This window comes from Hymenobacter nivis (assembly GCF_003149515.1).
Classification (GTDB): domain Bacteria; phylum Bacteroidota; class Bacteroidia; order Cytophagales; family Hymenobacteraceae; genus Hymenobacter; species Hymenobacter nivis.
The window spans coordinates 1,087,017-1,548,389 of sequence record NZ_CP029145.1; the positions used below are offsets into that span (position 1 = coordinate 1,087,017).

The 461,373-nt window shown below is 62.1% G+C and carries 403 protein-coding genes, 2 tRNA genes, 2 other RNA genes, 12 pseudogenes and 1 CRISPR repeat array (2 of these 420 running past the window's edge); of the genes and pseudogenes, 211 read left to right on the forward strand and 208 right to left on the reverse strand.

Annotated features, from left to right (window positions below):
- The 13 genes from pseB to DDQ68_RS04730 form a co-directional block, all read left to right on the forward strand.
- A protein-coding gene (pseB, locus tag DDQ68_RS04670) for a UDP-N-acetylglucosamine 4,6-dehydratase (inverting) (RefSeq protein WP_109655275.1) crosses the window boundary here: on the forward strand, positions 1-873 show its 3' portion. The gene continues 147 nt to the left of window position 1, outside the view; only the last 873 of its 1,020 coding nucleotides appear in the window; its start codon lies off the left edge, out of view; its stop codon occupies positions 871-873.
- Between the two features lie 50 nt (positions 874-923).
- Positions 924-2,105 carry a UDP-4-amino-4,6-dideoxy-N-acetyl-beta-L-altrosamine transaminase gene (pseC, locus tag DDQ68_RS04675; RefSeq protein WP_109655276.1) on the forward strand — a complete coding sequence of 394 codons (1,182 nt, stop codon included), beginning with the start codon at positions 924-926 and terminating at the stop codon, positions 2,103-2,105.
- A gap of 110 nt (positions 2,106-2,215) precedes the next feature.
- Entirely contained in the window at positions 2,216-2,899 is a 684-nt protein-coding gene (locus tag DDQ68_RS04680) for a TylF/MycF/NovP-related O-methyltransferase (RefSeq protein WP_109655277.1), read from the forward strand.
- Between the two features lie 71 nt (positions 2,900-2,970).
- Complete coding sequence (locus DDQ68_RS04685) at positions 2,971-4,575, forward strand: hypothetical protein (protein ID WP_162549848.1); 1,605 nt, start codon at positions 2,971-2,973, stop codon at positions 4,573-4,575.
- A 141-nt stretch (positions 4,576-4,716) separates the two neighbouring features.
- Positions 4,717-5,382 carry a pseudaminic acid biosynthesis-associated methylase gene (locus DDQ68_RS04690; RefSeq protein WP_109658315.1) on the forward strand — a complete coding sequence of 222 codons (666 nt, stop codon included), beginning with the start codon at positions 4,717-4,719 and terminating at the stop codon, positions 5,380-5,382.
- Positions 5,382-6,116: a cytidylyltransferase domain-containing protein gene (locus DDQ68_RS04695; protein WP_109655279.1), complete on the forward strand. Its 735-nt coding sequence runs from the start codon at positions 5,382-5,384 to the stop codon at positions 6,114-6,116. The genes DDQ68_RS04690 and DDQ68_RS04695 overlap by 1 nt, the downstream gene beginning before the upstream one ends.
- Before the next feature lie 3 nt (positions 6,117-6,119).
- Positions 6,120-7,643: a UDP-2,4-diacetamido-2,4,6-trideoxy-beta-L-altropyranose hydrolase gene (gene pseG, locus DDQ68_RS04700; RefSeq protein WP_109655280.1), complete on the forward strand. Its 1,524-nt coding sequence runs from the start codon at positions 6,120-6,122 to the stop codon at positions 7,641-7,643.
- Positions 7,644-7,688: 45 nt separating this feature from the next.
- A complete protein-coding gene (locus DDQ68_RS04705; protein ID WP_109655281.1) occupies positions 7,689-8,066 on the forward strand; it encodes a GNAT family N-acetyltransferase in 378 nt (125 codons plus the stop codon).
- Between the two features lie 65 nt (positions 8,067-8,131).
- On the forward strand, positions 8,132-9,175 hold the full coding sequence (pseI, locus tag DDQ68_RS04710; protein WP_109655282.1) for a pseudaminic acid synthase: 1,044 nt from the start codon (positions 8,132-8,134) through the stop codon (positions 9,173-9,175).
- The gene (locus DDQ68_RS04715) at positions 9,165-10,475 is read left to right on the forward strand and encodes a glycosyltransferase family protein (RefSeq protein WP_109655283.1); all 1,311 of its coding nucleotides are present in this window, start codon (positions 9,165-9,167) and stop codon (positions 10,473-10,475) included. Before pseI ends, DDQ68_RS04715 begins: the two co-directional genes overlap by 11 nt.
- Before the next feature lie 163 nt (positions 10,476-10,638).
- Positions 10,639-12,012: a DUF7033 domain-containing protein gene (locus DDQ68_RS04720; RefSeq protein ID WP_162549849.1), complete on the forward strand. Its 1,374-nt coding sequence runs from the start codon at positions 10,639-10,641 to the stop codon at positions 12,010-12,012.
- A gap of 32 nt (positions 12,013-12,044) precedes the next feature.
- Positions 12,045-13,535 carry a lipopolysaccharide biosynthesis protein gene (locus tag DDQ68_RS04725; protein WP_162549850.1) on the forward strand — a complete coding sequence of 497 codons (1,491 nt, stop codon included), beginning with the start codon at positions 12,045-12,047 and terminating at the stop codon, positions 13,533-13,535.
- Positions 13,536-13,883: 348 nt separating this feature from the next.
- Positions 13,884-14,573: a hypothetical protein gene (locus DDQ68_RS04730; protein ID WP_162549851.1), complete on the forward strand. Its 690-nt coding sequence runs from the start codon at positions 13,884-13,886 to the stop codon at positions 14,571-14,573.
- A gap of 80 nt (positions 14,574-14,653) precedes the next feature.
- Here the strand turns inward: DDQ68_RS04730 and DDQ68_RS04735 are convergent, their stop codons facing one another.
- From DDQ68_RS04735 to ffs, 8 genes are all read right to left on the reverse strand, one after another.
- The gene (locus DDQ68_RS04735) at positions 14,654-15,373 is read right to left on the reverse strand and encodes a DUF433 domain-containing protein (protein WP_109655287.1); all 720 of its coding nucleotides are present in this window, start codon (positions 15,371-15,373) and stop codon (positions 14,654-14,656) included.
- A 42-nt stretch (positions 15,374-15,415) separates the two neighbouring features.
- Positions 15,416-16,435 (reverse strand): Gfo/Idh/MocA family protein, encoded by a 1,020-nt coding sequence (locus DDQ68_RS04740; RefSeq protein WP_245897298.1) that lies wholly within the window; start codon positions 16,433-16,435, stop codon positions 15,416-15,418.
- A 6-nt stretch (positions 16,436-16,441) separates the two neighbouring features.
- Positions 16,442-17,590 (reverse strand): DegT/DnrJ/EryC1/StrS family aminotransferase, encoded by a 1,149-nt coding sequence (locus DDQ68_RS04745; protein ID WP_245897299.1) that lies wholly within the window; start codon positions 17,588-17,590, stop codon positions 16,442-16,444.
- 54 nt (positions 17,591-17,644) lie between these two features.
- Complete coding sequence (locus tag DDQ68_RS04750; protein WP_109655288.1) at positions 17,645-18,538, reverse strand: glycosyltransferase family 2 protein; 894 nt, start codon at positions 18,536-18,538, stop codon at positions 17,645-17,647.
- Between the two features lie 12 nt (positions 18,539-18,550).
- Positions 18,551-19,228: a cell division ATP-binding protein FtsE gene (locus tag DDQ68_RS04755; protein WP_109655289.1), complete on the reverse strand. Its 678-nt coding sequence runs from the start codon at positions 19,226-19,228 to the stop codon at positions 18,551-18,553.
- Positions 19,229-19,237: 9 nt separating this feature from the next.
- Positions 19,238-19,441 (reverse strand): fructose-6-phosphate aldolase, encoded by a 204-nt coding sequence (locus tag DDQ68_RS04760; RefSeq protein ID WP_068232643.1) that lies wholly within the window; start codon positions 19,439-19,441, stop codon positions 19,238-19,240.
- A 118-nt stretch (positions 19,442-19,559) separates the two neighbouring features.
- Positions 19,560-20,216 carry a fructose-6-phosphate aldolase gene (fsa, locus tag DDQ68_RS04765; RefSeq protein WP_109655290.1) on the reverse strand — a complete coding sequence of 219 codons (657 nt, stop codon included), beginning with the start codon at positions 20,214-20,216 and terminating at the stop codon, positions 19,560-19,562.
- A 183-nt stretch (positions 20,217-20,399) separates the two neighbouring features.
- An RNA gene (gene ffs, locus DDQ68_RS04770) (signal recognition particle sRNA small type) lies at positions 20,400-20,495 on the reverse strand.
- A gap of 250 nt (positions 20,496-20,745) precedes the next feature.
- On the opposite strand from ffs, the gene guaA reads away from it, so the two are divergent.
- Positions 20,746-22,281, forward strand: coding sequence for a glutamine-hydrolyzing GMP synthase (gene guaA / locus DDQ68_RS04775; RefSeq protein ID WP_109655291.1), 1,536 nt, complete (start codon positions 20,746-20,748; stop codon positions 22,279-22,281).
- A 161-nt stretch (positions 22,282-22,442) separates the two neighbouring features.
- Positions 22,443-23,171: a type 1 glutamine amidotransferase gene (locus tag DDQ68_RS04780; RefSeq protein ID WP_109655292.1), complete on the forward strand. Its 729-nt coding sequence runs from the start codon at positions 22,443-22,445 to the stop codon at positions 23,169-23,171.
- A gap of 83 nt (positions 23,172-23,254) precedes the next feature.
- Here the strand turns inward: DDQ68_RS04780 and DDQ68_RS23360 are convergent, their stop codons facing one another.
- Together DDQ68_RS23360 and DDQ68_RS23365 are read right to left on the reverse strand one after the other, a co-directional pair.
- Complete coding sequence (locus DDQ68_RS23360; protein WP_245897301.1) at positions 23,255-23,425, reverse strand: SDR family oxidoreductase; 171 nt, start codon at positions 23,423-23,425, stop codon at positions 23,255-23,257.
- Between the two features lie 31 nt (positions 23,426-23,456).
- Positions 23,457-23,639: a hypothetical protein gene (locus DDQ68_RS23365; RefSeq protein WP_211320308.1), complete on the reverse strand. Its 183-nt coding sequence runs from the start codon at positions 23,637-23,639 to the stop codon at positions 23,457-23,459.
- On the opposite strand from DDQ68_RS23365, the pseudogene DDQ68_RS04790 reads away from it, so the two are divergent.
- From DDQ68_RS04790 to DDQ68_RS04800, 3 genes and pseudogenes are all read left to right on the forward strand, one after another.
- Positions 23,630-24,578, forward strand: a pseudogene (locus tag DDQ68_RS04790) (IS481 family transposase). The gene DDQ68_RS23365 and the pseudogene DDQ68_RS04790 overlap by 10 nt on opposite strands.
- A gap of 73 nt (positions 24,579-24,651) precedes the next feature.
- Complete coding sequence (locus tag DDQ68_RS04795; protein ID WP_109654994.1) at positions 24,652-24,858, forward strand: hypothetical protein; 207 nt, start codon at positions 24,652-24,654, stop codon at positions 24,856-24,858.
- A gap of 32 nt (positions 24,859-24,890) precedes the next feature.
- Entirely contained in the window at positions 24,891-25,823 is a 933-nt protein-coding gene (locus tag DDQ68_RS04800) for a hypothetical protein (protein WP_109655293.1), read from the forward strand.
- 166 nt (positions 25,824-25,989) lie between these two features.
- Here DDQ68_RS04800 and DDQ68_RS04805 read toward each other — a convergent pair whose 3' ends face one another.
- On the reverse strand, positions 25,990-27,102 hold the full coding sequence (locus DDQ68_RS04805) for a transposase (protein ID WP_109655294.1): 1,113 nt from the start codon (positions 27,100-27,102) through the stop codon (positions 25,990-25,992).
- Positions 27,103-27,596: 494 nt separating this feature from the next.
- Between DDQ68_RS04805 and DDQ68_RS22585 the strand changes: the two genes are divergently transcribed.
- Both DDQ68_RS22585 and DDQ68_RS23710 read left to right on the forward strand, forming a co-directional pair.
- Positions 27,597-27,923: a hypothetical protein gene (locus tag DDQ68_RS22585; RefSeq protein ID WP_162549852.1), complete on the forward strand. Its 327-nt coding sequence runs from the start codon at positions 27,597-27,599 to the stop codon at positions 27,921-27,923.
- Positions 27,924-28,567: 644 nt separating this feature from the next.
- Positions 28,568-29,298, forward strand: a pseudogene (locus DDQ68_RS23710) (IS5 family transposase).
- 109 nt (positions 29,299-29,407) lie between these two features.
- A CRISPR array of direct repeats spans positions 29,408-31,325; the repeat unit is 29 nt; unit sequence ATTTCAATTCCTCCTGGTCCGATTGAGGT.
- A gap of 202 nt (positions 31,326-31,527) precedes the next feature.
- On the opposite strand, the gene cas2 reads toward DDQ68_RS23710, so the two are convergent.
- Positions 31,528-31,791 carry a CRISPR-associated endonuclease Cas2 gene (cas2, locus tag DDQ68_RS04830; protein ID WP_109655298.1) on the reverse strand — a complete coding sequence of 88 codons (264 nt, stop codon included), beginning with the start codon at positions 31,789-31,791 and terminating at the stop codon, positions 31,528-31,530.
- Positions 31,791-32,801: a type I-B CRISPR-associated endonuclease Cas1b gene (gene cas1b, locus DDQ68_RS04835; RefSeq protein ID WP_109655299.1), complete on the reverse strand. Its 1,011-nt coding sequence runs from the start codon at positions 32,799-32,801 to the stop codon at positions 31,791-31,793. Before cas1b ends, cas2 begins: the two co-directional genes overlap by 1 nt.
- A 20-nt stretch (positions 32,802-32,821) precedes the next feature.
- Between cas1b and DDQ68_RS22590 the strand changes: the two genes are divergently transcribed.
- Positions 32,822-32,977 (forward strand): hypothetical protein, encoded by a 156-nt coding sequence (locus DDQ68_RS22590; protein WP_162549854.1) that lies wholly within the window; start codon positions 32,822-32,824, stop codon positions 32,975-32,977.
- A 10-nt stretch (positions 32,978-32,987) separates the two neighbouring features.
- Here DDQ68_RS22590 and cas4 read toward each other — a convergent pair whose 3' ends face one another.
- From cas4 to cas3, 4 genes are all read right to left on the reverse strand, one after another.
- Positions 32,988-33,491: a CRISPR-associated protein Cas4 gene (gene cas4 / locus DDQ68_RS04840; RefSeq protein WP_109655300.1), complete on the reverse strand. Its 504-nt coding sequence runs from the start codon at positions 33,489-33,491 to the stop codon at positions 32,988-32,990.
- 66 nt (positions 33,492-33,557) lie between these two features.
- Positions 33,558-34,652, reverse strand: a complete 1,095-nt coding sequence (locus tag DDQ68_RS04845; RefSeq protein ID WP_109655301.1) for a CRISPR-associated protein Cas7 — start codon at positions 34,650-34,652, stop codon at positions 33,558-33,560.
- A gap of 34 nt (positions 34,653-34,686) precedes the next feature.
- Positions 34,687-36,063 (reverse strand): hypothetical protein, encoded by a 1,377-nt coding sequence (locus tag DDQ68_RS04850; RefSeq protein WP_109655302.1) that lies wholly within the window; start codon positions 36,061-36,063, stop codon positions 34,687-34,689.
- Between the two features lie 14 nt (positions 36,064-36,077).
- Entirely contained in the window at positions 36,078-37,250 is a 1,173-nt protein-coding gene (gene cas3, locus DDQ68_RS04855; protein WP_245897303.1) for a CRISPR-associated helicase Cas3', read from the reverse strand.
- Positions 37,251-37,401: 151 nt separating this feature from the next.
- Here cas3 and DDQ68_RS04860 point away from each other — a divergent pair, with 151 nt between their 5' ends.
- The 3 genes from DDQ68_RS04860 (at position 37,402) to DDQ68_RS04870 (ending at position 39,796) form a co-directional block, all read left to right on the forward strand.
- On the forward strand, positions 37,402-37,845 hold the full coding sequence (locus DDQ68_RS04860) for a helix-turn-helix domain-containing protein (protein WP_162549856.1): 444 nt from the start codon (positions 37,402-37,404) through the stop codon (positions 37,843-37,845).
- 5 nt (positions 37,846-37,850) lie between these two features.
- On the forward strand, positions 37,851-38,549 hold the full coding sequence (locus DDQ68_RS04865) for an IS630 family transposase (RefSeq protein ID WP_109655305.1): 699 nt from the start codon (positions 37,851-37,853) through the stop codon (positions 38,547-38,549).
- Between the two features lie 134 nt (positions 38,550-38,683).
- Positions 38,684-39,796: a transposase gene (locus DDQ68_RS04870; protein WP_109655007.1), complete on the forward strand. Its 1,113-nt coding sequence runs from the start codon at positions 38,684-38,686 to the stop codon at positions 39,794-39,796.
- On the opposite strand, the gene DDQ68_RS04875 is transcribed toward DDQ68_RS04870, so the two are convergent.
- From DDQ68_RS04875 to DDQ68_RS04885, 3 genes are read right to left on the reverse strand one after another with little or no spacing between them, the layout of a single operon-like run.
- Positions 39,780-40,658, reverse strand: coding sequence for a CRISPR-associated endonuclease Cas3'' (locus DDQ68_RS04875; RefSeq protein WP_109655306.1), 879 nt, complete (start codon positions 40,656-40,658; stop codon positions 39,780-39,782). The two genes, DDQ68_RS04870 and DDQ68_RS04875, sit on opposite strands and share 17 nt — an antisense overlap.
- Positions 40,655-41,218 (reverse strand): hypothetical protein, encoded by a 564-nt coding sequence (locus DDQ68_RS04880; RefSeq protein ID WP_109655307.1) that lies wholly within the window; start codon positions 41,216-41,218, stop codon positions 40,655-40,657. The genes DDQ68_RS04875 and DDQ68_RS04880 overlap by 4 nt, the downstream gene beginning before the upstream one ends.
- Positions 41,219-41,235: 17 nt before the next feature.
- The gene (locus tag DDQ68_RS04885; protein WP_109655308.1) at positions 41,236-41,904 is read right to left on the reverse strand and encodes a CRISPR-associated endoribonuclease Cas6; all 669 of its coding nucleotides are present in this window, start codon (positions 41,902-41,904) and stop codon (positions 41,236-41,238) included.
- Between the two features lie 269 nt (positions 41,905-42,173).
- On the opposite strand from DDQ68_RS04885, the gene DDQ68_RS04890 reads away from it, so the two are divergent.
- The gene (locus DDQ68_RS04890; protein ID WP_109655309.1) at positions 42,174-42,902 is read left to right on the forward strand and encodes a DUF6088 family protein; all 729 of its coding nucleotides are present in this window, start codon (positions 42,174-42,176) and stop codon (positions 42,900-42,902) included.
- The gene (locus DDQ68_RS04895) at positions 42,887-43,876 is read left to right on the forward strand and encodes a nucleotidyl transferase AbiEii/AbiGii toxin family protein (protein WP_162549857.1); all 990 of its coding nucleotides are present in this window, start codon (positions 42,887-42,889) and stop codon (positions 43,874-43,876) included. Before DDQ68_RS04890 ends, DDQ68_RS04895 begins: the two co-directional genes overlap by 16 nt.
- 1 nt (position 43,877) lies before the next feature.
- On the opposite strand, the gene DDQ68_RS04900 is transcribed toward DDQ68_RS04895, so the two are convergent.
- The 10 genes and pseudogenes from DDQ68_RS04900 to DDQ68_RS04940 all read right to left on the reverse strand — a co-directional run bounded on the left by DDQ68_RS04900 (position 43,878) and on the right by DDQ68_RS04940 (position 50,219).
- Positions 43,878-44,171: a serine integrase family protein gene (locus DDQ68_RS04900; RefSeq protein WP_109655311.1), complete on the reverse strand. Its 294-nt coding sequence runs from the start codon at positions 44,169-44,171 to the stop codon at positions 43,878-43,880.
- A 73-nt stretch (positions 44,172-44,244) separates the two neighbouring features.
- A complete protein-coding gene (locus tag DDQ68_RS04905; protein ID WP_109655312.1) occupies positions 44,245-44,460 on the reverse strand; it encodes a recombinase family protein in 216 nt (71 codons plus the stop codon).
- Positions 44,457-44,741, reverse strand: a complete 285-nt coding sequence (locus DDQ68_RS22595; RefSeq protein ID WP_162549858.1) for a hypothetical protein — start codon at positions 44,739-44,741, stop codon at positions 44,457-44,459. The genes DDQ68_RS04905 and DDQ68_RS22595 overlap by 4 nt, the downstream gene beginning before the upstream one ends.
- A gap of 90 nt (positions 44,742-44,831) precedes the next feature.
- A pseudogene (locus tag DDQ68_RS04910) lies at positions 44,832-45,685 on the reverse strand (IS5 family transposase).
- Between the two features lie 477 nt (positions 45,686-46,162).
- The gene (locus tag DDQ68_RS04915; protein ID WP_109655313.1) at positions 46,163-46,897 is read right to left on the reverse strand and encodes an outer membrane beta-barrel protein; all 735 of its coding nucleotides are present in this window, start codon (positions 46,895-46,897) and stop codon (positions 46,163-46,165) included.
- A 454-nt stretch (positions 46,898-47,351) separates the two neighbouring features.
- Positions 47,352-47,993 (reverse strand): DUF6624 domain-containing protein, encoded by a 642-nt coding sequence (locus DDQ68_RS04920; protein ID WP_109655314.1) that lies wholly within the window; start codon positions 47,991-47,993, stop codon positions 47,352-47,354.
- A gap of 104 nt (positions 47,994-48,097) precedes the next feature.
- Complete coding sequence (locus DDQ68_RS04925; RefSeq protein ID WP_109655315.1) at positions 48,098-48,667, reverse strand: VapC50 family PIN domain-containing toxin; 570 nt, start codon at positions 48,665-48,667, stop codon at positions 48,098-48,100.
- Positions 48,664-49,113, reverse strand: coding sequence for a helix-turn-helix domain-containing protein (locus tag DDQ68_RS04930; RefSeq protein WP_109655316.1), 450 nt, complete (start codon positions 49,111-49,113; stop codon positions 48,664-48,666). The genes DDQ68_RS04925 and DDQ68_RS04930 overlap by 4 nt, the downstream gene beginning before the upstream one ends.
- A gap of 99 nt (positions 49,114-49,212) precedes the next feature.
- On the reverse strand, positions 49,213-49,797 hold the full coding sequence (locus DDQ68_RS04935; RefSeq protein ID WP_245897417.1) for an IS630 family transposase: 585 nt from the start codon (positions 49,795-49,797) through the stop codon (positions 49,213-49,215).
- Positions 49,794-50,219, reverse strand: coding sequence for a helix-turn-helix domain-containing protein (locus tag DDQ68_RS04940; RefSeq protein ID WP_109655318.1), 426 nt, complete (start codon positions 50,217-50,219; stop codon positions 49,794-49,796). Before DDQ68_RS04940 ends, DDQ68_RS04935 begins: the two co-directional genes overlap by 4 nt.
- Positions 50,220-50,396: 177 nt before the next feature.
- Between DDQ68_RS04940 and DDQ68_RS04945 the strand changes: the two genes are divergently transcribed.
- From DDQ68_RS04945 to DDQ68_RS04955, 3 genes are all read left to right on the forward strand, one after another.
- Complete coding sequence (locus DDQ68_RS04945; protein WP_109655319.1) at positions 50,397-50,798, forward strand: hypothetical protein; 402 nt, start codon at positions 50,397-50,399, stop codon at positions 50,796-50,798.
- A gap of 440 nt (positions 50,799-51,238) precedes the next feature.
- The gene (locus tag DDQ68_RS04950) at positions 51,239-52,585 is read left to right on the forward strand and encodes a Zn-dependent hydrolase (RefSeq protein ID WP_245897305.1); all 1,347 of its coding nucleotides are present in this window, start codon (positions 51,239-51,241) and stop codon (positions 52,583-52,585) included.
- A gap of 371 nt (positions 52,586-52,956) precedes the next feature.
- The gene (locus DDQ68_RS04955) at positions 52,957-54,078 is read left to right on the forward strand and encodes a Fic family protein (RefSeq protein WP_109655321.1); all 1,122 of its coding nucleotides are present in this window, start codon (positions 52,957-52,959) and stop codon (positions 54,076-54,078) included.
- 1 nt (position 54,079) lies between these two features.
- On the opposite strand, the gene DDQ68_RS04960 is transcribed toward DDQ68_RS04955, so the two are convergent.
- From DDQ68_RS04960 to DDQ68_RS04970, 3 genes are all read right to left on the reverse strand, one after another.
- A complete protein-coding gene (locus DDQ68_RS04960) occupies positions 54,080-55,462 on the reverse strand; it encodes a sensor histidine kinase (protein WP_109655322.1) in 1,383 nt (460 codons plus the stop codon).
- The gene (locus DDQ68_RS04965) at positions 55,452-56,822 is read right to left on the reverse strand and encodes a sigma-54-dependent transcriptional regulator (RefSeq protein WP_109655323.1); all 1,371 of its coding nucleotides are present in this window, start codon (positions 56,820-56,822) and stop codon (positions 55,452-55,454) included. The genes DDQ68_RS04960 and DDQ68_RS04965 overlap by 11 nt, the downstream gene beginning before the upstream one ends.
- 241 nt (positions 56,823-57,063) lie before the next feature.
- Positions 57,064-57,534: a hypothetical protein gene (locus DDQ68_RS04970; protein WP_162549859.1), complete on the reverse strand. Its 471-nt coding sequence runs from the start codon at positions 57,532-57,534 to the stop codon at positions 57,064-57,066.
- A gap of 453 nt (positions 57,535-57,987) precedes the next feature.
- Between DDQ68_RS04970 and DDQ68_RS04975 the strand changes: the two genes are divergently transcribed.
- The 8 genes from DDQ68_RS04975 to DDQ68_RS05010 all read left to right on the forward strand — a co-directional run bounded on the left by DDQ68_RS04975 (position 57,988) and on the right by DDQ68_RS05010 (position 67,848).
- A complete protein-coding gene (locus DDQ68_RS04975; RefSeq protein WP_109655325.1) occupies positions 57,988-59,247 on the forward strand; it encodes an efflux RND transporter periplasmic adaptor subunit in 1,260 nt (419 codons plus the stop codon).
- A gap of 39 nt (positions 59,248-59,286) precedes the next feature.
- Entirely contained in the window at positions 59,287-59,970 is a 684-nt protein-coding gene (locus tag DDQ68_RS04980; RefSeq protein ID WP_109658319.1) for an ABC transporter ATP-binding protein, read from the forward strand.
- A 21-nt stretch (positions 59,971-59,991) separates the two neighbouring features.
- A complete protein-coding gene (locus tag DDQ68_RS04985; RefSeq protein ID WP_109655326.1) occupies positions 59,992-62,352 on the forward strand; it encodes an FtsX-like permease family protein in 2,361 nt (786 codons plus the stop codon).
- Positions 62,353-62,799: 447 nt separating this feature from the next.
- Positions 62,800-63,891, forward strand: a complete 1,092-nt coding sequence (locus DDQ68_RS04990; protein WP_162549860.1) for a serine hydrolase domain-containing protein — start codon at positions 62,800-62,802, stop codon at positions 63,889-63,891.
- A 518-nt stretch (positions 63,892-64,409) separates the two neighbouring features.
- A complete protein-coding gene (locus DDQ68_RS04995) occupies positions 64,410-66,275 on the forward strand; it encodes an alpha/beta hydrolase family protein (RefSeq protein ID WP_109655328.1) in 1,866 nt (621 codons plus the stop codon).
- A 373-nt stretch (positions 66,276-66,648) separates the two neighbouring features.
- Positions 66,649-66,864 (forward strand): type II toxin-antitoxin system HigB family toxin, encoded by a 216-nt coding sequence (locus tag DDQ68_RS05000; protein WP_109655329.1) that lies wholly within the window; start codon positions 66,649-66,651, stop codon positions 66,862-66,864.
- A 38-nt stretch (positions 66,865-66,902) separates the two neighbouring features.
- Positions 66,903-67,256, forward strand: coding sequence for a helix-turn-helix domain-containing protein (locus DDQ68_RS05005; RefSeq protein WP_109655330.1), 354 nt, complete (start codon positions 66,903-66,905; stop codon positions 67,254-67,256).
- Positions 67,257-67,614: 358 nt separating this feature from the next.
- The gene (locus DDQ68_RS05010) at positions 67,615-67,848 is read left to right on the forward strand and encodes a hypothetical protein (protein WP_245897307.1); all 234 of its coding nucleotides are present in this window, start codon (positions 67,615-67,617) and stop codon (positions 67,846-67,848) included.
- 179 nt (positions 67,849-68,027) lie between these two features.
- On the opposite strand, the gene DDQ68_RS05015 is transcribed toward DDQ68_RS05010, so the two are convergent.
- Both DDQ68_RS05015 and DDQ68_RS05025 read right to left on the reverse strand, forming a co-directional pair.
- The gene (locus tag DDQ68_RS05015; RefSeq protein ID WP_342767437.1) at positions 68,028-68,327 is read right to left on the reverse strand and encodes a replication initiation protein; all 300 of its coding nucleotides are present in this window, start codon (positions 68,325-68,327) and stop codon (positions 68,028-68,030) included.
- 1,314 nt (positions 68,328-69,641) lie between these two features.
- Positions 69,642-71,447, reverse strand: a complete 1,806-nt coding sequence (locus DDQ68_RS05025; protein ID WP_109655332.1) for an alpha-amylase — start codon at positions 71,445-71,447, stop codon at positions 69,642-69,644.
- A gap of 386 nt (positions 71,448-71,833) precedes the next feature.
- On the opposite strand from DDQ68_RS05025, the gene DDQ68_RS05030 reads away from it, so the two are divergent.
- From DDQ68_RS05030 to DDQ68_RS05055, 6 genes are all read left to right on the forward strand, one after another.
- The gene (locus DDQ68_RS05030; protein ID WP_109655333.1) at positions 71,834-72,205 is read left to right on the forward strand and encodes a transposase; all 372 of its coding nucleotides are present in this window, start codon (positions 71,834-71,836) and stop codon (positions 72,203-72,205) included.
- A gap of 95 nt (positions 72,206-72,300) precedes the next feature.
- Complete coding sequence (locus tag DDQ68_RS05035) at positions 72,301-73,038, forward strand: IS3 family transposase (protein ID WP_109655334.1); 738 nt, start codon at positions 72,301-72,303, stop codon at positions 73,036-73,038.
- Positions 73,039-73,220: 182 nt separating this feature from the next.
- The gene (locus DDQ68_RS05040; protein WP_162549862.1) at positions 73,221-73,658 is read left to right on the forward strand and encodes a QcrA and Rieske domain-containing protein; all 438 of its coding nucleotides are present in this window, start codon (positions 73,221-73,223) and stop codon (positions 73,656-73,658) included.
- A 169-nt stretch (positions 73,659-73,827) separates the two neighbouring features.
- Positions 73,828-74,151: an integrase core domain-containing protein gene (locus DDQ68_RS05045; protein WP_109655336.1), complete on the forward strand. Its 324-nt coding sequence runs from the start codon at positions 73,828-73,830 to the stop codon at positions 74,149-74,151.
- Positions 74,152-74,291: 140 nt separating this feature from the next.
- Positions 74,292-74,537, forward strand: coding sequence for a helix-turn-helix domain-containing protein (locus tag DDQ68_RS24625; protein ID WP_369076534.1), 246 nt, complete (start codon positions 74,292-74,294; stop codon positions 74,535-74,537).
- Positions 74,518-75,225, forward strand: a complete 708-nt coding sequence (locus DDQ68_RS05055; protein ID WP_162549719.1) for an IS630 family transposase — start codon at positions 74,518-74,520, stop codon at positions 75,223-75,225. Before DDQ68_RS24625 ends, DDQ68_RS05055 begins: the two co-directional genes overlap by 20 nt.
- Before the next feature lie 19 nt (positions 75,226-75,244).
- Here the strand turns inward: DDQ68_RS05055 and DDQ68_RS05060 are convergent, their stop codons facing one another.
- From DDQ68_RS05060 to DDQ68_RS05080, 5 genes and pseudogenes are all read right to left on the reverse strand, one after another.
- The gene (locus DDQ68_RS05060) at positions 75,245-75,346 is read right to left on the reverse strand and encodes a hypothetical protein (protein ID WP_245897314.1); all 102 of its coding nucleotides are present in this window, start codon (positions 75,344-75,346) and stop codon (positions 75,245-75,247) included.
- A gap of 48 nt (positions 75,347-75,394) precedes the next feature.
- Positions 75,395-76,099, reverse strand: a pseudogene (locus DDQ68_RS05065) (recombinase family protein).
- Between the two features lie 341 nt (positions 76,100-76,440).
- On the reverse strand, positions 76,441-76,671 hold the full coding sequence (locus tag DDQ68_RS05070; RefSeq protein ID WP_162549864.1) for a hypothetical protein: 231 nt from the start codon (positions 76,669-76,671) through the stop codon (positions 76,441-76,443).
- 409 nt (positions 76,672-77,080) lie between these two features.
- Complete coding sequence (locus tag DDQ68_RS05075) at positions 77,081-78,352, reverse strand: DUF418 domain-containing protein (protein WP_109655339.1); 1,272 nt, start codon at positions 78,350-78,352, stop codon at positions 77,081-77,083.
- Between the two features lie 655 nt (positions 78,353-79,007).
- Entirely contained in the window at positions 79,008-79,274 is a 267-nt protein-coding gene (locus DDQ68_RS05080; protein WP_109655340.1) for a hypothetical protein, read from the reverse strand.
- A 193-nt stretch (positions 79,275-79,467) separates the two neighbouring features.
- On the opposite strand from DDQ68_RS05080, the gene DDQ68_RS05085 reads away from it, so the two are divergent.
- Entirely contained in the window at positions 79,468-80,130 is a 663-nt protein-coding gene (locus tag DDQ68_RS05085) for a recombinase family protein (protein WP_109655341.1), read from the forward strand.
- Positions 80,131-80,167: 37 nt separating this feature from the next.
- Here DDQ68_RS05085 and DDQ68_RS05090 read toward each other — a convergent pair whose 3' ends face one another.
- Genes DDQ68_RS05090 through DDQ68_RS05100 form a run of 3 tightly spaced genes read right to left on the reverse strand, consistent with a single transcriptional unit; the run spans position 80,168 to position 81,584 of the window.
- A complete protein-coding gene (locus tag DDQ68_RS05090; protein WP_109655342.1) occupies positions 80,168-80,590 on the reverse strand; it encodes a hypothetical protein in 423 nt (140 codons plus the stop codon).
- A gap of 44 nt (positions 80,591-80,634) precedes the next feature.
- Entirely contained in the window at positions 80,635-81,075 is a 441-nt protein-coding gene (locus DDQ68_RS05095; RefSeq protein ID WP_109654769.1) for a transposase family protein, read from the reverse strand.
- 5 nt (positions 81,076-81,080) lie between these two features.
- Entirely contained in the window at positions 81,081-81,584 is a 504-nt protein-coding gene (locus DDQ68_RS05100; protein ID WP_109654390.1) for a transposase family protein, read from the reverse strand.
- 283 nt (positions 81,585-81,867) lie between these two features.
- On the opposite strand from DDQ68_RS05100, the gene DDQ68_RS05105 reads away from it, so the two are divergent.
- Positions 81,868-82,296 (forward strand): hypothetical protein, encoded by a 429-nt coding sequence (locus DDQ68_RS05105; RefSeq protein WP_162549865.1) that lies wholly within the window; start codon positions 81,868-81,870, stop codon positions 82,294-82,296.
- Positions 82,297-82,420: 124 nt separating this feature from the next.
- Here DDQ68_RS05105 and DDQ68_RS05110 read toward each other — a convergent pair whose 3' ends face one another.
- The 3 genes from DDQ68_RS05110 to DDQ68_RS05120 form a co-directional block, all read right to left on the reverse strand.
- Positions 82,421-82,846, reverse strand: coding sequence for a hypothetical protein (locus DDQ68_RS05110; RefSeq protein WP_109655344.1), 426 nt, complete (start codon positions 82,844-82,846; stop codon positions 82,421-82,423).
- Positions 82,847-82,973: 127 nt separating this feature from the next.
- Complete coding sequence (locus tag DDQ68_RS05115) at positions 82,974-83,642, reverse strand: hypothetical protein (RefSeq protein ID WP_109655345.1); 669 nt, start codon at positions 83,640-83,642, stop codon at positions 82,974-82,976.
- 44 nt (positions 83,643-83,686) lie between these two features.
- Entirely contained in the window at positions 83,687-84,628 is a 942-nt protein-coding gene (locus DDQ68_RS05120) for a relaxase/mobilization nuclease domain-containing protein (protein ID WP_109655346.1), read from the reverse strand.
- Between the two features lie 824 nt (positions 84,629-85,452).
- On the opposite strand from DDQ68_RS05120, the gene DDQ68_RS05125 reads away from it, so the two are divergent.
- The 6 genes from DDQ68_RS05125 to DDQ68_RS05150 all read left to right on the forward strand — a co-directional run bounded on the left by DDQ68_RS05125 (position 85,453) and on the right by DDQ68_RS05150 (position 91,549).
- Positions 85,453-86,655: a hypothetical protein gene (locus tag DDQ68_RS05125; RefSeq protein ID WP_162549866.1), complete on the forward strand. Its 1,203-nt coding sequence runs from the start codon at positions 85,453-85,455 to the stop codon at positions 86,653-86,655.
- A gap of 269 nt (positions 86,656-86,924) precedes the next feature.
- On the forward strand, positions 86,925-87,998 hold the full coding sequence (locus tag DDQ68_RS05130) for an acetamidase/formamidase family protein (protein WP_109655348.1): 1,074 nt from the start codon (positions 86,925-86,927) through the stop codon (positions 87,996-87,998).
- A 203-nt stretch (positions 87,999-88,201) separates the two neighbouring features.
- Positions 88,202-89,014, forward strand: a complete 813-nt coding sequence (locus DDQ68_RS05135) for a COG4705 family protein (RefSeq protein WP_109655349.1) — start codon at positions 88,202-88,204, stop codon at positions 89,012-89,014.
- An 82-nt stretch (positions 89,015-89,096) separates the two neighbouring features.
- The gene (locus DDQ68_RS05140; protein ID WP_109655350.1) at positions 89,097-89,774 is read left to right on the forward strand and encodes a response regulator transcription factor; all 678 of its coding nucleotides are present in this window, start codon (positions 89,097-89,099) and stop codon (positions 89,772-89,774) included.
- Positions 89,771-91,033 (forward strand): sensor histidine kinase, encoded by a 1,263-nt coding sequence (locus DDQ68_RS05145; RefSeq protein ID WP_109655351.1) that lies wholly within the window; start codon positions 89,771-89,773, stop codon positions 91,031-91,033. The genes DDQ68_RS05140 and DDQ68_RS05145 overlap by 4 nt, the downstream gene beginning before the upstream one ends.
- A gap of 81 nt (positions 91,034-91,114) precedes the next feature.
- Positions 91,115-91,549, forward strand: a complete 435-nt coding sequence (locus DDQ68_RS05150) for a PepSY-like domain-containing protein (RefSeq protein WP_109655352.1) — start codon at positions 91,115-91,117, stop codon at positions 91,547-91,549.
- Between the two features lie 315 nt (positions 91,550-91,864).
- Here the strand turns inward: DDQ68_RS05150 and DDQ68_RS05155 are convergent, their stop codons facing one another.
- Entirely contained in the window at positions 91,865-92,392 is a 528-nt protein-coding gene (locus tag DDQ68_RS05155) for a type II restriction enzyme NmeDI-related protein (RefSeq protein ID WP_162549867.1), read from the reverse strand.
- 342 nt (positions 92,393-92,734) lie between these two features.
- Here DDQ68_RS05155 and DDQ68_RS05160 point away from each other — a divergent pair, with 342 nt between their 5' ends.
- Positions 92,735-95,869, forward strand: coding sequence for an ATP-binding protein (locus DDQ68_RS05160; RefSeq protein ID WP_211320232.1), 3,135 nt, complete (start codon positions 92,735-92,737; stop codon positions 95,867-95,869).
- 831 nt (positions 95,870-96,700) lie between these two features.
- Here DDQ68_RS05160 and DDQ68_RS05165 read toward each other — a convergent pair.
- The 6 genes from DDQ68_RS05165 to DDQ68_RS05190 form a co-directional block, all read right to left on the reverse strand.
- Positions 96,701-97,303: a flavodoxin family protein gene (locus DDQ68_RS05165; protein WP_109655355.1), complete on the reverse strand. Its 603-nt coding sequence runs from the start codon at positions 97,301-97,303 to the stop codon at positions 96,701-96,703.
- Positions 97,304-97,709: 406 nt separating this feature from the next.
- Positions 97,710-98,699 (reverse strand): YncE family protein, encoded by a 990-nt coding sequence (locus DDQ68_RS05170; protein ID WP_162549868.1) that lies wholly within the window; start codon positions 98,697-98,699, stop codon positions 97,710-97,712.
- Between the two features lie 184 nt (positions 98,700-98,883).
- A complete protein-coding gene (locus DDQ68_RS23370) occupies positions 98,884-99,495 on the reverse strand; it encodes an IS630 family transposase (RefSeq protein WP_245897051.1) in 612 nt (203 codons plus the stop codon).
- A gap of 35 nt (positions 99,496-99,530) precedes the next feature.
- On the reverse strand, positions 99,531-99,974 hold the full coding sequence (locus DDQ68_RS23375) for a helix-turn-helix domain-containing protein (protein WP_211320155.1): 444 nt from the start codon (positions 99,972-99,974) through the stop codon (positions 99,531-99,533).
- A gap of 55 nt (positions 99,975-100,029) precedes the next feature.
- On the reverse strand, positions 100,030-101,202 hold the full coding sequence (locus DDQ68_RS05180) for a sugar porter family MFS transporter (RefSeq protein ID WP_245897316.1): 1,173 nt from the start codon (positions 101,200-101,202) through the stop codon (positions 100,030-100,032).
- Between the two features lie 1,321 nt (positions 101,203-102,523).
- Positions 102,524-106,771, reverse strand: a complete 4,248-nt coding sequence (locus DDQ68_RS05190) for a hybrid sensor histidine kinase/response regulator transcription factor (protein ID WP_162549869.1) — start codon at positions 106,769-106,771, stop codon at positions 102,524-102,526.
- A 304-nt stretch (positions 106,772-107,075) separates the two neighbouring features.
- Between DDQ68_RS05190 and DDQ68_RS05195 the strand changes: the two genes are divergently transcribed.
- The 6 genes from DDQ68_RS05195 (at position 107,076) to DDQ68_RS05220 (ending at position 119,685) form a co-directional block, all read left to right on the forward strand.
- Positions 107,076-108,974: a glycoside hydrolase family 35 protein gene (locus tag DDQ68_RS05195; RefSeq protein WP_109655359.1), complete on the forward strand. Its 1,899-nt coding sequence runs from the start codon at positions 107,076-107,078 to the stop codon at positions 108,972-108,974.
- A 225-nt stretch (positions 108,975-109,199) separates the two neighbouring features.
- On the forward strand, positions 109,200-112,319 hold the full coding sequence (locus DDQ68_RS05200) for a SusC/RagA family TonB-linked outer membrane protein (RefSeq protein ID WP_109655360.1): 3,120 nt from the start codon (positions 109,200-109,202) through the stop codon (positions 112,317-112,319).
- A gap of 22 nt (positions 112,320-112,341) precedes the next feature.
- On the forward strand, positions 112,342-113,886 hold the full coding sequence (locus tag DDQ68_RS05205) for a RagB/SusD family nutrient uptake outer membrane protein (protein ID WP_109655361.1): 1,545 nt from the start codon (positions 112,342-112,344) through the stop codon (positions 113,884-113,886).
- A 201-nt stretch (positions 113,887-114,087) separates the two neighbouring features.
- Positions 114,088-115,587, forward strand: a complete 1,500-nt coding sequence (locus DDQ68_RS05210) for an RICIN domain-containing protein (RefSeq protein WP_162549870.1) — start codon at positions 114,088-114,090, stop codon at positions 115,585-115,587.
- Between the two features lie 41 nt (positions 115,588-115,628).
- Entirely contained in the window at positions 115,629-117,185 is a 1,557-nt protein-coding gene (locus DDQ68_RS05215) for a glycoside hydrolase (RefSeq protein ID WP_109655362.1), read from the forward strand.
- A 76-nt stretch (positions 117,186-117,261) separates the two neighbouring features.
- Positions 117,262-119,685 carry a glycoside hydrolase family 2 TIM barrel-domain containing protein gene (locus DDQ68_RS05220; RefSeq protein WP_109655363.1) on the forward strand — a complete coding sequence of 808 codons (2,424 nt, stop codon included), beginning with the start codon at positions 117,262-117,264 and terminating at the stop codon, positions 119,683-119,685.
- Between the two features lie 605 nt (positions 119,686-120,290).
- On the opposite strand, the gene DDQ68_RS05225 is transcribed toward DDQ68_RS05220, so the two are convergent.
- Entirely contained in the window at positions 120,291-121,685 is a 1,395-nt protein-coding gene (locus DDQ68_RS05225; protein WP_245897318.1) for a Zn-dependent hydrolase, read from the reverse strand.
- Between the two features lie 539 nt (positions 121,686-122,224).
- On the opposite strand from DDQ68_RS05225, the gene DDQ68_RS23380 reads away from it, so the two are divergent.
- Complete coding sequence (locus DDQ68_RS23380) at positions 122,225-122,668, forward strand: helix-turn-helix domain-containing protein (protein WP_211320155.1); 444 nt, start codon at positions 122,225-122,227, stop codon at positions 122,666-122,668.
- A 35-nt stretch (positions 122,669-122,703) separates the two neighbouring features.
- The gene (locus DDQ68_RS23385) at positions 122,704-123,315 is read left to right on the forward strand and encodes an IS630 family transposase (protein WP_245897320.1); all 612 of its coding nucleotides are present in this window, start codon (positions 122,704-122,706) and stop codon (positions 123,313-123,315) included.
- 336 nt (positions 123,316-123,651) lie between these two features.
- On the opposite strand, the gene DDQ68_RS05235 is transcribed toward DDQ68_RS23385, so the two are convergent.
- The 5 genes from DDQ68_RS05235 to DDQ68_RS05255 all read right to left on the reverse strand — a co-directional run bounded on the left by DDQ68_RS05235 (position 123,652) and on the right by DDQ68_RS05255 (position 127,207).
- Positions 123,652-123,993, reverse strand: coding sequence for a hypothetical protein (locus tag DDQ68_RS05235; RefSeq protein WP_109655365.1), 342 nt, complete (start codon positions 123,991-123,993; stop codon positions 123,652-123,654).
- Between the two features lie 52 nt (positions 123,994-124,045).
- Entirely contained in the window at positions 124,046-124,567 is a 522-nt protein-coding gene (locus DDQ68_RS05240) for a hypothetical protein (protein WP_109655366.1), read from the reverse strand.
- A gap of 60 nt (positions 124,568-124,627) precedes the next feature.
- Positions 124,628-125,416 carry a transporter gene (locus tag DDQ68_RS05245; RefSeq protein ID WP_109655367.1) on the reverse strand — a complete coding sequence of 263 codons (789 nt, stop codon included), beginning with the start codon at positions 125,414-125,416 and terminating at the stop codon, positions 124,628-124,630.
- Positions 125,417-125,458: 42 nt separating this feature from the next.
- Positions 125,459-126,796, reverse strand: a complete 1,338-nt coding sequence (locus tag DDQ68_RS05250) for a hypothetical protein (RefSeq protein WP_109655368.1) — start codon at positions 126,794-126,796, stop codon at positions 125,459-125,461.
- A 201-nt stretch (positions 126,797-126,997) separates the two neighbouring features.
- Entirely contained in the window at positions 126,998-127,207 is a 210-nt protein-coding gene (locus tag DDQ68_RS05255) for a heavy-metal-associated domain-containing protein (protein ID WP_109655369.1), read from the reverse strand.
- Between the two features lie 387 nt (positions 127,208-127,594).
- On the opposite strand from DDQ68_RS05255, the gene DDQ68_RS05260 reads away from it, so the two are divergent.
- The 10 genes and pseudogenes from DDQ68_RS05260 to DDQ68_RS24630 form a co-directional block, all read left to right on the forward strand.
- Complete coding sequence (locus DDQ68_RS05260; RefSeq protein ID WP_109658320.1) at positions 127,595-129,973, forward strand: multicopper oxidase domain-containing protein; 2,379 nt, start codon at positions 127,595-127,597, stop codon at positions 129,971-129,973.
- Positions 129,974-130,175: 202 nt separating this feature from the next.
- Complete coding sequence (locus DDQ68_RS05265) at positions 130,176-130,538, forward strand: NADH-quinone oxidoreductase subunit A (RefSeq protein WP_109655370.1); 363 nt, start codon at positions 130,176-130,178, stop codon at positions 130,536-130,538.
- Position 130,539: 1 nt separating this feature from the next.
- The gene (locus DDQ68_RS05270; RefSeq protein ID WP_109655371.1) at positions 130,540-132,627 is read left to right on the forward strand and encodes an NADH-quinone oxidoreductase subunit D-related protein; all 2,088 of its coding nucleotides are present in this window, start codon (positions 130,540-130,542) and stop codon (positions 132,625-132,627) included.
- The gene (locus DDQ68_RS05275) at positions 132,617-133,528 is read left to right on the forward strand and encodes a complex I subunit 1 family protein (protein WP_109655372.1); all 912 of its coding nucleotides are present in this window, start codon (positions 132,617-132,619) and stop codon (positions 133,526-133,528) included. The genes DDQ68_RS05270 and DDQ68_RS05275 overlap by 11 nt, the downstream gene beginning before the upstream one ends.
- The gene (locus DDQ68_RS05280) at positions 133,525-134,040 is read left to right on the forward strand and encodes an NADH-quinone oxidoreductase subunit J family protein (RefSeq protein WP_109655373.1); all 516 of its coding nucleotides are present in this window, start codon (positions 133,525-133,527) and stop codon (positions 134,038-134,040) included. Before DDQ68_RS05275 ends, DDQ68_RS05280 begins: the two co-directional genes overlap by 4 nt.
- Positions 134,041-134,042: 2 nt before the next feature.
- Positions 134,043-134,357, forward strand: coding sequence for an NADH-quinone oxidoreductase subunit NuoK (gene nuoK, locus DDQ68_RS05285; protein WP_245897321.1), 315 nt, complete (start codon positions 134,043-134,045; stop codon positions 134,355-134,357).
- On the forward strand, positions 134,354-136,237 hold the full coding sequence (locus tag DDQ68_RS05290) for an NADH-quinone oxidoreductase subunit 5 family protein (protein ID WP_109655375.1): 1,884 nt from the start codon (positions 134,354-134,356) through the stop codon (positions 136,235-136,237). Before nuoK ends, DDQ68_RS05290 begins: the two co-directional genes overlap by 4 nt.
- A 9-nt stretch (positions 136,238-136,246) precedes the next feature.
- The gene (locus tag DDQ68_RS05295; protein ID WP_109655376.1) at positions 136,247-137,719 is read left to right on the forward strand and encodes a complex I subunit 4 family protein; all 1,473 of its coding nucleotides are present in this window, start codon (positions 136,247-136,249) and stop codon (positions 137,717-137,719) included.
- A complete protein-coding gene (locus DDQ68_RS05300) occupies positions 137,712-139,088 on the forward strand; it encodes an NADH-quinone oxidoreductase subunit N (RefSeq protein WP_211320234.1) in 1,377 nt (458 codons plus the stop codon). The genes DDQ68_RS05295 and DDQ68_RS05300 overlap by 8 nt, the downstream gene beginning before the upstream one ends.
- A gap of 303 nt (positions 139,089-139,391) precedes the next feature.
- A pseudogene (locus DDQ68_RS24630) lies at positions 139,392-139,448 on the forward strand (hypothetical protein); the annotation flags it as partial.
- 246 nt (positions 139,449-139,694) lie between these two features.
- On the opposite strand, the gene DDQ68_RS05310 reads toward DDQ68_RS24630, so the two are convergent.
- Positions 139,695-141,203 carry a trypsin-like peptidase domain-containing protein gene (locus tag DDQ68_RS05310; RefSeq protein WP_109655379.1) on the reverse strand — a complete coding sequence of 503 codons (1,509 nt, stop codon included), beginning with the start codon at positions 141,201-141,203 and terminating at the stop codon, positions 139,695-139,697.
- Between the two features lie 521 nt (positions 141,204-141,724).
- Between DDQ68_RS05310 and DDQ68_RS05315 the strand changes: the two genes are divergently transcribed.
- Entirely contained in the window at positions 141,725-142,126 is a 402-nt protein-coding gene (locus tag DDQ68_RS05315) for a helix-turn-helix domain-containing protein (protein WP_109655380.1), read from the forward strand.
- 50 nt (positions 142,127-142,176) lie between these two features.
- Positions 142,177-142,737 (forward strand): annotated as a pseudogene (locus DDQ68_RS05320) (IS630 family transposase); the annotation flags it as partial.
- Positions 142,738-142,942: 205 nt separating this feature from the next.
- On the opposite strand, the gene DDQ68_RS05325 reads toward DDQ68_RS05320, so the two are convergent.
- The 4 genes from DDQ68_RS05325 to DDQ68_RS05340 all read right to left on the reverse strand — a co-directional run bounded on the left by DDQ68_RS05325 (position 142,943) and on the right by DDQ68_RS05340 (position 145,630).
- Positions 142,943-143,398: a peroxiredoxin gene (locus DDQ68_RS05325; protein ID WP_109655382.1), complete on the reverse strand. Its 456-nt coding sequence runs from the start codon at positions 143,396-143,398 to the stop codon at positions 142,943-142,945.
- 23 nt (positions 143,399-143,421) lie between these two features.
- Complete coding sequence (locus DDQ68_RS05330) at positions 143,422-143,961, reverse strand: heme NO-binding domain-containing protein (protein ID WP_109655383.1); 540 nt, start codon at positions 143,959-143,961, stop codon at positions 143,422-143,424.
- A 150-nt stretch (positions 143,962-144,111) separates the two neighbouring features.
- Positions 144,112-145,062, reverse strand: coding sequence for an anti-sigma factor (locus DDQ68_RS05335; protein WP_109655384.1), 951 nt, complete (start codon positions 145,060-145,062; stop codon positions 144,112-144,114).
- A gap of 7 nt (positions 145,063-145,069) precedes the next feature.
- The gene (locus DDQ68_RS05340) at positions 145,070-145,630 is read right to left on the reverse strand and encodes an RNA polymerase sigma factor (protein ID WP_245897323.1); all 561 of its coding nucleotides are present in this window, start codon (positions 145,628-145,630) and stop codon (positions 145,070-145,072) included.
- Between the two features lie 167 nt (positions 145,631-145,797).
- Between DDQ68_RS05340 and DDQ68_RS05345 the strand changes: the two genes are divergently transcribed.
- Positions 145,798-147,195 carry an NAD-dependent succinate-semialdehyde dehydrogenase gene (locus DDQ68_RS05345; RefSeq protein WP_109655386.1) on the forward strand — a complete coding sequence of 466 codons (1,398 nt, stop codon included), beginning with the start codon at positions 145,798-145,800 and terminating at the stop codon, positions 147,193-147,195.
- Between the two features lie 213 nt (positions 147,196-147,408).
- On the opposite strand, the gene DDQ68_RS05350 is transcribed toward DDQ68_RS05345, so the two are convergent.
- From DDQ68_RS05350 to DDQ68_RS05360, 3 genes are all read right to left on the reverse strand, one after another.
- Positions 147,409-148,176 carry a YdcF family protein gene (locus DDQ68_RS05350; RefSeq protein ID WP_109655387.1) on the reverse strand — a complete coding sequence of 256 codons (768 nt, stop codon included), beginning with the start codon at positions 148,174-148,176 and terminating at the stop codon, positions 147,409-147,411.
- A gap of 109 nt (positions 148,177-148,285) precedes the next feature.
- Entirely contained in the window at positions 148,286-148,642 is a 357-nt protein-coding gene (locus tag DDQ68_RS05355) for a thioredoxin family protein (protein ID WP_162549871.1), read from the reverse strand.
- Between the two features lie 60 nt (positions 148,643-148,702).
- Positions 148,703-150,457 (reverse strand): DUF885 domain-containing protein, encoded by a 1,755-nt coding sequence (locus DDQ68_RS05360; RefSeq protein WP_109658321.1) that lies wholly within the window; start codon positions 150,455-150,457, stop codon positions 148,703-148,705.
- A gap of 112 nt (positions 150,458-150,569) precedes the next feature.
- Between DDQ68_RS05360 and DDQ68_RS05365 the strand changes: the two genes are divergently transcribed.
- The 5 genes from DDQ68_RS05365 to DDQ68_RS23715 all read left to right on the forward strand — a co-directional run bounded on the left by DDQ68_RS05365 (position 150,570) and on the right by DDQ68_RS23715 (position 158,474).
- Entirely contained in the window at positions 150,570-154,175 is a 3,606-nt protein-coding gene (locus DDQ68_RS05365; RefSeq protein ID WP_109655389.1) for a type IIG restriction enzyme/methyltransferase, read from the forward strand.
- A gap of 4 nt (positions 154,176-154,179) precedes the next feature.
- Positions 154,180-154,611 carry a hypothetical protein gene (locus tag DDQ68_RS22600; RefSeq protein WP_162549872.1) on the forward strand — a complete coding sequence of 144 codons (432 nt, stop codon included), beginning with the start codon at positions 154,180-154,182 and terminating at the stop codon, positions 154,609-154,611.
- Positions 154,612-154,880: 269 nt separating this feature from the next.
- Positions 154,881-156,194: an NAD(P)/FAD-dependent oxidoreductase gene (locus tag DDQ68_RS05370; RefSeq protein ID WP_109655390.1), complete on the forward strand. Its 1,314-nt coding sequence runs from the start codon at positions 154,881-154,883 to the stop codon at positions 156,192-156,194.
- A 195-nt stretch (positions 156,195-156,389) separates the two neighbouring features.
- Positions 156,390-156,854 carry a transposase gene (locus DDQ68_RS05375; protein WP_162549873.1) on the forward strand — a complete coding sequence of 155 codons (465 nt, stop codon included), beginning with the start codon at positions 156,390-156,392 and terminating at the stop codon, positions 156,852-156,854.
- Positions 156,855-157,046: 192 nt separating this feature from the next.
- Positions 157,047-158,474 carry a DNA/RNA non-specific endonuclease gene (locus DDQ68_RS23715; RefSeq protein ID WP_109655392.1) on the forward strand — a complete coding sequence of 476 codons (1,428 nt, stop codon included), beginning with the start codon at positions 157,047-157,049 and terminating at the stop codon, positions 158,472-158,474.
- On the opposite strand, the gene DDQ68_RS05385 is transcribed toward DDQ68_RS23715, so the two are convergent.
- Together DDQ68_RS05385 and DDQ68_RS05390 are read right to left on the reverse strand one after the other, a co-directional pair.
- Positions 158,471-159,325, reverse strand: a complete 855-nt coding sequence (locus tag DDQ68_RS05385; RefSeq protein WP_109655393.1) for an alpha/beta hydrolase — start codon at positions 159,323-159,325, stop codon at positions 158,471-158,473. The two genes, DDQ68_RS23715 and DDQ68_RS05385, sit on opposite strands and share 4 nt — an antisense overlap.
- Before the next feature lie 105 nt (positions 159,326-159,430).
- A complete protein-coding gene (locus DDQ68_RS05390; RefSeq protein ID WP_245897325.1) occupies positions 159,431-160,474 on the reverse strand; it encodes a M28 family peptidase in 1,044 nt (347 codons plus the stop codon).
- Between the two features lie 122 nt (positions 160,475-160,596).
- On the opposite strand from DDQ68_RS05390, the gene DDQ68_RS05395 reads away from it, so the two are divergent.
- Complete coding sequence (locus DDQ68_RS05395) at positions 160,597-161,100, forward strand: transposase family protein (RefSeq protein ID WP_109654390.1); 504 nt, start codon at positions 160,597-160,599, stop codon at positions 161,098-161,100.
- Between the two features lie 5 nt (positions 161,101-161,105).
- Entirely contained in the window at positions 161,106-161,546 is a 441-nt protein-coding gene (locus DDQ68_RS05400; RefSeq protein WP_109654769.1) for a transposase family protein, read from the forward strand.
- Here DDQ68_RS05400 and DDQ68_RS05405 read toward each other — a convergent pair.
- From DDQ68_RS05405 to rsmA, 6 genes are all read right to left on the reverse strand, one after another.
- A complete protein-coding gene (locus tag DDQ68_RS05405; RefSeq protein WP_109655395.1) occupies positions 161,534-162,088 on the reverse strand; it encodes a protease-associated domain-containing protein in 555 nt (184 codons plus the stop codon). The two genes, DDQ68_RS05400 and DDQ68_RS05405, sit on opposite strands and share 13 nt — an antisense overlap.
- A 95-nt stretch (positions 162,089-162,183) precedes the next feature.
- Positions 162,184-162,966: an enhanced serine sensitivity protein SseB C-terminal domain-containing protein gene (locus DDQ68_RS05410; protein WP_109655396.1), complete on the reverse strand. Its 783-nt coding sequence runs from the start codon at positions 162,964-162,966 to the stop codon at positions 162,184-162,186.
- A gap of 14 nt (positions 162,967-162,980) precedes the next feature.
- Entirely contained in the window at positions 162,981-163,820 is an 840-nt protein-coding gene (locus DDQ68_RS24395) for a nuclease A inhibitor family protein (protein WP_109655397.1), read from the reverse strand.
- Between the two features lie 143 nt (positions 163,821-163,963).
- Complete coding sequence (greA, locus tag DDQ68_RS05420) at positions 163,964-164,437, reverse strand: transcription elongation factor GreA (protein ID WP_109655398.1); 474 nt, start codon at positions 164,435-164,437, stop codon at positions 163,964-163,966.
- 107 nt (positions 164,438-164,544) lie between these two features.
- A complete protein-coding gene (locus DDQ68_RS05425; protein WP_109655399.1) occupies positions 164,545-165,510 on the reverse strand; it encodes an NAD(P)-dependent oxidoreductase in 966 nt (321 codons plus the stop codon).
- Between the two features lie 149 nt (positions 165,511-165,659).
- Positions 165,660-166,469: a 16S rRNA (adenine(1518)-N(6)/adenine(1519)-N(6))-dimethyltransferase RsmA gene (gene rsmA / locus DDQ68_RS05430; RefSeq protein WP_109655400.1), complete on the reverse strand. Its 810-nt coding sequence runs from the start codon at positions 166,467-166,469 to the stop codon at positions 165,660-165,662.
- 187 nt (positions 166,470-166,656) lie between these two features.
- Here rsmA and DDQ68_RS05435 point away from each other — a divergent pair, with 187 nt between their 5' ends.
- A complete protein-coding gene (locus DDQ68_RS05435; RefSeq protein ID WP_109655401.1) occupies positions 166,657-167,718 on the forward strand; it encodes a LacI family DNA-binding transcriptional regulator in 1,062 nt (353 codons plus the stop codon).
- 148 nt (positions 167,719-167,866) lie between these two features.
- On the opposite strand, the gene DDQ68_RS05440 is transcribed toward DDQ68_RS05435, so the two are convergent.
- The 3 genes from DDQ68_RS05440 to DDQ68_RS05450 all read right to left on the reverse strand — a co-directional run bounded on the left by DDQ68_RS05440 (position 167,867) and on the right by DDQ68_RS05450 (position 171,706).
- The gene (locus DDQ68_RS05440) at positions 167,867-168,871 is read right to left on the reverse strand and encodes an IS701 family transposase (RefSeq protein WP_109654472.1); all 1,005 of its coding nucleotides are present in this window, start codon (positions 168,869-168,871) and stop codon (positions 167,867-167,869) included.
- Between the two features lie 188 nt (positions 168,872-169,059).
- Positions 169,060-170,976 carry a DUF294 nucleotidyltransferase-like domain-containing protein gene (locus DDQ68_RS05445; protein WP_245897327.1) on the reverse strand — a complete coding sequence of 639 codons (1,917 nt, stop codon included), beginning with the start codon at positions 170,974-170,976 and terminating at the stop codon, positions 169,060-169,062.
- A complete protein-coding gene (locus DDQ68_RS05450) occupies positions 170,969-171,706 on the reverse strand; it encodes a 3'-5' exonuclease (RefSeq protein ID WP_162549874.1) in 738 nt (245 codons plus the stop codon). The genes DDQ68_RS05445 and DDQ68_RS05450 overlap by 8 nt, the downstream gene beginning before the upstream one ends.
- 168 nt (positions 171,707-171,874) lie before the next feature.
- Between DDQ68_RS05450 and DDQ68_RS05455 the strand changes: the two genes are divergently transcribed.
- The 13 genes from DDQ68_RS05455 (at position 171,875) to DDQ68_RS22605 (ending at position 187,939) form a co-directional block, all read left to right on the forward strand.
- The gene (locus DDQ68_RS05455; protein WP_109655404.1) at positions 171,875-174,697 is read left to right on the forward strand and encodes a bifunctional transaldolase/phosoglucose isomerase; all 2,823 of its coding nucleotides are present in this window, start codon (positions 171,875-171,877) and stop codon (positions 174,695-174,697) included.
- A 94-nt stretch (positions 174,698-174,791) separates the two neighbouring features.
- Positions 174,792-176,261 (forward strand): leucyl aminopeptidase family protein, encoded by a 1,470-nt coding sequence (locus tag DDQ68_RS05460; protein WP_109655405.1) that lies wholly within the window; start codon positions 174,792-174,794, stop codon positions 176,259-176,261.
- Between the two features lie 143 nt (positions 176,262-176,404).
- Complete coding sequence (pdxA, locus tag DDQ68_RS05465; RefSeq protein ID WP_109655406.1) at positions 176,405-177,439, forward strand: 4-hydroxythreonine-4-phosphate dehydrogenase PdxA; 1,035 nt, start codon at positions 176,405-176,407, stop codon at positions 177,437-177,439.
- Positions 177,440-177,535: 96 nt separating this feature from the next.
- Entirely contained in the window at positions 177,536-178,069 is a 534-nt protein-coding gene (locus tag DDQ68_RS05470; protein WP_109655407.1) for a YceD family protein, read from the forward strand.
- A 136-nt stretch (positions 178,070-178,205) separates the two neighbouring features.
- Positions 178,206-178,430 carry a 50S ribosomal protein L32 gene (gene rpmF, locus DDQ68_RS05475; RefSeq protein ID WP_068232288.1) on the forward strand — a complete coding sequence of 75 codons (225 nt, stop codon included), beginning with the start codon at positions 178,206-178,208 and terminating at the stop codon, positions 178,428-178,430.
- 122 nt (positions 178,431-178,552) lie between these two features.
- Positions 178,553-179,494: a phosphate acyltransferase PlsX gene (gene plsX, locus DDQ68_RS05480; protein ID WP_109655408.1), complete on the forward strand. Its 942-nt coding sequence runs from the start codon at positions 178,553-178,555 to the stop codon at positions 179,492-179,494.
- A gap of 136 nt (positions 179,495-179,630) precedes the next feature.
- Entirely contained in the window at positions 179,631-180,623 is a 993-nt protein-coding gene (locus tag DDQ68_RS05485; protein ID WP_109655409.1) for a beta-ketoacyl-ACP synthase III, read from the forward strand.
- Between the two features lie 101 nt (positions 180,624-180,724).
- A complete protein-coding gene (efp, locus tag DDQ68_RS05490) occupies positions 180,725-181,288 on the forward strand; it encodes an elongation factor P (RefSeq protein WP_109655410.1) in 564 nt (187 codons plus the stop codon).
- A 28-nt stretch (positions 181,289-181,316) separates the two neighbouring features.
- Positions 181,317-181,763: an acetyl-CoA carboxylase biotin carboxyl carrier protein gene (gene accB / locus DDQ68_RS05495; protein WP_109655411.1), complete on the forward strand. Its 447-nt coding sequence runs from the start codon at positions 181,317-181,319 to the stop codon at positions 181,761-181,763.
- Between the two features lie 167 nt (positions 181,764-181,930).
- The gene (gene accC / locus DDQ68_RS05500) at positions 181,931-183,274 is read left to right on the forward strand and encodes an acetyl-CoA carboxylase biotin carboxylase subunit (RefSeq protein WP_109655412.1); all 1,344 of its coding nucleotides are present in this window, start codon (positions 181,931-181,933) and stop codon (positions 183,272-183,274) included.
- 225 nt (positions 183,275-183,499) lie between these two features.
- Positions 183,500-185,338: a membrane or secreted protein gene (locus tag DDQ68_RS05505; RefSeq protein WP_162549875.1), complete on the forward strand. Its 1,839-nt coding sequence runs from the start codon at positions 183,500-183,502 to the stop codon at positions 185,336-185,338.
- A complete protein-coding gene (locus tag DDQ68_RS05510) occupies positions 185,253-185,984 on the forward strand; it encodes a CIA30 family protein (RefSeq protein WP_109655414.1) in 732 nt (243 codons plus the stop codon). Before DDQ68_RS05505 ends, DDQ68_RS05510 begins: the two co-directional genes overlap by 86 nt.
- Before the next feature lie 203 nt (positions 185,985-186,187).
- Complete coding sequence (locus DDQ68_RS22605) at positions 186,188-187,939, forward strand: glycosyl hydrolase 53 family protein (RefSeq protein ID WP_162549876.1); 1,752 nt, start codon at positions 186,188-186,190, stop codon at positions 187,937-187,939.
- Positions 187,940-188,275: 336 nt separating this feature from the next.
- Here DDQ68_RS22605 and DDQ68_RS05520 read toward each other — a convergent pair whose 3' ends face one another.
- On the reverse strand, positions 188,276-189,160 hold the full coding sequence (locus DDQ68_RS05520; RefSeq protein WP_109655415.1) for an alpha/beta hydrolase: 885 nt from the start codon (positions 189,158-189,160) through the stop codon (positions 188,276-188,278).
- A gap of 19 nt (positions 189,161-189,179) precedes the next feature.
- Complete coding sequence (locus DDQ68_RS22610) at positions 189,180-189,776, reverse strand: hypothetical protein (protein WP_162549877.1); 597 nt, start codon at positions 189,774-189,776, stop codon at positions 189,180-189,182.
- 302 nt (positions 189,777-190,078) lie between these two features.
- On the opposite strand from DDQ68_RS22610, the gene DDQ68_RS05530 reads away from it, so the two are divergent.
- From DDQ68_RS05530 to DDQ68_RS05545, 4 genes are all read left to right on the forward strand, one after another.
- Positions 190,079-193,102, forward strand: coding sequence for a SusC/RagA family TonB-linked outer membrane protein (locus DDQ68_RS05530; protein WP_109655416.1), 3,024 nt, complete (start codon positions 190,079-190,081; stop codon positions 193,100-193,102).
- A 21-nt stretch (positions 193,103-193,123) separates the two neighbouring features.
- Positions 193,124-194,758, forward strand: a complete 1,635-nt coding sequence (locus DDQ68_RS05535; RefSeq protein ID WP_109655417.1) for a RagB/SusD family nutrient uptake outer membrane protein — start codon at positions 193,124-193,126, stop codon at positions 194,756-194,758.
- Between the two features lie 99 nt (positions 194,759-194,857).
- Positions 194,858-195,643 (forward strand): SusE domain-containing protein, encoded by a 786-nt coding sequence (locus tag DDQ68_RS05540; protein WP_109655418.1) that lies wholly within the window; start codon positions 194,858-194,860, stop codon positions 195,641-195,643.
- Positions 195,644-195,783: 140 nt separating this feature from the next.
- Positions 195,784-196,635 (forward strand): N-acetylglucosamine kinase, encoded by an 852-nt coding sequence (locus DDQ68_RS05545; RefSeq protein WP_109655419.1) that lies wholly within the window; start codon positions 195,784-195,786, stop codon positions 196,633-196,635.
- A gap of 95 nt (positions 196,636-196,730) precedes the next feature.
- Here DDQ68_RS05545 and DDQ68_RS05550 read toward each other — a convergent pair whose 3' ends face one another.
- Positions 196,731-199,604 carry an alpha-amylase family glycosyl hydrolase gene (locus DDQ68_RS05550; protein WP_109655420.1) on the reverse strand — a complete coding sequence of 958 codons (2,874 nt, stop codon included), beginning with the start codon at positions 199,602-199,604 and terminating at the stop codon, positions 196,731-196,733.
- Positions 199,605-199,948: 344 nt separating this feature from the next.
- Between DDQ68_RS05550 and DDQ68_RS23730 the strand changes: the two genes are divergently transcribed.
- From DDQ68_RS23730 to DDQ68_RS22615, 9 genes are all read left to right on the forward strand, one after another.
- Positions 199,949-201,172: a Smr/MutS family protein gene (locus DDQ68_RS23730; protein WP_245897330.1), complete on the forward strand. Its 1,224-nt coding sequence runs from the start codon at positions 199,949-199,951 to the stop codon at positions 201,170-201,172.
- A 361-nt stretch (positions 201,173-201,533) separates the two neighbouring features.
- An RNA gene (rnpB, locus tag DDQ68_RS05565) (RNase P RNA component class A) lies at positions 201,534-201,917 on the forward strand.
- Between the two features lie 130 nt (positions 201,918-202,047).
- Positions 202,048-203,211 carry a sigma-54-dependent transcriptional regulator gene (locus DDQ68_RS05570; RefSeq protein ID WP_109655421.1) on the forward strand — a complete coding sequence of 388 codons (1,164 nt, stop codon included), beginning with the start codon at positions 202,048-202,050 and terminating at the stop codon, positions 203,209-203,211.
- Positions 203,212-203,455: 244 nt separating this feature from the next.
- Positions 203,456-203,863 (forward strand): GlcG/HbpS family heme-binding protein, encoded by a 408-nt coding sequence (locus tag DDQ68_RS05575; RefSeq protein ID WP_109655422.1) that lies wholly within the window; start codon positions 203,456-203,458, stop codon positions 203,861-203,863.
- 48 nt (positions 203,864-203,911) lie between these two features.
- Complete coding sequence (gene fdhA, locus DDQ68_RS05580) at positions 203,912-205,144, forward strand: formaldehyde dehydrogenase, glutathione-independent (protein ID WP_109655423.1); 1,233 nt, start codon at positions 203,912-203,914, stop codon at positions 205,142-205,144.
- A 252-nt stretch (positions 205,145-205,396) separates the two neighbouring features.
- Positions 205,397-206,281, forward strand: coding sequence for a carboxypeptidase-like regulatory domain-containing protein (locus DDQ68_RS05585; protein WP_109655424.1), 885 nt, complete (start codon positions 205,397-205,399; stop codon positions 206,279-206,281).
- 158 nt (positions 206,282-206,439) lie between these two features.
- Entirely contained in the window at positions 206,440-206,760 is a 321-nt protein-coding gene (locus tag DDQ68_RS05590; protein ID WP_109655425.1) for a hypothetical protein, read from the forward strand.
- Positions 206,761-207,043: 283 nt separating this feature from the next.
- Positions 207,044-210,463, forward strand: coding sequence for a methylmalonyl-CoA mutase family protein (locus DDQ68_RS05595; protein WP_109655426.1), 3,420 nt, complete (start codon positions 207,044-207,046; stop codon positions 210,461-210,463).
- Positions 210,464-210,540: 77 nt separating this feature from the next.
- A complete protein-coding gene (locus DDQ68_RS22615; protein WP_162549878.1) occupies positions 210,541-211,572 on the forward strand; it encodes a hypothetical protein in 1,032 nt (343 codons plus the stop codon).
- A 570-nt stretch (positions 211,573-212,142) separates the two neighbouring features.
- Here DDQ68_RS22615 and DDQ68_RS05600 read toward each other — a convergent pair.
- Positions 212,143-212,757, reverse strand: a complete 615-nt coding sequence (locus DDQ68_RS05600; RefSeq protein WP_109655427.1) for a DUF4136 domain-containing protein — start codon at positions 212,755-212,757, stop codon at positions 212,143-212,145.
- A 538-nt stretch (positions 212,758-213,295) separates the two neighbouring features.
- Here DDQ68_RS05600 and DDQ68_RS23400 point away from each other — a divergent pair.
- Complete coding sequence (locus tag DDQ68_RS23400) at positions 213,296-213,781, forward strand: type II toxin-antitoxin system RelE/ParE family toxin (protein WP_245897419.1); 486 nt, start codon at positions 213,296-213,298, stop codon at positions 213,779-213,781.
- A gap of 301 nt (positions 213,782-214,082) precedes the next feature.
- Here DDQ68_RS23400 and DDQ68_RS05610 read toward each other — a convergent pair whose 3' ends face one another.
- The gene (locus DDQ68_RS05610; RefSeq protein WP_109654769.1) at positions 214,083-214,523 is read right to left on the reverse strand and encodes a transposase family protein; all 441 of its coding nucleotides are present in this window, start codon (positions 214,521-214,523) and stop codon (positions 214,083-214,085) included.
- 5 nt (positions 214,524-214,528) lie between these two features.
- A complete protein-coding gene (locus DDQ68_RS05615) occupies positions 214,529-215,032 on the reverse strand; it encodes a transposase family protein (RefSeq protein WP_109654768.1) in 504 nt (167 codons plus the stop codon).
- A 91-nt stretch (positions 215,033-215,123) separates the two neighbouring features.
- Here DDQ68_RS05615 and DDQ68_RS05620 point away from each other — a divergent pair, with 91 nt between their 5' ends.
- Complete coding sequence (locus DDQ68_RS05620; RefSeq protein WP_109655428.1) at positions 215,124-215,501, forward strand: DUF6155 family protein; 378 nt, start codon at positions 215,124-215,126, stop codon at positions 215,499-215,501.
- 105 nt (positions 215,502-215,606) lie between these two features.
- On the opposite strand, the gene DDQ68_RS24635 is transcribed toward DDQ68_RS05620, so the two are convergent.
- From DDQ68_RS24635 to DDQ68_RS05635, 3 genes are all read right to left on the reverse strand, one after another.
- Complete coding sequence (locus DDQ68_RS24635; protein ID WP_109655429.1) at positions 215,607-215,705, reverse strand: SEC-C metal-binding domain-containing protein; 99 nt, start codon at positions 215,703-215,705, stop codon at positions 215,607-215,609.
- 30 nt (positions 215,706-215,735) lie between these two features.
- Entirely contained in the window at positions 215,736-216,506 is a 771-nt protein-coding gene (locus DDQ68_RS05630) for a hypothetical protein (RefSeq protein ID WP_109655430.1), read from the reverse strand.
- 63 nt (positions 216,507-216,569) lie between these two features.
- Positions 216,570-216,833 (reverse strand): hypothetical protein, encoded by a 264-nt coding sequence (locus tag DDQ68_RS05635; RefSeq protein WP_109655431.1) that lies wholly within the window; start codon positions 216,831-216,833, stop codon positions 216,570-216,572.
- 81 nt (positions 216,834-216,914) lie between these two features.
- On the opposite strand from DDQ68_RS05635, the gene DDQ68_RS05640 reads away from it, so the two are divergent.
- The 11 genes from DDQ68_RS05640 to DDQ68_RS05685 all read left to right on the forward strand — a co-directional run bounded on the left by DDQ68_RS05640 (position 216,915) and on the right by DDQ68_RS05685 (position 229,443).
- Positions 216,915-217,784 carry an aldo/keto reductase gene (locus DDQ68_RS05640; RefSeq protein ID WP_109655432.1) on the forward strand — a complete coding sequence of 290 codons (870 nt, stop codon included), beginning with the start codon at positions 216,915-216,917 and terminating at the stop codon, positions 217,782-217,784.
- A 547-nt stretch (positions 217,785-218,331) separates the two neighbouring features.
- Positions 218,332-219,459, forward strand: a complete 1,128-nt coding sequence (locus DDQ68_RS05645; protein ID WP_109655433.1) for an OmpA family protein — start codon at positions 218,332-218,334, stop codon at positions 219,457-219,459.
- Between the two features lie 78 nt (positions 219,460-219,537).
- Positions 219,538-220,290, forward strand: a complete 753-nt coding sequence (locus DDQ68_RS05650; protein ID WP_211320235.1) for a GDSL-type esterase/lipase family protein — start codon at positions 219,538-219,540, stop codon at positions 220,288-220,290.
- An 839-nt stretch (positions 220,291-221,129) separates the two neighbouring features.
- Positions 221,130-222,182 carry an aldose epimerase family protein gene (locus DDQ68_RS05655; protein WP_245897420.1) on the forward strand — a complete coding sequence of 351 codons (1,053 nt, stop codon included), beginning with the start codon at positions 221,130-221,132 and terminating at the stop codon, positions 222,180-222,182.
- Positions 222,183-222,412: 230 nt separating this feature from the next.
- On the forward strand, positions 222,413-223,462 hold the full coding sequence (locus tag DDQ68_RS05660; protein ID WP_109655435.1) for an aldo/keto reductase: 1,050 nt from the start codon (positions 222,413-222,415) through the stop codon (positions 223,460-223,462).
- A gap of 142 nt (positions 223,463-223,604) precedes the next feature.
- Positions 223,605-224,600 (forward strand): aldo/keto reductase, encoded by a 996-nt coding sequence (locus DDQ68_RS05665; protein ID WP_109655436.1) that lies wholly within the window; start codon positions 223,605-223,607, stop codon positions 224,598-224,600.
- Between the two features lie 88 nt (positions 224,601-224,688).
- The gene (locus tag DDQ68_RS05670) at positions 224,689-225,609 is read left to right on the forward strand and encodes a helix-turn-helix domain-containing protein (RefSeq protein ID WP_109655437.1); all 921 of its coding nucleotides are present in this window, start codon (positions 224,689-224,691) and stop codon (positions 225,607-225,609) included.
- 239 nt (positions 225,610-225,848) lie between these two features.
- Positions 225,849-225,983: a hypothetical protein gene (locus DDQ68_RS24220; protein WP_281271084.1), complete on the forward strand. Its 135-nt coding sequence runs from the start codon at positions 225,849-225,851 to the stop codon at positions 225,981-225,983.
- A 132-nt stretch (positions 225,984-226,115) separates the two neighbouring features.
- Positions 226,116-226,757, forward strand: coding sequence for a BamJ family beta-barrel-assembly machinery protein (bamJ, locus tag DDQ68_RS05675; protein WP_109655438.1), 642 nt, complete (start codon positions 226,116-226,118; stop codon positions 226,755-226,757).
- Between the two features lie 126 nt (positions 226,758-226,883).
- Positions 226,884-227,420: a hypothetical protein gene (locus DDQ68_RS05680; RefSeq protein WP_109655439.1), complete on the forward strand. Its 537-nt coding sequence runs from the start codon at positions 226,884-226,886 to the stop codon at positions 227,418-227,420.
- Positions 227,421-227,499: 79 nt separating this feature from the next.
- The gene (locus DDQ68_RS05685; protein WP_109655440.1) at positions 227,500-229,443 is read left to right on the forward strand and encodes a KUP/HAK/KT family potassium transporter; all 1,944 of its coding nucleotides are present in this window, start codon (positions 227,500-227,502) and stop codon (positions 229,441-229,443) included.
- Between the two features lie 150 nt (positions 229,444-229,593).
- Here the strand turns inward: DDQ68_RS05685 and DDQ68_RS05690 are convergent, their stop codons facing one another.
- A complete protein-coding gene (locus tag DDQ68_RS05690; protein WP_245897332.1) occupies positions 229,594-231,411 on the reverse strand; it encodes a M61 family metallopeptidase in 1,818 nt (605 codons plus the stop codon).
- 119 nt (positions 231,412-231,530) lie between these two features.
- Between DDQ68_RS05690 and DDQ68_RS05695 the strand changes: the two genes are divergently transcribed.
- The 3 genes from DDQ68_RS05695 (at position 231,531) to DDQ68_RS05705 (ending at position 233,928) form a co-directional block, all read left to right on the forward strand.
- Complete coding sequence (locus DDQ68_RS05695; RefSeq protein WP_109655441.1) at positions 231,531-232,070, forward strand: C40 family peptidase; 540 nt, start codon at positions 231,531-231,533, stop codon at positions 232,068-232,070.
- 633 nt (positions 232,071-232,703) lie between these two features.
- Positions 232,704-233,144 carry a DUF2147 domain-containing protein gene (locus tag DDQ68_RS05700; protein ID WP_109655442.1) on the forward strand — a complete coding sequence of 147 codons (441 nt, stop codon included), beginning with the start codon at positions 232,704-232,706 and terminating at the stop codon, positions 233,142-233,144.
- Between the two features lie 142 nt (positions 233,145-233,286).
- Complete coding sequence (locus DDQ68_RS05705; protein ID WP_211320236.1) at positions 233,287-233,928, forward strand: hypothetical protein; 642 nt, start codon at positions 233,287-233,289, stop codon at positions 233,926-233,928.
- Positions 233,929-233,950: 22 nt separating this feature from the next.
- Here the strand turns inward: DDQ68_RS05705 and DDQ68_RS05710 are convergent, their stop codons facing one another.
- On the reverse strand, positions 233,951-236,005 hold the full coding sequence (locus DDQ68_RS05710; RefSeq protein ID WP_109655444.1) for a M1 family metallopeptidase: 2,055 nt from the start codon (positions 236,003-236,005) through the stop codon (positions 233,951-233,953).
- Positions 236,006-236,271: 266 nt separating this feature from the next.
- On the opposite strand from DDQ68_RS05710, the gene DDQ68_RS05715 reads away from it, so the two are divergent.
- Both DDQ68_RS05715 and DDQ68_RS05720 read left to right on the forward strand, forming a co-directional pair.
- Positions 236,272-237,438 carry an L-dopachrome tautomerase-related protein gene (locus DDQ68_RS05715; protein WP_109655445.1) on the forward strand — a complete coding sequence of 389 codons (1,167 nt, stop codon included), beginning with the start codon at positions 236,272-236,274 and terminating at the stop codon, positions 237,436-237,438.
- 211 nt (positions 237,439-237,649) lie between these two features.
- Positions 237,650-238,429, forward strand: coding sequence for a DUF5672 family protein (locus DDQ68_RS05720; protein ID WP_109655446.1), 780 nt, complete (start codon positions 237,650-237,652; stop codon positions 238,427-238,429).
- A 130-nt stretch (positions 238,430-238,559) separates the two neighbouring features.
- Here DDQ68_RS05720 and DDQ68_RS05725 read toward each other — a convergent pair whose 3' ends face one another.
- From DDQ68_RS05725 to DDQ68_RS05740, 4 genes are all read right to left on the reverse strand, one after another.
- Positions 238,560-239,204, reverse strand: a complete 645-nt coding sequence (locus tag DDQ68_RS05725) for a cytochrome c oxidase subunit 3 (protein WP_109655447.1) — start codon at positions 239,202-239,204, stop codon at positions 238,560-238,562.
- 80 nt (positions 239,205-239,284) lie between these two features.
- On the reverse strand, positions 239,285-239,623 hold the full coding sequence (locus DDQ68_RS05730; RefSeq protein ID WP_109655448.1) for a hypothetical protein: 339 nt from the start codon (positions 239,621-239,623) through the stop codon (positions 239,285-239,287).
- Complete coding sequence (locus tag DDQ68_RS05735) at positions 239,616-239,870, reverse strand: hypothetical protein (protein ID WP_109655449.1); 255 nt, start codon at positions 239,868-239,870, stop codon at positions 239,616-239,618. The genes DDQ68_RS05730 and DDQ68_RS05735 overlap by 8 nt, the downstream gene beginning before the upstream one ends.
- A 154-nt stretch (positions 239,871-240,024) precedes the next feature.
- Complete coding sequence (locus tag DDQ68_RS05740; protein ID WP_162549879.1) at positions 240,025-241,305, reverse strand: M23 family metallopeptidase; 1,281 nt, start codon at positions 241,303-241,305, stop codon at positions 240,025-240,027.
- A gap of 233 nt (positions 241,306-241,538) precedes the next feature.
- Between DDQ68_RS05740 and DDQ68_RS05745 the strand changes: the two genes are divergently transcribed.
- The 3 genes from DDQ68_RS05745 to DDQ68_RS05755 all read left to right on the forward strand — a co-directional run bounded on the left by DDQ68_RS05745 (position 241,539) and on the right by DDQ68_RS05755 (position 244,188).
- Positions 241,539-242,168 carry a helix-turn-helix domain-containing protein gene (locus DDQ68_RS05745; RefSeq protein ID WP_109655451.1) on the forward strand — a complete coding sequence of 210 codons (630 nt, stop codon included), beginning with the start codon at positions 241,539-241,541 and terminating at the stop codon, positions 242,166-242,168.
- Between the two features lie 125 nt (positions 242,169-242,293).
- Positions 242,294-243,271, forward strand: a complete 978-nt coding sequence (locus tag DDQ68_RS05750; protein ID WP_109655452.1) for a hypothetical protein — start codon at positions 242,294-242,296, stop codon at positions 243,269-243,271.
- Positions 243,272-243,342: 71 nt separating this feature from the next.
- A complete protein-coding gene (locus tag DDQ68_RS05755; protein ID WP_109655453.1) occupies positions 243,343-244,188 on the forward strand; it encodes a hydroxymethylglutaryl-CoA lyase in 846 nt (281 codons plus the stop codon).
- A gap of 58 nt (positions 244,189-244,246) precedes the next feature.
- Here DDQ68_RS05755 and DDQ68_RS24935 read toward each other — a convergent pair.
- Positions 244,247-244,822 (reverse strand): annotated as a pseudogene (locus DDQ68_RS24935) (transposase); the annotation flags it as partial.
- 66 nt (positions 244,823-244,888) lie between these two features.
- On the opposite strand from DDQ68_RS24935, the gene DDQ68_RS05765 reads away from it, so the two are divergent.
- From DDQ68_RS05765 to DDQ68_RS05775, 3 genes are all read left to right on the forward strand, one after another.
- Positions 244,889-245,860: a hypothetical protein gene (locus DDQ68_RS05765; protein ID WP_438830718.1), complete on the forward strand. Its 972-nt coding sequence runs from the start codon at positions 244,889-244,891 to the stop codon at positions 245,858-245,860.
- A gap of 252 nt (positions 245,861-246,112) precedes the next feature.
- Positions 246,113-246,541, forward strand: coding sequence for a hypothetical protein (locus tag DDQ68_RS05770; RefSeq protein ID WP_109655456.1), 429 nt, complete (start codon positions 246,113-246,115; stop codon positions 246,539-246,541).
- Between the two features lie 40 nt (positions 246,542-246,581).
- Complete coding sequence (locus DDQ68_RS05775) at positions 246,582-247,469, forward strand: NAD(P)-dependent oxidoreductase (protein ID WP_109655457.1); 888 nt, start codon at positions 246,582-246,584, stop codon at positions 247,467-247,469.
- Between the two features lie 186 nt (positions 247,470-247,655).
- On the opposite strand, the gene DDQ68_RS05780 is transcribed toward DDQ68_RS05775, so the two are convergent.
- Positions 247,656-248,300: a fasciclin domain-containing protein gene (locus tag DDQ68_RS05780; RefSeq protein WP_109655458.1), complete on the reverse strand. Its 645-nt coding sequence runs from the start codon at positions 248,298-248,300 to the stop codon at positions 247,656-247,658.
- Between the two features lie 148 nt (positions 248,301-248,448).
- On the opposite strand from DDQ68_RS05780, the gene DDQ68_RS05785 reads away from it, so the two are divergent.
- Positions 248,449-248,916 carry a peptidylprolyl isomerase gene (locus DDQ68_RS05785; RefSeq protein ID WP_109655459.1) on the forward strand — a complete coding sequence of 156 codons (468 nt, stop codon included), beginning with the start codon at positions 248,449-248,451 and terminating at the stop codon, positions 248,914-248,916.
- 86 nt (positions 248,917-249,002) lie between these two features.
- Here the strand turns inward: DDQ68_RS05785 and DDQ68_RS05790 are convergent, their stop codons facing one another.
- Positions 249,003-250,526 carry a sigma 54-interacting transcriptional regulator gene (locus DDQ68_RS05790; protein WP_109655460.1) on the reverse strand — a complete coding sequence of 508 codons (1,524 nt, stop codon included), beginning with the start codon at positions 250,524-250,526 and terminating at the stop codon, positions 249,003-249,005.
- A 341-nt stretch (positions 250,527-250,867) separates the two neighbouring features.
- Between DDQ68_RS05790 and DDQ68_RS05795 the strand changes: the two genes are divergently transcribed.
- Entirely contained in the window at positions 250,868-251,356 is a 489-nt protein-coding gene (locus tag DDQ68_RS05795; RefSeq protein ID WP_342767439.1) for an HPP family protein, read from the forward strand.
- Positions 251,357-251,467: 111 nt separating this feature from the next.
- Here DDQ68_RS05795 and DDQ68_RS05800 read toward each other — a convergent pair whose 3' ends face one another.
- Positions 251,468-252,571, reverse strand: coding sequence for a vWA domain-containing protein (locus tag DDQ68_RS05800; protein ID WP_109655462.1), 1,104 nt, complete (start codon positions 252,569-252,571; stop codon positions 251,468-251,470).
- Between the two features lie 98 nt (positions 252,572-252,669).
- Between DDQ68_RS05800 and DDQ68_RS05805 the strand changes: the two genes are divergently transcribed.
- Entirely contained in the window at positions 252,670-252,951 is a 282-nt protein-coding gene (locus tag DDQ68_RS05805) for a DUF427 domain-containing protein (RefSeq protein ID WP_109655463.1), read from the forward strand.
- 70 nt (positions 252,952-253,021) lie between these two features.
- Here the strand turns inward: DDQ68_RS05805 and DDQ68_RS05810 are convergent, their stop codons facing one another.
- The 6 genes from DDQ68_RS05810 to DDQ68_RS05835 all read right to left on the reverse strand — a co-directional run bounded on the left by DDQ68_RS05810 (position 253,022) and on the right by DDQ68_RS05835 (position 259,866).
- Complete coding sequence (locus tag DDQ68_RS05810) at positions 253,022-253,186, reverse strand: zinc-binding dehydrogenase (RefSeq protein ID WP_109655464.1); 165 nt, start codon at positions 253,184-253,186, stop codon at positions 253,022-253,024.
- A 233-nt stretch (positions 253,187-253,419) separates the two neighbouring features.
- Entirely contained in the window at positions 253,420-254,400 is a 981-nt protein-coding gene (locus tag DDQ68_RS05815; protein WP_109658324.1) for an acyl-ACP desaturase, read from the reverse strand.
- Positions 254,401-254,510: 110 nt separating this feature from the next.
- A complete protein-coding gene (locus DDQ68_RS05820) occupies positions 254,511-256,214 on the reverse strand; it encodes a hypothetical protein (RefSeq protein ID WP_162549882.1) in 1,704 nt (567 codons plus the stop codon).
- 40 nt (positions 256,215-256,254) lie between these two features.
- A complete protein-coding gene (locus DDQ68_RS05825) occupies positions 256,255-257,178 on the reverse strand; it encodes a glycosyltransferase (RefSeq protein WP_162549883.1) in 924 nt (307 codons plus the stop codon).
- A 92-nt stretch (positions 257,179-257,270) separates the two neighbouring features.
- Positions 257,271-258,563 (reverse strand): MATE family efflux transporter, encoded by a 1,293-nt coding sequence (locus DDQ68_RS05830; RefSeq protein WP_109655467.1) that lies wholly within the window; start codon positions 258,561-258,563, stop codon positions 257,271-257,273.
- Positions 258,564-258,864: 301 nt separating this feature from the next.
- The gene (locus tag DDQ68_RS05835; protein ID WP_162549884.1) at positions 258,865-259,866 is read right to left on the reverse strand and encodes a GNAT family N-acetyltransferase; all 1,002 of its coding nucleotides are present in this window, start codon (positions 259,864-259,866) and stop codon (positions 258,865-258,867) included.
- 112 nt (positions 259,867-259,978) lie between these two features.
- Here DDQ68_RS05835 and corA point away from each other — a divergent pair, with 112 nt between their 5' ends.
- The gene (gene corA / locus DDQ68_RS05840) at positions 259,979-261,142 is read left to right on the forward strand and encodes a magnesium/cobalt transporter CorA (protein WP_109655469.1); all 1,164 of its coding nucleotides are present in this window, start codon (positions 259,979-259,981) and stop codon (positions 261,140-261,142) included.
- A 150-nt stretch (positions 261,143-261,292) separates the two neighbouring features.
- On the opposite strand, the gene DDQ68_RS05845 is transcribed toward corA, so the two are convergent.
- Positions 261,293-262,342 carry an LLM class flavin-dependent oxidoreductase gene (locus DDQ68_RS05845; protein WP_109655470.1) on the reverse strand — a complete coding sequence of 350 codons (1,050 nt, stop codon included), beginning with the start codon at positions 262,340-262,342 and terminating at the stop codon, positions 261,293-261,295.
- Between the two features lie 154 nt (positions 262,343-262,496).
- Positions 262,497-263,027 carry an AAA family ATPase gene (locus DDQ68_RS05850; RefSeq protein WP_162549885.1) on the reverse strand — a complete coding sequence of 177 codons (531 nt, stop codon included), beginning with the start codon at positions 263,025-263,027 and terminating at the stop codon, positions 262,497-262,499.
- Positions 263,028-263,470: 443 nt separating this feature from the next.
- Between DDQ68_RS05850 and DDQ68_RS05855 the strand changes: the two genes are divergently transcribed.
- From DDQ68_RS05855 to DDQ68_RS05860, 3 genes are all read left to right on the forward strand, one after another.
- The gene (locus tag DDQ68_RS05855) at positions 263,471-263,656 is read left to right on the forward strand and encodes a hypothetical protein (RefSeq protein ID WP_109655472.1); all 186 of its coding nucleotides are present in this window, start codon (positions 263,471-263,473) and stop codon (positions 263,654-263,656) included.
- Between the two features lie 72 nt (positions 263,657-263,728).
- Positions 263,729-263,968: a hypothetical protein gene (locus tag DDQ68_RS22625; protein WP_162549886.1), complete on the forward strand. Its 240-nt coding sequence runs from the start codon at positions 263,729-263,731 to the stop codon at positions 263,966-263,968.
- Positions 263,929-266,046, forward strand: coding sequence for a heavy metal translocating P-type ATPase (locus DDQ68_RS05860; RefSeq protein WP_109655473.1), 2,118 nt, complete (start codon positions 263,929-263,931; stop codon positions 266,044-266,046). Before DDQ68_RS22625 ends, DDQ68_RS05860 begins: the two co-directional genes overlap by 40 nt.
- A gap of 336 nt (positions 266,047-266,382) precedes the next feature.
- Here DDQ68_RS05860 and DDQ68_RS05865 read toward each other — a convergent pair whose 3' ends face one another.
- Positions 266,383-269,124, reverse strand: a complete 2,742-nt coding sequence (locus DDQ68_RS05865; protein ID WP_109655474.1) for a hypothetical protein — start codon at positions 269,122-269,124, stop codon at positions 266,383-266,385.
- A 204-nt stretch (positions 269,125-269,328) separates the two neighbouring features.
- Here DDQ68_RS05865 and DDQ68_RS22630 point away from each other — a divergent pair, with 204 nt between their 5' ends.
- Entirely contained in the window at positions 269,329-269,466 is a 138-nt protein-coding gene (locus DDQ68_RS22630) for a hypothetical protein (protein WP_162549887.1), read from the forward strand.
- 261 nt (positions 269,467-269,727) lie between these two features.
- Here the strand turns inward: DDQ68_RS22630 and rlmF are convergent, their stop codons facing one another.
- The 3 genes from rlmF to mtgA all read right to left on the reverse strand — a co-directional run bounded on the left by rlmF (position 269,728) and on the right by mtgA (position 273,593).
- Positions 269,728-270,699: a 23S rRNA (adenine(1618)-N(6))-methyltransferase RlmF gene (gene rlmF, locus DDQ68_RS05875; RefSeq protein ID WP_109655476.1), complete on the reverse strand. Its 972-nt coding sequence runs from the start codon at positions 270,697-270,699 to the stop codon at positions 269,728-269,730.
- 276 nt (positions 270,700-270,975) lie between these two features.
- Positions 270,976-272,106, reverse strand: coding sequence for a flavin monoamine oxidase family protein (locus DDQ68_RS05880; protein WP_281271085.1), 1,131 nt, complete (start codon positions 272,104-272,106; stop codon positions 270,976-270,978).
- Positions 272,107-272,822: 716 nt separating this feature from the next.
- Entirely contained in the window at positions 272,823-273,593 is a 771-nt protein-coding gene (mtgA, locus tag DDQ68_RS05885) for a monofunctional biosynthetic peptidoglycan transglycosylase (RefSeq protein ID WP_109655478.1), read from the reverse strand.
- Between the two features lie 222 nt (positions 273,594-273,815).
- Between mtgA and DDQ68_RS05890 the strand changes: the two genes are divergently transcribed.
- The gene (locus tag DDQ68_RS05890; protein ID WP_109655479.1) at positions 273,816-276,380 is read left to right on the forward strand and encodes a M1 family metallopeptidase; all 2,565 of its coding nucleotides are present in this window, start codon (positions 273,816-273,818) and stop codon (positions 276,378-276,380) included.
- Positions 276,381-276,401: 21 nt separating this feature from the next.
- On the opposite strand, the gene DDQ68_RS05895 is transcribed toward DDQ68_RS05890, so the two are convergent.
- Positions 276,402-277,295: a LysR substrate-binding domain-containing protein gene (locus DDQ68_RS05895; protein WP_109655480.1), complete on the reverse strand. Its 894-nt coding sequence runs from the start codon at positions 277,293-277,295 to the stop codon at positions 276,402-276,404.
- A 298-nt stretch (positions 277,296-277,593) separates the two neighbouring features.
- Between DDQ68_RS05895 and hppD the strand changes: the two genes are divergently transcribed.
- From hppD to DDQ68_RS05915, 4 genes are all read left to right on the forward strand, one after another.
- The gene (gene hppD, locus DDQ68_RS05900) at positions 277,594-278,724 is read left to right on the forward strand and encodes a 4-hydroxyphenylpyruvate dioxygenase (RefSeq protein ID WP_109655481.1); all 1,131 of its coding nucleotides are present in this window, start codon (positions 277,594-277,596) and stop codon (positions 278,722-278,724) included.
- 173 nt (positions 278,725-278,897) lie between these two features.
- The gene (locus tag DDQ68_RS05905) at positions 278,898-280,064 is read left to right on the forward strand and encodes a homogentisate 1,2-dioxygenase (RefSeq protein WP_109655482.1); all 1,167 of its coding nucleotides are present in this window, start codon (positions 278,898-278,900) and stop codon (positions 280,062-280,064) included.
- Positions 280,065-280,361: 297 nt separating this feature from the next.
- Positions 280,362-281,591 (forward strand): Glu/Leu/Phe/Val dehydrogenase dimerization domain-containing protein, encoded by a 1,230-nt coding sequence (locus DDQ68_RS05910; RefSeq protein WP_109658325.1) that lies wholly within the window; start codon positions 280,362-280,364, stop codon positions 281,589-281,591.
- Positions 281,592-281,689: 98 nt separating this feature from the next.
- Entirely contained in the window at positions 281,690-282,322 is a 633-nt protein-coding gene (locus tag DDQ68_RS05915) for an LON peptidase substrate-binding domain-containing protein (protein WP_109655483.1), read from the forward strand.
- Positions 282,323-282,533: 211 nt separating this feature from the next.
- Here DDQ68_RS05915 and DDQ68_RS05920 read toward each other — a convergent pair whose 3' ends face one another.
- A complete protein-coding gene (locus tag DDQ68_RS05920) occupies positions 282,534-283,349 on the reverse strand; it encodes a M48 family metallopeptidase (RefSeq protein ID WP_109658326.1) in 816 nt (271 codons plus the stop codon).
- 160 nt (positions 283,350-283,509) lie between these two features.
- Here DDQ68_RS05920 and DDQ68_RS22635 point away from each other — a divergent pair, with 160 nt between their 5' ends.
- The gene (locus tag DDQ68_RS22635) at positions 283,510-283,947 is read left to right on the forward strand and encodes a hypothetical protein (RefSeq protein WP_162549888.1); all 438 of its coding nucleotides are present in this window, start codon (positions 283,510-283,512) and stop codon (positions 283,945-283,947) included.
- 161 nt (positions 283,948-284,108) lie between these two features.
- Here DDQ68_RS22635 and DDQ68_RS05930 read toward each other — a convergent pair whose 3' ends face one another.
- A complete protein-coding gene (locus tag DDQ68_RS05930; RefSeq protein ID WP_109655485.1) occupies positions 284,109-284,513 on the reverse strand; it encodes a hypothetical protein in 405 nt (134 codons plus the stop codon).
- 256 nt (positions 284,514-284,769) lie between these two features.
- Positions 284,770-285,198, reverse strand: coding sequence for a hypothetical protein (locus DDQ68_RS05935; RefSeq protein ID WP_109655486.1), 429 nt, complete (start codon positions 285,196-285,198; stop codon positions 284,770-284,772).
- Positions 285,199-285,455: 257 nt separating this feature from the next.
- Here DDQ68_RS05935 and DDQ68_RS05940 point away from each other — a divergent pair, with 257 nt between their 5' ends.
- Both DDQ68_RS05940 and DDQ68_RS05945 read left to right on the forward strand, forming a co-directional pair.
- Positions 285,456-287,078 carry an ABC-F family ATP-binding cassette domain-containing protein gene (locus DDQ68_RS05940; protein ID WP_109655487.1) on the forward strand — a complete coding sequence of 541 codons (1,623 nt, stop codon included), beginning with the start codon at positions 285,456-285,458 and terminating at the stop codon, positions 287,076-287,078.
- 96 nt (positions 287,079-287,174) lie between these two features.
- Positions 287,175-288,002: a hypothetical protein gene (locus DDQ68_RS05945; protein WP_109655488.1), complete on the forward strand. Its 828-nt coding sequence runs from the start codon at positions 287,175-287,177 to the stop codon at positions 288,000-288,002.
- Between the two features lie 80 nt (positions 288,003-288,082).
- Here the strand turns inward: DDQ68_RS05945 and DDQ68_RS05950 are convergent, their stop codons facing one another.
- Positions 288,083-288,253, reverse strand: coding sequence for a lmo0937 family membrane protein (locus DDQ68_RS05950; RefSeq protein ID WP_109655489.1), 171 nt, complete (start codon positions 288,251-288,253; stop codon positions 288,083-288,085).
- A 179-nt stretch (positions 288,254-288,432) separates the two neighbouring features.
- Here DDQ68_RS05950 and DDQ68_RS05955 point away from each other — a divergent pair, with 179 nt between their 5' ends.
- Positions 288,433-289,320 carry a 3-hydroxybutyryl-CoA dehydrogenase gene (locus tag DDQ68_RS05955; protein WP_109655490.1) on the forward strand — a complete coding sequence of 296 codons (888 nt, stop codon included), beginning with the start codon at positions 288,433-288,435 and terminating at the stop codon, positions 289,318-289,320.
- A gap of 573 nt (positions 289,321-289,893) precedes the next feature.
- Here DDQ68_RS05955 and bshB1 read toward each other — a convergent pair.
- From bshB1 to DDQ68_RS06000, 9 genes are all read right to left on the reverse strand, one after another.
- Entirely contained in the window at positions 289,894-290,622 is a 729-nt protein-coding gene (gene bshB1 / locus DDQ68_RS05960) for a bacillithiol biosynthesis deacetylase BshB1 (protein WP_342767440.1), read from the reverse strand.
- Between the two features lie 135 nt (positions 290,623-290,757).
- Positions 290,758-291,870, reverse strand: coding sequence for a peptidoglycan DD-metalloendopeptidase family protein (locus DDQ68_RS24225; RefSeq protein WP_281271086.1), 1,113 nt, complete (start codon positions 291,868-291,870; stop codon positions 290,758-290,760).
- A gap of 61 nt (positions 291,871-291,931) precedes the next feature.
- Complete coding sequence (gene trxB / locus DDQ68_RS05970) at positions 291,932-292,867, reverse strand: thioredoxin-disulfide reductase (protein ID WP_109655491.1); 936 nt, start codon at positions 292,865-292,867, stop codon at positions 291,932-291,934.
- Positions 292,868-293,012: 145 nt separating this feature from the next.
- Positions 293,013-293,876: a sigma-70 family RNA polymerase sigma factor gene (locus DDQ68_RS05975; protein ID WP_068231931.1), complete on the reverse strand. Its 864-nt coding sequence runs from the start codon at positions 293,874-293,876 to the stop codon at positions 293,013-293,015.
- Between the two features lie 116 nt (positions 293,877-293,992).
- Positions 293,993-296,158 (reverse strand): polyribonucleotide nucleotidyltransferase, encoded by a 2,166-nt coding sequence (gene pnp, locus DDQ68_RS05980; RefSeq protein WP_109655492.1) that lies wholly within the window; start codon positions 296,156-296,158, stop codon positions 293,993-293,995.
- A gap of 175 nt (positions 296,159-296,333) precedes the next feature.
- Entirely contained in the window at positions 296,334-296,609 is a 276-nt protein-coding gene (rpsO, locus tag DDQ68_RS05985) for a 30S ribosomal protein S15 (RefSeq protein ID WP_109655493.1), read from the reverse strand.
- 122 nt (positions 296,610-296,731) lie between these two features.
- Complete coding sequence (locus DDQ68_RS05990) at positions 296,732-298,180, reverse strand: LptF/LptG family permease (RefSeq protein WP_245897334.1); 1,449 nt, start codon at positions 298,178-298,180, stop codon at positions 296,732-296,734.
- A 70-nt stretch (positions 298,181-298,250) separates the two neighbouring features.
- Positions 298,251-299,216 carry an IS481 family transposase gene (locus DDQ68_RS05995; RefSeq protein WP_109655494.1) on the reverse strand — a complete coding sequence of 322 codons (966 nt, stop codon included), beginning with the start codon at positions 299,214-299,216 and terminating at the stop codon, positions 298,251-298,253.
- Positions 299,217-299,273: 57 nt separating this feature from the next.
- Positions 299,274-299,678, reverse strand: coding sequence for an START-like domain-containing protein (locus tag DDQ68_RS06000; RefSeq protein ID WP_109658330.1), 405 nt, complete (start codon positions 299,676-299,678; stop codon positions 299,274-299,276).
- Between the two features lie 132 nt (positions 299,679-299,810).
- Between DDQ68_RS06000 and DDQ68_RS06005 the strand changes: the two genes are divergently transcribed.
- Positions 299,811-299,884: transfer RNA gene (locus tag DDQ68_RS06005), tRNA-Met, on the forward strand.
- A gap of 172 nt (positions 299,885-300,056) precedes the next feature.
- Here the strand turns inward: DDQ68_RS06005 and rplT are convergent.
- From rplT to DDQ68_RS06050, 9 genes and pseudogenes are all read right to left on the reverse strand, one after another.
- Entirely contained in the window at positions 300,057-300,401 is a 345-nt protein-coding gene (gene rplT / locus DDQ68_RS06010; protein WP_109655495.1) for a 50S ribosomal protein L20, read from the reverse strand.
- 185 nt (positions 300,402-300,586) lie between these two features.
- The gene (rpmI, locus tag DDQ68_RS06015) at positions 300,587-300,781 is read right to left on the reverse strand and encodes a 50S ribosomal protein L35 (RefSeq protein WP_109655496.1); all 195 of its coding nucleotides are present in this window, start codon (positions 300,779-300,781) and stop codon (positions 300,587-300,589) included.
- Positions 300,782-300,990: 209 nt separating this feature from the next.
- A pseudogene (gene infC / locus DDQ68_RS06020) lies at positions 300,991-301,548 on the reverse strand (translation initiation factor IF-3); the annotation flags it as partial.
- Positions 301,549-301,761: 213 nt separating this feature from the next.
- Positions 301,762-303,696, reverse strand: coding sequence for a threonine--tRNA ligase (gene thrS, locus DDQ68_RS06025; RefSeq protein ID WP_109655497.1), 1,935 nt, complete (start codon positions 303,694-303,696; stop codon positions 301,762-301,764).
- A 287-nt stretch (positions 303,697-303,983) separates the two neighbouring features.
- A complete protein-coding gene (locus DDQ68_RS06030) occupies positions 303,984-305,126 on the reverse strand; it encodes a tetratricopeptide repeat protein (RefSeq protein ID WP_109655498.1) in 1,143 nt (380 codons plus the stop codon).
- A 26-nt stretch (positions 305,127-305,152) separates the two neighbouring features.
- Positions 305,153-306,034, reverse strand: a complete 882-nt coding sequence (locus DDQ68_RS06035; RefSeq protein WP_109655499.1) for a tetratricopeptide repeat protein — start codon at positions 306,032-306,034, stop codon at positions 305,153-305,155.
- A gap of 92 nt (positions 306,035-306,126) precedes the next feature.
- Positions 306,127-308,850 carry a DNA gyrase/topoisomerase IV subunit A gene (locus DDQ68_RS06040; RefSeq protein ID WP_109658332.1) on the reverse strand — a complete coding sequence of 908 codons (2,724 nt, stop codon included), beginning with the start codon at positions 308,848-308,850 and terminating at the stop codon, positions 306,127-306,129.
- Between the two features lie 746 nt (positions 308,851-309,596).
- Positions 309,597-310,049, reverse strand: a complete 453-nt coding sequence (locus DDQ68_RS06045) for a CHRD domain-containing protein (protein ID WP_109655500.1) — start codon at positions 310,047-310,049, stop codon at positions 309,597-309,599.
- A 97-nt stretch (positions 310,050-310,146) separates the two neighbouring features.
- Complete coding sequence (locus tag DDQ68_RS06050) at positions 310,147-312,063, reverse strand: DNA topoisomerase IV subunit B (RefSeq protein WP_109655501.1); 1,917 nt, start codon at positions 312,061-312,063, stop codon at positions 310,147-310,149.
- 177 nt (positions 312,064-312,240) lie between these two features.
- Here DDQ68_RS06050 and DDQ68_RS06055 point away from each other — a divergent pair, with 177 nt between their 5' ends.
- From DDQ68_RS06055 to DDQ68_RS06095, 9 genes are all read left to right on the forward strand, one after another.
- Positions 312,241-313,473 carry an AI-2E family transporter gene (locus tag DDQ68_RS06055; RefSeq protein WP_245897336.1) on the forward strand — a complete coding sequence of 411 codons (1,233 nt, stop codon included), beginning with the start codon at positions 312,241-312,243 and terminating at the stop codon, positions 313,471-313,473.
- Positions 313,474-313,566: 93 nt separating this feature from the next.
- On the forward strand, positions 313,567-314,037 hold the full coding sequence (locus DDQ68_RS06060; protein ID WP_109655502.1) for a PA2169 family four-helix-bundle protein: 471 nt from the start codon (positions 313,567-313,569) through the stop codon (positions 314,035-314,037).
- A gap of 487 nt (positions 314,038-314,524) precedes the next feature.
- A complete protein-coding gene (locus tag DDQ68_RS06065; RefSeq protein WP_109655503.1) occupies positions 314,525-316,021 on the forward strand; it encodes an exonuclease domain-containing protein in 1,497 nt (498 codons plus the stop codon).
- Positions 316,018-316,656 carry a sce7726 family protein gene (locus DDQ68_RS06070; RefSeq protein WP_109655504.1) on the forward strand — a complete coding sequence of 213 codons (639 nt, stop codon included), beginning with the start codon at positions 316,018-316,020 and terminating at the stop codon, positions 316,654-316,656. Before DDQ68_RS06065 ends, DDQ68_RS06070 begins: the two co-directional genes overlap by 4 nt.
- 119 nt (positions 316,657-316,775) lie before the next feature.
- Positions 316,776-317,036: an AAA family ATPase gene (locus DDQ68_RS06075; protein WP_162549889.1), complete on the forward strand. Its 261-nt coding sequence runs from the start codon at positions 316,776-316,778 to the stop codon at positions 317,034-317,036.
- Positions 317,037-317,937: 901 nt separating this feature from the next.
- Positions 317,938-318,516: a biliverdin-producing heme oxygenase gene (locus DDQ68_RS06080; RefSeq protein WP_162549890.1), complete on the forward strand. Its 579-nt coding sequence runs from the start codon at positions 317,938-317,940 to the stop codon at positions 318,514-318,516.
- The gene (locus DDQ68_RS06085) at positions 318,513-320,819 is read left to right on the forward strand and encodes an ATP-binding protein (RefSeq protein WP_109655506.1); all 2,307 of its coding nucleotides are present in this window, start codon (positions 318,513-318,515) and stop codon (positions 320,817-320,819) included. Before DDQ68_RS06080 ends, DDQ68_RS06085 begins: the two co-directional genes overlap by 4 nt.
- Positions 320,820-320,822: 3 nt before the next feature.
- Positions 320,823-321,272, forward strand: a complete 450-nt coding sequence (locus DDQ68_RS06090; RefSeq protein WP_109655507.1) for a response regulator — start codon at positions 320,823-320,825, stop codon at positions 321,270-321,272.
- Positions 321,273-321,275: 3 nt separating this feature from the next.
- The gene (locus tag DDQ68_RS06095; protein WP_109655508.1) at positions 321,276-322,514 is read left to right on the forward strand and encodes a hybrid sensor histidine kinase/response regulator; all 1,239 of its coding nucleotides are present in this window, start codon (positions 321,276-321,278) and stop codon (positions 322,512-322,514) included.
- A gap of 161 nt (positions 322,515-322,675) precedes the next feature.
- Here DDQ68_RS06095 and acs read toward each other — a convergent pair whose 3' ends face one another.
- The 9 genes from acs to DDQ68_RS06140 form a co-directional block, all read right to left on the reverse strand.
- Positions 322,676-324,586, reverse strand: coding sequence for an acetate--CoA ligase (gene acs / locus DDQ68_RS06100; protein ID WP_109655509.1), 1,911 nt, complete (start codon positions 324,584-324,586; stop codon positions 322,676-322,678).
- 97 nt (positions 324,587-324,683) lie between these two features.
- The gene (locus DDQ68_RS06105; RefSeq protein ID WP_109655510.1) at positions 324,684-326,609 is read right to left on the reverse strand and encodes an AMP-binding protein; all 1,926 of its coding nucleotides are present in this window, start codon (positions 326,607-326,609) and stop codon (positions 324,684-324,686) included.
- Positions 326,610-326,927: 318 nt separating this feature from the next.
- Entirely contained in the window at positions 326,928-327,305 is a 378-nt protein-coding gene (locus tag DDQ68_RS06110; protein ID WP_109655511.1) for a response regulator transcription factor, read from the reverse strand.
- 45 nt (positions 327,306-327,350) lie between these two features.
- A complete protein-coding gene (locus tag DDQ68_RS06115; RefSeq protein WP_109655512.1) occupies positions 327,351-330,134 on the reverse strand; it encodes a sensor histidine kinase in 2,784 nt (927 codons plus the stop codon).
- Between the two features lie 169 nt (positions 330,135-330,303).
- The gene (locus DDQ68_RS06120) at positions 330,304-330,528 is read right to left on the reverse strand and encodes a hypothetical protein (RefSeq protein ID WP_109655513.1); all 225 of its coding nucleotides are present in this window, start codon (positions 330,526-330,528) and stop codon (positions 330,304-330,306) included.
- A 109-nt stretch (positions 330,529-330,637) separates the two neighbouring features.
- The gene (locus tag DDQ68_RS06125; RefSeq protein WP_109655514.1) at positions 330,638-332,113 is read right to left on the reverse strand and encodes an MFS transporter; all 1,476 of its coding nucleotides are present in this window, start codon (positions 332,111-332,113) and stop codon (positions 330,638-330,640) included.
- A gap of 96 nt (positions 332,114-332,209) precedes the next feature.
- Complete coding sequence (locus tag DDQ68_RS06130; RefSeq protein WP_245897338.1) at positions 332,210-333,742, reverse strand: hypothetical protein; 1,533 nt, start codon at positions 333,740-333,742, stop codon at positions 332,210-332,212.
- A gap of 476 nt (positions 333,743-334,218) precedes the next feature.
- Complete coding sequence (locus DDQ68_RS06135; protein ID WP_109655515.1) at positions 334,219-335,478, reverse strand: MFS transporter; 1,260 nt, start codon at positions 335,476-335,478, stop codon at positions 334,219-334,221.
- A 56-nt stretch (positions 335,479-335,534) separates the two neighbouring features.
- Positions 335,535-335,957 (reverse strand): IS1/IS1595 family N-terminal zinc-binding domain-containing protein, encoded by a 423-nt coding sequence (locus DDQ68_RS06140; RefSeq protein WP_109655516.1) that lies wholly within the window; start codon positions 335,955-335,957, stop codon positions 335,535-335,537.
- Between the two features lie 157 nt (positions 335,958-336,114).
- Between DDQ68_RS06140 and DDQ68_RS06145 the strand changes: the two genes are divergently transcribed.
- Together DDQ68_RS06145 and DDQ68_RS06150 are read left to right on the forward strand one after the other, a co-directional pair.
- The gene (locus DDQ68_RS06145) at positions 336,115-337,038 is read left to right on the forward strand and encodes a flavin reductase family protein (protein ID WP_109655517.1); all 924 of its coding nucleotides are present in this window, start codon (positions 336,115-336,117) and stop codon (positions 337,036-337,038) included.
- A 175-nt stretch (positions 337,039-337,213) separates the two neighbouring features.
- On the forward strand, positions 337,214-338,881 hold the full coding sequence (locus DDQ68_RS06150; protein ID WP_109655518.1) for a formate--tetrahydrofolate ligase: 1,668 nt from the start codon (positions 337,214-337,216) through the stop codon (positions 338,879-338,881).
- A 100-nt stretch (positions 338,882-338,981) separates the two neighbouring features.
- Here DDQ68_RS06150 and DDQ68_RS06155 read toward each other — a convergent pair whose 3' ends face one another.
- Both DDQ68_RS06155 and tsaE read right to left on the reverse strand, forming a co-directional pair.
- Entirely contained in the window at positions 338,982-340,208 is a 1,227-nt protein-coding gene (locus tag DDQ68_RS06155; protein WP_109655519.1) for an alanine dehydrogenase, read from the reverse strand.
- A 95-nt stretch (positions 340,209-340,303) separates the two neighbouring features.
- Entirely contained in the window at positions 340,304-340,741 is a 438-nt protein-coding gene (tsaE, locus tag DDQ68_RS06160) for a tRNA (adenosine(37)-N6)-threonylcarbamoyltransferase complex ATPase subunit type 1 TsaE (RefSeq protein WP_109655520.1), read from the reverse strand.
- Between the two features lie 308 nt (positions 340,742-341,049).
- Between tsaE and DDQ68_RS06165 the strand changes: the two genes are divergently transcribed.
- Both DDQ68_RS06165 and DDQ68_RS06170 read left to right on the forward strand, forming a co-directional pair.
- The gene (locus DDQ68_RS06165; protein WP_109655521.1) at positions 341,050-343,500 is read left to right on the forward strand and encodes an outer membrane beta-barrel protein; all 2,451 of its coding nucleotides are present in this window, start codon (positions 341,050-341,052) and stop codon (positions 343,498-343,500) included.
- Between the two features lie 112 nt (positions 343,501-343,612).
- A complete protein-coding gene (locus DDQ68_RS06170) occupies positions 343,613-344,890 on the forward strand; it encodes a pyridoxal phosphate-dependent aminotransferase (RefSeq protein WP_109655522.1) in 1,278 nt (425 codons plus the stop codon).
- Positions 344,891-345,041: 151 nt separating this feature from the next.
- Here DDQ68_RS06170 and DDQ68_RS06175 read toward each other — a convergent pair whose 3' ends face one another.
- From DDQ68_RS06175 to DDQ68_RS06185, 4 genes are all read right to left on the reverse strand, one after another.
- Positions 345,042-347,318: a glycoside hydrolase family 3 C-terminal domain-containing protein gene (locus DDQ68_RS06175; protein ID WP_109655523.1), complete on the reverse strand. Its 2,277-nt coding sequence runs from the start codon at positions 347,316-347,318 to the stop codon at positions 345,042-345,044.
- A gap of 84 nt (positions 347,319-347,402) precedes the next feature.
- On the reverse strand, positions 347,403-348,407 hold the full coding sequence (locus DDQ68_RS06180) for an IS701 family transposase (RefSeq protein ID WP_109654788.1): 1,005 nt from the start codon (positions 348,405-348,407) through the stop codon (positions 347,403-347,405).
- Positions 348,408-348,423: 16 nt separating this feature from the next.
- Positions 348,424-348,714, reverse strand: a complete 291-nt coding sequence (locus tag DDQ68_RS22640) for a DUF5110 domain-containing protein (RefSeq protein WP_162549646.1) — start codon at positions 348,712-348,714, stop codon at positions 348,424-348,426.
- Positions 348,681-349,028 (reverse strand): glycoside hydrolase family 31 family protein, encoded by a 348-nt coding sequence (locus tag DDQ68_RS06185; protein WP_109655524.1) that lies wholly within the window; start codon positions 349,026-349,028, stop codon positions 348,681-348,683. Before DDQ68_RS06185 ends, DDQ68_RS22640 begins: the two co-directional genes overlap by 34 nt.
- 16 nt (positions 349,029-349,044) lie before the next feature.
- Here DDQ68_RS06185 and DDQ68_RS23740 point away from each other — a divergent pair.
- Positions 349,045-349,825 (forward strand): annotated as a pseudogene (locus DDQ68_RS23740) (DDE-type integrase/transposase/recombinase); the annotation flags it as partial.
- Positions 349,826-349,845: 20 nt separating this feature from the next.
- Positions 349,846-350,529, forward strand: a pseudogene (locus DDQ68_RS06195) (transposase); the annotation flags it as partial.
- A 225-nt stretch (positions 350,530-350,754) separates the two neighbouring features.
- Here the strand turns inward: DDQ68_RS06195 and DDQ68_RS06200 are convergent.
- The 7 genes from DDQ68_RS06200 to dgt form a co-directional block, all read right to left on the reverse strand.
- Complete coding sequence (locus tag DDQ68_RS06200; protein WP_109655527.1) at positions 350,755-351,492, reverse strand: SDR family NAD(P)-dependent oxidoreductase; 738 nt, start codon at positions 351,490-351,492, stop codon at positions 350,755-350,757.
- 15 nt (positions 351,493-351,507) lie between these two features.
- A complete protein-coding gene (locus DDQ68_RS06205) occupies positions 351,508-352,830 on the reverse strand; it encodes a family 1 glycosylhydrolase (protein ID WP_109655528.1) in 1,323 nt (440 codons plus the stop codon).
- Between the two features lie 77 nt (positions 352,831-352,907).
- Positions 352,908-353,348: a transposase family protein gene (locus DDQ68_RS06210; protein WP_109654769.1), complete on the reverse strand. Its 441-nt coding sequence runs from the start codon at positions 353,346-353,348 to the stop codon at positions 352,908-352,910.
- Between the two features lie 5 nt (positions 353,349-353,353).
- A complete protein-coding gene (locus DDQ68_RS06215; protein WP_109654390.1) occupies positions 353,354-353,857 on the reverse strand; it encodes a transposase family protein in 504 nt (167 codons plus the stop codon).
- Positions 353,858-353,914: 57 nt separating this feature from the next.
- Complete coding sequence (locus DDQ68_RS06220) at positions 353,915-354,574, reverse strand: IS630 family transposase (protein WP_109655529.1); 660 nt, start codon at positions 354,572-354,574, stop codon at positions 353,915-353,917.
- A 5-nt stretch (positions 354,575-354,579) separates the two neighbouring features.
- Entirely contained in the window at positions 354,580-355,023 is a 444-nt protein-coding gene (locus DDQ68_RS06225; RefSeq protein WP_162549856.1) for a helix-turn-helix domain-containing protein, read from the reverse strand.
- 430 nt (positions 355,024-355,453) lie between these two features.
- On the reverse strand, positions 355,454-356,830 hold the full coding sequence (dgt, locus tag DDQ68_RS06230) for a dGTP triphosphohydrolase (RefSeq protein ID WP_109655530.1): 1,377 nt from the start codon (positions 356,828-356,830) through the stop codon (positions 355,454-355,456).
- Positions 356,831-357,010: 180 nt separating this feature from the next.
- Here dgt and DDQ68_RS06235 point away from each other — a divergent pair, with 180 nt between their 5' ends.
- Both DDQ68_RS06235 and DDQ68_RS06240 read left to right on the forward strand, forming a co-directional pair.
- Complete coding sequence (locus tag DDQ68_RS06235; protein ID WP_162549893.1) at positions 357,011-357,859, forward strand: DUF2726 domain-containing protein; 849 nt, start codon at positions 357,011-357,013, stop codon at positions 357,857-357,859.
- Between the two features lie 56 nt (positions 357,860-357,915).
- A complete protein-coding gene (locus DDQ68_RS06240) occupies positions 357,916-358,119 on the forward strand; it encodes a DUF433 domain-containing protein (RefSeq protein WP_109655532.1) in 204 nt (67 codons plus the stop codon).
- 25 nt (positions 358,120-358,144) lie between these two features.
- On the opposite strand, the gene DDQ68_RS06245 is transcribed toward DDQ68_RS06240, so the two are convergent.
- A complete protein-coding gene (locus DDQ68_RS06245) occupies positions 358,145-358,813 on the reverse strand; it encodes a DUF1361 domain-containing protein (protein WP_162549894.1) in 669 nt (222 codons plus the stop codon).
- Positions 358,814-359,062: 249 nt separating this feature from the next.
- Here DDQ68_RS06245 and DDQ68_RS06250 point away from each other — a divergent pair, with 249 nt between their 5' ends.
- From DDQ68_RS06250 to DDQ68_RS06275, 6 genes are all read left to right on the forward strand, one after another.
- Complete coding sequence (locus DDQ68_RS06250) at positions 359,063-359,980, forward strand: cation diffusion facilitator family transporter (RefSeq protein WP_109655534.1); 918 nt, start codon at positions 359,063-359,065, stop codon at positions 359,978-359,980.
- A 238-nt stretch (positions 359,981-360,218) separates the two neighbouring features.
- Positions 360,219-362,270 (forward strand): tetratricopeptide repeat protein, encoded by a 2,052-nt coding sequence (locus DDQ68_RS06255; RefSeq protein WP_109655535.1) that lies wholly within the window; start codon positions 360,219-360,221, stop codon positions 362,268-362,270.
- A 266-nt stretch (positions 362,271-362,536) separates the two neighbouring features.
- On the forward strand, positions 362,537-363,838 hold the full coding sequence (hemL, locus tag DDQ68_RS06260; protein WP_109655536.1) for a glutamate-1-semialdehyde 2,1-aminomutase: 1,302 nt from the start codon (positions 362,537-362,539) through the stop codon (positions 363,836-363,838).
- A 100-nt stretch (positions 363,839-363,938) separates the two neighbouring features.
- Positions 363,939-364,868 carry a hypothetical protein gene (locus DDQ68_RS06265; protein WP_109655537.1) on the forward strand — a complete coding sequence of 310 codons (930 nt, stop codon included), beginning with the start codon at positions 363,939-363,941 and terminating at the stop codon, positions 364,866-364,868.
- Between the two features lie 75 nt (positions 364,869-364,943).
- Positions 364,944-365,483 carry a dCTP deaminase gene (gene dcd, locus DDQ68_RS06270; RefSeq protein WP_109655538.1) on the forward strand — a complete coding sequence of 180 codons (540 nt, stop codon included), beginning with the start codon at positions 364,944-364,946 and terminating at the stop codon, positions 365,481-365,483.
- 101 nt (positions 365,484-365,584) lie between these two features.
- Positions 365,585-366,151 (forward strand): DUF4890 domain-containing protein, encoded by a 567-nt coding sequence (locus DDQ68_RS06275; protein WP_109655539.1) that lies wholly within the window; start codon positions 365,585-365,587, stop codon positions 366,149-366,151.
- A gap of 81 nt (positions 366,152-366,232) precedes the next feature.
- On the opposite strand, the gene gldC is transcribed toward DDQ68_RS06275, so the two are convergent.
- The 3 genes from gldC to dnaN form a co-directional block, all read right to left on the reverse strand.
- Positions 366,233-366,571, reverse strand: a complete 339-nt coding sequence (gene gldC / locus DDQ68_RS06280) for a gliding motility protein GldC (protein ID WP_109658336.1) — start codon at positions 366,569-366,571, stop codon at positions 366,233-366,235.
- 157 nt (positions 366,572-366,728) lie between these two features.
- A complete protein-coding gene (locus tag DDQ68_RS22645; protein WP_162549895.1) occupies positions 366,729-367,262 on the reverse strand; it encodes a hypothetical protein in 534 nt (177 codons plus the stop codon).
- A 291-nt stretch (positions 367,263-367,553) separates the two neighbouring features.
- Positions 367,554-368,678 carry a DNA polymerase III subunit beta gene (dnaN, locus tag DDQ68_RS06285; protein WP_109655540.1) on the reverse strand — a complete coding sequence of 375 codons (1,125 nt, stop codon included), beginning with the start codon at positions 368,676-368,678 and terminating at the stop codon, positions 367,554-367,556.
- A gap of 151 nt (positions 368,679-368,829) precedes the next feature.
- On the opposite strand from dnaN, the gene DDQ68_RS06290 reads away from it, so the two are divergent.
- Both DDQ68_RS06290 and DDQ68_RS24645 read left to right on the forward strand, forming a co-directional pair.
- Complete coding sequence (locus DDQ68_RS06290; protein WP_109655541.1) at positions 368,830-369,018, forward strand: hypothetical protein; 189 nt, start codon at positions 368,830-368,832, stop codon at positions 369,016-369,018.
- Between the two features lie 82 nt (positions 369,019-369,100).
- Positions 369,101-369,298, forward strand: coding sequence for a type II toxin-antitoxin system RelE/ParE family toxin (locus DDQ68_RS24645; protein WP_162549896.1), 198 nt, complete (start codon positions 369,101-369,103; stop codon positions 369,296-369,298).
- A 19-nt stretch (positions 369,299-369,317) separates the two neighbouring features.
- On the opposite strand, the gene DDQ68_RS22650 is transcribed toward DDQ68_RS24645, so the two are convergent.
- The 3 genes from DDQ68_RS22650 to DDQ68_RS06310 all read right to left on the reverse strand — a co-directional run bounded on the left by DDQ68_RS22650 (position 369,318) and on the right by DDQ68_RS06310 (position 372,123).
- Positions 369,318-369,947: a helix-turn-helix transcriptional regulator gene (locus tag DDQ68_RS22650; RefSeq protein ID WP_162549897.1), complete on the reverse strand. Its 630-nt coding sequence runs from the start codon at positions 369,945-369,947 to the stop codon at positions 369,318-369,320.
- A gap of 269 nt (positions 369,948-370,216) precedes the next feature.
- Positions 370,217-370,741: a hypothetical protein gene (locus DDQ68_RS06305; protein ID WP_162549898.1), complete on the reverse strand. Its 525-nt coding sequence runs from the start codon at positions 370,739-370,741 to the stop codon at positions 370,217-370,219.
- Positions 370,742-370,884: 143 nt separating this feature from the next.
- Positions 370,885-372,123: an ABC transporter permease gene (locus DDQ68_RS06310; RefSeq protein ID WP_109655544.1), complete on the reverse strand. Its 1,239-nt coding sequence runs from the start codon at positions 372,121-372,123 to the stop codon at positions 370,885-370,887.
- A gap of 131 nt (positions 372,124-372,254) precedes the next feature.
- Between DDQ68_RS06310 and DDQ68_RS06315 the strand changes: the two genes are divergently transcribed.
- The 5 genes from DDQ68_RS06315 to fahA all read left to right on the forward strand — a co-directional run bounded on the left by DDQ68_RS06315 (position 372,255) and on the right by fahA (position 378,571).
- The gene (locus DDQ68_RS06315) at positions 372,255-373,532 is read left to right on the forward strand and encodes an asparagine synthetase B (RefSeq protein ID WP_109655545.1); all 1,278 of its coding nucleotides are present in this window, start codon (positions 372,255-372,257) and stop codon (positions 373,530-373,532) included.
- Between the two features lie 261 nt (positions 373,533-373,793).
- Positions 373,794-375,641 (forward strand): glycoside hydrolase family 2 protein, encoded by a 1,848-nt coding sequence (locus DDQ68_RS06320; RefSeq protein ID WP_109655546.1) that lies wholly within the window; start codon positions 373,794-373,796, stop codon positions 375,639-375,641.
- Positions 375,642-375,720: 79 nt separating this feature from the next.
- A complete protein-coding gene (locus DDQ68_RS06325) occupies positions 375,721-376,821 on the forward strand; it encodes an Mrp/NBP35 family ATP-binding protein (protein WP_109655547.1) in 1,101 nt (366 codons plus the stop codon).
- 113 nt (positions 376,822-376,934) lie between these two features.
- The gene (locus tag DDQ68_RS06330) at positions 376,935-377,171 is read left to right on the forward strand and encodes a NifU family protein (protein ID WP_109655548.1); all 237 of its coding nucleotides are present in this window, start codon (positions 376,935-376,937) and stop codon (positions 377,169-377,171) included.
- A gap of 113 nt (positions 377,172-377,284) precedes the next feature.
- Complete coding sequence (fahA, locus tag DDQ68_RS06335; RefSeq protein WP_109655549.1) at positions 377,285-378,571, forward strand: fumarylacetoacetase; 1,287 nt, start codon at positions 377,285-377,287, stop codon at positions 378,569-378,571.
- A 21-nt stretch (positions 378,572-378,592) separates the two neighbouring features.
- Here the strand turns inward: fahA and DDQ68_RS06340 are convergent, their stop codons facing one another.
- The 3 genes from DDQ68_RS06340 to lpxK all read right to left on the reverse strand — a co-directional run bounded on the left by DDQ68_RS06340 (position 378,593) and on the right by lpxK (position 382,501).
- Complete coding sequence (locus DDQ68_RS06340) at positions 378,593-379,189, reverse strand: MiaE family protein (RefSeq protein ID WP_109655550.1); 597 nt, start codon at positions 379,187-379,189, stop codon at positions 378,593-378,595.
- Between the two features lie 81 nt (positions 379,190-379,270).
- A complete protein-coding gene (locus DDQ68_RS06345) occupies positions 379,271-381,376 on the reverse strand; it encodes a putative porin (RefSeq protein WP_162549899.1) in 2,106 nt (701 codons plus the stop codon).
- Between the two features lie 63 nt (positions 381,377-381,439).
- Positions 381,440-382,501 (reverse strand): tetraacyldisaccharide 4'-kinase, encoded by a 1,062-nt coding sequence (gene lpxK, locus DDQ68_RS06350; protein ID WP_162549900.1) that lies wholly within the window; start codon positions 382,499-382,501, stop codon positions 381,440-381,442.
- Between the two features lie 117 nt (positions 382,502-382,618).
- Between lpxK and DDQ68_RS06355 the strand changes: the two genes are divergently transcribed.
- From DDQ68_RS06355 to groL, 14 genes are all read left to right on the forward strand, one after another.
- Positions 382,619-383,275: a DUF6992 family protein gene (locus DDQ68_RS06355; RefSeq protein ID WP_109655553.1), complete on the forward strand. Its 657-nt coding sequence runs from the start codon at positions 382,619-382,621 to the stop codon at positions 383,273-383,275.
- A 20-nt stretch (positions 383,276-383,295) separates the two neighbouring features.
- Positions 383,296-383,991, forward strand: a complete 696-nt coding sequence (locus tag DDQ68_RS06360; protein WP_109655554.1) for a uracil-DNA glycosylase family protein — start codon at positions 383,296-383,298, stop codon at positions 383,989-383,991.
- Between the two features lie 47 nt (positions 383,992-384,038).
- The gene (locus DDQ68_RS06365; RefSeq protein WP_109655555.1) at positions 384,039-385,160 is read left to right on the forward strand and encodes a Nif3-like dinuclear metal center hexameric protein; all 1,122 of its coding nucleotides are present in this window, start codon (positions 384,039-384,041) and stop codon (positions 385,158-385,160) included.
- On the forward strand, positions 385,150-385,920 hold the full coding sequence (locus tag DDQ68_RS06370) for a zinc ribbon domain-containing protein (protein WP_068232747.1): 771 nt from the start codon (positions 385,150-385,152) through the stop codon (positions 385,918-385,920). The genes DDQ68_RS06365 and DDQ68_RS06370 overlap by 11 nt, the downstream gene beginning before the upstream one ends.
- 92 nt (positions 385,921-386,012) lie before the next feature.
- Entirely contained in the window at positions 386,013-387,590 is a 1,578-nt protein-coding gene (locus tag DDQ68_RS06375; RefSeq protein WP_109655556.1) for a tetratricopeptide repeat protein, read from the forward strand.
- A gap of 330 nt (positions 387,591-387,920) precedes the next feature.
- Complete coding sequence (locus tag DDQ68_RS06380) at positions 387,921-389,213, forward strand: anthranilate synthase component I family protein (RefSeq protein ID WP_245897341.1); 1,293 nt, start codon at positions 387,921-387,923, stop codon at positions 389,211-389,213.
- A 428-nt stretch (positions 389,214-389,641) separates the two neighbouring features.
- Positions 389,642-391,078, forward strand: a complete 1,437-nt coding sequence (gene miaB / locus DDQ68_RS06385; protein WP_109655557.1) for a tRNA (N6-isopentenyl adenosine(37)-C2)-methylthiotransferase MiaB — start codon at positions 389,642-389,644, stop codon at positions 391,076-391,078.
- A gap of 2 nt (positions 391,079-391,080) precedes the next feature.
- Complete coding sequence (locus DDQ68_RS06390) at positions 391,081-391,374, forward strand: hypothetical protein (protein WP_109655558.1); 294 nt, start codon at positions 391,081-391,083, stop codon at positions 391,372-391,374.
- Positions 391,375-391,389: 15 nt separating this feature from the next.
- Complete coding sequence (locus tag DDQ68_RS06395; protein ID WP_109655559.1) at positions 391,390-392,691, forward strand: sigma-54 interaction domain-containing protein; 1,302 nt, start codon at positions 391,390-391,392, stop codon at positions 392,689-392,691.
- A gap of 103 nt (positions 392,692-392,794) precedes the next feature.
- The gene (locus DDQ68_RS06400) at positions 392,795-393,268 is read left to right on the forward strand and encodes an LptE family protein (RefSeq protein ID WP_245897343.1); all 474 of its coding nucleotides are present in this window, start codon (positions 392,795-392,797) and stop codon (positions 393,266-393,268) included.
- Positions 393,269-393,392: 124 nt separating this feature from the next.
- On the forward strand, positions 393,393-394,862 hold the full coding sequence (locus tag DDQ68_RS06405) for a DUF8458 domain-containing protein (protein ID WP_109655561.1): 1,470 nt from the start codon (positions 393,393-393,395) through the stop codon (positions 394,860-394,862).
- A 23-nt stretch (positions 394,863-394,885) separates the two neighbouring features.
- Complete coding sequence (gene secG, locus DDQ68_RS06410; protein WP_109655562.1) at positions 394,886-395,260, forward strand: preprotein translocase subunit SecG; 375 nt, start codon at positions 394,886-394,888, stop codon at positions 395,258-395,260.
- 216 nt (positions 395,261-395,476) lie between these two features.
- On the forward strand, positions 395,477-395,767 hold the full coding sequence (gene groES, locus DDQ68_RS06415; protein WP_068232777.1) for a co-chaperone GroES: 291 nt from the start codon (positions 395,477-395,479) through the stop codon (positions 395,765-395,767).
- 63 nt (positions 395,768-395,830) lie between these two features.
- Positions 395,831-397,471, forward strand: a complete 1,641-nt coding sequence (gene groL, locus DDQ68_RS06420) for a chaperonin GroEL (RefSeq protein ID WP_109655563.1) — start codon at positions 395,831-395,833, stop codon at positions 397,469-397,471.
- A 493-nt stretch (positions 397,472-397,964) separates the two neighbouring features.
- Here groL and DDQ68_RS06425 read toward each other — a convergent pair whose 3' ends face one another.
- Positions 397,965-399,521 carry a peptide MFS transporter gene (locus tag DDQ68_RS06425; protein ID WP_109658338.1) on the reverse strand — a complete coding sequence of 519 codons (1,557 nt, stop codon included), beginning with the start codon at positions 399,519-399,521 and terminating at the stop codon, positions 397,965-397,967.
- 114 nt (positions 399,522-399,635) lie between these two features.
- Positions 399,636-400,541, reverse strand: a complete 906-nt coding sequence (locus tag DDQ68_RS06430; RefSeq protein ID WP_109655564.1) for an AraC family transcriptional regulator — start codon at positions 400,539-400,541, stop codon at positions 399,636-399,638.
- A 341-nt stretch (positions 400,542-400,882) separates the two neighbouring features.
- Between DDQ68_RS06430 and pckA the strand changes: the two genes are divergently transcribed.
- Together pckA and DDQ68_RS06440 are read left to right on the forward strand one after the other, a co-directional pair.
- The gene (pckA, locus tag DDQ68_RS06435; protein ID WP_109658339.1) at positions 400,883-402,514 is read left to right on the forward strand and encodes a phosphoenolpyruvate carboxykinase (ATP); all 1,632 of its coding nucleotides are present in this window, start codon (positions 400,883-400,885) and stop codon (positions 402,512-402,514) included.
- A gap of 148 nt (positions 402,515-402,662) precedes the next feature.
- Positions 402,663-403,457 carry a S1/P1 nuclease gene (locus DDQ68_RS06440; RefSeq protein ID WP_109655565.1) on the forward strand — a complete coding sequence of 265 codons (795 nt, stop codon included), beginning with the start codon at positions 402,663-402,665 and terminating at the stop codon, positions 403,455-403,457.
- Positions 403,458-403,475: 18 nt separating this feature from the next.
- Here the strand turns inward: DDQ68_RS06440 and DDQ68_RS06445 are convergent, their stop codons facing one another.
- Positions 403,476-404,270, reverse strand: coding sequence for an ADP-ribosylglycohydrolase family protein (locus DDQ68_RS06445; RefSeq protein WP_245897345.1), 795 nt, complete (start codon positions 404,268-404,270; stop codon positions 403,476-403,478).
- 131 nt (positions 404,271-404,401) lie between these two features.
- Between DDQ68_RS06445 and DDQ68_RS06450 the strand changes: the two genes are divergently transcribed.
- Positions 404,402-405,109, forward strand: a complete 708-nt coding sequence (locus tag DDQ68_RS06450; RefSeq protein WP_109655566.1) for an RsmE family RNA methyltransferase — start codon at positions 404,402-404,404, stop codon at positions 405,107-405,109.
- A gap of 42 nt (positions 405,110-405,151) precedes the next feature.
- Here DDQ68_RS06450 and DDQ68_RS06455 read toward each other — a convergent pair whose 3' ends face one another.
- Positions 405,152-406,264 (reverse strand): hypothetical protein, encoded by a 1,113-nt coding sequence (locus DDQ68_RS06455; protein ID WP_109655567.1) that lies wholly within the window; start codon positions 406,262-406,264, stop codon positions 405,152-405,154.
- 737 nt (positions 406,265-407,001) lie between these two features.
- Between DDQ68_RS06455 and DDQ68_RS06460 the strand changes: the two genes are divergently transcribed.
- Positions 407,002-407,673, forward strand: coding sequence for a DUF4159 domain-containing protein (locus tag DDQ68_RS06460; protein ID WP_109655568.1), 672 nt, complete (start codon positions 407,002-407,004; stop codon positions 407,671-407,673).
- 203 nt (positions 407,674-407,876) lie between these two features.
- Here the strand turns inward: DDQ68_RS06460 and DDQ68_RS06465 are convergent, their stop codons facing one another.
- The 5 genes from DDQ68_RS06465 to DDQ68_RS06485 all read right to left on the reverse strand — a co-directional run bounded on the left by DDQ68_RS06465 (position 407,877) and on the right by DDQ68_RS06485 (position 411,866).
- A complete protein-coding gene (locus tag DDQ68_RS06465) occupies positions 407,877-408,455 on the reverse strand; it encodes a hypothetical protein (protein ID WP_109655569.1) in 579 nt (192 codons plus the stop codon).
- A 32-nt stretch (positions 408,456-408,487) separates the two neighbouring features.
- Positions 408,488-409,060, reverse strand: a complete 573-nt coding sequence (locus DDQ68_RS06470) for a 1-acyl-sn-glycerol-3-phosphate acyltransferase (protein ID WP_109655570.1) — start codon at positions 409,058-409,060, stop codon at positions 408,488-408,490.
- A gap of 52 nt (positions 409,061-409,112) precedes the next feature.
- The gene (locus tag DDQ68_RS06475) at positions 409,113-409,910 is read right to left on the reverse strand and encodes a patatin-like phospholipase family protein (RefSeq protein WP_109655571.1); all 798 of its coding nucleotides are present in this window, start codon (positions 409,908-409,910) and stop codon (positions 409,113-409,115) included.
- A gap of 56 nt (positions 409,911-409,966) precedes the next feature.
- Positions 409,967-410,812, reverse strand: coding sequence for an MBL fold metallo-hydrolase (locus DDQ68_RS06480; protein ID WP_109655572.1), 846 nt, complete (start codon positions 410,810-410,812; stop codon positions 409,967-409,969).
- Between the two features lie 106 nt (positions 410,813-410,918).
- On the reverse strand, positions 410,919-411,866 hold the full coding sequence (locus DDQ68_RS06485) for an acetyl-CoA carboxylase carboxyltransferase subunit alpha (protein ID WP_109655573.1): 948 nt from the start codon (positions 411,864-411,866) through the stop codon (positions 410,919-410,921).
- A 275-nt stretch (positions 411,867-412,141) separates the two neighbouring features.
- Between DDQ68_RS06485 and DDQ68_RS06490 the strand changes: the two genes are divergently transcribed.
- Positions 412,142-412,215 (forward strand) — tRNA-Asp (locus tag DDQ68_RS06490).
- 306 nt (positions 412,216-412,521) lie between these two features.
- On the opposite strand, the gene DDQ68_RS06495 is transcribed toward DDQ68_RS06490, so the two are convergent.
- The gene (locus DDQ68_RS06495; RefSeq protein WP_109655574.1) at positions 412,522-412,737 is read right to left on the reverse strand and encodes a hypothetical protein; all 216 of its coding nucleotides are present in this window, start codon (positions 412,735-412,737) and stop codon (positions 412,522-412,524) included.
- A gap of 70 nt (positions 412,738-412,807) precedes the next feature.
- On the opposite strand from DDQ68_RS06495, the gene DDQ68_RS06500 reads away from it, so the two are divergent.
- The 5 genes from DDQ68_RS06500 (at position 412,808) to DDQ68_RS06520 (ending at position 417,461) form a co-directional block, all read left to right on the forward strand.
- Entirely contained in the window at positions 412,808-413,344 is a 537-nt protein-coding gene (locus DDQ68_RS06500; RefSeq protein WP_109655575.1) for a thermonuclease family protein, read from the forward strand.
- 69 nt (positions 413,345-413,413) lie between these two features.
- A complete protein-coding gene (locus DDQ68_RS06505) occupies positions 413,414-414,160 on the forward strand; it encodes a hypothetical protein (RefSeq protein WP_109655576.1) in 747 nt (248 codons plus the stop codon).
- 108 nt (positions 414,161-414,268) lie between these two features.
- Positions 414,269-414,601 (forward strand): hypothetical protein, encoded by a 333-nt coding sequence (locus tag DDQ68_RS06510; protein ID WP_109655577.1) that lies wholly within the window; start codon positions 414,269-414,271, stop codon positions 414,599-414,601.
- 34 nt (positions 414,602-414,635) lie between these two features.
- On the forward strand, positions 414,636-415,271 hold the full coding sequence (locus DDQ68_RS06515) for a hypothetical protein (RefSeq protein WP_109655578.1): 636 nt from the start codon (positions 414,636-414,638) through the stop codon (positions 415,269-415,271).
- 870 nt (positions 415,272-416,141) lie between these two features.
- Positions 416,142-417,461: an amidohydrolase gene (locus DDQ68_RS06520; protein WP_109655579.1), complete on the forward strand. Its 1,320-nt coding sequence runs from the start codon at positions 416,142-416,144 to the stop codon at positions 417,459-417,461.
- Positions 417,462-417,657: 196 nt separating this feature from the next.
- Here the strand turns inward: DDQ68_RS06520 and DDQ68_RS23745 are convergent.
- The 21 genes and pseudogenes from DDQ68_RS23745 to DDQ68_RS24660 all read right to left on the reverse strand — a co-directional run bounded on the left by DDQ68_RS23745 (position 417,658) and on the right by DDQ68_RS24660 (position 436,739).
- A pseudogene (locus tag DDQ68_RS23745) lies at positions 417,658-418,617 on the reverse strand (M28 family peptidase).
- 34 nt (positions 418,618-418,651) lie between these two features.
- Positions 418,652-418,990, reverse strand: a complete 339-nt coding sequence (locus DDQ68_RS06535) for a protease-associated domain-containing protein (protein ID WP_109655582.1) — start codon at positions 418,988-418,990, stop codon at positions 418,652-418,654.
- A gap of 21 nt (positions 418,991-419,011) precedes the next feature.
- Complete coding sequence (locus DDQ68_RS06540) at positions 419,012-419,977, reverse strand: IS481 family transposase (RefSeq protein WP_109655583.1); 966 nt, start codon at positions 419,975-419,977, stop codon at positions 419,012-419,014.
- Positions 419,890-420,309, reverse strand: a complete 420-nt coding sequence (locus tag DDQ68_RS06545) for a PD-(D/E)XK nuclease family protein (protein ID WP_245897347.1) — start codon at positions 420,307-420,309, stop codon at positions 419,890-419,892. Before DDQ68_RS06545 ends, DDQ68_RS06540 begins: the two co-directional genes overlap by 88 nt.
- Positions 420,310-420,502: 193 nt before the next feature.
- Positions 420,503-421,450 carry a radical SAM protein gene (locus DDQ68_RS06550; RefSeq protein WP_109655584.1) on the reverse strand — a complete coding sequence of 316 codons (948 nt, stop codon included), beginning with the start codon at positions 421,448-421,450 and terminating at the stop codon, positions 420,503-420,505.
- An 80-nt stretch (positions 421,451-421,530) separates the two neighbouring features.
- Positions 421,531-422,325, reverse strand: coding sequence for an ABC transporter ATP-binding protein (locus tag DDQ68_RS06555; RefSeq protein WP_245897349.1), 795 nt, complete (start codon positions 422,323-422,325; stop codon positions 421,531-421,533).
- Positions 422,326-422,343: 18 nt separating this feature from the next.
- Positions 422,344-422,955 carry an IS630 family transposase gene (locus DDQ68_RS23410; protein WP_245897320.1) on the reverse strand — a complete coding sequence of 204 codons (612 nt, stop codon included), beginning with the start codon at positions 422,953-422,955 and terminating at the stop codon, positions 422,344-422,346.
- Between the two features lie 35 nt (positions 422,956-422,990).
- The gene (locus DDQ68_RS23415; RefSeq protein WP_211320155.1) at positions 422,991-423,434 is read right to left on the reverse strand and encodes a helix-turn-helix domain-containing protein; all 444 of its coding nucleotides are present in this window, start codon (positions 423,432-423,434) and stop codon (positions 422,991-422,993) included.
- Positions 423,435-423,489: 55 nt separating this feature from the next.
- Positions 423,490-424,158 carry a hypothetical protein gene (locus DDQ68_RS06565; protein ID WP_109655585.1) on the reverse strand — a complete coding sequence of 223 codons (669 nt, stop codon included), beginning with the start codon at positions 424,156-424,158 and terminating at the stop codon, positions 423,490-423,492.
- The gene (locus DDQ68_RS06570) at positions 424,151-424,771 is read right to left on the reverse strand and encodes a hypothetical protein (RefSeq protein ID WP_109655586.1); all 621 of its coding nucleotides are present in this window, start codon (positions 424,769-424,771) and stop codon (positions 424,151-424,153) included. Before DDQ68_RS06570 ends, DDQ68_RS06565 begins: the two co-directional genes overlap by 8 nt.
- Before the next feature lie 208 nt (positions 424,772-424,979).
- A complete protein-coding gene (locus DDQ68_RS06575) occupies positions 424,980-425,741 on the reverse strand; it encodes an ABC transporter permease (RefSeq protein ID WP_109658341.1) in 762 nt (253 codons plus the stop codon).
- A complete protein-coding gene (locus DDQ68_RS06580; protein WP_109655587.1) occupies positions 425,731-426,573 on the reverse strand; it encodes an ABC transporter permease subunit in 843 nt (280 codons plus the stop codon). Before DDQ68_RS06580 ends, DDQ68_RS06575 begins: the two co-directional genes overlap by 11 nt.
- A 55-nt stretch (positions 426,574-426,628) precedes the next feature.
- Positions 426,629-427,849, reverse strand: coding sequence for an ABC transporter substrate-binding protein (locus DDQ68_RS06585; protein ID WP_109655588.1), 1,221 nt, complete (start codon positions 427,847-427,849; stop codon positions 426,629-426,631).
- Between the two features lie 154 nt (positions 427,850-428,003).
- A complete protein-coding gene (locus DDQ68_RS06590) occupies positions 428,004-431,027 on the reverse strand; it encodes a TonB-dependent receptor (RefSeq protein ID WP_109655589.1) in 3,024 nt (1,007 codons plus the stop codon).
- Between the two features lie 111 nt (positions 431,028-431,138).
- Entirely contained in the window at positions 431,139-431,840 is a 702-nt protein-coding gene (locus DDQ68_RS06595) for a TIGR04282 family arsenosugar biosynthesis glycosyltransferase (RefSeq protein ID WP_162549901.1), read from the reverse strand.
- 190 nt (positions 431,841-432,030) lie between these two features.
- Complete coding sequence (locus tag DDQ68_RS24650; protein WP_109658342.1) at positions 432,031-432,357, reverse strand: transposase; 327 nt, start codon at positions 432,355-432,357, stop codon at positions 432,031-432,033.
- Positions 432,358-432,381: 24 nt separating this feature from the next.
- Positions 432,382-433,071, reverse strand: coding sequence for a winged helix-turn-helix domain-containing protein (locus tag DDQ68_RS06605; RefSeq protein ID WP_109655591.1), 690 nt, complete (start codon positions 433,069-433,071; stop codon positions 432,382-432,384).
- Positions 433,072-433,195: 124 nt separating this feature from the next.
- Positions 433,196-435,562 (reverse strand): glycoside hydrolase family 3 N-terminal domain-containing protein, encoded by a 2,367-nt coding sequence (locus DDQ68_RS06610; protein WP_245897351.1) that lies wholly within the window; start codon positions 435,560-435,562, stop codon positions 433,196-433,198.
- 425 nt (positions 435,563-435,987) lie between these two features.
- Positions 435,988-436,182: an integrase core domain-containing protein gene (locus DDQ68_RS24655; RefSeq protein WP_369076531.1), complete on the reverse strand. Its 195-nt coding sequence runs from the start codon at positions 436,180-436,182 to the stop codon at positions 435,988-435,990.
- 63 nt (positions 436,183-436,245) lie between these two features.
- Entirely contained in the window at positions 436,246-436,533 is a 288-nt protein-coding gene (locus tag DDQ68_RS06620) for a DDE-type integrase/transposase/recombinase (RefSeq protein ID WP_109655594.1), read from the reverse strand.
- Positions 436,452-436,739, reverse strand: coding sequence for an IS3 family transposase (locus tag DDQ68_RS24660; RefSeq protein ID WP_109655595.1), 288 nt, complete (start codon positions 436,737-436,739; stop codon positions 436,452-436,454). The genes DDQ68_RS06620 and DDQ68_RS24660 overlap by 82 nt, the downstream gene beginning before the upstream one ends.
- A gap of 352 nt (positions 436,740-437,091) precedes the next feature.
- Here DDQ68_RS24660 and DDQ68_RS06630 point away from each other — a divergent pair, with 352 nt between their 5' ends.
- The 4 genes from DDQ68_RS06630 (at position 437,092) to DDQ68_RS06645 (ending at position 443,580) form a co-directional block, all read left to right on the forward strand.
- Positions 437,092-439,884: a TonB-dependent receptor gene (locus tag DDQ68_RS06630; protein WP_245897426.1), complete on the forward strand. Its 2,793-nt coding sequence runs from the start codon at positions 437,092-437,094 to the stop codon at positions 439,882-439,884.
- 30 nt (positions 439,885-439,914) lie between these two features.
- The gene (locus tag DDQ68_RS06635; RefSeq protein WP_109655597.1) at positions 439,915-440,904 is read left to right on the forward strand and encodes a hypothetical protein; all 990 of its coding nucleotides are present in this window, start codon (positions 439,915-439,917) and stop codon (positions 440,902-440,904) included.
- Positions 440,905-440,946: 42 nt separating this feature from the next.
- Complete coding sequence (locus tag DDQ68_RS06640; RefSeq protein ID WP_109655598.1) at positions 440,947-442,371, forward strand: hypothetical protein; 1,425 nt, start codon at positions 440,947-440,949, stop codon at positions 442,369-442,371.
- A 144-nt stretch (positions 442,372-442,515) separates the two neighbouring features.
- The gene (locus DDQ68_RS06645) at positions 442,516-443,580 is read left to right on the forward strand and encodes a metallophosphoesterase family protein (protein WP_162549904.1); all 1,065 of its coding nucleotides are present in this window, start codon (positions 442,516-442,518) and stop codon (positions 443,578-443,580) included.
- Between the two features lie 338 nt (positions 443,581-443,918).
- Here DDQ68_RS06645 and DDQ68_RS06650 read toward each other — a convergent pair whose 3' ends face one another.
- The 13 genes and pseudogenes from DDQ68_RS06650 to DDQ68_RS06710 form a co-directional block, all read right to left on the reverse strand.
- Complete coding sequence (locus tag DDQ68_RS06650; RefSeq protein WP_109655600.1) at positions 443,919-444,170, reverse strand: transposase; 252 nt, start codon at positions 444,168-444,170, stop codon at positions 443,919-443,921.
- Positions 444,171-444,238: 68 nt separating this feature from the next.
- A complete protein-coding gene (locus DDQ68_RS06655; RefSeq protein ID WP_109655601.1) occupies positions 444,239-444,610 on the reverse strand; it encodes a TonB-dependent receptor plug domain-containing protein in 372 nt (123 codons plus the stop codon).
- Positions 444,553-445,023: a carboxypeptidase-like regulatory domain-containing protein gene (locus DDQ68_RS06660; protein WP_162549905.1), complete on the reverse strand. Its 471-nt coding sequence runs from the start codon at positions 445,021-445,023 to the stop codon at positions 444,553-444,555. The genes DDQ68_RS06655 and DDQ68_RS06660 overlap by 58 nt, the downstream gene beginning before the upstream one ends.
- A 249-nt stretch (positions 445,024-445,272) precedes the next feature.
- Positions 445,273-445,830 carry a hypothetical protein gene (locus tag DDQ68_RS06665; protein WP_109655603.1) on the reverse strand — a complete coding sequence of 186 codons (558 nt, stop codon included), beginning with the start codon at positions 445,828-445,830 and terminating at the stop codon, positions 445,273-445,275.
- A 206-nt stretch (positions 445,831-446,036) separates the two neighbouring features.
- A complete protein-coding gene (locus DDQ68_RS06670) occupies positions 446,037-446,765 on the reverse strand; it encodes an outer membrane beta-barrel protein (protein ID WP_109655604.1) in 729 nt (242 codons plus the stop codon).
- Between the two features lie 33 nt (positions 446,766-446,798).
- A complete protein-coding gene (locus tag DDQ68_RS06675; RefSeq protein ID WP_109655605.1) occupies positions 446,799-447,476 on the reverse strand; it encodes a hypothetical protein in 678 nt (225 codons plus the stop codon).
- A 67-nt stretch (positions 447,477-447,543) separates the two neighbouring features.
- Entirely contained in the window at positions 447,544-449,913 is a 2,370-nt protein-coding gene (locus tag DDQ68_RS06680) for a TonB-dependent receptor (protein WP_245897353.1), read from the reverse strand.
- 112 nt (positions 449,914-450,025) lie between these two features.
- Positions 450,026-450,370: a hypothetical protein gene (locus DDQ68_RS06685; RefSeq protein WP_109655606.1), complete on the reverse strand. Its 345-nt coding sequence runs from the start codon at positions 450,368-450,370 to the stop codon at positions 450,026-450,028.
- A 114-nt stretch (positions 450,371-450,484) separates the two neighbouring features.
- Positions 450,485-450,703 (reverse strand): hypothetical protein, encoded by a 219-nt coding sequence (locus DDQ68_RS06690; RefSeq protein WP_109655607.1) that lies wholly within the window; start codon positions 450,701-450,703, stop codon positions 450,485-450,487.
- A gap of 114 nt (positions 450,704-450,817) precedes the next feature.
- Positions 450,818-451,126 carry an alpha/beta hydrolase family protein gene (locus DDQ68_RS06695; RefSeq protein ID WP_109655608.1) on the reverse strand — a complete coding sequence of 103 codons (309 nt, stop codon included), beginning with the start codon at positions 451,124-451,126 and terminating at the stop codon, positions 450,818-450,820.
- 539 nt (positions 451,127-451,665) lie between these two features.
- Positions 451,666-451,926, reverse strand: a complete 261-nt coding sequence (locus DDQ68_RS06700) for a MerC family mercury resistance protein (protein ID WP_109655609.1) — start codon at positions 451,924-451,926, stop codon at positions 451,666-451,668.
- A 62-nt stretch (positions 451,927-451,988) separates the two neighbouring features.
- The gene (locus tag DDQ68_RS06705; protein WP_109655610.1) at positions 451,989-452,435 is read right to left on the reverse strand and encodes a Fur family transcriptional regulator; all 447 of its coding nucleotides are present in this window, start codon (positions 452,433-452,435) and stop codon (positions 451,989-451,991) included.
- Between the two features lie 93 nt (positions 452,436-452,528).
- Positions 452,529-453,752, reverse strand: a pseudogene (locus DDQ68_RS06710) (GTP-binding protein).
- A 1,130-nt stretch (positions 453,753-454,882) separates the two neighbouring features.
- On the opposite strand from DDQ68_RS06710, the gene DDQ68_RS06720 reads away from it, so the two are divergent.
- The 4 genes from DDQ68_RS06720 to DDQ68_RS06735 all read left to right on the forward strand — a co-directional run.
- Complete coding sequence (locus DDQ68_RS06720) at positions 454,883-455,557, forward strand: response regulator transcription factor (protein WP_109655612.1); 675 nt, start codon at positions 454,883-454,885, stop codon at positions 455,555-455,557.
- A gap of 200 nt (positions 455,558-455,757) precedes the next feature.
- Entirely contained in the window at positions 455,758-457,137 is a 1,380-nt protein-coding gene (locus tag DDQ68_RS06725) for a HAMP domain-containing sensor histidine kinase (RefSeq protein WP_109655613.1), read from the forward strand.
- Positions 457,138-457,216: 79 nt separating this feature from the next.
- Positions 457,217-458,671, forward strand: a complete 1,455-nt coding sequence (locus tag DDQ68_RS06730) for a TolC family protein (RefSeq protein ID WP_109655614.1) — start codon at positions 457,217-457,219, stop codon at positions 458,669-458,671.
- Positions 458,672-458,752: 81 nt separating this feature from the next.
- A protein-coding gene (locus tag DDQ68_RS06735) for an efflux RND transporter permease subunit (protein ID WP_109655615.1) crosses the window boundary here: on the forward strand, positions 458,753-461,373 show its 5' portion. 649 nt of this gene lie beyond the right edge of the window; only the first 2,621 of its 3,270 coding nucleotides appear in the window; the start codon lies at positions 458,753-458,755; its stop codon lies off the right edge, out of view.

A 461,373-nucleotide genomic window follows, 5' to 3' on the forward strand; every position in this document is an offset into this window, starting at 1 on the left:
ATGAGCCAGGAATTCAGCCCGGCCCAATACCCGGCCATCCGCTACTTCATCGGCGACGTGCGCGACCCGCAGCGCTTACAGCGCGCCTGCGAGGGCATCGACATCGTGATTCACGCCGCCGCCCTCAAGCAGGTGCCCGCCGCCGAATACAACCCGATGGAGTGCATCAAAACTAACATTTTCGGGGCCGAAAACGTGATTAACGCCGCCCTCGACTGCGGCGTGAAGAACGTAGTGGCCCTGAGCACTGATAAGGCCGCCGCGCCCATCAACCTGTACGGGGCCACCAAACTGTGCTCGGACAAGCTGTTTGTAGCCGCTAACAACATGAAGGGCGCGCGCGATTTGCGGTTTTCGGTGGTGCGCTACGGCAACGTGATTGGCTCGCGCGGCTCGGTGGTACCCTTCTTTTTGAAGGAGCGCCGCACCGGCGTGCTACCCATCACCCACCCCGACATGACGCGCTTCAACATCTCGCTCGAAGAAGGCGTGGACCTGGTGCTCTACGCGCTGGAGCACGCCTGGGGCGGCGAAATTTTCGTGCCGAAAATCCCGTCCTATAAGATCACCGAAGTGGCCCGCGCCATCGGGCCCGACTGCGAGCAGCGCATTGTGGGCATCCGCCCCGGCGAGAAGCTGCACGAGGAAATGATTACCGAAACAGACGCCCTGAGCACGGTGGAACTGGACCGCTACTACGTCATTCTACCCAACACGCCGAACTGGAACGTGGACAAGTTTGTGGCCCACTTCCACGGCCAGCGCGTGCCGCTGGGCTTCCACTACGACTCAGCTAACAACAACGAGTGGCTCGACGCAGCCCAGATTCAAGAGGAAATCCGGCGGCACGTGGACGCTGACTTCGTGGCGTAAGGGCCGGAGCTGGGGGCCCCAAAGCGCGCCCGTCTTTACCTTTGGGGCCCATGCTCGACCCCACTTTCTACCCCGCCCACCCCCTGCCCTACGGCCACCAGCACATCACCGACGCCGACGTGGCCGCCGTGGCCGACGCCTTGCGCGCCGATTTCCTGACCCAGGGCCCCCGCGTGGCGGAGTTTGAGGCCCGGTTTGCCGAATACATCGGGGCCCGCTACGCCGTGGCCGTGAGCAACGGCACGGCGGCGCTGCACCTGTGCGCGTTGGCGCTGGGCGTGGGCCCCGGGCAGCGCGTCATCACCACGCCCCTCACCTTCGCGGCCTCGGCCAACTGCGTGCTGTACTGCGGCGGCGAGGTGCACTTTGCCGACATAGACCCCGTTACCGGGCACATCGACCTTGCGCAAGTGCGGGCCTTGCTTGCCGCACACCCGAAGGGCCATTTCCAGGGCCTGATTCCGGTGGATTTTGCCGGGCTGGGCGCGGATTTGGAGCAGGCCCGGGCCCTGGCCGACGAGTTTGGCCTGTGGGTTATTGAGGATGCCTGCCACGCACCGGGCGGCTTTTTTGTCGATTCCAAGGGGCAGGAGCGGCGCTGCGGCAGCGGGCAGCTGGCCGATTTGGCCATCTTCAGCTTCCACCCCGTCAAGCACATTGCCACCGGCGAGGGCGGCATGGTAACGACCAACGACGAGCGCCTCTACCACCGCCTGCTGCGCCTGCGCACCCACGGCATCACCCGCGACGAGGCCTCGTTTGTGAACCCCGGCGAGGGCGGCTGGTACATGGAAATGCAGGAGTTGGGCTACAACTACCGCATTTCCGACATTAACTGCGCCTTGGGTCTCAGCCAGTTGGCGCGCGCTGACGCTGGCTTGGCCCGCCGCCGCCAGCTGGCCGCCCGCTACGATGATGCCTTTGCTGCCCTGCCCGGCGTGGACGTGCTGGCCCCCGGCCGCCCCGGCCACGCCTACCACCTCTACGTGGTGCAGGTGGCCGACCGGCGCGGCCTCTACGACTTCCTCAAAGCCCGGCAAATTTTTGCGCAGGTGCACTACATTCCGGTCCACCGGATGCCGTACTACGAGCGGCTGGGCTGGAAAAAGGGCGATTTCCCGCAGGCCGAGGCCTACTACGCCCGCTGCCTGAGCCTGCCCCTCTACCCTACCCTCACCAACGACGAGCAGGACTACGTGGTGGCCTGCATCCGGGAGTTTAATAGCCAATAGCGGGCATCAGCCGATTGGGCAAACGGCGTGGGCATTATTTGCTTATTCGTCCCACACGCGTTTATCACCTGGCTTTATTCCACTCTTTTTTTACGTTAAATTCTTCCTGCATGACTATTCAGGATTTTGATTCGGCGCAAGCCATCCATTACGAAAACGGCTACTACCTGACCAGCGACATCACGCGGCTGGCCAAGGCAATGGGGCACTTTGAATTGTACAAGCTGATAACCGGCCTGCCGGGCGCAGTGGTGGAATGCGGGGTATTTAAAGCCACTTCGCTCGTGCGCTGGGCTACTTTTCGGGAATTGCTGGAAAGTCCATTATCGCGACGTATCGTCGGATTTGACATTTTTGGCGCTTTCCCGCGGCACGGAGACGAGTCGGACAACGCGTTTGCAGCCCGCCACGACGACGTGGCTGGCCAGGGCCTAAGCGTGGAACAGGTGCAAACCGTGCTGACGCACAAAGGGCTGCGCAACGTGGAGTTAGTCCCCGGCGACGTGGTGGAAACAATACCTGCTTACGTGGGGGCCCACCCGGAGCTGCGCATCGCCCTGCTGCACATCGACGTAGACGTGTACAAGCCCAGCAAGGTAGCCTTGGACGCATTTTACGACCTAGTTGTGCCCGGCGGCGTGCTTATTTTTGATGATTACGGCACCGTGGCGGGCGAAACCCGTGCCGTGGACGAATTAGTGGCTCGCCACAACTTACAGCTGCAAAAACTGTCTTACACGCACACGCCAAGCTTTGTGGTGAAGCCCAGAATTGCCTCGCCAAATACACAATAAATCATAATTGGCAGTTGCGTTTTTGGCGGCTGGTACGGCCGAGCTCGTGCCATTTAATGCTTCGATTTTCCATGAAAAGCTACCATAAGCACCTTGAGTCAACGCAGGCGGCAGGCGAAGCGGTGAGCCTTATCCGACGGCCGATATTTCGCTCGTCCGCCATTTTTCCGGTGCTGCACACGGCTAATTATTCCAGCCGGGTGCTGTTCATGGGGTATTGGTTGCTCAAGCGGCGCATTCCCGAAGTGCAGATGCTCGTCACGCTGCGCGGCGAAGACGGGCCGATTCTGCTGCGCAAAAGCCTGCTCATCACCGAGCCCAAGGCTTTTGCGCTGCGCGTGGGCGACCTGCTGGCCGAAACCGCGTTGGGGGCCACGGAGGCCGACTTTACCGGCTCGCTGGAGTTAGAAATTTTTGCTACCCGGGACTTGGTTTATCCTTACCCGGCCTTCGTGCTTAATTATTACGGCGACGAATTCATGGCCAGCGTCCACACCACGGGCCGGGTGTACAACGACATCGAAGACTTGCAGGAAAACGAGGATAAAATCGTGCCCGAGTGCGGGTTTGATATTTTATCGGGCGCGGCTTACGCACCGTTTTTCGCTTTTGTCAACGGGGTATATAATTACGATAACCCCGTCATCGAGTGGACTATCATCGACGAGCACGGCCAAGGGCAGCGCGGCCAGTTCACGCTGCCTCCCGTGCCGGCCTACGCCACCCGCTTCGTAATGCTGCGCGATTACATCGACCTCGACGCCCTATTGCACGGCGGCAAAGGCACCGTCAAGCTACACCACCAGTTCCGGGGCTTTTTCCCGCGATTCGTGGCCGGTAATTTTGAGCAGCACCGCCACGCGCTGAGCATTACCCACACGTACTACGACTCATCGGCCGTAAGCGACGCGGGGGCCTATTGGGGGAACACGGACGAGCGGTTTCACGACAGCGCGGTTTTTGCCCCGTTGTTTGTGGACGAGGGCGAATACACCCAATTGGTGTTTTACCCCATCTACTCGCCCTCGGCGTTTGGCATTAGCCTTGCATTTTACGACGAAGCGGGGGCGCTGGTGGGCACCGTGCGCGATTGGCGGCACCTGGACTTACACGCCACCCCTGACCAATTTTTTACGCTGAGCTTTAACGAGGTAATTGCCGAGCATTTCCCGCCCGAGCAGGCGCGCCGGCTACGGGGGGTGAACATCGTCAAGCACTGGCCCAACCGGGAGCAAATTCCTACCCGCCTCAAGTTCGGCCTCAACGTCGGCCGCACGGGCCGGGCCATGAACCTGCCAACCAACGTGTGCTTCAACTCCCAGATTGCCAACGCCAAGGTACTCACCAAGCCGGGCACGTTCAAGTGGAGCCCCATCCTGGACGGCGACCATTCGGTGGTGGTCATCCTCAACGGCTCGGCCGTGAAAGAATACGCCACGCCGGCCCACTTGCAGCTGTCGTTCTACCGCGAGGCCGACAACCAAACCTTGCTGCGGGAAGCCCAGCTGCCGCCGTTTGGCCAGTTGCGCCTGGACCCCAAGGCCGATACCGAGCTGCGGGAGTTCCTGGGCGGCCAGCCAGGGTGGGTAACCATTCAGGCCGACAACCCTTTTGTAACCTCCTGGTATTTTGATTTTAACGAAAGCGGGGCCGTGGGCGGCGACCACGCTTTTTAATGCAGCCACGCCCCAGCCCACAGCGCGGCGGGGCTGCTGCCGGTCAGCCAGTACGGGCCCTGCCCAGCGCCCGCCACCGGGTTTGTACTTTTACGGGGCCCTTTCCGGCCATTGTTTCCTTTTGCCCTTCTATTTTTTTACATGACATCCAATCCCAACACAAAGCAGGAACATTTCTGGACCAGCGACTTTGGCCGCCACTATACCGACCGCAACTCGCGGCACTTGGCGGACTGGAACCAATTTTACCTCGACAACTGGGGCCAGACCAAATTGGCCATGAACGAGCGTTTTCTGGGGCACCTGAGCCGCGAGGCGCGCATTATGGAAGTTGGCTGCAACACCGGCATGCAGTTGATGGGCCTGCAAGAAAACGGGTTCAAGAACCTCTACGGGGTTGAAATTCAGCCCTACGCCGTCGAGAAGGCCAAAGAGTACACCCAGCACGTAAACATTGTGCAGGGCAGCGGCCTGGATCTGCCTTTTAAGGACGATTTCTTTGACGTGGTGGGTACCAATGGCGTGTTGATTCACATTTCGCCCGACGACTTGCCTAAAGTAATGGCCGAAATGATGCGCTGCACCAGCCGCTACATCTGGGGGTTCGAGTACTACATGCCTGACATCACCACGATTAAGTACCGCGACAACGTGGGCTACGCTTGGAAAGGCGACTACGCCCGCTTGTTCATGGAGCAGTTTCCGGGCCAGCTGCGGGTGGTGCAGCAGGAGTTTTTTCCGTACGTGAACCCAGCCGAGCAAGGCAATACGGACTGCATGTACTTGCTGGAAAAAATAGGGGCCTGATGAGCGGCGCTTTGCGCGTCGGCATCGTGTCGCAGGCCCGGATGACCAGCACGCGCCTGCCGGGCAAGGTGCTGCTCCGGGCCGGGGCCGATTCGCTGCTGGGCTGGCACCTGCGGCGGCTGCGCCAGACCGGGCTGCCGGTGTTTTTGGCCACCACCACCAACGCGGCCGACGACGTGCTGGCCGCCTTTGGTGCGGCGCACGGCTTGCCCGTGACGCGGGGCGACGAGCACGACGTGCTGGGCCGCTTCTTGCTTTGCGCCCGGCAGCACGACCTGGAGGCCGTGGTGCGGGTCACGAGCGACTGCCCGCTCATCGCGGCCGAGTTGATTACCGAAGGCGTGGCCCGCTACCGGGCCGCGGCCGACCCGCGCCTGTACCTGTCCAACGTGTTGCAGCGGACGTACCCGCGCGGTTTCGATTTCGAGGTATTCTCGCGGGAGTTGCTGGAGGAAGCTGCCCGGCGGGCTACCCTGCCCGCCGAGCGGGAGCACGTCACGCCTTATATCAACCAGAACCGTTCCGGTACCGTGCGCTTGGCGCACTTGACCCGCGCCACTGATGCCAGCCGCTACCGCCTCACCGTGGACACGCCGGAGGACTTTACGCTGGCCCGGGCGTTGTTGGCTGATTATAACGCGGGCCGGCTCGATTGCGAAGAAATAATTGCCCTGCTTGCCGCCCACCCCAAGTTGGTGGCGCTGAATGCGGAGGTCGAGCAAAAAAAGATTTAAGCCGTGGGAATCCCGCTCGTTTTCGATACTGCCGCAAATCCTGCACCGTGGGGGCCCCGGCTGGTGCTGCGGGCCGATGGGGGCTCAACCACCGGGCTAGGCCATGTGATGCGGCTGCTGGCATTGGCTGAAATAGTGCGCCGACAATTTTCGGAAACGGTTTTCGTGGTGCAAAACCCCGCCGATTCTTTACGTGGGCTGCTGGCCACGGCGGGCTTGCCCGTGCAGGAACTGCCAGAGCAACCGCTGGCTACGGAGGCCGTGTGGCTGCGGCAACATTTACTGCGCGACGATGACGTGCTGGTGCTCGACGGCTATGGCTTTGATTTTGCGTACCAACAGGCCGTGCGGCGCGGCGCGGCCAAGCTGGTGTGCCTGGATGATTTACACGCTTTTCCCTTTGCGGCGGATTTGGTGTTGAACCCCGCCGGAGGCATTTCCGAAGCGAGTTACGAGGTGCGTACACTGGGGGCCCGGCTGTTGGCCGGACCGGCTTTTGCTCCGTTGCGGTCCGCCTTCCAAACGAGTAATGAGTTACTGGCAAACCCGGGCACGGTACTTCTATGCCTGGGCGGGGCCGACCCTCACCACCTCACGCAGCAAGTAGCCACTCAGCTGCTGGCGTTGCCGGAGGCGGCGGTGCAACAATTGCATGTAGTGGTTGGACCGGCCTATAAAGGGTGGCAGCAATTGTGCGAATGGGGCACCTCGCACCCTCGCCTGACGTTGCACCGGGCCTTACCCGCCGCCGGGTTGGGGGCCCTAATGCGCGGCTGTGGCGCGGCGGTGCTTTCCCCCAGCACCGTCAGCTACGAATATTGCGCGGCCGGCGGCGGCTTATTGTTTACCCTGCCCACGGCTGACAACCAGCACGACCTCGACCAGTTTTTGCGGGGGGCGGGCCTGGCGCTGCCGTACCCCAGCGTTGCCAACGTACTGACGGGTACCGAAGCGGTTCGCGTGGGGGCCCGGCTGCGGGCCGCCCAGCGGCAGCACTTCGATGGCCTGGCTCCGACGCGACTGCGGCAGGCTTTTGCGGCTTTGCGCATATCCGCGCCGTCTTTTCACTTACTTCCCATTGCCCTCTCGAACTCGGAGTTGCTGCTGGCCTGGACCAACGACCCCGTGGTGCGGCAGCATTCTTTTTCTCCCAAGCCAGTTGCACGTGCGGAACACGAAGCTTGGTTGCGGACCCGCCTCGCCGACCCAAACTCGCTACTGCTATTGGCTGAAGATATTGACAGCGGGGCCCCGGTGGGCCTTATCCGATTTCAGGTGGCAGGCACGCTGGCCACGCTGAGCTACCAGTTGGCCACCGCATGGCGCGGGCGCGGACTAGCCGCACCGCTGCTACTGGCCGGCACCGAGGCTGTACAGCAGCGGTTTCCAAGGGTACGCCGGGTACAAGGGCAAGTGCGGGCCGCCAACCTAGCCTCGGGGCGGGCCTTCGAGCGGGCCGGGTTTGAGCGGGCCGCGCTTGAAGCCGACGCACCGACCGGGGGCCTCAATTTTGTTTGGATTGCCTGAAGGCGGGCGCGTTTGCTGGCTGGTTCGTCAGCATTCGCTGCTTCCATGCAAATCGGTTCCTACCGCATCGGCCCCGACCAGCCGCCGCTCATCATCGCCGGGCTTTTCGGCAAATATACCCAGAACCTGAGCCGCGGCCTAGCCATCATCGACGCCGTGGCCGCCGCTGGGACTCATACCGTCAAGCTTCAGACTTACACCGCCGATACGATGATACTGCCCGGGGCCAACCGCATCACGGGCCCCCAGTTGCTGTGGTTTGGCCGAGGGCTGCACGAGAAGTTTGGATTCCGGCGCGAGTCCTATTTCCGCCAGCATGTGCACAAGAATGGCTCGTTCCACAACGTGGTAGGCCTGGCCCTGCTGCGCCACGAGTGGCAGCTGATGCGCGAGTACTTGCAGGCCCGCTTCGTGCGCGGCTAGCGGCGCGGCGGGGGCCCCGGCCGACCGCGGGGCGTACCTTTGGGCGTTCGTTTTTCTTTGCCGCAATGCCCGAAATCCACATCGGGGGCCGCCCCGTGGGGCCCCAACACCCGCCGTTCGTCATCGCCGAAATGTCGGGCAACCACAACCAGAGCCTCGACCGGGCCCTGGCCCTGGTGGACGCCGCCGCCGCCGCCGGCGTGCACGCCCTCAAGCTCCAGACTTACACCGCCGACACCATCACGATGGACACCGGCTTCGTCATCCGCGAAGAAGGCCAGTCGCTGTGGGAAGGCCGCGATTTGTACAAGCTCTACCAGGAAGCCCACACGCCCTGGGCGTGGCACGCCGAGATTTTTGCCCGCGCCCGGCAGCACGGCCTACTGGCCTTCAGCTCGCCGTTTGACGAAACGGCGGTGGATTTCCTGGAAACGCTCGACGTGCCGGCGTACAAGATTGCCTCGTTTGAGAACGCCCATTGGCCGCTGCTGCGCAAAGTAGCGGCCACCGGCAAGCCGGTGATTGTGAGCACCGGAGCCGCTACCCTCTCGGAGATCGACGACGCCGTGCGGGTGCTGCGCCAGGCCGGCTGCCGCGAGCTGGTGCTGCTGAAATGCACCAGCACCTATCCCGCCTCGCCCCAGAACACCAACCTGCGCACCATCCCGGTGCTGGCCGAAACCTTCGGCTGCCCCATCGGCCTGAGCGACCACACCATGGGCGTGGGCGCCAGCGTGGCCGCCGTGGCCCTGGGGGCCTGCGTCATCGAAAAGCACTTCACCCTGAGCCGCGCCGAGGGCGGCGTCGATTCGGCGTTTTCGCTGGAGCCCCATGAGCTGAAGCTGTTGGTGGACGAAACCGCCCGCGCCCACCAGGCCCTGGGCACGGTGCAGCTGTGCGTACAGCCCAGCGAGGAAAAGAGCCGCGTGTTCAAGCGCAGCATTTACGTGGCGCAGCCGATTGCCGCGGGTGAGGCATTCACCGCCGACAACCTGCGCATTATCCGCCCCGGCGACGGCCTGCTGCCCCGCTACTGGGACGTGGTGCTGGGCCGACGCGCGGTGCGCGACCTGCGCCCCGGTACGCCTTTGACCTGGGATGCGCTCTGAGCCTGGGCCCTGGCTGGCCCGCCTGCGCGACATCCTCCAGCTGCGCTTTACGGACATTTTTGCGGCCATGTCGCCGGCTGCGCTCAGCGGTATTTCGCCCGCCAGCCCGCTGCGGCGGCTGGCGCGGGTGGGGGCCTACGCGGCGCTGCGGCTGGTGGGGCACGTGTTTCAGCCGGTGCGGAACCAGGCTGATTTGCGCAGTGCGGTGTGGCTGTACGTGGTGAGCGCCAACAACTACGAGGCGCTGCAATTCATCCAACAAAGCCAACCAGGGGCAGTGCTGGTGGCCGGGCAGGGTAAGAATATCGGGCGCTACAATGGGGCCGTGCAGCGGCTGTCGCTGCGCCGCAAGCTGCTGTACTACTGGCAATACCCGGCGGTGCTGCTAGGCTTGCGGCGCCGCGAGGGGCCTCGGGCGTGGCGGTTTTTTGACCTGATTTTTTACGCCATCGGCTACTACGAGGTGTACCGCCGGGCCCTGCGCCACTACCGGCCTCGGGCCGTGGTTTTCGCCAACGACCACAACGACGATGCCCGCGCCCTGCTGCTGGCCTGCCGCGCCGAAGGTATCCCCACGGCCTACGTGCAGCACGCCAGCGTGAGCGCCAACTTCCCGCTCCTGGGCTTCGATTTGAGCCTGCTCGAAGGCCAGGATGCCCTGGATAAGTACCGCCGCTGCGGCCCCGTGCGCGGCCGGGTGGCGCTGGTGGGCATGCCCAAGGCCGACGCCTACCTGTCCCGCCGGAACACCGCCCCCGCCGTGCGCCGCGTGGGCCTGGCCTGCAACATCCACGACCCTCTGCCGGCCCTGGCCGAAACCCTGGCCTATCTCGCGCAGGCCCTACCCACACTCACGCTGACGCTACGCCCCCACCCCAGCGACACCCGCGACTTTGGGCCCCTGCGCCGCCAGCTGCCGCAAGTGCAGTGGTCGGACGCCCGGCGGCAGAACGTGTTCGAGTTCCTCGAAACCCAGGACGCGCTGGTGGCCGCCGACACCTCCACCCACCTCGAAGCCACCCTCTTGAATGTGGCAAGCATCTACTACCGCTTCGCCGCCAACCCGCTCACCGACGACTACTACGGCTATGTAGCCCACGGCCTGGTGCCCCGCGCCGCCGACCTACCCGCCCTGAAAGCCCTGCTCGGGGCCCTGGCCCAGCATAAGCCCGCCGACCTCTACCGCCGCGCCGCCTATTACAACGCCACCCTCGGCACGCCCGACGAGGGCCACAGCCAGCCGCTGGCCGCCCGCGTGCTCGGCGAGTGGCTGAATACGGCCGCCGGGGCCCCGGCGTAGTTGTCTGCAATTTGCCGGGTGGTCCGGGCTGCCGGCTTTTCGCCGGCTGCCCGGTAACCGTTGGGGCCCCGAGCAGCCGCTTGCCAACGATTCAACGATTAGCGGGCAGCCGGCGAAAAAGCCGGCAGCCCGCCCCGCCTATTGCGGGCCTACCTTCGCCCTCATGCCTACCGATGACCTTATTTTGGCTCCGCCGCCCGTTGCGCCGGTCACAACTGCGGTGCGGCTGGCTTACGTGTGGGCCCACTTCGCGCGGGTGTATCCCGGCGCGCTGGCGGGGGCCCTAGGCTACGTGGGCAGCGGCGCAGCGGTGGAAGTAGCCAACTTGGCGGATGGTTTCTTTGGTTCGAATCAGCCGTACCCTGCCGAGCCAAATTGGCGCGAGTGGCAAGGCCAGCGGGTACCATTCTTCTTTGACAACGGCACCCAGCCCCTGCTGATGTTGACGCCGGGTCGGGCTGAAATCAGCGCCGATGTAGTTTCGGCCGCGTTTTATTTGCTCAGCGGCTGGCAGGAATATTTCTCGGAGGCGCGCGACCGTCACGGGCGGTTTCCGTACGTGGCCAGCGTGCAGGCGCGGTATGGCTTCGTGGCGCTGCCGGTGGTCAATTACTACCTCGACGTGCTGAAAACGGCCATCGAGCACGTCACCGGCCAAGTGCTACGCCCGCGTACCTGGGGCCCCGGAGCCCTATTTGCCGCCTTCATCAGCCACGACCTCGACAACCTGCGCAGTGCCTGGAAAGCCCCGACCAAAGCGGCACTGCGGGCCGGCCGGCTGCTGGATTTTGGGCAGCAGTTGTGGCAGCACTGGACGCGGCCCGACGCCTGGGACAACCTCGAAGCCGTTGCCGCCGCCACGGCGCAGTACGGGGCCCGGTCCACGTTTTTCGTACTGCCCGAGCACCGGCCGGGGGCCGATGGCACGCCCAACGCCGACTATGCGCTCACGGCTCGGCTGTGGCAACGGCTAGCCAAATTGGCGAAGCAAGGCCACGAAGTGGCGCTGCACGCCAGCATCGGAACGGCCGATAATTTCACCCATTTTGATACCGAGCGGCAGCAAGTACTCGATGTAGAAGGAGGCGGTAACCGCTTTCACTACCTGCGTTGGGAGCCGCGCCTGACCCCCGGTATAATAAGCAAGGCAGGCATTACTTTCGACTCAACCCTAGGTTTTGCTGAGCATTTCGGGTTTCGGCACTCCTACTGCCACCCCTTTTATCCCTTTGATTTCAGTAGCGGCAGCGCCTACGAGTTTTTCGAAATACCCCTGAATGTGATGGACGCCACGCTGCATAACCCCGCTTATTTGCAGCTGGGCCCCGACGAAGTTTTGCCGGCCCTCGTGCCCATGCTGGCGGAAATTGAAAAGTTTGGCGGGGTGGCCACGGTGCTCTGGCACAACCAGAACTTCGACCCGGCTAACACTGCCAACGGGCCCCGGCAGTTCCACGAAATCATGGGCTGGCTGCGCGGCCGCGGCGCGGCATTCCTGACGGGTACCGAGATTTGGTCCCAGTTTCCGGCGGCGTAGGGCCCCGGGCTTCTATTTTTTCTTCTTTCCACTTGGGCATTGTTCAACGCCAGGGCCTCCGCAACACCCTGATTTCTTACATCGGCCTGGGCATTGGGTTCGTCAGCAGCACGCTGGTGCTCACGCGCTTGCTCACGCCGGCACAGCTCGGCCTCACCTCGGTGCTTGTCTCGCTGGCCACGCTGGCGGCGCAGCTGGCGGCCTTTGGGTTTGCCAGCACGGCGCTGCGTTACTTCCCGTATTTCCGCAATTCGGCGAAGGGCCACTCCGGCTTTTTGCCGCTGCTGCTGGGCGTGCCGCTGCTGGGCTTTGCAGCGGTAGCGGCGGCGCTGTGGGCCGGCAAGAGCTTCGTGCTGAGCCGGTTCTCATCCGATGCCGCCCTGCTGGGGCCCAACTACCCGGCCATTATCCTGCTCACACTGGCCGTACTGCTGCTTTCGCTGCAAGACGCCTACCTGAAGTCGCTGTTCTACACCGGGTTTTCGTCGTTTTTACAAGAGATTTTTCTGCGGCTGTACATTGTGGGGGCGGCGGGGCTTTTTTGGCGCGGCTACTTGTCGTTCGACGGCTTTGTACTGGCCTACGTGGGCGGCTACGCGCTGGTGGACGTGCTGCTGGCGGCCTACCTGCTGGCCATCGGCGAGCTGCACCTGCGGCCCACGCGGGCCGTGCTGCGGGTGCGGCCCCTGCGCGAGCTGCTGGCCTTCGGGGGCTTTGCGCTGCTGGGCAACCTCTCAGGCACCATCATGGTTACCATCGACGCGCTGATGGTGGGCGCCAAGCTCAGCCTGGCGGCGGCCGGCATCTATGCCATTGCCTTCAACATCAGCACGGCCCTCACACTGCCGTTCCGGGCCCTCTACAAAACGGCGTTCCCACTCATCGCCGAGTACTGGAAAGAAGGCGCAATGGAAAAGATGGCCGATTTCTACGCCCGCACCACCCGCCTCAACACCGTGCTGGGCTGCTACTTGGCCCTGGGCCTGGGCCTGAACCTGGACTTCGTGTACGGCCTCATCCACCGCCCGGCCTACGCCGCCGGCAGCGTGGCCGTGCTGCTGCTGCTGGTGGGCCGCCTGGTCGACGGCATCACCGGCGTCAACGGCATCATCGTGCTCACCTCGCCCCGCTACCGCTTCGATTTGGTGTTCAACGCCAGCCTGGCCGTGGCCATCGTGGCCCTGAACGCGCTGCTCATCCCGCGCCTGGGCCTGGCCGGCGCGGCCCTGTCCAACTGCTTGGCCCTGGTGGGCATCAACGTATTGCGCACCTGGTTTGTGTGGCGCACCTACGGCCTCCAACCCTTCGACCGGCGTATTCCGCTCATCGGGGCCCTAGCGGCGGGCGCCGGGCTGGCGGCGTGGCTGCTGCCGGTGCCGCCCAATATTTGGGGGGCCCTACTGCTGCGCGGCGGCACGCTCACGGTGCTTTACGGGGCCGGCCTGCTGCTCACCGGCGCCGCGCCCGAGGTGAACGGCTTGGCCGCCCACGGCTGGGCCCGCCTGCGCGGGCGCCGGGCGTAGGCGGCGGCGGGGGCCCCCAGAGCCCGTGTAGCTGGGAATAATGCAACGGTAGGGCAAATAATTGCTGTTGCTGCGTATACCAGCACAGTTGCTGACACTACCAGGACCCGGCCCAGGCCTACCAGCGCAGCGGCTGGCCCTACCAAGGCTGGGGGCGGAGCTACCAGTTTGGCGGCGGGCACTACTCGCCTTTGGGATGGGCCTACCCGTGTTGTTGCTGGCACTACCAGCCGCCGGGGCCGGGGCCCTCGGGCGCCCAATGCCAGGTTTATTGCGGAGCTTGCCGCGCGGCCCGGGGTTTGGGCCGTGGCTGCCGGGCTATCCGGCCTATTCATTTCCTTTTATCCCGTGAAACAAGTACAAGTAAACGCCAACTATAACATGTCGCAGGGCGACCTGGTGCTCACCTGCCACACCAAGGCCGATTTTATGGACCGCGACGCGGACGCCTTCGCCACGCGCGGCGTGGCCCAAACCCGCCTCGACGCCTTCAAAGCCCAAACCGATGCGGTGGCCCAATTGCCCAGCGATGCGCAGCTCGATTTTGAGAAGCAGGCCCTCACCGCCGCCTCCCTCGCCCAGCGCCAGGCCGTGGAAAGCGGCATGGCCACGGTGATGAGCCAAGTCGCCATCGTGCACGACGCCCGCAGCCCCGCCTACAAAGCCTTCGGCAGCGCCGGCCTCTACAACGCCAGCGAGGGCGATTTCTACGTGAACATGGGCCACCTCCTCGACTGGGCCACCGCCCACGCCGCCGACTACCAGGCCCAGGGCCTCACCCCCGCCCAGCTCCAGGCCCTCGCCACCGATAATGAGCAGTACCTCGCCGCCCTCAAGGCCCAGCGGCTGGCCATCTCGGACCGCAGCGCCACCACCCAAACCCGCCAAATCGCCCTCAACGCCCTCTACGACGAGCTAACCGCCCTCTGCAACATCGGCCAGGGCCTATTCAAACAGTCGGACGTAAGCAAGTACGACGACTACGTGGTGGCCCCCACTGTGCATTCGGCCGCCCCCGTAGTGCCCCCGGCCAAGTAGCCAGCACCCAGGCCCGAAATTTTTGTAACTGAAGAAGCGCCGGGGCCCGTGGGTTCCGGCGCTTTTTTTAGTACTTGGAGCTAATAAAATACTGATTCGGTCTTTTTCCAGATCATTATTTCCACTCCTTCTACAAAGTATCTGAGGCAAAATTGTTTAACTCCAATTTGCAAAAAAACTCCCAATGTGAAGACAAATCCATTCAGCAAACTTGTGAAATAACAAATTTTAGTAATGTCAAATTTATCGTGTAAATTCAGTCTATTAAATTGCTCAGTTTTTTTCACCTCAATAATCAAAATATTTTTAGAGTTTGACCCCCTTTTGTGAACAATTATATCAGGAGATATATTAATTACCGCTTTACCATCAATTATTTTAGGTTTTCTTATTGTTCTGAAAGGTTCAAATTCTAACTCGGAACCAACCATGTCTTTCCTACGGTTGCGAGCGTTTTCAATATTACCATTATATTCGTGATCAACATCGTGATTAAGAAAAAATGGCCGTAGATAACAAAAAAGTCGCGTGGTTATAGCTCTTTCATTTAAGCCTTCTTTTAATAAATGATAATCATTTCTATATATTTCTCGAACAGCAATTTCAAGGCTACGTTTTATTTCCTCAATATCCGTTATAAATAAGACTTGTTTAAGTGTAACTGACGGAAAATCATCGAGAAATTCGGCAATGGTTTCGCCAGTTTCTAAATAATCAAACAGGTTTTTAATGGGCACCCGCGTACCGTTAAAAACCGGGGTACCTCCCAGAATTTCCGGGTCGCTGTTGATAACTTGCATGGCAGTTGAGTTGTGAGGGACATTCTTAAAAGTACGTTGAAACTACCGCAGCGCGTAAATCCGCTCAATTATTTCCACCACTTTCAGGCCATCCGCGGCATTGGTACCGCCGCCGCGTTGCAGCGTTTCCACCACTTCGTCGATGACGTGGCCGTGATTGGCGGCCGAGCCCTGGTAGGGGCCGTAGTCGTTGGCGGGGTTGGTGGGGGGCAGCGCGGGCGGGGCGTAGTCCTGCACGTGGCAGTAGTCGATTTTTTCCAGGTACTGGCCGCCGATTTTCAGGGCCCCGCGGGCGGCCACCACGGTGAGGGCGCTTTCGAGGTTGCGGTCCCACACGGCGGTGCTGTAGCTGAGCGTGCCGCTGCCGCCGCGCACCAAGTCGAATGTGACGAGGCCGCTGTCCTCAAATTCGGTGGTGGTCTGGTGGTTGAAGTTGCGGAAGCGGGCCGAGAAATTGGCCACGTCGCCAAACACCCAGTACAATAAATCCACGAAGTGGCTGAACTGGGTGAAGAGCGGGCCGCCGTCGAGGGCCCCGGTGCCGCGCCAGCCGCCGGGCCGGTAATAGCGGGCGTCGCGGTTCCAGAAGCAGCTGAGCTGCACCAGGTACACGTCGCCCAGCCGGCCCGCCGCCACTAGTTCCTTGAGCCAGGCGGCGGGCGGCGAGTAGCGGTTTTGCATCACACCGAACACCAGGCGGCCGGTTTGCCGGGCCGTTTCCAGGATGGCGCGGGCATCGGCTGCGGTCAGGGCCAGGGGTTTCTCAACTACCACGTGCAGGCCGTGGCGCAGGCCGGCCACCGCCTGCTGGGCGTGCAGCCCGTTGGGCGTCGCCACTGTGAGCACATCGGCCTGGGGGCCCCGGGCGAGGTATTCGTCGAGCGACGCGAAAAACGGCACGCCGGGAAACTCGGCGGCGAGGCCACTGCGTAACTCGGGTAGCACGTCAACCAGGGCCACCAGCTGGGCCCCGGCGCGGCGGGCCACCAGCGCCGCGTGGCGCCGGCCGATGTGACCCACGCCGCAAATAGCAAAGCGAACGGGTAGCAGGTTGTTGCTCACAAAAAATCAATTATTCGCCAAATAAAACCCCATTACCTCCCCCACATACGCCACCTGCGCCGCCGTCAGCAGCGGGTGCATGGGCAGCGAAAGCACCGTTTCGCACAGCCGCTCGGCCACCGGAAACTGGCCGGCCTGGTAGCCCAAGTAGGCGTAGGCGGGCTGCTGGTGGGCCGGCACCGGGTAATACACCGCCGTGGGCACGCCGCACTGGTGGAGGTATTCACGCAGCGCGTCGCGGCGGCCGGGGCCCTCCACTTGCACGGTGTACTGGTGAAACACGTGGCTGCTGCGCGCGTCGCGGGCCGGAATCTGGAGGCCGGACACGTCGCCCAGGGCCCCATCGTAGCGGGCGGCCACAGCCTGGCGGGCGGCGGTGTTGGCGGGCAGCTGGCGCAGCTTCACGCGCAGCAGGGCGGCTTGCAGCGTATCGAGGCGCGAGTTGAGCCCGATGCGCTGGTGGTGGTATTTCTGGCTTTGGCCGTGGTTGGCCAGCTGCTGGAGCAGCGCGGCGCGCGCCGGGTCGCGGGTGAACAGGGCCCCACCGTCGCCGAGGGCCCCCAGATTTTTCGACGGGAAAAACGACGTAGTGCCCACCGCGCCCACCGCGCCGGCGTGAGCAATTTTGCCGCTGGCAAATTGAAACGTGGCCCCCAGCGCCTGGGCATTATCCTCCACTAAGTCTACACCGTGGGCATTGGCCAAGGTCCCCAGCACCTCCAAATCAGCACATTGCCCAAACAAATGCACGGCGATGATGGCCCCGGTGCGCGGCGTGAGGGCCGCCGCCACGGCTGCGGGGTCGAGGTTGAACGTGTCGGGGCGCACGTCGGCCAGTACAGGGCGCAGGCCTAGCAGGGCGGCGGCCTCCAGCGTGGCCACATAGGTGAAGGCCGGCACGATGACCTCCGCCCCCGCCGGCAAATTCAGGCTCAGTAAGGCCAGCGTGAGGGCGTCGGTACCGTTGGCGCAGGGCACCACGTGGGCCCCGCCAAGGTGGTGCCCCAACTCGGCCGCAAACTGCCCCACGGCGGGCCCCTGGATAAACGCCGCTTCGGCCAGCACCTCGCGCACGGCCGCGTCGAGGGCCGGTTGCAGGGCCGCGTGCTCGGCGGCTAAGTCGAGCAGGCGAATGGGGGTTGAAGGACGAAGCAAGCGCAAAATGGGCGGGTAAGCGGGGTGGGCAAAGGTAGCCGGGCGGGGCGCCACTCAGGCGGCCAGCGCCCGCAGCAGCCACAGTAGCTTCAGCGCATCGAGGGCCGCCAGGGTGGGCCGGGGCCCCAGCAGGTGGCGGCGCAGGGCCGGCGCCGCCGCGCCCAGGGCCACCCGGGCGGCCGGCGCTAAGCCGACGCGGCGCAGCCGCCGGGCCACTTGCACCAGACGAGCATCGGGGCCCACACGGTTTTCGCGCAGCAGCTGGGCCAGGTTGCGCACCGCCTGCTCCGATTTTTCGAGGAACGCGGCGGCCGTTTCCAGGCCTACATGGCGCACGGGGTTGTCGAGGTGCAGCACGGGCACGGCGGCGGCGGCCAGCTGCCAGCCCAGCTGGGTATCCTCGTGGCCGTAGCCGCGCAGGGTTTCATCCAACGGAAACCGCAGCAGCAATTCCCTACTAATAAGCAGGTTGTTTATCAACAACTGGCCATACGGCGCGGCCTGGCGCTGGGCCGCCGGGCGCACCTCGCGCGCTTGCCCGTACCGCCAGCGCAGGCGCAGCGCCGGGTTGGCTGGGGGCCCCGGGGCGTAGCTTACGCCGCCGGCCAGCACCGGGGCGGCGCCCAGAGCAGCGGCGTAGCGGGCCAGGAACTGGCCATTGGGCAGCTGGCCAGTATTGTCGAGCAGCAGCAGCCACCCGTGCAGGGCCCCGGCGGCCAGCTGGTTGCGCACGGCGGCGCGGCCCACATTGCGCGGTAGTTCCTGGTAGCGCACGCCGGGCAGGGCCCCCAGGGGCCGGTTCAGGCGGCGGCAATTTTCTTCCGAGCCATCATCCAGCAAGTAAATTTCGACGGGCCCCGGCCACTGCGGCACCTGCGCCAGCAGCGCATTTGTTAATTCCATCACCGGTCGGTTGTACACCGGAATTAATACCGACAGGCCGAGCATAGTGGGCGTTAATTAATTCCGCGCCGAGTCCAGCAGGGCCCCATCCTGGCACGTGAGCACGCGGTGCGGGTACTTCTCAATCACCTGGAAATTGTGCGTGGCCATGAGAATGGCGGTGCCGGCGTAATTGATTTCCGTAAACAATTGCATGATGCTGTCGGCCACTTCCGGGTCGAGGTTGCCAGTGGGCTCGTCGGCGAGCAGCAGCGTGGGCTCGTTCAGCAACGCCCTAGCAATGACCACGCGCTGCTGCTCACCACCCGAAAGGCGGTGCGGCATCCGATTAGCGGCGCTGCTCAGGCCCACGCGGTCCAGCACGTCGGCGATGCGTTGCTGCTTGCGGGCCTTGCCCTTCCAGCCGGTGGCGTTGAGCACGAACAGCAGATTTTCGGCCACCGTGCGGTCGGGCAGCAGCTGGAAATCCTGAAATACGATACCCAGACGGCGGCGCAAATACGGCACCTTGCCCACGGGCAGCCGCGGCAGCGCAAAGCCCGCCACAGTGCCAGTGCCTACCAGCAGCGGCAGGTCGGCGTACAGGGTTTTGAGCAGCGACGACTTGCCCGAGCCGGTGCGACCCACGAGGTAGGCGAAGTCGCTCTTTTCCAGCGCAAACGATACGCCTTGGAGTACCGCCTGCGTTTCCTGCATCACGGTGGCGTCGCGCAGCTCAACGATTAATTCGGACATCGCGCAGCGTTAAATCGTGAGCGGGCGGAGCTTGCCAAATTCCAGCTCTGAAATGACGGCTGCCAGCGCCGTTTCCTTGCCTTCAAGGCCGTAGCGGTGCAAATCCTTCAGTGGCCGGTCGGCCCGGAAGTAGGCAATGAGCACAAATTGCTCGTCGCGGAGCTGGATATAATCCGGAATTTTGGCTTTGCCCTTGACCTTAATAATGTACATATTAATTAATATGAAAATGTGAGGGATGTGGAGATATGAGAAATAGAAAAATAATTAATTCGCGCCTGGATCAAACGCATTTTCACCTCTCCACATCCCTCACATTTTCACATTTTAATTACGCATTCACCTTGGCGTAGTCGGCCAGGAAGGTGGCCAGGCCTTTATCAGTAAGCGGGTGGTTGAGCAGGCCCAGGATGACGCTGAGCGGGCAAGTAACCACGTCGGCCCCGATTTCGGCGCACTGGATGAGGTGCGGCACGTGGCGCACGGAGGCGGCCAGCACCTGGGTTTCGTAGCCGTAGTTGCCGTAAATCTGCACAATCTGCTCAACTAGCTGGAGACCGTCGGCCCCAATGTCGTCGAGGCGGCCAACGAAGGGCGACACGTAGGTGGCACCGGCTTTGGCGGCTAGCAGAGCCTGCCCGGCCGAGAACACGAGGGTGCAGTTGGTTTTGATGCCCTTGTCGGAGAAGTAGCGGATGGCCTTCACGCCGTCGCGGATCATGGGCACCTTTACCACAATATTGGGGTGCAGGTCGGCCAGTACCTCGCCCTCGCGGATGATGCCGCTGTAATCGGTAGCAATCACTTCGGCCGATACGTCGCCGTCCACAATTTCGCAGATGTGGCGGTAATGGCCCAGTATGCTGTCAACGCCGCGCACGCCTTCTTTGGCCATGAGCGAGGGGTTGGTGGTTACGCCGTCGAGCACGCCCAGCTCAACGGCTTCGCGGATTTCGGCAATGTTGGCGGTGTCGAGGAAGAACTTCATGTTTAAGCTGTTTGCGGATGGCTATTAGCTGTTAGCTGCTTTTTCAAACCGGCCACCAGAACAAAAGCTAACGGCTAACGGCTGCCAGCTAACAGCTAATACAAAAAGAATCGGCCCCAAAGCTACTCGCTGCTTCGCCAAAAAGCGAAACGGAGCAGCGCCGGGGCCGACGGGAAAAGACAAAAAAAGCAAGCCAAAATCGCACCGCATCGACCACCTACCCTTGCTACCTTCCGGTCCTGGGGGAGTTCAGCAGGAGCTGGTCGTTCTGACTTGCCGTTGCAAAGGTAATCACAGATTAGCCGGGATTAACCGTGATGGCACGGATTCCATCACAGATTAACCGGGATTAACCGGGATTAACCGGGATATTACTAATTTTATCGTTGTCTATCAGTAATTTGCCCTTGTTTAAATCGGCGATAAAAATCAGCGTCATCCCAGTTAATCACGGCTAATCTGTAATGGAATCAGCGCCGCTACAGCTAACTGCATAATCAGCGATTGAATCAGTGAGTAGCTTTGCAGCATGGAACGTATCGTTATTTTGGATTTTGGCTCGCAGTATACCCAGCTCATTGCCCGGCGCATCCGCGAGCTGCACGTCTTCTGCGAAATTCACCCCTATACCCACGCCCCGAACCTCACCCTGAGTGCTGACATTCGGGGCGTTGTGCTATCCGGCTCGCCCTGCTCGGTGCGCGACGCCGACGCCCCCAACCCCGACCTGAGCCACCTGCTGAGCCACGTGCCGGTACTGGGCGTGTGCTACGGGGCCCAGCTGCTGGCCCAGCAGGGCGGCGGCGAAGTGCTGCCCGCCACCATCCGCGAGTACGGCCGCGCCCGCCTTTCGCACATCAACCAGCACCACCCGCTGCTGCACGGCCTCACGCCCGGCTCGCAGGTATGGATGTCGCACGGCGACACTATTAAGACGCTGCCCGAGGGCTTCCTGGCCATTGCCGGCACGCCCGATGTGCAGGTGGCGGCCTACGAAATTGAGGGCCAGGCCACCTACGGCATCCAGTTTCACCCCGAGGTAACGCACTCCACGGAGGGCAAGCAGCTGATAAAAAACTTCGTCGTTGATATCTGCGGCTGCACCCAGAGCTGGACGCCCGAGCACTTCGTGGACTCGGCCGTGACGGCGCTGCAAAACACCATCGGCCCCGACGACCAGGTGATTCTGGGCCTGTCGGGCGGCGTGGACAGCAGCGTGGCGGCGCTACTGCTGCACCGCGCCATCGGGCCCCGGCTGCACGGTATTTTCGTGGATAATGGCCTGCTGCGGCAGGACGAGTTTGCCTCAGTGCTAAAGGCCTACGAGGGCCTGGGCCTAAACGTGACCGGCGTGGAAGCCGGGGCCGAATTTTATTCCGCCCTGGCCGGCCTCACCGACCCCGAGCAGAAGCGCAAGGCCATCGGCCGCACCTTCATTGAGGTGTTCGACCGCGAGGCGCAGAAGGTGGAAGGGGCCCGCTGGCTGGCCCAGGGCACCATTTACCCCGACGTGATTGAGTCGGTATCGGTACATGGCTCATCGGTGACCATCAAAAGCCACCACAATGTGGGCGGCCTGCCCGAGAAGATGAACCTCAAAATTGTGGAGCCGCTGCGCATGCTCTTCAAAGACGAGGTGCGCGAAGTGGGCGCCACGCTGGGCCTGCCCGGCGAAATCCTGAACCGCCACCCCTTCCCGGGCCCCGGCCTGGGCATCCGCATCCTCGGCGACATCACGCCCGAGAAAGTGGACCTGCTCCAGCGCGCCGATGGCGTATTTATTAACCTGCTGAAAGAGCACGGCCTCTACGACAAAGTGTGGCAGGCCGGCGTGATGCTGCTGCCCGTACAAAGCGTAGGCGTTATGGGCGACGAGCGCACCTACGAGCGCGTGGTGGCCCTGCGCGCCGTAACCAGCGTGGACGGCATGACTGCCGACTGGGCCCACCTCCCCTACGAGTTTCTGGCCGAAGTTAGCAATAAGATTATCAATCAGGTACGCGGCATCAACCGCGTAGTGTACGACATAAGTAGCAAGCCCCCGGCAACGATTGAGTGGGAATAGCCAGCAATAATTAGGACCCCAGACTGTCATGCTGAACGAAGGAAAGCATCTATACTGCGCAAGTACTAAATTACTGCTGTGGAATAGATGCTTCCCTTCGTTCAGCATGACGCTTTAATAACTAATTAGCAATTTATTTTTCACTAAATAATTAATCTAAAATGCGCTGGCATTGCCTCCAACACCTACCCGACGAGGGCCCCGGGCACGCGGCCGACTGGCTGGTGGCGCACGGCCATTCGCTGGCGTACACGCGGTTATTTGAGCCCAACCCGATATTTCCGATGCTGGCCGATTTTGACGGGTTATTAATTTTGGGTGGAGCCATGAGCGTGCACGACGAAGCTCGATTTCCGTGGCTGCGCGATGAGAAGGCGTTTATCCAACAAGTGCTACGGGCGGGGAAAATAATGCTGGCCATTTGCTTAGGGGCCCAACTGGTGGCGCAGGCACTGGGGGCCGAGGTGCGGCCGAACGCCGAACCGGAAATCGGGTTCTGGACGGTGCGGTTTTCGGCCAAGGCCCTGGAACACCCGCTGCTGCGCGGCTGGCCCGAAAAAGCCGCCGTGCTGCACTGGCACCTCGACGCGTTTACGGTGCCGCCGGGGGCCCTGCGGGTGGGCATGTCGGCGGGGTGCGCCGCGCAGGGCTTCGTGTGGGGCGACGGCATCATAGGCCTGCAATTCCACCCCGAAATGACCGTGCCGATGGTGGAGCAATTAATTACCTTTGAAGGCCATGAAATTGCCGAAGAACAGGAGTTTGTGCAGACCGCCGAGCAAATTCGAACCAAATTAAAATCGGTGTGGAAAGGCCGTAAATTAATTGAGCAATTGCTCGCCAATATGGTGGCGCTGCACGAGAAAGAAACTGATTATCTAATTAATTAGATAACAGGTAACGTACTGAAAAATTGAGCATGTAGCTTGGACTTTATAGTCCGAGCTATACAAATAATTAGAGCCCCGGGGCCCTACAAATGATCGAGCCGGCCACCGTCGACCAGCAGCTCGGAGCCTTGCACAAATTCGGCGTTGTCGGAGACCAGGAAGGCGATGGCGGCGGCCACGTTTTCGGGCTTACTCGCGTCGCTGGGGTTAATTTTTTCGACGCCGCTTTTCGCGTTCGGGTTGTTCCAGAGCATGAGCGTATCGATGGCGCCCGGTAGTACGGAGTTAATTCGCAGGCCTTTTTGGGGGGGCCTCAATGGCCGCCGAGCGCGTGAGCGAGAGCACGGCCGCCTTGGCTGCCGCGTAGGGCGCCACCAGCGCCTCGGTAGCAATGGCGTGGATGCTGGCCACGTTCACTGTATAGTCCCAGAGTGTGGTGGTGTAGTTTCGGGGGTGAAATTTCGGCAAGCTTTACGGCACAAATACGCCACGGCAGCGCCCGTACAACTGCGGCAGTTCGGGCCGCTATCCAACGTAGTCAGGAAAGCTTGCAAACGCTCGCCAACCGCCACGGGGTCAACCCCAAAACCGTAGCCAAGTGGCGTAAGCGCCCCACGACGACGGATGCCCCAATGGGCCCTAAGCCGGTTTCGACCGTGCTTACGGCCGAAGAGGAAGCCATTGCCGTGGCTTTTCGCCAGCACACGCTGCTGCCGCTCGATGACTGCCTGTACGCCTTACAGGCCACCCCCCCCGCCTTTCCCACTCGGCGTTGCACCGCTGTTTTCAGCACCACGGCAGCAGCCGACTACCGCTGCCAGACGACGGGGGGGCGCCGCCGGGAAAAAAGTTTATGGATTACCCCACCGGGTACTTGCACGTTAATTTTGCCGAGGTTCGTACTGAAGAGGGCAAGCGCTACCGCCCACATGCTTGACGCGCATTTTTGTCGCGATTGACCGCACCAGTAAAGTAGCCTTTGCCGAGCTGCCCCCGCGCGCTACGCGGATGATAGCGGCTGGATTCCTGCGTCAGGTACTGAATAAATTGCCCTGCAAGGCGCACAAAGTCCTGACCGATAATGGGGTGAAATTCACGGCGCAGCCCCACCAGGTGCTGCCCGGTGGGCATCGCTTCGACCGGGTCTGCGCCGGGTACGGCGTTGAGCACCGCCGCACCAAGCCGGCCCACCCCTGGACGAACGGGCAGGTCGAGCGGATGAACCGCACCCTGAAAGAGGCCACCGTCCAGCGCTACCATTAGCAGACCACCGCCGAACTCAACGCGCACTTACAAGCCTTCTTGCTGGCTTACAATCACGCCAAACGACTCAAGATGTTGCGCGGGCTCACCCCCAACGGATTTGTCTGCACGCAGTGGCAAAAGAACCCGGTTATCTTTACTTAGGACCCGACCGGGTGTAATTCAAAACTACGCGTTGGGGTGGTAACTTGGGGTATTCACTACCTGCTTATTCCCAATGACGAAAGAAGCCTACCTGGCGCTGGCCGCCGCCCAATACGACGAGTTGCGCGCTATCGGCCAGGAGCCGGATTTTTACACGCTGGAAGAGAAGTTTGACCAGTTGTGGACAGCCCTGGGGCGTTCGGTGCTGGAACAGACGCTGGGGCCGGTGCCGGCCAACAAGCAAAAAAAAACAGTGTCCAGACCCGGTTCGGGCGCGTAGCCATCGCCAAAACGAACCCGTTCAGCGCCCCGGTGCTGGGCTCGCGCACCAGCCCCTACCTACAGGCCAAACTCGTGTTGCTGGCCGCTGAGCACGTCTTTGCCCAGGTGCCGCCGCTGGTCGAATCGCTGCTGGGCATCCGCGTGAGCACGACCCAGGTTTACCGCCGCACCCAGGCCGCCGCCCAGGCCCTACCCGCTGCCGGCCTGGATGCGCCCTGCCCGGGGGTGAGCGCCGGGCCGGGGCCGGTCTATGGCATGGTCGACGGCTCGATGCTTTTCACCGACACGGGCTGGCAGGAGGTGAAAGTGGGTCGCGTCTTCCAGCACAGCGCCCCGGCGAGCGCCCCGGCGAGCGCCCCGGCGAGCGCCCCGGCCGGGACGATGGGACCGTCGCAGTACGTGGCGCAGCGCGGGCCCTTCGCCACCTTCACCCAGCGTTTTGAGCAAGTCTTGCCGCCGGACGCGGCGGCCGACCAAGTGTTTGTTACCGACGGGGCGCAGTGGATTCACCGCTGGTTACAAGACGCTTACCCCCATGCCACCCACATCCTGGACTTCTACCACGTGGCCGAAACACTCGCCGCCGCCGCCCAGGCCGCCGACGCCCAGGCCGCCGACGCGCCCGCCTGCTGGCTGCCGGCCCAATACGCCCGCCTCTGGGCCGGACAAAGCCCGGCCGTGGAACAGGCCGTGGCCGGGTTGCCCGGCCTGGCCGCCCCGGTGGCCGCCCAACTCGGCGCCTACCTGGCCCGCATGCGCTACGACCAGTTCCGCCAACGCGGGCTGCTCTGTGGTAGCGGGCCCGTCGAGGCGGCCCACCGCACTCTGCTGCAGGTCCGACTCAAACGAAGCGGTCAGCGCTGGTCCAATGGCGGACTCGACCGGCTCGTACGCTTACGCTCGGCACTGAAAAGCCCTCAAATGCACTTGCTCACAGACCTGTTTAAAAAACCAACCGCGTAGTTTTGAATTACACCCACATGGCTACGACGCGTCGTTCTCCCAGCTCGTGCGGTGGATTCTCCGCGGGAACCGCCGCCAGTCTTCCGGTAAGAGCAGCGAGGGCTTGGGGTACGGCTACCAAAAATTGGGGAAATTTTGGCGGCAGGGCTTCATGCGCGCGGGTACTCTACCCTACTATTTTAGTTGCTTTATAATGAGTTAGTTGATTGATAATCCATCGGAACACAGCATTCATGTTGGCGGTAAATACCGGGTCGGTGCTGCGGCCGGGCCGCGTGTACTGGCGCAGGGCGTTGAGGCCGTGGCGGCCAAAACTGGCGCGTTTGTAGCCGTTGTTCTTCTGGGGGATGGGTTGCACTTTTTCGTGCAGGCGGGTGCCCACGCTCACGCAAAGCGCGTAGGCCAAACTCACCAGGCCCACGAGTTTTTTGAGTTTGTCCCGGCAACGCAGGTGCGTGGCCCGCAAGGCAAAGCCCCGCCCTTTCAGGTTCTGGAAACAAGCCTCAATCGTCCAGCGCTTGCGATAGAACTGGCCCAAAAAAGCCGGGTTGGCCGTGCCGAAGAGGAAGAGGTACTCGCCCCCGGCCAAGGCCGTGACCTGCGCCCCGCCCCAAACCCCGTCGACTTGGCACACGGGCAACTGGCGGCACTGGCCTGGCCGCAGGCCCCAGTCGGCCACGGCGTGACGACGGCCTTGGGGGTCGGTGAGCAGGTGGTGCTTGGGCAGACGCATGACGAATAATATGCCCTTGTCTTTGAGGTATTTGAACCAGGCATGGCCCACAAACTCGCGGTCGCCCACCACCAGCCCCACGCGGTCGGGGCCCAGCACCCGCAGGCAAAAATCCAGCAGCGCCGTGCGGTCGGCGGTGCCGGAGTTGCCGCTGCGGTTGTCGAGCAACTCCCAGCACAAGGGCCAGTGGCAATCGCCCCGGCCCACCGTCACGAGCAGGATGTTGACCTGGCAGCGGCCGAAGTCCCACTCCGTGCGGTCGATGCACAGGCGCAGCTTGCCCATGCCCGGCAAGAGGCCGACGAGCAACACGGCCAAGGCGACGTAATCCAGGTCGGCTTCGCGGAAAAAGTCTTGGATGCGCGTCTCGTTCGAGGCCAGTTTCACGCCGTCGTTGAGGTGCTGCGCCACCTCGCAGAATTGCACATTTCGGCTTTTAAAGAGGCCGAGCACGAAGCGGGCCACGAACTTTTTGCGGGCCAGGTTCCGCACCAGCGGGACCGAATGTAAAAGGGTCGTAATTTTGACCACGAGGCGTTGCTTCACGGGAAGGAGCGCATTTGGTAGTTGAGGAACTCCAAAGGTCGGGCCTTCCCGTTTTTATGCCCGATTTTTAGTAGGGTAGAGTAGCGCGCGGGTACCACCTCTCAGCGGGCCCCCGGCCCGGTGTACCATAAGGCGCATCCCCCCCATCATCAACCCACTGACTTCCCGGTGCAACGAGCCTAAATCTCATCCATTTACATCTCATACGTTTAAACCCATTCGATTTACCCATGAAAAATCCCCCACTTTCCTCCGAACAGTTGCCCGACTCAGGCCCGACTCCTTCTCCGGATTCCAACACGGCTGAAGCCTCCGTCCTGTCGCTGTTCAGCTTGCCGAATTCGTTAGCAGTCAGTACCCCCAAACTTGTCCTTGTCGACAGCGAAAAAGGCCCCTTCGACTTGTTCGTCGACCTGGGCCAGTCCGCTCCTGATACCCCCCGCCCAGAAGGCGTCAAAGCCTCCATCCCCCTGTTCTATCTGCCACTCCCGCCCATGACAGCCCTGGCAGTGGAATCCCCCGCCACCGTCCCCGTCGAACCTGGCTTGGTGTACTTGCTGAACACCTATCCTGGCAATCTACCAAGCACAGCCGAAGTGCCCATCGAGCTAGCTACCCGGCTCCATAACGAGGTAGCCGACCACTTGGACTGTAAACGGCAGGTTGAAGTCCAACTGGCTGACGTGAACGACCAGTGGCTGCACTCCTTCCAAAACTACCTTGAAACCTTCTACGAAGCCGAAAGAGTAGCGCAGTATGTCGAAACCATACGCTTGCTGGTAGCCCAATGCAGCAATACCACCGACAAGAGCGAGTCCTAGCAATTATTTCTCATTCACCATTTTCACCCAATCATCTAACCCCATAGAAAACACGAGTATGATGCGGCTACACGCTGAGCCCATCACCCACCTGCACATTATCAGAGAGGCCGATTCGCAAGAGTCGGCCTCTTTTGCTTTCGAAGCCAGTCCCGCTTCCACCTCGCCGGCATTCATCGAGACCAATACCACGGCGGTCAGTCTCTCAGAAGTTTGGCCTTGGTTAAAAGTTTGGTACAAAGGTTAAACGAGCCAGTCATCAGGCGCTAACTGGTTCACGCTCCCCACTGCGCGGCGGTGGGGCCAAGAAGGTGCGCCTTGCCGGCCCCCGCCAATCGGTGGCGGTTATGCAGGTAGAGGGGGGCCAGAAAGTGGAACCACTTACGTATCCCGCTGGCCCCACCTTGTTGATCTGTTTGGCCTGCTCAGCGATTCTGCCACAGCAGGGCCAACGACCACCCGTTCAACCCGGGATGGACGAGGTGACGGCTCGCTGGAGAGTTGGCTATTGCGCCATCTTCAGGGCGAGTTCGACTTCTCCGGGAAACCATGTAAAAGCCCGCTCATTTGATGTAGGGGCATTATTCATGGTCAAGCTAAGGCTGATTTCTAGAGCGTGAGGACAATTATCTTTGCTAAAAAGAATGAAGACATTCACGCATCGCTACGCGGTAACGGACCGCCAGTGGGCCATCATCGCGCCGCTCTTGCCGGGCAAGGCGACAGACTGCGGCGTTACAGCAAAGGATAACCGCTTTTTTTTCAACGCCGTAACGTGGATTCTGCGCACCGGGGCGCCCTGGGCGGATCTGCCCGAGCGCTTCGGCAAGTCCAATTCCGTGTGCCGCCGCTTTCGTCGCCTGGCCCAAAAAGGCGTGTGGGAGGCCGTGTTCGAGGCGTTGAAAGCGCCCGATTTGCAGTGGGTGATGCTCGATTCGACCGTGGTGCGGGCCCACCAACACGCCGCCGGCCAAAAAAAAGCGACCCGGCAACCGAGTGCCTGGGCCGCAGCCGGGGCGGGATGAGCACCAAAATCCACGCCTGTACCGACGCGCTGGGCAACGGCGTCTGCCTGCGGGCCACCGGCGGCCAAGCCGGCGACTGCCCCCACCTGCCGGCCTTGCTCGAAGGCCTCGCGCCGGGCCAGGTCATTGCCGACACGAGCTACGACAGCGATAAAAACCGCGCCTATTGCGCCGAAAAGAACATCGACGTCGTAATTCCGAATCGGCCCAATCGCACCGCGCCGGCCCCTTTCGACGAAGAACGATACGAAGACCGTAATAAAATCGAGCGGTTTTTCAACCGCATGAAACGCCACCGCCGCTTGGCCACGCGCTACGAAAAAACCGTCGTTTCTTTTCTGGCCTTCTAGCCTTCTGGCATGTAGCGGCCGCCCTAGATTGGTTGCGATGATTGTCCTCACGCTCTAGCCCGTTGTTTAACTTTTGTACCAAACTTTTAGCCGAGGCCGGTACTGCACCATTTCAATTCCTCCTGGTCCGATTGAGGTTTTGGCTCACCAGCGCGGCCCCGTCAATTGCCACCACATTTCAATTCCTCCTGGTCCGATTGAGGTGGCCTTGCACCTTAATGAACTTGCCGCCCGTTTTCAATTTCAATTCCTCCTGGTCCGATTGAGGTGCCAGGTGTAGAGCACACAGGCAAAATCCAGCTCCTATTTCAATTCCTCCTGGTCCGATTGAGGTGCACGCGGCGCGATTCGAGGTATTGCAGTTGCAGGTTATTTCAATTCCTCCTGGTCCGATTGAGGTTCAGGCACCCCGGCGCACTTCATGCGGTCGAATGCCATTTCAATTCCTCCTGGTCCGATTGAGGTGCTTTTTTGAAAATGGTTTGTCCCTCGCCGGTTCGGTATTTCAATTCCTCCTGGTCCGATTGAGGTCTGGCCGTAGCATGGTGCCACCTGCTGGTTATGCCAATTTCAATTCCTCCTGGTCCGATTGAGGTGCAAGCTGCTGACTGGTTTACGGCCCTCGCAGTACCATTTCAATTCCTCCTGGTCCGATTGAGGTTGCCATCACGCCCGCATTTGCGGCGCTGCTCAAGGTATTTCAATTCCTCCTGGTCCGATTGAGGTACGCCCGCATGGCCGACCGGCCCGACCGCACTTCGTTATTTCAATTCCTCCTGGTCCGATTGAGGTTTGCAGCACCGCGCCGGCCAGGTGCCAGCTACCCCACTATTTCAATTCCTCCTGGTCCGATTGAGGTACTCGTCCTGGGCGGCGGCCCGTTCGAGCAGCTTCTATTTCAATTCCTCCTGGTCCGATTGAGGTCGGCGTGCTTGATGGGCAGCACCGTGCCGCCCTCGCATTTCAATTCCTCCTGGTCCGATTGAGGTGTGGGCGCGGCGGGCACGGGGGCCGGGAACGTGTCATTTCAATTCCTCCTGGTCCGATTGAGGTATGGCCAGGCCAATCTATTGCTGCGCAGCAAGATTATTTCAATTCCTCCTGGTCCGATTGAGGTAGCGGCCGAGCTGGCCCCGTAGGCCGGGCTAGTCACATTTCAATTCCTCCTGGTCCGATTGAGGTTGGTGACCGAAAGGGCGCAAAACACCATGTCACGTAATTTCAATTCCTCCTGGTCCGATTGAGGTGAAAGCCTGCAGGCGCACCTGATCGGCGTGCTGGTAATTTCAATTCCTCCTGGTCCGATTGAGGTCGGGGTGAACTGGAACAGGGCGGCCCTGCACCACCAATTTCAATTCCTCCTGGTCCGATTGAGGTCCTGGCAACTGAGCTGGCCGACTTCATTAAAGCTATATTTCAATTCCTCCTGGTCCGATTGAGGTGCCGAAACGTTCTTATTGAGCTTCGTTATTCTTCTATTTCAATTCCTCCTGGTCCGATTGAGGTCGCGGGTTGGCCTCGACGTTCAGCAGCAGGTGCGCGATTTCAATTCCTCCTGGTCCAATTGAGGTTGTGTACAGCACCACCACGCCGCCGGCCATCTACGGCATTTCAATTCCTCCTGGTCCGATTGAGGTAAATAGATGCCGGCCTTTCTGCTTACGTCATCGCTTATTTCAATTCCTCCTGGTCCGATTGAGGTAAAAGCCGTGGGAGTTGTACTGCAGCTCGTAGTGGCATTTCAATTCCTCCTGGTCCGATTGAGGTGTTCCCGGCCCGGCGTAGGGTTTGGTCCGGGATCCGATTTCAATTCCTCCTGGTCCGATTGAGGTAGTGGATTGGGACCGGGCGAGACGGTGGCAAACACCATTTCAATTCCTCCTGGTCCGATTGAGGTACCACGACCTGAGTGGCATTGAGCTACCCAACCCCGATTTCAATTCCTCCTGGTCCGATTGAGGTCGTGGCGTTGTGGGTGAATATTACCGGCTTGGTGATATTTCAATTCCTCCTGGTCCGATTGAGGTCCGTCAATTAAGCTACAATTATAAGCCTTTCTGAGTCCTGGAGCCACATTTTTTGGAACACAAAATCTACTGAAGTCGTCGCTGGCTGAAACCATGATTTAGCCCGTTGATAGACGACTCTGGTAATCAAGTTATTATGTCGTTAGGCTGCGCAATCTGCCTTGCACAGCCGGCGTTGCGTGCCAACCGACGACGAGCCCCCTTACAAAATCGTGTCCAGCGTACTGCGTTCGCGGCCCACCACTTGCTTTTCCAGCCACTGCTGGGTACGGCTTTTGAAGAGAATGACACTGTCCTCGTCCTCAATCATGATAGTGCGGGCCTTCACCAAAAACTCGGCTAATTTTACCTCGCTGATTTCGCCCTCAAAAACGGAGTTTTGAATCCAGTGCAAGTAGCGGCGGCAGAGCTTCAGCATGCGGCCCACGCGCTGCTGCTTCATGTCATAAACCAGGATAATGTACATTACCACCAGGCCTTAAAGGGTTGATATTCTTCCATGTTCAGCAGGTGCTTGGTCAGCTTATAGCATTCGAGCTTAATAAGGTGCTGATAGCTCACGGCGCGGTTGAGGCGTCGGTGCTGGATGGTTTCTTTCATGCGTTCCTCAAACACGCGCACGAAGGTTTTGCGGCCCGACTCCTTTAGCAGGCAGCCGTCGAGCTCGCGCACGAAGTCGCGGGGCTGAATCTCCTTCTTGTTCACCAGCCGGAAAATGGTGCGGTCCACGAGCAGGGGCTTGAAAATCTCAGCCATATCTAGGGCCAACGAGAAACGCCGGGTGCCAGGCTCGTGCAAAAATGAGATGGTCGGATTGAGTTGCGTATGATAAATCTGCGAGAGGCAGGCCGCGTAGCAGAGCATGTTACCGAACGAAATGAGCGCATTCAGCTCATTTTGGGGCGGTTGGGTGCTGCGGGTGCCGAAGGCAAAGCCCGGCGCGCTCACCAGTTGCTCGAAGCAGCGGTAGTACGTCTGCCGGATATTGCCCTCGTAGCCCATGATTTCGGCTACGCTCGTGGCGTGGGGCAGGGCCGATACGTATAGCTCCATCTGCACAATTTCCTCGCCCACCACCCGGCCCCGGCTCTGGTAGTAACGCAGGTTTTTGAGCAGGTTGAAGGCCGCGCCCTCCACCAGCTTGCGGGCCAGCACGAGGCGCTTGTTGAGGCCGGTGTAGTGGCCGGTCTGGGCTACTTGCAGGCGGCCGGCCAGCAGGTATTCCTTGGCCATGAACGAGCCGGTGTAGTGCTCGTAGTAGTCGAAGAAATGCACCGACACGCCGTGCTTGCCCAGAAAATTATACAGCGCTGAATTCGCATCGAGCGAGCCGAACACGTAGAGGTCGGCCACGTCTTCGATGGGCAGGAAGCGCGTTTGGCCCTCGGCGCCGGCCTCGTCGTAGGCGGTGTACTTGAGGGTGTTGTCTTGGCGGGAGAGCCGGCCGGGGTTGAATAGGCAAAAGGTCTTCTTCACCGCAGATTATAACGGATTAAATGGATTTCGCAGATACGCCCGCTGCGCGGGCAACCAAGCAAGGGTTTTTGAGCAATGGACTGAGTACGCCGCGCGGCGCAGCCGGCGAGTCGCTGCGCATCATCCAGGTTTTTGAGCAATGGACTGAGTACGCCGCTGCGTGGATGGTTTGGTAAGGCTTGGTAGTTACTCGCCCGAGTAGCAGAAGTCGTAGTAGCTGCAATTCTTGCAGAAGGGCTTGTTGATGACGGACGGACAGGTTTCCTGCGCTACCAGCTGCGCGATGGCCGCTTCCCATTCGGCAATGGCTACGCGGTCGGCGTCCGTCAGCACTACTTTCTCCACGCGGCGGATTTTGGGGTATTCCAGCAGGCCGGTGGGCTCTACTACGCCGTGGCGCTCCAGCGTGAGCAGGTAAAACTGGAGCTGGGCCACGCTGGCGGCTTCCATCTTATTGCTGCGCTTGATTTCGTGCACCACCCGCTCGTGCGGGTCGTAAAAATCAATTTTGATGCCCTTAATCTGAATCTCGCGGTAGCGCTGGGCACGCTGCGGGTAGGCCGTTTGGTGCAGCAGCGTGCCATCGGCCACGTTGTCGTGCGTCTGCTGAAAGCTGATACCGTGGTGAAACAGCCACAGCTTGCGGTGGCAGATGTGGTAGTAGTTGATGTGCTTGCCGGTAATACGCATGGCAGCAGTCGGTGGGAATGGAGTAAATAAAAGAGCCGCCCCAGGTGAGGCGGCTCTTTTGCCAGACTAGCCAGCGCTGGCGGGCACCGTTTGGTTTTCATAGTCAAACTCGCGCAGCCGCTGGGCAATGTCCTGCTCAGCTTGCTCCAACGCATTGGGTGCGCCATAAGCGCCCGCGATGTAGCCCGAGGCGGGCAGCGAAACGTACAGCTTTGCCCCGGCTGTTTCGTCCAGCATCGGCTTGGCGGCGGGGCGCTCGGTGTCTTCGCGCAGCTGGCCACGGATGGCTCCGGCCAAATGGTTGGCGTTGTCGGAAATAGCCACGGCCAGCGTTTCCATCAGGCTGAAGGTGCGGGCCTGGTTGCTGGTGATGCGCCAGTTGAGCAACGCGTACGCCAGCGCCGGAATAGTCGCCTCACGTACCGACTTGGGGGCCAGCAGGCAAGGGCCGAACGCGTTGCAAACCTCCGTCCAGCCCTGCGCTTTTAGTTCGGCTACCTTGGTAGGGTGTAGTTCCGGCTCCAGGGTATTAACTGATACACAGAACAGCGTGCGCAAATCCACGGCTACGTCGTACACGAACAGGCCTGAGGCGCGGCTGTGATCGGGTATCCAGATGCGGTTGGGTAGGTTGCGCTTGGTGCTGAGCAGCAGGGCATCTACTTCTTCCTTACTTAGCTCGTTGCCCTTCTCATCGCGCACTCGCACGGGGTGGTTGGCGGGATGCGAGGTGCGGTCAAACGTCAGGTTTTCGCGCTCGCGCTCCAGGCCGCCCAACAGCGGATGCAGCGGCCGCATGGCCGAAATTGAGAGCGGCGAGCGGCGCTTGATGGTGAATTCGCCGGTTTCGGCCCGCATGTAGCCACCTAGAAGCTGGTCGACGTGGGTAGGGTCGCAGGGCGACCACGGCTCCTTTTGCTCAAACTGGGTTTCGTTGTTCTTACCCTTCTTGGTTTGCCAGTTGAAGGTGATGGGAGCCGGGGCCACGTTCAGGCCCGTAGTCAGCGCATCCATGATACTCCGTTTCACCTGCTGCCCGCTGGAATAGGCTTGGCGGACATTGAACTGGACATCAGTGTAGTATTTCTGGCCGTCTTGTACCGAGAAAACGGTGTGTTCGGCGTGGCGCAGGCCGCGCAGGTAGAGGTAGGGGGAAGTCATAAGATGGGCGATAAAAAAATTGACTTACTGAATGTTAGGCGGAAGCCGGGAAGAGGGTAGCGGCCAGTGCGGGTACCTCCTCACCCTGCCGGGCGATGTAGCGAAACCGGGTGAGGACGATGAACAAGGGAAAATTGTCGATCGGCATCAGCATCACCTGGCGCACGGCCTCGTCAAAAATGTCACGGTAGGGTGCGGCGGCGTTCACGGCGGCGAGCATATCGCTCAGCTTCTCGATGAACAGGGGCCGGTGTTTGACAAAAACCTGCTCAACTTGTTGATTTACATTAGTTTTTCCGCGGCCCGCGTTCTTGTTGGTACCGCGGATGGCGAATTGATGTAGCGCACCAGCCAGCCGGTCGGCGGTGTCGTAGAGTTCCTGGTTGTTAAGCATAGCGAGAATCCAGAGTTGTTGAAAGGCAAAGTGAATGGCGGCGGCTTCGGTCTTGACGGCAGGGGCTTTGGCGGGGCCGTAGGCGCTGGGCAGGTAGTCGCGCAGCTTGGCCGGCTCGATGGCCGCCAGCCCGATGGCCCCCAGCTGACAAGCGCGGGCAAAACCGTAGTGTACCGAATACAAGCGCAGGAGCTGGTCCTGGCCGGCGCTTTGCACGGCCGCCGGAAAGAGAAAAAGCTTGTCCGTGAGGTCGTACACCTTCTGGATGCCGCGTAGTTGCAGCGGTACAAAGCCCACGGTGCGGTTGGTCTGGGCCAGGCTGTACACGTAGGCTACCAGGTCGCGGGCCGGGTAGTGGCGCGTGAGGGCAAACAGCACCTGCACCCACTCGCGGGTGGGCATGGCGAGGGTGCCGGCGGTGTCAGTTAGCTCAATATGGAGGTCGTCCAACGGGTGGTCAGGGTCGAATTCCGGACTGAAGGCGTGGGCCAGCCAGTGGCCGTTCCATGTTTCAATCTGGTTGCCTTTCATGGTAGGGCGCTGGTCGAGGTAGGTGCGGTAGTGCGCCCAGCCTTCGTACAGTGCCCACAGCACATCGTCCTCATCGAGTAGCAGCGATAAGCCGCCGCTCACGCCTACGCCCAGCGCGCCGCCAATCCAGGAGCAGTAGATTTCGTCCGCGCCAACTTGTGGCCCTACCCCCGACACTTGTCCCGAAGTGGTGCCCTCGACCCCTGCCGCCGGGAAGCCAATCACGAAGCTGGCATCGGGCGCAACAGTGGCAATTTTGTGGTGCAGCGTGGCGAGTTGCACCTCGGCTTCAGTTTTACCGGTGGTGAGGCTGCTGGCCGCTACTTTTTGGGCAAAGGGCGAACTGGGTACCCACTGCAAGTAGCGTTTGTGGGCATAAAACAACGGGTAGAGCCGCTGCTCAAAAAACTGCCGGGCCGACAAGTCTTCGCTCGTGCGCTGGTGGTAGAGGCCGAGCAAGCGACGGCCAATGTGGCTGGTGTACATAAGCGGGGCGGGGGCTAATTTTCCAGAAAAATGTCGTGTTCCTCGAATTGCAGGCCTAATTCGTCGTATTCTTTATTACCGGGCACCACGAAGGGCATCAGGCCCACGTCGAGGCGCTCGTAGGTCTTTTTGCGGGCGTATATACTGCGCCAGCTCACCGGAATTTCTAGTTGCGTGCGCGCTTCCCAGCGGCCTTCCAGGTAAGCAGTACGGTCGGTGGCCAGGATGCAGGCCGTCGATTCAATCTCCAGGGTTTCGACCAGCACCGCCCGCTGGTTGTTGCAGAGCTCGCGGAGGGTGCACCGCTCCCCTTCCCAGATGACGTGGGTGCTGATGCTGGAAATTTGCAGCGCCGGGTACACGGCATCAATCTTGGCTTGGGCATCGCGCTCGCGCAGCACGTTGCCGCCATCAGGCAGTTGCGCGAAGCTGGCTTCTATCACTTCGCGGTCGTAAGGCAGGCAGCTCGGGCCGGGGGCCAGCACGTGCACTGGCTTGAGCTTACCAATAGTTTCGGGGGTGCGCCGCCGGTTTACCCGTCCGAAGCGCTGCACCAGCGCATCGAGCGGGGCAGCCTCGGTCAGCATCCGGTCAAAGCTGATGTCGAGACTCACCTCCACTACCTGCGTCGACACGACCAGGCACGGGCCCGACACAGCCGAGTTATTAAAATCCTCTTCCAGCCGCCGCTCGCGCTCGGCCCGGTCGCCGCGCCGGAACCGGCTGTGCAGCAGCAGCATCTGCACGTTCGGAAATTGTGCCCGCAAGTCCTTGTAGCGCTCCTGCGCCCCCTGCACCGTGTTGCAGATCACCAGCACCTTCTCCTGCGCGGCCATTGCCTCTGCTAGGATTTCTTCGGTTGCCGCCGGCCAGGCCTTGGGATTGTCGGGGTCACGGGCAATTTTGTACACGGCGTGCCGGTCAAACTCGTCCAGCTCGGCTGCTAGCAGCGCTACTTCAGCTACCGCCGCCGGGCCACCCAGACGGCGCAGCAGCTCTTGGTAAAGCACCGTGGGCATGGTGGCCGTGCCGATGTGCAGTCGGCAGCCCAACCGCCAGAGGGCATCCACTATCTCCAGCACCATGCTCTGGGTCTGGGCCGAATAAGTATGTACTTCGTCCAGAATGATATCGGCCCCGCGCACGTCCAGTATCACGGCTTCATAGCCGGGCGTCCCAAATACCACGGCTGCCAGTTGATGAGGGGTTAATATTTTTACAGAAGCCCCCACCAACGATTGCAACTGCTTCTCCACCACGCCCCGCGCCTCTACTAGTGGTCTGACAACTTAATTCCGTTTGTAACAGTAACGAGTGGACACCATCCGTTTTTCGCTGATGCCCCGCCTCGCCAAACCCGTCAATCTACCGCCTGCCGATGCCGCCAAATTGCAGGCGATTGTCAAAAAAGGCACCCACAAGAGCCGCAAAATCGCGCGCGCCCGGGCCCTGCTGGCCATGAGCAGCGGCAAAGGAGCCGCCGCCGTGCAGGCCGAAGGGGGCATTTCCACCACCCAGTACTACCGCCTCAAGCGCCGCTACCTGGCCGGGGGGCTGGCCCAGGCGCTGGAAGAGCGCCCGCGCAGCGGGCAACCGCCGAAGGTGACGCCCGCCCTGGAAGCGCGTATCACCAGTCTGGCGTGCAGTGAATTGCCGACCGGCGCGGCCCGTTGGACGCTCTCGCTGCTCAACGAAACCCTCGTCTGCCTCGACTACGGACCGGCCGTTTCCAAGGAAACGATTCGCCAGGTGTTAAAAAAAGCCACCTCAAGCCCTGGCTAAAAGAAATGTGGTGCATTGGCACCATCACGGGCGAATACCTGGCCAATCTGGAGGACGTGCTCGACGTCTACAGCGCCCCGGCCGCAGCGGGCGTGGTGCGCCTGTGTTTCGACGAGCGGCCCTGCCAACTGCTCGACCACGTGCTTACGCCGCTGCCGCCCAAGCCCAACGCGACCCAAAAAGAACACCAGGAGTACGTGCGAAAAGGCGTCTGCAACGTGCTGCTGGCTTATAACATCGACACAGGTCAGCGCCACTTGCAGGTGACGACGACCAAAAACAAGGGCGATTACGCCCGTTTTATGGACTGGCTCGTGCAAACCCACTACCCCGAGGCGGCCAAAATCCAGCTCGTGCAAGACAATTACAGCACCCACACCTACGGGGCCTTTTACGAACACCTACCCCTCGAGACGGCCCGCTACCTGCGCCACACCCTCGAATTCCACTACACGCCCAAGCACGGCTCCTGGCTCAACATGGCGGAAATCGAATTTGCCGCCCTCTCCCGCCAGTGCCTGGACCAGCGTATCGCCACCCAGCAACGACTCGAACAAGAGGCATTGGCCTGGCAAGCCAAGCGCAACGCCGCCGCCACCAAAGTCAATTGGTCCTTCACCACCGAAAAGGCCCGCGATAAGTTGAAAAACAGATACGCTGAATTAACCAAAATAACTGATGAAATTAAACTGTCAGAACACTAGCTGCGAAGTAGCGTGTTGCAGCCGCACGTGGCCGCCGGTGTTGGCCGCCAGTACTCTACCCTACTAAAAATCGGGCATAAAAACGGGAAGGCCCGACCTTTGGAGTTCCTCAACTACCAAATGCGCTCCTTCCCGTGAAGCAACGCCTCGTGGTCAAAATTACGACCCTTTTACATTCGGTCCCGCTGGTGCGGAACCTGGCCCGCAAAAAGTTCGTGGCCCGCTTCGTGCTCGGCCTCTTTAAAAGCCGAAATGTGCAATTCTGCGAGGTGGCGCAGCACCTCAACGACGGCGTGAAACTGGCCTCGAACGAGACGCGCATCCAAGACTTTTTCCGCGAAGCCGACCTGGATTACGTCGCCTTGGCCGTGTTGCTCGTCGGCCTCTTGCCGGGCACGGGCAAGCTGCGCCTGTGCATCGACCGCACGGAGTGGGACTTCGGCCGCTGCCAGGTCAACATCCTGCTCGTGACGGTGGGCCGGGGCGATTGCCACTGGCCCTTGTGCTGGGAGTTGCTCGACAACCGCAGCGGCAACTCCGGCACCGCCGACCGCACGGCGCTGCTGGATTTTTGCCTGCGGGTGCTGGGCCCCGACCGCGTGGGGCTGGTGGTGGGCGACCGCGAGTTTGTGGGCCATGCCTGGTTCAAATACCTCAAAGACAAGGGCATATTATTCGTCATGCGTCTGCCCAAGCACCACCTGCTCACCGACCCCCAAGGCCGTCGTCACGCCGTGGCCGACTGGGGCCTGCGGCCAGGCCAGTGCCGCCAGTTGCCCGTGTGCCAAGTCGACGGGGTTTGGGGCGGGGCGCAGGTCACGGCCTTGGCCGGGGGCGAGTACCTCTTCCTCTTCGGCACGGCCAACCCGGCTTTTTTGGGCCAGTTCTATCGCAAGCGCTGGACGATTGAGGCTTGTTTCCAGAACCTGAAAGGGCGAGGCTTTGCCTTGCGGGCCACGCACCTGCGTTGCCGGGACAAACTCAAAAAACTCGTGGGCCTGGTGAGTTTGGCCTACGCGCTTTGCGTGAGCGTGGGCACCCGCCTGCACGAAAAAGTGCAACCCATCCCCCAGAAGAACAACGGCTACAAACGCGCCAGTTTTGGCCGCCACGGCCTCAACGCCCTGCGCCAGTACACGCGGCCCGGCCGCAGCACCGACCCGGTATTTACCGCCAACATGAATGCTGTGTTCCGATGGATTATCAATCAACTAACTCATTATAAAGCAACTAAAATAGTAGGGTAGAGTAGGCCGCCAGTATGCGCCGGTACATCGAGTTGATGCTGGCTTGAAAGGGAAGCGTATAGAAGACCCGCCCCCGGCAGCGCCGCAGCAGATAATCGGTTTTACCCGCGCCCGTGGGGGCCACTACCAAAGTGTGCGCCTGGGGCTGGCCGGCCACCCGCAGCGACAGGGGGTAAAGCGGGGCCGACCGGTTGAAATAACTCAAATCAGGCTTCGCAAACAAAGTAGGCAGTTGGCCGGCTGCCTCGTGTTGCAGGGCCGAGGCAAAGTGGTCGGCCGCTTGCAGCAGGCCGCGCCACGGCGACCAGTTTTTACGCTTAGCGGCGCAGTGCGCTACGGCTACTTGCAGGGCTTCCGCGGCTTCGACCTGGCTTACGGGCCGCACCACAATGCCCAACTCTAAAGCCGCCAGCACGGCTAGTGCGCCCGGCGACCACTTTTCCCAGCCGGCCAGGTGGTCGGCCTGCCAGGTGCGGCTGCGGTCGTCCAGGTCCAGAATACCCTTGCCCAGCAGGTCGTCTTTCTGCTGCATGGGTTTGTGGTGGGCCACTACCATGTCAATCACGGCGGGCCAATCGGCCCGCGGCACTAGTGGCAAAAAGCCCAGCGACGATAATTCGTGGCGGTGCGTAATCGGATTCGGGTCTGCCTGGCTCGGCTTTAGCCCCAGCTTGCGCTGAAAGGCTGGGTGCGCCTTACCCAAGTCGTGCAGCGCCGCACCCAGCCGCGCCAAGCGTAGCTCAAAGCCCGTAGCATGAGCTATGGCCTCTGCCGCAGCTACTACGTGTTGCGTGTGCGCCAGCAAGCTCAACTCGCCGCCGTGGCTGGCGCTTTTAGCCAGTAATACTGGTGAAGTGCTCATGCCAATAAGCCCACCGGGCGAATAGGATTACCCACAATTTCCAGCCTGCCGTGCATGGGCGCGCCTGCCTTGAAGCGGTTGAAACCCACCAAAAACGTACCCGGCTCTGTAGCCTCCGTGGGCCGCAGTTCAAAGCCCAGCAACGTGTCAAACTCCGCCTCGCTTATCGTCAGTTGGGCTACGGGCAAAACAATATCCTCATTACGGCACAGGCATAGGTGTTGACTGGCCGCTACCTCAGCCTCGGCAGCAGATGCGAAGGCTAGATGCAACTCGGGAGCCAGTAACACGCCCCGCACCAAAATGGCCCGTGGCCGCGTCATTTGCTGCCTTTTCTTCTCGTGTATCCAGCCGCGCGGGTGCGTTTGCTCCTGCTGCATACTCAGCCCAGTATAAGTGATTTTATGCCGCAGAATGGCCGAAACGCCCAGCTTCTGCCGCATCCCTTCGATGACGGAAGGCGTGAGGAACTGTTGCGAGTACGTCTCGCCGTCGCGCACCGCCGTCCAGGGCTTGAGATAGCCGAAAGGGCCGGTGTAGGTTACCAGATAATAGGTCATTATTTTAACTTGAATACTCACACCAGCGCCCCGCACCCAATGCCCGTGGAGTGGCCCACACCCACCTCCCAGGCAAACGCAATTTGCTCGGCGCTGCCGCTCACCAGCACCGGGCAGATGCTGCCGCGGCACTGCACCTGCTTGTACTGGAAGAGCTTACTCTTGGCCGTGGCGATGTGAGCCGGGTCGAAGCGCACGGCGGCTCCAGCATCGTCCAGGCCGGCCTGGCGCAGCTTGTGGCGCAGGGTGGCGGTGAGCAGTTCATCGGCGAGCGGGTGGCCAGGCAGTAGGTGGTCAGCGGGCTTGCCTTTCTCTCCTTCGTGCTTGATAAACACCGGGCCGGCCACGCGGAAGGGCTGCTCGCCCGCGGCAAACGCGGGGGCACGTTGCATGCGCACGTCGCGCACGGCCAAGCCTAGGTCCAAGGCCGGGACCCGCACTACGCCGCTTACCAGTTCGTGGATTAGCGCCTCATCAGGGGCAGAGATAAACCAACTGGCTCCTTCTGCGAAGCGGATGCCCCCGCGCCCGGCGCGCCCGCCGTGCAGCCACGAATAAGAGTAAAGCGAAAAGCCTTCATGCAACGCCTCGTTGTGGCCCACCCAACGGTGGAAAGCACTTTTAAGGGCGGGCAGGTAGTCGAAGGGAACGGCTTGCTGGGTGGCCAGGTAGAGGTGCAGGCGCAAGGTGAAAAGCTAAATAAACTGGGAGAATGATTAGAGAAGTTCATTATTTTTGCTAATGCAAGTAGCAGCAGATTCTTTAAGATTCCTACATTCGTATCTAAAATATTTTGGGTGTCCTTTCCCAGCCCCCAACCTGCGCCAGTACGACTACATACAAGATTGCCCCGCCCAGCAGTTAATGGATGTGTTCTGTCAAGTTTTTGCCGGCAAAAACTTGACAGAACACACTATACCTTGTAGCTTCGTACTCAAATCAACGATGCGCACGCGTGGCAAAGGATTCCATCATGCAGCGGGTAAAAGCGCAACTGGACCAGGTTCCCCTGGGCGCCTTGGTCAGCTATGCAGACTTCGTGCAGGAGCCTGCCCAGTTTGCCGCCGTGGCGGCGGCCTTAAGTCGTCTTCGCAAGGCGGGCGAAATCATACGCTTTGCCAAAGGCCAGTACTATCGCCCGCACATCAGCCGCTTTGGTACCGTTGCGCCGAGTGACCAGGCCGTATTCGCGGCGGTGGGCGCTGCTACGGGGCAGCTCATACCCTATGCAACTGGGGTGAGTGTCTATAACCGGCTGGGCCTCACGACCCAGGTGCCAGCAGTGGTCACCCTGGCGTCCACGCGGCGGCGGCGAAACCTGCCCCGCCGCCTGCGTACCGTTGTGCGGCCGGCCCTGGAGCAAGTTAGTGATGTACCGCTGCTGCAATGGCTGGAAGTGTTACGAGATGTACGGCGGATTCCCGATACTTCCCCCGACCGCGTGGTCACGCGCGTAGCGAAAGAACTCCGGCAGCTAACCCCCCCGGCCCGTCGTCGACTCACCGAACTTGCCTGCCAGCAAGCGCCCCCCCGAGCCCGCGCTTTATTGGGGGCGCTACTGGAAAACCTCCCCGGTAAAAAAGACGCCGGGGCGCTTCGCCGGACGCTAAATCCGCTCACCACTTATCGCCTCGGAATTAGCGCCAAAATCCTTCCTAACCGCGCCGCTTGGCACATTCAATGACCCTGCACCAGCATCCCGCTGACTTTCGCGCCTTGCTGGCGGCCACGGCCCAACACTTAGGCATGGCCGACGTCTTAATCGAGAAAGATTACTGGGTCACGTACGTGTTGCGGGCGCTAGCCGATTCGCCCTACCGCGAGCAAGTGGTCTTTAAGGGCGGTACGGCCCTAAGCAAAGCCTATGGACTTTTAGAGCGCTTTTCCGAGGACGTGGACCTCGCCATTGCCGGCACGGAAGGCTGGAGCAACAATCAGGTAAAGAAACTCATGGACGCGGCGGCCCGGCACCTAACCCAGGGGCTAGAAACCGACCCCACGGCCCCCGGCACCAGCCGGGGCAGTCACTTTCGCAAAACGGCCCATCCGTTCCCCACCCTACTGGAAAAGGGTCCCGCCTGGGATTCTCAACTGCGCACGGGGGCCGTCCTGTTGGAAATCAATGCCTTTGCCCGCCCGTACCCGAGCCACTGGCGTCCCATTCAATCCTACCTGGGCCAGTTCCTGGCGCAGCAGGGCCAACCTGAAGCGGTGGCCGAGTTTGGCTTGGCTCCCTTCGAAGTACTAACCCTCGCGTTGGAACGGACGCTGACCGAGAAAATCCTGGCGCTGGTCCGCGCCAGCGCTGCGCCGGACCCCTTGCAGGAGTTAGCGGCAAAGATTCGGCACGCCTATGATGTCCACCAAATTCTCCAGCAGCCCCCGGTCGCCGCTTTCTTCGCCAGCCCCGCCTTTGCGCACCTGTTGGAGGAGGTCCAGGCGGACGATGCCCGGAACCAGGAATTCCAGGGCGACTGGGCGACGCGCCCCCTCGCGCAGGCGCCGCTGTTTGCGGACGGTGGCCGCACGTGGGCGCGCCTGATTCCGACGTACCAAGACGGCTTTCGCAAACTCGTGTACGGGATACTCCCGCCCGCCGCCGCCGTCGGCCAAACGCTGGCCCTGATTGGGGCCCGCCTGCAAGTGCTGGCGGTGTAGCTCAGGCGGTCAGGTACTTGGCCACGGTGCTGGCGGAGATGGCGAGCGCCTTGCTGATGGCGTAGTTGGAAAGGCCGCTCACTTTCAACGCGCGGATCTGTTCGATGACCGCCGCGCTTTTGACCGGCGGCCCCATCGGCAACCCTTCCGCCCAGCGCCGAGCCATTCCTGCCTTGGTGGGCTCACTCAGGCGCACGCGCTCCTGCTTAGCCAACGTGGCGAGCAGGGAAACAATGGCCTCTTGAAAAAGCCCAACCGAATCGAGGTATTGCTCCGTAAGCGATTTGTATCCCACCCCCCCAGCCTTGCAATTGGTTTAGGTACTGCAAGGTAGGCAGCGCGCCCTCGCAGCTAAAGCGGCCCAAACTCTAGAACAGCACCGTATCGAAGCGCCGCTGGTGGGCGTCAGCGAAGAGCTGCTGAAACTGGAGCCGTTCGGCGCTACCCCCACTTTCCTGATCGCAATACTCCTGGTGGACAGTATAGCCTAGCCGTTCGGCAAAGACTCGCAGCTCACGTAACTGATTGTCGTTAGTTTGGCCTTTGTCTTTGGTGCTGACGCGAGCATAAAGGACAGCTGTCATCGGTCTTTGCAGGTGTTTTGTACGTGTTCACGCCATGTTATTGGCGGACCTTCAATACTATCGGACACCTTCTTAAACCCGTTGGCACTCAACATGCCAACAAGCTCTGCTAGCTCATATACTTTTTGCAATGGCTGGTTGACGAAGTATGACCCCTTCTTTTCATGAAAACCAAACGAATAGCCTAGTTTAAAATGCTTAGGGTCCATTTCAATATTGCCGTAGCCTGCTGAGGTCGTTAGCATGACTCCTATACAATAATCTCCATCAACGGCAATCACGGCGAAACTGTGACAGTGCTCTTTGAGCTTGTCTTCACAGTCTACAATCCGTTTCCCACTCTTAGAGGCTATCCGAATAGGGGAACGGGGTCACCCAAAAAGACAGTTATACCAGGTAATTCGGGCACAAGCAAAATGGAGCATGGCCAGGTAGTTTTCGGGCTTTTTGGCCCAGCGGATGAGCAGGTGGCGGAAGCGGTTGAGCCAGGAGTGGGTCCGCTCCACGACCCAACGGCGGGCTTTCTGGCCGGCTTTTTTGGCTTGGACCTCTTCCCCGCGCGGGCGGATGTGGGCCGTGTAGCCGTGGGCCGCGACGATTTCCCGGACCTGGTTATAGTCGTAGCCGGCATCCAGGCACAGGTGTTGCTCGCCGCCGCCGGCGCGGTGGGCATCGCGGGCGGCTTCAGCCGCCGGGGGTAGGCTCGTCAACGTGGGTTCCGTCAACTTCATGTCGTGCCGGTTGGCTCCGTCGAGCACCAGGCCCACGGGGATGCCCCGCGCCTCGGTCAGCAGGCTGCGCTTGACCCCGCCTTTGCCCCGATCCGTGGGGTTGGCCCCGATCCGTGGGGTTGGCCCCGGTTTTTTTTTCCGCCCAACGGCGCTTTGTGCAGCGAGCCGTCGAGGGAATTCCACTCAAAATCGAGGCCAATCAAGTCCTCGTAGTCCTGTAGGGCTACGTCCCAGAGCCGGGCAAAAACCCCAGCCTGCACCCACTCTTGGAACCGGCTGTGGGCCGTCGAACCCGAACAGATGCCGGTCGCACTCAGCGCCTTCCACTGACACCCCGTGCGCAGCACAAAGAAAATCCCGTCCAGCACCTGCCGGTTCGGCACCCGCTGCCGGTGACGGCCCAAGGGATGTGCTTTGGGCACATGCACGGGCAAATGAGCGGACAAGCGCTCCCAAAGCGTGTCCGAAATACGAAATTCTTGAACCGTAGCCATACCCCTAAAATACAACTGACTTTTTCCTATTCGGATAGCCTCTTAGGGTAGATGGCGTCTGGGTGAAATTTATATATACCGCGCACCACACGTTCGGCAGTGTATAATTGTTGAGAATCCATTCGTAAAACTACTGTTTCTCGAACGACTTCCCTACCTACACCAACGGCCCTGAAAACGTAGTTTTCAAGGCCGTTTTGTGAGGGGGTTTTTCGAACGCACCTGTTGGGTCAGAAAGTACCGGTTTCCTAATAATGATTCAGAACCTACTTCCTGAGCTACTGAGGCACCCCCTATGCTAGCCTTTACTCATCAGAGGGAGCCTCAGTATGGCGCACCTTTCAGCGCCGATTCAGGTTCCCCTGTCCGGCCATTAATCAAACTTTGGACGACACGGCCGGCTCGGTGCTAAACCAGTACTTCGTGCTGGCTCGCCGGCCGTTTTCAGGACGCGGCCGCTGGGCCACGAAGCATTTTCTAGTGTGCTGGTTTTCCGTTCTCCGAGACGGTCCCAAACAGATAAGCCACCGCCACTTGAAACGACCGGTTGTACAGGGTACCGTTCGCCGCTGCCCCGCCGGCGGGGTATTGGTCGGCCGCTATGTTGCGCCGTCCCACGCTGTAGCTGGCTTGCACGAGCACCCCACCGGCGAGGTAGCCCAGCCCCCCTTGTAAGCCAGCGTCCGTGGAATGGGCGTAATAGTTGCCGCTCCCGCCCACAAAGGTGTCACCGGCCACCACCGGGCGCTCGGCGCCGCCGGAAGAATTCGCCCCGACCTGCACGGCAAGCGATTGCCGACCCCCTTGCAGAAAACTTACGTAGCCCCCCGCGAACACGCGGGGCCCCTGCCCCGTGGCCCGCAAGCAATACGTGAGGTTTAGGGGAAACTTCAGGTAGTCGAGCCGCACGTTGTTCTCGGAACTGAAGCTCCCGGAGTCCTCTTGGTGGGTGTGGAAGCCCTCTTGGCAATAGAGCGCGCTCGGCACCAGGGCGAAGTGGCCACTCTCCACGGCACCGGTCAAGCCCGCCGCGAAGCCCATGCGGTAAAGGTCAGAACTGGTGCCCGACGCACTGGACGGGCGGGTGAAGTGCGCCGTGGCGACGGTGAGCCCGGCCAGCGGACCGCCGCTAAACCGAATCTGTGCCCGGGCAGCCGTAGCGCCAAGTAGCACGAAGCCACCAATGGCAAAAGAGTTAAGCAGGTATTTCACGGAGTAATTTCATAGCCCACTGGCGCGAGAAGCAAACGTCGCGGTGCCAAACATAAGGCTTGTTCAGCAATGGGCGCCTCGGCAAGAAACCAAAGAAATATCATTATCCTAACACAAGGTAGAATAGATTGATGCAATATCACTTTACCTGTAATAATGTTACGCAGACTATTTAGCGCGAGTCTTAGAATTATTCCTTCACATAATGTCTGTTATAAGCAAAGTCCCGGAATAAGGACGGTTTTGGCACTCCTGAATCAAGCGCTGCCGGCGTGGTACTTTGCCGGGGGACCGGGGGCCAATTTAGGCGTTTACGAAACTCATGCTCTTGGCGCGTTTCGTGAACTTTGAATCGTAGACGGGTTTCTTAAACTCGTACCGCCCCGTAGCAGGCACTTGGCCACCAGATGTCGGGCTGCTGCTGGTCGTTTAGGGAAAGGAGCGTTAACCTTGTTTAGGGCATCACGACGCGCGGGGAAGGCAACCGCTCTTCAGGGTCGTACTGTGCGCCTAATTCGGCTGCGTTTTGTTCCACCGTGGTCGGGAAGCCGACTCGCTGACGGTCGCGGTTGACCCGCGCCGGGTGCTGCACAGGCCACACCACTTGCGTGCCGTCCTTGCGCACCCAGTTGGCGGCTTGGGTTCCGTAGCGTTGCTTTTTGCCCGAAAACATGCGCAAGCGGTCCTCCATCGTTGCCGCGTCCGTGGCTTGGGCCTCCCCCTGCCGAACCAAGCGACGCAGGGCCGGCAGGTGCTGTGCAATCGTCGCGCGGCCCGCGTGTTGCACAACCAAGTACACCGTGCGCGCGGCCGTGTCGCCCACCTGGCTGCGGGCGGGCCAGCCCGTGGTGGCCAGCAGCTGGCGCACGTACACTTGATTCACGGAATCCGTGACGTGCATTTGCTGAAACAAGGGCGCGGCCGCCGGCGAGTCCATACCCACGGCCATGATGGAAGTGCGAATCTGCTGGTCTCGTTGGTAAATCCGGTGCAGTTCCTGGCGGATGGCGTGGTAGTCGGAAAGAGCGGCGGGGCGGGTGACTTGGCAGCCGACAAGCAGCACAACCACTACCCCGGCAAAGTACGTGTGGCGCATGGCGGCAAAGGTCGGCCGCGCGAGGCAATGTTACCCAGCTGACCAAGCGCCCTTGTAATTCGGTAGCCTTTAGCTGTTCAGCGAAAGGGTCCCAATAGTAGCCACTACAGCAGATTACTCAGCTTGTCAGCTGTGGACCTCATTTCCACCTTTCGGAGGTTGTCCAGAATCTGGTGGGCGGTGCGGGGCGGGTTTTTCAGTCGGGCGACCAGCAGCAGAAAGGCTTCCACCGCTTTTTTGGGGTTCAGATCGATCAGATTAGCCACGAAGGCATCTGGGTGCTGGGCTTCTACGTCGTATGGGCGGAGAGCCGCGGCCGGGAAATCCTTCAAGTTAGCGGTGACAATCACGTCGGCCTGGCACCGAATGGCGGCGGCCAGCAAATGCCGGTCGTCCGCGTCGGGCAACGTGAGGCCTTCGATGAGGGGCTCAAAGTGCACCACTTCCGCGTCGGGAAAGGCCGCGCACATGGCGGCCTTGGTCTTCTCCAGTTGGTCGGCGCGCAGGTCGGGTCGGTTGAGCAGCAGATTCCGAATCCATTCGGCGTGTATGGTCGACGTCCACTTCGGCGTGTAGAGGTGCGCCGCGGCCAAGTGCAGCAATAAGTCCCGGATCGGCGCGGGATAGAGCACACAGGCGTCCAAGACGGCAACGAACCGGGCCGAATGAATCATTCGTAGCCCAGGTTAAGCTCCTGGGCTTGTTGGGCCAGGAAATGCAGGTGCTGGGCCTGGTGGGCCGCTTGGCGGGCTTCGTAGGCGAGCAAGTCGGCCAGTTGAATCCGGCGGTGGCTCCCCACTTTTTTAAACGGCAGGGCACCTTGTTCCACGAGCTTGACCAGGTGGGGGCGGGAGACGTTGAGCATGTCGGCCGCTTGCTGGGTGCTGAGTTCCGAATCAGAGGGAATCAACGACAAGGCCTTGCCCTGGGCCATGCTGGAGAGGATAAACTCCAGCAATTCCAACGCCTTGCGGGGGATGGCAATGGCTACCTCACTTTCCTGCAGCCGAATGGTGACTGCTTCCGACCGCTTTTTCTTGATGGCTTGGGCAAAATGCGCGAGCGAGGCACCCGCCACTTTTTGGTCCCGTAGGGATGGTCTCTCGAGAATAGCTTCCATAACAGTTCGATTAGCGTTCACAAAGCTAAACGAAATAAACGAAACAAAGATTTCGCAAACCTGTCAATTAAGTGCTTGTTCAAATTTATTTCGGCAATGTCAGGTTGCAAATTGGATGGTGAATTGGCGGCCAACGCGGTCGAGAATGTGCCACACAGCGGTTTTGAGGGTTTTGAAATCGGCGTAGGCTTCGGGCCGCAGCCACTCGTATTTGACTTTGCGCCAGAGGGTCTCGATTTTGTTGAGGTGAGGGCTGTAGGTGGGCAGGTAGAAAATGTGCACGTCGCGGTCCTCCCAGTCCTGCAGCCGCGCTTGAAACGCGGCGGTGTGGTGCAGGCGGGCATTGTCGAGGACCAGTACCGTGGGCCGGGTGCGGGTCGCGACCCAGGCGTCGAGCGTGTCAATGACAAAGGCCGCATCCACGCTTCCCTCACGGGCGGCGGTGTGCAACTCGTTGGTGGTGGCGTTGAACAAGCCCAACACGTTGAAGCGCTGGCTATGGCGGGGCTGGGTGGCAACGTGTTCGCCGGGAAATTGCCAGCCGTACGGGATGGCCGAGGTCAGGCAAAAGCCGGATTCATCGCCGTAGAACAGGTCAAGCGCGCCTGCTTGCTCCAACTCTTGCACCTGGCGCAACTGGTGGGCTTTGAAGGCGTAGTCGTCCGGGTCCTGGGCCGGTTTCAGCCCGTGGCGGAAGCGCCGCCATTTGCCCCCACACTTTTTAAAAAACGCTTCAGCGTCAGGGCCGAGAAATCTTTGCGCAGTTCCTGACGCAGCACGGCGGTCACGTCTTTGAGTTGCTGGCGGTTGGCGCGCACAGCGGCTTCCACGCGCTGCTGGTCGGCGGGCTGCAGGATAGCCGGCCGACCTTGCCCTTTGGCGTTGGCCAAGCCCGCTAAGCCGCCCTGTTCCCAGCGGTTAAACCAGCCGTACACCGTGCCCTGGCTCACGTTCAGCAGGGCCGCCAGCGCGGGGACCGACTGCCCGTCCGCGCTCCACAACAAGCCTTGGCAACGGGCGCGGAACTGGTGCTGCGGGTGATGGTGACGGCCAGCTTCCAGCGTAGTCCGTTCCGCAGCGTCCAAGGAAATGTAGCGTTTTTGCATCTTCAAAGTAACAACCAATCCATTAGTTAATTTTGAACAAGCACTTAGTAAATGAGACGTCTATGAAAAGGACGGAAGGTAAACGAGGCCTGTTCACGGAAAGGAGCGTTTGGGAAGGAGCTCCGAAATCGTGGGCCGACCGGTGGGGGGAGTAGCTTTGCCGCTTTCCCCTGTCCGATGAACACCAAACTCTTGCTCGGTGCCAGCGCCGGGCTCATGGCCGCGGTTGGCCTGGTCCTTCAATTTGCTCCACAGGAGGTGTTGGCGTACGCGGGCTACCCAGCCCGGGGCCTGGCCCCGGTCGCGGTCCAATTGCTCGGGGCCCTGTACCTGGGCTTCGCCTTGCTGAATTGGATGGCCAAAGGCGTGCGCATGGGGGGCATCTACGCCCGCCCCTTGGCCGTGGGCAACCTGCTGCACTTTGTCGCGGGCGCCCTCGCGCTCTTCCGTTATGCCATCCGGACCCCGACCGGGGCCGGGGGGTGGGCGTGGGTGGCCGGGTACGCGCTCGGGGCCGGGCTTTTTGGCGCGGTGCTGTTCATCTCGCCCCGCCTCGAGTCGGTGCCCGAGCGGGGCTAATCGGCGTTCAGCGAAAGGGTGGGACCGCAAACGAGTTGACTTTAAGGAATGGAGGGCATGACTTAAGTTAGCGCATTGCTTTGTGTCGTATCCGTATCCGCATCAAACTCGCTGCGACCAATCCCCAAGCATTTGGCCCGAGAACACCCCGGGGAAAGGGCTATGCTGCACCCTTGCTGCACCCCGGTGCCGGAAAAGAGGCGGCCTTGACCCATGGTGCTGGGTTGCGGTGGCAATAGGCCGTCGCATTTCACTTGGGCGTTTTGTGATTAACCGCCGCTTCACGCTTTTTCAACCGGCTGCGGTGCCGAGCCGGCCGTGGCAAAACAGTCCACCTGCCGCACTTCCTGTTCCGTGTCCGCAAGCCGTGGGGACAACCCATGCTAAAGGAAGACCATGCTAAAGTAAGACTTGCGTCAATCCGGCGTTAACCCAAAACAATGAAAAGAAGAACCTTCCTTAAAAATACGTCTTTAACGGCAATGGGCGTCAGTGCATTGGGTCTACTGGCTTCCTACAGTAAACCTGTTGGTTCAGGCAACACGCTTACCGTAAACCAACAGCGCCTCCTCACCCGCCTTGTTGAACTGTCCAAATTCGGCCGGAACGACCAGGGCCACGGCTACCGGGTTGCGTTTACCCAAGGCGACCTGGAAGGCCGGGCGTGGTTCATGGCGCTGATGAAAAAGGCGGGGCTTGACCCAGCGATTGACGCCGCGGGCAACATCATCGGCAAACGAAAAGGAAAAAACCCCTCGCTCAAACCCATTGCCTTCGGTTCGCACCTGGACATGGTTCCCGACGGGGGCAACTACGACGGCCCGTTGGGTTCCATCGGTGCCTTGGAAGTCATTGAGGTGCTGAACGAACACAAAACGCTCACCGAGCACCCGCTGGAAGTCATCATTTTTGCCAACGAAGAAGGCGGCACCATTGGCAGCATGGCCATGGCGGGCCGGTTGACCGCCGCGGGGTTGCACCAAAAAAGCCAAAGCGGGTTGACCATGGCGGAAGGAATCAAGGCGATCGGAGGCAATCCGGACAACATTTCGTCGTGCGTCCGAAAAAAAGGGGACCTGCGCGCTTGGTTGGAATTACACATCGAACAAGGGGGCATTTTGGCGCGGGAAAATGTGCAGGTCGGCGTGGTGGAAGGCATTGTGGGCATTGTGCACTGGGAAGTTACCGTGGAAGGTTTTGCCAACCACGCGGGCACCACCCCCATGAACCTGCGGCAAGACGCCTTGCTGGCGTCCGCCAGACTAATCATCGCGGTCAATGAGGTTATCGGCTCGGTACCAGGAAACCAGGTGGGCACCATTGGCAAAATGGACCTAACCCCCGGGGCGTACAATGTCATTCCCGGCAAAGTGGTCCTGGGGTTGGAGATTCGGGATTTATCCGCCGGTAAAATTGAAACGCTCTTTCGGGAGATAGAAAAACGGGCCGCAGCCATCGCCCTGGAAAGCAAAACCACCATCCGGTTTGCTCGGCAAGCAAACGAATCACAACCGGCCCTCACGAACAAGGCACTGCAGCAAGCCGTCCAGGCCTCCGCCAAAGCCTTGGGTCTTAGCACGAAATTAATGCAAAGTGGTGCGGGCCATGATTCCCAAGAAATTGCCTGGATTGCTCCGGTGGCTATGATTTTCGTTCCCAGTGTGGGGGGCATCAGCCATTCGTACAAAGAATTCACCAAACCGGAGGCCCTGGCCAACGGAGCGAATGTGCTTTTGCAAACGATCCTGGCCATTGACAAGGCGAAGGAATCATCAACACACGCTTGATTGCTATTGGGCATCGCCACCTACTGCTTGACCCAAAACGGGCGCTAAAACAGTCGAAGGCCCGGCTCATTACGACCCAAGGACGGAATCGTTTGGAGCATGAATTAGAAGAAGCGGACCTTGACTTCCAGAAGTCGGACCAGCCTTCTTTAGCGTATGCCATGGCAATGCGTGTTCAGCCAAACGGTGTTTTGTGCGGTCTAGAATCATGCAAACTTCAGATAAGAGCTGTTTTTAATGTTTATGCAAGAAGCGGGTAGCAGCCATGGTGTCTAAAATCAAGTAGGCATCAAAATAACGGCTCTGTTAATGTTTGCTTGGGAATCGGTATGTTTGTACTTCACCCAGGCCGCCGCCCTTGCCCCATCCCGATGAGTTATGCAATAAACCCGGACCGGAACCAGCCCTGGAATGGCCTGCCGGAATTGCCCCTGGTGGCGGAAGTGGTGGAAACCGTGGAAATCCTAGGCCAATTGGTCAAGGCCCGGGCTGCACTGGGGCGGTTGCAGGGCCGGAGCGCGGTGATTCCCAACCAAGGGCTGTTGATTAACAGCATCAGCTTGCAAGAGGCCAAGGCGTCCAGTGCCATCGAAAACATCTTTACCACCGACGACGAGCTTTACAAAGCGTACAGCGAGCAGGCCACGGCGACGACGGAAGGCGCGCCCAAGGAAGTGCTGCGCTACCGCGAGGCCCTGTGGCACGGGCACGAGTACCTGCGGGACCGTCCGGCCATTGACGCCGGCTATTTCCCGCAGATATACCGGCAAATCACGCAGGCCACCGACGGCATCCGCCCGCCCAGCGCGCTGATTTACATCAAGCAGGGCGGCTCCGGCCCCAACGCGGGGAAGGCGGCCTACACGCCCCCGCGGGGCAAGGGCATCTTGGAGGCTAAGCTGGAAAACCTGCTCGCGTTCCTGAACGACGACGCACGCTTCCCCCTGGACCCGGTGCTGAAGATGGCCATTGGCCATTTTCAATTCGAAGCCATTCACCCGTTTCGCGACGGCAATGGCCGCACGGGCCGGGTGTTCAACATCCACTACCTCACTCACAAAGGGCTGCTGGACTACCCCATCCTGTTTTTGAGCCGCTACATCATGGACCACAAGGCCGACTACTACGCCTTGCTGGCGGGCGTGTCGCAGCGAGGCGACTGGAAATCCTGGCTGCTGTACATGCTGCGGGCCGTCGAAACCACGGCCACCCTGACCTATGATAAAATCAACGACCTGGTGGCGGCCAAGGACGCCATTTTGCAGGCCGTGGTGACCGAGACCCAGATGGAGCGCCCCGAACAGCTGGTCAACAGCCTATTCACCCAGCCCTTTACCAAAGTAAAGCACCTCACGGACGAGCGCTTGTACGTCGAGAACACGGCGCGCAAGTACCTCAATCAGTTGGTGGACATGGGCATTCTGGCCAAGAAGGTCATCTCCGGCCATCACTACTACCAGAACTTGGAACTGCATCGCATTCTGAGTGAATAGTTCACGGAAAGGAGGGTATGCCCATACCCCTAGAAGGTAACTGAGGGGGAAACCACAGCTGAAACGCACTGCCGGTCCCCTCTACGGAATGAACCTGAATGCTGCCCTGGTGCAGCTGCATGATTTGCTTGGCCAAACTTAGCCCAATCCCGGAGCCGTTGGGACGGGTGGTGAAAAAAGGAATAAAGATGCTGTCCAGCACGTCGGCGGGAATACCGCTCCCGTTGTCTTTCACCTCAATAACCACCCGTTCCTGTTCATCGGGCCAGGCCCGCAGGCTAATGCGCGGGTTAGGGGTTTGGGTGACTGCCTGCGCCGCATTGAGCACCAGATTGATGAGCACTTGCTCTAGTAAGTGGCCGTCGGCGTGCAGGCTGAGGTGCGCGGGCCGGACGCTGAGGGTGACCTCGATGCCTTGCGCAGCCAGTTGTTCCGCCAGGAGCTGCCAGATGGCCTGGAGCAATTCCTGCACATAAAGGGTGGTGCGCTGCGGCGAGGCCAGGGTGCTAAAGTCCCGGTACACCTGGGCGAAGCGCAACAGCCCTTCGCTGCGCTGCTGGATGATGCGAATGCCGGTAACCAAATCGTCGAGCAATTCGGCGGAGGCTTCCTGCTGCCGGGCGCGCTGCACGTGGCGGCCCAACGAATCGGCCAGCGAAGTAATGGGGGCGACCGAGTTCATAATTTCGTGCGTCATGACCCGTAGCAGTTGCTGCCAGGCAGCCGTTTCGGTATCCGCCAGGGCCTGGCTCACGTTTTTGAAGGCCAGGAGGGTGAAGGCTTCGCCGCGTAGCTTAAACTGGGTGGCGGACACGAGCAGCTGCACCGTTTGGGGACCCACCGTCAGCTTCACCACTACGGGCTGGCCGGGTAGGGCCCGGCATATGGCCTCGTACAGGACTGGTTGCCGGGATTGCAGCGCCTTAATATTTTTCAGGTAAGGCAGGTGCAGCGTTTGTTTAAACGCCTCGTTCACCCAGGCCACGGTGCCCGCCGCGTCGTAGGACACGATGCCGGTATCGAGCAGCGCCAGGATGGTTTGCAGGTATTGAAACTGTCCTTCCTGCTCGGCCCGCAACTCCCGAAACGTGGCGTTGACCTGGTTGAAGGCCGCGTGCAAGGGCCGGAGCGATGCCGGGACGGACTGCGCCGGGTACTGCCGCGAAAAATCCCGGTACTTCAGGGCCAGGGTAAAGTCGGACAGGGCCTGTTGGCCGCGCGTCAGGTAGCGGGCTAGGTCCAAGACCAGGATTAGCAACAGCACCAGGGCCCCAAAGGCTAGCCCGTAGGCGTGATGCAGCGTGACGTACCCGCCCCCAGCCAGCGCGGCCACCAGCAGTACCAACCGCCCCAGCAGGCGCACGTCCAGGCTATTAAATATCATGCTTGTCGAGCCGACGGTAGAGGGCGGTGCGGGTAAGGCCCAGCTCTTTGGCCGCTTTGGTGAGGTTGCCCTGGTGGCGCTCAATGGCCTGCTGGATGGTGTTTTTTTCCACTGCCAGCAACGGCAGCGGATGCTCCGCCGCGGTCGCAGCCGCCGCGGAAGCAGCCGCTGATTCGGGGTTCCGAAACGAGAAATCGGCCGGAAGCAGCACGGGGCCGGTCCCTAAGATAACGGCCCGCTCCACGGCGTGTTGCAGCTCCCGCACGTTGCCGGGCCAGGGGTGCTCCCGGAGCTTGCGCAGCGCAGCGGCACTGAATTCCGGCATGGGTTGCCGGTTGCGGGCAGCGTACACCTGCGCGAAGTGCTGGGCTAACAGGTGCACGTCGTCAGCCCGTTCGCGCAGGGGCGGCAGCGTGATTTCGACCGTATTAAGGCGGTACATCAAGTCCTGGCGAAAGGTGCCGCGGGCTACCAGGGCGTGCAACGGGGCGTTGGTGGCCGACAACAGCCGGATATCCACCGGTACGGGCACGTTGCTCCCAACGGGTACCACCTGGCGGTTTTGCAGGGCCGTGAGCAGCTTGGCCTGCTGCGGCAGGCCAATGTTGCCAATCTCGTCCAGAAACAAGGTTCCTCCGGTGGCAGCCTCGAATCGGCCCACGCGGCTGACCTGGGCATCCGTGAACGCGCCCTTTGTATGCCCGAACAACTCGCTTTCAAACAACCCTTCGCTGAGCGCGGCCACGTCGGCGGCCACGAAGGACTGGGCAGCTCGGCGCGACTGCTCGTGCAGGGATTTGGCGACCAATTCTTTGCCGGTGCCGTTTTCGCCAAGTAACAGCACGTTGGCTTCAGTCGGGGCGACCTTTTCGATGATGGCCCGCACGTCCTGCATGGCGGCTGACTCTCCCAGTAGCGTAGTAACGGCCGGCCCGGCCTGTTTTTTGGGGCTACCCCCACTCTTGCTGCCGGTTTTAGGTTGGAGAGCAGCGGCTAGCGTTTGCAGCAGCTGGTCGTTGTGCCAGGGCTTGAGCAGAAAATCGGTAGCGCCGGCCTTGAGGGCGCGCACCGCCGTGCGCACGTCGCCGTAGGCCGTCAGCAGGATAACCGCCGTGGTGGGGTCGTGCTCCCGGATGCGGCCCAGCCAGTAGAAGCCCTCATTGCCCGTCGCCTGGCCGCTGCGGTAATTCATGTCGAGCAGCACGGCATCAAAGGGCTGCTGGCGGAGCAGGGAAAGTAGCAGTTCCGGGTTTTTCTCCGTCACGACTTCCCGCACCTCCGGTTTGAGCAGCAGCTTGAGGGCGAACAGCACGTCGGGCTCGTCGTCCATTACCAGGATGCGGGCGTGCTTAGGAATCATGAAAAAAGTATGAATAAAACGGGGTCCGCTCAGAAAACGGGAAATATAGCGCGTTAAAGGCTGAGAAGAGGGGGTGGAGCTAATTGCCCGTTTCAAAACCCCCGAGTTGGAGGTTTTGCCCTATTTGTTTAATAACACCCATTCGTGGACGAGTTTCCTAAACTATTCCAGTCCTACCAAGTGCCTATTGGCACTTGGTGCTGAGCATCTGGCAGGTGTTCACGGAAAGGAGCGTTAGAAGTCAATCAATGTAGGTGGCCGCAAAAGATATCTTGGTTAGTGCCCCTTGTTGAAAAGTGAGCGTAGCCAGCGCTCCTCCTTCTAAATCTCGCACTAAGAGTATATCCAAACTCTTCGTCTGCCCTAGCTTCTTCAACACCGCGCTTTTAGGCGCGCCCAACGACAAGAATGGGGTCAATACCGGGTCCGGTTGGGTGACGTCAAAGGAGGTCATGAAAACGCTGTAAGGGCCTTTGTAGTAAGAAAAGGTGTTCGCCCCATGGGTGAAACGAATCACTTTTCCACCCTTCAAGGGCGTGCTGGTTTTCGGGTACGGCGTGCGGCTTAACTTCTCGTAGGAGACGGTTTCCAGTAGCCCCGAGATAAACTCATCGTTGACAATCGTCGTTCGCGGCGCAGGCGGAGGAGACATGGCGCGGGAACCAGTCGATACCAGTACACACAAGGCCAGTAAGCAGATGAATTGTCGCATGAGTGGCAAGTTTACGAAAAGGGTCATTTCATTTTCTCATTGATGGGTGTTATTAAACAAATAGGGCAAAACCTCCAACTCGGGGGTTTTGAAACGGGCAATTAGCTCCACCCCCTCTTCTCAGCCTTTAACGCGCTATATTTCCCGTTTTCTGAGCGGACCACCAGAACGTAAAAGTAGAGGTTGGCAGGTACTCGTCCCAACCCAGGCCACATAAACCGTGCAGCCCTCGGAAAATACTGAATTTCAACCTGTCAGGCTGTCTTCTGCCCGTCAACCGATTTGAACTGTATCAGAACCGAACGGTCAACTGTATCAGAACCGGTCGCTTGGCTAAAGCTGGCAACAAGGACTTAAAATTAGGCTGCTGATTAGCAAGGGTTTGTGATAGAGGCACCGTTCTTGGCACCTCCGGTCAATAGCTTTTTACTGCTATCCCCTGCGCCAAACTGAATGGATGTCCTGATACCGAAGAAAAAGTGGTCGTTTGTCACCCGCTGGTGGTGGCTGGGGGCGCTGGTGCTGGCGGGCACGGGCGCGGCCTACGTCTACTGGCCCCAGCCGGGCCAGCGGTTGCACGTCGCGGCCAGCCGGCTAACCATTAGTCCCGTCACGCGGGGTACTTTTCAGGAATTCACGGCCATCGACGGGGTAGTGCAGCCGCTACGCACCGTGTACCTGGATGCGGCAGAGGCCGGCACGGTGCAGCAGGTGCTGGTGGAAGAAGGTACGACCTTGACGGCGGGCCAGCCCCTGCTGCGGCTGGCCAACCCCGACCTGCAACTGGAAATGGTGAACCGCGAAACGGCCGTGTACGACCTGATGAACAACTTGCGCAACACCCGCAACCAGCTGCTGCAAAACCGCATCCTGCGCCAGAATCAGCTGGCGGACATCGACTTCCAACTGGCCGAGGCCCGGCGGGTATTTGACACCAACCAGGTGCTGTACGACCAAAAGGTGATTGCGCGGCAGGACTACCTGCAAAGCCAGAACGCCTACCGCTACCAGCTGCGCCGGCGACAACTCACGCAGCAGACCCTGCGCCAGGATTCGGTGGCCATGCTGCAGCAACTGGGCACCATGCAGGAATCGGTGCGGCGCATGACCAGCAACTTGGCCCTGATGCGGCGCAAGATGGACGACCTGCTGCTTCGGGCCCCGGTCGGCGGGCGGCTCAGCTCGCTGGCGGCGGAAGTGGGCGAGGCCAAAACCCGGGGCCAGCGCCTGGGGCAGATTGACGCGCTGGCGGGCGTGAAACTACACGCCGTGGTGGACGAGTTTTACATTGCCCGCATCGGAGCCGGTCAGGTGGGCGAAGTGGTGGTGGACGGCCAAGCGTATGCCTTGCGCGTGACCAAAATCTTCGCCCAAGTAGCCAAAGGCCTGCAAATCGACCTGGCCTTTACCGGTACCCCGCCACCAAGCCTGCGGCGGGGCCAGACCTTACCCATCCGGCTGGCGCTGAGCGCGAAGGCCCCGGCGGTGCTGCTGCCCAAAGGCGGCTTTTACCAGCAAACGGTGGGCAACTGGGCGTTCAAGCTGGGGGCCGACGGCAGCCGGGCCCAACGGGTAGCCATCCGGCTAGGACGGCAGAATCCCGATTATTATGAAGTGCTGGCGGGCCTGCGGCCTGGTGATCAAGTGGTAACGTCCAGCTACGAAGGCTATGCCGACCAACAGGAGCTGGTGCTGGACGACCGCCAGCCATAGGTGTTTTGCTAATTACTTGCCCTTAAAAGACTAATGTCCATAATCAAGACCGAAAACCTGGAAAAGGTGTACCGCACCGAGGAGGTGCAAACCAAGGCGCTGAACCACGTCTCGCTAACGGTGGAGCAGGGGGAGTTCGTGGCCATCATGGGCCCCTCGGGCTGCGGCAAGTCGACGCTGCTCAACCTGCTGGGCCTGCTCGACGAGCCCGACGGCGGCAGCCTGCAACTGCTGGGCACCGAGACCAGCCGCTACTCCGAGCGGCAGCGGGCCGAGCTGCGCAAGCGCAGCCTGGGCTTCGTGTTTCAGAGCTTCAACCTGATTGACGAGCTGACGGTGTTTGAAAACGTGGAGCTGCCCTTGCGCTACCTCGGCGTGGGGGCCCCCGAGCGGCGGCAACGGGTGGAACGGGTGTTGGAGAAAATGCAGCTGCTGCACCGGCGCAACCATTTTCCCCTGCAGCTCTCGGGCGGGCAGCAGCAGCGCGTGGCCGTGGCCCGCGCCGTGGTGAACGCCCCGCCGCTGCTGCTGGCCGACGAGCCCACCGGCAACCTCGATTCGGCCAGCGGCCACGACGTGCTGGGCCTGCTGACCGAACTGAACGAGGCGGGCACCACCGTGCTCATGGTCACGCACTCCGAGCACGACGCCCGGTACGCCCGGCGCGTCATCCGGCTGCTCGACGGACAGGTGGTGCTGGAAAACAGCCGCAGCCAATTTTAACCGATTCCTCACCTTTCGGCCATGCTTCCCTACCCACTGCTGCTCATTTACCGCAACTTCAAGCGGTTCAAAAGCACGTTCTTTATCAACCTGATTGGCCTCTCGACTGGTTTGGCCTGCGCGCTGCTCATCTACCTCTGGATAAGCGACGAGCGCAGCTTCGACCGCTACCACGCCCTGGACGGCCGGCTCTACCAAGTGCTGGAAAACCACCGCACGGCCGCCGGCATCGAGACCCAAACCGGCACCATACCGCTGCTGGCCGAGGCCCTGCGGCGGGAAATGCCGGAGATTGAATTCGTGGCCACCACCACGCCGGTCCCGTTTTTCCCCGTGTTCTCGCTGGTGGCGGGCGGCCAGCACCTGAATGCCGTCGCCAAATACGCAGACCCGGCCTTCTTCCAGCTATTTTCCTACCCCCTGCTGGTGGGCACCCCCGCCACGGTGCTGCGGGACAAGCATGCCATTGTCCTCTCCGAAGCCTTGGCCACGAAGCTCTTTGGGTCGCCGCAGAACAGCCTGGGCAAGACCGTGGCATGGCAACTGGCCGCCGATAGCAAGCAGACTAGCCTGGTGGCCGGGGTGTTCGCCAGGGTGCCCCGCAACTCGTCCGAGCAGTTTGACTTCGTGCTGCCCTTTGCCTCGTTCAAGGACCGGATGCAGATGGGCGAAACCATCAAGTGGGACGACGACGGCCCCTTCAACACCTACCTGGTCTTGAAGGAGGGGGCCGACCCCGCGCAGTTTCAAGCCAAGCTAGCGGGGTTGCTGAAAACCAAGAGCGCGCAGGCCCAGGCCCGGGGGCGCACGCTGTTCGTGCGGCCATTCGCGGCGGGGTACCTGCACGGCACCTACGAAAACGGCGTCGCCACCGGGGGGCGCATTGCCTACGTGCGGCTGTTCGCCCTGATTGCCGCCCTCATTCTGGTGATTGCCAGCATCAATTTCATGAACCTGTTCACCGCCAAGGCCTCGCGGCGGGTCAAGGAAGTGGGCATTCGCAAGGCCCTGGGCGCGAGCCGCGCCGCGCTGATGGGGCAGTACCTGACCGAATCGGTGGTGATGGCCTTACTGGCCCTGGTCGTGGCCGTGGGGCTGGTGCAGCTCGTGCTCCCGCAGTTCAGCGCGCTGACGGGCAAACCCCTGGCCTTGCGGTGGGAGCCGCAGCTGGTGGGGGCCGGCCTGGCCCTGGCGCTGGGTACGGGGCTACTGGCGGGCAGTTACCCCGCGTTTTACCTGTCGGGGTTCCAGCCGGCGGCCGTGCTCAAAGGCAAGCTGCCGACCCGGGCCGGCGACGTGTGGACGCGGCAGGGCCTGGTCGTGCTGCAGTTTACGCTCTCGGTGCTGTTCATCGTGGCCGTGGTAGTGGTCAACGCGCAGCTGGCGTTTGTGCAGCGCCAGCCGCTGGGCTACGACAAGGCGCACGTGCTCCGCTTTGATACGGGCGGTAAGGCGGCGCGCCAGCAGGCGGCCTTTCTGGCCGAGGTGAAGAAATTGCCTGGCGTCATGCAGGCGTCCAGCGTCTTGGGCGGCTTCCTGGGGGGGCGTTACGTCACGGAGATGAGCTGGCAGGGGAAGCGCCTGCCCGTAGCGACGATGCTGGTCAACTACGGCCTGGTGGAAACAATGGGCATGCACTTAGTAGCCGGCCGCAGCTTTGCGCCGCAGTTCCGCGCCGACAGCGCCGCCGTCCTCGTCAACCAAACCCTGGTGGCCGGCCTGGGGATGCCGGACCCCGTGGGCCAACGACTCGACGGCGCCCGCATCGTGGGGGTGGTCCGCGACTTCCACTACGAGTCCCTGCACGAAAAAATCAAACCCCTGCTCCTCAAACTCGACCCCCAGATTAACACGGTGCTGGTGAAGCTCCAGTCCAATGCGGAGCAGGGCACGATTGCGCGGCTTCAGCACCTGTACGCCGCCTACAACCCCGGCTTTACGCTCGACTACACGTTTTTAGATGCCGACTACCAGGCCCAGTACATGGCCGAGCGGCGAGTCGCGGTGCTCGCCCGCTACTTTGCCGGGCTGGCCATCCTCATTTCCGCCCTAGGATTACTGGGCCTAGCGGCCTTCACCGCCGAGCGTCGGCGCAAGGAAATTGGCATTCGAAAGGCCTTGGGGGCTAGCGAGCTGGGCATTGTCTGGCTATTGACCAGCAGCCTGACCAGGCTGGTTGTCGTTGCCATCGTATTGGCGCTGCCTCTGAGCTATCTGCTATTGCAGCGGTGGTTGGAGGGCTTTGCCTACCGCGTGGCGTGGCAGTGGTGGTACTTCGCGGCGGCCGGAACGGGGGCCCTGCTCATTGCCTGGCTCACGGTGAGTGTGCAGGCCTGGCGGGCCGCCCGCCGCAACCCCGTGTTTAGCTTGCGGGCAGAGTAATGATAGGCGAATAAGCTAGCCGCGCTGATTTTCTCAAAGGCAGGGCATTGGAGAATATCGCAGCGGGTAAGCGCGCCGCATCCACGTCTTATGCTCCATCGCAAAGGCAAGTAGCGCTAACCAGAGTGCCGCTGCTTGTTCCCAAAGGTAGCCAAACGCTCTACTCCGACCGTTTAGGAAAACGGTGGGTCGGCGTAAACGCACCGTTTGACGAACGGAGCAATTTCTTGGTACATCTTGTAAAACAAATATTAAGCCTCCTTCGTCTACTGCGAAGCCTACTCTGTGTTCGTCGCCCACGAGATTTGCGACCGAACCAACCACTTACCTACTGGCATGAAAGCAATTATACCCGTCCTATTCGCACTCACCATTTCTCTATCCGCTTTTGGCCAAACCCCTTGGCCGACCCCGCGGTGGAAGGTCTCCTCGCCCGCCAGCCTGGGCTTGAACCAGGCACCGCTGACTGCTTTGGACCGGGCCCTGGCCAGCGGCAAGTACGGCTACATCGACGGCCTGCTGGTCATCCGGCACGGCAAGGTGGGCTACGAGAAAGCGTACCGCCACGACTATGCCGCCATCTACCGGAAAGACGTCGCCAAGAAAAGCGCCTTGAACAGCAGCGACCCCGGCGGTCCCTACAACTACTTCAACCCGTGGTGGCATCCCTACTACCACGCAACGGACCTGCACACCCTGCAGTCGGTGACGAAAACCGTCACGTCCGCCATCATTGGGGTGGCCATTGCCCGGCACGAGTTTCCAGATTTGGACACCCCGGTGCTGCGGTTTTTCGACACCACCGCGGTCAAACACCTCGACGGCCGAAAAAGACGGATGACGCTCCGGCACCTGCTCACCATGACGGCCGGCTTGGCCTGGAACGAGGACACCGTGCCCTACGCCGACCCCACCAACGACGGCAGCCGTATGGAAGCAAGCCACGACTGGGTAAAGTATGTGCTGGATAAACCCATGGCGGAAGAGCCCGGGAAAGTATTCAACTACAACGGCGGCGCCACGCAAACGCTGGCGCACCTCTTTCGGGTGGCCACCGGCTACGATTTGGAAGAATACGGGGCCAAGCACCTGTTCCAACCGTTGGGAATCCGCCGGTATTATTGGAAACGCGCGCCGTCTGGGCTGGTGGATGCTCAAGGGGGACTGTACCTCGCGCAAAAAGACCTCGCGAAAATCTGCTACCTCTATTTACAAGCGGGCAACTGGCAAGGAAAACAGTTGATCCAGGCCGATTACGTGCACCAATCGGTCGCCCCGTTGGTGCGCGTTTCGCCCGGAGTGGCGTACGGCTACCAGTGGTGGCACCAGTCCTATGGGAAAAAGAGCACGGAGGTGGCCTGGCAGGGCAGCGGGTTTGGCGGGCAGTTTGCCCTCGTGTTGCCCCAGTACGACACGGTGGTCATCCTGACGGCCTGGAACATCCTGCCGACCATGCCCTACCCCACGGCGGCCCTGGTAATCGATTACATGCGCCGCGCCGTCAACGGGCCCACTAAAACAACCCGGGCGAAGCCCTAGCGAGTGGTGCAAGGCGCGAGGGCGAGGTCGCCTGTTCGGGCACTGGCAGGGTGCGCCATCGCGGCCGCGGCGCAGCCGGCGGGTCCAGGGCTCCTCTTTGCTGAACCGCGCGCCGGTCCAGCGGGCGGGCGCCGCTGCAGAGCCGGCGCCGGTTATTGCCGGCCGCTGGGGGTTCGGGTCCGCTGGGCCTAGGCCTGGCCGCGTTACCCCGCCCGCCAGCACGGGTTGCAGCCGGGCAACGGCCCGTTGGGGCATCTTTTCCAGCGCGGCTGGTCCGCCGAACCGGTGGACACGGCCCGTTTAAAAATAGGAGCGTTTTCGTGGACGACAAGAAGGCTAGTGGGTTCGGCGCTCCAAGGACCTGCTACCGCGATAAAAGCCCCCACGGGGCGGCCGGTTATGCATCGTTTCCTTTTCGCCAGACGGACTGCTCTACTGGGTAGATAAACGTCTAACTTGCAGGAGTAAACAACCAGCATGGCGGGTGCACGGCCCTCCTCCTCAATCAACCCTTCAACATGACAACCAACGCTTGGCAACCCCTGCTCCTTGCCTTCCTGCTGCTCTGCGGCGCGGTTCCCGCTTATGCGCAGACCAACCCAGCGAAACTACGGGAGGAAATCGTCGCCCTGGCCAGCATGGGGTATTGCCGCGGAGGCGATTACCTAGCTAATGGGAACGAAGTGGTATTTATCTCTAACCGGAGCGGGTCGCCCCAAATCTGGAAAGTTGCCTCCGGGGGAGGAAAGCCGGTGCAACTAACGACGTTCCCGGACCCGGTTACGGCCATGGTGCCGTCGCCTACCCAGGACCTGATTGCGTTTCAGCTCGCCCCGGGGGGCGGACTGAATGCCCAACTTTACGTGATGAAGGGCGATGGCAGTGGGGTCAAGCAACTGACCAAAGGGGGCAAGACCAACAACTTTCTGGGTCCCTGGAGCAAGGACGGCGCCCTGCTCGGCTTTGGCTCCAATGAACAAAACCCCACCGGGGTGGACTTTTTTATCTACGAGGTGAGCAAAGGCACCGCTGCCTTGGCCGTTAAGAACAACGGAACCGGGGGCATCGCAGACTTCTCGCGCGACAAGCAGCAGGTATTGGTCACCCGGCTGGCCAGCCGAGGCAGCAATAATTTATCCCTGTATAACCTGGCGACCAAGGAGGAAAAACTCCTCACCCCGCACGAGGGCCCCGGCACCTTCTTCGGCCAAATAGCCCCTGCCGGGGACGTGTACCTGGGCTATAACAAGGACCGGGACTTACTAGCTTTTGGCAAAAGCAGCCCCGGCGGCCTGCAGCTGCTAGCGGAGCGGAAAGACGCGGAATTAGCTGATTTCAGCCTAAACCACGCGGGCACCACGGCCGTCCTGGTCTGGAACGAAAAGGGGCTCAGCAAGCTGAGCCTGTACGATTTGAAAACCAACAAGGAATCCCGGCAGCTGTCACTGCCGGTCGAATTGGTAGCGGACGTGGCCTTTTCCGCCAACGACCAAACCGTGGTGTTTACCGGCTCGGGGTCCCGGGAACCGGCCAATATTTGGGTGTACACCGTGGGCCGCAATCAATTCCAGAAAATCACCGATAGCTCCCACATGGGCGTGAACTTAGCGGCGCTGGTGGCCCCGGAACTGGTGGCGTTTCCCTCCTTTGACGGGGTGCCCCTCAGCGGCTGGCTTTATAAACCAACGACCGGCAAGGGGCCGTTCCCCACGGTCATCAGCTACCACGGCGGCCCCGAAGGCCAGTCGATTCCCAGCCTGAATCCGACGGCCCAGGCGCTCGTTAAAGAGGGCGTGGCCTTTTTCCTACCTAACGTGCGCGGCTCCACTGGCTTTGGCAAAACGTTTTTGAACCTGGACAACGGCGCCCTGCGGGTGAATGGGGTCAAGGACATCAAAGCCGTTTCGGACTATTTAATCCGGGTCGGCATTGCCAAGCCCGGCGCCTTAGGCATCATGGGGGGCTCCTACGGGGGCTACATGGTGATGGCGGGCGTCACGCAGTACCCCGACATGTTTGCCGCCGGGGCTGACTTATTTGGTGTGGTCAACTTTGAAACGTTTTTTAAGCACACCGAACCCTGGATGGCCGCTATTTCCACGGTGGAATACGGCGACCCCGCCACGCAGGCGGCAATGCTGCGGGAGTTGTCGCCGATTCACAAAGCCGACCTTATCAAAACCCCCTTGCTGGTGGAGCACGGCGCCAACGACACCAATGTGCCGGTGGTGGAAGCGGAACAAGTAGTGGCGGCGCTCCAGAAGAACAACGTTCCGGTGAAGTACACCCTGTTTCCGGACGAAGGGCATGGCTGGCAAAAAACCACTAACCGCATCACCTCCGTAGTGGAAATTGTGGACTGGTTTACCACCCGGCTTAAATGAGCGGGGATAACACCAGCCCAGCCAAAAGCCGGAAAGGTAGGTAAAACGAAAACGAGCGGGCCAGTTGGTCCGCTCGTTTTGGTTAACGAAGTGCCGTGGTCTATTTTGGACAGATTGCTATGTTTGAGTTATTAACCTGCGTTCAGGAAAACGGTGATTTAAACAGCCACCATCTTTCCGATGGGGTGTAATAAGGCTCCGCTGCTGGACCCCGCCGGCAGCAAGACGGGTATTTTCTTCGCAATATGGAATTTAATTCCGGATTGCGTATGTTTACCGCATGGCCATGATTGTCATTGAGGAGAAGACCATCACGAGCTACGGCCGCAAGAACGCTCAGGCGCGGGAAGCTTTAAAGGTGTAGTTTGCCCAAGTGCAGCTCTGCACCTGGTCGAGCCACAACGACCTGCTGGCCGACTTTGCCACGGCGGACTACATCGGCCAGGGCCGCTACGTGTTCGACATCAAGGGCAACCACTACCGGCTGGTGGCCCAGGTGTTGTTTTCGCTGCGCACCGTCGCTATCCGGCGCATCATGACCCACGCCGATTACAGTAAGCTGAGCAAAAAACAGTTGCAAGACCTCTGAGGCGCTATTCCTTCCCTTTTGTTCTAAATTCCAAGACCGTGAACCTGACTACCGAAGCCGAGCACAAAGCCGCCGTGAAGGAATTCCGGACGCTGGCCACCGACGAAGAAACCCACCACGCCCGCCTGCTGGTGCTGCGCGACGCCATCCACGCCTTTGAGGAGGCGAACGGCCACAACCCCGGGCCCCCGACTACCGTGGCCGGCCGGCTGCAGGTGGAAATGTTCAAGCGCCGCCTCAAGCAGAAGCAGCTCGCGCAGCTGCTGGAGGTGGGCGAGTCGCGCCTGAGCGAGGTGCTGCGCGGCCGGCGGGCGGCCAACGGCGACTTTCTGCGCCGCATGTACCAAAAATTAGGCATCCCGGCCGCAGAAGTCTTAGAGTTAACGGCTTAGCCTTTCGCCCGATAGGTAAGACAAGTGGTAAGACAGTTGGTCGGACGGCTCATCTAAGCGTACCTATGTGTCTTACACTGCGTAAGACACCTTGCTATGCCCCCCCCAAATCCGTCTGACAGAAACGCCAATCGGTAAGACAACGCCCGAAACCAGTCTTACAAAACCAGAAAAAAGTAAGACAGCGCCTGAAATCGATCTTACTAAAACCAGTGCTGGTAAGATAGGCCCTGAATCAAGTGCCGCTGAACCCTTTATGAAGGATAAGGCCGGCAGTACAGAAGGAGGCCCACCCAAGCCGGCCAGTACCACCGCGGTCACTTAGTCCGTGCGGGGGGTGGAGCGCGAAACGCGGGCCATGCTGGAGAAGGCCGCCACGCGGGCCGACAAAACGATGGGGCAGTACTCCAATGACGAGGTGCGCGCCTTTGTCCAGGGTGAGCTCAGTCAGGCAGAGGCCTCACAGTTACCGGCCAGCCCCCGCGACCTGCAGGTGCAAGTGGAGCAGCTGACGCAGATGGTTGAGGGCATTGCGTCCCGATTAGTCGAGCCCGCGCGAAAGACCCTCTGGCAGCGCGTTTTCAGCAAGTAGGGGAGTGATATACGGGGCTTAGGCAGGTTTAGAAGCCTTGGCCGCAACTAGGCCCAGGCGCACGAGTAACAGGCCTCCAGGATTCTTATGTGCTTTGACCTTGCTCGTTTTCAGGTCGTGGTTGTAGCGGTTGACTTCGGTGATTTGTGCCGGGCTGGCCAGGATGGTTTACCGGTGCTTTACATCGGTGATGCGCAGTTCATCCAGGATGCGGGCGGCGTTGTCGTAGTGGGTTTGCTGAACACCTGGTACGTTCTGAACGGTGGCCACCAGGCGAAGGGAATGGGCGTTGCTAAGGCTTGTGGCTTGACCGTAAAAACGATGTTTTTGTAGCTCCGGCCCACCTTTTCGAGCTTGTAGTTGATGCGTAGTTCGGTGTGCTCGTTGATTTGCCTAACAGCAACATCAAGCACGTTGGTACGCAGGTCGATAAGCTGCTTCATTTTTTCATTGCCTTTCCCATCGATTAGGCCGAGCATTCTCTTGAAGTCCTGGAGGTCGTACTTTTTAGTTTCGCCCAGGTCCTTCCACTGCGAACAAAGTGGATAGATGCGCTTGGCATACTTGGCCTTGGTTAAAAGTTCGGTACGGATGTTACATGACCGGCCCACTCCGCCGAATGAGCATACCGGAAAGTCACCAGAAGCACTTATCGGATATTTTGATTGCTGCTGTGGGTTTCGGATACCTCATTTCGTCGTGCTAGTAGCTACCCGGAGGCAACGAGTAGCTGGTCCTGAAAATGCCCGTTTGATTGGGGTCCTCTCAGAAAACGGAAAATAGAGCACGTTAAGCGCCCAAAATCCACCTCTTAAGCACAGAGAAGGCATATTGAAACGAGGATTTGTACAACTGGTTCGGCTCTCCGAACCCTACCGAGAGCACCTGTAAGGCCTAAAAAGATGTACAACTAACTGGTTCAGCAATCAAAGTTTAGGAGATAGCGGCAGGCAAACGAGAAGTCTGCACTGTTTTGGCCGCTCGTAGCAAGCCGTGACACACGGTTAAGGATGGTCTTTTCCACCCGTTTTCCTTAACGTGCTATATTTTCTGAATTCTGAGACGACCCCTACAACGAGGAACGGCCCCACTTGACCCTGAATTATTTAACTCCTAATCACGTCCATCTGTAAGGAAAAAGCCCCGCCGGAAAATCCGAGCGGGGCCCTTGCCTTATTTCTGTCAACACTTGGCCGGACGGGACAGAACAGTTGGCCACCATCGCGTTGTGCTGCTCTAGACGCCCGCTAATCTCGCGCAACTCCTGCATTTTCTGCGTTAGCTCGTTTTCGGTCAGGTTCGGAAACTGTTGGCGCAACTGCTGGATGCGTTCGGCGTCCTGACAGTCGCCGGGTAAGCCCCCACCATGCCTACGAGTTGTATCAGGCCCTTGCGGAACACCTCGTCTAGCAGCAGGTGCTCTGCGCTGCTCAAGCCATTGATCACGGCCTTGAATTACCCCAAAATCCGCTCCGGCGCAGTATTGGCGTCTAACATTTTCACGATGCCGTGCAGCTGGCCGGCCAGCATATTCAGGCGGCTTTTCAGGTCGCAGGTGAGGTCTTTGGGGAGCATAGAACCAAGGTTTTTGTCAAGAACAGCGCCCAGGGGGGTATCCATCAAGTGAGGCAGTAATTCTTTTGGCGGGCTCTATCAGCGTTCGAGGACAAGCGGTTCTGCAGCCCCTAACGCGACTTGGTGCCCTTTGGGTTGCCGTCGAACAGCGGCTTATTACTGGCCTTTTTAATACCCAGGATAGTAAGCAGCAGGCCCGAAAGAGGCCTTAGTTAAAATTAGTGCCAGGTATCGGTTACGCTTTGGCTGCTGCCGCTGGGCGTGAGCGAGTTGTTGGGGTCGCCTTCCCAGAGGATATTACCCGCGCCATCCATGCGGAAGTACTTGTAGAGCACGGCTACGCCAGCTGTCAGGTTGATGGTGCCGGTCCAGTTGGGGTAGGCCGCGCCGCTGAGCTTGATGGCATTAGCCGTGTTCCAGGAACCGAGTTGGCTGGTGCTGCCCACGATGTAGAGGTTTTGACCCGTCACCGTGTTGCTGTAATTGATGGTAAACGTCACGGCCGTGGTCGTGGCCGTAGTCGACTTGGGTACCCATACGGCGTACGAGCGGGCGTTGACGGCAAACGTGCCCAGGCCATTGCCGTCGGTGGTGACGGTACCGGTGGTGTTCCCGGTGAGGTCGGTGAGGGTAGCGTTTTTGAAGGGCGTCGTGATGGCTTTGCTGGCGGCGGCGCTGCCGTCGTTCAGTAATTCGAGCAAGCCAGTGTGGCTGGCATCGCCGGCGCGCGAGTAAGCATACACGTCGGCGTCGTCGGCGCTGGTGTACTCATAGCCCGCGCCGAAGCCGTGGGCCTGGCGGATGCCAATCAGGGTTTTGATTTGGCTGCCGAGGCCGTAGTTGTAATAGTCTTTGTAGAACACGCAGGGGTAGCCCTTCTCGCGGGTGAGGATGTAGGCGTAGGCCAGCATCTTGAGGTTAGCCACTGGCGAGTAGAGCGCGCCGCCCGTCTGGTCGGTGTCGTGGTTATCGACGAAGGAGACGGATAGCGGCCCGTTGGCCTCGGTAAAGCCCGCAAATTGCAACCCACGCATGTCCCATGTCCCATTGCCATTGCTCATATTAGCAAAGGTGTAGTGCAGCGGTACGTCAAAGAGACTGGTGCGCCCGCCGGTCGAGGAGGCGTAGTTGTTGAGGTCGGTGAGGTTGCGAAACCAGGCCTCGCTCACGGCAAAGCGGCCACTGGTGCCCTTCACATTATCGAGCCACGAATTCACAAACGAGGTGAGCATGTGCTTGGTAGCGTCGAGGCGGTAACCATCCAAGCTCAGGGTGGTGGTCATCCAGTTGCCCCAGCTGATAGTTTCATTGACCTGGTTGGCATCAGCATAGCGGATTTCTGAGCCCAACAGATTATCGTAGGCATCGCCGTTGGCGTAGGGCTGAAAATCCCAGGCATTCCACTGGTACCAACCATTGTTAGGCGCCTGCTGAGTACCGTTGAAGCTGTAGTAGTGCCACTGGTAGGTGCTGTACTTGTTGGCCCGGCCGGGGTAGGTAAAGCTGGTGTACACGTTGTAGCTGTTGCCACCGATGGTGAACTGCTCCTGCGCGTCGGCCGAAGTCAAGTGGTTCATTACCATGTCTTCGTACACCTGCACGCCCTGGCCGTGCAGGGCAGTGATGCAGCTTTGCAGCTGGGCCAGCGTGCCGTAGTGCGTGGCCACCGTACCCTTCTGGTTGAACTCGCCCAGGTCGTAGCGGTCGTACACGCCGTAGCCCACGTCATTGACCCCGCTGCCTTTGTAGGCGGGCGGCAGCCACAGGGCCGTAATGCCGGCGTTTTTCAGCTCGGGGGCCTGGCTGCCGAGGACCTGCCACCAGCTCTGGCCCGTGCTGCTCGTCTGGGGCACGTCCCAGTAAAAGCCCTGCATCATCACGCCGTTGGTCACCGTGGCGCTGGTGGTAGCGCTGGTCGGGGCAAGGCCTGCGCTGGGAACGACGGCTTCTTTGGCGCAACCCGCAAGTAGGAGGAGGGCCGCCGCGGCAGCTAGTCGGCCGGCATTGCGAAGAGATGGGTGCATAAGCGAGGTAAAAGGTGGGAATAAGATGACGTAATGTTAGCAAAAGTTTCTCGTTCCGACGAGGGTGGTCGGGTAAATCTGGACGGAGGTGGTCGGGTAGAACGAACACGGAGCTAAACTAGGTTGAAAAGATTCGGGTAGTTAGTTGATAATGAATAGTTTGATGAATTAACCAGCTCCAAAAGGTGCACCTTGCTGACCTACAGCCGCACAGCAGCAGGCGTGCATCGTACAGCACCTAGCGGCCGGTAACTAACGGTCAAGGAGAAAAAGGCATGTTTTTAAAGCACTCGATTGTCTTCAAGGTGTTCCATATTGACGGGATCGCATGGACATAAGGTGGTCGGGTAAATGTGGACAGAATAGGGTCTTAACTTTCCAACTCCATGAAAGACAGTCCCCCACCTACCAAACGTCGGCGTTATGATGCCGCCTTCCGGGCCGAAGCCCTGCGCCTGGCCGGTGAAAGCCGCTCGACTCAAGCCGCCGCGCGCGCCCTCAACATCGACCCCAAGCGCATCTATAAGTGGCAGCAGCAAGCGCTTACGCCGGTGGCGGCCGCCCGTGGGGCGGAGCTGGACCCCGCCACGGCGGCCGAATTGCGGCAGCTACGGGCCGCCAATCGGCGGCAGGCCCAGGAGCTGGACATTTTAAAAAAAGCCATCGCCCTCTTCTCGCAGACACTGGACCAAGGAGTCGTTACCGCTTTATCGAGGCGCAACGGGGCCAGTACCCCGTGCGCCTGCGCTGCCAATTAGTGCAGGTGCCTGCCAGCGGCTACTATGCTTGGCAATAAGCTCAGCAGCAAGCAGTCGCTAAGCCAGAGCCGGCTTGGGAGACGGCACTAGTCAAGGTGTTTGGGGTCCACAAACGCCGCTACGGCACCCGCCGGCTGCGGGTGGCCCTGCGCCAGAAAGGCTACCGGGTGGGCCGCCAGCGGCTACGTACGGCCCTGCGCCGACGGGCCCTGCACGCGCTGCAACCCAAGGCCTACACTCCGCGCACCACCGACTCGCCCCACGGCCTGCGCTGCGCGCCGAACCGGCTGCTCGACCAGCCCAAGCCCACCCAGGCCAACCGGGTCTGGGTCAGCGATACCACGTACCTGCCGCTGGCCAACGGTGACTGGGTGTACCTGTGCGCGTACCAGGACATGGCCAGCAAGCAGGTGCTGGGCTGGCAGGTGGGGGCTTCGATGCCGGAGGATCTCATTACCAGGGCCTTGCAGCGCGCTTTCTGGGCGCAACCGCCCACACCCGGCTTGCGCGTCCACGCCGACCGGGGTGGGCAGTACTGCGGCAACGCCTACCGGCAGTTGCGCCACGACTACCAGGCCCTACGCTCGCAGAGCCGCCGGGGCGACTGCTACGACAATGCCCCGGCGGAAAGCTTATGGGCGCGTCTTAAAACGGAGGTGCTCGAACTACGCGAGCGGCCCGTTTTCGCCGACCTGGCCAACGCCCAGGCCAGCGTGGCCCTTTATTTTGACTACTACAATCACGAGCGTTTACACTCCATCATCGGCTATCAACTGCCCTATCACACTCACCAACAGCTTCTTCAACTCAATGCCCTAAACTGTCCAGCGTAATCGGACCACCTCAGTATTACGCAAAGAATAGCGCCCTGGGCCGGACGTACTAAAGGATTTGGAGATAGGCTTTCATGCGAGCTGTAAAAATACGCCTTGGCCCTTACGCGCAACTAAGCAATCCCACAGCTGGTTTGTACGGGCAGCTGGGCAAACCCCTTTTGCTTCTTCCTTTATTCCGCATGAAACGTCACGAATTCACCCACCTGTTCGGTTTTGGCGCCGCCATGGTCCTGAGCGGCTGCTTAGGCAGTTGCACCAGCAAAACCGACAATGCCACGCCCGCGCCCGGCCCCGGGTCGAACAATATCGACTTCACCCTTGATTTGGCCGACCCCGCCAATGCTCGCCTCAACGACCCCGCCTTTGGCTACGTGTACAGCGCAAATGGCCAGGTAATCGTAGCCAAAACTACCGCCGGGGGCTACGTGGCGCTGGCCGCCACGTGTACGCACCAAGGCACTTCGGTGCAGTTTCAACCCGGCAGCAATGGCTTTATCTGCCCCAATCACGGCTCGAAATTCAGTACTAGCGGCACCGTGCTCAATGGGCCTGCCTCTGCGCCGCTGCAGGCTTACACCGTTGTGCAAACGGGCACCAAGCTACATGTCACGAGCTAAGCTGCCCGTGCGGCTTAAAACTCGTGCAGGCGCTGCGCGATGGTGGAGAGCATCAAAAAGTGTGGGGCAGTGGATTTGAGCCGTTAACGGGGGTGTGGTCTGCGCCTACAGCTACGGCTCTCCCAGGTAAGTCAAAGGCTAGAAGGCCTCCGTTGCCCCACACTTTTTGATGCTCTCCTTAGTCGAGTGCCATGACCGGCCTGCGCAGCTGCGCACCGATAACGGACCGGAATTCATCAGCGCCCGCCTGACCGAGTGGTGCGAAGCGCACGGCATTGTCCTGCACTGGATTCAGCCGGGCAAACCGACCCAAAACGCCTACATCGAGCGCTTCAACGGCTCCTTTCGCCGGGAGCTGCTCGATGCCCACTTGTTTCGCTCGCTGGCCCACGTACGCCAACTCGTGGCCGACTGGATGCACGACTACAACACCCAACGGCCCCACCAGGCCTTGAATTTTATGACCCCCCTCGAATTTAAACAAGCGGCTTAACCTCTATTAAGCACCCATGCACAAGTAATCGTGTGGGGCGAAGGCGCTAATTTTGGCGTATGCTACTCGCTTCACTTCCGCTCGCAGCTCCTGAAATCACCACCCTGGAGGCCGCTGCTGCTCAGGGCCCGCACCCGCGAATGCGGCGGCGTGCCCAAGTTATTTTGGGACACCACCGCGGGGCGACCGTTCAGCAATTGGCCACTTTGTTTGCCGTGGGCTATAATACGGTCGGTATCTGGCTGCGCCGCTGGCAGGAGCTGGGCTTGGCCGGGCTGGCCGAGGGCCAGCGGTCGGGCCGCCCGCCGAAACTCCCACCAGCAGTAAAAAAAAGTAGCGACCTGGCTGGGTACGGCCACCCAGCAATTGCGCGCGTGGCTTCCTGACATCCGCCGAGGCTGGGGCCTCAAGCTCAGCCTGAGCACGCTGCGCCGGCTGGCGCGCCGCGCCGGCTACCGCTGGAAGCGCTGCCGCAGGAGTCTGAAAGCGCAACGCGACCCGGTCTTGTTTGCCGCCGCCCAGCAGCACCTGCACACGTTGCACCAAGCCGAAGCCCGCGGCGCGGTGGCCGTGGTCTACGTCGATGAGTGCCGCTTCTCGCGCCAAGCCCCCGTGCCCTATGCCTGGCAACGGCGTGGGCAGCCCCCGGTGGGCCTGCCCGCCGTACGGGGGCGCGGGGGGCATTCGGTCCTGGGCTTCTGGCAGGCCCACGCCCCGCACCAGCCCCTGGAGGCCTACGTGCGGGAAGGCAGCCTGACGGCCGACTTATTTGTGCTGGCCGTCAACGCATTCTGCCACAGTCTAAGCGGCCCTACCGTGCTCGTACTCGACAATGCCTCCATTCACAAAGCGCACGTGGTGCGCGCTTGTGAAGCCAAGTGGGCAGCGGCCGGCCTGACACTCTTTTTCTTGCCCGCCTACAGCCCCGAACTCAACCACATCGAACTGCTCTGGCACCGCTGCAAGCACTATTGGGTTCGCCCCCAGGATTACGCCACGGAGCAAACCTTGCTACAACGCCTCGAACACGTGCTGGCAAACGTCGGTAATCACTACACGATTACTTTTGCATGAGTGCTTAACTACTGGCTTACTAAACGGGGAAGCGTACAAACGTGCGCAGCGTGGCTTCGGCCCTCAGGTCCACGCCCAAGGCTTCCAGCCGGCCTAGCAGCCGCCCCTGTTGGTGGCGCACCGCGCCTAGCACGGCTTCCAGGGCCGCCGGGTCCCAAGTAAAGGCCGGTCAGTTCGGCAGTTGATGAATGTAAGGCCCTATTCGCCGCACCGATGCGGCGAATATACCCCCTATTCTCCGCATCGGTGCGCTTTCCTTCAGGGGATAGGCACGGCCAGGGGACTGGGCAGGGGCTGCACGTGCAAGGCCATGCCGCGGTGGGTGCAGGTACTTGTAGAAGGTGGCCTTGCAGATGCGCAAGCTGCGGGCCATGTCGTCAACGCTCAGCGCGCGGGCGTTGTAGAGCAGTTCGGCCGCGCGGGCCGTGCGCTGCGCTTCTGCGGACAAGCCCGGCTTGCGGCCGCCGACGCGTCCACGGGTACGCGCCGCGGCCAGCCCGGCCAGGGTGCGCTCGCGGATAAGTTCGCGCTCAAATTCGGCCAGGGATGCGAACAGGTTGAGCACGAGCCGCCCCTGGACCGAGTGGGTGTTGATGGCATCGGTTAGGGAAATCAAGCCGATGTCGCGGCGCTGCAAGTCGGCCACCAAGTCAAGCAGGTGTTTGAGCGAGCGGCCCAACCGGTCGAGCTTGTGGATGTAAACCGTGTCACCCGGGCGTACCTACAGCAACAGCTTGTCGAGTTCGACCCGGGCAGCCAAGGCCCCCGAGGCTCTTTCTTGATAGATGAGCTCGCAGCCGGCCTGGGTCAGCGCGTCGAGTTGCAGTGCTAAATTCTGGTCGCGGGTTGAGACGCGGGCGTAGCCAATCTTCATGCGGAGGAGTTTACGAAACTCATCTCCTAACGCAGTTTCGTAAACTTTGATTGGTAGACCGGTTTCTTAAACTCAGCAGACACAACAGAAGGTGGTACCAAGCCCCACGAAACTGGCTGATTGTATAGCTTAGCGGTTCATTCAAAGGAGGAATATATCAGCCGACTAGTCGCGCTAATGCGACCTTCGCTCCGGCCTCTACGGGGAGGCCAACAAGCTCTTTTCTGGCACTAAACGGGCCCCAGTGCCTCGTTTTGGGGGTTTATGAAAATAAATACCCACCCAAAAGCCGCGACGACCCGGCCGGTGCAGGGGCTTTTCGCGGGAGGCACTCCCGGGGCTTACCCGGCGTCGCCGGACTCCGGGGCGTTGCGGGTCCGGGCCGAAGCCAGCAGCCGGCAGGCGTCGCGGTGCAACGCCGTAGCCGCGCGGGCCACCTGCTCGTTCAGTTCCACGCCCGGCAGGGCCCCGCCCAGCACCGCGACGCCCGCGAGGCAGGCCAGGGCGAGCCCCGCCGCGAGCAGCGCGGCCGCCCGGAACAACAGCTGGGCGTAGAACGGGAGCAGGGGCATCTGGCGGGGCGGCAAAAGCAGAAAGGGGAGTCCTTCCGGCGGGCCAAGATAAGGAAAAAAAATAGGCCAGCACCCGGGCGCGGATGGCCGTGTCCACCCGGTTGGTCAGCCTAGCAGAACTTGCGTTCAGGAAAACGGTGATTTAAACAGCCACCGTCTATATGAGCAACAGGTAAAGCCTCAGACTTGAACGCCTTCGTGGTCTTGCTCTTTTTTGCGGTCATGACTCAGGAAATAGACGTCCTGCTTCTGTGCGTCTCGATTAGACGACTTCACTTAATGTGCTTCGACCTCAACAACACCCTCATCCGCTGCGCCGGAGGCAGTAGCGCCTAAGGAACGGCGGGCCGGGCAGGAAACCGCGTTCGACGGCAAGGTGGTGCAAGTGCTGGCCGTGAGCTAGGGCAAATCAGCCAAACGCTACCAATGCGGGTATGGGCCGGCGCAGGGGTTGCCAGTGCCCATAGCTGAGCGAGCGCCACAACCACTCGGCCGGGCCAAAGCGGAAGCGCCGCATCCACCAGTGGCTAATCGCCAGTTGGGCCAGCACCTCGGCGGCACACACGCCCACGCTGGCAAAGGGCCCGATGTGGCCAATCAGCCCCAGCCCCAAGCCGTAGCCGTAGCACAGCCACAGGCCCACCAGGGTTTGCACCAGGTAGTTGGTGAGTGCCATTTGCCCCATCGGGGCCAGCACCCCAAGGGCGGCTGCCCAGCGGGCGCGCAGGGCCAACAAGCCAAACCCCGCGGCGTACGCGACCGACAGGGCCAGGTCCGCGGGGTCGCGCAACACTTCGCGTATCAAGACAAGATAGCCGTCAGGGCTGAGGCGGTGGGCCAGCAGCAGCACGCTCACGGCCCGCAGCAGGAGCCCGCCACCCAGCCCCACCACCAGCGTCCAGCCAAAAAGCCGACGCAAGGGTCGTGCGTAAGCGGCCGGATTCTGAAAGAAGCCGGTACACATGGCCCAGCGCCCGAAGCAGTACCCCAGCAGCAGCCGGGCCAGTATCCAGCACCCGGCCACTGGCGGCCCCCAGCTTAGCACTTGGTCTTCCCAAATCATATCCAGGTTGGCCGCCAGCGTGGCGCCGTACGAGGGGCCCGCGAAGGTGCGAACGGCGTGGTCCAGATGGGCCTCGTAGGTGGCCGCGGGCAGCGCGGGCACCAGCTGATGCCACCCAAGGTTCACCAGAAAGCCCATCAAGGATAGCCCCACGCCCCAGCGCAGCAGCGCCCGGTCGGAATAATGGCGGAAGAGCAGCAGGGCAAACCCCACTAGCGCGTACGACTGCAGGATGTCGCCGTACCACAGCAGCAGGGCGTGCACGGCCCCAAACAGGAGCAGAATGCCCAGGCGGCGGGCAAAAAAGCGGGCCCCGTCGGTGCCCCGCGCTTCGGCCCGGTGCAGCTGCACAGCAAAGCCCACCCCAAACAAGAGCGAGAACAAGCCAAAAGCCTTGCCGTCGATGAACAGCAGCGAGAGCTGCATCGTCACCTTATCGACCAGCGGCCAGTGTTCGACCGAGGCCATTGGCACTAAGCGGTAGCCGGTGAACCATTCCAGATTGGCAAAGCACACGCCCACCAGGGCCAGGGCCCGCAAGGCATCGAGCAGCACAAACCGGTCGGAGGTGGTCACGGGGGCGAAGCCGCTGGCTACTTGAGGCGATGGCGTATTCATAGGGAAACAACTGACGGTATGAAAGAGCAAAGAAGCCCATGGACAAGCTGCCTGTGACAAAGACAGGCTTGTGCAGTCTCCGTCCTGACTACCACAAAGATGAAAATATATTATTAATAAAGTTTAAATAAACGGAGCAGCTCATGAGCCAACTCAAGCAGTTTCGCCACTTGGCTACGCGCTACGACAAAACTGCCAGCGGCTACCTCCGCTTTGTGCAATTGAGTACTTGGCCTACGCTATGAACTTGACGCATTCCATCCATAACGAATGGCACTATCGGCTTGAAATAGAAGCTGAGCAACCCCGCCCAATTATTTCCTCCATCTGCGCAGTGCGGCCAAGGCTGACAAGTGGCTGACCAAGAACCTGAAGTTTCGGCAGATTGGCGCAACGGAACTGCCCCGCGGCGGGGAATACCAGTTTATGTGGTAAGCGCCCCTGTCCAACGCGTTTGATGCCCTGTTTTATTTGCACGAAACGTCCGCTTCGCAGCCTTACCGGGTGGCGCACCCAGCCCGGTAAGGCTGCGCGGCAGCCTGGAGCACTAATGCCGTTTTACGTGCTTGCTACAAACGAGCAGTTGGTTTCCTTGGCTAATTTTTCATCGCCCCCCTGCGCCCGGCGTGCGGGAGTGGCCCTGCGGCACCGGCCGCTACCGGACGAGCCGCTGGGTCGCCGAGGGCGGGAGGTAATGGAGGCGGACGGTATACGCGAGCACGGCTTCCGCCTCGTTCTCCACCAGGGCGTCGGCGTCGGGTAGCTGCTTGCGCAGGTCCAGCAACACACCACAGGAGGACGGCAGGACCTTTCCCAGCGTACCCAGGGCCAGGCGGCAATCTTCTAACGCGTGCGCACTGGCCGGGTGGCCCGCTTGGGCCAAGACCGTGCTAATGCGAACCAGCGGCGCTATAAAGTCCATGGGAAAGGCGAAAACAGAATGGAGAGGCCGGAAGGTAAGATGAGTTCAGCCAAACGGTGGTTTAAACAGCTACTGGCTTTCCGATAGGGTCGGGCAAGGGCCCGCTAGCGGCCCTATTTGTGTCCTTGTCACGTTTCTTAAACAAACGTTTAGAAAATGTGACAAGCTTGAAAATAGGGGGTAGTTTTGCCCCATGAGCAAGTACGTGGCCTATTTTCGGGTCAGCACCGCCCGACAGGGGCAATCCGGTTTAGGCCTCGAAGCCCAGCAAGCCGCCGTGCTCCGCTTTTTGCCTGGGGAGGCTATCAGGGTGGCCGATTACATCGAGGTCGAGAGTGGGCGTAAGAGTGCGCGGCCTCAACTGCTGGCGGCCATCGCCCTGGCCCAGCGCGAGGATGCGGTGCTGTTGGTGGCCAAGTTGGACCGCCTGGCCCGGAGCGTGGCGTTTCTGGCAACGCTGATGGAGAGTCGGGTGCGGTTTCAGGCGGTGGACCTGCCGGCGGCCGATGAGTTTACCCTCCATATCCTGGCGGCTGTCGCCCAGAAAGAGGCTTCGGCTATCTCTAGCCGGACGCGGGATGCGCTGGCGGCCAAGAAGGCACGAGGGTTTACGCTGGGCACGCCGGCGAATCTCACCGAGGAGGCCAAGCTTAAGGGCTTAGCGGCGCGTCAAGCGAATGCGGTGGCCAATGTCAACAATCGGCAGGCCGCCCAGCTAGCGACGCTGCTGCGGGCCACAGGAGCGAACCTGCGGGCTATTGCTCACCAGCTCAATCAGTCCGGTTACACTACTCGGCGCGGGAAGGCGTTTCACCCGATGGGCGTCCAGCGCCTACTGGCCAACACACCCGAATGACCGTTTTCTTGAACCACCACGTGGAGCGGGTTTTCGTCTATGCGTACCGAATGGTGATGCTACTGGTGACGTTTTTAAAGTCGTAGTCTGCCGTGATGCTTCCCCAGGGGAACTGTCCTTCCCGGCCAACTTCGCTGCGGACCCAGTGCTGCAACGCCGGAAGCCGTTGCAAAGCGGCCTGTTCCGACCACGCAGCCTCGTTCGAGGCTGTCCCGACGAGCGCGGGCAAAACGTCCAGCAGCACCGTTTGCAAACGGTTATGGTAAAACCCGAACACCAACGCCAAGAAGTCGTTGCCCACCCGCACGTTTGAGGCGCGTAACCAGCTCCAGCCGGTGTGCACATCGTTGACGTCGTTTGCTTCGCCCAAGCCCAGTGCGAGGACCGCTTCCACCGAATCGCCGGCACGAACGCACTGCGAAGGCGCGAAAAGCAAGTTACCGGTGCGTGGGTTAATCATAGGCTCGCTGGAACGAGGTAAAGAAACGCTCTTTTTAGTAAAGCTTATTCGGCGTAGTTAGCGAGTTTCGCGTGGACAGGTGCGCGATAGGCGCGGTGCGGGCTGCGCACGCGCAGGTTGTGCAGCCCACAGGCCACGACCATGACCGTATCGCGCACCCATTCGCCGCGCAAGCGGATAGTGCCCTGCACCATGTGCAGGCGCTTGATACCGCTGTGCGCGTGTTCGATAACGACGCGCAACGGACTCAGCAACTGGTTATACAGCTTTTGGGCAAACGTCAACTCCCGCTTCGGCGGCTTCTTGTGGGGCATCTCCACCACGACCCCGGTCGGGGCGTGGCCCAGCAAGCCCAAATCCTGCCGTAACACGCAGCCCGCCGGTAGGTGCAGCGCGTACTCGTCGGCCAGTTTTTTGTCGTGCGCTCGCCCGCTTTCCGTAGCCGAGAGAAAATGCACGTACTGCGTGGAATCGCATAAGGTCATGTTTTTCACGCGGTGCGCTTTTTTTTGGCGCTGTACTCCTCGGCCTGGGCCTCCCGGTCCGTGTTACGTGGTACGCCCCGCTCGACCCCGTCGTAGGCAAAGACCGGCTCCGGGTGGTTAGCCAGGCGCTGAGCCAACTCGCCGCCGTCGCGCACGGGCAGCAGCCCGCGCCGGGCCAGCACCTGGTTGAGCACGCCCAGCAGGGCGGTAGCCAAGTGGCTGACGCGCGCTTGCGAAATGCCAAAGCTGGCGGCCTGGTGCTCTTGCAAGGCGTTGCTTTTGAGGTAGGTGAGCAGAAAAAAGAGCTTTATATCGCTGCCCGCCAGCACGGCGTTGGCCCGCTCGCGGTGGGCGGGGAACGCCCGTTTGGTTCCTTCCAGGGTGTGGTAGCGGTGGTGGCGCTCCCAGGCCGGGGCAAAGTCGGTCAGCAAGTCGTCAAACTCCGCCGCTCGCAAGCTGGTTAGGGCCAGAAACTGGCGGGGCCGCTCGCGCAAACTCAGGTAATCCATAGCCAAATTTACGCCTCGCCTACGGGTAGTAACTTAACACACACTTCCGAATTAGCTTTACTGAATCCTACTTCGATATTCCTTTTTCCTTGTGAACAGAAAGCCTATCCGGGGCTTACGGCGACATTTCCGCGCCCATCAGCAACGAGCGATAACCCCAGCGGTATTGGATAGCGCTCGCTTGGCAACCTTTCAGGTGGAGTACCACAAGCTAGGCATAGCTCCCTGGCATACCCATCAGAAACCTCCCAAGCTTTTCCGGCAACTCTGGTTGGCTCGGTTAGTGAGCGACTTCTACCACTGGCAGAATCAGTTAGCAGCGCTTTATACAGACTTTTATGCAGCCGTCTGGCTTTTTGAGCCGCGGTTTGGCTATTCCCAGTTGGTAGCGGCCATTGGGGAGCGCAAAGACCATTACGAACAGCTTTTTGAGTCTGAAGCAGGTTTTCAAGCTTCCTCAAGCCAAGAGCTACCTCCGGAGTACCAAGCACTTGCTGGCGTGCAGGGTTTGCAATGGACTAAATATCCAGAGGTAGAATTACTCTTACCTGATGACTTTGCTGAGCAGAGCACTTGGGTGAAGAAGAAGCACCACTGGCCAAGCGAGACGCAGCACGAAGCCCCTTACATTGCCGTGCAAGTAGGATGGGTATGGGTAGGGCGACTCAAAAATGATACTTTCCCTGCATCAGCGAATAGCTCGCTTCTTTAACGATTCTCGGAAAAATCCCTTAACATAATCCTAGTTATAAACCCACTCTTGGAATAAGTGCGGGTCTGGGCCTCCCTTAGGGGTGTGGTCAAATCTGTACTTTTTGGGGAATCAGGCACCTATATCATTCTTCGTAGGGGTAGCTCTCTCCTTCGTTTGCCACTTTATAGAACCCGCGTTGGCGTTCGAGTTCTCGGTGGGCCAGAAACAAGGCCCAGGCTGGTGGGCTCAAGTGTTCGCGGAACAGGGAAGTGAATGGCTCGTTGAGGCCGTAGACTTCCGTGAACAGTTCAAGGATTATAGCTTCCTCAGTGTTCTCCCTACCTATTTCTAGGGAATGGTTGATAAAGGCCAGTACCTGCACTCGTTCCTCAAGTGTGCGGGATGGGTTAAAGAAAAACCGTCGCACCTGCCCCAAGGTGTAATAGGGACCCATTTCTTCGTCGCACTCGCCACCCAGAGCGGGGATGAGGGCGTTAGCGTGCCAGGCTAAGTTCTCGAAATAGGCATTGCCGTTTGTAAAGGGGTCGTTGTTTGCGGTGAAAGGCATATGGTGAATTTATTCTCAACCAAGAAAGGTCCGCACGAGGACGAGCGGTTCAGCCAAACGATGGTCTAAGTAAGACAAAATCCCTTTTACGTACTGTAAACGGTCGTTTGCAATATGTAAAAAAGGGCTACTCAGCCGCTGGAGCTGGAATAGGTGGAGCCACGTACTTCGGAAAGCTGGCGGCCGTTTTGGGAAACTTCGCCTGGTAACGCTTAATCTGGTCCAAGTAGAAAGTTCCTTCCTTGCTCAGACGGGCGTTGTACTGCCGAAGCTGCTCATTTTCAGTTTGTACCTTCTCTAAATCGGCTTTGGGCACCCGCGAAAAATGCCCGGTGCAAAGCATCGTTAACAGTATCAGGGCCACTGGACCAAGCGTAAAGCCGACCGTCGAGCGCCAGTTTTCAAATACGTTCAAGGGCACCGAGCGGGGTATCTGCTGTACCGTAGCCGCTAACTTGGCCTCAGCCGCCTGCACCGCTGCCAAACGGGCTGTTAGCTGCTCCGTGAGGTAGTCCGTGCGGTCGTCTACCAGCGTAATGAGCTTATCACAGCCCGCTTGAAACGCCTTCGCCTGCTGCTCCACCTTGCCCACGAGCTGCTGGGCTACGGCTTCGCTATTCACGTGCAACGTCAGCGGCCGGTCCCGCTCGGCCAGCTGCACCAGGGCCTTTACCTGGTCCTCGGTGGCGGGCGCGGGCCGTTTGTTATAGGCGCGTAGCTCCTGGGCAATGCGCTCAATATCGGCCATCAGCACGGCTACGCCATTGGTGGGGGCCGGGGGAGGGGTTAGATTCATAACCAAAGGGAAGAAATTACGTGATTCCGTAGCCGCCGCTGCGCTCAATGCTGGGCGCTGGGCGCTGGGGGCTTGGGTGTCTGTGCTAGTCGCGTGCGCTCCTGAGCCTGTTTCTCGGCTTTCTCGGCCTGCTCTTTCTGCGCGGCGTACTCGCGGCCGAACGCTTCCAAGTCCAGTTCTAGCCGGTGCTGGCCGTACTGCTGGCCGGCCGCGCCCAGCTCGGCCCGCTGCTGCTGCACCTGGTCCTGCTGCGCCTCAATGGTCTTCGCCAGATTGTTGCCGCTGTACGCCCGGCCCAACTCGCTGCCTTTCAGGTGGTGACCCTCGTACTCAAACACCACGGCCTGCAATTTTTCCTTCTGGTACGTGGCCTGCACCCCAATACCGTCCCGCTGCATCGCCGCCGTTAGCTCCTCGGGGCTCGTGGCGTGGGGCAAGTGACGGCTTAGCGCGTCCTGCACGTACAGTTTGGCAGCCGCCCGCGCCAGCAGGTCTTCCCGCCCGGCGCGGCGGTTGTCCTGGCTCACTTCTTGGGCGCTGACCAGGCCGTACTGCTTTTCCAGCTTGCGACACGCCTCCTGACTGTTGCGGTAGTTGTGCTGGTCGCTCACCGTGGCCCCCTCGTTGTCTACCCGGTTGACAATCAGGTGGGCGTGCGGGTGGTCCTTATCGCGGTGGCGTACCAGGGCCCACTGCGTCCCCTCCGGGTCCACTTTCATGGCCTTCAGGTAGGCGCGGGCTATTTCCTCCATCCGCTCGTTGCTCAGCTGCGCCTTCTCCTCGGCGAGCCAGGCCAGCGCGACGTGCATCACGGCCTTGCCCAGATTGGGGTTTAGCTCCCGCTGCGCGTTGAAGTCCGCTGCCATATGGGCCGCTGAGGTATCGCGCACGCCTTCGGTGGCCAGCACCTGGGCGCCCTTCTCCTCCCCAAAGACATAGGTGCAGATGCCGCCGAAGCTCTTACCGATTTTCACCTTGCCAATCATCGCGTCGGGTCGGGGGGTCGCACTATAGTAGGAACGGAAAACAACGCTAAGCCTTTCCAAGCCCGCAGAACGAGCCTATTTGTCTCAATAAGTCAGTGGTTAAGGTCGAAACGAGGCGTTGATAGGTGAGATAAGCAAAAGCAGCAGATTAGCTTGGTCGGAACCGTAACTTCTTAAAAAACCGTTTTGGTAGCGTTAAAACGGCCGTATTTTGAGACGGCCACTCACGCAAATTTTTCCTACCGATACTTTCTGTTCCTACTCTTGTGCTACCCCACGTACTGCGGGCGCAGGTAGCTTACCAGGCTAGCCGCCATCTCGGGTTCGTCTTCGACAATGAGGAGCTTCATCGGGCCGGGGCGCGGGGGAAAAAGGCAAGGTTACGCCGGCAAGTTGGAAGAAAATTGGAAGACACGAAATGGGCTCCGTTGCGTGCGGTCAATGCTCATCCACAAAATAATTATGCTTCCAACTATCCTCAGAATCAGGCCCGAGCTTTCAGCACGGGAAGCAGCGCGGCTGCCTTACCATCCCTTGCTTTTCCCAAGTCCTGACCTGCCCCATTCCGGCCGGTGGACTGTAGCGTCCTAAAGTGGCAAGCTGCTGCTTACTCCCCGGAGGCCCCGCGCCCATTATTCCTTACTCTCTTATCCTTTGCCGTTTTGCTGAAGAAAACCTTGACCCCGTGGGCTAGAAGAATGGTCATTCTGGCCGCATTAGCCGCAGGTGCCAGAACCTCTGCCGCCCAAACCAATAAGGCTCCCTTCCCCGAGAAACTACAGGATGGCTTAACCACTTACTTCGCGGCGGACAGCTCGTTGTATGTGAAATTAAATTTCGTGGCACAGCTGTGGGGGCGCTACAACGTCAGCAATCCGGGAACCACCGTGAGCGGCGAATCCGCGCCCGAAACCCTGGACGTTGGTATCCGCCGCCTCCGGCTGGTACTCAGCGGGCAGTTGACGCCCCGCGTATTTGTGTTTGTGCAGTTCGGCCAAAACAGCTTTTCCTACCTGTCGCCCCGAAAGACCGGGGCCTTTTTTCATGACGCAACCGCCGACTTTGCCGTGGTGCCGAAAGCCCTGAGCCTGGGCCTCGGGCTCAACGGGTGGGACGGGCCTTCGCGGTACGCCAACTCGTCCGTAGCCAGCATCCTGGCGCTGGATACGCCCTTGTTTCAAGAGGCCACGAACGACGTGAACGACCAGCAGGTGCGGCGGCTCGGCGTGTACGCGAAAGGCAAGCTTGGGAAAGTAGATTACCGCGTTTCCCTCGGAAAACCCTTCGTGACGCAAACGGCCGCGCCGCCACCCGACCCGATTTCTCCTCATTCCACATACTCCACCCTAAACCCCAAGGCCATAATCCACGGCTACCTGATGTATCAGTTTCTGGACCCGGAAAGCAACACCAGCGCCAGCACCGCCGGGTCGTACCTGGGGAAAAAGCGGGTGTTTAACATCGGGGCAGGCCTGGTGTACCAGGCCAAAGGGGTGTGGCATACCACCTTGGCTGGCGATACGGTTAGTCAAGCCATCCGGCTTTTCGCGGTGGATGTGTTTTACGATGCCCCGCTAAATGCGGCAACGGGCACGGCGATTACCATTTACGGCGGCTATTACCGCTACGATTTCGGCCCCGGCTACCTGAAAAATGAGGGGGTTATGAACCCGGCCGACGGCACCCGCACCGGGGCCGCTTCCTTCAACGGGCCGGGCAATAGCTACCCACTGGTGGGCACCGGAAATATCCTGTATGCGCAAGCCGCGTACCTGGGTAAACAGGGCTTGCTGGGCGAATACGGCACGCTGCAACCCTACGCGTCGGTGCAGTGGGCGCGGTACGACCGGCTCGCCGACCCGATGTGCCTAGCCAATATCGGCGTCAATTGGTTGATTTACGGCAACCATAGCAAGTTCACCGTCAACTATGAAAACCGCCCCATCTTCATGGCCCAGCCCACGGGGGCCATCGAAGCGGCCAGCCGGCGGGGAGAATATGTATTGCAATACCAAGTAGCCTTTTAGCGCGCCGGGCGAGGCTCAGGACCAGGTTACGTGGCAAGTGGGAAGGATTTGAAAGAAACAGCCAGGGCCAGCGGCCCCCGGCCATCCCCTCCCAGGCTCCTGATTATCCTCAGAATCGTACCCGAGCTTTCAACAGGGTAAGCGGCCCTGACGAGTTAAAAGCCGCCTCTTTTTTCCCAAGTGCTGGCTTCTTTCCGCCCGTTGATCATTTCCGGCCAGTGCCCACAACCTAGTAAGCTCGCATCCCCCACCTTATTTCGCTGATTCTCATGAACAAAACCCAATTCAGAAAAGGTGTGGCCCTACTAGCCCTGGGGGCCCTGTCGTGGGTAGGGCTCAGTGCCCGTAGCCCCCAATCACCTGCACGGGCGGCGGCCCCGCCGGTCCAGCAGCTACTGGCCACGCCCCAAACCGTAACAATAGGCTACTACGACGCGGCGGCCCCGCCCAAGCTGCGGATTAAATCGGGCGACGTGGTGCAGATGCAGACGCTGGTGGCGTGTACGCCCGCGCTGCTGGAAGAAGCGGGCCTGCCGCCCGCCCAGGTGCAGCCCGAGCTGCGAGCCATCATCCAGCAGGTGACGGACAAAGGGCCGGGCATTCACATCCTCACCGGCCCCATCTACGTGGAAGAAGCTCAGCCCGGCGACGTGCTCGAAGTGCGCATTCAGGCGGTGAAGCTGGCCGTGCCCTACTCCTATAACGCTTTCACGCCCGGCCACGGCGCGCTGCCCAACGACTTCCCGTATGCCCGCATGCGCATCGTACCGTTGGACCTCAAGCGCTTGGTGGGGCTGTTTGCCCCCGGCATCGAAGTACCGCTGCGGCCCTTTTTCGGCAGCATGGGCGTCGCCCCGCCCGACGTATCGGGCCGCATCAGCTCCTACCCGCCCTGGATAAACGCGGGCAACATCGACAATAAGGAGATGGTGGCCGGCACCACGCTCTTCATTCCGGTACACGCGCCGGGGGCCCTATTCTCGGCCGGCGACGGGCACGCCGCCCAGGGCGACGGCGAAGTGGATTTGAAAGCGCTGGAAACGTCGCTGGTGGGCACCTTCCAATTCATCGTGCACAAGGGCCAGCACCTGAACTGGCCCCGGGCCGAAACCCCCACCGAATACATCGCTATGGGGTTTGATAACAGCCTGGACGAGGCCGTGAGCCTGGCCACCCGCAACATGGTGGACTTCCTCGTCACCGAAAAGCACCTGAGCCGCGACGACGCCTACGTGCTGTGCAGCGTGGCCGTGGACCTGCACGTGACCCAGCTCGTAGACGGTTCCAAGGGCGTACACGCCATTCTACCCAAAAGCCTCTTCATCGCCGCGACGCGCAAGTAAAATCGGGAAGCAAGGGGGAAGAAGGGGTAGCGAGGACTCCAGGCTAACCACAGGATTGCAAGCTACCCTTGCGCTGGGTTTGCCTCAAGCCATTCAATTACAACGTTTGGGCAGTAGGCACGGTATCTAGCTATCAACAGAAGAAGCCGGTCGCTTCTTCGCATTGCCCACTTAAGCAACCTGCGCCAGGCAGGCCCCCCCGCATGAACACGACTGACCCGAAGATAGATTTCAGCAAAGTGCCCGAAGTGACCTTCCTTTTCTGGGTCGTCAAAATCATCGCGACCACCCTGGGCGAAACGGCGGGCGACGCCGTCACGATGTCGATGAACCTGGGCTATTTGGTGGGCACGGCCATCTTTGCCACGATTTTCGTACTGGCCATCACCGTCCAGGTTCGGGCCACGAAGTTTCACCCGTATTTGTTCTGGTTTGTCATCGTGGCCACGACTACGGCCGGCACCACCCTGGCCGACTTCTTCGACCGCTCGCTGGGCATTGGCTACATCGGCGGCACGTCGATTCTGTTGGCCTTGCTGCTCGCTTGTCTGGGGCTGTGGTACTGGTCGCTGGGGTCGGTATCGGTCAATCAGCTTACCACCCGCAAAGCCGAAGTGTTTTACTGGGCCACCGTCATGTTTTCCCAAACCCTGGGCACGGCGGCGGGCGACTGGGTGGCCGACCCCAAAGCCGGCCTCGGCCTGGGATATGAAGGCGGCGCGCTCGTCTTCGCCGCCGGCTTGGCCCTCGTTGCGGCCGCGTATTACTGGACCACCCTCTCGCACACCGTCTTATTCTGGGCCGCCTTCATCCTGACGCGTCCGCTTGGGGCGACGGTGGGTGATTTTCTGGACAAGCCCCGCGCCAACGGCGGGCTGGAGCTGAGCCGCTACACGGCCTCGGCCGTGCTGGCCGCCCTCATCATCATTGGGCTGCTGGTATTCCCCCAGCGGGCCGAGCGCGTCCCAGCAGTTGCCGCGGGGCCGGGCGCACGGGGCGAGAACGAAGCGGCCTGACGGATGCGCTACCGGCCAGGAAGCGCACAGAATTAACATTTATTTTTACGTTCGCTGGCTCCTAATCGGCAAGCGGAGTCCCATGAAAATCCTGCTGGTTGAAGATGAGCCCGGCCTGCGCTCGGCCATCGTCGATTGCCTGGTGCAAGACGGCTACGTGTGCGAAATAGCGCCCACCTACGCGCTGGCCCACGAGAAAATCAAGCTTTATCAGTACGACTGCGTGGTGGTGGACCTGACCCTGCCTGACGGCAACGGCCTCGACCTTATCCGGGCCCTCAAAGCCGATGGCTCGGCGGCGGGGGTGCTCATCATCTCAGCCCGGGCCGCACTCGACGACCGGCTCACGGGCCTGGGGCTGGGGGCCGATGATTACCTGGTGAAGCCCTTTCACCTCTCCGAGCTGAACGCCCGGCTCAAGGCCATCATCCGCCGCCGGCAGTTTCAGGGGCAGCAGCAACTCGTGTTCCGCGACCTGGTAGCCTGGCCCGACGATGGACGGGTTTTCGTGCACGGCGCACCCATCGCGCTCACCAAGAAAGAGTATGACCTGCTGCTGTATTTGTTGGCCAACCCCCAGCGCGTGCTCACCAAGGAGGCCATCGCCGAGCACCTCTGGGGCGACGAGGCGGATGCTTCCGACTCGTTCGACTACGTCTACACCCACCTGAAAAACCTGCGCAAGAAGCTCCAGGAAAAGGGGGCCGGCGACTACATCCAAACCATTTACGGGCTGGGCTACCGCCTACGGGATGTATGAAGCTACTCGCCAAAACCAATCGTTACTACCTGCTGCTAGCCGCGGCCTTGTTCGCCCTGGGCGGGGTAGTGCTGTACTTCAGCCTGAACTGGGCGCTGCGCAACGAAGTGGACGAACAGCTCCTCGACCAGCAACGCATCCTCACCCGCGCCCGCACCACCCCCCGGACCAATGCCCTGCTGGGGGATTCGCTGCGGGTGAGCCGCACGCCGGTGCCCGAGGGCCTGCACGATGCCGTGCGCTACGACGAGGAAGAGCAAACCATGGTGCCTTACCGCGAGCTGAGCTTTCCGGTGCAGCGGGCCGGCACCCGGTATTGGGTGACGCTGCGCAAGTCGCAGCTGGAAACGGCCGACTTGCTGCTGTTGGTGCTGAGCGTGATGCTGACCGTACTGGGAGGGTTGTTCGGGAGCTTACTGGTGCTTAACCGCTGGCTGGCCCGCTGGCTGTGGGCCCCGTTCCAGCGTACGCTGGCCGAGTTGCGCGCCTACGACCTCCACCGGCGCGGCCCGTTGGCGCTCCTGGCCACGCCCATTGACGAGTTTACCGAACTAAACCAGGCCCTGACGCAGATGAGCGCGCGCCTGGCCGCCGACTACCAACGCCTCAAGGACTTCACCGAAAACGCGGCCCACGAAATCCAAACCCCCTTGGCCATCATGCAGGCCCAGCTGGAACAGCTCGTGCAGGACGACACCCTGCGACCCGCCTCGGCTGCAATCGTGGGCGCGCTTTACGGGGCCACCCGCCGCCTCTCGCGCCTGCACCACGCCCTGACCCTGCTCAGTAGCATCGAAAACCAGCAGTTCGCGCTGGCCGTGCCCGTGCGGCTGGACCAGGTAGTGGCGGAAAAAGCCGGCCAGCTGGAAGAGCTGGCCGCCGCCCGGGGCCTGACGCTGCGCGTGGTGGTGACGGGGGTGCCGGTGCTGACGATGCACCCTGGCCTGGCCGATTCGCTGGTGGCCAACCTGCTCCAGAACGCCCTCAAGCACAGCCTCGGCGGCAAGGTTATCGAAGTCACGCTCAGCGTCGATGCGCTGGTCGTGGCCAACGCCGGCCCAGTCATCGAAGGTGACCCCGCCCGGTTTTTCGAGCGGTTCTGCAAGCACCACGCGGCCTCCGCTTCGCCCGGCCTGGGCCTGAGCATCGTGCAGCAGATTTGTCAGCACTACGGATTTGGGCTAAGCTACACGTTTGGGCCGGCCGGGGCCATCCACACGCTGCGGGTGGACTTTTCTACGCCAATAACCACCACGTAAACAAGGGACTAGCATCACAGAAAAATCACAGGTTCGGGCAATAGCTTTGAGTATAATTTCACCAACAACCCTATTTTACTGATGAAGCAAGTCCTGATGATGGCCGCCTTTGCCTTGGCACTGACCGCCCCTGCCCACGCCCAAATGCTCAAGCCGGCCCAGGTGCCCGCCGCGGTGAAGGCCACCTTCAAAGCCAAGTTTCCCGCCGTGACCAGCAACACCTGGGAGAAGGAAGGCGACAAGTACGAAGCCGGCTTCAAGCAAAACGGCGTCACCATGTCGGCCCTGATTACCCCGGCCGGCGAACTGGTGGAAACCGAGTCGGATATGTCGCCCGCCAAGCTGCCCGCCGCCGTCCGCACCAAGCTGGCCAGCGACTACAAGGCCTACAAGATTAATGAGGCCGCCACCATCGTGCGGGCCGATGGCTCGACCGTGTACGAGGCGGAGGTAGCACGGGGCGGCAAAGCCCACGACGTGCTGTTCAACGCCGACGGCTCGCTGGCCAAGAAATAACCCACGTGTAGGCCCGCCCCCGATGCCTCACCCCGTCAGCCCCCCCCCCGGGCTGGCGGGGTGTTGGCCGTGGTTAAAAGTTCGGTCCAAAAGTCGCATTTGCCAGATAGCTTTGCTAGTTTGAGTACCGAAAAGCCGTTTTCAGGGCATTAGTGGTACTTTAATTACATAAACCTGTTTCGGATACCGCTTTTTTTCTCGTTGAGGGGGCAATAGGCTGTTGCTGCAACTGTACCCGAAAAGGGCCGTTTTCGTGCCCCTTTAGCCGTTTTTAAATCCAACACATGGGCCAAATGCGACTTTTGGACCAAACTTTTAACCAAGGCCAATGATAGCGCCGGTGGCCCGAATAGCCGGCCGCGAGAGGTGGGCCTGCACCTCCTTCTCGCGGGCATCGGGCACTATTAGGTAGAGCGCCGTTTCGTGCTCGGGCATGGAAAACGCCAGATCCGTCAGCCGCAGGATGCCGCTGTAGATGCTAGTGCTTTTTTCCACTTCAAAAGCCGCTACCACACGGCTAGTGCCGGGCGCGAACCACACGATATCAATCAGGCGGATGGTGCTGGCCACATCGGCGGGCACGGGTAACTTGGGGTGCTGGTCGAGGCAGAGAAACGAGAGCTTCTGACCCTGACAGTGGTGGTTACGGTCGTTGATAGCCGTAGTTACGTCGCAGCCCATCGCCACCTGGAAGACGTGATGCAACTCGGCGAGCATCGTATCGCCTCGCACCAACACGCGCCGGCAAATTTGCGGGCTGATACCCAGCAGATGAACCTTGAGCTGGTAGACCGCCGCCAACCGGTCAGTACCGGATAAGATAGGAGCAGCTGGGTGGGGCATGGTGTTCACCGACAGAAAGGGGCTCTCCAGTTAAGTCAGAAGGCGGTTACCCTCGATTGCCCCACACTTTTTGATGCTCTCCTTTATTTTATGGTCAGCTTACCAATTCACGCCCACCGTAAACCAGCGGCTGGCCAAGCTGTCGATTAACTTTTATGCCAAACTTTTAACCAAGGTCCCCTTTTCAACCTACCTTAGCCCAGCTGTCCGTTTACACCCGACCGCCTCCGTTATCCTTTGTTTAACGGGTGAGCTCATGCCACAACTATAAATAATTGGGCGCTGGCCTGCACGGCCGGTGAACCGTGCACGATGAAGGAAAGCGAAAAAAAATATCGGCGCTTGATTGAAGCAAGCCAAGATTTATTGGTTACGATTAATTTAGAAGGCAACATCCTCGACACGAATGAGGCAGCGGTAACGCTGACGGGCGTGGAACGTGACACCTTGCTGGGGGCTGATTTCTTTGCTTTTTTTACCGAGCCGGAACTAGTGCGAGAGGCCTACCGAGAAGTAATAGCCAACGGGGCGGTCAGCAACGTGCCGTTTACGCTCCGGCACACCAATGGCATGCTGACCGAGGTTTTGTTTGATGGCGCTGTGAACAAGGACGACCAGGGCACCGTGCTGGGCGCCGTGGTAGTGGCCCGGGAAGTGGCCGAGAAAAACTGGGCCACGGAGCTGGGCATTGCCAATAAAGAGCTGGCTTTTCAGCATAACGAAAAGGAAAAGCGGGCCGATGAGCTAAGCATTGCCAACGAGGAGCTGGCATACCAGAACGACGAGAAAGAGAAGCGGGCCCAGGAGTTGAGCGTGGCCAACACGGAACTGGCTTTTCAGAACGATGAAAAGGAAAAACGCGCCGCTGAGCTAAGCATCGCCAACGAGGAACTCGCCTTCCAAAACAACGAAAAGGAAAAACGCGCCGCTGAGCTGAGCATCGCCAACAAAGAGTTGGCGTTTCAAAACGACGAGAAAGAAAAGCGCGCGGCCGAACTTGGTATTGCCAATAAAGAGCTGGCTTTTCAAAACGATGAGAAAGAAAAGCGGGCCCAGGAACTCATCATTGCGAATACTGAATTGGCATTTCAGAACGACGAGAAAGAGAAGCGGGCCCAGGAACTAGGCGTTGCCAACACTGAATTGGCGTTTCAGAACAACGAAAAGGAAAAACGAGCGGCCGAACTAAGCATCGCTAACAAAGAGCTGGCGTTTCAGAACGACGAGAAGGAAAAGCGGGCGCAGGAACTAATCGTTGCGAATGCGGAGCTAGCCTTCCAGAACGACGAAAAGGAGAAGCGGGCGCAGGAATTGAGCATTGCCAACGTTGAGCTGGCGTTTCAGAACGACGAAAAGGAGAAGCGGGCCGCCGAATTGGTCATCGCCAACAAAGAACTGGCGTTCCAAAACGACGAGAAGGTAAAGCGGGCGGCCGAGCTGCGCGTGGCCAACTACGCCCGGGGGCTGATTGAGGCCAGCCGCGACCCGCTCGTTACCATCAGCCCGGAGGGGAAAATAACGGACATGAACCAGGCCACGGTGAACATCACCGGTATGGACCGCGCCCAGCTGATTGGGTCCGATTTCTTCGTATACTTCACCGACCCGCAGATGGCGCGTGAGGTCTACCAGGAAGTGTTTGCCAAGGGCACAGTGGCCGATTCGCCCCTCACGCTGCGTCATAAAGACGGCAAGCTGACGGATGTGCTCTTCAACGGGTCGGTGTATACGAACGACGAGGGTAAGGTGCTGGGCGTGGTGATCGTGGCCCGCGACGTGACCGACCAAAAGCGCATTGCCACCGAGCTGATTGAGGCCAAATTTGCGGCCGAGCGCGCTACCGTGCGGGCCGAAGAAGCCCAGGCCAAAGCCGAAAGCGCTACCGGCATCGCCGAAAACGCGGTGAAGGCTAAGCAACAGTTTCTCAGCAACATGAGCCACGAAATTCGAACGCCCATGAACGCCATCATCGGTTTTACGAAGGTGGTGCTGAAGACCGAGCTGACCGATAAGCAGAAGGAATACCTGACGGCCATCAAGCTCAGCGGCGATACGCTCATTGTGCTCATCAACGACATTCTGGACCTGGCCAAGGTGGACGCGGGCAAGATGACCTTTGAGCAAATTCCGTTCAAGCTCTCGGCGTCAGTAGCGGCGATGGTGCACTTGTTTGAAACCAAGATTCAGGAAAAGAACCTGGCCCTGGTAATGGACTACGACGCCAAAATCCCGGAAATGGTGGTGGGCGACTCGGTGCGGCTGCACCAGATTATCCTCAACCTGGTGAGCAACGCCGTCAAGTTTACGAGCGAAGGCACCATTACCGTAGGCGTGCGGATGCTGGTGCAGGACAAGGAGAAAGTCATCCTGGAGTTTGCCATCACCGACACCGGCATCGGCATTGAGGAAGAAAAGCTGAGCACCGTATTCGACGACTTTCAGCAGGCCACCAGCGGCACGAATCGCCTGTACGGCGGCACGGGGCTGGGCCTGGCCATTGTCAAAAACCTAGTGGAGCCCCAAGGCGGTACCATTAACGTAAAAAGCAAAGTGGGCGTGGGCTCAACCTTCAGCTTCATCCTGAGCTTTGGCAAAACCACCGAGAGAGCCAACGCCGAGTCGGGCCTGACTGTTGAGCTGGAAACCGGGTTTCAGGACATCAGAATCCTGGTAGTGGAAGACATCGCCCTCAACCAACTTTTAATGAAGACGCTGTTGGAAGACTTCGGCTTTGAGATAGAAGTGGCTGGTAATGGCAAAATAGCCCTCGAAAAGCTGCGCACCACCCGCTACGACATCGTGCTCATGGACCTGCAAATGCCGGTCATGAATGGCTTTGAGGCCACCGAATATATCCGCAACGAACTGCACCTAACCGTGCCCATTATTGCCCTCACGGCCGACGTGACGACGGTGGATGTGGAGAAATGCAAGGCCGTGGGTATGAACGACTACCTCTCAAAACCCATTGACGACGGGCTGCTCTACGGCAAAATCATCAAGTACTTGAGGCAGTCCGACTTCGCCCAACCCGAGGTGGCGCCGGCCGCCGGCGATCCGCAAGCCCCGTCCCAGACCTGCGTCAACTTCGACTACCTGAAACGGATAACCAAGAGCGACGCCCGCATGGCCGAAATGATTGGCCTCTACCTGCAGGAAATCCCGCAGTTGGTACAAACCATGAAAAAGGCCATTGCCGAAAAGGACTGGATTGCCCTGAAGCACGCCACGCATTCCATCATCCCCACCTTTGCCACGATGGGCATGAACCCGGAATTTGAGGATATTGCCAACGCTATTCAGGCCCTGGCCGTGGGTCTGATTTCCGCGGGCGATGGTGCCAGCCGGGAAACCATGACCGGCTTGCTGTCCTTGTTTTCGAAGATAGAAACTGCCTGCGCCCTGGCCGCCCAGGAGCTGGAGGAAAAGCTACGGTCACTCTCCCGCAGCCTTGCCCGGGCGCAGCACACCAAGTAGAAAGGCCCCTGGGCAAAGGACTGCGCAGCAGCTAGCGTCGTGCAAGTGCCCAGTGCCCGAAGCCTGCGGGGAACTGGCGCTGAAAGTGCAGCTGGAGGATAGGACCAAGCTTTTCTTTGGCGAGGGGGTTCGCCAACCAAGCCCACGATGAGCAGCGACCAATGCGGGCCTGGTCGATGGAAGTCATAGAAGCGGTGTGCATGCCGATGGCCACCGCTGGCTGCTGCGCGGCGGGCAGTTGTTGGCCTTCTTATAGCAGCGAGGGGACAAAATTACTGTAAGCAGTTTCGAATCAGGATCAGAAAGCCGCAACTTATTGTTTGTGTGCGTATTGCAGCCTACTTATTCAATTCTTTTAACGAACAGGGTTCAAAAAGACAGCCCAAAAAGAAGCAGCCAACTGGCCTATTGAACCTAACTTTTGAAGCCTCACGTAAGTAGCATACTGTTAGATGTCAGACACATACGATATTGCGTTTAGCCTTAGAGTAAATTTAACCCCCTGCTACTATGAGAAGGCCTAAATGCGTGAAATGCAGGTTTTCTGCCGTGAGAACGCACTATCAGTCCCTATTTTCGTCTAAAAAATGGCGGTTGACAAGTTCGTCAATTAACCTTTGGACCAAACTTTTGGCGGTGGTCCAAAGTGGGGTGATACTCTATTTTCAGTTATTAACGCGTTCTAATGGGAACCACTTGAATGGAATCAGAAAAGCGGAAAACAGTGTGTCAAGAAGCAGAATTAAATGCTGGAATCACCCCGCTTTGGACCACCGCCAAACTTTTAACCAAGGCCATTTCTCCCATAACTTCAGATACCGCAGGCGAAGTCTAGCTCAGCTTTTCGCGCACAGCAGCTACGAACTGCTCAGGCGTTTGCTTGTCGCTGAGCACGTAGAGGTGCCCGCCAAACGTGCCGCCCCGCTGCTGCACCAACGCCGCAAACTGCTCCACGTACCGCTGGCTAAACTTGCCACTGAGCGTGTTGAAGAGCACTACTTTTTTACCGGCTAGCTCGATGTTGTGCAAAAAAGCCCAGGCCTCCGGGGCAGAGGTGCCAAGCCAGACAGGCGCACCAATATAGATGGTATCGTAGGCTGATACGTCGAGCGTAGCCGGCGTGATAGTGGCTGTGCGCCGGTGAGAATTCAAGATGGCCCAGACATATCCCAAGGCACCCTGATAGCTAGGGTCAACCAGCTCTACCAACCGGGCCTTGTGCTGGCGGGCGATTTCGGTTGCCATTAGCCGGGTGAAGCCTGAGCGCGAGTAGTAGGCCACCAGCGTGCGGCCGTCGCCGTCAGTATGTGGGTTGGCCGGCAGGTGGTGTGCATTCGCCCGGGCGTGGTTAGGGCGGGTTATTACGGCGGCCAGCGCGAGCATCCCGACACCTGCAAGTGCGGCCCATGGCCAGTTCTGAGAGCGAAAATTCATAAAAATGCGCTGCGTTAGCCAGGATTATAAATGGTGTAGCTATGAAGCTATGGCCTTGATTAAAAGTTTGGTCCAAAAGTTACATCACCCTATCAAGTAGAGGCGGTAATGCGTGCGGGAAGCAATCAAACGGGCATTTTCAGGTACCCGCTACTCGTTGCCTCCGGGTAGCTACTAGCACGACGAAATGAGGTATCCGGAACCCACAGCAGCAATCAAAATATCCGATAAGTGCTTCTGGTGACTTTCCGGTAGGCTCATTCGGCGGAGTGGGCCGGTCATGTAACATCCGTACCGAACTTTTAACCAAGGCCATTATAGGTCCCTATTCTATCCAGATTTACTCAACCACCACAATACAGTAGAACCTTGATTTAGACGATCCGGAAGGAGCCCTGAACAAGGACTACTTTCTTTGGACCGTCAATATCTTAAACGTTCCCGGGATCATTTCGGGGCGGAAGGTGTCCTTGGTAGCGGGTTTAAACACAGCGGAGGGCAGGTACACCTTGTGAGTGGTTTGGTCCACCGCGATCGTGCGGGTGCCGGGTTTGGTAACGACATTGCCGACGAGCATAAACTTATTGGCCGACAGCTCTTGAATCACCGTCAAGGTGCCCTCGCCATTGGCCGAATACGCCGTTTTGAAGCGGTTGTCAAACCCGGCGCCGTCCGCCCCCTCCCCGGTCGGGAAACTGGCGAGGACCCGGCCGTTGGTCGCGTCCATCACGATCATCCGCTGGTTGCCGCACGTGGCAAACAGCCGCATCGTTGCCCGGTCCATGCTCAGCCCCGAGGCCCCCGTGCCGGGCGTATTGGGCCAGCGATGGGTGATTTTGAACGTCGCGGCATCGACCACGGTGACTTCCGCTTTCTCGGCGTTGTTGACATAGATATGGCCCTTGCCGTCACTGAGCGCGGTTTCGGGCCAGCCACTGAGTTGGATGGTGGCCACGACCGTATCGTGCGTGGGATCGATCACCGTCATGTTTTTACTCCGGCCGTTGCACGTAATCACTTTTTTCGAAAAGTCATCGTAGAAAATGGCATCCGTGAAGTTGCCGGTGGGCACGCGCGCCAGGATTTTATTCGTGGCCAGGTCAAAGACCAGGACTTGATTCATCGTGCCGTTGCTGATATAGCCTTTGCCCAAAGACGGCACCAGGGCAATGCCATGGGCATCCTTTTCGACGGGAATAATCCCGATAGAGGCGCCGGTATTCTTGTTGAGAATGTCGACTTGCGCGCCGTGGGCCACATACAATTTATCCGACGCGGGGTCGACCGTCAGGTAATCGTAGCCGCCCCCGCCTTTCACCGCGAAGGCCGCGCTGACCCAGTAGGTTGGGGTGGGTTGGGCGTGGGCGATGGTGGCCGGCCAGAGCAGCGCGGCCAAAAAATACGGCTTTCTCATGCGAGTGTTTTTGCTGTAGTGGTTGAATTTAACGGGTTAAGCAGTTGCCGGAACGGGTAACAAGCGCAACGACCGGAATGGGGGCATCTGTGACTTGCCCGCGGGCACCTTTGCCCGCCGGAAAGAAGGAAGGTAATGCCATTCGTTAACTACTGGTTGAAAAACATTAGCTAGTCGGGTATAATTTAGCTAGTTTGATGCGAGCGTCGGCCGTTTTGAACTGCCAGTTGCGGGGCTTAGGCCGCGCATTCTGGCGGTCTTGCCACTGTTCTACCACGTGGCGGACCTGCTCGCTGGTGGTGAACGGCTGGTCGAGGACCTGGCGACTAAGGACGGAGAATTCGATTTCGGCCATGTTCAGCCAGGAGCCGTGGGCCGGGGTGTAGGTGATGTCCATCCGTCGCAGATAGGCCTGGGCCACGGCAGGCGGAAAGTGGGCGTAGAAAAAGCTGCGCTTGTGCGTACGCAGGTTATCCATGACCCAGTGCACCTTCTTGGCCTCGCGGTAGGTCGAGTCCATCTGCCGGGCCACAAACTGCACCCAGGTGGCGGCTTTGTGGTCGGCCTCGACCGTCAGGCAGCGCCAGCCCCGTAAGGGCTCCGTGGCCACGAATAACTCCACCACGCCCCGGCGCACGTATTCCGAATCGCGGCAGCGCTGGCCGGTAGAGGTGATAAACGTTTCGTAATCCAGTAGTTGCTTGGGCGACTCGTCCAGGCAAACGACCGGATAGTCTGCGTCATAGGGTTGCTCGTAGAGGTCGAGTACCTGCTCCATCTGACAGACAAAAGAAGCGCTCTGCTCCGCCGGAATCACCCACTGCTGCGGGCCGTTGAACGGCTTGAGTTCGTTTTTTTTAGCAGCCGCGCCACCATCGTGGTCGAGATATGTTCGACCACTTGGAGTTCGACCAGCTGGTCGGCCAGCAACTGGAGCTGCCAGCGGGGCTGCTCGTCGGGCGGGGTCTGGCAGAGCAGGGCCAGTAAATGGGCTTCCACCCGCCCATCTATCTTCTTGTCCGAACGCGTTTTACGCGGCTTCGGCTCAAACAGGGCCATCCCTTCTTCGCAGAACTGGCGGCGCACCCGTTCGACGGTTCGGGTACAGACACCCAGTACGGCGGCTAGGTCGGCCGCCGGCCGGCGGCCAGTCTGTTCGTCGCTATTCAACAGAATCTGAATTCGTTGCAGTTTGGGCGAATGGCTTTTGTATTTCTTTTGCCAGCCTTCCAGGGTCTGGCGTTCTTCTGGGGTCAAATGCAGCCGATACCGTATCATATAGCAAGTGCTTTTGGAATAAACACCAACCGACTCAGTACTGTTTTTCAACCACTAGTATGGCCACGGATGAAGCCAGCCCCCGCACGCGGTTGGGGAAAATCTCCGAAATCAGCACCCAGGTAACGGGGGCCAGCGAGGTGGCGTAGGTGGCAATGGCCAGCAGTACGAAAATGGACAGCAGCCCCGCCGACGCGCCGGTTTGCAGCAGCGTGGCGATGATGACGTATAAAATACTAAGCCCAATGGATCCGAACAGCATCAGCGGCTTGCGGCCCAGCTTATCGACCTGCCACATCGCCACTACCGTAAACACTAGGTTGACAATGCCAATGGCTACCGTCTCGAACAGTTGCCGGTCTAAATTAGCCCCCACGGTCTCGAAAATGGTCGACGTATAGTTGAACACCACGTTGATACCGCACAGCTGCTGAAATACCGCCAGCCCAATGCCCACGAAAACCGCCGCCCGGATACCTGGCGCCAGCAATTCCGACAACGCCACTCTCGACTTGTTTGCGGATGAGCTATGCACGTCGGCTACCGTTTTCTCGGCAAAGGTGCGCCCGCCGATACGTTGCAAAATAGCCGTGCCCCGCTCCACCATGCCGTTCTGAATCAGCCAGCGCGGGCTCTCGGGCAGCCAGATAACCCCCACCAGAAACAGCACGGACGGCACCGCCCCCAGCCCAAACATCAGCCGCCAAGCATCGGGACCGTTGTCGGCCAAGCCGTAGTTGACCAGGTTGGTAATCAGGATGCCGATGACAATGGTGAGCTGGTTGACGGCCACGTTGCGCCCCCGGATTTCGGCCGGCGACACCTCGGCGATGTACATCGGGCTGAGCATAGAGGCCATGCCCACGCTGATACCCGCCACGAAGCGGGCCATCATAAATAGGGTCAGCGAGCCGGACATGGCCATGCCGATGGATGAAATAGCGAAGATTCCCGCCGCAACCATCAGGGCCGGCCGACGGCCGTAGCGGTCTGCGAGCCGGCCGGCTACCACGCAGCCCGCCATGCACCCCAGGGCTAGCGTGCCGGTCAGAAACCCCTCCCACCAAGCGGTTAACCCAAATACCTTGCGCAAAAGCGGCAGTGCCCCGGCAATTACGGCAAAGTCAAAGCCAAACAGGTAGCCGCCTAATGCCGAAATAAAGGAGATTCCAAGGGAATAGGTATTGCTGACGCGGTTGCTATCCATGTAAGTTGCTTGATTATTTCAAGGAAGGTGGAAGCAAAAATATCAGTTTACGCCTGGTTGTTACCATAGTACTTCTGACGGAATAGCTGGACGAAGTAACGAAGCGGGCCGCCGCCCTGCAAACTCGGTGCCAGCCCCGGTACAACTTCCGATGGGCCTGCAATAAGCCGGGTTAAACGTAGCCCGAAGCAGCAACTGCGCCACTAGTACCGCTGCATCCTCTTGCTGCCTTTTTTGCTGATTCAAACAGGAATTGCTAATGCGTTCTAGGCTTTAGAACGCCATGAGCGGGTATGACGAAGATTTGCGCAACGCCTATCTCACTTAGTTTCTTGTGCAGTCACAAATCTCTCCGTTTACTATTTTTACCGAAGCTTACTTTAGCAGCGGAAAGGGTGTAGCCTTTTCCACTCACCGCCCGGTTCATAGTGGCAATGGCCTGCTGTTTGAGATTTCCCAGCGGTTTCACTCACATGTCAATAACTCCTCCCTACGGCATGCGCCTTGCCTACACGAAACCGGGGTCTTGGTTCAGGGCGATGATTTCCTGATTGGTTAGAATGTAAATGGTTTATTTACGCTACCCTACTATTTTAGTTTGCTGAAAACAAGAAGGTTGCCTAATGAGCCGTCGAAATAGCAAGCGTATCTAAAGTCCTGATTCGGCGGCGTTACGGTTTCCGGGCCGGAGGCATTCGCGGAGGGCAGGGCGGCCGCGGCGGCTAAAACCAGCCTTTTGGTAGCCGTGGTTCTGGCGGGTAATTGATGGCACTTTTCCGTGCAGCAGGGCCCCCGCGCGCACCCAAAAAGCGTGGGCCCGACCCGCGAGGCCAACGGGTTTTTTGAGTCTGTCACGGCCTTGCAGATGGGTGGCCCGCCAGGCAAATCCCCGCCTTTTCAGGTTCTGCAGACACGGTTCAACGGCCCAGCGTTTGCGGTAGAACTGCCCCCCAAAAGCTACGGTGGCCGTGCCAAGCAGAAGCAAGTACTCGCCTGCGGCCAGCGCCGTGACCTGGGCCCCACCCCAGGTACCGTCCACCGGGGAGAACCTAAAAAAGTACGGGGCAGTGATGGTTAACAGCTTCTCAGGTCAACTGGGGAAGCCATAATTGTTGGTGAAAGCAACGAGCCAGTCTACCGCCCCTCGCACTCCTGCCTTGGATACGGCCCAACTGTCCCACGCTTTTTGAGGCTCTCCAAGTACGGCTAAATCAGGTGCAGTAGCTTAGAAATCGCTCCAAGTCAATTAATTGCTGGCATCGGCTTCGAAATGCGAACAGATGGAGTTGGCGGATCTCGTAAAACAAGGGCTACCCCTGGGTTACTCAACCCGTGGCCACGTTGATTCGACCACCTCGTCGTGGGGTGGGCGGTGCTGGCGGGCATATTCGGAAGGTGCTACCCCGTAGATTTTCTGGAAGGTCTTGCTGAAGTATTTGACGTTTTCAACTCCTACCTGAAAGGCTGCCTCCGACACCCGCAGTTGGGGCTGGGCTAGCAGTTGGGCGGCACGCTTCATGCGCACGTCGCGGATAAACTCTACTACTGTTTGGCCAGTAATGCTCTTGAGACGGCGGTAAAGCACCGATTGGCTCATACATAGCTCTCCGGCCAGCACCAGCACGCTGAAAGTGGGGTCGGTGAGGTGTTGCTCGACCGTGCGCATAGCCTGCTCCAGAAAAGTACGGTCGGCGTCGGGGATAACGGCTTCGGTGGGCTCCAGCAGCAGCTGGCGCTGGTAGTACTCGCGCAATTGGCGGCGGTTACGCAGCAGGGCAGCCACCTTGGCTTGTAACAATTGCGGGTTAAAGGGCTTGCTTACGTAGTCGTCGGCCCCAAGGCCGAGGCCCTCTACTTCGTGCAGGGCGGCGGTACGAGCGGTGAGCAGCAGCACCGGGATGTGGCTGGTTTTGGGGTGCTGCTTGAGGCGGCGGCACAGCTCTAGGCCGTCGCTGCGAGGCATCATGACATCGCTCACAATTAGGCTGGGAAGCTGCGACAGAGCCATCTCCCAGCCTTCGAGGCCATCGGCGGCGGCCAGCACCTCAAAGCTAGGCGCGAAGAGTTGCTGCAAGTACTGGCGCACCTCATCGCTGTCTTCCACCACCAACAGGCGGGGTAGACTGGCCAGCGTCACGGGCTCGTTGGCGAGGGGTAGCGCGTCGGCGTCTTCTGAATCCAAGGCCGCTCCAGGCAGCGGCTCGGCAGGCGTAGCTAACTCGGTATCGGGAGGAAGGACATCGGCGGGGTGCAAATGGGCCTGGCCGAAGGGCAGCAGCAGCCGGAACGTACTGCCCGCCCCTACCTGGCTTTCGACCTGGATGCCGCCGCCGTGGCGCTCCGCAAATTGCTTCACTAGCGAGAGCCCGATGCCAGTGCCCGTCATGCGCAGCGTATCGGTGTGCGAAGCCTGGTAATAGGGGTCAAAAATGTGCGCAAGTTCGGCCGCCGCGATACCCGTGCCGGTGTCCACCACGCTTATTTCCAAGTAATTGCCCAGCGGCAGGCCCCCGGCAAACACCGCCTTGCCGCCGGGCGTGCCCACTACCGTGGCCGCTACCTCGATGCGCCCGCCCTCGGGCGTGTACTTGAAGGCATTGGCCAGCAGGTTGGTGAGGATAATTTCAAGCTTGCTGCGGTCGAAGTACAGCCCGACATCTTCGGCGGGCAAGTCGAGCAGGTACGTGAGGCGACGCTCGGCGGCCTTCTGTTCAAAGGCCGCGAATACTTCGGCTACCAAGCGCAGCACCGGGCCGTAACTGGCCCGCAGCGGCACGTTGCCGCTTTCCACCTTCCGAAAATCGAGCAGCTGGTTCACCAAATCAAAGAGCTTGCGCGTTTGCTTGTGCATGAGCAGCAACTTGTCGCGCAGGCCACTCACGGGATCGTGCGCCCCGATTAGCTCCTCCATTGGCCCTAGAATGAGGGTGAGCGGGGTACGCAGCTCGTGGCTCACGTTGGTGAAAAAGCCGAGCTTGAGATTGGTCAGCTCCTTTTCTTTCTCGACCTGGAAATGCTCAAGGGCCAGCTTATTGCGCAGGTTTTGCTGAGCCATTTCTGCGCGGCGGTACAGGGCGATGGCCCCCAGCAGGGCGGCAGCGTAGAGCAGGTAGGCCCACCCGGTTTTGTACCACGGGGCCAGCACCTCGAACTGCACGGTGGCCGGGGTTTTGGCCCACACCCCCTCGCCGTTATCGGCTTTCACCTCCAGCGTGTAGCGGCCGGGCGGTAGGTTGGCGAAGCTAGCCGTGCGTTGGCCGGGGCCGGGGCGCACCCAGCCGGGGCGGTAGCCGAGCAGGCGGTAGGCGTAGTGCGTTTTCTGCGGGTTAGTGTAGTTGAGGGCCACGAACTCCACCGAAAAATCGTTTTCCGAAGGCTTAATCGTGAGGGTCTGGGGCCAGGTGAGGGGCCGGGGCAGCAGTACGCGACCGTTCAACGATTGGCCCACGGCTACGGACTGGTTCATCACTCGCAGGCCCGTGAACTGCACCACGGGGGGGTAGGGATTGGCCTGAATAGCCGCCGGCTGGAAGTAGTTAATCCCGTTGATACCCCCGAAATACAGCGTGCCATCGGCCCCACGTGCCGCCGCCCCAATCTTGAAAGCATTACTTTGAAGGCCGTCGGCTACATCGTAGCGCAGGTATTGGCGGGTAGCAGGCGTGAAGCGGTAGAGGCCGGTACCACCTATCCAGAGGTTGCCTGCGTCGTCGGGCAGCAGGCTCTCCACGTCGGTTTCGGGCAGGGAGGAGGCGAAGGAGCACACCGCGTCGCGACCCTGCGCATCGGTGGTGAGCTGGTGCAACCCCCCGCCGATGGTACCAATCCAAAGCGCCCCGTTCTTACCCAGCAGCAAGGGCCACACGTAGTTGACGCGCAGGCTATTGGGTAAGCCGGGGGCGTACTGATACTGTGCCAGCAGGCGCAGCGAGTCGGCGGTGGGGCGCAGCTTGAGCAGGCCCGCATTGCGGGTGCTGGCCCACAGCACGTCGCGTTGGGCATCGTAGAGCAAGTAGGTAAACTGGCTAGTGGGCAGGCCACTACGGGCTTGGCAGTAGCGGCCCAATAGGCGGCCATCGGGGCTGAAGCGCAGCAGACCGCCCGAAAACGTGGCTACCCAGAGCGTACCCCGTCCATCCTGAGCTAGGTGCTCGATGCTGGTAGTGCTCAGGTCGAAACCATCGGGTAGGCGGCGGTAGGTGGTGAGGCGCTCGTGCCCACCCGTACGGCGCAGCGCCACCAGGCCGTTGTCGCGGGTACCAAACCAAAGGGTACCGTCGGCGGCCCGGAAGATGGTTGCCACGTCCACGCCCCGCACCGTATCCGACTGCTGGTTGAGGTAGTTGCGGTAGGTGTGGCCCGCTAGGTCGTAGGCTGATACGCCGTTGCGTGAGCCAAACCACAGCGTGTTCGCAGCTTCCTCCTTATAGACAGCATTGACGTAGTTATTGGCGTTGGACAAGGTAGGGCGGCCCGTGAGTTGGTGCCGGAGTTGCCCGAAGGCCCGCTGGCGCAGGTCCACCTTATTGAGCCCCCCAGCCGAGGCGCAGAGCCACACCAGCTGGTGCTGGTCCTCAAAAATCTGGTGCACTCGCTCCGAATTAATGCGGTGGGGCTCTCCGTCGCGGGGCAGCAGTAGGGTCGGGCGAGTGGTTTGCAAAGGGGGCGCGGTGCCGGTGGCGGGCCCCGCCTCCCACACGTAAAGGCCGTAGAGGGTGCCCGCCCACAAGCGCCCGAACGAGTCGAGATGCAGGGCCTGGATGCGCGGGTAACGGCGGGGCAAGGCGTGGGCGGCCAGCGCGTGCCCGGCCCGGCGGTCGGCAGCCGGCACCCAAAACAGTTGCTGTTCGGTACCCGCCCACAGGTCGCCACGGCGGTCAAGGCACAGCGCACTCACGGGCAGCGCCAGCGAAGTAGCTTCTGCCGGCAGGCCGGGCTCGGCGGTGCGCACCACTACCAGGCCCGCGCCCAGCGTGCCTACCCAGGCGTTGCGCTCGGCATCAAGTACCAGGCTTGTGATACCGGCCAAGCTGGGGCGACCGGCGGCCGTGGGCGGCAGCTGGCGCAGGGCCAGCGGCTGGCCCTGCCCGTCGAGCGTCAGCACAAAAAGCCCGTCCTGCGCGGTGCCCACCCACAGGCTGCCCTGGGCGTCGGTGGCCAGGGTCGTCACGTCGCTCAGGGACAGGCGGCGGGCCAGCGCCCGGTAGGCGGGCGGTAGCGCGGCTGTTGCCAGGGGCACAAAAGTATCGTGCGCAGCATCGTAGCGGCTAAGGCCCGCCCGCTCGGCCCCTACCCAGAGTTGGCCGCTGGGTGCCACCAGCAGCGCCTTGATGCGGTTGCCTGACTGCCCATCGCCGGGGTTGATGGGTAGGGCGTAGGACTTTAATTGATAGCCGTCATAGCGGTTGATGCCCCGGTTGGTGCCCACCCAGATGAAGCCGTCGTGGTCCTGCGCCATGCACATGGCATCGCTGTGCGAGAGGCCCTGGTCGACGGTGATGTGCTCGAAGCGCAGTTCGCCCGGCGGGGTGTCCTGGGCGTGCGCCCCTAGCCCAGCTAGCACGAGCATAAGTAGCCAGCAGGTGCGCAGTCCAGACCGATACACAACCATAAAAGACCGTATTGATGACGCAAGCATAAGATTGGGCCGGGAGGTTTGTCGCGCTGCCTTTCTCTTGCCTAAAGGTAGAACGACTCCCCGCCAAGAACATTTAAGGGGCGCTTTTTTACCCTTTCAAGGCTAATTAGAATCCTTTTTGCCGAAAAATGACCCCTTGCGGCGCTGGCCGGCCGGGTACATTTGCTATCCACTTCCGAGCATAACTTCAAGCCGCCGCACTTCGGGGAGGTGAGCCTTTCCCACCCAAGTTATTATGCGAAACGTTTCCTTTTCCCAAAGCCTGCTTTCCCTGCTGCTGGCCGCCAGCCTGGCCGGGGCTGGGCCCGCACCGCGCCGGCCGGCCCCGAAGCCCGCGCCCGCTCACACCTTCGCCTTGGGCCCCAACCACTTTTTGCTCGATGGCCAGCCTTTGCAACTGATATCGGGCGAGATGCACTACACCCGCATTCCGCGCGAGGCTTGGCGCGGTCGCCTCAAAATGGCCAAGGCGATGGGCCTGAACACCATCGGCACCTACGTGTTCTGGAACGTGCACGAGCCCCAGCCGGGCAAGTACGACTTCACGGGCAACAACGACGTTGCGGCCTTCGTGAAAATGGCTCAGGAGGAAGACCTATGGGTAGTGCTGCGGCCCAGCCCTTACGTATGCGCCGAGTGGGAATTTGGCGGCTACCCTTACTGGCTCCAGAACGTACCCGGCCTGAAGGTGCGCAGCCAGGAACCCCAGTACGTGGCGGCGTACAAGCGTTACATCGAGGCCGTGGGCAAGCAGCTCGCCCCGCTGCAAGTGGGCCACGGGGGTCCCATACTGATGGTGCAGATTGAAAACGAGTATGGTTCCTACGGATCTGACAAGCAGTACTTAGCACTAAATAAGCAGCTGTTTGAAGCCGCTGGTTTCGACGGCGTGCTTTACACCTGCGACCCGGCCAAGGACGTGGCCGCCGGCCACCTGCCCGGCCTGCTGCCCGCCGTCAATGGCGTGGACAAGCCCCGAGAGGTACGCCGCTTGGTGCAGGCCAACCACGACGGCAAGGGGCCCTATTATATTGCCGAGTGGTACCCGGCGTGGTTCGACTGGTGGGGCACGCCACACCACACAGTGCCTGCGGAGAAGTATGCCACTCCGCTCGACTCGGTGCTGCGGGCCGGGTTGTCGATTAATATGTACATGTTTCACGGCGGCACCACGCGCGGGTTTATGAACGGGGCCAATTTCAAGGGCGACACCTCGCACTACGAGCCCCAGGTGAGCAGCTACGACTACGACGCCCCGCTCGACGAAGCCGGTAATGCTACGGCTAAGTTCCGCGCCTTCCGCCAGGTCATTGCCAAGTACCGGCCGGCTAACCAGCCCCTCCCCCCCGTGCCGGCGGCCAAGCCCAGCGTGGCGCTGCCGGCCATGCAGCTCACACGCACAGTTAGCCTGCTCGACCGCCTACCCACCCCCATCGCCAGCGTCAAGCCCCTCACCTTCGAGCAGTTAAAACAGGCGTACGGCTTCGTACTCTACCGTACTACCGTAGCTGGGGGCGGCGAAAAGCTGCTCAAAATCCACGACTTGCGCGACTACGCCGTGGTGATGGTAAATGGCCAGCGTGTGGGTACGCTTGACCGCCGCGAGCGCCAGGACAGTATGCGCGTGCCGCTGCCGGCTGGGCCGGTACAACTGGATATTCTGGTCGAAAACCTGGGCCGCGTCAATTTTGGAGAGTACATGCTTCAGAACAACAAAGGCATCACCAAAAGCGTGAGCCTGGGCGGGCGCGAGCTGAGCGGTTGGAAGATGTACGGCCTACCCTTCGACCAAGCCCCGGCCGTAGCCAAGGCGAGCAGCGCGGCCCCCACGGCCAGCACCGGGCCGGTGCTGCGGGCAGGCACCTTTAATATGGCCGTGCCCGCCGACACCTACCTCGACCTGCGCCAGTGGGGCAAGGGTGTGGTGTGGGTGAACGGCCACCACCTGGGCCGCTATTGGGCCATCGGCCCCCAGCAAACCCTGTACTTACCGGCTGAGTGGCTTAAAAAAGGCCAGAACGACATTACGGTACTGGAGCTGCTCAAGCCCCAACAGGCTACCCTGGCTAGCCTCGACCATCCGATTCTCAACGAGCTGCGCCCAAGCGCGGCAGCCACAACCGTCGCGCCTTAACCAGCCGCTGGAAGCGCCCATTCGGCAAACCCGTACCCTGGGCCCACCAGGCGAATTTTCACCCCATTTTCGGCGAAAAACACCCCCCTGACGGGGTAACTCAGTCGGTACTTTTACCCCTCTGCTACACCCTCAGTGCTTGGGCCCCGGCCTCGCGTACAGCCCCCACACTACGTTCATTTTCCCACCCAGGGCCGGCCTCGGCTAACCCCCTACCCTTTGCCTATGCAAGCCAAATCTCTACTCCTGTGCGGAGCCTTGCTGCCCCTGACCGTGGCCGCCGCCCCCGCCACGCCCCCGGCTGCGCCCCGCGCGGTGGGGCCCGCGCTCCGGCACCGCGCCGTGGCGGCTACCCCCATCACCGGCACGGTGCTCGATGAGAAAGGTGCGGGCCTACCTGGCGTTACCATCGTGCTGAAGGGCACCACGACTGGCGCGACCACCGACGAAAACGGCCGCTTTTCACTGATTATTCCCGACGGGGTGAGTGGGGCGACGCTGGTCGTTTCGTCCATCGGCTACGACCGCAAGGAGGTGGCCGTGGGCAGCCAGGCTACTTTCAGCATCACCTTGTCGCCCAACTCGCAGAGTCTGGACGAAGCGGTAGTAATAGGCTACGGCACCCAGGAAAAGCGCAACCTCACCAATGCCGTAACCACGGTGTCGGGCGCCGAATTATCGAAAATTACCGTGTCGGACGTGGGCAGCGCCCTGCAAGGCAAGGCGGCTGGCGTGACGGTGGTGGGCGCGGGCTCGGAGCCGGGCTCGGCGCCCCAAATCCTGATTCGGGGGATTTCGACCATCAACGGCAACAGCCCGCTCTACGTGGTGGATGGCCTACCGGTGGCGAATATTAACTACCTAAACCCCAAGGATATTGCTACCTTGACCGTGCTCAAGGATGCCTCGTCGGCGGCCATCTACGGCTCGCGGGCGGCCAACGGCGTTATCCTGATTACGACCAAGGCGGGGGTAAAGGGCGAGTCGCGCCTAACGTTCGATGCTACCTACGGCGTGTCGAATCCCACCAATGTGCCGCACATGGCCTCGGCCAGCGAGTACGCCCGCATCATGAACCTGGCAGCCACCAACTCGGGCAACCCGGCGGTGTACGTCAACCCCGACCAGTACACCCAAACCACCGACTGGTGGAAAGAAATCGCGCAGCACGGCATCACGCAGAACTACTCGGTGGGTCTGTCAGGGGGCAGCGACAAAGTGGTATACTCCACGGGCTTGAGCTACTTTAAGGAGCGGGGCCTGGTGCGGAATTCGAACTTCGACCGCTTGTCTTTTCGGGTGAAGACGGAGTACCAGGCCGCCGAGCATTTGAAGGTGGGTGAGGACTTCAACATCTCGATGACCAGCCAGAACTACCTGAACAACGGCTCGCTGTTTCGGGACGCTTTTATCGACGACCCCATCACTTCGCCGCGCGTGGCGGGCACCTCCGGTAACCCCTACGACTATTATGGGGCCTCGCCCACCGACGCAGTCAATCCACTGGCCTTTATCGAGCGCAACGACGACCGCCGCAAGCAGTACTTTGTGGTCGGTACCGTGTACGCCAACTACGAGTTCCTGCCCGGCCTGATTGGTGAAAGCCGCTTTGGCTCAAACAACAATGTGTATCAGCGCGATGCCTTCAACCCCTTTTACACAATCGATGCCAATGAGCGCAACCAAGTGAATTCGGTGGTGCGCGAGCATAATCTTGAGATTAACTGGAACAACACCAACACCCTCAATTACACCCACTCCTTCGGCGACCACAATATTTCGGCGCTGGCGGCTTTCACCCTGGAGCGCTTCCAGACCAACACGGAGTACGCCTCGGGCCAGGCCATTCCGAGCAACGACCCCAGCCTGCGCTACCCCGACGCGGCTACCTCGGGCTTCGCCATCGGCGGCAACCGCTATACCAACACCATTGCCTCGCTCATCGGGCGCATCAACTACGACTACAAGGGTAAGTACCTGCTGGGGGCCAGCATCCGGCGCGACGGGGCCTCGGTATTCCCCGATGGTAACCGTTGGGGCACGTTCCCGGCCGTGTCGGTGGGCTGGCTGGTATCGGAGGAGAACTTCCTCAAGGATATGGCTGCCATCAACTTTCTGAAGGTACGGGCCAGCGTGGGCCGGGTCGGTAACCAGAACATTGCAAACCTCACCAACAGCGCCTACACCGGCAACATTGCCAAGACCTACTACGTGACCGGCCCTGACCGCGCCCTGCAGCTGGGCGCGGTGCAGAGCAATGTGCCTAACCCCAATGTGAAGTGGGAAACCGTGGAGGACTACAACCTGGGCCTGGACCTGGGCTTCCTGCAAAACCGCCTCACTGTGACGGCCGACTTCTTCCGGCGCAACACCTACGATATGCTCATGTTTCAGGCCATTCCGAGCAGTGCCGGCTACGGCTACAACAGTCCCGTCACCAACATCGGCAGCATGAACACCAAGGGCTTCGACTTTACGGTGGGCTACGCCCAGAATACGGGGGCCTTTACCTACGGCCTGAGCGTGAACGCTACCCGCGCCATCAGCCGCATCGATAAGCTGGCCAACGGCCAGGCCATTTACTCGGGTAATACGCCCGTCTTTGGGCGGCCTTCCAAGACGGAGGAAGGCGGCTACGTGGGCGCGTTCTACGGCTACCAGAACACGGGCATTTTCCAGAACCAGGGCGAGATTGATGCCTATAAATCGGCCAGCGGCACGCTCATTCAGCCCAACGCTAAGCCCGGCGACTTCCGCTTTGCCGACCTCAACGGCGACGGCGTGATTGATGAAAAGGACCAGCAGTACATCGGCAACCCTACCCCCAAGCTAACCTTCGGCGTGAACCTGAACCTGGGCTATAAGGGCTTCGACCTGCAAGCCTCGCTCATCGGTAGCCTAGGCAACGACCTGGTGAATGCCAACAAGGGCTGGTGGTACTCGGGTAGCTACAACTACAACAAGATTGCCGGCCTCGAAAACCTGGCTTGGCACGGCGAAGGCACCTCCAACTCGGTGCCCCGCATCGTGGCCAACGATAACAACCAGAACCTGACGCGCTTCAGCAATTTCTATGTGGAGAATGGCTCCTACGCCCGCCTGCGCAACCTCCAGCTGGGCTACACCTTTCCGAAGGCCATCACCAGCGTGCTGCACACCGCCGGCCTGCGCCTCTACGTGAGCACCCAAAACCTGCTGACCTTCACCAAGTACAGCGGAGTAGACCCCGAAGTCGGCAATGGCCGCTCGTACACCGACGGCGCCGGGGCCCTCAACCGGGGCGTAGACCTGGGCAACTACCCCACCGCCCGCACCTACCTGGTGGGCACCAACATCACATTCTAACCGCATCCCACCCGCCACTGTCATGAAAAATACCCGCATTACGCTCGCCCTGGTACTGAGCTTGGGCCTGGGCCTGCAAGGTTGCAAGACGTTTCTGGACCAGCCCCCACAAGGTCAACAAAACGTAAACAACTACTACTCAAACGCGGCCGAGTGCAAGGCGGCCGTGATGGGCTGCTATGCCCTCTCGGACCAGGACGACTGGTGGAAAATTGACCGCAGCCGCATGTTTGGCGACGCTGGCTCGGACGATGCCTGGAAGGGCAACGCCATTGCCGGCGACCAGCGCGAGTTTGGCGACTTCGCCCGCTTCTTCTGGCTGCCTAATAACGAGTGGTTTGATAACCGTTACACCTTTATCTACCAAGCCATTGGCAACTGCAACGCCGCCCTGGTAGGCATTGCGAAAGCTCCCATCGACCCGGCCTTGCAGCAGCAGCTCATCGGGGAGTTGAAATTTATTCGGGCTTACAACTATTTCGAGCTGGTGAAGGGCTACGGCGGTATACCGCTGGTGCTCACGCCCGTTACGCCGGCCGAGTCGATTAGTATTCCGCGGGCCTCGGCGGCCGACGTGTACGCCCAGGTTATCAAGGATATGCAGGAAGCCGCCGCCGCACTACCCGAGAAAAGCGCCCGCGCCAGCACCGACCTGGGCCGGGCCACCAAGGGCGCGGCCAACGGCTACCTGGCCAAGGCCTATCTCTACACCGAGCAGTGGGCCCTGGCCCAGCAAGCGGCCGAAACGGTCATCAACTCCAACCTGTACAACCTGAGTGGGGCCTTCAGCAACATCTGGAACGTAAACAACCCCAACGGGCCGGAGTCGCTATTTGAGTTAAACTACAGCCCTGAACAGGCCTTTAACGTGGGCACCTATCTCACGGTGGTAATGCGCAGCCGCGCTGATGGCGGCTGGGGCTTCAACACGCCCAGCAGCAACCTGGAGCAGGCCTTTATTCAGGAAAACGACCCACGCCGGCGGTGGACCATCATCAAGCAGGGCGACAACGTGGGGCCAAAAACAGCCAGCTTTGATTACTCGAGCTACGATACAAAGCTCTCGGAAAACGAGTCGGGTCGCACCAGCCGCAAGATGTTCCTACCCCTGGCCGACCGCCCCGCCAACGAGGGCAACCACTCGCCCCTCAACCGCATCGAGCTGCGCTACGCCGACCTGCTGCTCATGCACGCCGAGGCCTCCCAACACCTGGGCCAGGAAGCCAAAGCCTTAACTTCCTTGAACCTGGTGCGCGAGCGTGCCAACCGCTTGCAGCCCGGCACTGTACTGCCGCGTACCTCCGCGGGTGTGGTCCTGCTCAACCACATCTGGCTGGAGCGCCGCCTGGAGCTGGCTATGGAGGGCCACCGCTACTACGACCTCGTGCGCCAGCACCGCCTGGTGGCCGTGATGCAGGCTTTCAACGCCTCGCAGCTCACCAGCACCGACCCCTACGACAAGGGTAAGGTGAAGGACCAGATTTCGGACAAGAACAACTTCTTTCCGATTCCGACCAACCAAATTCAGCTTTCGGGTGGGGCGGTGGTGCAGAACCCCGGGTATTGATAGCCCTGGCGCAAGACCCTACCCCCGGCCCCTCCCCTTCGGGAGAGGGGAGCCATTCGCTAGCCACTAGCTCCATGCTAAACAGCCAATGGCTAGCAGCCGGTGGCTAACAGCTTCACGAAGAATCCCCCTCTTCCAAAGGGGGGGGGCGGGCGCGTTGCGGCAGGCTACCATTGACCTCCTTTCCTTTTTCCACCCACCATGCAAAACTCCTCCAATGCGCTGCCGCTCCTCGGCGGCACCCTGCTGCTGCTGGCCGCTAGCCTGGCCAGTTGCACCAAAAAAGACTTCCCCGTCGTGCCTCGGGCTACCGTGGCGCCATTCACCTACCCAGCCGCGCCCAACGCCGCGGGAGCGGCTGGCATTGCCGGCCTCAACTGGGCCGACCCACGCGACAATTTTACCGACGATGCCCTGGTACTCTCGGGCCTGGCGGCGGGCGACAACTACGCCACGGTGCAAACCAAGGCCGACGCTATTATCAGCGGTTTCCAGGCCCGGACCAGTGCTAATACCGTTCGGCTGCCCATTAACCCGCCCACCGCGACGGGCCCTGCTTGGGCGGCCTACCAGGGGGCCATCGATAAGGCACTGAGCAAGGGCATGAAGGTGGTTATTGGCTGCTGGGAAAGCAACTCGTCGCGCAATGGGCTGGTGGATGATACGACCCTGTTCTTCACCATGTGGCAGACAGTGGTTACCAAATACGGCGGCAACGCCAACGTGTACTTTGAGGTATTCAACGAGCCCCATGGCTACAGCCAGGCCGATTTGGCCAGCCTCTACACCGACTGGCTGAGTCGCTACCCCAACGTGCCACAGGGCCGGGTGCTGCTCGATGGCACCGGCTACGCTCAGAACATTACGGGCATCGGGGCCGATAGCCGCTTTAGCAGCTGCCTGCTGTCTATTCACTTGTACGATTTTTTCTACAGCAACCCCACCACTACGGCAGCCAGTTGGGAAAGCGCCTTCGCCGCCAACCTGGGCAGTTACGCCAGCCGGGCGGTGCTTACGGAATGGGGTGCCTTCATGACGACGGGTGTGAACTACAGCAGCGCCATCGCCGACGACGTAAAGAAGTCGTACGTACTGGGTATCAGTAATTACTGCCGCCAGCAGGGCATTGCCAGCGTGTACTGGCCCGGCCTGCGCACCAACGACCAGTACAGCCTCTTGCAGTTTGACGGCACCACTACCACCGTCAGCAACGCCTCGGGCCTGAGCCGCGTGCAGTTTGCTTGGGGCGTAGGCGCGGGCGGCACCGACGCCTTTTATACCTCGGCCAACTACCGCCTTATCAACCGCAACAGCAGCTTAGTGGTGGATGTCAACCAGGCTTCCACGGCCAACGGGGCGGGCATCATTCAATACGCCCAGAATGGCGGGAATAACCAGCAGTGGCAGCTCGCCGCTGCCAGCGGCTACTATACCATCAAGAACCGCAACAGCGGCCTCTTACTCGATGTAAATCAGGCTTCTACGGCTAATGCTGCTCCCATCATCCAGTACCAGGGCAACGGTGCTACCAACCAGCAGTGGCTGCTTGCGGCGGGCACCGATGGCTACTACAAAATCACGAACCGCAACAGCGGCCAGGTGCTCGATGTGAACGGTGCGTCGACGGCCACGGCGGCCGGCATTATCCAGTACCCCAGTAACGGTGGGGCTAACCAACAATGGCTGCTCTGGCAGCAATAGCCGAGGTAGCCAGCTGATTTTCAGACTTTTTATTTTTACCTATGTCTTTTTGGACGAAATGGCCGGGCCTGGGGCTATGTGCCACGCTGCTAGCCACCGCTAGCCCCGCCCGCGGCCAGGCCCCGCCCGCCGTAGTGACAACGGTGCGCATCGACCCTACCCGCCCCCACCAGACCATTGCCAACTTCGCCGCCTCCGACGCCTGGGCCTGCCAATTTGTGGGCCAGTGGCCAGCGGCCAAGAAGGAAGCCATCGCCGACTTGCTGTTCAGCCAGAAAAGCGGGCCGGGCGGCCAGCCCAAGGGTATCGGGCTGTCGATGTGGCGCTTCAACATCGGAGCAGGCAGCGCCGAGCAGGGTGCGGCCAGCGGCATCCAGGACGAGTGGCGGCGTACCGAATCGTTTCTGCTGCCCGCTGGCAGCTACGATTTCACCCGGCTAGCCGGGCAGCAATGGTTCCTGAAAGCCGCCCAGCGGCGGGGCGTGCGGCAGTTCCTGGGCTTCTTGAACAGCCCGCCCGTGTCGCTCACCGTTAACGGCAAGACTCACGCCGACAAGGACCAGACTAACCTGGCCCCGGCCAACTACGCCGCCCTAGGCAGCTACTGCGCCACAGTGGTGGCGGGCGTGAAGCAGGCTACCGGCATTACCTTCGATTACCTCAGCCCCATCAACGAGCCGCAATGGGACTGGAGCGGCGGCCAGGAGGGCAGCCCCTTCCGCAACGCGGAAATGGCGGGGGTAGCCCGTGCCACGAGCGCCGCCCTGGCCGCCCGGCACCTGCCGACCCGGGTGCTGTTATCGGAAGCCGGTAAGCTCACCTACCTCTACGAAACCGCCGATAAGCCCGAGCGCGGCGACCAGCTAGGGGCGTTTTTCGGCAACAAAACGGCCCCTACTTACTTAGGTGCGACGCCCCAGCTAGCGCCCATCATCGCCGGGCACAGCTATTTCACTACTTCGCCCGCCACGGCGGCGGTAGCGGTCCGCCGGCAGCTGGCGGCGCGGGTAGCGGCCGTGCCGGGACTCAGCTTCTGGCAGTCAGAATATTGCATTTTGGGCGGCAACGAGGGTGAAATTAACGGTAGCTCCCGCGATTTGGGTATCGCACCGGCACTGTACCTGGCCCGCATCCTCCACTACGACCTCGCCGTGGCCGATGCCGCCGCCTGGCAGTGGTGGCTAGCCATCTCGCCCAATGACTACAAGGACGGCTTGGTCTACATCGACCAAAACAAGACCGACGGCCGGTACTACCCCAGCAAAATGCTATGGGCTCTGGGCAACTACAGCCGCTTCCTGCGCCCCGGTGCCGTGCGCCTCACCGCCCAGCTCACCGACTCGGCCCGCACCGACCAGCCCCTGGTATCGGCCTTCAGAAGCGCGAACGGCAAGCAATTGATTACCATCGTAGTAAACGACCACGATGCACCGGCCACCGTGCAGTTGGTGCTCAGCGGCCAGCGGCGGCTGGGGGCCGGTCAGGCTTATGTCACCTCGGCCACCGCCGACTTGCAGCCTGGCTCCGCCATGCCAGCCGGCCAGACGTTGCGGGCGGCCCCGCGCTCCATTACCACGCTTGTGAGCGAGCTGCGCTGACGCAGCACCCCACGGGGGTCCTGCGAGGCGCTGCGTCAGCGCAGTATCACTTACGCTACTTACCCCGTTAATTAGTATGCTGCTGAACAACAATTTAACCAGCCGAATTTCCCTGGTAGCCGCCAGCTGCCTTCTCCTATCCACCCTCCCAGCCCGGGCCCAGCGCCAGCAGCTACTCTTCAACGCCGACTGGAAATTTCACCTTGGCGACGCGCCCGGCAGCGAGCAGCCCAGCGCCGCCGATAAGGGCTGGCGCGCGCTTAGCCTGCCCCACGACTGGAGCATCGAGGGGCCCTACAGCCAGCAGTGGGCCAGCGCCACGGCCTACCTACCGGGCGGCGTAGGCTGGTACCGCAAGACATTTGCCGTGCCCGCGGGCTTCCGCTCGAAGCAGGTATTCATCTACTTCGACGGGGTGTATAAAAACAGCGAAGTGTGGCTCAACGGGCATTTTTTAGGCAAGCGGCCCAGCGGGTTTGCCTCCTTTCAGTACGAATTGACGCCTTACCTACACACCACCGGCCCCAATGTACTAGCGGTGAAAGCCAACCACAGTGAGGTGGCCGATTCGCGCTGGTACACCGGCTCGGGCATCTACCGCAACGTATACCTGCTGGCGACCGCGCCGGTACATATTCAGCCGTGGGGGGTGGGCTTTACCACCCCCCAGGTGAGCGCCAGCGCCGCCACGGGCCGGGTATCGGTAGCCTTTGCCAATGCCTCAACCAAGGCTATTACCGTATTGGTTACCAGCACGCTGATCGATAGCACGGGCCAGGCCGTAGCCTCGGCGCAGCAGACTGTACCTACCCGGCCGGGGGCCAACGGCACGGCTAGCCTGACTTTCCAAATTAAGCAGCCAGCGCTGTGGTCGGCCGCGCACCCGCACCTATACCGGCTGCGCACCACCCTCGCCGTAGCCGGCCGGCCCATCGATGAAGTAACCGAGGAAGTAGGTGTACGTAGCCTTCGCTTCGAGGCTGACCAGGGCTTTTTCCTAAACGGCGAAAATCTCAAGCTCAAAGGCGTGTGCATTCACGACGACGCAGGCGCACTCGGCGTGGCCGTGCCGCCCGAGGTGTGGGAGCGCCGCCTGCGCAAGCTCAAGACGATGGGCTGCAACTCTTTGCGCATGAGCCACAACCCCCACGCCGATTACCTATACCGCCTCTGCGACCGCCTGGGCTTTTTAGTGATGGATGAGGCCTTCGACGAGTGGGAGCGCGGCAAAAACAAGTGGGTAGCCGGCTGGAACGTAGGTACGCCCAGCCAGGTCGGCGCGCACGAGTACTTCAAGGAGTGGGCCGACCGCGACCTGCGCGACATGATACTACGCAACCGCAACCGCCCGAGCATCATCCTGTGGAGCATCGGCAACGAAATCGATTACCCCAACGACCCCTACACCCACGAGGTTCTCAACACCGGCCACAACCCTCAGATTTACGGCAAAGGCTACCTACCCACCCACCCACCGGCCAGCGAGATGGGTCCGCTGGCCCGCCACCTGGTGGCCGTAGCCAAGCAGGCCGACCGCTCGCGGCCCATCACGGCGGCGCTGGCGGGCGTGGTCATGTCAAATTTCACCGACTACCCTAGCGCGCTCGACGTGGTGGGGTACAATTACCAAGAATTTCGCTACCCCGAAGACCACAAGCAATACCCTAACCGCGTCATGTACGGCAGTGAAAACGGCATGGGCCGCGCCGCCTGGACCGCCGTTGATAGTAACGCCTACGTGTCGGCCCAGTACCTGTGGACTGGTATCGACTACCTCGGCGAGGCCGGCCGCTGGCCCGAGCGCGCCAACGGCGCGGGTCTGCTCGACATGGCTGGCTTCGAGAAGCCAGAGTATTACTACCGCCAGAGCCTGTGGACCAGCGCCCCCATGCTTGCGCTGGCTACCACCGGAGTGCCCGCCGCCGGCCAGCCAGCTTGGTCGCACCGCGCCACTGCCTCCAGTTGGAACTGGGACGCTGGCCACCCCGTGCACGTGGTGGCCTTCACCACCAACGACACCACTGAGCTATTTCTCAACGGCCAGTCGCTGGGCCGCAAAACGGGCCGCCAGCCCGCCTGGGACGTACCCTACCAGCCCGGCGAACTGCGCGCCACCGGCTACCGCCACGGCCACCCCGTGAGCGAGGCTGCGCTACGCACCGCCGGTCCGGCTGTCGCTCTGCGCCTTAGCACCGACTACGAAACTTTGGCTGTTAGTGCCCACGGCCTATCCCAGCTGGAGGTAACCCTTGTGGACGAGGCTGGAACCCCCGTAACCACTGCCACCGACGCAATTACTGTGGCCCTCACCGGCCCCGCCCGCCTACTGGGCGTCGAGAACGGTAACCGGGATAGCCACGAGGTCCTGACCGCGCCCCAGCACCGCGCCTACCAGGGCCACTTGCTGGTGTACGTGCAGGCCACGGGGGTAGGGCCTATTCGGGTGGCGCTCACTGCCCCCGGCCTGCGCGGAACGAACGCGGAGCTACAAGCCAAATAAGCAAGGCGAGCATTTCTTGTTTTCTCTTTTCCATCAGTAGCGTTTTTATAAACTGATTAATAAGGATTTATCGTCTTTCTTAAAATTAGCTGGTCCTACATATGAAGTCCCCTTCAAAATGAGTCAGTCAAAAATAAAAGTCGGGTAGTTTGGCAAAGATCCCTGGGAGTTAAGAAGTTAAGGTCCTCATGGGGCCGCAGGTGGTCGTAATTGTACTGCCAACATTGGTACTATTCGCGCACCTGGCGCAGGCTCGTAAAAAGGATGGCATTGAGCAGTTTAGGGTGTTGTTAAACAAATAGGGGAAAACCTCCAAGTCCGTGGCCAACTGGTGCGGTTGCTCGTGATAAGGTGCAAAAGCGACGTAAGAGCATCGAAAACCCGATAGTCTTACACGCTCCTTAACGCAATCGAAAGAAGGTAGCGAAAACGAACGTTAAGACTATTATTACGCCCTTTCACTAGGTAATGTTCTATCAGCCAGCACGCTAACCATGAAAATTAGGTGGTTGTGCGGCTGAGTCGGAGGTTTTACCCTATTTGTTTAACAACACCCTCCAAACGGTTCCGTCCTTGGGTCGTAGTGAGCCGGGCCTTCGACTGTTTTAGCGCCCGTTTTGGGTCAAGCAGTAGGTGGCAATGCCTAACAGCAACCAAGCGTGTGTTGATGATTCCTTCGCCTTGTCAATGGCCAGGATCGTTTGCAAAAGCACATTCGCTCCGTTGGCCAGGGCCTCCGGTTTGGTGAATTCTTTGTACGAATGGCTGATGCCCCCCACACTGGGAACGAAAATCATAGCCACCGGAGCAATCCAGGCAATTTCTTGGGAATCATGGCCCGCACCACTTTGCATTAATTTCGTGCTAAGACCCAAGGCTTTGGCGGAGGCCTGGACGGCTTGCTGCAGTGCCTTGTTCGTGAGGGCCGGTTGTGATTCGTTTGCTTGCCGAGCAAACCGGATGGTGGTTTTGCTTTCCAGGGCGATGGCTGCGGCCCGTTTTTCTATCTCCCGAAAGAGCGTTTCAATTTTACCGGCGGATAAATCCCGAATCTCCAACCCCAGGACCACTTTGCCGGGAATGACATTGTACGCCCCGGGGGTTAGGTCCATTTTGCCAATGGTGCCCACCTGGTTTCCTGGTACCGAGCCGATAACCTCATTGACCGCGATGATTAGTCTGGCGGACGCCAGCAAGGCGTCTTGCCGCAGGTTCATGGGGGTGGTGCCCGCGTGGTTGGCAAAACCTTCCACGGTAACTTCCCAGTGCACAATGCCCACAATGCCTTCCACCACGCCGACCTGCACATTTTCCCGCGCCAAAATGCCCCCTTGTTCGATGTGTAATTCCAACCAAGCGCGCAGGTCCCCTTTTTTTCGGACGCACGACGAAATGTTGTCCGGATTGCCTCCGATCGCCTTGATTCCTTCCGCCATGGTCAACCCGCTTTGGCTTTTTTGGTGCAACCCCGCGGCGGTCAACCGGCCCGCCATGGCCATGCTGCCAATGGTGCCGCCTTCTTCGTTGGCAAAAATGATGACTTCCAGCGGGTGCTCGGTGAGCGTTTTGTGTTCGTTCAGCACCTCAATGACTTCCAAGGCACCGATGGAACCCAACGGGCCGTCGTAGTTGCCCCCGTCGGGAACCATGTCCAGGTGCGAACCGAAGGCAATGGGTTTGAGCGAGGGGTTTTTTCCTTTTCGTTTGCCGATGATGTTGCCCGCGGCGTCAATCGCTGGGTCAAGCCCCGCCTTTTTCATCAGCGCCATGAACCACGCCCGGCCTTCCAGGTCGCCTTGGGTAAACGCAACCCGGTAGCCGTGGCCCTGGTCGTTCCGGCCGAATTTGGACAGTTCAACAAGGCGGGTGAGGAGGCGCTGTTGGTTTACGGTAAGCGTGTTGCCTGAACCAACAGGTTTACTGTAGGAAGCCAGTAGACCCAATGCACTGACGCCCATTGCCGTTAAAGACGTATTTTTAAGGAAGGTTCTTCTTTTCATTGTTTTGGGTTAACGCCGGATTGACGCAAGTCTTACTTTAGCATGGTCTTCCTTTAGCATGGGTTGTCCCCACGGCTTGCGGACACGGAACAGGAAGTGCGGCAGGTGGACTGTTTTGCCACGGCCGGCTCGGCACCGCAGCCGGTTGAAAAAGCGTGAAGCGGCGGTTAATCACAAAACGCCCAAGTGAAATGCGACGGCCTATTGCCACCGCAACCCAGCACCATGGGTCAAGGCCGCCTCTTTTCCGGCACCGGGGTGCAGCAAGGGTGCAGCATAGCCCTTTCCCCGGGGTGTTCTCGGGCCAAATGCTTGGGGATTGGTCGCAGCGAGTTTGATGCGGATACGGATACGACACAAAGCAATGCGCTAACTTAAGTCATGCCCTCCATTCCTTAAAGTCAACTCGTTTGCGGTCCCACCCTTTCGCTGAACCTGCTATGGCTTTCGACTCATTACGCTAGTGGTTGAAAAACAGTACTGAGTCGGTTGGTGTTTATTCCAAAAGCACTTGCTATATGATACGGTATCGGCTGCATTTGACCCCAGAAGAACGCCAGACCCTGGAAGGCTGGCAAAAGAAATACAAAAGCCATTCGCCCAAACTGCAACGAATTCAGATTCTGTTGAATAGCGACGAACAGACTGGCCGCCGGCCGGCGGCCGACCTAGCCGCCGTGCTGGGTGTCTGTACCCGAACCGTCGAACGGGTGCGCCGCCAGTTCTGCGAAGAAGGGATGGCCCTGTTTGAGCCGAAGCCGCGTAAAACGCGTTCGGACAAGAAGATAGATGGGCGGGTGGAAGCCCATTTACTGGCCCTGCTCTGCCAGACCCCGCCCGACGAGCAGCCCCGCTGGCAGCTCCAGTTGCTGGCCGACCAGCTGGTCGAACTCCAAGTGGTCGAACATATCTCGACCACGATGGTGGCGCGGCTGCTAAAAAAAACGAACTCAAGCCGTTCAACGGCCCGCAGCAGTGGGTGATTCCGGCGGAGCAGAGCGCTTCTTTTGTCTGTCAGATGGAGCAGGTACTCGACCTCTACGAGCAACCCTATGACGCAGACTATCCGGTCGTTTGCCTGGACGAGTCGCCCAAGCAACTACTGGATTACGAAACGTTTATCACCTCTACCGGCCAGCGCTGCCGCGATTCGGAATACGTGCGCCGGGGCGTGGTGGAGTTATTCGTGGCCACGGAGCCCTTACGGGGCTGGCGCTGCCTGACGGTCGAGGCCGACCACAAAGCCGCCACCTGGGTGCAGTTTGTGGCCCGGCAGATGGACTCGACCTACCGCGAGGCCAAGAAGGTGCACTGGGTCATGGATAACCTGCGTACGCACAAGCGCAGCTTTTTCTACGCCCACTTTCCGCCTGCCGTGGCCCAGGCCTATCTGCGACGGATGGACATCACCTACACCCCGGCCCACGGCTCCTGGCTGAACATGGCCGAAATCGAATTCTCCGTCCTTAGTCGCCAGGTCCTCGACCAGCCGTTCACCTCCAGCGAGCAGGTCCGCCACGTGGTAGAACAGTGGCAAGACCGCCAGAATGCGCGGCCTAAGCCCCGCAACTGGCAGTTCAAAACGGCCGACGCTCGCATCAAACTAGCTAAATTATACCCGACTAGCTAATGTTTTTCAACCAGTAGTAGCCAAAGGCGACTAAAGGGGCGTTGGGAGCAGCCAGCTACTGGATACCGGTTCTACCAGGGCGGTCCGGTACTTGGTGGCTGGCCGCTTTGCGTTCGGGGGTTCGAGCAGCGCGTTCTAATTCGCTGGGGTTAGCTTGTCGAGGCGCGCGCGCATCTGCGGCGCGCTGCCGCCCGGGTTCGTGCCTCCGGCTTGGGCTGGGGGAAGTGCGCCGCCGCTGTGCGGATTTGCTGGGCCGGCAGCGGCGGAAGCCATTTTTATCTGATAATCAGTCTGTTTACTACAAACAGCAAGTCTCCCATTACTTGGATAAAAGGTTCAGACGGGTGAGTCTTCGCAGGGCATTTCAAGAAGTGTGAGCTCATTATTAGCCGGGTCAATCAGGGAGAGGTGACCGGGGCCGGCCGCCACTATCCGACCCTGGTTTTCGCCCGGTACCCGCGGGCGGTACTCGAACCGCTGCCGGGCGGCAGCAGCAGATTCAACCGGGAGAATGTGCGCCCCGGGCCGGGCCTTTTCAGAAAATACCAGCGTCTCGGTGCCGGACAACCGAAGCGTCGGTAGGTCAGCTTGCATGGCGTCCGGCGGCAGGTTGAGGATGTCAATGTACCAGCGCAGAGAGGCCAGTAGGTCGGGGGCGAAAATGAACCGAATGGCCATGAGCGAAAAGAAGAAATGGTAACAACCAGGAAAAGCCAGCCCGGCCGGCCTCCTATCCTGCCTGCGCCTCGTGCTGCCGCCGCAGGGGCACGTCCAGCAGCATGGGCACCCCCTGAATGAGGGCCAGCACCACGTACTGGTAGCCCTCCAGCATCTCGTGGTTGACCAGCAGCAGACCCGCCCCGACCAGGTTGAGCAAGGCGGCCCCAGCGTACAGCCGCTTGCGGGAACTGCCTTCCACCACAGCGGCTGTGTAGGCAAAGCCGACTGCGCCGAACAGGAACCACAGCGTGTGAAAGCTGAAGGGCATCAGCGCCTTGGATTCGGCGGCGTGGACCCCAAAGTTTTCGGCCGTGGCCAGCACCGTGGCCCCGGCCCACACCCAGACCAGAGCGTTGGCCCGGCGGCCCAATAGCAGCGACAAAGCCACCGGCACGAGCATGGCCCCGGTCCAAGTCCAGAGGATGGCGGCGTGGCCCTCCTCCAGGGTGCGGCCGAAGTATTCGGTGAGCAGGTAGGCCCCTGTGACGGTGAGCCCCCACCACAGCAGCAGGGATTGACGAGTAAGCTTCATGCAAAGACAGTTAGGATAAAAACGGTTTACTGGCCGGCCCCGCGGGCCGGCCAGGCAGTGTTAAAACGCGTGCTGGAAGCCCAGCGTGGCCGTAAACCTGTCGGCGTCGGTGCCCAGGCCAGCAGCTGCACCGAGACTAAGAACCATCCGCGGATTCATCTGGCGGCGGATGCCGGCTTCGAGGGATGAGCCCATTTCGCCACGGAAGCGGCGCTGCTCGCGCACGAAATCCACGACCAGCGACGACTGCGGCGCGATGCGCGTGGAGTAGCCCACCAGTAGGGCGAAACGGTCGGGGCGCTCCTCCTTCAGCTGGCCGCTTTCGGCCTGCACGCCGGGCTGACTGTTGTGGAAGTACGCCACGTTGAGGTGCAGGCGGTTGAGGCTGTGAAACAGGCTTTTGGTGAGGATAAAGCGGCCGTTGTAGTCGGTGCCTTCGCTGCGCAGACCAGTGGGTAGCGTGAGGGCCCCGGCCAGGGCCACGGCGGGCAGGTACTTGCCCTCGGTGTTGAAGTTGTAGAGGCCCGACACCTGCACGTTGCCGCTGCCCGAGCGGTCGCCGTTGCCCGAGTAGATGGGGACGGCCACGGCCAGCTGCGTGTTACGGAAAGGGCCAAATTCAAGGGTAGGCGTGTACTGCACCAGGTTGTCGCCCTGTCGGCTGCGCTGGTAGCGCACGGGCAGCTGGAACTCGCGGTTGCCGTAGGCCGTGGGGTAGGCGTCTTCGAGACGGGTGGGCAGGCCGGCATCAAGGTTAATCTGGTCGGACTGGGCGTGGGCCCGCGGGGCCAGGCCCAACAGGCAGAGCGTTGCCAACAGCAGGCCGCGCAGGGTAATTGACGTATTCATAAGAAGATGAATCGGGAGATGAAATGAAAAACGGCTCCGGTACTAGCGGGCCAGCGGGGCCAGCGTGGGCTCCTGGCTCATGTCGAGCGGCGGCGCATCGGGCATCGAGCCGTGCTTTTCCTGCCAGCCCTTGAGCATCACGTCGCGCATCATTTCGGGCGTTTGGCCGGGTTCCAGCGCGCCGGGCATCATTTTCATGTCCGGCATCAGCAGCAGCATGGCTTCCTGGAGCGAGCCACCCAGCTCGCCGGGTTCGAGGCCCGGCCGCATCTTCATCTGGAACTGCGCCATCATCTTCTCGTGCATCTCCGGGGCCAGGTTGGGCATCATCAGGGGCATCATCTCCGTCATCATCTCCATCATGATGCGCGACATTTCTCCCTCCGGGCTTTTCATCCAGTCGTAGTACACACGCGGGTCCAGGTCGGGGTGAGGAATGGGAAACTTGCGCACGTACTGCTCGTCGCCCGGCTGGTAGCCCATGGCCTTGATGACGCGGTACAGCTCGTCGCGCTTCTGCGCCTCGGTCCACTTATCGTAGCTCAAAATGTCGTAGGCAATGCCGTGGAGCATGTGCAGGTTGTCGAAGATGTTGGCCGATTCGGGCGACATGCGCGAGTAGCGCGGCATCACCTCCCGGCTCAGCACCATGCGCTGGGGCCGGTCCTTGAAGACCTGGTCGAACATCACCCGGTTCATCTCCTTGATGGCCGCCTCCTGTCCGCCGGGGGCGTTGCCGGCAATCATCTGGCACTCGTAGGCCGCCGGGTGCCACCAGTGGGCCACGTAGGCTTCGTTGTTCGACTTGGGGTAGTAATTGCGGTAGTACGTGAAGTAGGGCTTCATCATCACCGCCGCCCGCCGCATGGTGATGTCGAGCGGGGCCACCGAGCGGGCCACGTCCGGGTTTTTGGCCAGGTAGTACTTTACGGCCCGGTCGGTGTATGCTTTCTTTTTGTCCCACGGCACCCGCGTGCTGGCCATAATGTCGTAGGTCTGCTCATGGTGCATGTGCGTCCAGTCGATGACCCGGTAGAGCTTCCAGGCCACGCGGGCTACGTAGGGGCCGTAGAGCTCCATGGTGGGGCCGACCGCCGACCGCTTGTTCTTGACAAAGTCAAAAACCTGCTGGTCAAATTCCGTATCCATCCGTGCCCGGTCGCTGGGCGGGGTGAGCAGCGTCACATCGTGCTCTTTGCCGTGGTGAAAATGGAAGCCCGCCGAGTAGGCTTCCGACTCGCCGTGGCGGCGGAAGAACGCGGCGTTGTAGGGGCCCCGCAGGTAGCTGACTTCCTTGCGGGGTTCAGTCGTGGTGTGGCTGGCCGAGCACGCGGCCAGTAGCAGCAGCAGTCCCGCCCCGGCAGTAAGTTTTAGTAGCATGATGATGAAAGGATTAATCCTGGGCCTGTGAAGGCGATTGGTTGGAACGAGTCAGGCTTACGGCCGTGACGTGAGGTAGGTTAGTCACGGTTTCCGCGGGTTGTTGCATAATTCCGGGTACCCTTCAGCTTACCTGTTGCCAGCTATAAAACAAAAAACGCCCGGTATTACCGGGCGTTTTTTGTTGCTGAAACGACGGGCTTAGGCCGCCTGAATCTTGAAACCGGCTTTTTCAACGGCCTGCACGACTTGCTCCGCCGTGAGCCTATCGGAGCTGACGGTGAGAAGCTTATCGGGATTAGCGGTATCTACCTGCCAGTTGCCGGCTCCGGCCTGCTGGTTGAGGGCGGGCGTAACAGACTTGATACAGCCGCCGCAGTTGATGTTGGTTTTGAATTGAAGCGTTTTCATGACGAATGGAGTTAGCGGGACCAACGACGGTCCGGGTAAATAGAACGTACCAAGCGGCAGCCAGGTGCTACCAAAGGAGTACAGAATTGCGCGCACAGCGCGCACCGGTAGCCTACGACTGGCCGTGCACCGCCCCCGGCCCGTTGCGGCGGCTGGTATTCCCGGCCGCATGGGCGATAGCGCAAAACCTGTTGCGCGCTGCCAAATGGCGACTGTCCAGGTACAAGAGTTGCCATGGGGCTCGGATGCCCCTGATTGAGCGGGCGTGTTTAGGATTTTGAAAAGACGAAAAAGAACCTTGTGCTGAGTATTTAAGTAAACGCTAAGTAAATGCAATGCTGGCCCACCTACTGCCCGGCGGGCAGCGGCCGCATCCACAACCCCGACATGAGAATTAACCCCTTACTCTTTTTTCTACTGCTGCTGCTGCTCACGGTCCGGCCGGCCCGGGCCCAGACGGATACGACCGTGTATCGCCTGACTCTGCGGCAGGAGCCGGTAGTGAAGGCCGGTAAAACCGTGCCGGGCATGACCGTCAACGGCGGGATTCCCGGGCCTACTATTCGGTTCAAAGAGGGCGACTACGCCATCATTTACGTCAAGAATGAAATGAACGTGCCGACGTCGGTGCACTGGCACGGGATACTGGCACCCAATTTTTACGACGGCGTGCCCTACCTCAATACGCCGCCCATCGGGCCGGGGCAGGTGCAGAAATATGCGTTTCCGATTAAGCAGTCCGGCACCTACTGGTACCACTCGCACACCCTGCTGCAGGAGCAGAGCGGCGTGTACGGCTCCATCGTCATTGCGCCCCGGCAGGAGCGCCTCACCTACGACAAGGAGCTGGTGCTCCTGCTCTCGGACTGGACGAACCAGAAGCCGGCCAACGTCCTGCGCTTCCTCAAGCGGGGCACCGAGTGGTACAATATCCGCAAGGGGACGGCCACGCCGCTCAACCGCGTGATTGCCCGCGGGGCCTTCGGGGCGCAGCTCAACTTCTGGAAGCAGCGCATGGAGAGCTTCGGCATGGCCGACATCTACTACGACGCCTTCCTGGTAAACGGCCAGCCGGTGCAACAGTATCCGGACTTCAAGCCGGGTGAGAAGGTACGCCTGCGCATCATTAACGGGGCGACGTCGACGCAGTTCTGGCTGACGTTCGGGGGCGAAGACCCGCTGCTGGTGGCGGCCGACGGGCAGGAAGTGGTGCCGGTGCCGCACAACAAAACCTTCATTGCCGTGGCCGAAACCTACGATTACCTGGTCACGATTCCGCCCACCGGCAAGCTCGAGTTTCGGGCGATGGCGCAGGACGGCTCGGGCACCACTTCGGCTTACCTGGGCACGGGCCCGGTGGTGGCCGCCCCGGTGCTGCCCCGGCCCGACAAAATCGCGCTCATGCAGCAGATGGCTAAAATGGACATGCGCATGGGCGCGCCCGCGCTCAGGTTTCGCCCTAACCACGTCGACCCTGAGCAGATAAAAGCCAACTGGGGAATGCAGATGGGTAAGTCGGGTAAAGATGGAAAAATGGGCGATATGCAGATGGGCGGCGATAAGCCAATGGCCGGCACGGCGATGGATGGCATGAAGAAGATGGATGGCATGAAAATGCCCGCCGACACGGCCCACGCCGGGCCCGATAAGCCGATGAGCGGTATGAAAATGGGCGCCGATAAGCCAATGGCCGGAATGAAGATGGGCGGCATGGATATGTTCGCCGAGTACAACTACGATTACTTGCGGGCTACGCAGAAAACGGCCTACGCCGACAGCCTGCCCGTGCGTAATGTCCTGCTCAACCTCACCGGCAACATGCAGCGCTACATCTGGAGCATGAACGGCGTACCCCTGTCGGAGGCGGATGAAATTCCCATCCGGGTCAACCAGATTACCCGCATTACCTACAACAACCTGACGATGATGCACCACCCCATGCACCTGCACGGGCACTTTTTTCGGGTCATCAACGCCAACGGCGAATACTCGCCCCTGAAGCACACGGTGGACGTGCCGCCCATGAAGCAGGTCGTTATCGAGGTGCTGGGCAACGAGTCGGGCGACTGGTTTCTGCACTGCCACGTCCTCTACCACCTGGTGAGCGGGATGGGCCGCATCGTGAGCTACGACACGCCCCGCGACCCGCGTCTGAAAAACTACCCGGTGAGTAAGTTGGTGCACGAAACCAACCGGTACTACACCTGGGGCCGCCTCGGCGTGGCCTCGCACATGAGCTCGCTGAACCTGGTGTCGTCCAACATCCGCAATCAGTTCAACCTGAGCGTAGAGAACGGCTGGAACCGCAACATGGAATCGGAGGTCACCTACGAGCGCTACCTCTACGACTACTTCCGCGTGTTTGGGGGCGTGAACGTGGAGAACTTCCGGCAGCGGCTGCCCGCCCCGCTCACCGAGCCGGGGGCCGGGGGCCGGATGGTCACCAAAACCGATGCCAAGGCCGTGGTCGGGGTCCGCTTCCTGACGCCCTACCTGTTCAGCCTCGATGCCCGCATCGATAATCAGTTGCGGCCCCGCCTGAGCCTGGGCCGGAGCATTATGGTGATGCCGCGGCTCCTCGTGTCCGGCTATTATGAATACCAGGCCGACTTTGGGTGGGTGAATACGCTGGACAACAACCGCCGCTTTGCCAAAGAAATCGTGTGGCGTACCGGGGCCGAATACCTGCTCTCGCGCAACTTCTCATTGATGGGCAGCTACGACAACCGCTTTGGCGGCGGCGGCGGTCTGAACCTACTTTTTTAATCCCTTAGGACTTGCGCAGTTGAAATTTCAACCATAATTCCAGCGTCTGAGAGCTGTTATTCTTGATTCTATTTTGCTTGTAGGAAAAGCCGAAAGTGACTTTAGGCGCTCTGGAGCCGCTTTGGAAATTTCAACTGCGTAAGTCCTGTGTTTGAGGGTATTGTAGTCCCATAATTATCCCCCACGAAATCACTCCGTCCCCATGGTAAACGACTCCCGCTACCTGTTGCTGCTGGGAATGCTGGCTTGCACCGGAGTCTTTGCCGGGCTGCTCTACCTGGTTAAATTCTCGCTGGGCCAGTCGGTAGCCGAGCCGGGTAAGGACGTGCCCGCCGAAAGCGGCCGGCTGGCCGTGGAGCCCGCCTGGGTGCGGTACCACGTTCACTACTACGGCTTTGCCCTGCTCTTTCTGTGCTTCGATATGGAAATGGCCTTCATGTATCCGTGGGCGGTCGTGTACAAGGAGTTGGGCATCACGGCCCTGCTGGACATGGGCGTTTTCCTGCTGATTTTATTCCTCGGCTTGGTGTATACCTGGAACCAGGGCGGACTGAAACGGCAATAGCATGGTAGATAAGCTTCTATCTGGTGCCCGGCTGGGCCTGTTGAGTCCGCTGAAGAAGTGGCTGCTGGGCGCTGGCGCGTCGGTGCTACGGGTGCTGGTAGTGCCAGGGCCGGACGTGGCGCGTGCCCTGGGCCTGGACCTGGGCGCGGCCAGCCTGGAAACGGCCGCCACCCCCAACGCCGCCGACGTGCTGCTGGTACTGGGGCCGCTCCCCACCCAACTGGCCGAGCAAGCCGCCGTACTCTTCGCCCAGATGCCCCGGCCCCGCCTGTTGGTATTCGCTGGCCTGGAGGTCGCCCCGCCGCTACCCGCCCCCGACGTGGTGATTCCACTTAATCAGGCCGGGCTGCAGCAGCTCGGCCCGGCCGTCCGCCAGCAGTTAGCGGCGCACGGCTGGCGCCCCGACGCCCGGCCCTACGAGCCGGCGTTCATCCGGCAGGCCGAAGAGCAGAAGCCCCCGCCGGACGCCCACGCCCATCATCACAGCCCCCCTTCGCCGGCCGCGGAATCGAAGCCAACCGAACCGGCCCCGCCCGAACACGGGGCGCACGCGCACCATACCATGCACGGCCAGCCCCCCATGCCGGCCCCGGTGGTCGCGCAGGAGCCCCCGGCAGCGGGAGCCGGGCAGCACGCGCACCATGCTTCCGACCAGCCCAGCCCCACGCCCGCCCCACCGGCCGCCGACCAGTCTGACCCGACCGGGCACCACCACATGGCCGGCATGGATGTGAGCGGTGAGGGAAAAAGTAAAAAAGCAGAAGAGACGATGGCGGGCGATATGAATATGGCTGACCATCAGCCAAAGATGGATATGGGTGCGCACGACATGGGTGCGCCCGATATGGACATGGCCGACATGAGCGGTAAGATGGCTACGAAGCAGGGCGACATGGACATGCCCGGTGGCGATATGGCCGGCATGGATATGCCCGGTGGAGATATGGCCGGCATGGATATGCCCGGTGGAGATATGGCCGGCATGGATATGCCCGGTGGAGATATGGCCGGCATGGATATGCCCGGTGGAGATATGGCCGGGATGGATATGGGCTTTATGTCGATGGTAGCCATGACCAAGGACCTGCCCCGCAGCGCCGACGGGCTGCCGATGGAGGCGACGGAAGTTGCGTTCGGCCCCTTCTTTCCCGGCCTGCCCGGTGGCTTGCAGCTACACCTGCACCTGGACGGCGACACGGTGACGAAGGCCCAGCTGGTGCCCGGCTTGGCTGCTCCTGACTACCCGTTGTTACCCATGCCGGCGGCGCAGTTCGCCGAGTGGCTGGCGGGCCACGACCGGCTGGCCCCGGCGGCTTACCTCGTACTGGCGCACTGCGCCCTGCGCCAGGCCCTGGGGCAGCCGGCTCCGGCAGCGGCGCAACGCTGGCAGGTCAGCCAACTGGAACAGACCCGCCTCGCCAGTCACCTCAACTGGCTGGTGGGCTTCGGCCTGACGATTGGCAACCACTGGCTACAACAGTCTGCGGAGCGGCTGCACGGACGCATCGTGCGGGGAACGGCCGCGCCGGATGAGCTACCCGACTTTGTGCGGCGGGTTAAGCAGCTGCCGCTGCTGCGGCAGAGCCTGACGCCGGTCGGGACGCTGCCCGAACTGCTCCTGCACCACTGTCGGGGGCCGGTAGCCCGGGCCGCCGGCTTGGCCCACGATGCCCGCCTGACCGACCCCGCCTACCAGCCGCTGGGCTTTGCGTCGCTGGTAATCAACGAGAACAATGCCTGGGGCCGGCTGCTCGTCCGCCTCGACGAGCTGACGCAGAGCCAGCAGCTGCTCCGCGCGGTTCAAGCCGACCAGGCCGGCTCGGCCGCCGCCCCGCTACTAACCGACCTGGCCGGTACCGGGCAAGGTAGCGCCACCGTGGAAACGCCCCGCGGCACGGCCACCCTGACCATTCAGGTGCAGGAGGGCAAAGTGGTCAGCGCGGTGCTGCACCGGCCCTCCGTGCCGCACGCGGCCCTGGTCCGGGCCGGGGTGCGGGAACTGGAGCTGGGCGACGCGTTAAAGACCATTGCCTCCCTGGACATCTCGCCCTGGGAGCTGACCCACGACCCGGCCGCCGATGGAAAATAACAACACCCTTCCAACTACGTTGCTGGTCGGGCTGCTCTTCGCGGGCGGCGTGTACGCGCTGGCCGTGCTCGAATACTGGTCGGTGGCCGGGCGACTGGCCTGGGCCCGGCCGGTGCGACTGGCGCTGAAGCTGCTGGCGCGCGAGGAAATCAAGCCCCGCCAGCGGGATGCCGTATTCTACGAAACTGCGCCCGTGCTGCTGCTGGCCGCTGGCACGCTGGCGGCCGCGGTGCTGCCCTGGTCGGCCAGCACGCCGCTGCTGAGCCTGGCCACCGGGGCCCTGTTCGTCAACGCCGCGTTTGCCTACGCGATGGTGGCGCTGGTGCTGGGCGGCTGGTCGAGCAACGGCGCGTACGCCATGATAGGGGGCTGGCGCTTCCTGGGCCAGCTACTGGCCTACTCCATGCCGATGGTGATGGCCCTGACGGCCACCGTGATGCGGGCCGAGTCGATGGTGCCGGTGCAGATTGTGCTTTCCCAGCGCGGCTTATGGAACATCGTCTACCAGCCGGTTGGCTTCGGCCTGTTCTACCTGGCGGCGCTGGCGCTGGCCTTCCTACCCCCCTTCGACTTGCCCGTGGCGGCCGGCGAGCTGGCCGGCGGGGCCTGGGCCGACTTCACGGGGGCCCGGCGGCTGGTGCTCCGGCTCGGGCGCCTGAGCCTGGTGATGAGCTTGGCCGTTACCATCACCGTCTTTTACCTGGGCGGCTGGCAGGGCCCCGGGCTGCCGGGCGTGGTCTGGACGCTTCTGAAAACGCTGCTGGTCGCGGCCTCCTTTTTCGGGGTCGGCCACTACGTTTCCCGGGTTCGGTACGACCTGCTGCTGGAGTGGAGCTGGAAGTACGCCACGCCGGCCGCGCTTTTGAATATTCTGTGGGTTGGAATTCTACTACTGCTATGAACGCGCTGCAACTATTTTTTCTGGCCGGGTTTGGGCTGGCTGCCGTCTGGTTTGGCTGGCGGGTGTTCCGCACCCACTCGATGGTGCGCTCGGCCATGTCGCTGCTGGCCTGCATGGTGGCGCTGGGAGCCATGTTTCTGGTGTTGCAGGCCGAGTTTCTGGGCGTGCTGCAAATCATGATGATGGCGGCCGAGATGAGCATCATGGCCTTCTTCATGATGATGTTTATGATGGACCCCGGCGGGCTGGGCAACATGAACATGACGCACCAGCAGAAGCCCGCCACGGCCCTTAGCGCGGCGGTGGCGGCCCTGCTGCTGGCCCTGCTGCTAAGCACCAACTGGCCCGCGCCGCTCGCGCAGGTGCCCACCGCCACCCAGCAGAACCACGATTTGGGCATCGAGCTGATGACCCGCTCCATGATGATTTTTGAAACCGCCGGCACCACCATTCTGGTGGCCATGATTGCCGCCGCGGCGACCGCCCTCGTTTATCCCCCGCAACCCGACTGATTATGGCCCTCCCGATTTGCCTGAGTATCGCCGCCGTATTATTTGCCTTGGGTCTGTATGGTGTTATCAGCCAGACGAATCTGGTCATGATTATGATGGGCGTGGAGCTGATGCTGGCCGCGGCCATGCTCAACCTGGTGGCGTTCTGGCGCCTGCTCCACCCCCACACCTACACCCTGCAAATGTTCGTGCTGGTGGTGATGACCGTGATGGCGCTGGAAGCGGCGGTGGGCTTTGCCCTGGCGACCCAGCGCTTCCGCAGCCGCGGCTCGGTAGAGGTAGAAGAGGCCGCTGACTTAAAGGAGGAAGGCGTATGATAGCGCTGATTCTCCTCGCGCCCCTGCTGGCGGGCCTGCTGATGGTAGTGGTGCGCCGGTTTCCGGCGGCGCTGGGGCTGGGCGGCGGGCTGGCTTCGCTGGCCGGGGCGGGTGGCTTGCTCTACCAGGTGCGGCAGCACACGGCGGCCGGGCTCACGCTGCCGGGTCTGCCGGGAATGCCGTTTCGACTGGAAGCCACGCCTTTTACGGCGGTGCTGGCCCTGGTGGTGGCCGTCGTGGCGCTGCTGATTCTAACCTACGCCTGCGGCTACATGGCCCGCGAGCGGGGCCAGGTGTGGTTCTGGAGCAGCATGATGCTCTTCATTGCCGCAATGCAGCTACTGGTACTGGCCGCCGACTGGCTCCTGTTCATCACCGGCTGGGAGCTGATGGGACTGGCGTCCTACCTGCTGATTGCGACCTGGCACTGGGAAGAAAAAGCCCGACAGGGCGCCTTCAAGGCCTTTCTGCTCACCCGCGGCACCGACCTGGGCCTCTACCTGGGCGTGGTGCTCATTATTCTGCAAACCGGCACCAACCTCATGGAGCCGCAGCCGGGCCGGCTGCTCTCGCTGGTGGGGGCGCTGGCGCTGCTGCTGGCCGTGATGGGCAAGTCGGCGCAGGTGCCGTTCCAGAGCTGGCTGTCGGGGGCCATGGCGGGCCCAACGCCCGTGTCGGCGCTGCTGCATTCGGCCACGATGGTGGCTGCCGGGGTAGTACTCCTGCTCCGGGCCTACCCGCTGCTGCCCCCGGCCAGCCTGCCGTTCGTGGGGGCCGTGGGGGGGCTGACCATTGTGCTGACCGGCCTGACGGCCCTGGTCAGCAACGACATCAAGCAGCTGCTGGCCGCCTCCACGTCGAGCCAGCTGGGGTTTATGCTGCTGGCCCTGGCCGCTGGCTCGCCGGCGGCGGCCGTGGCGCACCTGCTGGCGCACGCCTTCATGAAAAGCAGCCTGTTTCTGAGCGCGGGCATCTTTCAGCACCAAAACGACGACACGGCCTTCGTCCGCATCAGCGGCAGCGGCCGGTGGGCACCCTGGGCGTTCGGCGGCTGGGCGCTGGCCGGCCTGGCGCTGGCTGGGGTACCGCCGCTGGTCGGCTATTGGTCGAAGGACGCGGTGCTGACGGCCGGCTACCAGTCCGGCCATCCGGGGCCGTACTTCGGCGTGGCGGTGCTGGGGGCGGCGCTCACAGCCCTCTACATGGGCCGGTCCATCCGGCTGCTCTGGACCGGCCCCGAGCGCCCGCCGACCGCCGCCGTCACCGGCATCTGGTCTATGCGGGCGGGGCTGGCGCTGCTGGTGGGCGGCGTGGTAGTGGGCGGGGGGCTGCTGGCCCCGGCGCTCCGCTTCGTGGGGCTGACGCTGCCGGAAAATGCGACGGCCCAATTCAGCGGGCTGGCGGCGGCGGTGGGGGGCCTGGGAGTCGGCTTCTTCCTGTTCCGCGCCGCTGATTTCCGGCAGCCCGTGCTTCGGTTCGCGCGGCAGAACTACCCCCTGGCCGGCGGCTTCGAGGCCGTGGTGGGGCAGCCGGTGCTGGCCCTGGCGGCCGGGTGCCGGGACTTCGACCTGCGCCTGCACCAGCTCGTGCTGGGGGTAGGCCAGGCCGCGCTGGGCCTGGCCAGCGCCGGTACCGCCGCCGATGCCGGCCTGAGCGGTGCCGCCCAGGCGGCGGGCCGCCGCACCCTGGCACTGGCGGACGGCATTCGCCAGTTGGCGGAAACCGGCATCTCGGGGGCCGTTGACGAGGTAGGCACCGCGGTGAAAAAAGCCGGGCAGCTTAGCCGGCGAACCCAGTCCGGGCTGATTCACCAGGAGCTGCTGTGGACGGTAGCGGGACTGCTGGTCCTGGGGGCCGTCTTGTTTTTTACGCTTCTCTAACTTGCACTTATGCCGCATATTCCGTTACTCTCCGTCAGTATTTTCCTGCCCCTGCTGGGGGCGCTGGTGCTGCTGGTGCTCCGCACCCAGGGCCGGGTACTGGCTTTTGCGCTGGGTATCGGCACGACGGCCCTCACGGTGGTCGCCACCGCCCTCATCTGGATGCGCGGCGTGCCCGGCGGCTTCGCGCAGGTGGAGGAGCTACGCTGGATTCCGTCGCTGGGGGCCGCCTACCGGGTGGGCGTGGACGGCATCAGCTTGCCGCTGGTGCTGCTCACGGCATTGCTATTCCTGGTGGCCATGATTTACTCGGCGAAAGTCACCGACCAGCCCGGCAGCTTCGTGGCCCTGCTGCTGCTGCTGGAAACGGCTTGTCTGGGGTCATTCCTGGCGCTGGACCTGCTGCTGTTCTACGTCTTTTTCGAGTTGACGCTGGTGGGCATGTACTTCATCATTGCCGGCTGGGGCCACGAGGGCAGTAAAAAAGCTGCGCTCACCTTCTTCATCTACACTTTGGTGGGCAGCCTATTCCTGCTGCTGGCTTTTTTGGCCCTTTATCTAAATGCCGCCCCGCACACCTTCGATATGCGCGTCCTGCTGGCCCACCCGCCCCTGACCGGCACCGCGGCGGCGCTCACCTTCTGGGGCCTTTTTCTGGCCTTCGCCATCAAAACGCCCCTGTTTCCCTTTCATACCTGGCTGCCGGCGGCCCACACCGAAGCCCCGACGGCGGGCAGCGTCATTCTGGCCGGGGTGATGCTGAAGCTGGGCGGCTACGGCTTCATCCGCTTCAGCCTGCAGATGACCCCCGACGCGTTCCGGCAGTTTGCCCCCTACGTGATGGGACTGGCCCTATTTTCGGCCCTTTACGGGGCGCTGGCCGCGCTGGGCCAAACCGATATCAAGCGGCTGGTGGCCTACACCAGCGTCAACCACATGGGCTACATGGTGTTCGGGGTCGGGGCGGCGGCGCTCACCACCACGGGCAGCGCCTTCGGCCTCGACGGGGCCGTGCTGCAGATGGTCAGCCACGGCATCGTCACCAGCTGCCTGTTCCTGCTGGTCGGGGCCCTGCAGGACCGGACCAAAACCCGCGAAATGGACCAGCTCGGCGGGCTGGCGCAGGCCTACCCGCTGCTGAGCGGCCTGTTTATGCTGGCGGCCTTTGCCTCGCTGGGCCTGCCGGCGCTGGCCCACTTCCCCGCCGAGTTCCAGATTTTCCTGGGGGGCTACGAGGTAGCGCCAGTCATGACGGCGCTGCTGCTGCTGGGGCTGCTGATTACCACGGCCCTTTACCTGCGCGCTATCCAGCGGGTGTTTCTGGGCGAGGCCCCCACCATGGCCCTACCCCCGGCCGACTTGTCCGGCCGCGAGCTGTGGGCCATTGTTCCGCTGATAATCCTGATTGTGGGGCTGGGCCTCTACCCCGAAGCGTTGCTGCGGGTCATTCACGCCACGCAACAGGTTTTGGGCCATGAGTAGCGGCGGGAGCATGGCGCAGGACCTGCGGCTGGTGCTGCCGCAGCTTATCGTGCTGCTGACGGCCATGCTGGCCCTGGTCGCCGAGATGCTGCGCTGGCGCCGGGCGGGCCTGACTACCGTGGCCGTGGGCCTGGGCGCGGCCACGGTGGTCAGCGCCGGCCGGCTGGCGGTCCACGCCACGGCGTTTTCGGGCACGTTCCGGGTCGACCTGCTCAATCACTGGAGCGTGCTGATTCTGTGTCCGACGGCGGTGCTGTGCTGCCTGCTGGCCCGGCAGGAGCTGCGCGGCACCCCGCGGGAGGGCACCGTTTACAGCCTGCTCTGCTTCGGCACGCTGGGGGCGCTGGTGCTGGCCGGCAGCGGCGACATGATGCTGCTCGTGCTGGGGCTGCTCATGACCAGCCTCAGCGGCTTTGCCCTGGCGGCCTACGCCAAAACCGAGGCCGGCACCGAGGGCGCGCTGAAGTACTTTATCTACGGCACCGTCACGACGGCCATCCTGATTTTTGGGCTGAGCTACTGGGTGGGCATCACGGGCAGCACCCTGCTCAGTGCGCTGGGCCAGCCCAACCTGCCCGCGCCGCTGCTGGCGTTCGGCTTCGTGGCCCTGCTCACCGGCCTGGGGTACGCGGCGTCACTATTTCCCTTCCACTTCTGGACGCCCGACACGCTGGAGGGTGCCCCGGTATCGGTGGCCGCCTACCTGTCGGTAGTGCCCAAGATAGGCGCCTTTTTCGGGCTGGCGCAGGTGTGCCGGTCGCTGCCCAGCACCGCAGTCGACTGGCCGCTGGTGCTGGCCCTGCTGGCCGTCGCGTCGATGACCTTTGGCAACGTGCTGGCCCTGCGGCAAACCAACGTGGTGCGCCTGCTGGCCTACTCCACGGTGACGCAGGCCGGGTATTTTCTGCTGCCCCTGGTGGGAGTGCGCGGGGCGATGGCGTTGCCGGCCCTGGTGGTGTTTGCCGCCGCCTACGCCGCCATGAACACGGGCGCGTTTGCCATCGTCCTGCACACCGGCCGCACGCTCGCCGACTTCAAGCGCCTCGGCACCACGCGCATCTTCACGGGCTTGGCCATGACGGTTTTCCTGTTCTCGCTGGTTGGCATTCCGCCCCTGGCCGGCTTCACGGGCAAGCTGCTGCTGTTTGAGTCGGCCATGGCGGCCGGCTATACCTGGCTGGCCGTGGTCGCCGTGCTCAACAGTGCCCTTGCGCTGGCCGTGTACAGCCGGGTTATCGTGGCCATGTACTTTGCCGCGCCCGGCGGCCCGGCCGCGCCGCCCGCGCCCGCCTGGGAAATCCGCACGGTCGTCGGGGCCTGCCTGCTGGCTACGCTGGGGCTAACGCTGGCGGCGCAGTTCTTCTTTTGAGCCATATTGCCTATTTCCTTCTCCTCAGAAACTAGCTACACCTAGCCACGTCCCGGGAGACACACAGATGGGCCCACTCACTAATGGCCAGCGGTAAGTAGGTGTAAGCCGCGGACGCTCCTCCAGCCCCGCAAGCGTTGGCGGCCCACGTCGTATGCCCCCGACGGAGTTAGGCCCGCCGCGGGTAATGCTTACCGCATCCTGTTGCACCAGCCCCAAGCGCTGCGCGTGCAACGCCGTCGCGGCTAGTGCAACGACAACGCCCGGGCCAGAAGCCGCTGGTCCTGCTTTAAAACCGAAGCGTTGGAACACCGCGCGTGGCCCACCTTTACCGACCTGGCCGGTGCCCAAGCCAGCGCCGCCACTTATTTTGACTACTACCATCACGAGCGCCTGCACGCCAGCCTCGCTCATCAGCTCCCCTGGCTTGCTCATCAACAACTTCTTTCTCCAACAATCCTGAACTATCCCACCTAACCGGACCATCCCAGACTACTCAACCTATTCTTCTTCAAGGTGTTGTCTGGATTTTTAAAGGTGCTATAAATACCCGGTTTTCTCTATTTTACAGTAGTCCAGTTTACTGGAAAAAGGTCATTCGTCAGCTTACGCTCCGAGCGAAAAGTCAAACACCACCCGTGACCCATCCGGGGCAATGGCCAGCATTTGAATCATGCCGCTTTGGGCCGAGAGCAAGGCACGATCAATATCCTGGGGGTTGTGAATGGATTTGCCATTGATGAAGGCAATGATGGTTCCGCTGGGAATGCCAATATGGTCGAAGAAACCACCCGGCCGGACCTCCGTTACCAGTACCCCGGCCTGTAGGTTCAACTGTTGTTTCAGCGAACTGGGTAAGGGGGAGAAGCTAGCTCCGAGCTTATTATAAATTTTATCCAGGTCGGCATTGCTTTTGGCCGTCGCCGTGGCTTCCTCTCCTTTCAGCGTAGCCGAGGTGGAGCGGACCTGGTTGTCACGTAAGTAGGCCAGCTTGACCACATCATTGGGGCGGTGCCGGGCAATTCTTTCGGAGAACTCCGCGGACGAATTCAACGGCATGCCGTCAATGCTTTGGATAATATCACCTTCCTGTAGGCCGGCCGCGGCCGCGGCGCTGTTGCTGAGTACCCCGGTGATGCGAACGCCTTTGACAATGCCCGGCTGAAGCCCTTGTTGTTGTAAGTATTGCGCCTCGGCGTTGGGGGATGGAAAGGACACGCCCAGCAGCCCGCGTTTTACCGAGCCATATTCCCGTAAATCCCCCAGAATCTTCTTGGCCAGATTCACGGGAATAGCAAATGAATAGCCGGCGTAGCTGCCAGTCTGTGAGGCAATGGCCGAGTTAATCCCAATCAGCTTGCCATTCGTATCAACCAGGGCGCCCCCGCTGTTGCCGGGGTTAATGGCCGCATCGGTCTGGATGAAGGACTCCACCCCCAGATTGCCCGTAGGCTCCGCGTTGCCGTTGCGGCTGGGCCGGTTGATAATCCCAATGCTGCGCGCTTTGGCACTGATAATGCCGGCCGTGACGGTGGTATTCAGCGAAAAGGGATACCCCACCGCCACCGCCCATTCCCCCACCTGCACACTATCGGAGTTGCCGAGTTGGATACTGGGCAGATGGTCGGCCTTGATTTTGATTAGCGCCAGGTCGGTATTTGGGTCACGGCCAATTAGTTCTGCGGAAAACTGCCGATTGTCGGGCAAGACCACTTCAATTTTAGAGGCATTTTCCACCACGTGGTTGTTCGTGGCGATGTAGCCGTCGCTGCTGATAAGTACTCCGGAGCCAGAACCCATGGCTATGCGGCCTCCGGAGGGGGAGCCATACGGCGGACCAAACGAATCATCACCATCCGCGGGAGCACCGTAGGTGGTTTTAATGTGCACGACCGCCGGCGTTGCCGCTTTGGCGGCCTTTACAAAGTTGCCAATACTGGACGGAGCCGTGCTGCTCGGGGTGTCGTCGGCTGACGTGTCGTTTGCTGAAAATGCTGTTCCAGTGCGTCCAGTAGTATTTGCCCCGTCCGGGCTTTTCTTGCTGTTGCAACTAACACCGCCCAGCTGAAGGAGGCAAAAGCCACTGGAAAGCAAAAGGATGGTCGATTTTCTCATGGGAATGCTGCTAGGTGAAGGGCCAGGAAACCGCTGCCTCGCATGCCCGAGCAGGCGGTGGTTTTCTTGCTGTAGGGCGGAGAAAATCATCTAAACGCAACTTAGCACTCCAGAGATATCTAAGTAGGGTATCGTTAAATAAATGGGGCAAAACCTCCGAGTTGAGGCCTGCTTAGCCCAGTTGTTGGTGATCAGGTGCAAACGTGGCGTAAGGGCATCAATAAAGTTGTTATTACTTAAAGTAGATGTTTGTGTAACATTGCTTAAAACAAGCTAAATCAGCACACAAGGAGAAGGCATCTGCCAGTTTTTCCTTCTTTCTCATCCGATTTTCTATCCTCCATATGAAAAAAGCTTTTAGCTAGGCGATGCTATTCTCTACGGCTACCCGAATAACTGCTAAATACTGATTAGTGGCTTTTTTAAAAGCAGTAAGCAGGTGATTTTTTCGTGCTTTAAATGGAATAAGTAGTCGCTGGTAAATAATCATCATTTTTTGCTTGTCGCGTTACCTTTGCTCGATGCTACACATATCGACTCTTCCCGACGAAGAAAAGCAAACGCTGGAAGCAGGCCATAAAAACGGCAACAAGGCCTATTTCCGCAACCGCTGCCAGTGCATTTTGCTCAGTGCCAGCGGTTTTGAGGCAAAAGAATTGGCGTTGATTTACACCACGCGAACCCGCACCGTTTACGACTGGCTCCACCGCTACAAGCGGGACGGTTTTCTAGGGTTAAAAATCAAAGCGGATCGCGGGTTAAAAGCCCCGCTACAAGACCTGACGCTTGAGCAAGTCGCTGACATCAGAGAACAACTAAAAGAAAACCCGCAAAGTCTGCGGGAGGTTGCCGCGCTATTGAGCACGAAATTTGGTTTTACGATGAGTAAATCAGCGCGCAAACAATATGTTAAAAAAAACTAAACTACACCTGGCACCGCTTACGGAACTGGCTCAACCCCAAGCAAGACGAGGTCGAATATGCCCGTCTTGCCGCTGAACTGGAGGAGCGCTTGCAATGGGAAGACCAGCACTGTTTACAGGTCTATTTTGGGGACGAGAGTGGTTTTTGCCTCACGCCCTGCGTGCCCTACGGCTGGCAGCCCTGCGGGCAGTACCCGGCGACGGTGCCGCAGAAAAGCCAACGGCGAAACGTTTTTGGCCTTTTTTCGCGCAACAATGCGTTTGAAGGGCATGAAGCTTTCGGCCCCATGACGGAGGAACTACTGGTAGCCTGTCAGGGTGGCGATTTCGCCCCGAAAATAACGCAGAAAACGGTTGTGGTACTCGACAATGCGCGGTTTCATCACGCGGCGGTTGTGACGGCTAAAAGCGAAGAATGGCAAGCGCAAGCCCGCTACATCTGGTTTTTGCCCGCCTGCAGTCCACACTTGAATGCCATCGAAACGCTGTGGCGAAAAATCAAGTACGAATGGCTCAAACCGCCTCATTTCGCGAGTTGGCAAGTGCTCCATGAAGCGCTGGATGAAATATTGAATAATATAGGTACAAAATATACTCTGCAATTCACATGATTTTATGTCGATTATTTATGGCAGCCTACTTAGCAGTGCCTCCTTGGGTCGCTATATCATTTTAGGGGGCAAAAAATAGGGTTAAACAGCTCCTAGAGCAGTTTCCGGGTCAGGGTACAGCCTGGTTGCGGCCGGCCCGCCGGCTTTTTCAGCCGGCCGGCTGATTAGCCGGCGGATCAGGCCGGACACGGACCTGAAAACTGCGCTAGGCTGGCAGTTTGGCCAGCACGTCTTTGGTGCGGCGCACGTGGTCGGTGGCTCCGCTCATGGAATTGAAGATGTACTGGATAATGCCTTCTTTGTCAATCACAAACGTGACGCGGCCGGGCAGCAGGCCCAGCAGGGCCCGGGGCACTTCGTAGAGCTTGCGCACGGCTCCGCCGGCGTCGGCTAGCAGCGGAAACGGCAAGCGGTGCTTTTGGGTAAACTTCTGGTGCGAGGCCTCGCTGTCGGAGCTGATGCCCACCACGTCGGCCCCCAGGTCCTGGAAGACCTCGTACTGGTCGCGGAACGAGCAGGCCTCGGCCGTACAGCCCGGCGTGTCGTCCTTCGGGTAGAAATAGAGTACCAAGTGCCGCCCGCGGCGGTCGGCCAAGTGAAACGGGGTGCCGTCGGTGGTGTTGAGCGTGAAATCGGGAGCGGTCTGGCCTACTTGCAACATGGTTTTGAGGGTATTATGAAGAATTAGTTACGCCGCACATGGATGCTGACCTGCTGGCCGTCGGCGCTGGTGATGGGCGTCACGGCAATGCGGTCGGCTTCGTCGTAGTACGCGGCCAGGCCGCGCACAATGCCCACTGCCAGGCCCCCCATACGCCGGGCCGACACGTAATCAATCTGCACCTCGTTGGCGTTCAGGCGCTTGACGGCCAGCACGGGCGGCGCGTTTTCGGCGTGCTCGCGCCGCACCTGGCGGTGCATGGTGTGCTCCGTGTGCTCCAGCATGTCGAGCGTGCGCCAGGCGGGGTCTACCAGTTTCTGGTACATGTACATGATGTCGGGCACGAGGTACTCGCCGAACCGCTCGTGCAGTTCGCCGGCCGATACGCCGGCAGCGGCGGCGGCCTGGGCCACCAGCGCGTACAGGGTTTCGTCGGGGTACACGGCTTTGTGGTCGAAGGTGGCACCGCCGAGGCCAGCCAACTCCAAAAGGTTGACCCAGGTGCTGTGGTCGTACTGGGTCTGGATATAGCGTTTTAGAAGAATCAGGATGGTCCCGTGCATGGCGGCTAAGGGGGTAAGGAACTGCGAAGCGGCGGCGGCCGCCCGTTCTGCGCAGTCAAACAAACCCGGCGCTGGTTCGTTCAGGGGGCCCAGCAAAACGGCCCCCGCGGTGCATCGCGGGGGCCGTTTTCAGAACAATGTTCGGGGGCCCTATATGGTGCCCATGGCCCGGATGGGCATGGTGGGCGTGGCGCTGCCGCCCAGGGGCTCCAGCGTCACAGCGAAGGCCTGGGCGCTGGCAATATCCTTCATGCGCTCGAGGCGGTCACCAGTGGCGGCGGCGGGCGTCAGCACGCCAGCGTCCACGGGCTTGCCGTTGTTGAGGGCCCACAGCTGGTACTGGCGGCCGGCGGGCGCGGCAGGCAGGTTTTGTACGTCGACGTACACGCGGCTGGTTTTGGCATTGAACAGCACCCGGGCGCGGTCTTTGGGCGCGTCGGGGGTGCCAACCAGGGCCACGAAGTGAAACCCGGCGTCGCGCAGCACGGTATTCTGCTCGCGCACTTCCCCAAGCTTCTTTTCCACCACCAAGGTGTTGGCGGCCAAGCGGTTCTGGGTTTCCTGCAAGGCCACCAGGGCGGTGTCGGCCCCTTGCCACTGCTGGTACAGGTAGCCGTTACCAATCAGGCTCAGCAGCAGGGCCACCGAGGCGGCAATGGCCAAGCCCCGGCGGAACGCTGCGGGCGCTGCGGCACTGGTTATCGGACGCACGCCCGGCTCGGCGGCGGGCTGCGGGCGGGCCAGGGCGTCCACGTCGGCCCGGAGGCTGGCGGCGGGCGCTGGGGCCCCAGCGGCTACAGGAGCAGCAACGGCAACGGGCGCTTCAACGGGCGCTTCAGCGGGTACTTCAGCGGGTACTTCAGCGGGGGTAATTTGGGCCAGCACTTTGTTCAGCACCCGGCTGCGCATGGCGGCGGGTAACTCGCGGGATTGGGCTTCGGCGTAGTATTCGAGGGCGCGCTGGCCAGCGGCCAACTCTTGGGCCACGAGGGGGTGGCGGGTGGCTTCGGCTTCAACGGTGGCGCGCTCGGCGGGCGTAAGCAGGCCGAGGATGTACTGCTCTAGAATGCCGGATTCTGTATAGGCTTGAGGATCTTCCACGATAGGGTTAGCGTATCAGTTTACCAAGGAGTTTAATGGCCGTGCGGGCCCGGGTTTTGACGGTACCCAGGGGCAGCTTCAATTCCTCGGCCACTTCGCTTTGGGTGTACCCTCCGAAGTAAAGCAAGTCGATAATTTGCCGCTGTTCTGGCACCAGGGTTTGCACAACTTCTCGCAGCCCAATGTGCTCGGGCCGAAAACTGTCGGCGGCGGGCATTCGCTGGGCAGCGAGGCTATCGTCGAGGCCCTGGGTGCGAGTACCTACGCGGTACTGGCGCGAGCGGATTTTGTCGATGGCCAAATTTCGGCAGATGTTCAGCACCCAGGTGAACAGGCGGCCTTTTTCGGCGTCGTAGGCCGGAAAAGCGTTCCAGATTTTGACCAGCGCCTCCTGTAGTACGTCTTCGGCCGTGTCGTCGTCTTTCACGATGCGGGAGATGACGCCGAACAAGGCCGACGCGTAGCAGTCATAGAACTGCGTTAGGGCCGATTCGTCGCGGGCTTTGAGCCGGCGCACGAGGTCTTCCTCTGAGGCAGTGGGCAGGGAAATAGGTAGATTATCGGACACGGAAAAATGAGAAATGGCCTTGCGGAGCGGCGAGCCGCAAATGGGTGTGCGAAAATAAGCCCGGGGCCCCGGACTAGCGGCCGGGCCGCCCGTAACCCCAGGGGCCCCAAAAGGGGTATAACGGATACTGGCCCCGCCCGTTGCCGGGGCCCGCGTTTCTCGCACCCATGCCAATCGAATCGTATAACCCCTACACCGGCCGTGTGCTTAAGCGGTTCCGCCCGTTTTCGTGGGCCAAAACCGCGCGCATCCTCGGCCAGGCCCACGCCGCGGCCGCCACCTGGCCCGCCACCACATTTGCCCACCGCGCCGAGGTACTGCGCCGCGCCGGGGCCCTGCTGCGGGAGCGCGCGCCCGAGCTGGCCCGCCTCATGGCCCTGGAAATGGGCAAGCCCGTGGCCGACGGCCGCGCCGAGGCCCTGAAGTGCGCCACCTGCTGCGACTACTACGCCGACCACGCCGAAGAATTTCTGGCCGACGAGCCGGTGGCCACCAACGCCGGGCGCAGCTTCATCAGCCACCAGCCGCTGGGTGTGGTGCTGGCCGTCATGCCCTGGAATTTCCCCTTCTGGCAGGTGGTGCGCTTCGCCGCGCCGGCCCTGATGGCCGGCAACGTGGGCCTGCTCAAGCACGCCTCCAACGTGCCGCAGTGCGCGCTGGCGCTGGAAAAAATCTTCCACGACGCGGGCCTGCCGCCGGCCTGCTTCCGCGCGCTGCTCATCGGGTCGGACCTAATTGAGCCGCTGCTTGCCGACGACCGGGTGCGGGCCGTGACGCTGACGGGCTCGGAGCCGGCCGGGGCCGCCGTGGCCGCCGCCGCGGGCCGCTACATCAAGAAAACCGTACTGGAGCTAGGCGGCTCCGACCCGTTCATCGTGCTGGCCGATGCCGACCTGGCCCTGGCGGCCAAGACGGCCGCCCAGGCCCGGATGCTCAACGCTGGCCAGAGTTGCATCGCCGCCAAGCGCTTCATCGTGGAAAAGCCCATCCTGAAGGAGTTCGTGGCCCAGCTCATCACCCACTTGCTGGCCCTGCGCACCGGCGACCCGCTGGCCGAAGACACCCAGTACGGCCCCATGGCCCGCCCCGACCTAGCCGACGAGCTGGCCCAGCAAGTAGCCGACTCGGTGGCCCAGGGGGCCCGCCTGGCCCTGGCCGGCGGCCAGGAGCGACCGGGTACCGCCCTGTTTCGGCCGGTGGTGCTCACCCACGTGCGGCCCGGCCAGCGCGCCTACCACGAGGAGTTTTTCGGGCCCGTGGCTCTCGTGCTCGAAGCCAAGGATGCCGCCGATGCCGTGCGCCTGGCCAACGATTCGCGCTTCGGCCTGGGGGCCTCGGTCTGGACGAAGGACCTGGCCAAGGGCGAGGCCCTGGCCCGGCAAATCGAGGCCGGCGCCGTGTTCGTCAACAGCCTGGTGAAATCCATGCCCGAGCTGCCCTTCGGCGGCATCAAAAAATCGGGCTACGGCCGCGAGCTTTCCCGCCTGGGCATCCGCGAGTTCGTCAACCAGAAATCGGTGTGGATTGGCAAAGCCGCCGCGCCGGCCGATGCGAAAACGGAGTAATTGAGTGTAGTGCGAACTTTAGCTGCGCTGACCTTCGGTTATAGTTCGCATCGCTCTCTTCGTCCTACCGATTAATCGTTGAAAAGCTGTTTGACTTGGTATTCTGGCTCCTAAAACGGGTGTAGAGACGCATCCTTGCGTCTCTACAGCGTCTGCCGGTAATTATTCAGCGACCGTTCAAGCGCGCGGACTTGCAGGGTTTACGCTACCGTCTCAGCACCAGCCGCGGGCCTTGTACACGGCCCAGCCGGCCATTTCGTGCAGCAGCAGGCTCCACTGCTCCAGGGCTTCGGGGGTGGGCAGCAGCCAGTAATCGGGGGTGAAGGCGCGGCTACTGGCCTGGAAGCCGGCCGGGAAGGCAACGACGGCCAGCCCCGCCTTGGCAAAGCAGCCCGCGGCCCGGCGCATATGAAACGCCGACGTGACGAGCACCAGCGTGTCGACGCCCGGGTGGTGGGCCAGTAGCTGCTTGGTGAACTGGGCGTTTTCGTGGGTGTTGCGGCTGCGTTGTTCCAGCCAGATATCGGCGGGCGGCACAGCGGCCAGGCGCAGCAGCGTGGCCAGGTGGCGTGCCTCGCTGCCGGCCTGGGGCCCCACCGCCCCCGAGCCACCCGACACGATGATGCGCCGCACCCGCCCGGCGCGGTACAGCCACAGGGCGTTGGTGAGGCGGTCGGCCCCGGCGTGCAGGTACACACGGTCGGCGGGCTGGCGGCCGTCATCGGTGATGCCGCCGAGCAGCACGGCCGCGTCGGCGCGGGGCGGCAGGGCGGCCAGCGGCACGGCGGGACGCTCCCAGGCGCGCAGGGCCTCGTTGGCCAGGCCCGGGTTGGTGCCCACCAGGGCCAGCAGGGCGGCGGCGCGCAGCCACTGCCGCTGCCGGTGGGGCTGCCGCGCCACCAGGGCCCCCAGCAGCAGGGCCACCAGCCACACGGTGGGCAGCAGGGCGGCGTCCAGGATTTTAGAAAGCAGAAAGAACATGGCGCAACGGGAAAAAGCCGGACCCCGGAGCCCAGCGCGCAAACGCCCGACCGCTGGGCAGCGGCCGGGCGTTTCGCAGGAAAAACAAAACCAGAACGAAGCCCCCGCCCTACGCCTTGATAGGCGCGAAAGCACGTAGGCGGTCGAGCTGGGCGCGCACATCCGCCACCTCAGTCAGGGCGGCGCACTCGAGCAGGCGGCCCTGGCAGTAGCTCACGAAAAAGGGGGTTGCCTTGTCCCGCATCAGCTTTTTGGCCACCGGATTTTCGTCCGAGTTGAGCTTCAGAAACAGAATGGACTGGTATTCTTCTTCGTCGACGAACTTGGCGAACGGCGGGGCCAAAGCGCTGCACACGGCGCAGTTTTCCGACGTGAACTTGGCAAATACCTTGAGGTTCTCGTGGATCAGGTAGCGCAGCTGCTCGTCGTTGGCGTGATGCACATGCTGGCGGTGGGCTTCGGTCATTGGGGAGAAATGGCGGGGCAAACAAACGGTGGCGCGCAACACGCGCGCGGTTCCCATACCCTATTTGCGCAGCATAAGTTCGCGGATGTAGCGCACCGGGGCGCTGCCATAGCTCAAAAACTGCTCGTGGAAATTCTTGAGGTCAAACGCCTTGCCGCGTTGCTGTTTCAGCTCGGCGCGCAGGGCATAAATTTCGGTGTAGCCCGCGAAGTAGCTGCTCAGCTGCACCTGGCTGAGGGTGGCGCGCAGCCACTTGCCCTCGGCCTCGGCCTGCTCCTGGAAGCCCTCGCGCTCGAGCAGCGCCACGGCGTCTTTCTCGGCTATGTTGTCTACCTGCACGGCGTGGTCGAGGATGGTGTTGAGCGTCACGCGCAGGTTCCACTTGTCCCAGAGGAGCCACATTTCGTCGGTGTTCTGGCCATAGCCCTGCTCCAGCATCATGCGCTCGGCGTACACGGCCCAGCCCTCGATCATGGCCCCGTTGCCAAAAATACTCTTCACCAGCGAGGGCGAGCGGTTGGCGTACACAAGCTGCGTGTAGTGCCCCGGAATGGCCTCGTGGATGTTGAGGATTTGCAGCGTGTAGTTGTTGTACTCGCGCAGATAGCTCTCGGCCTGGGCCGCCGTCCAGGTGCTCGGAATGGGCTCCACGTTGTAATAGGTATCGGCGCCCTTGTCGTAGGGCCCCGGGGCCGACACGCTGGCCCCCGCCCCACTGCCGCGCATATACAGCGGCGTTTCGCGCACCACCAGCGGCTTGCTGGGGTCCTGGGTCAGCAGCTTGTGGTCGTTCACGAAGGCCACCAGCGTCGGAATCTGCTGCTTCACGGCGGCCACGAAGCCGTTGCGCGGGGCGTGCTTCAACGTGAGCTGGTCGATGACGGCGCGGATGAGCTGGAGCGTGTCGGTGGGCACGGACTTGCCGGGCAAGTACTTGGGATACAGGCGAGCAGCGCGGCGGCCCATGTCGTGCAGCAGCTCGGTTTTGTGGGCCAGCGCCTGCCGGTACACCTCGTCGGCCGAGTAGCGCGACTGAATGTTGTAGGCAAACTTGCGGTCGAACAGGACCTTGCCGATGCGGAACGAGCGGAAATTACGGGCCCCCAGCACGTCGGTTTTCAGGAAGGCCAGGTAGCTCTGGATGGACAGGCGCGCCGTGGCCAGGCGGTCGGCAAATACCTTTTTCTCCCGCGCGCTCAGGCCCGAGCCGCGCACCGAGTCGGTGAGGGCAGTGCCCAGCACGGCCAGGCCGCCCTCGTTCTGCTTGATGGCCAGGCGGGTGTGCTCTTGGGTGGGGCGGCGCAGGTTGTTCTCGGCGGCGGCGTAGTAGGCCGGGGCCTGGGCCAGCTGGTCGGAGATGTTGCGCAGGCGGCGGTCGAGCCGGAAGTGGCGGCCGTTGAGCAAGTCGCCGATGCCGGCGCCCAGGTTGTAGGCGGCCGGGTTCCACTGCCAGCTGCGCAGCGTGTCGGCTTCCCAGCGGCTGGCGTGCAGGTAGTTGGCCAGCAGGTGATGGTCAATCTGGTTGCCGGGGGCCAGGCTATCGAGCGGGAAAGTGGCCAGCGCCTTCAGGTTTTTTTCGCCGAACGCCGCCGCCTGGTGCCGCTGCAGCGAGTCGGGAATTACCAGCAGCGAGTCGTACTTGTGGTAGCCCACGCTGGAGGCAAAGCCGGGGTCTTCGCGCCATAAATCATCAATGAACCGGGTTTTAAAGGTTTCGAAGCGCGCATCGGCCGAGGCCCGGGCGGCGGGCTTATCAGCCGGGTGGCAGGCGGGCAGGGCCCCCAGCAGGGGCAGCAGCAGGTAGCGGAGTTTCATGGGCGGAGTGATAATGAGCAGTAGGAACCCCAAAGGAACGGCCAGGGCGGGATAGTTGCGGGGCGGGGCCCCGGCCGAGCGAAGGAAAGCGCCAGCCCCTACTTTCGTCTTCATGTTAACGCCCCGCCCCGAAACGCCTACCCAAGCCCTCGACCTTGCCTTTCGCCGCCAAAAACCTACCCGCGCCCAGCTCGACGACTTTGCGGTAGCGCGGCAGCACCTGCTGGCGGCCATCAACCCGGCCGAAAGCGAGGAGCACCTCAAAAAGCTACTCATTGATTTTCTGGCCCACCCCGGCGTGCTGGGCCCCGGCTACTACCTCAACGTCAGCAAGCGGCGCGACCTGGTGGTGCGGACGGGCCCCAAGGAGGCGGCTCCCGTCGGGGTCGTCGTGGAGGTGAAGCGCGCCGCCAACCCCGGCGAAATGGTGACGCCCCAAGACCTCAACCGCAAGGCGTTTCACGAGCTGCTGCTCTACTACCTCGAAGACCGCCGCGACGGCCACGCCGACGACCTGCGCCGCCTCGTCATCACCAACGGCTACGAGTGGTTCGTATTTGATGCGCTGGATTTTGACCGCCTTTTCTGGCGCGATACGGCCTTCAAAAATGATTTCCTGGCCTGGGCGGGCGGCAAGAAAGCGGGCAAAACCACCAAGTATTTCTACGAGGAAATGGCGCAGCCCTTCCTGGGGGCCCTCGCCGCCGAGCTGCCCTTTACCTATCTCGACCTGCGCACCGAGCCCGCCACCGAGCGCGACCTCATCACGCGGACCAAGCTCTTTCAGGCCCCGCACCTGCTCAAGGCGGCCTTTGCCCAGGATGCCAACACCCTGAACCGGGCCTTCTACGAGGAGCTGCTCTACCTCATCGGCCTGGAGGAAGTGAAGGACAAGGGCCGCAAGCTCATTAAGCGCGTGGCCCCGACCGAGCGCGAGCACGTGGGCTCGCTGCTGCGCAACACCATTGAGGTGCTGCGCAGCGACGACTTGCTCACCAACCTGACCCCTGCGGAGCGGAGCACCTACGGCGACGCGCCCGACGGCCAGCTCTTTGGCGTGGCCCTGGAGCTGTGCCTCACCTGGATCAACCGCCTCCTGTTTCTTAAGCTGCTGGAAGGCCAGCTGCGCCGCTACCACGCCGGCAACCCAGCCGCGCTCACCGACCAGTACCGCTTCCTCACGCCCGAGCTGCTGCCCGATTTTGGGGCCCTGAACGACTTGTTTTTTCAGGTACTGAACACGCCCGCCACCCAGCGTACCGAGGCCGTGCGCGCCGCCTACGCCCACTTGCCCTACCTCAACTCTTCCCTCTACGAGCCCAGCGAGCTGGAGCGCCAAACCACCCGCATCCGGGGCCTCAACCACCACCTCACGCTGCCGCTCTACCGCAAGTCGGTGCTGCCCGCCCAGGGGCCCCCGCCCCACACGCTGGCCTACCTGCTGCGCTTTCTCGATGCCTACGATTTTGCCTCCGAGGGCGACGAGCAGGTGCAGGAAACCCAGAAGCCGCTGATTTCGGCGGCCGTGCTGGGCCTCATCTTCGAAAAGCTCAACGGCTACCAGGACGGCTCGTTCTACACCCCCGGCTTCATCACCATGTACATGGCCCGCCACACCCTGCGCCGGGCCGTGGTGCAGCACTTCAACCGCCGCTCCGGCTTCGGGGCCCCCGATGTGCCGGCCCTGGCCGAACGCCTCGACCGCAACAACCGCCTCGCGGACAGCGCCTTCTTCAACACCCTCACCGTGCTCGACCCCGCCGTGGGCAGCGGCCACTTCCTGGTGAGCGCCCTCAACGAGCTGCTGGCCATCAAGGCCGAGCTGGGCCTGCTGCTCGACGAAGCCGGCAAGCGCCTGCGCTACCGCCTCACCGTGGCCCGCGACGAGCTGGTGGTGGTGCACGAAGACGACGACCCCCACGACCCCCACGCCCTCTTCCAGTACCGCGCCCGCCTCGACGCCGCCACCGGCCGGCGCACCGTGGCCCCGGCCCACACCAGCTTGCAGCGCGCCCTGTTTCAGGAAAAGCGCCACCTCATCGAGCACGCCCTGTTTGGCGTCGACCTCAACCCCAACTCGGTGCGCATTTGCCGGCTGCGCCTCTGGATTGAGCTGCTCAAGCACGCCTACTACCTCCCCGATACCGGCTTCGACCAGCTCGAAACCCTGCCCAACCTCGACCTCAACATCAAGGCCGGCAACTCGCTGCTCTCGCGCTTCGACCTCGGGGCCGACCTCTCCGACGTGTTCCGGCAGGGCAAATTCACCCTCAAGACCTACCGCGACGCCGTTCATGCCTACTTCAACACCCGCGACCGCGCCGCCAAGCAGGAGTTGCAGCAGTTCCTGGCCGAAATAAAAGAGCAGTTCACCGCGACCATCTACCGGGGCGACCCCTTGCGCCGCGAAATCTCTGGCCACAAGTCCGACCTGCTGCGCATTGAGCTAGATTCCAAACCCGACATGTTTGGCAAGGCCAAGCTCACCGAAGAAGATGCCTGGGAGCGCACGACCGTCGTGGCCATGAAGCTGCGCAAAGCCGAAGCCACGCTGGCCGACCGCGAAAAAGGCGCCTTCTACCGCCACGCCTTTGAGTGGCGCTTCGAGTTTCCCGAAGTGCTGGATGAGAAAGGCCGCTTCCGGGGCTTTGATGTGGTGATTGGCAACCCGCCTTATGGGGTGAAATTAGAAGAATCGATGCTCAATCATGTGGCGACTGCTTTTCCAATAAATACTCCCGAAACTGCTAATCTGTTCGTTCAACGCGCTAAATCTCTATTACGCCCCGAAGGCCATTTGTCGTTTATCGTTCCGAAGTCGCTAACTTACGCCTCAAATTATAGAGGTTTACGAAACGATATTTTTGATGAAATTCAGACTGTTGTTGATTGCGGCAAAGTTTGGCCCGAAGTTAAATTGGAAGTCTGCATTTTTTCGCTTGTCAAGGGGGTGTCACGTTCAGACTATGTTTCTTTAACTCGCACGCAAGAGGCGATGCATGAAATTGGCTTAATTCGAAAAGAATGGGCTTCAACTTTCGGCTTTTTTCTTAATGGAGTTACGCCTAAAGAGATTGAACTTGCCTTGAGAATAAAGAAATCTAACGCTGTACTTGGCGAGTTCATAACTAACACACGCGGTGCCGCCTTTCAATCACACTTAAATAAAGATGGGGATTTAGCCGTATTTGGTGGAGCTGAAATATCAGCATCTGGATTAAGAGAACCTAAAGGCTACTTGGCCGGCGACTTTCTTGTTCCCGAGATTGGGCGTGGGAAACTACAAGCCGTGCTGGTACAAAACATTGTTGCACATATTGAGAAACCTACTCCGCACATTAAAATTATTTGCACCCCGGTTGTAACGACCGGCCTCCTTATTACCGATACAATTAATCAACTCGTGCCGGAAGAGCCAACTCATCAGCTGCTGCTTTGGGCAGTTCTCAATTCATCTGTGGTTGGTTGGTACGTTTACCGATTCATCTTCGGCAATGCTGTTCGGACCATGCATTTCGACAATGTTGTTACAGACCGCATTCCATATCCCAGCGCTATCACAGTCGAAAACGCAAGCGAGATTATTCGTAGAGTACGAATAAATTTCACTAATGCAACACCTTCTTCCTTTGTTGAGGTAGATAGACTAGTAAGTTTGCTCTACGGTCTCTCGGAAGCAGAACATCAGAGCATAATTCTCAAAAATCAAACGATTTAATACCATGAACAACCTGTATGAAGTTGCGGGCTATATTGCAAACCCAAGTCGTAATCTGCTAATCGAAGCAGAAGTTTCTGAAGATAAGTTTGATGCTTTTAATGACGAATATGAAAAAATGACCGGCGTTCGTTTGCTTACCAATTCACCTTTTGTACATCTTATTCCGGGAGGAATTACAGGAAAATGGGGGGTGGAATTACGCATTTACTATGTTGATAACGGTAACCCGCCAGCAGAATTAAGCGCTATTGCCCAAGCTAATACCCGACCCAGTAAGCAACAATATTCCCACCGTTGCGACAGGGGTAAGGAATTAATTAAGCCCTTGTTCAAAATGGGATTTGTGCTTGGAGATATACAGAATCTAACTCGTATAAGAGCTAGGATTGCTGCTTCTCGACTGGCAGATTTCAGCAATGGTTTCAACAGATAGTAAGTTGAGCAGGTGCTGGCCGCCAAAGCCGCCGGGGGCCCCACCGCCGCCCTCGAAGCCACTATTGACGCCCTGGTAGCCGCCCGCTACGGCCTCACCCCCGCCGAGGTGGCCCAGCTGGGGTAGGGAATGATGAAGTAGGAATGAGGAATTAAAAATCTGATTGATAACCCTTTCATCTCTAACCCCTCATCCCTACTTCTCTACTTGCGGCCCTGCCCGCCGCCGCGCAACTTCCGTATAGCCGGGCTGCACTAGCCCCTATCGTAATGCCCGGTACCACTCAGCTCAACTTAAATATTCCCGATACGACCAAGCCCCGCGTGGTGGTGGTCGGCGGCGGCTTCGCGGCCGTCAATTTTGTCAAAAGCCTGCCCGGCCACCAGTACCAGGTGGTGATGCTGAGCAAAACCAACTACTTCGGCTTCTGGCCCCTACTCTACCAAGTGGCCACGGCGGGGCTGGAGTCAGAGTCCATCGGCGAGCCGCTACGCCAACTCTTCGACGGGCACGAGGATTTTCACTTCCGCAGCGTGGCCGTGATTGGGCTGGACCCGGACCAGAACCTGGTGCACACCGCCATTAACGACTTGCCCTACGACTACCTGGTGCTGGCCACGGGCACCAAAACCGACTACTTCGGTAACGCCGAGATTGAAAAAAATGCCTTTTCGCTCAAAGACATTAGCGAGGCCGTGGACCTGCGCAACCAGCTCCTGCGCAGCTTCGAACTGGCCAACCTGACCCAGGACCCCGCCGAGCGCCAGCGGCTGCTCAACTTCGTCATTGCCGGGGCTGGCCCCACCGGCGTGGAGCTGTCGGGCGCACTGGCCCAGATGCGCAGCCATGTGCTGCCCGCCGACTATCCCGATTTGGATATCACCAAGATGAACATCTACTTGGTGGACGGCGTGGACCGGGTGCTGCCCCCCATGTCGGCCTACGCCAGCCAACACGCGCACAGCTACTTGCAGGAGCTGGGAGTCCAGTTCAAGCTCAACCAGCTGGTGGATTCCTACGACGGGCAGACGGTGAAGCTCAAGGACGGCGAGACCCTCGAAACCCGCACCCTGATATGGGCGGCCGGCGTCACGGGCAACCTCGTCGCGGGCCTACCCGACGACCGCGTGGAGCACGGCCGCTACCTGGTGAACCACTACAACATGGTGCAGGGCTACCAGAACGTGTTTGCCATCGGCGACGTCGCCCTGATGAAAACCAAGGACTACCCCAAGGGCCACCCGCAAGTGTCGCCGCCCGCCATGCAGCAGGGCACCCACCTGGCCCAGAACCTTGCCCGCGAGCGCCGCGGCGAAGTCTGGGCCCCGTTTGCGTACTTGGACAAGGGCACGCTGGCCATTGTGGGCCGGAGCCGCGCCGTGGCCGACCTGCCGGGCGGCTTCCACCTGGGCGGCCTGCTGGCCTGGATTACCTGGCTCACGGTGCACATCTACTACCTGTCGGGCTTCCGCAACAAGCTGGTAGTAACGGCCAACTGGGCCTACCGGCTTTTCACGCGCCAGCCCGGCACCCGTATCATCCTCGAAACCAACAACCAGCGCAGCGTGCGCCGCCCGGCGTAGGGCGCGGGGCTTGCCCCCACCCGCCGCTGCACGAGGCGCGTATGTTTCGGGCAGCGGCGGCGGCGTAGGGGCGGGGCTTGCCCCCGCCCGCCGCTGCACGAGGCGCGTATGTTTCGGGCAGCGGCGGGCGGGGGCAAGCCTGTTTGTTTCGGGCAGCGGCGGGCGGGGGCAAGCCCCGCACCCTACTTTCGTGGGATGGAGCCTTTACCGCAACGCCGCAGCGTTCGCTACAGTGGGTATGACTACAGTGGGGCCGGCTACTACGCCCTCACCATCTGCGCGCGCGATAAGGCGCATCTGTTTGGCACCTTGCCACCCGATGGCCCGCTGCTACCCTCGCTCTTGGGGCAAGCCGTACTGGCCGAGCTAGCAGCCTTGCCTACCAACTACCCTACCGTGCGGCTCGATACCTGGATGGTAATGCCCAACCACTTGCATCTGATTCTGGCGCTTACCCGCAACCAGGCGGTAGCCGTCAGCCAGGTAGTTGGCGGCTTTAAGTCGCGGTGCTACCGGCGGTGGCGGCAGGGCGAGCCGGCCGCCGGGCAAGCGGCGCCGCCTTCGTGCTGGCAGCGCAATTATCACGAGCGCATCATCCGCGATGCGGCCGAATTGGATGCCCACCGCCGCTACATCCACGCGAATCCTAGCCGCTGGTAGGGAGCGAGGCTTGCCCCCGCCCGCCGCTGCCCGAAATAAACAGGCTCGTCCAACGCTGGCGTAGGGGCGGGGCTTACCCCCGCCCGCCGCGTGAATGAAACATATGCGCCTCGGGCAGCGGTGGGCGGAGGCAAGCCCCGCCCCTACCTGACACCGCGGCCCCTGTTCACGCGGCAACGGCTACTTTCGCTCATGCGCTTTTTCTTTCTGCCCGGGGCCCTGGCCCTGCTGGCCTGCTCCCAAAACGCCGACACCCGCACCGCTGCCACCACCGGCCAGCGCCAGACGCCCGCCGCCACTTTCCCCGAAACCTTCGAAGCAGGCACCAAGGGCGCCTACACCGAGGCCGACGAGGCGCTGACCACGGGCCCCTGGCACTTCCAGGACGGCCTGATCGGCAGCACCGCGCAGGACCACAAGGACGGCCAGCACGCGGCGCGCCTGCGCGGCCTGGGCCGCCTCACCATGCAGTTCGACGCCGCGGCCGGCGTGCGCCAAATCACCGTCAGCGCCGCCGCCTACGGCACCGACGGGCCCAGCACCTGGGAGCTGTGGCTGAGCCGCGACGGCGGCGGCCACTGGCAGCGGGCCGGGGCCCCGGTCACCACCCAGGGGCCCCGGCTAGTGCCCCACACCTTCGCCGGGACCGCCGGCGAGCCCCTGCGCCTGGAGATCCGCAAAACCAGCGGGCCCAAAACGCGCCTTAATTTCGACGACGTGGTGCTGACCACCGCCACCGGGCCCGCCGTAGCCGTGGGTGGCACGGGCACCGCCATGCCCGCGCCCGGGGCCCCCAAGCACCCCGCGCCGCCAGCGCCCACCGCCCAGGGCCCCACCACGGCCCCCGGCCCGGCCACCGACCCCGGCGACAACCTGCTGCTCGGCAACCCCAGCGGCGCCACCGCCGACCCGGCCAACGCCACCAATTACCTGCTGGTGCGGCCGCAGTTCACGAGCGGCTACAACGCCACGCGCGGCATTCCGGTGTGGACGAGCTGGCACGTGGGCCGCGGCGACTTGGGCCAGTCGCCGCGCCAGAACGATTTCCGCCCCGACCCCGCCCTACCCCGCCAGTTCTTCCAGGTGACGCCCCAGAGCTACTCGGGCTCGGGCTTCGACAAGGGCCACAACTGCCCCAGCGGCGACCGCACGGCCAGCCTCGACGATAACTCGGCTACCTTCCTAATGAGCAACATGGTGCCCCAGGCCCCCCAGAACAACCAGCAAACCTGGGCCCACCTCGAAGAATATACCCGCGCCCAGGTGCAGCGCGGCCTCGAAGCCTACGTGCTGATGGGCAGCTACGGCCGCGGCGGCACCGGCAAAAACGGCTTCGCCCAAACCCTCGACCAGGGCCGCGTGACCGTGCCCGCCCGCATCTGGAAAGTAGTGGTGTTCCTGCCCGAAGGCCCCGACGACCTCCGCCGCATCGCCGCCGGCCAGGCCCGCGTCGTGGCCATCGACACGCCCAACGATAACAGCATCGCCCCCGATTGGAAGCAATACCTCACCTCGGTCGATAAAATTGAAGCCGCCTCGGGCCTCGATTTACTGAGCGCCCTACCCCCCGCCGCCCAGGCCCAGCTGCAAAAAGTGGTGGACAGCGGCCGGGCCAATTAGCCCTTCGCGGTTAGCGGTTTCCCCGCCAAAAAGCGGCTTATTACCCGCACGTAGGCGTTGCCGTACTCCTCGGCGGGCTCGTTTTTCGCCATTTCTTCCATCGCGCCCAGGTGGTCGCACTTCACGGCCAGCAGCTGGCGGCGCTGCTGGGGCCGGGCAGCTTGCACGGCCGCTGCCGAGTCGGCGAGTGGGGTTTTGTGGTCTTCCGTGCCGGCAATAAGCAGCCAGGGGCACCGCACCTGGGGCCCCAGCGGGTTATAGTTTGGGGCCTCGGCGGGCAGCGTCACCGTTTTGTGAAAGGCTGCCAATTGATACCCCACAATCGCCTGAAGGTTACCCACATAGCCGTCGGTAATAAGGAAGTCGCAGCGGTGAGCCGCCGCTACTTTGGCCGCGAGCAGGGTGCCCATCGAGAAGCCAATGAGGCCCACCCGTTGGCGGGGCGCGCGCCGCCGGGCTTCGGCCAGGGCCGTGCCCAGGTCGGTGACAAATTCCTCATAGTACAGCCGGTTCTGGTCGATGGCAAAAGCCTGACTGTGACCAAACCCGCGGTAATCGAACAGCAGCACCTGGTAGCCCGCCGCCGCCAGCGCCCGCGCCTGGAAGAGGAAAGACGACATATTGCCCGAGTCGGTGCCGGCCAGCACCATCGTGGTGTGTTGGTCGGGGGCCCCGGCCACGGGCGCCACCAGCCACGCGGCCAGCCGCATGTGGTCGGGCGTGGTCAGGGTGAGGTTTTGGTACTTCAGGCCCAGCGTGTCGGGCTTGGCCCACCAATTTGGTGAGGGCTTGAGGGCCCAGGCCGATAGGGTTTGCAAGGATAGGAAGCCGAGGAATAGGAAGCGAACCATGGGCGGGACGGGCTACTAAGTAAGGAAGTCAAGGAGGCGGGTCCTGGCTTCTTGCATAGACTTTGCTCCTGCCAATGGGTTGCCTGCTGGCGTACCAGCCGGCATTTATTTCCCGAACCGGGCCCCGAAGAAATCGCCCGGGTTCCAGGTGGGGCGGGCGGCGGCTTGCGCCACCTGGTAGCCGATGAGAAAGTTGAGCTGCGCGTATTTGCGGCCGGCATCCCAGTCGAAAGTGCCGCCGTCAAAGTTATCCTGGGGCTTATGGTAGGTGAGGACGCGCCACTTCTGCACCTGCTCGCTGAGGTTATTTTGGCCGTCGGCCGTCTTGTTGCCGTACTTGAGGTGGAGCGCCGGAATACCTTGTACTACAAAGCTATATTGGTCGCTGCGGATGAAGCGATGCTGCGCCGGCTCGGGATCGGCTTCTATGGCCAGGCCCAAGTAGGCAGCCGCCGCTTCCACCGGTTGCAGCAGCGACGAGTGAACGGCCCCCAGCGGCACCACGGCCAGCAGCGGCGCGATGATGGTGGGCATGTCGGTGTTCACGTCGGCCACCAGCGCGGCCTTCGGCACCGTCGGAAACTTGGCGAAATAGGCCGAACCGAGCAGGCCCATTTCCTCGCCCGTCACCAGCACGAACAACACCGAGCGCCGGGGCTTCACCTTGAGCCGGCTGTAGGCGCGGGCAATTTCCAGCACCGAAGCCACGCCCGTGGCGTTGTCGTGGGCCCCGTTGAAAATGGAATCGCCGTTGATGGCCTCCCCCACCCCGAGGTGGTCGAGGTGGGCGCTGTGCACCACATACTCGTTTTTCAGCTTGGCGTCCGAGCCTTCCATTTTGCCCACCACATTGTAGCCGTCCACGTCCTGGTAGCGGCTGCGGTAGGCGGCGCGCAGGCGGCCCGGCAGCGCCTGCGAGGCGGGCTTGCCGGCGCGCAGGGCCGCCAGCGTCTGGGCCGTATCGGCGGGGGCCCCGGCAAATAGTTGCTGCAACGCCGCCGCGCTCAGGGCCCCCACCACTTGTACCGAACCCGGCGCGTAGGTGCGCGACACCACCACCTCGCCACCGGGGCCCAGTGCGCTCACCACGCCTTTGGGGAGCGGGGGCGGCAGGGCCCCGGCTTTGTTGTTGGCCAGCAGCACGCCCACGGCGCCGTAGCGGGCGGCGGTTTCGAGCTTGGTGCGCAGGTCGCCGAAGTACTGCTACTCATTAAAGCTAATTCGGAAGTGTGTGTTAAGTTACTGCCCGTAGGCGAGGCGTAAATTTGGCTATGGATTACCTGAGTTTGCGCGAGCGGCCCCGCCAGTTTCTGGCCCTAACCAGCTTGCGAGCGGCGGAGTTTGACGACTTGCTGACCGACTTTGCCCCGGCCTGGGAGCGCCACCACCGCTACCACACCCTGGAAGGAACCAAACGGGCGTTCCCCGCCCACCGCGAGCGGGCCAACGCCGTGCTGGCGGGCAGCGATATAAAGCTCTTTTTTCTGCTCACCTACCTCAAAAGCAACGCCTTGCAAGAGCACCAGGCCGCCAGCTTTGGCATTTCGCAAGCGCGCGTCAGCCACTTGGCTACCGCCCTGCTGGGCGTGCTCAACCAGGTGCTGGCCCGGCGCGGGCTGCTGCCCGTACGCGACGGCGGCGAGTTGGCTCAGCGCCTGGCTAACCACCCGGAGCCGGTCTTTGCCTACGACGGGGTCGAGCGGGGCGTACCACGTAACACGGACCGGGAGGCCCAGGCCGAGGAGTACAGCGCCAAAAAAAAGCGCACCGCGTGAAAAACATGACCTTATGCGATTCCACGCAGTACGTGCATTTTCTCTCGGCTACGGAAAGCGGGCGAGCGCACGACAAAAAACTGGCCGACGAGTACGCGCTGCACCTACCGGCGGGCTGCGTGTTACGGCAGGATTTGGGCTTGCTGGGCCACGCCCCGACCGGGGTCGTGGTGGAGATGCCCCACAAGAAGCCGCCGAAGCGGGAGTTGACGTTTGCCCAAAAGCTGTATAACCAGTTGCTGAGTCCGTTGCGCGTCGTTATCGAACACGCGCACAGCGGTATCAAGCGCCTGCACATGGTGCAGGGCACTATCCGCTTGCGCGGCGAATGGGTGCGCGATACGGTCATGGTCGTGGCCTGTGGGCTGCACAACCTGCGCGTGCGCAGCCCGCACCGCGCCTATCGCGCACCTGTCCACGCGAAACTCGCTAACTACGCCGAATAAGCTTTATTGTCGCTAAACTGCCGCAGGGACTGGCGCGTCAGCACCACTATTTTGCCCCGGGCGTCGAGGCCGGCGTAGTCATCGTAGCCCAGCTCGGGCGCCGAAATACCGTAGCCGGCAAACACCAGCGGGGCCTCGGCCGCCACCTGCGCCTGGCCGGGGTTGGGGTAAAACGTGGCGTCGGAGCCGTAGGCCAGCGGCACCACGGGGCCCCCAACGGGCTGGTAGGCCAGCACCGCGCCCGGCTCCACGAAGGCGCGCCGCAGCCGCACTTTCTGGGTGAAGCCGCCATTTTCGCCAGCAGGCCGCACGCCCATTTTCCGGAACTGGGCCGTCACGTAGTCCACGGCCATTTGGTAGCCGGGTGTGCCGGGCAGGCGGCCGCGCAGGCGGTCGTCGGCCAGGTACTGCACGTGGGCTTTGAAGTCAGCCGCGCTGATTTTTTGCAGCGCGGTGGCTACCGGCGCGGGCACGGCCGGCGTTTGGGCCGCCGCAGGCAGGGCCAGGGCCCCGGCTAGCAGCAGGAGTAAAGAGGAGCGCATAAGCTTTCAAACAAAAAGTAATGGCACTGCAGCGCAAGCTCCGGCAGCGAGTGGCTTGCTTGCACCACTCCTGCCGTTGCGCAAATAAACCAGCCTTACCGCTCGTAGAAAGGCTTGGTGGAGCGGAAATAATCCGTCAGACTACTTTTATCGGCCTGAACAATATCCACAAGCGCGCCTTTATCCAGGAATTGCTGCGCCACAAAGCCGGTTTCTTTGGCGATGGCCGTCATTTCGCCTTCCACGTCGAGGCAGAAGATGTAGTGCGGCGGCACGGGACCAGCAGGGTCATGGATCCAGCCCAGGTAGGCTGCTACCACGCGCGGCTGCTGGGCCAGCAGCCGCGCCAGCGCCCGCACCATTTCCGTGGGGTACACGGCGGGGTGGCCCAGCAGCACCTGTGCGGCCGGCTGCGCCACCAGGGTTTGGCCCGTATCCAGTACCGTGCCGGCCAGGATGCGCACTACCTCATCGGGCAGCAGCTCCTTACCAGAGGCCGAATAAGGATTCAATACTAACGTTGCGCCGGGCAGGGTTTCGAACAGGGCCCGGCCTTTCATCTGGGCGTAAGCAACCCGGTGCTTTATTACTTCCCCGTCGAAAATACGGTCCGGCGTGGTAAAAACGGGGATTCGTCCATCTTCCCAACAAAATATTCGCATGGTCGTGCTGCCGTCTGCAATGCTGGTGCCCGGCACCAGCGTCGCCGGGTTTTCGTCCGTAATAACCACCAGCTCTTCCAGCAGCAGGCGGCGGTAAAACTCCGGGCGGTAAGCCGGGTCAGCGGCAGCTTGCCCCAGCAGCGCTTCCAACGTGGCCCCGGGGTCCAACGGCGGCTCCGCACACGACTTGCGCTTCAGGAAATCAAACCATCCCACCTGGTCAGTCCGCGCTAGGTTTGCGTGAGCACAGTTTTGAAGCCCGCCAGGCGGCCGTTGGCGTCGCGGCCCAGGGCGTAGGCGCGAATTTGGGGCTCCTCCCCCACCAGATACACCTGCGTGCCGTCCAGCTCCTGTTTCAGGAAGAATTGCAGAGCCTTGTAGCGGTTGGCCTGGGCCGGGTCGTGCAGCACGCCGTTGTCGGCGGTGTGCTGGCTCAGGAAATCGGTCAGTTCCTTGGTGCTCACCTTAGTACCGGCCGGCTCGCCCAGTATTTTGAGCAGCGCGGCGGGCGCCAGGGCCCCGGCCGGAGCGGCGTAGCTCACGGGCTCCAGTGGCGCATCCGACTCCGACACGAAGCGCAGGCCGGTGCAGAGTTTTTGCAGCTGCTGCACCGTAGGGTCATCGGTGGGGGCGGCGGGGGCACGGGCGGCTTCGGCCTCGGCCAGGCCGCTGCCACCATCTACTTTGGCGGCAATGGCGGCGGCCAGCTCGGCCATGCGGGCGGCAGGCACCGAAATTTTGGGGTTGGCGAAGTTCATGTCCGACACCTTGTTCATCGGAATCAGGTGGATGTGGGCATGGGGCACCTCCAACCCAATGACGGCCACGCCGATGCGCTTGCACGGCACGGCCGCCGCCACGCCCTTGGCCACGCGCTGCGCAAACACGTGCAGGGCCGCCAGCGCGTCGGGCGTCATGTCAAAAATGTAGTCGATTTCCTGCTTGGGAATCACCAGCGTGTGGCCTTCCACCAGGGGCGTGATGTCGAGAAACGCCAGGTGCTGGCCGTCCTCGGCCACTTTGTAGGCGGGCAGCTCGCCCGAAACGATGCGGGAGAAAATGGAAGGCATTGCGTTAGTTGTTAGTAGTCGGTTGTCCGTTGCTTGTGCAAATAACAACCGCGCAGCCCAGCGCAGGGCCCCGGACGCAAAAAGGGTGGCACCTTCCGGCACCACCCTGCTAATCTGACAACTAACAACGAGCAAATAAAAGCCTACCGGGTAATTTCCAGCACTTCGAATTGCAGCTTGCCGGCCGGCACCGTGATTTCGGCCACGTCGCCCACCGATTTGCCCAGCAGACCTTTGCCGATGGGCGACTTTACGGAGATTTTACCGGTGGCCAGGTTAGCCTCCTCCTCCGCCACGAGGGTGTAGTTCAGCACGGCGTTGTTCTTGGTGTTCTTCAGCTTCACCTTGCTCATGATGAGCACTTTGCTGAGGTCCATGTTGGTTTCGTCCAGCTCACGGGCGTTGCCCACGACTTCCTCCAGCTTTGATATTTTCAGTTCCAGCAGGCCCTGGGCATCCTTGGCGGCGTCGTACTCGGCGTTCTCGCTCAGGTCGCCTTTATCGCGGGCCTCGCGCAGGTCTTCGGCGGCCTTGGCGCGGCCTTTCATTTTCAGGTCTTGCAGTTCGTCTTTCAGTTTTTGCAGGCCTTCGGGGGAATAATAATTGATAGTGGCCATGGGAGAACGGTGGGGTTGCGGGTTGGCTAAAAAGCAAGGAGAACGGCTGGCGCGCGGCCAACCGTTCTCCCTGCGTTAGGTTCGGGGCAAAGATACGACAAACCGATTTACTCCTTACCTCCGCCGTGAGCGGCGGCCAAAAACGCCCCCAGCTTGCCCACCAGCACCTCGTTGATGCGCTGATAGCTCTGGTGCGTCCAGCCCCCAACATGAGGTGTGAGCAGCACGTTATCAGCGCTTTTCAGGAATTCGTAGCGCGCCGCCTGGGGCCCCGAGAGCGTGGCCAGCCGCTCGTTTTCGAGCACGTCGAGCGCCGCCCCGTACAGCCGCCCGGCCTGCAGGCCCTCCACCAGAGCGGCGTGGTCGAGCACCTCGCCGCGGGCCGTATTCAGCAGCCATAGCGGCCGCTGGAAACCGGCCAGAAACTCCTGGTTCACGAAGTGGTGGTTGGCCGCCGAGTACGGAATGTGCAGGCTGAGCACGTCGGCCCGGGCCTGCATTTCGGCCAGCGGCACTAGCGCGGCGTGGGCATCGGGCGCCACTGCCGGGTCGTGGTCGTAGGCCAGCACGGTGCACCCGAAGGCCCCCAGCCGCCGCGCAAACGACCGCCCCATGTGCCCGTAGCCAAGCAGGCCGATGGTCTTCCCCCCGATTTCCTCGCCCCGGTTGGCCTCGCGCTTCCAAATGCCCTGGCGCACCTCGCCATCGGCCCGCCCAATGTGGCGCAACAAATTCAGCAGTAGTCCGATGGCAAACTCGCCCACCGCATCGCGGTTGCCCTCGGGCGCGTTCAGCAAGGTCACGCCCGCCGCCGCCAGCGCCGCCTCATCAATGTTGTCGACGCCGGCGCCGGCCCGGGCCACGTAGCGCAGCTGGGGCCCCCGGGCCAGCAGCTCGGCCGTCACGCGCAATTTGCTGCGCACCACCAGCCCGTCGTAGGGCTTGGCCACCAGGGCCCCGGGCACTTCGGCGGCCGTCAGTTCGGGCCGGTAATCGGCCGCCACACCGATGCCGGCCAGCAGCGGCAGCAGCGAGGGGTGCATTTCGTCAACGACGAGGCAGGTACTATCCATTTAGCTTTGGCGCGAGGTTTCGCAAAGTTTAAAACTTAAGTTTCGTGAAGGTTTGAGTTGGTTTTGTTAGTTAAGATTCAGAATTGACCGTCATGCTGAGTTTCGAGACTACTTAAACAGTCCCTACGCGCGTTCCTCCTTGGCGAAACTTAATTTTCAACTTGGCGGGACTTTACGTTAAATGCTTCCACCAGCTTCGTCAGCCCCACAAATTCCGCTATGCCCAACTGCTCGGCGCGCTTGTCGAAAATCTCCCCACTCATCGCCTCGGGCGAGAGGCCCAGGGGCTTGAGGGCGTTGCGCAGGGTTTTGCGGCGGGTGGAAAAGGCTTGCTTCACGACGCGGAAAAATAGCTTTTCGTCGCAGCCCAGATGCTCGGTGGCGTTGCGGGTGAGGCGCACCACGGCCGACTCCACTTTGGGCGGCGGGATGAACACGTGCGGCGGCACCGTGAACAGGTATTCGATGTCGTAAAACGCTTGCAGCAGCACGCTCAGGATGCCGTAGGTTTTCGAGCCGGGCGGCTCGGCCAGGCGCTCGGCCACTTCTTTTTGGATCATGCCCACCACCTCGCGCACCTGCTGCCGATTCGCCAACACCTGGAAGAAAATCTGGCTGCTGATGTTGTAGGGGAAGTTGCCGATGATGGCCAGCGGCTGGCCCGGAAACAGGGCCCCGACGTCCTGCTTCAGGAAATCGGTGGCGAAAATGCGCGGCGCCAGCGCCGGGTACGTGGCCTCCAGATATACCACCGATTCGCGGTCGATTTCCACCACGCTGGTCGTAAATGCCGGGTCTTGCAGCAAAAATTGCGTGAGCACGCCCGTACCAGGGCCAATTTCGAGCACTTCGCGCACGCCATCGGGCAGGCGCAGGGCCCCCACAATGCGGCGGGCGATGTTGGGGTCGGCGAGGAAGTGCTGGCCGAGGTGTTTCTTGGGTTTGACGGGGGAGTGCATGCGGGGCCCCGGCGCGGCGGAAGGGCCTGCCGGGGCTGCAAAGGTAGCCCGCGGGGCCCCGCGGCAGGGCCCCAGGCCCGGCCAAACCCGCATTCGTTCCTACCTTGGGGCACTGTACAGGCCAGTTGGGGCGCAACCCCCGCCGGCCCGCCCGGTCCTTCTCGTCGGATTTATTAGATCTTGAGCTTTGCCCAGCACTAACAAGCGGATATCCATCGCCGAACTCGCCGCGCAGTTGGGCTTGTCCACGTCCACCGTTTCGCGCGGCCTCAGCGACCACCCCAGCATCAGCGAGGCCACCAAGGCGCGCGTGCGCCAACTGGCCCAGGAGCTGAATTACCTGCCCAACAGCCTGGCCGCCGCTCTACGCAAGGGGCGCAGCAACACGGTGGGCGTTATTGTGCCGCACATCAACGGCTACTTTTTTCCGGCCGTGATGAATGGCATCGAGAAAATTGCCAGCCGCGCCGGCTTCAACGTGATGATGTGCCAGTCGAACGAAGACATTCGGCGCGAGCGCCAGAACGTGGAGGCTTTGCTAGCCTCGCAGGTTGAGGGCATTCTGGTGTCGGTATCAAAAGGCACCGACCAGGACCTCAGCCACTTCCGCCAGGTGCAGCAGCAGGGAACGCCACTCATTTTCTTCGACCGCATGCCCGACCTGCCCGGCAGCACGGCCGTGGTGCTCGACGACCACCTCGGGGCCTACGAGGCCGTGGCGCACCTCATCCGGCAGGGCTGCCGGCGCATTGCCCACTTCGCGGGGCCCCAGCACCTCAACACCAGCCGCAACCGGTTGCTGGGCTACCAGGCCGCCCTGGAGGCCCATGGCCTGCCCTTCGACGAGCGCCTGGTGTACTCGCTGCCGCGCTCGAACCAGGAGTCGGGCCGCGACGGCATGGACTACCTCATGGGCTTGGCCGAGCGGCCCGACGCCGTGTTTACCGCCTACGCCTTCCCTGCCGTGGGGGCCCTGGAAGTGCTTGAGAGCCACCGCATCCGAGTGCCGCAGGACTTTGCCATCGCCTGCTTCAGCAATGAGCCCTTCACCACCATGACGCACCCGCGCCTAACGGCCGTGGACCAGCGCGGCGAGCAAATGGGCGAAACCGCCGTGAACCTGCTCCTGCAAATTCTCAAGCGCACCCCCAACTACTCGCCCCCACGCATCGTGCTCAAGCCCCAGCTCATGCTGCGCGAGTCGTCGCTGTTCGGCCAGGAAAATCCGGTGGTGCAGCGGGAGTTTTAGGCCCCCCAGGACATAAGCGGAGCAAGTAGGTCGTCATCCTGAGCGCAGCCGAAGCATCTTTCCCGCGCCAGTGATCAGGTTAAGTAGCGCAAAAAGAACGTCATGCCGAGCGCAGCGAAGCATCTTCCCCGCGTAACTAATTTAGGACTTACGCAAACGCGAGCGAAGGCTGGCGTAATTCATGTCGCATATACTCATCCAAAAAGCCTTGTTTGAGCTGATAGACGGTTTGTTTGGTTTGGTAGGCGGCTTGTTTAAGGCAGGTCCAAGCGCGCACGGCCAGGGCAATATGATTGCGCTGACTGCGGGCCAGCCGGCACTGGCAGGCCTGCACGCCGGTGAGTTGCTTGAGTTCGCGGTGAAACTGCTCAATCGTCCAGCGGACGCTGCTTTCGTGTTCGGCAGCGGCCGTGTGCAAGGGCTCAACCTCGTTGGTGAGGAGGTAGTCCGTCCGGTGGGTGGACACCAGTACGCGGAAGAGTTTCAGTTTGAAATCTTTGGGCATGCCCTTCACTTTCAGGATTTTGCCAGCTTCTACTTCGGCGGCCGACCAGCACAGGCAGGCCACGGGCTGGTAGGGCTGCTGGCCGCCGGAATCATCGACGAGCCGGTTGCTTTTCAGCGGGCAGTAAAATGTTTTGCCTTCGTCCAGCAGCCACTTGAACAGGGCCGTGGTGGCGTACCAGCTATCCATGAGCACCGTGCGGTATGGGATACTGCGCGGGGCCAATTGCCCGAGCATGTCGGCCACATGGTCGAGCTTGGTCTTGCCGTCGGTGTCGGGGGCGAAAAGGCGGTAGTCAATGAGCCAGAACTGGTCGGTTTCGGGGTTGACGTACACACACGTCACCAGGCCGATGCCGGCAATCACGCCGTGGGCGTTGCCGCTGTACTGGCGGCGTACGAGTTCGATGCGCCGGCTGTGGTGCTTGTCGAGCACCGTGTCGTCAAACAGGACGTAGCCCCGCGCGCTGAGCATCACCTGTGGGCGTACTTGCTGCCAGAGCTGGCGGGGGGTGAAACGCCGGGTTTTGAGAAAATAGCGCACGTTGTCGTGCGAGAGGCCCTCCAGATGCTCGGCCAGATACGTCCCCGTGTAGTTGACCTGGCTGCTCACCAAAAACTGCCCGTACAGTTGTGCCGTCACTTTCATGGCTTTTCCTTTCAAGTTACACTTTTTGCGTAAGTCCTATAATTATGATTACTGGCGCAGAAAAGATGCTTCAGCTGCGCTCAGGATAACGGTCTGGGAGTTCATAGAAGATGCTTCGCTGCACTCTGCATGACGGCCTGGGATTTACATAAGAAGCCGCCGTGGGGCCCCACGGCGGCTTCTTTCGTTTACAGAGCCTTCGTGAAAATGATCTTGATTTTTACTTGAAAATCGGCAATAACCTTGAAAATCTCCTTCAGCGTCACTTGCTCCACTTGGGTTAAATCTTTGGGATCGAGGTAGTTGGTGGCGGGCATCCGGTCGTCGATGAGCTGGCGGGCCTGCTTTTTCAAGCGCATCCCCATCAGGTAGTAGTAGGCTTGCAGCAGCTCCTGATACTCCTTTTCGGTGAACACGCCGAGCGCGCGCAGCCGGGCCAGCCGGGCCCCGGTGTTGGTTTGGAACACCTGGTGGCGCAGGGCGTACACGCGCACCAAATCCACGATGGGCGTCATGGTTTTCTTCAGGTCAAACACCTTTTGGTCGCCCTGCGTGAAGGTGCGGAAATTGCGGAAAAACGTGAGCGGCGGCTCGTACTGCAAGGCGTTAGTGGCCATGTAGTGCAGGAAGCGGTCGAGGGGCCGCTCCAGCTCGGTGCGGATAAAGGCGCGCAGCTCGTCCATGATTTCGGGCTCGCCGTACAGAAACCGGCAGTCGAAAAACGTCGAAAACTGCATGGCCGTCTCCGGATTTGAGTCGTCGATCCACTCGTGGTAATTACGCTTCCAATGCGAGAGTGAGTGCGTCCAGCGCGGGTTTTGGGCAATGAAGCCGCCCGTGCACAGGCTCAGCCCAATCTGGTCGAGGCGGTCGGACACAGTGCTGGCGAAGCGCAGGAAGTAGTCGCGCACCAGCTCGCGCTGCTCGTTGGCCTTGTCCTCGTACACGATGGCGTTGTCCTGGTCCGTGAGCAGGGTTTGCTCCTGCCGGCCCTCGCTACCGAGCACCATAAACACGAACTTGGCCGGCGCGGGGCCCATCTCGGCCAGCACACCCTCAATCACCTTCAGGGCGATGGTGTCGGCCACGGTCGTGATGACCTGATTCACTAGCTCGGCCTTCACGCCACGGCTCAGCAGCTGGTTCACAATTTCGGGCACCTTGCGCCAGCGCAGCCGCAGCTCGCGCGGCGACTGCGCCAGCTTCACGGCCTGGATGAACATGAACGGCGACTGGGCCAGGTCGCTCAGCAGCTTATTGCGGCTGAGGAAGCCCACAAACTCGCCGCCTTTCTCGATGAGCAAGTAGCGCGTTTTGGTCTGGAACATCAGCAGAATGGCCTCGTGCACGAAGGCGTCGCTGGCGATGGACACGATGGGCGTGGCCAGGATATCGGCCACCGGGCGCTTGGCGTCCAGGCACTTGGCCACCACGGCGTCGCGCAGCACAATGTCCGTCACGTAGCCCACGATGGGGCCCCCGGCGTCGCGCACGAACAGGCAGCTCACCTTGCCGCGGGCCATGCGCTGGGCCGCCTCGAAGATGGGCGTGTCGCCGGGACACTCCACTAAGTCGCGGGTTTCGAGGGTTTCGATTTTGCGCGAATAAATCTGGTCCGCGGCGATGAAGTTTTCCTCCGGGGCGGCCGTGGGGCGGATGAAGTGGGCGTACTCCTCGTTCAGCATCCGCTCGCCGTAGCGGGTGGTGAAGTAGTGAAAGAAGTCCTTGTAGGCCAAGCACAGGGCCCTAAAATCGCGCCGGTGCAGGAAGTACACCCGCGTGCCCTTGCGCGCCACCACCGTGCGGATGGAACGCTTTTTATTCAGCAAAATGGACATGCCGCCGTAGCAGGCCCCTGGGCCGTACTCCTCGGGCAGGCGCTTGTGCTGCTCGCTGTCGTAGAAAAACGTTTCGTAGGTGCCGGCTACCAGCAGGTCCACGCCGCGCAGCTTGGTCACGTCCTGCTTGTAAATCAGGGTTTCCTTGGCGTATTCCACCTCCTGGAGCAGGTCGGCCACGCCGGCCAGCACCTCGGTGGGCAGCTCACTAAAGGGCGGCACGGTTTGCAAAAAAGCGAGGCGATTACCCATCGAAACGTTATCCATAATAATAGTATAGCCAAATGAGAAAAAGCGCCACCAGTGCGCCCGCCGCCCCGGCTGCCCACCGCCATCCCCGGGGCCCCAGCCACTCGAAGGGCCCCGCGGCCACGGGCTCGGCTAGGGGGGCCTGCTGGGCGAGGCTGGCCTCGGTGAGGTAGCCGGTGCGCCACAGCTCAAAAAAGCAAGCGGCGGTGGCCTCAGCGTCGGTTTGGGCATCGTGGTGACGGTCCAGCGGCTCGCGGAACAGGTACTCGTAGAGCTCGTTCAGGCGCAGCAGCTCGCGGCCGGGCGGGGGCCCCAGCGCGCGCGCCAGGGGCCCGGTGGGCAGCATGGTGCAGAACGTGGGCAGCCCCGGCAGCGGGTTGGGCAGCCCCGCCCGGTGAAAGCCCACGCCCAGCATATGAAAGTCAAGCTGCACGAAGTGGCCCACCACCAGCGGCCGGTACTGCGCCAGGTCGGCCGCCAAGGCCCCCAGCACGGGGCCCAGCGCCTGGCCTTCGGCCGCCAGAAACTCGGGGCTGAGGCCGTGGATGGCCTGGGCCGCGGGCTGCATGGTGCTGGCGGGCACGCGCAGGTAGTGGTTTTCGGCCTTCACCAGGGCCCCGGCGCGGGTGTACACCACCCAGGCCAGCTGGGCCAGGTGGGGCCAGGCTGCGTCGTCGGCGTAGGGCCGCCGCCAGCCGGCGGGCAGGCCAGTGGTCTCGGTATCGACGAAGAGCAGGTAGTCTTGCACCGGGCGGAGCGGGCGAAAAAAGATGGCGGGCGGCGCAAAGCTAGGGGCCCCGGCGAGCAAAACCTGGCCGCTGGGCCCCCAACGGTGCTGCTTCTTGCGTAAACAAGGCGGTGGTTTCGCAAAGAAAGCCCACCTTCGCACCCGCTTCTCTGCTCACTCCCCTCCGTTATGAACCCACTGGTTGCCATCCGCCCCCTCGACCAAAGCATCTGGCTCGACTTCATCCGCCGCAAAATCCTCATCAACGGCGAGTTGCAGAAGCTCATCACCGACGACCAGCTGCGCGGCGTCACGTCCAACCCCGCCATTTTCGAGAAGGCCATCGGCGGCAGCGACGACTACGACTCCGCCATCAAGGCGCTGGCCCTGCAAGGCAAGTCGACCAACGACATCTACGAAGCCCTGGCCATTGCCGATGTACAGGCCGCCTGCGACCTGTTTCAGGCGCTGTACGACGGCACGGGCAACGCCGGCGACGGCTACGTGAGCCTCGAAGTATCGCCCAAGCTGGTGAACGACACCGCCGGCACCATCGCCGAGGGCCTGCGCTTCTGGAAAGCCGTGGACCGGCCCAACGTGATGATCAAGGTGCCCGCCACGCTGGAGGGCCTGCCCGCCATCCGCAAGCTGATTTCGGAAGGCGTGAACGTAAACGTGACGCTGATTTTCAGCGTGGAGCGCTACAAGGCCGTGGCCGACGCCTTCCTCGCGGGCCTCGAAGACCGGGTAAAGGCCGGCCAGCCCATCGACCGCGTCGACTCGGTAGCCAGCTTCTTCCTCAGCCGCATCGACGTGCTGATTGACCCGCAGCTGGAGAAAATAGTAGCCGCCGGCGGCGACCAAGCCAAAATCGCCGGGCCCCTGGTGGGCCAGGTAGCCGTGGCCAGCGCCAAGCAGGCGTACCAGGACTACAAAAAGATATTCGCGGGGCCCCGTTGGGAGGCGCTGAAGGCCAAGGGCGCCGAGTCGCAGCGCCTGCTGTGGGCCAGCACGGGCAACAAAAACCCGAAGTACGACGACCTAAAATACGTGGACGGCCTGATTGGGGCCCACACCGTGAATACCATTCCGCTGGACACGCTGAACCTGTTCCGCGAGAAGGGCCAGCCCGCCGTGCGCCTCGAAGACAACCTCGAGCAGGTGGCCGCCGTGCTGAAAGCGCTGCCCACCGTGGGCCTCGACCTCGAAGCCCTGGCCCACGAACTGGAGGTGGACGGCGCCAAGAAATTCAACGAGCCCTTCGGCAAGCTGATGGACTCGATCGACAAGAAGCGCGTGGCCGCCCTGGCCGAAACCACGACCCCCGCCACGTTGCAGCTGGGCCAGTACCAGGGCGCAGTAGATACTAAGCTGCAAGCGTTTAACGCCGCCCAGTTCACCCAGGGCTTCTGGAACCAGGACGCCGCGCTATGGACCGACGACGCAGCGGCCCAGCAAAGCATCCGCGACTTCACGGGCTGGCTCCGGGTAGCCGAAACGATGGTGGCGGCCGTGCCAGCCCTTGAAACGTTCGTGAACGAGGTGAAGGCCGCCGGCTTCAAGCATGTGCTGGTGATGGGCATGGGCGGCAGCTCAATGGCCCCCATCGTGTTCCAGAAATGCTTCCCGCAGGGCGAAGGCGGCCTGCCCATCTCCATCCTCGACACCACCGACCCCGGCACGGTGCGCCACTTTGCCGAGACGCTGCCGCTGGCCGATACGCTGTTCATCGTAGCCAGCAAGTCGGGCACCACGGCCGAGCCGCTGGCCTTCGGCGATTACTTTTACGACAAGGTGAAGGCCATTAAGGGCGACAAGGCTGGCGAGAACTTCGTGGCCATCACCGACCCGGGCTCGAAATTCATCGCCACGGCCAACGAGCTGGGCTACCGCCGCGTGTTCCTCAACTTTGAGGCCGTGGGTGGCCGCTTCTCGGCCCTCACCTACTTCGGCCTGGTGCCGGCCGCGCTGTACGGCCTGAACGTGGGCGACATCCTGGAGCGTGCCATCCGCATGATGCGCGCTTGCGGCGCCTACGGCCCCGTGGACCAAAACCCCGGCCTGGCCCTGGGCACGGCCCTGGGTGTGCTGGCCACGCAGGGCCGCGACAAGCTGACGCTGATAACGCCGCCGTCACTGAGCGACCTGGGCCTGTGGCTGGAGCAGCTCACGGCCGAGAGCACCGGCAAGCACGGCAAGGGCATTTTGCCCGTGGCCGGCGAGCCCGTGGGGGCCCCGGACGTGTACGGTAAGGACCGGGTGTTCGTGTACGTGGGCTACGAGAGCGAAGCCGACGCTGACAACAAGGCCAAGCTGAAGGCGTTGGAAGCCGCCGGCCACCCCGTCATCAGCATTATGTTGAAGGATGCGCTAGACCTGGGCCAGGAGTTTTTCCGCTGGGAGATGGCCATTTCGGTGGTGGGCGCCGTGCTGCGCATCAACCCCTTCGACCAGCCCAACGTGCAGGAAAGCAAAACGGCTACCGACCGCCTGATGAAAGTGGTGGCCGACAAAGGCCACCTGCCCGCCCAGGAAAAAGCTCTATCAGCCGGCGGCCTCGACTACTACGGCGTACCGAAAGCCGCCGACGCCAAGCACCTGATTGCCGATTTCTTTAAGCAGGCCAAAGCGGGTGATTTCGTGTGCATTCAGGCCTACCTCACCGAGTCGCCGGAGCTAAACTCGGCCTTCAACAAGCTGCGCACCAGCCTAATGACGCGCCTGCATACGGCCACCACGTTCGGCTACGGCCCGCGCTTCTTGCACTCCACCGGCCAGTACCACAAGGGGGGGCCCAACACCGGCCTGTTCTTGCAGCTCACCGCCGACCACACCCCCGACCTGCCGCTGCCGGGCCGCTCCTACACCTTCGGCACCCTCGAAAATGCCCAGGCCCAGGGCGACCTGGAGGCCCTGCAGAAGTACGAGCGCCGGGCCCTGCACGTGCACCTCGGCGCCGATGCGCTGCAAGGCGTGCAAGCCATCCAAACAGCTTTCGACGTCCAGGCCTAGCCGCCAACGCCCCGCAAAGGCCCGCCGCGCACCGCACGGCGGGCCTTTTTGCTAAGTTTGTGGTTCTCTTATATTCTGCCTTTACTCCTTGTCCATGCTTCCCCAACTTGCCCACGCGGCCACGGCCTCGGCCCATGCCACCCAGGTTTTTCTGCTGCCCCACGGCACCACCGCGCTACCCACCGCGGCGGCCGGCGACCTGCCCGAAGCGGCCCGCGCCTACATCGAAACGGCTTTAGCCGACCACCAGAAACTCGTTCACCTCAACCACTTTAGCCACCAGCACTACTACGTGGTGCTGGCCGACAAGCCTACCGCCGACCAGAGACTGGAAGCCCTGCGCCGCAGTGGCCACCAGCTCCACAGCCTGCTGAAAGCAGAAAAAGTAGCCGAGGTTTTCATCCAGAACCTGACCGACGAGCCCGCTGGGGCCCTGGCGATGGCCGAAGGCCTGGCCCTGACGGCCTACCAGTTTGAAGGCTATAAAACCGATGAGAAATCGCGCAAAGCGCCGGCCCTGACCACCATCACGCTGGTGGGCGATGCGGCCACCGCGGCGGAGGTTAGCGCGCTGGCCCACGTACTGCAAGGCGTGGCCCTGGCCCGCGACCTGGTGAACGCGCCCGTCAACAAGCTCAACGCCGAGCAGTTTGCCGAGCGCATGGCGGCCGCCGGCGACGAGGCCGGCTACACCACCGATATCCTGGACCTGGCCCGCATCGAGGCCCTGCGCATGGGCGGCCTGCTGGCCGTGAACCTGGGCTCGCCCGAGCCACCCACGTTCAGCATCCTGGAGTGGAAGCCGGCCAACGCGCAGAATGCCAAGCCCTACGTGCTGGTGGGCAAGGGCGTGGTGTTCGACACCGGGGGACTCAGCCTCAAGCCCACGCCCAACAGCATGGACCTGATGAAGTGCGACATGGCTGGCGGCGCGGCCGTGGCCGGCACACTCTACGCGCTGGCCAAAAACCAGGTGCCGCTGCACGTCATCGGCCTGGTGCCCGCCACCGACAACCGCCCCGGGGGCCTCGCCTTCGTGCCCGGCGACGTCATCACGATGCACAGCGGCCTGACGGTGGAAGTGAAGAACACCGACGCCGAAGGCCGCCTGCTGCTGGCCGACGCCCTCAGCTTCGCCAAGAAGTACGACCCGGAATTGGTGATTGACCTAGCTACCCTCACCGGGGCCGCCGTGCGCGCCATTGGCACCGAGGGCAGCGCCGTGCTGGGCACCGCTGGGGCCCCCACGGTGCAGCAGCTGCACGCCGCCGGCCACCGCACGCACGAGCGCCTGGTCGAATTCCCACTTTGGGACGAGTACGCCGACCACATCAAGTCCGACATCGCTGACCTGAGCAACTTGGGCAAGGGCGAGGCCGGCCACATCTCGGCCGCCAAATTCCTGGAGCGCTTCGCCGAAGGCTACCCCTGGCTGCACCTCGATATCGCCGGACCCGCCTTCCTGACGGCCCCCGACAACTACCGCGGTAAGGGCGGCACGGGCGTCGGCGTACGGTTGCTTTATGAGTTTCTGACCAAGCAATTAAATACCTTGAATAAGTAGACCGTCATGCCATCTGGCGTCCGCGCAACCGAAGCATCTTTCCCGCTGAGTAATTATTTACTACCGCAGCAGAGTTGCTTCGGCTGCGCGAACGCCAGATGGCATGACGATCTAGCTTCTAAAAATCAGCTCTTACCTCTATAATGTCACGCCCCCTCCCCCGCCTCGGTTTTTCCGTGGGCGACCTCGCCGGCATCGGCCCCGAAGTCATTTACAAAACCCTGCTCGACGAGCGAATTCTCCGCTTGTGCACCCCCGTGGTGTACGGCACGGCCACGGCCCTGTTCGACGAATTTCCGGTGGCCGAAGACGCCGAGCCGCTGGCTTTCCGGCAACTGCGCGATGCCGCCGACATTGCCCCCGGCCGCTTGAATGCCGTGACCTGCTGGGACGAAGACTTCCACCTGGCCCCCGGGCAGCCCTCGGCCGCGACCGGGCAGGCGGCCCGCGAGAGCCTGCTCGCCGCCAGCCGCGACCTTAAGGCCGGCCTACTCGACGGCCTCGTGACGGCCCCCATCAGCAAGGACAACACCCAGGGGCCCGACTTCCGCTACCCCGGCCACACCGAGTTCCTGACGGCCTACTTTGGGGCCCCCGAGAGCCTGATGCTGCTGGCCGACGACGAGTCGGGCCTGCGCGTGGCCACCGCCACCGGCCACGTGGCCCTGCGCGACGTGCCCGCCCGCCTCACGCCCGACCTGCTGCGCAAGAAGATTCAGCTGCTGCTCAAGTCGTTGAAAACGGATTTTGGTATCGACAAGCCCCGCGTGGCCGTGCTGGGCCTCAACCCCCACGCCGGCGAAAACGGTCTGCTCGGCGGCGAAGAAATTGCCGTGGTAGAGCCCGTGCTTAAGCAGTTTCTGCACGACGGCCACCTCGTATTCGGGCCCTACCCGGCCGACGGCTACTTCGGCAATGGGCAGTTCCGGCAGTTCGACGCTACCCTGTCGCTCTACCACGACCAGGGGCTGATTCCGTTCAAGCTGCTGGCCTTTGAGCGGGGCGTCAACTTCACCGCCGGCCTGCCGGTAGTACGCACCTCGCCCGACCACGGCACAGCCTACGGCATTGCCGGCCAGTACCGCGCCGATGCGTCGTCGTTCCGGGCGGCCGTATTCATGGCGGCCGACATCTGGCGGCAGCGCCAGGAGGCCGCCGAGCCGCGCAGCGCCCGGTAAGCCGCTTTCGGGCAGAGCGTTGGGGGTCAACATGGCGCCGCATGCTTGCCTAATCACTGAATTTTCGTACTTTTGCCCCCTGCTAGTGCGTACACCGTGAAAAAAGAAAGCCAATACGACTTAAATCTGGTGAAGCTGGGCCCCAAAACGGTTCGCTTCGACTACGAGCTGGGGCCCGATTTCTTCGCCCTCTTCGAAACCCCGCTCGTGGAGCAGGGCCAGCTGCACGCCGAAGTCGAGGCCACGCGCACCGAGCGCCTGCTTACACTCAACTTCCACATCACGGGTACCGTGGGCCTGGCCTGCGACCGCAGCCTCGACGATTACGACCAGCCGCTGGACATCGAAGAAACGCTGCTGGTGCGCTTCGGCGAAGAGAACAAAGAGCTGGACGACAACGTGTTGCAAATCACGCCCGACACCCAGGTTTTGCCCCTCGCCCAGCACCTCTACGACTACATTGGCCTGGCGCTGCCCATGAAACGGCTGCACCCGCGCTTCCAAAACGAGCCCGACGAATACCCCGACGCGCCCACCAAACACATTTTTTCGACCAGCCGCGACCAGGACGCCTCCGATGATGACGAGCCGGCCGACCCGCGCTGGGCTGCCCTCCGAAACTTAAACTAACCCCGTTGATTTCATAGGCTGGCCCGGGGAGGTCAGTCCACCGGCTGGCGCCGGCGCGTTATCAATTTGTTCCCTATACGGCCTCCGTCGGCCGTGCCCTTCACTCAAAATCCCCACTTTCAACACTCCCTGACTCATGGCCCATCCTAAGCGCCGCACCTCTTCTTCCGTCCGCGACAAACGCCGCAGCCACCACAAACTGACCCCTAAGGCCGTGACCCTGTGCTCGAACACCGGTGAGCTACACCTGCGCCACAAGGCCTATGTGGTTGACGGCGACCTGTACCTGCACGGCAAAGTAGCCATCAAGAACTTCAGCAAAGTGGCCGCCGCGGCCGCGCCCGATACCGACGAGGAATAGCCCGCGAAGTCGTTACTTCGCGGCACCGGAGGCATTCCGGGCCGGCCCCCTCCCCGGACGGGGGCCGGTTCGGGATGCTTTTTTGTGGGAACCCTATCCGCTGAATTCCTAATTACTTGTTCATGAAAATTGCCCTGGACGCCATGGGCGGCGATTTCGCCCCCCAGGCTGCCGTCGCGGGGGCGTTGCTGGCCGCCGAACGGCTCGCCGGCAAAGCCACCATCGTTTTAATTGGCCAGGAAGACGCGGTGCGGCCCTTGCTGCCCACCACCGGCTTCGCACCGGGCGCATTTGAGTTCGTGCCCGCCTCGCAAGTCATTGAGATGGGCGAGCACCCCACCAAGGCCTACCAGCAAAAGCAGGATTCCAGCATTGCCGTGGGCTACCGCCTACTGCACAGCGGCGAAGTCGAAGCGTTTTGCTCGGCCGGTAGTACGGGGGCTATGCTCGTGGGCGCCATGTTCACGGTGAAAACAGTGCCGGGCGTATTGCGGCCGGCCATCGCCAACTTCGTCCCCAAGCTCAACGGCGAGTTCGGCATCCTGCTCGACGTGGGAGCCAACGCCGAGTGCAAACCCGAAATGCTGGAGCAGTTTGGCGAGCTTGGCTCGCTTTACGCCCAGTATGTACTGGGCGTTGCCCACCCCCGAGTGGGCCTGATGAACCTCGGCGAGGAAGAAGGCAAGGGCACGGCCCTTACCCAGGCGGCCCACCAGCTGCTGAAAATAAACCCTCACATCGACTTCGTAGGCAACCTCGAAGGCCGCGACCTGTTCAACGGCAAGGCCCATGTGGTAGTCTGCGACGGCTTCACAGGCAACATCCTGCTGAAGATGGCTGAGTCGGTGTACGAAATCCTGGCCGAGAAAAACATGCACGACCCGTTCTTCGACCGCTTCAACTACGAGGCCATTGGGGGCTCGCCCATCCTGGGCATCAACGACAACGCCATCATCGGCCACGGGCGCAGCACGCCCATGGCCGTTGGCAACATGCTGGTGCAGGGCTACAACATGGCCGCCTCCGGCATTGTCGACCAAATTAAAGCTACTTTTAAATCCTGACCGGGGGCCACGGCCCCCGGCTGAAAAATCCGGCTTCGGCCGGATTTTTTGGTAATAAGCTGGTTAGGGCCCCGCCGGACGGGCTCGCCCCGGCCTTCGCCCTTGTTTCTCCCGCCCGGCCCCTACTTTTGCCCGTATGAAGATTACCGCTGCCATTACCGGGATAGGTTCCTACGTACCCGATTACGTGCTGACTAACCAGGAACTCGAAAAAATGGTGGACACCACCGACGAGTGGATCACCACGCGCACGGGCATTAAGGAGCGGCGTATTTTGAAGGGCGACAACCAGGGCACCTCCGTGCTGGGCACCAAGGCCGTGCAACAGCTGCTGGAAAAAACTGGTACCCACCCCGACGAAATAGAACTACTAATTTGTGCCACTACCACGCCCGATGTGCTGTTTCCGGCCACGGCCAACATCATTTCCAACGGGGTGGGCATTACCAAGGCGTTTAGCTACGACATGAACGCGGCCTGCTCGAGCTTTCTGTTTGCGCTGGCCACCGGGGCCCAGTTCATCCAGGCGGGCACCTACAAGAAAGTGATTGTGGTGGGGGCCGACAAAATGTCGTCCATCGTAGACTACACCGACCGCGCCAACTGCATATTGTTTGGCGACGGGGCCGGGGCCGTGCTGCTCGAACCCAACACTGAAGGCTACGGCCTGCTCGACCAGGTGCTGCGCACCGACGGCAGCGGCGAGGCCTACTTGCACCAGAAAGCCGGCGGCAGCCGCCGCCCGCCCACGCATGAAACCGTGGACCGGCGCGAGCACTACATTTACCAGGAAGGGGCCACCGTGTTCAAGTTTGCCGTGAAAAGCATGGCCGACGTGGCCGCCCAGGTGATGGAGCGCAACCACCTCGGCAACGACGACGTGGCCTGGCTAGTGCCTCACCAGGCCAATAAGCGCATCATCGACGCCACGGCCCACCGCATGGGTGTGGGCCCCGAGAAGATCATGCTCAACATTCAGCGCTACGGCAACACCACCAACGGCACCATTCCGCTGTGCTTGGCCGACTACGAAAGCCAGCTGCGCCGCGGCGACAACCTCATCCTGGCCGCCTTCGGTGGCGGTTTCACCTGGGGCTCGGTGTACCTGAAGTGGGCGTATAACAGTTAATTATGAATTAAAAATTATGAATTATGAATCGCTGTTCCGGCGGTTCGTAATTCAATTTTCCAATTCATAATTTCTAATTCATAATTCAAAAATTAAAAATCATGGCCAGTACCGCCGATTTTCGCAACGGGCTTGTGCTCAACTACAACGGGGAGTTGCACGTCATCACCGAATTCCAGCATGTGAAGCCCGGCAAGGGCCCCGCATTTGTGCGCACCAAAATGCGCAACATTAAAACCGGCCGCGTGATTGACAACACCTTCAACGCCGGCGTGAAGGTGGAAACCGCCCGCGTGGAGCAGCGCCCGCACCAGTACCTGTTCAAGGACGACTACGGCTACACGTTCATGGACACCGACACGTTTGAGCAGATTGTGCTGCCCGAGGCCATGCTGCCCTTCGCCGACCTGATGAAGGAAGGCCAGGCCTTGACCATCCTCATGCACGCCGAAACCGAGCTGCCCCTCACCGCCGAGCTGCCCACCACCGTAGAGCTAATGGTGACTTATACCGAGCCCGGCCTGCGCGGCGACACGGCTACCAACACGCTCAAGCCCGCCATCATGGAAACCGGGGCCCGGGTACAGGTGCCGCTCTTCATCGATCAGGATACTAAAATTCGGGTTGACACCCGCACCTATACCTATGTCGAAAGAGTCAAGTAAAGACCCATCGCCCAAAAAGGAACCCCCCATGAAAGCCAAAGAACTACAGGAATTACTCGATTTCATTGCCAAGTCGGGCCTGAACAAGGTAAACATCGAAACCGACGAGTTCAAGATTTCGGTGCAGCGCGACCCCACCACCAAACAGGTGGTGAGCATGGCCGCCCCGGCGCCGGCTGCTACTGCTCCGGCCGGGGCTGCGCCGGCCCCAGCGGCGGCCCCCGCAGCCCCGGCCGCCAGCCAAACGGCCCTGAAGGCCCCCATGATTGGCACATTCTACCGCAGCAACGGGCCCGATTCACCGGCCTTCGTGCAGGTGGGCGACGTGGTGGAAAAAGGCCAGGTGATTTGCATCATCGAGGCCATGAAGCTATTCAACGAGATTGAGGCCGAGCAGAGCGGCCGCATCGTGAAGGCGCTGGTGGAAAACGCCACCCCGGTGGAGTACGACCAGCCGCTGTTCCTGATTGAGTAGGTGCTGTCTTTATTATGTCATCCTGCGTGCAGCGAAGGACCTGGGGACTTTTGAACGTTTTGCAGTAATTAAAAAAATACCGCTAAACGTTCTGCCCTGCTAAGGTCCTTTGCTGCGCGCAGGATGACAGTTTTTTTCACCCATCCTCCCGAATTTTCCAACAACCCATGTTCAAGAAAATCCTCATTGCCAACCGGGGCGAAATTGCCTTGCGCATCATCCGCACCTGCAAGGAAATGGGCATCAAAACGGTGGCCGTGTACTCGACCGCCGACAAGGAAAGCCTGCACGTGAAGTTTGCCGACGAGGCGGTATGCATCGGGCCCCCAGCCTCGGCGCTCTCGTACCTGAGCATGCCGAATTTGATTGCGGCGGCCGAAATCACCAACGCCGACGCCATTCACCCGGGCTACGGCTTTTTGAGCGAAAACGCAGAATTCTCGCGCATCTGCCAGGAAAACGGCATCAAGTTCATCGGGGCCTCGCCCGAGATGATCAACCAGATGGGCGATAAGGCCACCGCCAAGGCCACGATGATCAAGGCCGGCGTGCCGTGCATTCCGGGCTCGGTGGGCCTGCTCGACTCGGTGGAGCAGGGGAAGAAAATTGCGGCTAAAATCAAGTACCCCGTTATCCTCAAGGCCACGGCCGGCGGCGGCGGGCGCGGCATGCGCATCATCCACGGCGACGACGAGTTCCAGAAAGCCTGGGACGACGCCCGCACCGAGTCGAAGGCCGCCTTTGGCAACGACGGCATGTACCTGGAGAAGTACGTGGTGGAGCCCCACCACATTGAGGTGCAGCTCGTGGGCGACCAGTTTGGCCACGTATGCCACCTCTCGGAGCGCGACTGCTCCATCCAGCGCCGCCACCAGAAGCTGGTGGAGGAGGCCCCCTCGCCGTTTATGACCGACGAGCTGCGCGAGAAAATGGGCGCGGCGGCCATCGCCGGGGCCGCGGCCATTGGCTACGAGGGCGTGGGCACGATTGAGTTTCTGGTGGATAAAAACCGGGATTTCTACTTCATGGAAATGAACACCCGCATCCAGGTGGAGCACCCGGTAACGGAGGAAATCATCAACTACGACCTGATTAAGGAGCAAATCAAGGTAGCGGCGGGCATCCCGATTTCAGGCAAAAACTACTACCCCAAGATGCACGCCATGGAGTGCCGCATCAACGCCGAGGATCCGCGCAACAACTTCCGGCCGGCCCCGGGCCGCATCACCACGCTGCACATCCCCGGCGGCCACGGCGTGCGCGTGGACACGCACGTGTACGCGGGCTACCAGATTCCGCCCAACTACGACTCGATGATTGCCAAGCTCATTACCGTGGCCCAAACCCGCGAGGAGTGCATCGTGAAAATGAAGCGGGCCCTGAGCGAGTTCGTGGTGGAAGGCGTGAAAACGACCATTCCCTTCCACCTCGCCCTGATGGACAACGAGCAATTCAAGGAAGGCCATTTCACGACGGCCTTTCTGGAGACGTTTGATTTCTCGACGGTGTAGCCACTACCTCGTTTCAGTTTGTTAGAAGCGTGCCCGATGCTATCGGGCACGCTTTTTTGTGGCTTACTAAATTGATTTTCAGTGAGATTGTTCGATAATTCCACACAAACGTTTGCGCTGAAATCCATAGGCGCGCTACCTTGCGCCAAACTTACCAGATGCCCCCCACGGAGGTATCGGCTTGCCTTACTACGCTGCGCATTTATGTTTTTAAAGATTGCTGCTTTGCTGACCGCTGCCCTGCTGGCGCTGGCCCTCCCCCAACCGACTGCGGCCCAAACCCCGCACACTGGCGACGTGTTCGTGGACAAAGCCGGGGTACTGCGCTGGGCGAAGGGCAAGCAGGAAGTGGCTCTGTTTGGGGTAAACTACACCGCGCCGTTTGCCTACTCCTACAGGGCCCTGGGCAAGCTGGGCGTAGACCGCGAGCAGGCCATCCGGCAGGACGTGTACCACTTGGCGCGGCTGGGCGTGGACGCCTTTCGCATCCACGTATGGGACGTGGAAATCAGCGACACGCTTGGCAACCTAAAGGAGAACGACCACCTGTGGCTGCTCGACTACCTGGTGGACCAGCTGGAGCGGCGCGGCATCAAAATCATTCTCACCCCGATTGCCTACTGGAATAACGGCTACCCGGAGAGGGACACCGGCACGGGCTTTTCGAGCATTTACGGCAAAGGCGAGGCCTACACCAACCCGCGCGCTGTGGCGGCCCAGGAGCGCTACCTCACGCAGTTCCTAAACCACCGCAATCCTTACACCAAGCAGCTGATCCGGCAAGACCCGGGCATCCTCGCCTTCGAGGTGTGCAACGAGCCGCACTACCACCTGCCCGAGGGCCCCGTGACGGCCTTTGCCGACCGCATGACCGGGGCCATCCGGGCTACGGGCTGCCGCAAGCCGGTGTTCTATAACATCGCCGAGAGCCCGCAGGTGCACAACGCCATTCTGAACGCGAAAGTGGACGGGTTGACCTTCCAGTGGTACCCCGAGGGGCTGGTGGGCGGGCATACGCTGCGCGGCAACTTCCTGCCCTATGTAGACCGCTACCCGATTCCCTACGCCAACGACCCGCGCTTCAAAAGCAAGACCAAGATGGCGTATGAGTTCGAATCGGCCGACGTGGTGCAGCCGGTGATGTACCCGTTCATGGCCCGCAGCTTCCGTACGGCGGGCTTGCAGTGGGCCACGATGTTTGCCTACGACCCGCTGGCCCTGGCCTACGCTAACACCGAGTACCAGACCCACTACCTGAACCTGGCCTACACGCCGGCCAAGGCCATCAGCCTGCTCATCGCCGGCGAAGCGTTCCGGCGCGTGAAGCGGGAGCAAGCATTCCCAGGCTACCCGGCCGACTCGACGTTCGGGGCGTTTCGGGTGAGCTACCGCGAACAGCTGAGCGAGATGAACGCGCCCGAGGCCTTTTACTACACCGGCAGCACGGCCACGCGGCCGGTGGCCCCCGCCCAGCTGCGGCACGTGGCGGGCACGAGCTCGTCGGCGGTGGTGCGCTACGGGGGCACGGGGGCCTACTTCCTCGACCGGTTGGCCCCCGGCGTGTGGCGGCTGGAGGTGCTGCCCGACGCCGTGCCCATCCGCGACCCGTTTGCCAAAACCTCGCTAACGCAGCCCGTGACGCAAATTTTGTGGAACGACCAGCCGTTGCAACTTGCCCTGCCCGGCCTGGGCGACAACTACACGTTGCGCGGTATTAACGAAGGCAATACGGCCCAAGCCACCGCCACCGGGGGCCGCGCCACCGTACGCCCCGGCGTATACGTGGTGGCCACCACGGGGCAAAATACCGCCGCTTACGGAGCCCAAACGCCATTTGGCACCGGCCAGCTGGGCGAGTACGCGGCCCCCGCCCCCACCGACCTGGGGCCCCAGGTGCGGCATACGCCCCCGGCCCAGGCCGAGGCCGGCCAGCCGCTGCGCCTCGAAGCCACCCTCACCGGCGTAGGGCCCCAGGACAGTGTACTGCTCGTGGCCCAGCACTACTACGGCCGTACCCAAACGCTGCCGGCGGCACTACGGGCAGGCGCGCACGTTCCCCGGTAATTTTGCGGGCCAGCCCGGCGACTGGGACTACGCCCACCCCGAGCACTGGGAAGTGCCCGTGGTGGCCGCCGGGGCATCGCTCCCACTGTTCAGCGCCGGGATTGATAAAGACCTGACGGAGGCCCATGGCGTGGGCGAAGATGCCTGGACCGACTACGTGACCACGCCCGCTGGGGCCCTGGCGCTATGCCTAGTGCAGGGTCCGGCCTCGGCCAAAAACCCCGCCCCGACCGCGGGGGCCCCGGTGGCAGCCCTGCGCGCCTACTTCGGCGACCGGCTAGCCAGCCGGTCGGCCGCCGAGCTGGCAGGCTTCCGCACGGTGGTAGTGCGGGTGCGGCCCGGCGCGGGCGCGGGGGCCCTGCGCCTCAGCCTGGCCACGCGCGACGCAGTGGCCTACACCGCCGAGGTACCCGTGAGCGGTGCCGACTGGCAGGAAGTGCGCGTGCCGCTGGCGGCGTTCCGGCCGGCGCCGCTGCTGCTGGTGCCGCGCCCCTACCCAAGCTTTTTGCCGCTCACCCACCCCGCCCCCAAGGCCCCGGGGCCCCTAAAGCTGGCCGACGCCGAGGTGCTGCAAGTCGTATTGGGCGCCGCCCCGGCCGGCCCCGCCCCGCTGACGGTGGACCTTGAATCGGTTTCGCTGCAGTAGGTTCTAGCCTCAGGAATTCTCACCAAATAATTACAGGCCGCCATGCTTAATCTGGCGTCCGCTTGTCGAAGCATCTCTCCCGCTAAGTAAATAATTACTGCCGCGGGAGAAATGCTTTGGCTGCGCTCAGCATGACGACCTGTAAATCTTACAAATGATTTTAGGATTTAATATTTTGGCTTTCAAGCTCTAATCTTTTTTTCATGAGAATTTTTACTCGTTTGCTGGCGCTGGGGGCCCTGGCGTGGGGCCTGGCGGGCCCCGCCGCGGCCCAAATCGCGGCCTTCGCCAAGGGAGCCGACGTGAGCTGGGTGACCCAGATGGAGGCTTCCAACTACCAGTTTTACAACGCCGCAGGCACACCGCAGGACCTCTTCCAACTGCTGCGCGACGGCTACAATATGAACACCATCCGGCTGCGGGTGTGGGTGAACCCCGCCGGCGGCTGGAGCGGCAAGGCCGACGTGCTGGCCAAGTCCCTCCGGGCCCACGCCCTGGGCCAGCGCCTACTGATTGACTTCCACTACAGCGACGACTTCGCCGACCCTGGCAAGCAAACCAAGCCCGCCGCCTGGCAAGCCTACACTGTGGCCCAGCTGAAACAGGCCGTGTACGACCATACCACGGACGTACTTAATACGCTGAAAGCAAACAATACCACACCCGAGTGGGTGCAGGTGGGCAACGAAACCAGCGACGGTATGCTATGGCCCGAAGGCAAAATCTCGACCGGCGGCGGGGCCAACTTCGCGCAATTTGTGGAGCAGGGCTACCAGGCCGTGAAGGCTGCCAGCCCCACCACCAAGGTGATTATACACGTGGCCAGCAGCGAAAATGTGGCCGTCGCGCACTACGTCTACGACGTGCTGCAAGCCAACGGCGCGCACTGGGACGTGTCGGGCCTATCGCTCTACCCCACCCTGTCGGACTGGCCCAGCTACACCACCCGGTGCCTGGCCACGATGAATGACTTAGTGGCTCGCTACGGCGGCAAGGAAGTGATGGTGGTGGAAACCGGCCTGCCCGCCGCCTACCCCATCGTGACCCAGCAAATGGTGCTCGACCTCATCGCCAAAACCAAGTCGGTGGCCAACAACAAGGGTCTGGGCGTACTGTACTGGGAGCCCCAGGCCTATAACTGGATGGGCTACACCCTGGGCGCCTGGGCCCTCAACGGCCGCCCCACGGCGGCCCTGGAAGCCTTCCGCGACGTGCCACCGACGGCCGGCCTCGTGTACAACCCGGGGTTCGAATTCACCGGCGGCACGGCTACGCCCCTGGGCTGGAGCACGGCCTCGGCAACCGATGCCGACGCCGATTTCACCGAGGAAGGCACCGTGCACGGCGGCCAGCTGCGCCTCACCCACTATAAGGCCACGACCTACCGCGTACGCACCTACCAGATAATCAATAACTTGCCTAACGGTACCTACACCCTCAGCGGCTGGGTGACGAGCGGCGGCGGCCAGAATTCGTGCCAGCTCTACGCCAATGGCTTCGGGGGCCCCGAGCAGGCCGTGGCCGTACCCACCAGTGCCAGCTTCACCCAAATCCAGGTACCCGGCATCGTAGTGACGAATGGACAGTGCGAAATCGGCCTGCGCACCGACGCCAACGCCGGCAACTATTGCAGCCTCGACGACGTGGCCTTCGCGCCCGCGCAGGCGCTGGCTACGGCGGCCAGTAGCCCCGCCGCCGCGGCCGTGCAGTTGTACCCCAACCCCGCCGCGGGCACCTTCACCCTGGCGTTCGGCCTGAGCCAACCCGGCCCAGTACGCGCCACATTGCTCACCCTCACCGGCCAGGTGGTGCGCGTGCTAAGCGACGACGCCCAAGTATCCGCCGGCCCGCACGTGCTGGCGCTGGGTACCGGGGCCCCACTACCGGCCGGGGCCTACCTGGTGCGCCTGACCTGCGGCGACCAGGTAATTGTACGCAAGCTGTTGATTAAGTAGCTGATGTTACGCAGCACCTGCAGCTATCTACTGGAAAGGGTATTTGTATGGACTGCAAAAGCCTGTTTCCAGTAAGCTGACGAAAGGACTGCGTAACATCAGTATACTCGTCACGAAGTAGGGTGCGGGGCTTGTTCCCGCCCGTCGTGGAACGAAAGCCGACTGAACCGTTCAAGGACGGGCGGGGACAAGCCCCGCACCCTACTTCGTTTTCGCATTCCACTTCGTGAGTAGTATAAGTAGGTGTGCAAAAGCAACCTTTATGCTAACGTTTAGGGCCCCACGCAAAGGAGCGCGCCACTGCTGGCGCGCTCCTTTGCGTGGGGCCCCTAAACGTTAGCGGTGGGCCGGCGGCCGATCGAACAGCCATTCGTAGGCGGCGGCAAACTCTCGCTGCCAGAACCATTCGCGGTGCTCGCCGTCGGGGGCGGCATGGTAGGCCACGTGGGCGGCGGGCACGCCTGCGGCGTGCAGCACGTCGCGCCACTGCGTCATCAGGGGCAGCATCGAGCTATCTTCCTTAGCCCCGGCCACCAAGTAAAACTTGGCGGTGGCTGCCGGTGGGTGCTGGTGCGCATAAGCTTGCAGCGAATCGTTGCATACCCAGAAAGCGGGCGAAAAGGCCCCTACGCGCCCGAATACGGCCGGGTAGCGCAAGGCGGCGTACACCGAGATAAGCCCCCCCAGGCTGGAGCCCGCGATGCCGGTGTGAGCCACGTCGGGGCGAGTGCGGTAGTGGCCGTCGATATAGGGCTTGAGGGTGAGGGCCAGGAAGTCGACGTAGGCCGCGCCCTGGCCCCCGGTCTTGATTCGGGGGTTGTGCCACGGAATGTATTCGTCGCCCCGGTAGCGGCTGCCGTTATCCACGGCCACCACAATACAGCCGGTGGGGTCCTGGCCGCTGGCGCGGAGGCGGTCCAGGGTTTCGTCCACGCCCCACTCGCCGGCGAAGGCCGTGGCGGCGTCGAACACGTTCTGGCCGTCGTGCAGGTACAGCACCGGGTAGCGGCGCTGCGGCTGGCGGGCGTAGTCGGCGGGCAGGTACAGCCACACGCGCCGGTGCCGGCCCAGCTGCGGCATAAAAAACGCGGTGTCGAGCACCTGCACCTGGGGGCTGGCCGTGCTGGGGCCCTTGGCGGCGGGGCGGCCGGTGCCGAGGGCCCGCAGCACAGCGCAGCGGGCCACCGGGGCCCCGGGTGGCGGAGAGCTAATAATGGACATACTAAAACGGGTGGCCGTGCTAGCGCAGAGTGGCCCCTTCGCCGGCCCCGCGCTCCGAAACGTCGATTTTGCGCAGCGTATAAATGGCCCGCACCGAGTCGATGCCCGGCAGACCGTTGGTTTGGAAATCGATGCGGTAGCCCTGGCCCGGGGCAGCTACGAAGTGGCGGTACTCCTCGGCTGGCTCCCGCACCACGTACAGCTCGCCGGGGGCGGGCACCTTCAGGCGGGCGTAGGTGCTGCGGCCGTCGCCGGCGGGGCGGCGCTCGGAGCCCGCCAGCAGGCTGGGGCCCGAGAGGCGGAACTTCTGGGCGTCGGTGCCGGGCAGCGCCGGGTTGCTGAGGCCATCGACGAAGATGCCGCGGCGCTGGGCTAACTCCTCCAGCGTGAGGGTGAGCAGCAGGGGCAGCTGCTGCTTGTCCATCACCAGCTGCTGGGTGGCCAGCCCGGCGCCCGGCGCCCGGTAAAATACCAGCACCGGCTCAGCCAGCCGCACGCGGCCCACGTAAGGCTGCGGCTCGCCGGTAGCGGCGCGGCCGGCCCGGGCGCGGGGCGAAGACTGAGCCGCGCCGACGACGGGCAGCAGGCCCAAAGCGAAGAGTAACAACGATTTCATGCAGCAAAGAACTTACGCGGTTGGCCATCAAAGGTAGGCACCGCCCCGCATTATCAAACTCCGCGGCAGGCCCTGCTTATGGGGTCCCGGCGGGCACTTACCGCTACTTTTTACAGACCGAGAGCCCCAGGGTAGGCGGCGTGGAATTAGAAATCTATCAGCCGCCGATAGAATAAAATCAATAAAACGTGTATTCACGCATTTTTTCCTAAAAAATTGGTATTTTTGCTCCCCCCCAAAACGCTGCATGCCTACTACTTTTTCTGCATCTATTCTTCATTTTCTCACCAATTCCTGTTTCCATGAAACAACACTACCTGGCAAAACTTTGGGTTTTGCTTTTAATTACGCTACTAGGCTTTAGCGCTAATGCTCAGGCACAAACCGGCTCGGTGAGCGGGCGCGTACTCGACGAAAAGAATGCAGGCATTCCCGGCGCTACCGTGCTGGTAGCGGGTACGTCGCTGGGCGTTTCCAGCGACGCGGACGGCAACTTCCGCCTCGCTAACATTCCGGCCGGCCCGCAAACGATTGTACTCACCTTCGTGGGTTACAACGAAGTGCGCCGCCCGGTCACCATTGTATCCGGCCAGAACGTGGCAGTCAATGCGGCCCTAACCGTGAACGCTACCGAGCTGGGCGAGGCCGTGGTGATTGGCTACGGCACCCAGCGCAAGCAGGACGTGACCGGGGCCATCACGACGGTGACGGCCAAAGACTTCGTGCAAGGGCAAATCACTAACCCCGAGCAGCTCATCCAAGGCAAGGTGGCCGGCGTGCAGATTACGACCGACGGCGGGGCCCCGGGCGCCAGCACCACCATCCGCATCCGCGGGGGCTCGTCGCTGAACGCCAGCAACGACCCGCTCATCGTGATTGACGGCGTGCCAGTAGATAACTCCTCCGTGAGTGGCGCTGCCAACCCGCTGAGCCTCATCAACCCCAACGACATCGAAACCTACACGGTGCTGAAAGACGCGTCGGCCACGGCCATCTACGGCTCACGGGCCTCGAACGGGGTAATTCTCATCACCACCAAAAAGGGAGCCCTGGGCGACAAGCTGACGGTCAACCTGGTATCGAACACGTCGTTGGCGGCCCGCTACAATTCGGTACCAGTGCTGACGGCCGATGAGTTCCGGGCCACGGTACAGGCGGTAGCGCCCCAGCAGGTGGGCTTGCTCGGCACGGGCAACACCGACTGGCAAAAGCAGGTTTTCCGCACGGCCATGACTTATGATAACAATGTGAGCCTGACCGGCGCCGTGGGCAAACTGCCTTTCCGCGCCTCCATCGGCAACCTAGAGCAGCAAGGCATCCTCATCACCAACCGCCTCATCCGCAACTCTGGCTCATTGAGCCTGAGCCCCATATTGCTGGACAACCACTTACGGGTGAACGTGAACGTGAAGGGTACCTGGGTAGACAATAACTTCGCTGACGCCGGGGCCATTGGCTCGGCGCTGGCCTTCGACCCGACGCAGAACGTATTCAGCGACAACGCCACTTACGGCAACTACTTCCAGTACCTGCAAGGCAACGGCACGCCCCAGCAGAACGTGCCCACTAACCCGGTGGCCACGCTCATGCTCCAGCGCAACCGCAGCACCGTGAAGCGCAGCATCGGCAACATCCAGCTTGATTACAAGCTGCACTTTCTGCCCGACCTGCACGCCAACTTGAACCTGGGCTACGACGTGACCCGCGCCACCGGCAACAACTTGGTGGATGCGCGCTCGGCGGGTTCGTACTTCAACAACCCCCTTGACCCCACCAACACCACGGCCCGCGGCGGCTCGTACAACTACTACTCGCAGCAGCGCAACAACAAGCTGCTCGAAGCCTACCTAAACTACACGAAGCAGTTCAACGAAAACACCCGCTTGGAAGTGCTGGCTGGCTACTCGTACCAGGACTTCGTGACGACGGCTCCCGCCTACGATACATACCTGGGCGACGCCTCCACGGTACGCACGCTGGCCGCCAAAAACCCGTTCCGCACCCAGTACACCATTATCTCGTACTACGGCCGGGCCAACCTGTCGATTAAAGACCGCTACCTCTTCACGGCTACGCTGCGCAACGATAATACGTCGCGCTTTGGCCCTGACTATCGCAAGGCATACTTTCCCGCGGGTTCGTTTGCCTGGCGTATCAAGGAGGAGGACTTCCTGAAGGACAGCAAAACTTTTTCGGACCTGAAGCTGCGCGTGGGCTACGGCATCACCGGCCAGCAGGACGTAGTGGCCGCCGCTGGCAGCGACTACCCCTACATCCAGCGCTTCCAGCAGAACGTGCCTTCGGCCCAGTACCAGCTCGGCGGTGTGTACTACACCCCCTACTCGCCCCTGGGCTACAACGGTAAAATAAAGTGGGAGCAAACCAGCACCTACAACGCCGGCCTGGACTTTGGCTTTCTCGATAACCGCCTCACCCTGAGCGCCGACGCGTACTACCGCAAAACCACCGACCTGCTGGCCGTCATCCCCATCCCGAGCTTGGTGAACTTCACCAACCGGCTGATATCCAACGTCGGCTCGCTCGAGAACAAGGGCATTGAGCTAAACCTGAACGGCAACGTTATTCAGAGCGAGAAGCTGAACTGGAGCGTGAATGCCAACGCTACCTACAATGTGAACCGCATTCTTTCGCTGGGGCCCCAGGCCGCCAATTTTCAGGGTATCGAAAATACCGGCATCTCGGGCGGCACGGGCACCAACATTGGCAACTACCGCGTGGGCTCGCCTTCGTCGGCCTTCTATGTGTACCAGCAAGTATACGGCGCCAACGGTAAGCCCGTGGATGGCGTATACGTGGACACCAACGGCGACGGCAAAGTTGACTCCAACGACCGCCGCATTTTCCAGCAGTCGGCCCCAAAAGTGCTGCTCGGTTTCGGCTCGAACCTGAGCTACAACCGCGTCAGCCTGGCCTTCTCGCTGCGCGCCAACCTGGGCAACTACGTGTACAACAACGTAAATTCGAACCTGGGCAACTACCAGGGCATCGTGGGCTCGACTAACTTTGTATCGAACGTAACACGCGACGCCAACAATACCGGTTTCCTCAACAGAACCCAAGACCGCTACTCGTCGGACTACTACATCCAAAACGCCTCCTTTTTGCGTATGGACAACGTGACCCTGGGCTACAATGCTGGCAAAGTGCTGAACGGCAAAGGCAGCCTGCGCCTGAGCGCCGCCGTGCAAAACGTATTCGTGGCCACGAAGTACACCGGCCTCGACCCGGAGATTCCGAACGGCGTGGACAACAACGTGTACCCGCGCCCCCGCACCTACACGTTTGGCCTGAACCTGAGCATTTAATTTCCCACCCTCGTACCTAATATGAAAAATATTATTTTCCGGAACGCGGCTGTCTTAGGTTTCACCTCGTCGCTGCTACTGGTGGCGTCGTCGTGCAACAAAGACCTTGACCGCACCCCCACCTACGACCTGAGCACGGATGCCGTGTACAAGGACGCGGCCGGCTACCGCACGGTGGCCGCCAAGGCCTACAGTGGCTTTGCTGTGACGGGCCCCAGCGGCCCCGGCGCTTCGACCGGCGACATCCTGGGTATCGACCAGGGCACGTCGGACTACGTGCGCCAGCTGTGGAGCGCCCAGGAGCTAACGACCGACGAGGCTATCATCCAGTGGGGTGACCCCGGGATACAGGACTGGCACAACATGAACTGGACGTCGAGTGGCGTGCTGGTGCAGGGCCTTTACAGCCGCATTCTGTACGAAATCACGGTTTGCAACAGCTTCCTGGCCGAAGCCACCGATGCCAAGCTCAGCGCCCGCGGCATCACGGGCGCCGACCTGACCGACATCAAGGCCTACCGGGCCGAGGTGCGCTTCCTGCGGGCCCTGGCCTACTACCACGCCCTTGACCTGTACGGTAACCCGCCCTTCGCCACCGAAACCGACCCGATTGGGGGCACCACGCCGCCCAAGCAAACCACGCGCGCCGCGCTCTTCACCTACCTCGAATCGGAGCTGAAGGCCATCGATACCGACCTGCTGGCCCCCAGCCAAAGCGCTAACCAGTACGGCCGCGCCAGCAAAGCCGCCGCCTGGACGCTGCTGGCCAAGCTGTACCTGAACGCCCAGGTGTACACGGGTACTGCCCGCTACGCCGACTGCTTGACGTACGCCGCCAAGGTGATTGATACCGGCGGCTACTCGCTGCAAACCACCGCCACGAACATGGCTACGGCCTACTCGCGCAACTTCCTCACCGACAACAATACGTCGCCGGAAATTATCTTCCCGATTGTGTTCGACGGCAAGCGCACCCAGAGCTACGGCGGCACCACTTTCCTCACCCACGCGCCGGTGTCCGGCACAGCCGACAAATACTGGAACCCCGCCAAGTACGGCATCGGCGCGGGCTGGGGCGGCACCCGCACCACGCCCAAGCTGTTTCAGCAGTTCACTGATACGGCCGCTGATACCCGCGGCAGGTTCGTGACCGGCGGCCAGACGATGGACGTGGTTTCGCAGACGAACTTTAACAACGGCTACGTACCCATCAAGTTTAAGAACGTCAGCTCGACCGGAGCGGCGGGTGCCGATGCCACATTTGTGGACACCGACTACCCCATGTTCCGCCTGGCCGACGTGTACCTGATGTACGCCGAAGCCGCCGTGCGCACAAACGCCAACCTGCCCCAGGCCCTCACCTACGTGAACCTGATCCGCAGCCGGGCCTACAACAACACCGCGGCCGGTAACATCGCCACGGCCGACCTCACCCTGGATTTCCTCCTGAACGAGCGCTCGCGCGAGCTGTACTGGGAAGGCACCCGCCGCACCGACCTCATCCGCTACAAGCGCTTCACCACCGCGGACTACCTCTGGCCCTGGAAAGGGGGCGTGGCCGCTGGCACCAGCGTGCCCGATACCCGCAGCCTGTTCCCAATCCCGGCATCGGACCTGAGCGTGAATCCCAATCTGGTACAGAACCCCGGGTACTAACCGCTGCTTGCTTCCCCGGCCAACGCCCGGCGCTCTTTGGGGCCCCGGCGGGGCCGGGGGAACATTTCTTATCATTCCCACTCCCACATATTTACTTCCATGAAAAACTGGCTTACCCAAGCAGTTGGCATCTGCACCGTGGCGGCGGTGGCTCTCACGGGCTGCAAAAAAGACGAGGTGCAGGCGACCATCACGCCCACCAACGTGCCCACCCTCGCCGCCTCCACCACCGCGGCAGTACTGACGCAGGCCGACGCCGCGAAAATCGCGGTGACTTACACCTGGACGCCCGTCACGGGCTTCACCTGGACCAACGCGGACGCACCCTACAACCCGGCCATCACCTACCAGCTGCAAATCGACAAGAAGGGCGGCGCCTTCACGGCCCCCGCCACGATTGACGCTGGCACCAGCCCCACCGCCGTAACGGTGGAAGCCCTGAACACAGCCTTGACCACGCTGGGCATCGCCCCCGGCACCCCCACGCCCGTGGACGTGCGCCTGAACGCCCGCTACGCCTCCAATACACCCCAGGCCTCGCCGGTGATGCCGCTCACGGTTACCTCCTACAAAGCCTGCATCCCCCCCAATTCGGACAGTTGGGGTGTGGTGGGCGACGCGGCCGACGGCTGGCCCGACCCCGCCAATGTGACCGATGCGCCCTTGACGTACAACTGCGACACCAAGACGTACGATATCACCCGGGCTTTCAAAGTAGGAGCCTTCAAGATCCGCCTCAACAAATCCTGGAACATGAACTATGGCAGCAGCTCCAGCACCGGGGGGCCCCTGGTGTCAGGCGGCGGTAACATCAGCGTGACGATGCCTGGCACCTACACGGTCAAGTTTGACTTCGCCAACATGAAATACACCATCACCCAATAACCGCCGAGTGGTTTTGCATTGCCCAAAAAGGCCGCTCGATAGAGCGGCCTTTTTTTGTGGTCGGGGGCCCCGTGCATCGCGCCCGCGGCGGCTTGCCCCAAATTCCTTACTTTCGCGGTTCCACACTTTTATTTTTTCGCATGATTCTCATTGCCGACGGTGGCTCTACCAAGTGCAGCTGGTGCCAGCTCGACGACGCCAACCAGCGCGTCTACTTCAACACGGAGGGCTACAACCCCGATTTCATCGACACGCCCGGCATCGTGCGCTCGCTCGACCAGAACCTGCCCGATACGCTACCCCGCGGCGAGGTGCGCGAAATCCACTTCTACGGCGCCGGGGTGTCGTCGCCGGCCAAGGCCGCTATCATCGGCAACGCCCTCAAGCAGCTGTTTCCGAACGCCAAAACGGTGGAGGTAACCGAGGACCTGCTGGCGGCGGCCCGCGCCCTACTGGGCCGGGGCCCCGGCTTCGCCGCCATCCTGGGCACGGGCACTAACTCATGCCTCTACGACGGTAAAAAGATTACCTACAATGTGGACTCGCTGGGCTACTTCCTGGGCGATGAAGGGTCGGGCTCGTTCATCGGCAAGCGCCTGCTGAGCGACTACCTGCGCGGCCTGCTGCCCGACGGCCTGCAGGATGCCTTCCGCGAAACCTACCAGCTGGGCGAGCGCAATGACATCATCGACCGCCTCTACAACCAGCCGCTACCCAACCGCTTTCTGGCCAGCTTCGCCAAGTTCACCTACGACCACAACAACGTGAGCTACTGCCGCGAAATCGTGCGCCAGGGTTTCGAGGCGTTCTTCCAGAACATCGTGCTGCACTACCCGCGCTACCAGGACTACTCGTTCAACTGCATCGGCTCGGTGGGCTACAACTTCCGCGACGCCCTCACCCAGGTAGCCAACAGCCACGGCATGGAAGTGGGCAAGATCATCCGCTCCCCCATCGACGACCTGGTGGAATACCACGTCACCAACGACTAACCACTGGGGCCCCGGGGCCCTAACCCTGTGTTTTCAACATAAAAAGGGCGACCCGTTTGGGTCGCCCTTTTTATGTAACGCCTACGCTGCCCAGCTTAGTGCTGCACCAGTAGGCGGGCAGTTTGCTGCTGGCCAGCGGCTTGCAGGCGCACCAGGTACACGCCGTTGGCGAGGTTGGCGGTGGGCACGGCCAGGTCGTGGGGCCCCGCGGCCTGACGGCCGGCGGTGGGCACGGTGGCCACCGCGGCCCCGAGCACGTTGCAGATGGTGACGCTGACGCTGGCCGCCGCGGGCAACTCGTAGTGCAGCGTAGCCGCGCCGGCGGCGGGGCTCGGGAAAGCCGTCAGGCGGAACGCGGCGGTAGTTTGGGGCCGGGTGGCCAGCACGGTGCCAGTGCTGGAATTGATGGGCTTCGAGGTGTACACGGCGTACTCGCCGGGCTGGAGCGTGAGGGGCGCGTTCACATCCGTCACCGTGCGGCTAGTGCCGGCGAGGTAGTTGTACCACGTGCCGGCGCTTTGAAAGGCGGGCACCACGGTCTGGGTCACCACGTCGAAGTTACCCACCACGGTCACGCTCAGGTTGGCGTCGGAGAGGTGCACGAGCTTCGTGGCGCCGGTCATCTGCTGGTCAAACGCGGTGGGGTTGGCGAACACGGGCTGCGTCTTTTTCAACGCAATCAGGCTGCGGTACACGTTGAAGAGGGCCCGGCGCTCGGCCACGTTCTCGTAGTCCCAGCGGATGGGCTTATCAGCCGTGCGGCAGTCGTTGGTCACGGTGCCGTCGGGGCAGCGGTTGATAGTGAAGTCGTAGCCCACTTCGCCAAACTGCCACATCAGCTTAGGGCCCGGCACGGTGAAGAAAAACGCCGCCGCCTCGCCGTTGCGGGCCATGGAAGTGGCGAAATTCTTGGCGCTGTACGTACCCGAACCGTTCCCGTAGGCCGCGTTTTTGAAAGCCAGGCGCTCCTCGTCGTGGCTTTCCATGTAAGTTATCAGGTGGGGGTTGTTGAAGCCCCGGGTTTTGTAGTAGCCGCGGCTCAGATCGGAGGTGGGCACGAAGCCCATGGTGGCTTCGTTATAGTTGTAGTTCATGTTGCCCCACAGCATGAAGCCGTAGTCGGCCAGCGCCTTGGCCTCGCTGTCCACGGGGAAGTGCTCCAGGATGGGGTACAGCGTAGCGTCGGTAGCCACCAGCGTCTGGTAGTAGTCCTTCCAGATATCGATGCGCGACTGGTCGTAGTCGGCGTAGGTAGCCGCAGTGGTGGCCTTGTTGGTGAAGCCCCCCGCCAAATCGAAGCGGTAGCCGTCGATGTGATATTCCTGGAGCCAAAACTGCATTACCTTCTTGCTGAAGTACTTGGTATAGGGACTTTCGTGGTTCAGATCGTTGTACACGCTGTAAGGGTGCGGGGCCGTCACGTTAAACCAGGGGTTGTTGGCGGCGGGGTTGTTGCCGTTAGCGTAGAGCTGGAACATCGGGCTCTGGCCGGTGGAATGGTTCAGCACCATGTCGAGCACTACGGCAATGCCGCGGCGGTGGCACTCGTCGATGAATTGCTTGAGGGCCGTTTTGGTGCCGTAGTACTTGTCGGGGGCGAAGTAGAAATCGGGGCTGTAGCCCCAGTTGTCGTTGCCATCAAACTCGTTGATGGGCATCAGCTCGATGGCGTTCACGCCCAGGCGCTGCAAATAGCCCAGCGTATCGCGCAGCGTCTGGTAGTTGTGGGCCCCCACGAAGTCGCGCACTAGCAGCTCATACGTCACCATATTGGTGCGGGCGGGGCGCTGGAAGCTGGGGATTTGCCAGGCGTAGGCCGCCTGGTTGCTTTGCAGCACTGATACGATGCCCGTGGTTTTACCGGTTGGGTAGGCCTTCAGGTTGGGGTAGGTGGCGGCCGGAATGTACTGGTCGTCGTTGGGGTCCAGGATTTTCTCGCTGTACGGGTCGGCCACGCGCAGCTGCCCGTCCACCAAAAACTGGTAGGCGTACTCCTGGCCCGGCGTGAGGCCGTCAATTTGCACCCACCAGCGGCCGGTGGCGGCCACCGTGGCGGGCGTAGTGCTCAGGTTGTCGGGCGTCTGGCTCATGAAGCCCGCCGTGGTTGGCTGCCAGTTGTTGAACTCGCCCAGCACGTACACGAACTGCTTGCCCGGCGCGCTCAGGCTCAGGATGGCCGACGCGCCGCCGTTGATGTACGTGATGCCGTCGGGCCGGGCTCCGGCGGGCAGCGTGGCCGTGGCCGGCGCGGCCGGGCGCACCACCAACGTCTGGGTATCCTCCACGGTTTGGCCGCCGGCGGTGGCCGTCAGGCGCAGCACGTTGGCCCCCGTTTGGGTAATGGCCACGGTGGCGCTGAGGGCCGTGGCGCTGGTCTGCTGGGCTACCTGCGTGCCGTTGAGGTATAGTGTGAGCGTGGCGGCGGCTGAGGCCGTACCGGCCACGGCCACCTGCTGGTTCAGGGCCACAAACTGCGGGTTGCCGGCGGTGGCGGGCACCGGCTGCGTGATGCGCACGGCCAGGGCGGCCACCTGCGCGTCCACAAAAATGTCGGCCCCGCCGGTGGCGCGCCCCGATTTCGTGCCGTCGCCGCTGCGGAAAAGCATGGCCAGCTTCAGCAGCTGGTCGGTAGGCGCCAGGCCGTAGAACGCCCGCGGCGTGAAGGTGATGGTGTACTTGTCGCCGCCCAGCGCCGTCATCAGCGCGGCCGGGTCGGGCTGGTTGAAGCTTACCCGGGGGCCCCCTTTCCAGTCGCCCTGGTTGGTGCTTTTATCGGTCACGGCCCCGGTCCAGATGTACACCGGCCCGGCAAAGCCCGCCAGGCCGGCGTTGCCCTGGGTAGCGTCGAAGGTTAGGGTAACGGGCGTATCGGCAGTGAAGAACGTGGGCTGCACCGTGACGACTTGCGCCCGGGCGGCTAGCACCGTCAAGCTCAGCAGCAGGCCGGTAAAGAGTCGAATTATTTTCATGAACGCTGGATTAAGAAGTACCAAGGCAAGCATATCATCGATGATACCGGTTGCGCAGTCAAGCAAAGGTAAAAGCCCCGCAAGACTGGCCGGCGATTTATTTACCCTATGCCGGGGCCCAGCGGTTCTTTTTTTTGCGTGGTGCCGGCCATAGTTCCTGGCGCTTAGCGGCGGTTTGTGCGTATAGGCACTGGGCCCCGGGGCGGCCCCTGGGGCCCCCGGCTGGCCGGGGGCAACCCATTCGCCCCGTTAGCTACGTATTTTTACCGATCCAACCCTTTGCGGGGCGCGTCCGGACTTTCCCCGGGGCCGCCGCTCCGCTCCCAATTTCTGCCCCGAATATTATGAACGTAGGAGATAGAGTACGCCTGCTCACCGGCACCGAAGAAGGCATCGTGACCCGCCTGCTCGACAACGAACTGGTGGAAGTGGCCATCGACAACGATTTCACCATTCCCGTGCTGCGCCGCGAAGTGGTAGTGGTAGCCGCCGACGAAGGCAAAAACTTCAACCGCGCCGCCCCCACCTACGGCCCCGGCCAGCAGCCCGGCCGCAATGCCAACGCCAGCAAGAAAGACCGCAGCCACATCCCCAAGCCCACGGCGGCCAACGCCGCCAAGGCCACCCCCACCCTGGCCGAGGCCCTGGCCGCTGTGGCCAGCAGCGGCCCTGCCGCGGCCAAGGCCCCCGGCGGCAAGGTGCCGTCGGTCGGCGCGGCCCCGGCCGCTAAAGGCCTGTTCCTGGCCCTGGTCAACCAGTCGCCCGAGCTGCTGGGCGTCACGCTCATCAACAACACCGAGGCCGACGTGCTGTACACCTACGGCGAGGAAACCCCGGCCCGCCCCTACCGGGCCCTGGCCGCTGGCCAGCTGGGCCCTAAGGCCAGCACCAAGCCCCTGGCGTTCCTGCACCTGAAGGACTTCGAAACCTGGCCCGCCGCCGTGATGCAGCTCCTGCCCCACCGCCACAACGGCGACGCGGCCTACGAGCTCATCAACAAGCGCCAGGGCTTCAAGGCCAGCACGTTCTACTCCAGCCGCCGCCCGGCCCCGGTCATCGGTGCCGATGCGTATCTGTTCCAGCTCGACGAAAAAGCCGCCGCCGCCATCGCCCCCGAAAAGCTGGCCCAGGAGGCCCCCGCGACGCCCGCCCCCGAAGCCCTCAAGGCCCCGGCCGGCATCGACGCGGCGGCCCTGCGCGCCCAGCTCACCGGCGACGCGCCCGCCAAGCCGGCCGCCGTGGTAGCCGCGGCGGCTCCCAAGCCCGCCGCGCCCGTAGTGGCCCCGCCCCACGAGTTCGACCTGCACTTCGAGGCCCTGCGCCCCGACAACACCGAGGAGCTGAGTAATACGGCCATCCTGCGCATCCAACTCGATGCCTTTGAGGATGCGCTGGTTAGGGCCCTGGCAACCAACATGCACGAAATCGTGTTCATCCACGGCATGGGCAACGGCACGCTGCGCAAGGAAATCCACCGCCAGCTCAGCCGCAACAAGGACATCAAGTTCTTCGAAGACTCGCGCAAGGAGAAGTTCGGCTACGGCGCCACGCTGGTGCGGCTGAAGTAAAGGAGGCCTGATTCGTCAGCTAAGAAGCTATTTCGGTGAGCCCCAGCGGGGCGGCCCGTCGGTAGCTAAAAGTGCTAATAGCCCAGCAAAGCCCCAGCGGGGCGGCCCAACCGTCAGCGCCGCCCCGCTGGGGCTTTGCTCTTTTCGTTGTCAAACATCTACGGGCGGGCCGCCCCGCTGGGGCTATACTCGTCACGAAGTGGGGAGCGGGGCTTGTCCCCGCCCATCATTGAACGAAAGCCGACCGAACCGTTCAATGACGGGCGGGGGCAAGCCCCGCACCCTACTTCGTTTTCGCATTCCACTTCGTGAGCAGTATAACAGCAACTGGCCGAAGCGGGGGCCCTACCTTTGCCCGCAAGCAGTGCGCCACTCCACCGCGGCGGGGCAACCCGGCGAGGAAAGTCCGGGCAACGCAGGGCACCCTGCTTCCTAACGGGAAGGACCGGCCAATCGGGCCGGGACAGCCAGTGCCACAGAAAATAACCGCCCGCAAGGGTAAGGGTGAAAAGGTGCGGTAAGAGCGCACCAGCGGCTGGGCAACCACGCCGGCTGGGTAAACCTCAGGGGTTGAAAGACCAAATAAGCGGACACGCGCGCTGGCTTCGGCTGGCGGGCAACGGGCGGCCCGCTCGGGTCCGCGGGTAGGTCGATGGAGCCTTTCCGCGAGGACTGGCCTAGATAAATGGTGGAGACGGGGCCCCCGGGCCCCGGACAGAACCCGGCTTACCGGCGCATTGCCTAGTTTTGGCGGCCGCTCCTGCTTCGGCAGGGGCGGCCGTTTTTTATTTAAGCGGAACTTAAGACCCCGCCGTACGCAAAGCGCGTAAGTTCCCGTTCTTACCGCTGACCCTTTCCCTGCCAATCGCCTGCCCATGCCCCGCATCCTCATCATCGACGACGAAAAAGCCATCCGCAACACGCTGAAGGAGATTCTGGAGTTTGAAAGCTACACCGTGGACCAGGCCGAGGACGGCCCCGCGGGCCTCGATTTGCTCATCCAGCACAAGTACGACCTGGTGCTTTGCGACATCAAGATGCCCAAAATGGACGGCTTGGAGGTGCTGAGCCGCGCCCAGACGCTGGCCCCCGACACGGCCTTCATCATGGTATCGGCCCACGGCAACATCGAAACCGCCGTGGAGGCCACCAAAAAGGGCGCCTACGACTTCCTGCCCAAGCCGCCCGACCTCAACCGCCTACTCGTGACGGTGCGCAACGCCCTGGACCGCACCAAGTTGGTGACGGAAACCAAAACCCTGAAAAAGAAGCTCTCCGTCACCAAAGGCTCAGCCATGATTGGCTCGTCGGCGGCGCTGGGAGCCGTGCGCAAGGCCATCGAGAAAGTAGCGCCCACCGACGCCCGCGTGCTCATCACGGGCCCCAACGGCGCGGGCAAGGAGATGGTGGCCCGCCAGCTGCACGAGCTCAGCCCCCGCGCCCAGGGCCCCATGGTGGAAGTAAACTGCGCCGCCATTCCTTCAGAACTAATTGAGAGCGAGCTATTCGGCCACGAGAAAGGCTCGTTCACGTCGGCCGTGAAGCAGCGCATCGGCAAGTTCGAGCAGGCCGACGGCGGCACGCTGTTCCTGGACGAAATCGGCGATATGAGCCTTTCGGCCCAGGCCAAGGTGCTGCGCGCCTTGCAGGAGAGCAAGATTACCCGCGTGGGCGGCGAAAAGGAGATTTCGGTGAACGTGCGCGTGCTGGCCGCCACCAACAAGGACCTGATGCAGGAAATCGCCGACAAAAACTTCCGCGAAGACCTTTACCACCGCCTTTCGGTCATCCTCATCCAGGTGCCGGCCCTGAACGACCGCCGCGAGGACATCCCCGACCTCATCCAGAAATTCCTGGCCGACATCGCCGCCGACTACGGCAACAAGCCCAAGAAAATCGACGCCGGGGCCCTAAAATACCTGCAAGCGCTGGACTGGCGCGGCAACATCCGCGAGCTGCGCAACGTGGTCGAGCGCCTCGTCATCATGAGCGACGACACCGTGACGGAGGCCGACGCCAAGGCCTTCGCCGGCAAGTAGCCCGCGCCGGGGCCCCAGTAGCCCGCTAGCGACCCAAACCGCCCCGGCCCACCCGCCGGGGCTTTTTGCTGGCCGCGGGCGGCGCTTGCGTGGGGCCCCTGGCGCAGGGGTTACGTCGCAAAATATTTTGGCATTGGTGCATTTGGGGGACCCTGAGCCAACCTGAGCCACCAAAAACCGGTTAGGATAGCAGGCAGATACTGTTTCTGTCCATTCCACTCCACCCTTATTTCCCGCTAACCCCATGGGTATTACCCTCGAACAAGCCCAAGCCGCCATCCAGGCAGCCCACCAGAAATCGCTCGAACTGGGCGTCAAAATGAACATTGCCGTGGTTGATGCCGGCGCCAACCTCGTGGCTTTCGCCCGCATGGACGACGCCTGGCTCGGTTCGCTCGACATCTCCATTAAGAAGGCTAAAACGGCCCGGTTTTTCGATATGCCGACCGGCGACCTCGGTAAGGCCTCGCAGCCCGGCGGCTCGCTTTTCAACATCGAAGTATCCAACGGGGGCCTCATTACCTTCCCCGGCGGCCTACCCATCACCGACAGCACGGGCCGCGTCGTGGGCGCCATCGGCGTATCCGGCGACTCGGTGGAGAACGACCATACCGTGGCCGAAGCCGGCCGCGTGGCCGTAGCCGACCGCTAGCCGTGGGCCCCCGCGCCCAGCACTACATCCCACCCAACCCCCCACAACATGGCCAGTAATAGAGGCGTCGTTTATTTGGGCCCCGGCAAAGTCGAGGTGCAAAGCATTGATTTTCCAGAGCTTAAAAACCCGAAGGGCAAGAAAATAACCCACGGAGTCATTCTCAAGGTGGTATCCACCAACATTTGCGGCTCCGACCAGCACATGGTGCGCGGCCGCACCACGGCCACGGCGGGGCTGGTGCTGGGCCACGAAATCACGGGCGAGGTGGTGGAAACCGGCGAAGACGTGGAATTCCTGAAAAAAGGGGATTTGGTGTCGGTGCCCTTCAACGTGGCCTGCGGCCGTTGCCGCACCTGCAAAGAGATGAAAACCGGCATCTGCCTGACCGTGAACGAGGGCCGCGCCGGCGGTGCCTACGGCTACGTGGACATGGGCGGCTGGGTAGGAGGCCAAGCCGAATACGTACTGGTGCCCTACGCCGATTTCAACCTGCTCAAATTTCCAAACAAGGACCAGGCGATGGAGAAAATCCGCGACCTGACCATGCTGAGCGATATTTTCCCGACGGGTTTCCACGGCGCCGTGAAGGCCGGCGTGGGCCCCGGCACTACAGTGTACGTGGCCGGCGCGGGGCCTGTGGGCCTGGCCGCCGCCGCTTCGGCCCAGCTGCTGGGCGCGGCCGTGGTGATTGTGGGCGACATGAACAAAGCCCGCCTGGCGCACGCCCGCTCCTTCGGCTGCGAAACGGTAGACCTGAATGAGGACGCCAACCTGGCCGACCAGATTGCCCACATCCTGGGCGTGCCCGAGATTGACTGCGCCATCGACTGCGTGGGCTTCGAAGCCAGCGGCCACGGCGCGCAAGCCAAAACCGAAGTGCCCGCTGCGGTGCTCAACTCGCTCATGGAAATCACCCGGGCGGGCGGCGCCATCGGCATCCCCGGCCTGTACGTGACCGACGACCCCGGCGCGACGGAAAAAGCCGCCAAAACCGGCAACCTGTCCATCCGCTTCGGCCTGGGCTGGGCCAAGAGCCACTCCTTCTTCACCGGCCAGACGCCGGTAATGAGCTATAACCGCCAGCTCATGCAGGCCATTTTGTACGACAAAGTACAGATTGCCAAGGCCGTGAACGTGGAAATCATCAGCCTCGATGAGGCCCCCAGCGGCTACGCCGAGTTCGACAGTGGTGTGGCAAAGAAGTTCGTCATCAACCCGCACAACCTGATTCCGAACGTGAAAAAGGCCAAGGCCGCTAAGGAAACAGCGGCCGTTTAGCAACACCTGAAACCTAATGCAGCAGCCGGTCTACTCATGAGGTAGGCCGGCTGTTTTTATTTTGAGCTTTTTCAACGGCTTTAGCCATTAGTTCTAACTCTAGTTCACTGTCACTAATTACCCCGTTTGCTATAAGCTGCCGGGGCTAAGGATGGGTTTTCGGAAGCGGCGGCAGCAATTGCCTTGCAACGCTCATTGCGCCAAAGCGCTCTACCAGCCAGCCCCGACGGTGGGGTTCTCTTTCGAATTTTTATGCGTTTTCCAGCCCAATTCTGCTCGATTGGTCTTCTTTGCGGGGCTGCCCTGAGCGGGGCCGCCCAGTCGGGCCCCGGTGTGCGCGTGGTGGACGCCCGCACGCACCGGCCCCTGCCCTACGCTTCGGTGGGGGTGCCCGGCAGGCCCCTGGGCACGGTTGCCGATGCGCAGGGCAGCTTCCAGCCAACTCAAATGGGCGCGGCCCCCACCGATACGCTGGTGGTGTCGTGCGTGGGCTACCAGTCGCGCCGCCTGCCGCTGGCCGCGCTGCGCCAGCTGCCCGAGGTGCTGCTGCTACCCCAGGTGCCGGCGTTGGGCGAGGTGGTCGTGAAAGCCGCCACCTGGAAGCGCCGCCGCGTGGGCCGCGAAGCCACTGGCGGCGGCGTTGTCTGCAATTTTCACACGCGAGCCGACACCCTCCCCTCGGCCAAGCTTGGCCGCGAAGGCGGGGCTATTCTGCGCGTGCGCCCCCACAGCTTCATCGAAGACGTGCACGTGTACATCAGCCAGTCGCGGTTCCAGGGCGTGCGGTTTCGGCTCAATGTGCGGGCCGTGGATGCCAATAACCACCCGGCCGCCAGCCTACTCACGCAGGACGTGCAATTCGCCTTGCCCGACTCTGCGCGGGGCTGGCAACACATCGACCTGCGCCCCTATAACGTGAACGTAGGTGCCGAAGCGCGGGTGGCCGTAACGCTGGAATGGCTGGCCGGCCAGCCCACGCCGGGCAAGCCTACTACCTGGCGCGACTGGCCCAGCGTCCTGGTTCCGGCCGCCTTCTCGGCCACCCACCGCCTGGTGTTTCGCCACAAATCAGAAGACGCCTGGCAGGTGCAGCCGGTAAATTTGAGTTTGTACATAACCACCGCCAGCCCCGACTGAAACCAGGGCCCCGGCCATCCCGCCGGGCTACCCTCGTACCTTTGCTGTGCCCAACTACACCGCCCGCAGCGCAGGAAAACCAGCCGGGCGTGGGGCCCTGCTGACGGGGCAGCGGGGGTATTTGCGGCAGCTGCGGTAGGCCCTTTTGCACTACAACCATGTCGTACACGTACTTCAACCGAAAGCACGGTTTAGAAAGCTTTCGCAAAGACGATTTTGTTGACCAAGTGGTAAGCAAACGCGCATTAGTTGGCTTTTTGAACAACGCGAAATGGGTGAAACTACTTTACGCATTGGTGGCAAATCATACCCTCATCAAAGAATGTCAAGTCAAGCTGATCTGGGAGAAAGAACCTACCGACCGCTTGCTCTGCACAGACGAGCACACTGAGTACCAATTCGATTATTATGACCGGGCAATTGAAGCCATGATTACCGGTAAGCCACGCGGCTGGTATGCCTACCGGGAAATTGAATAGCTGGGATTTCCACGCTACCTCACGGAGCAATCCGAAGAACAAGACTTTGACGCCATTCAGTCAGCCCCTGCCCCAGTTGGCCAGCTTCCGCTCATCCTAACCAATAATTCGTTACGACTTGAAGCTTATCGTGTCGTCGCTGCGTGAGCCTTTTGCACTACCGCTTTTGCCTACACTCAACGCCTCGGCCGACCCCGCCGTACCTTTGTCACCTAAAAAACACGCTGTTTTTGGGGCCCCGGCCAGCTAAGAACGGCGTCATTTCCCGTCTATCCCCTCCTTTATGCACCCCGCTCCCACCGCGCCCTACAAGCCCAAAAACCACGTTCGCATCGTCACTGCCGCCGCTTTGTTCGACGGGCACGACGCAGCTATTAATATCATGCGCCGCATCATTCAGAGTAGCGGCGCGGAAGTTATTCACCTTGGGCACAACCGCTCAGCCCAGGAAGTCGTGGATTGCGCCATTCAGGAAGATGCGCAGGCCATTGCCATTACCAGCTACCAGGGCGGGCACAACGAGTATTTCAAGTACATATTTGACCTACTGAAAGAGCGCGGCGCGGGCCACATCAAAATCTTCGGCGGCGGCGGCGGCGTAATTCTGCCCACTGAGATTGCCGATTTGCAGGACTATGGAATTACCCGCATCTACTCGCCGGATGATGGCCGCGCAATGGGCCTGCAGGGCATGATTAACAACCTGCTGGAGCAGGCCGATTTCCCAACGGGTAAAAACTTGAACGGTGAGGCCGGCCACGTGAAGGAGAAGGACGCCCGCAGCATTGGCCGCTTGATATCGGCGGCGGAGAACTTCCCCGAGGAGTTTGAGCGAGTTAAAGGCGGCTTGGTAACGGAGTTTCAGAAGGGCGAAAACAATCAGAACCAGGCACTAAGCGTTAAGCACCAAGCACCAATCCTGGGTATTACCGGCACCGGCGGCGCGGGCAAGTCGTCGCTGGTGGATGAGCTGGTGCGGCGGTTTCTGATGGACTTCCCGGACAAAACCATTGCCATTATTTCCGTAGACCCCAGCAAGCGCAAGACGGGCGGGGCCCTGCTCGGCGACCGGATTCGGATGAACGCCATCAACTCGCCGCGGGTGTATATGCGCAGCCTGGCCACACGCCAGAGCAACTTGGCCCTGAGCCGCTACGTGCAGGACGCCGTGGACGTGGTAAAGGCCGCCAACTACGACCTTATCATTTTGGAAACCAGCGGTATCGGACAGTCCGACACGGAAATCATCGAGCACTCCGACGCCAGCCTCTACGTGATGACGCCCGAGTACGGCGCGGCCACGCAGCTGGAGAAAATCGACATGCTCGATTTCGCCGACGTAATTGCGCTCAACAAGTTCGACAAACGCGGGGCCCTCGATGCGCTGCGCGACGTGCGCAAGCAGTACCAGCGCAACCACAACCGCTGGGACTCGCCCACCGATACGATGCCCGTGTTTGGCACCATTGCCTCGCAGTTCAACGACCCCGGCATGAACCGCCTGTATCGGGCCGTGCTGAAGATGCTGGAAACCAAGACCGGCGCCACTTTCAACTCGCACCTGGAAACCAGCACGTCGGACTCGGAGAAGATTTACATCATCCCACCGAATCGCACGCGCTACCTCTCCGAAATTGCCGAAACCAACCGCGCCTACGACCAGCGGGTGCGCGAGCAGGCCAATATTGCCGAAGTAGCCGGCGCATTTGCCAAGCTCGAAGAGCACTACCGCGCCGATAAAAAGAGCCCGGAAGGCACCGTAGAGGAATTTGGCAAGAACAAGCAAACCCAGCTCCGCCGGCTCGACGCCGACAGCCAGGCCATTCTGGAAAACTGGGAAAATACGCTCCAAAACTACCGCAACCCAGAGTACGTGTACTCGGTACGCGGCAAGGAAATTCGGGTGAAGACGCACACCAAGTCGCTGTCGGGCAACCAGATACCCAAGATTGCCGTGCCGCGCTACACCGGCTGGGGCGACCGCCTGCGCTGGGCGATGCAGGAGAATTTCCCCGGCGAATTTCCGTACACGGCGGGTGTGTTCCCCTTCAAGCGCGAAGGCGAGGACCCCACTCGCATGTTTGCCGGCGAGGGCGGACCAGAGCGGACGAACAGACGTTTTCACTACGTGAGCATGGGCCTGCCGGCCAAGCGCCTGAGCACGGCCTTCGATTCGGTGACGCTGTATGGCGAGGACCCGGACGTACGGCCTGATATCTATGGCAAGATTGGCAACGCGGGCGTGAGCATCGCCTGCCTCGACGATGCCAAGAAGCTGTACTCGGGCTTCAACCTGGCCAACCCCAGCACCTCGGTGTCGATGACTATTAACGGCCCGGCGGCCACGCTGGCGGCGTTTTTCATGAACGCGGCCATCGATCAGCAGTGCGAGTTCTACATTCAGGAAAACGGCCTGGAAGCGGAAACGGACGCTAAAATCGACGGCATCTACGCGGCGCTGGGCCAGCCCCGTCCCCGCTACCAGGGCGAATTGCCGACCGGCAACGACGGCCTGGGCCTGCGCCTGCTGGGCGTGACCGGCGACCAGGTGCTACCCGCCGACGTGTACGCCACCATTAAAGCCCGCACGCTTACGCAGGTGCGCGGCACCGTGCAGGCCGACATTCTCAAGGAGGACCAGGCCCAGAATACCTGCATTTTCAGCACCGAGTTTGCCCTGCGCCTGATGGGCGATGTGCAGCAGTACTTCATCACAGAGAAGATACGCAACTTCTACTCCGTCTCGATTTCGGGCTATCACATTGCCGAGGCCGGGGCCAACCCCATCACCCAGCTGGCCCTCACGCTCAGCAACGGCTTCACGTTTGTGGAATACTATGTGAGCCGCGGCATGAGTGTCAACGACTTCGCGCCCAACCTAAGCTTCTTCTTCTCCAACGGCATCGACCCCGAGTACGCCGTGATTGGGCGGGTGGCGCGCCGCATCTGGGCCAAGGCCATGAAGCTGAAGTACGGCGCCGATGCCCGCAGCCAGATGCTGAAGTACCATATCCAGACCTCGGGCCGCAGCCTGCACGCCCAGGAAATCGACTTCAACGATATCCGCACTACGTTGCAGGCTCTCTACGCCATCTACGATAACTGCAACAGCTTGCATACCAACGCCTACGATGAAGCCATCACCACGCCCACCGAGGAAAGCGTGCGCCGGGCCATGGCCATTCAGCTCATTATCAACCGCGAGCTGGGCTTGGCCAAAAACGAAAACCCGCTGCAAGGCTCCTTCATCATCGAGGAGCTGACCGACCTGGTGGAAGAGGCCGTGCTGCTCGAATTCGACCGCATCACGGAGCGCGGCGGCGTGCTCGGAGCCATGGAAACCATGTACCAACGCGGCAAAATCCAGGAGGAAAGCATGCACTACGAGATGCTGAAGCACACCGGCGAGTACCCCATCATCGGCGTGAATACCTTCCTCTCGTCCACGGGCTCGCCCACGGTGGTGCCGGCCGAAGTCATCCGCGCCACGGAGGAGGAAAAGCAGTACCAAATCGACATGCTCACCCTGCTGCACCAGCGCAACGCCGCCGAAACCCCAGCGCGCCTCAAGCAGCTCCAGCAAATCGCCGTAGCCAACGGCAACCTGTTCGACGAGCTGATGGAAACCGTGAAATTCTGCTCGCTGGGACAGATTACGAACGCGCTGTTTGAAGTCGGCGGGCAGTACCGGCGGAATATGTAGGTGTTGTATTGAATTCGTGTATGGGGAGGGTCTGTAATAGGCCCTCCCCTTTTTTATTTCGCCTCGCTGAGTTACAAATGAAATCTTTTCATAAATCCATATTCTTTACAAAGGCCCCTTTAGGAGGTTGCTATAAGTACAAGGATATATTTCAAATATATCCAGCCGATTTAGAAGGAATGCCGAAGTCAAGATTACAACGGCATTTTCCGAATGTAATCGAATACTGGACTGTTCCGGAAGAAAAACTTAGCTTTTCTTTCTCGGACGATGATGACGATGATGAATATTTGGCTGACTTACGCTCACTAACGGCTACAACGATAACGAAACAGGAAAGAATATTAAACTTACTTAGCACATTTACAAACAATCTGTTCTTTCGCCAATCTAGTCCCGAAGGAATGTGGGGAATGCCAATTCTTAGCGATGACCCAGGCGTTGATGCTAACTCCTGGGAATCGAAGTGGTGTTGGGAAATGTATTTTTTTCCAGGGATGCCCGACCAATTGAAAATAGAGGGATTCACAAATCAAATAATCAAACCAATAAGTATGATTCACTATCCGGAATATTATTATGAATATCCTCATCTTGATTCAGACCGCACTAAAGAAGTTACTTTACCATCAATTATTAGTGAATTATTTGACACATACTTTTCTCTAGAACCCGCTTTGCAGAAATCTATTGACTCTGCCATTTCTTACACTGTTTCAGCTGTTGAGTTAAGTGACCGAAGGAAAACTCTTTCACTTTTATCATCATTCACATCACTTGAAACAATGATAAACATTGAATATGACGGTGTTAAAATTGAAAAGTGTGAAGCTTGTGGACAACCTAAATTTAGTGTTTCCAGAAAATTTAGAGAGTATTTACTTAAGTACATCGGAAGCTCTGACACGAACAAAAAGAAGTTTAATAGCTTTTATAGCCTACGTTCTAAGCTTGTACATACTGGAAGGCAATTACAGACAGAAACTTTATTTGCGGAAGTTGAAAAAGAAACTAAGTATTCAGAACTAGTAACAAGAATTGAAATCCTGCAACTAGGAAAACTAGGAATTGTGAACTGGCTTTATCATCGCTATTTAAGCGCCAGTTAGGACGAGAATAGCTAATCCAAACTCGTGAATAGTGTTTCTACGCCGCCCTATTTTACCGACCTTAGTAGGTAAGAGTTTCGTTTGCAACCGCCTACGCAACCCAGCCGAGCCTCTCTACGCGACGCGGCAAGCTTCGGCAATAGCTTCTCTCGCCTCTTCAGCCACTGCAAGAGGCGGCGGGGGCGCTGGGGGGCGGGCGGGGCCCATGGCATCACCTACTTGCATTCCGATTAGTATCTGATGATTCAAGCCTAGAAGGTTTGTAGCGTCATCCGCGATAGTGAGCCGATTTGTGTTGCGCTATATTAACGTCAGTTTGGGGCACTAATAAGCAGAGCCTAAAAAGCAAAAGAGCCGGAATAACTATTCCGGCTCTTTATTTAAAAATTAAAACGTATTCACTAGGTAGTTTAGTGGAATTAATTATGCGTAAAGGCGGTCATGCTGAGCTTGTCGAAGCATCCCTATCACTTTGTTAAACGATTGGTTTAATGAGCGGCAGAGATGCTTCGACAAGCTCAGCATGACGTGCTAAAAAGTTAAATCAATTCCACCGGACTACTTACGTGGTTACAGTTTATCGCCGCGGTGATTATATTCTTTGAAAATCTGGCCGACGGCCACGTATACCTTGTCATGGTTTTTATCAAAAGCATCGCCGTTGGTGAGGCCCGAAGCATAGCCTTGCCACACTTCTACGCCTTTTTTCCGATCGATCATCTGCACCAGGATGCTGCCTTTATCGAGTTTCACTTTCCGTTGGCTGTCATAGGCATAAGGCTCATTGGTAGCCCAGTAATCGGTGCCTAGATTTTCATTGCTTGTAATCTCAACCGGCTGGTCGAAGGACCGGAAATTAACCACTAAGTCGCCACCGGTAGGCTGGTAAGTATAGCCCTTGGCGGCCATTTCGTGTTCTACGGCATCACGCACCATGCCCTTAAACACTAAATCGTTAAGAAAATAAACGCCGTTCTGCAGATTAGTAACCTGCGAAGCCCAGGAGTACGTTTTGTACTTGCTGAAGTCTGGGCCGTTGGTGGTGCTGGCGTACATGCCTGCCCCCGCGCTCGAATTAGCACTCCCGCGCTGGTCGCTACCAACAACGACCCCTGAGCGTTGGGCGCAGCCCGCGGCAACCACGGCAAAGAAAGTGAGGAGCAAAGTCGGATGTAATGTTTTCATGGCTGTTTAATGACTATTCAAGTGGGAGAAAAAATTTGGATTAAGCATTAGAAACTTGTACTTGGTTGATTACAGGCGTTTCTGTTTCACTGTACGCCGTTTTTTAAGTGATGGTTTATATTTTTTAAATGAAAGTTTATACGCTTTCAGCTGGTACGGACGTGTCGCACTAAATTCCTCCTGGCCAGCCCTAGCTGAGAATTAAACTTGCCATCCCAAACCAACACCTGGGAATCACCATCACCCCGCATTTCACCCGGCCCCTGCCCGTCTCCCGCCTGGGCCATAGCACTAAGCGCCTCACCGGCCCCAACACCTCGGACGAGCCAGCCAACCGCCCGGAGGCGCCAGTAATTTTCCGGCAGCCGAGATAGCAAAAACCCGCTACAGAGGCTATCAGGCTTACTTTTGCTCGATGGCCAAAAAGCGCGAGTTGTTTTTCTTCAAAAGCTACTTCCGGGACTTCTATGCCAGCTAGAGCGAGAAGGTCAGGAAGAAGATTCTGTGGACGCTCCGCATAGAAGAGGACCCGGACCAGATTCCTGGACTATACTTCAAGCACCTGACCGGCACCGATGGCCTGTATGAAATCAGGATGCAAGTCGGCAGCGACATCTTCCGCATCTTCTGCTTCTTCGATGCCGGCAATTTGGTAGTAGCCGGCCACGGCTTCACCAATAAAACGCAGAAAACCCCGCCCGCCGAGTTAGACAAAGCCCATAAAGTCGAAACTGAATACTACGAAAACCTAACTAGCCTCGACCAGTTCATTGGGCAGCAGTACGGGGCCCTAGGCACGAAACCGCGTGAGGGGTTTGAGGCCGGCTATGAAACCTTTAAGCTGGAGGTGATGCTCCAGCAAGCCCACCGGACCAAAGGGCTGATAAAGGCCCAGTTGGCCGAATTATCCGGCACTAATAAATCCTACATCTCCAAGCTGGAGAACGATTTGAAAGATGTGCGGCTATCCACTTTGCAGCGCATTAGCGCGGGTGGGCTGGGCGGGCATCTGGATTTTCATTAAATACTGATTTCCAGTTCTGTAACTTCCGCCTTTCCCGCCGTGCCAAGAGGCGGCGGGGGCCCTGGGGGGCGGCAGTTTGAGTGGCCAAGAGTAGCATCTTGCAACCGTGTTCGCATCATATAAAATCGAATCACAATTGGCCTGGTTTCGTTACTTGAAGTAGCTTGCCGCCCCAACCAATCTGCTTATTTCCATGAGCCTGACCGACCTTAAAAAAGAACTCCAGAAGCTGGAAAAGCCGCAGCTTATCGCACTGCTCGGCGAGTTGTACAAAAAACAAAAAGCCGTTAAAGAATAAAGCTTATTCGGCGTAGTTAGCGAGTTTCGCGTGGACAGGTGCGCGATAGGCGCGGTGCGGGCTGCGCACGCGCAGGTTGTGCAGCCCACAGGCCACGACCATGACCGTATCGCGCACCCATTCGCCGCGCAAGCGGATAGTGCCCTGCACCATGTGCAGGCGCTTGATACCGCTGTGCGCGTGTTCGATAACGACGCGCAACGGACTCAGCAACTGGTTATACAGCTTTTGGGCAAACGTCAACTCCCGCTTCGGCGGCTTCTTGTGGGGCATCTCCACCACGACCCCGGTCGGGGCGTGGCCCAGCAAGCCCAAATCCTGCCGTAACACGCAGCCCGCCGGTAGGTGCAGCGCGTACTCGTCGGCCAGTTTTTTGTCGTGCGCTCGCCCGCTTTCCGTAGCCGAGAGAAAATGCACGTACTGCGTGGAATCGCATAAGGTCATGTTTTTTACGCGGTGCGCTTTTTTTTGGCGCTGTACTCCTCGGCCTGGGCCTCCCGGTCCGTGTTACGTGGTACGCCCCGCTCGACCCCGTCGTAGGCAAAGACCGGCTCCGGGTGGTTAGCCAGGCGCTGAGCCAACTCGCCGCCGTCGCGCACGGGCAGCAGCCCGCGCCGGGCCAGCACCTGGTTGAGCACGCCCAGCAGGGCGGTAGCCAAGTGGCTGACGCGCGCTTGCGAAATGCCAAAGCTGGCGGCCTGGTGCTCTTGCAAGGCGTTGCTTTTGAGGTAGGTGAGCAGAAAAAAGAGCTTTATATCGCTGCCCGCCAGCACGGCGTTGGCCCGCTCGCGGTGGGCGGGGAACGCCCGTTGGGTTCCTTCCAGGGTGTGGTAGCGGTGGTGGCGCTCCCAGGCCGGGGCAAAGTCGGTCAGCAAGTCGTCAAACTCCGCCGCTCGCAAGCTGGTTAGGGCCAGAAACTGGCGGGGCCGCTCGCGCAAACTCAGGTAATCCATAGCCAAATTTACGCCTCGCCTACGGGCAGTAACTTAACACACACTTCCGAATTAGCTTTAATACCTGGATTTTTATTTTGAACCGAACGAGGTGGCCCTGCTGGCAACTCACCGCGAGCGGGTGTTGCGCGCGTTCTACCCCAAGCGCGGCTACGACTACAACCTGCGCCAGGGCAAGGCGGCCATCAGCGACTTTCGCAAGCTCGGCGTATCGGCCCAGCCGCTGGCCGACCTGATGCTGCATTATGTGGAGTGCGGCGTACGTTTCACCAACGACTACGGTGACATCAACGAAAGTTTTTACTACAGCTTGGAGGGCATGTACGAGCAGGCCCTGGTGCTGATGCGGGAGGCCAAGCTACTGCCCGAGTTTGCGGAGCGCAGCCACCGGGTGGTCACCGACACGCGCAATATCGGTTGGGGTTTTCACGATACACTGGCGGAACTATATGAGCAATATTACGGCTAGCATTGCTCGCAATGGCTGCCAGCCAGCCCTTTACCGGCACCCAAACTGGCACGGGTTACGCTGCGCTTAAGCCCGCGCCAGGACTATTTAAGCCCATGCCCGTTGCTATCCGTGGCACTTCTTGTACTTCTTACCGCTGCCGCAGGGGCACGGGTCGTTGCGGCCGATTTTGGCCTGTACCGGCTGGGGCTGCGGGCGGGCCATGTCGCGCCGGGCCTGGGCGTATCTCGCTTCCTACTGGGCGCGCCGCTGGGCAATGCCAGCCGCGTCGGGGTGGAAAGGCGAGTAGCTATCGGAGTCGTCGCGCAACTCTTGGTAGCGAACGAAGATACCGGGGAATGGTGGCAGCGGAGACACCTTATTGAAGTCAATATCGTTCTCTCCGCCGCTGACGCCCTCATCTACAAAGCCCAGGCGGTGCAGCTCCCGTATCTCAGGCTCCAGCTCGCGCAGGCCGGCATCCTGCACATCGGCCAGCAGTAGTCCCAGGTAATCTTCCAGCCCATAGCTGTAGATACCCACATCGGCTGGGAAAAGCTGCTTTGCCTGGTCGGCGTGCGTAATAATATGGCGCAGGTACCGCTGCAAAAGTGCGCTGATGGCGGGCCACAGCTCGGACTGCTCCTTGGCTAACCGCGCAATAGCGCTGGAGACTACCAGCCGGTGCTGAAGAATCAATTCCTTGTCTTCGAACAGGGCCAGCAGCTCGGGCAGACGTGTTTGGGTGGCGTGGGCCAGCATAGTGGGCACCTCTTCAAACAGGTCGTCGCCAAACCAGAATTCGGTGCTTGATGAATCGAGGCGCAGCACGCGGTGGTACACGTCGAAGGCCTCGGGGGCTTGCAGCTCGTGCAGCAGGTAAAGCGCGTGCTGGAAGTAGTAGGTATCCAGCCATTCGGTGTCCGCTAGCTTGCCGGCCTGGTAATTTTCCAGCGTGGTGCCGGTTATTTTTAGCAGCTCGGGCACGGCCGTTGCCGGACCCAGCGCCAGTATCTCGCGCAGCACCGCATCGTCGATAAAGTAATCGCGCTCATAAAGCCGCTCAAAAACCGGGTGCGTAAAGGTGGGTTAGGTCATCGGAACAATTGATTTGATGAAACAATAGCCAGCGCAGTGGCGCGGCGGCAAATATCTGTTTTTATGGATAAAAGATAAAAAGCAACCGGCCAGCGATGCCTTGGTGGCGAGTTGGGCAGCCCAGGCCGGCCCGAACTGGGCCAGGCCAGTTTCTCGAAGGATTTTGCCGCCCTTCTCCCTATTCAAAGCGGCATGCCCCCTTTGGTAGAGGTGGGCAAAAGCGTCCGGGCGTGCCAGAAAAGCGGCGCGGTGCATAAATAAAGGGGCCCCGGGAAGCAAACCTGCGCCGGAAACGTCTGTTTGAGCCGCACCGCTTTTCCACCCCAGGCCCCTGCCATGACGCTCACCATTGCCCCCCATTCCGCCCACTCCCTCACCGTGAGCCGCCTGGGCTACGGCACCATGCGCCTGACGGGCCCCGGCATTTGGGGCGAGCCGGCCGACCGGCCGCAGGCCCTGGAAATTCTGAAAACCGCCGTGGCCCACGGCGTCAATTTCATTGATACCGCCGATTACTACGGCGAGGACGTTACCAACCGCCTGCTTGTGGAGGCGTTGCACCCTTACCCGCAGGACCTGGTGATTTGCACCAAGGTGGGCGCCACCCGCCGGCCCGACAAAAGCTGGGTGCCCTTCAACACGCCCGCCAACCTGCGCACCAGCATCGAGAACAACCTGCGCACCCTGCGCCAGGCGCAAGTGCAGCTGGTGCACCTGCGCCTGATGGGCCCCGGCCCGGTGCCCCTGGACGAGCAACTAGGCGCCATGTTTGAACTGCAAAAGGAAGGCAAAATCCAACACGTGGGCCTGAGCAACGTGGGCCCCGAGGAGTTGCAAGCCGGCCTGGCGATGGGTGAAATTGCCACCGTGGAGAACATGTACGGCTACGCCCAGCGCACCACCCTGCGCAATGCCCACGGCGAAACCCGCGGCGGCGAAGAAGTGCTGGCCCTGTGCGAACAGCACGGCATTCCGCTGGTGCCGTTTTACTCGCTGGTGCACGGCCTGCCCAACGCCGGCGACAAGCTGGCCACGCTGGCCCGGCAGCGCGGCGTGAGCGAAGCCCAGCTCAACATCGCCTGGCTGCTGCACAAGTCACCCATGCTGCTGCCGATACCGGGCACGTCGTCGCTGGCCCACCTGCGCGAAAACCTAGCCGCCGCTGATATTCAGCTCAGCGCGGAGGACATGGCCTACCTAAGGTAGCGGACGAAGCAGCGGGGCACCGGCCCACGCCGTAGCGGCCACCCACCTGACGCTAAAAATGCCTGGTCTCCAGGTATTTGGCTTCGCCATACCGCAAGGATGCCTCCCGCTGGGCCGGCGCATCGGGGCGTTCACCCCCGAAGCGGGGGATGGCACGGGCGGGTAGAAAATCCGCGCCGGCACGAGCATTGGCACCGAGCGCCTCATCCCACTCGCCGCGCCCGCGGCAGGCCGGCGCAACCTTTCCCAAGTACCGATCTGCCGCACGCTGAGCGAGTATGGCCGCTGCAAGCGCTTAGAAGCTGTTTAGGTTAGTTGATTCAGATGAACTAACTAATTTTCAATACCAAGGCAAATTTTGCCTGTCTTCCAGCCAACCTCTGACACCTGCTTGGCGGAAATTTGGCCCGTTTGCAGCAACATCTGCCCCTGAAGTATCTGATTGGGGTAACAGAAGGCTTTTTTGAAGGCCACTAACTTAAACAGCTTCTTAGAGTAAACTGAGGCGCGCCGGGGCCCTAAGCCGGCTGGTATTTGTTTTAGGCGCATGAAACGTAACTTTTGGTTTGGCCTCTGCGCTTGGCTGCTGGTGGGGCCCCTACGCGCCCAGTCTCTGACCGGCAGCTGGCAGGGCGTCGAAACCGACACCCACCGCCGGGGGGCGCACTGGCCCACGGAGCTGCGGGTGCAGAAAAGCTCGGGCGACGGCCTGTTTGGAGTGCTGTACCAGGAGGAAGGCGGCAACCCCGGGGCCTCGGTCACGTTCCAGATGCGCGGTGCGCGCGCGGCCCACGGGGCCGGCATGCGGCTGGCGCACGGGCGCAAACTCAACCAAACCGGCCGCACGTTTCTCAGCTACTGGTGCTCTGGCACCATCGCATTCACCTACGACGAACGCGAGGAGAAGCTGACCGGCCACGCCACCTACGAGCCCGTCGGCAGCTGCAACACAGGCACCTACACGTTCTACCGCATCAAGCTGAAATCGGCGGCCACCGTGCGCGCCGGGGCCCTGAGCACCGTGCGCGTGTCGGGCCGCAACGTGCAGTGGTTTGCCAGCGCCGACCTGAAGCAGCGCCTAGCCACTGGCAACACGTACCGGGTCAAGCTCAGCAAGCCCACCACCTTTTACCTGAATCAGGATTATTATCCTACCGAGCAGAGCGCCGTGGTGCCCATTACTATTGGCGTGGCCGGGGCCCCGGCGGCCCCCGCACCGCCCAGCCCGGTACCGCTGCCCCCCGCGCCCACCCTGCCGGTCGCCCCGCTACCCACGCCGGCACTGCCCACCCCAGCACCGCCCGATACTCTGCGCCCCGCGCCCGCAGTGCCCGCACCAGCGGCACCCGTGCCGGCGGTGCTGCCCACGGTGCTGTTTCAGGTGGGCAAGGCCAAGCTGCTGCCGGCGGCCCGCCCGGCGCTCGACCAGCTAGCCGCCGAATTGAAAGCACAGCCGGCCCGGCGCGTGCGCGTGCTGGGCTACACCGACCGCGTGGGCGAACCCGACAAAAACCAGGTGCTATCGGAGCAGCGGGCCACCGCCGTGAAGGCCTACCTGGTGCGGGCTGGCGTCGCGGCCGGGCGAGTCGCCACCGCCGGCTACGGCGACACGCGCCCCCTGTACCCATCGCCCGACGCCCGCAACCGGCGCGTGGAAGTGGAAGAAGTACCCTAACGGCGCGCGGAACCGGCCGGCAACCAGTAGTTTGCACTATTTTTACCTCTTCACACCCCCGCAAGAGCCCGTTTGCTTATGAAACTCTTTATGCTGTTCGCGCTGGCCCTTGGCCTGCTGGCCCTCGGCCTGCTAGCCTCCCCGCTCCGGGCCCAACAAGCCCCGGCTGGGGCCCCACCACCTGCTCCCGCGCCCACCGAGCCGGCCAACCTGCCCCGCTACGCCGCCGAAAACCGGCAGCTACCGGCGCCAGTGGCCGGCACGCCGCGCGTAGTGCTGATGGGTAACTCCATCACCGACGCCTGGCCGCGGGCCGACCCCGCGTTCTTCGCTGGCAAGCCCTACGAGTACGTGGGCCGCGGCATCAGCGGGCAAGTATCGGCCGAAATGCTGGACCGCTTTCAGCGGGACGCGCTGGGCCTGCACCCCGCCGCGGTGGCCATCCTGGCCGGCACCAACGACATTGCCGAAAACGCGGGGCCCTACCAGCCCGGGGCCACCCTGCACAACATCACGGCGATGGCCGAAATGGCCCGGGCGGCCGGCGTGCGGGTCATCCTGTGCTCCGTTACGCCCGCGGCCGAGTTTCCCTGGCGGCCCGGGCTGGGCCCGGGCCCCAAAGTGGTGGCCCTCAACACTCAAATTAAGGCTTACGCCCGCCTGCACCGCTTCGTGTACCTGGATTACCACGCCGCCCTGGCCGACGACCGGCAGGGCATGAGGACCGGCCTGGCCAGCGACGGCGTGCACCCCACCCTGGCAGGCTACCGCGTAATGGGGCCCCTGCTGCAACAAGCCGTGGCCAAGGCCCTGAAAAAGAAGCCGAAGTAACGCCCCGCCGCCGGGTAGCAAGCCCTCAGCCCGGCGCAACGCAACAGGAGGCCCGGCGCAACAACCCAGCCCCACGCCCGGCCCCGTTTTGCGGGGTAATTTCCGTTGAAATGCCCGTGCACCGCGGGCAAGCACTCCCCTTGGTTCGGGCCGTTGGGAGCTTTCTGGTGAACGGAGCTCTGCTCACAGGCTGCACAAAAGCGCGGCCCGGAGCCCCGAGTACTGGGCCAGCCTACCCCCACACGCTCTTCGTGGCGGAGTTCTGGCTCACAGCTGGCCGCCCTGCTACAGCCACTCGTGGTAGTTCATCTTGACCCGCTCCGATGAGCTATACAGCCAAAGCCCGTTCGTGGAGCTGGCCGTGTTCATGCGCTTCCTCCAACCCAACACTTCTTCAGCTCGGCAGGCGCCGGGCACGACTACCGCACCACGTACCGCACCAACCAGGCACGGGGTCGCATCCCCGCAGCATCACGAGGAACGGCGGCCTGAAAGCGCAGTACCTCGCCGAAGCGCACTTCATGCAGGGCCCTGATGTACTGGCCGCCAGGGCCCCGCCCGCGCCCCGAGCGGGGCCCTGGCGGGCTCGGCGCCAGTAGCGCACAGGCCCCGGGAGCAACCTATAGAAAAAAAGCTGTTGTTTTGGGCCCCGCGGCGAACCCGCCGCGACTTCCCACCTTCACGCCCCTTTTCTCATGACCCATTCTCGCCGCCTCGGGGCGGGCAGCCTCGGCAGCTTGCTGCTGCTGGCCGCCTGCAACCCGCAGCCCTCCGCCCAGCAGAGCACTGCCGGGGCCCCCGCCACTGCCACCGGTTCCGTTCGCACCCCTTCCGCCCCCATGCCCACGTCCACTGCTTTTGGCAAAACCACCGACGGTACCGAAGCCCGTCTGTTCACCCTCACCAACGCCCACGGCATGACGGTGGCCATCAGCAACTACGGCGGCACCATTACCGGCATCCAGGTGCCGGACAAAAACGGCAAAACCGGCGACGTGGTGCTGGGCTTCGATGCGGTGAGCGGCTACCAGAGCCCCGCCTTTTTGAAGTCAGGGCCCTATTTCGGGGCCCTGATTGGGCGTTACGGCAACCGCATCAAGGCCGGCAAGTTCACGCTGGAGGGCAAGAGCTATTCCTTGGCCACCAACAACGCCCCGAACTCGCTGCACGGCGGCAAGCAAGGCTTCGACAAGAAAATCTGGACGGCCACCCCCGCCCGCTCGACCGACGGCCAGAGCCTGACGCTCAAGTACCTGAGCAAGGACGGCGAGGAAGGCTACCCCGGGGCCCTCGACGTGACGGTGGTGTACACCCTCACTGACGACAACGGCCTGCGCATTGATTACACCGCCACCACTGACAAAGCCACGGTGCTCAACCTCACCAACCACGCCTACTTCAACCTGAGCCTGGGCCAGAGCAAGGACGTGCTGGCCCACGAGGTGACGCTGCCCGCCGACCGCTACACCGTGGTCGACGCCACCCTAATTCCAACCGGCGAGCTGCGCCCCGTCAAGGGCACGCCATTTGACTTTACTACGCCCCACGCCATTGGCGAGCGGATTGCGCAGGTGCCCGGCGGCTACGACCACAACTGGGTGCTCAACACCACCACCGGCCAGCACAGCGCCGCCACCGTGTACGACCCCGCCTCGGGCCGCACCCTGGAAGTGCGCACGGACCAGCCCGGTGTGCAGTTCTACACTGGCAACTTCCTCGACGGCACCCTGACGGGCCACAACGGCACCGTGTACGGCAAGCACGCCGGCTTCTGCCTCGAAACCCAGCACTTCCCCGACTCGCCCAACCAGCCCAAGTTCCCAACCACCGAGCTAAAGCCGGGCGAAACCTACCACACCGCCACCACCTACACGTTTGGAGTGCGGAAGTAGCTTTTCAAAAAGGCGGCAGGCGGGGAACCGCGCTTCCTAAACAAGGGACCGCCGGGCCCCCCGCCGTTCGGCTTGCCTGTGGAGCAAGCCAAACGGCGGGGGGCCCGCTGCATTTTGTGTTGCAAAAGCTGTGTTTTGTGTAGCCGGGGCCCCGGGCCGGGCCTGCACCTTTGCGGGGCCCCGGCGGCAGCCACCGGGGCCCTCCCCTCACCTTTCACTAACTGCGTCTTATGTCCCTCGCCAACTACCGCACCCTGGGCCGCTCCGGCCTGGTTATCAGCCCGCTCGCCCTGGGCACCATGACGTTTGGCACCCAGCGCTGGGGCTCGGCCGACGACGTATCGCGGGCCATTTTTGATGCTTACGTCGACGGCGGCGGCAATTTTATTGACACCGCCGACGTGTACGCTGGTGGGCGCAGCGAGGAGCTGCTGGGCGACTACGTGGCCGCGCGCGGCCTGCGCGACCAGCTGGTACTAGCCACCAAGTTTGGCTTCAATGCCCAGGCCGGCAACCCCCACGGCGGCGGCAACGGCCGCAAAAACATTTATAGGGCCCTGGAAGGCAGCCTGCGCCGGCTGAAAACCGACTACGTGGACATGTACTACATGCACGCCTGGGACGCGGTGACGCCCGCCGATGAGGTGCTGCAAACCCTGGGCGACTTGGTACGGGCCGGCAAAATCCGCTACTTCGGCCTCTCCGACATGCCCGCCTGGTACGCCACCCAACTGGCCACGCTGGCCACCGCGCACGCCGTGCCGGGCCCCGTGGCCATGCAGCTCGAATACTCGCTCGTGGAGCGCACCATCGAGCGCGAGTACGTGCCCGCCGCCCGCGCCCTGGGCCTGGGCCTTGTGCCGTGGAGCCCGCTGGCGGCCGGTTTCCTAGCCGGCAAGTACCAGCGCGAAGGCGCCGGGGCCACTGGCGAGGGCCGCCTCACCGGCCCCAACCCGTTCGGCAACAGCAAGTTCACTGACCGCAACTGGGCTGTGCTGGACGCGCTGCGGACAGTGGCGGCCGAGGCCGGCCGGCCACTGGCCCAAGTGGCCTTGGCTTGGGCCGCGGCGCAGCCGGGCATCAGCTCGCTCATCATCGGGGCCAGCAAAACAACGCAGCTGGCCGACAACTTGGCCGCGCTCGACCTGCACCTCACGCCCGAGCAGCTGGGGGCCCTAGCCGAGGCTAGCGCGCCCGAGTCCACTTTCCCTTACGCCATTTTCGGGCCGGCCGTGAACCGCGCCATCTTCGGCGGCCACACCGTGGCGGGCTGGCAGTAGGGCCCCGGGGGCAATAACGGGGCCCCCGGCGCGGCGGTTTGTATCCCACAAAACGCGGTTTGTGTAGCCGGGGCCCCGGAGCGGGACCGGACCTTTGCTCAAGAAAGTAACCCACTTTATTGAGCATCCCAACTCACGCATTATGAGCACTATCAAACAAGTAGCCCTGGGCAGCCAGGGCCTGAAAGTTTCGGCCGAGGGCCTGGGCCTGATGGGCATGACGGGCATGGCCTCGGGGCAAATGAGCGTGTACGGCGCGGCCGACGACGCGGAAAGCATCGCCACCATCCACCGCGCCCTGGAGCTGGGCGTAACCCTGCTCGACACGGCCGATATTTACGGCCCGCTCGTGAACGAGCAGCTGGTGGGCAAGGCCATTGCCGGCAAGCGCACCCAGGTCACGCTGGCCACCAAGTTTGGCTTCGAGATTGACGCCGCGGACCGCATGACCAACGGCTTCAACGGCCGGCCCGCCTACGTGCGCCAGGCCATCGAGCGCTCGTTGCGCAACCTGGGCACCGATTACGTGGACCTCTACTACCTGCACCGCCTCGACCCCGCCACCCCCGTCGAGGAGACGGTGGGCGCCATGAGCCGCCTCGTCGAGGAAGGCAAAGTCCGCTACCTGGGCCTGAGCGAAGTACCCGCCGACGTGCTGCGCCGGGCCCACGCCGTGCACCCGCTCACGGCCTTGGAAACCGAATATTCGCTCTTCGACCGCCGGGCCGAGGAGGGCGACATTCTGCGCACGGCCCAGGAGCTGGGCATCGGCTTCGTGGCCTACTCGCCGCTGGGCCGGGGCTTTTTATCGGGCGATATTCAGTCGCCCGACGATTTTGCGGCCGACGACTTCCGCCGCTTTTTCCCGCGCTACCAGGGCGAGAACTTCTACAAAAACCTGGAGTTGGTAAAAAAGCTACAAGCCCTGGCCGCCGCCAAGGGCATCACGTCCGCGCAGCTCGGCCTGGCCTGGGTGCTGGCCCAGGGCGTGGTGCCCATCCCCGGCACCCGCCGCCGCAAAAACCTGGAAGCCAACGTGGCGGCCGCCAGCCTCACGCTCACCCCCGCCGAGCTGGCCGCCATTGAGGCCGTGCTGCCGGTGGGCAGCGTGGCCGGCGCAGCCTACCCCGAAATGTAGGCCGGTTATTTTTGGCCAGCCAACCGGCCTGCGGCACTCGCCGCGGGCCGGCGTTTACCGTAGCCATTTTTCTAATTTTCCACCCACCATGCAGCAGCCCACCAAAGCGTTTCAGGTGCTGGCCACCGTGACGGACTACACCCGGTTTTGCGGGCTGCCCGCGCCCGCGCACCCGCTGCTCACGCTCATCGACCTGGCCGGGGCCCGCCACGCGCCGCCGCCCGCGCCGTTGCCCCCCGTGATGCAGCAACTTTACACGGTCTGGCTCAAGCGCGACTTCAAGGGGCGGCTGCACTACGGCCACCAGGCCTACGACTTCAGCGAGGGCGTGCTGGGGTTTGTGGCCCCCGGCCAGGTGTTTTCGGTGGACGAAACGCTGGATATTTCCGAACTCAGCGGCTGGATGCTGGTCTTCCATCCCGACCTGCTGCGGAAGTATCCGCTGGGCCAGAAAATTACCAGCTACGGTTTTTTCTCCTACCAGGTGCACGAGGCCCTGCACATCTCGGCCCAGGAAGAAGCGCTGCTGGATGGCCTGCTGGCCACCCTCCGGGGCGAATACGAGCGGCCCATCGACGCCTTCAGCCAGGACGTGCTGGTTTCGCAAATCGAGCTGCTGCTGAGCTACGCCAACCGCTTCTACCACCGCCAGTTCCTGACCCGCCGCGCCCCCGCGCACGACCTGCTCAGCCGCTTCGAGGCGCTGCTGGCCGCCTATTTCGCCACGGAGGGCCCCCGGCCGCTGCCCACCGTACAGCACTTCGCCGACGCCCTGCACGTGTCGCCGGCCTACCTCAGCGACCTGCTGCGCTCCCTCACCGGCCAAAATACGCAGCAGCACATCCACCACGTCCTCATCGAGCGGGCCAAGCTGCTGCTGCGCAGCACCTCGCTCACCGTCAACGAAACGGCTTTTCGGCTGGGCTTTGAGTATCCGCAGTATTTCAGCCGCCTGTTCAAAAGCAAAACCGGCCTCACGCCAGCCGCCTACCGGTTCTCAGCGCACTAGCGGCCAAAAAATCGGGTATCGTTTTCTTAATTTCCCCTGCCCGTTTTAACGCTCCGGGCCCCAGCGGCCGATTTTTTTTCTTCATGGTGCGGGACCGAGGCCCACCCGACAACTTTTTATTGGCCATTTGCTGCCAATCGCGCCAACGCAATCGTTTAACTTATGCTACATGCATAACAAATTCCTTAGCCTGCCGTATACTTGTCACCTTACTTCACTGCCTTATCATCTACGCTGTTATGAAAAAATCCACTGCTTTCTCCTCGCTGCTGCTGCTCGGCGGCTTTGGCTCGCTGGGCCTACTAATGGCCCGCCTGCGTTCGCTCGACCTGCGCTTTAGCCTGCACGGCGAAGACGCGGCCCATTACGGCTAGGCGGCAGCCTTTTCGCGCGGCGGCCCGTACTGGGAACAGCCCTGCCCTGCGGCGGGGTTTTTTTGTGGGCCGTTCGCGGCGTAGTGCCGACCTTTGCGGCCAGTTTTTCTCCTATCTCAACCATCTTTTTACATGACGCTTGACACCAACCAGCAGCAGGTAAGCTACATCATCGGCCGCGACCTGGCCCGTAATTTTGCCCAGCAGGGCCTGGAGCTGGACCTTGATACCCTGGCTGCCGCCCTCAAGGAAGGGATGCAGGGCCTCCCCAGCCAGCTTACCCCCGAGCAAATGCAAGCTGCCATGCAGCAGCTGCAAGAGCAACTCGGCGATGCCTCCGGCGAAAACAATGACGACAACGATTTAGACCCCACCACCATGGCCAACAACAAAGCAGAAGGCGAAGCCTTCCTCACCGAAAACGCCCAGAAAGCCGGCGTCACCACGCTGCCCAGCGGCTTGCAGTACGAAATCATCACCGAGGGCAGCGGCAAGAAGCCGACGCTGAAATCGTCGGTGACGACCCACTACCACGGCACGTTGCCCAACGGCACCGTATTCGACAGCAGCTACCAGCGCGGCCAGCCCGCTACCTTCCCCGTGAACGGCGTGATTGCCGGCTGGACAGAAGCCCTGCAACTGATGCCCGAGGGCTCGAAGTGGCGCCTGTACATCCCCTCCGACCTGGCCTACGGCAAGCGCGGCGCCGGGCGCGACATCGGCCCCGACGCGGCCCTGGTGTTCGACGTGGAGCTGCTGAAAGTGAACAACTGAGGTCCAATCGACGGCCCTCACCCCGAAGCCGCTGCGGAGCCCTCCGTAGCGGCTTTTGCGGCCCCACCCCTGCCGCCCGACCCCACCGCTGGGGCCTCCACGCTGCGCAGCGCCGATGGCCACTTCGTGCTGACGGCCACCGCCGTTACCGTGCGGGGCCAAGCCTACGCGCTGCGTGAGCTGGAGCGGGCCGACGTGCTGCGCGTACGCTGGCTGCTATGGTATTTGCTGGGGGCCCTGGGGCTGGCCGGCGTTATGATTGTGTACTTGCAAAACGGGCTGCGTACCGTACCCGCCATGGCCGGTATGGCCGGAGCGGCGCTGCTGCTGGCCTATGGGCAGCGCGGCACCAACCGCCTGCGGCTGTTCCGCCTGGGCCGCGAGGCCGCCCACTTTGCCATGCCGGGCGAAACGCAACCCTGGCAGCGTCTCACGGCCGAGCTGAACCGTCGCATTGGCCACGCCCACGACCGGGCAGCGGCCGAAGCCGCGGCGGCCCTGGCGGCAGTTGCCGCCGCCGAAACTACTGCTACTGCTACTGCTACTACCGAAGCTACTGCCGCTGAAGCATCTGCTGGCCCCCCGGCCGAGCCCGGGGCCCCGGGGCCGGGAGGCTTGCCCGGGTGGGGCCTGCCGGCGTCCAACTTATACTTGCGAATGTAATACCGCGGGTAGGGCCCCAGACCGGGCCCGCGGCTGTCGCTTTTCCTCCCCCCGCATTCCGAAATACCTACCCGTTTTTATGGACTCCAAACACTCGCACACCGCCATTTCCGGGGCGGGGCTGCTCATTGCACTGGGCATCATCTACGGCGACATCGGCACTTCGCCGCTGTACGTGATGAAAGCCATTGTGCCGGCCCTGATCGAGCCGCGCTTGGTGCTGGGCGGCATTTCGTGCGTTATCTGGACGCTCACCCTCCAAACCACCATCAAGTACGTGCTCATCACGCTGAACGCGGACAATAACGGTGAGGGCGGCATTTTCTCGCTCTACGCGCTGGTGCGCCGGCGCGGGGCGTGGCTCTCGGCGGTGGCCATCATCGGGGGCTCGGCCCTGCTGGCCGATGGCGTGATTACGCCGCCCATTTCGGTGGCTTCGGCCATCGAGGGCCTCAAGCAAGTGTACCCCGGCCTGACGCAGAGCGTGATTGTGTACATCGTCATCGGCATCATCGCGGGGCTGTTTTTAATGCAAAGCTTTGGCACTCAGATTGTGGGCAAGGCCTTTGGGCCCATCATGATTCTGTGGTTCACGATGTTGGGCGTACTCGGCGCCAGCTGGGTTGTGCAGGACCCGACCATCCTGAAGGCCATCAACCCCTACTATGCCTACGACCTGCTGGTGAATTACCCCGGCGGGTTCTGGCTGCTGGGGGCCGTGTTTTTGTGCACCACCGGGGCCGAGGCGCTGTACTCGGACCTGGGGCATTGCGGCAAGGGCAACATCCGCATCAGCTGGACGTTTGTGAAAACCACCTTGCTGCTCAACTACTTGGGCCAGGGATCCTGGCTGCTTTCGCACCAGGGCCAGCACCTGAACGGCCGCAACCCGTTCTACGAGTTGATGCCGTCGTGGTTCTTGCTCATCGGCATCGGCATTGCCACAGTGGCGGCCATCATCGCCTCGCAGGCCCTCATCACGGGCTCGTTCACGCTCGTGGCCGAGGCCATCCGCCTCAACATGTGGCCCAAGGTGAAGCTCAACTACCCCACCGACGTGAAGGGCCAGCTCTTCGTGCCCAGCATGAACCGGCTATTACTTATTGGCTGCATCGGAGTGGTACTCTTCTTCCGCGAAAGCTCGAACATGGAAGCCGCCTATGGCCTGGCCATCACGCTCACCATGCTGATGACTTCGATACTGCTGATTACGTGGCTGCGGGCGAAGCGTGTGGCCAAGCCCCTGATCATCCTGTTCGCCCTGGTGTACGGCCCCATCGAGGGCTCGTTTTTGATAGCCAACCTGGTGAAATTTCCGCACGGCGGCTGGGTATCGCTGGCCATCGGAGCCTCGCTTATGGGCGTGATGTACGTGTGGCTCAAGGCCTACTACATCAAGCGCCGCCTCACCGACTTCGTGAAGCTGGAGCCCTACGTGGACGGCCTCAAGCGCCTGAGCGACGACGAGAGCATCCCGAAATACTCCACCCACCTGGTGTTTCTCACCGGGGCCGAGCGCAGTTCAGAAATCGAGCAGAAGATTATCTACTCCATCTTCCAGAAGCGCCCCAAGCGGGCCGATATCTATTGGTTCGTGCACGTGGAGACCACCGACGAGCCCTACACGATGGAGTATAAGGTAACCGAAGTAGCGCCCGACGACGTGTTCCGCATCACCTTCCGCCTGGGCTTCCGGGTGCAGCAGCGCATCAATCTCTACTTCCGCAAGGTGGTGGAAGACCTCGTGCGCAACAAGGAGGTGGACATCACCTCCCGCTACGAGTCGCTGAGCCAGCGCCATATCACCGGCGACTTCCGCTTCGTAGTGCTGGAGAAATTCCTGAGCGTGGAAAACGACTTCCCCACCCAGGAAAAACTCGTCATGCAGGCCTACTTCTACATTAAGCAGTTCATCGCCTCCGAAGACCAGTATTTCGGCCTCGACACCTCCTCGGTGAAGGTCGAAAAGGTACCGCTCGTCATCGCCCCGCCCCGCGAAGTGGCGTTGATAAGAATTCGCTGAGGATCACAGATTATGCAGATTAACCGTGATTTCGCAGATTATTTAGGCCGCTAAATTCAGGAAAAATTTAATTCAAAAAGCCCCGTACTGGTTGCATGGGGCTTTTTAAATCAAGTGGAATTATATCTGCTAACTGTTATCTGCTAACTGTTAATTAACTTTTAGCCACTTGGCTAGCACTTTTTGCTGGGCGGCGGTGGAGTTAGGCAGCGGCTGAATTTTGAAGCGCTGGTCGGGGTCGGCGCGGTAAGTCAGGGTGAGCTCGCGCGAGAGGCCGTCGCGGCGCACTTGCAGCTTGAGGGGAGCCCCCACGGCCCCGCCTTGCAGGGCCTTAATAGATTCATCACCGGGCGCGGCGCCGTTGATGAGCAATATTTCGTCGTTCACGTTCAGGCCGTCAATCCAGGCCGCGCCGTCGCGCTCGGTGCCCACGACGAGCAGGCGGCCGGTGCGGTTCGAGAACGTTGCGCCCGCCGAGCCGTTGGGGTTGGCCGGCGTGCTGCTGAAGGCCAGGCCCGCGTAGCCGAAGGCCGTGGCGTAGTCCACGGTTTTGGTGCCGTACACGCTCTGCTTAAAGAAATCGTCGAAGCGCCGGCCCGCCACCGTGGCCACCGCGTCCTGGTACTCCTGGTCGGTGAAGCCGCGGCCCAGCTTCTTGTAATACGTGTCGTAGAGCAGCCGAAACACGTCGTCGAGGTGCTTCTGGCCCTGGGTGGCGTTGATGATCATCAGGTCGAGCACCAGGCCGATGGTTTCCCCCTTGTCGTAGTAGCTGATGCCGGTGTTGGACGAGTTTTCGTTGGGCCGGTAGTACTTAATCCAGGCGTCGAAGCTGGCCTCGGCGGCCGACTGAATCTTATTACCGGGCGTGTTTTCGACCGTACCGATGGTGCTGGCCAGGTGGTCGAGGTAGCCCTGCTGGTCGTAGTAGCCGGTGCGCTCGTTGATGAGGTTGGCGAAGTACTCGGTCATGCCCTCGCTCACCCAGAGCATGTGGGTGTAGTTTTCCTTGTCGTAATCGAAGGGCCCCAGGGCCACCGGCCGGATGCGCTTCACATTCCAGAGGTGGAAGTATTCGTGGGCCGCCAGCCGCAGGAAGCTCTTGTAGCCGGCCTCCGTGTTGTACGTGGTGCGGCCTACCTCCAACGTGGTGGAGTACAGGTGCTCCAGCCCCCCACCGCCGCGCTCCAGGTTGTGCACGATGAAGAGGTAATGGTCCAGGGGGTTCTGGCCCACCACAGCCTGCGCGCCCTCGCAAATCTTCTGCATGTCGCCCAGCAGGCGGTTCTCGTCCACCTGGTAAGTGCCGTACATGGCCACCTGGTGCACCGTGCCGTTGGCCGTGAATTGCAGCACTTTTTGGTTGCCAATTTCAATCGGCGAGTCAGCCAACTCGTCGTAGTTAGCAGCTTTATAGGTGAATTTGGCGCCGCCCGCAACCGGGCGCAAGGCCGTGCTCACCTGGGCCCAGCCGGCGGCCGGCTGCACCGTCACGGTGCTCGCCAAGCCCTTGTTCAGGGCCGGGTACACGAACACGCTGCTGCCGTTGAGGTAGCCGTGGTCGGCGTCGAGGAAGCTCGTGCGCACGCTTATCTCGAAGGCGTACACGCGGTAGGCAACCTTGAAATCGGCCTGCTTGGAGTGGCGCACGCGCCAGGTATTCTTGTCGATTTTCTCGACTGCCAGGGCCTGCCCGCCCGCGCCGGTGGCCCGGAAGCCCTCCACGTTTTTGGCGTATTCGCGCACCAGGTACGAGCCCGGGGCCCACACCGGCATTTTCACGTCGGTATAGTCCTGGGCGAAGCCGCTCAGGGCTACGCCTACTTCAAAGTAGTGGGTTTGGGGCGCGGGCATGGCCAGCGTGTAGCGCAGCGTGGGCGCAGCGGCCAGCGGGCGGGCCCCGGCGGGCGCGGCCAGCAGGGCCCCGGCGGCCAGGCCACCCAGCAGGCGGAAGGAATTGGGCATCATCAAAGGAAAAAGGGGTAAAAAGCCAAGCCGCAAAGTAAGCCCCCCGGCGCGCCACCAACCTAGCGGCCCGCAGCTGCGTTTAGCCCGCCAGGGCCCCCTGCTACTCTATTTTTTTACCCATGCGCGTTATCCAGTTGATTTTCATTGAGCTAGCTGCGGCCATTGTCGGGCGGTTCGCCCGGCCCGAACCCGGAACCCCGGCGCGGCCCACTCCGGCCGTACTGGCGCTTGCCGGGTCCCCCGTAGCCCAAGCGGGCCGCGCCGACAGCGTAGCGGCCTTCGCCCTGCGGCAGCTGGGGGCCCCGTACCGCTACGCCGGCACCAGCCCCACCGCGGGCTTCGACTGCTCGGGCTTCGTGCAGTACGTGTATGGGCACTTCGGCGTGGCCGTGCCCCACGCCACGGCTTTGCTCATCAGCGCAGGCCGGGCGGTGCCGCGGGCCGATGCGCGGCCCGGCGACCTGGTGGTATTTGCCGGCACAGCGCCGGGCAGCACCACGGCCGGCCACGCGGGCATTGTGGTGTCGGCGGCGGGCGCAGTACCAGTACGCTTCGTGCACGCGTCCTCGGCGCGGCGCGAGTCGGGCGTGAAAGTCAGCACCATTGAGGGCACGGGCTATGAAACCCGGTTTTTGCAGGTGCGGCGGGTGCTGGATTAACGCTCCCGCGGCCTCTTGCTGGGGCCCTAAAAAAGCGATGCCCGGTTCGCCAACGAGTGGCAAACCGGGCATCTAATCCTTCAAATCTTACCAAACGGCGCAACTGGGGTACAGCTCCGGCGTCTCTAACAGTAAGACCTGGGCCAACGTAGGTCCGCGCTAAAGATTAGGGCGGCCCCGCATAGCTGTTATCTAAGCGCGCACGGCGGTGATGCGTACGACATTGGACAGGCTTGGCAGGATTTGGTTGGGACTACTAGACATTTTGTACCTCCTTTCTTTACGTTCCACATAGCCCCGCCTGCGCGGCCCAGCACATTAGGGTTGCTTGGGCGGGGTCGTAGCACTCGCTACTGGGTGTCAAAGTTAGAAGCCTTTGGTAAGGTTCAAAATTATTGGAGGCTTTTTATTGAAAAAGGGCGAAATTTGGGCGTGGCAGGCTGATTTTCAGGCTTGTTAATTTCACCCGGGCGGGGCAAATTTTTAGGCCAAACCCCGGCGGCTCACTTTGGACACAAACTTGCGCTGGCCGGCCCTGGAGCCAGCATTCGGTGGGCCCAAGTATTTGCCTTACCTTTTCCCCGGCGTCTTGCGCTTCACTACTACTTCATTCAATTCCCCTTTCCCCCACCCATGAAAAAACTGCTTTTCCTATTAGTTGTGCTGGCGCTAGCCGGAAGCCGCTTGGCCTCGGCCCAAACCCTGACCCCGCTGGGCGTATGGACGGACGCTGAGAAAAAGGCCACGTTTGAGATTTACAAGTGCGGCGACAAGCTGTGCGGCAAAATTGTGGGCCTAACCGTACCCAACGACCCGGCCACGGGTAAGCCCAAAACCGACACTCCCAACCCCAACCCCAAACTACGCAACCGCCCACGCCTGGGCCTGGTGTTCATGGAGGGCTTCAAATACGACGACGACGACAAGTGGGACGACGGCAAGATTTACGACCCGGAAACCGGTAAAACCTACTCGTGCTATATGAAAATGAAGACCGTCAATACGATGGAAGTTAAAGGCTACATCGGCTTTTCGCTCATTGGCCAATCCAGAACCTGGACACGCGTAAAGTAGCCTATACCCCAAAAAAAGCCGGCTTCTGCGCGGAAGCCGGCTTTTTTATGCCCGCCACGGCGCCCGAAAGCCAGAAAAATAAAAACTATTTGAAAACGCTGGGGGTTGCACTCAGTACTTACTTCTCACCTTCCACCCGGCCGTGCGGTCTTTCTTGCGCTCCCTGTTTTCGTCTGCCCCGTCCGCCGCCACTGGCGAGTGGCAGCCGTTTGCCCTCACGGCGGCGCAGGCTACGCAGCACGCGCAGTGGGTGGCCGGGCGCATCCACCGCAACTGGCTGGGGCCCTACTTTAAAGCCTACCACTTGCACCGCGGCGGCGCGGGCCGGCGGCATGGCCTGCGGGCCGAGCCGCTGCGCGAGGACGGCCGCCAGGGTGCCATGTTATTTTACGACGACGAAGACTTTGGAGGGCCCGGCAACTTCCGCCACTTCTATGAGTACGTGGGCGAGCAGATGGTGGCCCTGGGTTACCACCGTGCCTGCGCCGACGAATGCACCCGCCGCCACGAAAGCCTGCGCGAGCATACCCTCAAGCAACTGTTCAAGCCGCCACCCATCGACTGCCCTGACAGCGGCTACTGCGACCAGCGCTACGGCTTGGTCACGCTGGACTTGGTGAGCCTCAACGGCCAGCCCTTATTCATCCGCGTGGCCGCTAACCCCGTGCTGGAGCATGGCTTCACACCCGCCATCCCGTTTGAGGACTTGCTACGCACAGTGTTCGACGTGCCTCTACCCACCCCCGAGGAACAAGAAAACCGGTTGGCGTACACGAGCTTATAATCCAACGAGCCCCCGGGCGTGATTACTCGCGGGCGAAGCGGGCCTGACCCAGCGCCGTACCCGTGGCCCCGGTCAGGCGCAGCAGGTACAGGCCCGGGGCCAAGGCTAGCGTGGCCACTTGGGCCCCGGTGGCCGGCACGGTTTGCACCGTCACGCAGCGGCCGGTAGCGTCGAACACCTCGGCCGTGGCGGGGCCTGGCAGGGCGGGCAAGTATAGCGTCTCGCGGCACGGGTTGGGGAAAGCGCCGAGCACGGGCCCGACGGGGGCCCTGGCGCTCAGCGCCAGCGAAGCATCGGTACCACTGGAATTAGCCAGCAGCAGTAGGGCCCCGTCGGGGTTGGCAGCGATGCTCACCACTTGGCGGGTGCCCACGGGCACGTCGAAGGCGTCGAGGGCCTGGCTCTGGCGGCGGCGCACGCGCAGCGAGGTGCCGTCGAGGAACGTGAGCAGGTAGTCCACGTCGAGGTCAAAAAAGGACGTTACAGCTGGCTGCGAGGCGGTTTCGCGGGTGCGCACGGTGGCGGCGCTACCCACCTGGTTCCAGGCCACGGCCAGCGATGGGTAGCCCTGCCCCCGCACCCACTGCTGAAAAAAGTAGCCCAGCGGCCGCCCCGCCTCGGCCTCGAACACCGCCTGCAAATCGGCGGTGCGGGCCGTACCGCCGCCGAAGCGCCGCTGGTAGGTTTGCAGGGCCCGGAAGAATTTGGCGTCGTCGTTCAGCAGGCTGCGCAGCATGTGGATGACCAGGGCCGCCTTCTTGTAGCTCAGGTCGTAGCTGAAGATACGGGCCACGCTGGTGGTGTCGGGTACGAACACGGCGCCGGGGTTGCGCAGGGCGTAGCCCCGGGCCTGGTTGAGCCAGTTGGCGGGGTCGGCGGGCTGGCCAAAGGCTTGATAGGAAAGGTATTCGCCATAGGACGCAAAGCCTTCGTTGAGCCAGATATCGGCCCAACTGGCGCAGGTCACGTTATCGCCAAACCACTGGTGAAACAGCTCGTGGGCCGTCAACACAAAGTCGAATCCGTCCTGGGTGGTCATCGTTTGGTGCTCCATGCCGCCGCCGAGGGGCGCCATGCTGTGCCCGTACTTCTCGCCGCCGAATGGGTAGGGCCCCACCAGCCGGGCGTAGTTTTCGATAAAGCCCGGCGTGCGGTCGATTTCAGTGCGGTAAAAGTTGAGGGCCGCCTGGTCGTACACGTAGTTCACGATGGGCACGCGGGGGCCCCCGGCGGGGCTGGCGTAGTTTACGTACTCGAGGTACGGGGCCACGGCCACCGAGATGAGGTAGTAAGCAATGGATTGGCGCGACTTCCACTCGTAGCGCACCCGGTTGCCGGGTAGCGGCACGGTGCGGGCCAGCACGCCGTTCGAGCCCACTTTGTTGGGCAGCGTCGTCGTCACCCATACGTCCGACGAGTCGGCCTTGTCCGTCAGCACCGGCTTGCACGGAAACCATTCGGGGGCCGCAAACGGCTCCGAGAGCGACCACAGCACCTGGTAGGGGTGCCAAGCGCCGGCGTAGCGCACCGAGTCGCTGCGATCAAGGCCGTTGCCGATGGCGGCCGAGCCCCCGCCGGCGTCGTGCGGGGCCGTGCCGTGGTAGTAGATGCGGGCGTCGGCCAGGGCCCCGGCCGGGGCGGGCGCGGCCAGGGCAGCGGTGGCTTCCGGGCCGGCGCGGCGCACGACGGGGGCCCGGCGGCCATTCACCACCACCGAATCGATGCGCAGCGTGGCGGCACTGGCGGGGGCCCCGGCCGGCGCCTGGTACAGGTCGAAGGCCAGCGAATCGAGGGCCCGGGGCCCTGTGCGCACGCGCAACCAAGCTACGCCAGCCACGTCGAGCGAGGTGGGTTCCAGGGCCAGGTCGAGCTTGTAGTACGTCACGTCGTAGCGGGCCAGCTGGGCGCGGTGGCCGGCCGTGGCCGTGGTAGCCAGCATACCCAGGCCCGTGCGTAGGCGCGCCGCGGCGCAGGCCCGCCCGCCATCGGCCGGGCTGGTGCTAGGCTGCGCCCAGGCAGCCGGGGCCCCCAGCCAACCAGCTAAAACGAGTAACCAGCACCAGGGCAGCATTTTCATGGTCCTAAAATGGATGTGGGGCAGGCAATTCGGCCCGCATGGGTGGTGCTGGAAAGATACGACTGAGGGCCCAGCAAATGACCACCGGCAAGGGCGAGCTGAAACCCGCATGGCGGCGCTAGCCCTGCCACAAAATAATCCTTTTTAAAGCTCTTGTTTTCTAATTATTTAGCCAGCCGTAAAGCTGGGGTTGGGGCCACGGCGGGGCAACGCCGCGCGCGGCGGGCCGTTGACACGAAACATTCGCCTATTTCATCCCGCTTCCCATGCCTCTTTCGCTTACCCGCGCCGCGCTGCTGGCGGCTTGCCTGTCCGCTTCCGCAGCCTTTGCCCAACAGGAAGTCCCCCTCGCCCGCACCCGGCCCCTCGGCGCCATCGAAACCACCCGCCAAGGTATTAAGCCGGTGCAGGTGGCGGCGTTTCCCGACCAGCGCGTGACCGGCGTAACGGTGTCGCGCCAGGGCCGCATCTTCGTCAATTTCCCGCTTTGGGAAGACGGGCACCGCGAATCGGTGGCCGAAATTGTGCCCGGCCAGGCCCCACGCCCCTACCCCAACGCCACCTGGAACGCCGCCGTAACCGACCCCAAGGCCCCCGCCTCGCCCGCTGAGCGCTTCGTATGCGTGCAGAGCGTGGTGGTGGACGACCAGGACCGGCTGTGGGTGCTCGACGCGGCCTCGCCCAAGTTCATGGGCGTGGTACCCGGCGGGGCTAAGCTCGTGCAGTTCGCCCTGGCTACCAACAAGGCCGTGCGCACCATCCTGTTCCCGGACAACGTGGCGCCGTCGAAGAGCTACCTCAACGACGTGCGTTTTGATACCAAGCGCAGCTTCGCGTACCTCACCGACTCCGGCACCGGGGCCCTGGTGGTGCTCGATTTGAAGACCGGTAAGGCCCGCCGCGTACTCGAAAACCATCCCTCGGTGCACCCCGAGCCGGGCTTCGACCTGGCAGTGAACGGCTACGTGCTGCGCGAGCCCGACGGCAAAAAGCCCAACTTCCAGGCCGATGGCATTGAGCTGAGTGCCGACGGCAACACGCTGTACTACCAGGCGTTGAGAGGCCGCACAATGTACCGCATCGGCACCGAGTTCCTCCGCAACGCTGCGCTAAGCCCGGCCCAGCTGGCCACGCACGTCGAGAAATTTGCCGTGCCCGGCGCCTCCGATGGCTACGGCCGCGACGCCGCCGGCAACCTCTACACCTCGGGCATCGAGAATAACAGCATCCACCGCGTGACACCGGCCGGCCTAGTTTCCACCATTGCCCAGGGCCCCGAAATCTCGTGGCCCGATACGTTCGGCTACGGCCCCAACAACACGCTGTACTTCACCACCTCGCAAATCCAGACCCTGGGTAAGTACCACGGCGGTAAAAGCACCCGCACCCAGCCCTACGCCCTGTGGAAGCTGGATCTGAACCAGGCAAAATAAAGGACCGTTGGTTGTTATTTGATGCTGGTAATCCCCGCCGGTTCGCCCGGTGGGGATTTTTTTAAGCCGGGGCGGCAACGGTAGTCCGCGAGTACTTTCCCCGCTCGCTGGCCGCGCCCGGCCACGCGGCCTGTCGCACTAACAGCCCGGCAGGTGCGCTTCGCCCAATATTTAATGGTATTTTACGGCTCCCATTCATTGGGGATCAACCATGAAAAAAAACCTTGTTACAGTTGTCATCCCCATCCACCTGGAGGAGCCGTCGGCGCTGGAAAAGATTTCGTTGGCCCAAACCTTGGCCGTGTTGCACCGGCACCCCATCGCCTTCATGACGCCCATTGGGCTGGATACCACTTGGTATGAGGAATTTTGCCGGGGCAAAGCGGCCGTACGCTTCGAGCGTTTCGACTGGCGCGGCCACGAAGCCCACGGCGAGCTGCAAACTAACCCGGCTTTCTACGCGCGCTTTTTGCCCTACGAGTACATGCTCGTCGTGCACATGGACGCTTTTGTGTTCCGCGACGAGCTGGAAAAGTGGTGCCGCGCCGGGTACGATTACGCCGGCGCGGTCATCTACAACCCCGTGTGGCAGAACCCGGGCTCCGCACTACGGCGGCTGACGGGCTTCAACTACCCGGAATACTTTGGTAACGGCGGCTTTTCGCTGAAAAAGACCGGTACGTTTCACCGCCTCACCACCCGGTTTCGGTTCTACATAAACGCTTACCATTGGGTGCGACGGCGGCGAAAATTAGGGTTTTTGGACGATTTATTCCTGGCCCAGCACTTTCCCAAGCTGTCGGCCAGTTTCCGGATTATGCCCAAGGCCTTAGCCCAGCAGTTCGGCGCAGCCTACGAATTTGGAAATGCCGAGGACCTGCCCTTCACCAACCAAGACAACGACACCCTACCCTTCGGCATTCACGGCTGGATTCAGTACCAGCCCGAATACTGGAAGCCCGTCATCCGCCGCTACGGGCACCTCATATGAAGCCAAAAGGGGCCCCGGACGTACGTCTGGGGCCCCTTTTGGCCGGATTACCGATAGACAACGCTTGGAACAATTGTCCGGCAGTGGGCGAGCCACCGCTTCAACGACCGCTGTTGCGCAGCCAGGTCGGCTAATAAAACAGCAAAAAGATGACAAACAGTGCCACCCACAGCACATCGATGAAGTGCCAATAGGTGCACAGGGCCCGCAGCTGGCGGCGGTAGTAGGGGTTGCGAATGAATACGAGGTGGCGCACGGCGTCGCGGTCGGCGTGCAACACGCGCAGCGCCAACGACAGCAGGTACAGCATACCCCCGAGCAAGTGGGCCACGTGCAGGGCCGAGATGAAGTAGATAAACGTGCCGCTGGCCTGGCCTTGGAAAGACACAAACGGCAGCAGCTCGCGCCAGCCCAGCACCTGCAAGCCGGTGAAGATACTGCCCAGCAGCAGTGTGGCCAGCAGGCACCGGCTCAGGGCAGCCAAATCGTCGCGGGCGTAAAGGCGCGGGGCCTGCGCCACCACGTAGCTGCTCACCAGCAGCACAATGGTGCTCAGCGAAAAAAAGCGCGGGAACGGATGCGTACTCGTGGGAACCCCGTTGGCAAGGCGGGCGCTGATGTAAAGCGCCGCCAGGACGGTAAACATTACGGTGATGGCCGCCAGCCCCAGGTACAGGACCATGAGTAGCGGTGGCAGCCGCTCGATGCGGGCAAACGTTGAAACGGAAGCCCCTGCCCGCACTTGCTTATTGGAAGTATTATCGGAATTCCTCATGAACGAAGACGAGCGAAACGGCACAGCGTCAGCAGTCAAACCAATTCGGGGCCCTTTGGTTTCGGCCTGCCTGGCTGGAATTAGCGAAAAAACGAGCCCAACTTCCCTAGCACTGCGCTGAGCGCGATTTTGGGGCCGTTGCGGTCGGGCAGGCCGAAGGTGACGTAGGTTTTGCCGCCCACCCGCAGGTCGAGCACCAAACCCAGGCGCCGGCCCAGGTCGTGGAGCTGCTGCAAGGGGTCGGGGCCCTTGGGCGGCTTGGGGGCCCCGGGCGGGCGCGGGGGCCCGGCCGTCAGCGCGTCGAGCACCTGCTGGCTGGGCACGTTCAAAATCAGGTACGAGCCGGAGCCGGCCAGCTGCAGGAGCTGGCCGTTCCAGGTGAGGACCAGCTGGGCCTCTACTTCGAGGCCGCTAGCCAAGGGGCTGGGGCTGCCCGCTGGGCGCGGGCGGGTCGATGCGCAAGGCGGCGGCCGGCTGGGCGGCGGACGCGGCCTCGCCCTTGGTACGGATGCGCAGCGAACCGTTGAGGCGGTAAGTGCCAGCCGTGCCGTTGGGGTTGGGCACTTGCAGCTCCACCTGGTCGAAGGCCAGGTTCAGCTCGACGCCGCCGGAAAGTTTGGACAGCAGCGACGCGGCGGTGTCGGCCCAGGAAGGGGAATCAGCCATGGTTTTTCAGTTATCAGTGAGCAGTTGTCAGTGAACAGGCGCAAAGTAGGGCCCCGGCGGTTAAACGCAAGCCATTGCTAGCGGGGTTGCCCCTCCAGGACCTACCAAGCCACTGAGTAGCTAATTTTTACTACTGTCTTTTGAATTTTCAACCCTAAATCCGGGCCCAGCCCAGGGCCCCGGCAGGGCCCCGCAGCAGGCTGAAGCCGTTGGCTTCGCCCAGCACGGCTACCGGGGTGCGGGCCGGCCAGGCGGCTACGGGGGCAGCGGCGGGCAGCGCGGCTACTTCTGTGGCGGCGGGCAGCAGCAGGCGGCGCAGCGGCGCGGCTTCGGCCGGGCGCACGGCGGCGGCGGCCACGTAGCCCCGGCGGCCGGCGGCGGTGCGCACCCGCAGCAGGGGCCCCTGCTGGCCCAGTACCAGTAGCGGCGTTTGGGCGGCCAGGCGCGGGCCACTGGCTTGGGTACCAGCCTTAGATTCCAGGGGACCGGCGGCGCGCAGGCGCACCCAGGCGCCGCGCAAATCGGGGCCGGTGGGTGGGGCGGCGGCGGGGCTGGCGCGGCGCACGAAGGGCAGTGGGTCGACGGCGCCTTGCCCGGCGCGGTAGATGCCGAAGTGCAAGTGCGGGGCCGTGGTGCGGGCGTTGCCGGTATTGCCCACCAGGCCCAGGGTATCGCCGGGGCGCACGCGCTGGCCGGGCGTCACTAGCTGGCGGTCGAGGTGGGCGTAGTAGAGGTGCTCGCCGGTGCCGTCGGCGCTCAGCCACACCACGTTGCCGCCCAGGGGCGTGGTGCCCAGGCGCGTGACGGTACCGGCCGCGGCGGCCACGGCGGGCGTGCCGCGGGGCGCAAAAATATCGATGCCCTCGTGGCGGCGGGCCCCGCCGTCGCGGCCCGCACCCCAGAAGCTGCCGATGTCCGCGTCGGCCCGGCCCTGCACCGGGAAGGTGCCCAGGCCGGGCTCGCGGGTGAGGCGCAGGGTGTAGCGGCCGGCGGCCAGCAGCTCGGGCTGCACGCGCAGCAAATGCTGGCCGCTGGCCGTGGCGCGGTAGCGGAAGTCGAGGGCGGCGGTGTCGGCGCTGGCTAGCGGCGCGGGGGCCCCGCCGGGCCCCACCTCAAAGGCATCGACGAACACGCGGGCCGTGCTGCCGGGGGCCAATTCCAGGCGCACGCGCACCTGCTCGCCGGCCTGCACGGCGAAGCGGTAGCCGGCCGCCGTGGGCTGGCCGGGCAGGAAATACCCGGTTTCGGTGAAGGGCAGCGCCACTACCAGCGAGTCGCGCAGGGCCTGGGCGGCGGCGGCCAGCCAGGCGCGGCCGGCGGGACCCCGGTCGAGGCCAGCCTGGCGCAGGCGGTGGGCGTAGGCCTCGTGCGGGGTGCGCGGCTGAAACAGGGCCTGCAAGGTTTGCTGCTTGCCGCACGCGCCCAGTAGCAGCACGGGCAGCCAAAGAAGAAGGGAAAGTGGGCGGAAAAACAACCGGCGGCGCGGCCGGGCAACGGGGTGGTTCGTCCAAAAAAGCATTCCCCGTAACGCCGCCCGCGCGGGGCAAGTTCGCTGGGGCCCCGGCCGCGCGCAAGGCCGGCGGCCGGCTCTTCAGCAGCTACGGGAAACGCGCTTGGCAACGGAGAGCCGTATTATTACCCCCGTTTCCATCGTTATAATTGCCGCGCATGTTTTCCGCCGCCCGCATTCTCGCCATCCGCAAAAGCAAGGGCTTCTCGCAGGAATTGCTGGCCGAGCACTCGGGCGTGAGCTTGCGCACCATTCAGCGGGTCGAGCGGGGCGAAACCGTGCCCCGCGGCCACACGCTGCACGCGCTGGCCGCCGCCCTGAGCGTGTCGCTGGAGGATTTTCGCGCGGAGCCCGCACCCGAAACCGCGCCGGTTTCATCCGTTTCGACGGCCGCCGGCCCCCCCCCGTCGGCGTTGCGCCCACTGCGGCCCGACCCCGAGTTTCTGCAACTGCTCAACCTGAGTACGCTGAGCTTGCTGGTGCTACCCTTGCTCAACGTCGTAGCGCCGTTGGTGCTCTGGCGTCGGCGGCGCCACACCGTCCTGCACGCAGCCGAAGTGGGCCGCCGGGTGGTGGGCTTCCAGATTCTGTGGCAGCTTGGGTGCTTCCTGGCGTACGGGCTGCTGCTGGGGGCCTATCAAGTGGCCAACGCCCTGGACCTGCGGCCGTGGCGGGGCGGCTTTTTGGCGGTTTTCATCCTGTCCTATTTGCTCAATATACTCGCCGTGGTGTACTACGCCGGGCGGCTGCGGCGCGGTGATTTGGCCATTTACCCCATCAGGCTCTGATGGTAAGTTTTTGATAAAAAGCGCTTTGCAGTCAATGACGGGGAAACGACGGCAAAATGACGCAAGGGCCAGCCGTGCGGGCGGCTAGGTTTGCCTTCGTACCGCAACCCGCTCTTTGCCTTGCCATGAAAACCCGCTTTAAGGTTCTGCTTTCCCTGGTGCTCGTGCTCGTGCTGAGCGGCGTTGGCGGCTACTTCTACATGAAGCGGAAGTTTGCGCCCCCCGCCAACCAGCTCACCGTGGTGGGCCTGCCGGCAACGGGCCCGCTACGCTGGTGGGCCGACACGGTGGCCAAGCCCGCCGTGCCGCACGCCGCCCTGCTCGTACCCGTCCGGCTCCGCAGCTGCCCCCGCACCTGCTACTTTCAGCTCGACACCGGGGCCCCCAACACCGTGCTTTACGCACGCCAGCTGGCGGCCCTGCACCGGCGCTACCCCACGCTGGGCACCAGCTTGCGGCCCCGGGGAAATGTGGCGCCCGAATTCCGCTTTGCCTTGGGCGGCGCCCAAGTGGCCGTTGGCAACGCGAAAGTGCTCCTCCACGGCACCGGCGAAATACCCGCTGACAGACTGGCCCCTTTCATTATTGGCTCGCTGGGCACCGATGCGTTGAAAGGCCGCGTGCTGGTGCTGGACTACGCCGCCGGGCGCTTCACGCTGGGCGCCGACGTGCCGGCGGGCCTGGCCGCCCGCGCTACCTTCGCCCCGCTCGCTTTCCCCGAGCGCCGCGTGCTGCTCGCCGCGGCCCTGAACGGCGCGCCGCGCCAGCTCCTGTTCGACTCCGGCACCAGCGCTTACACCCTGCTCACCAGCCGGGAGAGCTGTCAGCAAATGGCCACCCCCGGGGCCCCCGCCCGCACCGACACTACCAATTCCTGGGGCAAAAAGCTGGTGCTGCACACGGTGCCAACCCCCGCCCGGCTGCGCTTCGGGGCCGTTGAAATTCCGCTGGGTACCGTCACCTACCTGGAGGGCATGGGCCTGGTGCAGCAGACGCTGATGCGCTTTTCGGGCCTGGATGGCCTACTGGGCAACGCACCTTTCGCGGGCGGCGTACTCATTCTGGACGTGAGAAGCGGCCGCTACGGAGTAGTAGGCAGGTAACTACCCGGCCGGGACCCTGGCCGCGGGCCGCTACCTTTGGGCCCCCACCTACCCGCCCTTCCTTGCCGTTTATGAAGCTCATCGACTGCCCCCGCGATGCCATGCAGGGCCTCCCCGCGTTCATCCCCACCGCCACCAAAACGGCCTACCTCAACACCCTGCTGCGCGTAGGCTTTGACACGCTCGACTTCGGCTCGTTCGTGTCGCCTAAAGCCATTCCGCAGCTGCGCGACACGGCTGAGGTGCTGGCCGGCCTCGATTTAAGTACCACCCAAACCAAGCTCCTGGCCATCGTGGCCAACCGCCGCGGGGCCGAAACTGCCGCCCAGCACCCCGAAATCCACTACCTGGGCTTCCCGCTCTCGGTATCTGAAACCTTCCAGCAGCGCAATACCAACCAGACCCGCGCCGGGGCCCTGGCCGACGTGGCCGCCATACAGGAGCTGTGCACGCAGGCCGGCAAAACGCTGGTTGTGTACCTGTCCATGGGCTTCGGCAACCCCTATGGCGACGCGTGGAGCCCGGCGCTGGTGGTAGATTTCACGGCGCAGCTGGCGGCGCTGGGCGTGCGCATCGTGGCACCGTCCGACACGGTGGGCGTGGGCACGGCGGGCACTGTGGGGGCCCTATTTGCGGAGTTGATTCCGGCCTTCCCGGGCATCGAGTTTGGGGCCCACCTGCACACCTTGCCCACCGCCTGGCGCGCCAACGTGGCCGCCGCCTACCACGCAGGCTGCCGCCGCTTCGATGGGGCCCTGGGCGGCTTCGGCGGCTGCCCGATGGCTGCCGACGACCTGACGGGCAACGTGGCCACGGAGAATTTGATTAATTATTTGGGCGAGCAGGGCGAAGACCTGGGGTTGAATTTGGGGCCCCTGGCGGAGGCGCAAAAAATGGTTACACAGGTGATGCATTAGTGCCCGTATTAAATAGAACTTACGCAGTCTTAGGTAGTAAAAAAAGAATAGATGAATTTTACAATTTTTTCCGCAGCCATTCGGCCCACGTAGGCAGGCGGCCTGATAAATGGTGCGGCCGATGGCGCGGGCATATTACCGCAACGACACCCAGGCTAAATAACAACAAGTTAAGTGATTGCGCTGTGCCTGGGCCTTGCGGCATTGGCATTTCCCGGAACCCGTTAATTGCTTGAAGCTCCGGTGAAACCCCTCCACCTGCCAGCGTACCTGTACGGCATCGATAACCATCTCCCGATTGAGACGGGCCGCCAGGTGATGGGTTATCACCCATTAAATGCGGCCGTCTGTGGCAACCAGCTTGAAGAGTTTTATCCTAAACGGTACTTGTTGCAGGCGTACTTCCACGCCCCGGCTCCAGCCCCCGGCCGGCGGTTCGAGTATGTCCAGGGCCTGGTAGCCCGTTGCCTTGCTTATACGTCCTAACCGATTGCTTTTCAGGGTAGTAAAAAAACATCCAGCCGGCCCGCTCAATCACTTTCAGGTTTTCGCTACTGGCATACCAACGGGCAAAGAGCAGGGGGCGGGCCTAGATTTTTCCCTCTTCCACCACGTGCTTAAACATGGCTTGGAAAGGGTGCAACCCAAATTGTCGCTGCGTATTCGTGACTTGGGTCATGACTACAGCACCTCCACCGGCATGAGCAAGGCCGAATACCTGGCGTTGGCCGAGCAAAAATACAACGACTTACAGGCCCTTGCTACCCAGCCGACGTTCTACGATTACGAGAAGTCCTTTGAAGCCATCTGGATGGAATTGGGTCGTCAAATGTTGGACCGTAACGTTGGCCCCGTGCCGGCCGACCGGCGTAAAAAAAAGATGACGACGCGCTTTGGTCAAATACAAATAGCCAACAATCAGGATTTTAGATATCACCCGAACGGGTTTGGCACTAGTCCCTACCTACAGGAGCAACTAGTTTTTTTAGGGCAATCCGAGGTCTATCAACAGGCCGCCGCGTTGGCCGAAACGCTGCTGGGCCTGCCCGTGGGGGCCAGCCAGCTTGACCGTCTGACGCGCTTTTACGGCGGGGCCATCACCGACGAGGCAGACCAGGCGCCCACCCCCGAGGCGCCGGAGGTGGCCCCCGTGGGGGGCGTCTACGCGCAGGCCGACGGGGCGATGCTGATAACCGACGAGGGCTACAAAAAAGCGAAACCGGGGCGCATTTTTGCGACCTCGACCTTGCAAACCAGCATCGTGGAGGAGCGGGGCGGGCACATTGCCTCGTCGGTTTTTGTGGGCCATCTGGGGAATGCGGCGGCGTTTGGCGTCAAATTAGCGGTGCAGCTCGACTCCTGCAAGGGCCGGGGGCGCGATCTGGTCTTTATGCGACGGGGCGCTTTGGCTGCGTCAGTTGATGGAAAACGCGGCCGACTCAACGCAGACCCGGGCGTTTACGGAGCCTGCCGCAATTCCAGCCACCGACACCGAAACCGCCGTGCCCAACGAGGCTCCCGCCCCCCGCGAGGTAGCCAGGGAAGCCCCGGCCGCACCCGATTCGGTATTGGACGCGCCAGCAGCGGTGCCGGGGGCCGATTCGCTAGGGCCCCGGTAAAGGCACAGTCGCCAGTGGCCGCTGGCTTAAATACTTTTTTAGCGGTGGTCTAAAACGGAGTGGTCCAGTGAATTGCCCGAAGGGCTTCTTCGGGCCACTCTTACTAAAAAAAAGCGGCTCCAGGGCATCGCCAGAGTGGTCCGACGACGAAAAAAGTCGCCGGACCATCCCGTTTTAGACCACTACTTTTTTTAATGCCTGGGCTTGCAACGAAACAGGCAATTAGTAGCTCCTCAGTTCAAATATTCTTTCCCTTCTACTCGACCATTAGTTATGAAAGCTCTCCTACTCGCCGGGGTCCTCAGATGCGCCGCCCAACTCACCACCGGGTGCAAGCACGATGCCGCACGCTGCCCATTACCTACAACGTTCTAGCCGAAGCCACTGGCCATTGGGAATGGGAAAGCACGGGCTACCAGTCTGGCCTGCGCACGCCGGCCACCCAAGGCTTCACCCGCCAAGTAGTGTTTGCAACCGAAGGCCAGTTGACGGTGCGGCGCAACGGACAGCCCTATTACCAGACCACTTTTCAACTCTCGCAGGGCCCAGCGGGGCCGTGTGTCGGCCCAAACGACCCGCTAATAACGTTCACGAGCGAGGCCGACTTAAGCAACAGCGATGCGAAGATTTACCGCCTCAGCCAGCAAAACGGACAGCGGCAGCTGCAGCTCGTCGGGGCGGGTGCTTGCTTCGACGCTGGGGCCTCCGAAACCTACCACTGGATAGCTGAGTAAACCGGGGCGAACCATTGGCTACGGCCACTCCCCTTTCAACATGGCAAAACTTGCATTCCTGGGCCTGGGCAACATGGGCCTGGCCATGGCCGCCAACCTGCTCAAGGCCGGCCACACCCTCACCGTCTACAACCGCACCGCCGCCAAGGCCGCGCCCCTCCAAGCGCAGGGCGCCACCGTGGCCGCAACCCCCGCCGAAGCCGCCCGCGGCGCCGAAGCCGTGTTCACGATGGTAAGCGACGACGCCGTCCTGACCGAGCTGGTGACGGGCCCCGAGGGCCTGCTGCACGGCCTGGCGCCCAACGCGGTGCACATCTCGTGCAGCACCGTGGCGCCCACCACCACCACCCGACTGGCCGAAGCCCACGCCGCCCACGGCTCGGAATTCGTAGCCGCGCCAGTGTTTGGCAAACCCGATGCCGCGGCGTCAGCTAAGCTGTGGCTGGGCCTGGCGGGGCCCCCGGCCGCCCGCGCGAAGGTGCAGCCCTGGCTGGCGCCGCTGGGCCAGGGCGTGCACGAGTTCGGCGACGACCCGGCCGCGGCCAGCGTGGTCAAGCTCTGCGGCAACTTCATGCTCGGCGCAGCCATCGAGGCTATGGCGGAGGCCTTCACGCTGGCCGAAAAAAGCGGCGTGGGCCGCCAGCCCATCTATGATTTCCTGGTTAACACCATCTTCGATTGCCCTGTGTACCACGGCTACGGGCGCATGATTGCCTCCAAGAACTACACGCCCGTGGGGGCCCTACCGCCCATCATCCGCAAAGATTTCCGCCTCGTGCTCGATCACGCCCAGCAGCTGGCCACGCCCATGCCCCTGGCCCAACTCGTACACAACCGCATGAGCACCACCGTGGCCCGCGGCGAAGACGACGTGGACTGGACCGCCTTCGCCCGCCGCGTCTCGGAAGACGCCGGCCTGGAAGCGTAGGTTTTAGTTGTCAGGTATTGGTTGTCAGCTATTAGTCGCCAAAGTGCACACAATTAAATCCCTTACCTTGGTCGACACGACGATTTAATTATTTCTAAATACAGAAAAAGCCTCCAGCAATATGCTGGAGGCTTTTTCTGTAGCTATGGCCGTCATGCTAACAACCGACAACTAGCAACTAATAATCTACTTCTTCTCCAACGGCAGCAACACGCCGTCGATGACGTGGGTGACGCCGTTTTTTGAAATAATATCGGCGATTTGCACGGTGGCGGGGGCGTCTTTGCCATTGCCCACCATCACTTTGCCGTCTTTCACCATTACTTTCAGCTTCTCACCGTTCACAGTGGTCAGTTCCTGGCCGTCTTTCAGGTCGGCGGCCAGCAGGCGGCCGGCGATGACGTGGTACGTCAGCACGCCCTTGAGCTTGGCGACGTTGGCGGGGGCGGTAAGGGCGGCCACGGCGGCCTTGGGTAGCTTGTCGAAAGCGGCGTTGGTAGGGGCAAACACGGTGAAGGGGCCCGTGCCTTTCAGGGTTTCCACCAGGCCGGCCTGCTTCAAGAGCGACACCAGGGTGCTCACGCTCTTGGCGCTCGCGGCGTTGTCCACGATGTCTTTGTCAGGCGTCATGGCCACGCCGTCCACCATCACGCCGCCGGGCTTGGCCATGCGGGCCGAATCGCCGGCCATAGCGGCCACCGAATCAGCAGGATTCTTAGTCGTTGCATCGGCAGCAGCGGTGGTGGTTTCGGCGGGCTTGTCTTTGCCGCAGCTGGCCAGGGCCAAGGTCAGGGCGAAAGCACTAACGAGGGAAAACAGTTGCTTTTTCATGAAAAAACTGAACAGAGAGAGAATAAAGGGTTTGGATACTATACGAATCAATCGGGGGCCCCGGATTGTTTAGCTGCCGTTGCCCGGGGCGGGCGCTTATTTTTGCAGCGCCCGCCCCGGGCGTTTTCCCATCCATATCCTTTTTTCGATGAAAACCGCCGAAATCCACACCCCCAAGGGGGTCATGAAAGTCGAGTTCTACGAGCAAGACGCCCCCAACACAGTCAAAAACTTTACCGATTTAGCTCAGAAAGGCTTCTACGACGGCACCACCTTCCACCGCGTTATCCCGAATTTCGTGATTCAGGGCGGTGACCCCAACACTAAGCCCGGCGCCAAAGGCGCGCCCGGCACCGGGGGCCCCGGCTACAAAATCGACTGCGAAACCAGCGGCGACCACCAATACCACGAGCGCGGCGTGCTGAGCATGGCCCACGCCGGCAAAAACACCGGCGGCTCGCAGTTCTTCGTGGTGCATTCGCGCGACAACACTGCCCACCTCGACCGCGTGCACACTGTATTCGGCAAAGTGGTGGAGGGCCTCGAAGTCATCGACCAAATCAAGCCCAACGACACAATTGAGAAAATCGTGGTGACGGACGACGCCGCCGCGTAGACTACCAGCTGCTCAGTAAAAAGCCCCGCGCACCTTTCGGTACGCGGGGCTTTTTGCTTGCCTGGAAACCCTGGGGCCCTAGAGCCCTAGCGGCGGCGGCGGGGCTTTTCTTCCTCCTCGTCCTCATCGTCGCCCTCCTCGAAGGTGGGCATGGTGAACATCGACGAGAGCAGGTCCTTGAACTGGGCCCCGGCGGTGAGGCGGTTGCGCGAAATGAGGCTGTGCTCGCTCAGGCCGTGCAGCAGGAACTCCATCAGGAAGTAGGTCGTGTTGGCATCCTCGTTAGGGTGCAGTTCCTTCACGATGTCGCGCAGGCCGGGCACTTTGTCCAGCGCGGCGTGGTAGTCAGCATCCGAGGCGTCGTGCATCAAGTCGAGGGTGTTGCCGCTGCCAAACCACTCCTGCACCGTTTTGTAGGGCGAAACGCGGTTTTTCAGTTTCTTCGACTTGTCGGGGTCAGGGAAGTAGTTCAGGAACAGGGTGCGGATGGCCTTGCCCATGAGCTTCTCGGCCACGATGCCCGCGCCCTCCTGCTCGCCTTCGTACACCAGCTCCACCTTGCCCGTGATGGCAGGCACGGCCGAGATGAAGTCGCCCACGCGCACGTAAGTTTTCGCCTCGCCGTTAATGAGAGCCCGGCGTTCGGCGCCGGCCACTACCTGCTCGTAGGCCGAGATGGTGAGGCGGGCCGATACGCCGCTCTTGGCGTCAACGAACTCGGAGCCGCGGGCCTCTACGGCCACCTGCTCCACGAGGTCGTGGGTAATTTCGTTGGTCGTCACCATGCCTTTCTGGTCCTCCTTGATGCGGGCTTCCTGCTTGGTGATGCGCTTGCCGATTTCGATGGATTTCGGGTAGTGGGTAATGATTTGGGCGTCAATCCGGTCCTTGAGCGGCGTCACGATGCTGCCGCGGTTGGTGTAGTCCTCGGGGTTGGCCGTAAATACGAACTGGATATCGAGCGGCAGGCGCACCTTGAAGCCACGAATCTGGATATCGCCTTCCTGCAAAATGTTGAACAGCGACACCTGGATGCGGGCCTGCAGGTCGGGCAGCTCATTAATCACGAAAATACCGCGATGGGCCCTGGGAATCAGGCCAAAGTGAATCACCCGCTCGTCAGAGTACGGCAGTTTGAGCGTCGCGGCCTTGATGGGGTCGGCGTCGCCGATGAGGTCGGCCACGGTCACGTCGGGCGTGGCCAGCTTCTCGGTGTAGCGCTCGTCGCGGTGCACCCAGGCCACGGGCGTGTTGTCGCCGTGCTCGGCAATCAGGTTTTTGGCAAACACCGACAGCGGCTGCAAGGGGTCGTCGTTCAGCTCCGAGCCTTCCACCACGGGCATGTACTCGTCGAGCAGGTTGATGAGCAGGCGCGCGATGCGGGTTTTGGCCTGGCCGCGCAGGCCCAGCAGGTTGATGTGGTGCCCGGCCAGAATGGCGCGCTGCAACTCGGGAATCACGGTTTCGTCGTAGCCGAAAATGCCTGGGAATACGTCCTCTTTATTCTTGAGTTTCTGAATCAGGTTCTCCCGGAGCTCGGCTTTCACGCTGCGGGATTTGTAGCCACTGGCGCGGAGCTGGCCCAGGGTGCGGATGGTTTCGTGCTTCATAAAAGACGTTGGCGGGAAACTGGCTTCCCAAGGTGTTTAACCACGAAAGGCAAGCTGAGGTTCAGCCCGCAACTGGCAGCGGATAACAGCCTGGCTACCCGACCGGTTTTTCTGATTTTCGAAACCCTCCGAACTACCCTGGCAAGGCAGCACGAAAGCATCCTGGCCACGCAGCCGCCAAAGGAGCAGCCCGGCTAGTACTTTTGTAGCCAAAACAAAGCAGCGTCTCCGCCGCCTTTCCCCCAACCATGCGAACCCGATTGCACCGGCACGCCCGCCGAATTAAAGTTATTGTCTACCAAGAAACGCTTTTCAATTTCAAAGAACATTTCTGGACTTTTTTGGGAGCTTTTGCGGGCATCGGCCTCATTGGCTGGCTGAATAGTTTCCGGCTGCCCACCGATACGCCGCTGCTCATCGCCTCGTTTGGGGCTTCTTCGGTACTGGTTTACGGGGCCATCAATAGCCCGCTGGCGCAGCCGCGCAACCTACTGGGCGGGCACGTCCTCAGTGCTTTTATTGGCGTTACCGTTCAGCATTGGGTGCCCCAGGAACTGTGGCTGGCGTCGGCGCTGGCCGTGTCGCTCTCCATTGTGGGCATGCAAATAACCAAGACCCTGCACCCCCCCGGCGGAGCTACGGCCCTCATCGCCGTCATCGGTTCGCCCCAGCTAAAGGCCCTGGGCTACGGCTATGTGTTCCTGCCCGTGCTGACGGGGGCCGCTATGCTGCTCGTCGTCGCACTGATCTTCAACAATACGACCGCCTCGCGCCACTACCCCACTAATAAGCGCTGGTACCGGTTCTGGCAGCGCGTTTACCACGAGTAGGGAGCCGGTTCCCTGTGAGAGCTGACCAGGCTACCACAGGCTAAAAGCAAGGAGAGCGGCCGCCGGATTATCCGGCGGCCGCTCTCCTTGCTTTTGGTCCGCATTGGCTGCTTACAGCGACTTGCGCCGGTTCTTTTTGTAGTCTTCGAACACCAGGTGGCCCAGGCCTTTCAGGCCCGAGTAGTAGGCCTTGCCCTGGTTCACCTCCGTGAATTCCTCCACGAACTGCTGGAGGTAAGGATCGGAGGTAATCATGAACGTAGTGATGGGGATTTTAACGCGGCGGGCGGCGGCGGCAATGTTCAGCGTCTTGTTCACCACCTTGCGGTCGAGGCCGAAGCTGTTTTTGTAGTAGCCGTTGCCTTCTTTGAGGCAAGTAGGCTTGCCGTCGGTGATCATGAAAATCTGCTTGTTCGGCGTTTTGCGCTTGCGCAGCAGGTCCATCGCCAGCTCCAGGCCGGCCACGGTGTTGGTGTGGTAGGGCCCCACTTGCAGGTAGGGCAGGTCCTTCACCTCAATCTGCCAGGCGTCGTTGCCGAACACAATTACGTCGAGCGTATCCTTGGGGTACTTCTGCTTGACGAGCTCGGCCAAGGCCATGGCTACCTTTTTGGCGGGCGTGATGCGGTCTTCGCCATACAGGATCATTGAGTGGGAGATGTCAATCATCAGCACCGTGCTGGTCTGCGATTTATGCTCATTTTCGCGTACTTCGAGGTCGCCCTCGGTCAGCATGAAGCCGTTGTCCACGCCGTGGTTGAGCTGGGCGTTGCGGATGGATTCGGTCATCTGAATCTGCTCCAGCGAGTCGCCGAAGCGGAACTCGCGCAGGTCGGTACTCTGCTCGTCGCCCTGGCCGGTTTGGGGCGTGCGGTGGTTGCCGGTGCTGCTCTTTTTGAGCTTGCCGAAGATTTCCTCCAGCGCCGACTTGCGCAGCTGCTGCTCCGACTTGGCGGTGATGTGGAATTCGCCCTTTTTCTGCTCGTCTTCGTCGATGTAGCCCTTTTTCTTCAGGTCATCGATGAAGTTGCCCATGCCGTAGCCGTCGTCGGTGAGGCTGTATTGCTTGTCGAGTTCGTTGAGCCACGAGAGGGCCTCACCCACGTCGCCAGAGGTAATGGTAACCAGCTGCATAAACAGCTTAAAGAGCGACTCGAAGCCTTTTTCGGGCTGCTCATCGGGCACAAAATCGCGGAATCGGAAGCCAGTGGCCATAATTTCAAGAGAAAGGAGGATAGGCCGCCAAAACAACGCCCGCGGCGGCAATGTTCACTCGGCATACTTTCCCGCTACTGCACTAAATACCCCGCCCCATGAAAGCCGTTTGGAACAACACAGTCGTGGCTGAAAGCGACAACACCGTGGTAGTCGAAAACAACCACTATTTCCCAGCTGAATCTCTTAAAAAGGAGTTTTTCGAGGATAGCATCGCCCACACATCCTGCCCCTGGAAAGGCCAGGCCAGCTACTACTCGCTGAGCGTGAACGGCGAGCAAAACAAGGACGCCGCCTGGTACTACCCGGCGCCCAAAGACGCCGCCCAAAATATCAAAGGCTACGTAGCCTTCTGGAAAGGCGTGAAAGTCAGCGAATAGAGAAAACTATGCTCGCAAAAAAGCCCGCCGCGCTGAGATGCGCGGCGGGCTTTTTTGTGCGGCCGGGGCCCTACGGCACGATGACTACCTTGCCAGTGGTGTGCTTGGTTTCAATCTGCTCGAAGGCTTTTTTGACGCCGGCCAGCGAGAACGTGGCCGATACGGGCACTTGCAATTTGCCGTCGCCGGCCGGCGCATGCAAGTAGTTGATATCGAGTACGCTGGACGGTGCCATCACGTGGGCGAAGCGCGAGCCGGGGCCCTGCTTTATATTTTATTGACGCCGCCAAACTCAGTGTAGCAGGCGGCTCGCGTTTGCCAAGGCATGGGAGGTTACATTGGTGAGGAACTGGGGCCTGGGCTACCGGAGCGGGTTAGCAGCGGCAGGGCCCCGAGCGGGCTTACTACGTAAAAAGCCGCCTCCCGACCAGGGAAGCGGCTTTTTACGTAGTAAGCACGCTCGGGGCCCTACGAAATCCACTTGAACTTGTACTCCAGCTTGGGCACCGGCATGCGGTCGCTCACGCGGCGCAGGCGGGCAGGCAGGGCCATTACGTAGTCGCGGGCCTTCTCGGCGGGGCCGGTGAGGCCCCCGATGCTGGCAATTTTCCAGTCGGTGAGCAACGTATCGAGGATATCGGTGTAGTCGGCGCTGGTGTACACGCCCAGACGCTGGGCGGCGTCGGTAAAGTGGCCGTAGGTTTTGCCCATGTCGATGCCCAACTCACGCATGTAGTGGGCGGGCATCACGATTTTCTTGCGCATCATATCCTCGAAGGCCAGCATCATTTCCGAAGGGTCCACTTCGAAAATTTTCTCCACGAAGGTTTTGTAGGCGCGGGCGTGGCGGTTTTCGTCGCCAGCAATCATGCCGCAGATTTTGGAGAGGCCATCGTCGCCGGCGGTGCGGGCGAGCTGGCCCACGCGGCGGTGCGAGATATTGGTGGCCATTTCCTGGTAGCTCGTGTACACGAAGGCGCGGTACGGGTCATGGGCGGTGCCCAGGTCGAAGCCATCGTTGATGAGGTACTGGGTGCTCATCTCAAATTCGCGCATGTTCACGCGGCCCGAAAGGTAGAGGTAGCGGTTGAGCAGGTCGCCGTGGCGGTTTTCCTCGGCCGTCCAGCCCCGGATCCACTGGGCCCAGCCGTTGTTGTCGTCGCGGTTCAAATCGTCGAGCTCGTGGAACCAGGCCTCGTAGTTGGGCAGGGCCTCCTCGGTGATGGTATCGCCGATGAGCACGGCCAGCAGGTCGTAGCTCAGGCCCGAGGCTTTGTCTCGCAGGTCTTTTACTTCGTCAAAGAAGGTATCGCGGCGCGAGTCAGGCAGGTAATCAGCAGGTTGCCAGCTATCCTCCACCTTCTTGAGGAAGCTGTAAATGTTTTCCTTAAGAAAACCTTCGAGGTGTTGCAAGACCTCGCTGCGCGAAATCATCGTGGAACTGAGCATGGCGCGGAGAATCGAAAACGTGTAATTGTAGTGAAGCAACGATTTTCGAACCGCAAAGGTCCAATACCGAGGTGTTGGGTGGGGTACAAGATTATGTTCTACGGCGCAGCCTATCGCGCGGATGTGGGCCGGGCCAACGGTTTGCCCGGGGCCCCAGGGGAATAAAAGTGCAGGCTGGAATCGGCGGCCAGGGCGGGGCCCCGGCGCAGGGCCCACCGCTGGGCGGGCGGGCCGCGCAGGGCCGCCGCGTTCAGCCAGGCTGCTTCGGGGGCGGCCAGCACCCAGGCCACCCGGCCGGCGGGAGCCCTGGCCAGGCGGCGCAAGGCGTCGGCCTGCCCGGGGGCCCCGGTGAGGGCGCGGCACAGGGCCCGCTGCGAGGCGTCGTGCGCCGCCCATCCGCTGAGGTTCAGCACCGGCCCGGGGCCCAAATTATAGGCTCGGAATGGCGAGAGGCTTTTAAGCAAATCGGTGGTACCGGCCAGCACCCGCACGCGGCCCGCGGTGCGGCCGGCCAGCTCGGCCAGGGCGCGCTCGTGGCGGGCGCGCTCCTGCCCCAGCACCAGGCAGCGGTGCCCGGTTTTGGCCGCATACAGGGCCCCCACGGCCAGCGCCGCCACAGCGCCCCAACGCCGCAGCGCCGGGGGAAGCGGCATGGGCCCCGCTCCCACGTGGCCCATGCCGGGCACCTCCAGCCAAAACGCTAGGTTGGCCAGTAGCCAAAAGTCGAGCAGCGGCAGCGCCAGGCGGGGCGGCAGCTTGAAGCCGCCCGCCAGCACCACCAGGGCCCCGGCGAAGCCCAGCTGCACCAACCAGAAGCCCCGCGCGCCGCGCCGATGTTGGGGGCCCTGGCGGCGGGCCACGCCCCCGGCCAGGACCCCCAGCGCCAGCAGCACCGGGAAGTAGTCGCGCACCAGCAGCCCAGCCCGCAGCACGAGCTTGGCAGGTACTGTGCGGCCAAAAAATTCCCGCGCATCGAAATGGTAGGCGCGGCGGGCCAGCGCATCGTTCACAGCCGTCGAGTCGCCCAGCAGCCACAGGCCCACGGCGGTGGTGCCCAGGCTATCGGCCGAATTGCGGGGCTGCGGGCGTAGCTGCTCGAAGTCAAGCACCCGGGCAAAAAAGGCGTCGTGCGCCTGAGTTTGGGCTTCGGCGGGCGTTTGACGCAGAGCGGCCGCGCCGGTGGCCCCGGCCAGTAACAGCGCCGCGCCCGCCAGCGCCGGCGCGGCGCGGCGCCAGCCGCCTGCCAGCAGCACAGCGGCCGGCACGGCGGCGGCGGCCCCCACCACGGCCAGGCCGGGGCGCACCAGCCAAGCGGCCACCAGCGCCACCAGCGCCACCAGCAGGGGGCCCCAGCGCCCCGGCCGCTGGGCGGCGTACAGCACGGCCCCGCCCGCCAGCAGCAGTGGCACCCGCGCGTGGCTGAACCACAGCCAATGCTCGAGCCACGCCACTCCGAAAAACGCCACCAGCGCCAGCACCAAGGGCTGCGGCCGCAAGTACGGCCGCAGCAGCTTGTCCAGCACCGCAAACCACAGCCCGGTAGCCGCGCCCAGCAGCACGGCCAGCAGCAGCCCCAGCCAAGGCACCCCGGGCAGGGCCCCGTAGGCCGCCGCCAGCACATGCCCATAGCCGTGCAGATACAGCGGCAGCGAGGGCACTGGTCCCGGCGCGAGCACGCCCGCAAACAGCCAGGCCAGCACGGTTTCGTCGTTGGCCTCGCAGTAGCTGCCCAGGCCCGCCACCGTGCCCAGCACCAGGGCCCCGGGCAGCAACCCAGCGCGGGCAAAAACAGCGAAACGAAAGGCGTACGGCACGGTGGGAGGGGAAGCCGCCAAAACTACGCCCGCCGCCCCACTACCGCCACCAAGCGGCCAGCGCACGGCTCCAGGCGGCCAGCGCACGGCTCCAGGCGGCCAGGGCCCTGTCGAGGGGCGCGGGGCGGACCACCTGACGCAGCAGCGCAAACAGGGCCCCCACCTCGGCAGGGCGGTGGCGGCGGGCGGCGTGGCGCAGCTCCCAGCGCAGGCGTACGGCCAGGGCAGCGCGCTCGGCCGGGGTGCGCACCAGGGCCAGGGCCTTTGCACAGACGCGGATGGTGGAAGTCAGGTACGGGTCATCGGCGCGGTAGGCGCGGGCCGACATAGCGCGCGGGTGTTTGCGTTTGCGGGTCGTCACGGCGTCGAGGTAATCAAACTGCCAGTCGCGGGCGGCGCGCACCCAGAAGTCGAAGTCCTCGTAGGCCAGCGCCTCGTCGTAGCCACCCAGCGCGGCCAGGCAGGCGCGCCGCATCAGCATGGTGGGCGTGCTGATGAAGAAACGGGCCAGCACGTCGGCAAATACCCAGCCGCTGGCCGGGCGCAGGTGCGCTGGGGCACCGGGGTAGTAGTGGCGGCCCAGCAAATTACCCTGTTCGTCAATGAGTTCGGCGTTGGAATAGACCACGCCATAACTCACGTCCAGGGCCCCAAACTGAGCCACTTGCCGGGCCAGGCGGTCGGGCAGCAGCACATCATCGGTGGCGAAGTCAACCACAAACTCGCCCGTACTCTGCCGAAAGGCGTGGTTGAAAGCGCGGCAGTTGCCCACGTTTTCGGGCAGCAGCAGCAGGTGCCAGGCCGGGTGCGCGGCGGCGTACTGGCGCAAAATAGCCGGGCTCTCGTCGGTGCTGGCGTCGTCCACGAGCCACACTTCCAGGTGCGGGTAGGCTTGGGCCAGCACCGAATCCAGGGCCTCGCGCAGGAAGGGCGCGTGGTTGTGGCACAGGGCTACCACCGTCACGACGGGGCCCGGCGGGGGTGGGAAAGTGGGAAGCGGGGAACGGGAAGTGGGCAACAGGGGGCGAGAAAGTCAGCCCAAAAATACGTGCGGCGCTACCCTTGGCCCAACTCGTCGCGCCCGCTGCGCAGCCAGAAAAACCCGCAGCCCAGCAGCAGGGCCCCGTAGCGCAGGGCGTGGGCCCACACCGCACCCGCCAGGCCCAGGGCCGGCACCAGCCCCGCCAGCAGCCCGGCGTAGAGCACCGCCGAGGCCGCCTGCACGGCCACGTAGCGCCCCGTACGGGCCTGAGCCGTGAGCTGAAAAATGAACACCCAGCTCAGAAACTTGGCCCAGTCGCCCAGCATCTGAGGGGCCAGCAGGGCCCGCGCCGCCAGCAGGCGCGGCGCAAAAAACAGTGGCAGCAGCCAGTCGCGGGCCAGAAATACGGCCCCCAGCGCCGCGGCCAGCGCCGGGGCCAGCACTACCAGCACCCCGCTCAGGTAGGCGCGGGCCGCGGCGGGCCGCCCCACCAGCGCCGCCAGCTGCGGGTAAAACACGCTGCTGAGCACGGCGGCCACCACCATGGTATAGTTATCCGAGAGCTTAGCAGCGGCCTGCCACACGTCGGTGCGGGCCGGGCCGAAGCGGGCCAGCAGCGCGGCCCGCACGGCCACGTCCACGGCCCGCCCAAACACGACGTTACCCACGGCCATCAGCCCGAACTGCGCCAGGCCCCGCAGCGCCGCCCGGCTAGGGGCCACCCACCGGCCCAGGCCCCGCAGCACCCCGGCCCGACCAGCCATTACCAAAGCGGGCACCACGGCCAGGCCCTGGCCCACAGCGTAGGCCAGCAGCACGGTGGGCAACGGCCAGCTGCGCCCGGGCCCCAGGCCGGCGGCTACGGCCGCGGTGCCCAGCGCAGCCGTGGCTACGGCCAGCCCTACGTAGGCCCGCAGCCGGCCGGCCGCCAGCAAGGCGGTGCCCAGGAAGGCTTGCGCCGTGTTCAGAGCCACACCGGCCACCAATATGGCACGCTGCCCCGGGCTGGCCGCCAGCCCCGGCCACAGGAACAGCACCGCCGCGCCCAGCGCCAGCGCGGCCGCGTTCAGGGCCCCTGCCGCGCCCAGCCACGCCCGATAGCGGCGGCCACCGGGCCGCAGCGGAGCCAGGTACTTTACCAGGCCCACATGGGTGCCGTCAATGGGCAGCGTGGTGAGCAGGGCCATCACGGCCTGCACCTGCGCCAGCAGCGTGAGGCCCCCCGCCGGGGCATGGGTAGCCACCAGCTTACCCACGGCAATAGCGCCCGCCGCCCGCGCCACCAGTCCCACGCCAGTGCCCAGCGCGCCCCGCACAAAGCTGCGCCACGCGGGCACAGCGCGGGCAGGTGGAACGGGTAGGGGCATTCGGTTGGTGTACTAGTTGTTGGTTGTCAAAAAATTAGCTTTGAAGCTGTGTAGGAAGCCTATTGAACGCCCTGCCCATCTGGTGTCCGCGCAGCCGATGCATCTCTTCTGTTTTGATGAACAGGTCATGCGAAGCGGTAGAGACGCTTTACTTGGTTCAGAGGCTATTTAACTTGATTCTTTGTCTCTTAGAATGGAATGTAGACGCTAATTTAAACAGCCCCAACCACCATTGCCGGGGAGCAATTATCAAAACCAACAAGCACTTGGTTTTCAAAGCGCCCCCTGGGGTGGCACGTGGTCACAGGTCTTTTTTCCAACTCAGGCGCAGGCCGGCGGTCGCCCCCAGGTGGCGCTTGAAGCGCAGCAGCGACGCGTTGGGGCCCGCGGGCAGCGTGGAGGTACCTAGGTCGAGCACGGCCATGCCGCTGGCCCGTGCAAAGGCGTGCAGGCCCTCGTTGAGGAGCACCACCGGGCTCAGGGCGTTCTGGCTTAAAGGGCTGGCAGGGCAGAAGTTGTAAAGCACCGCTTCGCTCACGCGCACGGCCACCGTGAGGGCGGCCCACTCGCCGCTGGGGACCCGCACCGAAAACAGAAAGTAGTCGTTGGGAAAGGCCTCGAACAACGCCTCCAGCCGCGCCAGGGGCAGCGGCGGCGCCTGCCCCCGTTCCTGCCGGCACGCGCTGAGAAAGGCGTGGGCGCGCGGCAGAAACCAGCGGTGCTCCTGCTCTACCACCAGGCCGTGGCGGGCGCACTTGTGCAGGCGGCGGCGCTCGGAGGGGTGCAGGCCAGCGGCGTAGTCACGGGCCAGGTCGAGGTGGTAGTTCTGCTCGGCCAGGGCCACGCGGTAGCCGCGCTGGTGCAGGGCCCCGGCCAGGGCAGCGGCTCCGGCGGGGTCGTAGCAAAACGGGTAGCCGCGCACCGCCAGCTGCTGCTGGCCCAGCCCGCGCAGCGCCGCTTCGGCCGCCCCAAACAGCGCGTGCACGGCCCCCATGCCCAGGCCCGGGGCCAGCTGCGCCCCGCCGAACGGAGCTTGCCCGGGGCTGCGGGCCTGGCCGGTGGCGGGGTCGGCCACGGCGTGCAACTGGGCCACGGTTTGGCCGCCATCCTCCAGGTAAAAGCTGAGCACAGGGCCCGCTGGGGGTTGCAAGGCCTGGTGCGCGAGCTGCAAAAACAGCAGCGACTCGAAGGCTAGCGGGCGGCGCGGGGCGGCGGGGCGGGGCCCAGGGCCTGGGGCCCACACCGCCGGGGCCGCCCCAGAGGCCCCGGCTTCAAAAATGGAATAAGGCTCGGAAACGGACACAGTGCGCAGAAAAAGCCCGGCAAAGTACGGCCCGGCCGGGGCCCCGGCCCAACCCCGGGGCCCCGGCGGCGTATTTTGCCCCGAATTTCCCGCCCGCTCGCCGCCCCTTCGCATGGCTCCCCCCGATTCTTCCCCCCCCGCACCGGCCACCGACGCCGACCGCGCCGCCCTCCGCGAAACCCGCGCCCAGCGCGTGGGCCAGCGGCCGGGCACCCTCACCGTGCGCCCCGGGGCCCCCACGCCGCGCCTGTTTTTGATGGCCTACGACGAGGACAACTGCGACGAGGCCGAATACACGGGCCGCTACGACGAGCTGCTCGAAACCCTGCGCACGGGCCCCGGGCGCAAATACTGGCTCGACGTGCGCGGCTACGGCGACCTGCCGCTGCTGGAGCAGCTCATGGAAAACTTCAACCTGCACCCGCTGCAAATGGAGGACGTGCTCGGCGACTACCAGCGGGCCAAGGTGGAGGTGTTCGACGACAACCGCCTGTTCCTGGTTTCGCGCATGACGGAGTTCACCACCAACCTGGAAATCGACGACGACCAGCTCTCCATCTTCACGGGGCCCAACTACGTGCTCACGTTTCAGGACGACTACGAGGACTGCCTGGAGGTGCTGCGCAACCGCCTGCGGGGCCCCAGCAGCCAGCTCCGCCGCCGCCCCATCGCCTACCTCGCCTACGCCCTCACCGACGTTGTGCTCGACCACTACTACCCTACGATGGCGGCCATCGGCGACTACATTGAGGAGCTGGAGGACAGCATTTTCGTGGCCCGGCGCGAGCGGCGGCTGCTCAGCCGCATCCTGCAAGTGAAGAAAAGCGTGGTGCGCTTCCGCCGCCTGGTATACCCCGAGCGCGACAAAATTGCGGAAATCCTGCGCCTGCCCGACGAGGTGGTGCCCGAGGACATCAAAACCTACTACCGCGACTGCTACGACCACGCCATCCAGGCCCTGGACCTGGCCGAGAGCTACCGCGACAACATCAGCAGCCTGGCCGACCTGTACCTCTCCGACCAGAGCAACCGCATGAACGAAGTGATGAAGGTGCTGACCATCATCAGCTCCATCTTCATCCCGCTGAGCTTCGTGGTGGGCCTCTACGGCATGAACTTCCAGCGCGACGACGGCCACGGCCACGCCCTGCCCCTCAACATGCCCGAGCTGTACCAGCCCTGGGGCTACCCCGTGCTGCTGGCCATCCTGGCCTTCATCGTGGCCGGCCAGCTGTATTATTTCTGGCGCAAAGGCTGGCTGTCGAGCGGCGATTAGGGCCCTGGGAAAACAGGACACTAGGAAAAACATAAAACGGTCATGCTGAGCGCAGCCGAAGCATCTCTCCCTCTGAGTAATTAATTACTGCTGCGGGAGAGATGCTTCGGCTGCGCTCAGCATGACCGTTTTATGTTTTTGAATAGAAACCTACTCTTTGAAAGCCAACTGGCTTTCTGCCTCGGGCTGGGTGACGCCGCGCAGGGCCCCGGCCAGGATTTCGTAGGAATGGATGCGGGCCGCGTGGCTGAAGATGTTGGAGACGGCCATGATTTCGTTGACCTGCGTCTGGTCGATGAAGTCCTGCAAATCGGCTTGCAGCGTGGCCGGGCCGCCGATGAAGGAGTAGGCCAGCATTTGCTGCACGGCCTGCTGCTGGGCAGGGCCCCAGAGCGGGGCCATCGACTCGACGGGCGGGGCCAGCGGGGCGGGCCGGCCGGAGATAACGCTTAGCATGAACTGCTGCAACGACGTGGACAGCCATTGCGCCTCGGCATCGGTGTCGGCGGCCACTACGTTCACGCAGGCAATGGCGTAGGGCTGGGCCAGGGCCGCCGAGGGCCGGAAGTTTTGGCGGTAAATGTCGAAGGCGGCCATGAGCTGGGCCGGCGCGAAGTGGCTGGCGAAGGCATAGGGCAGGCCCAGGGCCGCCGCCAGGTAGGCGCTGTCGGTGCTGGAGCCCAGGATGTAAATCGGCACATCCAGGCCTTCGCCGGGAATGGCCCGCACCGCGGCGGTGCTGTTGGCGGCCGAAAAATAGGTTTGCAGCTGCTGCACGTCGCGCGGGAAATCCTGCACCCCGCCGAAGCGGCCGCCCCGGATGGCCTGCGCCGTGGCCTGGTCGGAGCCCGGGGCCCGGCCCAGGCCCAAGTCGATGCGGCCGGGGTAGAGCGTGGCCAGCGTACCCAGCTGCTCGGCCACTACCAGCGGGGCGTGGTTGGGCAGCATGATGCCACCCGAGCCCAGGCGCAGCGTGGTGGTGCCGCCGGCGAGGTAGCCCATCAGCACCACCGGGGCCGAACTGGCCACGCTGGCCATGTTGTGGTGCTCGGAGAGCCAGTAGCGGGTATAGCCCTGTTTTTCAACCTGCTGGGCCAGGTCCAGGCTGTGGCGAAAGGTATCGGCGGGCGTGGTGCCGGCCGCAATGGGGGCCAGATCGAGCACCGAGAAAACGACGGAAGCAGCGGTGTTTGTTAACATATAGATGCAGAATGAAGAGTAACAGCGGTTGTTACACTTAACCTATTTCTGCGCAAAATGATTGCTCGCACCCCACCCAGACCCCAAGGCACTAAGAAGCTACACGGATGGAGGTTTATCATTCCGACACTCCCGCCCCAGGGCCCCGGCACAATTAGCCCAGGAGGGTACGCACCTGGCGCACGCGCTCGGCTACTGAGCCATCGACGCAGGTGTAGGGGATGCCGAGCAGATCGAGCTGCATCAGCGTGGTGCCCTGCTGCACGTTGCGCAGCGCCTCGGGGCCCCGCCAGCCGTCGGCCTCGAACGGGATGGACGGCTGGCATACCACGGTGTGGGCATAGCGCGTGCGGCAGTCGCGGGCCAGTTGGAGCAGGGCCGGGTCGCAGCGCTGGTAATAGTAGTACGAGTAAAGGGAGGTAGTGATGGCGTTGGTATCGACGAACAAAAACCGGCGCGCCTGGGCCAACTCCTCGTCTTCGATTTGGAGGTGCTGCTGGGCGATGTGCAGGTGGTCAGCGAAGGTGAGGGCCCCCATTTTTTCCTCGGTAAGCTGGCGACCGTACTCGGGCACCCACACGGTGCTGTAGGCCGCGGCCAAGGCCCGGCACAGGGTGGTTTTGCCGGTGCTTTCGGCCCCCAGCAGCACCACGCGCACCGGGGCAGGCGGCGCAGGATCAGACAAATTTGTAACGGGCATCACATCCATAATCGCGGGCAATAATCGGCACAATATTACGCCGCACCGGGTGCGCTACCCATGCGCCGGGCCCCAACGGCCCCTTCTCCGGCAACGCAGCAGGTGGCAACCGCCGCCGGCCCAACCCCTCCCCATTTCCCCGGCTGGCCCCACTGGGCCGCCGGCCGCTTTGCGCGCGCCGGTGGCTCCACTCGTGCGTTTCGCGCTGGGCCGGGGCATGCCGCCGCCACTCCTGCCCATTGGGCCGGGGCTGCCACACCGCAGGGTTTCCGAGAAGTAGTTAGACCTAAACCCACAGCAACGGATGTCCCACCGGCTGATTTATTTTTCAGCGGTGGTCTAAAACGGGGTGGTCCAGCGACTTCTTCCGTCGCCGGACCACCCCGTTTTAGACCACCGCTATCCGCTTCTCGCTGGGCAACGACTCGGTGAGCCGCGAGCGCACGGCCCACGTTTACCTCATCAGCAGAACCATCAGTCCCGGGTGCATCGTACGCGTGCGCCCCCACCTCAACCGCGAAGATGAGCTGCTGCTGCCGGGCACCTTTGCACGGGCCGTTATCGAAACCAACCGCGTGGCCGTACCCACCCTGCCCGAGAAAGCCGTGGTGTAGTACTGGGCGCAGGCCTACGTTTTTGTCGCCGCCGATTCGGCCGCCCAGGCCGGTACCTCCGTTTACCGCCCGGTGCCCGTGACGCGGGGTGTGAGCGAGGACGGCTACCCCAAAATCCACCTGCCCGCCGCCGAAACGGGCCGGCCGTTGCGCTTCGTCACCGAAGGCGCGTATTCCCTGCTCGGCAAGCTCAAGAATGCCAAGGAGGAGGAATACCCGCCGGTACGGCCCGCCGCCTCATTTCCTGCCTTTCCGCTGATTTTCACTAGTATATGCCCGACCCTTCATCCGACAACCTCAACGAGGAGCTAAATACCGCCAAGCAGGTGCGGCCCGAAAACGTGGGGGCCCTCACCCGCGCCCAGCTCACGCCCGAAGCCGCCGCCGCGCCCCAGGGCCACGACGTGCCCGGCCACGACCACGGCGACGCGGAGCCCAACGACGCGGACCACACCGGCCACGAACATACGGACCACGACCATGCTAGCCACGGCCACGACGGCCACGACCACGGCCCGGCCGGCGATAACCCGTACCTCGCGCCGGGCATCAGCCTGGGGCTGATGCTTGCCGGCATTGCCCTGGACTATTATAAAGTCGGATTTTTCACCGGTTACGTGCGCCCCGTCTGGTATGGTGTGGCCTATGTGCTGGTGGGCTGGAAAGTGCTGCGCTCGGCCATCCAGAGCATCCCCAGCGGCAACATTTTCAACGAGTTTCTGCTGATGGGCATTGCCACCATCGGCGCGTTTGCCCTGGGCGAATATGCCGAGGGCGTGGCCGTGATGCTGTTTTACACCGTGGGCGAGCTGTTTCAGGACGCCGCCGTGAACCGGGCCAAGCGCAGCATCAAGGCCCTACTCGAAATTCAGGCCACCGAAGTGGGCGTGCTGCGCGACGGCCAGCGCCTGGTACTCGACCCGAAAGCCGTGGTGGTGGGCGACGTGATTGAAGTGCGCCCCGGCGAGAAAGTGGCCCTCGACGGCACCCTGCAATCCGAGCGCGGCACCTTCAACACGGCCGCCCTCACCGGCGAATCGGTGCCCCAAACCAAGCTGAAGGGCGACACCGTGCTGGCCGGCATGATTAACCAGGATACGCTGAGTGAAATCACCGTCACGGCCGCGTTCAAAGACACCAAGCTGAGCAAGATTCTGGCGATGGTGCAGGACGCGGTGGGCCGCAAGGCCAAAACCCAGCAGTTCATCACCAGGTTTGCCCGCGTCTACACGCCCATTGTGGTGGCGTTAGCGCTGCTGCTCACCTTGTTGCCCTACTTTTTTGTGGATGACTACGTGTTCCGCGACTGGCTCTACCGGGCGCTGGTGTTCCTGGTTATTTCCTGCCCGTGCGCGCTGGTTATCAGCATTCCACTCGGCTATTTCGGCGGTATTGGGGCGGCTTCCAAGGCGGGCGTGCTCTTCAAGGGCTCCAACTTTCTCGATGTCATGCGCGAGATTGATACCGTGGTGCTGGACAAAACCGGCACTCTCACCAAGGGCGTGTTTGCCGTGCAGCAGGTGGTGGCCGCGCCCGGCCAGACCGAGGCCCGGTTTATGGCCCTGGCCGCCGCGCTCGAAGCCAAATCTACCCACCCCATTGCCCGGGCGCTGGTGCAGCACGTGGGGCCCACCGGTCCGCCGCTGGCCGTCGAAAACGCGGAGGAGATTGCCGGCCACGGCCTGCGCGGCCGCGTCGACGGCCAGGACGTGCTGGCCGGCAACACTAAGCTGCTCAGCAAGTTCAATGTCGCTTACCCCACCGAAATCGACCAGCTCGTCGACAGCATCGTGGTGGTGGCCGTGGGCGGCGCGTACGCTGGCTACCTCACCGTGGCCGACGAAATCAAGGAGGATGCCGCCCAGGCCGTGCGCGAACTCAAAGCACTGGGCATCAGCACCATCGTCATGCTTTCCGGTGATAAAGATGCCATTGTGCAGCGCGTGGCCAAAACGCTGGGCATCACTGAGGCCCACGGCGGCCTGCTGCCCGAAGACAAAGCTGCCCATGTCGAGCGTCTGAAAGCCGCCGGCCACCGCCTGGCCTTCGTGGGCGACGGTGTGAATGACGCCCCCGTAGTGGCCCTGGCCGACGTGGGCATCGCCATGGGCGGCCTCGGCTCCGACGCCACCATCGAAACCGCCGACGTGGTAATTCAGACCGACCACCCCAGCAAGATTGCCACTGCCCGCCGCATCGCCGTGGCCACGCACACCGTGGTCTGGCAAAATATCTGGTTGGCTTTCGCCGTAAAAGCCGTGGTGCTGGTTCTCGGAGCCGGCGGCCTGGCCACCATGTGGGAAGCCGTGTTTGCCGATGTGGGCGTGGCCCTGCTGGCCATCCTCAACGCCGTCCGCATCCAGCGCATGGATTTCACCAGCAAGCCCTAGCGCCCTGCCGTGGCTCGCTCCTTGTGCACGAGTACGTCAACAGGCTGAGCCACTACAATTTTACCCTACCTGGGCGTGTTGCGGATGGAAAGCTACACGCTGTGCGCAATCCGGCCAGCCGGGAAGAACGGCTCGCTTAAATTCCTTAGAATCTGTTTGACTTAATTTTTTGACCCCTGGAACGGGGTAAAGACGCATCCTTGCGTCTTCGGTTTGAACGGTATCCGGACAAGTCGTTCCATTCGGAAACGCAAGGGTGCGTTTTTACCCCGCGCTGACGCTAATGCAAATAGGTTCTTGGCGTTGCTTTCTGTTCTGGCTCCCGTGCGACCCCCGTTAAGGCCGCAGCTCGGTGCGGCGCAGCTCGCGGCCCACCAGGCGCACCAGCTGGTAGGTGCCCGTGGCGGCGTGGTAGGCCAAGCCTACGCCGGCGCCGGTGCTGGCCAACGGCTGGCCGCCCAGCAGCCGGCCCTGGGCATCGAACACGTAGGCCAGGGCGGGGCCCGGCTCGCCCACGGCCACCACCCGGCCGCCGCTTCCAAAGTCGAAGAACTGCGTGGGCTTGGGCCCCGACGTGACGAAGCGGTGCGACACCACGGGCGCGGCCCACGGCGGCAGGTAGAAATCGTAGCGGCCACCTTCATCGTCGCGCGCCACGCCGTAGCTGGTCCCACCGCCAGTGGCCGGCACCAGCCGGAAAGTGGCCGTGCGGCTCCAGGTGGCCACCCGGCGGCGGGCCAGCACGTCGCCCACCAGCGTGAAGGTGACCAGCTCGCCGTGCTGGTTGACGACGGTGAGGCGGGTGCGGCCCAGCGTAGTGGCGGCCTGCACGGCCACGCCGCTCATCAGCCGGGCCCCCACACTCAGGGGGAAGCCCGGCAGCAGGCCGCCGCGCTGGTCGTAGGCGTACACGTAGCCATTTTGCAGCGGGCACACCACCACGTCGCGCCCGCCCACGCTCAGCAGCGAGGCGGCCCCGGCCAGCGGGAAATCGAGCACCTTGGGGCCCCAGCCGGGGTATTGCCGCCCCGCGGCATCAAGTAGGAACAGGGCCTGCGCGCCGGCCGCCACCAGCAGGCGCGGCGCGACCCCGGCCGGGGCACTGGTTTGCAGCGCGGTGGCGCGCACGGTGTCGGGCAGGTTGAGGGGGAAGGGCGGGGCCTCGTGGCCATCGGCCGGGGCCAGGAGGTGCACGCGGCGGCCGGCGGCCAGCGCCAGGCCCCCGGCCGTGCCCGGCCCCGCCGGCAGGGGCCCCGCCCCCACCAGCGCCCCCACCAGCGAATCGGCCCACACTACGCCATTGTCGGGGCTCACGAAGTAGGCCACGCCGGCCGAATCCTGCACCAGGGCCGCAGGCACGCGCGTACCAGCGGCGGCCACCAGCAGCGGCGTGCCCACCAGCGGCGACCGAAACACCCGCCCGCGGACCTCGCCCGCCCCGGCCAGCACCGCCCCCATGCCCGCGCTGGGCCGGTGCAGCAGCAGCCGCCCGAAATACTGCGCGCCCGGCGCCGCCTCGTCGGGGGCCGGCACCAGCTGCCAGGCCATTTGCGGGAAGCGCTTGAACAGGGCCTCGTTGCGCAGCAGCCCGGCGCGGCGATCCTCGGTGAGGGCCCTGAGCAGACCGTTCCAGGCGTTGCGCGTGTCGAGGTACAGGCCCAGCCGGGCACGGGGCAGCGTGCGGGCCAAAAACGCGGCGTAGGCCGGCGTGCGGGCCCAGGTGAGGCCCGCCCCCACATCGTCCAGGGCTCCGGCGAGGGTGGCGGCGTCGGCCATTACGAGGTAGCCGTCCACGAGGGCCCCGGCAGACGCGGGCACGGGCTCGCCGGGGGCGGCGGGGCCCAAAAGCGGGCGCAGCAGCGCATCGACGGCCACGCCCAGTGGGTGAATTTTGTAGCCTCCCACCCGCGTGAAGGCCGGCGGCTGACCCGTGCGGCGGCGTACTTCACCCAGCCAGCGGGCGGTACGCGCCGGGGCTGGGCAGCGCAGGTAGGCCAGCCGCCCGGGGGCCACGCCGGGCGCCGCCGCGGCCAGGTAGGCCACCGCCATTTCGGGCCCGAAGGTGGCCGCCAGGCTGTCCAGGGCCACGCGCAGGCCCGCCGAATCGGCCCCGGCCGAGCCCGACGGGGCCAGCGGGCGCATGGCCAGCTGCACCACCAGCGCCGTGCGGGTGGGCAGCACGGCGGCCAGCCCAAAGGGCTGGGCCGGCTGCCCTAGCGCCTGCGCTTGCAGGGCCCCATGGGCGGTTTCGGGGTTAGCAAAGCCGGCCAGCTCGGCCACGGGGCCCGTCAGCCGCAGGCCCAGCAGGCCGTCGGCGGCCAGGGTGGCGAGGTGGTCGTAGCGGGCGTGGGCGGCGGGGCGAAAAAGCACGTCGAGCAGCTGGGGCAGGCGCCGGAAGTTCAACCACAGCGCGGCGTCGATTTCGGGCAGGCGCAGCACGTCGGTATCGGCAAAGCGGGCCAGCACGGTGGGGGCCCCGGGGTGGCGCAGGCGCTGCAGCACGGCTTCTACCAATGCCGCGTTAGTACTTATAATCAAGTGGTTGCGGTAATTGAATACCGTCAGGCTGGTTTCGGTGCGCACCTCCGTCAGCACGCTCAGCTCCTGCCCGTCAAGCAAACGTTGGCGGAGGCGGTAGCGACGGTCGCGGCCCAGGGTTTCGAGCAGGCCCCGCACCTGCCGGTATTCGCGCACCGAAGCCAGCGGCACTTGATAGAGCACGTCGAACACGCCGGGGCCCGTCACGTGCACCGAGGTCACGACCTGCTTGCGGCCCAGCAGGGCCAGCAGGCTGCCATTGCGGCCAGTACCGCCGGCCAGGCTGTCGGCCACGGCCAGGTGGTCGGCGGCCTGCTGCGCGTAGCGCACGGCCGTGAGGTTGTCCCAGAGCTGAATTTCCTGCAAGTGGCGCACCAGGGCGGGGTGGTCGCGGGTGGTGAGCACGAGCACCGCGTCGTCGGGTACCAGGGCGTAAGCATCCACCGGCTGGGCGGCCACGGTGCGGCGGTAATACACGTAGGTGGCCAGCGCCAGCAGTAGCGCAAGGGCCACGAGCAGCGCCCAAAGCTTGCGGGACATATTCAGGAAGCGGAAACGGGAAGTGGAGGCGAAAGTACGGCGCCCGTTTCCGACCCCGGCCGGGGCCCCGGGATGGTGGCCAAGCCAACGGGGCCGGGCGCGGGGCCCGGCGGGCGCTGCTACGGCGGGCCCCGCGGGGCTTTACTTATTTATAGCCCGGTCCGCCGGCCTTTCCAGCCGGCCGACTGGTTGACTGTCATTTATTTGCTCTCCCTGACGACAATCGGCCGGCCGGCTGAAAAAGCCGGCGGCCCGGCAGCGGCCAGCCTGTACACTGACCTGAAAATGCGCTGGTTAAAAGTGAAAATTAAAGAAATAAAAGTCAGTCCTACAGTATTTTAACTCTTTACTTTTAACTCTCTCAGAACACGTACCCTGACGTGGAAACCGCTTTAGCGGTAAGCGCGTGGTTAGCGCCGGCCGGCCCGGCGAACCAGCCCACGCGCACGGCCCGCCGGGTGGTTAATTGGCCCATAATCATACTCTTCTTGCCTGTTTGGATAGCCGCTACAGCGGTTTTCAAGTCAGGGTACGGCCCGTACGGACGGCGTGGCACGCCGTTTTACAGCACTGGGCATACCGAATTGGAAACGGGGCTAAGCCCTACTTGGGGCCCCAGCGGGCTTGCCGCCAGGCAGCTTGCTGGGCGGGCGTGAGGAACGTCCAGGCCACGAAGCGGCTTTTTTTCTGGCCCTGGGCCATGGCGATGGTTTGCACTTCCCGGGCCCCGGCCTGGTGCAGGGCGCGGTGCAGGCCGGGCAGGGTTTCCTTTTTCGAGACGAGCGTAGTGTACCAGAAGCAGGCGGCGGGCCACTGCTGACTTTCCAGCACCAGGCGGCGCACGAAGGCCGCCTCGCCGCCCGGGGCCCACAGCTCGGTGTTCTGCCCCCCGAAGTTCAGGGCCGGCTGGGCGCCCCGGGCGGTACCCAGGTTGGCCGCTTTGCGCTGGGTGCCGGCCGCCGCTTCGGCCGCCGAGGCGTGGAACGGCGGGTTGCACAGCGTGGCGTCGAACACCTCGCCGGGCCGGATGATGCCGTCGAATACGCGGCGGGCGTCGGGTTGCTGCCGAAGCGCGATGGCGTCCGCCAGGACCCCGTTGGCAGCCACAATTTGCTGGGCAGCGCGCAGGGCCCCGGCGTCCACGTCTGAGCCCACGAAGCGCCAGCCGTACTCGTAGTGGCCAATAAGGGGGTAAATGCAGTTGGCCCCCACGCCCACGTCGAGCACCCGCACGCCGGGGCCCCGGGGCACCACGCCGCCGTTGCGCGCGGCCAGCAAATCGGCTACATAGTGCACGTAATCGGCTCGGCCGGGGATGGGCGGGCACAGGTAGCCGGCCGGAATATCCCAGCAATCCACGCCGTAGAAGTGCCGCAGCAGCGCCTGGTTCAGGGCCTTTACCGCGGCGGGGTTGGCAAAATCAACCGACTGGTCGCCAAACGGATTGATCCGCACGAAGGCCGCCAGCGCCGGGCTGCTCTTCATTAATTGCGGGAAATCGTAGCGGCCCCGGTGCCGGTTGCGCGGGTGCAACGGGTCTTTGCTGGCGGGGCGTTCGGACGGTAGTGGGGGCATGGGGTGGGGCTGGGCTACCTACGCGGGCAAGCTGCAAGGTAACGCCCCGGCCCTGGGGCTGCCGCCCGCTTCCCAGCCCGGGGCCCGCCTTTGGGGGCCCAGCGCCGGGGCCCTGGGAAGCTGTTTAAGCAATGTTGGAACGATGTAGAGACGCATTTTTGCATCTCGGGATTGAACAATTTGCTTGGATGCTGTTCAACAGCCCCTTCCAATCCTGAGACGCAAGGGTGCATCTCTACATCGTTCCAACGGCCAGAAAATCAAGCCAAACGTCTTCTAAACGGTGGCTTCGGCCAGCTGCCGCAGCACCTGCGCCGCGGCCCATTGGCCCGATTCCACGGCCCCGTCCAGCCGGCCCCACTCGCTGAGGGATGTTTCGGCCCCGGCCCAGTGCAGGGCCCCGGCCCAGTGCGGCTGGCGCAGCAGCGCGGGGCCCCGGAGCGGCACCGCGTTCGGGGCTTGCGCATCGCCGGGGGCGCTGGTCAGGGGCTCCTGGGTCCAGTCCAGCTCGTGGTAGGCCAGCGGGTTTATGGCCCCGGGGCCGAACACGCGGGCCAGCTGGGCCAGCACCGCGGCTTGCCGCTCGGCCACCGGGGCCGCCCGCAGCGGGTCTTCAGCAGCGAAAAAGCCGAACAGCGCGCCCAGCGGGCCCGTGGCCGGCGAGGCGTCGTGGATTTCGCCCAGGGGCCCCACCTGGCTCACCGCAAACCCCGACCAGCCCTGCGCCCGCCAAAACGGCGTAGCGTACACCACCACGCTTTTCATGGCGTGGCTCATCCAAGTGGGCATATCGAGTAAAGCTTGGTGCAGCGGTGCGGGCAGCGCGGGCGCAAACCCGATGCTGTGGGCCACCAGGCGCGGCGGCAGCGCCAGCACCACGGCCGGGGCCCGGTGCAGCTCGGTGCGGCCGGCCTGCTCTACCGTCACCTCCACCCCATCGGGGCCGGGCAGCTGGCGCAGCTGCGCCACGCGGGCTCCCAGTTGCAGGCACCCGGCCGGTAGCTGCTGCGCCAGGATGCGGCAGAGCGCAGCCGCCCCGCCCGCCACGCGCAGGTACCCCGCCGAGCCCGACGGGTTGGGCACCCGGTGTACGCCCTGGGCAGTTTCGTAGGCCGTGGCCCCGGCGCTGGGCTGCACGAAGGGCTGGGTGCCCAGCTCCGCCAGCAGCCGCATCAGGTATGGGTGGTGCGACCAGCCCCAGGTGGCGCCCAGGTCCAGGTGCTCGTCGGCGGGGGCCCCGGGCAGCGCTGGCACAGCGAGGGTGCGGCCGCCCACCCGGTCGCGGGCTTCGAGCACCAGCACGGGCTGCCCCGCCGCCGTGAGGGCGCGGGCCGCCGTGAGGCCGGCTAGGCCCGCACCGATGATTATAATTGGCGCGGATGCCGCCGAATCAGAAGTAGAAGCCAATGGGAAATCTATCGGAGTTGATGACATGTTTCCGGGCAACCATGATTGGGCGGCTTTTGATTAGGAGTAGGGCCCCGAGGCTGGTTGCGTGAGCTATTCGGGGGCAGGTTTATTGAGCGGTGTGGGCATAGAATTAAACGGTTTTATTAAACCTAACTAAAATACATAAATTAAGCATTAAGATGATTATTGTAAAACCACCTATATATTCAACTTCCAAATAGACTAAACTATCCACCCAAATGAAATTACTAGCAACAGTCCTCTTTGTATTTCTGACTAGCTCGTGTAGTACTGAACAAGGTGATTATCGATGCAAAAAACTCATTTCCAGTAAACGCGAAGCGTTTTATGTAAAGTCTTATAACTGGGGACTAACTGGTGACAACCAACTTTCCACGGTATCCAGTGATAGCATCATCATAGGTTTTGAAGACAGAAATAAACCCCATATTGTCAAAGGATTAGAGCCATTTATTTATCAATTTGAACATGACACGCTTACCATTTATTCCCATGTTTCGTCTAGTCCCTTCTTAATAAATTGTTCATTTATAACAGTTCAATATAAAGTTGTCGATTATCCACAATATATGTCATTACACATATTAGCCAGGCACAAACCTTACTATAACGTGCCTGAAGCGCAGCCAGGAGACTACAACTACAAACCCAAACTTTAAACAAACAGTAATTATTAAACCTACCTATTCCCCTCACTCCCCCGTAATCTCCGCTACGTAGGCGGTGCCGCCCAGGCGGCGCATGTTGCGCAGCACCCGCAGCTGCTTGGCGCGGGCCACGGGGCCGGGGTCGGAGGCGCGGAAGCGGAGCGGGTTGGGCAGCACGCCGGCCAGCAGGGCGGCTTCGGGGGCGGTGAGGCGGTCGGCCGATTTGTGGAAGTACCGCTCGCTGGCGGCTTCCACGCCGAAGGTGCAGTCGCCCATTTCGGCCACGCTCAGGTACATTTCCATGATGCGGCGCTTGCTCCACAGCGTTTCGATGAGCACCGTGAAGTAGGCCTCGGCGGCCTTGCGCACGTAGCTGCGGCCCTGCCAGAGGAACACGTTTTTGGCCACCTGCTGCGAGATGGTGCTGCCGCCCACGATGTGCTTGCCGTCGCCGTTCCAGTTGCGCTTGGCGGCGTGCACCAGAGCGTCTACGTCGAAGCCGTGGTGGATGAGAAAGCGCTGGTCCTCCGCCGCTACCAGGGCCAGGGGCACCGTGGGGGCCACCTCATCCAAGGTGCGGAAGCGGTAGCGAATTTGGCGCGCGCCCTCCGCCTGGATGCCGTAGTAGCCCAGGCCCACCGGCGCGTGGGCCCGGCGGTCGAGCATGAGCCAGGTAGCAGGCGGGGCCACCCAGCGGTACACCAGCACCCACGCCACCGACGCCAGAAACAGCGCCGCCCCCACCTGCAAAGCCATCCGCGTGGCTTGGCGGAGGTAATAAACGGACTTTTGGCGGGCGGAGGAAACGGGCGGCATACGGGCAAAAGTAATCTATGAGGGCGCGGTCTGCCGGCTTTTCGCCGACGTCCCGCTAAGCGTTGCGGCGGGCCAGGGGCATTGGGGGCCCCGGGCAGCGGTTGCCAACCGGTGCAGCGATTACCGGGCCGCCGGCAAAAAGGCCGGGGCAGCCCAGGCCGACCCCACCCCTACGGAACCGGCCGCTTGGCTGGATGCACTTTTTGCTGCGAGCTTTGCTGCATGACGTTCTTCCGCTACTTATCGTTTTTACTTCTCCCCCTGGGGGCCCTGGCCCAGGGGCCCGCCGCGCCGGCCACGCCCGTGCAAACCGGCGTGTCGGCGGCGCTGGCGAGGCAGCGGGCGCAGGCGTTGCGGCGCGTGGCCTACGAGTTGCACTTCACGTTACCCGGCCCCCCCACGCTGCCCGTGGCGGCCACCGAAACCGTGCGCTTCGAGCTGCGCGCGGCCCCTGCCGATTCGTTGGTGCTCGACTTCAAGGCGCCCGCCGGGGCCGTGCAGCGCCTGGCGGTAAACGGCCAGTTGGTGCCGCCGGTGCAGCGGCGCGAGCACGTGCTTATCGCGCCGCGCTACCTGCGCCGGGGCCCCAACGCGTTGGAAATCACCTTCATGGCCGGCAGCCGGTCACTGAACCGCAACCCCGAATTTGCCTACACGCTGCTGGTGCCCGACCGCGCCCGCACCGTGTTTCCGTGCTTCGACCAGCCCGATCTGAAGGCCACGTTTGCCCTCACGCTCACGCTGCCCGCGGCCTGGCGGGCGGTGGCGAATGGGCCATTGGCCGACTCGGCCCGGGCCCCCGGCGGCCTCAAAACCTACCGCTTCGCCCCTTCCGATACCCTCAGCACCTACCTGTTTGCCTTCGCGGCGGGCAAGTTTCGCACCCTGGCCAGGGAAATGGACGGGCGGCCGATGCACTTCTATTACCGCGAAACCGACACTGCCAAGCTTGGCCGCAGCATGGGGCCCATCTTTGATATTCAGGCCGGGGCCCTAAAATTTTTACAAGACTACACGCAGCGACCGTACCCGTTTCAGAAGTTCGATTTTGTGGGCATCCCCGACTTCCAGTACGGCGGCATGGAGCACCCAGGCGTGATTGATTACAAGGCGTCGGCGCTGTTTCTGGACGGTGGGGCCACCCGCGAGCAGCTCAACGGCCGCGCCAACCTGCTGGCCCACGAAACGTCCCACATGTGGTTCGGCGACCTCGTGACCATGCGGTGGTTCGACGATGTGTGGACCAAGGAGGTGTTCGCCAACTTCATGGCCGACAAAATCAGCACGGTTACGCAGCCCGACGGCAACTTCGACCTCAAGTTCCTCACCGACCACTACCCCGCCGCCTACGCCGTGGACCGCACCGCCGGGGCCAATCCCATCCGCCAACCCCTTGATAACCTGCAAGCCGCGGGCTCGCTCTACGGCAACATTATCTACCACAAAGCGCCCATCATGATGCGCCAGCTGGAGCACCTGATGGGCCCCGACGCCTTCCGCGACGGCCTGCGCGAATACCTGAAACGCTACGCCTACGGCAACGCCACCTGGCCCGACCTCATCGCCATCCTCGACGCCCGCACGCCCGCCGACCTCCAGGCCTGGAACAAAGTGTGGGTGAACGAGCCCGGCCGGCCCGTGTTCGCGTACCAGCTGCGCACGGCGCGGGGTAAAATCAAGTCTTTCATTATCAGCCAAAAAGGCGAAGACGGCAGCCGCCGCGCCTGGCCCCAGGCCTTCACCGTGGCGCTGGTGTACGCCGACCGCGTAGACGAGCTGCCCGCGAACATGCTGGGGGCCCAGCTGCGCCTGCGCGCCGCCGAGGGTCGCCCCGCCCCGCAGTACGTGCTGCTCAACGCGTTTGGCGAGGGCTACGGCCTCTTCCCGCTGGATGCGCAAGCACTGCCGCACCTGGGCGAACTCAAAAACCCGGTGATGCGCGCCGCCGCTTACATCAACCTGAACGAGAACCTGTTGGCGGGCCAGGCTGGGGCCCCGGCGCAGGTGCTGGCCCTGCTGCGCCCGCTGCTGGCCCACGAGCCCGAGGAGCTGAACCTGGGCCTGCTGCTCGACCAGGTGGCCAACGTTTTCTGGCGCTTCACCCCGCCCGCCGAGCGCCCCGCCCTGGCCGCGTCGCTGGAGCCCGAGCTATGGGCCGCCGTGCAGCAAGTGGGGCCCCCGAACCTCAAGAAGCTGCTGCTCAAAGCCTACGCAGGCCTGGCCCTCAGCCGCGAAGCCCAGGACCGCCTCCACGAAATCTGGCAGACCAAGCAGCCGCCCGCCGGCGTCGTCCTCACCGAGGACGACTATACCGACCTGGCCGCAACCCTGGCTGTGCGCGCCTACCCGGGTTACGCGCAGATTTTGCAAACCCAGCTGGCCCGCATCCAAAACCCCGACCGCCGCCAGCGCCTGCAATACCTGCTGCCTTCTTTGTCAAATGATGTGGCGGTGCGCGACGAGTTTTTCGCCAGCTTATCCGACGCCAAAAATCGCGAAAAAGAAGCCTGGGTGGCCTCCGCCCTCGCCTACCTGCACCACCCGCTGCGGGTGGCCGATTCGGAAAAATACCTTCCCCAAAGCCTGGCTCTAGTAGAAGAATTGCAGCGCACAGGCGATATTTTCTTCCCCCAAACCTGGCTGGCGGCCACGCTGCGTTGGTACCGCACGCCCACAGCGGCGGCTACGGTGCGGCAGTTTTTGCAGGAACGCCCAAATTACCCCGCACCGCTGCGGGCCAAGATTGAGCAGTCGGCCGACAACTTGTATCGGGCCGCCAAGCTGTAGCCTGGACTCTGCGAGTCCAGGCTACACCAGTGCCACCAGGGCTTGCAGCAGGGGCCCCGGGCGGGCCGCCAGGTAGGCCACGCATTGCGTGAGCACCACTTCGGCCGTGCCGGCGGGCACGCGCAGCGGCCGCGCCACCACGCCCGGCACCCGCTCCAAATCGAAAAACGAGGGCACGAAGGCGATGCCGATGCCTAGGCTGACGAGGTTGCTGAGCAACTCCAGCGACGATACTTCCTGCACGATGGCCCCGCGCCGGCTGAAGCCCGCCTGCTGGCAGAGGTGCTCAATCTCGTCATATACCGGATGCAGCGGGCGGCTGATTTCCACCCATTTCTCGTGCGCCAGGGCCCCCAGCGGCACTTCGGGCAACCCCGCCAGCGGGTGGGCGGCGGGCAGGGCCACGGCCAGCCCGCCCTGGCCGAAAGGCCGGGCCGCCAGCTCGGTGTGCAGCAGCGGCAACAGGGTAAGGCCCAGGTCGATGGTTTCGACCAGCAGCGCCTCCTGCACGGCACGGAAGGTGGGCAGCTCGTGGAGGTGAAACTGCACGTCGGGAAAGTGCTGGGCGAAGCGCTGTACGATGCCCACCAGGCGGTCGGGGCGCAGCAGCTGGTAGTAGCCCAGCTCCACGGTTTTGTGGGGGGCCCCCACACGACGCACCGTTTCGATGGCCTCGCGGCTGAGGCGTAGCAGGCGCTGGGCATCGGCCAGAAACGCGGTGCCGGCCGCGGTGAGCACGACTTTGCGCTGGCGGGTGCGCTGCTGGTGGTCGAACAGCTCGACGCCCAGCTCGCGCTCCAGCAGCTGAATTTGCTGGCTCAGGGCCGGCTGCGACACGCACAGCCGCTCGGCCGCCCGACCGTAGTGCAGCGCGGTGGCGACCTCGGCGAAATAACGCAGCTGGCGAAGTTCCATACCCGCAAATCTCCATAAGAAATTCTTATTGGCGTCATAAGGAACCGATATTGGACTTGGGGCCCTAACGGACGTTAGTATTGCGTAATATCAACTGGTCGGTTTCTGATTCGTACTGGCCGAAAGGCGGTCGTGATCATCTGGCGTCCGCGCAGTCGAAGCATCTCTACTACGGTAGTAGTCAATTGGTTTATTGAGCGGTAGAGATGCTTCGACAAGCTCAGCGTAACATCAGTAATTAATACCAGTCAGCCCGACTAATACCTACTAATCCGCCCCTTCATCCCACCCAAAAGCCATGGAACCCCAAGTAGCCCAAGCCCTTCAGCAGCGCGCCGCCGCCGATTTCCTGCCCCTGCTCGGCACCGACCACCTCGAATTTTACGTGGGCAATGCCAAGCAAGCAGCCTACTACTATAAGGCCGCCTTTGGGTTCCAGACGGTGGCTTATGCGGGCCCCGAAACCGGCGTGCGCGACCGCGCCAGCTACGTAGTGCAGCAGGGCAAAATCCGGCTGGTGCTGACGACGGCTATGCACTCCGACCACGAAATTTCGGCCCACGTGCGCCAGCACGGCGACGGTGTTAAAATCCTGGCCCTGTGGGTGGACGACGCCTACGCGAGCTACGCGGAAACCATGAGCCGCGGGGCCCGCAGCTACCAGGAGCCCCGCACCCTCACCGACGAGCACGGCGAGGTGCGCACGGCCGGCATCTACACCTACGGCGAAACGGTACACCTTTTCGTGGAGCGCCGCAACTACCGGGGCCCCTTCATGCCGGGCTACGTGGCCCAGGAATCCAGCTTCAACCCCGCCCCCGCCGGCCTGCTGCACGTGGACCACTGCGTGGGCAACGTGGGCTGGAACCGCATGAACCCAACCGTGAAATGGTACGAGGACGTGATGGGCTTCGCCAACATCCTAAGCTTTGACGACAAGCAGATTACGACCGAGTACTCGGCCCTGATGAGCAAGGTGATGAGCACCGGCAACGGCTTCGTGAAATTCCCCATCAACGAGCCAGCCGAGGGCAAAAAGAAGTCGCAGATTGAGGAGTACCTGAATTTCTTCGAGGGCGAAGGTGTACAGCACATTGCTGTGGCCACCGACGACATCATCGGCACGGTACGCGAGCTGAAAAGCCGGGGCGTAGAATTCCTGAACACGCCCGACAGCTACTACGACAATCTGCGCGCCCACGTCGGCCACATCGACGAGGACGTGGAGGCCCTGCGCGCCCTGCGCATCATGGCCGACCGCGACGAGGAAGGCTACCTGCTCCAGATTTTCACCAAGCCGGTGGAAGACCGCCCCACGGTATTCTTCGAAATCATCCAGCGCAAAGGTGCCAAAAGCTTCGGCGCCGGCAACTTCAAAGCCCTGTTCGAGAGCCTGGAGCGCGAGCAGGACCGCCGGGGGAATCTGTAGGTGTTGGCGGTTTTACCAGCAAAAAAAGGCCGTCATGCTGAGCGCAGCCGAAGCATCTCTACCGCAGCAGTAACCCATGATTTAGTGAGCGGTAGAGATGCTTCGGCTGCGCTCAGCATGACCGCCCAAGGGCCCCAATAGCCCATCCTTCCCAACCCAAAATCCCCATCCAAATGCCTATTTACCACAAGCTTGGCCAGCTGCCGCACACGCGCCACACGGTATTTGAGAAGCCTGCAGGTGGGCTCTATTATGAGCAGCTGTTCGGCACCATTGGCTTCGAGGGCACCTCGTCGTTGATGTACCACCTGCGCCGGCCCACGATGGTGAAGGAGGTGCTGGGCGCGACGGACGTAACCCCGAAGATTGCGGTCGAGAAGAACATCAAAGCGCGCTTGCTAAAAGGGTTTCAGGTAGCGCCGCAGGACGACTACCTGGCGGCCCGGACGCCGGTGCTGGTGAACGGCGACGTGCACGTTTCGCTGGCCGCGCCGCGCCAGTCGCTGACGAGCTACTTCTACAAAAACGCCGACGCCGACGAGCTATTATTTATCCACCGGGGCCCCGGCACGCTGCGCACGCAACTGGGCAACATCCGCTTCGAGCCGGGCGACTACCTACTGATTCCACGCGGGGTTATTCACCAGATTGACTTCGATACCGCCGATAACCGGCTGCTCATCACCGAATCATTCCACCCCATTTACACGCCCAAGCGCTACCGCAACCATTTCGGCCAGCTGCTGGAACACGCGCCCTACTCGGAGCGCGACTACAAGCTGCCCGGGGCCCTGGAAACGCACGACGAGCTGGGTGACTTTGTCATTAAAATAAAAAAGCAGGGTGTGCTGCACGAACTGCTGTACCCTTCGCACCCGTTCGATGTGGTGGGCTGGGACGGGTACAACTACCCGTACGGGATGAACATCCGGGACTTCCAGCCCATAACCGGCAAGGTGCACCAGCCGCCGCCCGTGCACCAGCAGTTTGAGACCAAGGCGTTTGTGGTGTGCTCATTCGTGCCGCGGCTCTTCGACTACCACCCGCAGGCCATTCCCGCACCCTACCACCACTCCAACATCGACTCCGACGAGCTGATTTATTACGTCGACGGCGACTTCATGTCGCGCAATAATATCGCGCCGGGCCACCTCACGCTGCACCCCGGCGGCATTCCGCACGGGCCCGCGCCGGGGGCCTACGAGCGCAGCATTGGCAAAACCGGCACCGACGAATGGGCCGTGATGATTGACACCTTCCGGCCCCTGATGCTGACCGAAGCCGCCATGGCCCTGGACGACGGCGCATACTACAAATCGTGGCTGGAACCGCTCATTTAATCTAAAAAACGTCATGCTCATCTAGCGTCCGCGCAGCCGAAGCATCTCTACTGCGTAACTAAGTACTCACGCATAAGTAAGCGTATTGAATTGAACGTCATGCTGAGCGCAGTCGAAGTATCTCTACCTCGTAAGTAAATAATTACTATTGCGGTAGAGATGCTTCGACTGCGCTCAGCATGACCGCCTTTTTTGCTACGGTTACTTTTGCGCGACTACTTAATCATGATTCCTGCCGCGGGAAAATTGCTTCGGCTGCGCGGACGCTGGATGAGCATGACGGGCATGAAAATCCTTATGAAAGAACTACTCGCTCAGTTTGAGCAGAAGCGCCCCGAAATCGTTTTTGAATGGCAGGACCCCGAAACCGAAGCCGAAGGCTGGGTGGTGATTAACTCGCTCCGGGGCGGGGCGGCCGGCGGCGGCACCCGCATGCGCAAGGGCCTGGACCAGCGCGAAGTAGAGAGCCTGGCCAAGACGATGGAAGTGAAATTCACCGTGTCGGGGCCCGCCATCGGCGGGGCCAAGTCGGGCATCAACTTCGACCCCCAGGACCCCCGCAAGCGCGGCGTGCTGGAGCGCTGGTACAAGGCCGTAATTCCCTTGCTGAAAGCTTACTACGGCACCGGTGGCGACCTGAACGTGGACGAAATCCACGAGGTCATTCCCCTCACCGAAGAATACGGCCTCTGGCACCCGCAGGAAGGCGTGGTGAACGGCCACTACCACGCCACCGAGCCCCAGAAAATTCAGAAGCTCGGCCAGCTCCGCCAGGGCGTCGTGAAGGTGCTCGAAGACGCGGCCTACTCGCCCAGCCTGGCCCGCAAGTACACCGTGGCCGACCTCATCACCGGCTATGGCGTGGCCGAAGCCGTGCGCCACTACTACGCTTTGTGGCCCGGCGCGGCGGTGGCCGGCAAGCGCGTCATCGTTCAGGGCTGGGGCAACGTGGGCGCGGCGGCGGCTTACTACCTGGCCAGCCAGGGGGCCCTCATCGTGGGCATTATCGACCGGGCCGGGGGCCTGCTGCGGCCCGCCGGGCTGCCGTTGGAGGAAGTCAGGGCCCTGTTTCTGGGCCGCGACGGCAACGCGCTGCACGCGCCCGATTTGCTCTCGTTTGCGGAAGTGAACCAACAAATATGGACGGCCGGGGCCGAAATTTTCGTGCCCGCCGCCGCCTCGCGGCTCGTAACGCAAGCGCAGGTAGAAACTCTGGTAGCCAGCGGCCTGGAGGTTATTTCGTGCGGGGCCAACGTGCCGTTTGCCGACCCGGCCATCTTCTTCGGGCCCACCGGCGAATGGGCCGACGCGCACTGCGCCGTCATTCCCGACTTCATCGCCAACTGCGGCATGGCCCGCGTGTTTGCCTACCTGATGGAAACCGGCGCCGAAATCACCGACCAGGCTATTTTCCAGGACGTGTCGCGCATCATTGAGGCGGCGTTGGCCCGCACCCACCGGCAGAGCGACGCACCCACCGGCCTGGCCCAGCGCTCATTCGAAATGGCGCTGCGACAGCTGGTGTAGCCGGAGGCGGGGCCAAACAAAGCGCGGCGGTACGGCGTTGTGGCCGGGCTGGCGTATTATTGGGGACCGCCCCCGCCGCCCCAGCTCACTTTCGTTTTATGCGCTCCATCCCACTCTTTCCGCTCAACCTCATCGTGTTTCCGGGCGAAAAGCTCAACCTGCACATCTTCGAGCCCCGCTACCGCCAGCTGGTGCGCGACTGCCTGGAAGGCGATATTTCGTTCGGCATCCCGCCTTTTCTCGACAACCAACTGAGCGAGCTGGGCACCGAAATGCGCCTGGTAAACGTAGAAAAATCGTACGCCAACGGCGAGCTGGACATCCGCAGCCGTGCCGTGGGCGTGTTCCGGCTGCGCAAGTTCGAGCGGCAGGCCCCGGGCAAGCTCTACGCCGCCGGCCAAATCGAGGAGGTCGTGCAGGACGAAGAATCCGACCCGCTGCTGCGCCAGGTCATTACGGCCCAGGTGCGCCAGCTCTACGAAGCCCTGGGCCTCAAAAAGCTGCTTCTAGAGCTGGCCCCCGACTACCAAATCTTCGATATTGCCCACCACGTGGGCTTCAGCACCGAGCAGGAATACCAGCTCCTGGCTACCACCAGCGAGCTGGAGCGCCAGCACCTGGTGCGCGAGCACCTCGACCGCACCCTGCCCGTAGTGCTGGAAACCGAGCGCCTAAAAGAGCGAGTACGCCTGAACGGCCACTTCAAAGAGCTGATTCCCCCTAATTTCTAGACCGTAGATTAAGTGGATTTAACGAATAAGAACGGATTCCGACTGCCTTTAAATATCCGATAAGTAGTGGGTCCAGGGCCCCGGCTTCAACCAGCGCATCGTTAAAACCCAAGCAAAAATGCCACTCAATGAGTGGCATTTTTGCTTACAATTAGAAACCCTTTGAAATCCGTTCTTATCCGTTGAATCTGCTTAATCTGCGGTTCAGAAACTATTGCTTTAGTCCCGCCGGCACGCCCTGGGGAAATTCCTGGCTAATTTCCTGCTGCAAGCGGCCAATGCGGTTGCTGGGGTTGGGGTGGGTACTGAGGAACTCGGGCTGGCCGCCGCTGCCGCCTTTGCTGTCGAGCATCTGCATCACTTTGATCATGGCGCGGGGATCATAGCCGGCCTTGGGGGTGAGCTGCACGGCCAGATCGTCGGCCTGCAGCTCGTCTTCACGGCTGAAATTCAGGCCTACTACTTTCACGATGGCGGCGGCTACGGCGGCGCTGGCCACCGAGCGGCCGGGATTGTTGGGGTCGTAGCTGGCGATGGTGGCGGCCCCGGCCAGGCCCTGGGTGAGGTTGGACTTGGCCACTTGCTGGGCCGAGTGGCGGGCAATGACGTGCCCGATTTCATGCGCCAGCACGCCGGCCAGCTGGCCTTCCGAGGTTAGGTTTTTCAGCAGGCCCTGGGTAATGAATACTTGCCCGCCGGGTAGCGCAAAGGCGTTGATGGTCTGGTCGTCGGCTAGCAGGTGGAACTGGAATTTGTAGGGCGACTGGCCGGCCTTGGTTTGGCTGATGAGGCGCTGGCCTACCTGCTGCACGGCCTGCGTGGCCTGGGCGTTGGTGCTTTCGCCGCCGTACTGCTGCTCCATGCTGGGGGCGGCTTGCAGGCCCAGGGCAATTTCCTGGTCGGGCGTCATGCCGCCCACGTGCTGGGTTTCGCCGGTTACTTCATTTTTTGAGGTGTTGAAAAAGTAGCCCAGCAGCGTGACGGCCGCCACGATGAGGCCGATAATAAAGCGTAAGTTGAGGCGCATGGCCAAACAAGAAAAAAGGGGTGAGCAAACCGGTGGCAAATTTTGCCGCCGGGCCTTTTAACGCGCAGCCGGCTCCGGGGTTATATAGGGCCCCGGCGATACTGCCGCAGGTTCGCGGCGGCGGGGCCACCTTTGCGGCGGTTTCCCGTGTTCCTCCGCCATGCACCCTTCGCCGCCCGTTTCCGTTTTTTTTCGCCTGGCCCGCCTGGCCCGCTGGGTGGGCCCCGTGGCTGTGGGGCTGGCCCTGGCCGGCTGCGGCCACGCCCTACCCCCGCTGCCCGGCTTCGACCCCGTGGCTTGGCGCGCCGATAAGTACGGCTGCCAGGGCCACCGGCTGGCGCTGCTGCCCACCCTGCTCAAAGCGCGCGAAAAGCTATACCTCACCCGGGCCGACGACATCAATGCTATGCTCGGCCAGCCCGACGAAGAGGAGTTGCGCGAGGGCACCGAAAAAGCGTACATCTACTACCTCGTACCGGGGCCCCAATGCGCACCCGGCCACCGCCGCTCAGCGGCCCCGTGCCTGCGCCTGCGCTTCGGCCCGCTGGGCACCGTCACCGAAATCCTGGTCGACCCCACGGCGAAAGTCGGCCAATAGGTTTTGGCAGCAGCTTTTTCCGGGCCAATGATCGGTATATTTTTACAAGGCCGGTTCCGCAGCAACGCCTCAGGGGCCACTAGCCGCGGGGGCCCCAACGCACAAAAAAGGGTCCCGCCGGATAACCGGCGGGGCCCTCTTATATTCTTACTACCGGTGGTTTAGCCGCGGCCGTTGCCCGTGTCGGCGGGCATAACGGGGGCCCCCTTCTCTTGGTGCAGCTGGGCGAGCTGCGAGGGCGAAAGGATGCGGCTACACTCCTGGTCGTACTGGGCGTCGAGCTCGGACAAACGCGTAGCGCGGCCGGGCTCATCGGGTTTGAAGTAGGTGTTGATTTCCCCAAGCTGGGCCACGCGGGTGCGGTTCACATTAAACAGCTTCGCGTACTGGCCTTCGTTGAGGTGCAAGCTATTAGCCATCTGCCGGGTGAGAGCCGTGGCTTCGGCATTGAACACAGAGATGTTCGGTACGGCGCGCTCGATGGATGTGCGGTCAACGAACTGGGCGCGAGCCGGCACGTAGGCCAGGGCGAACAACACGAGCAGTACGGAAATCTTAGCTTTCATAAAGTAATTATTAAAAGAAATAAAGAGAGGATTAGGGAGCTTCGTGGGAAAGAAAAAATAAATATTCGGATTGTTAAAAAGTCCAATGCTAAATCCGGGGCCCCACGGGTGGGAAGCCGGCCGCAATACGCTTAGCTGGCCCTTTTGTGTTCCATTTATTAGTCGTTTTCTACAAGTTTGTTCAATAATACAAAAAAAAACCAGTTCCGTACAGAACTGGCTATGAATCACTGAAAAGTGCAACGCCAACGCGCCGTTAATCCTTGCTTTTCATGGGGTCAGGCATGTCTTGCTTGAAGTATTGCATGGCAGTGAGGGAAGTGATGACGCCCGTCATGGTGCCCATGAGGATAATGGCCAGAAACGCCAGCACCACCGACAAGTCGAAGCCAAATATGTCGCGGACGCGGGTCAAGTCCATGGCGTGGGGCACCGCCAGGGTGAGCACAATGAAACCGAGGCCCAGCACCACCGACGCAACCAGCGCCGTAACTATGCCCGTGCTGAATCCGTCGAAGTAGCTTAATTGGCCGTTGGTGTCTTTGGAGCGGCGGGCAATGGCCAGCGTGGTGCCGCCCGCCAGCATTAGCAGGTCGAGGCTGCCCGCTTCGATGCGGCCAAAGAAACCGAGCCGCGCTGCCACAGCGGTGTACGCAACGAGCACGACCCCGGTGAATATGCCCATGCTGAAAGTACTTTTTGGGGAGGTAGAAGGAGCCGTGGCCATAAGGAAGAGCAGGTAAGGTGAGAAAAAGTACCTAGCTATACTGCCTTTGCGGGCCGGAAGTTGGGCCCTGGGCCGGGCGGGCACCATTTAGGCGGCGGAGCGGTTCTGAGACGGCCCCGGGCGGCGCGGTTTCAGACCGGGCCCGCCGTGCGTAAATTTGGGGCCCCGGGGCCCCGGCCGCCCCTTCCGTTTGTCATTCTCAACTTTCTGTTTTCATGATTTCAACCTCCAACGTGAGCCTGCGCTACGGCAAGCGCGTGCTGTTCGAAGACGTTACCGTTAAATTCCTGCCCGGCAACTGCTACGGCCTCATCGGGGCCAACGGCGCGGGCAAGTCCACGTTTCTCAAGATCCTCTCCGGCGAGCTGGAGCCCAACACCGGCGCCGTGGAAATGCCCGCCGGCCAGCGCCTGGCCGTGCTGAAGCAGAACCAATTTGCCTACGACGACCAGCAGGTGCTGCACACCGTTATTCAGGGCCACCAGCGCCTGTTTGCGGTGATGAGCGAGAAGGACGCGCTCTACGCCAAGGCCGACTTTTCGGACGCCGACGGCGAGCGGGCCGCCGTGCTCGAAGGTGAATTTGCCGACCTCGAAGGCTGGAACGCCGACTATGAAGCCGCCGAGCTGCTCAGCGGCCTGGGCATTACCGAAGACAAGCACTACTCGCTGATGTCGGACCTCGGCGCGAGCGAAAAAGTACGCGTGCTGCTGGCCCAAGCTTTATTTGGCAACCCCGACGTGCTGCTGCTCGACGAGCCGACCAACAACCTGGACACCGAGAGCGTGCTGTGGCTGGAAAACTTCCTCGACGGCTTCCAGAACACGGTGATTGTGGTGAGCCACGACCGCCACTTCCTCGACGCCGTGTGCAATTACATGGCCGACCTGGACTTCTCGAAGATTACCATGTACCCCGGCAACTACTCGTTCTGGTACGAGAGCAGCCAGCTGGCTCTGCGCCAGCGCCAGGACGTGAACAAAAAAACCGAGGACAAGCGCAAAGAGCTCGAAGAGTTTGTGCGCCGCTTCTCGGCCAACGCCTCGAAGAGCAAGCAAGCCACCTCGCGCCAGAAGCTGCTGCAAAAGCTGACGCTGGAGGAGATTAAACCCTCGTCGCGCCGCTACCCGTACATCGCCTTCAAATCGGAGCGCGAGCCCGGCAACCAGCTGCTGACGGCCGAAAACCTGAGCGCCAAGGTGGACGGCAAAACGGTATTCAAGAACGTGAGCTTCTCGCTGGACAAGAGCGACAAGGTGGCCATTGTGGGCCGCGACGACCGCGCTGCCTCCCTCCTGTTCGACATTTTATTTGGCGAAACCACGCCGGCCACCGGCGAGTACAAGTGGGGCACCACCATTACGCCCAGCTACTTCCCCAAGGAAAACAACAGCTTCTTCCAGTCGGGCGAGATGAACCTAGTGGACTGGCTGCGGCAGTATTCCATCGAGAAGGACGAGAGCTTCGTGCGCGGCTGGCTGGGCCGGATGCTGTTCTCGGGCGAAGAGTCGCAGAAGAAGAGCAACGTGCTGAGCGGCGGCGAGAAAGTGCGCTGCATGCTGAGCAAGATGATGCTGGAAAGCGGCAACGTGCTGGTGCTCGATGACCCGACGAACCACCTGGACCTGGAGTCCATCCAGGCCCTGAACAACGCCCTGCGCGACTACCCGGGCGCCATGCTCTTTGCCTCGCACGACTTGCAGTTCATCGACACGGTGGCCAACCGCATCATTGAGCTGACGCCCGACGGCATAATTGACCGGCGCATGAACTACGAAGAATACCTGGCCGACGAAACGCTGAAAACCCAGCGCCAGAAAATGTACCACCTGGCGTAATCTTTGCCGCGGTGGGTGGGCACGAAACGCGCCCACCCGCCGTTTAGAGCCCTGGCTGCCAACGATTTTCTGCGCTTTACCCCTCACGCACCATTCATGAAATATTCGCTGCTTGCGCTGCTCGCGCTCGGGCTCACCATCGGGCGCGCCCACGCCCAGGAACGCCCCGTGCTGGGGGCCCCGCCGGTGGTGCTGCCCGCGCCGACGGCGCCCGCACCCGCCCCGGCCCGGCCGGTGGATGCTGCCCCCACAGCCCCCGAAATTCCCGTGTACACGGCCCCCGGCACCCGGCCCACCCAGCCTGCGGTGCAGCCCCAAACGCAGCCGCCCGTCATCATCGAGCCCAGCAACAGCAGCCCCTCGGGCCTGGAGCTGCCCGGCCGCGAGCAGGCCCGCAAGGCGGCCCAGCAGCACGCCGAGCAGTACACCCGCTTCTTCATCTACAGCGGCTTTGGGCTGGGCTACAGCTCGTTCAGCGGCATCAGCCAGTTCAGCGGCAGCCTCTCGCCGGCGCTGGGCATCCGCCTGACGGACCGCATCTCGGTGGGCCCCGGCATTAGCTACGCCTACAACAACTACGGCTTCGGCAACTACTACGGTGGGGGCCCCACCACCCACATCAGCACCAACAATATCGGGGTGAAGGTATTCGGGCAGGTGCGGGTCATCGACCAGTTTTTTGTGCATGCCGAGTACGAAACCACTCGCGCCCAGCTGCTGGAGCAGGACCAGAACGGCAACCTGACCGGCCGCACCGTGTCGCGCACGGTGCAAACGCCGCTGGCCGGCGTGGGCTACCGCTCGCAAATCAGCAACCGCGCGGCGGCCGACATAGTAATCCTCTATAATTTCCAGGACGGCTACAACAGCATTTATTCCAACCCGGTCATCCGGTTCAACTTCCTGTTCAACATCGGAAAATAGGGCTACGGCCGCGCACAAAAAAGCCCTTCGGCCGTGGCCGAAGGGCTTTTTTGTGATTTCCAGTTGAGTCTTTTTTCCCGTTATACCGCGTTGCGGCCGCTGATGACGCGGAACAGGATGGCAATGATGGCAATCACCAGCAGAATGTGGATGAGGCCATTGCTTTGAATGCCAGCGCCCATTATCCCGAAAAAGCCCAGGGCCCAGATGATGATGCAGATGACGGCGATGATGTACAGCAGGTTACCCATGGCGATGTGGAGGAGAGGAATGATGAGGAATGGCGGAAGAAAGTATTGTGGGCCTTGTACGGCGGATGTTTTAAAAAGATATCAGGTTTTAAAAACGTTTAGGCCAGACCCTAAACGGGGGGCTCCAAAGGAGCAGAGCGTAGCTTTGCGCCTTCCCTCCCATCTTACTTCCCCTCCTTATGAACATCGCCGTCATCGGCTCCGGCACCATGGGCAACGGCATTGCCCACGTATTTGCGCAGCACGGTTTTGCCGTGGCGCTCGTCGACATTAGCCAGCCGGCCCTGGACCGGGCCCTGGGCACCATTGCCAAAAACCTCGACCGCCAGGTAACCAAGGGCACCCTGGCCGAGACCGACAAAACCGCCACCCTGGGCCGCATCCGCTCTTTCACGACCATTGCCGAAGGCGTGGCCGAGGCCGAGCTGGTGGTGGAAGCCGCCACGGAAAACGCAGACCTCAAGCTCCAGATTTTCCGCGAGCTGGACCAGCACGCGCCCGCCGGGGCCCTGCTGGCCAGCAACACGTCGTCCATCTCCATCACCAAAATTGCGGCCGCCACCCAGCGCCCCACTCAGGTAATCGGGATGCACTTCATGAACCCCGTGCCAGTGATGAAGCTGGTGGAAGTAATCCGCGGCTACGCCACCTCCGACGAGACGACGGCCCGGGTGATGGATTTGTCGCGCCAGCTCGGCAAAACGCCCACCGAAGTGAACGACTACCCGGGCTTCGTGGCCAACCGCATCCTCATGCCGATGATCAACGAGGCGATTATCAGCCTGTTTGAGGGCGTGGCCGGCGTGGAAGAAATTGACACGGTGATGAAGCTGGGCATGGCCCACCCCATGGGGCCCCTGCAACTAGCCGATTTCATTGGGCTCGATGTGTGCCTGGCCATTCTGCGGGTGTTGCACGAGGGCCTCGGCAACCCCAAGTATGCTCCCTGCCCGCTGCTGGTGAACATGGTGATGGCCGGCCGCCTAGGCGCGAAGTCGGGCGAGGGTTTCTACCAGTACACCGCCGGCTCGAAAAACTTGGTGGTGGCCCCCACCTTTACCAAGTAGCCCTGCCAGGCTTTCCCAACGACGGTCGTTGACAAGTAGGGCCATTGCATCAAATGCGTAGTTAGCGTTTTAGCTATTGAGCTAAAAAAGTGCACTTTGATTCTGGCATTCAGAAGGCCTTTTCCTCCACTAAATCCATTCAGGGAGTGAGTCTCGTGTTCCAGCAAAGCAAGAGGTTACCGAGCACTTTAATTTAACCGCAAGGCACTATCAGTCAATTTATTGCTTTTTATTATTTCGACTATAAAACTCATAACTGCGTGTTTGGTGCAATGGCTCTACTTTAGATAAAGAGAGATTTTTGGCGGTGGTCCAAAGCAGGATGATACCGGACCTTTAGTTTGTTAATTAAGTCAGCTTAAAAACACGTCAGGAAAGCTGGAAGGACGAATATTCAGACATCATAAATTGAGTGAAATACCGAAATCATCTCGCTTTGGACCACCGCCAGATTTTTTAATTAGAATTGGTGAGTAGGCTTTATAGAAATTGTGGACCGCTTAATTCTTGTATCGCTTTGCACACTTCCTTTAAAAGCAGCCCATCCACAACCAGCGCACCACCCTTCTATAATTACACCAGCTCCGTCACCTCGCGCACACCCACTGGCCGGGCGGCCGTAAAGCCTTCCCCAAACTCCACCCCGATAATGTGTCCGAACTCACGAGCCCGCGCTTCCATGAAGCGCTCGAACTGCTGGCCCGACAGGTACGTGGCGGGGGCCCCGGGGTCAGCGTTGGGGTTGAAAAATTGGCTGCCGAAGGCGTGGATGGCGTCCCACTTGCCCGGCCAGTAGGGCGTGATTTCCACCACGAAAGCGGGCGTCAGCCACTGGTCCTGGATGTAGTGGTACACTTTGCGGGGCCGCCAGGGAGCCTGGGGCTGGCCGTGCTCGTCCAGCGTTTCGATCATGCGCAGGCCGCTTAGGAAGCAGGCATCAATGGCCAGCTGGGCCCCCTTGCCGTGGTCGGGGTGGCGGTCGGCCACGGCGTTGCACAGCACCACGTCGGGCTGGTAGCGGCGCAGGGCGGCGATGAGCGGCAACTGGTGCTCCCGGTCGTTGCGGAAAAAGCCGTCGGGTAAGCCCAGGTTTTCGCGCACGCTCAGGCCCAGGATTTGGCTAGCCGCAGCGGCTTCAGCGGCGCGAATCTCGACGCTGCCGCGGGTGCCTAGCTCACCGCGGGTGAAGTCGACCACACCAATGGTTTTGCCCGCCGCGCGGGCCGCCAATAGCGTGCCGGCGCACGACATTTCCACATCGTCGGGATGGGCCCCCAGGGCTAGGACGTCCAGTTTAATCATGGGTAATGCGGAGTTAAAGGTTGCCGTACTTGCTATTGCACGCCCATTGGGTAGCGCATGTACATCAATGGGGAATAACGGGCTCCGCCGAAAACATCCGTGCGCCTCTTGCCATCGGCGGCCGGCCCCGGGGCCCTACTTAATGCGCAGCTTCTTGCCAGGTTGCAGCTTTTTGACGCCCGGGTTCAGGCGCTTCAGCGTACTCAAGCCGATGCCGTATTTTTCGGCCACTTCCGAGAGTGTGTCGCCGGAGCGCACGCGGTGCGTTACCACTATGCGGGCAGCTCGCGGCTCGCCGCGGCGGCTACTGCCCCCACTGCTGCGCCGGCCGCCGGTGAGGCTGCCGCCACCGCGCTGCAGGGCCCGGCTGTAGTAATTAAACAGCGCCGAGGTGATGGTGAAGTTGTCCTTGCGCAGCTTGTTGTCGGGGAAGTCGTAGAGCTGAATCGGGTTGATGGGGTTACCCTGGTAGCGCACCTCGAAGTGCAGGTGCGAGCCCGAGCTGTGACCCGTGCTGCCGCCGTAGGCAATGAGCTGGCCCGCCTTCACAAAAGTACCCACCGGCACCAGGGCCTTACTGAGGTGGCCGTACAGCGTTTCGAGGCCGTTGTAGTGGCGCACAAGCAGGTAGTTGCCGTAGCCCGAGCCGTCCCACTTGCTAATGCGCACCACGCCGTCGAACACGGTCTTCACCGAATCGCCGGTTTCCAGGTCTAGGTCAACGCCAAAGTGCCAACGGTAGCCCCGAAAGCCGAAGCCCGACGTGATGGGCGTCGCCGCCATCGGCATCTGGCTGAACCGCTCGCGGCTGGTGTCCGTCAGCTTCAGGTTCACCGAGTCGCGGAAGCGGCGGCCGTCCACGTGGTAGGGGTTGATGCTGTGCGTGTCCCAGATGGAATAATAGCCCGCCACCTTCACCCACGACGAGTCGATGAGTACTTCCTCCGACATTTCCACAATCTCCTGCCCGCCCTCGTTGAGCGTGGTGGTGTCCTCGCTCACAATGCTCAGCTTCTTGGCCGGGTTGAAGCGCAACGACTTGGCCGCGTCGGAGTTATCGTCGTGGATTTCCTCCGTTTCGATGATCGTCGTGGTGTCGGGCCGCACGTACTTCATGCGCGGGGTTTTCACCCGGAAAAAGTCCGACCGCCGGCCAGTACGCTCATTCTTGGGATGCGTGGGCCGGCGGCCCTGGGCCCCCACCGGGGTAGTGCCCAAGCCAGCCAGCAGCAACACAGCCAGCACCACAGGGCGCCAAAATTTTAAGTGAAAACTCAGCAAAAGCAGGGAAGCAAAGCGAAAACCAGAATTAATGCAGGCCCATGGTCGCCAAGTAACGCTCGGCGTCGAGGGCAGCCATGCAGCCGGTGCCAGCCGCCGTCACGGCTTGGCGGTAGGTGAAATCCTGCACGTCACCGCAGGCAAATACGCCATCAACGTTGGTTTTGCTTGTACCGGGCAGCGTCTTGAGGTAGCCCTGCTCGTCGTGGTGCAAGTAGGGCTGGAATATCTTGGAGTTCGGATCGTGCCCAATGGCCACAAAAAAGCCCGTCAGCGCGATTTCCCGCGTTTCGTGGGTCAGCAGGTTTTTTACCCGCACGCCTTCCACGGCATGCTCGCCCAGAATCTCATCGGTGGCCGTGTTAAACAGCACCTCGATCTTGGGGTTGTCGAGTACGCGCTTTTGCATAATTTTCGAGGCTTTCATCTCGCTTTTCCGCACAATCATGGTCACCTTGCTGGCCAAATTAGCCAAGTAGGTAGCTTCCTCCGCGGCCGTGTCTCCGGCGCCCACAATAGCCACCTCCTGGCCCCGGTAGAAGAAACCGTCGCACACGGCGCATGCCGACACGCCCGAGCCGTTCAGCCTAGCTTCCGACGGCAGCCCCAGCCACCTGGCCGAGGCTCCGGTGGCAATAATTACGGCGTCGGCCGTCAATTCTACCGTTTCATCGATGGTAATTTTGTGCGGGTGCCCTGAGAAATCCACCTTCGTGGCAATGCCGTAGCGGATGTCGGTACCGAAGCGAGTGGCCTGTTTTTTCAGGTCCTCCATCATCTCGGGGCCCATTATACCGTCGGGGTAACCAGGGAAATTCTCCACATCACTCGTGATGGTGAGTTGCCCACCGGGCTGCAGGCCCATGTACATTACGGGGGCCATGTTGGCCCGGGCTGCGTAAATGGCTGCGGTGTAACCTGCAGGGCCCGAACCAATAATCAGGCACTTATGGTGTTTAGACATGTTGTGATGAGGGCCCTTGGGGCCATAGCATGGGGCCCGGGGCCCCAAAAATGTGTAAGAAACAATGCGACGCCGACAACCCCGCCGCTAGCAAAAAACCCCAACCTTACAGCTGGGGTTTCATGCATTGCAAAATTAAGTGGAATTAACCTAAATAAGGCTTCAGCGCCTTCGAGCGCGAGGTGTGGCGCAGGCGGCGAATAGCCTTTTCTTTGATCTGACGCACCCGCTCGCGGGTCAGGTTAAACTTCTCGCCAATCTCTTCCAGCGTCAGCGCAGCTTCGCCGTTCAGCCCGAAATACAGGGTGATAACGTCAGCCTCGCGCTTAGTGAGCGTGCTCAGAGCCCGCTGCACTTCCTTGCGGAGCGAGTCGTTCATCAGGGCCATATCGGGCGACTCTTCGTCTTCGTTTTCGAGCACGTCGAGCAAGCGGTTTTCTTCGCCTTGCACAAACGGCGCGTCCACCGACACGTGGCGGCCTGAAATCTTGAGCGTGTCCACTACTTCCGAGGTGGTCAGCTCCAGCACTTCAGCAATTTCCTCAGGCGAGGGCTCGCGCTCAAACTTCTGCTCCAGCTCCGAAAATGACTTGCTGATTTTGTTCAGCGAGCCTACTCGATTCAAGGGCAGGCGCACAATGCGACTCTGCTCGGCCAAGGCTTGGAGGATGGATTGGCGAATCCACCATACGGCGTACGAGATAAACTTAAAGCCACGGGTTTCGTCGAAACGTTTGGCAGCTTTAATCAAACCCAGGTTTCCCTCGTTGATGAGGTCACCGAGGCTAAGCCCTTGGTTTTGATACTGTTTTGCCACCGACACCACGAAGCGCAGGTTGGCTTTGGTAAGCTTTTCCAGCGCCTGCTGGTCCCCGTCGCGGATGCGCTGGGCCAGGGTCACCTCCTCGTCGGGGGTGAGCAAATCCACTCGGCCAATCTCCTGGAGGTACTTATCCAGCGACTGGCTTTCGCGGTTGGTAATCTGCTTGCTGATTTTTAACTGTCTCATGGAAAGAGGTAAAGGCGATAACCAGGGTTAATAGTTGACAAAGAATAAAAGCTAACGATAGGCCGGGAGTCAAAGGGAATCAACAGGCTTCCTTTGATGAAAGTTCGGGCTTAGCGTTACGCTTGGCCGTTGTCCGCAGCCGCGCCCTCAGGCTTCGGCAGCAGCACTTTCCGCGAGAGGCGGTACTTGCCGGTTTTCTTATCAATGTCCACCAGTTTCACGTCAATCTCCTGGCCCACTTCCAGCAAGCCTTCAAGGCTTTGGATGCGCTCGTGCGTCACTTCCGAGATGTGCAGCAACCCGTCTTTGCCAGGCATAATCTCCACGAACGCGCCGTAGGGCTGGATGCTGCGCACCTTGCCTTTGTAAGTTTCGCCGATTTCCGGCTGTGCCGCAATGGCCCGGATGCGGTCGATGGCTCCCTGCATATCGGTCTGGTTGGCCGCGTAAATGCTCACGTGACCTTTCTCGTCCTTCTCCTCGATGATCACCGTGGCGTTGGTATCCTTCTGGATCTGCTGGATAACCTTGCCGCCCGGCCCGATGATGGCACCGATGAATTCTTTGTCAATCAGCATTTTATGCGAGCGGGGCGTATGGGCCTTCAACTCAGCAGCCGGCGCGTCGATGGTTTTGGCCATTTCGCGCAGAATGTGCAGGCGGCCTTCGCGGGCCTGGTGCAGGGCAGCGGTCAGAATCTCATTGCTCAGGCCCTGGATTTTAATGTCCATCTGGCAAGCGCAAATGCCTTTCTCGGTGCCCGTCACCTTAAAGTCCATGTCGCCGAGGTGATCCTCATCACCCAGAATATCCGAAAGCACGGCGTACTCGCCAGTTTCCTTGTCCTGCACGAGGCCCATGGCAATGCCGGCCACGGCGGCGCGCACTTTCACACCGGCGTCCATCAGCGCCAGCGAACCGGCGCACACCGTCGCCATTGAGCTGGAGCCGTTCGACTCCAGGATGTCCGACACGATGCGGATGGTGTAGGGGTTTTCGTCATCGGGGGGCAGCACTTGCTTTAGGCTGCGCATAGCCAGGTTGCCGTGGCCGATTTCGCGGCGGCCGGCGCCACGGTTGGGTTTCACCTCACCAGTCGAGAAACCGGGGAAGTTGTAGTGCAACATGAACTTCGAGTAGCCCTTGGTCAGGGGCTGGTCCACAATCTGCTCGTCGAGCTTGGTGCCAAGCGTGGCCGTGGTCAGGCTCTGGGTTTCGCCACGGGTGAAGATAGCTGAACCGTGGGCCCCCGGCAGGTAGTTAATTTCCGACCAGATGGGGCGAATTTCCGTCAGCTGGCGGCCATCGAGGCGTACCCGGTCTTTCACCATCATGTCGCGGATGGCCTTCTTCTCAGCCGACGAGTAGTAGCGGCTGAACATCTTCATGTCTAGCTCGGGCTGCTCGGCCAAAAGCTTGTCAAGAAACGCTTTTTTCACCCCAGTAAAGCCTTCCTTACGGCCGGCTTTGCTGGTGTTGCCCCCCCGAGCCACATCGTAGGCGCCCTGGTAGATGCCCTGGTGAATGAGCTGCTTCAGCGCGTCGTTTTCCTCGTACTTCGGGTACTCGCGGGGCTGCGACTCTGGCGTACGGCCCACGGCCTCAGCCAAATCCTTCTGCAATTGCACCTGGGCCTTGATGGCCTCGTGGCCGAAGGCAATGGCGGCCACCATTTCCTCCTCGCTCACCTCATGCATCTCGCCTTCCACCATGGCCACCGAGTCGCCGGTAGCACCCACGATGAGGTCCATGTCGGCGCGCTTCAGGTCGCTGGTTTTGGGGTTGATCTGAAACTGGCCGTCGATGCGGGCCACGCGCACTTCCGAAATCGGGCCGGCAAACGGAATGTCCGAAATTGAGAGCGCGGCCGAAGCCGCCAAGGCCGCCAGGGCATCCGGCTGCACCTCTTTATCGGCCGAGATAAGGGTGATCATCACCTGCACCTCGTAGTGGTAGTCCTTGGGGAACATCGGCCGCAGGATGCGGTCGACGAGGCGGCAAATCAGGATTTCGTAGTCCGACAGGCGGCCTTCGCGGCGCTGAAACGAGCCGGGGATTTTGCCAGCCGAGCCGAATTTCTCTTGGTAGTCAACCGACAGGGGCAGAAAATCAACGCCGTCGCGCTGGCTGGGGGCCGATACCACGGTGGCCAGCAGCATGGTATCGCCGAGGCGAACCACTACGGCCCCGTCGGCAAATTTGGCCAGCTTGCCGGTTTCAATGGAGATCTGGCGGCCGTCGGGCAAGGCCAGGGTTTTAATAATAGCGTGGGGAGCGGGCATTCAGTTGGAGAAGAGAGAATAAGAGACAGGAGAAGTGAGAACCGCGGGGTGGGAGCGTGGCGTAACCGCTGAACGCAAAAGCGCAGCTTATTGCTCCCGACTCACTTCTCGCAACAGGCAAAAAAAAGAGTAGGGAACCTCCCACTGGAAGGCTCCCTACTCTCAAGCATTGGACTTACTTACGGATGCCCAGCTCTTTGATAATGGCGCGGTAGCGGTTGATTTCGCGGTGCTGGAGGTAGTCCAACATGCGGCGGCGCTTGCCCACCAGTTTCAGCAGACCCAAGCGGGTGCTGTGGTCTTTTTTATTCACCTTCAAGTGCTCCGTCAGGTGGTTGATGCGGTGGGTGAAGAGGCCAATCTGAGCCTCGGCCGAGCCGGTATCGGTTTTAACGTGTTGCAGGCTATTCTTTTCGAAAATCTCCTGTTTTGTTTCGGTGGTCAGTTTCATCGGCGGATAGGGCTGGGCCCCGTCTTGGATTTAAAAAATGAAAAAATGCATCCCGCATTTCGGGGTGTCGCAAAGGTATGCCGTTTAATTAAATAATTGGCAACAAAAATTGCCCCGGGGCCCTATTCTTCGCCCTCGGGCTTTGTGATCCGGCGCAGGCCCGGCAGGCCCAGGCGCCGGGGCAGCCGCCGCCAAAAGTCTACTTCCAGCAAACCCGAGTCGTTGTAAGCCTGGAACAATAAAAATAGCCCCACAGGCAGCAGCACCAGGTTGGCCATCCACACGCCTACGCCCACAGGCAGCACAAACTCCTTGGCGTACTTAGTGCCCGTGATGGTGAGCACGTAGTACACAATAAAGAACAAAATGGACACCAGGATGGGCACACCCAAGCCACCCTTCTTGATGATGGACCCCAACGGGGCCCCAATCAGGAACATGAGCAACACGGCCACCGACTGGGCATACTTGTTATAAATCTCGACGCGGTACTGGGCCGAGTCACGGGCCAGGTTATCGAGTTTATCGGCGGTGACCTTGAACGACTCGCGCAGGTTACGGGCCCGGGTGGCCGCCTGCTCCACCATGGGGGCCGTCAGCTTGGGCAAGCGGCGCACCGGTACTTGCCAATTGGCCACCCGGCGGCTAGCCGCCGCCCCCAGCGTGTCGAAGCGCAGGTACGTGTAGTAGGCATCGAGCTGGCGGGGCATTTGCTGGCGCGCCAGGCCCAGGCTGCGCTGAATAGAATCGGTACCGGCGCGCAGCTGCGGGATGGTGAGCATCATCCGGTTGGTCTGGAAGAGCTCTTCCTTCGTGCGGTTGAGGTCGAACGAGGCCAGTGAGAACGTCACCACGTTGTGGTCAAAACCCTGGCGGATGAAGCTGGCCCCGGCGCGGTTCTGGGCGTCGGGCTGCTCTACGTAGTTGTGGCCGTGGAAAAGCTCCAGGCCCAGGTAGGCCCCATTGAAGCGCGTGAACATGCGGCCCGAATCGGCCAGCATCACGGTATAGTTGCCACTCTGCTGGGTATGGTTGTAAATCATCACCCCGTGCAAGCGGTCTTTGTTGGGGCCCGTCTTGCGGTCCACCTTAATGGTGTAGCCCGGGATGCCGCCGTAGAACACACCTTCGCGGATGTCAAGGGCGAGTTTTTGCTGGCGCACATCCCACAGCAAGCTGTAGGCTTTGAGGTTGGCCTTGGGCACCACCGTTTTGTTGAACCAAAACGAGGCCAGCAACAGGCCTAGGCTTACCACCAACACCGGCCGCAGGATGCGCGTGAGGGCAATACCTGAGGCCTTAATGGCCGTCAGCTCGTGGTGCTCGCCCATGCTGCCGTACGTCATCAGCGACGAGAGCAGCACGGCCAGTGGCAACGAAGTGGGCACAATCAGCACGCTCAGGAAAAATAGCAGCTTGCCAATAACCGGCAGGCCCAGGTCCTTGCCAATGATGTCGTCGAGGTACTTGAGCAGCGTTTGAGTGAGCAGAATGAACTGCACTACTGCAAACGTGAGCAGGAACGGCCCGGCGAAGGCCTTTAAAATTAGCTTATCGAGTTTCTTGATCATGCGCAGGGCCAAACAATAACGCAACCACGCCCTACCAACGGGGCAAGCGGCCAAATCGTGCGTGAGGGCCCTAGCTGTATGGTCCCGGTGTATGGGGAAGGGGGTCGCGGGTTGGATCGCGATGAAAGATAGTAGGATTTTTTCGCCATTCCGCACAAATAAATTCGTGCGGGGTTAGGCCCTTCAAGCGCTTGAGCCGCTTGGCGTAGTTGTAAGCCAGCAAAAAGGCTTGTAAGTGACTGTCTAACTGCGCGCTCGTCTCGTAGTGAAACTGCTTAATCGTGGCCTCCTTCACCGTCCGGTTCATCCGCTCTACCTGCCCATTGGTCCAGGGGTGAGCCGGCTTGGTAAAGCGCTGCTCGATGCCCCACTCGTCGCAGAGCTGACCGAAAGGATGGCGACCGACTTTCGTATGATGCGGTAAGTTTCGGAATTGAATACCGTTGTCCGTCAACAGCTTATGCACCTTGTAGGGAATCTGCGGCAAGACCCGGCGCAAAAAGTCCGTGGCGATGGCCTGCGTGGCCTGTAGCTGTAACTCGGCGAAGGCCAGCTTGCTGGTGCGGTCAATGGCCACGAATAAATACTGCTTGCCTTCTTCGGTCTGGACTTCGGCAAAATCCACGTGCAGGTAGCCCAGCTCGTAGGCCTTAAACAGCGCCTTACCCGCCCCGGCTGCCGGCTCGTCGGCTGGGGGTAAGCGGCTGATGCCGTGGCGTTGGAAGCAGCGGTGCAGGGCCGAGCGGCTCAGGTGCGGAAGCGTCTCCTGCAAGGCATAGAGGCAGTCATCGAGTGGCAGCAGCGTGTGCTGGCGGAAGAGTACAACGGCCGCCTCTTCCGCGGGGGTGAGCCCAGTGGAGGCCGGTTTGGGGCCGCGCACAGCCTCTTCCGTACTGGTACGCCGCCGCCACTTGCGCACGGTGCCCTGGGTCAGGCCCAGGCGCTTGGCTAGCGTTTGTACGCCTTCTGTACTTTGCTGGATAAGGCGCCGGGTTGCCGGCGTTGTGGTGGCGCAGCCGTGTGGTACTTTTCCCATCGAGTTGCCTGAAAGCTACGACAAAAGTCCCCTTTCCCATCCCCTGGGACTATACACCTAGCCCCCTACTTGCTCGCGCAGTCTGGCCACGAGCCCGTCCCAGAGCTCGCGCTGTTCAGCGGCTTGGGCCGAGGAATAGTCCACGACGTGCAAAAACACCTCGTCCGTCACTTCCGACGAGTGCAGGGTGAATTCCACGTAGCTGGGATCGGCCGAGATGGCATGCTCTGGCCCCGAAAACACGTAGCGCGCGGCACGGTTGAGGCGCTGGGGCCCAACTTCTGCGTAGTGGTTCTCGCGGTCCCACACAAAGTTCAATCGCCCACCCGCTACGTGGTTCACATCGTCGCAAAACCACCGGGCCAGGCCCGCAGCCGTAGCCAAGTAAGGAAACAGAATTTTAGGCGAGGCATTGATGGAGAAATCCCCCACAAACCGCGTTTTGGTTTGGGTATCAGGCATAGCCATGGCACTAAACAATTAAGAACGAGGATCCCGACCCAGTAAAGGGCCAGTGACACAGAAAAATCTACAATATTGGGGCCCTATTTGCGGGAAAGCCATTTTTTCATTACCTTTGCACCCATAAAACCCGGCGGGGTAGCTCAGTTGGTTAGAGCACAGGATTCATAACCCTGAGGTCGGCGGATCGTACCCGCCTCCCGCTACGTTTAAAAACCGTGTTGGCCTTGTGCCAGGACGGTTTTTTTATGGCCCAGGAGTTCAAATCCAGCGTGAAGCTTGCTTGATAAGAGGCAGTGCTAAAACTCCCCCGAAGCAAGAAAACGCCGCGCCTTGCGGCACCGGCGTTTTCCTGGTGGTAATGGGGCCGGGCGTGGATTATTTAATCTTCTCCACAATGCCCTGGAAGGCAACCGGGTGGTTCAGGGCGAGGTCGGCCAGCACCTTGCGGTTCAGTTCAATGCCAGCCTTCTTCAAACCGCCCATCAATTGCGAATACGACAGGCCGTGCTGGCGAGCACCGGCATTAATACGCTGAATCCAAAGGGCGCGGAATTCGCGCTTCTTTACCTTGCGGTCGCGGTAGGCGTAAAGTAAGCCTTTCTCAACGGCGTTCTTGGCAACGGTCCACACGTTTTTGCGACGGCCGTAATAGCCTTTCGCCAAACGCATGATTTTTTTGCGGCGGTGGCGCGAGGCCACGTGGTTGACACTTCTTGGCATAACCTAGATTGTTTTTGGCAGCCGGCGTCACTGCACGGCGGCAGTGGCTTGGAATTGCGGCCGGAAGCCTGGTGATTGTTTGGTTGTCAGTTGCTCGTTGTCAGTTATTCGTTGTCAGTTGTTAGCCTCAAATGACAGTATTTAGGAAGACCTAGCAACTGACAACGAGCAACTGACCACTAAAATTAGATGTTCAGCATTTGTTTCACCCGGTTCATGTCGGCGCTGCTCACGAGGCCGGCATGGGTAAGGTTACGCTTGCGCTTGGTGCTCTTCTTGGTCAGAATGTGCGATTTATAGGCGTGCTTCCGCTTCACCTTGCCCGAGCCGGTGAGCGTGAACCGCTTCTTAGCACCGGATTTCGTCTTTACTTTCGGCATTGTAGTGGGGTTTGGGGTGGTTGTTGATTGTTTGTTGATTGCTGACCGACCGTGGGCCGGGAAGCCATCCGCAACCGGATATGCTATTCAGTATCGGCCTCCGCGGTGGCCGGGGCTTCGGCTTCCTGCGGCGCAGCCTCTTGGGCAGCGGCCGGCTTGGGGGCCTTTTTCTCCGGCTTGTCGCCGGCAGCAGCGGGTTTCGCGGCGGGCTTGGCTACGATAGCGGCTTTGGGTGCAAGGTAGAGAAACATCCGTTTGCCTTCGAGCTTGGGGAGTTGCTCTACTTTAGCGAGGTCCTCAAGGGCCTGGGCAAATTTGAGCAGCAGGATTTCGCCCCGCTCTTTAAACACAATGCTCCGGCCGACGAAGTGCACATAGCTCTTGATTTTTGCGCCTTCGCGCAAAAATTCCTGGGCGTGCTTCACCTTGAAAGCAAAATCGTGCTCGTCGGTGTTGGGTCCGAAACGAATTTCCTTGAGGACAACCTTGGTTTGCTTGGCCTTTAGCTCGCGGGTTTTCTTCTTCTGCTCGTACTTAAATTTCGAGTAGTCGATGACGCGGCAAACGGGCGGCGTGGCCGTGGGCGAAATCTCGACGAGGTCGAGGTTTTGCTCCTGAGCCATTTTACGGGCTTGGTCTGTGGTGTACACACCCTGGGGCACGTTGTCGCCAACTAGGCGGACTTCGCGGGCCAGGATCTTCTGGTTGATTTTGAACGGCTCCTCCACCTGCTGGCGGGGCACGTACCGACGATTCGGGGTTGCTATGGTTTGGTCCTCCTGCGAAAAAAGTGGCTGAGAATAGATTTTAGGGCTGATTGGCCTGAGTAACCCCTGGCAATCAGGGGGCAAATATCGTTATTTTTATTCGTAAAGGCAAACCAGCACGGTTAACTTTCCATAAACGAGGCCGCCAGGGGCCCAGATAGCGGGGTTCCGGCGGCTCGTTTACTGAAAACCAGGGCACTGGCGCACGCTGTTTTAGATGGCTGCGGCTACCTGGCTTTGCACGCTGGCGATAAAATCGGCCACCGACAGGGCCCCCAAGTCGCCTTCGCCGTGGCGGCGCACGCCGACGGCCCCAGCTTCGGCCTCCTTCTCCCCTACGACTAATAAGTACGGGGTCTTAGCCAATTCCGCGTCGCGGATTTTACGGCCAATGCGCTCGTCGCGGGCATCCACAGTGCCACGCAGGTCGGCGGCTTCCAACTGGGCTTTCACCTCGTAGGCGTAGTCAATAAACTTGTCGGAAATGGGCAGCACGATGAACTGCTCAGGCGTGAGCCAGAGCGGGAAATTACCAGCGCAGTGCTCAATAAGAACCGCTACAAAACGCTCCAGCGAGCCGAAGGGGGCCCGGTGCAGCATCACGGGGCGCTGCTTAGTGTTGTCGGACGCTACGTACTCCAGGTCAAAGCGTTCGGGCAGGTTGTAGTCTACCTGAATGGTGCCCAGCTGCCAGCGGCGGCCCAGCGCATCGCGCACCATGAAGTCGAGCTTGGGGCCGTAGAAGGCCGCCTCGCCCAGTTCCGTGACGGTGATAAGGCCTTTTTCGGCGGCGGCTTCCTGGATGGCGCTTTCGGCCAGGGCCCAGTTCTCGTCGGAGCCGATATACTTGGTTTTATTCTCGGGGTCGCGCAGGCTAATTTGGGCGGTGTAGTCTTCGAAGCCCAGGGCCTTGAAGACGTACAACACCAAGTCAATCACCTTCTTAAACTCGTCCTTCACCTGGTCGGGGCGGCAGAAGATATGGGCATCGTCCTGGGTGAAGCCGCGCACACGGGTGAGGCCGTGCAGCTCGCCCGATTGCTCGTAGCGGTACACGGTGCCGAATTCGGCGTAGCGCACCGGCAGGTCGCGGTAGCTGCGAGGCTCCGTTTTGTAAATTTCGCAGTGGTGAGGGCAGTTCATCGGCTTGAGGAAGAACTCCTCGCCGGGGTTGGGCGTGCGGATGGGCTGGAACGAGTCGGCCCCGTACTTTTCGTAGTGGCCGCTGGTGACGTACAGCTCCTTGGACCCGATGTGAGGCGTGACGACGGGCTGGTAACCGGCCTTCACCTGGGCCTTGCGCAGGAACTGTTCGAGGCGCTCGCGCAGGGCCGTGCCCTTGGGCAGCCATAGCGGCAGGCCGGCCCCCACCCGCTCGCTGAACGCGAAGAGCTTCAACTCTTTGCCTAACTTACGATGGTCGCGGCGCTTGGCTTCCTCCAGGCGCTCCAGGTACTCGGTGAGCTCCTTGGCCTTGGGAAACGTGATGCCGTAGAGGCGGGTAAGCTGCTTATTTTTCTCATCGCCGCGCCAATAGGCCCCGGCCACGTTCATAAGCTTCGCGGCCTTGATGGTGCTGGTGTCAGGAATGTGGGGCCCCCGGCAAAGGTCGGTAAAATTGCCCTGGGTGTAGAACGTGATCTGGCCGTCTTCGAGGCCGTCAATCAATTCCAGCTTATAGGGGTCCTGCTTCTCGGTGAAGTAGGCAATGGCCTCGGCCTTGGGCACTTCGCGGCGCACGTACTGGCTTTTGGCCTTGGCCAGCTCCACCATCTTCTTCTCGATTTCGGGAAACTCGGTGCTACTGATGGTACGGCCTTCGCCGAGGTCTACGTCGTAGTAAAAGCCATTTTCGACGGCCGGGCCAATGGCCAGCTTCACGCCGGGATATAAGGCCTCCAACGCTTCCGCCATCAAGTGGGCCGAGGAGTGCCAGTAAGTGGCTTTGCCGGCATCATCGTTCCAGGTGAGGATGGCCACGCTTGCCTGGTCGGGCAGGGGGCGGTGCAGGTCGCGTACTTCGCCGTTCACGTTGACGGCCAAAGCGTTGCGGGCCAGGCCCTCGGAGATGGAAGCGGCCAGGTCGTAGCCGGTGGCGTGGTCGGGTAGCTCGCGGGGCGAGCCGTCGGGAAGGGTAATATGCAGCATAACTAGTGCCCGCGATGAGCGCAAAGCAGGCGCAAGTTACGCCCGAGGCAGGGAGTGCCTGCACGTACGGAGTGGATGGAGCCGGGAATGGCAACGCAAACAAGCCGCGGGCGGCGCAGACGCCGGGCCCCAATTCATCCGATTCCTTACCGCACTTGCTACGGGCGCGGCTCACGGGTTCGGGCATTAGTCAAACGGCCTGCCAGTTCACGTAGCCGGTGCGGCTGGGAGTTTGGATAGTGTTTGGCCTCCTTGCGCGCCTGTGCGCCACTGCGGCGGTAGGCCGCCTAACGAGGGGCTAGGGGTGCCACGGCCGGGGGCTGGGCCCGCGGGGGCCCCGGGTAGTAGAGCGGGGCCGGGCGCAGGCTATCGGGCAGCAGCAGGCGGGCGCGGTTACCCACCTTCCACACCTTAAAAGTCCAGTGCGCATTACCCGGGTTTTCGGCCACCAGCAGGCGGTACTGAGCCAGGGCGGCGGGCAATTGGTTATGAGCTTCAAGGGCTTCGGCCAGCAGGGCGCGGGCTTCGGGCAGGCGCGGATTGCGGCGCAGGGCACGGGCCAGGTGCGGGATGAGGGTGGCCGGGCGCTGGCCGTGGGCCCCGGCGGCCAGCGCCAGGCGGTAATCGGCCCGGTACTGCGTGGTGTCCAGCACCAGGGCGCGGCGGTAGAACCAGGCGGCGCTGTCGGTCACGCCCTTTAGCTCCAGCTGGCGGCCGTAGTCGTAGTGCAGGGCCCCGGAGGCGGTGTCGAGGCGCAGGCCACGGGCGGCGTAGCGTACGGCTTGCTCGGGGTCGCGCAGGGCGTTGTAGAGAAAGGCCAGCTGGTGCAAAATCTCCGGCTGGCGCGGCTCGCGGGCCAGGGCCGCCCGTAAGTAATCGAGGGCCTGGACGGTATCGGCCGAAGCGGCGTAGGCCAAGCCTTTGTAGAACAGCGCCGCCGGCTGGTCGGGGTCGAGGCGCAGGGCCCGGTCGAGGTTGTCGAGGGCGGCGGGGTAGTTGCGGGCCGCCAAATGGGTTTCGCCCACCAGCAGCGGTAGCTCGGGCCCCGTGAAGCCATTATCGGCCGCTTGGCGGGCGGCGGCCAGGGCTTCGGGCAGGCGGCCCAGCATCCGCAGGGCCCGGGCCTGCAGAAAGTACAGGGGACCGTCGTCGTCGTCGGTCAGGTCGAGGGCAGCGGAGGCATCGCGCAGGGCGGCGGTGGGCTGGCCAGCGGCCAGGCGCAGGGCGGCGCGGCGCGAGAGCAGAGCCACATTGCCCGGCTGCTGGCGAAGGGCCCCATCCAGCTCATCGGCCTGCACGCGGGGCCCACTCTGCACGGTGGCCAAGTCCACGAGGGTATCGGGCCGCTCGGCGGGGGCCGATTGGCAGCCTGGGAGCCCCAGCGCCGTGGCCAGCAGCCCGGCAAGCAAAATAAACGGCGCGCAACGCATGCCCAAAAGTACGGCCCGCTGCGCCCTTAGGGCCCTGGCACGGCAGGCGGGGCCCCGGCGGCGGCGGCGGCCCCCTGCCGAATCCGCAGCTGCCGCTGGGCGCGGCGGGTGGTAGCCCGTTGCAGGGGCTCCAGCAGCTGCTGGCACAAGCGGTTGATAGTCAGGTCTTCGCTGGTGAAAGTGGGCAGGCGCACGGCTTTTTGCAGCAGGGCCACGGCGCTGCGGCGGCGGCCCTGATAGCGGTACATGCGGGCGAGGTCGTAATAAAACGAGGCCCGCATCGAATCCAGCCGGATGGCCGTTTCGAGGCTGCGCATGGCATCGGCCACGCTGCCGCCGGGTGGCACCCCGCCCAACAAGACTTTACTATAAATGCGCTCCAGTACGTTGTAGTGGCCCACGCGGTACTGCCAGCGGCCCAGCAGCTGCCAGGCTTCGGGCAGGTCGGGGCGCTGGGCCACGGCCAGGAACACGTAGGAGCGCAAGTCGCGGAATGCCGCCAGGCGGTTTTCCGAGCGGTACAAACCCGCCTGGCTAAACAAGGCCAGCGCGGCGGCGTAGTTGCTCTCTCCGCCCTCGGGGCGTAGGGCCAGGGCCCGGTCGGCGTAGCGGGCAGCGGCGGTGAAGTAGGCCGCTTTGCGGGTTTCGTCGGAGTACCGGGCCCCTATTTTCACACTCAGCACGGCCGCCTGCCACAGGGCCAGGTAGTGCACCGGGTCAATTTTAAGCACGTTCTGGTACGCGGCCAGCGCCTCCGAATCCTTGTAGCGGTTGACGAGCCGCACGGCGTCGAACAGCTTTTGGCGCACGGCCATCGGGTCACCCACCACCGTATCGGGCGGGGCGGCGGGGGGCGCTTCGGCCGGCGCAGGCGCGGGGGCCCCAGGCACGGCCGGCTGCTGGGCCATTGCCGGTCCCCCCGCGCCCGCGAGGCCGCACGCCAGCACGGCCCGCCCCAGCCACCTCCCCCACTGCCTAAGCCCGCCGCCGCGCACAGCTGCTAAAACAAGCCCAATTGCGCCTTAGAGCGGCTGGCCACTTCGCGGGCCTGAGCTACTTCCTCGGCCGTTACGGCCACGGTACCTTCATCGAGCACGGCGGTTTCGGCAGCGTCGGGCGTGGGGGCCCCGGCGGCGCGCTTGCGTGCGGCCTCGCGGCGCTGGGGCTCGGGGCCCTCGTCGGTAAGCAGGTCCAGGGCGTGGATTTTGTAGTAGTTCAGCTTGTTGCCCATGGCCTTCCAGCCCTTTACGTCAATGAACTCGTGCAGGCCGATTTTCTCGGTTTCCTTATCGCCCTTCTTGTCTTTCTGCACTTTCGCTTCCACCAGCGGCTCGGGATGAGCTGTAATGGCCAGTAGCTTCGAGCCCTTGGTTTCGGTGATGAAGGTAAAAGGCTTGCCCAGCGTACTAGTTTCGATACGGAAACGCTTGACGTAGTGGATCTTCGTATCGCCATCCATATACACCGCACTGAGCACCGTTTCAGGGTCGTACTTGCGCAGCAGTACAATGTTGGGCACGTCGTAATGGTTGCCCGGGTCGGGCGTGGTCAGCTCGTAGCTGCCGTTGCGGAACACCACCAGCACCGTTTCGTCGGTGTCGAAGGCCCCCAGGTAGCGGCCGTGGCCGGCGGTGTTGAGGCGGCCCACTACGGCGTCGAAGAAGGTTTCGCGGCCGCCCAACGTGCTGTCGCCCCGGCTCTTCTGGGCAATTTTCTTGATGAGCTGCTTGGTCACGATGTTGCCCATCGAGCCCTTGCCCTTGATGGCCAGCTCGGCGAAGTCGAAGTCGAACTGCTTTACCCGGGCCGCGGCCTTGTCGCTGAGCTGGATGGTCACAATCTCGCTTTCCGAGTTGGGGTTGGCCGTGAGGTACAGGATTTTGGTGCCTTTGGTGCCCTTGGTCAGGTCGTAGGCCTTGTCGCGGGTGATACCCGAGACAAGGAAGCGCTTAGCGAAGCTGATACCCGAGGCCCCGTCCACATACACCATGTTGTACACCAGCCGGTCGTCGTTCTTGTTGTACACGCCGACGTGCAGGATGTCCTTGCCCACGAAGGTTTTCTCCGCAATGCGGCTCACCACAAACGTACCGTCGCGCTTGATAGCAATGATGTCGTCGAGGTCTGAGCAGTCGCACACGAACTCGTCCTTCTTCAGCCCAAAGCCCACAAAGCCGTCCTGGCGGTTTACGTACAGCTTCTGGTTGGCCACGGCCACCTTCTGGGCCGTCACCACGTCGAAGGTGCGGAGCTGCGTTTTGCGCTCGCGGCCTGCGCCGTACTTCTTCAGCAGGCCCTCGAAGTAGGCTACGGCGTAGCGGGTGAGGTTGGCCAGGTGGTCGGCCACCTCGGCTAGCTCGTCGGTCAGCTTTTGCAGGTAATCGTCGGCCTTGAAGCCATCGAACTTGCTGATGCGCTTGATGCGGATTTCGGTCAGGCGCGTCAGGTCGTCCTCCGTCACGGGGCGGCGCAGCACCACGCGCTGGTCGTTGGCCTTGGGCTTGTCGCCGTCCACGCGCACGAATTTCCTCAGGCCCGCGTCGATGGTTTCCAGGATTTGCGCCCAGGTTTCGGCTTCCTCGATGCGGCGGTAGATGCGGTTTTCAATGAAAATCTTCTCCAACGAAGCATTGTGCCACCGCTCCCACAGCTCCTCCTGCCGGATTTCCAGCTCGCGTTCCAGCAGGCGCACCGTGGCCTTAGTACTCTGGCGCAGTACGTCCTCCACGCCCACAAAGCGGGGTTTATCGTCAATAATGACGCAGGTATTGGGCGAGATGCTGATTTCGCAGTCGGTGAAAGCATACAGCGCGTCCATGGTGAGGTCGGGCGAGACGCCGGCTGGCAGCTGCACCTGGATCTCCACCACGGCCGCCGTGTTGTCCACCACCTTCTTAATCTTGATTTTATTGGCCTCGCTGGCCTTCACGATGCTTTCCATCAGCGCCGTAGTGGTGGAGCCGTAGGGAATATCGCGGATGATGAGCAGCGTTTTGTCCACCTTCTCGATGGTGGCGCGCAGCCGGATTTTGGCCCCACGCATCCCCGAGTTATAGTGCGTCGCGTCGCACAGGCCCCCGGTGGAGAAATCTGGCAGCAGTTGCACCTCCTTGCCGCGCAGCACCGCAATACTGGCCTGGCACAACTCGCAGAAGTTGTGGGGCATAATCTTGGTGCTCAGGCCCACGGCAATGCCTTCCACACCCTGCGCCAGCAGTAGCGGGAACTTGACGGGCAGCGTGGTGGGCTCACGCTTGCGGCCGTCGTAGCTGAGCTGCCACTCGGTGGTGTCGGGGTTGAACACTACGTCGAGGGCAAACTTGCTCAGGCGGGCCTCGATATAGCGCGGGGCCGCCGCGCCGTCGCCGGTGCGCACGTCGCCCCAGTTGCCCTGGGTTTCGATGAGCAGGTCCTTCTGGCCCAGGTTCACCATGGCGTCGCCGATGCTGGCGTCGCCGTGGGGATGGTACTGCATGGTTTGGCCAATCACGTTGGCCACTTTGTTGAAGCGGCCATCGTCCATCTCCTTCATGGCGTGCAGGATGCGGCGCTGCACGGGCTTGAGGCCGTCCTCAATGGCGGGCACGGCGCGCTCCAGAATCACGTAGGAGGCGTAGTCCAGAAAGTAGTTCTGATACATACCCCGCACCGTGGCCACGTCGTGAATGACCTCGCCGGGCGCGAATTTGGGGTTTTCCTCCTCCTGCGGCTCGGCCTCGGCCAGGGGCTCGTTTTCAGCGGTGAGCTGGGCGGTGAGGGCCTCGTCGCCGGCAGCGAGCTCGGCGTCTTCCTCGGCGGCGGGCGAAAACGCGCCCAGGTCAAAATCGACCGAATCGCCGGCCTGAAGATAAGGGTTGGGTTCCGACGCGTCGGAGGCGCGGGACTCGTCGGCGGGGAACAGCGAGGCGGGACCGGGGGTAAGGGGTGTATCCACGAAGAACAAACGGGTGAGCGGCAAGATGCAGTCAAATGTACCGGCGGCGGGGCGGCGGCGCAACTTCTGGCAAGGCTTGGGGCCCCCGGAAAGTTCCGCCCGCCCGGGGCAAAAGTGGCTTCGGGGCCCCCGTAAGCCGCTCGTGTCGCCGGCGCTGCCTCCCGGCAAATCTCATCGCCGAAAGCCCGTTCAACCCGCTGCTCACCTCGAACAACGCCCGGCACGTGACGCTGCTGCGCGCCAACCTGATCGACCAGATTGGGCACGCCACCGGGGCCCCTCGTGTACAAGGTCCTCATTACGATGGCCGCCCACGAGAGCAGGGCTGTTTGCTACCCAGGAGAGCGGCTTGTTCGGTGTGGCCTTCAATGAGGCCCTGACCGATAACGGCGTGAAGGACTCGGGGAGAACCGAGCCACTCGCCATCATCACCAGCCTGCAAACCCAGGTAATGGGCCCGTAAGACTGGCTGATTTCAACGCAAAAGCCCCCGCCCGAATAATCGAACGGGGGCTTTTCACAGTAACTAAAAAAGACTAGTTTACCGTCATGTCGGCCCGGATTTCGCCGCCCTTATAAGTCATAGTATGCAGGTTAGCGTACACCCCGTGGTTAAGCAAGGCCGTGTTCTGATCCATGGTAAGCTGCTTAGTGCCAGTAATAGGCGATACGAAACCGTCGCCGGTGGCGTTATTAAAAGGAAAGACGTAAAAAATGCCGCCATTAGCGCCTGGGGCCCCCATGTGAAGGTGTGCCCCTATAGGCGTCAGGCCCGTAAACGTGACGGTGTATGTCAGCACCATCGCCGTTTTATCGTAGGTGCCGGTGATAGTGCCCGTGGCGGCGGAAGTCACAACCGGTACTTGCTGGCTACCGCTGAAGGTGCCCAGCGTGGGCTGCACCGGCGCAATGTTAGTGGTCTCTTTTTTACAGGCCGTAGCGGTCATCAGACCAGCCAAGAGTAAGAGGGAAGCGAGTAAATTTTTCATGTAATCGTAGGGCGGTTAAGTAAAATGCTTGTGCAAGCCTTAAACGAGCTTGTTCGAATTAAGTTTAGAGATTATTCCCCGCCGGGCCCTCGGGGCCCTATTCCGCTTCCACCACCTCAGCGGCGGGCAGCGCGTCGCTGGTCACGAGGTCTTTTTCCAGGCGCAGGTTTTCAATGATGAACTGCTGACGGTCGGGCGTATTTTTACCCATGTAGTAGGTGAGCACCTGCTGAATGCTGCGGTCGGACTGCAAAATCACGGGCTCCAGCTTGATGTTATCGCCGATAAACCTGCCGAACTCCTCCGGCGAAATCTCGCCCAAGCCCTTGAAGCGGGTGATTTCGGGGTTTTTGCCCAGCTTGCGCATGGCGGCCTGCTTCTCGCCCTCGTTGTAACAGTAAATAGTTTCCTTCTTGTTACGCACCCGAAACAGCGGCGTTTCGAGGATGAACACGTGGCCATTGCGCACCAAATCGGGGAAGAACTGGAGGAAGAACGTGAGCAGCAGCAGCCGGATGTGCATGCCGTCCACGTCGGCGTCGGTGGCGACGACCACCCGGTTATACCGCAGGTTCTCGATGCCTTCCTCGATGTTCAGGGCGTGCTGAAGCAGGTTGAACTCCTCGTTTTCGTACACTATTTTCTTCTTTAGGCCGTAGCAGTTCAGCGGCTTGCCGCGCAGGCTGAACACAGCCTCCAGCTCCACGTTGCGGCTCTTGGTGATGCTGCCCGAGGCCGAGTCGCCCTCGGTGATGAAGAGCGTGGTGAGCAGCTCCTTTTCGGCCCCATCCTTAGCGTTTTCGCCCAGGTGAAAGCGGCAATCGCGCAGCTTACGGTTGTGCAGGTTGGCTTTTTTGGCGCGCTGGTTGGCTAGCTTTTTCACCCCGGCCATGTCCTTGCGCTCCCGCTCGCTCTGCGTGATGCGCTTGAGCAGGGCCTCGGCGGTAGCGGGGTTCTTGTGCAAGAAGTTGTCGAGGTGCTCCTTCACAAAGTCCAGGATGAAGCCGCGCACTGTGGGGCCCTCGTCGCCCATGTTTATCGAGCCGAGCTTGGTTTTAGTCTGACTCTCGAACACCGGCTCCTGCACGCGCACCGAAATGGCCGCCACAATGGAGCCGCGGATGTCGGCCGCGTCGAATTCCTTCTTGTAAAACTCGCGCACCGTTTTCACCACCGCCTCGCGGAAGGCGGCCAGGTGGGTACCGCCCTGGGTAGTGTACTGCCCGTTCACGAACGAGTAGTATTCCTCGCCGTAGTCGTTGCCGTGGCTCAGGGCCAGCTCAATGTCGGGGCCCTTAAGGTGGACGATGGGGTAGCGCAGGTGCTCCACATCAGCCTTGCGGCCGAGTAGGTCGCGCAGGCCGTTTTCGGAGAAGTACTTCTGCCCGTTGTAGTTGATGATGAGGCCCGCGTTGAGGTACACGTAGTTCCACATCTGGTTTTCCAGGTACTCCGGGATGAAGCGGTAGTTCTTGAAAATGGTGTCGTCGGGCTGGAAAGTGACCAGCGTACCGTTGCGCTGCGGCGTTTTCTGGGGCTTGGGGTCTTGCACGAGGCGGCCCTGGGCAAACTCAGCCGACTTCATCAGCCCTTCGCGCACGCTCTGCACCAGGAAGTAGCCGCTCAGGGCGTTCACGGCCTTGGTGCCCACGCCGTTGAGGCCCACCGACTTCTGGAATACCTTGGAGTCGTACTTACCACCGGTATTGATTTTGCTCACCACGTCCACGACCTTGCCCAGCGGGATACCGCGGCCGTAGTCGCGCACCTGCACCCGCTGCTCCGAGATTTTGATGTCGATGGTGCGGCCGTGGCCCATCACGTGCTCGTCGATGCAGTTGTCGATGACTTCCTTCACCAGCACGTAAATACCGTCGTCGTAGGCCGAGCCGTCGCCGAGCTTACCGATGTACATGCCGGGCCGCAGGCGGATGTGCTCGCGCCAGTCGAGCGAGCGGATGCTGTCTTCGGTGTAGCCGTGGGCGGGGGCCGCGGGAGTGAGTTCGTCGCTCATGGGTAAAAATCCGTATGGGGCAATTGCTGGGTAAAATAACGCACAAAACGGTGGCCAACCGCCGGCCGGGCTGCCAGGCAGCTTAGCCAGCGTCGCCAATCCTGTTAGTCGTTTCACCACCATCGGCCGGCGGCGCTTGGTTCGTCACGGCCTTCATTGCATTTCTTCTTCGCGCTCATGCAACCGTCTCCTATCCCCACCACCCCACCGCGGGCGATGCCGCCGCCCAACAACTTCACCCCCCCCCGCAACCTGCCCTCGCCCATGCAGCGCCACGCCCCGGCCGAGGTGAAGCAGTCGGGGGTTGTGCACTACACCTTCCTGCTCATCGGCCTCACGCTGCTGGTGTACGTGCTGCACGCGCTCGACAGCATTCTGCTACCCATCCTGTTCGCGGCGCTGCTCTCGGTGCTGCTGCTGCCGTTGGTACTGCGCTTCGAGCGTTGGAAGCTATCACGCATCTGGGCCATCATCTTCGCTTTGCTCCTCGTAATTGTGGCGCTGTTGGGCATGTTCTACCTGTTCGGCTCGCAGATTATGAGCCTGCGCGACGAGTTGCCCAAGCTGCAAGAGCGGGCCGTGCAGTACTTCGACCAGATTCAGCAGTGGGCCAGCCACAAATTTGGCTACCAGCCCATCAGCAAAGACCAGCTCATCGAATCCGGCCTGGAATCGTTCAAGTCATCGGCTGGCGGCTACCTGGGCTCCACGCTCAGCACCACGGCCGGCGTGCTGAGCGTGACGACGCTGGTGCCGATTTACATTTTCTGCTTCCTCTACTACCGCGACCACATGCGGCAGTTCCTGTTTCGCTTCGTGAAGCCCGACCGGCGCACCGACGTACTGCACACCATGGATAGCATCCAGGTGGTGGTGCAGGCCTACATCCAGGGCCTGCTCACGGTGATTGTAATTGTATCGGTGCTGAATTCCATCGGCCTGCTGGTGCTGGGGGTGAAATTCGCCGTGTTCTTCGCCATCTTCGCCTCGGTGCTGGCTATTATTCCCTACATCGGCATTTTGGTGGGCTCGGCCATTCCAGCCCTGGTTACGCTCGTCGACACGGGCTCGCCTACCAAAGCGCTGGGCGTGGTGGGGGTGTTCGTATTCGTGCAGTTTCTGGAAGGCAACTTCATCACGCCGATGGTGACGGGCTCGAAGGTGAGCATTAACCCCATGGCGGCCATCATTGCCCTCATTTTGGGGGGTGAGCTGTGGGGCACGCCGGGCATGATCCTCAGCATTCCGCTGGTGGCCGTGCTCAAGGTGGTGTTCGACGCCAACAAGAACACGGAGCCGTGGGGCTTTTTGCTGGGCGACGTGAGCGACGGCGCCGAGTTGAAATTGGCAAATTCGTCGGCCAAAGAAGGCTTTTTTATGCGCGCCTGGCACAAATTACGGCCCGGGTAGGGCCCCGGGCGCAACCCCGCGCCGGGGGGGGCCGTAAATTCTTGCACAAGTCCAGCACTTCTTTTCCACCCCCACTTTCAACCTGATTATACCATGGCTAGCACCCTCACCGACACTACCACCCGAGCCCTCACCGATCTACTCAACCTCAACCGCGCCTCGACCAAAGGCTACCAGGAAGCCGCCGAGGAAGTAAAAAGCGCCGACCTGAAATCGCAGCTCGGCCAGTTTTCGCAGCAGCGCGCCGGCTTCATTTCCGACCTGGAACGCTGCGCCCAGCAGTACGGCATCGACGCCGCCAACTCGAACACCATCGAGAGCGTGGCCACCGACGCCGCCGCCGCCGTGCACCGCGGCTGGATCAATATCAAATCAGCCATCACCAGCCAGGACGATTCGGCCGTGCTCGCAGCCGCCGAAACCGGCGAAGCCGCGGCCCTGAAAGGCTACGAAACCGCCCTGGCCGCCAAGGACCTACCCGCCGACGTGAAAAGCGTGCTCCAGCAGCAGCACGGCAAAGTGCTGGAAGCCAAAAACTGGCTCACAGCCCACAAAACCAACTAAGCTGACGCGGCCTGTTATTAACTGATGTTACGCAGCACCTGCAGCTATCTGCTGGAAAGGGTACTTGTATGGACTGCAAAAGCCTGTTTCCAGTAAGCTGACGAAAGGACTGCGTAACATCAGTTAAGTAGTCGCGCAAAAGTAACCGTAGCAAAAAAGGCGGTCATGCTGAGCGCAGTCGAAGCATCTCTACCGCAATAGTAATTATTTACTTGCGAGGTAGAGATGCTTCGACTGCGCTCAGCATGACGTTCAATTCAATACGCTTACTTGTGTGTGAGCACTTAATTGCTGGTTGTCGGTTGTCGGTCTGTATAAATATTCTGATAACCGACAACCAGCAACTGACGATTCGCCTAATTGATTGCTAAAAAGAGCGGCCCCCGGGCCGCTCTTTTTTTGTGGTGCCCCGGCCGGGGCGCGTTGTAACCTTCCGGGACGCTAAATTTGTTAGCCTGATCTTCCGCCCGCCATTTTCCGCTGCCCTTTGTACGCCATTGTCGATTTAGAAACCACCGGCGGCCAACCCGCCCAGGACCGCATCACCGAGATTGCCGTGTACATCCACGACGGCGAAAAGATCATCGGTGAGTACGCCACCCTGCTCAACCCCGGGCGCAGCATTCCGCCGTTCATCACCCAGCTCACGGGCATCACCAACGACATGGTGCGCGACGCGCCTAAGTTCCACGAGGTGGCGCGCAAGGTGGTCGAGATCACCGAAGGCTGCGTGTTCGTGGCCCACAACGTGCGGTTCGACTACTCGTTCTTGAAGAAAGAATTTGCCGACCTGGGCTACAATTATTCGCGCAAAACGCTGTGTACTGTGCGGCTCTCGCGCAGCCTCATTCCGGGCCAGCCCAGCTACAGCCTGGGCAAGCTGTGCCAGAACATCGGCATCCCGCTGAACGGCCGCCACCGCGCCGCCGGCGATGCCCACGCCACGGCCCTGCTCTTCGGCCGCCTGCTCGGCATTACGCAGGAAGGCGAAGCCGGGGCCCCCGGGGCCCCCACCGCCGACACGCTGGCCCAGGTAGATGCGCTGGCTCCCGCCGGCCGCCGGCCCGAGGGCGCCGGGGCCCCTGCCAAAGCGCCCTCGGCACGGCGCGTGGCCGTGGTGCAGCAGGCCATTAAAACGGCCCTGCTACCGCCGCTCGTCAGCCCCGAAATGGTGGCCGCGCTACCTCAGGCCACGGGCGTGTACTACTTCCATAACGAGGCCGGCGAGGTGATTTACGTGGGCAAGAGCATCAATATCTACAAGCGCATCCAGCAACACTTTGCCGTCGATGTGAAGTCGCGCAAAAGCTTGGAATTCAAGAACTCCATTGCCGACATTACCTGGGAGCTGACCGGCTCGGAGCTGGTGGCGCTGCTGTATGAATCGCACCTGATTAAGCAGCTCAAGCCAGCTTACAACCGGGCCCAGCGGCGCTCGGTATTCCCGGCGGGCATCTATTTGCGCGTGGATGAGCAGGGTTACAAGCGCCTGCTCTATGGCCGCGCCGACGCCCGCAACGCCGAAATTCCCATCATCGCCCTCGCCAACCAGTACAAGGCCCAGGGCTTTCTGTACCACAAGGTGGCCAAGTACAACCTGTGCCAGAAGCTGTGCGGCCTCTACAAAACGCCCGGCGCCTGCTTCGATTACCAAGTGCACCGCTGCCTGGGGGCCTGCGTGGGCCAGGAGGCGCCCGAGGCCTACAACACCCGTGTGGACGAGGCCATCGACAGCATCACCTACGAGCACCAGTCGTTCGTGGTGATTGGCGCGGGCCGTACCGAACTGGAAAAAACCATCGTGCTGGTCGAGAACGGCCGCTACCTGGGCTTCGCCTACGTGGACGAAACCTTCACGGCCCGCCGCATCGGCGACTTCCGCGACGTCATTAAGTCGTACACCGACAACAAGGACACGCAACAGATTATCCGCCAGTACCTACGCACCAAGCACAAGGGCGAGGAGGTGAAGATATTTGCGTGAACGACCCGGCAATCAGGGCCCTGCTCTACCCGCTGCTGGCCGGCGGCGTGTACGTGGACGAGCTGCCCACCGGCAGCACCCGCGCCGACGTGGTGCACATCACCGAGCACTTCATGCACGGCTACGAGGTAAAGGGCGACCACGACACTTTGCAGCGCGTGCCCAACCAGCTGCGCTGCTACGCCGCGGCGTATGATTTCGTCACGTTCATGGTGACGGAGAAGCACTTGCCGAAGCTGCTGCCGCTACTGCCCGCGTGGGTGGGCATCCTGGTGGCCACCGAGGACGGCCTGCGCCCGCACCGCCCGGCCGCCTACAACGCCACTGTGGCGCGGGCCCCCATCGCCGCCCTGCTCCTGCTCGAAGAGGTGAAGCAGTTCCTGCTGGCCCTGGGCCTGACGGGCGTGAGCACGCTGCGGGGCCGCGACATTGCCCACCTGCTGCGCACCAACAACCGCATCCCGCTGGCGCACTTGGCCCAGTACGTACGCGAGCGGCTGATGGCCCGCCTGCCCCAGCGCCTGCTGGCCCGCGCCGCACGAAAGGTCGAGCGCGACCGGCTAGCCGCCATCCGGCAGCGGCGGCCGAAGCGGCCCGTCCGGGGCCCTAAACCGACGGCAAAAAAGGCGAAATAGGTGGCTGGAGAGACAATTTGGCATCTGATGCGACCAGGCAGCAACCCATCCACGAGTAAGTTACTTTTGTAGCTGTGGCCCCAAAACCTGAACCCACCGCCAAGCGCGCCGAGCTGCCCATGCGCTTAACCCGCTTGCGCGTCAAGAACTTCCGCAGCGTCGCGGATATCGATATTTCCTTGTCGCCGCTCACGGTATTGGTGGGCCCCAACGGCTCCGGCAAAAGCAATGTGATGGATGCCCTGCGCTTCGTACGCGACGTGTTCGCGCGCGGGCTGGACCAAGCCGTGATGGATAGGGAGGGAATGGGGATTGTTCAACGTTGGGGAACGGAAGGGGAAAGTATTACAATTGGAATGAAACTAAGTACCCGTTGCTAATTAGTTTGATGTAGAAAACGTCATACTGAGCGTAGTCGAAGCATCTCTTATTCGGGAATAAGTACAATGTTTACAATTATTTACGCAGCATATATGCTTCAATAAGCTCAGCATAGCCGTCTATTTTGACATAAGCTGTTTATCAATGGGTACTTATGCGGGGAATCACAACGACTTATTCGATATTATTCCGCAGTTTCAGCGGCTGGTGGCTTGGTGCAAGGCCGCGGGCATTAAGCTGAAAGGGGTACGACTAAATATGGGGGGAAAGTTTGATTACAAAAAGTTACGACGTTTTTGTTTTCAACATGGTATCATTCCCGACGTGAAAGAGAATCCGCGTAATCGAAAAAACCGAAGCCTGGACAAAAACGACTATTTAACGAAAAATCGTATAAAAACCACTTCGTTTGCGAGCGTACCTGGGCCTGGTTTAATTCTTTTCGTACGCTGTTATACTCGTCACGAAGTAGGGTGCGGGGCTTGTCCCCGCCCGTCGTGGAACGAAATCCGACCGAACCGTTCAAGGACGGGCGGGGGCAAGCCCCGCACCCTACTTCGTTTTCGCATTCCACTTCGTGCGCTGTTAGTACGATTTGAGACTTCAATTGTCAGTTGGAAATCCTGGCATTATTTAGCAGCCTTTATGATAGTTGATAAAGTTTAAATCTCTTCATTAAGAAGTTAATTCGGAATACATGAACTTCATATTACGCTTACGCTGCCGTTATGCTGGCGCCAGACCGAGGCTTTTGAGTCCCGAGATTATTCGCATTTGCCCGGGGCTAATAGCCGGTAATCAATTGCGGCAGCCGAACGGTTAGATGGGGGGCCGGCGCGGTTGCGGGCGCACGAACCGTTCTTTGCAGCCTCACTCCCTCCGCCTTCCCAAACGCTCGTCTTGTCCACTCCCTCCGAAACACCGGCCATCATGCTGCGGCTGCGCCACGAAACCCGCCCCTACCACGACGCCCTGGAGCAGCAGGCCTTCAACCGGGCCCTGGCGGCGGGCGCGCCCACAGCGGCCGGCACGGCGCAGTTCCTGGCCAGGATGTACGGCTTCTTGCAGCCCTACGAAACGACCCTGCGCGCCCACGCGGCCGACTTTTCACCGGCCTGGGACCTGGCCGAGCGGTTCCGTGCCCACCTCATCTTGGAAGATTTGCCGGAGACGCCCGGGGCCCCTACCCCGCCGCTGTGCCCGGCCATGCCGCCGCTGCGCACCCGCGCCCAGCTGCTGGGCACCATGTACGTCATGGAGGGCTCGACGCTGGGCGGGCAGGTCATTGCGCGGCAGCTGGCCACGGCCGGCATCCCGTTGCGCCATTACTTCACGGGCCATGGCGCGCGCACGGGGCCCCTGTGGAAATCCTTTTGCCAGCAGCTGGCCGAGGCTGCCCCGGCCGCGGGCCCCGACGACGTGGTGGCCGCCGCCAGCCGCGCCTTTCACCACCTCGACGCCTGGCTGAATCAACCATGAACTTGACCGACAACGACTTGATAACCACCCCCGTCACCCTCACCAACTGCGACCGGGAGCCGATTCATATTCCCGGGGCCATCCAGCCCTACGGCTTTTTGCTGTGCCTCGACCCCGCCACCCAGCTAATTGTGCAGGCCAGCGCCAATACCGAGGCCCTGGTGGGCCTAGCCGCCGAAGACCTGCTGGGCGGCGGCCTGGGCCAGCTGCTGGGCCCCGCCCGGCTAGCCGAGGTGGCGGGCTGCCTGGCCACGCTCACCGAAACGGCCCAGCTGCTGGGGGCCCGGCTGGAAACGGTGGCCGGCCAGCCGTACTACAAGCTCATTATGCACCGCTACGACGAGCTGCTGTGGGTGGAGTTTGAGCCGGTGGTCGAAACCGACGCTGCGCCCCTCGACCTGGCCTTCCTGAACGCGGCCCTGGGCCAGATGCTGGCCGCGCCCACGGTACTCGATTTTTGCCAGCATGCCGCGGAGCAGGTGCGCGCCATCACGGGCTTCGACCGGGTGGCCATCTACCGGTTTGCGCCCGACGAGAGCGGCGAAATCATTGCCGAGGCCACCGCCCCCGACCTGCCCCCCTGGCTGGGCCTGCACTACCCAGCGTCCGACATTCCGCAGCAGGCGCGGGCCATGTACCTCAAAAACTGGCTCCGCTTCATCCCCGATGCGGCATACCAGCCGGTGCCACTGGTGCCCGGCCTCCGCCCCGCCACCGGCCGGCCGCCCGACATGACCTACGCCGTGCTGCGCAGCGTGTCGCCCATCCACCTCGAATACCTGCACCACATGGGCTCGGCGGCCACCCTGACGATTTCGCTCATCGACGAAGGCCAGCTGTGGGGCATGATAACGTGCCACCACCGCACGCCCCGGCTCGTGGGCTTCGAGTTGCGCGAGCTGTGCCAGTTCATCGGCAAAACGTTCTCGGCCCTGATTGCCGGCAAGGTGCGCGCCGACCAGCGCGCCGACCAGCTGCACGTGCGCGAGCGGCTGGCGCAGCTGCTGGAGCGCGTGAGCCGGGCCGACGATTTTGTGGAGGCCCTGGCCCAGCCGGGCCCCACCATCCAGGAGGTGTTCGGCTGCGGCGGAGCGGCCGTATGCTTCGGCGGCGAGGTGCAGTTACTGGGTGATACGCCCACTGAAGCGCAGGTGCGCAAGCTGTTGGCCTGGCTCTCGGAAAACGCCCCGGGGCCCCTGTTCCACACCGACTCGCTGGCCGCCCACTACCCGACGGGAGGGCCGGCGCTGCGGGCCACAGCCAGCGGCCTTATCGCCGCGGCCCTGGCCGACGCGCCCGGCCACTACCTGCTCTGGTTCCGGCCCGAGGTAGTGCAAACCGTAACCTGGGCCGGCCAGAACGACAAGCCCCAGCTACTGGCCGATGGGCAGATTTTCCTGTCCCCACGCCAGTCGTTCGAGGCCTGGAAGCAGCTGGTGGAGTATACTGCCGCGCCCTGGCAGCCCCTGGAGCTGGCCGCAGCCCACGAAATCCGCCAGCACGTGACCGATCTGCAGCTCAAGGCTTTCAACGAGCTGCAGGCCCGCACCCTGAGCTTGAGCGCGCTCAACACGGCCCTGGAGCGCAGCAACGACGAGCTGGATTCGTTTGCCTACGTGGCCTCGCACGACCTCAAGGAGCCGCTGCGGGGCATCCACAACTATTCGCTGTTTTTGCTAGAAGACTACGCCGCGCAGCTCGACGCCGACGGCGTGCAAAAGCTCCAGACGTTGGTACGCCTGAGCCATCGCATGGAGGGCCTGATTGAGTCGCTGCTCCAGCTCTCGCGGGTGGGCCACACCGACCTGGTAGTGATGGACGTGGACGCCAACGAGGTACTGGCCGAAGCCGCCGACCTGCTGCGCCCACGCTTCGAGCAAACCGACACCCAGCTGGTGGTGGCCGGGGCCCCGTGGCCCACCGTGCGCGGCGACCGGGTGCGGCTGCTGGAGGTGTTCAGCAACCTACTGAGCAACGCCATGAAGTACAACGACCGGCCCACCAAAACCATAACCGTGGGCCAGGGCCCCGCCGCGCCCGGCGGCCCCGCGGCGGCCGTTGACCTCGGTCAATATTTTTTGTTTTACGTACGCGACAACGGCATTGGCATCGATGCTAAGCACCACGGCAATATCTTTAAGCTCTTCAAGCGCCTGCACGGCCAGGAAAAATACGGCGGGGGCACGGGCGCGGGCTTGGCCATTGCTAAAAAAATGGTCGAAAAGCACGGCGGCCAACTGTGGGTGGAATCGGCCCTCGGCTATGGCGCTACGTTCTACTTTACCCTTCCAAAGACTATTTAAGTGATGTATAACGCTCTAAAACCGGTGCTCGTGGTGGAAGATAACGCCGAGGATTTTACGGCCCTGAACCGGGCCTTCCGCAAGCACGCGCTGCAAAACCCGGTGCTGCGCTGCGAAGACGGCGACCAGGCCCTGGAGTACCTGCAAGGCTACGGCCAGGCCGCGGGCTGGCCCCAGGTGCTGCCCGCGATTGTGCTGCTCGACCTGAACCTGCCCGGCACCGACGGCCGGGCCGTGCTGGAAATGGTAAAGAACGACCCGCGGCTGCGCTCCATCCCAATCATCGTGTTCAGCACCTCCAGCAGCGCGAGCGATATTGACACCTGCTACCAACTGGGGGCCAACAGCTACCTGACCAAGACCATCCAGTACGGGGCCATGGAAGAAAAAATCGGGGTCACCATCAAGTACTGGCTCAGAGCCGCGGAGTTGCCGCAGGCGTTGCAAGTTTGACCCGTGAAGAAAATTCTCCTCGTTGAAGACGATAAGCAGGACCAGGCGCTCTATAAGCGCTACCTAAGCCAGCACATGGGGCACGAGCGGCTCGAGTTTATCGAAGCAGCCACAGGCGAAGAGGCCAGGAGCCAGTTTCTGGTACACCGGCCCGACTGCGTGCTGCTCGACTACAAACTACCCGACGCCGACGGCCTCGACGTACTGGCCGAGCTGCTGCTGCTGGCTCCGCCCAAAAGCCTGTGCGTGGTGATAGTGACGGGCGGCGGCAACGAAGCGCTGGCCGTGCGCGCCCTCAACAACGGGGCCCTCGACTACCTGGTGAAGCAGCAGTTCGACGCCGCGCTGCTGTACAAAACGGTGTTGCACGCCATTGAGAAGAATGAGTGGCGGCAGTATGAGGCCCGCTACCACAACGAGGTGCGCGCCGTGAACCAGCAGCTGCGCGAATCACTGGACGCGCTGATAGAAACGCGCCAGGAAATCATCCTCAAAAATGCCCAGTTCGTGGCCGCTAACGTCGAGCTGGCCGCCACCAACGTTGAGCTGGCCCGCTCCAACCGCGACCTCGACAACTTCGTGTACGCGGCCTCGCACGACCTCAAGCAGCCGGTGAACAACCTGCGCGGCCTCTTCGACGAGCTGCGCCGCAGCGCCACCTTCCACGACCCCGAAGAAACCGAAGTGCTGCGCCTGGTCGATGCCTCGCTGCTCGACCTGCACGCCACCATCACCGACCTGGCGGCTACCGTGCAGGCCGAGCGCACGCTCGGCGGACCGGTTCCCGAGCCGGTGGCCTTGGCCGAGCTGGTGGCCGAGGTGGTGGCTGCCCTGGGGCCCCAGGTGCAGGCGTTGCAAGCCCGGGTGCACACCGATTTTGGGGCCCTGCCCGGGCTGCCCTACGTGCGCAGCACCCTGCGTACCATCCTGCTCAACCTGCTGGGCAATGCCTTAAAGTACTGCCACCCCGGCCGGGCCCCGCAGGTGTGGCTGCGCACGGCATGGGCCGCCGGCCAGCCCGTGCTGGAAGTGCAGGACAATGGCCTAGGCATCGATCTGGCGCGCCACGGCGCCGAGCTGTTCCAGCTCTTCCACCGCTTCCACCCCCACTCGGCCCCCGGCACCGGCGTGGGCCTGTTCCTGGTCAACCGCCTGGTGCAGGCCCAGGGCGGCCACATCGAAGTCACCAGCCAGGAAGGCCAGGGCACTACGTTCCGGCTGTACTTGCAGGGCCCGGCGTAGCCCGGCCAGGGGCCCTCAACGGGCGCAGAAGCGCCCTGCTGGCGCGGAGCCGGCAGGGCGTTCTAAAAGGCAGTTATTCCTGATTATAAGGAAAGCAGGACGTTCTTTTTTACGCAGTTTTTTATTCGTAAACAACTCTAAGACATCAGCCCAGGGCCCTCTTACTTGCGGCCGGCCAATATTTCCTCCACCACCAGCGGATCGAGCAGCGTGGTAACGTCGCCGAGATTGGTGGTTTCGCCCTCTGCCACTTTGCGCAGAATGCGGCGCATGATTTTGCCGGAGCGGGTTTTAGGCAGGCCGCTCACGAATTGAATCTTGTCGGGCTTGGCGATGCGGCCAATTTCGGCCACCACGGCCTCGATGATGCTGGCTTCGGCCATTTGCAGGTCGAGGTCGGTGGTGGGCACGCCGTGCTGGCAGATGACGTAGGCGTAGATACCCTGGCCCTTCACGTCGTGCGGGTAGCCCACCACGGCGCTTTCCACCACGTAGTCGCTCTGGTTGATGGCGTTCTCAATTTCAGCCGTGCCGAAGCGGTGGCCACTCACGTTAATCACGTCATCGACGCGGCCAATGATGCGGTAGAGGCCCTTTTCGTCGCGCCGGGCCCCGTCGCCGGTGAAGTAGTAGCCCGGGTAGGGCGCGAAGTAGGTCTGGCGGGCGCGCTCGTGGTCGCCCCAGGTGGTGCGGATTACACCCGGCCAGCTGCCCTTGATGACCAGGTAGCCCTCCTGGTCGTTGCCTTCGATTTCGGAGCCGTCCTGGTTCAGCAGCACGGGCTGCACGCCGGGCAGCGGCAGGCCGGCGCGGGCGGGCACGCTGGGCGTGATGCCGGCCAGGGCCGAAATCATGATGCCGCCGGTTTCGGTCTGCCACCACGTGTCCACGATGGGGCAGCGACCCTTGCCCACGTGCTGGTCGTACCAATGCCAAGCCTCTTCATTGATGGGCTCGCCCACCGAGCCCAGTACGCGCAAGCTGCTGAGCGAGTAGGCCAGCACGTGGTCAATCGGCGTGGCCATGAGGCTACGGATGGCGGTGGGCGCGGTGTAAAAAATGGTGACGTGGTGCTTATCAATCACCTCCCAGAAGCGGCCCGGCGACGGGAACGTAGGCACGCCCTCGAACAAAAGCGTGGTGCTGCCGGCCAGCAGCGGCCCGTACAGCCCGTAGGTGTGGCCCGTGACCCAGCCGATGTCGGCGGTGCACCAATGCATGTCGTTTTCCTCGACCTGAAAGACGTTACGAAACGTATAATCGGCCCAGACCATGTAGCCGGCCTGGGTGTGCACCACGCCCTTGGGCTTGCCGGTACTGCCGCTGGTGTAAAGGATGAAGAGCGGGTCCTCGGCGGCCATTTCTTCGGCGGGGCAGTCGTTGGATACGCTTTTTACTTCGTCGTGATACCATACGTCGCGGCCCTCTTTCAACTCAACGGGCCAGCCGGTGTGCTCTACCACAATGACGCGGCGCACGCTGGGGCAGTGTTCCAGCGCCTTATCGACCACGCTCTTCACCGGGATTTGCTTTGCGCCCCGGTCGAGGCCGTCGGCAGTGAGGACGAAGGCGGCATCAGCATCGTTGATGCGGTCGGCGACGGCGGTGGCCGAGAAGCCGGCAAAAATGACCCCGTGAACCGCCCCGATGCGGGCGCAGGCCAGCACGGCAATGGCCAGGGCCGGGATCATAGGCAGGTAGAGGACCACACGGTCGCCCTTCTGCACGCCGTTTTGCTTGAGGACGTTGGCAAACTGGCACACTCGCTGGTGCAGCTCGCGGTAGGTGAGGCGCAGGTGCCGGGTTTTGGGGTCGTTGGGCTCGAAGACGATGGCCAGCTTGTTGGCACGCTGGGCGAGGTGGCGGTCAAGGCAGTTTTCGGTGATGTTGAGGGTAGCCCCGGCGTACCAGGTACTTTCGCCGGCTGGCGAAAAGTCGCCGCCGCGCACGGTATTCCACTTTTTACGCCAAGTGAAGGCCTCGGCGGCTTCGGCCCAGAAGGCGTCGGGGTCTTCGATGGACTGCTGGTAGTCGGCGTGGTACTCTTCGAGGGTGCGGATGCGAGTGTGCATGGGGAATATTAGGAAGTGAGAATAACAGAAAACAAGTAAGCGGCGCGGCCCGCCCCTGGGGCCCCGGCGCAGCGCACCGGGCCCCAGGGGCGGCAAGCTAGGCCGGCGGGCCGGGTTCGAAGGCCTGGCCCACGCCGCGCCGCTGCAAGTCGGCGCGGATTTCGTCGAGGATGCGCGGGTCGTCGATGGTAGCGGGCAGGGCAAAAGCTTCGCCGTCGGCGAGCTGGCGCAGGGTTTTGCGGAGGATTTTACCGGAGCGGGTTTTGGGCAGGCGCTGCACCACCAGCACTTGGCGAAAGCAGGCCAGGGCCCCAATGCGGGCGCGCACCGCCGCCACTAGCTCGCGCTCCAAGGGGCCCTCGCCCACCGTTTGGCCGTCCTTCAGCACCACCAGGCCCACCGGCACCTGGCCGCGCAGGGCATCGGCAATGCCCAGCACGGCGCACTCGGCCACGGCGGGGTGGGCGGCCAATATTTCCTCCATCTCGCCGGTGCTCAGGCGGTGGCCGGCCACATTAATCACGTCGTCGGTGCGGCCCATGATGTAGCAGTAGCCGTCGGCGTCGCGGTAGCCGCCGTCGCCGCTCAGGTAGTAGCCCGGAAACACGTCGTGGTAGGCGCGGTAGCGGGCCTCATCCTGCCACAGAGCCGGAAAGCAGCCCGGAGGCAGCGGCAGGCGCACGGCAACCAGGCCGGTGGTGCCAGCAGGCACCGGTTGGCCAGCCTCGTCGAGCACCTGCACATCGAAGCCCGGCACCGGGAACCCGGCGCTGCCGGCGCGCGGGGGCCCCATTGCGGCCAGGCCCACCAGCGTGGCCAGCATGGGCCAGCCCGACTCGGTTTGCCACCAGTGGTCCACCACGGGCACGCCCAGCACCTGCTGGGACCAGGCAAAGGTGGCGGGGTCGCAGCGCTCGCCGGCCAGGAACAGGTGGCGCAGGCTGCGGAGGTCGTAGTTTTTAGCCAGCAGGCCCTCGGGGTCTTCTTTTTTGATGGCCCGGATGGCCGTGGGGGCCGTGAAGAGCACGTTGACGCGGTGCTGCGCCACCAGGCGCCAGAACGTGCCGGCGTCGGGGGTGCGCACGGGCTTGCCCTCGAATAGCACCGACGTGCAGCCCCGCAGCAAGGGCCCGTACACGATGTAGCTGCTGCCCACGGCCCACCCAATGTCGGAGCCGGTAAAAATGACGTCGCCGGGGTCCAAATCGTAAATGGCCTCCATGCTGAAGCGCAGAGCCACGGCGTGGCCGCCGTGGTCGCGCACTACGCCCTTGGGCCGCCCGGTGGTGCCGCTGGTGTAGAGGATGTAGAGCGGGTGCGTGGCCGGCACGGGCACGGCTGGCACGGGCTCGTTCCAATACATTTTAAAAAATTCGATGTCCCTACCAGATTGCATTTCAGCAGTTACAAAGCGACGCTGATGAACCACTACATGGGCGGGCTTGTGCTTCGCTTTTTCGATGGCTTCGTCCACCAGCGGCTTGTAGGGAATGATGCGGTCGAATTCCATCCCGCCCGAGGCGCAAACGATGATCTTGGGTTGAGCGTCGTCAATGCGCACCGCCAGCTCGTGTGGCGCGAAGCCCCCAAACACCACCGAGTGGATGGCCCCCAGCCGGGCGCAGGCCAGCATGGCGATGACGGCCTCGGGCAAGTTAGGCATGTAGATGATGACCCGATCACCCATTTCGACGCCCAATTTACGCAGCCCCCCAGCGAAACGGGCCGTCAGATTCAGCAACTGCGCATAGGTATAGGTGCTAAGAGTTTGCGTCACCGGCGAGTCAAAAATCAACGCAGCCTGGGGCCCCCGCCCCTGCGCTACGTGGTGATCGAGGCAGAGATACGACGTATTCAGGGTGCCGTCAGCAAACCAGCGGTGAGCCCCGTTGGCTTCGTCCTGGCTCAGGGCCCCGGTGGGCGGGCGGTGCCAGGCCAGGTGGCGGGCCTGGGCCAGCCAAAACCCGGCGGGGTCGGCTAGGCTGGTGGCGTGGGTAGCGGCGTAGGAGCAGACAGGTTTCATCGGCGGGTGGGAATGGGGGGAAGGGTGAGGTTAGGGGGCTAGCCTTTAGGTAATGGGCCGCTACAGATCAGCACGCGGGGGTAAATGGCCGCTGGGCCGCAGCTGGGGGTATCGGTCAAAATGCAAAAGCCAGGTGCCGACGAGCAGAACCCGCAAGTCGATAATGAAAATCCATAAGTCAATGAGCAGAACCTATGAGCCAGCAATAAAAAGCTAAAGGCCAGCGGGCAAAACCCATAAGTCAACAGCGAAAAGCTGACATCCAAGGGGCAAACCCCCCAGGGCGGTCTTCAAAAGCCCACGGCCCGTGGCCAAAAGCTAAATGCCGTTAGCCAGCAGCTCCCGCACTTTTTCCATCAGCTGGCGGGTGCTGAAGGGCTTGGGCACGTACAAATCCGCCCCCACGTCGTAGCCTTTTTGCACGTCGGCATCGCGGCTTTTGGCCGAGAGGAACACGACCTTGGTGGCGGCACGGTCGGGGCGCTGGCGCAGCTGCTGGCACACCTGGTAGCCGTCCACGTCGGGCATCATTACGTCGAGTAGCACCAGGTCGAAAGGCGTTTCGGCGATGGCGGCCAGCGCTTCGGTGCCATTGCGGGCAATGCCCACCCGGTAGCCGTTCTTGCGCATCAAAAATTCGAGCGACATGACGATATTGGGCTCGTCGTCGACGATGAGGATGTGGGGCGTTTTCATAACTGTTAGCCAGTAACTTGGCAGGGAAATGAACGGTGCTAACGACTAAGCGCCATCAGCTAAAAGCTTAACCGAAAGCGGCAGCTCGACGAAGAAGCGGGCCCCGTGCTCCAGGGCGCTTTCGACCCAGATGCGGCCCTGGTGCAGCTCCACGATGCGGCGGGTAATGGCCAGGCCCAGGCCCGAGCCCTCGGGCTTACGCAGGGCCTGGTGCCGGGCCTGGAAAAACTTGTCGAAGATGAGGTGGTGCTCGGCGGGCGAGATGCCCTTGCCGTTGTCTTCCACGCACAGCAGCACGGCGTCGGCGGCGGGCCAGGCCAGCACTGCGATGCGGCCCCGGCCGCCAGGCGGGCAGGCCTTCACGGCGTTCGAGAGCAGGTTGATGAGCACCTGCATCAGCCGGTCGCGGTCGGCGGGCAGGGCGGGCAAGGTAGCGGGCACGTCCACGCGCAGCTCGATGCCGCGGGCGCGGGCCAGGGGCCCCACGGCGGCCACGGCGGCGGCCACCACCTCGGCCAGCACCACAGGGGCCCGCGCCAGGGTGGCCTGGCCGCTCTCGTACTTTTCCAGGTCGAGCACCAGGGAAATGAGCCGGGTGAGGCGTTCGGCCTCGCGGCTGATGGTGAGCTGGAAGTTTTCGCGCTCGACCACGTCCAGGTCGGGGTTGTCGGCCAGAATCTCGGCCAGGGCCCGGATGCTGGTGAGTGGCGTGCGCAGCTCGTGCGTCACAGTGTAAAGGAACTCGTCCTTCTGCTGGTCGAGGGCCTGGAGCTGGTCGTAGGCCTGGCGCAGCTCGTCGGTAAGGCGCTGGAGCTGGCGGCTCTGCTTCTGGAGCTGGCGGTTAGCCTCCAGTAGCTGCTGGCTCTCCTTGAGGATGCCCACTATGTTGTCGTAGCTGATTTCTTCGGCGCCCGCCACCGAGGCCAGCAGCAGCCGCGCCGAGGCGGGGCCCAGGGTGCCGGCCAGCAGCTTTTCGGCGTAGGTGAGCAGGCGCGGGTCGGCAGAAACGAACGAGTGAGGCTCGGGCCGCGGCCCCGAGCGCACGGGAACCGAAGCGGGCGTGGGCAGCGCGTCGGGGAAGCGCACGGCGAAGGCGCCCAGGGCCTGGTTGGTGCGGCGCTTGCCCAGGAAGCCCAGCAGCAGGGCCCGCACGTCGGGCAGCGGGGTGCGGCCCTGCCAGCCGGCCACCTCCTCGGCCAGGCTGCGGCGCCGGAACACGTCCACGAACACGTCGGCCTGCCGGCGCTCCAGGGCCGTGGGCGCCTTCGCCAGCGAGAGGCCCACATAAAGCCCAATGTTGAGAAACCAGCTCCAGAACAGCCCGTGCGAAAGCGGGTCGAGCCCGTCGAGGCCGAACAGGGCTTCGGGCCGCAGCCAAGCCAAGCCGCCCACGCCCGCGCTGAGCACGCTGGCCGGCAGCCGCCCGGGGCCCACCAGCGTGGGCAGCACCAACGTAAAAAACCACACCGCGAAGCCCGCCAGCAGGCCCGCCGTAGCCCCGCGCCGGGTGCCACCCTTCCAGTACAGGGCCCCCAGCACGGCGGGCACAAACTGCGCCACGGCGGCAAACGACACTAAGCCGGTGTTCACCAGCGACAGCTGGCGGCCCACTTCGGCGTAGTAGGCGTAGGCCAGCAGCAGCACCAGCACCACGGCCAGGCGGCGGCTTTCGAGGGCCACGCGGCCCAGGTAAGCAAACCAGCGGGTTTGGCGAGCGGGGCCGGCGGCCGGCACGCGCACCAGCAGCGGCATCAGCAAGTGGTTGCTAATCATCACGCTCAGGGCAATGGTCTCGACGATGATCATGCCGCTAGCCGCCGACAGGCCCCCCAGGTAGGTGAGCAGCGCCAGCCACGGGTGGCCGGTAGCCAGCGGCAGGGCCAGCACAAAGGTGTCGGCGTCGAAGCCCCGCCCGCCCAGGCGCAGCATCCCGCCGAAGGCCACCGGTAGCACAAACAGGTTGATGACGATGAGGTAGAGCGGGAACAGCCACATGGCCTTGCGCAGGTGGTCCTCGTCCACGTTCTCTACCACCGCCACCTGGAACTGGCGCGGCAGCAGCAGCACCGCCGACATGCCCAGCACCAGCAGCGTGCCCCATTCGGCGGCGCCCGTGCCGGCCCCACGCAGCGTGAAGAGCTGCCGCAGCGCCGGCACCGCCGCGGCTTGGTCAAACACGTCGCCGAAGCCGTGGAACAGTCGGAACGTGACGAAGCCGCCCATCAGCAGGAAGGCCAGTAGCTTGACGAGGCTTTCCAGGGCCACGGCCAGCACCATGCCCTCGTGGCGCTCGGTGGCCTCCACCGAGCGCACCCCAAACAGGATGGTGAACACCGCCAGGGCCCCCGTGGTGTAGAGGGCCGTGGTGGCCGCGCCCCCCACCCCGCTCCCCGTCAGCACCACAAACGAAGCGGCAATACCCTTGATTTGCAGCGCGATGTAGGGCACCACCCCCAGCACGCACACCGCCGTGACCAGGGCCCCCAGGGCGGCGTTTTTGCCGTAGCGGGCCGAAATGAAGTCAGCAATGGACGTGAGGCGCTGCTGCCGGCACACCCGGATGATTTTGCGCAGCACCAGCCACCACACCGGCGCCAGCAGCGTGGGCCCCACATAAATGCCCACAAAGCTGAGCCCCGCGTGCGCCGCCCGCCCCACCGAGCCGTAGTACGTCCAGGCCGTGCAGTACACGGCCATGCTCAGGGCGTACACGTAGGGGTTGGCCACCAGGCTTTTGCGCGCCGCCGACCGGCGCTCCGCCGCGTAGGCCACCCCGAAGAGCAGGGCCAGGTAGCCGAACGAAAAGCCAATGACGAGCAGCCTGTTCATTTAACAGTTATCATTTAACAAGGCGTTTGCCTCGAAACTTCACGCGGTGTTTTGGGGTGTCGTTCTATCTAAAGCACTGCGAAACACTGCGTGAAATTTTAATATGGAAACCCCCATCATTCAGCCAGAAGGTACATCGGCGGGTCGTTCGACTGTTAAATGACAAATGTTAATTGTTAATTGATTTTCGCACCAAATACCCCGTTGTGGCCACCACCAGCACCCACGTAAGCAGCACGTAGAGGTAGAGCACGGGCACGCCGGCCACGCGGCCGTCGCGGTCGAACACGGCCAGCAGAGGGAAATTCAGCAGCGCGCCGAACAGCACAGCCACGAACAGCAGGCGCTGGCCGCGGCGCTGCTCGGCCTCTTCGTCGGGGGGCAGTTGGGACATGAGAAGTAAACGAAGAAAAGACGTTTTGGGGCCCCCTGGGCAAACAAAAAATCCGCCGGACGCGGGGCCCGGCGGATTCTGGATGGCTACTGGCCAGGCAAACCGGGAATTACTTGTCCATCAGCTTCACGTTGCGCGTGTCCTTCATCAGGGCCATGCCCACGAAGAAGCAGATGAGGGCAATAACGACCGGGTACACGAGGCCGAGCAAGCTGCTATGCTCTTTGGAGAAGGTGCCCGCCGGCTGCTTGGCGGCCCACACGCCGATGGACGTGGCAATGAGCGGCACAAATCCGCCAAACACGCCGTTGCCGATGTGGTAGGGCACCGAAAGCGAGGTGTAGCGCACGCTGGTCGGGAACAGTTCGACGAGGTAGGCGGCGATGGGGCCGTACACCATCGTCACGAAAAATACCAGCAGGAAGGTGAGCACCGTCATCATGAACACGTTGGGAGCCAGGGCCTTCATCACGGCGGGCACGGCCTGGCCGGCGGCGTCCACGGTGGCGGGCGTAATTTCCGTCAGGGGCCCGGCATAGGCCTTGATGCCGTAGAAAAGCGGAATGGTGAACAGGGCCCCGCAAATCATGCCCGTCATGATGATGCGCTTGCGGCCGATGCGGTCGGAGAGCGAGCCGAAGTAGATGAACAGGGGCGTGGCCAGCACCATCGCAACCACCAGAATCGTGCTGGAGTCGATGATGTCAAGCTTCAGGGTGCTGTTCATGAAGGAATACGCCTGAAACTGCGAGGTGTAGAAAATTACGCCCTGGCCCATCGTGACGCCGAACAGGGCGATGAGCACCAGCCGGCGATTCACGGGGTTCACAAACGAGTCGCGCAGCGGGCTTTTGCTGGTGGTGCCGGTGGCCTTGGCCTTGGCAAACAGCGGCGACTCGTGCAGCTTCTTGCGGATGTAGTACGAGGCAATGACCAGGAAGCCCGAGAGCAGGAACGGCAGGCGCCAGCCCCACTCCTTGAAGGCCGCCTCGCCCATCGTTTTGCGGGTAATCACAATCACCAGAATGCTGAGGATGAGGCCCCCGGTGGCCGTAATCTGGATGAAGCTGGTGTAGTAGCCGCGCTTCTTGTCGGGGGCGTACTCGGCCACGTAGGTGGCGGCGCCGCCGTACTCGCCGCCCAGGGCCAGGCCCTGCAACAAGCGCAGAACTACGACGATGATGGGGGCCGCGACGCCGATGGTGTCGTAGCTCGGAATGAGGCCCGTGACGAACGTGGCCCCGCCCATGATCAGCAGCGTGACCAGAAACGTGTACTTACGCCCGATCATGTCGCCGAGGCGGCCAAAAAACACAGCCCCGAACGGCCGCACTACGAAGCCCGCCCCAAACACGGCCAAGGCCCCCAGCAGGGAATCCTCAATCTTGCCCGCGTGCCCGAACAGCACCGGCCCAATGATAGCCGCCAGCGAGCCAAAGATGTAGAAATCGTACCACTCGATGACCGTGCCCACCGACGAGGCCGTGATGACCTGCCAGATGGTTTTCGAATCGACCTGGTTGTTGTCGTGCGCCGCCGGCGCATCCAAGTCGACCGCGTAGGCGGGATTCAGGCTTTGGTCCATGAGGTTGGGTGGGAGATAATGGCTGGTGGTGAGGGGTGGTTACCGAAGGGCCGGTAATTGCTACGCGCTGGTTACCAAGCCCGGGCTCCGGGCTTTTTACAAGAATACCTGCGTTTGCAGGGTCACTTCGGGGCGGTACTTCACATCGTTGACGTTGGTGAAATCGGGGCGGGCGCGGTAGTTGAGCGTCACCTTGGCGTTGTGCCCGTCGAGGAGCACGTTAGCACCTATGTCGTAGATGTTCACACCCTTAATGTTCCCGTCGGAGGTGCGCAGGCCTTCGTAGTTGCTGTGCAGGTAGGCCACGTAGGGCTGGAGGCGAGCCCTGCTGCCGAGCGTGTTCTTGGGCATCAGGAAGCCCAGCTGGCCGTACACAGTGCCCCCGGTGCCCGATTGTGGCACGGCGTTGCCGCGCGTGGCCACGGCACCGTAGCCGGGGTTTTCGGCCCCCACGTAGCGCACGTAGTTGGGCCCGAAGTTGTAGTTCCAGTACACGCCGTAGAACGTGATGGCGGTGTGCTTGACCGTATCAAGCGGCGCGTCGTAAAAAACATCGGCCCCGAAAAGCTTGATGTCGTGCTTTTCGGTGGGCACGGCGGCGTAGAGGTCGGTACCCGGGGCCAGGTTGGCCAGGTTGACCGCGCTGCCGCTGGAGCGCGAGTACATGCCGTTCTGGTTGTACATAAAGCCCGCCCCGATGCTCAGCACGCGCTTGGTGCCCAGGTAAGTGCCCTGGGTGTAGGGCAGCAGGTTGGCCTCGGGCTCCAGGAAGTTGTAGCTGAAGTAGCCCTGGTACACGTGCCCGTCGTTCCGGGGGTTGTACTGAGCGGCGTTGGTGCCCGTGTTGATGCCGGCCAACGTGGTGCCCAGGCCCAAGGGGTTGCCGGTTTGCACACCGCCCACTACGTAGTTGGGGTTGGTAGGCAGGTTGGTCAGGAAGGGGTCGCTCATCGACACGCGGTAGTCGAACTTGCCGACGCGGCCCTTGGCATACACGCCAATCCAGCGCGCAAACTGGTCGATGGCGTCAATGGTCGGGAAGTTGGTCAGCGGCACGTCCATCGTCAGGATGCTCGTGGTGCTGGCATTGGTCATGCGCGAGATGCCGTTGTAGTAGTGCAGCCCCGCCCCCAGGCTCAGGTACTTGTTAACCTTGTACTCGGTCACGGCTTCGTGGATGAAGAGCTGCGGCTTCTTGCCGTCTACCCCCGGTGACACGCCCCCGCTCACCGCGTTCTGGTTGTTGATACCCAGGTGCGTATACACCAGAAACCGGGGGCTGAGCTGAGCCAGTATCACCAGGCGCGAGCGGCGGATGCCGAAGTCCAGCTGGCTCGATTTGGGCTCGTTGGGAGCGCGCAACGTGTTGGTGTTATTCTCGTTGTAACGGGCGTATACCTGCGTCCAGAGCAGAAAGCGCAGGTACTTAGAGCCGTCGGGCGAGATGTTAATCTTCATGCCCGGCCCGTAGGCAGCCGATTTGGCGGGGGCCACCGGGGTGGGCGGCGCAGCCAGCGCGGCGGGCGGTGCCGCCGTGCCCGTGGCTGGCGGCGCTACCTGCCCAAACGCCGACCCAGCACCGGCCAGTAGCAACCCGGTGAGGACCAGTGTGTAGCGATTAGTCTGCATAAAAAAGAAAGGAATGGTGGGAAGAGGATATGGGCAGGGCCCCAAAGCGGGCACTGCCACAGTTTGGCACGGCTAAGTACCATTACAGGGCGGCCGGTTGGTATACCTGTGCAGTCGTTTTGCTAACGTTCTATAGCTTTAATAATTATTAACTAGGCATACGCCTCAAAATCACAAGGCAGCTGGGCCGCCGTGCCCGGAGCGGGGGGGCGCTTCGTATTTTCAATAGCTGCTGCCCCTGCATTTGTAGCCAGAAACTGCACCCACCAAAAAGCCGAATCAGCCCTTTTCACCCGTATTGTGCACAAGGCATGGTTTCGCCAATCCGCCCTGAACAACAATAGCAAATGAGCAAATCTATATCATTTTAGCGTTAAACCACTTTTGCCTACTATACTCATAGCCAGATGGGAATAACGAAAAGGGGCAGCCCCGTGCGGAGGCTGCCCCTGGCAAGCGGGCGGCGTTAGCAATAGCTATTCTGTGTAATCCAGGTCTTTGGCGTAGGTTTCGGGCAAGGTGCTGGCGCCGAAGAAGGCCAGCCCCAACAGCACCGCCCCAATAAGGCCGGCAGCCCCCACCATGCCCAACGACGGGCAGGCCTTGAGCGCCTTGTAGGCAGGGGCGATGAGCACGGTGGCCCCACGCGCAAAATTGGGGGCCGTGGTGGCCACCGTGGAGCGCAGATTGGTACCAAACTGCTCGGCCGCCACCGTCACAAACAGCGCCCAGAACCCGCCGGTGAAGCCGATCAGAAAGCACACCGTGTAGAACACCGACGTGCTGGCCCCCTCCAGGCCAAACAAATAGGCCGCCACCGTGACGGCCGACGAGAGGATAAAGATTTGCAGCGTGCGGTTGCGGCTCTTGATAAGCTGGCTCACGCTGCCACTGGTGACATCGCCAAGGGTAAGGCCGAAGTAGCACCAGAAAATGCTCAGGCCGCCCGTCACGGGCCCTTGCAGGTGAAACTGCTGGCCAAACTCGGGGGCCAGCGTGATGAGGATACCCACCAGGTACCAAAACGGGGCCCCCACCAGCAGGCAGCGCAGATACTTGTAAAACCGGGGCCCGTTGGTGAACAGGCTCAGGAAATTGCCGCGGGCCACATCGGCGCGCTTGGTTTGCTCAAACATGCCCGACTCGAACACGCCCGCCCGCAGCGCCAGCAGCGCCAGGCCCAGCCCGCCGCCGATGAAGTAGGCATTGCGCCAGCCAAACTGCTGCCCCACCAGGTAGGCCACCATGGCCCCGCTCACGCCCACCGACGCCACGATCATCGTGCCGTAGCCGCGCTTTTCTTTGGGCAGGCTCTCGGCCACCAGCGTGATGCCCGCGCCCAGCTCGCCGGCCAGGCCCACGCCCGCAATCAGGCGCAGCCAAGCGTACTGCGGCACGGACTGCACAAAGCCGTTGGCGATGTTGGCCAGCGAATAGAGCAGAATGGAGCCGAACAGCACCGACAGCCGCCCGCGCTTATCGCCCAGCACGCCCCACAAAATACCGCCCAGCAGCATGCCCCACATCTGCATGCTCAGCAAGTACAGGCCCTGGTCGGTGACGGCGGCGGGGTCGGTTATGCCAAGGCTATTCAGGCTTTTGACCCGGATGATACTGAACAGCACCAGGTCGTAGATATCGACAAAATAGCCCAGCGATGCCACCATAACGACAGCGCTGAGCAAGCCCGCCGCGGGCCGGCCAGTTGGCACAGGCGAGGGTTGGAGAGCGTGCATAATAAGAGAGCAGAAAAAGTAAGAAAAAATGCGTGCCGTGCGGTAGCCAGCCACCCCTACCCGGCCCGAAACCGCTCCCAGCGGATCATCATGTACTTGTCGCCCAGCTCGGTCACGACCAGGCCGGCGCCTTTCAGGTTTTCGGGCTTCTGAAAGAATTCGGCCAGCTCCTTCTGGTTCAGGATTTTGTAGGTCGGGTGGTAGTCGGGCTGGCGCGGAGCCTTCACGCCGTACTTCTTCACCCAGTTCATCACGCTCACGTGGCTTACGCCCAGCAGACGCTCGATTTCGCGGTAGCTCACGCCTTCGATGTAGAGCTGCAGCGCCTTCACCACGTAGTACGGGTTCACCTCGCGGCCCACCTTGGCCACGGTGTAGTGGTAGCCGCAGGCCCGGCACTTAAAGCGCTGCCGCTCATTGACAACACCGCTTTTGGTGGCTTCCTTCGAGTCGCACTTGGGGCAAACGGGCGTGGTCATTGGCGGTGAAATCGAGCGCGGCGAAAACCAAATCTATAGCTTTTTAGCAAACAGGCAACCCTTTGTTAAAAGTACAGTTCGACGGCCGGGCCCCAAAGCTACCGCGGGCACTGCGGTGCCCGCGGTAGCTTTGGGGCCCAACCTTGCGCTTCGCCCCATGACTCCCCTTGCCCCTGCTACCTTCCATTCCGTTTCGCCCGCCGATCTCACGCCCGCCCAGTGGATGCCGCTGCTCGGCGGCGCAGTGGCCCCGCGCCCCATCGCCTTTGCCAGCACCGTGGACGCCGACGGGCGCGTGAACCTGAGCCCGTACAGCTTCTTCAACGTATTCAGCTACACGCCGCCCATGCTCGTGTTTTCGCCCGTGAACCGCCTGCGCGACGGCTCCGAAAAGCACACGCTGCTGAACGTGCGCGCCGTGCCCGAGGTCGTCATCAACATCTGCGACTACGCCATGGTGCAGCAGCTGTCGCTGGCCAGCGCCGAGTACCCGGCGGGCGTGAACGAATTTGCCAAGGCCGGCTTCACCGAGCTGGCCAGCGACCAGGTGCGCCCGCCGCGCGTGGCCGAGGCCCCCGCCGCCTTCGAGTGCGTAGTGGAGCAGATCGTCGAGCTCAGCCAAGGCCCCGGGGCGGGCCACCTGGTGGTATGCCGCGCGGTACGGGCCCACTTCCGCCAGGATATTCTGCTGCCCGGCGCCGCCGGCATCGACCCCTACAAGCTCGACGCCGTGGCCCGGCTGGGCGGCGACTGGTACAGCCGCGCCAGCGGGGCCAGCCTCTTCGAAGTGGTGCGGCCCAACCGCCGCCTGGGCATGGGCCACGACCAGCTGCCGGCGCGCATCCGCACCAGCAATATTTTAACCGGCAACGACCTGGGCCAACTCGCCAACGTGGAGCACGAGGCCCTGCCCACCCCCGCGCAAGTCGAGGAATTTAAAACCGAACCAATGGTGGCCTACTTGCTAAACAAATATCCCGCCGGGGCCCCCGACCAGCAGCAACAATTGACGCTCCTGGCCCAGCAGTTTCTGGCCGAAGGACGGGTAGTGGAAGCGTGGAAGGCACTTCTGCTCGGCTAAATAGCATAACGCTGCCGCGAACTGTGGAGGATGAAATAGTCTTGGCAAACCGGTGGCTTGAACTGGATACTAACCTGACGGGCCACGGGCGGGATGATAGAAAATTATTCTTGCTGCGTGCTACACAAAATCTCCGCTTTTCAGTTGCCATATTTGAAACAAATAGCCTCACCGCATGACCGACATTTCCATTGCCCAATCCGTAATTCTGCCGCCGATTAAAGAAGCGGCCGCGCGCCTGGGTATTCCCGAAGACGACCTGGAACCCTATGGCCGCTACAAAGCCAAGCTACCCCTGCACCTGATAGCCCCAGAAAAGATAGCCGCCGCGAAGTTGATTCTGGTCACGGCCATCACGCCCACCCCGGCCGGCGAGGGCAAAACCACGGTGTCCATCGGCTTGGGCGACGGGCTGAGTAAGCTAGGCAAAAAAGTTGTGGTGGTGCTACGCGAGCCATCGCTGGGGCCGGTGTTCGGAGCCAAGGGCGGGGCAACCGGCGGCGGCCACTCGCAGGTAAGCCCGATGGTGGACATCAACCTGCACTTCACCGGCGACTTCAACGCCGTGGAAAAGGCCAACAACCTGCTGGCTGCCTTGCTTGACAACGCCATCCAGACGCCCAACCACCCCCTCCGCATCGACCCGCGCACCGTGCTCTGGAAGCGCTGCCTCGACCTGAACGACCGCAGCCTGCGCCAGACCATCGTGGGCCTCGGCGGCAAAGCCAATGGGGTGATGCGCAGCGACGGCTTCAATATCACGGCCGCCTCCGAGGTGATGGCCATCCTGTGCCTGGCCACCAGCCTGCCCGACCTAAAGGCCAAACTCGGCAACATCCTCGTGGCCTTCAGCTACGCCAACGAGCCCATCTACGCCCGCCAGCTGCAAGCTGAAGCGGCCATGACCATCCTGCTGCGCGACGCGCTAAAGCCCAACCTGGTGCAAACCTTGGAGCAAACCCCCGCCCTGGTGCACGGCGGCCCCTTCGCCAACATCGCCCAGGGCACTAACACCGTACTAGCCACCCGCATGGGCCTCTCCTTGGGCGACTACGTGGTGACGGAGGCCGGTTTCGGGGCCGACCTGGGCGCCGAGAAGTTCCTCAACATCAAGTGCGGCTATGCCGGCCTGGCCCCCGCCGCCGTGGTGCTGGTAGCCACCGTACGCGCCCTGCGCCACCACGGCGGGGCCCCCGCCGCCGAGCTCAATACTCCCGACCTGGCCCGCTGTGAGCGGGGCTTTGCCAACCTGGCCAAGCACATCGAAAACATCCAGAAGTTTGGCTACCAACCCGTGGTGGCCATCAACCACTTCGTTACCGACACGCCCGAAGAAGTGGCCCTGGTGCAGCAGCTGTGCCATGCCCGCGGCGTGGAGGCCGTCCTCAGCACCAGCTGGGCCGAAGGTGGCGCCGGAGCCGCCACCCTGGCCGAGGCTGTGCTGGCCAATATTGCCAAAGGCACCAACCACCTGCGCCCGCTCTACGCCTGGGACCAACCGGTGAAAACTAAAATTGAAACCATTGCCCGCGAGGTGTACGGCGCGGTCGGCGTGGACTACACCGCCCAGGCCGAGGCCGACCTGCGCCGCATCGACCGGCTGGGCCTAGCCGGGCTGCCCATTTGCATGGCCAAAACCCAGAAGTCGTTTTCCGACAATGAGAAACTCATCAACCGGCCCGAAGGGTTCCGCGTCACCGTGCGCGAATGTGAGCTGGCGGCCGGCGCGGGCTTCCTAATTCCCATCCTCGGTACTCTGGTACGGATGCCTGGCCTGCCACCCGTGCCCGCTTCCGCCGGCATGGAAATCGACGACGATGGAGTAATTACGGGGTTGTCGTAGCCACAACAGTTGCTGTTATAGACTTCCCCTTAAAGTGGACCAAACGAAACTAGAGACAAAGTGAGAACTTAAGCACTGCTTAAATCATTGCTCCGTTTACCTAGTTCCGCACCGCAATTAGCAACCCCAATTCCTTGTACCGCATGTTATATTTCTTTCCAATCGCGGCGTTGGTGAGCGAGCCGCGGTAGATATAGACGCCGGCGCGGAAGTGCTCGTTGGTGAAGAGGACTTCGTTGATGCCGCCGTGCTGGTGAATTTCCTGGAGGATGGGGGTGAAAATGTTGCTCAGGGCGTTGGTGGCGGTGCGAGGCACGCGGGAGGCGATGTTGGGCACGCAATAGTGCACTACGTCGTACTTGCGGAAGATGGGCTGCGAGTGGCTGGTCATCTCGCTGGTTTCGAAGCAGCCGCCCTGGTCGATGCTCACGTCGATAACTATGGAGCCGGGGGCCATGCTGGCCACCATTTCCTCGGGCACCATGAACGGGATGCGGCCGTCCTCGATGCTCAGGGCCCCAATCACCACGTCGGCCCGGCGGATTTGCTGGCTCAAGGCAAACGTGTCCAAGGTACTAGTGTAGAGCTGGGTACCCAAGTTATGCTTGAGACGACGCAGCTTGTAGAGGTGGTTATCGAACACCTTCACCTCGGCGCCCAGGCCGATGGCGGCGCGGGCGGCGTACTCGGCCACCGTGCCGGCCCCCAAAATGACCACCTGCGAGGGCGGCACCCCCGTGATGCCCCCCAGGATGATGCCCTTGCCCTCGTTGGAGCGGGCCAGGTACTCGGCCGCCACCAACATCACCGTCGAGCCGGCAATTTCGCTCATGGCGCGCACCACGGGCATAGCCCCCGAGGGGTCGCGGATGAATTCAAACCCAATGGCGTTCACCTTCTTGCGTTGCAGCGCGGCGATATACTCGGCGGTAAGCGTCCCCATTTGCAGGGCCGAAATCAGCGTCTGGCCCGGGTGCAGGTACTCGATTTCGTCGCGCGTGGGCGGGGCTACCTTCAGCACGATGTCGGCCTGGAACACCTCCTGCGGCGAGTACACGATTTGGGCCCCGGCCTCGGAGTAGTTGTGGTCGGAGTACTTACTGGGCTCGCCGGCGCCGGCCTCCAGCACCACCTCGTGGCCGGCCGTGACGAGGTGCTGCACAGCTTCGGGCGTGAGGCCCAGGCGGTTCTCCTGGAGCGTGGTTTCGCGCGGCAGGCCAATGAAGAGCTTGCGCTTGCGCGTTTCCACGGCTAGCAGCGACTCCTGCGTAAAATAGGCGCGGCTGGCCGCGAGCGACTCGAAACCGGAGGGTAGTTGTTCGGGCATCGGGGGAAAAGGGAAATAAAAATTGTGAATTAAAATTTAAAATTTTCAGCGTGTTAAGCTGCTATTTTAAATTCGCGGCCCATAATTTTTAATTCTTAATTTATAATTTTTAATTCTATTTCCCGCGCTTCGGGGCCCGTGGGGGTGAGGGTGAGTTCAAGCCGGGGCACGGGCAGCAGCGCGGCCACGCGGTCCGGCCATTCTACTAAGCAAAGATACCCCGAATCGAAGTACTCGGCGGCCCCGATACGGGCGGCTTCCTCGACGGAATCGATGCGGTAGAAGTCGAAGTGGTACACCGGGGCCCCGCGGCCGTCGCGGTACTCGTGCACCAGCCCAAAGGTGGGGCTGCTGATGTCGTCGGCAATGCCCAGAGTCGCGCCCAGGGCCCGCACGAGGGTGGTTTTGCCGGCGCCCATTTCGCCCACCAGGGCTACCACCGGGCAGCCGCTGGCGGCAATGGCGGCGGCCAACTGCTGGGCGGCGGCGGGCAGGGCGGCGAGGGCGGGTACGGAAAGCTGAACGGATAGCATCGCGCAAAAATACCAACGCCCCGGTGCACGGGGCACCGTGGGCCGCCGCGGGGCCCCCGCACAACAGGCCGAAAGTCGAATTAAACGTTGGAAAATGAGCGGCTTTACCTATATCTTCCAGTCCTGCTAACGCTTGAATCCCTGCCTTCTTCTAACTTAATCCCTTGACTACGAACTGCCCAGTGCTTACCAGTACCGGGCCCGGAAGTTGCCCCAGGCCAACAAAATGCAGGCCCCCTGCACTATTGCGTTGCGCGCAGCCCAGCGGCCTCGGTCCGCGGCTACGATTTTTAGTTGCCAGATTGCCTATGCCCAATTTTTCCCCAACAAGGTTATATTTTATTTTTATCTGTTGCATCGCCCTGGCCGGGCGGCCGCTGGCGAGCGCGGGCCAGTCGGGCCCGGCCGTGAGCGGCACCGTGGCCGACAGTGCGGGGGTCCCCGTGGAGTTTGCCACCGTCACGCTGCACCGCGCCACCGATTCGGTAGTGGTGAAGGCAGAGTTTACCGGGGCCCAGGGCACTTTCCGGCTGGCGGCGGCGGGCGGGCGCTACCGGGTGTCGGTGGCGCAAGTGGGGTTCCGGCACCGCTGGAGCCCGGTGTTTGAGCTGACAGCCGCGGGCCTCACGCTGGCGCCGCTGGTACTAGCCCACAGCGCCAGCACGGCCCTGAAGGAGGTGTCCGTGACGGCCGCCCGGCCGCTGTATGAGCACCTGGCCGACCGCACCGTGCTGCACGTGGAAAACAGCCCGCTGGCCGCCGGTGCCACTACGCTCGACCTGCTGGGCCGGGCCCCGGGCGTGACGGTGGATGCGGGCGACAACTTGGGCCTACGCGGCCGCCAGGGCCTGCTGGTGCTGCTCGACGGCAAGCGCCTGGCCCTGACCGGCACCGAGCTGGGCGACCTGCTGCGGGCCCTGCCCGCCGAGCAGGTGAGCACCATCGAGCTGATTACCAACCCGCCCGCCAGCTACGACGCCCAGGGCGCGGCCGGCGTCATCGCCATTACCCTCAAAAAAGACCAGCGCCTGGGCACCAACGGCAGCCTGAACGCCGCCTACGGCCGCGGCGAATACGGCAAGTTCACGGGCGGCGGGGCCCTGAACTACCGCCAGAAGAAGTTCAACGCCTTCGGCAACTACGCCTACACCGACCGGCGCGGCTTTACGCGGGTTGATATTGAGCGGCAATTTGCGCCGGCCGGAGGCCCCGGCAGCAGCAGCATGCAGGCCAACGACCTGGTGAACCACTTGCAGTCGCACGCCTACAAAGCTGGGGTCGACTACAATTTTTCGGCCCGTACCCTGGTGGGCGTGGCCGCCAGCGGCCTAGCCAACCAGCTCCGCAGCACCAACCAAAACCAGACGAGCCAGTACGACGACGCGGGCGCGCTCGCCAGCCGCTACCACTCGGTCATTACCCAGGACGTGCACCGGCCCAACGCCACGCTGAACGCGAACCTACGCCACACCTTTGCCGATTCAGCCGGGGCCGCTACGCTCTCGGCCGATGCCGACTACGCCCGCTACGACACCCGCCGGCTCACCGGCCTGGCCACGGCCTACGACCAGCCCAGCGGGGCCCCGGGCCTACTCGCTGGCAACCAGCAAAGTACCCTCTACATCGAATCGGTGAAGGCCGACTACACCCGGCCCCTGCCCCACCGCGTGCGCCTGGAGGCCGGAGCCAAGACCACGCGCGTGCGCTCGGACAACGACGTGGCGTTTGACCGCACGCAGAACGGCGTCACGGCGCGGGACCTGGCCATTTCCGGCGCATTTCGCTACGACGAAAACGTGAACGCTGCCTACGGCATCCTACGCCGCGCCGGGGCACGCACGGCCCTGCAAGCCGGCCTACGCGCCGAGCAAACCAACACGCTGGGCCGCTCAGCCAACGGCGCCGACCGCTTCGAGCGCCACTACTTCCAACTTTTTCCGAGCATATCGGTGGAGCACACGCTGAGCGAACAGCACGCGCTGAGCCTGGCCCTGGGTCGCCGCATCGAGCGCCCCAACTACAGCCAGGTGAACCCATTGCGCGTCTACATCGACCCTACCTCGTACGGCGCGGGTAACCCCACCCTGTTGCCCGCCACCAGCTACAACGCCGAGCTGACCCACACCTTTCGCCAGAAGTTCAGCACCAGCCTCAGCTACAGCCGCACCGACCGGCCCATCGTCATCCAGGTGCAGCCCGCGCCCGATGGCAACTTGCTGGTGGTGAGCCGTAATGTGAACCTGGCCGTGCAGCACAACTACGCCCTCACCTTTACCGCGCCACTCACGCTAGCCCCGTGGTGGACGTTTTACGGCAACGCCGTGCTCTACTACGCCCGCTTCGTGGGGGGCCCCGCGGGGGGGCCGCCCGTTAACCGCCGGCCGGCCTTCACCTTCACCGGCAGCAACACGTTTGCCCTGCCCGGCGGCTGGGCGGGCGAGCTAAACGCGAACTTTGAGACCGGCGAAACCTTTGGTTACGAGCGGCTAAAGTACCGCGGCCAAGTGACGGCCGGCGTGCAGAAAAGCCTGTGGGCCAAGCAGGCCACGCTGCGCCTGACCGTGGCCGACATTTTCTACACCACGCCCGTCCGCTCGACCCAGACGTACGCCAATTTCTCGGAAACCTTCTTCCAGCGGCAAGATATGCGGGTGGCCACGCTGGCCTTCACTTACCGCTTCGGGCGCACCACGGTGGCCGGGGCCCGCAAGCGCGCCGCTGGCGCCGAGGACGAGCTGCGCCGCGCTGCCGGCCAGTAGCCGCGGGGCCCGGGGCGAAAAGAGTAGGGCCCCGGGACAACCCCGGCGAGGGGCCGGTTGTTGCGGGAGCAATATCTTCGCTGCGTTAACCAGCATTCCAATCCTTCCTCCCATGAAAATATCGCACCTGGCCGCGGGCCTCAGCGGCTCCGAAATCATTAAAATCGGCAACGAGGTGAGCGAGATGGTACGCCAGGGCGCGACCATTTGCAACCTCACCATCGGCGACTTCGACCCCGCGCTGTTCCCGATTCCCGAGGGCTTGCAGGAAGGCATCATCACCGCCTACCAGCAGCACCAAACCAACTACCCGCCCGCGCCCGGCATTGCCGAGCTGCGCCTGGCGGCGGCCGATTTTGTGCACCAGCGGCAGGGCCTAACCTACACGCCGGCCGAGTTTTTGGTGGCTGGGGGTTCGCGGCCGCTCATTTACGCTGCCTACCGGGCCCTGGTGGACCCCGGCGACCGGGTGGTGTTCCCGGTACCGTCGTGGAACAACAACCACTACTGCCACCTCACCGGGGCCACGCCCGTGGCCGTGCCCACTAGCCCCGAGGCCGATTTCATGCCCACCGCCGCCGACCTGGCCCCCCACTTGGCCGGGGCCACGCTGCTGGCCCTGTGCTCGCCGCTGAACCCCACAGGCACGGTGTTCACCAAGGCCGCGCTGGAGGAAATCTGCGACCTGGTGCTGCTGGAAAACCAAAGCAGGGGCCCCAACGAAAAGCCGCTCTACATCCTCTACGACCAAATTTACTGGCTACTGACCTTCGGCGAAACCGAGCACTTCGACCCCGTGAGCCTGCGCCCCGCCCTGCGCGAGTACGTGCTCTACATCGACGGCCTCTCCAAGTGCTTCGCCGCCACCGGCGTGCGCGTGGGCTACGCCTTCGGCCCCGCCTTGGTCATCGACCAGATGAAGTCCATCCTGGGCCACGTAGGGGCCTGGGCCCCCAAGGCCGAGCAGGTAGCCGCCGCCAAATTCCTGCCCCAGGCCGGGGCCGTCGATGCCTTCCTCGACGGTTTCAAGGCCGGCTTGCAACGCAGCCTGCAAACCCTCTACGATGGCCTGGGGGCCCTGGAAGCCCAGGGCTACCCTGTGGCCGCCATCGCGCCGGCCGGGGCCATCTACCTCACCGTTCGCATCGAAGCCGTGGGCCGCACCACGCCCACCGGCCAGGTGCTGGCCACTACCAAAGACGTGGCGTCGTACCTCATCCAGGCCGCCGGGCTGGCAATGGTACCGTTCAGCGCCTTTGGGGCCGAAACCACCGACCCGTGGTTCCGCCTTTCGGTCGGCGCCGAGTCGACAGCTTCCATTGAAGCGGCGCTGGTGCGCCTACCGGCCGCCCTGGACGCGCTGGGCGTGCGCGAGCCCGTGGCGCAGTAACGCGGACTTTGCTGTAATGCGGACTTTAGCTTCGCTGACCTTTGGTTGTAGTCCGCGTCACTTGCTTCGTCCTACCAATTATTGGGCAGCGACCGGGCAGCGACGCGGACTACAAACGAAGGTCAGCGAAGCTAAAGTCCGCGCTACAAGTTTACAGGCGCACGGTACCGGTTTGACGAATGTCGCGCGAGGAGCTGCCCACCAGCAGGTCGAACTTGCCGGGGGCCAGCACCCACTGCTTTTTGCCTTCGTCGTAGTACTTGAACGATTCGGCGGGCAAAGCCAGAGTTACGGTTTTGGTTTCGCCGGGCTTGAGGAAGACCTTTTCGAAAGACTTCAGCTCCTTCTCAGGGCGCTTGACAGCGGCGTGGCCGTCGTGCACGTAGAGCTGCACCACTTCGGCACCGGCCACCCGGCCGTTGTTGGTCACGCTCAGCTTCACGGTGGCGCTTTGCGGGCCGGGCGTCACGGTTAGGGGCCCGTACTTGAAGGTGGTGTAGCTCAGGCCGTAGCCGAAGGGGTACTGCGGCGCTACTTTATAGGTGTCGTAGTAGCGGTAGCCCACGAAAATATCGTCCTTGTACACCACTTTCAGCGGCTGGCCGGGGCTGCTGGGGTACTCGCCCAGCACGGCGGTGGGAGAGTCCTCCAGCTTCACGGGGAAGGTGAGGGGCAGTTTGCCCGAGAAGTTCACGTCGCCGAACAGCAGGTGGGCCAGGGCGTTGCCGCCTTCCATGCCGGGGTACCAGGCTTCCACCAGGGCCTTGGTCTGGCTTACCCAGGGCGACACGTCGATGGGGCCGCCGCCGAGCAGTACTACCACAGTGTTGGGGTTGGCGGCCAGTACGGCCTTCACCAGCTCGTCCTGGCCGAAGGGCAGGTGCAGGTCAGGCTTGTCCACGGCTTCGGAATCGTAGGCATTATCGCCCCACTTCTTGTAGTCGTAACCGTGGAAGGAGCCGCCCACGTAAACCACCACTTCGGCCGCTTTGGCCGCGGCCACCGCTTCGGCAATTAGAACAGGGTCTGGCTTTTGGTCTTTCGCAATTTTGTAGCCCGGCGCATAGGTGATGGCAACTTGGCTGCCCAACTCGTTCTTGAGGCCCTGCAAAGCGGTGATTTCGTACTTGGCCTGGAGCTGCGCGCTGCCACCACCACCGGCGTTTTCGCGGGTAGCATTGGCTCCGATGACGGCCACCGTTTTCACGGTCTTCTTCAGCGGCAGGAAATTTCCGTCGTTCTTGAGTAGCACGATACCTTCTTCCGCCACCTTGAGGGCGGTGGCCTGGTGAGCCTTGGTATTGTGGGAGCCGGGTTGGCGCTTGGCGCCGCCAAGCATGTGCGTGGCGTACATCACCCGCAGGATGCGGCGCACCTTATCGTCGACCAGTGGCACGAGGGTGGGGTCCTTTTCCACGGCGGTCAGGGCCGCGTCGGCTAGGTAAAACCGGTCGTAGATGGCTTTGTTGAAGACTGGCTTAAAGTGTTCCACCGTCTGCGCCGTGCTTTTGTAGGCAATGGCCAGGTCAGTTCCCATTTCCAGGTCGGTACCGTTACGCAGCGCATTTTGGGTATTGTGGACCGAGCCCCAGTCGCTCATCACCAGCCCCTTGAAACCCCATTCCTTTTTCAGGATGTCGTTCATCAGGTAGGCGTTTTCGGTGGCGTAGGTACCCCGGAACTTGTTGTAGGAGCCCATGAGCGAGTACACCCCGCCCTGCTGCACGGCGGCCTTGAAGCCCGGCAAATAGATTTCGCGCAGTGCCCGCTCACTCATCTCCACATCGACGTCGTCGCGGTGGGTTTCCTGGTTATTAGCTGCGTAGTGCTTCACGCAGGCAGATACGCCCTGGTCCTGCACGCCGCGGATGTAGCCCACCACCATCTTCGACACCAGGTAGGGGTCTTCGCTGAGGTACTCGAAGTTGCGGCCGTTGAGCGGTGCGCGGATGATGTTGATGCCCGGCCCCAGAATAATGTCTTTGCCCCGGAAGTTGGCCTCGCTACCCAGCACCGTGCCGTAGGCGTAGCCCAGGGCGGGGTTCCAGGTGGCGGCCAGGGTATTGTTGGTGGGCAGGTAGGTGCCGGCGTTGTCGGGAGCGTCCACGGCTTTCCAGTCGCGGCCCTGCTCGGGGCGCACGCCGTGGGGCCCGTCCGAGGTCATGATTTCGGGGATGTTCAGGCGCGGCACACCGCCGGCGGCGAAGGCCGAGTTGGCGTGAATCATATGCACCTTCTCCTCAAGCGTCAACTTTTTGAGCAGGGCGTCGATTTCGACCTCGTGGCCCAGCAGAGCCTGCTGGGCGTTGGCCACGGGCTTGGCGGCGGGGGCCCCAGGCTTTTTGGTTTGGGCCGAAGCCGCGCCGGCGGTGGCACAAAACAGTGCTGCGGCCACCAGGGCCTGGGCGCGAATGGAAAAAGGAAGCATTGTGAAGTAGGAATAAGGAAAACTGACCGCGCTGGGGTCCCAGCGCAGCCTTTGGCAAGAGGTTAATTCATTCTAACGTAGGACTTACGCAAACGCGAGCGAAGGCTGGCGTAATTCATGTCGCATATACTCATCCAAAAAGCCTTGTTTGAGCTGATAGACGGTTTGTTTGGTTTGGTAGGCGGCTTGTTTAAGGCAGGTCCAAGCGCGCACGGCCAGGGCAATATGATTGCGCTGACTGCGGGCCAGCCGGCACTGGCAGGCCTGCACGCCGGTGAGTTGCTTGAGTTCGCGGTGAAACTGCTCAATCGTCCAGCGGACGCTGCTTTCGTGTTCGGCAGCGGCCGTGTGCAAGGGCTCAACCTCGTTGGTGAGGAGGTAGTCCGTCCGGTGGGTGGACACCAGTACGCGGAAGAGTTTCAGTTTGCAATCTTTGGGCATGCCCTTCACTTTCAGGATTTTGCCAGCTTCTACTTCGGCGGCCGACCAGCACAGGCAGGCCACGGGCTGGTAGGGCTGCTGGCCGCCGGAATCATCGACGAGCCGGTTGCTTTTCAGCGGGCAGTAAAATGTTTTGCCTTCGTCCAGCAGCCACTTGAACAGGGCCGTGGTGGCGTACCAGCTATCCATGAGCACCGTGCGGTATGGGATACTGCGCGGGGCCAATTGCCCGAGCATGTCGGCCACATGGTCGAGCTTGGTCTTGCCGTCGGTGTCGGGGGCGAAAAGGCGGTAGTCAATGAGCCAGAACTGGTCGGTTTCGGGGTTGACGTACACACACGTCACCAGGCCGATGCCGGCAATCACGCCGTGGGCGTTGCCGCTGTACTGGCGGCGTACGAGTTCGATGCGCCGGCTGTGGTGCTTGTCGAGCACCGTGTCGTCAAACAGGACGTAGCCCCGCGCGCTGAGCATCACCTGTGGGCGTACTTGCTGCCAGAGCTGGCGGGGGGTGAAACGCCGGGTTTTGAGAAAATAGCGCACGTTGTCGTGCGAGAGGCCCTCCAGATGCTCGGCCAGATACGTCCCCGTGTAGTTGACCTGGCTGCTCACCAAAAACTGCCCGTACAGTTGTGCCGTCACTTTCATGGCTTTTCCTTTCAAGTTACACTTTTTGCGTAAGTCCTATAACGGTTAAGGTACGGCCGGCGTACGGCACAGTTTGGGCCGGGGCCGCGTCGGGAGCCCAGGCGGTGGGCTGGTCTTTGCGCACCCACACCACCCGGAAGCTGCGTTGGGCCGCCATGCCGGGCAAGATACCTCGCCGGGCCCCAATGGTCAGGGTTTTGGCGCCTTCGTCGTAGCTGAGCGGGATGTTGGCGAAGGTACCCTTCTCGTGTTGTAGTTGACACTTTCGTCCTCTTAAAGCGTGAAGGCGGCGTTTTTTCCCGTGCACACGTGCAGTGTGATGGGGTCGGTGGGCTTCTCGGCGGCGTACTGCACGGCCGGGCCGGAGGGCAGAATCGGGCCCTCGCGCACGTAAAGCGGCATGCGCTCCAGGGGCGCGTCGGCCGTCAGGGCCTGGCCGCCGGGCAGGTACTTGCCCGAGTAGAAATCGAACCAGCCCGTGGTGGCTGGCAGGTACAGCTTGCGGTTGCGGGCCTTGTAATCGGTCACCGGGTTCACGAGCAGGCTGGGGCCGAACATGAACTGGTCGGCAATGTTGCGCACGGCCGGATCGGCGTTGAAGTCGAGCACCAGCCCGCACATCAGCGTCGAATTCTAGATGTATAGTCCCAAAGTGTGGTGGTGTAGTTTCGGGGGTGAAATTTCGGCAAGCTTTACGGCACAAATACGCCACGGCAGCGCCCGTACAACTGCGGCAGTTCGGGCCGCTATCCAACGTAGTCAGGAAAGCTTGCAAACGCTCGCCAACCGCCACGGGGTCAACCCCAAAACCGTAGCCAAGTGGCGTAAGCGCCCCACGACGACGGATGCCCCGATGGGCCCTAAGCCGGTTTCGACCGTGCTTACGGCCGAAGAGGAAGCCATTGCCATGGCTTTTCGCCAGCACACGCTGCTGCCGCTCGATGACTGCCTGTACGCCTTACAGGCCACCACCCCCCACCTTTCCCGCTCGGCGTTGCACCGCTGTTTTCAGCGCCACGGCAGCAGCCGACTACCGCTGCCAGACGACGAGGGGGCGCCGCCGGGGGAAAAAAGTTTACGGATTACCCCATTGGGCACTTACACGTTGATTTTGCCGAGGTTCGTACTGAAGAGGGCAAGCGCTACCGCCCACATGCTTGACGCGCATTCTTATCGCGATTGACCGCACCAGTAAAGTAGCCTTTGCCGAGCTGCCCCCGCGCGCTACGCGGATGATAGCGGCTGGATTCCTGCGTCAGGTACTGAATAAATTGCCCTGCAAGGCGCACAAAGTCCTGACCGATAATGGGGTGAAATTCACGGCGCAGCCCCACCAGGTGCTGCCCGGTGGGCATCGCTTCGACCGGGTCTGCGCCGGGTACGGCGTTGAGCACCGCCGCACCAAACCGGCCCACCCCTGAACGAACGGGCAGGTCGAATCGCCGTGGAACTCATCGAGAAAACCGAAGCCGTGGTGGACCCGAAAACACAGAAAACCAAAACCAAAAGCAGGTACACGAAGAACGAGTACCTGCGGGCGATACTGCGCGTGGCCCAACAGCAGGTGGCCTACCGCTACCTGTTGGCCGATAGCTGGTACGCCTCGGCCGAGAAGCTGAATACCGTGCTCGAATTAGGCCACGACTTCGTGGTGGCCCTTGAATCCTCCCGCACGGTGGCGCGGAGCGAAGCCGAGCGGGCCCAAGGCCGGTTTCAGGCCGTCGATACCCTTGTTTTTCCGGATGAGCAGCCCCTGCGCGTCTTCTTGCGGTCCATCCCCCAGGCGGTACTCGTGAGCCGACAAGTCTTCACAAACAGAGATGGTAGCCAGGGAATCCTATATCTGGTCAGCAGCGATACGAGCCTGAACCAAGCCCAACTCACGACGATTTACCAAAGACGGCGGAAAGTCGAAGAATATCACAAATCGCTCAAACAGAACGCGTCAATGGGCAAAACGCCGGACACACAGGCCAATCATTTCTTTGCCGCTATTCTGGCTTACACCAAGTTAGAAGTGCTCAAACTCCGGCACGGCCTGGGGCATTTTCGCTTGAAAGCAAAACTCTATTTAGCCGGGCTGAAAGCCATGCATCAGGAATTAGCCCATTTCACCGCGTAACATCAGTTAATTAGATAACAGGTAACGTACTGAAAAATTGAGCATGTAGCTTGGCCTTTATAGTCCGAGCGTGAGCGCAGCGAACACCTTGCGCTTGCAATCGTTTCATCCTGCCTGCTCGCTGCGCTCGCACTCAGACTACAGAGTCTGAGCTACACAAGTAAAAAGCCGCTTCAAATAATCGAAGCGGCTTTTGTTTGGGCAAATAATTAGAGCCCCAGGGCCCTACAAATGGTCGAGTCGACCGCCGTCGACCAGTAGCTCGGAGCCTTGCACAAATTCAGCGTCGTCGGAGGCCAGGAAGGCGATGGCAGCGGCCACGTTTTCAGGTTTGCCCACGTCGCTGGGGTTGATTTTTTCGACGCCGCTTTTCACGTTTGGGTTGTTCCAAAGCATGGGCGTATCGATGGCACCTGGTATTACGGCGTTGATTCGCAGGCCTTTGGGGGCCCCCTCAATGGCCGCCGAGCGTGTGAGCGATAGCACGGCCGCCTTGGCCGCCGCATAGGGCGCCACCAGCGCCTCGGTGGCAATGGCGTGGATGCTGGCCACGTTCACGACCGCGCCGCCGGGCTTCATGTGCAGAAATGCTTGCTTGGTAAAGTAAAATGCGCCCAGCAAATCCACGTTCAGCACCCGCAGCCAATCCTCGCCGGTCAGCTCTTCGAGGGCCTTGAACTGCATCAGGCCGGCGTTGTTCACCACCACGTCGAGGCGGCCGAATTTGGCCAGCGTGGCCTGCACGGTGGCCTCTACCTGGCCTTCATCGGCCACGTTGCAGGGGCTGGCCAATACATCGGGGGCCCCGGCGGCCTGCACCTCGGGCACGGCCGCATCAAGGCTGGCCTGGTTGAAGTCGGCCAGCACAATGCGGGCCCCTTCGGAGGCCAGGCGCTTGGCAGTGGCCAAGCCGATGCCACCGGCCCCACCGGTGATAATCACTACTTTATTCTGGAAGCGCATGGGATGGAAGGGAAACTAGTGGGCCCCTTGCAGCGGGGTATCGCCGGCAGCAATGGCCGGGTCTTGCTCGGCCGTTTGGGCATCGGCTTGCTTTTGCTGAACCCAGGCCTGATTGCTCTGGTTAGGCATCACGATGGGCAGCTGCAGGGCCAGGCTCTGGGCGGGCAGCACCCGCTTCCACTGGCTGATGAGCTTCTTATAGGCCTCGCCCACGGGCCGGATGTTGCGCTGTAAGTCGTAGAGGCCCAGCGGGTTCACGGTGCCGTTGTTTTCGCGCAGGGCTGTGTCCCAGTCCACCTGGTCGATGAGCGAGTACCAGGTAAAGCCCAGCACGGGCACGCCGTCGTTGCGCACGCGCAGCACGTTGGCCCACTCCTTCCAAAGCCAGTTCACGGCCTCATCGCCCCGGGGGCCCTGCCAGAGGTTGGTTTCGGTGTGCATCACGGGCAGGCGGTAGCGGTCGTAGTACTGGGTGGTAATGGTATGATAGCCAAATATTTCGCCCGCCGCGGTGGTGGTGCCATCGGCGCGCACGCGGTGCTCGTTGGTCTGGTAATAATCGTTGCCCATGATGCACTGGTGCTTGCGATTATTTTTCAGAAAGAAGTGGTACTCGTCGCGGGTCATGCCGTTGTCGAGCAGGTACTCGTACATATCCGAGTCCACGCGGCGGCCGTAGTTCAGGTCCAGCGACAGGAACCGCTTGGCGTTCAGCAGCTCGGCGGGCTTGATGGCGGCCGGGTTTTCAGCGTGGAAATACTCGCTCGATTCGCTCTGGATGAAAAGGGCATCGGGCCGCACCGCCGAGATGGCGTGCATGGCCAGCACGTTGGCCTTTACCAAGTACTTAAGGGCCGTCACGAAGGCTTGGTCGCTGGCCAGCTGCTCGTTCCACCAGCCGTAGAGGGCCGAAAATTCGGCGCAGACGTACATTTCGTTCACCGGCGTGTAGAGCTGCACCCACGGGAAACGCTGCGCAAACGCCCCCGCATAATCGGCGAACAGCTTGGGGAAATCGGGGTTTTGGAAGTTGCCCAGCCAGTCGGGGACCCCGAAGTGGCACAAATCCACGATGGGCACGATGTTGCGCCGGCGCAGGTCCTGGAACGTGGCGTCGGCAAATGACCAGTCGTAGCGGTGGGGGCCCGTCCAGGTGGTGTGCAACGGGGGCCCACAGCGCAGAAACTCAATACCCAATTCCTGCACCAGGTCAAAATCCTTTTGCCAGTGCTGGTAATGGCCGCATTTTTCCAACTCGTCGACGCGCAGCTTGCCGTTGTGGATGGTGGGGTTGCTGTTTTCGATGCCGGTGGCAAAGAGGAATTGGGGAGCGGCCATTGAAGCAAACTAGGGTAGGAACCGAGTGCTAGTGGTCTGACAACTTAGTTTCGTCAGTTTTTTTGGTTAATTAAAGCTTATTCGGCGTAGTTAGCGAGTTTCGCGTGGACAGGTGCGCGATAGGCGCGGTGCGGGCTGCGCACGCGCAGGTTGTGCAGCCCACAGGCCACGACCATGACCGTATCGCGCACCCATTCGCCGCGCAAGCGGATAGTGCCCTGCACCATGTGCAGGCGCTTGATACCGCTGTGCGCGTGTTCGATAACGACGCGCAACGGACTCAGCAACTGGTTATACAGCTTTTGGGCAAACGTCAACTCCCGCTTCGGCGGCTTCTTGTGGGGCATCTCCACCACGACCCCGGTCGGGGCGTGGCCCAGCAAGCCCAAATCCTGCCGTAACACGCAGCCCGCCGGTAGGTGCAGCGCGTACTCGTCGGCCAGTTTTTTGTCGTGCGCTCGCCCGCTTTCCGTAGCCGAGAGAAAATGCACGTACTGCGTGGAATCGCATAAGGTCATGTTTTTCACGCGGTGCGCTTTTTTTTGGCGCTGTACTCCTCGGCCTGGGCCTCCCGGTCCGTGTTACGTGGTACGCCCCGCTCGACCCCGTCGTAGGCAAAGACCGGCTCCGGGTGGTTAGCCAGGCGCTGAGCCAACTCGCCGCCGTCGCGCACGGGCAGCAGCCCGCGCCGGGCCAGCACCTGGTTGAGCACGCCCAGCAGGGCGGTAGCCAAGTGGCTGACGCGCGCTTGCGAAATGCCAAAGCTGGCGGCCTGGTGCTCTTGCAAGGCGTTGCTTTTGAGGTAGGTGAGCAGAAAAAAGAGCTTTATATCGCTGCCCGCCAGCACGGCGTTGGCCCGCTCGCGGTGGGCGGGGAACGCCCGTTTGGTTCCTTCCAGGGTGTGGTAGCGGTGGTGGCGCTCCCAGGCCGGGGCAAAGTCGGTCAGCAAGTCGTCAAACTCCGCCGCTCGCAAGCTGGTTAGGGCCAGAAACTGGCGGGGCCGCTCGCGCAAACTCAGGTAATCCATAGCCAAATTTACGCCTCGCCTACGGGCAGTAACTTAACACACACTTCCGAATTAGCTTTATTCAGCGTATCTGTTTTTCAACTTATCGCGGGCCTTTTTGGTGGTGAAGGACCAATTGACTTTGGTGGCGGCGGCGTTGCGCTTGGCTTGCCAGGCCAATGCCTCTTGTTCGAGTCGTTGCTGGGTGGCGATACGCTGGGCCAGGCACTGGCGGGAGAGGGCGGCAAATTCGATTTCCGCCATGTTGAGCCAGGAGCCGTGCTTGGGCGTGTAGTGGAATTCGAGGGTGTGGCGCAGGTAGCGGGCCGTCTCGAGGGGTAGGTGTTCGTAAAAGGCCCCGTAGGTGTGGGTGCTGTAATTGTCTTGCACGAGCTGGATTTTGGCCGCCTCGGGGTAGTGGGTTTGCACGAGCCAGTCCATAAAACGGGCGTAATCGCCCTTATTTTTGGTCGTCGTCACCTGCAAGTGGCGCTGACCTGTGTCGATGTTATAAGCCAGCAGCACGTTGCAGACGCCTTTTCGCACGTACTCCTGGTGTTCTTTTTGGGTCGCGTTGGGCTTGGGCGGCAGCGGCGTAAGCACGTGGTCGAGCAGTTGGCAGGGCCGCTCGTCGAAACACAGGCGCACCACGCCCGCTGCGGCCGGGGCGCTGTAGACGTCGAGCACGTCCTCCAGATTGGCCAGGTATTCGCCCGTGATGGTGCCAATGCACCACATTTCTTTTAGCCAGGGCTTGAGGTGGCTTTTTTTAACACCTGGCGAATCGTTTCCTTGGAAACGGCCGGTCCGTAGTCGAGGCAGACGAGGGTTTCGTTGAGCAGCGAGAGCGTCCAACGGGCCGCGCCGGTCGGCAATTCACTGCACGCCAGACTGGTGATACGCGCTTCCAGGGCGGGCGTCACCTTCGGCGGTTGCCCGCTGCGCGGGCGCTCTTCCAGCGCCTGGGCCAGCCCCCCGGCCAGGTAGCGGCGCTTGAGGCGGTAGTACTGGGTGGTGGAAATGCCCCCTTCGGCCTGCACGGCGGCGGCTCCTTTGCCGCTGCTCATGGCCAGCAGGGCCCGGGCGCGCGCGATTTTGCGGCTCTTGTGGGTGCCTTTTTTGACAATCGCCTGCAATTTGGCGGCATCGGCAGGCGGTAGATTGACGGGTTTGGCGAGGCGGGGCATTAGCGAAAAACGGATGGTGTCCACTCGTTACTGTTACAAACGGAATTAAGTTGTCAGACCACTAGTAACGACGGAACAAACCCCGGGGTTATGCCGAGCGCAGCAGCTGCATCCTCACAAATCCCTCATTGTCAATTAAAATATACACTCGTCGCGCAGTAGGATGCGGGGCTTTCCCCCGCCCGTCGTTGCACAATTGGCGCGCGGTCCGCGCAGCGGCGGGCGGGGGCAAGCCCCGCACCCTACTGCTTTTTCGCAAATAACTTCGCGACGAGTACAGCGGGGACTTTAGCTTCGCTGTCCTTCGGTTGTAGTCCACGGCGCTGCCCAGTCGCCTAACGGTAACAGGCGGGATGAAGCGAGCGTCGCGGACTACAACCGAAGGACAGCGAAGCTAAAGTCTGCGCTAGATTTAAACCCGCGCTACATTCTAAAATCCCTTGGGCAACTCAATTCCCTTGATGGTTTTGTAGAGGCTCAGCGCGTTTTGGTCGGTCATGCCGGCCACATAGTCGGTGAGGAGCAGGATTTTTTCGTAAGCGGGAGCCCCGGCCTGGGGCCCCATGGCGCGGAACTGGTCGGGTACGAGGTCGAGCAGTTTGCGGGCGCGGTGGCCGGCGGGGGCGTCGAAAGTGGCGGCGAGAAAGGCATCGAGCAGACCCCCGAGCACCTCGAAGCCGGCGGCCTCAATTTCGAGCACCGGGCGGCTGCGGTAGAGGCGCTCGACGCTGAGACGCTGCACCTGCTGCAACTCCGGCCAGCAGCCCAACTCCTTGATGAGGGGCTGGTCGTATTCGCCGCGCAAAATGGCGGGTGCGTGGCGGGCGAAAATCGTGGCCACCTCCCCCACCAGCTTGCCGATGAGGCGGGCCCGGACGTAGCCCAGTTCCTCGCGCCAGTCGTGCCACTGCACGCTGCCCACGCGCCCGGCCGGGTCGCCGAGCATGGCTTTGAGCAGCGGCAGGCCAGTTTCCGGAGCGATGAGGCCTAACTTGAGGCCGTCCTCGAAGTCGATGATGCGGTAGCAAAGGTCGTCGGCGGCCTCCACCAGAAACGCCAGCGGGTGGCGGTAGTAGAAGCCAGCGGCCGCGTCTTTGGGCAGCAAACCCAGCTCGGCGGCCACGTGGCGGAACCGGGCGTTTTCGGCCTGGAAGTGGCCGTACTTCTTCTCCGACGCGCCGCCAATTAGGGCCCCGGCGGCCACCACGCTCGGCTTGGGGTACTTCGTGAAGGCCCCCAGCGTGGCGTAGGTAAGGCCCAGGCCGGCGGTGCCAGTGCTGTGCGCCGCGTAGGTATGGGTGAGGATGCGGAAGCCGGCCGCATTGCCCTCAAAGTGCTGCAAATCGGCCACTTCAGCCGCCGATAAGCCGGCCAGATACGGGGCCGCCGCGGCGCTACCGAAGTAGCTGCTGATGGCGTCTTCGCCGGAGTGGCCGAAGGGCGGGTTGCCGATGTCGTGGGCCAGGCAGGCGGCGGCTACAATATCGCCGCAGTCCTGGTCGAGGTTGGGCAGCTGCTGGGCCAGGGCCCCGTCGGCCTCCAGCAGGTGGCGGGCGGCGAGGCGGCCCAGCGAGCGGCCTACCACGGCCGTTTCAAGCGAGTGCGTGAGGCGGGTGTGCACGAAGTCGGTTTCGGGCAGCGGCATCACCTGGGTTTTGCGCTGCAAGCGCCGGAACGCCGACGAGAACACCACCCGGTCGTAGTCCTGCACGAAGGCCCCGCGCACGGGGGCCGCACTGGTGGGCGGCAGCTGTTGGTCGGGGAAGCGGCGCTGCGAGAGCAGGCGCGGCCAAGTCATTTCAGGCATGGCCGCGAAGGTAGGGGCCGCGGATTAGTATAGAAGACAGTTTTCTATTGTCACAATAATTAAAACCGTGATCAAATGTGGAGAAGAATGAATACAGGTATATTTCCTATAAATATTGGACTATCTTCGCTGTAGGCAATAACATGAATATTGACCATCATTCGTTATATCGAGAATAACATGACCGACCGAGAACCCGTATTTCAACTTGTAAGCAAAAAAGCTTGGCCAAGTCTAATCGATGTTTTCAAAAACAATGATAATTATAATTTCATCGCAAACGACCCTATTTTAAGGCCATTAATAGATCAACATTTCATCGACGAATTATTAAGTAATTCATCGATGACTAATGACCCAGATTACAAATATTATTTACAGCAGTTTTTGATTTTACATCAAGGAAGAAACTATTTATTCAAACTAAGTTCTCAAAATTTTACAAAATTAATTATTAAAATTATTGGAATTGAACAGGAATTAGCCAGGGCTTATGAATACGCTCTTTTATCCCCAGATGAATTGATTTGCCAACAGATAATTGAGAAATTCAATAATCAAAAGCCAAAACAAATAATTCATTCACAAGAAGAAGTTCTAAAAGTAACTGAAAACAAAAATATTAGTACTGCTGATAGTTCGATTAGCATATTCAAGTCAACGCAGGAATACCATTTTTACAAAGCCGTACGTGAAGTCTTTCAGACCTTTCTTGTTTTCCCGAATGTTGCATTGAGTTCAATCATTGATTTTAATAAGATTCAAGATAAATTAACAAATGAAGAAAAAAACTATTTTTTTAAATCATTGATTGACTGTGTTATTATTGACACAGAAGATAATTATAAGCCTAAAAGGTTTATTGAACTCGATAGCAAGTATCACGATACAGAAGCACAAAAACACAAGGATGCGATGAAAGACAGAATACTTGCTGTAGCAGGCCAAAAATTATTTAGAGTAAGGAGAACAACATATAAAGAAAATGAAAGAGATTTCACAATACTCATTAGAGAAATTTTGCGTTAATAATATAAATATATATATTTATATTATTTTTTTTTAGGAATAGGTAATTATTTTTTATGGACCTCAAAACCCTCATCACCACCGACCGTGATATACTAGGCGGGCAGCCAGTATTCACCGGCACCCGGGTTCCGGTAGAGTCGCTGTTTGACCATCTGGAAGCGGGCGTTTCGCTGGACGAATTTTTAGACGAATTCCCAACTGTATCGAAAATACAGGCCGTAGCAGTGTTAGAAACGGCTAAACTTCTTAATGCCTAATCTGGCTTATTAGAGCACGAGTTCCCTACTCCGCCTGGGCCCGTCCTAATACCCGCACTGTCCCGTACCCTAGCAGCAGAAACGCACCGAAAACCATTGTGACGCCCCAGGTGCGGGGGTAGGCGAAGGGGTGCAAGAGGCGGTTGAGGATGTCGTAGAAGAGGGTGAGCGGATTGGCCAGCACGTCCCAGGAATTATAGCGCAGGTAGCGGCCCAGGTAGATGCCGAAGCTGCTGAGCAGCAGCGCCACCGTGGCGAAGGCCCAGCCGGCCAGGGGCCCCAGGCGCAGGCGCACCAGGGTTTGCATGTCGGCCAGCGAGGCGTAGGCCAGCATTAGGCCGTTCCAGGCGCAGGAGAGGATGAGAGCCAGGTCGAACCAGAGCGGAGCGTCGGGGCGCTCGTCGAGGTGGAAAAGGTCGGTGACGAGGTAGGGCGCGTTGGGGAAAAACAGCAGCCACGCCGCCCCCACCGGTAGCAGCAACCGTGCCCGCAGGGGCCCCCGGGCCAGCCCGAGCAGCGTACTCAGCGCGTAGGGGATGAGGGCCAGGAAGAGGTTCCAGGCCAGGAACAGGAACCGGATTTGGTGCGTGACGATGACCCGTCCGGCAATCAAAGACAGGCTCAGGCCCACCGAGGCGGCTAGCACAAACAGCAGCGTGATCCGCGTGCGGGTGAAGGGCAGGGTGGGTTCCATGCCGGCGAAAGTACGGCCCGGGGGCCCCTGGAGCCGGAGGGAACCAGGGGAAGCCTTGTGGCCGTCATGCTCATCTGGCGTCCGCGCAGCCGAACCATCTCTCCCGCTGAGCAAATATTTACTGCCGCAGTAGAGATGCTTCGACTCCACTTCGTTCCGCTCAGCATGACGGTTCATGGGGTTTTCTCTACCCTACTCATAACCCCCATAGCCGAAGCGCGTACCAGGTGCTCATTCAATCTTCATTTTATGGCGGGCAATTCTTCCTCCAAAACCGTGGTGTACGGGGCCATTGGGGCCAACCTGGCCATTGCCGCGGCCAAGTTCGTGGCGGCGTTTTTCACCGGCAGCGCGGCCATGCTCTCCGAGGGCATCCACTCGCTCGTGGACAGTGGCAACGGGCTGCTGATTTTGCTGGGCCTGGCCCGCAGCGCCCGGCCGGCCGACGACCAGCACCCGTTTGGGCACGGCAAGGAGCTGTATTTCTGGACGATGATCGTGGCCGTACTCATCTTCGCGGTGGGCGGCGGCATCTCGCTCTACGAAGGCTGGATTCACATCAAAGACCCCGCGCCCCTCGCCGACCCCACCTGGAACTACTGGGTGCTGGGCCTGGCCATGGTGTTTGAGGGCGTGGCCTTCACGCTGGCCTACCGCGAGTTCAACAAAACGCGCGGTGCCGGCGGTTTCTGGCAGGCCCTGCGCGCTAGCCGCGACCCGGCCGTGTACGCCATCCTGCTCGAAGACCTGGCCGCGCTCGTGGGCCTGCTCATTGCGCTGGCGGGCGTGTTTTTTGGGCATTTGCTCAATAACCCCTACTTCGACGGCAGCGCGTCGGTGGCTATCGGAGTGCTGCTGATTGGCATGGCCGTATTCATGCTAACGGAAACCCGCGGCCTACTGGTGGGCGAGGGCGTGGACGCGGCCACCCTGACCAGCCTGCGCGCCCTGGCCGCCGCCGAGCCCGCCGTGGCGCGCCTGCACCCGCCGCTCTCGATGTACTTGGGGCCCCGGGAGGCCATTCTGGCCCTCGACGTGCGCTTCCAGCCCGAGCTGTCGGCGCAGGAAACGGTGGCCGCCACCGCCCGGCTGGAGCACGCCATCCGGGCCAAGCACCCCGAGTTCACGCGCATTTTTGTGGAGGCCACGGCGGCGGCAGAGCATTAGCGCCGGAACCTCACGAGACCCCGGCGGGGCGGGCCCTCTCCAAAAGAAAGGGGTGCCAATCGTCAGTCAGGAGCCAGCTTTTGAACGAGCAAATTGAACGCACCCATGTCTATTAGAGAGGGGCCCGCCCCGTGGGGGTCGCGTGAGGTTCCGGCTACACTGCACCCTGCGGCAATAACGGCCCCCGGGCCCCCCGGGCCTTACGTACTTTTGTGGGCCCACTCACCCCGCGCTGCCCATGCCCTTTGCTTTTATCCGCCGGTTTCGGCTGCCACACCTGCTGCTGGGGGCCCTGTTGCCGCTGGCTGCCGCGGCCCAAACGCCCACCGCTGCGCCGAAGGCAAAGGCTGGCGCGGCCAAGCCGGCCGCTAAAGCCGCAGTCAAACCTACCGTTGGCACTGCGGCTACGGTTAAGCCGGCCACTGGCACCGCAGCCCCAGCCAGGCCGGCCGCTGGCGGTTCTACTGTTAATAAGCCTACCAACGGCAGTTCCGCTGTTGCCAAGCCAACCATCGGAAATTCCGCTGTTGCCAAGCCTGCTACCGGTAGCGCCACCACTACCAAACCGGCCACTGGCGCTGCTGCTGCAGCTAAACCTACCCCTGCCAAACCCGCAACGGATAAGCCAGCCGCCAAGCCCACTGCCCGGACGAGTAGCCCGGACTCGCACTACCGGGCCGGTAAAGCGCAGCTCGACCAGGGGCAGTACGCCGCGGCGCTGCTGGAATTGGAACCGCTAGCCCAGCCCGGGGCCCGCTTCGCGCACGCCGCCGACGCGGCCTACCTCGCCGCCGTGGCCAACGCCCGCCTGCGGCAGTGGGCCGATGCCGAGCAGCTCCTCAACCTACTGCGCGCCGAGTACCCCACCTACCCCAACCTCAACGATGCGTTGCTGCTGCAAGGCCAGGTATCGCTGGAGCAGGGCGACTACGATACGGCCCTGAAAACGCTGGGGGCCCTGCCCGCCGACTTCGGCCCCGCCCGCGACGCGCTGAAGGCCAGCTACCTGCCCCGCCTCAACGACCGCGGCACCTGGCAGCGCCTGCTGCGCCGCACCCCCGATGATGCCGTCCTGGCCCGCGCCTACGCCGACCGCCTGGCCGTGCCCAACGGCTTCGGCACCGAGGCCGACCGGCCCCAGCTCGACGCGCTGGTGACCAGGTTCGGCCTCGATGCGGCCCGCTACGCCGGGCCCCTGGGGCCCCGGGTGGCGGCCCACGCCACGGCCCGCAAAACCAGCTACAACGTGGCCGTGCTGCTGCCCTTCGAGCTGGACGACCCCAGCTGGCAGAAGCAGCGCAAAAACCAGTTCGTAACCGACCTCTACGCCGGCCTGCGCCTGGCCCAGGACTCGCTCCAGCGGGCCGGCCATCCGGTACAATTGTTTGCCTACGACACCGGAGCCGACACCCTGCGGCTGAAGCAGGTGCTGGCCCTGCCCGAGCTGGCCGGCATGGACTTGCTGATCGGGCCGGTGTATAAGTCGGGCGCCAAGCTGCTGGCCCGCTACGCCCAAGACCACCAGATTGTGTGCGTAAACCCGCTCTCGCAGGACGGCGACTTGGTACTGGATAATCCCTGGCACTACCTTAATAGCCCCGGCGCGGCCACCCAGGGCCGGCTGGCGGCGCAGTTTGCCGCCGATGCCTTCGGCATTAGCCGCCCGGCCGTACTGCTGCACGAAGACACCCACGACGAAACCATCTTCGCCGACGCCTACCAGGCCACCTTTGAGGCCCTGGGCGGCAAGGTCAGCGCCCGCCGCCGCTTCAACCCCGACGTGGACGAGAGCCTGGCCGCCGCCAGCGCCGGCCTCGACCTGGCCGGCACCGGCCACCTCGTGGTGGCCTCCGACGACCGCAAGGCGGGGCCCTATTTCCTGGGCGTGCAACGCGCCGTGCCGGCCGCCACCCGGCCGCCGCTGCTGGCCTCGGGCGCCTGGCTCGACAACCCGCGCCTCGACCCCAGCCAGCTCAACGGGCCCGGCATCTACTTCGTGCAGCCCAAGTACATCGACGAAGGGGCCCCGGGCTACCGGCGCTTCCGGCAGCTGTACTTGCAGCGCCAGCGCCTGCCGCCCACCGCCTACGCCGGCCAGGGCTTCGACATGCTCCTGTTTTTCGGCAACGCACTGGCCGAATTTGGCCCCGCGTTTCAGCCTGGCCTGGCCACGGAGGCGCCCGCCCCGGGGGCCGTGTTCCAAGGCTACGCCTACCCCAACGGCTTCCGTGACAACCAAGTAGTACCCATCACCAAGCTCGACGGCCTTGAGATGCGCGTGGTGAAGTAAGTGGAGCAATGAACAGTTGTTAGCAGTTAACAGTGAGCAGTTAACAGTGAGGCTGTTCAGGAAATCGTCCAGCCGGCATGCTGAGTGGAGCGGAGCGCAGTCGAAGCATCTCTACCGCTCACTAAATCAATCGTTCAGCGGCGCGGGAAAGATGCTTCGCTCAGCATAACGGCCTGGTGATTTCTCGAATAGCTTCAATAATTATTCCCTGTTAATTGTTAATTGGTAACTGTTCACTGCTAATTGATAACTGATAATTGAATTCCATGCTAAACCAAACGACTTCCGACGCCCTTTTTACCCAGGCCAAAGACCTGATTCCGGGGGGCGTGAACTCGCCGGTGCGGGCCTTCCGCTCGGTAGGCGGCACGCCGGTGTTCATGCAGAGCGCCGCCGGCGCCTGGCTTACCGACGTGGACGGCAATCGCTACGTCGACTTCATCAACTCCTGGGGCCCCATGATTCTGGGCCACGCCCCGGCCGTGGTGCTCGACGCCGTGCGCGCCGCCCTGCCCCACTCGCTGAGCTTTGGGGCCCCCACGCGCCGCGAGAGTGAGCTGGCCCAGCTCATCACCGAAATGGTGCCCAGCATCGAGAAAGTACGCCTCGTGAACTCCGGCACCGAGGCCTGCATGTCGGCCATCCGGGTGGCGCGGGGCTACACGGGGCGGTCCAAAATCCTCAAGTTTGAGGGCTGCTACCACGGCCACGCCGACGCCTTCCTCATCGCGGCCGGCTCGGGGGCCCTCACCCTGGGCACGCCCGATTCGGCCGGCGTCACGGCCGGCGTGGCCCAGGACACCCTCACAGTGCCCTACAACGACCTGCCCGCCCTGCAAGCCGCCGTGGCCGCCAACCCTAGCCAAATCGCCGCCATCATCCTGGAGCCCGTGGTGGGCAACATGGGCCTGGTGGTTCCGCAGGAGGGCTATTTGCAGGCGTTACGCGCCTTATGCACCGAGCACGGCATCGTATTAATTTTTGACGAAGTGATGACCGGCTTCCGCCTGGCGCCCGGCGGGGCCCAGGAGTTGTTCGGCATCGTGCCGGACATGACCACGCTGGGCAAAATCATCGGCGGGGGCCTGCCGGTGGGCGCTTACGGCGGCCGTGCCGACATCATGAACCAGGTGGCCCCGGTCGGCAAGGTATACCAGGCCGGCACGCTCTCGGGCAACCCGCTGGCCACCGCCGCCGGCCTGGCCCAGCTGCGCCACTTGCAGCAGCACCCCGAGCTGTACGCCCAGCTCGACGCCACCACCGCCCACCTGGCCGATGGCAGCCGCCAAATCGCCCAGGAATTGGGCCTCAACTACACCGTGAACCGGGTGGGCTCGATGTTCAGCCTGTTCTTCACGGCGGCGCCGGTTAATAACCTCGAAGACGCCAAGCAGTGCGACCTGCCTGCCTTCGGCCGCTACTTCCACGCCATGCTGGAGCGCGGCATCTACCTGGCCCCCTCGCAGTTCGAGGCCCTGTTCATTTCCACGGCCATCACCGACGAGCTGGTGGACAAGTACCTCACCGCCTGCCGCGAATCGCTGGTGGAAGCCCACCGCGCAGAGTAGCGCGAAGTTTAAAATTAAGTTTCGCGAAGTTTGTGGCCGCATCCCCCACTTCGCGAAACTTAATTTTAAACTTCGCGCTACTTTGCGCGCCGTTTTTTCTATGCTGAAAATTAAAATCCTCGCGCTGCTCCTGCTGCTTGCCCGGCTGGCCCCGGCCCAAACGCCCGCCCAGGCCAACAAGGCACTGTTCGACAAAACGGTGGACGAGCTGAACTTCCGCACCTTCGAAACGGTGTACGACAAGTCCTTCACCCGCGGCAAGTTCCCGGTGACGCTGCGTACCGCCGCCGCCCGCCGGCAATTCGACCAATTCGGCGACAACGCCGCGCTCCGGAAGCTGTTCCAGAATTACAACGCCAGCGCCGAGCACTACAAAAGCCGCTTCGGCACGGGCCCCATGTCGCTGGCCGAGTTCAACAAGCAGCTCAACGGCATCCTGCGCGACCGCAACTTTGAGTTCTTCATCCACGGTCTGCCCCGCGACGAGCGGGTGGCCCTGGTGCGGGCCGAGGAGCGCCTCATCAAGCAGGCCGATGCCCAGTTCAACGCTGCTGGGGGCCCCGCCGATGCCGCCGCCGTGGCCCCCGACGCCGAGGGGCCCATGGCCGCCCCCCTCACCACCAACGACGGTGGCGCCGACGCTCATTCCGCCGCGACCGATGCTTCGGAAACCGCCACTGGGACCCTGGCGAAAGGCGACGATACCGCCGTGGCCACGCCCCAGACCGAGGGCCCCACCCCGCGCCACAACTGGCTCGACTACCTCACGTTCCTGCTCAGCCTGAGCAGCTTTCTGCTGCTGCTGCACTTGGTGCTCAACGTCATCCCGGGCCTCCAGCGCCGCGTCGACTACCTGGCCCCTGAGGGCGAGCCCGAGCCCGACGTGGCCCCGCCCACCCCAGGACGCAGCCTGCTCAGCCGCCTGCGCGACGCCCGCCCCAAGCCCCTGCGCGACGACCGCTACGGCGATGACGACGACGAGGAAGCACCCGATAGTGACGTGGGCCCCCGGCGGCCTGGCCTCGAGTAGCCGCCCTTTTTACCCCTTGGTTCCATCCTGCGGCGGAGCCCCGCGCCGCCCGCCCACCTTTTTTCCTGCCCCGTTTTGATCCTGACCGACCAGCAAATCCTTGCCGAAATTGAGAAAGGCACCATCGTCATCGAGCCTTTTGACCGCAGCTGCCTCGGCACTAATTCGTACGACGTGCACCTGGGCCGCTACCTGGCCACCTACCGCGACGCAGTGCTGGACGCCCGCCGCCACAACGAAATCGACACCTTTGAGATGGACGCCACCGCGGGCTTCGTGCTCCAGCCAGGCCAGCTGTATTTGGGCGCGACGGCCGAATACACCGAAACCCACGCCACCGTGCCCTTCCTCGAAGGCAAGAGCAGCGTGGGCCGCCTGGGCATCGACATCCACGCCACGGCGGGTAAGGGCGACGTGGGCTTTTGCAACCATTGGACGCTGGAAATCAGCGTATCAGTGCCCGTGCGCGTGTACCCCGGCATGCCCATCGGGCAGCTCATCTACTTCCTGGTGCAGGGCGACGTGGCTACTCTATACAACCGCAAGCCCGGCGCCAAATACAACCATCGCACCGACCGGCCGGTGGAGTCAATGATGTGGCAAAACACGTTTTAAGCCAACCGGCCGGCCGGGTTTGCCGTTAGAAACGGGTGAGGACGCGCGGGTGCGGCGCGGTCCTTGCGTACCGTTTTGGCTTTCCGTAACCCCTTCCGCCCATGAATAACTGCCTTTCCCTTGGGGCCCTGGCCTGCCTGCTGGCCCTGGCCGCCCCCGCCGCCCGGGCCCAGCAAGTGGCCCTGCCGCCCCCGGTGGCTGTGCAAGACAAGACCCAGCCCAGCCCCCGCCTCAATCCCGAAGCCACCAACCGCGCCGAGCGCCTGAGCGACTACATGGTACGCGACCTGCATCTCAACGGCTACCAGGCGGCCCGCCTGCGCGCCATCAACGCCGACAAAACCACCAAGCTGGAAGCAGCCGAGCGCCTCAACGCCAAGAACGCACCAGCCCTCGACCAGCAACGCACCGGCATCATGCATGAGCGCGACCAAGAGCTGCGAGGCGTACTCAGTACCGACCAGTACTCCAATTACTACGAGGCCCGCGGCCGCTACAACAAGGCCGACCGCGACTACGCCAGCACCGCCACCCAAGTCGCCACCGAGGCGCTCGTCAAGTCGGTGCAGGACCCCGCCCCAGTCCGCGCTAACGATGCCACCATCGGCCCCGCCAACCCCAAAGCCAACACCCGCCCCGCTGGCAATCTGGGCCGCAACGCCCGCTAGCCCCGGGGCCCAAGGCCCACAAAAAAGCCCCGCCGGCAGTGCCAGCGGGGCTTTTTCATTATCTCGCGGCAACTGGGGGCCCTAGCTCAGGCCCTGCTCCTGCTGGTCGAGGTATTCGGACAGCTCTTTGCAAAGGGCGCGGATTTTCTTAGCCATTTCCACGTCGTTGGTGGCCGACATGATGTTTTCGGCCATCGAGCCCATGTTATCCACGCAGAAGCGCTTCATCTCGTCGGTCGGCATGTCTTTGGTCCAGAGGTCAATTTTCATCGTGCCCACCTGCTCGCGGTCCCACAGGGCAATGTTGATGGCCTTGGCAAAGTGGATATCGGGCCCTGCGTCGGTGGCCGACCAGCTGATAGCCTCGGGTATTTTCTGGTCGTCTAGAGCAATGCTGAAGCGGATTTCGGATTTTTTCATTTGGAGGAGGCAATAAATCAAGAACGTCATGCCGAGCTTAGCGAAGCATCTTTTCGGCGGAGTAATTAATTACTGATGTTACGCACCACTTTGATGGATTGCGTAGGAAGGGCATTTGATGAAGCAGCTGGAGCCCCTTTCTGAAGCGTAGGCGCAATCAGTGCGTAAAGTCAGTTATTATGTTCAGTTTTGCTTTTAAATCCCTAGGGCCATTGTATTTATTTGAAAATATTATATTATCAATTTTCCAATCATTTTTATGTATCAAAATAACGTCATCCGTCCAAATTTCTTTCGGTCTGGAATTAGATTCAAATTCAACTACTGCTTCAGCAGTATTATCTTTAATAAATATTTTTTTTATGGTATATTTTGAAAAACCTTCATATAAACTTGTATACCAACTTCCTTCTAGTATAACAGGTTTGTCAGTGGGATATTTACTTTTTTTAATTCGCTCTATATCAGCTTTCGTTATTTCCTGTACATTCATCATATTCTTCACAATGTTGTTTGAAAATAGAGTTGTATCTGGCACATTATCGTAAAAACCCCTTTTTTTGGAATAAAGTTGATTAATTTTAGTTTTAATTTCTTGCTCTGTCGAGTGTTTTTGCTCTGTCGAGTGTTTTTTGCAACCAAAAGCAGATAATGAAACTAGTCCGTATAAAAGCAAAATATTAGTTTTCATGTATCAACCTATTTTTAGAACGATACTGTGGAAAATTACCGCTATCATTACGGTACTTGCTACTCGCCAAGAACTATAATTACGGGTGTTTCTTTTTAGTAAACAAGTTAGTAGCTGATATTACGTAGGCCTTGCGCCAGCTTGCTGGAAACAAGCTGTTGCAGTCGATACAAATGCCCATCCCAACAAATAGACGCAGATGCTACGTAACATCAGTTAATTCCTTGCGCGGTAGAGATGCTTCGCTGCGCTTAGCATGACGCTCTTAGATAAATAGGTAAGCGTCAAAGATTAAACGTAGTTGTTGAGCATCACCGGCATCACCAGCATCAGGATGCTTTCGTTGTCGTCGGCGGCGGCGGGCATTAGCAGGCCGGCGCGGTTGGGGGTACTCAGCTCCAAGGTAATTTCCTCGGAGTCGATGTTGGAGAGCATTTCTTGCAGGAAGCGGGCGTTGAAGCCAATTTCCATATCCTCGCCGTCGTACTGGCAAGCCAGGCGCTCGTTGGCCTCATTGCTGAAGTCGAGGTCTTCGGCCGAAACCGTCAGCTCGGAGCCAGCCAGACGCAAGCGCACCTGGTGGGTGGTTTTATTGGAGTAGATACTGATGCGACGCACCGAGTTCAGCAGCTCCTGGCGATTGATGGTGAGCTTATTGGGGTTGCTCACCGGAATCACGTTCTCGTAGTCGGGGTAGCGCTCGTCGATGAGGCGGCACACGAGGCGCATCTGGTTGAACGAGAAAAAAGCGTTGCTCTGGTTGAACTCGATGCGCACTGGGGCTGCCTCCGAGGGCAGCACCCCCTTGAGCAGGTTGAAGGCCTTGCGCGGGACGATGAGGTTAGCGGTTTGGCCGGCGCCCACGTCCTGGCGGCGGTAGCGCAGCAGGCGGTGGCCATCGGTGGCCACGAAGGTGATTTGCGCGTCGGCCAGCTGCACCAGGATGCCGGTCATGGCCGGGCGCAGCTCGTCGGTGCTCACCGCGAAGATGGTTTTGTTTATGGCCCGGGCCAGCGACGACGACGGGATTTCGACCGGAGCCGAGCCCTTCACCACCGGCACGCGGGGGAAGTCGGCGGCGTTTTCGCCGGCCAGCTTGTAGCGCCCGTTGGCCGAGCCAATTTCAATGGTGTACGTCTCCTCGTCGATAGTGAAGGTAACGGGCTGGTCGGGCAGGTTCTTCAGCGTGTCGAGCAGGATGCGGGCGGGCGCGGCGATGCGGCCGGCGTCGCGGGCCTCCACGGGCAGCTCGGTGATCATGCTAGTTTCCAGGTCGGAAGCCGTAATCGTCAGCTTACCGGCTTCAATCTCAAAAAGGAAATTCTCGAGAATGGGCACCACGGGGTTGTTCGTAACCACGCCGTTGATGCTCTGGAGCTGCTTGAGCAGCGCGGAAGAGGAGACGATGAATTTCATAAGACGAAGGCTAGGCTAGGGTTGGGGGACGGCAAAGATACGCGGCCGCCCCGGGCTTTGGAAAGCGGCCGGCGCTATCTTTGGTAGCGGTCGCGGCGCGGCGGCCGAGCCCTGGGGCCCCGTTTCCAGCTACTCTAAATTTTAGCGCACCATGAGCAGAGAAACCATTTTAGCGGCCATCAATGCGCTACCCGCCGACGTCAACGCCAGTGAGCTGGAAGAAACCTTGGAGCGACTCGTTTTCATGGCCAAGGTTGAAGAAGGTATCCGCCAGAGTGAACAGGACGAAACCATTTCCCAGGAGGCCCTATTAAAATTGGTACAAACGCGGGAAAAATAAGCTGGACCAACGCGGCCGTCGGTAATTTACAAGCGGCCCGGGAGTACACCGCCCGTCGTCCGCCGCCAATGCGGCAGCCCTGGTGCAGCGAATCATTGATAGAACTCGCATTCTGGAATCATTTCCCCGGCTCGGCCGCATGGTTCCCAAGTTCGGCAACCCCCGCATTCGGGAATTAACCGAAGGAAATTTCCGCATTGTGTACCGAATCGTAAGCACGGAGCGAATTGACATCACGCGCGTTCATCATACTTCGCGCCCGCTCTCCGACCCGGGCTAATCACCGCGGGCAGACGCCACTACCGCCCCTGGGCCATGTCCAACATTTGGCGCAGCAGCTGCTGTTGCTCCACTAAGTACTGGTTACGCATTTCGGCCAGCGCCAATTGGTGCAGCAGGTGCTGGGTTTGGAGGGCAGCGCCGATGGCCACGTCGGCTGCGGGCACGGGCGCCGCAGTTGCTGCTGGTACCAGCGCGGGGGCCCCCACGGGCGGGGCCACTACCGGCGGGACGGCCTCAGTCACCGGGGGCACGACTAGTGGCACCGCTGGGCTAGCCGCGGGCTGCGGGGCACTGGCGGCCGGCGCTTCCAAGGCTTCGTCGGCCACTTGGGCGGCGAAGAGCGAGGGGACCCCGGCGGTCTTTTTCAGGGCTACGGCCGACGTTTGCGGCACGGGCGCTGCTGCGGAGGCGGCGCTGGGGGGCCCGGTGAGCAGCATAGGGCCGTGCCCTTCCATCAGCCAGTCCTTCGATACATTTGGGTAAATCTCAAAAACCTTGCACAGTAGGTCGTAGCCGGGCTTATTGCGGCCGTCGATGAGGTGCTGTATTACGCTGGCAGTTTTGCCCAGCGACTGCGCAAAGGCGTTTTTAGTCAGGCCAATTTCTTGAATGAGTTCGGCGAAGCGGAGGTTAACGGGGGCCAGCATGAATATTTACACAAATGAAACGTTGTGCAAATGTATAACCGCTGGCGGCTACGGCTTTTTTGGAGCCCCAGCGGCGTGGGCTACCGGCACCGGCGGGCCCCAGGGGCGCACCCGCACGTAGGGAAATCAGTAAGTATCGTCAGGCTCGAAGTTTTGCATGACGTGGGGCAATTCGAACCGGTAGAACAGCAGCAATGCCCGGGGCGTAAGGGTGATTTCGTCAAGAGCGACGCCCGGGGCCCCATCGGGGCGGGCGGCCCGTTCAAAACTCACCCGCCGGGTTGCCTTGTTCCAGTAAAGCGCTCGGTCAGACCAGCTACTTCTGCCGAATCGTTGATGGTGGCTACGATTTCGACCAGCGTTTCGCCCATGCGCCGGTTGATGGCACCCTCCGTTCGCAGCGTTAATTGGGCGGGTTCATCGGCCACCACGTCGGCCAGCCGGAGCGGGCGGCCAGTGCGGAGGTCGAACGTAACGTGCCCGGTTTCCTGCATGGGTTGCACCCCCACAAACTCAAGCGTAAACCCGAATAGAAGCGAAAAACCCTGGTTTAGCAACACGTTGTAGTCCGCGCCCACAAGCCCCCGGCCGTAGTTGCGCGACACCTTCTCGTCGGCGTCGTAGCGGCTTGCCTGGTCGGCTTGGCGCAGCTGCTGCCGGGGCGTGCGCAGGGAATCGACGTCGCCTGCTGCGTGGGCCCGGACAAGCAGCTGGAGCAGCGCCCGGTTGATGCGCCGGGCCACGGCGGCGTCCGCCAGCTTCACCTGCGGCACGGTGAAATCTGCTTCGGTCACGCCGTACACCTACGCCCAGCAGCCCGGCGCGAACTACGCCCATGCCGGGGCCCCCAGCAGCCCCAATCCCAGCCAGATTCCCGGCCCGCACAGTGCCCTGACGGAACCCCAAAAAATCCGTTTCATCCGTTAAAACTACGGTCCTATTCGTAGCGCAGGCTCTCGATGGGATCCAGCGCCGCGGCTTTGCCGGCCGGGTACGAGCCCGAGAGCAGGCCCACGCTCACGCAAATAACCAGGCCCACCAGCATCCAAAACCAGGGCACGTAGAACGAGCCGCTGCCGATGAGCAACGCCACACCGTTGCCGCCGAGCACGCCCAGGCCGATGCCCAAGGCCCCGCCGAGCACGCAAATCACGATGGCCTCGATGAGGAACTGCTGCCGGATTTGGACGGCCGTGGCCCCCAGGGCCTTGCGCACCCCAATTTCGCGGGTGCGCTCCGTAACGGATACGAGCATGATGTTCATGAGGGCGATGCTGGCCCCGAGCAGCGTGATGAAGGCGATGATGCCGCCCCCGACCCGCATTTTGCCCGAAAGCTCGTCGAGAGTTTTGGCCAGCGAGTCGCTGCTCTCAATTTCGAACGAATCGGCTTGGCCCAGGCGGTCGTGGCGCACGTTGCGCATAATGCCGGTGGCCTGGTCGAGCAGGTAGGGCAGCAGGGCCGGGCGGGTGCTGGCCGTTTTCAGGGCGTAGGTGAGGGCCCCGGCGCGGGGCAGCTGGTTGCCGGTTTCGAGCGGCAGCAGGGCCAGGCGGTCGGCCCCACCCCCGCCCATAGTGGTGCCGCTGGGCGCTAGCAGGCCCACAATGAGGAAGCGCCGGCCCAGGGCCGTAACGTACTGCCCCACAGGAGTTTGGCGCGGAAACAGCTTCTCGCGGATTTCGTCGCCCACAATGGCCACGTTGGCGCCGCGCGTGAGCTCGTTTTGCGAGAAGCTGCGGCCCTGGGCCAGGTTGTAGCCCTGGATGCGCAGATAGTTTTCGTCGCCGGCCATCACCTGCATGTTGGGGTTGGTTTTTTCGCCGTTGGCCTTAAGCTCCGTAGCCCCCGAGATGAAGGCCGACACGCCCACCTCGGCCTCGGTGCCCAGCTGCGCCTTGTACTGGCGGGCCTGGAGCAGCGTGAGGGCCGGGTATTGCTTGCCCTGCACGCCGCCGTGGCGCGAGCGGTTATTGTAGCCCTTGGCCCGAATTTCGAACGAGTTGCTGCCCAGGCTGGCAAACGTCGCGTTCAGCGAGTTCTTCATGGCGTCGATGCTGGTGAGGATACCCACCAGGGCAAACAGGCCGATGCTGACGATGAGGGCCGTGAGCACGGTGCGCAGCAGGTTGCTGCGGATGGAGCGGAAGGCTTCGCGGATGTTTTCGAGCAGGTTCATGGCGGCGGGGGTGGGCGGTGGGGCCCCGGCGGGGGGCCCCAGGCCGGCCCAAAGTTCGGCGGCCGGCGCCTAACTTGAACCACCGTTGCGGCCGCCTCGTTGGGCGGGTGCGTTATTTTCCCGAAAAACTTATGCGGCACCCGCGTTTTCTCTTCTCGTTTTGGCTGCTGCTGGCCGGCCTGCTGGGGCCCCTGGCGGCCCGTGCCAACCACGTGCTCATCCCGATGGACAATACCCAGAAGGAGTGCCTGAAAGCCTACGGGGTGGCCTTCTGGCTGTTGCAGCGCGAGGTACCCGTGGACTGGCTCCTGAATTACCGCGGCGGCGCGTTTGCCTTCGACGTGACGCCGGGGGCCGAAACTGAGCTGGCCGCCCGCGGTGTGAGCTACTCGGTTATTAGCGAGGCGCAATACAGCGGCATTTTGGCCGAAATCGCCGACGCCAACGCCAACATGGACGTGATGAAGCTGGAGAAGGTACCCAAAATTGCGGTGTACACGCCCAAGGGCAAGCAGCCCTGGGACGACGCCGTGACGATGGTGTTGGAGTATGCCGAGATTCCGTACGACAAGATTTACGACGACGAAATACTGGGCGGCGTGCTGCCCAAGTACGACTGGCTGCACCTGCACCACGAGGACTTCACGGGCCAGTACGGCAAGTTTTACGCCACCTACCGCAACTACCCCTGGTACCAGCAGCAGGTGCACGACGCCGAAGCGGCCGCCAAGCGCAACAACTTCGGCAAGGTGAGCCAGATGAAGGCGACGGTGGCCGTGAAAATGCAGGAATTCATCGCCGGGGGCGGGTTTTTGTTCGCTATGTGCTCGGCCACCGACAGCTACGACATCGCCCTGGCCGGCCTGGGCGTGGACATGGTGGAGAGCATGTACGACGGCGACCCCGCCGACCCGCAGGCCCAAAGCAAGCTCAACTTTAACCGCTGCCTGGCCTTCCAGAACTTCCAGCTCGTGCGCGACCCCTACCGGTACGAGTATTCCAACATCGACATGGAGCCCTACGAGCGGGGCTTGGGCGAGAGCAACGACTACTTCCAGCTCTTTACCTTCTCGGCCAAGTACGACCCCGTGCCCACCATGCTTACCCAGAACCACGAGAAGATCATCAAGGGTTTTATGGGCCAAACTACGGCCTTCCGCAAGAGCCTCGTGAAGCCCGACGTAGTGGTGATGGGCGACACCAAGCAGGACGGCGAGGTGCGCTACCTGCATGGCACGCTGGGCAAGGGCACCTGGACGTTTTACGGCGGCCACGACCCCGAAGACTACCAGCACCTGGTAGGCGAGGAGCCCACCGACCTGGCCCTGCACCCCAACTCGCCCGGCTACCGCCTAATTCTGAACAACGTGCTGTTTCCGGCGGCCAAAAAGAAGAAGCAGAAGACCTAGCCGGTTGGGAAATACCTAGGTGTATAAGAGAACGTCATGCTGAACAAAGTGAAGCATCTCTCCCGCTGACTAATCCGATTCGATTGGGTCACTGCTGCGGGAGAGATGCTTCACTTTGTTCAGCATGACGTGCTTTTAAGGGTTTTCTCGGCTGGGGCCCCATCCTACCCTTATTGCCTCTATCCTATAACTTTTCGGGCCCGTTTCGTGGTTTCTGCCCACCTTGCGGTCCTGTCTGTTGCCCGTGCTTATTTTTTATTCATGCTCCCCCCCGCCCCCAACTACGGCTTCTCAACCCTCAGCCACGACCCGCACCTGGCCAACCCCCTGCCCCGCGCCGTGGTGCGCGACAACAACTACCTGCTCCTCGACGGCGAGTGGCGCTTTATCATTGATTACCAAGACGTAGGGCTGAACGACGACTGGTGCCTGGGCCACGCTTACGACGGCATTGCCAGCTGGCCCGGCTCGGTGGAGGAGCACATGGCCGCCGCCAAGGACCAAACCCACCCCGCCGTGTGGCAAGACCAGGTGGTGGCCTGGTACGAGCGCGAATTTCGCCTCCCCGAACGCGACGCCACCGACAAGCACTCACTGTTTCAACTCACGTTTGGGGCCTGCGGCTACGAAACCCGCGTGTGGCTGAACGGCCACCTGCTGCAAACCATTGAGGGCGAGGACGTGCACTATGGCGAATACACCTCGTTCTCGTTCGAGCTACGGCCCGGCCTGTTGCAGCTCGTCAACCGCCTCACGGTGCGCATTGCCCACACGATGGACGCCGAAACGCCCCGCGGCAAGCAAGAGTCGCACGTGTACAAGCGCGGCGGCATCTGGTACCAAACCCAGACCGGGGCCGTGCGCAGCGTGTGGCTGGAGATGGTGGAGCGCAACCGTCTGCGCTCGCGCGTAAGCGTCGACAGCGTGATTGAGGACCGGCTGGTGCGCTTCAACCTGACCACCCGCATCCAGGACCCGGGGCCCTACACGCTGCGCCTCCAAGTGTTTGAGCGCGTCGACAGCGCGCCCGCTCCGCTGGCCACCGCCGACTTCCCACTGCGCCTCGCCGCCGGGCAGCGCGAGCAGCGCGTGGTGCTGGAGCTGCCCGGGGCCCGCCTGTGGCAGCCCGGGGCCCCCAACCTGTACCGCCTCGTGGCCCAGCTCATCGACCAGGACGGCTACGCGGCCCAGATTGAGGCGGATTTCGGCCTGCGCAAAGTTGAGAGCCGCGGCAGCCGGGTGTACCTCAACAACGCGCCCGTGTACCTCGACGGCATCCTCTACCAGCCCGGCACGGCTACCTACGAGGAAATCCGCCGCCACTTCTACGCCATGCAGGCGCTGGGCTGCAACCTGGTGCGGGTGCACATCGCCGGCATCGACCCGCGCCTCTACGCCCTGGCCGACGAGCTGGGCCTGCTGCTGTGGGTGGAGGTGCCTAGCCCGCACAGCTCCACGCCCCGCAGCCGCCAAAACCACCGCGCCGAGCTGCTGCGCATGCTGGCCCTGATGCAGTCGCACCCCTCGGTGGTCATCTGGAGCCTCTACAACGAAGACTGGGGCTGCCAGGACATTGCCACCAACCCCGACACCCGGGCCTACATCGTGGAGATGTACCACTACATGAAAATCAACCACCCGCAGTTTTTGGTGATTGACAACGACGGCTGGCACCATATTTCCGACCGGGGCCGCCTGAAATCAGACCTGCTCACGGCCCACCTATATACCCCCGACCTGGGCCGCTGGCAGGAGCTACTCGACCGCCTCGTGCACGGCGAGCTCGACGGCACCGCCGCCTTCCCGCTCGTGGTGGGCGACCCGTTCTTCTACCGCTGCCAGAAGCCCCTGATTGTGAGCGAGTGGGGCGGCTTCGGCTTCTCCGACTACGGGGGCCCCGCCGACGCCGAGGCCCGCACCAGCAGCATCCGCGCCTTCAAGCACGAGCTGCGCCAGCGCTCCATCGCCGGCGACGTGTACACCCAGGCCACCAACATCGAAGACGAGCGCAACGGTCTCATCAACTTCCACACCGGGGCCCTGGAAGTGCCGGCCGGCGTGCTGGCCTCGCAGCCCGAGGTGCCGGCGGCAGGGCCTCACGGCAAATAACTAACCGGGCGGGGCCGAACCCCTGGCCCCGCCTGCGGGTTATCTTTGCACAGCGCCCCCAACGGGCGCCGCACCCAAGATGCCGATAACCGAAGAAGCCGTTTTTAAGGCCCTGAGCTACGTGGAGGAGCCCGACTTGGGCCAGGACCTGGTAACCCTCAAAATGATTGAGGACGTGCACATTGACGGCCTCACCGTGGCCTTCACCGTGGTGCTCACCACGCCCGCCTGCCCCCTCAAGCAGCTCATCCACGACGCCTGCGAGCGGGCCATCCACACGATGGTGGACAAGGACGCCAACGTGGTGATTACCATGAACTCGCGCGTGACCACCCTGCGCAACAACAACGAGCTGCTGCCCGGCGTAAAAAACATCATCGCCATTGCCTCGGGCAAGGGCGGCGTAGGCAAAAGCACCATCACGGCTAACCTGGCGGTGGCGCTGGCCGCCTCCGGGGCCAAAGTAGGTTTGATTGACGCCGATATTTCGGGCCCCAGCATGCCGCTGATGTTCGGGGTGGAAGATTCCAAGCCGCACGTGTTCCAGGGCCCCAACGGCAAGAACCTCATCCAGCCCATCGAGCGCTACGGCGTGAAGCTGATGAGCATCGGCTTCTTGGCCCCGGCCGAAAGCGCCATCGTGTGGCGGGGCCCCATGGCCTCGTCAGCCCTCAAGCAATTCATCACCGAAGTGGAGTGGGGCGAGCTGGATTACCTGCTGCTCGACCTGCCCCCCGGCACCTCCGATATCCACCTCACGCTGGTGCAGTCGGTGCCCGTGACCGGGGCCGTCATCGTGACCACACCGCAGCGCGTGGCCTTGGCCGATGCCCAGAAGGGCCTCCAAATGTTCCGCCAGCCCCAGATCAACGTACCCGTACTGGGCATCGTCGAAAACATGGCTTGGTTCACGCCGGCCGAGCTGCCCGACAATAAATACTTTATCTTCGGCGAAAACGGCGGCCAGCGCCTGGCCGAGCTGCACGACGTGCCCCTGTTGGGCCAGCTGCCGCTGGTGCAAAGCATTCGCGAGGACGGCGACCAGGGCCGGCCCGCCGTGCTCGACGCCACGTCGGCCGTGGGCCAGGCCTTTGCCAATCTGGCCGAAGCCGTGGCCCGGCAAGTGAGTATTCGCAACAACATCGCGCCCAAAACCACCGTGGTGGAAATGCAGCGCTAGCTAATTAATTATGAATTGAGAATTATGAATTGAAACGCCCGTTACCGGCCGCCGTTACCGTTTATAATCTCTGATTCACAACTCATAATTTATAACTCATAATTAAAAAGGAAATGCTCCTCGACCATCCCCTGCTGCCCCGCATCGAAGCCGCCCTGGACGATTTGCGCCCTTACCTGGCCACCGACGGCGGCAACGTGCGCGTGGCCAACATCACCGCCGAAGGCGTTCTCCAACTCGAATGGGAAGGCGCCTGCGGGGCTTGCCCCATGTCGCCGATGACGCGCGCCGGCCTCGAGGATTCCGTGCGCAGAGCCGTGCCAGAAATCACGGCCGTAGAAGCTAAATAAACTTTTACCCATCAACTACTTGCCTCGGGCTTGGGTTGCGGCTGCCACGCCAAGCGTGCGGTAGCTACAACCCGAACCTGGGGTATTCGTTTGTAGGAGCTTACCCCCTTTGCATGTCCGTTTCCGCCCTGAACGACTCCAGCCTGCGTGCCTGGATTGACATTCCGTTCCAGCACGATTTCCCCATCCAGAACCTGCCGTTCGGCGTATTTGAAACCGACGAGCGGGGCCCCCGCCTGGCCGTGGCCATCGGCGACTACGTGCTGGACCTGTACGTACTCAGCACCTTCGGCTTTTTCGACGACCTCACCGAGTTGGGCAACGCCCAGCCGCGGGTGTTCCGCCGCCGCTCGCTGAACGGGTTTTTGCGGCTGGGTCAGCCGGCGTGGCGCGCCGTGCGCCAGCGCGTAAGCGAGCTATTGCGCCACGACAACGCCGACTTGCGCGACCATCCTGAAGCCGCCCACGCCGCCTTGGTGCGCCAGCGCGACGTAGCCATGCTGCGCCCCGTGAAGCCCGCCAACTACACCGATTTCTACAGCAGCCTGACGCACGCCGCCAACGTGGGCACCATGTTCCGGGGCCCCGAAAACGCCTTGCTGCCCAACTGGCGGCACCTGCCAGTCGCCTACCACGGCCGCGCCAGCAGCATCGTGGCCAGTGGCACGCCCATCCGGCGGCCCCGGGGCCAAATGCTGGCACCCGGCGCCGACGCGCCCACCTTCGGCCCCAGCCAGCAGCTCGATTTTGAGCTGGAAATGGCCTTTATTGTGGGCGCGCCTTCAAACCTAGGCACGCCCGTGCCCATCGAGGAGGCCGAAGACCACATTTTCGGCCTGTGCCTGTTCAACGACTGGAGCGCCCGCGACGTGCAAAGCTGGGAGTACGTGCCGCTGGGGCCCTTCCTGGGAAAGAACTTTGGCAGTAGCCTGGGGCCCTGGGTGGTTACGCTTGACGCGCTGGAGCCCTTCCGCACCGCCGGCCCGGCGCAGGAGCCCACGCCCCTGCCCTACCTGCAAACCACCGGCGACCACCACTTCGCCATCCAGCTCGAAGCCTCCCTGGCGCCCGCCGGGGGCCCCGAAACGGTGCTGGCCCGCCCCGCCTTCCAGGGCCTGTACTGGAGCATGGCCCAGCAACTGGCCCACCATACCTCCAACGGCTGCAACCTGGAAGTGGGCGACGTGTGCGCCTCCGGCACCATTTCCGACCCCGGCGCCTTCGGCTCGCTGCTGGAGCTGGCCGTGCGCGGCACCCAGCCCGTGCCCCTGGCCGACGGCAGCACCCGCGTTTTCCTCCTCGACGGCGATACCGTAACGCTGCGCGCCTACGCCGAGGCCGACGGCGTGCGCATCGGCTTTGGCGAGGTGAGCGGAATGATTTTACCCGCCGCGGAATAATCAGCGAGACTTCGCGCGCCGCTAGTGCATTCGGTCGTCGCGCACGGGCAGGTTCGTTACGATGTCACCCTCGATTTTTAGTAGTTCCTGCAAGCGGGCGTCTACGTCGTAGTCGGCGCAGTATTCTTTGGCCAAATCGACGTAGCTCACGAAATGGCCGGCTTCCGACACCATCAGCTCGTAGTAGAACTGGCTCAGCCCAGGGTCGGGAATGTGCTTCCAGAGCAGCTTGAATCGCTCGCAGCTGCGCGCTTCGATGAGGGCCGACACGAGGAGCTGGTCCAGAAGCTGGCGTTCGCGGGCCCCGCCTTTGCGCACGTGGGCCAGCAGCTGCACCACGTACTCGTCGCGGCGCGGGCGGCCCAGCACGAAGCCGCGCTTGCGCAGCTCGTCGAGCACGCGCTCGAAGTGGCTCCACTCCTCGGCCACGAGCAGCGTCAGCTCGTCCACCAGCCGGGTTTTCTCGGGGTAGTGGATGATCATGCTGATGCCGGTGCTGGCCGCTTTCTGCTCGCACCAGGCATGGTCGACGAGGATATCTTCGATGTTTTTGCTGGCAATATCCACCCACCGCGGGTCGGTATTCAGCTTAAGTTTCAGGATAGTTTTCTCTTTCATAAAACGGATGGCCGAATTAATTATCCAGCCCAATTAATTTACCTAAATCACGCAGTAATTAATTTGCGCCGCTGCCCGGTGCTAATTAAAAAACTTCCAATTCAGCCCGAACTGGAGGCGGCGGGGGTACGCGGGGTAGAACGGCGAAGCGAAATAGCCCTGCCCGGCCAGGCCTTGGTTGAGGTAGGGCACTTTCAAAAATACCGAGACGGTTTTGATGTCGGCCGCGAAAAAGGCGCTGGCCACGCCATAGTTGCGGATGGTGAAATCGTCCTGCAAATAGAACTGCTGCGTGCTGGGGCTGTAACCGTAACCCTTGAACCGCGACTGGTAGTAGAACTCCAGACCCACCTGCGTGAACATAGCCCGGCCAAAAATGTAGCTCTGGTAGTACGCCCGCGACTCGGTGACGAGAGCAGGGATGCGCAAGGCAGCACCCTCGTTCCCGGCCCCATAAGTGTATATGCCTTGGTTATCGAACCCGAACCGACCGAAACGCACCCGGTGCCGAGCCGAGCCAATGAGCAGCTGCTTGGTGGTGGAGAGTTGCGCAGGTGTCCCGTTCTTGTCATAATACACGTAGTTGACCAAGTTCACCACCGATGCGCTGGCCTCGAATAAATGGTCGGCAAAGCCCGGCAGTGCCTGCCGCAGCCGGCCCGTGAACTGCTGGGTTGACGTGTTTTTAAATGTGGCGTTACCATTTTTATCTGCGTATTGCCATTTGTAATGATTACCTAAAAATTCGCGCTGTGTGAGCGTAGGCGAATACGAGGTGATTAATATTTCACCCGATAGGGGCCCTGTGCGTATCGTGCCGCGCAGCCAGTACTCACTGTTGCGAATCGTTCGAAAAATACTGTCACGCAACAACCCTAAATCAGGAACTTTGAGTTCTCCGGCTACTTCCACTGCGTAACTGCCGCGGTAGTTAAAAGCTGCCGTACCACCCACGAACTCCTCGAGATAATTACGGCTTTGCACCCGCTGCAACCTAGTGGCGGCCGTGGGAATCCCGCTCGGTGTGGTGGGTTGAATAACGTAAGCTGTATCGGAATAGGCCGCCAGAAAAGCGTTGCGCAACCGCCCGTACACGCGGTATTCCACGGCGGTATTGCCCAGCGCGTTGATGTGGCCCAGCAGGCCGAAGGTGTTCTCCACCTGCTTGTAATCAACCCGGTCGAGGGTGCTGGTTTTGGTGCGCAGCTTCGTATTGGGGTAAAACAGCAGGGTCGTATCGGGGAGGTTGCGCGGGAGCAAGCCGTCGGAGTAGTTATTGTACTGGTGCTTAAAATCGAGCACGTGGTAAGCAGTCAGGCCCCGACCCAGCAGCCGGTAGCTCTGGAAGGCGTGCAACTGGTCGCGGTTCTCGGTGTTTTGGGCCTGCGCCAGGTACACCCGCTCGCTGGAATAGTTGAACAGGTTGCCGGGGTAAGCAGGGTTTTGGACGCGGTTCACCGTATCACGTTTCTCCGTGTCGCGCGGCCACACGCCGCCCTGCTCCACGGCGCGCTGGCGGCTGGTGCTGATGTTGGCCAGCAGGCGGTAGCGGCCGTTTTCGGACTGGTAGCGGGTGAAAAACAGCAGGTTGCTGTGCTCCACCAGGCCCACCCCGCCCACGGCCCCCGAGGTGGTGCCGATGATTTTGTTCGACGCGATGCGCTCGTAGGCGGCTCCCACGCTGAAGTTCTTTTTCAGGCTGCGGCTGTAGCTGATTTCAAACACCTGCTCGCCCGAGGTGGACTGCAAAATCCGGAAAAACGAGTACGGCGAGCGGCTGTCGTAGTACGGAATATCGCTGCTTTCGCGGGCGTACTTATCGAACACGTTGCGCCCCAACCGGGCCCCCAGCTTCAGGTTAGGCTGGTAGAGCAGCGGCCGCGAGGCCGAGCCCACCGTGCCCAAATCCTGCTGAAACGTGGAATCGTGCATCCAGAACCGGATTTGCGGCAGCTTCACCAAGCTGGTATCGACGGGCGTGCCGGCCGTGGAGTCGCGCAGCACCTCAGCCTCGTAAATGACGCGGGTAGTTTTGGGCCCGTACAGCACCTTGGTCGAGTCATCGACGACTTGGGCGTGGGCCGCCGGGGCCCCCAGCAGCAGCGCCCCGGCCAGCAGGAAGACCCCGGCGGGCCCGCCACGCCGGCCGCGGCGCAGCAAATGCAGAAAGAAAAGGAAGTAGCGCAAACGGGCAAAAGCTAAGCGGCGCAAGGCCGGGCAGGGCGAAAAAACGGGTGATGGCGCGGGGCTTCAGGCGGCGCGGGGCCCCGGAGGCGCGGGCAGCCGCGCGCGCAGCAAGGCCGCGTCGCGGGGGCCCAACGCGGCCCGCACCGCGATGGTATAGAGGGGCAAACCGGCTAGCGCGGCCGCCAGGGCGGGGTCGGCCAGCCGGGCGGCGTCCTTGGTGGTGGTAAAAATAGGCCAGCCGGGCCGCCAGTGCTCCCGCAGTGCCGCCAGGTCGGCGGGCACGAAGGCGTGATGGTCGGGGAAATCGGCGTGGAAGACTACTTCGTAGCCCAAGCCTTCGAGGTGCTGGCGCAGGGGCCCCGGCTGCGCAATACCGGTGAGCAGCAGCGCCGAACCGGCCGGCGCGGGCGGCCCGGCGGCTTCTGCCAGGGCCTGCGGCGGGCCGTATTCGTAGCTCGAAAACAGCACCGGGGCCCCGGGCCGGGCGTAGCACCGGATACGCTGGGCCACGGCGGCGCAGGCGGCGGCGGGGGCCCCGGGCGGGCATTTCGTGGCAATAATGATGTCGGCCCGGCGGGCCCCGACGCGGCTCTCGCGCAGGCGGCCAGCGGGCAGCACGTGGTCGGCGTAGAATGGCCGGGCCCACTCGGTGAGCAGTACATTCAGGGCGGGGCGCACGGCGCGGTGTTGGTAGGCATCGTCGAGTACGACGACGGTGGTTTCCGGATGCGCTTGTAATAGTAATTCCACGCCGAGGCGGCGGGCTTCGGCCACGGCCACGGGCACGCCCCGGGGCCCAAACTGCTCAAAATACTGCCACGGCTCGTCGCCCACCGTAGCCGCCGAATCGAGGGGCCCGGCCAGGCGGGGCCCCCGGGTGCGGCGGCCGTAGCCGCGGCTGAGCACGGCCGGGCGGTGGCCCTGGCGCAGCAATTCTTCGAGCAGCCAGATGACGTGCGGCGTTTTGCCGGTGCCGCCCACCCGCAGGTTGCCCACGCCCACCAGCGGCACGGCAAAGGCCTCCGAATGCTTCCAGCCCCGGTCGTACAGCCAGTTGCGAACGGCCAGCACGCCCGCGTAGAGCCAGGAGAACGGCAGCAACAAAAAGGCGAATCCAGCGGGCATACGGGGGCAATGTTCCAAAGCAACGGCCCGCAAAAGTACGGCCGCCGCCGGCCCGCCCGCACAAATCGGCGGCCGCGTGGTTGCTTGCAGCATCCTTATCCGCCGCGGGCCTCCACTATGCGTTTCCCCTTGTATTTGCTGGCCCTGCTGGGGCCCCTGGCCACCCGGCCCGCCACCGCCCAAACTGCCGTCGCCGACACGCTGCGGCCCGCTACCCTGCCGCCCGCGGCGGGGCCTCTGCACGGGTTCGACGCCGAGCGCAGCCGCCTCGACCAGCGCGGGTTGCTCGTGCTGGGCACTTGGGCGGCGGGCAACTTGCTGGTCAGCGGCATTGCCACGGGCCAAACCGACGGCTCAGCCCACTACTTCCACCAAATGAACATCGGCTGGGGCGCCGTGAACCTGGCGCTGGCTGGGGCCGGCCTGCTGGCCGCCCGCCGCGCCGCCCGCGCCCCCGGGGCCCCCACCGACCGCCCCAGCGCCGTGCGCGCCCAGCTGCGCACCGAAAACCTCTATCTCTTCAACGCTGGCCTCGACGTGGCCTACCTGGCCACCGGCGCTTACTTCCTGGAAAAAAGCCGCAACCCCGCCACCGACAACCCCAACCGCTGGCGCGGCTACGGGCAGTCGCTGCTGCTACAAGGCGGCTTTTTGCTGCTGTTCGACGGGTTCCAATTTGCCACCCACCACCGGCACGGCCAGGCCCTGTACCCGCTGCTGAGCCGCGTGCGCCTGGGCCCCGGCGGAGTGGCCGTGGTGCTACCGCTGCGCTGATTTCGCCCCAATTTCGCCCCATGCCCACTTTCGCTAGCCGCCTACTGCATTTCCTGCGCACGTTTCCGCTGCCCGGGGCCCTGCCCACCGGCGTGGAGGCCCTGAGCCCGTTCCGCGAGCTGGCGGTGTACGACTTACTCAGCCAGTTTGCGCACAAGTTCTACGCCGATAACCGGCCCCGGGTGGCCGTGCTGGGCATCAACCCCGGCCGGCTGGGCATGGGCCGCACCGGCGTAGCCTTCACCGACCCGGGGGCCCTGGCCGAGTTTTGCGGCATCGCCCACAGCCTGCCCCGGCAGCGGCCCGAAATTTCCGCGCAGTTCGTGTACCAGGTGGTAGCAACTCTGGGGGGCCCCGCGGCGTTCTACCAGCACTTCTACCTGGGCTCGGTGTACCCGCTCGTATTGCTGCGCAATGGCCTGAATTACAATTATTACGACGCGCCCGCCCTCACCAAATTATTGTGGCCCGACATGCAACTGTCGTTGCGCCAACAGGTAGCAGACCTCGGCCTGCGCGCCGACGTAGCCGTGAGTCTGGGCAAGCGCAACGGCATCTTCTTCAACCGATTAAACGACGAATTGGGCTTGTTCAAAAAGATCATCGTCCTCGACCACCCGCGTTACCTCATGCAGTATCACCGCCACGACTTAGCTGCCAACGTGGCGAAGTACGTGGAAGCACTGGGCGAGTGCTTAAGCCCAGCTAATCCTTAGCAGCTAACAACTGTCACCTGATAACTACTAACTGATAACTAACTTAAATGCCTACCGTTCACGACCTAGCTCAGTTGCTCGAAGCCGCCGCGCCCCTCGCCTACCAGGAGAGCTACGACAACGCTGGCTTGCAATGCGGCGACCCGCAGGCCGAGATTACCGGCGTACTTATTACGCTTGATTGCACGCCGGCCGTGGTGGCCGAGGCCGTGCGCCGCGGCTGCAACGTGGTAGTCGCCCATCACCCGGTCATTTTCCGCCCCCTTAAGCGCCTGACGGGGGCCAACGAGGTGGAGCAAACCATTATGACGGCCCTGAAAAACGACGTGGCCATCTACGCCGCCCACACCAACCTCGACAACGTGCGCGGCGGCGTGAACGACAAGCTGGCCGAGAAGCTGGGCCTGACCAAAACCCGCACCCTGGCCCCGCAGAGCGGCCTGCTGGCCCGCCTCACCACCTACGTACCCAACCGGCCCGAAGACCAGGCCACCGACCTGGCCGGCCGCGTACTGGGGGCCCTGTACGCCGCCGGCGCCGGCCAGGTGGGCCAGTACGCCGCGTGCAGCTTCCGCGCCGACGGCCTGGGCACCTTCACGCCCGGCGCGGGCACTCGCCCCGCCATCGGCCAGGAAAACCACCCCGAAACCGTGCCCGAAACCCGCCTCGAAGTGCTGCTGCCGCTGCACTGCCAGGCCGCTGTACTGGGGGCCCTGCGCCAGGCCCACCCCTACGAAGAAGTTGCCTACGAAATAGTTAAGCTTGAAAACACACACCAGGACGTGGGCGCTGGCCTGGTGGGCGAGCTGCCGGGGGCCCTGGCGCCGGCCGCCTTCCGGGCCCTGCTTAAGGAGCGGTTGCGCGTGCCGGTGGTGCGCTTCACGGCGTTTGAGAAGGAGATAAAGACCGTGGCGCTGTGCGGCGGGGCGGGCGCGTTCCTCATCGGGGCAGCGCGGGCGGCGGGGGCCGATGCCTACGTGACCGGCGACGTGAAGTACCACGAGTTTTTTGGGGCTGAGGGGCGGCTCATGCTCTGCGACGTGGGCCATTTCGAGAGCGAGCAGTTCACGGGCGAGGTATTCCGCGATTTGCTCCTGGCCGGTTTTGGGCGTACTTTTGCGGTCTTATTCGCTGAGACTCCTACGAATCCCGTTCACTATGACTGCTAAAGCTGCCGCCCTGGCCCACGCCGATGTTCCCGTAGCCACCAAGCTGGAAGCCCTGCTCGCTTTGCAGCGCCTTGATTCCCAGCTGGATGAAATCCGGCGCGTGCGTGGCGACCTGCCCGAGGAAGTGCGCGACCTCGAAGACGAAATTGCCGGCTACGAAGTGCGCGTGAAGAAATTCGACGAGGACATCCAAGGTCTCAACGACTTTATCAAAAGCCGCAAACAAGCCAGCAAAGACGCCGAAACGCTCATCAAAAAGTACGACGAGCAGCAGCAGAACGTGCGTAACAACCGCGAGTTCGAAGCCATTGCCAAGGAAATGGAGCTGCAACGCCTCGAAATCCAGATTTCGGACAAGAAAATCAAGGAATCGCAGTACCAGATCGACGTGAAAAACGCCGAAATTTCAGGTACCAAGAGCAAGCTCGATGAGCGCCGCAAGGACCTCGACACCAAAAAGGGCGAGTTGGACACCATCATCGCCGAAAACGAGGAAGAAGAGCGCGGCATCCTGGCCCAGCGCGAGGAAGCCACCGCCCCGGTGGAGCCCCGCCTACTGACGGCCTACACCCGCATCCGTGGCAACGTGCGCAACGGCCTGGCTGTGGTGCTGGTGCGCCGCGACGCCTGCGGCGGCTGTTTCAACACGGTGCCGCCCCAGCGCCAGGCCGACATCATTTCGCACAAGAAAATTATCGTGTGCGAGCACTGCGGCCGCATTCTGGCCGACGTGGAAGGCCGCGCTACCGCCAACGTTTAATTTGGCTGAACTGGGCCCTGCAGTGCCCGCTCGGAAGAAATAAGGAAAAGGAACGGCCCCGCGCCGTTCCTTTTTTGTTGACTGGCTATTCCATGTTTCAATTACCTCGCAGGCAAATATTCCGCTCTTTCTGGCTGCCCACCCGGGCGCTGGGGGCCCTCGCTGGCCTGTGGCTGCTAACGGCTTTTGCGTCCCAAGGCCCCACCAACGGCGAAGCAGAGGCCCTCGCCCCCACGCCGGCCGCCGCACCGGCGGCCGATAACCAGCTGCCGGCCAGTAGCCAGCGCGCCTACGCCGAGGTGCTGAAGCTGCGCCTGGGCCCCGCCCGGCAGCTGCTGGCCCCCGAGCTGGCCCGCACACCCTGGGCCCCCGCCCCCCTGCTGGTGGCCGACTGCGCCGACTTCGTGGAGCTGCTGGCCACCCAGGACGCCACCCGCTACGCGCAGCTGGTGCCCGGCCAGCAAGCCCGGCTCGACGCCTTGGACGGGGCACCGGCGGGGCCCTGGCGCGACTACACCCGCGCCGAAATCCGGCTGCACCTGGGGTTGGAGCACGTGGGCTTTGGGCACCAGGTGGCGGGGGCCTGGCAGTTGCGCCGCGCCTACCAGCAGGCGCAGGCCCTGGCGCGGCAGTATCCGGGCTTCGTACCGGCCCGTACTACGCTGGGCCTGGGGCAGTTTGCCATCGGCACGCTGCCCCAGGGCTACCACTGGCTGCTGCGCCTGCTGGGCCTGCCCGGCGACGTAGACGCCGGACTCGCCAACCTCAGCCAGGCCGCCGACCAGCCCCACGCCTTCCAGGCTGAGAGCCAGCTGTTCCGGGCTCTCATCCGCGAAACGTACTTCAAGCAGCCCGCCGAGGCACTGCGGCTGGCTACCCAGCTGCCTACCCAACAGCCCGACAACCTGCTCTTTGCCTACGTAGCCACCACCGTGCTCAAGCGCCAGCACCAGACGGCCGCCGCCCTGGCCGCCTACCGCGCCCGGCCCACCGGCCCGGTCTACCTACCCTTCGCCTACCTGCACCACCTGGCCGGCGATTTGCTGCTCTACCAGGCCGATTACGCCGGTTCGGAGCGCGAAAACCTGCAATTCCTGCGCGAATACCGGGGCCAGAACTACCGTAAGGATGCCGCCTTTAAGCTCTACCTGGCAGCGTGGCTGGGCGGACAGCCGGCCACCACCGTCGAGCGCTACCGCCAGCAAATCAACCTGGCGGGCCCCACCATAGTGGAGGAGGATGCCTACGCCCAGCGCTTCTACCACAACGCTCAGAACCTCAGCCCCATCCTCACGCGGGCGCGCTTACAGCTCGACGGCGGCTACTACCGCCCGGCACTGGCCACTCTGCGCGCCTTCCGGCCCACGGCCGCCACGCCCCTGCGCGACCGGCTGGAGGGCCCCTACCGCTACGCCCGCGCCTACCAGGGCCTGGGCCGCCCCGACTCAGCCCGCCAAGCCTACGCCCAAACGCTGGCTATTTCCACACAAGCGGGCGAAAACACCTACTACTTCGGGCCCCAGGCCGCGCTGGAACTGGGCTACCTGGCCCGGGCCGCCGGCCAGCGCCCCCAAGCCAAAGCGTACTTCGAGCAAGCCCTGCGCTCGCCCGCGCACGAGTACAAAAACAGCACCGATGCCAAAGCCAAGCTGGCCCTGCGCGGGTTATAGTATCGAAGCTGTTTGAGCTAAGAAAAACCGCATAAAAAAGGCCGTTATGCTGCGAGCAGCGAAGCATCTCTACCGCGTAACTAATCCTGATTACTGGCGCGGGGAAGGTGCTTCGCCACGCGCTGCATGACGTTCTAGTTTTTGGCGGTGGTCCAAAGCAGGATGATACCGGACCTTTAGTTTGTTAATTAAGTCAGCTTAAAAACACGTCAGGAAAGCTGGAAAGACGAATATTCAGACATCATAAATTGAGTGAAATACCGAAATCATCTCGCTTTGGACCACCGCCTAGTTTTTTAATTCAGGAATAATTATCCTCGATAAAATGCCGTGAGTCAGCCTCTCATCATTCCATTAGCCAGCCTACCCACTGCGCCCGGTGAGTTCCGGCGGCGCGCCTTGCAGTGGGCGGCGCAATTTCGGTACTGCGCCTATTTTGAGCACAACGACCAGCTAGCCTACCCCCGGGGCCCCTTCGGCCGGCTGCTGGCCGTGGCCGACGCGGCCCCGGGGGCCCCGGGCTCATTGGCCGGGCTGGGCGACTACCTGGCCCAGCCAGCGGCGGGGGCCCCGCGCTGCGGCTTCCTCACCTACGACCTCAAAAACGAAGTAGAGGCCCTGTCCAGCGAAAACTTTGGGGCCCTGGAGTGGCCGCTGCTGCACTTCTTCACGCCGGCCACCTGGCTTATTTGGCAGGCCGAAACCGTAGAAATTCACGGGGTTACCGATGGGATTCTGGCTGCAATTCTGGCTACGGCGCAGCCGGCCGGGGCCCCGCCGCAAGTGCCGGCCCTGCGCCCCCGCTTGCCCAAGGCCGATTACCTGCGCGCCGTGGCGGCCGTGCGCGAGGACATCCTCAACGGCGAGGTATACGAGTTGAACTTGTGCCAGGAATTCTACGCCGAAAACGTGCAGCTGGACCCCACAGCGCTTTTCTGGCGGCTCAACGCGGCCTCCCCGGCGCCGTTCGCGGGCTTTGTGCGCTGGCACGACCACTACCTGCTCTGCGCTTCGCCCGAGCGGTTTTTGACGCGCCGGGGCCCCACCATCCTCTCCCAGCCCATCAAAGGCACCCGCCGCCGGGGCCCCACGCCGGCCGACGACGCGCAGCAGCGCCAGGCCCTGCTAGCCGATGAAAAGGAGCGCGCCGAGAACCTGATGATTGTGGACCTGGTGCGCAACGACCTGGCCCGCGTGGCCGCAACTGGCTCGGTGCGGGTACCCGAACTCTTTGGCCTCTACCCGTTTCGCCACGTGTGGCAAATGATTTCGACCGTGGAGGCTACCCTGCGCCCGGGTGTGGCGCTGCCCGAAATCCTGCGCGCCACCTTCCCGATGGGCTCCATGACCGGGGCCCCCAAAGTGCGCGCCATGCAGCTCATCGAGCATTACGAGCGTAGCCGGCGCGGCCTCTACAGCGGTAGCATCGGCTGGGTGGGCCCCGGCGGCGACTTCGACTTTAACGTAGTGATTCGCAGCCTTCAGTACCGGGCCGATACCGGCTACCTCAGTTTCCAGGTCGGCTCTGCCATCACCTATGATTCCGACGCCGAGCAGGAGTACGCCGAATGCCTGCTCAAGGCACAGGGCCTGCTGGAAGCGCTGGGCACGGTTATCAGTTAACCGTTGTACTCGCCACGAAGTAGGGTGCGGGGCTTGTCCCCACCCGTCGTTGAACGAAAGCCGACTGAACCGTTCAATGACGGGCTACTTCGTTTTCGCATTCCACTTCGTAAGCAGTATACCAATTGACGCAAAGTGGGTTACGAACAATGTAGAACGGAGTGGCACTCCGTTTTGCACCAGAAGTCTGGGCAACATTTGAAACGGAGTACCACTCCGTTCTACCTGATTCGCGTCCTAATTCATGGCGAACATAACAATCGCTCATGTAGCAAATGGCCCCGGCTCGTTTGCACAGCGAAACAGTACGAGGCAATGTGCTAACTGTTAACTGTTAACTGATAGCTGTTAATCGACCCGCCCTGCCATTCTGTCATTTATCGGTGGGAAACCGTATCTTTGCGGCCCGCCGAAAAGCGGTCTTTGCCATGTCCCAACCCCTGCTGACCCTCGATTTTTTAGACAAAGCTGCGGCCCCTGAGCACGCCCCCGGCGACGCGGTGCACGTGAGCGCCGCCACCCGCACGGGCCGCCCCCGCTCGCTCTACATCGAGAGCTACGGCTGCCAGATGAACTTTTCAGACTCCGAAATCGTGTCGAGCATCCTCTACGATGAGGGCTTTGACCTGACCGAGGACCTGGCCACCGCCGACCTCGTGCTGCTCAACACCTGCTCCATCCGCGAAAAGGCCGAGCAGACGGTGCGGATGCGCCTCAAGCAAATCAACTCGCACAAGAAGCGCCGGCCCGGGATGCTGGTGGGCGTGCTCGGCTGCATGGCCGAGCGCCTGAAAAGCAAGTTCTTGGAGGAGGAAAAAATCGTGGACCTCGTGGTGGGCCCCGACGCCTACCGTGACCTGCCCCTGCTCATCAGCCAGGTCGACGGCGGCCAGAAAGGCGTAAACGTGCTACTCAGCCGCGAGGAAACTTACGCCGACATCACGCCCGTGCGCCTCAATTCCAACGGCGTGTCGGCCTTCATCAGCATCATGCGCGGCTGCGACAACATGTGCTCGTTCTGCGTGGTACCCTTCACCCGCGGGCGCGAGCGTAGCCGCGATGCCCATAGCATCTTGCGGGAAGCCAGCGACTTGGTGGCCGCCGGCTACAAGGAAGTGACCCTGCTGGGCCAGAACGTGGACTCCTATAAGTGGACCAGCGCCGACGGTGCCGAGTTCGTGAATTTCGCCCAGCTGCTCGAAAGCGTGGCCCTCATCAACCCCGCGCTGCGGGTGCGCTTCTCCACCTCGCACCCCAAGGACATTACCGACGAGGTGCTGCACACCATCGCGCGCCACGAGAACATCTGCAAGTACATCCACTTGCCCGCCCAAAGCGGTAATTCGCGCGTGCTCAGCCTAATGAACCGCACCTACGACCGGCCCTGGTACGAGGACCGGGTGCGGAAAATCCGCGAAATTCTGGGCGCCGACTGCGCCATTTCAACCGACATGATTGCCGGTTTCTGCTCCGAAACCGAGGCGGAGCACGAGGATACCAAGAGCCTGATGGAGTTCGTGCGTTACGACATGGCCTACCAGTTCTTCTATTCAGAGCGCCCCGGCACGCTGGCCGCCCGCAAGCTAGCCGACGACATTCCGCTCGAAACCAAGAAGCGCCGCCTCCAGGAACTCATTGACTTGCAGCAGCTTCACAGCGCCGAGCGCAACCAGCGCGGCGTCGGCCAGGTGCACAAGGTGCTGGTCGAGAATTTCTCCAAACGATCGAAAGAGCACCTCAGCGGCCGCAACAGCCAGAACCAAGTCGTCATCTTCCCAAAACAAAACTTCGTGAAAGGCGACTACGTGGATGTGCTGGTGCATTCGTCATCGGCTAGCACCCTGTTAGGAGAAGCGGTAGCTTAGTTGTGGAACATCATGTCTTATTGATAAATGATAAGCTGCGCCAAGTTCTTGTTGACTTAGAATCTTACTTCAGCATAAACCTGAATTCAGAAGTAATAGACAAAGTTTTTAAGGACGCTGAGCACGACCAAGTTTCTTACAAGACATACGTCTTTTATAGAGAATCGCATTGGCTATTTCCAACTTGGGAAATCACCGGAGCAGTAGAAGAATACGAACCGGAAACGCTGCTTATAGAAAGTAACGGCGGCTTCGGTAAGAGGAAAAAATTTGACGAATTTTTTTCCGGCCGCTAACAAAATACCTACCCCTTGACGCCTCAAGAAATTCAATCCATCAAGCAGCGGTTCGGCATCATCGGCAACGCGCCGGCGCTGAACTACGCCATCCAGGTGGCCACGCAGGTGGCCCCTACCGACATGACGGTGCTCATCACCGGCGAAAGCGGGTCGGGCAAGGAGTCGTTTTCAAAGATTATCCACGCGCTATCGCCGCGCAAGCACGGGCAGTTCATCGCTATCAACTGCGGGGCCATCCCGGAGGGTACGATTGACTCGGAGCTGTTTGGGCACGAAAAAGGCTCGTTTACGGGAGCCAACGAGGCGCGCAAGGGATACTTTGAGGTGACCAACGGCGGCACCATTTTCCTGGACGAGATTGGCGAAATGCCGCTCGGCACCCAGGCCCGTCTGCTGCGCGTGCTCGAAAACGGCGAATTCATCCGCGTCGGCAGCAGCAAGGTGCAGAAAACCGACGTGCGCGTGGTGGCCGCCACGAACCTGAACCTGCTGGAAAGCGTGCGCAACGGCCGCTTCCGCGAAGACCTGTACTACCGCCTGAGCACGGTGCCGATTACGGTGCCGCCGCTGCGCGAGCGGGGCGAGGACATCTACCTACTGTTCCGTAAGTTCACGGCCGACTTTTCGGAGAAGCACCGCGTGAAGCCGATTTCGCTGACGCCCGACGCCGTGCAGTTGCTCACGCGGTTCCGGTTTCCGGGCAACATCCGCCAGCTTAAGAACATCGCCGAGCAAATCTCGGTGCTGGAAATGGAGCGCGAGCTGGACGCCCGCCAGCTGGCCAAGTACCTGCCCGCCGCCCAAACCAGCCAACTGCCCATGCTGCTGGGCGCCGGCAGCGCGGCCGAGGGCCCCGGCGGCTACTCGGAGCGCGACCTGATGTACAAGATTCTGTTCGACATGCGCCGCGACATGACCGACCTCAAGAAGCTGGTACTGGAGCTGGCCGCCGGCCAGCGCCCCCACGAGACTCAGGAGCTGCTGCGCCAAAATAGCCACCTGTTTGCCCCTGGGGCCCCCGGCGCCGCCAACGGGTTCGACGGCAGCCCAGCGGCCGAGTATTTCCTGGGGGCCCCGACCAACCCGGTTTTACACGCTGAGGCCGACGACTACGACGACGAAGTACAGCCGGTGGAAGACATTTCGCACGAAACCGAAGAAGAAACGCTCTCGCTCGACGTTAAGGAAAAGGAGATGATCCTTAAGGCCCTGCGCAAGCACCACAACAAGCGCAAGTACGCCGCCCAAGACCTGGGCATTTCCGAGCGCACCTTGTACCGAAAACTCAAGCAATATGACCTGGAGCAAGTGTAAGTTGCTGAATATCAGACGTCATCTGTCAGCTGTCAGCCTCTTTGGAATTCTGCGCAAAAGAGCTATCAGCTATCAGCTACTGTTACTGACCATCAGTTTAACGTTGACGGGTTGCGGGGTATACTCGTTCAACGGCACCAACATCGACCCAGCCATCCGCACGTTTTCCATCCAAACCATCCAAACCACGGCCCCCAACGCGCCGGCTTTTTTAACGCAGCGGTTCACGGAGGATTTGAAGGATTATTTCCAGCGCAATACCAGCCTGAAACTGGTACCGCGCGACGGCGACATCCAGTTCGACGGCAGCATTGTGGCCTACGACTACGCTCCGGCCGCCATCCAAAAGGTGAACAACGTGGACCTAGCCGGCTCCAGCCGCCTCACCATTCAGGTGAAAGTGCGCTTCGTGAACAGCAAGGACGAAAAGGCGAGCTTCGACCAAGTGTTTCAGAGCTTCGGCGATTTTCCCTCGACCCAGGACGTAGCGGCCGTGAACAACGACCAAACGGCAGTGCGCAAAATCACGAGCAACGTCATCACCGATATTTTCAATAAATCGGTGGCTAACTGGTAGTTGAATAAGTAAAGAAGCTGTTTAAAATACCGTGGGGGGTCAGTTTTAAATATCCAGAATTCCTTAAATAGCTTTTACGTCACGGTTTATTAATTCGTAATTTCCAACTCCTAATTAAAGAAGTATGACCCGCGCCGCCCTTCTGCACATCCTCGACCACCCCACGGCCATTGCGCCGGCGGAGGTGCGCGAGCTGGAGCAGCTGGCCCAGGCGTTTCCGTACTGCCAGACGGCCCACCTGCTGCTGGCCAAAGCTGCCCACGACCAAGGCACCATGCTGGCCGGCCAGCGCCTACGCCGCGCCGCCACCTACGCCGCCGACCGCGAGCTGCTACGCCGCCTCATCGAGCAAGTAGCCTCCGCCGGGGCCTCCACCGCCGCACCGGAACCTGCCCCTCTCGAAGCCGCCCCCACAGCACCATCAGCCATTGCCGGGGCCCCGGCCGCTACCCCGATAGTATCCAATGCTGCTTCCGTTCCCGGAGCGGCAACGGAAGCAACGCCAGCAGATTTAATTGGCAGTCTGGCCGTTACCCCAACGCCCGAAATTCCGGTGCCAGAGGCTTCCGCAGTAGAAGCACTGGTGACAGAAGGGCAGGTGACGGAAGCTCCGACCCTGGAGGAACAGGTACCGGAGGCAGTTGCTGCAGAAGAAGTAACCGGGGCCCCAGGGCTTGAGGGTGCACTGAACGAGACTAATTCGAACGAAGAAGCACGGCCCGGTGGGGCCCCAGCTTCGGCAGCTGAGGGATCACAACTTACTACCAATGAGGCAGTAACTACCGCTCCGGCTGAAATTGAAACCGAGGTGGCTGAAGCACCGATAAGCGCGCCGGACACGCTGGCTCCCGAGCCACTCCCGGAGCTGCCAGCTGGGGGCCCCGACGAGCCCGAGCTACCGGCCGCAGCGCCCCCCATCCACCCGCCGGAAGCGGCCAGCGCCGCGCGGATAGAGTTTGATTTGCTGGAAGCACCTGATCCTGTGGCGCCCGTGTATGAGCTGCCGGGGCTGGTGGACGAGTGGGCCGCCGCGGCCTCCACGCTGGCGCTGGCCTCAGCAGCGGCGGCTCCTTTGCCAGCCGTGGCCAACGCACGGGCCCTGACGGCCGCCGACTTCACCGGCGATGCGGAGCTGGGCTACGGCCTGGGCAGCAGCCGGCTGGGCTTCGCCGTGCAGCTGCTGAACTCGTGGGCGACCGACGACCAGGCCGCCGCTGCTGCGGGGCCCACGGCCGCGCTGCCGCCCACGGGCGAATTCTTTGCTCCCGACGCGCTGCTGCTCGACCACTGGACGGCCCACCGCCCCCCAGACGCGCCCTCGTCCATCGACCTCATCAACACCTTTTTGCGGCGGCAGCCACGCCTCACGCGCCCGGCCATGCTGCCGCCGGCCGCCGGTGCGCAAGCCGACCTAAGCGTCCGCAGCACCCGCCCCGAAATCGAGCTGGCATCCGAAGGCCTGGCGCAAATCTTGGCGCGGCAGGGCAAAACGGCCCGGGCCATCGAGATTTACGAACGCCTCATGGTGAAGCAGCCGGAAAAAATGGCGTACTTTGCGGCCCAAATCCACCAATTGCAACCCCCGGCCCGCTAGGTGCCGCTGTTTCCTTTCTCCTGATGTACACTGCCTTACTGATCCTGATTCTGTTCGTGTGTTTTCTGCTCTCGCTGGTAGTGCTGGCCCAAAACCCCAAGGGCGGCGGCCTGTCCGGCCAGTTTAGCGCCGGCGGCGCGGCCAGCATGATTGGCGTGAAGCGTAGCGGCGACCTGCTCGAAAAGCTGACCTGGGGCCTGGCCATTGGCTTGGTAGTGCTCTCGCTCGGCACCCACATGCTGGGCAAGGGCATAGCGGGCCCCACCCGCAGCGTGAACCAGCAGCGCGCCCTCGAAACCAGGCTGCCCGCCGCTCCGGCCCTGCCGACGCAAACGGCCCCGGCCCCTGGCGTAACGGCCCCGGCCACGCCTGCCCCGGCTCCCCAGCCCGCCAAATAAACGACGGTGGGGGCCCGGTGCCCCGCATGAGCTTAGCCTTGCCGGCGGCTCCGCGACAAGCGGGGCCGCCGGTTTTTTGTGGCCGTGTCTTGCCATTTTTGCCAGGCGGCGGGGCAGAGTTAGCGCATTTTGTCAGGGTTTGGGGCCCTGGCACGGGAAATGACGGGGTGCCGTTTATTCTGATCACCCATCCTTTTTAACCTTAACAAACCCAGAATGGCACTTAGCATGAAACCGCTGGCTGACCGCGTCATCGTCCGCGCCGCCGCCGCCGAGGAGAAAACCAAATCCGGCATCATCATCCCCGACACGGCCAAGGAGAAACCCCAGCGCGGCGAAGTAGTGGCCGTGGGCGAAGGCAAAACCGCCGACAGCGGCTCGCTCATTAAGCCCCAGGTAGCCGTAGGCGACCAAGTGCTGTACGGCAAGTACGCCGGCACGGAAATCACTGTCGATGGCGAGGACCTGCTCATCATGCGCGAGTCGGACATCTTCGCCGTGCTTTAAGCCTCGGCTTAACCCGCGAAAGTCCCTAATCAACCCATACCCTCATACCTTCATTACCTAGTAATGGCTAAGAACATCCAATTCGATACCGAAGGCCGGGCCCGCTTGCAGGCCGGCGTGAACAAACTGGCCAACGCCGTGAAAGTGACCCTGGGGCCCAAAGGCCGCAACGTCATTATCGACAAGAAATTTGGGGCCCCCACTATTACCAAGGACGGCGTGACCGTGGCCAAGGAAATTGAGCTGCGCGACCCGGTTGAGAACATGGGCGCCCAACTCGTGAAGGAAGTGGCTTCAAAAACGGCCGACCAGGCCGGCGACGGCACCACGACCGCGACCGTGCTGGCTCAGGCCATCTACATGGCCGGCTCGAAGAACGTAGCCGCCGGGGCCAATCCGATGGACCTGAAACGCGGCATCGATAAGGCAGTTATCGCCGTGGTGGCCAACCTGAAGACCCAGTCGAAGAAAATCGAGAACAATTCGGAGATTGCCCAGGTGGGCACGATTTCGGCTAACAACGATGCGGAAATCGGCAAAATGATTGCCGATGCCATGGACAAAGTGGGCAAGGAAGGCGTGATTACCGTGGAAGAAGCCCGCGGCACCGAAACCGAAGTAAAAACGGTGGAAGGCATGCAGTTCGACCGCGGCTACCTCTCCCCTTACTTCGTGACCAACCCGGAGAAGATGGAAGTGGAGTTCGACTCCCCTTACGTGCTCATCTACGACAAGAAAGTGAGCACCATGAAGGAGTTGCTGCCCGTGTTGGAGCAAGTGCTCGGCACCGGTAAGCCCTTGGTTATCATTTCGGAAGACGTGGACGGTGAGGCGCTGGCCACGCTGGTGGTGAACAAGCTGCGCGGCTCGCTGAAAATTGCCGCCGTGAAGGCTCCTGGCTTCGGCGACCGCCGCAAGGCTATGCTGGAGGACATTGCCACCCTCACGGGCGGTACCGTCATCAGCGAAGAGCAGGGCTACAAGCTCGAAAACGCCACCCTGGAGTACCTGGGCACGGCCGAGAAGATCATCATCGACAAGGACAACACCACCATCGTCAACGGCAAGGGCGACAAAGCCGCCATCCAGGGCCGCATCGCCCAGATTAAGGCCCAGATGGAAACCACTACGAGCGACTACGACAAGGAGAAGCTCCAGGAGCGCCTGGCCAAGCTGAGCGGTGGCGTGGCCATTCTCTACATCGGTGCCAGCACCGAGGTGGAAATGAAAGAGAAGAAAGACCGCGTGGACGATGCCCTGCACGCCACCCGCGCCGCCGTTGAGGAAGGCGTGGTACCCGGCGGCGGCGTGGCCCTGGTGCGTGCCATTGAGGCCCTGGCCGCAGTGGACACCCATAACAGCGACGAGCGCACTGGCGTGAACATCATCCGCACTGCTCTGGAGGCGCCCCTGCGCTGCATCGTGCAGAACGCCGGCGGCGAAGGCTCGGTGGTAGTGCAGAAAGTGCGCGAAGGTACCGGCGATTTCGGATACAATGCCCGCGAAGACCGCTACGAGAACCTCGTGGCCGCCGGTATCATCGACCCGACCAAAGTGACCCGCCTCGCGCTGGAAAACGCTGCCTCGATTGCCGGCTTGCTGCTGACGACCGAAGCCGTAATTTCGGACGAGCCTGAGCCTAAGGAGTCGGCCGGTGGCGACGGTGGCATGGGCGGCATGGGTGGCATGGGCGGCATGATGTAGACCGCAGATTATGCAGGTTTAACGGATTAGACGGATTCCGTTGGTACGTTATTGCTCATAAGAAAGCCCCGCTGGACGTTGGTCCGGCGGGGCTTTTTTGTAGGCCAAGTGCCCAGCAATTGGAACGCTGGGGCCCCCCGGCCCTTTTCACCCGCGCCGCCTACGGGCCTGGGCAAACTGGCCCGTTGCTATACCGTTCCGGACCCAGGCACATTTTGGGCCCCGCAGTTGTCAATGGCGGTGCATTTGCAACTAGTCTCAGCGTGGCCATCGGCGCATTAAAAAGTCCCACTGCTAGGGCTAGCGGGATTTTTAAGTACTCACGCATAAGTAAGCGTATTGAATTGAACGTCATGCTGAGCGCAGTCGAAGCATCTCTACCTCGTAAGTAAATAATTACTGTTGCGGTAGAGATGCTTCGACTGCGCTCAGCATGACCGCCTTTTTTGCTACGGTTACTTTTGCGCGACTACTTAATGCGCCAATGGCGGGGCTAAGCCGCTTCGGCCTCGCGGGCGTTCATGATTTTCACCAGCTTACCGCTGATTAGCAGCAAAACGGCGGCCGCCACCGTAGCCGACACGACGAACACCATGAAGAAATCGTACAAATTATTGATGTGGTAGCCCAGCAGCACCGGCGCGGGGGCTGTGGACTTGGGGTCGGGGTAGAGGCTACTCATGTAGCCAGCCAGGTAGTTGGCAGCGGCGTTGGCCAAAAACCACACGCCCATGAGCAGCGAGGCGAATTTGACGGGCGCCAGCTTGTTCACCAGTGACAGGCCGATGGGCGACAGGCACAGCTCGCCATAGGAGTGGAAGAAATACAGGGCGACTAAGTAAAACATGCTCACCTTCACGCCCGGCTGCAAGTCCTTCACCCCGAAGCACATCACCAGGTAGCCAACGGCCAGCAGCAGCAGGCCGATGGCCATTTTCACGGGCGAGGGCGGCTCGTTGCCGCGCCGGCCCAGGGCCGTCCAGAGCAGGGCCATGATGGGGGCCCCAGAGATGACGAAAATCGAATTGAGGTTTTGGAAAATGCTGGGCGGTAGCGTGAACCCAAAAATCGTGCGGTTCATGTTTTCCTTGGCGAAGAAGGTGAGCGAAGCCGGCGCTTGCTCGAACGCCGCCCAGAAGAACACTACGAAAAACGACACCACGAAGATGACCAGCACGCCCTGGATGTCGGCCTTGGAAAGGGACTTGTCGCTGAAAATCATGTAGGCAATGCCAACCACTGCCACGGCTAGCAGCGGGGCAATAGTGGGGAATTTGGCCGAATCGAGGTACAGCACGCCCAGCACCAGCACCAGCAGCACCGGCAGCAGCGCATAGATGCCATTTATGCCGCCCGAGTGGGCCGGCGTGGTGCCCACCGCCTGACCCTGGGGCGTGTGGAGATACTTGCTTTTGCCCCAGTTAAATACCACGGTGCCCACGGTCATGGCGATGCCGCAGGCCAGAAAGGCCCAGCGGAAATCGTTGGCGTGGCCCGTGTCGCCGATGAGGCTGGTAATGGTGTTGCCAATGAGGGAGCCCAGGTTGATGCCCATGTAGAAAATGGTGTAGGCCGCATCTTTGCGCGAATCGCCGGGCGTATAGAGCGAGCCGACCATCGACGAGATATTGGGCTTGAAGAAGCCGTTGCCCACAATCATAGCGCCCAGGCCCAGGTACAGCAGCCAGTGGCTGGCGGCGTGCGTGGCGACGGGCCCGTAGCTGCTGGCGGAGGCAAACAGGATGAACTGCCCCGCGGCCATGAGCAAGCCGCCGACCAGAATAGAGCGCCGGTTACCCCAGTAGCGGTCGGAAATGTAGGCCCCGATGAGCGGTGTGAGGTAAATCAGGCTCGTGTAGCCGCCGTAGAACTTCGAGGCGAACGGCTTGTCCATCAGCATGGCATCGGTGAGGAACAGCACCAGCACGGCCCGCATGCCGTAGTAGCTAAACCGCTCCCACATTTCGGTGGCAAACAGCAGGTACAGCCCCTTGGGGTGGCTGGTGGAAGCCGGAATGGCTTGCGCGCGCTGGGCAGCAGCAGGTTGCATAAAGTAGGTATAGGAGTGGAAAAAGGCCGTGCCGCCGGCCACCGCAAATAGCCGGCAGTACGGGATGGGTAAAGCTAGGCATGTTTTGGCAGTCGGGCCGCGGGGGCCGCGGCGCTAGAGCTGGGCGGCGGCCGGGGCCCCCGCGGCCTGGTAGGCCCGGGCGCGGTAGGCCCCCGGCGAGAGGCCGGTTTGCTTGCGGAAGAAGCGCGTGAAGTAGCCGGGATCAACAAATTGTAGCTCGTAGGCGATTTCCGACACCGCGAGCGACGTGTACACCAAGTAGTTGTGGGCCCGGCGCAGGGTGTGGGCTTGCACAATTTGCAGGGCCGTGCGCCCCTTCACGGCCTGGCAGATACGGTTGAGGTGCACGGGCGTAATCTTCAGCTCCTGGGCGAAGTCGGCGATTTTCTTCTCGAAGGGTGCGGCCCGGGCAATGGCCTTCTGGAACTCGCGGAAGTAGTGGAGGGCCCTGTTCGGGCTGGCGGCCTTGCGGCGGTTGTGGTGCAGCAGCCGGAACAACTTCACAAACAGCAGTTTGAACAGGCCGTTCAGGGCGAGTTGCTTGCCGGGCAGGTCGGCGTGGGTTTCGGCGTGGATTTGCTGGGCCAGGGCCAGTAGATCGGCAAAGGGCACCTCGGCGCTGAACTCGGCCAGCACGTGCACTGCGTTCAGCTCCACCAGCACGTCGGGCGTGGCCTGCAAAATGGTGTCGAGCAGGCCTTCCGAGAGCGTGAGCGTGCGCCCCCGCACCTGCGGGCTGAACGTGAAGCCGTGCACCGTGCCCGCCGGGATGACCACCACGCAGGGCGTGATCAGCGCCAACTGCGCGGGGGTTTCGAGGGCGGCGCGGCCAGCTTCCAGGAAAAATACCTGGAACAGGTTGCCGTGGAGGTGCGGCTTCAGGCCCCAATCGGTGAGGCGCTGGCGGGGCGCAATGAGCTGGCTCTGGAGGTAGTCGTAGCTGACGCCGGCCTGGTGGTCGCCGTAGATGCCATTGTAGCGCGCGATTGCCTGGGGCATGGCTGGTTGGGAGGAAATAGTAGTTTTTTACCGCAAACCGATGAAATTCATCCGCAAGGTATGATTTGTCCTGGTAATGCTGCGAATTGTTTCAGTACGGGACTGGGGGTCCCAGCTACCTTTGTCATCTTTCAAAAGCGCCCCTCAACTGCCCGTTTCCACTACCGTCTTCGGACATAAACTGCTTGTTTACAAGGTATTTCTACTGGCCACAAGCCTTGCCAGCCGCTTGGCCGCCGGAGCCTTCCCCGCCAGATATTTTTTTAGGCCCCCGGCACCCAGGACATTTCGTATCATCCTTCCCAACCTAATTTCGTCCCACCCATTTTTCTATCATGCCCATGCCAACGTCCGTCTCCTCGCCCGCTGCCGCCGACCGCTTAACGCCACTGGGCTTTGGCGCCACCACCGGGGCCGTGCACCTCAACCTGCCGCCCGCCGCGCTGGTTGACCACGCCCTGCGCCGGGGCGAAGGCGAACTCACCGACACCGGGGCCCTGATGTGCGACACCGGCCAGTTCACGGGCCGCTCGCCCAAGGACCGCTTCATCGTGCGGGACGCCGGCACGGAAAGCAGCGTGTGGTGGGGCGACATCAACATCCCGTTTGCGCCGGAGAAATTCGACCAGCTGCACCAGAAAATGGTGGACTACCTGGCCGACAAAGAAGTATTTGTGCGCGACGCTTACGCCGGAGCCCACCCCGCCTACCAGCTGCGGCTGCGCATGGTGAACGAGATGGCGTGGCACAACCTGTTCTGCTACAATATGTTCCTGCGCCCCGAGGAAGGCGCCGACACCAGCTGGCTGCCCGATTTCAGCATCATCTGCGCCCCAGGCTTCCTCGCCGACCCGGCCGTGGACGGCACCCGCCAGGCCAACTTCGCCGTCATCAACTTCACCAAAAAGATGATTCTGATTGGCGGCACGGGCTACGCCGGGGAGATGAAAAAAGGCATTTTTGGGGTGCTGAACTACTTGCTGCCCCACCAGCACGCCACGCTGCCCATGCACTGCTCGGCCAACGTGGGGCCTCAGGGCGACACGGCCATCTTCTTCGGCCTCTCGGGCACGGGCAAAACCACCCTTTCGGCCGACCCCAACCGCGGCCTCATCGGCGACGACGAGCACGGCTGGACGCCCGAAGGCGAGGTGTTCAACTTCGAGGGCGGCTGCTACGCCAAGGTCATTGACCTGAGCCGCGAGAAGGAGCCCGAAATCTGGAAAGCCATCCGCTTCGGCACCATTGTGGAGAACACGCGCTTCGTGCCCGGCACCCACACCGTGGACTACGCCAACAAATCGGTGACCGAAAACACGCGCACCGCCTATCCCATCGACTTCATTGCCAACGCCGTGGAGCCGGGGGTGGCCGGGGCCCCGCAGCACATTTTCTTCCTCACCGCCGACGCCTTTGGGGTGCTGCCCCCCATCAGCAAGCTTGACAAGAGCCACGCCATGTACCTGTTCATGTCGGGCTACACGGCCAAGGTGGCTGGCACCGAAATGGGCATCACCGAGCCACAAACTACGTTTTCGGCCTGCTTCGGTGCAGTGTTTCTACCACTGCACCCCACCAGGTACGCCGAAATGCTGGGCCAGAAAATGGACGAAAAACCCGACGTGAATGTGTGGCTCATCAACACCGGCTGGACCGGCGGCGCCTATGGTACCGGCCACCGCATGAAACTAAACTACACCCGCGCCATGATTACGGCGGCCCTCACCGACCAGCTCGACACGGTAAAATTCACCCCCCACCCCGTATTCGGGGTGATGGTGCCCGGGGCCGTACCCGGCGTGCCGAGTGAAATCCTGGACCCACGCCGTACCTGGGCCGACAAGGACGCCTACGACCGCACTGCCAACTCCCTAGCCGATAAGTTCGTGGCCAACTTCAAGAAGTACGCCGACTTTGCCAGCGAAGAAATCCTGGCCGGGGCCCCCCAGGCCCGCTCGTCGGCAGGGGTATAGATTCCTGGCCGCTACCTACTTACTCAAAAACCCCGGGCGCTCACGCAGCCGGGGTTTTTTGGTGCCTGGCGCAACCCCTGGCCGTGGGCGCGGTCTATGGGCGGGCGCCGGGGCCCCGGCTGCACTAATTTTGAGCTTTCCTCTTCGTATGACGCGTTTTCGTTTCCTGCCGCTGCTTCTGTTACTGCTTGCGCCCGCCCGCCTGTGGGCCTGGGGCGTGGAAGGCCACCGCGCCGTGGGCCGCCTGGCCGAGCACCACCTCACCAGCCAGGCGCGCCGCGCGGTGCACGAACTGCTAGGTACCGAAACCGTGACGCTGGTAAGCACCTGGGCCGACGAGGTTCTATACCCGCCCGTGCCGGAGTTCAAGGGCACCAGCGCTTGGCACTACGTGAACAGCCCCGGCGGCCTCGGCCACGACCAGTACGTACAGGACCTGAAGGCCCAGACCCTCCCCAACGCCTACCGCGCGCTGCTGGATAATATTACCATCCTGAAGGACAAAGCCAGACCCAGGGCCGACCGGGCAGTGGCCCTGAAGTTCGTCATTCACCTCGTAGGCGACGTGCACCAGCCCATGCACGCCGGCCGGCTCGAAGACAAGGGCGGCAACGCCATCAAGCTCACCTACCGCGGCAAGGAAACCAACCTCCACAGCCTCTGGGACAGCGGGTTGCTGGATTACCAGGGCCTGAGCTACTCCGAAATGGGCCAGCAGTACGACGACGTACCCAAGGCCCAGCAGCGCCAGTGGCAGCGCGACGATGTGGCCCAGTGGCTCTGGGAATCGTACCAGCTCAGCGAGCAGATTTACGCCGAAGCCGCCCAAAACCCCACCGGTTTCGACTACCGCTACTACCCCGCGCACGGGCCCCAGGTGCAGCGGCGCATCCAGCAAGCCGGCCTGCGCCTAGCCGCCGTACTGAATGACGCGCTGAAATAGCGCGCCCGGGTCCGCCGTTTAGCTAGCTGGCGGCCGACAAGCGGCTAGCCAACGCCTCAATGTCGGCGCGGCGCGCCAGGGGCCCAGCCACTCCGCGGGAAGCCCCGCTTCCCCGTACGCCAGGCCGGCCAGCCCGCCCGCTACAACCCCGGTCGTGTCGGTATCGCTGCCGAGGTTGACGGCGGCCAGCACCGTGGCGGCATAGGTAGCGTGCGTAAGCAGGCACCACAGCGCTGCTTCCAGGATGTGCACCACGTAGCCAGGGGATTGAATTTCGGCTTCGGGCAGCGCGGGCAAGGTACCGTTGAGCACGCGGCGGTAGTGGATTTCCTCCACCGCCGCGGGGTTGCGGCCCTGGCACAGCCACGGTTTGGCCACTGCCGCCATTTGGGCGTAGGCCGCGGCATCCAAATCCAGGGGTTCGGCCCGCCAGGTTTGGTGAAAAACCAGCGGCAGGATCCGCATCAGCGCTCCGTTGCCGTTGTCGAGCGCCGTCCGGGGCCCCGCTTGGGTTGGCGCCACCCCTTGCCGCAGCCGGCCGATGGCGGCGCGGGTGGCGTTACCCACGTCGAAGGTTTCGGCGGTGGCCGTCCAGTAAGCGTGGTCCAGCCAACTGATGCACCGGCGAGCAAAATCTGCCAAGTCCGGGGGCCCCAGCAGGCCCCCGGGCCGGGCCAGGGTTTCGGCCAAGCAAAAGGTGAGCGAGGCATCGTCGGACCACGTACCGGCCGGCTGGTTGTGCGTGCCGTGGGCGCGCATAGTAGCTACGGGGTCGCGGCGGCGCTCCTCGCGGCTTCGGAACTCAACGGGCACGCCCACCCACAGTCAGGCCCAGCAAGGCGGCCCGGGTAGCAGCAGGTGGTAGCACAGGCGCCAAAAGTAGCGGACGGACCGCCAGGGTTTCTCGCGCGCCGGGGCCCCAAAGCAGCCGATCTTTGCGCCCCATGCTGACCTGCTACGCCCCCGACCTGCACCCCGGCCAACCGGCCTACACCCTCTCCGAAGAGGAAAGCAAGCATGCCGTGCGCGTGCTGCGCCTGGGATCCGGGGCCCCCGTGGCCCTCGTGGACGGCCGCGGAGGCCGCTACCAGGCGGTGGTGGCCGATGCTAACCCCAAGCGCTGCCAGCTGCGCCTCACCGCCCACGAGGCCGTGCTGCCCCGCTCCTACGTCACGCACGTGGCCGTGGCCCCCACCAAAAATCTCGACCGCATGGAGTGGTTCGTCGAAAAGGCCGTAGAAGTCGGCGTGGAGCGCATTTCCTTCCTGCGCTGCGCCCGCTCCGAGCGCCGCGAACTGAAGCTGGAGCGCCTAGAGAAAATCGCCGTTAGCGCCCTCAAGCAGTCGGGCCAGGCGTGGCTGCCGCAGCTGGATGAACTGGTGGATTTCGCCCCTTTCGTGGCCGCTGCCGAGGCCGCCACCACCTTCATCGCGCACCTGGAGGAGGGCGAGCGCACGGCCCTGGCGCAAGTCGCCGCCGCGGGCCCCGGCTGCTGCGTGCTCATCGGGCCCGAGGGCGACTTTACCCCCGAGGAAATTGCGCTGGCGCTCGGCCGCGGCATCCGGCCCGTCACGCTGGGCCCCTCGCGGCTGCGCACCGAAACGGCGGCGCTGGCGGCCGTATTCACGGCGCAGCTGGTGCGGGAGAGGTAGCCTGGATTTTTGCCGGGCGGCGGCGCTTAGGGCCCCGGGGCCCTAAGCGCCGCCGCCCGGCGTTTCGTTGGCCGCCACCAGCTTGGGCCGGGCGCCGCAAGCAGCGCAAAAGGGCAGGTGCACGAAATTTTTGTGCCCGCAGCGGTAGCAGTCGGCAAACAGGTCCAGGCCGCAGTACCGGCAGAAATCCGCCACGGGCATGGCGTTTTCCGGCGGGCTGTTCTTCACCGGAACTTCCCACTTTTTGAGAATAAAATCTTTGCCGCAGGAAGGACAAAAATGGTCGTCCAGGGCTTTTTCTGCCGCGCCTAATTGCACGTTTTTGGCCCGTTCCTGGGAAGAGGCTTTCAGCTCTTCCTGCTTCATATCCAAGTAGATGCGCAGGCGCTTGATGGCGTAGTACCCCAGCCCGCCCGAGAGGGCAATGCCTACAGTGTAGCGGACGTAGCCCCCGTAGCTGGGCAAATACGGCACGAGGCCAACGAAAAAAGCAAAGAGCGAAAACAGCGTGAAACCGAAGTACAGCGGCCAAAACTTATCCTTGCGAAAACGCAAAAAAAAGAAAATACCCAGCGTCAGAATGGGCCCCACAAACAGGAGCCGGATGAGAAATACTTTCAGTTCGTGGCCTTTGGCAGCGGTTTCGTAGCGGGCCTGGGTCCGTTGGTTTTCCTGTTCGGCCAGCGCCTCGTTTTTCTGCAACAGCTTGGTTTTGGCCGCCGCGCTGTCTTCGCGCGCGGCCACTTGCGCCCGCCACGCCCGCTCCACCTGGTAGTAGCCGTCCAGCCTCCGGGCCCGATCCACCACTTCCTGGTCTTTGCTGGGCGTGCCGAGCGTTTTGCGGGTTTTGATCCAGTTGTCGAACGACTGTTTTTCGTCTTGGTAATTTTGTTGGGCCGTGGCGAGGGTTTTTTCGACGGTGGCGTTGCGGTCGTGCAACGCCGCTATCCCGGCCTCCAATGCTTCTTTTCGCGCATCAAGGGCCGCAACGGCCCGCTGGTCGGCAAATTCTTCCACCGCCAGCGGGGCAGCGGCAAGGCCCAGGTCATCGATGATTTTATTGGATAATGAAATCAGGAAAAAGCACAGCACCAACGAGATAAGGTAGTATACGAAGCGCGATATACGTTCCAGTTTTTTGCTGTTGAACTCCATGAGTTATTGGGGAAATAGGCGGATGGGCGGCGCAAGCTACGCCCCGCGCCCCCGCCGCAAGCCCCGGCGCAGGTGCCACCAACTGCCGGATGGGGGCCAAATGTGCCAGCAGCACCAAGGGCGCCACGCACCCGGGCAGGAACACGAATGGTAGATACAAAATGGCTACGTTGGGCTGCCCAAAGGCAAACCGCTGGAAGGGCGTGGGTGCCGACAGCACGGCATTTACTACAATGTTGAGGAGCGAGCCGAGGCCAACGACGTTCTACGCCAAGAGCCCCGGGGCCCCAAGCGCTTGAATACGAAGGCGGGGCAATTGCTCGCAGCAGGATGTAGCACGGGCTTTGTAGCCCGCGTTCCTGCGCCACCAGAATGATTTTAAGGATACGAGGACGCAGACTACAAGGTCCGCGCTATAACCTCGGCGCTGGCTTAAGGGCGCTGTGCAACAGCAGGAACTGATGCTTTTCAACGGCTTTCCGGGTAAAAACGCTGGTAATTTCTACCGCCCCCCCCGATGCGGCCCGTGCTTTACAGAAAACGTCGCAAGTTGTCGTTGGTTAGGTCCGTGGCTGGCCGGGGCAAAATGAAACCCCGGGCGCAAAGTACCACCGGGCCAGCCGATGGTACTTTGCGCCCGGGGCCCTACCGCCGGCTGGGCCGGCCAGTTTCCCGAACTTTCGGGTCCGGCGCGGCCTTAGCAAGCCATCCAGGCCCGCTTTCCTTCTCCCACTACCATGCTTCGCCACTTCCTCCTCGCTGCCGCCCTCCTTTTTACCACCACGGCCGCCGCGCCGGCGCCGGGGGCCCCCAGTTTCCGCATCGCCAAGCTGCACTATGGCGGCGGTGGCGACTGGTACGCCAATAAAACCAGTCTGCCCAACCTTATCAGCTTCTGCAACCAGACGCTGCACACCAACATCGCGCCCGACGAGGCCACCGTGGAGCTGGACGCGCCGGAACTGCTTGATTATCCGTTCATTCATATGACGGGGCACGGCAACGTGAGCTTCACCGCCGCCGAGGCCCAGAACCTGCGGCGCTACCTGGTGGGCGGCGGCTTCCTGCACATTGACGACAACTACGGGCTCGACAAGTTTATCCGGCCCGAAATGAAGAAGGTGTTTCCCGAGCTGGAATTCGTGGAGCTGCCCTACTCCCACCCCATCTACCACCAGAAATATCCATTTCCCCGGGGCCTGCCCAAGGTGCACGAGCACGATGGCAAGCGCGCCCAGGGCTTCGGCCTGGTGTACAAGGGCCGGCTTGTCTGCTTCTACAGCTTCGAGTGCGACCTAGGCAACGGCTGGGAAGACGTGGGCACCTACCCCGAAGACTCGCCCGCCGTGCACGACGCCGCCCTGCGCATGGGCGCCAACCTGGTGAGCTACGCCCTCACGCAGGACTAGCCGAGGCCTGGCTTTAGTTATCAGTTATTCGTTGTCAGTTGTCAGGGAGGCAATCAGGCCGTCATGCAGAGCGCAGCGAGGCATCTCTAACGCATAAGTATTCCTATCAATTGGGTTTACTGCCGCAGTAAAAATGATTCGCTGCGCTCTGCATGACGGCCTGATTGCCTCCCTGACAACTGACAACGAACAACTAAAACCAGCTACCAAGGCCGGCGGTTCAGGATTTCGCTGAGCACAAAGGCGGCGCGCACGTTGGCGGGCTGAGTCAACAGGCGGCGCACGGCGGCGCCGGTGCTTTCCGCAGCCGGCGCGGGGGCCCCAAACGGCCGGTAGGTGGCGTCGGGCTGAGCCAATACTACGGCGCGGGGCAGGTTGGCGCCACGCTGCACCACGGGCGTAGCCGGGCTCATGGGGCGGGCCGTAGCCGGGGCTTCCAGCGAGGTGAGGCGGCGCAGCGGGCGGCGCGGGCGGCGCTCTTGCGGGCGGGCTACGGGCATGGGCCGGCCGCCCAGCGTGTTGGGGCGGGCCGCCGGGCTGGCGGGCGCGGGCAAAGACTGGCTAGTAACGGGCGGCCGGGGGACCCCGGGTTCGTCGGCGTTGCGGGCCTGCATCTGCTTCAGTAGCTCCTGAAAGGTGGCGGTGGGCAGTGCGGGCACAGCCGGCGCGCGGGGCCGCTCGCGCTCCTCCTGGGCGGCGGTATTACGCATTTTTTGCACCATGCGGTACACGAAGGCCCCAAGGCCCAGCACAACCCAAAGCAGCGTTTGCACCTTTTCCATGCGGCTAAAGGTAGCGCCGGCCGCGCACTTGCTCAGCGCACGCCCTGGGCGGGGAAGCGGCCGGTTTTGGTGCGGTAGAAGGCCTTGATTTTTTCCTCGTCGGCGGCATAGTCACCGCTCGGGTACACGGCGGGGCCGATGCCGGCTTCCTTGTTTTTGTAATCCAAATAGCCCAGCCGAATAGGCACGTGCGCGGCCAGGGCGGCAAAGTAATAGCCTTTGCGCCAGCGCGGTTGGTACTTGCGGGTGCCTTCGGGGGTAATGAGAATCACCAGTTCGTCATGGGCATTGAAGAGCTCGGCCATGCCCTCCACGAGGCTATTGTTCTTGTTGCGGTCCACGGCCAGGCCGCCTACCAAGCGCACCAGGCCCCCGAGCAGCCAGTGGTCGGTCCACTCCTTTTTTACGGTGAAGCGCACATCCACGTCCATCAGGTAAAACGCGGCGCGGGCGTAAATCAGGTCCCAGTTGCTGGTGTGGGGGGCCGCAATCATCATACTTTTCCTGATTTCCGGATTGGCCAGCTGACCCAATTTCCAGCCCGACACCCAGAACACGAATTTGGCAATGTAGAACCAGACGGTAGAGGTTTTGCGGGCGGGCATTGGCTAAAACGAGGGGATGGGTGGAAATGCAAAGGTAGAGCGCAGGCCCGCCTCAGGCCAGCAGGGCCCCCAGGGCGGCGGCCTGGCCCAGCGCGTAGCGGTAGCCAATGTCGAAAATCGCCGCGGCCTGGCGGTAATCGAGTGGGCGGAAGTGGCGAAGCTCGGGCGGTTCCAGCAGCAGAGCGCACTGAGTTTTGCGGTGGGCCGTGTTGGCGTTGATGGCCAGATGCAGGGTGCGCTCCACCAGCCGGCGCAGCGTGGGGATGCGCGCCTCGCGGTTGACGGGGTTGCAGTGCACGCCCACCACGGGGCCCCCGGCGGCCAGCAGCGGCTCCACGGGCAGGTTGTTGAGCAGGCCACCATCAACGAGCTGGCGGCCCTGGTACTCCACGGCCCGGTACACGATGGGCACCGCCGACGAGGCCAGTAGCGCCGGCAGCAGCGGCCCCGTGCTGAGGTAGACCGACTCGCCGGCCATTAAATCGGTGGCGACCAGCGTAAGCGGCTTTTGCAAATCCTCGAACTGCACGCGGGAACCCAAATAGCTGGCCAGCAGTGCCTCCACTGCGTCGAGCCCCAGCAGCCCCAGCCGGCTAAAGGCCGGCCGCGTGAGCCGGGCCACGTTGGTGGCCAGCAGCAGCCGCAGAATCTCGCGCGGCGGAAAACCGGCCGCGTAAAACGCCCCCGCAATGGCCCCCGAGCTCACACCCGCCAGCCGCCCCACCGGCAGGGCCAGCTCATCAAGGGCCGCCAGCACGCCCAGGTGCGCAATGCCCCGGGCCCCGCCGCCCGACAGCGCCAGGCTTAAACTCGCTGTTGGCTGCTGGCTGCTGGCTGTTGGCTTTTCCATTTCGTTGGCTTCTCAACCACCAGATTTTTTTGCAAAAAAGCTAACAGCCAACGCTGTTATAAGTCCTTGATTCGCAAGCGCTCGGCCACGGCCACGCCGCGGTCGGTTTGCTGCACGGTGCAGGCCTCGGTGAGGTGGTCGTGCTGGAGCAGCAGCACCCAGTTTTCGGCGGCGGCGCGGGCCAGAACGGCTTCTTTTTCAGCCATCGTCACCAGCGGACGCATATCGTAGCCCATCACGTAGGGCAGCGGCAGGTGGGCCGCACTGGGCAGCAAATCGGACATGAACGCCAGCGTGCGCCCCTTATATTCCACCACGGGCACCATCAGTTGCTCGGTGTGGCCGTCGGCAAGCAGCAGCTCGCGGAACGGCAGCCCGGCGGGCACCCCGGCGGCGGGGTCGATGAAGCGCAACTGGCCGCTCTCGTGGATTGGCAGGATGTTTTCGGCCAGGAAGCTGGCTTTTTCGCGCGGGTTGGGGTGGGTGGCCCAGTCCCAGTGGCCCTGGTTGCTCCAGTACGTGGCGTTGGGGAAGGCCGGCACCAGGGCCCCGTCGGGCCGGCGCACCACGGCCCCGCCCACGTGGTCGAAGTGCAAATGCGTCAAAAACACGTCCGTGATATCGGCCCGGCCAAAGCCCAGGGCCCCCAGCGACCGGTCCAGCACGCCGTCGACCTGCACATCGAAGCGGCTGAAAAATTTCGCGTCCTGCTTATCGCCAATGCCCGTGTCGACGAGCGTCAGGCGATTCTCATCTTCGATGAGCAGCGCGCGCATGGCCCAGGTGCACATATTGTTGGCATCGGCGGGGTAAACTTTTTGCCACATCGACTTGGGCACTACGCCGAACATGGCGCCGCCGTCGAGCTTGAACAAACCGGTATCGATAGTATGGACAGTCATTTTTTAGGGTGTGAGGATGGGAGGATACGGGGCGGTGAAGTAAAAAGTGGAGAGCACAGGGTTTAAGGTTGATAGCGGCGTCCACCTACCCCCATACCCGCTTACCCTATTCCACCACCACGCCCATGGCCGAAAACTTGTCGATGCGCTGCGAAATGCGGTCCGCGGCGGGCACGGCGGCCAGTTCCTTAATCGTTTTGAGCAGCGTCTTTTTCAACGTCGCAATCATAGCGTCCGGGTCGGTGTGGGCCCCGCCCAGCGGCTCCTTCACGATGCCGTCTACCAGGCCGGCTTTCTGCATATCGGTCGCCGTGAGCTTGAGGGCCTCAGCGGCCTGCTCCTTGTAGTCCCACGAGCGCCACAGGATACTGCTGCACGACTCGGGCGAAATCACCGAGTACCAAGTATTTTCCAGCATCAGCACCCGGTCGCCGATGGCGATGCCCAGGGCCCCGCCGCTGGCCCCCTCGCCGATGATGACGCACACCACAGGCACTTTCAGCATGAACATCTCCTTGAGATTGCGGGCAATGGCCTCGCCCTGCCCCCGTTCCTCGGCCTCCAGGCCCGGAAACGCGCCGGGCGTATCAATGAGCGTGACGACGGGCACGTTAAATTTTTCGGCCAGCTTCATCAGGCGCAGGGCCTTGCGGTAGCCCTCGGGGTTGGGCATCCCGAAGTTGCGAAACTGCCGCTGCTTGGTGTTGTGGCCCTTCTGCTGCCCGATGAACATTACCGGCTGCCCATCGATTTCGCCCAGGCCGCCCACCATCGCTTTGTCGTCGCCCACGGTGCGGTCGCCGTGCAGCTCCACAAATTTCTCGGCCATGCCGTCGATGTAGTCGAGGGTGTATGGCCGCTCGGGGTGGCGCGAGAGTTGCACCCGCTGCCAGCGCGTGAGGTTGGCGTAGGTTTCCTTCTTGAGGGTTTTGATTTTGGCTTCCAACGCCGCCACGGCATCGGCTACATCCACCTCGCTGTCAGCGGCCAGCCGCTGCATTTCCTGGAGCTTGCCTTCGAGAGCAGCGATGGGTTGTTCAAAATCGAGTAGCATTGCAGGCACGGCTGATGGGAAAAGAAGCGGATTATTACGTTGGCAGACGGACCCAGGGGCCCGCCCTACCCCGCCAAAAAAGCGGTTGGCAAAGGTAAATCATCCGCCGTTGGGACGCCTACCAAAAAATAATGAGCCTGAAAAACAACCCACAAGCTCCAAAACCGGGTGCTGCAAAGAGAAATAATGCCTCCCAGCTTGCAAACGCCTATTTACTTCCCCTACCTTTGCATCACCAAAACAGAAAACCACACGGTTTTTCTGGTTCGGTAAACGGTTTGGTAGTTCAGTTGGTTAGAATGCCGCCCTGTCACGGCGGAGGTCGCGGGTTCGAGTCCCGTCCAGACCGCAACCGTTTAATGAAAAGGCCCTGTAAGTATCTCACTTACAGGGCCTTTTTCTTTTGCCAAATAGTTAGGGGACGCCACAGGGAACAGATTTACTGGCTGTTCCTGCGCTGCCCGTAGCTTAAGATGTAACAGCTGTCCCGCTTTCTGGAATCGATTTTAGGCTGGTGCCCCCCAAGGGGACAGTGGCAGGGGACAAACCAGCGGCCCGTTCCACTCTAGGAACGGACCGTCTTTTTTTAGCGCGTCGCGTACCGCTCTCCTGCTCGCACCATGCTTCCGCCATGCTCGCGCTACGGCAGCGGAGCTTAGGCGGCGCGGCGTAGCGGCGGGTTGAGGGCAGCGGTGACTTGCTGCGCGTCGAGGCCGGTGTGGTGACAGAAATCGGCCACGGTGAGCAGGGCCCCGGCGGGCTTGCCGGCCGCGGCGCGGGCCTGGCGCAGCAGGCGCTTGGCCGCGTCGTAGCTGCGACCGGTCAGGGCGGCCACGTCTTTGGGATAAATGCAGATTCGAAGCGGGGGCATATAAGGGCAGAATAGGGCAAACGGGGCAGAGCGAAGATAATTCAGGCCGGGCCCCCACTAGCTTCGTTCCATGAAAAATGCAATTGGCCGGTTAGGGATTTTACTCGCCGCGGCGGGGCTCTTGGCGGGTACGGCGCACGGGCAGGAAGCGGGCCGGGTGGTGCGCGTCGTGGATGCCGACACCTACGACGTGCTGACGGGTGGCCAGCGGGTGCGCGTGCGGCTACTGGGCGTGGACGCGCCGGAGCACGACCAGGTGTTTGGGGCCCAAGCCACCGACTCGGTGTCGCGGCTGCTGGCCCCGGCGCGGCTGGTGTGGCTGACGCGGCACGGCGTGGACCTGTACGGGCGGACGCTGGCCATGGTGCGGCTGCCGGTGGCCGGCGGGCTGGCCCTGGCCCTGGACTCGCTGCTGGTGGTGCGCGGCTGGGCCTGGGCCTACGACCCGCGGCGGCGGGTGGCGGGCCGCGCCGCGCAACAGGCCGCCGCGGTGGCCGGCGGGCGCGGGCTTTGGAAGTGCGGGACCGAAAACGCACTGCTGCCGAGCCAGTGGCGTCGATTCAACTACCAAAACAAGCGGCGGTACGGGGCGGGCTGCCCCTGGTAACGAGGCCGCGCAAACGCAAGCAGCCCACAACGCACCCATTTTCTTTCACCCACTTACTTATTTACGGCAATGGCACGTCAAACGGGCATTATCGGCATTCAGGGCACCGTCGGGGGCCTGGTGTTCAACAAAAACGGGAGTATCTCCCAAAAGCCGCAAGGCAACAAGGCCGCGTTCGCCTCGGCCCCGAGCCGGGCCCGCACGCGGGAAAACGCCAGCGAGTTCGGCACGGCGGCCTCGGCCGGCAAGCTCATTCGCACGGCGCTGCGCACGCTCATCAGTACAGCCAGCGACTCGCGCATGGTCTCGCGCCTGACGCAGAAGACCCGCGCCATCGTCGGGATGGACGAAACCAACGACCGCGGGGCCCGGGTGATGGACAAGGACAACGCCCTGGAACTGGTGGGCTTCGACTTCAACGCTTCGGCCTCGCTGGGCCAGGTGTTCTTCGGCTCGTACACCACGGCCGCCGCCGGCGCGGACTTGACCATCGGCCTGCCCAGCCTCAACGGCTTGACCGACGTGGCGGCCCCGCAGGGGGCCACGCACTTCGAGCTGGTGCTGGCCTCGGCGGCCATCAACTTCGAGACGGGGGCCATTGTGCAGGGCGCGGTAGCCGTGCCGCTGGGCAGCCTGCCGCTCAACGGGCCGGTGCTCACCAACCAGACTATCAAAGCGACGCTGCCGGTGGCCCCGACCGCGGACGACGTGGTGCTGGGCGTGCTGGGCGTGAACTTCTACCAGCTGCTCAACGGCAAGCAGTACCCGCTCAACAACAACGCCAGCAACCCGCTGGCCATCGTCTACGCCGACTAAGCGGCGGCGCGGGTACGCAAAGCGGTCGGCTGGCAACGGCCGGCCGTTTTTGTTTTGCCCCTTGTGCGTTTTTCTAACTGGCCTTTTGGCCCCTTTACTACTACAGTTATGGCACTAACCGCCTATCAGAAACAATACAAGCGGCGGGCCACCAAGGCCCTGGCCCTTTACACCAAAGCTGGCAAGCAGGTGCGCGTGCTGGTCAGGCAACTGGTAGCGGCCGAGCAAAGCAACGCCGCGGCCACGGCTCGCATTGCGCGGCTCAACACGCTCTACGGCACGGCCCTGCCCGCGGCGACAGACCTCATGGTGGACTTTGGCCCCTCCGATACACTGGCCAACTTAGCAGCCACCACGGAGGCCGACGCGCTGCTCTATGCCGACGTGGCCGCCGGCAATCGCGGGGCCGCGCTGCCGACCGAAGCGGTATTTGGCGAGTAGTGCCGGCTTTTATCCACTCTAACCTCAATCCGTTATGGCAACCTCCGCTTATCAGAAGCAATACAAGGCGCGCGGCAAAAAAGCCCGCGCCGTTCTGGCCAAAGCCGACCGCAACTCGCGCAAGCGCCTGGGCCAGGTGGCGGCCGCGCAGCAGCGCCTGAACGACGCACTGGCCCGGCTGGCCCGGCTCAACCAGGTGTACAGCACAGCCTACCCCGAACAGACTGACTTATCCGCAGACTTCGACGACTACGGCGCCGGGGCGGCACAGCTGGCGGGCGCGTACCCCGTGGCGGGAGCGCTGCCCGCGCTGGCCGTGGTAGCCGAGGCCTCCGGTGGGCTGGCCCTGGCGGGCGAAGCTATTTTTGGAGAAGCAGTGACGGGGCCCCCGCCCGCGCCGTTGCGCCTGACCGGGGCCGCGCTGCGCGGCGTTAACCCGACGGACGGGGGTTTCACGGTGCTCGAAGGGCAGGTGACGGCCACCGGCGGCACGGGGGCCGTAGCCGTGCGCATCACTATTGACAACTTCGTGGACGGGGGTACGCACCAAATCGGTGAACCGTTCAGCTACCCGCTGAGCACTCGTTTTGTGACGGGCGTGCGCCAGTACCGGGCGGAAGTCGTGGGGCAGCCCGGCGTCTTCGTAACGGACTCCTTTACGGTGGAGTAACCACGCTTTCGGGCAACACAAAGGCCGGCCTTTCGCAATTGCGGGGGCTGGCCTTTTTACGATAAGGCTAGGGCCAGGGTGGCGCTCCTGGTGCTGGCCACACCAGGTGATGGCAGTTGGGGCGCTGGATACGGGCGGCACGCGGTGGCCGATGGCGAATGCGGAGGTAGCAAAGTAGGTACTGGGGGTAGGGCAGTAGGGGAATCGTCCCCGGGTTGGGCCGCGGCTGATGGGGTGGGTGTTGCCGCGCAGAGTTGCTCGTGCCAGGCTTAAAAATTGCAGCACACGGGGCAGTACCCGGCTTCATTCCCGGCCGCGTAGCCGGGGGGCTTGGAGTCGACCGACCAAGGAAATAAACCAAGCTTGATGTAATTCCGGTAGGCCTCCCGCAAATAATGTAAATCCAATGTATGCGGAAGGGCGGCGCGGTGCTGATGCTCCCGCAAGAACCGGTGAAAGCCCCTGATTTTCTTTTTTCGCTTTTCCCGGCACGCATCCCTTTTTGCAATCCCACGCATGCCCAGAGCTACGGATAGCCCAAGAGTTGGGGCAGAAATTCCCGGTAAGGAAATTTGAGCCGGGTCAGTGCCGCACAAAACGTCCGTTTTACCGCTGCCAAGGCTGTTTTTACCAAGTAGTGATTTTACCCAAGCGAATCGGCTGCTTGTGTTTATCTCCCCCATCCACGGCTTGTTCGGAGGGTAGCGACGGGAATTGAGGCCCCATAGTCCCGTTTTTCGGGGTGGCAAAGACTGGCCGCTGTTTTCGGTTCCTGGTGCCGGGCGACCCCGTATATTGCTCCCCAATAACTGCTTTAACCCACGGCCCTTACCGGTCCCGCCGGACGCCTCCCCCCCGCACTTTTCGCCCATGAAATCAATTTCTTACGCCTTCGTTACCGGCCTTGCGCTCGCCTGGCTGCCCGGCACGTCCTTCGCCCAGCAGGCGGCCCTCGATGCCCGCATTGCCAAGCTCGCGCAAGCCGAGGAAACCAAGGTCATTGCCTGGCGCCGCGACTTTCATCAGCACCCGGAGCTGGGCAACGCAGAAACCCGTACGGCCGGCATCGTCGCGGCCCACCTCAAAAGCCTGGGGTTGGAGGTGCAGACCGGCGTGGCCCACACCGGCGTGGTGGGCCTGTTGCGCGGGGGCAAGCCCGGCCCGGTGGTGGCCCTGCGCGCCGACATGGACGCCCTGCCCATCACCGAAGCTACGGGCCTGGCGTTCGCCTCCACGGTCAAAACTACCTACCTGGGCCAGCCCGTGGGCGTGATGCACGCCTGCGGCCACGACGCGCACACGGCCATGCTCATGGGCGCGGCCGAGGTGCTGAGCCAGGTCAGAAAAGACCTGCGCGGTACCGTCAAGTTTATTTTTCAGCCCGCTGAGGAAGGCTCCCTGCCCGGCGAGGAAGGGGGCGCGAAGTTGATGGTGAAAGAAGGCGTACTGGAGAACCCGCGGGTCAGCGCGGTGTTCGGCCTGCACATCGACGCGCAGACGCCGGTGGGCCAGCTCACCTACCGCCCCGGCGGGATGATGGCCAGCGCGGACGATTTCACCGTCACAGTCCACGGCAAAGGGGCGCACGGGTCCACCCCTTGGAACGGCGTGGACCCGGTGGTGACGGCGGCCCTGATGGTCGTGGCCCTGCAAACCCTCGTCAGCCGCCAGGTGGACCTGACCCAGGATGCCGCCGTGGTCACGGTCGGCATTCTTCGGGGCGGGGTGCGCACCAATATCATTCCCGCCGAGGCGGAGCTGAGCGGCACCATTCGGGCCCTGGACAGCAAAATGCGGGCGCAACTGCTGGCGGCCTTCAGGCGAACGGTCACCGGCATTGCCGAGAGCGCCGGCGCCACCGCTGATGTGGTCTTCGACCCCGATGCCTATCCCGTCACGTTCAACGACCGGGCCCTGACGGCGCGGATGGTGCCCACGCTGCAAGCCGTCGCCGGCGGGGCGGCCCACGTGACGGAAATCAAGGCGGTGACGGGTTCGGAAGATTTTTCGTTTTACCAGGAAAAAGTACCCGGGATGTACTTCCTCCTGGGCGGGATGCGTAAAGGCACGGACCCCGCGACCACCGCCGACCACCACACGGCCGGCTTCGTGCTGGACGAAAGCGGCTTCACGCTGGGCGTGAAAACGCTGGCCACGCTGGCCGCCGACTACCTGGGGCAGAAGCCCTAGAAGCGCCGCAATAAAAAGGGGACTGTCGGGCCTTTACACCTCAGGGCCTGCTGTGGAACCGGACCGGCACCGACCAAAACGGCGGGGTATGGGAAGCGCGACCGGGCGCGTTCGACGGCCTCCTACTTAGTTGAGGCGCGCCCGGGATACCGGCGCCGGGCCACCGGCTGACACACGGAGCACCGACCAGGAATTTCTATTCCTGGGCTCGCACCGCTCCTGCTGCCAGGCGGGCCATCGGCTCCTGCTGGCCGGGCCGGCTTTTCTCGCGGATGGCCTTGAACCCCGAGCCGGACTTCCACTGCGGGAACGTGGTTTCGCTGGTCAGGCGCTGGCCCACGCGAAAGAGCAGGCGCACGTCCTGTTCGGCGCCGCGCAGGTTCCACTGGGCGTCGTACTCGTCAGAGGGTTGGTGGTAGTGTTTCGCATGGTATTCGCTAACCAGCTCTTCCATAGAGGCTTTGCTGTGCAGGCGGCTGTCGTAATACCCGCCGCCACATAGTACCGGTACGCCGACTTTGGCAAAGCTGAAATGGTCGGAACGGTAGAAGTGGCCGAGTTCCGGCTCCGGGTCGGGTTGCACGTAGCGGTTTTGCTCCTTAGTCGCAGTCCGGGCGTAGTCGTCCAGCTCCGATTGGCCGTAGCCCGCGACGGTGAAGTCGCGCATGGGCCCCAAGGTCGTCAGGACGTCGCTATTGAGGTCGGCCACGGTGTTGGCCAGCGGGAAGAGCGGGTGCGCCGCGTAGTACGCCGAGCCCAGCAAGCCTTACTCCTCGGCGGTGAAGGCCAGGAAGACGATGCTGCGGCCGGGCGGTGGCGTGGCTTGCCGAAAGGCCGTGGCCGCGGCCAGCAGGGCGGCGCAGCCGAGGGCATTGTCCACGGCCCCGTTGTAGATGGAGTCCCCGTTAATTGCCGGCCCAATGCCCAGGTGGTCCCAGTGCGCCGAGTAGAGGATGTACTCCTGCGGCCGGGTCGTGCCGGGCAGCACGGCCACCACGTTTTGGGACGCCTTATGGACGATTCTATTGCGAACGGACGTGCTGAAGGTCAACCCCAGGGGCTGGGCCCGGAAGCCCGGCTTATTGGCGGCCGCGTAGGCGGCGTCGTAGTTCTGGCCCGCGGCGGCAAACAGGCGCTTCGCTGCGTCCGGGGTCATCTGGCCACCAAGCGCCAATTTGCTGGCGCCGCGGTCAGGCCCTTCGAGCCTTGGGGGTACTGAAGGCCGTTTGAACGTTCTTCCAGCTCCAAGTCCTCGTGGAAGCCGACCGGGTGTCGTAGATAACGAGCAGGCCGGTGGCGCCGTGACGGACCGCCTCCTCGGCCTTGTAGTCTGCCCGACTGTACAACGTCAAGGCCTTGCCCTTGAACAGGGTCGTATCGGAGCCCGCGTTGCCGGGGTCGTCGTTCAGCACGACCACGGGTTTGCCCGTGCAGTCGAGCCCGGCGTAGTCGTCCCACTTATACTCCGGGGCCACCACGCCGTAGCCCGCAAAGACCAGGGGCGAATCGGTGAGGGTGACGCTCGGCACCTCGCGCCCCGTCCGGACTACCTAGTTGTATGGTCCCGGTGTATGGGGAAGGGGTTTTTTAGTTGGGTCGCGATGAAAGATAGTAGGATTTTTTCGCCATTCCGCACAAATAAATTCGTGCGGGGTCAGGCCCTTCAAGCGTTTGAGCCGCTTGGCGTAGTTGTAAGCCAGTAAAAAGGCCTGCAAGTGACTGGCCAACTGCGCCGTCGTCTCATAGTGGAACTGCTTAATCGTGGCCTCCTTCACCGTCCGGTTCATCCGCTCTACCTGCCCATTGGTCCAGGGGTGAGCGGGCTTGGTAAAGCGCTGCTCGATGCCCCATGCGTCGCAGAGCTGACCGAAAGGATGGCGACCGACTTTCGTATGATGCGGTAAGTTTCGAAACTGAATACCATTGTCTGTCAATATCTTATGCACCTTATAGGGAATCTGCGGCAAGACCCGGCGCAAGAAGTCCGTGGCTATCGCCTGCGTGGCCTGTGGCTGCAACTCGGCGAAGGCCAGCTTGCTGGGGCGGTCAATGGCCACGAATAAATACTGCTTGCCCTCTTCCGTCTGTACTTCGGCAAAATCCACGTGTAGGTAGCCCAGCTCGTAGGCCTTAAAGGTCGCCTTGCCCGCCCCGGCTGCCGGCTCGTCGGCCGGGGGTAAGCGGCTGATGCCGTGGCGTTGGAAGCAGCGGTGCAGGGCCGAACGGCTTAGGCGCGGAATCGTTTCCTGTAAGACGTAAAAGCAGTCATCGAGTGGCAGCAGCGTGTGCTGGCGGAAGAGTACAACGGCCGCCTCTTCCGCGGGGGTGAGCCCAGTGGAGGCCGGTTTGGGGCCGTGCACGGCCTCTTCCGTACTGGTACGCCGCCGCCATTTGCGCACGGTACCCTGGGTCAGACCCAGGCGCTTGGCTAGCGTTTGTACGCCTTCTGTACTTTGCTGGATAAGGCGCCGGGTTGCCGGCGTTGTGGTGGCGCAGCCGTGTGGTACTTTTCCCATAGAGTTGCCTGAAAGCTACGACAAAAGTCCCCTTTCCCTTCCCCTGGGACTATACACTTAGCGCCTTGCTTGATGAGGCCTTGGACCAGCGTTAGCTCGAACTGCCAGACCTCGAACGGGCTTTTTTTCTGGACACCGATAATGATAAAGCGGGCCGCGCTCAGCAGGTCGGAGTACAGGGCGGCCTGCCGGTCGTAGTCGTATTGCTCGATGGTGGCGACGAAATGGGCGTAGTCCTGGGCACTGGTAGTTTTGAAGTCCACCAGCACCACGCGGCCAGTTTTGCCCCAAAGGGGTCCCCTGGTTATCATCAGGTCGGGGCGCACCTTCACCGTGAGGCCGGTGGCCTCGTGGGTGGCGGTATGGGTCTGCTCGGCCTAGCCCCGGTAGAGCAGGTCGCGGCAAAAGCGTTGGCGGCGCACGGCGGCGGCCAAGCCCTCAATTTGTGCCCACGGGACGCGCTAGGCGGTGCGCTGGTACTGGGCAGAGCCGTCGGCGGTTGAGATGCTACCCAGTAAAGGGCAGCTAAACGGATGATTTCGCCGGTGCGGGCTGCGAGAGCTGACCTTCTTCGGGGTGCTGCTCGAAAAACTCGTCGCACCAGCGGCATACGTTCTGCAGCTCCTCACCCCGGGCCAGAGCATGGGCCTCGGTCACGCCGATGGACTCGCCCATTTTCCACGGCTCGCCCTGGTTGAGGCGCTGCATAATTTCGGATTTCGAGGCGCGCAGCAGCACATCGGCCACCTTTTCGGTGCGGGCATCGCCGAGAGGGAACTTAGTACCCGGGCAGCAGGGGTTAATTTTCCAGAGCTGGATGCTGATTTCTTGGGGCAGCTCGGTGCCGCCTAGGAAGCCCCGGGCACCGGAGAGAATAGCACAGAAGTTGTGGCTGGGGTCGCGCAGCCAGATGTCTTTTTCGAGGGCGCGGCCGCGGGCCCAGTTGCCGCCCAGCCACATGTCTTCGGAAGCGCCCCAGTAGCCCCAACTCAGGCGGTGGCCTGCCACCAGCATGTGGTCTTTTTCGATGAGCGGGTCGTGGTCGTCGCCGTTTACGCCGCGGCTTTCGAAGATATCAGCTAAGGTCATCAGACGGGAGCCAGCCATTTTGTGGTAGCGGTCAATGCTGGCAATGTCGAAACGGGTGACGCCTTTTTCAATCAGTAAATCGAGAATTTCGGGGGTGAGCAGGTCGCCGTTGGTTTGCAGCATGACCTGGGTGCGGCCCTGGTACTTATCCCGCATGGCATCCAGAATGAAGTAGAGCTTAGCGCGGTCGGCTAGGGGCTCACCGCCGGAGAGGATGAGGCGGTCGACGCTATCGGGGAGGTTGCGCACGATGCGCAGGCAGTCCTGGGCGCTGATGCGGGTACCCTGCGGGCCGGAGCTATTGTAGCAATGGTCGCATTTATCGTTGCAGAGCTGGGTGAAGACCCAGTAAACGGACTCGCAATGGTTGAAATCGGTTTTCATGAATGGGTATTTAACGACTAGTCAGCACGTCATGCCGAGCGCAGTGAAGTATCTCTGCCGCTTCGTTGCATCGGATTATTTTACTGCCGTGGTAGAGGTGCTTCGGCTGCGCTCAGCACGACGTTCATATTTTTTGCCTGAAAAGTAGTCTGCTGAATCGATTCCCAGAAAGACAGCTCAGCCTGGATATTGGTGCGTGGGTCCTGGATAAACTCGTTTACTGAAGCGAAGCTGGTGAGCACGCCCTGGTCGAGGTAGCCGAATCGGGTGCCCACGGTGAGGGCCTCGCGGCTGTCGTGGGTCACGAAGAGGGAGGTAATCTGGTGCTGGCGGCTCACGCGCAGAAACAGCTGCTGCATGTCGGCGCGGGTCTGGGCGTCGAGGTTGCCGAAGGGCTCATCGAGCAGCAGCAAGCGCGGCCGGATGATGAGGGCCCTCCCGAACGACACGCGCTGCCGCTGCCCGCCCGAGAGCTGGTGCGGGGCCTTTTGGCCGTGCTCGGTCAGGTCGAGCTCGGCCAGCAGTGCGCGTACCTGCTCGACGACCTCGGCTTTGGGTACTTTGCGGATATGCAGGCCGAAGGCCACGTTCTCGAATACGTTCAGGTGCGGAAACAGCAGCGGCTCCTGGTAGAGGTACACCATCTGGCGCTCGTTGGGCGGCACGGGCAGCAGGTTCTGGCCGTTCAGGGACAGGGTGCCGGCATCCGGGGCTTCGAGGCCGGCCAGGATTTTCAGCAGCGTGGTTTTGCCGCAGCCCGAGCGGCCCAGCACAGCCAGTACCTCGCCCTTGACGAGGCGGAAGGCGATGTCGCGCAGCACCGGTTGCCCGCCGAACTGCTTGGTGAGGGCATTTACTTGCAGCAGCTCGCTCATACTAGTGGTTGAAAAACATTAGCTAGTCGGGTATAATTTAGCTAGTTTGATGCGAGCGTCGGCCGTTTTGAACTGCCAGTTGCGGGGCTTAGGCCGCGCATTCTGGCGGTCTTGCCACTGTTCTACCACGTGGCGGACCTGCTCGCTGGAGGTGAACGGCTGGTCGAGGACCTGGCGACTAAGGACGGAGAATTCGATTTCGGCCATGTTCAGCCAGGAGCCGTGGGCCGGGGTGTAGGTGATGTCCATCCGTCGCAGATAGGCCTGGGCCACGGCAGGCGGAAAGTGGGCGTAGAAAAAGCTGCGCTTGTGCGTACGCAGGTTATCCATGACCCAGTGCACCTTCTTGGCCTCGCGGTAGGTCGAGTCCATCTGCCGGGCCACAAACTGCACCCAGGTGGCGGCTTTGTGGTCGGCCTCGACCGTCAGGCAGCGCCAGCCCCGTAAGGGCTCCGTGGCCACGAATAACTCCACCACGCCCCGGCGCACGTATTCCGAATCGCGGCAGCGCTGGCCGGTAGAGGTGATAAACGTTTCGTAATCCAGTAGTTGCTTGGGCGACTCGTCCAGGCAAACGACCGGATAGTCTGCGTCATAGGGTTGCTCGTAGAGGTCGAGTACCTGCTCCATCTGACAGACAAAAGAAGCGCTCTGCTCCGCCGGAATCACCCACTGCTGCGGGCCGTTGAACGGCTTGAGTTCGTTTTTTTTAGCAGCCGCGCCACCATCGTGGTCGAGATATGTTCGACCACTTGGAGTTCGACCAGCTGGTCGGCCAGCAACTGGAGCTGCCAGCGGGGCTGCTCGTCGGGCGGGGTCTGGCAGAGCAGGGCCAGTAAATGGGCTTCCACCCGCCCATCTATCTTCTTGTCCGAACGCGTTTTACGCGGCTTCGGCTCAAACAGGGCCATCCCTTCTTCGCAGAACTGGCGGCGCACCCGTTCGACGGTTCGGGTACAGACACCCAGTACGGCGGCTAGGTCGGCCGCCGGCCGGCGGCCAGTCTGTTCGTCGCTATTCAACAGAATCTGAATTCGTTGCAGTTTGGGCGAATGGCTTTTGTATTTCTTTTGCCAGCCTTCCAGGGTCTGGCGTTCTTCTGGGGTCAAATGCAGCCGATACCGTATCATATAGCAAGTGCTTTTGGAATAAACACCAACCGACTCAGTACTGTTTTTCAACCACTAGGGCCCCCGCACCGTACGCGGCGGCATCGATGGTCATGCGCTCCGGCGTGGGGTGCACGCCGCTGAGCCACTCGGTAAGGCGGTCGACGTAGTTATCCAAGTGCGTGATTTGCTGCACGCCGTGCTCCACGAGGGGGTCGAGGGTGGTGGCCAGCAGGGTGCCGCCGTACTGGTGGGTTTGCCAGGTGATGACGTCGCCCCCGGCGTTGGTCTGGAGGATGTCGGCCCCGATGGGTACGCGGGTGTACACGCCATGGGTGTGCCAGCAGGCTTGGCGCGGCGTGAGGCCCTGGTACACGGGGTGCTCGTAGTTGGTATCAGACACGGGCGGGTTGGTGGGGTCCGTCACCCACCAGTAGTTATTCACCGGCCGGTTTTCCCACTGCGCATCGAGCCAGGCCGTGGAGGAATCGCCCTCCAGAAACACCTTTTTACCCGCCGCCAGAAAATCGTAGATGACGTCCTTTTTCTCGGTCAGTACCGCTTGGTTCGATTGGAACGGAATGGCCAGCGCGTCAAGGTCGCGCACGGCTTCGGCGTCGAGGTCGTGCACATAGAGCAGGCGGTAGAGGTCGCGGTATTTCGGCGCGGTAGCCATGGCGTAGTGCGACCACACGCCATTGAAAATCAAGCCTATCTTAGCCATGGGCGGGAACGGTTGAAGTGGAAAGCAGGTGAATAAAGTTGCGGTACAGGGCCACTAGGGCCGTATCGGACTGGCCAGCGTAGGTGATATCGGCTAGTGGGCCACTGGCGGTGAGCAGCATCCGACCGCCGGTGCTTACCTCGTCGAGCACCACGATGGGGCGCTGCCAGGTATCGGCCAGCAGCACATCGGCGCCGGGCGCGGCTTGGATATAGCCGCAGGCCCACCAGCCGCTCATGCCGTGCGAGAAGTTGAGCTGGTCAAGATCAAGGTTATCGAGCAGGTGGTGGCGGTCGGTGACGGAGGAATAGCGCACGTCCATCGTGCGGCGCGAGTTATCCATCACCCACTGGTTGCCGGGCACCCAGGCGGTGAAAAAACCATCGCAGCACACCAACGCCCGGCCCGCGTCGAGAAACGCGCGGACTTTATCCTTGATTTTTAGCATGGCGATGTGGTCGGAGCCGTTGGGTACTACCAGTAGGTCGTAGGGCAGTAGCTCAGGGTCGAAATCCTTGGTGATGAGGCAGGTAGTGTAATGCGCCCACTCATTTGACACGAAATACTTTTCGAGCCCCTGGAGGCCGTTGGAAATGAGCAGGGCTTGGAGCACGGGTGGTGTTTAGGGTGTTGAGGTTTTAGAAGAACGTCATGCTTTATCTGGCGTCCGCGCAGCCGAAGCATCTCTACCACGCAACTAACCTAATTAACTCCAACGAAGCAGTAGAGATGCTTCGGTCTCTGCTTAACGCGCAGAATGCTTAGCATGACGTGCTGAGTTTGAGCGGGGCTGTTTTCACAACACATACGGATAAAACTTCTCATTCAGCCTTGCGCAGCAGGGCGCTTTTATTGACCCACAGCAGCAGTACCGGAGGCAGCAACAGGAGCAGCGAAGCGACGGCGGCCAGCTGGGCGTTGGCCTCGCCCACGTAGGCAAACACCTGCACGGTGAGCGTACGCACCTTGCCTACGCTCAGCAGGTTGGTCAGGCCGAAATCGAACCAAGCCAGCAGGAAAGTCTGGAACAGCGCCGTGCGCAGCAGGGGCCCCGCCAGCGGCAGCAGCACCTGCCAGAGCGCCTGCCGGGGCGTGCAGCCCAAGGTGCGGGCCAGCTGCTCGTATTCGGTGGCCTGCCGCGTCCAGAAGCTGCGTAGCAGCAGCGTGGCGAAGGGCACGGCAATGAGTAGTAGCCCCAGTACCCCACCCAGCGAACCGGACAGGTGCAGCCGGATGATAAACGGCTGGATGAGCACCGCCAGCAACACCGGCGGCAGTGCGTAGGGTAAGTAGCTAAGGGCTTCCCAGCGCCCCGGCCGGGCCGCGCGGGTAATGGCCCGCGCCAGCCAGAAGCCGCTGGCCGTAGCGGTTACGGCCACTACACTGGCCAGCAGCACGCTGCGGCCCAGCCCGGCCAGCAGCTCATTATCAGCGGCCAGCAGGTCGCGCAACGCCCGCAGCGAGTACACAGCCGGCAGTACGGCCGGGAAGCGCCACGCGGGGGCCACTGCCAGCAAGGCCAGCAGCCCGAACGGTAATGCAAACAGCACCACCAGCCCCGTGGTGAGGAGCTTAGAGCGCATGGCGGCGGGCAAGACGGGTGAGCACCAGAATTAGGCCCAGCAGCCCTACGGCCACTAGGAAGCCCGCCAGGTAGGCCGCCGGCAGCTCGCGCAAATCGAAGCGCTGCAGGCGGGTGGCGATGTACACCGAGAGCATCTGTGGGTAGGGCCGGCCCAGCAGCAGCGGAATATCGTAGGCCCCCAGGGTTGCGATACCGCTGAGCAGCAGCGTGGGGGCCGCCCGGCGCAGCAGCACCGGCACGGCCACCCGCCACCGGAACTGGCCGGGGCGGGCTCCCAGCGTCTGGGCCAGCTGGTAGTAGTCGGCCAGCCGGCTTTCCTGGTAGATGGCCTGAAACAGCAGTGTGAGAAAGGGAAAAGCCAGCAATACGTGCGCCGCGATAATGCCCACGCCCGCCGCATCCTGCACCAGCTCCGGAAAGCCTTCGACGCCCGACGTGAACCCGAGGCCGAAACTGAGGCGCGAGAGCCAGCCGGCCCGGCTCAGCAGCTGAAACAGGTAGAAGCCCATCACCAGCGAGGGCATGAGCAAGGGCACGTAGAGCAGCGTCGGAAACGGCCGGCGGCGCAGCGTGGCTTGCGCGCCCAGCACCAGGGCCAGGGCCAGGGCCACGGCCAGCGTGAGCGAGGCTCCGGCCACCCACATGCTGAATAGGGCCGATTTCAGCAGCCCGGTATCGGTGCCCAGCGCCAGCCAGTAGCGGCCGGTGAAGCCCGTGGCCAGCGGCCCCGCTATGCCCACGCTACCTAGCAGGGCATACGCCAGCCCGGCCAACGGTAAGCCAGCCACCAGCAGGGCGTAGAAGAGCAGGAGCCAGTTGCGGGATTTCATTGATTTTGATGAAAGAACGTCAGATGAGCATGACGTTCAAAGGCAGATAAGTACCCTACTTCTCAATCACCTGGGTGCGGAAATCCTTGAATAGCCGGGTCATGTATTCTGGGTCGGGCTCCATCAGGGCGAGGCCCTGGATGGCTGCGCGGCGGGGGGCGTAGCGGCGGGAGGGCAGCTGTTCGAACTGCCGGCGCTGGGCGGCAGGCAGGGCAGCCAGGTTCAGCACGGTGTGGTCACCCCACACGTTGGGGTCCATTTTTTTGAGCTGGGCCTCGGGCGAAATCAGGAAATTAACGGCCAGCAGGGCGGCTTCCGGGTGCTGGGCCCCTTTCACGATGCCTAGGTAGTGGGAGTTCTGGATGGTGCCGGGCCGGGGCACATAGGCGCGGGCGGTGGCCGGGAAAACGCCCTGGTTCACCTTGTTGTCGACCTCGGCGTCGTTGTTGGAGAAGGTAAAGGCTACCTCGCCGTTGGCAAAAAGCTGGTGCAGCGGCGCGAGCTGCTCGGGGAAGGTCTGGCCCTGCTTCCAGAAGTAGGGCCGACTGGCATTCACCTGCTTCCACAGCTCGCCCGACCACTTGTTGTACACAGCTTCATCAAACTTGCCCTGAAACAGCTTGGGGTTGCCTGACAAGGCCATCATCCACGATTTCAGCAGTGTCATACCCGTAAACTCGTTCGGGATAGTGAACTGGCCGGGGTGAGCCTTCACAAAAGCTGGCAGCTCGGCCCACGAGCGGGGCGGCTGCGCCACCCGCGCCGAGTCGTAGATAAATGTGAACTGCACGTTGCCCCACGGGCACTCCATCCCCGCCACCGGCTGCTGAAAATCGGTGTTGATGAAGGGGTTTTGCAGGTCGAGCAGCCTGGCGTTGGGCAGTTTGTCGACGAATGGCCCGAGCAGCGCATCCACCTGCCGGAGCTGGTAGAACGTCTCGCCATTAATCCAGACCACGTCGGCCTCGCTGGGCTGGCCGGCCTGCTGCTCGGCAGCCAGCGTCTGGGCCAGGCCCGCACCCTGGGCGGCCGCAATTTGCAGCTCGATGCCGTAGCGGCGCTTCAGCTCGGGCTTCACGTAGGTGCTCATGTACTTATTAATGAGCGGATCGCCCATCCACATTAGCATGCTCACCGGCTGGTTTTTGCCCTTGGCTTCGATTTGTGGCCAGGTTTGGGCCAGGGTCTGCTGCGGGGTATGCGCTTTGTCCGACGCGGAGCCGCACCCGGCGAGCAGGGCGGCGGCAGTTGTCAGGAGCAGGAATGTTTTTTTCATAGGGAAGACGTGAACCTGAGGGAACGCCCTACTCATCTGGCGTCCGCGCCGTCGAAGCATCTCTACCGCGTAACTAATTCCTTTCGATTGAATTACTACTGTGATAGAGATGCTTCGACTACACTCAGCATGACGTTCTAATTCTGTCGTTCAATTACAGCGCGTAGCGCAGGCCGAACTGGAACTGGCGCGGGGCGCTGGCGTTGCGCCGGATGATGCCCGAGCCGGCCGCGCCGATCTGAATCTGGTTGCTCTGGGTGGCGTTGTTGGCGTAGCCGCTCAGGTTCTGGGTGTTGAGGACGTTGAAGATGTCTGCGGTCAATTCCAGGCGGCTGGTGGCCTGGCCGAAGGGCAGGGTGTACTGCGCGCCCACGTCAAAGGCCTTCGACCAGGGTAGGCGGTCGGAGTTGCGTGCTTCGCCGGGGTAGCGGTCGGCATTGCCGAGGTAGGCAGTGCTGAAGGAGCTGCCGTCGCCGTTCAAGTCGTTGGTGTAAGCGGCGGGGTTCGAGCCGGGGATGAGGTAGCCGCCCGCGACGCGGTTGATGGGCTGGCCGCTTTGCAGCAGGGCCGCCAGCGTGAAGCGCAGCGCCCGGATGGGATAGTAGCTGCCGATGGCGTTGATAACGTGCGTACGGTCGTTGATGGAGTTGGCGAACTCGGGGCCGTAGTTGTTGGCATCGGCGGCGCGGAAGTTCACGTCTTCGGTATCGTTTTTCAGGTTCGAGAGCGTGTAGGCCACGCGGTAGCCAAACTTGTCATCCCCTGCATCTTTTTGAATGTTGAAGCTGGCGGCCATATAGCGCGAGCGGCCCGCCGACTCGGTTTCGACCACGTTGGTAGCTACGCCCGGCACACGCTGCCCGCCAATGATGGCGCTGCCGTCGGCCAGAATGGGCACCGGCCGGGTGGCGTTGGCCTGGGCCGGCGTACGTACTACCACATTATTGGGGTCCGTCTGCGAATATTCTGACACGGCATTTACGTTGCGCAGGCGGAACAAGTCGTAGGAGCGGTTATATATCAGGTCGACATAAAAGCGCGTCTTGGGGTTCACCTGGTACTGGTAGCCCAGCATAGTCTGGTGCGAGTAGGGGTTCTGGTAGCCGTTGGGGTTCAGGATGCGGCGCTCATAGCTGGACACGCTGGCGCGCTGGTTTTGCAGGCTGGCCCCCGAAGGGCCTTGCAGATAGGCCACGTTGGGGACGCTGCCGCTCAAGTTGCCGTCGAAGGTAATCTGGTCGACGTTGGTGCCGGCGGGCAGGGCGCCCACGCGCACCAGCTCGCGGAGCTGGGTTTTGTAGTCGGCACTGGTGGTGTTCTGCTGCAGGGCGTCGCTGTACACGGTGTACAGAATCTTGTCGTAGAAGAGGCCGTAGCCCCCGCGCAGGGCGCTACGCTCGCTCAGCTGGAGGTTAAAGTTGGCGCGGGGCGCGAGGTTGTTGCGGTCGCCGTGGTCGGCCCCGCCCTTGGAGAGGTTGTCGTAGTCGTAGCGTAGGCCCAGGGTCACGTTCAGGCGGTCGGTCACGGCCACCTGGTCTTCGAGGTAGATGTTGTACAGGTTCTGGGTGGTGCCGAAGGAGGCCGGGCGCAGCTCCACGCTGTAGTTCAGCACCTGCCCGTTGCTGGGAATATCGTTGATGCTCAGCCCCGGCCCGAGATTGCGGCCGCTGAGCGCGGCCAATTGCGCCGGCGTGAGCTGCACTGTGTAGCTGCCGTTGGGGTTGCCGCCGCCGTAGAGCAGATGCTCGGTGCTGATGATGCCGAAGCCGCCCTTGAAGGTATTACGCCCCTTCAGCAGCGTGAATTTCTGCTGGGCCTGCCAGGTGCTTTGGTGCGAGTCGAAGAGGTAGCCGGGGTGACCGAGGTAGGCCACGGCCGCGCCGTTGTTATCGAGCACGGTCACGTCGGGGCTATTGGGGTTCTGGGCGCGGGCGTAGTTCCAGCGAAAGCGGGCATACTGCACGTCAGTTTCCGAAGTGAAGTTGCGGCCCACGTACACGTTCTGACTGGCAATTTCCACCGAGTTGCGGTCCTGCTTGTTGCCGCTGGAAGGAAAGGCAATGCCACCGTCGAGCCCGCCGCCCTGGCGCTCGATGTTCACGATGCCCACGTTGGCCCGCAGCGACGAGCGGAACCGCTCGGTCCAGCGCTGGTCGAGCTTACCCGAGAGGTAGGTGAACTGGTTGCGGCCGCGCACGGTGGCGTTGATGCCTAGTTCAGGCGAGGTTAGCACGTTGTCCTTCAGGTCGAAGGTCTGCTCCGCGTTGAGGTAGTAAAAGGTCTTGTTCTTTACCAGCGCCCCGCCCACGCCAAAGCCGAACTGCTGGCGCTGGAAGCCGCTTTTCACCTGATTACCCGAGAGGTCGCGCTGGGCAAAATCTGTCTTGCCGTCGATGCTGGGGCCGGGGCGGGTAAGGTAGAAGACTTCGGCCGTAAGGTTGTTGGAGCCCGACTTGGTCGTCACGTTCACGATGCCGTTGGCCGAGTTGCCAAACTCGGTGGAGAAGTTGTTGGTGAGCACGTTCACGTTCTGCACAAAGCCCACCGGAATAGCGAAGCGCTGCCCGCCAAGGAAATTCTCGTTGTTATCGAGGCCGTCAATCAGGTAGTTGGTGTATAGACCGTTGGCCCCATTGATGCTCACGTTGGGGGCTTCGGAGAAGAAGCCGGTGGCCAGCGTCACGTTGGGCAGGCGATAGAGGGCGCGGGTGATGTCGCGGGCCTCAATCGGAATTTCACGTAGCTCACGGGCCGAGAGCTCCGACGACACCTCCGCGTTCTGGGTATTGATGGTAGTGGCGTTGTTGGGGGCGCGCACCACCACACCGGCCAGTTCCTGGGTGCTCACGTTGGGCAGCACCAGCGTTACGCTGGGGCTGGAGTTGGCGCGCAGCACCAGGTTGGCTTCGCGCACGGCTTGGTACTTGTCGCTCACCGTTGTGCTCACAGCGTAGCTACCAGCCGTGCTCAGGCCCCGGAAGCGGACCTTGCCCCGGGCATCGGTGGGCTGCTCGGCGCTGAAGCCGATGGCGGCGTTATCGAGGTGCACCGGTAGGCCTACCACGGGCTTGCGGGCATTGTCCTGCACCGACACTACCAAATCGACCTGCGCGAAAGCGCGGTGCTGAAAACCGGTAATCAGAAGAAAAAAAGCAAAAAGAGTAAATAGCTTTTTCATGAGAAAAAGTGAGGCAAGCTGAAAAAAGAATACGCCTGCCTGCCCGGCTGGGGCGCACGCTTCGACGAAGCGGCACCTCACGGCCGGGCAGGCAAACACACCAGACTTTTTTCAGCGGGCCGGAGGGCCTCTATGCGGCTGGGCCGGGGCGGCGCCAGAGCCGCAGGCCGGAACCGGGTTTTCGGGCACGGCCGCTGGTCCGCGGCGCAGTTGCCGCAGGGTGCGGCGCAACACCCAGGGCAGTACCTGCCGCAGCGCGTGGGCCAGGTCCTGCTCGTTGTCAATGTCGGCCAGCTCGGGCAGCTGCTCTACGGCGGCCCCGCTGGCGCGCAGCTGGCGGGTCAGCGCCCGGCCGAGCGTAGCGGTTTGCCAGGGCAGCGCGGCCCAGGCGCAGACTTCGAAGTGGGCCCGCGCTATGCCTAGTAGGTACACGCCGCCATCGGTGGCGGGGCCGAGGACCGCGCCCGTCCGGGCCAGGGCCGCAATGGCCTGACGCAAGCGGGCGGCATCGAGTTGCGGGCAGTCGTTGCCGATAACCAGCAGTTGCTCGTAGCCGCTGGCAAAGACCTGCTGCATGGCCCCGCTCAGCCGCTCGCCAAACGTATTACCGGTCTGCCGGGACGAGTCGACGCAGATAAAGTTCACGCCGACCTGGCGGGCTACGGTCGTGGCGTGGCTGATGAGCTGGGCCGCGATGGCCGCATTACCCCCGCGCGGGCCGTGGCTGCTAAACCGTTTGTGCGTGGCGTCCTGCCCCGCCGAGCGGGTAAACAGCAGGAGAGCGACGGTACTGACGGGCAGGGACGTAGGCAAAGCGGATGGGTTGGAGGTCGGCGCAGCAAGTATTGGCGTAAATAGCCGGATTTGCCGAAGCGCCCTATATACGCCCGCAATTCTATTTCAGATGAAGCAGCCGGACATTTTAGCCCACCAGCTGCTGTGCGCATGGCAAGGCGGTCAGTCTGCCACGGCCGCCTTGCGCCGCAGCTCACCGTTATACTTGTCACGAAGTAGGTTGCGCGTCGAGAATATGAAATTTACAGGTTAGCAAGGACGCAAGGTCTGGCCCAAACTCGGGGAGTCGGTCGAAGAAGTTGAGCACGGCCGTGCGAAACTGGCCTTTGGTGCGGTAGAAAGAGGGGTTGATAATCTTCTGGCGCAGATATTTCCAGAAGCGCTCAATCAGATTCAGCTTAGGCGAATAAGGCGGCAGAAAGACCTGGCAGCTGGGCTGGTCGGCCAGCCAGGCCCGCAGTTCCTTGTTTTTGTCGTAGCGGGCGTTGTCACAGATGACGTAGACACGGGCCTTATCGGGATGAACGGCCAGCAGCTGCTCATATAAACGTCTCGTGCTTTAGGCGTTGACGCAGCCAGTTTCATCCAGCAGCACCTGCGTGGGGTCGTGGGCGTTGAGGGCCGCGTTCAGATTCACCCGTTCCCGTCCGCTGACGGTGAGCAGCGGGCGCTCCTGGCCTACCTCGCACCAGGCGCGGGTGCAGCGCGTGTTGTGGGGCGGGTGGGCGGCATCGGCGTAATACAGTACGGCCTCCCCCTGCTCGACGTGGGCTTCGAGCACGGCCAACTCGTCCAGAAAATCGGCCTGTGCTGCGGCATTGGCCTGGCAGGGCACGGGGGTGGTGAGCTTATAGGTAAAGCCCAGCCGGTGCAGCAAATCCGTCAGGCCCAAGCGTGAGTAAGCCCCCTGGTAGGTGCGCCATAGCCAGGCCTGCAAGTCTTTACAGTCGGTATAGAGCGTCGTGTTGACTTCCTGGCAGAGGTGGGCGAGTTGGGCGCTGGTCAGCAGGCCCCAATAGCCCGGCTGCTCGTGGGCCAGGTACTTCTCCAGCCCCAGGTCGGTAAACGCCCGCACGTAGCGGTAGACCGTCGTCTCGTCCAGGCCTAAATCCTGGGCCACCGTCGCCAGACTCCGGCCCGCGTCGAGCATCAGCACGACCGTGACCTTCACGTACCCATCGTCATCGCGTCGTTGCTTCTGCAACTGGCGCAAGTGCTGGCGCTCGGAAACGGGCAACTCCACGTTCATGACACAAGTTTAGTGCTTTGCCCGCAACGCAGTCGCAACTTACTTCGCGACGAGTATAACAGAAGAACTATAGGTCCTTCTGCTGCCCGTCATCTTTAGACCATCTCACTAGCAGAACCCCTGCTTACTTTCTAGCCAGCGCCGGGTAGATGGCTAAGCTGCTGTTGTCTACTCCCGCTACTTTGGCTAGCGCTTTCACGGTCGCTCCAGGCTTCAAGCGAAACGGCTTTTTGTACTCGTTATCCGCTGTGAAAGTAGGGGTGGCCCCCGAGACGGTATAGTACACCTTGGCTCCCGGTGTCGGACAGACAAGGGTCACCGTCGCGCCGGTCAGGTGGATAAGCGGCTTAGCCACGCGGTTGGCGTACCGGGTGGTGCGGGCGTCGTGGATGATGCCCTGCCAGTTCAGGCCATACCCAAAATCATAAGTGTGACCGGCCGCGTCGGTATAGCACTCCATGTCGTGTGGAATGTCCTCATTTTGCTGCTCCACGGTTTGCATGTTGGCCGGCAGCTGCACGGGCAGCAGGCCCCGGGGCTCAGCCAGGCCCGTGAGCACGTCGAGCACCGCCTGGTGCGACACGCCGAAGCTGACGACCAGCCCGTTGGCGTACTTCTCGAACTCGGCGGGCACGAACGGCCTGCTGGCATCTACCGCCACGATAACCGGCTTGCCCTTCATGGCGGCGTAGGTCTGCTCGACCATTTTGAGGTTCTGCCAGTTGCTGCTCGTCACGCTTTTGCCGCGGTAGGTGCGGTCGGTTACGGTGGGCTCGGCGGGGTCGCCGGCCATCAGGCTATGGGCGCGGGCGGCCGTGGCGGTGTAGGGGCCGTACTGCAAGCTAATGGGCACGTAGCCGGTACCCCCGCGCTGCGCGTCGGCCGCGTCGTAGCCCGTCCCGCTGCTGGGGCTGCCAATGAATACCAGCGCGTAGTCGGCCTTGGCCGGGTCTTCGGTCACGGTGAAATAGCGCGCCAGCACGGCCGCCTTCGCCACGTCCTCGTAGTGCTCGGGGCTGGGCGGACCAGCGAATCCCTGCCGGGCCGGAATGAATTTTTGGGGCACGTACACCGTTTTCTTGGCCGGCAGGGGCAGCACCTGGCCGGCGTTTTTGAGCACCACCACCGACTGCTGCTGGGCTGCGTAGCCCGCCCGCATGTAGTCGGCCTGGCCGACGAGCTCCTGCGACTTCTCGGGGCTGAGGTAGGGGTTCTCGAAGAGGCCCACCCGGAAAATATTGCGCAGCAGCCGCACCGCCGACTGCTCGAACCGTGCCCGCATGGCCGCCTCGCCGTGCGCCTGCACCCCGAGGGCGTAGGCTTCCAGCACCGGCCCGGCGGCATTGTTGCCCCCAAACTGGTCGGCGCCGGCCTCCAGAATCTTGTAGTGGCGCTCGGCCACCGACTTGCCCTCCATGCCCCACGACTTGCCGGCAAATACCGCGGGCGTCGCGCCCTCGTTGGCCGTCACCGACCAGTCGGTGCACACCACTCCGTCGTAGCCGTATTTGCCGCGCAGCAGGTCGGTGATGAGGTACTGGCTGTAGCCGTTGCCTACCTGCTCCTTGTTCTTGCTGTCGATGCCCGACGAGATGGTGTAGTAGGGCATCACGGCGGCGGCCATGCGGGTTTTGCCGCGCAGCTTCAGCGCGCCTTCCACGAAGGGCACCAGGTGCTCGTCGAAATTGTGGCCGGGGTACACCGCGAATTTACCGTAGGCGTAGTGCGCGTCGCGGCCGCTTTCCCCGGGGCCGCCGCCGGGCCAGTGCTTCATCATGGCGTTCACGCTGCCAAAGCCCCAGCCACCAGCTAGTTCCTGCGACCCCTCCGAGGTCTGGAAGCCATCGACGTAAGCCCGCGCCATCGCAGCGCCCAGCTGCGGGTCTTCGCCGAAAGTGTCCGAGATGCGCGACCAGCGCGGCTCGGTGCCCAGGTCGATTTGGGGCGAGAGGGCCGTCGTGATGCCTAGGGCCCGGTACTCCTGGGCCGCGATGTGGCCAAACTGCTGCACCATGGCCGGGTCGAAGGTGGCGGCCAGGCCCAGCTCGTCGGGCCATTGCGAAATCTGCCCGCCCGCGCCGGCCGTATACTCCACCCCCGAATTGGTACCGTTGCGCGGGTCGGAGCTGTTGTTGGCCGGAATACCAAATGCGCTGCCTTCCACCAGTGCCTGCACGTTATTGTTCCAGCGGGCCGCCATGGCCGGGCTCTGCACCTGCGTAATGAGCACGTGGCGCAGATTGTCCTTGAGCAAAAAATCGCGCTGCTGGTCGGTCACCTCGGCCGCGTCGATGCCGCCGTCGGTAAAGAGCTTGCCTTGATAGGTGCCCGCCGCAAACGGACCAGCCTCGGCCGGAATGGCCTGGTGGGCGCTGTAGAGCATCAGCCCGGCAATTTGCGGAACGGATAGCTTCGTCGCCAGGTCGCGGGCCCGTTCGTCTACCGGCAGACGCCAATCCTCGTATTTGTCTAACTGTCCATTCTTATTCAAATCTTTGAATGAGTGACCCGCTGCTGCGAGTATTTTCACGCCCGATGCCGGACAGTAGCCCAGAGTGGGCCCTGCGGAATTGTTAACGTAGACAATACTGGGCTCAGCGGCAAAAGTCCGGGCTGGTGGACCGGATTTTTCCGTCGTCATACCAAACAGGAAACTAGCTAAGCCGATGGCCCCTATTTCACGTAGTCGGGACCAGCGGGGGAAACGTTTTTTCATCGGATAGGGAAACAGGTGCGAGGGCGTTAAATAAACCATGAAAACCTGCTACCAAGAGCATAGCTGGTCGGCGAGTAGGTAGCTTACGAAATGACTAACACAACCCCAACTACTTGGCTAAGTAAGCTGGAAAGTAGCGGTCCGTCTGCTTGCGTAGCTTTTTGTTACCCTGAGGTGGTCGGGTGCAAACAGACACCGGGCTAAGGTAGGTTGAAACGGTACTGGAGTTCGATTTCGAGCGGGGTACAGTAACCCAGGGCGGAGTGCAGCCGCTGGGTATTGCAGTAATGGTCCAGATACTCGGCCAGTTCCAAGCGGGCTTCTTCTAGATCGACAGAACAGGCTCCGCGAGGCAGCAATTCGGTTTTGAGGATGCTCCAGCCGCTCTCGACCAAGGCGTTATTATACAGGTTGCCGGGCCGACCTAAGCTCGCAGTGGCCTGGGTGCGGCCGAGTAGTCAGGTAAAGGCTTCGCTGGGGTACTGGCTGCTGCGGTCGGCGTGCACGAGCAGGCCGGGCGGGGGCTGGCAGACCGCAGTAGCCCGATTAAAAGCGCTTAGCATCAGGTCGGTATGCAGTGACTCGCTCACGTGCCAACCCACCGCCCGCTGGGAAAAGGCGTTACGCCAGTAGGTCAGGTAAGCCCAGTGCCCCGTTGCCAGGGCTAGGCAGGGGCTGTCGCCGACCCAAAGTTGATTGGGGGCCGTGGCCGCGGGCCAGCTGGCGAGTTTGTTGGCGGCAGCCACAGCCTACGGGGCTGCCTGGGTCGTGCGTGGGGGACGGGTAGTGGCGCGATGAGGGTGCACAAGCCGCTGGTAACCATCCGTCTCCGCAGGCGGCAACGACCCACCGCGTGGCCTTCGCGCTGGAGTGGGGCCCGCAGTCGACGCTGGCCATAGCGGTGGGCATGAGTGATAAAAACGTGTTGCGCGGCCACCTGCCAGGAGGCCACCGGAGCTGGAGAGCACTAAAAGACGTGGGACAGGGTCGTTACGCGTTCAGGAGTCTGTTCACTCCATTTCTACCTAAGCTAATCAAGCAATAGAACGGCCTCGTACTTTTCGGTGCCCTCGTCAATGATGTAGCTCCACACTGGATTTTATGTAAGAAAGATGAATAACATCGCCTATCACATTACTAATTTATCACGTAAATTTTATTAAATTATTTAATGTGACGTAATGATTATCATTTAGTTAGTGCGTCTTACAAATTGGTCCTGGAGTTAAATAATCGGTAAGTTTGTCTCGGTCACTCAATCTCCGATGCTACATATTTACCGTTTTTGCGCTGCTTTTTTGACCGTGCTGTTGTGCGGAGTAACCTTGACGGTTAGCGCGCAAAACCTTGGCCGATCCAACCTAGCAGCGCTACGCGGCACGGTGCGCGATGCCAAGACCGGCGATGTACTCATCGGGGTCAGCGTGGTGGTGCCGGCCACCCAGCAGGGCACGGCCACCGGCCTCGACGGCACCTTTGTGCTGCGAGAGCTGGCCCCCGGCCCGGTGGTAGTGCAAACCCGCAACCTCGGTTACGAGCTACAGACCCAAACGATAAGCCTGACGCCCGGCGCGACTCAAACCCTGGACTTCCAGCTAATCGCTACCGGCCACGAGCTAACGGAAGTAACGGTGACGGGCCAAGCCGACCGCGAGTCGGCCCAGAGCGCCCGGCGCGCGGAGCAGAAGGCCGATAATGTATTGAATATCATCTCGGCCCGCACCATTGAGCTGTCGCCCGACGTGACGGTGGGCAATGTGGTGCAGCGCGCCTCGGGCGTGTCGGTGGTGCGCAACTCGGGCGGCGATGGGCAGTACGCCATCATCCGGGGCATGGACCGGCGCTACAACTACACGCTGGTAAACGGCATCAAGATTCCCAGCCCCGACCCTAAGAACCGCTACGTACCGCTCGATATTTTCCCGGCCGAGCTGCTGGAGCGCCTCGAAGTTATCAAAGCCCTGACCCCCAACATGGAGGGCGACGCCATCGGCGGAGCCCTGAACATGGTGATGAAGTCGGCCCCCGACCACCTGGTGGTGGCGGCCACGGCGGCAGGCGGCTACAGCGACTTGTTTGCCACCCGGCCGTTTTCGGGCTTCTCCACCAGCAGCCTGCCCCAGCAGTCGCCGGGCCAGGCGAACGGCACCGACTATGCGGCCAAGCCCAGCGACTTTTCCAACACGCCGCTCAACTACTCCAGCGTGCAAGTGCCGGCAAACTCGCTTTTCGGGTTGACTATTGGCAACCGCACCCGCGACGGCAAGCTGGGCCTGCTGGTGGCGGGCAGCCTCCAGAATACCTACCGGGGCTCAGACCGCCTGTTTTACCGGCCGCTGGGCCAACCCAAGCCCGAGCCGCTGCCCAACACCTTCACCTTTGATGAGATACAGCGCCGCGAGTACTCGCTGCTGCAAAACCGCGCCGGCCTGCACGCCAAGCTCGACTACGCACCCAGCGCCCGCAACCGCCTCAGCCTGTACTCCTTGCTAGTGCGGCTGGACGATGCGCAGCACCGCCACATCACAACCAACGACCTGGGTACCGGCGGCGACGTACCCGTCAGCGACCAGTCGCGGTTTCAGCGCCAGCAATTGTGGTCCGAAACCTTGCAGGGCACCCACCAGCTGCTGCCGCGCTTCAGCCTGAGTTGGTCGGCGGTGTATGGCCGGGCTACGTTCGACACGCCCAACCAGACCGACATCACCATTGTGCGGGCCACGGCGGCCAACACCCAGCAGGGTACGTTTGTCTCGAATTCATCGCACCTCTGGCAGCACAGCCTCGACCAGGACGTAGCTGGCTACGCCAACCTGAGCTTCGCGGCCACGGACAAGCTGGAATTCACGGCCGGCGGACTGCTGCGCAACAAGGACCGCACCAGCACCTACGACTACTACGACCTCGATGCGGCCACCACCGGCACCGGCACCAACAACCGCCAGCCCTTCACCACTTACGACCAGGCACGCTTCGTCTTCAGCCTCGACAACGGCCAAGAGAAGAGCACCGATGGCAACAACTACGTAGCCAATGAGCGCATTGCGGCCGGCTACGCCCAGGCTAAAATATTGCTAGCCAATAAACTGCAAATTCTAGGCGGGGTGCGGTTCGAAAACACCAGCCAGCACTACGACTCGCAGCTACCGGCCACGCAGGTAGGCCGTAGCGGCAACATCAGCTACCTCGACGTGCTGCCGAGCGTGCATTTCAAGTACTTGCTGAACGAGCGCCAGAACCTGCGCCTCTCGTACTTCAAGGGCATCAGCCGGCCCAACCTGTTTGAGCTGGTGCCGGCCGTTACCAACCTCAACAACGACTACTACACCGAGGCTGGCAACCCCTACCTCAAACACACGCAGGCCGATAACCTTGACTTCCGCTACGAGCACTTTGGCCCGGCTGCCTCGCAGCTGCTGGCGGGCGTATTCTACAAAAACATCCAGAACCCGATTGAGTACGGCTTCGCGCAGGTAGCCAATAATACCTCGTACTACCAGCCGCAGAACTTCGGTAACGCCACTAATTTTGGAGCCGAGCTGGTGTTTACTAAGTACTTGCGCAACTGGGGGGTGAACGGCAACTACACCTACACGCACTCAAGCATCACGACCACCAAGCGCGTGTATTACCGCTCGGCCACTGACGGGCAGTACCACACGGTATCGCCCGACCAGCCGGCCACCGCCGAGTACCCTACCCCTCCCACCCAGACCCGCCCGCTGCAAGGCCAGAGCAACCACATTGCCAACCTGGCGCTGCTCTACCGCAGCGAGGCCACGGGCTTCCACGCCCAGGTGGCGGCCGTGTACACGGGCCGGCGCATCAACCTGGTTTCGCCCTATAAGGACCTCGACCAGTGGCAGCGGGCCACGACGCAGCTCGACTTTTCGGCCGAGCAGAAGCTGCCGGCGCACCTCACGGCCTTCCTGAAAGTGACCAACCTGCTGAATACGCCCACCGTGGTGGAGGTGCTGCAAGCGCCCACCGGCGGCCTGCTCACGGCCCCCGAGCAGAACAGCCCCAACCGCATTCTGGTGCAGCGCGACGTGTACAACCGCACCTACCTGCTGGGTCTGCGCTACCGCCTCAATTAAGCGCCTACCCCCCCTTTTTATTTCGTTCTCGTGAAGCGTTTTCTTCGACTGCTGGGCCTATCCGCGCTGCTGGTAACCAGTCTGGCCGGGGCTCGCTCGGCCCCCGGCCGGCCCTGGCCCCTACCCCCCACCGGCACGTTCACATTTGTGGCGCTGGGCGATATGCCCTACACGCTGCCCGCTGATTACGGGCGGTTTGAGAAGCTCATTGGGGCGATAAACCAGCAGCGGCCCACTTTTTCGGTGCACGTGGGCGATATTAAATCGGGCTCGACGCTGTGCACGGAGGAAATCTACGGCAAGGTGCTGACGGAATTTCGCACTTTCGAGCAGCCGCTGGTGTACACGCCCGGCGACAATGAGTGGACTGACTGCAACCGTGAAAAAGCGGGCCGCTACGACCCCGAGGAGCGCCTGGCGGTGGTGCGCAAGCTGTTCTTTCCCGACCACAACTCCTTCGGTAAGGCCAAGCTGGCGCTGACTACGCAGGCCCTGGACCCTGCATTTGCGGCCTACGTGGAAAACAACCGCTGGAGCACCGGCAACGTGGCCTTCGCCACGGTGCATTTGGTGGGCTCGAACAACAACTTCGTGCCCAACGACGCCAAAGGCCAGAACCGCGAGTTCTACGACCGCCAGAAGGCCAACCTAGCCTGGCTCGATGCAGTGTTTGCCGACGCGGCGGCGCAGAAGCGGCTGGGCGTGGTGCTCTTCACCCAGGCCGACATGTTCAGCCCGGCCAAGAACGCGAAGGACGCCGACGGCTTCACCGAAATTGTAGGGGCCCTGGCCCGGCACACGGTGGCCTTTGGCCGCCCGGTGCTGTTGGTAAACGGCGACTCGCACCGCCTCATCCTCGACAAGCCCTTGCCCAACCCGGCCTCGCCCAAGCAGGTGCTCCAAAATTTCACCCGCCTGCAAGTGCCCGGCGAGGCCGACGTGCAGGCCGTTCGCATCACCGTTGACCCCAGCCAACCCGCCCTGTTTTCGGTGCAGGAACTAGTAGTACCCGGTAATTAATTCTGATTTCCACCTTTTCTTTTTTTACTTTTACTACTTACCATGAACCTCTTAACAACTGCCGGGCGCGGCGCGGGCCTGCTGGCGCTGGCTTCCATGGGGCTGCTGACCTCGTGCAACAAGTCGAACGAAGACGTACAGCTCTCGACCCCGCCGCTGACCGTAGGCAAGGCCGTGGACAACAGCGCACCCATCGGGGGGCCCGTCAAGGGCACGATGAAGCAGGACCTGAGCTTCGAAGTAAACGCCGACGTAATTGTGAATGCCGGCGACACGCTGGTGATTCAGCCGGGGGTGAAGGTCAACTTCCTGGGTAACTACAACTTCGTGATTAAGGGCACGCTGCTCTCGCTGGGCACGGCGACCAAGCCGATTTACTTCGCACCCAAGAACTTCGTGCACACCGACCAAGTGGGCGCCGACCCGGCCACCGACCCGGCCTACCAGGGCAAGTGGGGCGGTATTTTGGGCGACGTGACCTGCTCGCTGATGGTGCTGAAATGGACGCACGTGGAAGGCGGTGGCGGCACGGTTATTACATCGCCCGTGTCGGCCGGCATTGCCAACAACAAGAATACCTACCCTATTTTTTTCCAGAATCCGCAGGGCGTGTTTGACTTGGAAGACTCGTGGGTGTACGGCGCGACCGACGACCCGGTTCGCATTCTGGGCGGCCGTATCAACGTGATGCGCAACACCTGGGAGAAAGGAGGCAAGACGGGCGGTGAGTACCTGAACATCAAGTCGGGCACTACCGGCAACATCGCCTACAACCTGTTCATCGGCTCGGCCACCAACGGCTCGAAAGCCTCGAACAACGGCGGCAAGAATCCGCAGACCAACATCTACATGTACAACAACACGTACGTGCACAACGGCTACCGCCGCACCTCGGCCGGCCGGGGCGGCTCCATTAACTACGAGGAGGGCTCGCGCGGGATGTACTACAATAACCTCATGGTCAATTGTAAGTACGGCCCGCGCGTGGTGGGCTCGGGCAATTACCTGGGCAATGTGCTGGTAGTTGCTGACACGGCAAACCTCAAGTACGGCAACAACCTGAACTACGTAGACTCGCTGGCCCAGACCAACGAAATCTACCCTACGTCCTTCCTAACCAAGCCCCAGGTGACCGACCTGCCGCTGCCCAGTTCCTTCCTGCCCACCGGCTACAAGTTGGGCCAAGTGTATAACGGCTCAGCCGCTATCGCCAAGAACAACCCGCAATTCGTGGGCTTCTCGCTACCATTTGCTGGTAAACGCCTGGCCGACGTGAACACGGTGGGTACCTACAACTTCCACCTGAGCAGCACCTCGCCGGTCATCGGCAAGGGAAATGCAACTTTCGCGCCGCTGGCTACTTCGCCGGCCATCCCGGTGAACGCCAACTACGGCGCCACGGCCATCAACCCGCCCAGCAAAGACCTGGGGGCCTACCCCACCGACGGCAGCGGCAACCAGCACTAAGCCCTTCGAAATCAGCCAAAAAATTGATCTTTCAGAACATCAGGCGGCGCTTGCCGGAGCATCTTTCCCGCGTCATTGAACAGTTCGATGGCGCGGGACGGCTTCGGCCGGCGCCGCACGACGTTCTTTTCCTGGGCCTTTTTTATGAAAATCCTTATCCCTTTAGCCGTTGGCCTACTAGCCGCGCTTGGCCTGGCAAGCTGCCACACGGGCCCCGACGCCATGCCCCAGCCCACGCCTAGCCCTGCCCCCGCCGCCGTGCGCGATACGCTGGCCTACTCCTTCGCCGTGCTGGGCTGCAACCGCGTCGACAACTCGGACCTTAACCTGGCCGCCAACCCCAGCACCGCCAACGTGCCCCAGCTCAACCAAACCTACACCGAGCTAGCGGCACTGAAGCCGGTGCCCGACTACTTGTTTTTTATGGGGGACATGGTGCTAGGCTACTCGCCCGATTCGGCCGTGATTGGCCATGAGCTGCGGGCCTGGGTACGGCTCTACCAGGCCGCGCCGCTGAGCCGCACCAGCATCCGGCTGGTGGCTATGCCCGGCAACCACGAGGTGATGAGCGGCAAAAACCAGCCCTCCTTCGCAGGGGCCGAGCTGGCCTGGCGCAACGCCATGCGGCCCTACATAGTAGGCAGTAACGGCCCCGGGGCCGGGGGCCCCGACCAGCTAGCCACCGACCAAAGCCGCCTCACCTACTCGTTCGACTACAAGAAATCGCACTTCGTGGTGCTGAACACCGACCCCGTGGGGGCCGAGGCCACCGTGCCGCTGGCCTGGCTCCAAACCGACCTGGCCGCCGCCCGGGCCAAGGGTAGCAAGCACTTATTTGCCTTTGGCCACAAGCCGGCGCTGCCCGCGCCGGGCGGCGACGGCCTCCGCAACGGCGGCAGCATGTGGGACGTGCTCGAAGCCAACCACGCCGAGGCCATGCTGGCGGCGCACAACCATTTGTATTTCCGCTCGCAGCAGCCCAACTACCACCCCTGGCAGGTTATCGCCGGCAACGGCGGCTCGGTACTCGACGCCAGCGCCTCGCCCAACAAACTTTTCTACGGCTACACGCTGGTTAAGGTCTTTACCAGCGGCAAGGTGAAGGCCTACAGCTACGGCCGCGACCTGCCCGCCAACGGCTACCTGGGCGCCGTTACTACCGCGACTCCCACTACTGTGCGTGACTCGGTGGACCTGACCTGGAAATAAGAAGGAAATTGGTACGGCACAGGATAGCCGGCCGCACTTAGGCCAGTAGCCCGGCCGACAAGCTGCCATTAGAGCCTATTAAAATTTACGGATAAGGTGTCGGATACTGGACAAATACAAGATGACTTCGGCGCTACTCGTTTCACATTCGTGGTCGCGGCTTAAGCGTCAGTCCCAGTGCAACCAACTGATGGAGCGTTCGACCACCCAACGCGTGAGTTGCGGGGTAAAGCCCCCGCGGCCGCTCAGGCCGGGGGCTGTTTCCGGCCGCCAGCCGCAGGGGGCCTAGGCCCATCCGGCCAGGGGGCGGCCGTCGTAGCCGGGTCGGTGAAGACGAGTTATAGCCGGCTAAATCCCTGCCGGTGCAGCTTTTCCAACACCGCCCGGCCGCCAATTCGGCCATTCTCGTTGGCCGGTCCCACATGGGCGGCCAGCAGCCGGCCGCCCGTACCGACGGCGAGCAGGCGCTTGCGGCCCCGGATTTTTTTGTGGCCATCAAAGCCCTTGTCCACTATGACGCGCTCGCTGCACTTGATGGATTGCGCGTCCACGACGGCGACGCTCGGGCTGGACTGGCCCAGCTCAACCAAGCATATGGCACGGCCTACCCCGAACAAACCGACCTGTCGGCAGGCTTCGACGACTACAGCGCCGGGGCTCAGCAGCTGGCGGGCGCGTACCCGGTGGCGGAAGCGCTGCCCACGCTGGCCGGGGTAGCCGAGGCCTCCGGTGGGCTGGCCATGGCATCGGAGCCGTACAGCAGCGAGCCGGGGCCCTTGATGATCTCGGCCCGGTCGATGCTGAACTCGTCGATTTCGATGCCGTGCTCGTCGCCCCACTGCTGGTCCTCCTGCTTGGCGCCGTTGTTCAGGGTCGTCACGCGGTTGTAGCCCAGCCCGCGCACCACCGGCTTGCTGATGGCGGCTCCAGTAGTAATCTGGCTTAGGCCCGGCGTGTGGGCGATGGCGTCAATCACGTTCGTGCCCGAAGTTTGGTTGAGGCGGGTGCGGTCGATGACGACGGTGGGCACGAGCGGCGCGCCTCAGTGGCCGCCGACACGCCCGTAACTACTACCTGGCCAATTTCGGTGGCCGCGGGGATGAGCTTCACGTCCAGCGGCTGGCCGGCGCCGGTGTCCACCGTCAGGCTCACGGTGGTATAGCCCAGCGAACGAATTTGCACCCCAAACCGGCCCCGCGGCAGGTTGGCGAAGCTGAAATTGCCGGGCCCGTCGGTAGCCGTGCCCTGCTTAAGGTCGGTGAAGAGCACGGTGGCTCCGAGCACGGTGGCTCCGGGCACGGCCTCGCCAGTGGCGGCGTCGGCGACGTGGCCGGCAAAGGCCGGGCCGGCCGCCGGCGGGGCGCGGGGCGCGGGGCGCGGGGCGCGGGGCGCGGGGGCCGCGGTTTGGGCCCCGGCCGGGCGGGGCGGGCCGCTTAGCAGCAAAGCGGCAGCGCATGGAGTCGATAGGGTAACGAAAGAATAAAAGAAGAAACGCCGGCGCTGACAAGAGCCTTTCTGCGAAAGAGGACCCCGGGGCCCTCCGACAGCAAACGCGGGAGAATCCTGGCCGGTGGCCAGCATTCTCCCGCGTTTACGCCAAAATTAACCAGAGCAGATGGACCAGCCGTGAAAGCTTACCCGGGCGTAAAGGCGGGCTTTCGCAGCCACTGCCCGCTGCCCGCCCACTACTCCTTACTTCTTGTCAGCCAGCATCTTTTTGTGCTCGGCCATCATGCTGGCGTGGTCGGCAACGAGCTTCTGGTGCTCCTGCTGAATCTGCTGGTCCTCCGCCTTCATCTGGTCGTGGTCCTGGCGCATTTGGGCTTCGGGCACGCCACCGGCCTCGTGTTTGGCTTCCAGCTCAGCATGCCGCGTTATCACGGCATCGTGGCGCTTGATTACGGCTTGGTGCTGCTGAATAAGGGCATCGTGGCGCTTTTCGAGGGCCTGAAAAGCGGGGGTCTTCTCAATGCCCGCCTGCTGGGCGGCGGCCAGCGCCTGGCGGTGGTCCTGTTCCATCACCGAGTCGGCGGTTTGCATGATGCGGTGGTCGGCCTCCAGCTTCTGGTGTTCGGTCACTAGGTCGGCGTGGGTGATGACGGGGGCCCCGGGGGCCCCAGCGGTGGTGGCGGCCGAGCCGTCGGGCTGGTCGGCCGCAGGCTTGCTGGCCGGGGAGCAGCCCCCGAGCGTGGCGGCCCCCAGGGCCAGAACCAGCGCGGCGGCCGGGAAGCGGTGGTGTACTGATTTCATGCGGCGGGGAATAAAAGGTAAAAGAAGGGGGATCAGCAAAAAGATGGTTTCCCAGGGGAAGTTGACTGCCGCGCCCGGCGGGCAAGAAAACCCCGGCCAGCGGCCGGGGCCTTCCCGCGATTTCTCCAAAACCAAACGGAGAAGCCCAGCGGCGGCCGCGCCAGCGCGGCCGCTGCGGTTGGGGCCCGCCCGGCCCCGAAGCGATGCTATTTGCCGAAGGCGAAGGCTAGGCCCAGCGAAGTGTTGAGGGCTGTGGGGGCCACTTTGGTTTGCAGGCGGCCGGCGTTGTTGGTGCGGTTGGCGTTGTCAATGCTCAGGTCGCCGGTGCCGAGGTAGTCGGCGCGCAGCACCACGCCCAAGTGGTCGGTGAGGGCGTAGTGCAGGCCCAGGCCGGCCTGGTAGCCAAACACAGTGCTCGTCGAGCTAGTCTGCTTGAGTAGTGTCTGGTCATTGTCTTCAAGCTGCACGGTGTAGGTGGGCGTGCTGATGCTGTGTACGAGGCCCACCAACCCACGCACTTCCAGCTTGAGCTTATCGCTGCCAAGCGGCAGCAGGAACGTAGGGCCCACCATCGCCGTGAGGCGGCGGTAGCGATTGTCGCTGCGCAGGGTGCTCTCGTCCACCCCGAAACCGTCGGTGAAGCCGGCGCCGATTTTGGCCAGGTCATCGGCTTTCAGGCGGCCGTTGTCGGTGAAGGCCACTTGGCCGGCCAAGCCCACGATGCCCCCCCCGAAGAAGTACGCCCCGTCGAGGGCCCCGTGGAAGCCGGTTTTGGCGAAGCCCGCCGAGTTGTTGTAGTAGTCAGCCTTGCCAAAATCGCCGAGGGCAAACGAGGCCCCGGCGTTCAGGCCTACGTAGCTTTTGTTGGGCCCCTGGGCTGCAGCGGCCAGCGGCAGGGCCAGCGCAGCGCTTAATAAAACAGCTAAGAATTTCATATTAGAACAAAGAAAAAAAGTGAAAAGCCGGGACTACTGAATTGTCACGTTCAAGCCTACGTCGAGGTCCGTCGAGCCGGGGGCGTAAGTGCCATCCTTGGTATTGGGCTGGTGGCGCAGCACCACGCGCAGGTAGCCAGTGCTGGCGGCCCCCGTTTTAAAACTGGTTTTCAGGCCCAGTGGTAGCGGTGGGCTGTTGGTGTCCACGTCGGTGGTCGTTACCGTCAGGTTGAGCGGCGTCGTGCTGGGGAGCGGCGTCGGAATGGGCGTAGGGTAAGTATCTGCACCGGTCGGAGCCGGAATCACGTAGGACTGGTTGGTCGGCAGCGGCTGGTAAAAGAAGTGGTGGTACGTAGTGCGCGACTCGCCGATTTCCTTGCCCACATCGAAAGTGGGGGTCTGGCTCTTGTCGAGCACGCCGAGCTGGCCGGTATAGGTAGCGTTAGCCTTCAGGGCGAGGTTGGCCTTGCTCACGTCGGGGGGCAGGGGCTGGCCTTTGTTGTCGAGCAGCTGCTCCCACTGAGCCGTTACCACATCGGACGGGTTAGCGGTGTTGGTCAGCGTGAGGATGGTAGTAGTCAGGGCCTCGTTGGCGATGGTCGGGGCCACTACTTCTTCGCTTTTGCTGCACCCGGCCGCAACGGCCAGCAGCAGCGCAGCCGACAACAGGCGGGCCGCCGGCTTAAACAGGGGAATTGATTGGGTTTTCATGATTTTAATAATGGGTGAATGGGTGAAGGGGTAATTGTGAAAAAAACTGGTTGGGCAGGGCCCATTTTTACTTAAAGCCGAAGGGCACGCGCAGGCGCAGCTGCACGTTGCGGCCCAGGTCGGCGGCGTAGTAGCGGAAGCGGTTGAGGTAATCGCGGTACTCGGCGTTGAGCAGGTTGGTGGCGCTCAGGCTCACCTCCACGGGCTGGCGGCCCAGATGCAGCGTAGTGCCGGCCGCTGCGCCCCACAGCACGTAGCCTGCGGGCGGCGAGGCATAGTCGCCATTCAGCGGGGCGCGGGTCTGGCGGGCCACTACCAGGTTATTTAGCTCCAGGTAGGGGCCGGTGGCGGGGCCCCCAAACGTATAGCGCAGGCTAGTTTGCAGCCGCTGGGGCGGGGCGTAGATGAGGTAGTCGTGGGCTGTCTGGTTATAGGCCCACAGCAGCGAGAGCGCCGCGCTGGCTGTTAGGGCCGGCACGGGCCGGTAGCTGGCGTGCGCGTCTAGGCCCCGGAAAATCGCGTTGGTCTGCACGTATTCGAATACCGGATAGGCCCCACGCACCGTGCGGATGTAGCGCAGCGCAGGCTGTAAAAAGACGTAATTCTGAATGTAATTGACGTAGCCGCCCACCTCCGCTTCTACCCGGGGCCCAGCGTAGTTCAGGCTCACCGTGCCGTTGTAAGCCTGCTCGCGAGTGAGGTTGGGGTCGCCCTGCTCGTAGGTGGCCGCGCTCTGGTGCACGCCGGCCGCATACAGCTCATTCACGGTGGGGGGGCGCCAGGCCGTGCCCAAGTTAGCGTTCAGCGTCAAGCCGTTGCCCAGGTCCAGCACGCCGCCCAGCGTGCCCGTCACGGCCTGGTAAATGGTAGTAGGCGTTTCCACCTGCACCGTATTGTTGTTCAGGAAAAAGGCCCGCAGCCAGCGGTAGTCGTAGCGCAGGCCGGCTTCGAGCGTGAGCCGCTCGCCGGTATGCTTGCCCAGCGCGTACACCCCGGCTCCGTAGTTGCGAAAATTCGGAATTAGGAACTCGTACTGCCGCACGTTGGCCTGCGTCGAGCCGGCCGCGCCCACCGTGGCGCTCCAGGCCGGGGCTTTCGGGGTGGTCCAGGCCAGGTCCAGGGTGTGGGTAGTGAGGCTGAGGAACAGGTCGGGTACGTCGCCCAACGCGGGGTTGTAGGGAATCTGGTCGCCATACTCCGAACGGGCATCGGTCTGGCGGGCAAACGTGGCTTCCAGCCGGCCGGCGCGGGCGAGGTCGGCGCGGGCCTGCACCTTCAGCAGCTCGTGCACCACGGCCTGGTAGGGCCGGCCCACGGCGTACGAAAAGGCATCGGGCGTCAGGGGCCGGTCGCGGGCAATGGCGGCCGTCAGGTCGGTAATCGAGCCGTTTTCCGCCCCCGAAAAAATACCCAGCTTGGTATCGAATCGGCTAAAAAACACCTCCCCGCCCACCCGGCCACGGTGGTAGCCCAGTGCCGCCGAAAAGTTCTGCTCGCGCAGGCCCGTGTTGTTGAGGTAATAGTGCGCCGTTTGGGCGTTGCCGGCCCCGCGCAACGTGCCTTGCAGCCGGGCGCTGAGGCCCCGAAACGCGCTGGTGCTATCAGTCACGGCCGTTTGCACGAAGCCCGAAGCGGCCCCGCCCCGCCCATTGCTCAGGCCCACCAAGTTCAGCTCGCCGCTTACGCCGGCCGTGTCGGGCAGGGCGGCGGGCTCCACCAGCACCACGCCGCCGATGGCATCGGCCCCGTAGCGGATGCTGGCCGCGCCCTTGATCACGCTCAGGCGGGTGGCGGTGAACGGGTCGATTTCCGGGGCGTGGTCGTTGGCCCACTGCTGCCCTTCCTGCCGTACGCCGTTGTTGAGGATCAGCACCCGGTTGCCGTACAGCCCGTGGATGACGGGCTTGGAAATCGTGGGGCCCGTCTGGATGCTGTACACTCCGGTGATGCCTTTCAGCGACTCGCCCAAACTCAAGCCCCGGGTCTCGGCCAGGGCCCGGCCGCTCAGCGTTTCCTGGCTTTGGCTGACGAGCGGCCGGGTTTCCTTTTCGCCCAGCACGCGCACTTCCTTCAACTGCTGGGCGTCGGCTTTCAGACTGATGTCGCGGTTGAGGGAGCCCTTTAGCGTCAGCGCAATCACTACTTCGCCGTAGCCCACGAAGGATGCCCGCAGGTGGTAGGCCCCGGCGCACAGGCCATGGAAATGGTAGTGGCCGTCAGGGTCGGCGGCTTCGCCGCCAGCTAGCTCGTCGAGGCGCAGCACGGCTCCCGGCAGGGCCTCGCCGGTGCGCTGGTCGGTGATACGGCCGGCCAGCGATAGTGCACAGGGCGCGGCGGTCGGGGCGGTTTGCGCTCGGCCGGGCAGGGCCAACAAGCCCATCAGTGCCACGCCCAGCCACGCCGCGACGCGGCCCGGCGGGCAGGAAACAATTTCCATCAATCAGGTACCGAATGCCGCGCCAGCGCGGCGTAAGCATGAGCCTACCCTTTGACCGCGGCGCAGTCGGGGCAGGGCCTCGTGCAACTCTCTTAAGAAGCCGGGGAGCCGCTTAGGCGGCCGGGGGCCCGCGCAATTGTGCGGTCTGGCGGGCAATCCAGGGCGCGGTGGCCACAGTGGGCACGGGCGCGGTGGCAAAGCACGGACGCACGGCCGGCACAGGCATCACCATCGGCACGCTGGCCAGAAACGGCACGTCGTAGAGGTGTTCGACCTGGCAGTGCTGGTGCTGGCCGCTCAGCAGCGCATGGTGCTGGTGCCGAAAGGCGGCGGTCTGTGCCGGCTCGTCGGCGGTGTGGGCGTGCGCGTGCAAGGCTAATACCCACGATTCCGGCAGCAGCGTCCGCGTAAGGCAGAGCAGCAACAGTAGGGCGATATGGGAACGCAGGGCGGACACGGAGCAAAGATGGGGCAAACGGGGCGAATAGTAACGCAACGTGGTGGCAAAACGGCTGTCGGGCCACTGCGGGCGTGTAGCGTAATTTGAGCAGAAAGGTTACCCGTTCCGCATTTATGGCTTCACTCGCTGAGGCATCAGATCGGGCAGTGGGGCGCGGTCACGCACGTAGCGGTCGAGCCAGTCGAAGAGCAGGTAGTCGCGGAGCGGGTCGCCGCGCAGGCCGTGGGTGCCACTTTCCATCAGCACAAAGCGGGCGAGGCACTTAAGGGCGTAGAGTTTTTGCGCCAGTGCTAGGGCAGCATCCGTCCGCCAGTCGGCACCGCCCTGCATAATGAGCAGCGGCGTCGTTTTGCAAATCTTTTCGGGCCAGTAGAACGGGCTACTTAGGGCCAGCTGCCGCTGCTTGTCGCGCCGGTAGTTAGGGATGAGGCAGGTGTAGATTCCCTACTTAAACCCTTCGCCGTCGGGGCGTTGCAGCGCGGCAAGCGCGCCCAGGACCCCACTGTTGACGATGGCCGCGCGGATGTACCGCTCGGAGCGCAGCAACTGCAAGGCATTCAGGCCGCCCCAACTAATGCCGTAGAGGCCGAGGCGGCTGGTGTCGGCCTTAGGTAACTGAGCCAAGGCCGGAATGCAGCTGATGACGTCGAGGGTATCGGCCCCGCCGAATTCGTCTTTGCCCTCGCTACCGGGCGTGCCGCGCAGCTGGGAGGCGATGAGAACGTAGCCGTGCTGGGCAATGCCGGCCAGCACTGTGGTAGGGTAGCTTCAACTGGCGGAACTGTTCGTAGCCGCCGCGGCAGAAGATGACGCAGGGATACTTACCCGGCTTTTGAGCTGCATCACGCAGCCCTGGATTTTGAGCCCCCCGCTCAGGTAGGTGATGGCCAGGGTTTCGATTTACTCGAACACCTGTCGGATGCGCGGCGCGGCGCGGATGCGCTGGGTTTGCAGGCTGTCGGAACAGCGCACGGGGCCTGGCACAGGATTTCGCCGTTTTGGGCCCCGGCGGCGTAGGCCAGTAGCCCGGCGAGGAAGAGCAGGAATAGCTTTCGCATGCAGAAAAGCGGGTTGGTTGGATGGCCGAGCTCCAATTGCCGGATGGGGGGCGGAGGCAGTCAGGCCCGGGCTGCCGGCTGCGCGGGGCACTGCCTGGCTGTGCAACGCCGGCAGTGCCGCAGGTTCAGCAAGTGCGTGGCGATGAGGCCGGCCGACGCGGCGTACTGCGCGGCTTCGATCCCCGGCCAGCGCCCCTTGAGCAGCACGGCCGCCCCAAATAGCCCAAGAAAGCTCTACAACGCCCCGCGCAGGCCCGACGACGACGTGCGCCGGGTGGCCAGGCCCACCAGTAGCACGCTCAGCAACAGAAAAGCCACGTCCCAGCCTTTGGACAGGGCCGCGCCCGTGCCCGCGAAAAGCACCAGCAGCAGCGGCCCGGCGGCGCAGTGCACCAGGCACAGGCCGGCGTTGAGCACCCCACCGTAGTCGGCGGCCTGGCGCAGCCACGAGCTTTTGGGTACCAATAGTAAAAATTCAGACGTTTCAGGGGCCATACAGCGATAATAAAAACTGGGGAAATGACGTGCGAAAGAGTAGCGCGGGGGCCCGGTAGGCCTCAGCCAGCCAGCCGGCAGAGCTGGCAAGTGCCCACGAGCAGGTAGTCGCGCCGCTCGGCCCAAAAGCCGTCAGGCAGCTGCACCGCCGGAATGGGTACCTGGTTGAGGCAGTAGGTGCGGCGGCACACCCCACACTTGAAGTGCACGTGGTTGTCGAAATGCGCCCTGGCGGTGCATTCGATAGAGCAAGCCGCGTAGCGCAACCCGTCGGCATCGTCGGGCACGCGATGGACCAGGCCGTGTTCTTCGAAGCTTTTAAGGGTACGGTACAGGGTCACGCGGTCGATGCCGCCGCTGATTTCCCGTTCCACCTCGGCCCCGGTGAGGGCGTAGCCCCGGCCCGAAAGCAGGGCCAGCACGGCCCGGCGCGCAGGTGTTTCGCGTAACCCGTGGCGGACAAGGGTGTGGGCCAGGCGGTCGGGAAGAACGGGTGGGGCGGGTAGCATATCGGAAGGGTTGAGCGGGACCGGCCGGCTCCATTGCAGGCCGGTGGGGGTAATACCTGCGGTTTCGCGCCGGCCCGTAGCTGGGGGGCATTGCTACTCAAACACCGGCCAGGGGTCCTGGAACGAACCGCCGCGCTGCCAGTGGTGGATTTCTGCTTCGGTGCAGAGGCAGGCTTCCAGCTCCTGGCGCACCCGCGCCTCGGGGACGTCCTGGCCGATGAACACCAGCTCGTTCTGGCGGTCCTGAAACCGCTTGTCCCAGCGGGCCATGATAATGTCGCGGTTTTCGTGGAAAGTGGGGTTCAGCTCGGGCCGCTCGATGCTGGCCCACCATGCGCCCGCACTTTCGGTGCGCAGCGAGCCGCCGGCCTGGCCCCAGTTCAGGGCATCGCTGGGCCGGGAGGCCAGCCAGAACAGGCCCTTGCTGCGGATGACTTCGCCCGGCCAGCCGTCGGTGATCTAGTCCCAGAACCGCTGCGGGTGAAAGGGCCGACTGTCGCGGAAGACGAAGCTGCCGATACCGTATTCTTCGGTTTCGGGCGTGTGGTGAGCTTTTTTCAATTCTTCCTGCCAGCCCCTGCCCTGCTCGGCTTCTTCAAAGTTGAAGAGGCCGGTGTGGAGGATGTTCGCTAAATCGACCTTGCCAAACAGGGCTGGTACGATACGGGCGTTGGGGTTGAGCTGCTGCAAAATGGCCCGCAGCTCGCCCAGGTGGTGCTCGCTCATGAGGTCGGCCTTGTTAAGCACGATGACGTTGGCGAACTCCACCTGCTCGGTGAGCAGGTTTACAATAGTGCGTACATCCTGCGGGTCAGCTTCGTTGAGCTGCCGGTCGGGCAGGTGGTCCAGGCTGCCAAAATCCTTGGCGAAGTTAAATGCATCGACCACGGTCACCAGCGTGTCGAGGCGGGAAAAGCGGCTCAGGTCCACGGCCCCGTCTTCGCTCACGAACGAGAAGGTCTGGGCCACGGGCAGCGGCTCGGAGATGCCGGTGCTTTCGATAAGCAGGTAGTCGAAGCGGTTTTCGCGGGCCAGCTTTTCCACTTCCAGCATCAAGTCTTCGCGCAGTGTGCAGCAAATGCAGCCGTTGCTCATCTCCACCAGCTTTTCCTCGGTGCGCGAAAGGCCGCCCTCGCGGGCCACCAAGTTGGCATCGACGTTCACCTCACTCATGTCGTTGACGATGACGGCCACTTTCAGCCCCTCGCGGTTGTGCAGCACGTGGTTGAGCAAAGTGGTTTTGCCGGCCCCGAGAAAACCGCTGAGCACGGTAACAGGGAGTTTTTTCCAGGCAGGAACGGACAGTATAGGGGTCATAAAAAAGCGGGTAGAAGACAGTGGCACTGGGGCCACTGGTTATCAAAGGTAAGGCCCTGCTGCCTTTAACGCAACTTTGTTGCATTAAAGGCAGCAGGGCCTTGTCGCTTTCCCAATCCGGTTGGGCCCTGGAAGAAAAGCTGTGGGCTTTTGCGAATCAGGAATGCGGCCACGGGTCCAAAGAAATGGCCCCGCGCCGCCAGTGGCTAATTTCCAGGGCAGTGCACAGGCAGCTTGCCAGGTCAGCCCGCAGCCGCGCCATGAACTGATGGCCCAGCGGTCAGGCGCGTCGCTGATAAACGCGCTGTCGTGGTCGACCTGAATGCGCACGGGCACGAGACCCAACTCCTGCCGCAAACGAGTCATCACGGCGACGACATCCTCCCCTTTGAGCGACTGCCCGGCCTGAACAAATCACCACGGTTTAGATCACCGCCTGAACTTTAAGTTGTTTACTTTTTCACGCAAGCGGCTGTAAAAAAGAGGGTTAATTAAGTCATTTAGGGGTTCGTTTGGGCTCCGTCCAGACCGCATCGTTTAATGAAAAGGCCCTGTAAGTATCTCACTTATAGGGCCTTTTTATTTGTTCCTAGTCGAAAAGGGTGGCAGTCTGGTTACGCGGCCAGGTACTTGACCACTATACTGGGGAGCCTCTTCGCGGCCCCGCTGGCTTTGAGCCGGCGCACCTCCTGATCAATTATTTTTTGGCCTTTGGTAGGGGCCCCAGCTTCATTCCAGCCGCCCGCTTCTTATCGGGGGCAGTCTTGGTGTTCACCCGGCTCGTGATCAGGTACTGAGCGGCAATGGTGACCCGCGTAGACACGATGACGTCGCCGAAGAGTCCCGGCGAGGCGAGGCAGGGCTCAATGAAGGATTTGTACGCCGCGCTGTGGCTGGTCAGTTCCTATAAATACTTGAGCGTGGCCAGGGCCCCTCGTGGCCGAAGCGGTGAGGCCACCAGCATATGCCCTGGCCGAACTTCTTCCAGCAGGCCGCCAGCAGCAACTGCGTAAGCCCTATGATAGTCAATCGGTCGGCTGGCTGAAAAAGCCGGCGAACCGGGCCGTACCCGGACCTGAAAACTGCTATAACTTCATCTGCCCTTACTAGCTTACGAAGACCTTTGCCGGATGAAAATCTTGCTGGTCGAAGACGAAGCGAGCCTGGCCTCGTTTATCCGCAAAGGAATTGAGAGCGAGGGCTACGACATCAAGGTAGCCTTTGACGGGCTGATTGGCCGGCGCTTGTTCGACCAGCAGCCGTTCGATGTAGTCATCCTGGACGTGAACCTGCCCGGCCTGAACGGCTTCGAGCTGTGCCGCTACATCAAGCAGCACTCGCCACGCCAAGCGGTGCTGCTGCTCACAGCCCTGGACGGCCTGCAGGACAAGGAGGATGGCTTCGGGGCCGGGGCCGACGACTATCTTACCAAGCCCTTCGAGTTTCGGGAGCTGCTGCTGCGCATCCGGGCGCTGGCCCGGCGCAGTACGGCCTACAGCGGCCTGCACGCCGTGCTGAGGGTGGCCGACCTGGAAATGGATACGACGACCCGCACCGTGACCCGCGCCGGCCAGCGCATCGAGCTCACCAGCCGCGAGTATTCGCTGCTCGAGTACCTGCTCACCAATAAGGGCCGCACCGTCAGCCGCATCGACATTGCCGAAAAGGTCTGGGACTTGCACTTCGATACCAACACCAACGTCATCGACGTGTACATGAATTTTCTGCGTAAGAAGATGGACAAAGGCTTTAGTCAGAAGCTTTTGCACACGGTCGTAGGGGCGGGCTACTTGCTGCAAGGCTAAGAAGCTGTTTGAGTTAGTTGATTCAGATGAACTAACTAATTTTCAATATTAAGGCAAATTTTGCCTGTCTTCCAGCCAACCTCTGACACCTGCTTGGCGGAAATTTGGCCCGTTTGCAGCAACGTCTCCCCCTGAAGTATCTGGTTGGGGTAACAGAAGGCTTTTTTGAAGGCCACTAACTTAAACAGCTTCTAAGCGCGATGCAGATAAAACACAAGCTTCTGCTCTGGTTTGCGGCGCTGGTCAGCGGGCTGCTGCTGGTTTTTTCGGGGTACGTGTACGTGAGCACCGCCCGGTTTCGCCAGCACTCTTTTAGCGAACGGCTAGCCCGCAAGGCGGCCGTGACGCGGCAGATTCTGGCGCTGGACGACTCCATTGCCGGCACCGTGCTGGCGTCGTTGCCCGAGCAGGCCGAACAGCTGTACACGCCGGCCAACCGGCGGCTCTACGGCAGCGCCGGGGCCGACTACCACCCCACCGCCGGCTGGCTGGCACGGGTACGGCAGCAGGGCGCCCTGGGCTTTTCCTACCGGCAGCCCGGCCACGCCCACCCCAAGGAAGGCGTGGCGCTGGCCTACCGCCGGCCCGACGCCGAGGGGCAGTACGTAGCCGTGGTAACTGCTTACGACCAGCAGGGCTTTGCCCAGCAGCAAACCCTGTTCAACTCCTTTCTCTACGGCAACCTAGCCGCCGTGGCGCTGGTAGCGGCGCTGGGGCTACTGTTTGCCACGCGGGCGCTGGCGCCGCTCAATTTTCTGCTGGGGCAGCTGCGCACCGCCGAGGCCCGGTCGCTGGCTTTTCGGCTGCGCCCGCTCAACCGGCGCGACGAGGTCGGGGCGCTGGCGGGGGCCTTCAATGAGCTGCTGGGCCGGCAGGAAGCGTTGGTCGAGGGTCAGCGCTCGTTCATCTCCCACGCCTCGCACGAGCTGCGCACGCCGCTCACCACCATCAAGGGCTGGCTGGAAACGTCGCTGGCCTACGACGCCGACGTGGGCAGCCTCCAGAAAGGCATCGGCCAGGCGGTGGGCGAGCTGGACAAGCTCACGGCCCTGGCCAACGGCCTGCTGCACCTGGCCCGCCTCGACGGGGCCGCCCACCTCGACGGCCAGCCCCTGGCAGTAGTGGACCTGCTGCTCGACGTAGTGGGCAGCGCTCAGCAGCAGCGGCCCGGCCAGCGCCTGGACCTGGCCATCGGCGAAGACGTGGAAACGCAGCCCCAAACGCCGCAGGTGCTCGGCAACGCCCGTCTGCTCAGCACGGCCTTGGGTAACTTGGTCGATAACGCCGCTAAGTATTCCAACGGCCAGCCCGTCATCCTGACCCTGACCCTGGACGGCCCCCAGGCAGTGCGCCTGCTGGTGGAGGACCGCGGCCCTGGCATCGCGCCCGACGAGCAGGAGCACATTTTTCAGCCTCTGACGCGGGGCCGCGCCGTGGGTGACATTCCCGGCTTTGGCATTGGGCTCACGCTGGCCCAGCGCATCATTCACCTGCACCGGGGCCGGCTGCGGCTGCTACCCCGGCCGGGCGGCGGTACGGTGGCCGAAGTCTGGCTGCCGCTGCGCCCGGCACCGGGCTAGCCGCGTGCCGAGGCAGGGCTTTAATAACTTTTAATTTGGCTTTAATGCCACGTTAATAGGGCTGCGGGAAGTTTGCGCTATGAAGCTGCGAAACCTTTTTTCCGTGGGCTGGGCCCTGATGCTGGCCGGGCTGCTGGCCGGGCTGCTGGCCGGCCCCGCTGCCTGGGCCCAGCAGCCGCGCGAACTGCCCCAGCTGCCCCGCCCCCTTACCCTACCCCAGGCCCTGCACGTGGCCCAGGATAACTACCCCGCCCTGCGCGCCCGCCAGGCGGCGGTGCGGGCGGCACAGGCCGACGTGCGCACCAACCGGGCGGCCTTCCTGCCGCAGGTCAGCGCCCAGCTCCAGGGCGTAAACTCGACCATGAACCAGGTGCGGGGAGCGTTTATTGGCGGGATGGCTATCCCGATTTCGGGCGGCATTAAAACTACTTCTTACGACGGGCGTACCAATTTTTCCAGCCTCGGGGCGCTGGCGATTGAGTGGCCAGCCGTGACTTTCGGCCGCTACCGGGCCGACGAGAGCCGCTCCGAAGCGGCCGTGTCGGCGGCCCAGGCCGACCTGGCCCAAGCCCGGTTTGAGTACCAGGCCCAGGTGGCGGATGCCTACCTGCTGGCCCTGGGAGCTGAAAAGGCCGTGGCCTTGCAGCGAGCCAATCTGGCGCGGGCCCTGGCCCTGGCTACGGTCATCAAAGCCGGCACGCGCTCGGGCATCCGGGCAGGCATCGATTCGGCCACGGCTAATGCCGAGGTGGCCCGCGCCCGCTTGCAGGTACTGGCCGCCCGCCAGCAGGCCCGTGAGCAGCGCACCCGGCTGGCCGGCCTACTGGGCCAGCCCACGCAGGATGTGCAGCTTGATTCGATGGCCTTCTACACCCACCTGCCCCAAACCGCCGCCGGGCCGCCCGCCGGTGATACCGCCCACGCCAACAATCCGCTGCTGCGGGCCTACAGCCAACGCATTACCCTCAGCGATGCTCAAACCAAACTCTTCACTGCCAACAAACGGCCCTCCCTAAACCTGCTGGCCTCGACCTGGGGCCGGGGCTCGGGCGTGCACGACGCCGCCGACGACCACGGCAACTTCGTCATCGACTCATCGCCGGGCGCGGGCCTGCCTTTTAAGGCCTACGACTACATGGCCGGTGCCACGCTCACTTGGCGTCTCACCGAGCTGATTCACTCGGGCCGCGCCGCGCAGGCCCAGCGCATCCGCACCGAGCAGGCCCGCGCCGACTACGACCAGCAGGCCCTGCAGCTGGCCACGCAGCTGCAAAACGCTCGCCTGCAAGTAGAGCTGGCCCAGCAAACGGCCCAGCAAGCCCCGCTGCAGCTGGCCGCCGCCCGCCAAGCCTACGGGCAGGCCCGCGCCCGCTACGACGCGGGCCTTGATAACCTGCTCGTGCTCACTCAGGCCACCGAAGTACTCAACCGCGCCGAAACCGACCAGGCCCTGGCCACCAACAACCTCTGGCGCGCCGTGCTGCTGCAAGGGGCAGCTAGCGGTAACCTCGGCGAGTTACTCGGGCAGCTGTAAAGCCCTTAGCTGATGGCTGATGGCCACTAGCTTTTCCCCTTTTCGTTGCTCTCCCCCAGCTTCTAGCCAATAGCCAAAAAAATGATAAAAACCGCATTAGCCCGCCCGATTGCCGTTATCGTGGCCCTGCTGGGGGTGCTCGTCTTCGCGGCGCTGGCGCTGGGGCGTATCCCGATTGACATTTTCCCCCGGCTGAATTTGCCCACCATTTACATCGCCCAGCCCTACGGCGGGATGACGGCGGCCCAGATGGAGGGCTTCATCGCCACCCGCTACCAAAACCAAATGCTCTACGTGTCGGGCATCAAGGACGTGGAGGTGAAGAACATCCAGGGCCTGTGCCTGGTGAAGTGCACGTTTTACGAGGACGTGAACATGGCCCAGGCGGCTGGCGAAGTGGCTTCGCAGGTGAGCCGGGTGCTGAGCTACATGCCGCCGGGCACGGTGCCGCCCACGGTGGTGCGCTTCGACGCCAGCAGCCTGCCGGTAGGTGAGCTGGTGTTTAGCTCGACCAGCGCTTCGCTGGGGCAGATGCAGGACCTGGCCTCGACCCGCATCCGGCCCTTGTTCTCGCAGATTCCGGGGGCGTCGGCCCCGCCGCCCTTCGGCGGCAACGAGCGCACGGTGGTGGTGCGCGTGGACCCCGAAAAGATGAAAAGCTACCGGCTCACGCCCGACGAAATCGTGTCGGCCATCGTGAAAAATAACCAAGTGTCGCCGGCTGGCTCGGTGGGTATGGGCAACTACATGGTGATGACGCCCAGCAACACGGTGCTGGATAAAATTCCCGAATTTCTCAACATCCCGCTGCGGCAGGGCGTGGGGCCGATGGTGTTCATCCACGACGTGGCCACGGTGGAGGATGCCACCGACGTACCGGTGGGCTACGCCCTCATCAACGGCAAACGCTCGGTGTATATCCCCGTCACGAAGTCGGCCGACGCCTCCACGATGAGCGTGGTGAACGCGCTGAAGGCCAAGCTACCCGAGATGCGCGCCCTGCTGCCCGACAACGTGCAGCTCAGCTACGAGTTCGACCAGTCGGTGTACGTGAGCCAGGCCGTGCACAGCCTGGCCTTCGAGGGCGGGCTGGGGGCCCTGCTCACGGGCTTGGTCGTGTTCCTGTTTCTGGGCGACTGGCGCTCGTCGGCTATTGTGATTCTCACCATTCCGATTTCGATTCTGACGGCCATTCTACTGCTGCAACTAACCGGGCAGACCATCAACATCATGACCTTGTCGGGGCTGTCGCTGGCCATCGGCATTCTGGTGGACCAGGCGACGGTAGTCATCGAGAACATTCACCAGCACCAAGAAATGGGCAAAACCAAGGCCCGCGCCATTCTGGATGCCAGCCAGGAAGTATCGTTTCCGCTGCTGCTCATCACGCTCAGCATCCTGGCGGTGTTTGCGCCGGCCTTCCTCATGTCGGGCGTGCCGCGCGGCATGTTCATTCCGCTCTCGCTCTCGGTGGGCTTCGCCATCATCGCCTCCTACACCCTCTCGCAAACCTTCGTGCCGGTGGTGGCCAACTGGTGGCTGAAAGGCCACCAACATACTTCGGAGCACGAATTGAGCTTGCTGCCCGACTTGAAGCAACCCCGCGAAGTCAGCCAGGAAGGCTACGAGGTGCACCACCAGGATAAAGTCAAGGGCTTCGAGCGGGTGAAGCTGGCCTACCTGGGCATCCTGGATAAGCTATTGCGCCACCGGGCCCTGGTCGGCACCGTGTACGGCGTGGTGTGCGCGACCGTGATTGGGGTGTGCTTCTACTTCATCGGGCAGGACATGATGCCTAAAATTACCCACTCCAAGCAGTTTCAGGTGCGCATCGTGGCCCCCGAGGGGCTGCGCATCGAGCGCACCGAGGAGCGCACCAAGGAGGTGATTAGCCTCATTCAGCAGATTGTGGGCCCTAAAAACGTAGCCATTACCTCGGCCTTCGTGGGCATGACGCCCAGCTCCTACGGCACTAGCGCGCTGTACGTGTTCAACGCCGGCCCCAACGAGGCCGACTTGCAGGTGAACCTGGCCGAGGATTACCAAGTAAAGAACCTGGACGCGCTCAAGGACCAGATTCGGCAGGCCGTGCACCAGCACTTACCCGACGTGCAGCTGAGCTACGAGCCGATTGAGCTGACCGATAAAATCATGAGCCAGGGGGCCCAGACGCCCATCGAAATTCTGGTGGGCGGCAAGAGCCTGGCCGACGGCAAAGCCTACGCCGACAAGCTCGTGGCCCGGCTCAAGGGGATTGCCTACCTGCGCGACGTGCGCATTAACCAGCCCCTAAGCTACCCCACGGTGCAGATTGACGTGGACCGCGAGCGGGCCGCGCAGTTTGGCCTGACCCCCGACCAAATTGCTAAGTCGCTGGTGGCGGCTACCAGCAGCAGTCGTTTCACGGCCAAGAACCTGTGGCTCGACCAGAGCAAGGGCTTTGCCTACCAGGTGCAGGTGCAGTTGCAGTCCCAGGACATGAAATCGGAAGCCGATATGCAGAACCTGCCCCTGGTGCCGGGCCAGCTGCGCCCTACGCTCGGCGACGTGGCGACGCTGCACACCGCCAACGTGCCCGGCGAGTACGACCGCATCGGCCCGCGCCGCATCATCACCGTCTCGGCCAACATCGACCACCAGGACCTGGGCACCGCCACCCGCGACGTGCAGCGGGCCATCAAGGCCGTAGGCGCGCCACCCAA

Excerpts from the sequence above, each read along its gene's own strand:
- pseC (WP_109655276.1), top strand. The coding sequence starts at position 924 with ATGCTCGACCCCACTTTCTACCCCGCCCACCCCCTGCCCTACGGCCAC.
- DDQ68_RS04680 (WP_109655277.1), top strand. The coding sequence starts at position 2,216 with ATGACTATTCAGGATTTTGATTCGGCGCAAGCCATCCATTACGAAAAC.
- DDQ68_RS04685 (WP_162549848.1), top strand. The coding sequence starts at position 2,971 with ATGAAAAGCTACCATAAGCACCTTGAGTCAACGCAGGCGGCAGGCGAA.
- DDQ68_RS04690 (WP_109658315.1), top strand. The coding sequence starts at position 4,717 with ATGACATCCAATCCCAACACAAAGCAGGAACATTTCTGGACCAGCGAC.
- DDQ68_RS04695 (WP_109655279.1), top strand. The coding sequence starts at position 5,382 with ATGAGCGGCGCTTTGCGCGTCGGCATCGTGTCGCAGGCCCGGATGACC.
- DDQ68_RS04705 (WP_109655281.1), top strand. The coding sequence starts at position 7,689 with ATGCAAATCGGTTCCTACCGCATCGGCCCCGACCAGCCGCCGCTCATC.
- pseI (WP_109655282.1), top strand. The coding sequence starts at position 8,132 with ATGCCCGAAATCCACATCGGGGGCCGCCCCGTGGGGCCCCAACACCCG.
- DDQ68_RS04715 (WP_109655283.1), top strand. The coding sequence starts at position 9,165 with ATGCGCTCTGAGCCTGGGCCCTGGCTGGCCCGCCTGCGCGACATCCTC.
- DDQ68_RS04720 (WP_162549849.1), top strand. The coding sequence starts at position 10,639 with ATGCCTACCGATGACCTTATTTTGGCTCCGCCGCCCGTTGCGCCGGTC.
- DDQ68_RS04735 (WP_109655287.1), bottom strand. The coding sequence starts at position 15,373 with ATGCAAGTTATCAACAGCGACCCGGAAATTCTGGGAGGTACCCCGGTT.
- DDQ68_RS04750 (WP_109655288.1), bottom strand. The coding sequence starts at position 18,538 with ATGCTCGGCCTGTCGGTATTAATTCCGGTGTACAACCGACCGGTGATG.
- DDQ68_RS04755 (WP_109655289.1), bottom strand. The coding sequence starts at position 19,228 with ATGTCCGAATTAATCGTTGAGCTGCGCGACGCCACCGTGATGCAGGAA.
- DDQ68_RS04760 (WP_068232643.1), bottom strand. The coding sequence starts at position 19,441 with ATGTACATTATTAAGGTCAAGGGCAAAGCCAAAATTCCGGATTATATC.
- fsa (WP_109655290.1), bottom strand. The coding sequence starts at position 20,216 with ATGAAGTTCTTCCTCGACACCGCCAACATTGCCGAAATCCGCGAAGCC.
- guaA (WP_109655291.1), top strand. The coding sequence starts at position 20,746 with ATGGAACGTATCGTTATTTTGGATTTTGGCTCGCAGTATACCCAGCTC.
- DDQ68_RS04780 (WP_109655292.1), top strand. The coding sequence starts at position 22,443 with ATGCGCTGGCATTGCCTCCAACACCTACCCGACGAGGGCCCCGGGCAC.
- DDQ68_RS23360 (WP_245897301.1), bottom strand. The coding sequence starts at position 23,425 with ATGCTCTGGAACAACCCGAACGCGAAAAGCGGCGTCGAAAAAATTAAC.
- DDQ68_RS04795 (WP_109654994.1), top strand. The coding sequence starts at position 24,652 with ATGACGAAAGAAGCCTACCTGGCGCTGGCCGCCGCCCAATACGACGAG.
- DDQ68_RS22585 (WP_162549852.1), top strand. The coding sequence starts at position 27,597 with ATGACAGCCCTGGCAGTGGAATCCCCCGCCACCGTCCCCGTCGAACCT.
- cas2 (WP_109655298.1), bottom strand. The coding sequence starts at position 31,791 with ATGTACATTATCCTGGTTTATGACATGAAGCAGCAGCGCGTGGGCCGC.
- DDQ68_RS22590 (WP_162549854.1), top strand. The coding sequence starts at position 32,822 with ATGGATTTCGCAGATACGCCCGCTGCGCGGGCAACCAAGCAAGGGTTT.
- cas4 (WP_109655300.1), bottom strand. The coding sequence starts at position 33,491 with ATGCGTATTACCGGCAAGCACATCAACTACTACCACATCTGCCACCGC.
- DDQ68_RS04845 (WP_109655301.1), bottom strand. The coding sequence starts at position 34,652 with ATGACTTCCCCCTACCTCTACCTGCGCGGCCTGCGCCACGCCGAACAC.
- DDQ68_RS04850 (WP_109655302.1), bottom strand. The coding sequence starts at position 36,063 with ATGTACACCAGCCACATTGGCCGTCGCTTGCTCGGCCTCTACCACCAG.
- DDQ68_RS04860 (WP_162549856.1), top strand. The coding sequence starts at position 37,402 with ATGCCCCGCCTCGCCAAACCCGTCAATCTACCGCCTGCCGATGCCGCC.
- DDQ68_RS04865 (WP_109655305.1), top strand. The coding sequence starts at position 37,851 with ATGTGGTGCATTGGCACCATCACGGGCGAATACCTGGCCAATCTGGAG.
- DDQ68_RS04875 (WP_109655306.1), bottom strand. The coding sequence starts at position 40,658 with ATGAGCACTTCACCAGTATTACTGGCTAAAAGCGCCAGCCACGGCGGC.
- DDQ68_RS04880 (WP_109655307.1), bottom strand. The coding sequence starts at position 41,218 with ATGACCTATTATCTGGTAACCTACACCGGCCCTTTCGGCTATCTCAAG.
- DDQ68_RS04905 (WP_109655312.1), bottom strand. The coding sequence starts at position 44,460 with ATGACAGCTGTCCTTTATGCTCGCGTCAGCACCAAAGACAAAGGCCAA.
- DDQ68_RS04920 (WP_109655314.1), bottom strand. The coding sequence starts at position 47,993 with ATGCGCCACACGTACTTTGCCGGGGTAGTGGTTGTGCTGCTTGTCGGC.
- DDQ68_RS04925 (WP_109655315.1), bottom strand. The coding sequence starts at position 48,667 with ATGATTCATTCGGCCCGGTTCGTTGCCGTCTTGGACGCCTGTGTGCTC.
- DDQ68_RS04930 (WP_109655316.1), bottom strand. The coding sequence starts at position 49,113 with ATGGAAGCTATTCTCGAGAGACCATCCCTACGGGACCAAAAAGTGGCG.
- DDQ68_RS04940 (WP_109655318.1), bottom strand. The coding sequence starts at position 50,219 with ATGCAAAAACGCTACATTTCCTTGGACGCTGCGGAACGGACTACGCTG.
- DDQ68_RS04945 (WP_109655319.1), top strand. The coding sequence starts at position 50,397 with ATGAACACCAAACTCTTGCTCGGTGCCAGCGCCGGGCTCATGGCCGCG.
- DDQ68_RS04950 (WP_245897305.1), top strand. The coding sequence starts at position 51,239 with ATGAAAAGAAGAACCTTCCTTAAAAATACGTCTTTAACGGCAATGGGC.
- DDQ68_RS04955 (WP_109655321.1), top strand. The coding sequence starts at position 52,957 with ATGAGTTATGCAATAAACCCGGACCGGAACCAGCCCTGGAATGGCCTG.
- DDQ68_RS04960 (WP_109655322.1), bottom strand. The coding sequence starts at position 55,462 with ATGATATTTAATAGCCTGGACGTGCGCCTGCTGGGGCGGTTGGTACTG.
- DDQ68_RS04965 (WP_109655323.1), bottom strand. The coding sequence starts at position 56,822 with ATGATTCCTAAGCACGCCCGCATCCTGGTAATGGACGACGAGCCCGAC.
- DDQ68_RS04970 (WP_162549859.1), bottom strand. The coding sequence starts at position 57,534 with ATGCGACAATTCATCTGCTTACTGGCCTTGTGTGTACTGGTATCGACT.
- DDQ68_RS04975 (WP_109655325.1), top strand. The coding sequence starts at position 57,988 with ATGGATGTCCTGATACCGAAGAAAAAGTGGTCGTTTGTCACCCGCTGG.
- DDQ68_RS04985 (WP_109655326.1), top strand. The coding sequence starts at position 59,992 with ATGCTTCCCTACCCACTGCTGCTCATTTACCGCAACTTCAAGCGGTTC.
- DDQ68_RS04995 (WP_109655328.1), top strand. The coding sequence starts at position 64,410 with ATGACAACCAACGCTTGGCAACCCCTGCTCCTTGCCTTCCTGCTGCTC.
- DDQ68_RS05010 (WP_245897307.1), top strand. The coding sequence starts at position 67,615 with ATGCTGGAGAAGGCCGCCACGCGGGCCGACAAAACGATGGGGCAGTAC.
- DDQ68_RS05015 (WP_342767437.1), bottom strand. The coding sequence starts at position 68,327 with ATGCTCGGCCTAATCGATGGGAAAGGCAATGAAAAAATGAAGCAGCTT.
- DDQ68_RS05025 (WP_109655332.1), bottom strand. The coding sequence starts at position 71,447 with ATGCACCCATCTCTTCGCAATGCCGGCCGACTAGCTGCCGCGGCGGCC.
- DDQ68_RS05030 (WP_109655333.1), top strand. The coding sequence starts at position 71,834 with ATGAAAGACAGTCCCCCACCTACCAAACGTCGGCGTTATGATGCCGCC.
- DDQ68_RS05040 (WP_162549862.1), top strand. The coding sequence starts at position 73,221 with ATGAAACGTCACGAATTCACCCACCTGTTCGGTTTTGGCGCCGCCATG.
- DDQ68_RS05045 (WP_109655336.1), top strand. The coding sequence starts at position 73,828 with ATGCTCTCCTTAGTCGAGTGCCATGACCGGCCTGCGCAGCTGCGCACC.
- DDQ68_RS24625 (WP_369076534.1), top strand. The coding sequence starts at position 74,292 with ATGCGGCGGCGTGCCCAAGTTATTTTGGGACACCACCGCGGGGCGACC.
- DDQ68_RS05070 (WP_162549864.1), bottom strand. The coding sequence starts at position 76,671 with ATGCCCCTGCTCCCGTTCTACGCCCAGCTGTTGTTCCGGGCGGCCGCG.
- DDQ68_RS05075 (WP_109655339.1), bottom strand. The coding sequence starts at position 78,352 with ATGAATACGCCATCGCCTCAAGTAGCCAGCGGCTTCGCCCCCGTGACC.
- DDQ68_RS05080 (WP_109655340.1), bottom strand. The coding sequence starts at position 79,274 with ATGGACTTTATAGCGCCGCTGGTTCGCATTAGCACGGTCTTGGCCCAA.
- DDQ68_RS05085 (WP_109655341.1), top strand. The coding sequence starts at position 79,468 with ATGAGCAAGTACGTGGCCTATTTTCGGGTCAGCACCGCCCGACAGGGG.
- DDQ68_RS05090 (WP_109655342.1), bottom strand. The coding sequence starts at position 80,590 with ATGATTAACCCACGCACCGGTAACTTGCTTTTCGCGCCTTCGCAGTGC.
- DDQ68_RS05095 (WP_109654769.1), bottom strand. The coding sequence starts at position 81,075 with ATGACCTTATGCGATTCCACGCAGTACGTGCATTTTCTCTCGGCTACG.
- DDQ68_RS05100 (WP_109654390.1), bottom strand. The coding sequence starts at position 81,584 with ATGGATTACCTGAGTTTGCGCGAGCGGCCCCGCCAGTTTCTGGCCCTA.
- DDQ68_RS05110 (WP_109655344.1), bottom strand. The coding sequence starts at position 82,846 with ATGCCTTTCACCGCAAACAACGACCCCTTTACAAACGGCAATGCCTAT.
- DDQ68_RS05115 (WP_109655345.1), bottom strand. The coding sequence starts at position 83,642 with ATGAATCTAACCCCTCCCCCGGCCCCCACCAATGGCGTAGCCGTGCTG.
- DDQ68_RS05120 (WP_109655346.1), bottom strand. The coding sequence starts at position 84,628 with ATGATTGGCAAGGTGAAAATCGGTAAGAGCTTCGGCGGCATCTGCACC.
- DDQ68_RS05130 (WP_109655348.1), top strand. The coding sequence starts at position 86,925 with ATGAACAAAACCCAATTCAGAAAAGGTGTGGCCCTACTAGCCCTGGGG.
- DDQ68_RS05135 (WP_109655349.1), top strand. The coding sequence starts at position 88,202 with ATGAACACGACTGACCCGAAGATAGATTTCAGCAAAGTGCCCGAAGTG.
- DDQ68_RS05140 (WP_109655350.1), top strand. The coding sequence starts at position 89,097 with ATGAAAATCCTGCTGGTTGAAGATGAGCCCGGCCTGCGCTCGGCCATC.
- DDQ68_RS05145 (WP_109655351.1), top strand. The coding sequence starts at position 89,771 with ATGAAGCTACTCGCCAAAACCAATCGTTACTACCTGCTGCTAGCCGCG.
- DDQ68_RS05150 (WP_109655352.1), top strand. The coding sequence starts at position 91,115 with ATGAAGCAAGTCCTGATGATGGCCGCCTTTGCCTTGGCACTGACCGCC.
- DDQ68_RS05155 (WP_162549867.1), bottom strand. The coding sequence starts at position 92,392 with ATGCCCCACCCAGCTGCTCCTATCTTATCCGGTACTGACCGGTTGGCG.
- DDQ68_RS05165 (WP_109655355.1), bottom strand. The coding sequence starts at position 97,303 with ATGAATTTTCGCTCTCAGAACTGGCCATGGGCCGCACTTGCAGGTGTC.
- DDQ68_RS23370 (WP_245897051.1), bottom strand. The coding sequence starts at position 99,495 with ATGGAGCAGGTACTCGACCTCTACGAGCAACCCTATGACGCAGACTAT.
- DDQ68_RS05180 (WP_245897316.1), bottom strand. The coding sequence starts at position 101,202 with ATGGATAGCAACCGCGTCAGCAATACCTATTCCCTTGGAATCTCCTTT.
- DDQ68_RS05190 (WP_162549869.1), bottom strand. The coding sequence starts at position 106,771 with ATGCTCGTGCTAGCTGGGCTAGGGGCGCACGCCCAGGACACCCCGCCG.
- DDQ68_RS05195 (WP_109655359.1), top strand. The coding sequence starts at position 107,076 with ATGCGAAACGTTTCCTTTTCCCAAAGCCTGCTTTCCCTGCTGCTGGCC.
- DDQ68_RS05200 (WP_109655360.1), top strand. The coding sequence starts at position 109,200 with ATGCAAGCCAAATCTCTACTCCTGTGCGGAGCCTTGCTGCCCCTGACC.
- DDQ68_RS05205 (WP_109655361.1), top strand. The coding sequence starts at position 112,342 with ATGAAAAATACCCGCATTACGCTCGCCCTGGTACTGAGCTTGGGCCTG.
- DDQ68_RS05210 (WP_162549870.1), top strand. The coding sequence starts at position 114,088 with ATGCAAAACTCCTCCAATGCGCTGCCGCTCCTCGGCGGCACCCTGCTG.
- DDQ68_RS05215 (WP_109655362.1), top strand. The coding sequence starts at position 115,629 with ATGTCTTTTTGGACGAAATGGCCGGGCCTGGGGCTATGTGCCACGCTG.
- DDQ68_RS05220 (WP_109655363.1), top strand. The coding sequence starts at position 117,262 with ATGCTGCTGAACAACAATTTAACCAGCCGAATTTCCCTGGTAGCCGCC.
- DDQ68_RS05225 (WP_245897318.1), bottom strand. The coding sequence starts at position 121,685 with ATGAAAAGAAGAACCTTCCTTAAAAATACGTCTTTAACGGCAATGGGC.
- DDQ68_RS23385 (WP_245897320.1), top strand. The coding sequence starts at position 122,704 with ATGGAGCAGGTACTCGACCTCTACGAGCAACCCTATGACGCAGACTAT.
- DDQ68_RS05235 (WP_109655365.1), bottom strand. The coding sequence starts at position 123,993 with ATGGCCATTCGGTTCATTTTCGCCCCCGACCTACTGGCCTCTCTGCGC.
- DDQ68_RS05240 (WP_109655366.1), bottom strand. The coding sequence starts at position 124,567 with ATGAAGCTTACTCGTCAATCCCTGCTGCTGTGGTGGGGGCTCACCGTC.
- DDQ68_RS05245 (WP_109655367.1), bottom strand. The coding sequence starts at position 125,416 with ATGAATACGTCAATTACCCTGCGCGGCCTGCTGTTGGCAACGCTCTGC.
- DDQ68_RS05250 (WP_109655368.1), bottom strand. The coding sequence starts at position 126,796 with ATGCTACTAAAACTTACTGCCGGGGCGGGACTGCTGCTGCTACTGGCC.
- DDQ68_RS05255 (WP_109655369.1), bottom strand. The coding sequence starts at position 127,207 with ATGAAAACGCTTCAATTCAAAACCAACATCAACTGCGGCGGCTGTATC.
- DDQ68_RS05260 (WP_109658320.1), top strand. The coding sequence starts at position 127,595 with ATGAGAATTAACCCCTTACTCTTTTTTCTACTGCTGCTGCTGCTCACG.
- DDQ68_RS05265 (WP_109655370.1), top strand. The coding sequence starts at position 130,176 with ATGGTAAACGACTCCCGCTACCTGTTGCTGCTGGGAATGCTGGCTTGC.
- DDQ68_RS05270 (WP_109655371.1), top strand. The coding sequence starts at position 130,540 with ATGGTAGATAAGCTTCTATCTGGTGCCCGGCTGGGCCTGTTGAGTCCG.
- DDQ68_RS05275 (WP_109655372.1), top strand. The coding sequence starts at position 132,617 with ATGGAAAATAACAACACCCTTCCAACTACGTTGCTGGTCGGGCTGCTC.
- DDQ68_RS05280 (WP_109655373.1), top strand. The coding sequence starts at position 133,525 with ATGAACGCGCTGCAACTATTTTTTCTGGCCGGGTTTGGGCTGGCTGCC.
- nuoK (WP_245897321.1), top strand. The coding sequence starts at position 134,043 with ATGGCCCTCCCGATTTGCCTGAGTATCGCCGCCGTATTATTTGCCTTG.
- DDQ68_RS05290 (WP_109655375.1), top strand. The coding sequence starts at position 134,354 with ATGATAGCGCTGATTCTCCTCGCGCCCCTGCTGGCGGGCCTGCTGATG.
- DDQ68_RS05295 (WP_109655376.1), top strand. The coding sequence starts at position 136,247 with ATGCCGCATATTCCGTTACTCTCCGTCAGTATTTTCCTGCCCCTGCTG.
- DDQ68_RS05300 (WP_211320234.1), top strand. The coding sequence starts at position 137,712 with ATGAGTAGCGGCGGGAGCATGGCGCAGGACCTGCGGCTGGTGCTGCCG.
- DDQ68_RS05310 (WP_109655379.1), bottom strand. The coding sequence starts at position 141,203 with ATGAGAAAATCGACCATCCTTTTGCTTTCCAGTGGCTTTTGCCTCCTT.
- DDQ68_RS05315 (WP_109655380.1), top strand. The coding sequence starts at position 141,725 with ATGCTACACATATCGACTCTTCCCGACGAAGAAAAGCAAACGCTGGAA.
- DDQ68_RS05325 (WP_109655382.1), bottom strand. The coding sequence starts at position 143,398 with ATGTTGCAAGTAGGCCAGACCGCTCCCGATTTCACGCTCAACACCACC.
- DDQ68_RS05330 (WP_109655383.1), bottom strand. The coding sequence starts at position 143,961 with ATGCACGGGACCATCCTGATTCTTCTAAAACGCTATATCCAGACCCAG.
- DDQ68_RS05345 (WP_109655386.1), top strand. The coding sequence starts at position 145,798 with ATGCCAATCGAATCGTATAACCCCTACACCGGCCGTGTGCTTAAGCGG.
- DDQ68_RS05350 (WP_109655387.1), bottom strand. The coding sequence starts at position 148,176 with ATGTTCTTTCTGCTTTCTAAAATCCTGGACGCCGCCCTGCTGCCCACC.
- DDQ68_RS05355 (WP_162549871.1), bottom strand. The coding sequence starts at position 148,642 with ATGACCGAAGCCCACCGCCAGCATGTGCATCACGCCAACGACGAGCAG.
- DDQ68_RS05360 (WP_109658321.1), bottom strand. The coding sequence starts at position 150,457 with ATGAAACTCCGCTACCTGCTGCTGCCCCTGCTGGGGGCCCTGCCCGCC.
- DDQ68_RS05365 (WP_109655389.1), top strand. The coding sequence starts at position 150,570 with ATGTTAACGCCCCGCCCCGAAACGCCTACCCAAGCCCTCGACCTTGCC.
- DDQ68_RS22600 (WP_162549872.1), top strand. The coding sequence starts at position 154,180 with ATGAACAACCTGTATGAAGTTGCGGGCTATATTGCAAACCCAAGTCGT.
- DDQ68_RS05370 (WP_109655390.1), top strand. The coding sequence starts at position 154,881 with ATGCCCGGTACCACTCAGCTCAACTTAAATATTCCCGATACGACCAAG.
- DDQ68_RS05375 (WP_162549873.1), top strand. The coding sequence starts at position 156,390 with ATGGAGCCTTTACCGCAACGCCGCAGCGTTCGCTACAGTGGGTATGAC.
- DDQ68_RS23715 (WP_109655392.1), top strand. The coding sequence starts at position 157,047 with ATGCGCTTTTTCTTTCTGCCCGGGGCCCTGGCCCTGCTGGCCTGCTCC.
- DDQ68_RS05385 (WP_109655393.1), bottom strand. The coding sequence starts at position 159,325 with ATGGTTCGCTTCCTATTCCTCGGCTTCCTATCCTTGCAAACCCTATCG.
- DDQ68_RS05395 (WP_109654390.1), top strand. The coding sequence starts at position 160,597 with ATGGATTACCTGAGTTTGCGCGAGCGGCCCCGCCAGTTTCTGGCCCTA.
- DDQ68_RS05400 (WP_109654769.1), top strand. The coding sequence starts at position 161,106 with ATGACCTTATGCGATTCCACGCAGTACGTGCATTTTCTCTCGGCTACG.
- DDQ68_RS05405 (WP_109655395.1), bottom strand. The coding sequence starts at position 162,088 with ATGCGCTCCTCTTTACTCCTGCTGCTAGCCGGGGCCCTGGCCCTGCCT.
- DDQ68_RS24395 (WP_109655397.1), bottom strand. The coding sequence starts at position 163,820 with ATGCCTTCCATTTTCTCCCGCATCGTTTCGGGCGAGCTGCCCGCCTAC.
- greA (WP_109655398.1), bottom strand. The coding sequence starts at position 164,437 with ATGGCCACTATCAATTATTATTCCCCCGAAGGCCTGCAAAAACTGAAA.
- DDQ68_RS05425 (WP_109655399.1), bottom strand. The coding sequence starts at position 165,510 with ATGGATAGTACCTGCCTCGTCGTTGACGAAATGCACCCCTCGCTGCTG.
- rsmA (WP_109655400.1), bottom strand. The coding sequence starts at position 166,469 with ATGCACTCCCCCGTCAAACCCAAGAAACACCTCGGCCAGCACTTCCTC.
- DDQ68_RS05440 (WP_109654472.1), bottom strand. The coding sequence starts at position 168,871 with ATGAAAGTGACGGCACAACTGTACGGGCAGTTTTTGGTGAGCAGCCAG.
- DDQ68_RS05445 (WP_245897327.1), bottom strand. The coding sequence starts at position 170,976 with ATGGATAACGTTTCGATGGGTAATCGCCTCGCTTTTTTGCAAACCGTG.
- DDQ68_RS05455 (WP_109655404.1), top strand. The coding sequence starts at position 171,875 with ATGAACCCACTGGTTGCCATCCGCCCCCTCGACCAAAGCATCTGGCTC.
- DDQ68_RS05460 (WP_109655405.1), top strand. The coding sequence starts at position 174,792 with ATGCTTCCCCAACTTGCCCACGCGGCCACGGCCTCGGCCCATGCCACC.
- pdxA (WP_109655406.1), top strand. The coding sequence starts at position 176,405 with ATGTCACGCCCCCTCCCCCGCCTCGGTTTTTCCGTGGGCGACCTCGCC.
- rpmF (WP_068232288.1), top strand. The coding sequence starts at position 178,206 with ATGGCCCATCCTAAGCGCCGCACCTCTTCTTCCGTCCGCGACAAACGC.
- plsX (WP_109655408.1), top strand. The coding sequence starts at position 178,553 with ATGAAAATTGCCCTGGACGCCATGGGCGGCGATTTCGCCCCCCAGGCT.
- DDQ68_RS05485 (WP_109655409.1), top strand. The coding sequence starts at position 179,631 with ATGAAGATTACCGCTGCCATTACCGGGATAGGTTCCTACGTACCCGAT.
- efp (WP_109655410.1), top strand. The coding sequence starts at position 180,725 with ATGGCCAGTACCGCCGATTTTCGCAACGGGCTTGTGCTCAACTACAAC.
- accB (WP_109655411.1), top strand. The coding sequence starts at position 181,317 with ATGAAAGCCAAAGAACTACAGGAATTACTCGATTTCATTGCCAAGTCG.
- accC (WP_109655412.1), top strand. The coding sequence starts at position 181,931 with ATGTTCAAGAAAATCCTCATTGCCAACCGGGGCGAAATTGCCTTGCGC.
- DDQ68_RS22605 (WP_162549876.1), top strand. The coding sequence starts at position 186,188 with ATGAGAATTTTTACTCGTTTGCTGGCGCTGGGGGCCCTGGCGTGGGGC.
- DDQ68_RS05520 (WP_109655415.1), bottom strand. The coding sequence starts at position 189,160 with ATGTCCATTATTAGCTCTCCGCCACCCGGGGCCCCGGTGGCCCGCTGC.
- DDQ68_RS22610 (WP_162549877.1), bottom strand. The coding sequence starts at position 189,776 with ATGAAATCGTTGTTACTCTTCGCTTTGGGCCTGCTGCCCGTCGTCGGC.
- DDQ68_RS05530 (WP_109655416.1), top strand. The coding sequence starts at position 190,079 with ATGAAACAACACTACCTGGCAAAACTTTGGGTTTTGCTTTTAATTACG.
- DDQ68_RS05535 (WP_109655417.1), top strand. The coding sequence starts at position 193,124 with ATGAAAAATATTATTTTCCGGAACGCGGCTGTCTTAGGTTTCACCTCG.
- DDQ68_RS05540 (WP_109655418.1), top strand. The coding sequence starts at position 194,858 with ATGAAAAACTGGCTTACCCAAGCAGTTGGCATCTGCACCGTGGCGGCG.
- DDQ68_RS05545 (WP_109655419.1), top strand. The coding sequence starts at position 195,784 with ATGATTCTCATTGCCGACGGTGGCTCTACCAAGTGCAGCTGGTGCCAG.
- DDQ68_RS05550 (WP_109655420.1), bottom strand. The coding sequence starts at position 199,604 with ATGAAAATAATTCGACTCTTTACCGGCCTGCTGCTGAGCTTGACGGTG.
- DDQ68_RS23730 (WP_245897330.1), top strand. The coding sequence starts at position 199,949 with ATGAACGTAGGAGATAGAGTACGCCTGCTCACCGGCACCGAAGAAGGC.
- DDQ68_RS05570 (WP_109655421.1), top strand. The coding sequence starts at position 202,048 with ATGCCCCGCATCCTCATCATCGACGACGAAAAAGCCATCCGCAACACG.
- DDQ68_RS05575 (WP_109655422.1), top strand. The coding sequence starts at position 203,456 with ATGGGTATTACCCTCGAACAAGCCCAAGCCGCCATCCAGGCAGCCCAC.
- fdhA (WP_109655423.1), top strand. The coding sequence starts at position 203,912 with ATGGCCAGTAATAGAGGCGTCGTTTATTTGGGCCCCGGCAAAGTCGAG.
- DDQ68_RS05585 (WP_109655424.1), top strand. The coding sequence starts at position 205,397 with ATGCGTTTTCCAGCCCAATTCTGCTCGATTGGTCTTCTTTGCGGGGCT.
- DDQ68_RS05590 (WP_109655425.1), top strand. The coding sequence starts at position 206,440 with ATGTCGTACACGTACTTCAACCGAAAGCACGGTTTAGAAAGCTTTCGC.
- DDQ68_RS05595 (WP_109655426.1), top strand. The coding sequence starts at position 207,044 with ATGCACCCCGCTCCCACCGCGCCCTACAAGCCCAAAAACCACGTTCGC.
- DDQ68_RS22615 (WP_162549878.1), top strand. The coding sequence starts at position 210,541 with ATGAAATCTTTTCATAAATCCATATTCTTTACAAAGGCCCCTTTAGGA.
- DDQ68_RS05600 (WP_109655427.1), bottom strand. The coding sequence starts at position 212,757 with ATGAAAACATTACATCCGACTTTGCTCCTCACTTTCTTTGCCGTGGTT.
- DDQ68_RS05610 (WP_109654769.1), bottom strand. The coding sequence starts at position 214,523 with ATGACCTTATGCGATTCCACGCAGTACGTGCATTTTCTCTCGGCTACG.
- DDQ68_RS05615 (WP_109654768.1), bottom strand. The coding sequence starts at position 215,032 with ATGGATTACCTGAGTTTGCGCGAGCGGCCCCGCCAGTTTCTGGCCCTA.
- DDQ68_RS24635 (WP_109655429.1), bottom strand. The coding sequence starts at position 215,705 with ATGGCCCGCCCGCAGCCCCAGCCGGTACAGGCCAAAATCGGCCGCAAC.
- DDQ68_RS05635 (WP_109655431.1), bottom strand. The coding sequence starts at position 216,833 with ATGCACCGCGCCGCTTTTCTGGCACGCCCGGACGCTTTTGCCCACCTC.
- DDQ68_RS05640 (WP_109655432.1), top strand. The coding sequence starts at position 216,915 with ATGACGCTCACCATTGCCCCCCATTCCGCCCACTCCCTCACCGTGAGC.
- DDQ68_RS05645 (WP_109655433.1), top strand. The coding sequence starts at position 218,332 with ATGAAACGTAACTTTTGGTTTGGCCTCTGCGCTTGGCTGCTGGTGGGG.
- DDQ68_RS05650 (WP_211320235.1), top strand. The coding sequence starts at position 219,538 with ATGAAACTCTTTATGCTGTTCGCGCTGGCCCTTGGCCTGCTGGCCCTC.
- DDQ68_RS05655 (WP_245897420.1), top strand. The coding sequence starts at position 221,130 with ATGCCCACGTCCACTGCTTTTGGCAAAACCACCGACGGTACCGAAGCC.
- DDQ68_RS05660 (WP_109655435.1), top strand. The coding sequence starts at position 222,413 with ATGTCCCTCGCCAACTACCGCACCCTGGGCCGCTCCGGCCTGGTTATC.
- DDQ68_RS05665 (WP_109655436.1), top strand. The coding sequence starts at position 223,605 with ATGAGCACTATCAAACAAGTAGCCCTGGGCAGCCAGGGCCTGAAAGTT.
- DDQ68_RS05670 (WP_109655437.1), top strand. The coding sequence starts at position 224,689 with ATGCAGCAGCCCACCAAAGCGTTTCAGGTGCTGGCCACCGTGACGGAC.
- DDQ68_RS24220 (WP_281271084.1), top strand. The coding sequence starts at position 225,849 with ATGAAAAAATCCACTGCTTTCTCCTCGCTGCTGCTGCTCGGCGGCTTT.
- bamJ (WP_109655438.1), top strand. The coding sequence starts at position 226,116 with ATGACGCTTGACACCAACCAGCAGCAGGTAAGCTACATCATCGGCCGC.
- DDQ68_RS05685 (WP_109655440.1), top strand. The coding sequence starts at position 227,500 with ATGGACTCCAAACACTCGCACACCGCCATTTCCGGGGCGGGGCTGCTC.
- DDQ68_RS05690 (WP_245897332.1), bottom strand. The coding sequence starts at position 231,411 with ATGATGCCCAATTCCTTCCGCCTGCTGGGTGGCCTGGCCGCCGGGGCC.
- DDQ68_RS05695 (WP_109655441.1), top strand. The coding sequence starts at position 231,531 with ATGCGCGTTATCCAGTTGATTTTCATTGAGCTAGCTGCGGCCATTGTC.
- DDQ68_RS05700 (WP_109655442.1), top strand. The coding sequence starts at position 232,704 with ATGAAAAAACTGCTTTTCCTATTAGTTGTGCTGGCGCTAGCCGGAAGC.
- DDQ68_RS05710 (WP_109655444.1), bottom strand. The coding sequence starts at position 236,005 with ATGAAAATGCTGCCCTGGTGCTGGTTACTCGTTTTAGCTGGTTGGCTG.
- DDQ68_RS05715 (WP_109655445.1), top strand. The coding sequence starts at position 236,272 with ATGCCTCTTTCGCTTACCCGCGCCGCGCTGCTGGCGGCTTGCCTGTCC.
- DDQ68_RS05720 (WP_109655446.1), top strand. The coding sequence starts at position 237,650 with ATGAAAAAAAACCTTGTTACAGTTGTCATCCCCATCCACCTGGAGGAG.
- DDQ68_RS05725 (WP_109655447.1), bottom strand. The coding sequence starts at position 239,204 with ATGAGGAATTCCGATAATACTTCCAATAAGCAAGTGCGGGCAGGGGCT.
- DDQ68_RS05735 (WP_109655449.1), bottom strand. The coding sequence starts at position 239,870 with ATGGCTGATTCCCCTTCCTGGGCCGACACCGCCGCGTCGCTGCTGTCC.
- DDQ68_RS05745 (WP_109655451.1), top strand. The coding sequence starts at position 241,539 with ATGTTTTCCGCCGCCCGCATTCTCGCCATCCGCAAAAGCAAGGGCTTC.
- DDQ68_RS05750 (WP_109655452.1), top strand. The coding sequence starts at position 242,294 with ATGAAAACCCGCTTTAAGGTTCTGCTTTCCCTGGTGCTCGTGCTCGTG.
- DDQ68_RS05755 (WP_109655453.1), top strand. The coding sequence starts at position 243,343 with ATGAAGCTCATCGACTGCCCCCGCGATGCCATGCAGGGCCTCCCCGCG.
- DDQ68_RS05765 (WP_438830718.1), top strand. The coding sequence starts at position 244,889 with ATGAGCAAGGCCGAATACCTGGCGTTGGCCGAGCAAAAATACAACGAC.
- DDQ68_RS05770 (WP_109655456.1), top strand. The coding sequence starts at position 246,113 with ATGCGCCGCCCAACTCACCACCGGGTGCAAGCACGATGCCGCACGCTG.
- DDQ68_RS05775 (WP_109655457.1), top strand. The coding sequence starts at position 246,582 with ATGGCAAAACTTGCATTCCTGGGCCTGGGCAACATGGGCCTGGCCATG.
- DDQ68_RS05780 (WP_109655458.1), bottom strand. The coding sequence starts at position 248,300 with ATGAAAAAGCAACTGTTTTCCCTCGTTAGTGCTTTCGCCCTGACCTTG.
- DDQ68_RS05785 (WP_109655459.1), top strand. The coding sequence starts at position 248,449 with ATGAAAACCGCCGAAATCCACACCCCCAAGGGGGTCATGAAAGTCGAG.
- DDQ68_RS05790 (WP_109655460.1), bottom strand. The coding sequence starts at position 250,526 with ATGAAGCACGAAACCATCCGCACCCTGGGCCAGCTCCGCGCCAGTGGC.
- DDQ68_RS05800 (WP_109655462.1), bottom strand. The coding sequence starts at position 252,571 with ATGGCCACTGGCTTCCGATTCCGCGATTTTGTGCCCGATGAGCAGCCC.
- DDQ68_RS05805 (WP_109655463.1), top strand. The coding sequence starts at position 252,670 with ATGAAAGCCGTTTGGAACAACACAGTCGTGGCTGAAAGCGACAACACC.
- DDQ68_RS05810 (WP_109655464.1), bottom strand. The coding sequence starts at position 253,186 with ATGGCACCGTCCAGCGTACTCGATATCAACTACTTGCATGCGCCGGCC.
- DDQ68_RS05815 (WP_109658324.1), bottom strand. The coding sequence starts at position 254,400 with ATGCTCAGTTCCACGATGATTTCGCGCAGCGAGGTCTTGCAACACCTC.
- DDQ68_RS05830 (WP_109655467.1), bottom strand. The coding sequence starts at position 258,563 with ATGCCCCTACCCGTTCCACCTGCCCGCGCTGTGCCCGCGTGGCGCAGC.
- corA (WP_109655469.1), top strand. The coding sequence starts at position 259,979 with ATGGCTCCCCCCGATTCTTCCCCCCCCGCACCGGCCACCGACGCCGAC.
- DDQ68_RS05845 (WP_109655470.1), bottom strand. The coding sequence starts at position 262,342 with ATGTTAACAAACACCGCTGCTTCCGTCGTTTTCTCGGTGCTCGATCTG.
- DDQ68_RS05860 (WP_109655473.1), top strand. The coding sequence starts at position 263,929 with ATGCCCGACCCTTCATCCGACAACCTCAACGAGGAGCTAAATACCGCC.
- DDQ68_RS05865 (WP_109655474.1), bottom strand. The coding sequence starts at position 269,124 with ATGTCCCGCAAGCTTTGGGCGCTGCTCGTGGCCCTTGCGCTACTGCTG.
- rlmF (WP_109655476.1), bottom strand. The coding sequence starts at position 270,699 with ATGCCCCCACTACCGTCCGAACGCCCCGCCAGCAAAGACCCGTTGCAC.
- mtgA (WP_109655478.1), bottom strand. The coding sequence starts at position 273,593 with ATGCCGCCCGTTTCCTCCGCCCGCCAAAAGTCCGTTTATTACCTCCGC.
- DDQ68_RS05890 (WP_109655479.1), top strand. The coding sequence starts at position 273,816 with ATGACGTTCTTCCGCTACTTATCGTTTTTACTTCTCCCCCTGGGGGCC.
- DDQ68_RS05895 (WP_109655480.1), bottom strand. The coding sequence starts at position 277,295 with ATGGAACTTCGCCAGCTGCGTTATTTCGCCGAGGTCGCCACCGCGCTG.
- hppD (WP_109655481.1), top strand. The coding sequence starts at position 277,594 with ATGGAACCCCAAGTAGCCCAAGCCCTTCAGCAGCGCGCCGCCGCCGAT.
- DDQ68_RS05905 (WP_109655482.1), top strand. The coding sequence starts at position 278,898 with ATGCCTATTTACCACAAGCTTGGCCAGCTGCCGCACACGCGCCACACG.
- DDQ68_RS05910 (WP_109658325.1), top strand. The coding sequence starts at position 280,362 with ATGAAAGAACTACTCGCTCAGTTTGAGCAGAAGCGCCCCGAAATCGTT.
- DDQ68_RS05915 (WP_109655483.1), top strand. The coding sequence starts at position 281,690 with ATGCGCTCCATCCCACTCTTTCCGCTCAACCTCATCGTGTTTCCGGGC.
- DDQ68_RS05920 (WP_109658326.1), bottom strand. The coding sequence starts at position 283,349 with ATGCGCCTCAACTTACGCTTTATTATCGGCCTCATCGTGGCGGCCGTC.
- DDQ68_RS22635 (WP_162549888.1), top strand. The coding sequence starts at position 283,510 with ATGCACCCTTCGCCGCCCGTTTCCGTTTTTTTTCGCCTGGCCCGCCTG.
- DDQ68_RS05930 (WP_109655485.1), bottom strand. The coding sequence starts at position 284,513 with ATGAAAGCTAAGATTTCCGTACTGCTCGTGTTGTTCGCCCTGGCCTAC.
- DDQ68_RS05935 (WP_109655486.1), bottom strand. The coding sequence starts at position 285,198 with ATGGGCATATTCACCGGGGTCGTGCTCGTTGCGTACACCGCTGTGGCA.
- DDQ68_RS05940 (WP_109655487.1), top strand. The coding sequence starts at position 285,456 with ATGATTTCAACCTCCAACGTGAGCCTGCGCTACGGCAAGCGCGTGCTG.
- DDQ68_RS05945 (WP_109655488.1), top strand. The coding sequence starts at position 287,175 with ATGAAATATTCGCTGCTTGCGCTGCTCGCGCTCGGGCTCACCATCGGG.
- DDQ68_RS05950 (WP_109655489.1), bottom strand. The coding sequence starts at position 288,253 with ATGGGTAACCTGCTGTACATCATCGCCGTCATCTGCATCATCATCTGG.
- DDQ68_RS05955 (WP_109655490.1), top strand. The coding sequence starts at position 288,433 with ATGAACATCGCCGTCATCGGCTCCGGCACCATGGGCAACGGCATTGCC.
- bshB1 (WP_342767440.1), bottom strand. The coding sequence starts at position 290,622 with ATGATTAAACTGGACGTCCTAGCCCTGGGGGCCCATCCCGACGATGTG.
- trxB (WP_109655491.1), bottom strand. The coding sequence starts at position 292,867 with ATGTCTAAACACCATAAGTGCCTGATTATTGGTTCGGGCCCTGCAGGT.
- DDQ68_RS05975 (WP_068231931.1), bottom strand. The coding sequence starts at position 293,876 with ATGAGACAGTTAAAAATCAGCAAGCAGATTACCAACCGCGAAAGCCAG.
- pnp (WP_109655492.1), bottom strand. The coding sequence starts at position 296,158 with ATGCCCGCTCCCCACGCTATTATTAAAACCCTGGCCTTGCCCGACGGC.
- rpsO (WP_109655493.1), bottom strand. The coding sequence starts at position 296,609 with ATGAAACTGACCACCGAAACAAAACAGGAGATTTTCGAAAAGAATAGC.
- DDQ68_RS05990 (WP_245897334.1), bottom strand. The coding sequence starts at position 298,180 with ATGATCAAGAAACTCGATAAGCTAATTTTAAAGGCCTTCGCCGGGCCG.
- DDQ68_RS05995 (WP_109655494.1), bottom strand. The coding sequence starts at position 299,216 with ATGGGAAAAGTACCACACGGCTGCGCCACCACAACGCCGGCAACCCGG.
- DDQ68_RS06000 (WP_109658330.1), bottom strand. The coding sequence starts at position 299,678 with ATGCCTGATACCCAAACCAAAACGCGGTTTGTGGGGGATTTCTCCATC.
- rplT (WP_109655495.1), bottom strand. The coding sequence starts at position 300,401 with ATGCCAAGAAGTGTCAACCACGTGGCCTCGCGCCACCGCCGCAAAAAA.
- rpmI (WP_109655496.1), bottom strand. The coding sequence starts at position 300,781 with ATGCCGAAAGTAAAGACGAAATCCGGTGCTAAGAAGCGGTTCACGCTC.
- thrS (WP_109655497.1), bottom strand. The coding sequence starts at position 303,696 with ATGCTGCATATTACCCTTCCCGACGGCTCGCCCCGCGAGCTACCCGAC.
- DDQ68_RS06030 (WP_109655498.1), bottom strand. The coding sequence starts at position 305,126 with ATGCGTTGCGCGCCGTTTATTTTGCTTGCCGGGCTGCTGGCCACGGCG.
- DDQ68_RS06035 (WP_109655499.1), bottom strand. The coding sequence starts at position 306,034 with ATGGCCCAGCAGCCGGCCGTGCCTGGGGCCCCCGCGCCTGCGCCGGCC.
- DDQ68_RS06045 (WP_109655500.1), bottom strand. The coding sequence starts at position 310,049 with ATGAAAAATTTACTCGCTTCCCTCTTACTCTTGGCTGGTCTGATGACC.
- DDQ68_RS06050 (WP_109655501.1), bottom strand. The coding sequence starts at position 312,063 with ATGAGCGACGAACTCACTCCCGCGGCCCCCGCCCACGGCTACACCGAA.
- DDQ68_RS06055 (WP_245897336.1), top strand. The coding sequence starts at position 312,241 with ATGCAACCGTCTCCTATCCCCACCACCCCACCGCGGGCGATGCCGCCG.
- DDQ68_RS06060 (WP_109655502.1), top strand. The coding sequence starts at position 313,567 with ATGGCTAGCACCCTCACCGACACTACCACCCGAGCCCTCACCGATCTA.
- DDQ68_RS06075 (WP_162549889.1), top strand. The coding sequence starts at position 316,776 with ATGCGCTTAACCCGCTTGCGCGTCAAGAACTTCCGCAGCGTCGCGGAT.
- DDQ68_RS06085 (WP_109655506.1), top strand. The coding sequence starts at position 318,513 with ATGAACTTGACCGACAACGACTTGATAACCACCCCCGTCACCCTCACC.
- DDQ68_RS06090 (WP_109655507.1), top strand. The coding sequence starts at position 320,823 with ATGTATAACGCTCTAAAACCGGTGCTCGTGGTGGAAGATAACGCCGAG.
- acs (WP_109655509.1), bottom strand. The coding sequence starts at position 324,586 with ATGCACACTCGCATCCGCACCCTCGAAGAGTACCACGCCGACTACCAG.
- DDQ68_RS06105 (WP_109655510.1), bottom strand. The coding sequence starts at position 326,609 with ATGAAACCTGTCTGCTCCTACGCCGCTACCCACGCCACCAGCCTAGCC.
- DDQ68_RS06110 (WP_109655511.1), bottom strand. The coding sequence starts at position 327,305 with ATGAAAACGCCCCACATCCTCATCGTCGACGACGAGCCCAATATCGTC.
- DDQ68_RS06115 (WP_109655512.1), bottom strand. The coding sequence starts at position 330,134 with ATGAACAGGCTGCTCGTCATTGGCTTTTCGTTCGGCTACCTGGCCCTG.
- DDQ68_RS06120 (WP_109655513.1), bottom strand. The coding sequence starts at position 330,528 with ATGTCCCAACTGCCCCCCGACGAAGAGGCCGAGCAGCGCCGCGGCCAG.
- DDQ68_RS06125 (WP_109655514.1), bottom strand. The coding sequence starts at position 332,113 with ATGGACCAAAGCCTGAATCCCGCCTACGCGGTCGACTTGGATGCGCCG.
- DDQ68_RS06130 (WP_245897338.1), bottom strand. The coding sequence starts at position 333,742 with ATGCAGACTAATCGCTACACACTGGTCCTCACCGGGTTGCTACTGGCC.
- DDQ68_RS06135 (WP_109655515.1), bottom strand. The coding sequence starts at position 335,478 with ATGCACGCTCTCCAACCCTCGCCTGTGCCAACTGGCCGGCCCGCGGCG.
- DDQ68_RS06140 (WP_109655516.1), bottom strand. The coding sequence starts at position 335,957 with ATGACCACGCCCGTTTGCCCCAAGTGCGACTCGAAGGAAGCCACCAAA.
- DDQ68_RS06145 (WP_109655517.1), top strand. The coding sequence starts at position 336,115 with ATGACTCCCCTTGCCCCTGCTACCTTCCATTCCGTTTCGCCCGCCGAT.
- DDQ68_RS06150 (WP_109655518.1), top strand. The coding sequence starts at position 337,214 with ATGACCGACATTTCCATTGCCCAATCCGTAATTCTGCCGCCGATTAAA.
- DDQ68_RS06155 (WP_109655519.1), bottom strand. The coding sequence starts at position 340,208 with ATGCCCGAACAACTACCCTCCGGTTTCGAGTCGCTCGCGGCCAGCCGC.
- tsaE (WP_109655520.1), bottom strand. The coding sequence starts at position 340,741 with ATGCTATCCGTTCAGCTTTCCGTACCCGCCCTCGCCGCCCTGCCCGCC.
- DDQ68_RS06165 (WP_109655521.1), top strand. The coding sequence starts at position 341,050 with ATGCCCAATTTTTCCCCAACAAGGTTATATTTTATTTTTATCTGTTGC.
- DDQ68_RS06170 (WP_109655522.1), top strand. The coding sequence starts at position 343,613 with ATGAAAATATCGCACCTGGCCGCGGGCCTCAGCGGCTCCGAAATCATT.
- DDQ68_RS06175 (WP_109655523.1), bottom strand. The coding sequence starts at position 347,318 with ATGCTTCCTTTTTCCATTCGCGCCCAGGCCCTGGTGGCCGCAGCACTG.
- DDQ68_RS06180 (WP_109654788.1), bottom strand. The coding sequence starts at position 348,407 with ATGAAAGTGACGGCACAACTGTACGGGCAGTTTTTGGTGAGCAGCCAG.
- DDQ68_RS06185 (WP_109655524.1), bottom strand. The coding sequence starts at position 349,028 with ATGTGCGGGCTGGTGCTCGACTTCAACGCCGATCCGGCCGTGCGCAAC.
- DDQ68_RS06200 (WP_109655527.1), bottom strand. The coding sequence starts at position 351,492 with ATGCGCTTCCAGAATAAAGTAGTGATTATCACCGGTGGGGCCGGTGGC.
- DDQ68_RS06205 (WP_109655528.1), bottom strand. The coding sequence starts at position 352,830 with ATGGCCGCTCCCCAATTCCTCTTTGCCACCGGCATCGAAAACAGCAAC.
- DDQ68_RS06210 (WP_109654769.1), bottom strand. The coding sequence starts at position 353,348 with ATGACCTTATGCGATTCCACGCAGTACGTGCATTTTCTCTCGGCTACG.
- DDQ68_RS06215 (WP_109654390.1), bottom strand. The coding sequence starts at position 353,857 with ATGGATTACCTGAGTTTGCGCGAGCGGCCCCGCCAGTTTCTGGCCCTA.
- DDQ68_RS06220 (WP_109655529.1), bottom strand. The coding sequence starts at position 354,574 with ATGTGGTGCATTGGCACCATCACGGGCGAATACCTGGCCAATCTGGAG.
- DDQ68_RS06225 (WP_162549856.1), bottom strand. The coding sequence starts at position 355,023 with ATGCCCCGCCTCGCCAAACCCGTCAATCTACCGCCTGCCGATGCCGCC.
- dgt (WP_109655530.1), bottom strand. The coding sequence starts at position 356,830 with ATGCCTGAAATGACTTGGCCGCGCCTGCTCTCGCAGCGCCGCTTCCCC.
- DDQ68_RS06235 (WP_162549893.1), top strand. The coding sequence starts at position 357,011 with ATGACCGACCGAGAACCCGTATTTCAACTTGTAAGCAAAAAAGCTTGG.
- DDQ68_RS06240 (WP_109655532.1), top strand. The coding sequence starts at position 357,916 with ATGGACCTCAAAACCCTCATCACCACCGACCGTGATATACTAGGCGGG.
- DDQ68_RS06245 (WP_162549894.1), bottom strand. The coding sequence starts at position 358,813 with ATGGAACCCACCCTGCCCTTCACCCGCACGCGGATCACGCTGCTGTTT.
- DDQ68_RS06250 (WP_109655534.1), top strand. The coding sequence starts at position 359,063 with ATGGCGGGCAATTCTTCCTCCAAAACCGTGGTGTACGGGGCCATTGGG.
- DDQ68_RS06255 (WP_109655535.1), top strand. The coding sequence starts at position 360,219 with ATGCCCTTTGCTTTTATCCGCCGGTTTCGGCTGCCACACCTGCTGCTG.
- hemL (WP_109655536.1), top strand. The coding sequence starts at position 362,537 with ATGCTAAACCAAACGACTTCCGACGCCCTTTTTACCCAGGCCAAAGAC.
- DDQ68_RS06265 (WP_109655537.1), top strand. The coding sequence starts at position 363,939 with ATGCTGAAAATTAAAATCCTCGCGCTGCTCCTGCTGCTTGCCCGGCTG.
- DDQ68_RS06275 (WP_109655539.1), top strand. The coding sequence starts at position 365,585 with ATGAATAACTGCCTTTCCCTTGGGGCCCTGGCCTGCCTGCTGGCCCTG.
- gldC (WP_109658336.1), bottom strand. The coding sequence starts at position 366,571 with ATGAAAAAATCCGAAATCCGCTTCAGCATTGCTCTAGACGACCAGAAA.
- DDQ68_RS22645 (WP_162549895.1), bottom strand. The coding sequence starts at position 367,262 with ATGAAAACTAATATTTTGCTTTTATACGGACTAGTTTCATTATCTGCT.
- dnaN (WP_109655540.1), bottom strand. The coding sequence starts at position 368,678 with ATGAAATTCATCGTCTCCTCTTCCGCGCTGCTCAAGCAGCTCCAGAGC.
- DDQ68_RS06290 (WP_109655541.1), top strand. The coding sequence starts at position 368,830 with ATGAGCAGAGAAACCATTTTAGCGGCCATCAATGCGCTACCCGCCGAC.
- DDQ68_RS22650 (WP_162549897.1), bottom strand. The coding sequence starts at position 369,947 with ATGCTGGCCCCCGTTAACCTCCGCTTCGCCGAACTCATTCAAGAAATT.
- DDQ68_RS06310 (WP_109655544.1), bottom strand. The coding sequence starts at position 372,123 with ATGAACCTGCTCGAAAACATCCGCGAAGCCTTCCGCTCCATCCGCAGC.
- DDQ68_RS06315 (WP_109655545.1), top strand. The coding sequence starts at position 372,255 with ATGCGGCACCCGCGTTTTCTCTTCTCGTTTTGGCTGCTGCTGGCCGGC.
- DDQ68_RS06320 (WP_109655546.1), top strand. The coding sequence starts at position 373,794 with ATGCTCCCCCCCGCCCCCAACTACGGCTTCTCAACCCTCAGCCACGAC.
- DDQ68_RS06325 (WP_109655547.1), top strand. The coding sequence starts at position 375,721 with ATGCCGATAACCGAAGAAGCCGTTTTTAAGGCCCTGAGCTACGTGGAG.
- DDQ68_RS06330 (WP_109655548.1), top strand. The coding sequence starts at position 376,935 with ATGCTCCTCGACCATCCCCTGCTGCCCCGCATCGAAGCCGCCCTGGAC.
- fahA (WP_109655549.1), top strand. The coding sequence starts at position 377,285 with ATGTCCGTTTCCGCCCTGAACGACTCCAGCCTGCGTGCCTGGATTGAC.
- DDQ68_RS06340 (WP_109655550.1), bottom strand. The coding sequence starts at position 379,189 with ATGAAAGAGAAAACTATCCTGAAACTTAAGCTGAATACCGACCCGCGG.
- lpxK (WP_162549900.1), bottom strand. The coding sequence starts at position 382,501 with ATGCCCGCTGGATTCGCCTTTTTGTTGCTGCCGTTCTCCTGGCTCTAC.
- DDQ68_RS06355 (WP_109655553.1), top strand. The coding sequence starts at position 382,619 with ATGCGTTTCCCCTTGTATTTGCTGGCCCTGCTGGGGCCCCTGGCCACC.
- DDQ68_RS06360 (WP_109655554.1), top strand. The coding sequence starts at position 383,296 with ATGCCCACTTTCGCTAGCCGCCTACTGCATTTCCTGCGCACGTTTCCG.
- DDQ68_RS06365 (WP_109655555.1), top strand. The coding sequence starts at position 384,039 with ATGCCTACCGTTCACGACCTAGCTCAGTTGCTCGAAGCCGCCGCGCCC.
- DDQ68_RS06370 (WP_068232747.1), top strand. The coding sequence starts at position 385,150 with ATGACTGCTAAAGCTGCCGCCCTGGCCCACGCCGATGTTCCCGTAGCC.
- DDQ68_RS06375 (WP_109655556.1), top strand. The coding sequence starts at position 386,013 with ATGTTTCAATTACCTCGCAGGCAAATATTCCGCTCTTTCTGGCTGCCC.
- miaB (WP_109655557.1), top strand. The coding sequence starts at position 389,642 with ATGTCCCAACCCCTGCTGACCCTCGATTTTTTAGACAAAGCTGCGGCC.
- DDQ68_RS06405 (WP_109655561.1), top strand. The coding sequence starts at position 393,393 with ATGACCCGCGCCGCCCTTCTGCACATCCTCGACCACCCCACGGCCATT.
- secG (WP_109655562.1), top strand. The coding sequence starts at position 394,886 with ATGTACACTGCCTTACTGATCCTGATTCTGTTCGTGTGTTTTCTGCTC.
- groES (WP_068232777.1), top strand. The coding sequence starts at position 395,477 with ATGGCACTTAGCATGAAACCGCTGGCTGACCGCGTCATCGTCCGCGCC.
- groL (WP_109655563.1), top strand. The coding sequence starts at position 395,831 with ATGGCTAAGAACATCCAATTCGATACCGAAGGCCGGGCCCGCTTGCAG.
- DDQ68_RS06425 (WP_109658338.1), bottom strand. The coding sequence starts at position 399,521 with ATGCAACCTGCTGCTGCCCAGCGCGCGCAAGCCATTCCGGCTTCCACC.
- DDQ68_RS06430 (WP_109655564.1), bottom strand. The coding sequence starts at position 400,541 with ATGCCCCAGGCAATCGCGCGCTACAATGGCATCTACGGCGACCACCAG.
- pckA (WP_109658339.1), top strand. The coding sequence starts at position 400,883 with ATGCCAACGTCCGTCTCCTCGCCCGCTGCCGCCGACCGCTTAACGCCA.
- DDQ68_RS06440 (WP_109655565.1), top strand. The coding sequence starts at position 402,663 with ATGACGCGTTTTCGTTTCCTGCCGCTGCTTCTGTTACTGCTTGCGCCC.
- DDQ68_RS06450 (WP_109655566.1), top strand. The coding sequence starts at position 404,402 with ATGCTGACCTGCTACGCCCCCGACCTGCACCCCGGCCAACCGGCCTAC.
- DDQ68_RS06455 (WP_109655567.1), bottom strand. The coding sequence starts at position 406,264 with ATGGAGTTCAACAGCAAAAAACTGGAACGTATATCGCGCTTCGTATAC.
- DDQ68_RS06460 (WP_109655568.1), top strand. The coding sequence starts at position 407,002 with ATGCTTCGCCACTTCCTCCTCGCTGCCGCCCTCCTTTTTACCACCACG.
- DDQ68_RS06465 (WP_109655569.1), bottom strand. The coding sequence starts at position 408,455 with ATGGAAAAGGTGCAAACGCTGCTTTGGGTTGTGCTGGGCCTTGGGGCC.
- DDQ68_RS06470 (WP_109655570.1), bottom strand. The coding sequence starts at position 409,060 with ATGCCCGCCCGCAAAACCTCTACCGTCTGGTTCTACATTGCCAAATTC.
- DDQ68_RS06475 (WP_109655571.1), bottom strand. The coding sequence starts at position 409,910 with ATGGAAAAGCCAACAGCCAGCAGCCAGCAGCCAACAGCGAGTTTAAGC.
- DDQ68_RS06480 (WP_109655572.1), bottom strand. The coding sequence starts at position 410,812 with ATGACTGTCCATACTATCGATACCGGTTTGTTCAAGCTCGACGGCGGC.
- DDQ68_RS06485 (WP_109655573.1), bottom strand. The coding sequence starts at position 411,866 with ATGCTACTCGATTTTGAACAACCCATCGCTGCTCTCGAAGGCAAGCTC.
- DDQ68_RS06495 (WP_109655574.1), bottom strand. The coding sequence starts at position 412,737 with ATGCCCCCGCTTCGAATCTGCATTTATCCCAAAGACGTGGCCGCCCTG.
- DDQ68_RS06500 (WP_109655575.1), top strand. The coding sequence starts at position 412,808 with ATGAAAAATGCAATTGGCCGGTTAGGGATTTTACTCGCCGCGGCGGGG.
- DDQ68_RS06505 (WP_109655576.1), top strand. The coding sequence starts at position 413,414 with ATGGCACGTCAAACGGGCATTATCGGCATTCAGGGCACCGTCGGGGGC.
- DDQ68_RS06510 (WP_109655577.1), top strand. The coding sequence starts at position 414,269 with ATGGCACTAACCGCCTATCAGAAACAATACAAGCGGCGGGCCACCAAG.
- DDQ68_RS06515 (WP_109655578.1), top strand. The coding sequence starts at position 414,636 with ATGGCAACCTCCGCTTATCAGAAGCAATACAAGGCGCGCGGCAAAAAA.
- DDQ68_RS06520 (WP_109655579.1), top strand. The coding sequence starts at position 416,142 with ATGAAATCAATTTCTTACGCCTTCGTTACCGGCCTTGCGCTCGCCTGG.
- DDQ68_RS06540 (WP_109655583.1), bottom strand. The coding sequence starts at position 419,977 with ATGGGAAAAGTACCACACGGCTGCGCCACCACAACGCCGGCAACCCGG.
- DDQ68_RS06550 (WP_109655584.1), bottom strand. The coding sequence starts at position 421,450 with ATGAAAACCGATTTCAACCATTGCGAGTCCGTTTACTGGGTCTTCACC.
- DDQ68_RS06555 (WP_245897349.1), bottom strand. The coding sequence starts at position 422,325 with ATGAGCGAGCTGCTGCAAGTAAATGCCCTCACCAAGCAGTTCGGCGGG.
- DDQ68_RS23410 (WP_245897320.1), bottom strand. The coding sequence starts at position 422,955 with ATGGAGCAGGTACTCGACCTCTACGAGCAACCCTATGACGCAGACTAT.
- DDQ68_RS06565 (WP_109655585.1), bottom strand. The coding sequence starts at position 424,158 with ATGGCTAAGATAGGCTTGATTTTCAATGGCGTGTGGTCGCACTACGCC.
- DDQ68_RS06575 (WP_109658341.1), bottom strand. The coding sequence starts at position 425,741 with ATGCGCTCTAAGCTCCTCACCACGGGGCTGGTGGTGCTGTTTGCATTA.
- DDQ68_RS06580 (WP_109655587.1), bottom strand. The coding sequence starts at position 426,573 with ATGAAATCCCGCAACTGGCTCCTGCTCTTCTACGCCCTGCTGGTGGCT.
- DDQ68_RS06585 (WP_109655588.1), bottom strand. The coding sequence starts at position 427,849 with ATGAAAAAAACATTCCTGCTCCTGACAACTGCCGCCGCCCTGCTCGCC.
- DDQ68_RS06590 (WP_109655589.1), bottom strand. The coding sequence starts at position 431,027 with ATGAAAAAGCTATTTACTCTTTTTGCTTTTTTTCTTCTGATTACCGGT.
- DDQ68_RS06605 (WP_109655591.1), bottom strand. The coding sequence starts at position 433,071 with ATGAACGTGGAGTTGCCCGTTTCCGAGCGCCAGCACTTGCGCCAGTTG.
- DDQ68_RS06640 (WP_109655598.1), top strand. The coding sequence starts at position 440,947 with ATGAACCTCTTAACAACTGCCGGGCGCGGCGCGGGCCTGCTGGCGCTG.
- DDQ68_RS06645 (WP_162549904.1), top strand. The coding sequence starts at position 442,516 with ATGAAAATCCTTATCCCTTTAGCCGTTGGCCTACTAGCCGCGCTTGGC.
- DDQ68_RS06665 (WP_109655603.1), bottom strand. The coding sequence starts at position 445,830 with ATGAAATCAGTACACCACCGCTTCCCGGCCGCCGCGCTGGTTCTGGCC.
- DDQ68_RS06670 (WP_109655604.1), bottom strand. The coding sequence starts at position 446,765 with ATGAAATTCTTAGCTGTTTTATTAAGCGCTGCGCTGGCCCTGCCGCTG.
- DDQ68_RS06675 (WP_109655605.1), bottom strand. The coding sequence starts at position 447,476 with ATGAAAACCCAATCAATTCCCCTGTTTAAGCCGGCGGCCCGCCTGTTG.
- DDQ68_RS06680 (WP_245897353.1), bottom strand. The coding sequence starts at position 449,913 with ATGGAAATTGTTTCCTGCCCGCCGGGCCGCGTCGCGGCGTGGCTGGGC.
- DDQ68_RS06690 (WP_109655607.1), bottom strand. The coding sequence starts at position 450,703 with ATGCAGGGCGGTGCCGACTGGCGGACGGATGCTGCCCTAGCACTGGCG.
- DDQ68_RS06700 (WP_109655609.1), bottom strand. The coding sequence starts at position 451,926 with ATGGCCCCTGAAACGTCTGAATTTTTACTATTGGTACCCAAAAGCTCG.
- DDQ68_RS06705 (WP_109655610.1), bottom strand. The coding sequence starts at position 452,435 with ATGCTACCCGCCCCACCCGTTCTTCCCGACCGCCTGGCCCACACCCTT.
- DDQ68_RS06720 (WP_109655612.1), top strand. The coding sequence starts at position 454,883 with ATGAAAATCTTGCTGGTCGAAGACGAAGCGAGCCTGGCCTCGTTTATC.
- DDQ68_RS06725 (WP_109655613.1), top strand. The coding sequence starts at position 455,758 with ATGCAGATAAAACACAAGCTTCTGCTCTGGTTTGCGGCGCTGGTCAGC.
- DDQ68_RS06730 (WP_109655614.1), top strand. The coding sequence starts at position 457,217 with ATGAAGCTGCGAAACCTTTTTTCCGTGGGCTGGGCCCTGATGCTGGCC.